The organism is Stenotrophomonas sp. 05L413 (genome assembly GCF_056397945.1).
Window position 1 is genome coordinate 229,532 of record NZ_JBFTOL010000004.1, and the last position, 418,426, is coordinate 647,957.

Consider the following 418,426-nt stretch of genomic DNA (forward strand, 5'->3'; position numbering starts at 1 on the left):
CCCAGGTCCAGGCCAAGCTGAGCGCGGCCGGCTACACCCAGGTGCATGAGCTCGAGCACGACGATGGCGTGTGGGAAGCGGACGTGACCCGCAAGGACGGCACGGTCGATGAAGTGATCATCGATGACACCAAGGGCGAGATCTTCGATCCGCGCGATGGCCGCGCCGTGCTGGACGCCGGGCAGATCCTGGCGCTGGCGGGCAAGGCCGGGTTGACGCAGATCGAGTCGATCGAGCGCGATGGCGCGACCTGGACCCTGGATGCGCGCAACGCCCGCAACCAGCGCGTGGAAGTGCGCATGAGTGGCCACGACGGCCGCGTGCTCGCCAGCAAGCGTGATGGCTGGTGGGATTGATTCCAGCGCGCCACCGCGCGCTGGATGCACGAACGGCCGGGTTTCCCCGGCCGTCCGCATGTCCGCGTGAGGGATGCCGCGCTTACCAGCGCGAGGGGTAATCCCAGTAGCCCGGGCCGCGGCCGTAGCCACCGTAACCGTCGAAGCCGTCATAGCCGTACGCACCATAGGGGCCGTAGAAGCCAGGGCCCTTGCCTTCGCTCACCCGGATGTTGATGTTGACGTTGCGGGTGTTGCCTTCGTCATTGGTGTAGTTCTTGCTCAGGTTGAGTTCGGCGGCGTTGTAGTGGGTATTGCCGAAATTCTCCGAGTAGCCGATGCCGGTGGTCAGGCTGCCGTTGACCCGCAGCTTGTCGTCGGTCACGTGGGCGATGCCGTTGGCCGCACGATCGGTTGAACGCCGGCCGGTACGATCGCCGTAGAACGTGCCCGGCGGATCGCCGCGCAGGGACTGATCGCTCAAGTACTGCATGGGCGCATCGGGAATGCTCAGATCCAGCCCGGTCGAGGACTGCGGGCCGGTGGCGCCTGCCGCAGACTGGGCCAGCGCCACACCGGGCAGGGACAGGCACAGCAGCAGGGGAAGCAGGCGGATCATGAGAGGCTCCGGAGCAGACAGGCGGGACGGCCGACAGCGCTGACGCTAGCAGCCGTAGTTTGAATGATGCCTGTCATGGCGTGCGTTGCAAGGGGAACTCAGCGCAACCGGCCGAATCCGAACAGCTCTGCCAGCGGGTGCCGGCGCCGCTCGATGCCCGCGCGCAGCAGCCCGGCCCCGATCATGGAGTAGGTGATCCCGTTGCCGCCGTAGGCCATCGCGAACAGCACCCGAGGCCCCCATTGCGGGTGCGGGCCGAAGAACGGCAGGCCATCGTGGGTCTCGGCGAAGGTGCCGCCCCAGGAGAAGGCCGGCTGCAGCGGCAGGTGCGGGAACAGTCTGGCGGTCTTCCTGAGCAGCTTGCCGGTCTTGCTCTCCACCCGCCGGTCGCGCCGCGCCGGGAGATCGATGGCGTCATCCTCGCCGCCGATCAGCAGCCGGTGGTCACCGGTGCTGCGCAGGTACAGATACGGCCGCGCCGATTCCCATGCCATGGTCTCGCGCAGCGGGCCCAGCAGGTCCGGATGGATCGGATCGGTGATGAAGGCATAGCTGCTGCGGTTGCGGGCCACCGAGGGCTTCAACCAGCGCTGCCCGGCGTAGCCAGTGGCCAGCACCACATGGCGGGCACGGATGCGGGCGCCGCCCAGGGTGGTGGCGGTCACGCCGCGCGGGGTCGGGGTGAGCGTATCGAGCACGGTGCGGTCGTAGACGCCACAGCCGCGCGTGTGCAGCCGCATCAGCAGCCGGTAGGTGAGCCGGTAGGGGTCGATGCGTGCGGCGAGCGCACTGAGGATCGCGCCCGGTGCGCGGATGCCGTACTCGGCCTGGACCGCCTCGCTGTCCAGCCAGCGCACATCGAAGCCGTGCTTGGCACGCAGTGCGCACTCTTCGGCCAGTACCGCCTGGTGCCCGCGCTTGCTCGCGTAGTACAGGCTGGCCATGCGGTGGCAGTCCACATCGCGGAACGGCGCGGCCACCTTGCAGATGGCCGGGATCGCCTCGGCACAGGCCTGATAGGCCAGCACCGCCGCGTCCTCGCCGTAGCGTTGGGCCAGGTCGATCAGGTGCGTGTCAATCTCATACTGCAGCAACGCAGTGCTGGCCGCGGTGCTGCCCCAGCCGATGTCGCGCTGTTCGATCAGCGCCACATCATGGCCGTGCGCGCACAGCTCGTCCGCAATCAGCGCGCCACTGATGCCGCCGCCGACCACCAGCACCTCGCAGTTGAGATCCTTCTCCAGCGGTGGGAAGGCATGCATCAGGCCGTTGCGCACGGCCCAGAACGGATACCCGCTCTTCAGATCCATGGCAGCCTCAGGCGGTGGGGTGGCCGGTGTGCGGGGTCTGGATCAGTTCGGTCAGGTCGAAGCCCTGCAGCCGTGCCTGGGCCAGGTAGTGCTCCTGCGTGGTGCGGTCGAGCGTGGGGGTGCGCGCCAGCAGCCAGAGGAACTTGCGGTCCGGGCTGCCGACCAGCGAGACGCTGTAATCCGGTGCGATCTGGATCACCCAGTAGTCGCCCTTGGTGAAGGGCAGCCAGCGCAGGCCCTTGGGCAGGAAGCTGACCTCCAGCCGCGCAGTGTCGTTGTCCAAGGGGCAGGCTTCGCCATCGGCTTGCTCGATCTCGCTGCCCATGCGGCAGCGGTTGACCACGGCGACGTGGCCGTTGTCTTTCAGGCTGTAGTGCGCGGACACATCGGTGCAGCCTTCCGGCTCGTGCTTCATCGGCAGGCGGGCGATCTCGTACCAGGTGCCCAGGTATCGCGGCAGCTTCAGGTCGGGAACGGTTTTCAGGTCGGGATGTGGGGTCATGGGCAACGGCTGGTGGGAATGCGATCCCACGATGCCGGGGCTGCTGCCACGGCCGGGTGAAGCCGGGGCGACTGCGGCGTCGAGACAGTCCGTTGTGGTCGCGTCATGTCCCGCTTGCGGTCGCAGCGCTATGCTGGGCCGGAGCGCCATCAGCGCTTCTTTCAACAGCGATGGAGATGCGGATGTACCAGGTGATTCTGCTCAAGAGCGAAACCGGCGTTGCCCGCCAGCAGCGCGAGACCGCCGACGATGTGCTCGACCACGAGGGGGTGACCTACACCCTGCGCGCTGGGCCGCGGCAGCCGTTGCCGACCGATCACGCCTGGGATGAGATCGCGGTCTACGCGCCCGAGGAGATCACCGAGGAAGAGTTCCAGGACTGGTATGCCCGCCTGCAGCCGCAGGTCGAGGAGCTCCGCCTGAAGTACTGAGCGCCCGCATACCTGTTCTGAACGGGGCCCGGTTTATAGTCGCGGGCAGGCGCGGTGGTCCGCGCGAACCGTTGGTGCTGGCGTGTCGCTTCGTCATTCTTCGTTTGTGGTGCGGTCGCTGGGCTGGCTGCTGTTGTTCACCTGGCTCGGCGCCGCGCCGGTCGCTCTCGGGCAGGCCACGGATCCGCCCCCGGATCCGGCCAAACAACTGATCCAGGCCGAAAAAGAGCTGCGCGCCACCAGTGACGCGCTGGAGGATGCGGGCACCACTGAAACCCTGAAGGCGCTGTCCGACCGCGCCCTGGCCGTCCAGCGCGATGCCGACGGCCTGCAGAGCGCCCTCGACCCGCAGCGTCAGCAGGTGGATGCGCGGCTCGAGCAGCTTGGCCAGGTCGCCGAAGGCACCGTCGAGCCGCCGGAAGTGAGCCGGCAGCGCAAGGCGCTGAACCAGCAGAAGGCTGACATCACCGCGCAGATCGCCCGCGCCAAGCTGCTCTCAGTGGATGCCAGGCAGCTCGGCGAGCGCATCGAGAAGATGCGGGTCACCCAGTTCAGCGAACAGCTGAGCCGCAAGGTCGCCTCGCCGCTGTCACCTGCGCTGTGGCGCAGCTTCGCCAAGGATGTGCCGGACGATGTGCACCGCCTGGCCATTCTTTACCGTCTGGGCGAAGACGCGGCCCGCAAAGCCATTGCCAAGCATGGCTGGAACGCGCCCTTGATCGGCCTGGCGGTCGCACTGGTGCTGTTCTTCCCGTTGCGGCTGTGGCTGCGCGCGCTGGGGCGCCGCTTTGCCGCCTCCGAGCGTGCACCCGATGGACGCCTGCGCCGCTCCGGCCTGGCGGTGTGGCTACTGCTGGTCGGCACGCTGTTGCCGGGCCTGGCGGCGGTGGCCCTGGTGGAATCGCTGGACGCGATCGGCGCGATCCCGCCGCGCCTGCAGCAGGTGGCCGAGACCTTCGAGGTAGCCACCTTCGTGGCCGCCTTCATCGCTGCGCTCAGCGCCTGTCTGCTGGTCCCCAAGCGCCCGTCGTGGCGGCTGCTGTCGCTCGATGACAGCGCGGCGTTGCGCCTGCGCAAGTACGCCTGGGGCGCGGCCGGCCTGACCTGGCTGAGCATCATGCTGGTCGCCCTCGACCGTGCAGCCCGCACCAGCGAGGTGACCACGGTGGCCGCCGATGGGTTGATGGCGCTGACCTACCTGGGGCTGATCATCGCGATCCTGACCTCGCTGGCGCGCATGCACAACCGTCAGGCGGCCGAAGCCGCCGAGGCCGAAGCACGGGCCGATCCCCGCGCCGGTGGTGATGGCAAGGTGCGGGGGGCGCCTCGCCGCAGTGGCTGGATCGTGCTGGCGCGCCTGGTCGGCCACATCGCCGTGGCCGCGGCGGTGATCGCCACACTGCTGGGGTATCTCAACTTCGCGCTGTTCGTGGCCCAGCAGCTGGTCTGGGTCGCGGTGGTGTTCATGGCGGTCTCGCTGCTGCTCAAGTTTGCCGATGACCTGGCCACCTGGGTGCTCGCGCCCAGCAGCCGCGCCGGACAGACCATCGTATTGACCACCGGGCTCAGCGAGGCGCGGGTGGAGCAGGCCGGCGTGCTGCTCTCGGCGGTGCTGCGTGTCGGTGTGATCGTGCTTGGCCTGCTGGCGCTGGCGGCACCGTTCGGCAATCTCAACGCCTTCCTCGGTGGGCTGGATTCGCTGTCCGGTGGGCTGAAGATCGGTGAGACCACGCTCAGGCCGAGCAGCGTGATGTACGCGGTGCTGGTGTTCCTGGTGGTGTGGGCGGTGATGCAGGCGTTCCAACGCTGGCTCAGCGATACCTACCTGCCCAAGACCGAACTGGACGCCGGCGCACGCAACTCGATCAGCACCGTGACCCGCTACCTCGGCATCATCGCTGCGGTGTTGTGGGGCCTGACCGCGCTGGGTATCGGCTTCGAGAAGCTGGCGCTGGTGGTCAGCGCACTCTCGGTCGGTATCGGCTTCGGTCTGCAGGCGATCACCCAGAACTTCGTCTCCGGCCTGATCCTGCTGGCCGAGCGGCCGGTCAAGATCGGTGACTGGGTCAAGCTGGGCGACCAGGAAGGCGACATCAAGCGGATCAGCGTGCGTTCGACCGAGATCCAGGTCGGCGACAAGTCCACCTTGATCGTGCCCAACTCCGAGCTGATCACCAAGACCATCCGCAACATGACGATGGGCAACGCGCAGGGCCGGATCCAGATCCAGTTCTCGGTGCCGTTGAACACCGATGTGGCGGCGCTGCGGCAGATCCTGCTGGATGCCTACACCGATCACCCGGGCGTGCTGAGCGACCCGGCACCGTCGGTGTTCATCGACTCGATCGCCAATGGGCAGATCGCGATCAACAGCTTCGCCTACGTGTCAGGCCCGCGTGCGGTGTACGGCGCACGCAGCGAGCTGTACTTCACGGTGCTGCAGACGTTTGCCGAGGCCGGGATCGCGCTGTCCTCGCCGACGGATATCCATCTGGTGCGGGATCCGGCGGCGCCTGACCCGCACGCGTAAGCGCAACCGATGACGGACGGATGCCGACCGATGGTCGGTACCGTCCCGATGCAGGTAGTGCCGGCCGCTGGCCGGCAGATAGACGATGCAGAAAGTTCTCGGCGTGGTTCAACCAGGCGCGCACTTCCAGATCATCGACCTCGTGGTCCAGGCCGAAGCTCAGGTTGATGCGACCCTCGGCATCCGGCTGTACCCACTGCTGGGCGACCACCACCTTGCGCTGCGAGGAGACCGCTTCGATCCAGAAGCCGCGGTCGGGTGACTGCTTGGTCACCAGCTGCACCATGTACTGGCCGGCGCGGGTGCGGCGGCCCTTCTGGGTGATCATGTGCGCCTGGCGGATGCTCGGGCGCGGGCCGTTGAACGGATCCAGCGGGCCATCCACCGCCACGCCACCGCGCAGCTGGTCATCGCGGAACAGCTTGATGCCCTTGTCCTGGTTGACCAGCATCGCACACCAGTCGCCATCGGCCGAGCCATCCTCGAACGCGGTGCAGCGATCCACGTAGGCCAGCGTATTGGATGGATCGGCCAGATCGAACTGCTTGGAGGTGTTCTCCAGGTAGACCGATTTCAGATCCCAATGCTTGTCGTACTCCAGCAGCACCGGCGGCTGCACATGCTGCAGGCCGATCACCACCTGGTTGTCGTCATCGATGCGCAGCTGGCGGGTCTTGTCGCCCAGCCACAGCGAGCGCGAGAACGCCAGGTAACGCGGGTAGTCCTTGCCGTTGTCGCGGAACACCGCCGCACTCGCACTGTCCGAACGTTCCGGGTGCAGCAGCGAGCGGCCGAAGCCGATCGAATCGATGGCCGGGTCGATCAGGCTCAGCAGGGTGGCGCCCGAATCCAGCGTCGAGCCGGCCGGCGCGGTCAGCTGGCGCGGGGCGATGTCCTTGCCCAGGAACAGCAGCAGGTTCTCGCGGTCCTGCTTGGCCAGGATGTGGCTGAGATCATTCGGCATGGCCAGGTGATCGGAAGCGATCACGATCAGGGTTTCTTCGCCGTACGGGCTGGCCTGGATACGGTCGACCAGCTTGGCGATCAGCCCGTCGGTGCACTTGAGCGCATTGAGCATGCCGATGTTGCCGTGCTCGCTCTGGTAGCGGGTGCCTTTGCAGGCCACGGGCAGGTGACCGGCCGGGTGATGGGTGTCCATGGTCAGCGTGGTCAGCATGAACGGCTCGCCCTTGCGCGAGAGCTGCACGAAGCGGTCGTACGCCTTGTCCAGCAGCACGTCGTCATGCACGCCCCACGGCGAGAAGTGCGCGCGGGTGATCTTCTGCTGCTTGAACCAGGCCAGGTCGTCCACGGTATCGAAGCCATGTGTGGCCAGGAACTGGCCTTTGCCGGCGAACTGGCCGTTGGCCCCGCCCAGATAGTGATTGGTGTAGCCCTGCTGCTTGAGGTAATCGCCCAGGCAGACCGCTTCAGGCAGGAAGCTGCCCATGCGGCCCATGCTGTTCTCGTCTTCCTTGGCGGTGGTCAACGGCACGCCGCACATCGAGGAGACCAGCCCGGCGATGGTCCAGCCACCGCCCTCGGCCGAGACCAGCCCGCGCACATCCAGCGACTGCGCGGCCAGCCGGTTGATGTTGGGCATCAGGTCCGGGAAGGTGGTTTCATTGAGATAGGTGCGTTCCAGGCTTTCGCCGTAGATCCACACGATGTTGCGCGGCTTGGTCAGCGGCTGCTGTGGCACGCGGTACTCGGCCTTGACCATGCTGTAGTCGACCGGGCGCATCTGCTGGTACAGGCGCTGACCATCGCTGTAGAGCGGGCTGACCACGATCGCGACGAACCACATCGCCATGAAGCCGGCGAACACGGCCTTGCCATGTGCGGGGCGATCCCGACGACGGAAGCGCGCCAGCAGCAGCGGGGACAACGAGAGCAGGGCCAGTGCGATGAAGCCGGCGATGTAGTGCTTGAAATCGGCGATGCCGGCGCCTTCCATGTCCGCACCGAGGTGGTACAGGGTGGCGGCATTGAGACCATCACCGGACAACTTGTTGATCAACCACCACGCACTGAGGGTCAGCAGCAGCAATGACATCAGGCTTGCCTTCCACCACACCCATGTGTCAGATGCGAGGAACAGCCAGGCGAGCAGCAACAGAGACAGCAGCAGGATCCAGAGCATAAGCACTTTTGGCAGTGGAGACAGGTGGTGATGGACGTCATGACGACGTATGTCCCATCCGACCGGCTGTCCCAACCACACATGCATGACAAGCCGATGACTCGATCATGCCTGCACGAACCTGACTGAAATGTTTGTTGAAAACGACATTCGTACACACGTATCGCACCGCGACATGCGACGTAAAACACGCGTGAAGAAGCGCGCACGATGCTGCAGTGCATCGTGCGTTATCCGTGGTGTTTTCCGTTGGGTCTGAATGCGTGGTATGCGCGGCAGGTACGTCAGCGGTGCCCGCGTTCTTCCTTCGAGCGCGCACGACGATCGAAGATCAACGCACTGAGGATGATGCCCAATCCCAGGAACACACCGATCAACATCAAGGTGAATGCGATGGCCGGATAGCCGAACAGATGCCAGCCGGTATCGACCTTCATCATCATCGCCGCAGCAAGTATCAGGGCGGCGGTGACGATGCCGGCAGAGACACGGTTGGCGATCTTCTGCAGATTCTCCATCAGCCGTGACTCTTCCAGCCCGGTGACCTTCATCTGCAGGCGGTTCTCGGCGAGCAGCGCGAGGATGTCGGTCATCTTGCGCGGCCCATCGCGCAGCAGCTGCTGCATCTCCATCGCCTCGCTGGCGAGATTGGCGGCGGACAGTGATTTCTTCAGGCGTGCGCGCATCACGTGCTGCAGCTGCTTCTCCACGATGCGGCGCGTATCCAGGTCCGGTGACAGCAGCCGGCACACGGTTTCCAGATTCAGCAGCGCCTTGCCGAGCAGGCTCAGCTCCGGCGGGGTGCGCAGGCCACTGGCGGTGGCGATGCGGACCAGGTCCAACACCACGCGGCCCTCGGAGAAGCTGCTGTTGGCGGCATACCGCGCGATGATCTGCCCGGTCTCGCGCAGATAGCGTTCCTCATCGAAGAACTCCAGCCGTGTGCTGATGCCGATGATTTCATCGGCGACTTCTTCGCCGCGCCCATCCACCGCCGCGAACAGCAGTTTCAACAGGCGCTCGCGCAGGCGTGGCGGCATGTGCGCGACCATCCCCAGATCGAAAATCGCCAGGCGACCGGCCGGCGTGACGCGTAGATTGCCGGGATGCGGATCGGCGTGGATCTCGCCGTGCACGAAGATCTGGTCGACATAGCCACGGATCAATGCCGCGGCGAGCGGCGCCATCGGCTGCTCCGTGCGGCGCACATCGGGGATCATGTCCACGCGCACGCCCTGGGCCAGCTCCATGGTCAACACGCGGTGGCTGCAGTAATCCCAGATCGGCTGCGGCACCCACAGTGGTTTGAACGGCTTGAGGTGCTGGCCGAAGCGTTGCAGGTTTTCGGCCTCAGCCTGGTAGTCGAGCTCCTGCATCAGGGTTTTGGCGAACTCATTGAGCCAGTCGCGCAGGCGCACGCGGCGGCCGACCTGGGTGAGGTGGTCAGCGGCCAGCGCGAAGCTGCGCAGCACGTCCAGATCCGAACGCAGCTGCGCGGCGACCTCCGGCTTCTGCACCTTGACCGCCACCTGGCGGCCATCGTGCAGCTCGGCGCGGTGCACCTGGGCGATCGAGGCGCAGCCCAGCGGGACGGGGTCGAAGCTGGCGAACAGCTTGGATACCGACGCGCCCAGTTCCTTTTCGATGATCGCCGCGACGCGCTCGACCGGAATCGGCGCCACGTTCTCCTGCATGCGCTCCAGGGCCGTGGCGAACTCCACCGGCACCATGTCCGGGCGGGTGGAGAGCATCTGGCCCAGCTTGACGAAGGTCGGCCCCAGCGATTCCAGGTCGGTGACGAACTGCTCCGGGTTGCCGTCCGGCGGCACATCGTGGACCGCGCGTGCGTCCAGGTTCATGCCGGAAAACACGCCGGAATTACGGTAGCGCAACAGCAGGCGCAGGATCTGGCTGCGGCGGTTCATGCCCTTGACCAGCGACGGCGAACCGGTGACGACGGGCGTGGTATTCAAGCAGGACTCCGGGGCGACGATCACCGGCAGTGTGGCCGGGCGGCAGTGGTGGGCCGGTGAATCCGCCCCCGCTACCGCGACAGGGGCCGGATCGGTCAGAATCGGCGCTCCCGCTTCCTCCTTTGGATCCACCATGGCCGGTGCCAGTCTGTTCGCGTTGCTCGATGACATTGCGTCCCTGCTGGACGATGTGTCGGTGCTGACCAAGGTGGCGGCCAAGAAGACCGCCGGCGTGCTCGGCGACGACCTCGCGCTGAACGCGCAGCAGGTGACCGGGGTCAGCGCCAACCGTGAGCTGCCGGTGGTGTGGGCGGTGGCCAAGGGCTCGCTGGTCAACAAGGCGATCCTGGTGCCGGCGGCGTTGGCGATCAGCGCCTGGCTGCCCTGGGCGATCACCCCGCTGATGATGATCGGTGGCGCCTTCCTCTGCTACGAGGGCGTGGAGAAGCTGGCGCACCGCTTCCTGCATTCGCGCGATGAGGATGAACAGCGCAAGGCCGAGCGGGCCAAGGCCCTGGCCGACGAGAAGGTGGACATGGTCGCGTGGGAGAAGGACAAGGTGAAGGGCGCGATCCGCACCGACTTCATTCTGTCGGCCGAGATCATCGTGCTGTCGCTGGGCGTGGTCTCCAGCGCGCCGTTCCTCAACCAGGTCAGCGCGCTGGTGGTGATCGCGCTGGCGATGACGGTGTTTGTCTACGGCCTGGTCGCCGGCATCGTAAAGCTGGACGATCTGGGCCTGTACCTGTCGCGCAAGGGCGCGGCGCTGGCGGCGGTCGGCCGGGGCCTGCTGGTGGCCGCACCGTGGCTGATGAAGTTCCTCTCGGTGGCCGGTACCGCAGCGATGTTCCTGGTCGGTGGCGGCATCCTGGTGCACAGCATCGCGCCGCTGCATCACGCCATCCTGGCAATGGGCGGCGATGGCAGCTGGGGCTGGTTGATCAACGCGCTGGGCAACGTGATCGTCGGCGTGGTGATCGGCGCGGTGGTCCTGGCGGCGGTGACCGGGTTCCAGAAGCTGCGCGGGGCCAAGCCCGCGCACTGAGGGGCGACCCCATCAGGCCGGCTCCCAGCCGCGCAGGGCCTCCAGCTCGGCGTGTGCGTGGGCCAGCCGGCGGCCGGACAGCGCATCGATCACGCGCTGCAGCCACGGCGAGGCCGGTGCGCGCTGGGCCCAGCGGCGGGCAAGGATCAAGGCGGCCAGCATGGCCAGCGTCCCCGCGCCCAGCGAGGCGAGCAGCCACGGCGCGGCAAAGGCGCCCAGATCCACGCCCCAGGCCTGCCAGGCCACCAGCACCGGCACGGCCAACCATAGCCAGCACCACGGCAGGCCGAGCAGCAGCTCGGTCAGCGCGGTGTGGCGACGCAGCGCGGCCAGCTGCTGCGATTGCGCCAGCACCGTCTGCGTCGGCTGCAACTGCCGGCGGCGATGCAGGCGGGTGATGCTGGCGATGATCACCGCGATGCAATAGGCATGCAGCGCCACCGCGCTGAGCATCACCGCCAACGGAGGTTGCTGCCACCACTGGCTGCCGCAGTACACCGCCACGGCCAGCCAGACCACCAGTTGCAGCCCCTGCCACAGGCTGAAGAGGCCGAGCTGGCGTTGAACGCTGCGTTGCCGATGGCTGCGCCACGCTTCCAGCGCGAAGGTTTCCTGCGCATCGGTGGGGGTGCCGACGCTGTTCCACAGGTGCTTGAGGTCATCCGGTTGCATGGCGGGGCTCTCAGTCGGCGGGGTTCAGGCGAGTGCGCAGTTGCTGGCGCAGGCGGTGCAGGCGGGTGGAGACGTTGGCGACGCTGATGCCCAGCACCTCGGCGATCTGCCGGTGGTCGTGATCGTCCAGGTGCAGCAGCATCAGGGCACGGTCCAGTGGCGGCAGCGCATGGATGGCCACCTCCAGCTGATGCAGGGCATGGCGTTGCTCGGGAGGTGCACGGTCGTCCGCGGCGGGCAGGTCGTCGTCCAGCGCGGCGTGGTGGCGCTGCCGATGCTGCTGCCGGCGCCATTGCGAGATCGCCACGTTGAGCGCAAGCCGGTACAGCCAGGTCGAGAAGCGCGCCCGCGCCGGGTCGAATTCCTCGAATGCCGCCCACGCCTGCACGCTGATCTCCTGGACCAGATCGAGCCGATCCTCGGGGTGGCGGCAATAGCCGCGCGCCACCTTCAGCACGATGCCGCGGTGCTGCTCCAGCAGCGCGGCGAAGCGCGGGCGCAGATCAATGTCGGTAGCGGGCCGTGTCATGTCCATACCCGGGTGATTCGCGCCGGTGCGCGGAATATCACGGGCGCGGGCTCAGCGCGGTGGCTCGGCCGCCAGTACGCGGTTCTTGCCGACCCGCTTGGCCGCATACAGCGACGCATCGGCACGCCGCAGCAGCGCCTCGGCTGGCTCGCCCGGCTGCCATTGCGCCAGCCCGGCGCTGAAATGCACCGGCACGCGCTGTTCGTCCAGCGGCAGCGGCCGCTGCGCCAACGAGCGCTGCAGCCGAAGCAGGGTGGACATGCTGTCCGCTGCAGGTGTTTCCGGCAGCAGCAGGACGAACTCATCGCCGCCGAGCCGGGCGATGGCATCGCTGCTGCGCAGGTGCAGCTGGCAGACGGTCACCAGGTGGCGAAGCACCGCATCGCCACCTGCATGGCCATGCAGGGTATTGGTCTGATGGAAATCGTCCAGGTCCAGCAGGGCCAGCGCCAGCGGATGGCCGTGGCGGGCGGCACGCGCCAGTTCGCGCTCCAGCAGCTCATCCAGACCGCGGCGGTTGAGCGCACCGGTCAGCGGATCGGTCCGGATCAACCCGGAGACCTCGCGCAGCTCCTGCTCCAGCTCGGCGATGCGCTGTTCGGCCTGTTCCACTTCACGGCGTGCATTGCCCAGGTGGTCGCGCGCCTGCAGGGCCTGATCCTGCACCCGGCCGGTGTCCTGCAGCACGTCCTGCAGCAACTGGTTGAGGTCGGCGATGCTGCGCGCTTCCTTCAGGGCCAGCGCGTAGCTGCTGATCCGGTCATGGTATTCGCCCGTGCTCACCGCCATGCCGTCCAGGCGCTCGATGAAGCCCCCCATGACGTTCTTCATCGCCGCCTTGGATTCGACGATGCCCTGCTTGAGCAGCCCCTGCTTGTAGATCACCTCGCGCAGGTTGGCGCGCGCCTGTTCGACCGAATCGCGATCCAGCGGGCCGCCGATCAGCGAACGCACCGCGTGGACCTGGCCGTGCAGCCAGCTGCTGTCATCCAGCAGCTCGCTGATGTTGTCCAACAGCAGATCGAACAGACTCAGCAACAGCTCCTGCTGTTCCTGCCAGCCATCGCTGCGCACGCCGATCTGGTGCGAGAGCTCGCGCAGCCGTTGTTCGATCGGCTGCAGCGGCTGGCCGGGATGCCAGTGGCGCAGTTCACCGGCCAGCTGCACCGGCTCCTCGCGCAGCTCGGGCATGTTCTGCAGCAGGCTGGCCACGGTCACCCCGACGGTATGCCGCAGCAGCTCGCGCAGGCGCAGGCTGTCGGGCTGGCCATCCGGGGTTTCCTGTTCGATGGTGCGGATGTACTTGTCGATCAGCTGGCGCATCGCGCGGCCATAGCTGACCCAATCCGCGCTGCGCTGCGCCGACTGCAGGCGCAGGCCCATGTCGCCCAGCTCGCCGGGCAGGGTGGACATGCCATTGGCGAACGCGGCCAGCAGCGGCTCGGGCGCATCGATGCCGGCGAACAACCGTTGCAGCATCGCGCTGCTGCCCCCCTTGGGGCCGGGCGCCGGCTCGCTGGCGGCCTCCACCGCTGTGCCCACGCTCTGCCGCCGCGACAGCAGCCGCCCGACGGCGGTGCCGGGGCTGGGGGGAGCGTCGTGCGGGTCCGTCATGCGGCAGATCCTTGCAGGGCACGGCCGGAGCCGGAGCGGTGGAGAGGTGGGAACAGTATCGGCGCAGTGGGGCCGGCCTTGAACCGGTCATGCATGGCAGGATGGTAAGCACGGCGACGGCAGGAGAGTGCGATGAAGGTGATGCTGGTGGGGGCGACCGGACTGGTCGGCAGTCATGTGCTGCGGCAACTACTGGACGACCCCCGTTGCGATGCGGTGATCGCCCCGACCCGCCGCGCGCTGGATACCACGGATGCAGCGCTGCTCAACCCGGTGGTGGACTTCGCACAGTTGCCGGGCGAGGCCGACTGGTGGGCGGTGGATGCCGTGATCTGCGCGCTCGGTACGACGATCAAACAGGCCGGCAGCCAGGAGGCGTTCGCACGGGTCGACCATGATTTTCCGCTGGCCGTGGCACAGCAGGCACGCGCCCGCGGCGCGCATGCCTTCGCGTTGAACTCGGCGATGGGCGCCGATGCGGGCGCGCGGCTCTTCTACAACCAGGTCAAAGGCCGGCTGGAGCAGGACCTGCGGGAGCTGGGCTACCCTTCGCTGACCCTGGTCCGGCCCGGACTGATCGGCGGCGAACGTGCCGAGCGGCGCACCGGCGAGCATCTGGCCAGCGTGGTGCTGGGGGTGCTCGGTCCGGTCCTGCCGCGCGCCTGGCGGATCAATCCGGCCGGGACGATTGCCGCCGCGCTGGTTGAGGCGGCGCTGGTGCCGACGCCCGGCGTCAGGATCGTGGGTTCGGCCGATCTGGCGGCGCGCTGAGCCGCTGACGGCCGGATGCGCGGCCCCCCGGCCACTGCGCTACCCTTTCAGCCCCTTTAGCGGTCCCTGCCATGTCCGTCGACAAGAACCAACGCGATCTCGAAGCTGGTATCCACACCGATCTGGAGGGGCGGCTGACCTACGGCGGCTACCTGCGCCTGGATCAGCTGCTGTCGGCCCAGCAGCCGCTGTCCAACCCGCCGCACCACGACGAAATGCTGTTCATCATCCAGCACCAGACCTCCGAGCTGTGGCTGAAGCTGCTGGCACACGAGCTGCGCGCGGCGATCGGCTTCCTGCAGCGCGACGAGGTCTGGCAGTGCCGCAAGGTGCTGGCGCGCAGCAAGCAGGTGCTGCGCCAGCTGACCGAGCAGTGGTCGGTGCTGGAGACGCTGACCCCTTCGGAGTACATGGGTTTCCGCGATGTGCTGGGCCCGTCCTCGGGCTTCCAGTCGCTGCAGTACCGCTACATCGAGTTCCTGCTGGGCAACAAGAACGCGCAGATGCTGCAGGTGTTCTCGCATGACCCGGCCGGCCAGGCCCAGCTGCAGGAGGTGCTTGATGCCCCCAGCCTGTACGAGGAGTTCCTGCGCTACCTGGCCCGCTTCGGCCATCCGGTCCCGGCCGGCTATCAGGGGCGGGACTGGCAGCAGCCGCACGTGGCCGACGATGCGCTGCACCCGGTGTTCGAGCGGATCTACCAGAACACCGACCGTTTCTGGCGTGAGTACGCGCTGTGCGAAGACCTGGTCGATCTGGAAACCGCCTTCCAGCTGTGGCGGTTCCGCCACATGCGGACCGTGATGCGGGTGATCGGCTTCAAGCGCGGCACCGGCGGCTCCAGCGGGGTCGGCTTCCTGCGCCAGGCGCTGGAACTGACCTTCTTCCCGGAGCTGTTCCAGGTGCGCACCACGATCCGCAACGACGACCCGATGCCGCCGGACGCCTGATCCGGCATCGGCCGCAATAAGCCTATTCATATTTACCTGCCGCATCCGCCGTACGGTGCGGCAGGCCCCGCCGTTGCTGCGCTGCCGGCTTTTGCCCGGAAGTTGCAGATGCAAGTTCAGCGACCATGCTACCAGCGGTCCACATCAGCGTGTATTTGACGTGAACGTGGTTGGTCTGGGATTCTCCCGCGCTGCTTTCGCACATCGGACGTGCATGTCTTCCACCGAACCCAGGAATCCCGCATGAGCGTAGACGCCGCCGCGAAATCCGTTCCCGATCCGGCGCTGCCGGAGTTCAAGACCACGCTGGGCCATCCGCGCCCGTTGTGGATGCTGTTCATGACCGAATTCTGGGAACGCTTTGCGTTCTACGGCATCCGTTGGGCCCTGGTGCTGTACATCGTCGCGCAGTTCTTCGACGGTGATTCGGCCGGCCAGGCCGCCGCCAGCCGGACCTACGGTGCCTATCTGGCGCTGGTGTACGCCGCCGCCATCTTCGGTGGCTACGTCGCCGATCGGGTGCTGGGCTACCAACGCTCGATCCTGACCGGCGCGGTGATCATGGCCGCCGGCCTGTTCATGGTCGCCATGCCCAACAAGGAAATCTTCGAACTGGGCCTGGCCACGATCATCATCGGCAACGGCCTGTTCAAGCCGAACATCTCCACCATGGTCGGCAAGCTGTACGGCCTGAAGGATGAGCGCCGCGATTCGGGCTTCACCATCTTCTACATGGGCATCAACATCGGCGCGATGATCGCCCCGGTGCTGACCCAGTACCTGGCCGAGCGCGTGTTCGGCACCCAGGCGATGCCGTCCTACAAGATGGTCTTCATCGCCTCGGGCATCGGCATGCTGATCAGCCTGGCCTGGTTCTACGTTGGCCGCGCCGGCCTGAAGGGCATCGGCGCCCCGCCGGCCGGTGCAGAGGGCTATGGCCGCATCGTGATGGTGTTCATCGGTGCGATCGTGGCGATCCCGATCGCGTTCTTCCTGCTCTCCACCGGCGCCACCGCGCTGGCCTGGATCCTGGGCGCGATGTTCATCGCGCTGGCGATCCTGCTGCTGGTTGAAGGCATCCGCGAAGGCAAGGTCCAGCGCGACCGCGTGATCGCGATGCTGATCATCTTCACCTTCAACGTGATGTTCTGGATGTTCTTCGAACAGGCCGGCAGCTCGTTCACCTTCCTGGCCGACAACATCGTCAACCGCAACCTGGGCGGCTGGGAATTCCCGACCGCCTGGTTCCAGTCGGTCAACTCGGTGGCGATCATCACCCTGGCCCCGATCATTGCCTGGATCTGGATCAAGCTGGGCCGCGCCAACCCGTCGATCCCGCGCAAGTTCGGCCTGGGCCTGCTGTTCAACGGTGCGGCGTTCGCGCTGCTGATGGTCGCCCTGTCGAGCATGGTCGTGGATGGCAAGATTCCGTTCTGGACGCTGTTCATGGTCTACGTCATCCAGTCCGTCGGTGAGCTGTGCCTGTCGCCGATCGGCCTGTCGATGGTGACCAAGCTGGCCCCGGTGCGCCTGGTTGGCTTCGGCATGGGTGGCTGGTTCCTGTCCACCGGCATCGGCAACAACATGTCGGGCATCTTCGCCGGCGTGGTCAGCGGCGAAGGCGGCATGACCGTGGAATCGGCGCTGAAGGGCTACACGTTCGGCTTCTGGGCGTTGATCATCTCCGGCGTGGTGCTGTTCCTGGTCGCCCCGCTGATCAACAAGCTGATGCACGGCGTCAAGTGAGGAAGGCGATGCGCATGAAAGCCGCGGGAATGTCGATGATCGTGGCCGGCCTGCTGGCCGCCTGTTCGCCGTCGTCGGCGCCTACCGCGGCGCCTGCGCAGCCGCTGGATACCTCCGAGCGGAAGGCCCCGGTCGCCGATCCCGGCGCACCGGTGGCCTCGGGCAACACCCCGGCCGCGGCGGACATCGCCGCGATCGCGGCGCTCAACGCCCAGTTCGATCCCGCCCGCGATCCCGTCGCCGATCTGGCCACGGCCAAGGTCGAGGCCCAGCGCGGGGGCAAGCGGATCATCCTGGATGTGGGCGGTGAGTGGTGCCCGTGGTGCCATCTGATGGATGGGTTCATCGAAGGGGATGCGGAGATCCGCCGCTTCCGCGATGCGAACTATGTCTGGATGAAGGTCAACTACAGCGAAGAGAACGAGAACGCGGCGTTCCTGTCGCAGTTCCCGCCAGTGAAGGGCTACCCGCACCTGTTCGTGCTCGATGCCGACGGCACGCTGCTGCATTCGCAGTTCACCGGTGAGCTGGAAGCGGACAAGGGGCAGAAGAAGGGCTACGACCGTGGCCGCTTCTTCGCCTTCATGAAGCAATGGGCGCCACCCAAAGCGTCGTGATCTGGAAAAGGCCGCGGATTCCGCGGCTTTTTTTTTGCCCTCAATTTGTCCGCTGCCCTGCCGCTACCCCCAAGGACCTCATGCCGCGCTGTTCGTGGCGGACAACCGACGGAATCGACGCATGCAGCCGGGCACCAGCGACAGCACCACCGAAGTCTCTCTTGATGCGCCGGCCGGCGTGAGCCTGCCGCCGGTCGATGTGCTGCTCGATGACCACACCGCACCCGATGCGCTGGAGGCCGACACGCCGGCGCCGGGCGCGATCCGCTACCGCCTGCCGATGGTCTCCGTGCCCGACAACGTGCTGCTCAAGGCGGCCGTGCAGAAACTGGTGGAGCAGAAGGCGCAGCTGGACACGCTGGCACGCCAGGGCACGCTGCCGGGCCTGATTCCCACCGAGTGGCAGGGCAGCGGCCTGCGCGGCGTGGACCTGCAGGGCTTCGTGCTGAGCGTGGTGCCGTTCCTGCAGAACGCCAGCAAGGACGAAACCGCCCCGGCGCGCTTGCCGCTCAAGCACTTGCTGGGGGACGCTGGGCGCTGGGACCAGCACGATGTCGCCGAACCCAAATCGCTGGCGTTCTTCCTGGCCAGCGATGACCGCGCCACCGCCGGCACGAAGGATCCGGCCGAGGTGTATCTGGTCGGCGCGCTCGGCCTGGCCTGGGCGCACGAGGGACGTACCCGCCCGGGCTTCCTGCGTGAGATGGGCTACGACAGCATGGCCGCCCGCGTGCACCTGCTGCCTTATCCGGCGGCGGCGCAGCTGGCGCTGTACAGCGTCACCGCGCATGGCATGACCCAGATCTGGTGCGTGATGGACCGCCGCAAGGTACGGCCCTTGCTGGCACCCTGGATCAGCGTGCCGCTGCTGACTGCCTACGGGGTCAACGCCCCGCAGACCTGGCCGACCAGCTTCCCGGCGGTTGACGAGGTGGCCGCGATGCTGGCTGCCGCGCGTGGTGGCAAGGGGCCGGTCGAAGCGGACCTGGGCAAGGTGGCCGCGAAGGTTGCCCAGGACGCCTCAGGCGAAGCCTGGATGCCGGTCAGCCTGCTCCAGGTCGGTACGTGGTCACCGCGCTGGCGCTACTTCATGGCCACCTTCATCGGCCTGCCATCGCTGCTGCTGGTGGTCGCCGCGCTGGCTCTGCCGGGTGCGATCGAAGCGGCCGCCGTGGCCGCCTCGCTGGGGTTTGCCGGCGGTGCCATCGGCGCGCTGGCCGCGCCGTGGGTGCATGCGCGGCGCAAGCACCTGAGCTGAGCCGCAACGACCAACGGTCGCTGGCTACTCGTCCATCCGCTGCAGGCCTTCCCCGGCCAGGCGCAGGATCAGCGTCTCCAGCATCTGTTCTTCGTCCTCGCTGAGCACGGACATCAGCTTGCGGGTGATGTCGATCACCAGCGGCGCGATGGTCTCGTACACCTCGAATCCGGCCGCCGACAGCGCCAGCACCGAGCGGCGGCGGTCATCGCCATGGGTTTCACGCTTGATGAAGCCCCGTTCGAGCAGTCTGGCCACGGCGCGGCTGACCGCGACCTTGTCCATCGCGGTGCGATCGGACACCTCGCTGGCCGACGAGCCCGGATACAACGCCAGGACCGTGATCACCCGCCACTCGGGGATCGCCAGGCCATAACGGTCGCCGTACAGCTTGGCGATGTTGCCGCTGACGCGGTTGGACAGAACGCTCAGCCGGTACGGCAGGAACTGCTCCAGATCGAGCAGGGCGTGCGATGCGCGGATGCTGTGACTGCTGGGATCGGGCGGGCTCATGCTGCGGTGCACCTTGATGGTGGTTTCATGTGAAACTATAACCTACGTTCCGGACTCCGCATTCTCGCGGGTCTGCCTTCCTACCGCACCTGGTTTTTTCCGATGCGGACTGCTTTGGAGCCACAGCATGACCAGCCAAACGAGCACCGCGTCCTTCGCACCCGATCCGGGCATGCAGGTCACCACCTTCGAAAACCCGATGGGCATCGATGGTTTCGAGTTCGTCGAGTTCGCCGCCCCGGCCGGCCGTGGCGCGGAACTGCACGACTATTTCCGCAAGATGGGCTTCACCGCCGTGCTGCGCCACAAGCAGCGTGCGATCACGGTCTATCGCCAGGGCGACGTGAATTTCCTGGTCAACGAAGAGCCGGATTCGTTCGCCTCGGACTTCGCCGAGAAGCACGGCCCGTGCGCCTGCGGTTTCGCCATCCGCTTCAAGAAGCCGGGCGATGAGGTCTACCAGATGGCCCTGGGCAACGGTGCCGAAGCGATCGACTTCAAGCCCGAGACCCGCGCCGTCGCCGCCCCGATCATCAAGGGCATCGGCGACTGCATGCTGTACCTGGTCGACCGTTACGGCGCCAACGGCAGCATGTTCGATACCGATTACGCGCCGATCGAGGGTGTGGACCCGCGCCCGAAGGGCTTCGGGCTGACCTTCATCGACCACCTGACGCACAACCTGTACTTCGGCAACATGCAGCAGTGGTCGGATTACTACGAGCGCCTGTTCAACTTCCGCGAGATCCGCTACTTCGACATCAAGGGCCTCAAGACCGGCCTGGTGTCCAAGGCGATGACCGCCCCGGACGGCATCGTGCGCATCCCGCTCAACGAATCCTCCGATCCGAAGAGCCAGATCAACGAATACCTCGACGCTTACAAGGGCGAGGGCATCCAGCACATCGCCTGCTTTACCGAGAGCATCTACGACACCGTGGAGGCGATGCGCGCCCAGGGCGTGGAGTTCCTGGATACGCCGGACACGTATTTCGATGTGATCGACATGCGCGTGCCCAACCACGGTGAAGACGTGGCCCGACTGGCGAAGAACAAGATCCTGATCGATGCCGACCCGGAGACCAAGCAGCGCAAACTGCTGCAGATCTTCACCACCAACTGCATCGGCCCGATCTTCTTCGAGATCATCCAGCGCAAAGGCAACGAAGGCTTCGGCGAAGGCAACTTCACCGCGCTGTTCGAAAGCATCGAGCGCGACCAGATGAAGCGCGGCGTGCTGTAAGGCACTCGGCCGCCACCCGCGTTACGCTTCAACGGTGGCATCCGCGCCCGCGCGGGTGCCATCGGCCGTATTCCCTTGCCATCCACGCCCCCGGCGGAGCAGGACCATGAACAACCCGATGTCATCGCGCGGCTATCAGACCGGTTTCGGCAACGAGTTCGCCACCGAGGCGGTGCCGGGTGCACTGCCGGTGGGGCAGAACTCGCCGCAGCGTGTCGCCCATGGTCTGTATGCCGAACAGCTGTCCGGCACCGCGTTCACCGCGCCGCGCGGGAGCAACCGCCGCAGCTGGGTGTACCGCATCCGCCCCGCGGTGACCCACGGCGAGTTCACCCCCTTTAGCCAGCCGCACCTGCACGGCGACGTCGCGCAGGGCGCGGTCTCGCCCAACCAGTTGCGCTGGGATCCGTTGCCGCTGCCCAGCACGCCCACGGATTTCATCGAGGGGCTGTACACGATGGGGGGCAACGGTTCGCCCGACGCCCACCATGGCGTGGGCATCCACCTGTATGCCGCCAACCGCGACATGCAGGGCCGCTATTTCTACAACGCCGATGGCGAGCTGCTGATCGTCCCGCAGCTGGGCCGCCTGCGCCTGCTCACCGAAATGGGCGTGATCGAGATCGAACCGCAGCAGATCGCGGTGATTCCACGCGGTGTGCGCTTCCGTGTCGAACTGCCCGACGGCGACGCACGCGGCTACGTCTGTGAGAACTTCGGCGCGCTGCTGAAGCTGCCCGACCTTGGCCCGATCGGGTCCAACGGTCTGGCCAATCCGCGTGACTTCGAAACGCCGCATGCCGCGTTCGAGAACATCGACGGCGCGTTCGAACTGATTGCCAAATTCGCGGGCCAGCTGTGGCGCGCGGATATCGATCATTCGCCGCTGGACGTGGTCGCCTGGCACGGCAACTACGCGCCGTACCGCTACGATCTGCGCCGCTTCAACACGATCGGCTCGATCAGCCACGATCATCCCGATCCCTCGATCTTCCTCGTGCTGCATTCGCCCAGCGACACGCCGGGCACCAGCAACATGGACTTCGCGATCTTCCCGCCGCGCTGGCTGGTCGCGCAGAACACGTTCCGCCCGCCGTGGTTCCACCGCAATATCGCCAGCGAATTCATGGGCCTGATCCACGGTGCCTATGATGCGAAGGCCGAAGGCTTCGTGCCCGGCGGTGCCTCGCTGCACAACTGCATGAGCGGCCATGGCCCGGATGCGGCGACCTTCGAGAAGGCCTCCGCGGCCGACCTGAGCAGGCCGGACGTGATCAAGGACACCATGGCCTTCATGTTCGAAACCCGCGGCGTGATCCGCCCCACCGCACAGGCGATGGACGCGGCGCATCGCCAGCGCGGGTACCAGCACTGCTGGCAGGGATTGAAGGCGAATTTCTCGGGCTGACGCAGGCTCAAACCAGCGCGATCTGGAAGCGCTCGGCGTGTTCCTTCGGCAGCACCTCCAGCAACCGCTGCCGCACCCGCTCGGCATAGCCGGTGGAGGTCAGGCCTGGCAGCGCGTCGGATGCGGTCTGCAGCGCCGCCATGACCGCGTCGTCGCTGCGGGCCTGCTGCAGGGTGTGGAACAGGGCTGCCGCCTGCGGATGACGCTGCAGTTCCAGGATGTCCAGCAGATAGATGCGGGCGGCCACCAGCGAGCGGCGGCGTTCGGTCACGGGCACCGGCACCGCGGTCGGTGTCACCGCACTCAACACCAGATACCCGCTCTGGATCAGCTGGATCACCATCGCCGGGGTTTCCGGGCCCACCAGCTGGCCGAGCTGCACCAGGTCGCGCTGGCCGTCGCACAGGATCAACAGCCGGCGCTGGCGCATGTCCAGGGGCGCGCGGTGGGCCTGCAGGGCGGTGCGGGCGAGGTCGGTCTTCTGCGGTTGCATGGGGGCGGGGTCGATGCGGTGCAGGCCGAGCCTGAACGCGGCAGGTGAAACGCGGATGACAGCGACACTGTGCATGCCGCCCACACGGCGCTCGCGCTAGGCTGCGCCCATTCACCGGGAGGATGCAGGCATGAGACAGCTGGGAAGCGTGATGGCAGTGGGGATGGTGCTGGCCTTGGCCGCGTGCGAGCGCACGCCGGAGACGCCGTCGGCCGATGCCGAGGCGGCCGTGCCTGCACCGGCGGCGGACACCGCGCCGGCAGCGCCTGCCACGGCGGCCCCGGGCACGGTGACGCAGGGTCCGGCACGGCTGGATGGCTACGGCCCGGTGGCGCTGGGCAGCACCTTGGACGAGGTCCGGGCAGCCTGGAAGACACCCCTGCAGGGCGACGTCCCTGACGATTACTGCCATGCGCTGCGGCCGGAAGGCGCGCAGGCCGAAGACGTGATCTTCATGATCGAAGGCAAGCGACTGGTGCGCTATGACGTGCGCAACGACCGCATCGTCGCCCCCGGTGGCGGCAAGGTCGGCATGTCGCTCGGCCAGCTGCAGACGCTGTACCCGGATCGCGGCGACCTGACCCCGCACAAGTACGACGAGCAGGGCCACAACCTGCGTGTGCGCCCGGCGACCGAGGGCGGTGCGTTGGTCAACTTCGAGATCAACGGCGATGGCAATGTGACCGCCTGGCGGGTCGGCAAGACCCCGCAGGTCGATTACGTGGAAGGCTGCTCCTGAGCCACCGGCACCGCGCCGGCCACAGGGCCGGGGCGGGCCTTCACTGTTTGGCGTGGGCTGGCCCTAGAATCGGCCCACATCTGTCACCGGGGAACACCAGATGATCGCTGCCACTGTTTGGTTCGTGCTGGGCCTGGTGCTGTTGGCACTGGGCGGCGACTCCATCGTCCGGGCCGCCTCGGGTCTGGCCCAGCGCTTCGGCGCGTCGCCGTTCCTGGCCGGGCTGCTGCTGGTGGCCTTCGGCACCTCGCTGCCGGAGCTGGTGGTCAACGCCCGTGCCTTCGTGGTCGGCGCGGAAGAACTCGCGCTGGGCAATGCGGTGGGCAGCAATATCGTCAACGTCGGCCTGACCCTGGGCCTGGCGGCGCTCGCTGCGCCGCTGCTGGTCCGTGCGCGGCTGCTCTCGCCCTTGCTGGTGTGTCTTGCCGCCGCCAGTGCGCTGCTGATCCTGTTCGGCCTGGATGGCGTGATCGCGCGCTGGGAAGGGGCCGTGCTGCTGCTCGCCTTTGTCGGCCTGCTGGTGTTCCTGCTGCGCCGCGCGCGGCTGGAAGTGGAGCCGGTGCGTGAGGGCATCGCCGGCTACGCCATGACCCGCACGGGACTGTTCCTCAACCTCCTGCGGCTGCTGTTCGCGGCGGTGTGCCTGTATTTCGGCGCGCGCTGGATCGTGCAGGCCGCGCCGCTGTTTGGCGCCGGGCTGGGCTGGTCACCGTTGCTGGTCGGCCTGCTGCCGGTGGCGATCGGCACGGCCTTGCCCGAAGTGGCTGCGGCGATCGCGGCGGCACGCCGTGGCCAGGGCGACATGGTGCTGGGCCACGTGATCGGCTCGAGCCTGTTCAACCTGCTGGTGGTGGTCGGCGGCATGGCCGCATTGCGCCCGCTGGCGCTGCCCGGATCGTTCGTGAAACTGGAGCTGCCGGCGGCGATCGCCTTCGTGCTGGTGCTCTACCCGATGCTGCGCGGTGACCTGACCATCAGCCGGCGCGAAGGCGCGGTGCTGGTGGTGGCGTTCCTGGGGTGGGTGGCACTGGAACTGGCGCTGGTCTGGGGCGGCTGAACGTCGCACTACGGAGCGCCGGCCGTGGGTCGGCTGCCCTCCGGCAGGATGCCTGCAGCCGACCAGCGGTCGGCTCTACTGGCTGTCCCGGGAAACGGGGGCCTTGGCACCCTCGGTGTCGCCCGGATGGCGCGGCTCCGGCGGCGGCAACTGTTCTTCCTTGGCGGTCTTGTGGCCCGGCAGGTCCGGCCGGGTTTCCATCAGCAGCGACAACGCGGCCTTGGCCATCATGTGCGCACTGATCGGTGCGGTGATGAACAGGAACACGGTGATCAGCAGCTCACGCGGCTGCGGGTCTTCGCCGAGGAAGATGTGATAACAGACCGAGCCGACCAGCACGCAGCCCACGCCCAGCGTGCTGGCCTTGGTCGGTGCGTGCAGGCGCTTGAAGAAGGTGGAGAGCTTCACCAGGCCGAGCGCGCCGACCAGGATGAAGAAGCAGCCGAACAGCAGCAGGATCGACAGCACGATCTGGATGAAGGTGATCATTCGACGATGTCCCGGCGCAGCACGAACTTGCTCAGCACCACCGTGCTGCCGAAGCCGAGCATGGCGATGATCAGCGCGGCTTCGAAATACACCGCCGAGTTGAGGTACATGCCGAACAACATGAGTTCAGCGATGGCCGTCACCGACAAGGTGTCCAGCGCAAGGATGCGATCGGGCACGGTGGGGCCGCGCAGCAGGCGCCAGGTGGCCAGCAGCATGGCCAGGCCGACCACGTGCATGCACACCACCATCGTGGTCTGGATGAACATGTATCCGGTCATGGGAAAATCTCCATCAGCGGGGCTTCGTAGCGGGATTTGATCTGCCGGATCAGTTCATCCGGATCATCCAGATGCAGCACGTGCACCAGCAGATACCTGCGGTCGTCGGACAAGGCGGCCGAGACCGTGCCCGGGGTCAACGTGATCATGCTGGTGAGCGCGGCGATGCCGTGGATGTTGGCGATATCCAGCGGCAGCCAGATGAAACCGGGGTGGATGCGGCGCTCCGGCCCCAGCACCTGGATCGCCACCCGGATGTTGGAGATCAGGATGTCCCACAGGGTCACGAACAACAGTTTGGGGAGGGGCTTGAGCGAGCCGATCCGCGCGAACTCGCGGTCCAGCCGGGCGGCGAACAGCGGCACCACCACGCCCAGGATCATGCCAAGCACGAACTGGCCCAGGGTGAAGCTGTCGGACATCAACAGCCAGAACGCCACCACCATCACGCTCAGCGAGGGCGAGGGCAGAATGCGCTTGTACAGGGAAGGCTTGCGCGTCATGGCTGGCGGATCTCCGGCGTGGTGGCGCGCAGTTCACCCACATAGTCCTGGGGCTGCAGCAACTGGGTGGCCATCGCATCGGTGTGCTGCATCAGCGGGCCGGCGAACACGCTCATCGCGATGCCATAGCTGAGCAGCAGCGCGGCGGCGAACAATTCCACGGTGCGCGTCGGCGCCTTGCGCGGCTTGGGTGCGCCTTCTTCGACCACCGGCACGCGCCAGAACAGGCGGATGCCGCCACGGGTCAGGCCGACGATGACCATCAGGCTGCTGCCCAGCACCGCGGCCCACACCGCCCAGGTGTACTGCGCCGGCATGCCGGCCAGCAGCGCAGCCTTGGCCAGGAAGCCGGACAACGGCGGCAGGCCCGCGACCGACACCGCACCGATCAGGAACAGCACCGCCGGCGTTTCCTTGCCCGGCATCGGCGCGATGACTTCCTTGCGATCGCTGGCACCGCCGCGGCGGCGGCGGATCAGATCGGCAATGAGGAACAGCGCGGCGGCCACGAAGGTGCTGTGCGGCAGGTAGTAGAGGCCGGCCGAGAGCACTTCGGGCGTACGCACCGAGAACGCGATGAACAGCGTCGCCGCCGAGACCACCACCAGGTAGGAGATCAGCACGCGCAGGCGTGCCGCAGCGAGCACGCCCAGGCCGCCCAGCACGAGGGTGGCCACACCGGCCCAGAGCAGCCACTGGCTGCCGTAGCCGGCCATCGGGCCGGCACCCTCGCCGAACCACAGGGTGCTGACCCGCAGCACCGCGTACAGGCCGACCTTGGTCATGATCGCGAACAGCGCGGCCACCGCGGCCGGCGCACGCGCATACGCTTCGGGCAACCACAGGTACAGCGGCATCAGCGCGGCCTTGCTGCAGAACACCAGCAGCAACAGCCCCATGGTCGCCTTGACCAGGGTCAGGTGGGAGGCCGGCACTTCAGCGATGCGCTGCGACAGTTCGGCCATGTTGAGCGAGCCCAGCGAGGCGTACAGCAGGCCGAGTGCGATCAGGAACAGGGTGGAGGCGGTGACGTTGAACACCACGTAGTGCAGGCCGATGCGCATGCGCAGGCCGCGCCCGCCGCTGAGCAGCAGGCCGTAGGAGGCGATCAGCATCACCTCGAAGAACACGAACAGATTGAAGATATCGCCGGTCAGGAACGCGCCGTTGAGGCCGACCAGCTGGAACTGGAACAAGGCATGGAAGTGCGGCGCGCGGCGGTCCCAGCCCGAGCAGGCGTGCAGCAGGCAAGGGATGGCCAGCAGCAGTGTGGTCACCAGCATCCATGCCGAGAGGCGGTCGGCCACCAGCGCGATGCCCAGCCGCGAGGGCCAGTCACCCAGCAGGTACACCGCGATGCTGCCATCAGCGGTCTGCGCGAACAGCAGCGCGACGGCTGCGGCGAGCGCGGTCAGCGTGGTCCACGCCACCGTGCGCTGCACCTTCGGCCCGTAGCGGCGATGCTCGACGAACAGCGAGCAGGCCGCGCCGAACAGCGGAATCAGGATGGGCAGGATCACCGCATGGTTCATGCGCCGCCCTCCCGGCCCGGCGCGGTATCGGCGGGAAGCTCTTCTTCTTCGTGCGCGTCCACGTGGTCGCTGTGGTTGTCGCTGCGGCTGCGCATCGCCAGCACGATGCTGACCGCCGTCATCGCGAACGCGATCACGATGGCGGTCAGCACCAGCGCCTGCGGCAGCGGATCGGTGTAGTTGCCCAGATCGCTGTCGATGCCCTCACGCAGCACCGGCGCCTTGCCCTGCACCAGCCGGCCGCCGGCAAAGATCAGCAGGTTGGTCGCATACGACAGGAAGGTCATGCCGAGGATCACATCGAAGCTGCGCGCGCGCAGCAACAGGTAGATGCCGATCGCGCTCAGCACGCCGATGGCGCTTGCCAGAGCCAGTTCCATCAGTGCATCTCCCCGGTTTTTGCCGAACGGCGGTTGGGATCGATTTCGCCTTTACGGGCATTGCGGGTGCGCGAGGGCTTGATCGTGCCCATCATCGAGAGCATCAGCATCACGCCACCAAATACCACCAGGTACACGCCGGTATCGAAGCCGATCGCGCTGGCCAGCGGTACCTCGCCGATCAGCGGAATGTGCAGGTCCAGATGGCCGCTGGTCAGGAACGGCACGCCGAACAGCATCGACGCGCAGCCACTGAGGATGGCGATCAGCAGGCCGGCACCGATGCAGCGGATGTAATCGAAGCCGAAGCGCGATTCCACCGAGGTGGTGCCCTGGATGACGTACTGGATCAGCAGCGGCACGGCCAGCACCAGGCCGGCGATGAAGCCGCCGCCGGGCGCGTTGTGGCCGCGCAGGAACAGGAAGATCGAGACGGTCAGGGTCAGCGGGAACATGATCTGGGCCAGATCGGCCGGCACCGGCAGCTTGATCGGCGGGCCGGGCATGATCTGTTCCGGCGCCATCCGCGAGCGGCGCAGCATGGCGTGCACCACCAGCGCGGCGATGCCGAACACGGTGATTTCACCGAAGGTATCAAAGCCACGGAAGTCGACCAGGATCACGTTGACCACGTTCTGCCCATAGGCTTCCGGCAGCGCACGCGCCAGCAGTTCGCCGGCCATGGTGTTGGGCGGCAACGTCATGGCGGTGTAGGCCATCGCGGCCAGGCCGCCACCGGCGACGATCGCGATCACCGCATCGCGCCGCTTGCGCCAGACCGACTTCTCCGGTGGCGACTGGATCGGCAGGTAGTTCATGCCCAGCAGCATCAGCACCAGGGTGACCATCTCCACCAGCAGCTGGGTCAGGGCCAGATCGGGCGCGGAGAGGAACACGAAGGTCAGCGAGACCATCAGGCCGACGCCGCCGACCACCAGCACCGCCAGCAGGCGCTGCCGGTAGACAAACAGTGCGCCCAGCGCGCAGGCCATCATCACCAGCCACAGCGCCCAGCCCAGCAGTGGGATCGGCTGCGGCGAGGGCCAGTTGGGCGAGGCCGGGTTGGCCACGAACGGTGCCACGGCGACGATGATCGCCACCACCACCAGCGCCATCAGCATGCGCTGCAGGCTGCCGTTGGCCAGGCCCTGGGTGAGGCGGTGGGCGAAGCCGAACACCAGGTCCAGCTGCTTGTGGAAAATATTGCGGCCGATGCTGCGACTGACCACCGCATGCAGGTTGATCAGGCGGCGCAGGCCGAAGTACAGCGCGATACCGCCGATCACGCCGGCGATGCTCATCATCAACGGGGTGTTGAACCCGTGCCAGACCGAGAGGCTGTAGGCCGGCATCGCCGCGCCCAGGATCGAGGAGGCGGCCGCATGCAGCACCGGGGCGATGGTGATCGCCGGGGCGACGCCGACGGCCACGCAGACCACGACCAGGATCTCCACGGGCACCTTCATGAAGCGCGGCGGCTCATGTGGGACGCGGTCCAGATCGTGTGGGCCGTTGCCGAAGAAGGTGTCGTGCACGAAGCGCAGGCTGTAGGCCACGCCGAACACGCCGGCCAGCAGCGCGGCGATCGACATCACCACGCGCATGGTTTCCGGGCCGCCCGCGGTCAGCGCTTCGGCGAACAGCATTTCCTTGGACAGGAAGCCGTTGAGCAGCGGAATACCGGCCATCGCCAGCGAGGCGATGATCGCCAGCGCGCTGGTGATCGGCATCAACCGCCGCAACCCGCCCAGCTTGCGCATGTCACGGGTGCCGGTCTCATGGTCGATGATGCCGGCGGCCATGAACAGCGAGGCCTTGAAGGTGGCGTGGTTGAGGATGTGGAACACGCCGGCCACCACCGCCATCGGCGTGGACAGGCCGAACAGCATGGTGATCAGGCCCAGATGGGAGATCGTCGAATAGGCCAGCAGGCCTTTGAGGTCATGCTGGAAGATCGCGTTCCAGGCGCCGATCAGCAGGGTGATCGCCCCGATGCCGCTGACCGTATAGAAGAACAGATCGGTGCCGGCCAGCGCCGGGTGCAACCGCGCCAGCAGGAACACGCCGGCTTTGACCATCGTCGCCGAATGCAGGTAGGCCGAGACGGGCGTCGGCGCGGCCATCGCGTGCGGCAGCCAGAAGTGGAACGGGAACTGGGCGCTCTTGGTGAAGATGCCGGCCAGGACGAGGAACAGGGCATACGGGTACAGCGAACTGGCGCGGATCAGATCGCCGGCGGCGAGCACCGCATCCAGCTCGAAGCTACCCACGATGCGGCCGATCAGCAGCACGCCGCCGAGCAGCGCCAGCCCGCCGCCGCCGGTGACCACCAGGGCCATCCGGGCGCCCTCGCGGGCATCCTGGCGGTGCGACCAGAAGCCGATCAGCAGGAACGAGCTGATGCTGGTCATTTCCCAGAACACCATCAACAGCAACAGGTTGCCCGAGAGCACCATGCCCAGCATGGCGCCCATGAACAGCAGCAGGTAGCAGTAGAAGCGGTGGGCGCTGTCGCGGGCACTGAGGTAGTAGTGGGCGTACATCACCACCAATGCGCCGATCGCCAGCACCATCCCGGCGAACATCCAGGCCAGGCCATCCAGGCGCAGCGAGAAGGCCAGGCCGATCTGCGGTATCCACTCCCCGTAACTGCGGACGATCCCGCCGTCCATGACGGCCGGGGTCATCGTCGCCAACAGCGCCAGTCCTCCCAGCGGAGCGGCCGCGGCTACCCAGGCGGCCGTGGAGCGGGAGGTGCGGCGGAATGAAGCGACGGCCACTGCCATCAGGAAGGGCAGGGCGAGCAGCAGGAGCAGACTAGGATTCATGCAGGGAATGCGGGATTCACGAGCAGGTCGTTCAGTCTAACAGGCAGGCAATTGCTGCCGATACACCCGAATACGCCCTCAATTGCATGTAACGTGCGCTGATTCATTTTTTCAGGGCGGCGCGCGGTCCCATTCGGGCGCGTCGGCGGCCGTATGGAGACCCGCTGGCGACTTTGCCGACTGTGGCCTCCCGGCGCCCGTCGAAACGGGTCTGGAACCAGTCGTCGCAGGGCCTGCGGGACCGCATGGATGTGCACGAAGATGAACGGTGACCGTCGCTCGAAAGGTCACTGGGCACGATGCTGGACGGTCCGGCGTGGAGTGCCGGTGAGCGCGCCCGCTCGTTCAGGAAAAACCGGTCAGTAGCGCCAGTCCATCCGGCGGTAGAGCTTGGCCAGCACCCACAGCGGGCCGATCAGCAGGTAGACCAGATCGGTCAGGAAGCTCGGCTTGCGGCCTTCATGCTTGTGGCCGATGAACTGCGCGACCCAGGCCACGGCGAAGACGCCCAGGGCCAGCCAGAACAGGTTCACCAGGCCGATTTCGGCTTCCAGCAGCCGGCAGACGCAGCCGCTGACGAAGAAGAACGCCAGCATGCCGTAGCCCAGCGTGCGCGACAGGCGGTTGTAGAAGCACCAGGCGGCGAACATCGCCAGGCCGGCCCAGATCCCGTTCTGGAACCAGGTGATCAGCGGCGGCAGGCACCACAGCAGGGCAATCACCGACCATGCGATCGCCGGGACGGCCACGACGTGGATGCGCTGGTTCAGCGCATTGCGGTGGTCGTCGGAATAACTGGCGAAATAGCGGTCGATCGGGCGTGCGACGGTGGTGGTGGCCATGTTCCCTCCCAGGATCTGCAGAGCATACCGCCGGCAGAGCCGACCGTTGGTCGGCTGCCTTCCATCGGCTGCCCGACATGGCCGCGGCATCGGAGACCGCGTTCCCCGGCGCAGGGCCGGGGAACGCCGTGCCGGTCAGTCGACCGAGATGCCGGCCAGGCGCTGCAGCGCCTCGGCGTACTTGGCGCGGGTGCGCTCGATGATCTCGGCCGGGATGCTCGGGCCCGGGGCGGTCTTGCCCCAGTCCAGCGTCTCCAGGTAGTCGCGGACGAACTGCTTGTCGTAGCTCGGCGGGCTGGTGCCCACCTCGTACTCGTCGGCCGGCCAGTAGCGCGAGGAATCCGGGGTCAGCATCTCGTCCATGATGTACAGACGGCCATCGGCATCGGTACCGAACTCGAACTTGGTGTCGGCCAGGATGATGCCGCGCTCGCGGGCGTAATCGGCGGCGAAGGCATAGATGCGCAGGGTGGCATCGCGCACGCGCTCGGCCAGGTCCGCACCCACCGCCTTAACCATCGCATCGAAATCGATGTTCTCGTCATGGTCGCCGACGGCGGCCTTGGTCGAGGGGGTGAAGATCGGTTCGGGCAGCTGTTCGGCCTGGCGCAGGCCATCCGGCAGCTCGATGCCGCTGATCTTGCCGGTGCGCTGGTAGTCCTTCCAGCCGCTGCCGATCAGGTAGCCGCGGGCGATCGCCTCGACCGGAACCGGCTTGAGCTTGCGGGTGACCACCGCGCGCTTGGCGTACAGGGCCGGATCGACACCTTCGGGCAGCACGCTGGCGACATCGATGCCGGTCAGGTGGTTGGGCATCAGGTGCGCGGTCTTGGCGAACCAGAAGTTCGAGACCTGGCAGAGCATCTCGCCCTTGCCGGGGATCGGATCGGGGAGCACCACGTCGAAGGCTGACAGACGGTCGGTGGCGACCATCAGCAGGTAGTCCCCCGGCGGAGTGCCGGCGGGGAGCCGGTCGCGCGGAATGTCGAAAACATCACGCACCTTGCCGCGATGGCGCAAGGGCAGGCCGGGGAGATCGGATTGCAACAACGTGGTCGGCACGGGCACTCCTGAGGCTTCGTCATGACAGCTGTCCAGGGGACCCGGAGGGCCCGCACAGACAGCGGGCGGCCTAGTGTAAAGCGGGTTGGGCCCGCTGTGACGTAAAATGAGGATCCTTTGTCGCCTTGGCTGCCCAGACCACCATGCGCTGGTACGGAAAACTGCTCGGATTCATCGCTGGCGCCCTGCTGTGCAGGCCCAATCCGCTGTTCGGGGCCGCGTTCGGGCTGTTGCTGGGGCATGCCTTCGATGCCGACTGGTTCCGGCTGAACAGGGAAAACCCCTACCGCGAGCTGGGGCTGACCTCCGAGGCGACCGATGCCGAGATCGACCTGGCCTACCGCCGGCTGATGTCCCAGTACCACCCGGACAAGGTGGTCGGCGCTGCCCCGGAGCTGCGCCAGCAGGCCGAGCGCAAGTCGCGCCAGCTCAATGCCGCCTACGACCGCATCAAGATCCTGCGCAAGCGCTGATTCCGCGCGGCGCCCCCTTTCAACCTCCTGAAGGCCCCGGCCATGTCCAACTGCATCATTGCTCCCTCCATTCTGTCCGCCGATTTCGCCCGCTTGGGCGAGGAAGTGGACAACGTGCTCGCGGCCGGTGCCGACTGGGTGCATTTCGATGTGATGGACAACCATTACGTGCCGAACCTGACCATCGGCCCGCTGGTCTGCCAGGCGCTGCGCAAGCACGGCGTGACCGCGCCGATCGACGTGCATCTGATGGTGGAGCCGGTGGACCGCATCATTCCGGATTTCGCCGAGGCCGGCGCGACGTACATCAGCTTCCATCCGGAGGCGAGCCGCCACGTGCACCGCACGATCCAGCTGATCCGTTCGCTGGGCTGCAAGCCAGGCGTCGTGCTCAATCCGGCCACGCCGGTGGACATCCTGGACTGGGTGCTCGATGACCTGGACCTGGTGCTGGTGATGTCGGTCAATCCGGGCTTCGGCGGCCAGGCGTTCATTCCCTCGGCGCTGGACAAGGTGCGCGCGATCCGCCAGAAGATCGATGCCCGCGGCAAGGACATCCGCCTGGAGATCGACGGTGGCGTGAAGGCCGACAACATCGGCGCCATCGCGGCGGCCGGTGCGGATGCGTTCGTGGCCGGCTCGGCGATCTTCAATGCGAAGACCAGCTACCAGGACATCATCGCGCAGATGCGCGGCAACGTCGCCGCGGCGCGGGGCTGAGCCATGGGCTCGGTGGCTGCCGTGACCATCCGCGTGGCCACCGCCGAGGATGCGGGGCTGATCCTGCGCTTCATCCGCGAGTTGGCGATCTACGAGAGGGCCGAGTCGTCGGTGCAGACCGACGAAGCGGGCATCCGCGCGAGCCTGTTCGGATCGGCGGCGAAGGCGCACGCGCTGATCTGCGAAGCCGACGGCGTGGCGATCGGGTATGCGGTGTATTTCTACAACTACTCGACGTGGCTGGGCCGTAACGGGATCTATCTGGAAGATCTGTACGTCAGCCCGGAAAAGCGCGGCAGCGGTGCCGGCAAGGCGCTGCTGCAGCACATCGCGCGCATCGCCGTGGCCGAAAACTGCGGTCGTTTCGAGTGGTCGGTGCTGGACTGGAATGCACCGGCGATCCAGTTCTACCAAGCCGCCGGCGCGAAGCCGCAGAGCGAGTGGACGGTATACCGGATGGAAGGTGAGGCGTTGCGGGTGTTTGCCGCAGGCTGAGCTGTCCTCAAAAAAAAGACCGCACCATTGCTGATGCGGCCCTGGGAATAGCGGGAGGCTGATCCTGCCTCCATCCATCTTCCTTGCTATGGCCTTCCATTCTCCGGGCCCGTGGTGACGCTTTGATGACGTTCACCGGCGGCCACGCCGTCCGCTGCTAGCCTTCGCTTCCCCACTCCCTGGAAGTACCGCATGAGCCGTCCCCATTGGCGTTTGATCCTCAACGGCAAGGCCACCGGCAATGAGGATGTGCGCGAGGCGGTGGCCGCGCTGCGTGAGCGCGGGGTGCAGCTGGAGGTGCGGGTGACCTGGGAATCGGGCGATGCCGAGCGCTATGTGGCCGAAGCCATCGCGCATGGGGTCGACACGATCATCGCGGCCGGCGGCGACGGCACCCTCAGTGAGGTGGCCGAGACACTGGCCCACCGGGAAGAGGGGGCCGATGCATTGCCGTCGCTGGGGCTGCTGCCGCTGGGCACGGCCAATGATTTCGCCACCGCGGCGGAGATTCCCGATGCACCGCTGGCGGCGCTGGAGCTGATCACGCACGCCCCGGCACGCCCGGTCGACCTGCTGCGCATCGATGCCGATGGCAAGGTGTGGTGGTGCGCGAACGTGGCCAGTGGCGGTTTCGGCACCGAGGTCACGGTGGAGACCGATGAGGGCTTGAAGAAGGTGCTCGGTGGGCTGGCCTACCTGGTCACGGGGGTATCGCGGCTGGGGCGGATCGATCCGATCCAGGCACGTGTCCGGGCGCCGGGGTTCGAATGGGCCGGTGGTTTCATCGCACTCGGCGTGGGCAATGGCCGTCAGGCCGGCGGCGGGCAGGTGCTGTGCCCGGAAGCGTTGATCGACGATGGTCTGCTCGATATCACGGTGATTCCCGAGTTGAGCGGGGAGGTCGCCTCCACCTTTGCCGCGTTGGTCAAGGGTGGCAAGCGCGGCGCGCTGGAGCAGGTGGCCGAGCGTGTGCAGGCGCCGTGGGTGGAGATCGAGGCCGACGTGCCGCTGACCCTCAATCTGGATGGCGAGCCGGTCCAGGCCCGGCACTTCCGCATCGACTGCGTGCCGGGCCGGGTCAACCTGCATGTGGCGCTGGACAGCCCGCTGCTGTCGCGGGGCTGATGCCATGGGCGGCGCCGGGTTCCATCCGGTGCCGTCAATGCGGTACAGTCGCCGGGTGTCCATTCTGACGACCCCGCATACCCTTTCTTCCGCTCGCCGTTGGTGGCGATGGTGGCCTGTTGCCGTCGTCCGTCCCGCCACCGCCGTTTCCCGGAAGGAAAGTCGTCTTGATTACGCTCGAGCAGTTCCAGCAGCAGGCCGCTGAAGGCCACACCCGCATCCCCGTCGTCCGTGAAGTGCTGTCCGACCTGGACACGCCGCTGTCGGTCTATCTGAAGCTCGCCGACGGCCCGCATACCTATCTGTTTGAATCGGTCGAGGGCGGCGAACGCTTCGGGCGCTATTCCATCATCGGCCTGCCGGCACGCCGGGTGTATGCCTTCCACGGCCATACCCTGACCATCAGCGAGTCCGGCGCCGTGGTGGAAACCCGCGAGGTCGCCGATCCGTTCACCGAGGTGGAGGCGCTGCGCAGCGCCCACTCGGTGCCCAAGCTGGCGGGTCTGCCGGGCTTCACCGGTGGCCTGGTCGGCTGGTTCGGCTTCGAGTGCATCGGTTACATCGAACCTCGCCTGGCACCGCCGCGTGGCCGCGACGAGCTGGGCACGCCGGACATCCTGCTGCTGCACTCCGAAGAACTGGCGGTGTTCGACAATCTCAAGGGCCGCCTGTACCTGATCGTGCATGCCGACCCGGGCCAGCCCGGTGCATGGGAGGACGCCCAGGCCAAGCTGGATGCGCTGGTCGCCAAGCTGCGCGCCCCCGGCGCCGGCTACCCCGCGCCGATCACCCGCGATGTGCTGGACGAGAACGATTTCGTCTCCGGCTTCACCCGCGAAGGCTTCATCGCCGCGGTCGACAAATCCAAGGAATACATCCGCGCCGGCGACATCTTCCAGGTAGTGCTGAGCCAGCGCCTGAGCGTGCCGTTCAAGGCGCGCCCGGTGGATGTGTACCGCGCGCTGCGTGCGCTCAATCCCTCGCCGTACATGTATTTCCTCGATACCGGCGACGTGCAGGTGGTCGGCTCCTCGCCGGAGATCCTGGTGCGGCTGCAGGACGGGGAGGTCACCGTGCGTCCGATCGCCGGCACCCGCCCGCGCGGCGCCACGGTGGAAGAAGACAACGCACTGGAAGTTGAGCTGCTGGCCGATCCCAAGGAGCGTGCCGAGCATCTGATGCTGATCGATCTCGGCCGCAACGATGCCGGCCGCGTGTCCAAGGCGGGCACGGTGGAAGTGGGCGAGCAGTTCGTGATCGAACGCTACAGCCACGTCATGCACATCGTCAGCGAAGTCACCGGGCAACTGCAGCCGGGCCTGAGTTATGCCGACGTGCTGCGCGCGACGTTCCCGGCCGGCACCGTCAGCGGTGCGCCGAAGATCCGCGCGCTGGAAGTGATCCGCGAGCTGGAACCGATCAAGCGCAACGTCTACGCCGGCAGCATCGGCTACATCGGCTGGCATGGCGATGCCGACACCGCCATCGCGATCCGCACCGCGGTGATCAAGGACGGCCGCCTGCACGTGCAGGCCGGTGCCGGCATCGTCTACGACTCGGACCCGGGCAAGGAATGGGACGAGACGATGAACAAGGGCCGCGCGCTGTTCCGTGCCGTGGCGCAGGCTGCCAAGGGCCTGTGAGTTTCCCGCGCCGTGGCCTGGCCGCGGCTCCCTTTGCACCCTTCTGACAAGGAATACCGCATGAAGCTGCTGAGCGCATTGCTGTTGTCGTCGACGTTGGCCGTGGTGGCCGGGTCCGCATGGGCGCAGGCCAATACCCTTCCCTCGCAGCCCCATCTGCTGGTCAAGGGCAGTGCCACCCGCACGGTGATGCCGGACCGCTTCACGGTCAAGGTGGCGCTGGAATCGATCGACATGCAGACCGACACCGCCCGCGCCCGCGTACAGGCCAACGCCGAGCGGGTGCTGCAGCTGTTTGCCCAGCATGGCGCCATCGACGGCAGCGTGCTCGCCGCCAACCTGAGCATCGCGCCATCTACGCGCTATCGCAACGATGAGGAGGTGTTCAACGGCACCGCCGCCCGGCGCGACCTGAAGGCCGAGTTCCCGGACGCGCAGGCGCTGAAAGCCTTCCTGGGCGAACTGAAGGCCAGCCGCGAGGTCCAGGTCAGTACCGCTGAACCCACGTATTCGGGTGAAAGCCGCCTGCGTGGCGACCTGAAGGCCGAGGCCGCCGCGCAGACGCGCGAATCGGCCAAGGGCCTGGCTGGCGCCTACGGCACGAAGATCACCGGTCTGTACAGCATTTCCGACGTCGCGCCGAACTTCGCTTATGGCGTGCAGGCCGGCACCTGGGGCACGCCCGGCCGGGATGGCTTCGGCTACGGCGGAGAAAGCGCAACGCTGGACAAGGTGGCTGTGACCGGATCGCGCTATCGCGCGTCGTCGGGCGGCGAACTGCTCACCGCCGCGCCCATTACGTACACCGAGAACGTGTACGCCATTTTCCTCATTCAAGACGGACCCTGACCATGTTGTTGATGCTCGACAACTACGACAGCTTCACCTACAACCTCGTGCAGTACCTGCAGACGCTGGGCGCCGAGGTGAAGGTGGTGCGCAACGACGCGTTGAGCGTCGATGAAATCGCCGCGCTCGCGCCCGAGCGCATCGTGATCTCGCCTGGCCCGTGCACGCCCAACGAAGCGGGGGTGTCGCTGGAGCTGATCCGTCGGCTTGGCCCGACCACGCCGATCCTGGGCGTGTGCCTGGGCCACCAGAGCATCGGCCAGGTGTACGGCGGCGATGTGATCCGCGCGGGCAACATCATGCACGGCAAGACCTCGCCGATCCGCCATGAAGGCAGGGGCGTGTTCGCCGGCCTGCCGGACCGCTACCAGGCCACGCGCTACCACTCGCTGGTGGTGGACAAGACCACGCTGCCGGCGTGCCTGGAAATGACCGCCTGGACGGAGAACGCGGACGGCTCGATCGAAGAGATCATGGGCCTGCGCCATCGCGAACATCCGGTCGAGGGCGTGCAGTTCCACCCCGAGTCGATCCTCACCGAGCATGGCCACGCCCTGCTGAAGAACTTCCTGCAGCGCTGAGCGCGCCGCACCTGCATCACAAAGGACCCCGCATGACCTTCTCCCCCCAGGAAGCCCTGCAGCGCACCATCGAGCACCGCGAAATCTTCTTCGACGAAATGGTCGACCTGATGCGGCAGATCATGCGCGGTGAAGTCTCGCCGGTGATGACCGCCGCGATCCTGACCGGCCTGCGGGTCAAGAAGGAAACCATCGGCGAAATCGCCGGTGCCGCCACCGTGATGCGCGAGCTCGCCCGCGCGGTGCCGGTGGAAGACAGAACGCATCTGGTGGATATCGTCGGCACCGGTGGCGATGGCTCGCACACCTTCAACATCTCCACCTGCGCGATGTTCGTGGTGTCCGCGGCCGGGGCCAAGGTGGCCAAGCATGGCAACCGGAGTGTCTCTTCCAAGTCCGGCAGTGCCGATGCGGTCGAGGCGCTGGGCGCGATCATCGATCTGCAGCCGGAGGACGTCGCGCGCGCGATCACCGAAACCGGCATCGGTTTCATGTTCGCGCCGATGCACCACCCGGCGATGAAGGTCGTCGCACCCGTGCGCCGCGAAATGGGCGTGCGTACGATCTTCAACATCCTTGGCCCGCTGACCAATCCGGTCGGTGCGACCAACGTGTTGATGGGCGTGTTCCATTCGGATCTGGTCGGCATCCAGGCGCGCGTGCTGCGCGAACTCGGTGCCGAACGCGCGCTGGTGGTGTGGGGCCGCGACAACATGGATGAGATCTCGCTCGGCGCCGGGACGCTGGTGGGCGAACTGCGCGACGGCAAGGTGCGCGAGTACGAGATCCATCCGGAAGATTTCGGCATCGCGATGTCGGCCAGCCGCAACCTCAAGGTGGACAGCCCGGCGGAATCCATCGCGATGCTGCGCGGTGTGCTCGACAACCAGCCCGGCCCCGCGCTGGATATCGTGGCGCTCAATGCCGGCGCCGCGCTGTACGTGGCCGGTGTCGCCGACAGCATCGCCGATGGTCTGGCCCGTGCCCGTGCGGTGCTGGCCGATGGCAGTGCGCGCTCGCGGATGGAGCAGTACGTCGCCGCCACCCGCCGCATCCGCGGGGCCGTCTGAGCCCGCGTTTTCCGAATTCAGCGGGGCTGGTCGATAATGGCCGGCCTCCAGGACCCCCAATGACATGAGCGACATCCTCGATACCATCCTGGCCCGCAAGGCCGAAGAAGTCGCCGCACGCCGGGCCCAGGTGCCGCTTGAAGCACTGATCGCGCGCGTGGAGCAGGCGCCGCCCGTACGCGGCTTCGCTGATGCGCTGCGCGCCTCGATCACCGCCGGCAACCCGGCCGTGATCGCCGAGATCAAGAAGGCCAGCCCGTCCAAGGGCGTGATCCGCCCGGACTTCCATCCGGCCGACATCGCGGTGAGCTACGAATTCGGCGGCGCCAGCTGCCTGTCGGTGCTGACCGACGTGGATTTCTTCCAGGGCAGCGACGCCTACCTGCAGCAGGCGCGTGAAGCGTGCACGCTGCCGGTGCTGCGCAAGGACTTCGTGATCGATGCCTACCAGGTGTACGAAGCGCGCGTGCTCGGCGCGGACTGCATCCTGCTGATCGTCGCCGCCCTCGACGACCGCCAACTGGCCGAGTTGTCCGACCTGGCCATGCAGCTGGGCATGGACGTGCTGGTGGAAGTGCACGACATCGACGAGCTCGAGCGCGCCATCCAGGTGCCGGTGCCGCTGATCGGCATCAACAACCGCAACCTGCGCACCTTCGAGGTGTCGCTGCAGACCACGCTGGACATGCGCCAGGCCGTGCCGCGCGACCGCCTGCTGGTCACCGAAAGCGGCATCCTCGGCCCGGCCGATGTCAGCGTGATGCGTCAGGCCGGGGTCAACGCCTTCCTGGTCGGTGAGGCCTTCATGCGCGTGGAAGAGCCCGGCGAGGGCCTGCGTCAGCTATTCTTCAGCGCATGACAGCGATCTACCCAACGCCGCGCGACGACGCCCCGCTGGTGGTCTTCGACTTCGATCACACCCTGTATGACGGCGATTCCGGCAGCCATCTGTTCGCCTGGCTGATCAAGCGCAACCCGCTGCGGCTGCTGGCCGCTCTGGTCGCCACGCCGCTGCTCGGCCCGCTGGTGGCCTTCCTGCCCACCCGCCGCCGCGGCATCTCCGGGTATGTCTGGATCGCCACGTTTGGCCTGCATCGGGCGCGCGAGTTCAACAAGGTGATCGACCGCTACGTCCTCAAGCACGAGGCCGATATCCGCCGCCGCCTGCTGCCGGTCGCGCTGGAGGTGTTCGCGCGTCACCGCGCCGCCGGCGACCGCGTGGTGGTCGCCACCGGCGCACCGCCGGAACTGGCCCGCGCGATCCTGGCCTTCGTGGCGCATCAGGGCGTGCCGGTGATCGGCAGTGAGGTCGGCCCGTTCCTGGGCGCGGTCATCGCCACCCGCCACTGCCACAACGAAGAAAAGATGCGGATGCTGCGCGAGCGCGGCTATGGCGAGATCGATGTCGCCTATTCCGACAGCAGTGCGGACCTGCCACTGCTGCTGGCGGCTACGGCGCCGGTGGTGGTCAATCCGAAGGCGTCACGGGTGGACTATTTCCGCCAGGTGCTGCCGCCGGGTACCCCGGTGCTCAACTGGGGCTGTGTCGACCGGGCCGGCGACCCGGTCTGATCCGGCGCTGAAAACACCCGGGAAGGGTTGAAAAGGTGTCGCGTCCGGCTCAGCCTGCGCGCCACTGCACGATCGCATGGCCGATCTGGAACAGGCTGATGCCGAGCACCAGCACGCCAACGGCCACCAGCACCCAGCGTTCCTTGACCTTTTTGACCAGGATCGCGGCCACCGGCGCGGCCATCATCCCGCCGATCAACAGGCCGGCCACGATGTTCAGGTACTGCACGCCCATGGTCAGCAGGAACGTGATCGACACCGCCAGGGTCACCACGAACTCGGCGGCATTGACCGTGCCGATGGTGGTGCGCGCCTGGCCGCCGCGGGCGAGCAGGGTGGAGGTCGCCACCGGGCCCCAGCCGCCACCGCCACTGGCATCCAGCAGGCCGGCCACGAAGCCCAGCAGCGGGACGCGCTTCACTTCCTGGGCCGGCAGCATCCGGCCGGCCGCACGCAGCAGGATGAAGATCGCCAGCACCAGCAGATACATATAGATGAAGGGGCGGATCACGTCGCCAGGCAGCTGGGTCAGCACGTAGGCGCCAACCACCCCGCCGACGGCGCCGGGCAACGCCAGGCGCAGGAACAACCGGCGGTCCACATTGCCCGCGACCAGATGCGAGACCCCGGAGGCCCCGGTGGTGAAGACCTCCGCGGTATGGATGCTGGCGCTGACCGCGGCGGGCGGCAGGCCCATGCTGAGCAGCACCGAAGAGGACACCAGCCCGAAGGCCATGCCCAGCGCGCCATCGATCAGCTGCGCGCCGAGGCCGATCAGGATGAACCAATAGAATTCGCTGCCAAGCTCCATGCCGACAGCCTAGCGGCAAATGGGCGGGGTTGCCGGCCAGCGGCCGGCACGACCAAGGCCCGATCAGCGGGTGCCGTACAGAACGACGGTCTTGCCGCGGGCATGCAGCTGCCCGTCGGTCTGCAGCTTCTTCAGCACGCGGCCGGCCATTTCACGCGAGCAACCGACCAGGCGGGCCAGTTCCTGGCGCGAGACGCGCAGCTGGGTGCCCTGCGGGTGGCTCATCGCCTCCGGCTCGCGGGAAAGATCGTGCAGGGTCCGCACGATGCGGTCGGTCACATCCAGGAAGGCCAGGCGGCTGGCTTTCCTGCTGGTGTCGAGCAGGCGCTTGGAGAGCTGCTGGCCGATCGAATAGAGCAGGCGCGGCGCATCGGCCGAGAGCGGGCCCAAGAACAGCTGATGCAGGCGCTCGTAGCTGATCTCGGCCAGCTCGCACGGGGTGCGGGTGCGCAGGATCACCTCGCGCCGGTCCGATTCGACGAACAGCCCCATCTCACCGACGAATTCTCCCGAGCCGAAGTAGCCCAGCACCAGCTCGCGATCGTCATCTTCCTCAGCCATTATTGAGACTGAGCCACTGATCACGTAGTAGAGGGTGCCGGCCGGATCGCCTGGACGGAACACGTCGGTACGGGCGGGGTAACGGCGGCGGTGGCTGTGGGCCAGGAAGCGATCGATTGTTGCGATATCCAGGGCCAATGGACTTGTGGCAAGGCGCACAGTTGACACGTTGAGGCGCTCCGATTGCTCATGAAGAATTCACGGCTATGTGCCGGGAGCTTAACGATCCGAATTGTTAAGGGCAAACCGAGCACAGGTACTCGTTTCAATGCAAGTTTCGCCCCCGATCACTTTGCCCCATAATTACTTCTTTCCCACCACACACAGGATCGACCGCCGTGGTCAAGCCGTTGCCTCGCCTGAGGTTGCAGGGTTTCAACAACCTCACCAAGGCGCTGAGCTTCAACATCTATGACGTCTGTTACGCCCGCACCGAAGAGGAGCGTCAGCGTTACATCGAATATATTGATGAAGAGTACAACGCCGATAGGCTGACTCAGATCCTGACCGACGTTGCCGAGATCATCGGCGCGAACATCCTGAACGTGGCCCGCCAGGACTACGACCCCCAGGGTGCCTCGGTGACGATCCTGATCTCGGAAGAGCCGGTGATCGACAAGAAGCAGGCCGGCAAGGAGCTGATCTCCGACGCCGTGGTTGCCCACATGGACAAGAGCCACATCACTGTCCATACGTACCCGGAAACCCATCCGCAGGAGGGCATCGCCACGTTCCGCGCGGACATCGATGTGGCCACCTGTGGCGTGATTTCCCCGTTGAAAGCGCTGAACTACCTGATCGAGAGTCTGGAATCGGACATCGTGATCATGGATTACCGCGTGCGTGGCTTCACTCGTGACGTGAAGGGCAAGAAGCACTACATCGATCACAAGATCAACTCGATCCAGAACTTCCTGGCCAAGAACATCAAGTCGCGTTACGAGATGTTCGACGTCAATGTCTATCAGGAAAATATCTTCCACACGAAGATGCACCTGAAGGACTTCGATCTGGACCAGTACCTGTTCGAAGAGAAGGCCAAGAACCTGTCGTTCAAGGAACGCATGAAGATCGAGGCGCTGCTGCGTCGTGAGATCGAAGAGCTGTTCCATGGGCGCAATCTGGCCGAGTAAGGCACGTCGCGATGTCGTCCGGGCCTGGCCCGGGCAACCTCGTTCAGGCGGGACGGCCCGCCCTGTGAAACCGGTGTTTGCGCAAAACCCGGTTCCACGGCAGCTACCGACGACGGTCCGGTGTGAAAACACCGGGCCGTTTTGCTTTTGTTAACCCAAGGAATCCCCCCCATGCCCTGGATCTATCTCCTGGTTGCCGGTCTGTTCGAGATCGGCTTCGCCATCGGAATGAAGTACTCCGAAGGCTTCAGCAAGCCCCTTCCCACCCTGGCCACCGTTGCTGCCGCCCTGGTCAGCCTGTACCTGATGAGCCAGGCCATGAAATCCATCCCGGTCGGCACGGCGTACGCGATCTGGACCGGGATCGGCGCACTGGGCGTGGCGATGCTGGGCATCTTCCTGTTCGGCGACAGCGCCTCGCCGTCGCGGCTGGCCTGCATCGCGTTGATCGTGGCCGGTGTGATCGGGCTGAAGCTGGTCTCTGCCTGATCGTCGCCCGACCAACGGTCGGGCGCTACCGGTGGCAAGCCGGCCCGCAACCCATGCCGCGCGCGCCGTTCCGGTAGGTATCGACCGTTGGTCGATACGCCGTTACAAGTTGGTCGATACGCCGTTACAACCGGTACGCGATGGTCTTCATGACCTTGGAGGCCAGCGCCATCACCGACGGGATCGGTGCGGGCAGCTTCCGCGCGCCGGCATGCTCGGCGTGGTCGGCGTGGCGGGCCTCGTCGATCTTCATCACCTTGATCACCTCACGGCTGCGCAGGTCGGCCGGGGGCAGGGTGTCCAGGTGTTCGTCCAGATGGGCTTCGACCTGGCGTTCGGTCTCGACCACGAAGCCCAGGTTCCAGCCATCCCCACGCAGGCCGGCCAGGGTGCCGATGGTGTAGCTGCCGGCATACCAGATCGGGTTGAACAGGCTGGGGCGGCTGTCCAGCTCGCGCAGGCGCTGGGCGCACCAGGCCAGATGGTCGGTCTCTTCCTGGGCGGCATCGAGCAGGTGGGCGCGGGTTTCCGGCTCACGGGCAACCGCGGCCTGGCCGAAGTACAGGCCCTGGGCGCAGACCTCGCCGACATGGTTGATGCGCATCAGCCCGGCCGCGTGGCGGCGCTCGGGGTCGGCCATCTGCACGTCCGGGGTGGCCTCGGCGGGGTAGGGGCGGCTGGCCGGCGGGTTGCCGAACACGGTATCCAGGGCCCGCTGGGCTTCGGTCAGCAGGTGGTCGAGCGGCGTGATCTGGCGGAGCGCGGTCATGGCAGGTGGTGTCGCGGCGGGGGACTGTCGATTCTCGCCCCCGCGGACCGGTGTGCCAAGCCGGGATCCGGTCAACTTGCATGTGGCGGGCATGGCCAGTACAATCCCGCCTCTTCACAACGCGTGGCAGAGTTCCGGCCGTACTGCGCCGTAATGAGCCCGACCTACTAGAGTTCTTTCATGAGCACTTTCACTGCAAAGTCCGAGACCGTCCAGCGCGACTGGTATCTCGTCGACGCATCCGGCAAGACGCTGGGCCGTCTGTCCACCGAGCTGGCCCGCCGTCTGCGCGGCAAGCACAAGCCGGTTTACACCCCTCACGTTGATACCGGTGATTACCTGGTTGTCATCAATGCAGAAAAGATTGTCGTCACCGGCAACAAGCTGCAGGACAAGCTGTATCACCGTTTCACTGGCTACATCGGCAACCTGAAGACCGAAACTCTGGCCCAGGCGCTTGAGCGCCACCCGGAGCGTGTCATCGAGACCGCCGTCAAGGGCATGCTGCCGAAGGGCCCGCTGGGCCGCGCCATGTACCGCAAGCTCAAGGTGTACTCGGGTTCCGAGCACCCGCACGCCGCTCAGCAGCCTCAGGTTCTGGATATCTAATCATGGCTATCACGCAAAACTACGGCACCGGCCGCCGCAAGTCCTCCACCGCCCGCGTGTTCCTGCGCAAGGGCGCCGGCAACATCACCGTCAATGGCCGTCCGCTGGACGAGTTCTTTGGCCGTGAGACGGCGCGCATGATCGTGCGTCAGCCGCTGGAACTGACCAAGAACACCGAAACCTTCGACATCATGGTCACCGCCGCTGGCGGTGGTACCACGGGTCAGGCCGGTGCGATCCGTCTGGGCATCGCCCGCGCGCTGATCGAATACGACGAAACCCTGAAGTCCGAGCTGCGCAAGGCTGGCTTCATGACCCGTGACGCCCGTGAAGTCGAGCGTAAGAAGGTCGGCCTGCACAAGGCACGTCGCGCCACCCAGTTCTCCAAGCGCTGATCCATCGCGCATGGCGTGGGATCCTTCGGGGTCCCGCTGGGAGGTACGCAAAAGCCCGGCTTCGGCCGGGCTTTTGTCGTTTCCGGGGGGTGGGTTTCGTCCCCGCAGATCGCTTGGTTGTCAGGTGGATGCAGCGAGGGGTGGCGACGCTTCCGGCGGCACTGCTGCGCTCGCCGCTGTTTCATAGGGGCGGTAGTGCCGACCGCTGGTCGGCTACTCTCGCGGCCCGGCATGGGCGGGGTGTCGGCTGGCCGTCCTCTCTCTGGTGAAACAGCCCCCTTGGAGTACAAGGGGGCGCGCCGTCAGGCACGGGGATGTGGCAGGGGAGGGTTGGCGCCCACACCTTGCTGCGCAAGGTGTGGGGTCCGGGCGCGATGCGTCCGGACAAACGCCCAAACAAACAGAAAAGGCCGATCTTTCGATCGGCCTTTTCTGTTTGTTTGGCTGCCCCGGATGGATTCGAACCACCGAATGCCTGAGTCAGAGTCAGGTGCCTTACCGCTTGGCGACGGGGCAAAATGTGCGTGCAATTATTGCACTTTCTCCCTGAAAAACCAAGCGAACTTGGTGGCTATGGGTGGACTCGAACCACCGACCCCAGCATTATGAGTGCTGTGCTCTAACCGGCTGAGCTACATAGCCTCAGGGAGCCGGCAATTCTGGAGATGTATTCGGAATCTGTCAACACTTTTTCACCGCGCTTGTGAGTGGGCAGCGGGCGTGGCACAGTCCCGATCAGTAGATTTTTCTAGGAGTCCGCATCGTGATCGATCCGGACGGTTATCGACCGAACGTCGGTATTGTGCTGATGCGGCAGGATGGGCAGGTTTTCTGGGCACGACGTGTGCGCCGGGATGGCTGGCAGTTCCCGCAGGGCGGCATGAACACCGACGAGACGCCTGTCGAAGCCATGTATCGCGAGTTGCAGGAAGAAACCGGGTTGTTGCCGGAGCACGTTGAAGTGCTCGGGGCGACGCCGGGTTGGCTTCGCTATCGGCTGCCGGCACGGGCCATCCGCCGCAATGAACGGCAGGTCTGTATCGGCCAGAAGCAGGTGTGGTTCCTGCTCCGGCTGGCCGGGGACGAATCCCACGTCACCCTGGACCATACGGACAGCCCCGAGTTCGACCAGTGGCGTTGGGTCGATTTCTGGTACCCGGTGGAGCATGTGGTGATGTTCAAGCGGGGCGTCTATGCACGTGCCCTGCGCCATCTGGCGCCGCTGGCACGGGGGGTGGCCGGGACGGGGGTGGAAACGATGCCCAAGTCCGCCCAGGAAGCCTGGATGCCGGGCAACGCCGCCGGTCATGATCGGCCGCGCAAGCGCACCACGCCCAAGCGGGGGGGCGGCTACTGGCCGCGCAGCAAGGCCAAGGGCGAGCCGGGCGCCGTCTGAGCGCTGCTGGCGGCTCTGAACCGTATCGAGAATGATTCAGGTTCGAAATTGACAACCATTCGCATTTCGATTGGAATAGCAGCAGGCCGATCCGGGCCTGCCTGCCGAGTCCGCACGTGTACGTCTGCATCTGCAACGGGGTTACCGACCATCAGATCCGCGAAGCCGCCCAGAGCGGTGTCGTGAGCGTGTCCGAGTTGACGATGCGCACCGGCTGCGGCGCCACCTGCGGTTCCTGCCTGGACATGGCGGCCGACCTGCTGGTCAAGTTCAGCGCCACCCACGACCTGCCACTGCCGGTTCTCGGCCTGCAAGCCGCCTGAGCTCGGCCCGCCCGGTTGCGGGCCGCAACTGAGCACGATTCGCGTTCCTTCATGCCTGCGCGCGACGCGCTACAGTGCCCGCGATTCCACGCAGCAGGAGCACGCTCATGAAGGGCGACGCCAAAGTCATCGAATTCCTCAACAAGGTCCTCTACAACGAGCTGACCGCGATCAACCAGTACTTCCTGCACGCCAAGATGCTGAAGAACTGGGGCCTGAAGGAACTCGCCGATCACGAATACAAGGAATCGATCGAAGAGATGAAGCATGCGGACATCCTGTCCGACCGCATCCTCTTCCTCGAAGGCCTGCCGAACTTCCAGGCGCTGGGCAAGCTGCGCATCGGCGAGAACCCGGCTGAGATCCTGCAGTGCGACCTCAGCCTGGAACGCGACGGCGTGGTCACGCTGCGCGAGGCTGTGGCGTATGCCGATTCGATCGGCGATTACGTCAGCCGCCAGCTGTTCGTGAAAATCCTCGCGTCCGAGGAAGAGCACATCGACTGGCTGGAAACCCAGCTGGATCTGATCGAGCGCATCGGCGAACCGAACTACCTGCTGACCAAGATCGAAGACTGAGTCAGCCCTGCAGCGGGGCGCGCAGGCGGGCGTGATAGCCGGCCAGCGCGATCCGTGCACGCGCGAACTCGGCGATCAACAGCGCCACCGCCACGGCGGGGCGCTCCAGCGTGCCGGCGCGGGCATCGTGCTCGATCCGCCAGGCCGCTGCCGACAGCGCCATCGCACCCACATTGGCGCTGGCCGACTTGAGGCTGTGCGCCAACGCGCGCAGCTGGTCCAGATCCGCTGCGACCGAGGCGTCCTGCAGCTGGCGGATCAACGGTGGCGTGTCATCCAGGAACACGCCGATGATGCGCGCGGTATCGGGACCAATAACCTCCAGCAGTTCATCCAGCACGTCCTGATCAAGCACCGGGGCCGGCGCCTCGTCGCGTGCTGGCGGCGCCGCGGGCGGTGAAGGCTGCTGCTCGGGCAGGGACGGTGGCTGCACCGCCGGGTCGTCGGCCATCACGCTTCCCCAGCGAGCCAGCACGGCCTGGAGTGTTTCGCGGTGGATCGGTTTGGACAGGTAATCGTCCATGCCGGCCTGCAGGCAGCGCTCGCGGTCGCCGGCCATCGCATTGGCGGTCATCGCCACGATCGGCAGCCGTGCCGCGCCCCGTGTGGCCTCGTGCGCGCGCCAGCGGCGGGTGGCGTCGTAGCCATCCAGCACCGGCATCTGGCAATCCATCAGCACCACATCGAACGGCCGGGCGTGCAGTGCCTCCAGTGCCTGCTCGCCTTCGGTGGCGGTCTCCACCTCGCAGCCCAGCACCTGCAGCAGCCGCTGCGCGACCAGCAGGTTGACGCTGTTGTCTTCCACCAGGAGCACGCGCAGCGGGAACTGCGGCAGTGCCGTGGGCGAGCCTGCGTACTCCACCTCGGCCAGCAGCGCGGCCGGGCGCGCGCTGGGCACCACCGGGCGCAGCAGCGCGTGCAGTTCACTGTCAGCGCCCTGCCGCGACAGGGCGGGTCCCGGGCCAAGCGCCTCGGGCGCGGGCGCCTCATCGCCATACAGCCACAGCAGCTGCGCAGCGGGATGCTGTTCGTTCCCGGCCACCGCCTTCTGCAATGCCTGGGTGCCATGGCGCAGGCCGTCGGTGTCGGCGATCACCCAGGCCAGGGCCGGGTCGATGCCGGGGCGCTGTGGGGCGCGAAGGGCGTCGATCGCTTCGGCGCTGGTCTCCACGGTGTGCAGGCGCAGATCATGGAGCTGGGTCACCCGCTCGATGCGCTGGGCGAGCACCGCATCGCGGGTGATCAGCAGGGCGCGCCGCGTGTTGCCGACGGCAGGCAGATCACCGATCACCTTGAGCAGCGGAATCTCGAACCAGAACGTAGCGCCGCGCCCCACGGTGGACTGCACGCCGATGCGGCCATGCATCAGGTCGATGATGCGCTTGCAGATGGCCAGGCCCAGCCCGGTGCCGCCATACAGGCGCGTGGTCGAGGCATCGGCCTGGCTGAAGGATTGGAACAGGCGCGCCTGCAGGGCGTCGTCGATGCCGATCCCGCTGTCGGCAATCTCGAACCGCAGCTGGTGCTGCGCGTTGGTCTCGCCCTGGCGCTGCACGCGCAGCCGGATCTGGCCACGCTCGGTGAACTTGATCGCGTTGACCAGCAGGTTGCTCAGCACCTGGCGCAGGCGCACCGGGTCGCCACGGACGGACAGGCGTACCGCCGGGTCGAGTTCCAGCAAGAGCTGCAGGCCTTTCGGATCGGCGGCGCGCTGCATCAACTGCACCAGCCCTTCGAGCAGCTCGCGCAGGTTGAACGTGGTGATCTCCAGGTTCAGGCCCTTGGCCTCGAGCCGGGAGTAATCGAGGATGTCATCGACGATCCTCAGCAGCTGCTGTGAGCTGGTCGCCGCGGTCTGCAGCATCTGGCGCTGGTCACTGCCGAGCTGGCCGCGCGCGATCAGATCGAGCATCGGCAGGATGCCGTTGAGCGGCGTGCGGATCTCGTGGCTCATGGTGGCCAGGAACTCACCCTTGGCCAGCGCCGCGGCTTCGGCGGCCTGCTTGGCGCTGAGCAGTTCCTGTTCCAGCTGGTTCTGCTGCTGACGGCGCTGCTGCAGCTGATCGCGCTCGAGCACCAGCGCCTCATTGCCCCGCTGCAGCCTCTCCAGCTGGTCCTGCGCGTCACGCCAGCGGCGTACCGCCTGGATGCCGGCGAGCAGTGCCAGCACGCCGGTGCCGGCGGCAATGTCGATCCATGGCCCATTGGCACCGATGCGCGCCATCACCGCGGCAGTGGCACACAGGGCGGCCGCCGCAGCGCTGATCCACAGCGAGGCTGGGGTGGAGGAGGGGGCTGGCCGTCCGTGGCGTCCCATGCTCAGAGCACCGAGTTCTGGAAGTCGAAGTTCAGTTCGCTGCCGGCGGACTGGACCATGTTGCCCTGGATGAAATCGACCCCGCCGATCCACATCGCGGCCGCGGCCTGCGGATCTTCGATCTGCTGGCCGATGATGCGCAGCCCGGCGCGGTGCGCCAGGTCGATCGCCGCGCGCAGTTCGTCGCGCGTGTGCTGGTTGGTGTGGCTGTTGGAGAAGCGCGCGGCCATGCGCACATAGGCCAGCGGCAGCTGCGCCATCAATGCATTGGCCTCATCGCCCGGCTCGAACTGGCTCAGGCAGAAGCGCACGCCGGCCGCATGCATGCGCGTGCAGAACTGCTGCAGGGTGACGGTGTGGATCAGGGCATCGGGCAGACGCACGTCGATGACCAGCGCGCTGCCGTCGATCTGCCGGCTCGCCAGCGATTCCAGCAGCCAGTCACCGAAGGCATCACGGGCCAGTGTGCGCAGCGACTGCGAGACGAACAGGTGCAACGGCTGCGCGGCGTGGCGATACAGATCCAGCAGCCCCAGCGCATGGTCGAGCACCTGCTGGTCCAGATCGGCGATGCGCCCGGCCGCTTCGGCGGCCGGGATCACCTGCCCGGCGGCCAGCACGCTGCCATCGGCCTGGCGCAGCCGCAGCAGCACCTGGTACTGCGCGGTGTTGCCACCGGCCACGGCGACGATCGGCTGGTAGGCCAGTTCCAGCTGCCCTTCAAGCAACGCCAGGTGTTCCTGCGCGGCCACATCTTCGCGGCGCACGTAGGCGGCCACGCCCGCGGTCAGCAGGCGGGCCTGCAGGGTGGTGCGTTCGACCGCTTCCAGTGCGCTGCCCGCATCGGAGAAGCCCGGCGAGAGCTGGGCATGACCGACCACGCCGCGCAGGTGCACGGATTCGTCATCGCGGATCACGAACGCGCGCGTGGACAACTGCTCGCGCAGGGCATGCGCCATCGCATCCAGCGTGGCCTCGTCGGCCCCGCGGGCCAGCACCAGGAAGCTGTTGTCGTTCAAACGTGCCAGCAGGTGGGGCTGGGCGGCATCGGCCAGCCGCTGGCCGGCCTGGGTCATCAGCCGTTCGAACGCGGCATAGCCGTAGCGCTCGCGCAGGCCCAGCGCGCTGGCGATCTCGATGAAGAACAGACCGCCCTGATCGCGGTGCGCCAGCGAGGCGCCGAGCTGTTGCATCACATGATGGCGGGTCGGCAGGCCGGTCTCGGGGTTGTTCATCGCCGGTGCGCTGCCGTTGCCCGCCTGCGAGGCGGCCTGCGCACGTGCGCGGCGGATCCGGTTGGAGACGGCGGCGATCAGGTGGCGCGGGCGGATCGGCTTGCTGAGGAAATCATCGGCGCCGCTGTCGAGCACCTCGAACTGGCGCTCCGGATCCGGGTCGCCACTGAGGAACACGATGGGCAGCAGCTGCTGGCCGGGTTGCTGGCGGATCAGTGCGGTCAGCCGCATCCCATCCAGCCCGGGCAGGTGCAGGTCCATCAGGATCAGATCGGGGCGATGCTCGGCGATGGCCTGCTGCACCCCCTCGGCATCGCTGTGCACCAGCGCCTGCATGCCGGCGCCGTGCAGCACGCTTTGCGCGAACAGGGCCTGCGAGCGGTCGTCTTCGACGATCAGCACGCGGTACGCAGCGTCGATGGCGGCCGGCGGCAGGCTGCCGGTCTCGGCGTGCATCGGGGGGAGCAGGGGCGGCGGGCTGGCCGGCGCCGGCGTCAGTGCGACGACATTGCTGTGCATCACGGGTGCGGGTGAGCCCTGGCGTTGCCAGCGCTGCCAGTGGTCGGCCGGCGGCGTTTCAGCGCGCACGGCGCGGGCGGATGCAACAACGTTGTCGTGAACGGCCATCAGTACTCCCAGTCTGCGCCGCAATTATGCGATGAACACCCGAAGGCAGGGCACGCCTCACCGTGGCAGGGTTCCCGGTTTGACCTGCGTCTGACCACTGTCGGCCTGCCGCATCAACCAGCGCATGCCCTTCCACAGCGTCCGCCAGATCATCCAGACGATCAACGCGCCGATCAGGCTGCACGCCACCACCAGGATCAGCGCCAGCCATGGGTGCGCCAGCGCGAGCGCGAGCCCGCCGACCACCACGGTGTCTTCGGCGGCGGAGGCGATCCAGTTGCTGGCCGGTTCGGGCGAGGTGTTGAGCAGGGCGCGGGTACCGGATTTGAGCCCGTGGCTGGCCAGCGCGACGCCGGCGCCGGCCACCAGCGCGGTGCCGCTGAGCTCGCCGCTGGGCGAGAGCGTGGCGGCGGCCAGGAACGCACCGGCCGGGACCCGGGCCAGGGTCTGGACCAGATCCCAGACCGAGTCGACCCCGGGGATCTTGTCGGCGAAGAATTCGGCGATGGCCAGCACGGCCGAGGTGCCCAGCACCCACCAGGACTCCGTGGCCTGCAGCGCGGGCGGCAGGTCGACCCAGCCGAGCAGTCCGGCCAGGCCGACGCCGAACACGGTCAGGTACACGCGGATGCCGGCCAGCCAGGCCAGCAGGATGCCGATCACGAACAGGTGGGCTTCGGTCATGGCACGCGCTCCGGCTGCAGAATGTGCACAGGCGCACACTATCGGGGATGACGTCCATGAACGCCACTGCCTCGATCCCGGCCCTGCGCGGACAAGGTCTTTCCCCTGACTTACACTAGCCCGTCGTTCCAGACAGGGGCCGTTGCGACAGCGCCGGCAGGCGCGGTCGCCCAGGACTGCCATGAATAAACCCACACCTTCCCGCATTCAGATCCGCCGGCCGGGCGCGCCGCCCGTGCAGGACCGCAAGCGCCTGCTGGTGCTGGGCGGGGCCTGGCTGCTGTCGCTGATCCTTGCCGTGCTGCTTGGCGCCTGGTTGGGCTCGCCCGGCGGTGACGTCGGCACCCAGCTCAAGGCGGCCGAGACCCGCAACGAGCGCCTCCAGCAGCAGCTCATCGAACTGCAGCAGCGCCAAGCGACCCTGCAGGCCTCCGACCGCATCAGCCGCGCCGCCAACAACGAAGTCCAGACCTCGCTGGGCGAGCGCGATGAAGAAATCGCCGGCCTGCGCGCCGACGTGGCCTTCTATGAGCGCCTGGTCGGAGCGACCAGCCAGCGCAAGGGGCTGAACACCCATTCGGTGGAGTTCTCGCCGGAGACCGGCGGCACCTGGCAGTACGCCGTGGTGCTGACCCAGAACCTGAACCGCGGGGCGATCAGCCAGGGGCAGATGCGCTTCACGGTGGAAGGCGTCAAGGACGGCAAGCTGACCTCGGTCAGCTGGGACGAGCTGCACCAGCGCACCAAGGTACCGGGCCAGGACTATTCCTTCCGGTATTTCCAGCAGCTCACCGGCAGCGTGATGCTGCCACCAGGCTTCACCCCGCAACGTGTGCGGGTCACGCTGGGATCGGGCGCGGGGGGCGCCACCCAGGTATTCGATTGGAAGCAGGCCGGAGCACCGGCGGCATCGGCAAAAGAAGGGGAGTAAGCCCATGTTTGGCAGCAACAAATCCAACCGCGACGGACATCTGGTCGTGGACGCGCTGATCGGCGCGCAGGTGGTGATCCGCGGGGACGTGGAATTCAGCGGTGGCCTGTATGTGGAAGGCACCATCCAGGGCAAGGTGATCGCCCAGGACGGCGCCAGCAATGCCACCCTGACGGTGGCCGAGCACGGTGCCATCGAGGGCGAGATCCGCGCCCAGGTGGTGGTCATCAGCGGCCGCCTGGATGGCGATGTGCACGCCACCGAGCGGGTCGAACTGACCCCGAGCGCCCGCGTGACCGGCAACATCCATTACCAGGTGGTGGAAATGCACGCCGGCGCCCAGCTGACCGGCCGCCTGATCCATACCTCGGCGCAGATGGCCCTGCCGCCGCCGTCCGGGGATGCGGACCAGGGCAAGGGCAAGGACACTGCGGCCCGCAAGAAGCTGGCCGAGGCGATGGCCTGAATCGCGCCCGCGCGACAACTTGAAACCGTGCTCATGCACCCCCATGCTGGGGGCATGAGCACGCTTGTTTCCCTGCCCGGCGCTCCCGCCGCCGCGCCGAACTACCAGTCCCTGGACCGTCCGCTGAACTTCACCGAGGCCGCTGCGGCCAAGGTCAAGGAGCTGATCCAGGATGAGGGCAACGCTGCCCTCGCCCTGCGCGTCTACATCGAAGGCGGCGGTTGTTCCGGCTTCCAGTACGGGTTCGAGTTCGATGAGAACCGCGCCGAGGACGATCTGGCGGTGGATACCGCCGGCGTCACGCTGCTGGTCGATCCGTTGAGCCTGCAGTACCTGATGGGCGCCGAGGTGGATTACACCGAAAGCCTGACCGGCGCGCAGTTCGTGATCCGCAATCCGAACGCCAAGACCACCTGCGGCTGCGGCAGCAGTTTCAGCATGTGATGTGCGCGCAACCGGCCTGATGGTCGGTTGCCGCTTGCCAGTCCCGCCGAATGTGGGCAGGCTCTTGCGATGTCCAAATTCTCTTCGCAGCTTTCCGGTTTCGCTTTCGTCAGCGAGCCGCTGGAGCGCGCCGATACCCTGCGCGATGACGCCGATGCGTTGTTGCGCCTGTGGCCGGACGCGCGTGTATTGGTGCTCGACCAGGACGGCACCGCGCTGGCCGGCCACGATGGTCAGCCGCTGCCGCTGACCGGCGCGGATCTGGGCGGTGGCCCGGGCACCGCGATCTTCCTCGGCCTGCGCGGCGAGCAGGCGTGGTTCTCGATGGAGGCCGCCGGGCTGTCGGTGACGGCGCCGCAGCGGGTCGACCTGCGCCAGTCCGCCGCGACCTGGTCCATCGCCGATTCCACCGCCTTCTGTTACGCCCGGGGCATGTCCTACTGGCAGTCGCGCACCCGCTTCTGCGGGGTGTGCGGCGGCGCGGTGACCTTCAGCCGCGGCGGCTTCGTCGGCCGGTGTGGCCAGTGCGCCACCGAACACTACCCCCGGGTCGATCCGGCGGTGATCGTGGCCGTGGAGAACCAGGGCCGGCTGCTGCTCGGCCGCCAGGCGAACTGGGCCCCGCGCCGTTATTCGGTGTTGGCCGGCTTCGTCGAGCCGGGTGAATCCCTGGAGCAGACCGTGGTCCGTGAGGTCTTCGAGGAGAGCCGGGTGCGCGTGCGCGAGTGCCGCTACCTGGGCACCCAGCCATGGCCGTTCCCGGGCGCGCTGATGCTGGGCTTCGCCGCCACGGCCGAAGACGACGTACCGACCGTGAACGGCGAGCTGGAAGATGCGCGCTGGTTCACCGCCGAGGAAGTGGGCGCCGCCCTGGCCCGGGATGTCGAGGATGACGGCGAAGGCATCCGCCTGTCCCCGCCGATCTCGATCTCGCGCAGCCTGATCGAGCACTGGTACCGCCAGCAGATCGCCTGACCGTCGCCTGCCGTTGCCGCAGGCTGAACACGCGGCGCGGTACATTACCAACGGCCCGGGGAATTGCCGGGCCGCAAGGCATAGTAGCGGCGCGTCCCACGTCCCGAGCCGGAGGCTTACATGTTCACCACCCTGGTCGCCGTGCTGGTTGCCTTGGCCCTGGGCCATGTCGCGCCGGGCGCGGCCGTCGCGCTGCGGCGTTTCGGCCTGTACCGGCGCTGGCTGCAGTGGCTGGGCCGGCACGCCGCCGAAGACGGGGTCTGGCGCGGCCGCAAGGGCGCCTGGCTGGCGGTGCTGCCGTTCGTGGCAGCGCTGGGCCTGCTGCAGTGGCTGTTCGATGACCGCGTCTACGGCCTGCCGTCGCTGTTGTTGGGCGTGCTGGTGCTGGTGATGTGCTGGGGCCCGCGCGACCTGGACCGCGATGTCGAGGCGGTGATCGACGCCGATGACCCCCACGCACGCCACCTGGCGATCGCGCAGTTGCAGTCCGCCGGTGGCAGCCTGCAGGAAGACGTCCCCTCGCTGGTCGAAGCCACCGTGCTCAACGCGCTGAGGCGCTGGTTCGCGGTGCTGTTCTGGTTCCTGCTGCTGGGCCCGGTCGGCGCGCTGCTGTATCGCCTGCTGGCCTTGCTGGCGGTTGGCCCGATGCGCTCGCTGGCCAGCGTGGAAGCGGTCGCCGGTGCGCGCGGCGTGCTGGCCTGGCTGGAGTGGCCGGTCGCGCAGCTGATGTCGCTGTCGATGGCGCTGGTCGGCAATTTCGATACCGCGTTCAAGGCCTGGCGCGAGGCGCACGGCAATCAGTGGTCGGCCTCGACACACTTCCTCGGTGCGGTCGCGCGGGCAAGCGTGAGCGCCGAGCTGCGCGAGGATGCGCACGATTACAGTGATGCGGGGATGGTGCCGGTGTGGCGTCGTCTGCCGGAGCTGCGCGATGCGATGAGCCTGGTGTGGCGCATGCTGCTGCTGTGGATGGCGGTGCTGGCGCTGCTGGTGATCGCCGGTTGGGTCACCTAGCGGTAGGCTCAGCCCGGCGCCAACCAGGTAAACGGCACCCACGGCAGGTTGCGTGCGATCCAGTACGCGGGCAGCAGGATCAGCCAGAAGGCGGGCTTCATCAGCAGCGTGATCAGCGGCTGCAGCGCGCGTGGCCGCCAGCCCAGTGCCCAACCAAGTACCAGCGGGGCGATGGCCAGCATCAGCATGGCCAGCGGATTCATCGAGAACGCGGTGACCACATCGCCGTGGGCCAGCGCGTGCAATGCACGCGTCAGCCCGCAGCCGATGCAGTAATACCCGGTGACCGCCAGAAAGCTGCACGGCGGGAACGGACTGCTGGCGCTGTTGGGGTCGTAGTGCCGCAGCACCCAGACCCCCGCACCGGCCGCCAATGCGGCCGGCGGCAACGCCGCCAGCAACCAGCGCCTGCCGTGCAGCGCGATCATCAGCTGGCGCTTTCGATCTGCTGCTGGAACTGCTGCATCTGTTCCATGTAACCGTCCACCCCCATGAAGGCCAGCGAGATCACGAACAGCACCACGCCGGCGATCAGGAAGCCGGTGGTGACCCAGGCCCAGATCTTGGCGTTCTTGGAGGCACGACGTGCGCCTTCCAGGTCGCCCTGGTTGAGCAGGCCGTTGACCTTGCTGGCGAACACGATTGCGACCACACCGGTGACGATGCCCGGGAAGCTCAGGCACGACAGGCAGCACACGAAGAACGCCAGGATGGTGACGACGATCGACCAGATCAGGTGGTTCGGGATGCTGCCCGGGGCGGGCGGCAGGGGGGCGGTGGCATTCATCAGCGAAACTCCATTTGCTTGGGTGGGTGGGTGCGTACGAGGTGTCCCGGGCGGTAATCTAACCGATGTGCCTGCCTCTATGTATACGGTTACATGCAGGCAGGGCGGGGCTCATGCCTGATCGCCGCGAAGTTGCCTGACCTGGGTTTCCAGCATCGGCGCGGTGGCGACCTCGCCGGCGATCGGCGCAGATGCGACGACCTCGACATGCGCGCGGAAACGGCGTGGCACACGCATGCGGCCCAGGCGCGTGTCGCGGCGGCTCCACATGCTCGACCACATCCCGCGCAGCGCCATCGGCACCACCGGTACCGGGCGACGCGCCAGGATCTTCTCCACGCCCGATTTGAACGCGCCCATCTGCCCATCGCGGGTCAACGCGCCCTCGGGGAAAATGCAGACCAGCTCGCCCTCGGCCAGCGCCTTGTCCACCTCATCGAACGCGGCCTGCATCAACGCCGGATCCTCACGTACGCCGGCAATCGGGATCGCCTTGGCGGTGCGGAAGATCCAGCGCATCACCGGGATGTTGAAGATCTTGTAGTACATGACGAAGCGCACGGGGCGCGGAAGGGTCGCCGACAGGATCAGCGCGTCCATGTAGCTGACGTGGTTGCATACGATCAGTGCCGCTCCCTCGTCCGGCACGTTGGCTTCGATGCCGTGCGGACGCAGCCGGTACAGCGCGCGCACCATCACCCAGCTGAGGAAGCGCATCAGGAACTCGGGCACGATCGTGAAGATGTAGATCGACACCACGGCATTGGCGATCGCCAGGGCCAGGAACAGCTGCGGGATGGTCCAGTCCAGCACGCGCTGGGTGAGCAGGCCCAGCCCCGCCGCCAGCACGATGAAGCCGGAGTTCTGGATGTTGAGCGCGGCGAACACGCGCGACATTTCTGATTTGGCCGTGCGGCTCTGGATCAGGGCGAACAACGGCACCACGAAGAAGCCGGTGAACAGGCCGATGCCGATCAGATCGATGATGATGCGCGCGCTGCCCGGGGCCTGCACGAACTGCCAGATCGACAGCCCGGCCGCGGCGGCTTCGCCGACGCGGGCGAAGTACAGGTCGAGCATGAAGGCGGTCATGCCGAACGCGCCCAGCGGCACCAGGCCGATTTCCACGGTGCGCCCGGACAGCTTTTCGCACAGCAGCGAACCGGTGCCGGTACCCAGCGAGAACAGCGCCAGCGCGAAGATGTAGAGCAGGGAGCCGCCACCGAGGTTGACCTCGGCATAGGTCGGCAGCTGTGAGGTCAGCATGGTGCCCACGAACCAGAACCAGGACACGCCGAGAATCGCGTTGCGCACGGCCTTCTGCTTCTTGGCCATGCGCAGCACCGCCAGCGACTCGGGCAGCGGATTCCAGTTGATCTTCAGATCCGGCGCGCCGGCATCGACCTTCGGGATCATCCGCGCGGTGAGGTTGCCCGCCACGGCCAGTACGATCACGGCGGTCGCGGCGACGATCGGGCCATGGCTGCCGGACAGCGCGAAGATCAGGCCCCCGGCGATCATCCCGGTGAGGATCGACAGCGAGGTGCCCATCTCGACCAGGCCATTGCCGCCGGTCAGCTCCTCGGGCTTGAGGATCGAGGGCAGCACCGAGTACTTCACCGGCCCGAACAGGGTGGACTGCATGCCGGTGCAGAACAGCGCGACCAGCAGCACCGGCATGCTCTCGGTCAGGAAACCAAGCGCGGCCAGCGACATGATCGCGATTTCCATGGTCGTGGTGATCACGATCAGCCGCGATTTCTCCAGCTTCTCCGCGATCTGCCCGGCCAGCGCCGAGAACAGGAAGTACGGCAGGATGAAGATCGCCGGCGCCAGGTTGGTATACAGCGAGCGCTCTTCGATCGGCGTGCCGAGGAAGAACAGCAGCGCGATGATCGCCTGGCGGTAGACGTTGTCGTTGAACGCGCCCAGCGACTGGACGATGAAAAACGGCAGGAAACGACGTTGCCTGAGCAGAGCGAACTGACTATGGCCGGACATGGAGACTCCTTGCGAACCGGCGCAGCCTAGCATTCTCCCTGTTGGCGCAGCATGGCAGCGGCGCGCGTCGCCCCGGGGCGGTCGCTCACGACCGTGGGTCGTAAGACGTTCAACATCCGTAGCGACCAACGGTCGATACCTACCCCAGCGTGCGCGCGGCCTCGTTGGCGGCACCGCGCAGCTTGGGCAGCAGGCGCAGCATCAGCCCCATCTGGGTGCGGATCAGCTGCAGCTTGGGCGGCATGTCGTCCGGGATCTGCTCCAGCTGCTCGGCCAGGGCCCGGTCGCCCTCGTTGGCGTCTTCGGCCACCGGTTCGCGCTGCTCCAGCGCGCGCGCGATCTGCTGCATCGCCTGCTGCACCCGTTCGCCGCCAGACAGCGCGAGCGGATCCTGGCCGTAGCTGTCCAGCTGGGTGCGGTGGGCGCCCAGTGCGGAGAGATGGCCGAGCAGGGTGTTGGACAGCGCCAGGAAGCGGAAGCCGGCATCCAGATTGCGGCGCACGTGACCAGGCTCGCGCAGCATGTTCGACAACGCAGTGGACAGCGCCGCATCGGCGTTGTGCATGTCACGGCGCGCGATACGGTACGCCAGGTCGTCCTGCATGCCGCTGCCGTACTGGCCGAGCACGGCGTGCAGGTACTTGGCGCAGTTGTCGAGCACACGCGCCATCACCAGGTTCAGTCGCCGGCCCTGCCAGTCGGGCAGGATCAGGAAGGCGGCCGCCGCGGCGATCGCGCAGCCCAGCAGCGTATCCACCAGGCGCGGCCAGATCAGCAGGAAGCCATCGCCGATCAGGTTGAAGCAGGTCAGTGCCATCACCGTGATCGCCGCCGAGGCCACCAGGTAGCGATCGCTGCGGGTGAAGAAGAACAGCAGTGCCGAGAGCAGCGCGATCAGCAGTTCGATGCGCAGGTCCTGGAACAGCTGCATCAACGCCCAGGTCAGCACCAGACCGATCAGCGTGCCGGCGATCCGTTGCGCCAACCGCTGGCGGGTCGCACCGAAGTGTGGGCGGCACACGAACACGATGGTGAGCAGTACCCACGAGCCATTCTGGGCGTTGAACAGGCGGATCGCGGCGAAACCGACGATCAGCGCCAGCGCCATGCGCAGGCCATGCCGGAACAGCACCGAGCCGGGCGTGAGCTGCTGGCGGATGCGCACGCCCATCTCGCGCAGGGTGTGCGGGTTGGTATCGCGCAGGCGGGTATCGACGTTGTCCAGGGTGGACTCGGATTTCTCGGCCTCGGACAGGCGACGTTCGATGCTCTGCAGGTTGTGGCCGAGCAGTTCCAGCGAGGCCAGCAGACGCTGCCACTGCGGGTTGTGCTGGGCGCGCAGCCAGGTGAGCGAATCGGTCAGGTCGGCGGTGGCCTGCTTGGTGCGCTCGCCGTACTGGAACGGCTGGCGCAGGCGGATCGCCTGGCCGAGGTTGGCGCAGGCCTCACCCTGCAGCGCGAGCAGGCGCTGGCAGCGGTACAGCACGTCGCTGTGGAAGAACGCTTCAGTCAGGGCGCCGTAGGGGTAGTGCGAGGAGCTGGCGCGTTCGTGGAAGTCCTGGGCCATGTAATACAGGCGCAGGTACAGGCCGGACTGCACGCCGGGCCGGCCGGAGCGGCCAAAGCGCGCCAGGATCGCGGTCTTGGCGATGTTCAGGGCCTCCACCACGCGCCGGTTCTGCTCGGCCAGGGCGAGCTGGCGCTTCTGCACGTCGGCATCGCGCACCGGTTCGAACAGATCGGCCTTGAGCTGCAGGTAGCGGCCCAGCTCCAGGTACAGGCGCGCCACCCGCTCGCGAACGGGGCGATTGGCGAACAGGGCGGTCCACAGGATCGAGAGCAGGGCGTACCAGGCCGCACCTGCCAGCAGGTGACTGACCGCATTGATCGCCTGGGACAGATCGGCCGTGCCGTGCTGCTCCAGCCCGATCATGGTGTAGATGGCCAACGTCACCGTGGCCTGCGCGATCGAGGCATAGCGCTCGCCGAGCGCGCCGAGCAGGGTCAGCCCGAAGGTCGCTACCGCCAACGCGGTGATGAACCACCACGGATGCGGGAACAGCAGCACCACCGCGGCGGCGGCGGCCACGAAGCACAGCAGCGACAGCGCCACCGATTTGATCCGGCCCCACCAGTTGTCGTCGGTCTCGGCGATCGCGCTGGCGATGATGCCCAGGAACACGCCGGGCAGCGCGGTCAGCTGGTCCAGGTACCAGCACAGCCCCATCGCCGCGGACAACGCGATGAACACCCGCAGGCCATAGCTGGCCTTTTCATGCGCCCACAGGCGGCTGACGCGGGTTTCAAACGAAGGCATGGCGACTCGGCGGAAGGCAGGCCGCCATTATTGCCGGAGCGGGGTGAAGGGGACACCTTTACGTGGGTTGGAATGGCGCTGGTAGTGCCGGCCGCTGGCCGGCTTCCGACAATGCCGAGGAGCCGGCCCCACGCCGGCGTTGACCAGCGTGTAGTCGGGCAGCTTGAGCGTGTTGTCGGCGTCGTAGTAGACGTCGCCGTAGTAGCGGGCCAGTGCGTACACGCTCAGGCCCTCGATCTGCGGGATGCTGTAGTCGGCGTGCAGCACGCCCTGCCAGCGGGCCGCGCCGGCGGTGCGGTTGCCTTCTTGGCTGGCGCTGCCCGGCGAGAGTTTGTCGTAGGTCGGGTCCAGCCAGGTCACGCCGCCACCGAGGGTGAAGGCATCGGTCAGGCGCACATCGCCACTGACTTCCACGCCTTCGTACAGGGTGATGCCGTCCTGCACCAGCAGCTTGCCGGCGGACGTGATCAGGTCGATGTTCGCGCCACGCTCCAATCGGAAGGCGGCCGCATTGGCGCTCCAGCGCGGGTACTCGATCTTGGCGCCGATCTCGTACTGCTTGCTGATGGTGGGGTCGAGCACGTCGCCGGCGTTGATGTAATCGCTGCCCACGCGGCTGCCGGCTTCCAGCGATTCGACGTAGCTGGCATACAGCGTCACGGCATCGGTCGGCTTGTACATCAGGGCGTAGGTCGGGGTGACCGGATAGGTGTGGTACGCGCCCTTGTTTTCGAAGTCGTTGTAGCGCGCGCCGGCCAGCAGCGACCAGCCATCGGCGAAGCTGACGGTGTCGCTCACGAACACCGCCTGCTGCACGGTTTCGCTGCCGCGGCTGAGCACGCGTGAGCCGACCGCATCATGGCGCAGCGTCGGACGCTGATAGATGTTGCCGCGGCCGAGCGTGTTCCATTCGTACGGGCGGTCCCAGCCCAGCCCAGTCTGGTGGGAGACGCCGGCAACGACCTGGTGCGACAGCGGGCCGGTCTGGAAGCGGCCCTGCACGATGGCCTGGGCCAGCTTCCACTCGCTCTTGCCGCCGAGCTCGTAGGTGTTGATGTCGTAGTCGCCGTTGACGTCATCGATGTAGGCGAAGATCTTGTTGACGTCATTCCAGGAGGTGGTCACGCCATAGCTCAGGCTGGCCTTCCAGTCGCTGTTGATCTGCCAGTTCAACGCGGTGGAGAGCAGGCTGGAGCGGGTGTCGTAGTAGCTGCCGTCGATGCTGTTGTCGATGTCGCCGGCCAGCGGGCGCGGCAGCTCGGTCAGGCCGATGAAGTAGTACTGCGGGGATTCGTTGCTGAGATCGCGCGACTGGAACACGCCGTCGAAGGTCCAGGTGAGGCGGTCGCTCAGGCGTGCATCCAGCGACAGCGCGCCGACCTTGCGGTTCACCTCGCCGCCGTTGAAGGTCTCGCCTTTCTCCTGGTACGCATTGAAGCGGTAGCCGAACATGTCTTCGTTGCCGAAGCGCCCGCCCACATCGACCTGGCCGCTGACGATGCCCGCCTCGCGCCAGCCGAGCTGCGCCGACAGCGTGGTGACCTCGGTCGGCTTCCTGGTCACGTAGTTGACGATGCCGCCGGGCTGGCCGAAGCCATACATGAAGCCACCGGCACCCTTCAGCAGTTCCACCTGCTCCATCACTTCCAGCGGCCACTCGGTGCCCCACGAAGAGACCTGCAGGCCGTTGACGCGGTAGCTGTCGTAACTCAGATCGATGCCGCGGTTGCGGATCGGCGAGCTCCAGCCGCTGGCGTAGGCGCTGACCTGGGTGACCACGGACGGATCGGTGAGGAAGGCCTCGCCAAGCGAGACCACCTGGCGCTTCTCGATGTCCTCGCGGCCGACCACCGAGATCGCGAAGGGGGTATCGCGCACGGCACGGTCGCCCAGGGCGCCGGTGTCGGTATGGGTGCGTTCGGCGGTGACCTTGATCGCATCCAGGTCGGTGGCCGAGCGCGTCCGGACGCCGCCATCCGGTGCGGACTGGGCGTGGGCGGTGCAGGCCGCGGCCAGTGAAAGAGCGAGCAGGGCCGGGCGCAGGGCACGGCGGCCCGGCACCACGGCCGGGAGCGAAGACACAGACTGGCGCATGTTGTGGGGGTCCTCCGCGGACAGCAGCACACCGTCCGCGATCAGAAGAAGGCGGAAATAGAGGGGTGGCTGAGTCGTCAGGCGTGCCGCGTCAGCGGCAGCGGGGCATCGCGGGGGGCAGTGCAGGACCGTGGCTGATGCGAATTGTTCTCCTTTGGGCCGGAGGCGTCAATCCGGCGGGATGCCGACCCATGGTCGGTACCCCGCCGCGCAGGGCCCACTCACTGCAGACGCACTGCCTTCATCGCGCGGCAGCGGCCCGTTTCAACGCACGCTTCTCACGGCGCCGCGCCCGGCGAGCCACCCAGCGCTCGCGCAGGCACGAGAAGATCACGTACAGCGCCGGGGTGCTGAGCAGGGTCAGGCTCTGCGAGAACAGCAGGCCGCCGATCATCGCGATGCCCAGCGGGCGGCGCAGTTCGGAGCCTTCGCCCAGCCCGATCGCCAGCGGCACCGCGGCCAGGATCGCCACCATGCTGGTCATCATGATCGGGCGGAAGCGCACGATGCTGGCTTCGCGTGCGGCTTCCAGCGGCGTCTTGCCATGCTCGCGCTGCGCCACCACCGCGAAGTCGATCATCATGATCGCGTTCTTCTTGACGATGCCGATCAGCAGCACCAGCGCGATCATCGAGATCACCGACAGCTCGGTGTTGGTGCCATACAGCGCCAGCAGCGCGCCCACGCCCGCCGCCGGCAGCGTGGACAGGATGGTGACCGGGTGGATCAGGCTTTCATACAGCATGCCCAGCACCAGGTAGACGGTGATGATCGCCGCCATCACCAGGATCAGCATCGCCATCGGGTCCGAATCGAAACCGAACCCGGCATCCTCGGCCAGGCGGATGTCGCCAGGCATGCGCATGCCATTGACCGTGCTGTCGATGATCGCCTTGGCCTCGCCCATGCTGGTGCCGGGGGCGAGGTTGTAGCTCAGGTCCATCGTGGTGTACTGGTTTTCGTGGGTGATCTGCGACGGCGCCAACCCTGGCACCTGTTCGGCGACCGCTGTGATCGGCACCATCTCGCCATTGCCGGCCCGCACGTAGATCTGGTCCAGCGCGCCCGGTGTCGCGGTCTGTTCGGGCAGGGCGTTGACCACCACGCTGTACTGGTTGATGTCCGAGTAGATCGTGGAGATCTGGCGCTGGCCGAAGGCGCCGTAAAGCGCGCCATCGATGGCACCGACCGACACACCCAGGCGAGCAGCCTTGGCGCGGTCGATCACGATGTTCTGGCGCAGGCCGGCGCTGTCCACGTCGGTGCCGACGTCGGCCAGCTTCGGGTTCTTCTTCAGCGCGGCCTGCAGTTTGGGCAGCCACTCCTGCAGCTGGGCCAGGTCGTTGCCCTGCAGCGAGACGCGGTACTGCGCGCCCTGGCTGGCCCCCCCGCCGTCATTGCTGGGCAGATCCTGGATGGCACGCAGGCGCAGCTGCAGATCGGGGTAGCGGTCCGCCTTGGCGCTCAGGCGCGCCAGGGCCTGAGCGGTGGTTTCGCGGCGCCCGTCCTTGCGTGATTTCAGTTCAACGTTGAACTGCGCGCTGGAGCCCTGGCGGCCACTGCCCAGGCGCACGCCCACGGTCTTCACCGCCGGGTCGGCCATCAGCATGTCGGTGATGCGCCGCTGGCGGTTGACCATGTCGTCGAAGGAGACCGTGGCGCTGGAGTTCGCGCGGCCCCAGATCAGGCCGGTGTCCTGGGGCGGGAACGCGCCCTTCTTGACCGCGCCGAACAGGAAGATGGTCGCGCCGATCAGCAGCAGCGGGGTCAGCGACAGCAGCAGCGCGTGGCGCAGCGAGAAGTCCAGCAGCTTCACGTAGATCCGCAGCATGCGGTCGTGGCCGGCATCGAGCAGGCGGCCGAAGCGACTGGGTGCGCCGGCGTCGGCATGCGCGCTCAGGAAGCGGCTGCACAGCGCCGGGGTCAGGGTGAGCGAGATGACCATCGAGACCACGATGGCCGCCACCAGGGTGACGGTGAACTCGCGGAAGAACGCGCCCATCATGCCCTTGGCGAACAGCAGCGGGATGAACACCGCCACCAGCGAGGCGGTGATCGAGACGATGGTGAAACCGATCTCGCGCGCACCGGTGAGGGCGGCCTGCATGCGCGTCATGCCTTCATCGAGGTGGCGCATGATGTTCTCGATCACCACGATCGCATCATCGACCACGAAGCCGATCGCGATCACCAGCGCCAGCAGGCTCAGGTTGTTCAGGGTGAAGCCCAGCACGTACATCACCAGTGCCGCACCGGCCAGCGACAGCGGCACGGTCACTGCCGCGATCAGGGTCGGTGCCAGCCGGCGCAGGAACAGCGCCATGGTCAGCACCACCATCGCCAGTGCGATCAGCAGGGTGATCTGCACTTCATGCAGCGAGGAGCGGATGGTCGGGGTGCGGTCGAAATAGGGGGTGAGCGTGGTGCCCGGTTCCAGGTAGTCGCGCAGGGTCGGGATCTGCGCCTTCACCCGGTCCACGGTTTCCACGATGTTGGCACCGGCGCGGGTGAACACGTACATCACCACCGCCGGTTTGTGGTTGAACCACGCGGCTTGGTAGGCATCCTGCTGCCCGTCGTAGACGTTGGCGATGTCCTGCAGGCGGATCACGCGGCCGTTGTCGGCGGTCTTGATGACGAGCTGGGCGAAGTCGGCTGCGCGCGCCACCGAGTCGTTGGCGATGATCGCGGTGGTGGTGTTGCCATCGGTGAGGAAGCCGGTCGGCGAGGTCACGTTGGCCGCGCGCACCGCGTTGCGCAGGTCATCGGCGGTCAGGCCGAGGGCGTTCATCAGGCGCAGGTTGACGTCCACGCGCACGGCCGGCGTGGAGGCACCGGCGATATCCACCGAGGACACGCCGGTGATCTGGCGCAGGCGCTGGGCCAGCAGCGAATCAGCGACGTTGTAGAGATCATCAGCCGACTGCGTTTCCGAGGTCAGCGCGATCGCGATGACCGGGTCATCGTTCGGGTTCGCCTTCTGGAACATCGGCGTGCCCAGCCCGGCGGGCAGGTCGGCCTGGGCCGAGTTGATCGCGGTCTGCACATCCAGCGCGGCCGAATCGATGTCGCGGTCGCTCTGGAAGATCATGAAGACCAGCGAGCTGCCTTCCGAGCTGGACGAGCGCATGCGGTCGATGCCCGGCAGCTGGCCGAGGTGGCGTTCCAGCGGCGCGGTCACCGTGGAAGCCATGGTCGTGGCATCCGCGCCGGCCTGGTTGGCGTGCACGAAGATCACCGGGATCTGGATGTTCGGCAGTGCCGACACGCCCAGCTGCAGGTAGCAGATCACGCCGACCACGAACAGGCCGATGGCCAGCAGGGCGGTGCCGATCGGGCGGCGGATGAACGGGCCGGAGATGTTCATCGAACGCCTCCGCAACGGCCTGCGGTGCTCATCATCACGCCTGCGGCTCCTGCACCGGGCCATTGCCATGGCGCAGCGCACGCTTTTCGCGGCGCTGGCGCAGGCGCTCGGAGAAGCGCTCCATGTACAGGTAGATCACCGGCGTGGTGTACAGCGTCACCAGCTGCGAGAGCAGCAGGCCGCCGACGATGGCGATGCCCAGCGGGCGGCGCAGTTCCGAGCCGATGCCGGTGCCCAGCGCCAGCGGCAATGCGCCGAGCATCGCGGCAGCGGTGGTCATCATGATCGGGCGGAAGCGCAGCAGGCAGGCACGACGGATCGCTTCATGCGCGTTGGCACCGGTGCGCCGGGCCTCGATCGCGAAGTCGACCATCATGATGCCGTTCTTCTTGACGATGCCGATCAGCAGCACGATGCCGACGATGCCGTCCACCGACAATGGCAGCCCGCACACCATCAGCGCCAGCAGGGCGCCGACGCCGGCCGGGGGCAGGGTGGAGATGATGGTGAACGGATGGATGTAGCTCTCATACAGCACGCCCAGCACGATGTAGATCAGCACCAGCGAGGCCAGCAGCAGCCACACCACATCGGTCTGGCTGCCCGTGAACTCGGCGGCCTTGCCGATGAACTGCGCATGCACCTGCGAGGGCATGTCCAGGCCGGCCTTGGTCTCTTCGATCGCCTTGACCGCATCGGACAGGGAGTAGCCCGGCGCGATGTTGAACGACACCGTGACCGCGGGCAGCTGCTGCTGGTGGCTGACCACCAGCGGGGTACTGGTGACCTTGCCCTCGGCCAGCGCCGCCAGCGGGATGATGTTGCCGGCGCCGACCGGAATGCCGGTGTTCTGCGCGCCGATGCCGGTGGCGGTGGACGAGTTGGACGAGGTGACCTGGCCGAAGTTGGTGGCATTGCTGCCGGTCAGTGCGCCAGCGCCATTGGAGGCCACCGCCAGCTGGTTCATCAGCGCGGTGCTGGTACGGAACTCCGGGGCCACTTCCAGCACCACGCGGTACTGGTTGAGCTCGGTGAAGATGGTGGAGATCTGGCGCTGGCCGAAGGCGTCGTACAGGGTGTCGTCGATGGTCTGCATCGGCACGCCGAGCACGCTGGCCTTGTCGCGGTCGATGGTCAGCTCGAGCGCGCGGCCCTGGTTGGACAGGTTGTTGTCCACGTCGGCCAGTTCCGGCCGCTGGCGCAGCGCCTCGGTCAGGCGGGTGGCCTGCAGCGCGACCTGCGCGCTGTCCACGTCCGACAGCGAGTACTGGTACTCGGTCGCGGCCACGCGGGTATCCAGGGTGACGTCCTGCACCGGCTTGAGGTACAGCGCCACACCGGGAATGCCGGCGACGGCCTTCTGCAGCCGCGGCAGGATCTTGTCGAGCCCATCGCGGTCGCCGCGCTCCTTGAGCACGATCGACAACTGGCCCTGGTTGAGCGTGGGGTTCATGGTGCCGGCACCGATGAAGGCAGAGACACCGGTCACTGCCGGATCGCTGCGCAGCGCTTCGGCCACGGCCTTGGTGCGCTGCTCCATCTGCGGGAAGGCGATGTTCTGGTCGGCCTGCACCACGCCGGTGATCAGCCCGGTGTCCTGCTCGGGCAGCAGCCCCTTGGGGATCACGATGTACAGCACCACGGTCAGTACCAGTGCGCCGGCGGCGACGGCCAGGGTCAGCGGCTGGTGATCCAGCACCCAGTCCAGGCTGCGCTCGTACAGGCCGACGGTGCGCGACCACACGGTGGTCCTGCCCGCCGCGGCGGCGCGCTCGTGCGCATCCTCGCCTTCGGGCAGCGCATCGGGCTTGAGCAGGTAGGCGCACATCATCGGGGTGAGCGTCAGCGAGATCAGCATCGACAGCGTCACCGCGATGCTCAGCACCCAGGCGAATTCGTGGAACAGGCGGCCGGTGACGCCGGGCATCAGCAGCAGCGGCAGGAACACCGCCACCAGCGAGATGGTCAGCGAGAGCACGGTGAAGCCGATCTGCTGCGCGCCGATCTCGGCCGCTTCCGGCCCGCTCTTGCCCTGTTCGATGTAACGCACGATGTTCTCGATCATCACGATCGCATCGTCGACCACGAAGCCGGTGGCCACCACCAGCGCCATCAGCGAGAGGTTGTCCAGCGACATCCCGGCAAACGCCATCACACCGAAGGTGCCGGCCAGTGACAGCGGCACCGCCACCGAGGGGATGATGGTGGCCCACAAGCGGCGCAGGAACACGAAGATCACCGCGACCACCAGGCCGATGGTGAGGATCAGGGTGAACTGCACTTCATGCACCGAGGCGCGGATGGTCTCGGTGCGGTCGTTGAAGATGTCCAGGTGCACGTCGGCCGGCAGCACGTTCTGCAGCTGCGGCAGCAGCGCCCGGATGCGCTCCACGGTCTGCACGATATTCGCGCCCGGCTGGCGGCGCACTTCCAGCAGCACCGCCGGCTTGCCATCGGCCCACGCGGCCAGCTGGTCGTTCTCCACGCCGTCGATCACGTTGGCCACATCGGACAGGCGCACCGGGCGGCCGTTCTTGTAGCTGATGATGGTGTCGCGGTACTCGGCGGCGCTGGTCAGCTGGTCATTGGTGCCGATCGAGTAGGACTGGGTCTTGCCATTGAGCGAACCCTTGGGCGCGTTGACGTTGGCCTGGGTCAGCGCGCTGCGCAGTTCTTCCAGGGTCAGGCCCATGTTGGACAGCTGCGCCGGGTTGACCTGGATGCGCACGGCCGGGCGGACGTTGCCGGCGATGGACACCAGGCCCACGCCCTGCACCTGCGACAGGCGCTGGGCGAGGATGGAGTCGGCGTAGTTGTTGACGTCGCGCAACGGGCGCGTGTCGGAGGTGAGCTTGAGGGTAACGATCGCCGCGTCGGCCGGGTTCACCCGGTTGTAGACCGGCTGGTAGGGCAGCGAGGARGGCAGGGTGGCTTGGCGGATCGCGGCCTGCACATCCTGCGCGGCGATGTCGATGTCGCGGTCCATCGAGAACTGCAGGATGATCGTGGACAGCCCCGCCGACGAATCGGAGGTCATGATCTCCAGCCCGGATATCTGCCCGAACTGGCGCTCCAGCGGCGTGGTCACCAGCGAGGCCATGGTGACCGCGTTGGCACCGGGGTACTGGGTGGTCACCACCAGGCTGGGCGCATCGATCTCGGGCAGCGCCGACACCGGCAGCTGGCGGTAGCCGAGGATGCCGAGCAGCAGCAGGCCCGCCATCAGCAGCGAGGTGGCGATCGGGCGGCGGATGAAAATCGTCGAAAAGCCCACGGGCGGGTCCTTGCTGGTGCGTCGTGCTGCGTTGGATCAGGCAAACGCCGGCGCATGGGCCGGCGTCAGGAACGTGGGGCGGGCGCGATCAGCGCGGACCGCCACCGCGGCGTCCACCGCCACCCTGCTGCTGGGCGGCCTTGAGCTCGGCTTCGGTGGGTGCGGCCGGGGTTTCGCCCGGCTTGAGCGCGGTCACCTTGGCGCCTGGCTTGAGCCGGAACTGGCCTTCGCTCACGACACGCTCGCCGCCCTTCAGACCCTCGGTGATCTGCACCTGGCTGTCGCCGACTTCCACGCCGCTCTTCACCGTCTGCATGGCCACGGTGCTGTCCGGCTTGACGATGTAGACGTATTCGCCGTCCGGCCCGCGCATCACGGCCTGGGTCGGGATCACCACGCCGCCGGCGATGGTGCGCAGCTGCATGCGGACATTGACGAACTGGCCCGGCCACAGCGAGTTGTCTTCGTTGTCGAACAGGGCGCGCGCGCGGAAGGTGCCGCTGTCGCTGCTGATCTGGTTGTCCACCACATCCAGCTTTCCGCCGTCGGTAAGGACGTGCGCGTCGTTGCGGTCCAGTGCGGCGATGTCCACCGGGCCGGCGGCCTGGGCCTGGCGCACGGCCGGCAGCTGGCGCTCGGGCAGGTTGAACACGACATGGATCGGGTGGATCTGGGTCAGCGTCACCAACGCCGTGCCGGCGCTGACGATGTTGCCGGCGTCGACCGCACGGATACCGGCGATGCCGGAAATCGGGGCGGTCACGCGGGTGTACTGCAGCTGCACCTGGGCGGCGCGCATGCTGGCCTCGTTGGCGGCCACGGCACTTTCGAACTGGGCCACCTGGTTGCGCTGGGTATCCAGGTCGGTCTTGGCCACGTACTGGCGGTATTCGGCCGAATTGGAGCGCTGGTAGTTGGAGCGGGCGGTGGCGAGCTGGGCCTGGTTCTGGCGCTTGGCGGCCGCGGCTTCGTCGTAGCTGGCCTGCAGGGTGCGCGGATCGATCTGCGCGAGCAGGTCGCCCTTCTTCACTTCCTGGCCTTCCTTGAAGTTCAGGCTGATCAGCTGGCCGCCGACCTGCGGGCTGACGGTGACGGTGTTCATCGCCGCGACCGTGCCCAGTGCGCTGGCGTAGACCGGCACATCCTGGCGGACGGCATCGATCACCGTGACCGGGACCGGGCCGGCATTGGCCGGATCACCGCCCTGGCGCCCTTCGGCTGCCGGGCCGCCTGCATCCCCCTTCTTGCCGCCCATCAGGCGCATTCCGACCACGGCAACCACCAGCACTGCGACCACCAGCAGCACGATCTTCCAGAAACGCGACATTCAATAACTCCTGAGGGGGCTGGCGGAGGGCGGGGGCCCGGTTGGCTAGGCGCAAAGCATACTCGTCGCCCGTGGCCTTTCATGCATGACGGATGGGACGGGCGATCAGACCGGATGTGACGGGTGAGGTTCCTTGCATGAACGTTTGCCGGGGCAGAAAGTTACAGCGCGTCCGGCGCTGATGCCCTACATTCAGGTTCGACCGCCGTTCTGACCCGTGGAGACCTTCAATGCCCCGTCTGTCGCTGTTGATGTCCGCCCTGCTGCTGGCCGCCCCCGGCCTGGCTGCTGCCGCCCCCGCCGAACGCCCGGAAGTGGCCGCCGCCGCGACCCGCCTCAAGGCCCAGGTGATCGACTGGCGCCGCGACTTCCACCAGCACCCGGAGCTGTCCAATCGCGAAGAACGCACCTCGGCCAAGGTGACCGAGCGCCTGCGCGCGATGGGCCTGAAGCCGCAGACCGGCATCGCCCACCACGGCGTGGTGGCGATCATCAAGGGCGGCAAGCCCGGCCCCCGGATCGCCCTGCGCGCGGACATGGACGCGCTGCCGGTGACCGAGCAGACCGGCCTGCCGTTCGCCTCCAAGGCTACCAGCACCTACCGTGGTGAGACGGTCGGAGTGATGCACGCCTGCGGCCACGATGCCCATACCGCCACCCTGCTGGGCGTGGCCGATGCGCTGGTGAAGATGCGCGCGAACCTGCCCGGTGAGGTCATGCTGATCTTCCAGCCCGCCGAAGAGGGCGCGCCGCCGCCGGAAGAGGGCGGTGCGGCGATGATGCTCAAGGAAGGGCTGTTCAAGGACTTCAAGCCCGAAGCAGTGTTCGGCCTGCATGTGTTCTCCAGCGTGCCGGCCGGCCAGATCGCGGTGCGTGGCGGCCCGCTGATGGCGGCGTCGGATCGTTTCGGGATCAAGGTGATCGGCCGCCAGACCCATGGCTCGGCGCCGTGGAACGGGGTGGACCCGATCGTGGCCACCGCCGACCTGGTCGGCACCGCGCAGACCATCGTCAGCCGCCGTGCCAACCTCTCCAAGCAGCCGGCGGTGGTGACCTTCGGCGCGATCAAGGGCGGCATCCGCTACAACATCATTCCCGATGAAGTGGAGATGGTCGGCACCATCCGCACCTTCGACGAAGGCATGCGCCAGCAGATCTTCGCCGACCTGCGCAACGTGGCCGAGCACACCGCCGCCGCACACGGGGCCAAGGCGGAAACCGAGATCTACGAGTCCGAGGGCAACCCGGCCACGGTCAACGATCCGGCGCTGACCGCGCGGATGCTGCCGAGCCTGCAGGCCGTGGTGGGCGAGGGCAATGTGTACGAGCCGCCGCTGCAGATGGGGGCCGAGGACTTCTCGCTGTACGCCCAGCAGGTGCCGGGGATGTTCTTCTTCGTCGGCTCCACCAGCGAGGGGATCGATCCGGCCACGGCGCCGGCCAATCATTCGCCTAAGTTCCTGCTCGACGAAAAGGCGCTGGATGTGGGCCTGCGCGCGCTGCTGCAGGTGAGCCTGGATTATCTCAACGGGACGCCGGCTGTGCCTGCGGCGGGGTGAAACGACGGTAGGTCCCGGCCGTTGGCCGGGGCCCTTCGTTTTCGCCGCCGGACGCCGCGCGCCTACCGGCGTAAAATGGCGGCATGAATACCCCCCAGGACTCCAGCCTCGGTCGCGAGGTTGCTTACCCGTCGCAGTACGATCCCGGCCTGCTCTTCCCCATCCCGCGCCGCGGCGCCCGCGAGGAGATCGGCCTGGACGAAGCGGCGCTGCCGTTCGTCGGCCATGACCGCTGGCAGGCCTATGAGCTGAGCTGGCTGGACGGGCGCGGCAAGCCGCGTGTGGCCGTGGCCACGGTCAGCGTGCCGTGCACCTCGCCGAACCTGATCGAATCCAAGTCGTTCAAGCTGTATCTCAACTCGCTCAACAGCACGCGTTTCGAGGATGACGCGGCCGCGCGCCTGTGTATCACCCGCGATCTGTCGGCGTGTGCCGGGGCGGTGGTGACGGTGGTGCTCGGGGTGCCGCCGCTGGTGGAAGAGCCCGAGGGCGAGTCGCTGGACGAGCGCGAGGTGACCATTGAGCGCTACGGCCCGCCGGCCCCGGAGTTCCTGTTCGCCGATGCCGATGAGGTGGTCACCGAAACATTGAGTTCGGCCCTGCTCAAGTCCAACTGCCCGGTCACCGGCCAGCCGGACTGGGCCAGTGTCAGCGTGCGCTACCGCGGCCCGAAGATCGACCGCGACGGCCTGCTGAAATACCTGATCAGCTACCGCGAACACGCCGAGTTCCACGAGCAGTGCGTGGAGCGGATCTTCAGCGAGATCACCCAGCGCTGCCAGCCGCAGTGGCTGGAAGTGGAAGCGCGCTACACCCGCCGCGGTGGGCTGGACATCAACCCGTGGCGGGCCAGCCCGGGCATCGCCGCACCGGCGCGCACCGTCCGCGACCTGCGCCAGTAGGCGTTCCGCGCGTCTTCACATCCACGCCATGCCCCATTAACAAGGGCTGTGACACCGTGCCTCCCATGTCGTCAATCAAGACGGGAGTGTATGGATGAGTACCGATAAGAAAGTCGACTTTTCCGGTGTCAGCGCCAGCGTTGATACCACCGCGCAGAAAGTCGATCAGGTCGATTTCTCGGGCGTGACCTCCTCGGTGGATACCACTGCGGAAAAGGTCGGGGGCACCTACACGGTGCAGAAGGGCGATTCGCTCTCCAAGATCGCCAAGCAGGAACTGGGCGATGCCAATGCGTGGAAGCGCATCTTCGAGGCCAACCGCGATGTACTGGACGACCCGGACAAGATCCAACCGGGCCAGACCCTGAAACTGCCGCCCAAAGCCTGATCCGCTGTACTGCCCATCACCTACAAGGGAGCAACCTCACATGAAGAAGTCGTCCATCAGTACTGCCGTCCTCGCCGCGCTTCTGGCCACGGTGGCCCTGGCCGGCTGCAAGAAGAAAGAAGACACCGCTGACAACAACGCGCAGCCCGCTGCGATGACGCCGGCCGCCCCGGCGCCGATGACGGAAGCCGCGCCGCAGCCGATGACCGCTGCAGCAGGCGTGAACGTTTCGGCCGTTACCGTTGGCAAGACCGCCGCAGCCGACAAGACCGTCACCTCGGTCGCGCTGTTCGCGCCGAAAGACGACATCATCGTCTCGATCCGCACCGATGGCAGCGCCAACAACGCCAACGTGGCGGCCAAGCTGACCTTCCAGAACGGCCAGGTGGCCGGTGAGCAGAACCAGGTGGTGAATACCACCGGTGCTGAGACCACCAATATTTCCTTCAAGAATGCCAATGGCTGGCCGGCGGGCAAGTACCGCGCGGAAGTCATGGTAGATGGTAAGGCGGCTGGATCGCCGCAGGAGTTTGAGGTCAAGTAAGCCCAGACGCCGACTCTCTCCCGGCAACAGGCTCACGATGGACGCAGCCGCGAGGCTGCGTCTTTTTTATGGGCGCTTGCCGGACCACAGCGTTCCAGTACGTTTGCGTATGGGACGGCTTTGCTCCGGGGGGCTGAAAACGCGACAATGCAGGGGTTTCCCGCCGTGCGCGCCGTTGGTTGGCGCGGTCCCCGGGGAAAGTGCGGGCCAGGCTGTGCGAGGCCCTGCACGCGACACGGTTGCACGCGGCCCGGCATTGCCGTCGGCCATCATTCACGAGATCTGCAAGAGAGCCCTGATCCCCCATGTCGAACACGCCCAAGATTCTCTACACGCTCACCGATGAAGCCCCGTTCCTGGCCACGCAGTCGCTGCTGCCGATCGTCGAGGCCTACACCGCCACCGCCGGCATCGCCGTGGAAACCCGCGACATCTCGCTGTCCGGCCGCATCCTGGCCCTGTTCCCGGATTACCTGAAAGACGACCAGAAAGAAGCCGACCACCTGGCCGAACTGGGCCAGCTGGCGACCACCCCGGACGCCAACATCATCAAGCTGCCCAACATCAGCGCCTCGGTGCCGCAGCTGAAGGCCGCGATCAAGGAACTGCAGGACCAGGGCTTCGCACTGCCGAACTACCCGGACGTGCCGACCGACGACGTTTCGCGCGACATCAAGGCGCGCTACGACAAGGTCAAGGGCAGCGCGGTGAACCCGGTGCTGCGCGAAGGCAACTCCGATCGCCGCGCGCCGCTGTCGGTCAAGAACTACGCCCGCAAGCACCCGCATCGCATGGGCAAGTGGTCCAAAGACTGCAAGTCGCATGTCGCGCACATGGACGGCGGTGATTTCTACGGCAGCGAAAAGTCCGCCACGCTGGCCACTGCCGGCAGCCTGAAGATCGAACTGTTCAAGGCCGACGGCAGCAGCGTCGTGCTCAAGGAAAAGACCGCGGTCAAGGCCGGTGAGATCGTCGACGCCGCGGTGATGAGCCGCAATGCGCTGGCCTCGTTCGTGCAGGCGCAGATCGCCGATGCCAAGGCCAAGGGCGTGCTGTTCTCGCTGCACCTGAAGGCCACCATGATGAAGGTGTCCGACCCGATCATGTTCGGCGTGGTCGTCGAAGAGTTCTACAAGGACGTGCTGGCCAAGCACGCCGACGTGCTCAAGCAGGCTGGTTTCGATCCGAACAACGGCATCGGCGATCTGTTCGCGCGCCTGCCGCAGCTGCCCGAAGCGACCCAGGAAGCGATCAAGGCCGACCTGGCCGCCGAGTACGGCAAGCGCCCGGGCCTGGCCATGGTCAATTCGGACAAGGGCATCACCAACCTGCACGTGCCCAGCGATGTGATCGTCGATGCGTCGATGCCGGCGATGATCCGCGACTCCGGTGGCATGTGGAATGCCGACGGCAAGCTGCAGGACACCAAGGCCGTCATCCCCGACCGTTGCTATGCGGGTGTGTACCAGGCCGTGATCGATGACTGCCGCACCCACGGCGCCTTCGACCCGGCCACCATGGGCTCGGTGCCCAACGTCGGCCTGATGGCACAGAAGGCCGAGGAATACGGCTCGCACGACAAGACCTTCCAGATCCCGGCCGACGGCACCGTGCGCGTCACCGATGAGGCGGGCACCGTGGTGTTCGAGCACGCCGTGCAGACCGGCGACATCTGGCGCATGTGCCAGACCAAGGACGCCCCGATCCAGGATTGGGTGAAGCTGGCCGTCAACCGCGCCCGCCTGAGCGGCACCCCGGCGGTGTTCTGGCTGGATGCCGCCCGCGCGCACGATGCGCAGGTGATCGCCAAGGTCGAGACCTACCTGAAGGACCACGACACCAACGGCCTGGACATCCGCATCCTGGCGCCTGTGGATGCGACCGCCTTCTCGCTGGACCGCATCCGCAAGGGTGAGGACACCATCTCGGTGACCGGCAACGTCCTGCGCGATTACCTGACCGATCTGTTCCCGATCATGGAGCTGGGCACCAGCGCCAAGATGCTCTCCATCGTGCCGCTGATGGCCGGTGGTGGCCTGTTCGAGACCGGTGCCGGTGGTTCGGCGCCCAAGCACGTGCAGCAGTTCGTGGAAGAGGATTACCTGCGCTGGGATTCGCTGGGCGAGTTCCTCGCGCTGGCGGCCTCGCTGGAGCACCTGGGCAACCGCTACGACAACGCCGGCGCGACCGTGCTGGCCAAGACCCTTGACCAGGCCAACGGCCAGTTCCTGGACAACGACAAGTCGCCGTCGCGCAAGCTCGGTGGCATCGACAACCGCGGCAGCCACTTCTACATTGCGCTGTACTGGGCCCAGGCCCTGGCCGCGCAGGACGACGATGCCGCGCTGAAGGCCCGCTTCGCTCCACTGGCCAAGGCACTGGCCGACAACGAGCAGGCCATCGTGGGTGAACTGGCGGCGGTGCAGGGCAAGCCGGTCGACATCGGCGGTTACTACCGTCCGGACGTGGCCAAGGCCAGCGCCGCGATGCGTCCGAGCACCACCTTCAACAGCGCGCTGTCTGCGCTGTAACGAAGCGGTCCCGCGGCTGCGGTGATCGATGAAGAACCCGCGCTTCGGCGCGGGTTTTTTTGTGGGCGCCCGCTGGGCAAGCGCCCGGTCGCTGCCGTATGGTGGCAGCAGGTCCTGTGGAAGTGGATGTATGCACGGTCGCTGTTCCTGCCAGAGCCCTCCATGCCCCGCCGGGGCCGCCGCATGAGCGCAACGCCGCCCGGACTCGCGCGGTTGATCCGCGATGGGTTCGAGGATTACCACGCGCGCTTCGCGGCGATCTCGCGGCGTGCGCGGCAGCGCTTCGAACAGCGCGACTGGGCCGGTGCACGGCAGGACGCCGTGGAGCGCATCGCGCTGTATGACCAGTGCATCGCCGAGACCGTCGATACCCTGCGCCGCGCAGTCGGTGAGCATGTGGGCGAGCGCGCGCTGTGGCTGGAGGTTCGCGCGGCGTATGCCGCGCTGCTGGCCGGATTGATCGACGCCGAACTGTACAAGACGTTCTACAACACGCTGGCACGCCGGCTGTTCGCCACCCGCGGCGTGGACGGGGCGATCGAGTTCATGGCGATGGATGTCGAACCTTCCGACGCCATTACCCATCCCGTCGCGCGGCACAGCTATACCTTGTCCCCCACGCGCCCGGCCGATGCCTTCATGCGCGTACTGGGGGACTATCGCTTCGACGTGCCGTACGCGCACCAGCTGCGCTGCGCCGCCGCGATCGCAGTGCGCCTGCAGGACGATCTGGCGCACTGGGGCGACTACCCGGTGCGCAGCATTGAACTGCTCGACACCGTGTTCTATCGCGAGCGTCGCGCCTATCTGGTGGGGCGCGTATTCGGTGAGCATCGCTTCTCGCCCTGCGTGATCGCGCTGGTCCATGACGAGCGCGGCCTGCGCGTGGATGCGGTGTTGAGCCGGCGCCGTGACGTCGCGCATCTGTTCGGCGTCTCGCGCAGCTATTTCCAGGCCGATCTGGCCACGGTGGGCGATGCGGTGGTGTTCCTGCGCAGCCTGCTGCCGGGCAAGCCGGTCGATGAGATCTACACCGTGCTCGGGCGTGCCAAGCAGGGCAAGACCGAACGCTATCGCACGTTCTTCCGTCACTTCCACGAACAGCCCGGTGAGCAGCTGGTGCATGCCGACGGCACGCCCGGCATGGTCATGGCGGTGTTCACCCTGCCCAGCTATCCGCTGGTGTTCAAGCTGATCCGGGACCGTTTCGCGTGGCCGAAAACCATGACCCGGCACCAGGTCGAAGAAAAGTACGCCCTGGTGTTCACCCTGGACCGCGTCGGCCGGTTGCTTGATGCGCAGCCGTATCGGCACCTGCGCTTTCCGCGGGCGCGATTCTCCGCGGCGCTGCGCGAGGAGCTGCTGACCCAGTGTGCCAGCAGTGTGCGCGAGGAGGGCGACGAACTGGTGATCGCGCTGTGCTACGTGCAGCGGCGTTTCCGTCCGCTCAATCTGTACCTGCGCGAGCAGACCGCCGAGGCACGCCGTGTCGCCGCGCTCGATTACGCGCAGGCGATCACCGACATGGCGCGCAACAACATCTTTCCTGGCGATATGTTGCCGAAGAACTTTGGTGTGTCACGCCACGGGCGCGCGGTCTTCTACGACTACGACGAGCTGTGCCTGGTCACCGAGTGCAACTTCCGTGCGTGGCCGGCGCCGCGCAATGAGGAGGAAGCGCTGGCTGATGAACCGTGGTTCGAGATCGGCCCGCGTGACGTATTTGCGGAGCGGTTCTGGATGTTCATGGGGTTGCCGGCGCCCGAGCTGGCGGCCGTGCGCGAGCATTTCGGCCATCTGTTTGATCCCGTGTGGTGGCAACAGCTGCAGGCAGGTTTTGCCAGCGGTGATTTTCCGGACACGCCGCCGTATGCCGGGGCGCTGCGGCTGGCCTGATTGTCTGCAGGATCGCCACTGCGCGCCCGGACAGCGGCATGGGCGCTGGTGCTGATCCAGCGATGCGATTGGACACGGGATCAGCAGTCGTTATGCTGACGATATCGAACACGATGGATCGTATAAGGAGCAACAGCAGGATGGACATCATCAAGGGAATCGCCGTGGCACTGGTGTTGGCAGCAGCGCCAGCGCACGCGGCCAAGCCGTCGGCCGATGTGCCGGTGGAAATGGGCATGCGTGTCGAGGGCACCCTCGCCATTGGCGACGACGGCCGCATCACTGCGCTGGAGATCGACAAGCAGGACATGCTTCCGGAGGCAGTGGCCACGCTGGTGCGCGACACCGTGAAGAACTGGGAATTCGAGCCGAATGTGCGTGACGGCGCCCCGGTACCGATGGACGCGCGGATGACCGTGCGTGTCGTCGCGCAACCGGGTGCGAACGATACGTTCAACGTGCGACTGATCAGTGCACATTTCGATGGCGCCCCGAAGGATGCCTCGGGACGTGAGATCAAATCCCAGGCCCATACGCCGCCCCCGCGCTACCCCGCCGAAGTCTTCCGCGTGGGGGGGCAGGGCACCGTGTACCTCGCACTGAAGGTTGACCGCGAAGGGCGTGTGGTCGACCAGTTCGCCGAACAGGTGAATCTGAGAAGCACGGGGACGGCGGCCCAGATGGATCTCACCCGCAGGCGCCTGGGCAAGGCATCGCTGGATGCCGCGCGCAAGTGGCGTTTTCCGCTGAGCGCAGAGGACGCCAGCCTGGAGGCGCCGTTCCGCACCTACCGCGTGCCGGTCAGTTTCGCGATCGACACCGCCATGCCTGACGACCTGGCGCAGTGGCGCGCTTACATTCCAGGGCCGCGCAACGCCATCCCGTGGTCCACGCGCCCGGAGAGCGCCGGCTTCTCGCCGGATCTGCTGACCGACGGTTCGGCTACGCTGGCCGGCGACCCCAACGCGCCGCGCCTGCGTACCCCGCTGGGCAGCTGACCCTTGCCTCAACCGGTAGCCGGGCCGTCGGGCTGCGGGTACACCACGGTGCGGTTGCGGCCCTGTTCCTTGGCCATGTAGAGGGCCTTGTCGGCCAACCGCAGCGCCTGCTGAGGATCATCGTGATAGGTCGGGTAGTGGGCCACGCCCAGCGACACGGTGACCGTGCCGACCTGCTCGACTACCTCGGCGGCCACCTGGATGCGCAGGCGCTCGGCCACCTGCGCGGCATCGAGGACAGCGATGCCCGGCAGCAGGATCAGGAACTCCTCACCGCCGTTGCGGCAGAGCAGATCGGTGTCGCGTGAGCCATCGCGCATCAATTGCGCGATGCGCAGAATCACCGCATCGCCGACCGCATGACCGAAGCGGTCGTTGATGCTCTTGAAGCGGTCGATGTCCAGCGCGATGATCCCGAACGGCTGGCCGCGTGCCTGCCAGTCTTCCAGCCCCTGCTGCAGGCCGCGCCGGTTCTGCAGGCCGGTGAGGGGATCGGTCATGCTGGCGCGGTTGAGCTTGCCGATGCGGTCCTGCAGCAGGTTGAAGCTGTACAGCAGGGCGGTTTTGAGCTGGGCGACTTCGTAGTACCAGGCGCGGATACCGGTGACGTGGCGGATCGCGATGCCGGTGTCGCGGTTCTGCACGTTGCGCGCCAGCTGCCATAGCGGCAGCGAGATGCGCCGCGCGAACCACCAGGTGATCAGCAGCGACAGGATGCCCAGCGGAATCGCATTCCAGATCACCGCCGACATCAGCTTGGACAGTGAGGCCAGCGTGGCCGCGGTCGGCCGCTGCGCCACCACGCCCCAGCCGACGCTCGGCACCGGCGCGTACCCGGCCAGCATCTGCACGCCGTGGCTGTTGCGTACCTGCTGCGCGCCGGAGTGGCCCCGGGTGACCGCCTGCACGGCCGGGTTCTCCAGCGCGAACTGGCCGACCCGGTCCTGTTCGATGTGGTACAGGATGCGGCCGTTGCGGTCGACGACGTACAGGTACGACCCATCGCGGTAATAGTGCTTGCCCAGCAGCGATTGCAGGATGCTGCGCTGGCGCAGGTAGATCGTGCCGCTGACATAGCCCTGGTACCTTCCCTGCGCGGAGAAGATCGGATGCGAAATCGCTACCACCAGGCGCCCGGTCGCGGCCTGGTAGGGGTCGCTGATGAATGGCACGCGGCGCTCCAGGGCATCGCGGTTGCCGGCGCTCTTGAGCAGTACGCCCTGCAGGGCCAGGCTCTGCGGGGAGGTCGCCAGCACGGTACCGCCGGCATCCACGATCAGCACCGAGTTGAAGCTGTTGGTCTGCAGTTGCAGACGTGCAGCTTCTGCTTCCAGTCCGCTGCGATCGTGCACACGCTGGCCGAGCAGGGTGGCGCTGTAGGCCACCTGCTGCTGCGCTGACAGAACGAAGTTCTGGGTCGACTCGGCCAGCTTGCTGGCATACACACGGTTGGCTTCCAGCGTATTGCCGATCAGCTGCTCGCGCTGCACGCGGTAGCTGGCATGCAGGGTATTGGCCAGCGCGATGAGCGCGCTGAGCAGGGCCAGGGCGAGGATCAATTTGCCCAGGTTCAGGCGGGTGGACAACGGACGCATGCGGTTCACGGGCAGCAGGGTGCAGCACCAACCCGAACATGCGGATGGAACGGCAGCAGCGAAACAGTCAGGAGCGCACGACCCCGCCCCCGGGCGGTCAACAACTCGTTGGGCGGCGATTATTGCGGATTACACCCCCACGTGGGTGAAGTCGGCGCCGCCGTGGTGGCCCGTTCAGCGCTCCAGGCGCTTGCGCAGCACGCCGCGCAGATGATCGGCGCCGGCCGGGTCGAGCGGCCCGAGCACGCCGCGCACCGTTTCGGGAATATGCGCGGCGGTGTGGTCATCGGCCTCGAAGACGTAGTGCTGGAACATCGCCTGCCAATGCGCACGCTGCGCCGGTGGTAGATCGCGGATGGCCAGCAACGAGAGCATCAGTGCGTTCATCGGCGCATCCCGCCACGCCGGCACCGGCCGCCACCAGTAATTGACCAGTACATTGAACGCCTCCAGCCCCTCCATGTGGTGCCACCACAACGAGGGAATGAACACCGCATCGCCGGGGCCAAGGTCGGCCACCTGCGCGTGGGCCAGCGCCTGGCTGAAGCGCGGGAAGCGTTCCAGGTCCGGTGCGGCGAAGTCGACCAGGCTGACGGCCTGCCCGGCCGGCGTGAAGTCCAGTGGCCCGATATACAGATTGCCCACCTGCGCCGGCGGAAACAGGGTGACCCGGCGGCGGCCGGCAGCCACGCAGGCCAGGTTGTCCGGCACGTCCTGGTGCGCGGCGATACGCGAGCGGTTGCCGACCCAGATACTGGCCAGCGGATCGTCCACGCCGAGCGCCAGCGCATTGGCCTGGCGGAAGCCGGGCAGGAAACTGTCCAGCGTGGTCGAGGCGACGTAGATCGATGGCGGCGTCGGCGCGGTGGCGTACTTGAGCAGGGTGTCGAGCACGACCTTCAACGGAATCTGCTCGCGGCGGAAATTGAAGCCGCTCATGTCTGCGTTGTAGAACACACGCCCCTTGGCCTCCGGCGGCGCCGTGGTAGCGGTGACCGGCATCGTGCCGTGGTCGAACTGTTTGAGATGGGCGACCGCCGCCTGTGCGGACTGCGTCGCCGCGCTGACCAGCGGCCACTGCGCCACCAGCCCGCGGATCACTTTCGGTGTCGTCCAGCCGGGCAACTGCGTGTGCAGCTGCGCCGGATCCAGATCATGCAGTTCTTCGATCGGGCCGGGCATGGCGGACATCGGCATCCTGTCAGCAGGGGCGGGTGGTACCCACGGTAGCGTGGAGGTGCGGGAAGCGAAAGGCCGCGGGGTGAGCGCGGCCTTTCGGTGCTGCAGGTCGGAACAACCGAGTCAGAACTTGTAGCGCACGCCGAACATGTAACGCGGCCCGGTCTGGGTGGCGTAGCGCAGCATGTTGGAATGGCGTGCGTAGGTGCGCATGGTCTCGTCGGTCAGGTTGATCGCCTCCAGACTCAGCGTCAGCTGGTCGCTGACCGCATAGCTGATGTTGAGATCGAGCTGGCCGTAGGCTTCGGTGTAGTTCGGGTTGGGGCCCTGGCCGCCGATGCCGTTGAGGAACTTGTCGCGCCAGTTGTAAGCCGCACGTACCTGCCAGGCATTCTTTTCGTAGAACGCCACGAGATTCGCCGAGTCGCTCAAGCCGATCATCGGGTACTGGTCGCCCAGGCTGTAGTTATCGAAGGTCAGGCCGGACTTCACCTTGGTGTAGTTGGCCGCCAGGCCGAAGCCTGACTGGCCGAACAGGTGCTGCACGGCCAGTTCCCAGCCATCCAGGTGATCGGAGTGCTGGTTGGCCGGCACGGTGGTGTCGAACCCGGCCACCGGGTCGCCCGGCTGGCCGACGATGGTGCCGGTCATCTGCCCGGCCGAATTGCGGCCGGTGTAGGTCACGCCCGGGTCGCCGGCATGGTTGGTGAAGATGTAATCGCGGATGCAGGGCATGTCGGTGGCGCCGCAGCCCGACCCCAGCGCCTCGTTCCAGTACGCGCCGCCCACCGGTGTGTGCAGGGTGCCGGTGTTCTCGCGCACGATGGTGTTGCTGATGAAGTTCTTGATGTTCTTGCGGAAGAAGCCGACCGAGGCGTAGCTGGATTCACCGTAGTACCACTCCAGCGACAGGTCGAAGTTGTCCGAGACCAGCGGTTCCAGCCCCGGGTTGCCGCGCGAGCCGGTACCGCCCTGGGTGCGCACGATGTCGTCCACCCGGGAGCCGCTCTGGATCTGCGTCCAGCCTGGGCGGCCGATGCTGCGGCTGTAGCTGCCACGCAGCGCCAGCGCATCGTTGATGTCCAGCTTCAGATCGAGGTTGGGCAGCACGTAGTTGTACTTGCCGGTACCGCCGACGAACGTACCGTTGGCGTCGTAGGTGACGTTGAACTCGTTGGCCGAGCCCCAGCTGATCCCGGTCGGGAGGCGGACCAGCGCCTGCGATTCCACTTCGGTCTGCTCGTAACGCACACCGGCGGCCACGTGCAGCGGCATCGACCACTCGAACGTCGTACGGTACTGCGCGTAGGCGCTCTTGGATTTCTCCGTGGTGCGGATGTCCTCGGAGTACTCGGTCGGGGCGACATAGCAGGTCGGGCAGGCCGGTTCGGCATCGGTGGCGACCCCGGCAGCCTGCGCACGCAGGCGGTCGAAATCGAACACCAGGAAGCGGCCGGTCATGCGCGGATCGTTGTGGCCGGAGAACGCCTTGAAGTAGCGGCTCATGTCGTCGGCGTACCAGATGTTGTCATCGTAGTCCGACGGATTGCCCAGGCCACCCCAGCTGTTGCGCTGCATGATCGCCGAGGCCGAGCGGTTCTCCACCTGGGTGTAGCCGACGCCGAAATCCAAGGCCGAGTAATCGGCGAACTTGAACGTACCGCGGCCTTGGTACTGCTCGACCTTGGACTTGTTGTAGCTGTTCTGGAAGACCGAGCCGGTGACCAGCGCATCGGAGGCCTGCACGCCGCCCGGCGGCAGGTCCATGTGGATGATCGGCAGGTCGCCGCTGTAGTCCACGGTGGTGGTGCCGCGCACGAAGGCGGCCACGCCGAGCACGCCGGCCGAGCCGTAGGGGCCGTCCGGCTGCGATTCGGCGGTCGAGTTGTGGACGTCGAAGGACAGCTCCAGTGCGTCGTTGACTTCCCAATCGACGTTGAAGCCCAGCGAGTCCATCGAGTTTTTGGTGGCCAGCTTCATGCCGCCCATCGAGACGTCCGAGCCGGTCATGTCTTCGCTGTAGATGATCGGTGCTGCGATCGGGCCATTGGTCCAGGTGCTGTCGCCCGGTCCGTAGTTGAACCAGACCGACAGCTCGCTGCGCTGCTGCTGCACCTTGTTCTCGACGAAGGTGTAGTCCAGCGTGGTGGTGATGTTGTCGGCCGGCTTCCACTGGAACGTGGCCTGGCCGTTGGTGCGCTGGCGCTGTACGCCATTGACGTTGTACGCGGTGTTCTGCGGGCGGCCGTAGATGTCGTCGGGATCCGGACGGTTGGTGATGCGGTCCGAATAGCCCTGGCCCGGCAGCGGCAAGGCACGCCAGTCGCTGGCTTCATTACCGCGGAAGGTCGCCCAGCCCTCGGCCACGGTGGCTTGGTTGAAGCCGGAGTCGCGTTCCTGGTGGCTGGCGCTCAGCGCCACGCCGAAGCGGCCATCGGCGTAGGTCTGGCTGAAGATGCCCGACAGTTCGCCGGTCACTTTCGAGCCCTGCAGCGTGCGCGGCAGGTTGTCGTTGGAGGAATCGTTGACCGCCTTCAGCCCGAGGCTGATCACCGGCTCGGATTCCAACGGGCGCATCGTCTTGATGTTGATCGTCGCACCGATGCCACCGGCCGGATTGTCGGCGCGGCCGGTCTTGTAGACCTCCACCGCCGACACCGACTCGGCGGCCAGGTTGGCGAAATCGAACGAACGCGAGCTGTTCAGGCCGGCGCCGCCGGCGCCGAGATTGGAGGCCGGCATCTGCCGCCCGTTGAGCAGCACCAGGTTGTAGTCCGGGCCGATGCCGCGCACGGTGACTTTGGAGCCTTCGCCACTGGCGGTGCGGTCGATCGAGACGCCGCTGATGCGCTGCAGCGATTCGGCCAGGTTGGTATCCGGGAACTTGCCGATGTCCTCGGCAACGATGCCGTCGACCACACCCTGGCTGTCGCGCTTGAGGTTCATCGACGAGGTGAGGCTGCCACGGATACCGGTGACCTGCACCGTATCGAGCGTGGTGGGATCGACGCCATCGGGGGCCGTCGTGGTGTTCTCTCGGGCCGCGGGATCCTGCGCCCAGGCCGGGCCGGCCAGGACAGCGAGAAGTGCGGAGGTGAGCATCGCCTTGCGGGGTACGGCCTTGTACGTCTTCATGATGATCCCTCCCCAGGGAATTCGATCGTGGCGGTTCTGCGTTGTGTCGGCGCGGGGTCCAGTGCGCACGGCCCGGATTGGAGCCATGGTTGACAGCGTTGTCAACAAACGCACGTGGCGATGCGCTTGCGACCGGCAGCGACGGGTGTCGTGCGTTGCAGTCGGGACGGCCGCGCGTGCGGCGGAAACACTGCAACGCCGGTGTTGTGGCCCGATTCTGCCGGGACATGCGCAGCCGGATTGGCGATGCTGATCCGTTGTGCAGTGCAGAACGAAACTGCGCGAAGGCATTCGGGTGCGTGCGCCGCTGCATGGGCCGACCGCCCGATCCGATTGCTGACAGCGCTGGACAATCGCGGTCCAAGCAGGTTCCATGTCTGGCCGCCGACTGGCCGGCACTCCCAATCTGGAAGGACATGCAATGGACACTCCTGCTGCCGTCCGCGGACAACATGTGCAAAGCAATGGCGTTGCACTGGCCGTGGTCACCGCCATCTTTTTCATGTGGGGCTTCCTCACCTGCCTCAACGACATCCTGATCCCGCACCTCAAGGCGGCATTCGCGCTGACCTGGGTGCAGGCGATGCTGGTCCAGTTCACCTTCTTCGGTGCGTACTTCCTGATGTCACTGCCGGCGGGGCGCCTGGTCGCGGCGGTGGGCTACAAGCGCGGCATCGTGGCCGGGCTGGCCATTGCCGGTGTCGGTGCGCTGCTGTTCTGGCCGGCCGCGCAGGCGCACGTATACGGTCTGTTCCTGGGGGCGCTGTTCGTGTTGGCCACCGGCATCACCGTGCTGCAGGTCGCCGCCAATCCCTACGTTGCGCTGCTCGGGCCGGAACAGACCAGTTCCAGCCGGCTGACATTGGCGCAATCGATGAATGCGCTGGGCACCACCATCGCGCCGCTGTTCGGTGGCCTGCTGATCCTCTCGGCCGCGCCGCGTACGGCCGATGAACTGGCGCTGCTGCCGCACGCTGAAGCGCTCGCGTATCGCGCTGCTGAAGCGCAATCGGTGCAGGTGCCGTACTTCGGCCTGGCAGTGGCGCTGTTCGTGCTGGCAGTGGCGATCTGGATGTTCCGCCTGCCGACCATTCCCGGCGTGGAAGGCGAGGCTGCCACCGGCAGGGGTCGCCTGCGCGATGCGCTGCGCCACCGCCACCTGCGCTATGGCGTGCTGGCGATCTTCTTCTATGTGGGTGCGGAAGTGTCGATCGGCAGCGTGCTGGTCAACTTCCTCTCGATGCCGGGTATCGGTGAGGGGCTGACCGAGCAGGAAGCCACCCGTTACGTATCGTTGTACTGGGGCGGTGCGCTGGTCGGGCGTCTGCTCGGTGCGGCATTGCTGACCCGTCTGGATCCGCGCCGCATGTTGGGGGTCTTCGCGCTGATCGTGATGGCCCTGCTGGCGGTGACGATGCTGGGCACCGGCAACCTGGCCAAGTGGAGCGTGGTCAGCATCGGCCTGTTCAACTCGATCATGTTCCCGACCATCTTCGCGCTGGCGATTGCCCGCCTCGGTACGCTGACCGGCCAGGCATCGAGCCTGTTGGTGATGGCGATCGTCGGTGGGGCGGTGATCCCGCTGGCGATGGGCTGGCTGGCCGACCATCATGGGCTGCAGGTGTCTTTCCTGCTGCCGATGCTGTGCTACCTGTTCATTGCGTTCTACGCGTGGCGCGGTTCACGCCACAGCGGCTGAGGCAGGCGGTCAGCGGCGACGCGGTGGGTGCGTGGATTCGCGCACCAGCACCGCGTGATCGACGGTGACCATGGTGCCGGCCTCCGGCGAGCGGATGCGATCGATCAACTGCTCGGTGGCCAGCCGCCCCATGGCGGCGGTCGGCTGCCGCACCGTGGTCAGTGCCGGGTAGATGTGGCCGGCAATCGGGGTGTCATCGAAACCGCAGACCGACAGGTCCCGGGGGATGCGCAGGCCGCGTTGGCCGGCGACGCGGAACACGGCGGCGGCCATGTCGTCGTTGGCGGCGAAGATCGCCGTGGGCGGCTCTGGCAGATCCAACAGTGCGTTGGCCGCATCGATGCCGGATTCGAACGAGAACTGGCCGTTGACGACCAGCGCCGGATCGTACTCGATTGCATACTGGCGCAACGCCTGGCGATAGCCGGCGTGGCGCCACTGGCAGGCGCCGTGCGCGCGCGGGCCCTTGATGTGGCCGATGCGGCGATGGCCCTGCGCGACCAGATGGCCGATCAGTTCAATCACCGCTGTGGTCTCGTCCATGCGCACGCCGATGCAGCCCTCGGGGTGCCGCGGCGCAATGGAGGCATACGGAATCTCGTGCTCGTCCAGATAGGCCAGCACCACGGCGTCGTCGGTCAGTGGCGGGATCAGCACCACCCCGTCGGGGCGCGAATTCTCGAACAGCGCGGCCAGATCGGGCAGGGTACGGCGCGCCGTGCCGACCGGGCCCAGGATCAGGTTGTAGTGGTTGGCGTGGCAGGCCTCCAGCATCCCGTTCTGGATTTCCATCAGGTAATTGCGCGAGGGGTTGTTGTAGACCAGCGCCAGCGCATACGAGCGCTGACCGGCCAGGCTGCGCGCGGAGAGATTGGGCTTGTAGCCGAGGCGGGCCACCGCGGCCAGCACGCGATCACGGGTTTCCGCGCGCACGTTGGGCTCGTTGTTGAGCACGCGGGACACCGTCTTGATCGATACACCCGCAACGGCGGCGACATCCTCGATACGACTACGCATGGTGCGGGGGTTCCTCTTGGAGGGGCGGGCGGGCAGATGCCGATGGTAGTGCGCGTGTGTCACATCGATGTTGCCGATGCAGGCGGATGTTGCCATGCCGGCGGCGTGCGTGGCGGGTTCGTGTTTTTCCATGCCGCGATGCAGCAGTTCACGGGAGGGTCGGACACGCGCTACGCCGGCGATCCCTGCTGCAGCGGGACTTCGGCTGCAACCCTGCCGGCAGGCGGTTGACAGCGTTGCCATGGGCTTATATGACAGCGCTGTCAGACAAGGGCGCTGACCGACGCAGCATCGCTACCCTGCCGGCCATCGACATCGCAGCGCGAGCGGTGCCCGGCTGCGGTCGCGCCCGTCCCGTTCGCGCGTATTTCATCAGAGGAAGATGTCCAGTGACCAGCTTCAACAAGACGATTCTCGCCACCTGCCTGTTGGCCGCGCTGGCCTCGACGGCCGGTGCCGCACCTGCCACCGGTGAACGCCTGCAGGACTGGCCCCACGTGACCAGCGCGATCGGTCCGGATGCCGCGCTTGAGGCGCGGGTACGGGAGATCGTGGCGCAGATGACGCTGGCGCAGAAGGTGGGCCAGATGACCCAGCCCGAGATCAAGATGATCACCCCCGACGAGGTCCGCCAGTACTACATCGGCTCGGTTCTCAATGGTGGCGGCTCCTGGCCGGGCATGGACAAGCACGCCACGGTGGCACAGTGGCTGCAGCTGGCCGATGCGTATCGCGCGGCCTCGCTGGCCACCGATGCACGCACGCCGATCCCGGTGATCTGGGGCACCGATGCGGTGCACGGCCACAACAACGTCTACGGTGCCACGCTGTTCCCGCACAACATCGGTCTGGGCGCGGCGGGGGATGCCGCCCTGATCGAGCGGATCGGCCAGGCCACCGCACACGCGGTGCGCGCGACCGGCATCGACTGGGTGTTCGCGCCGACCCTGGCGGTGGCGCATGATCCGCGCTGGGGCCGCACCTACGAAAGCTATTCCTCCGATCCGCACGTGATCCGCGAATTCGCCCAGGCTTACGTCAAGGGCGCCCAGGGACGCTTCGGCGATGACGGCAACGTAGTCGCCACTGCCAAGCACTACATCGGCGATGGCGCGACCGACAACGGCCGCGACCAGGGCGAGGCGCTGGTCGACAAGGCCACGATGATCAACGTGCACGGGCAGGGCTACTACGGCGCGCTCGGCGAAGGCGTGCAGACGGTGATGGCCTCGTTCAACAGCTGGAACGACCGCAGTGGCGGCGTCGACTACGGCAAGATGCACGGCAACAAAGCCCTGTTGACCGGTGCGCTGAAAGAGAAGATGGGCTTCGACGGTTTCGTCGTCTCGGACTGGAACGGCATTGCCCAGGTACCCGGGTGCCGCAACGACAGCTGCGCGCAGGCGATCAACGCCGGCATCGACATGGTGATGGTGCCCGACGACTGGAAGGCCTTCATCGCCAACACGCTGGCCCAGGTGGAGAGCGGGGAGATCCCGATGGCGCGCATCGATGATGCGGTCACCCGGATTCTGCGCGTGAAGCTGCGTGCAGGCCTGTTCGATCACAAGCCGTCGGACAGCCGCTACGCCGGTGATGTCGCTGCCGTGCAGCACCGTGAGCTGGCGCGCCAGGCGGTGCGCGAGTCGCTGGTGCTGCTCAAGAACGATGCCAAGGTGCTGCCGCTGCGCCGCGATGCACGCGTCATGGTGGTCGGCAAGAGTGCCGACAACCTGTCCGACCAGTCCGGCGGCTGGTCGCTGACCTGGCAGGGCACCGAGAACCGCAATGCCGATTTCCCCCACGCCGATTCGGTGCTGGGGGCGTTGCGCGCCGAGCTGGGGACACAGAACGTTGCCTACAGCGCCGATGCGACGGCGCTCGATCCGACCGGGTTCGATGTGGTCGTGGCGGTGATCGGCGAGACGCCGTATGCCGAGACCAACGGCGACATTCTGGCCTCTGATTCGGTCAGCCACAGCCGCGCCTATCCGCAGGATCTGGCGGTGCTGCGCGCGGCCCAGGCCAGCGGCAAGCCGGTGGTGACCGTGTACTTCTCAGGGCGCCCGATGTACACCAACGACCTGCTCAACCAATCGCAGGCCTTCGTGGCGGCGTGGCTGCCGGGCACCGAGGGCAAGGGCATCACCGATGTGCTGGTGGCCGGCAAGGACGGCAGGCCCGCGCATGACTTCCGCGGGCGCCTGAGCTTCCCGTGGCCAGGCGTTCCCTGCCCGGCGCCGATCGACCGCCCGGATCCGAAGCAGCCCCCCCTGTTCGCGCTGGGCCACGGCCTGAGCTATCGCACGCCGGGCAAGGTTGCCCGCCTGCCCGAAGCCAACCCGGACAACTGTGGCGAAGTGACCACCCTGCCGATCTTCAACCGGGCTGACACGCCGCCGTTCGCGCTGCATGTGGCGGCCGGCGGCGCGACCCAGCCGCTGGGCAACGATCTCAATGCCACGCTGCGCTGGCCGACCGCCGCGCCCGTGGTACAGGTGCGCACCGTGCAGATCAACACTCAGCAGGACGCGAAGGAAGTGACCTGGCTGGCACCGGCGCAACTGCTGGCACGCAGCAGCTCGCGTCGCAACCTGGGCGCGCTGGCCCGCACCCAGGGTGCGCTGCAGTTCGACGTACAGCTGGTGCACCGTCCGGCTTCACCGGTGAAGGTGACCATGCAGTGCGGCACGGGCTGCGAGGGCGGCGTGGATATCGCCCCGGTGCTGGCCAGACTGGCGCCGGGGCAGAAGCAGACCGTGACCGTACCGCTGGCGTGCTTTGCCAGGCACGGGGTGGATCTGGGGGCGGTGGAAGCGCCGTTCGTGGTGACGGCGGACAAGCCGTTCGCGGCGGCGTTCACCCAGGTGCGGGTGTCGACCAACAGTGCCGGGGTGGAGGGGGCTGTGACCTGTCCCTGAGTCCCGTAATGAAAAAGGCCCCGCAATGCGGGGCCTTTTCCTGTCCGGATGATGCGCCGATCAGCGCTTCATCGAACCGAAGAACTCGTCGTTGGACTTGGTGTTCTTCATCTTGTCGAGCAGGAATTCCATCGCAGCCATTTCATCCATCGGATGCAGCAGCTTGCGCAGGATCCAGATCTTCTGCAGCAGTTCCGGTTCGATCAGCAGATCTTCACGGCGGGTACCCGAGCGGTTGATGTCGATCGCCGGGAACACGCGCTTTTCGGAGATACGACGGCTCAGGTGCACTTCGCTGTTGCCGGTGCCCTTGAACTCTTCGTAGATCACCTCGTCCATCTTGCTGCCGGTATCGACCAGCGCGGTAGCGATGATGGTCAGGCTGCCGCCTTCCTCCACGTTACGCGCCGCGCCGAAGAAGCGCTTGGGGCGGTGCAGGGCGTTGGCATCCACACCACCGGTCAGCACCTTGCCCGAGCTGGGCACCACGTTGTTGTACGCACGTGCCAGGCGGGTGATCGAGTCGAGCAGGATCACCACGTCCTTCTTGTGCTCGACCAGGCGCTTGGCACGCTCGATCACCATTTCGGCAACCTGCACGTGACGGGCGGCCGGCTCGTCGAAGGTGGAGCTGATGACTTCGCCGCGCACGGTGCGCTGCATTTCCGTCACTTCTTCCGGACGCTCATCGATCAGCAGCACGATCAGGTGGACGTCCGGATGATTGGTGGTGATCGCCGTGGCCACCTGCTGCATCATCATCGTCTTGCCGGCCTTGGGCTGGGAGACGATCAGCGAACGCTGACCCTTGCCCTGCGGTGCCATCAGATCAAGGATGCGGCCGGTGATGTCTTCGGACGAACCGTTGCCACGTTCCAGGGTGAAGCGCTTGCGCGGGAACAGCGGGGTCAGGTTCTCGAACAGCACCTTGTTCTTGGACGCTTCCAGCGGCTCACCGTTGATGGTGTCCACGATCGACAGCGCGAAGTAGCGCTCGCCGTCCTTCGGGAAGCGGATGCGGCCGGACAGGTGATCGCCGGTACGCAGGTTGAAGCGGCGGATCTGGCTGGGCGAAATGTAGGTATCGTCCGGGCCGGCCAGGTAGCTGGCTTCAGCCGCGCGCAGGAACCCGAAGCCGTCGGGCAGGATTTCCAGCACGCCATCGGCGGCGACGCCGTCGCCATGACGGGTCAGCACCTTGAGCAGGGCGAAGATCACGTCCTGCTTGCGGGCGCGGGCCACGCCTTCGGAGATCTGCAGCTGCTCGGCGATTTCCAGCAGCTTCTGTGCCGGCATGCGCTTGAGGTCACTCAGCGAATAGACCGGGAAGCCTTCGGGCACGTTGGCCTGCTGGCTGCGCACGAACGGCTGCTGTTCGCCGTTGTCCTGCGGCATGCCGTCGTCGTTGTAGCGATCGCCACCGCGGTTGCGGTCGCGGCGATTGCGGAAACGGTCGCGGCGGTTGCCTTGGCCCTGACCCTGGCCTTGGCCTTGATTCTGACCTTGACCCTGACCTTGGCCCTGCTGGTACGGGTTCTGGTTGCGGCCATTCTGGTTGCGCTGGCCACCGTCGCCGGTGTCCTGCTGACCACCGCCCTGCGAGGGCGATGCGTCGCCACCGGCAGAAGCTGCCGGCGCCGATGCCTGCGGGGCCGCCGAAGGAGCGGCAGCCGGCGCCGGCGCGTCAGACGCGGCAGCCAGAGGCAGAGCGGGTTGTGAAGGGGGGGAACCGGCTTCGGCAGCGGTGTTGGCGGCGGCCTTGGCGACGCGCGGCTTGCGCACGCGCTTCTCGGCGGGCGCGTCGGCGCTCCCGGGTTCGGAAGTAGTGATATCGGACAAGTGCTGGATTCCTCGCTAGAAGGTGCGAGCGCCCGGCAGGGCGGCGAACGTTGGGAAAGGATCTGGAAGGAAACTGCGTCCAGAAGATGCGGCGCGCGAATGCGGCCGGATATGCCGACACTAACACCGGCTCGCGGCGGCGCGCAAGCCGGGTGGGGCAGGGTCATTCATGCGGGCGACGGGCCCGCGTGGCAGCCGGACGGTGCCGGCTGCCCGCTGCGATCAGGCCAGGGCCTTGTCGAGCATGCCGGCCAGCTGGGCCTTGCCGACGGCACCGATCTGCTGCGCCTGGACTTCGCCGTCCTTGAATACCAGCAGCATCGGGATCGAGCGCACGTGGTACTTGGCAGCCAGGGCGCGGTTCTGATCCACGTTGACCTTGGCGATCTTGGCGCGGCCGTTGTAGGCGTCGGCCAGTTCATCCAGCGCCGGGGCGATCATCTTGCAGGGACCACACCATTCGGCCCAGAAATCGACCAGCACCGGTTCCTTGGAATTCAGCACTGCGCTATCAAAGTCGGCGTCGCCGACATGTACAACCTTGTCGCTCATCTTGGTTTCTCGTCTGGTAATGCACCCGGCAGGGCCGGAGGAAGTTGAATTTGGGCAACGCCAAGCGGGCGTCACCCTCGTCTGGTGCCTCGTGGCCGCGGGCGGCCAGCGGTGCGTTCGGCGGATGCCTGGACGCTCACGGGGCGCAGTGTACCGCTATCGCCGTGACCGGACAGACGCTGGTTGGAAAGAAGCGTCCCGTGATCGCCCACCTGCGTTATCGCGACGATCCCGGTTGATATGCGGGGGCCAGGACGACGGTTCCAGCCCCGCCAGCCGCGCCGTTCAACCGGCGGCAGGGCGGGTGAATACGAGGTGCAGAGCGCATGCCAGCCGCTCCAACGCGCTGTAATGGCGCGCCGGGCGGGCATTCTCACGGGGTATAGAGACGGGTGATCCCGGTTTGCCGCCGACATTGCGTTAAACTGGGGCATTGCGCGGCGCCCTGGACCCGAGTCCGGCCCCGCCAATCCCGGCGCAGGGGCCGTTTGCGACGGTGCCCCCCAAGATGATGCAAGCCACCCGCACCTCTGCCGGCTGGCCTTACCAAGACGGACTCATGAGCGACAAACCGCTGACCGATTTGACCTTCTCCTCTTTCGAGCTGCATCCGGCCCTGCAGGCCGGCCTTGAAGGAGCCGGATTCACCCGTTGCACGCCCATCCAGGCGCTGACCCTGCCGGTCGCGCTGCCCGGCGGCGACGTCGCCGGCCAGGCCCAGACCGGCACCGGCAAGACGCTGGCCTTCCTGGTCGCGGTGGTGAACCGCCTGCTGACCCGCCCGGCACTGGCCGATCGCAAGCCGGAAGACCCGCGCGCGCTGATCCTGGCCCCGACCCGCGAGCTGGCCATCCAGATCCACAAGGATGCCGTGAAGTTCGGCTCCGACCTCGGCCTGCGCTTCGCGCTGGTCTACGGTGGTGTGGACTACGACAAACAGCGCGAGATCCTGCAGCAGGGCGTGGACGTGATCATCGCCACCCCGGGCCGCCTGATCGACTACGTCAAGCAGCACAAGGTGGTCTCGCTGCACGCCTGCGAAATCTGCGTGCTCGACGAAGCCGACCGCATGTTCGACCTGGGCTTCATCAAGGACATCCGCTTCCTGCTGCGCCGCATGCCCGAGCGCAGCACGCGCCAGACGCTGCTGTTCAGCGCCACGCTCAGCCATCGCGTGCTGGAGCTGGCCTACGAGCACATGAACGAGCCGCAGAAGCTGGTGGTGGAGAGCGAATCCATTACCGCCGCCCGCGTGCGCCAGCGCATCTATTTCCCGGCCGACGAAGAGAAGATTCCGCTGCTGCTGGGCCTGCTCTCGCGCAGCGAAGGCGCCCGCACCATGGTGTTCGTCAACACCAAGGTGTTCGTCGAGCGCGTGGCGCGTTCGCTTGAAAAAGCCGGTTACCGCGTCGGCGTGCTGTCCGGCGATGTGCCGCAGAAGAAGCGTGAGAGCCTGCTCAACCGCTTCCAGAAGGGTCAGCTGGAAATCCTGGTCGCCACCGATGTCGCCGCCCGCGGCCTGCACATCGACGGCATCAAGTACGTCTACAACTACGATCTGCCGTTCGATGCGGAAGACTACGTGCACCGCATCGGCCGCACCGCGCGCCTGGGCGAAGAAGGCGATGCGATCAGCTTTGCGTGCGAGCGCTACGCGATGGGCCTGCCGGACATCGAGGCTTACATCGAGCAGAAGATCCCGGTCGAGCCGGTCACCAGCGAAATCCTGACCCCGATCCCGCGCGCGCCGCGTGCACCGTCGCCGGAAGGCGAGGGTGATGCCGAGGGCGACGAGAACGAAAGCGTCGGCCAGATCTTCCGCGAAGCACGCGAAGCGCGTGCCGCCGAAGAGCAGCGTCGTGGCGGTGGCAGCAGCCGTGGCGGCAAGCCGGCCGGTGGCCGTGGCGAACGCCGTGCACCGGGCGAGCGCAGTGCCGATGGCAAGCCGCGTCGCGAGCGCAAGCCGCGCGTGGAAGGCGAGCCGCCGGTCGCCGCCGTCGATGCCGAGGTCAAGCCGCAGCTGGCCCCGACCGCCGCGCCGTCTGCCGATGGCAGCCCGGCGGTGGAAGGTGAGCGCGCGCCGCGCAAGCGTCGTCGTCGTCGCCACGGCCGTCCGGTCGAAGGTGCCGAGGGCGCCGCAGCGACCGGCCCGGTGACCCCGGTGCAGGTGACGGCCAAGCCGATGCGCGGCACGCCTGCCGCCGATCCGGGCGCCTCGTTCCTGACGCGCCTGGGCCGCAAGATCCGCCGGATGCTCTCCGGCAGCTGATCCTGTTGCCGATTCACGGGTAGTGCCGGCCGCTGGCCGGCGCTGCACGCTGCAGGCAGTACGGGGAGCCGGCCAGCGGCCGGCACTACCGATCAGCGCCCCATCAGGTTGCCGTTACCTACGCGCCACCCTCGTCCTGCATAATCAGGCAATGAGCGTCCTGCGTTTTGACAATGTCAGCAAACAATATGCCGGCGGCCACCAGGCACTGGTGGACGTCAGCTTCGATGTCGCCCCCGGGGAAATGCTGTTCGTCACCGGCCATTCCGGTGCGGGCAAGAGCACCCTGCTCAAGTTGATCCACCTCGACGAGCGGCCCAGCCGCGGCGCGGTGATCTTCAATGAGCGCAACCTGCTGAAGGTGCGCGGCGGGAGTATTCCGCGGCATCGGCGCGAGGTCGGTGCGGTGTACCAGGACCATCGCCTGCTGATGGACCGCAGCATCGCCGAGAACGTCGCCCTGCCGTTGATACTGCGCGGCACCCGCCGTAACGAGATCGGCAAGCGCGTGCGTTCGGTACTCGAACGCATGGGCCTGGGCCACCGCGAAAAAGCCCTGCCCTCGCAGCTGTCGGCCGGTGAACAGCAGCGCGTCGGCATCGCCCGTGCGATCGTCGGCGAGCCCACGCTGCTGGTCGCCGATGAGCCCACCGGCAATCTCGATCCCACGTTGGCGGCGGAAATCATGGCGCTGTTTGCCGAACTGCCCGATCGCGGTACCAGCGTGCTGGTGGTCAGCCACGACCTGGCCCTGCTGCGGCGCATGCGCAAGCGCGTGCTGATCCTGGATCACGGCCGCCTGGTCGATGACATCTCGCCGCAGGACCTGGCCGAATGACTACTCCGGTGACCAAAGAAACCACCGCGCCGTCGCGCTTGGGCGTGTGGCTGCACCATCACGGCCACAGCGTGGTCTTCAGCCTCGGCCGTGCGTGGCGCAAGCCGTGGGCGACCCTGCTCACCGTGATGGTGATGGCGCTCGCGCTGGCCCTGCCGCTGGGCCTGTCGATCGCGCTGGACAACCTCAAGCACTTCGCCGGCAGCGTGCAGCAGTCGCGCGACATCAACCTGTTCCTCAAGACCGATGCCGGTACCGATGCGGCCCGCCAGGTCGCCGAGACCCTGCGCGGCCGCGCCGATGTGGCCAACGTCACCGTGCAGACCCCGGAGCAGGGCCTGGCCGAGCTGCGCGAAAGTGCCGGGCTGGGTGAAGCGATCGATGCGCTGCATGACAATCCACTGCCGACCCTGTTGATCGTCACCCCGGGCGAGGGTGCCGATGACGCGCGCCTGGCGCAGTCGCTGGAAGGCCTGCCGCAGGCCGATCTGGTCCAGCATGATGCGCTGTGGCGCAAACGCCTGGATGGCTGGCTGGGCTTCGGTACGCGCCTGGTGCAGGTGCTGTCGGTGCTGCTCGGCCTCGGTGCCGCGCTGGTGGTCGGCAACACCGTGCGCCTGGACATCCAGGCCCGCCGCGATGAGATCGGCGTGCTGCAGCTGCTGGGCGCCAGCGATGGCTTCATCCGCCGCCCGTTCCTGTATCTGGGCGCGTGGTACGGCCTGGGGGCCGGTGCCGTCGCGCTGGCGCTGATCGGTGCGGCCGGGCTGGCGCTGCGCCCGCCGTTGGCCGCGCTCTCGCAGAGTTACGGCAGCCCGTTCGTGCTGCACGGGCTGGACCTGCTGCATTCCTCGTTCGTGCTGCTCGGCACCGTGGTGCTGGGCTGGCTGGGCGCCTGGCTGGTGACGGGGCATTTCCTGCGCCAGACCCGCCCGACCGAAACCTGAGGCCCGCATGCGTCCGCAAGCCCTCAAGCACCTCGCCGACGACGCACCGCGCGTGATGGTCGTCGACGGCTCCAAGCTGGTCCGCAAGTTGATTGCCGATGTGCTGCAACGCGAACTGCCGGCAGTGGACGTGGTGGGCTGCGCGAGCATCGCCGAGGCGCGTGCGGCGCTGGATGCCGGGCCGGTCAGCCTGGTCACCACCTCGCTCACCCTGAGCGATGGCGACGGGCTCGACCTGGCGCGCATCGTGCGCGACGCGGCCGGCCAAGCCTACGTGCCGGTGATCGTGGTCTCCGGCGATGCGCAGCAGCATCTGGAGCAGCGCCGCTTCACCGAGTACGTCACCGATTATTTCGACAAGGCGCTCGGTCACGAAGCCTTGGCCACCTTCATCCGTGGCTATGTGCAGCCAGAGACCATTCCGGGCGCGACGATCCTGTATGTCGAAGACAGCCGCGTCGTCGCCGAGGCGACCAAGCGCATGCTCGAACGGCAGGGCTTGAACGTGCTGCACGTGTTGACGGCCGAAGACGCGTTCGCGCTGCTCACCGCCGAGTCGCTAGGCCGCAGCAGCCACCGCATCGATCTGGTGCTTACCGATGTCACGCTCAAGGGCGAGCTCAGTGGCCGCGATGTGGTGCAGCGCGTGCGCGTGGACTTCGGCTATGGCAAGCGCCGCCTGCCGGTGCTGGTCATGACCGGCGACGGCAACCCGCACAACCAGTCCGGCCTGCTCCAGGCCGGTGCCAACGATCTGGTGCAGAAGCCGATCGAAGAGCGTCTGCTCATCACCAAGGTGCTGTTCCAGCTGCGCCTATCCCGCCTCAACGAAAAGCCTGTCGTGCGATGAATGACGATGTAGTGCCCAGCATCCAGCTCGAAGCGAGCTGGAAGACGCGTATCGGTGATTACCTGCTGCGCCCGGAGATGCGGGAACTGTCCGCGTTCCTGCGCCAGCGCAAGGCCGCCGGTGCCCAGGTGTTTCCCCCCGGCCCGCAGATCTTCGCCGCGTTCGACGCCACGCCCTTCGATCAGGTCAAGGTGGTCATTCTCGGCCAAGATCCGTATCACGGGTATGGCCAGGCCCATGGCCTAAGTTTCTCGGTCATGCCGGGCGTACCGGTGCCGCCATCGCTGCTGAACATCTACAAAGAGATCGAGGCCGATCTGGGCATTCCGCGCCCGGACCATGGCTGCCTGTTGCCGTGGGCGCACCGCGGGGTGCTGCTGCTCAATGCGGTGCTGACCGTGGAAGCGGGCAACGCCGGCTCGCATCAACGGCGCGGCTGGGAGGGCTTCACCGATCACGTGGTGGACACCCTCAACCGCGAGCGCGAAGGCCTGGTGTTTCTCCTGTGGGGCAGCTACGCCCAGCAGAAGGGCAAGGTCATCGATACCGGCCGGCACCGCGTGCTCAAGGCGCCGCATCCTTCGCCGCTGTCGGCGCATCGCGGCTTCCTCGGCTGCCGCCATTTTTCGATGGCCAACGAGTACCTGCAGCGCCGCGGCCACGATCGCATCGACTGGTCGCTGCCGCCGCGTGCCGCACTGGAGCCGGCGGCGTAATCACTGGCGGTCGTCATCTAGACGGCGAGCATCTCGATGATGGATTGCGCCACCTGCCGCTTGCGCGGTGGCAGGCGCCGCAGCAGCGACAGAACGTTGCCCTCCAGATCATCGCGCACGTAATCCTGTGCGGGCGCGGTCACCGTCAGTTCCTCCCCGCTGGCTTTGCACACGCCGCGGCCGGTGGCCAACCATTCGAATCGCACTCGCGTACAGATGGCGATATGTGCCAGATGCGACACGCTCGGGTGGGTACCTCCACGGCGTTCCCACTGCGCTACGGCACTGCGCTTGACCCCGGTTTCCACTGCCAACTGCGTTTGTGACATCCCTGCGCTGGTGCGTGCTGCGCGAATCCGATCCGACATCGCCAACATGGCCTTCCCCTCTCTCGTTCCTTGAACAGTGGATGGTTATCGATACTTACCGGGCAGTGATTCTTTTCTCCGCCTGTACAGAACTGCTTGCCGGCCTTGTCGCTGCAATCGCTCCACCGATAATCCGACGGGCGACAGTGAAACTTCCCCCTGTGCACGATGTGGCCGGTTTGACGATTTTCATCCGTGCACGTAGTTAATCCCTCAAGCCGGCCATGATGCGCCGGGACATCCAAAACATCGGAAGCAGGCCGATGCCCTGTCGATCATGGTCGGTACCCACCGGCCCGTGAAAGACCGCTTCGGCCAGGACGCAGGGGATGGCCGATGGATAGAGTTACTGGTGTGAAGTCAGCGTTACGGCGATTCAGCTTGAGGGCGTTTTCGCTGTTATTTGTGATGTTGATCGCATTAAGTGCGGGTATTTCTTCTGCCAGTGCGCAATCGGCCTGCACGGCCGGTGCGTGCGTGAGCGCCGGGCCCCGCCTGGCCTCGATTGATTCCACGCAGAGCCCCATCCTCAATCTGCTGTTCGGCGCACTGCTGCCTGGCACCACGCTGAATCTCAGCGTGGCCGACTGGAACAACCTGGCCGGCGCCAACATCAATCTCAACGCGCTGCTGACCCAGCTCAACGGCGGCGTGGTGGTCAGTGACCCCAGCCAAGTGCTCAACGCCAACATTACCCTGGGGCAACTGCGTGCGGCAATGGTGCAGGTGTTGCAGGCCGACGGGCAGACCGCGGCCGCCAACGTGCTCAACGCGTTGCCGCTCGGCGTGGCGGGCACGAGCGGCAGCATCCGCCTGGCGGACATCCTGCAGATCGCGCTCCCGACCGGCTCGCTGGCGACCGTGCGGCTCAACGTGCTGGACCTGCTCACTGGCGGCGTGCAGCTTTACAACTTCCGCAACGTCCTCACCACACCTGCCCCGATCACGGTCAACACCGCTGCGCTCGGCCTCAATGGCGTCGCCAATGTGCGCCTGTGGCTGCAGGCGGTGGAACCGCCGGTCTACACCTGCGGTGCCGCAGGGGCTGCCTTCCACAGCGCGGCGATCCGCATCAAGCTGGATCTGGATCTGGTACAGGGGTTGAACACCGGCACGCTCTCGGCAGCGCTCAATGGGCTGAATCTGCTGGGCGTCAGCCTGTCCAACACCAGCGTCACTGCCGATGTCCTGCATCTGCAGGTCTACGCCGATGTCGCGCGCGCGGAAGGGTCGATCTCGGCGATCAACCTGGTCGGCAACGCGGTCACGCTGCAGGCGCGGCCGGGCCTGGTGAACCTGTATGTCGGACAGATCAGCGATGCGACGTTCTTCAACCGCAGCACAGTGCTGACCGACACAGCGCTGAGTGCGGCCACGCTGACCTCGCTCAGCGTGCGGGTGCGGGTGTCGGCCAACGTGTTGGGGCTGCTCACGCCGATCGCTGACATCACCGTCCCGCTGACGGTCAGCATCCGCAGTTTCGCCACTGCCACCCCCGGGCTGCAGAGCGCCAGCTTCACCGGCCCGTATCCGCAGACACGCACGTTGAATGCCGGCACGGTCAGTGCGGCGACCATGGTCTCCACCCTGGTCAATTCACTCAGCATCCAGGTCACCAGCGGCAATCCCACGGTGACACTGCTGGGTGGCATCGCGTTGCCGCTGCCGGTGGCGGACCTCGTCAACGGCATCGTCAACGTGCTGCTCACCCCGATCCGCACGCAGGTCAATGCGCTGGTCACGCCGGTACTGACCGCCGTGCTCGGCGGGGTGGTCGACAACCTGCTGGGCCTGCTCGGCATCCGCATCGGCCAAGCGGTCTTCACCGTGGAAGGCATTACCCAGGCGTGCGCGGCGACAGTGCAGCTGGTCAAGGACCTGCAGCCGACCAGCGATAGCGGGCGGTTCAATCTGTCCATCACCTACAACGGCAGCACCGTCGGTTCGGCCAGCAATGTCGGCAACAACGGTGCCACCGCGCCGGTGATCACTGTCCCCGGCGGTAGCTACGCCCTGGCCGAAGCCGCCGCAGCCGGCACCACGCTGACCCGCTATGCCAGCACCTGGCAGTGCACGGACCAGAACAACACCGTGGTGTCCTCGGGCAGCGGCGGCAGTTTCACGCTGCAGGCGCCAGCGATGACCGCCACCGCGGTGACACTGGTCTGCCGGATCACCAATCGAACGCGCCAGGCGGATCTGTCGATCACCAAGACCGACGGCAGCGGCAGCTACACACCGGGCGGCACCGCCACCTACACCTTGCTGGTGCGCAACGACGGCCCGGATGCCGTCACCAACGCCGTGGTCACCGACAGCCTGCCCGGCGGCACCACGCTGCGTGGCGCCTGGACCTGCAGCGCCACCAGTGGCAGCACCTGCGCAGCGGCCAGTGGCGGCGCGGTGGGCGCCAACGCGGTGAATGTCGGGGTGAACCTGATCAACGGCGGGCAGGCCACGATCAGCGTACCGGTCAGTTTCAGCAGCAACCCGGGCGCGTACTAGCGCCCGGTGCAGTACGGCGGGTAGCGCGGGCTGACCCGCGCAGGGGATGGATGGGACCACTGGCTTCGAGGACGAGCGCATGGCAGCAACCGGCAAACACCGCAGGGCAGGGATGGCCTCGGCCCGCATCGCATGCGCGGTGGCCCTGCTCGCGTTGCTGCTGCCGCCGCCGCTGCTGGCGCAGAGCTATCCCAACCCGCTCAACAATACCGCCACCGTCACCGCACCGACCGACGTGGCCGATCCCGCATTGGGCAACAACAGTGCGACCGACAGCAACACACTGGCGCTGCAGGCCCAGCTGAGTGTCACCAAGACCCTGCTCAGTGCCACCCCGGTCGCCGCCGGGGGGGCGGTGCAGTACCGCATCCAGGTCAACAACGCCGGCCCGTCGGCGGCTTCGGGCGTGGGCGTGGTCGACACCGTCTCCGCGCTGCTCACCAATGTCAGCTGGACCTGCCAGGCCACCACCGCCGCCTCCTCGTGTGCACAGGGCAATGGCAGTGGCAACGCGATCAACGTGCAGGTCAATGTCGCGGTCGGCGACAGCGTCGTGCTGCTGGTCAATGGCACCGCACCCACCAGCACACCGGCCACGGTGCCGGCCAACAGCGTGTCGCTGGTACTGCCCACCGGTACCACCGATCCGACGCCGGGCGACAACAGCGCCACCACGCCAGCCATGCCGGTACAGGCCAACGCGCTGGTCGCCAACAACGATGCCTTCACTGCGCCGATCTCCTCGACCACGGGCGGCAGCACGCCCACCGTGCTCGGCAACGACACGCTCAACGGCGCGCCGGTGAATGGAGCCGATCTGATCATCGCGCTGCAGAACGCACCGGCCGGCTTCACCATCAACAGCGCAGGCGTGATCACCGTGCCCGCGGGTGCGGCCGCCGGGGCGACCACACTGACCTACCAGATCTGCGAAAACACCTTGCCGACCAACTGCGCCACCGCCACAGCCAGCATGATCATCGGTCCGACCGCGGTGAACGACAGCTTCAACGCCACCGGTGGCGCAGCGTCGCTCAGCGGCTCCGTGGCCAGCAACGACAACGCACCTGCCGGCGCAACCTTCAGCGCAGTCGGCACGCCGCCGACCGGGCTCACCCTCAACGCGGAGGGCAGCTTCGTCTATGCGCCCGCCGGTGGCATCGCCGCGGCGACCTCGTTCCAGTACCAGCTCTGCCTGCCGGCACCGGATGGCGGCGTGTGCGCCACCGCGACCGCCTCGATCGTGGTCAATGCCAATGCCCTGGTGGCCGCTGACGACACCTTCACCACGCCCCTGCCGTCCGGTGCGGGCGGGCTCACCCCGAGCGTGCTGACCAATGACACCTTCAACGGCGGCGCGGTGCCGCAGGCCCAGGTGACGATGACGCTGGTCGGTGCGCCGGCCGGGTTTGCCATCACCGGCAACGGCGCCATCCAGGTGCCTGCCACTGCGGCAGCCGGTCCCCTGGCCCTGACCTACCGCTTCTGCGAAAACGCGCTGCCGGCCAACTGTGCAACGGCCACCGCCAACCTGGTGATCAGCCCCGACGCGGTCAACGACACGGTGACCACACCCGGTGGCGGACAACCGGCCACCGGCAGTCTGGCCGGCAACGACAACATCGCCAGCGGTTCGGCCTACACGCTGGGCACCGCGCCCACCCGTGGCACCGCAGTGGTCAACGCCGATGGCACCTTCAGCTACACGCCCATCAACGCCAACACCGGGCCGGATTCCTTCACCTACCAGGTCTGCCTGCCGGCGCCGAACGCGACCGTCTGCGATACCGCCACGGTCAGCGTGAACGTGCAGGCCAACCAGATCGCCGCGGTCAGCGACGTGTTCACCACGCCGCTGCAGCCGGGCACCACCACCACGATCAGCCTGCTCGGCAACGACACCCTCAACGGTGCGGCGGTCCTGCCCGCCGCGGTCACCCTGGCCCTTACCGGCGCGCCGGCCAACTACGCCGTCAACGCGGCAGGACAGGTGTTGGTTCCGGTGGGTGCTGCGGCCGGCGCGGTGAGCTTCAGTTACCAGCTCTGCGAACTGGCCGCGCCGACCAACTGTGCCACTGCCAACGTGCAGCTGGTGGTCGCGCCCGATGCGGTGGACGATGCTTTCGTGGCCGTCGCAGGTATTGCCCTGGCAGGCAGTGTCGCGGGCAATGACAACGTGCCGACTGGCGCCCAGTTCAGCCTGCTTGCGGTGGCCGCGCACGGCACGGTAGTGCTCACTGCCGACGGCAGTTTCAGCTACACCTCGCAGTCTGCCTTTACCGGGCCGGATACCTTCCGTTATCAAGCGTGCCTGCCGGCACCGAATGCGGGCGTGTGCGATGCAGCCAACGTGACCCTCAACGTTGGCGCGGCCGCCATCGCGGCCGGCAACGATGACTTCACCGGCACGCCCCTGACCAGTGCCGGCGGGCTGACCGCCAGCGTACTGGACAACGACACTGTCAACGGCGCGCCCATCCCGCCGGCGCAGACCACGCTGTCGCTGATCAACGCACCGCCGGCGGGCTACACGCTCGAGCCCAATGGCCAGCTGCAGGTGCCCGCTGGCGCGCCGGCCGGGCCGGTCAGCCTCACCTATCAGCTGTGCCAGGCGGGAACCAGCAACTGCGCCACCGCCAGCATCGCGGTGGTGATCGCTCCGGATGCGGTGGCCGATGCCTACACCACGCAGGTGGCCACGCCGGTCAGCGGCAACGTGGCAGTGAACGACAACGTCGCTGTCGGCACCACCTATGCGGTGACCGGCGCGACACCTGCCGGGCTGGTGTTCAACGCCGATGGCAGCTTCACCTACACCCCGCCGGCGCAGTACACCGGCACCTCCACCTTCACCTACCAGGCCTGCCTGGCCGCGCCGTTGGCCGCCGTCTGCGATACCGCCACGGTCACCCTCAACGTCAATGCCGGCACCCTGGTCGCCAACGACGATGATTTCCGCAGCGCGATCCTCAATCCCGCCACCGGCGGCACCACCAACAGCGTGCTCGGCAACGACACCATCAACGGCGCGATCCCGCCGGCGCCGGGGCAGGTGATCCTGAGCCTGATCGGTGCACCAGCCGGCTACGTGATCAACAGCAACGGCACAGTGTCGGTTCCCGGCGGCGCAGCGGCCGGTGCGGTGACCTTCACCTACCAGCTGTGCGAAGCGGCATTGCCCGCCAACTGCGCTACCGCGTCGGTGCAGTTGCTGCTGGCTCCGGTGGCGGTCAACGACACCTTCAGTACACAGGTCGGCGTGGCGCTGAGTGCAAGCGTGGCCGGTAATGACAACGTCCCGGCGAACGCGGGCTTCAGCCTCAGCGGCACGGCGCCGGCAGGGCTGGTGTTCAACCCCGACGGCAGCTTCACTTACATCCCGCCGGTGGCAACCCAGGGCGCGGTGACGTTCGCCTACCAGGCGTGCCTGCCGGCGCCGGACACCGCGGTCTGCTCGGGTGGGACTGCGACGATCAACGTCAATGCCGGCACCCTGGTCGCCAACGACGATGATCTCCGCGCAACGCCGATCAATCCCGTCACCGGTGGCAGTACCGGATCGGTGCTGGGCAATGACGGCCTCAACGGTGCGGTACCGCCGGCGTCGGCCGATGTGCTGCTCAGCCTGGTCGGTGCGCCGGCGGGTTACACGCTGTTGGCCGACGGCACACTGACGATCGGCAGCGGCGTGCCGGCTGGTGCGGTGACGCTCACCTATCAGCTGTGTGAAGCGGCGCTGCCGAGCAACTGCGACTCGGCGCAGATAAGCCTGGTGGTGTCGCCGCTCGCCGCCGCCGACATCTTCTCCACCCCGGTGGGACAGTTGCTGGCAGGCGCCGTCGGCAGCAACGACAACGCGCCGGCCGGCGCGGTGTTCACGCTGACCGCAGCGGCGCCGGCCGGACTGCAGTTCGGGACGGACGGCAGCTTCCTCTACACCCCGCCGGCCGGCGTCACCGGGCCGGTCGCGTTCACCTACACGGTCTGCCTGCCGGCACCGGAGAGCACGCAGTGCAGCAGCGCCAGTGCCACGATCAACGTCAACGCCGGCACCCTGGTGGCGTTGGACGACGACTTCAGCGCCACCCCGCTGGCACCCGGCAGTGGCAGCGCGACCAGCGTGCTGCTCAACGACAGCCTCAATGGCACTACGCCGCCGGCGGCGGGCAGCGTACTGCTCAGCCTGATCGGCGCGCCGGCCGGTTACACGCTCGATGCAAACGGCCTGCTGCAGGTGCCCGTGGGCGCCACGGGCGGCGCCACGGTACTGACCTACCAAGTGTGCGAGGCGGTGCTGCCCGGCAACTGCGCCAGCGCGACCATCCGCCTGGTGGTAACCCCGTCGGCCACCAATGACACGTTCTCCACGGCGGCCGGGCAGGCGCTCAACGGCAACGTGGGTGACAACGACAACGTGTCGGGGGGCGCGCAGTTCACCGTCACCGGCACCGCGCCGGCCGGCCTGGTGTTCAGCGGCAGTGGCAGCTTCACCTACACCCCACCGGTCGGCACTACGGGCCCGGTCACATTCGCCTACCAGGTCTGCCTGCCAGCACCGAACGCTGCGTTGTGCGCGAACGCCAGCGCCACCATCACGGTCAACGCAGGTACGCTCGCTGCCAATCCGGATGACTTCAGCACCACGCCGATCAACCCGGTCACCGGCGGCAGCACTACCTCGGTGCTGGCCAACGATGCGCTCAATGGCAGCACGCCGCCGGCGGTAGCCGATGTGCTGCTGTCGTTGCAGGGCGCGCCGGCCGGCGTGGCCATCACCGCCGAGGGCGCGGTGACGGTGGCGCCGGGCACGCCTGCAGGGGTGAAGAACCTGACCTACCAGCTCTGTGAAGCGGCGGCGCCATCCAACTGCGCCACCGCCACCGCACGCGTGGTGGTCGCGCCGTCCGCCGTGGACGATGCGTTGTCCACGCCCTCGGGCCAGGTGCTGAACGGCTCGGTGGCCAGCAACGATAACGCGCCGGTGGGTGCCCAGTTCACCGTGCTCAACATCCCGCCGGATGGCCTCGTGCTCGCGGCCGACGGCACCTTCAGCTATACGCCCCCGGTCGGCTTCAGCGGCGCAATCCCGTTTGCCTACCGGGTCTGTCTGCCGGCACCGGATGCAGGCGTCTGCGCGACGGCCAGCGTCACCCTCAACGTCAACAGCGGCACGCTGGTAGCGTTGGACGACACGTTTGCCACCCCGCTCGCGCCCGGTGCCGCCTCGCCGTCGGTGCTGGCCAACGACACGCTCAACTCGGCCACGCCGCTGCCGGCCGAGGTGGTGCTGTCGCTGATCGGTGCGCCGACCGGTTTCGCCATCGCCACCGATGGCGCGGTCACGGTCACTGCCGGGACCGCCGCCGGCGCCACCACGCTCACGTACCAGATCTGCGAAGCCGCTGCGTCGTCCAACTGTGCCACCGCCAGTATCGCGCTGGTGGTGGCGCCTGCGCCGGTCAACGATGCATTCGCCGTTCAGGCGGGCCAGACGATCAACGACACGGTGTCGGGCAACGACAACATGCCCATCGGGTCGCTCTACAGCGTGCCGGGCGCACTGCCGGCCGGTGTGACCTTCAATGTCGACGGCAGCTTCAGCTACACGCCGCCGGCCGGCACCACCAGCCCCACCGGTTTCACCTACCAGGCCTGCCTGCCCGCACCGGACACGGCCATCTGCGGCACGGCCACGGTCACGCTCAACATCAACAACGGCGCGCTGGTCGCGAGCGACGACAGCTTCGGTGCGATCGCGCCAGGCGGTGCAACGCCCAGTGTGTTGAACAACGATGCGCTCAACGGCGTCAGCCCGGCACCGGCCTCCAGCGTCTCGCTGAGCCTGGTCGGCGCGCCGGCCGGATTCACGATCAACCCCAACGGCACGGTCTCGGTCGCGGGCAACGCGCCTACCGGCGCGATCACGCTGAGCTACCAGGTCTGCGAAATCGCCGCGGCGAACAACTGCGCCACCGCGAGCATCGCCCTGGTGGTGCGTCCGGCACCCGTCGATGATGCGATCGCCGTGCAGGCCGGTCAGCCCAACAGCGGCAACGTGTCGGGCAACGACAACATGCCGGCCGGCTCGACGTGGAGCGTGGCCGCGCCGCCCCAGGGCCTGGTGTTCAACAGCAACGGCAGCTTCACCTATACGCCGCCGGCCGGTACCGTCGGCCCGGTCACGTTCGCCTACCAGGCCTGCCTGCCTGCACCGGATGCCGCCATCTGCAGCACCGCCACGGCCACCTTGACCATCGCCGTCAACGCCGTTGTCGCCAACGACGATATCTTCGCCGCGCCGGTCACCGGGGGGGCGGCCACGCCGAGCGTGTTGAACAACGATTCGCTCAATGGCGTGAGTCCGCCGGCTGCGGCGACGGTGCAGCTGCTGCTGCTCGGTGCACCGGCCGGCTTCGTCATCAACAACGATGGCACCGTGCAGATTCCCGCCGGCGTTACCGCCGGGGCCACCGCACTGACCTATCAGCTTTGCGAGACGGCTTCGCCGACCAACTGCGCCACCGCCGCGATCCGCATCGTGATCACGCCGGCCCCGCAGAACGATGCGTTCTCCGTGCCTGCCGGCGGCACGCTCGTCAACGGCAGCGTTGCCGGCAACGACAGCATGCCGGCCGGCTCCAGCTGGGCCGTGCAGGGCACGCCGCCGAACGGGCTGGTGTTCAATGGCGACGGCACCTTCAGCTACACGCCGCCGGTGGGCACCACCGGTGCGGTGACCGTTACGTATCAAACCTGCCTGCCGGCCCCCAATGCCGGTGTCTGCGGCACGGCGACGGTCACGCTCAACGTCAACCTGGGCACGCTGGCGGCGGCCGACGACAGCTTTGTCGACATCGCGCCCGGCAGCGCCACACCCAGTGTGCTCGGCAACGATGCGCTCAACGGCGTCAGCCCGCCAGCCCCGGCCAGCGTGCAGCTGAGCCTGGTCGGCGCGCCGGCCGGCTACAGCATTGCCGCTGATGGCACGATCAACGTGCCGATCGGCGTCGTCGCCGGCGCGACCACGCTGACCTATCAGATCTGCGAAACCGCCGCGCCGTCCAATTGCGATACCGCCACCGTTGCGCTGGTGATCCGTCCGGCACCGCAGAACGATGCCTACGCGGTGCAGGCCGGTGGCACGATCAGCAACGGCAACGTGGCGGCGAACGATGGCATGCCGACGGGCGCGAGCTGGGCCGTGCAGGGCACGCCTCCGGCGGGCCTCGCGTTCAATGCCGATGGTACGTTCAGCTATACCCCGCCGCTCGGCACCACCGGTCCGGTCACGTTCACCTACCAGACCTGCCTGCCGGCACCGAATGCGGCACTGTGCGCGACCGCCACGGTCACGCTCAACATCAACACCGGCACCCTGGTCGCCGCCGATGACACGCTTGCCGGTGTGCTGCCGGGCGCGACCACGGCCGGCAGCGTGCTGGCCAACGACAGCCTCAACGGTGTCTCGCCGCCGGCGCCCGCCGATGTGCTGCTGAGCCTGGTCGGTGCACCGGCCGGCTTCACGATCAACCCGGACGGCACGATCAGCGTCGGTGGCGGGGTGACCGCCGGCCCGACCACGCACACCTATCAGATCTGCGAAGCCGCTGCATCGAGCAACTGCGATACCGCCAGCGTCACCGTGGTGGTGACGCCGCTGCCGCAGAACGACGCCTTCAGCGTGCAGCTGGGGCAGACGCTGGGCAACAGCGTGGCCAGCAATGACAACCTGCCATCCGGCGCGACCTGGGCGCTGCAGGGCACGCCGCCGGCCGGCCTGACCTTCAATGCCGATGGCTCGTTCACCTATACCCCACCGGGTGGCACCACCGGGCCGGTGACCTTCACCTACCAGGCCTGCCTGCCGGCGCCGAACACGACCCTGTGCGGCACAGCCACGGTCACCCTCAACATCACCACCGGTTCGCTGCTGGCCGGCAATGACACCTTCAGTGGCATCGCCCCCGGCACCACCTCGGCGGCCAGCGTGTTGGCCAATGACAGCCTCAACGGCGTCTCGCCGCCGGCTGCGGCCAGCGTAGTGCTGAGCCTGGTGGGCGCGCCCGCCGGCTTCGCGATCACGCCCAGCGGCACCATCAGCGTGGCCACCGGCACGATGGCAGGCGCGACCACGCTCACCTACCAGATCTGTGAGGCCGCCGCGCCAGGCAACTGCGCCACGGCCACGGTGACGGTGATCATCACTCCCACGCCGCAGAACGATGCCTTCTCGGTGCAGGCTGGGCAGAGTCTGGGCAACAGTGTGGCGACCAATGACAGCTTGCCGCCGGGGTCTACCTTGGCGATCCAGGGCACGCCGCCCGCCGGGCTTGCGTTCAACACCGATGGCAGCTTCACCTATACGCCGCCGATCGGCACGCCCAGCCCGGTGACCTTCGTTTACCGCGCGTGCCTGCCAGCACCGAACAGCAGCCTGTGCGGCACGGCCACGGTCACACTCAACGTCAACAACGGCACGCTCACCGCCGGCGATGACACGCTCACCGGCGTGCTGCCCGGTGCGACCACGGGCGGCAGCGTGCTCGCCAACGACAGCCTCAACGGCGTCTCGCCGCCGGCGGCCGCCGACGTGGTGCTGAGCCTGGTCGGCGCGCCGGGTGGCTTCACCCTCTCGCCGGACGGCACGATCAGCGTGGGCACCGGGGTGGTGTCCGGTTCGACCACGATCACCTACCAGATCTGCGAAGCGGCGGCGCCGGCCAACTGCGATACCGCCAGCGTCACCGTGGTCGTCACTCCGGCACCGCAGAACGATGCCTTCGCGGTGCAGGCCGGACAGACGCTGAGCAACACGGTCGCCGCCAACGACACCACGCCGCCGGGTGCGGTGTTCACCCTGCAGGGCACTGCGCCGGCCGGCCTGGTCTTCAACACCGACGGCACGTTTACCTATACCCCGGCCGCGGGTGTCACAGGCCCGGTCAGCGTCGCCTACCAGGTGTGCCTGCCGGCGCCGAACGGCAGCCTGTGCGGCGGCGCGATCCTTACCATCAACATCAACAACGGCCTGCTGGTGGCTGGCGATGACACGCTCACCGGCGTGGCACCCGGCACCACCTCCAGTGGCAGCGTGCTGGCCAACGACAGCCTCAATGGCGTCTCGCCGCCGGCCGCGGCGGATGTACTGCTGAGCCTGGTCGGCGCACCGGCCGGTTTCAGCATCACATCCGCCGGCACGATCACGGTGGCCAGTGGCACGACCTCCGGGGCCACGACGATCACCTACCAGATCTGCGAAGCCGCCGCGCCGGGCAACTGCGATACCGCCAGCGTCACTGTGGTCGTCAGTCCCGCCCCGCAGAACGACGTGTTCTCGGTGCAGGTCGGGCAGACCCTCAGCAACAGCGTGGCCAGCAACGACGCCATGCCCCCCGGTGCGCTCTACACCGTGCAGGGCACGCCGCTGCCGGGCCTGACCCTGGCCAGCAATGGTGGCTTCACCTATACGCCGCCGGCAGGCACGCCCAGTCCGGTCAGCTTCATCTACCAGACCTGCCTGCCCGCGCCGTACGCCGCCACCTGCGGCACCGCCCCGGTCACGATCAACATCAACACCGGCACGCTGGTGGCCGGTGACGACGTGCTCACCAATGTTGTCCCGGGTAGCTCGTCATCGCTCAGCGTGCTCGACAACGATCAGCTCAACGGTGTCAGCCCACCGCCGGGCAGCGCGGTGCAGCTAAGCCTGATCGGTGCACCGGCCGGCTTCAGCATCAATCCGGATGGCACGATCGCGGTGGCCGTTGGCGCCCTCTCCGGGGCCAGCACGATCACCTACCAGATCTGCGAGGCCGCCGCGCCGACGAACTGCACGACCGCTACCGTCATCGTGGCCGTTACACCGGTCCCGCAGAACGACAGCTTCACCGTGCCTGCCGGTGTGCCGCTCTCGGGCAATGTCAGCCTCAATGACAACGTCGCGCCTGGTGCGGTCTATACCCTGACCAGCGGTGCCCTGCCGGGCCTAGTGTTCAACGCCGATGGCACGTTCACCTACACCGCGCCGGCAGGCGTCACCGGTCCACAGAGCTTCACCTACCGCGTCTGCCTGCCCGCGCCGTACGGCGCGCAGTGTGGCGATGCCACCGTGACGCTCACCCTGTCCGGTTCGGTCAACGTGGTGCTGGCGGTCAATGATGACTTCACCGGCACCCCGGTGGACCCGGCCGTGGGCGGCACCATCGCCCGCTCGGTGCTGGAGAACGACAGCATCAACAACGTCTCCCCGCCGCCGGTCGGCAGCGTGGTGGCCAGCCTGACCGGCAGCACGCCCGGTTACACGATGAACAACCAGGGCCAGATCATGGTCGCGGCGGGCGTGCAGCCCGGCCAGGTGCAGCTGGCCTATCAGTTGTGCGAGAACGGCGTGCCGACCAACTGCACCACCGCGATCGCCACCGTGCGGATACAAGGCCCCATCGGTGCTCTGCTGGCGGTGGACGACAGCGGCGGCCCGGTCGGTCCGACCGGCAGCGTGCGCCTGCTCAACGTGTTCACCAATGACACGTTCAACACCGCATCGCTGGATCCCACCCAGGTGAGTTTCGCGCCGGTGGCCACCAACGCACTGCGCTTCAGCGCCGATGGCTGGGTGGATGTTGCCGCCGGGCAGGCCCCCGGCAGCTACAGCACGACCTACACGATCTGCCTGCTCAACCAGCCCACCGTCTGCGACACCGGCAACGTGACCGTGACCGTCATCGCGGGCGAACCGGGCGTGGATGCCACGGATGATCGCGTGGAGATTCCGCAGGACGGGGTGATCGAGATCGACGTGCTTGGCAATGACCGGGTCAACGGCACGCCGATCGATCCGGACACGGTCAGCGTGACCATCACCGCAGCGCCGCCCTACGGCACCGCAACGGTGATGCCGCGTGCCCGCATCCGCTTCGCTGCACTGGCCAACTTCTCCGGTGAGCAGAGCTTCGACTATCAGGTCTGCGACGTGGCTGATCCGGCGATGTGCGCGGGTGCGACGGTCACGGTCATGGTGGACCCGAACGTACTCACCTTGGCCGACGATGCCATGACCGCCGAAACCGCCGGGCCGCAGGTGATCGATGTACTGGCCAATGACAGCGCCCGCACCGCGCCGCTGGATCCGGCCTCCCTGCAGGTCGCGGTGGCACCGGCGCACGGTACCGCGCAATGCGGCAACGGCCTGTGCACCTACACGCCGGCGGCGAACTTTGCGGGCACCGACAGCTTCCGCTACCGGGTGTGCGACGTGTCCATCCCGGCCCCGTTGTGTGCCGAGGCCAATGTCGCGGTGACGGTGGCCGGCCAGCAGGCCGTGCTGCGCCTGACCAAGGTGGCCGGCAAACGCAGTGCGCAGATCGGTGACCTGGTGCGTTACACCGTCACCATCGACAACGTCGGTGAGGTGGATGCCAACGGCGCCACGCTGCTGGATACGCTGCCGCCGGGCTTCACCTTCGTGCGTGGTGGCTTTGCGGTGATCGATGCCGACAACGACGCGCGCACCAGTGGCGTGCAGCCGCTGCGCATCGATGGCATCGATGTGGCGGCGGGTGAGCGGGCCACGGTGGTGTACTACCTGCGCGTCGGCGCGGGCACCGGCACCGGCGTGCATACCAACCGCATCACCGCCATCGACGGCGAGAACCGCACGATCGGCAATGTCGCCTCGGCCGAGGTGGAGATCACCACCGATCCGCTGCTCGATGAAAGCCTGATCGTGGGCAGCGTGTTCGACGACCGCAACGGCAACGGCATCCAGGATGACGCTGAGCGCGGCATTCCCGGCGTGCGCATCGCAGCGGTGGAAGGCCTGTTGATGGAAACCGACGCCTTCGGCCGCTACCACCTGGTCGGGATCCCCGGTGGCGAGGCGCGCGGGCGCAACTTCATCCTCAAGGTGGATCCCTCCACGCTGCCCGCCGGTGCGCGTTTCACGACGCCCAATCCGTTGGTCCGCCGCATCACGCCCGGGCTGCCGGTGCGCTTCGACTTCGGCGTGCGCATGCCCGAAGGTGCACTGAGCACAACCGCATCGAACCCGACCGCGCCGCCGGCCGCCCCGGCATCGCGCCCCGCGCGGATCGAACTCGGCGAGGCGTTGTTCGCCCCAGGCACGGCACGGCTGGACGCCGACCGCGCGCCGGTGATCACAACGGCCGCCCAAGCACTGATATCGCGCGGTGGCGGGCGCCTGCAGCTCAGCGCTGCCGCCGGGCAGGTGCCGCTCGCCCTGCAGCGTGCACAGGTGCTGCGTGAGGCACTACGCCCACAGCTGCCGGGCCCGATCGCCACGGCAACCACGGTCGAGGTGCTGGGCACCGACGGACGCGTACTGCATCGCCTGCGCGTGGACGATCCCCCCGAGCCTGCCAGTCCCGGCCGCACGACCGGGGAGGGGCGCTGACATGGATATGAACCTGATTCCGAGCCCGATCTCCCGCCGCCTATCCCTCGGCCTGGCCAGCGCGCTGCTGCTGGCACTGCCGGCCGCCGCCCAGCCGGTCACACCGGCGCCGTCCCCCGCGCCGATCCGCTGCGAGGCCGACAGCTGCCGCAACGATGACGGGCTGCTGCTGCGCATCCTCGATGACAGCGAGCCGGCGCTGCCGCTACCCGGCCGCGCGGAGCGTCCCACGGCCGGCGCGGTGCCCGCATCGCCGGCAGTCACCCCGGATGTCGCCGCGCGTGGGGGCCAGTTCATGGCCGAGCTGCCCAACGGCGGCGTGGTGTGGGCCACCGAAGACCCGACCATGGTGCCGCCCAGCCTGAGCGTGCAGGCGGCCGCCACGGTGCCGTTCGAGAACGGCCGGGTGGTCCGCCCGCTGCGCTTCCACAGCTACAACAACTACGCCTCGTTCATCCAAAAACTGGAGGTGACGCTGTATCGCGGCACCGACACGGATCTGGTCACGCCGCTGGCCCGCATCGAGCTGCCGGCCGACTATGTCGGCGACGCGGAGTGGAGTGGCGAGTTGCCGCCGCAGATCAAGCTGCGTACCGGCGATGAGCTGATCTACGTGGCGCGCGCCTACGGCACTGGTGGTGCGTTCGATGAAACCCGCCTCCAGCGCATCCAACTGGTGACCCCGGCCGATTTCGACCGTGGCCTGCAGATCACCCGCGAGAGCGTGCAGAAGACACTTGGCCAGGCGCTGGATGGCGACAGCGCGCAGGACCTGCAGCTCAGCAACAGCATCTATGGGCAGAGCATGCTCCGCCTGCAGAACATCCCCATCCACGGGTCGCGCGTGCGCCTGTATGGCCGCAACCTGGAGCCCAACAGCCGCGTGCGCATCAACGGCCAGGACTTCCCGGTCGATCTGGAGCAGAAGTTCGCGGCCGAGTTCCTGGAGCCGGTGGGTGAGCATCGCTACGACGTCAGTGTCGAATCACGCGATGCACCCTCCGCGCAGCGTCAGCTGGATGTGGATGTCACCGGCCGCTACCTGTTCCTGGTCGCCATCGCCGATGTCACCGTCTCCAAGAACAGCGCCAGCGGCAATCTGCAGCCGCTCGCCGCCGATGATCGTGACGATGACAGTTTCCTCAGCGAAGGCCGGCTGGCGTTCTATCTGAAGGGCAAGCTACGCGGCAAATACCTGGTCACTGCTCAGGCCGACACGCAGGACCGTGAGCTGAAGTATCTGTTCCGCGATTTCACCCAGGCCGACGCACAGGACGTGTTCCGCCGCCTGGATCCGGATCTGTACTACCCGGTCTATGGCGATGACTCCACCACCTATCGCGACGTGGATACGCAGGGGCGGTTGTACCTGCGCGTGGATTGGGACCAGAGCCAGGCCGTGTGGGGCAACTACGCCACCGGCATCACCGGTACCGAGTATGGCCAGTACGTGCGCTCGCTCTACGGTGGTGCATTGAACTGGCGTTCGCTGGAGGCCACGCCGCTGGGCGAGGCGCGCTCGCAGGTGAAGGTGTTCGGCTCCGAGGCGCAGTCCGCCCCGGGCCACAGTGAATTCCTCGGCACCGGCGGCAGCCTGTATTACCTGCGCCATACCGACGTGTTGCCTGGTTCGGAGCAGGTGGTGCTGGAAGTGCGCGACCGCACCACCGGCCGCACCGAAACGCGCGCCACGCTGCAGGAAGGCGTGGACTACGAAATCGACAATCTTCAGGGCCGTTTGATCCTGACCCGTCCGCTGGCGCAGCTGACCCGCGAGAACGTGCGCAGCATCACCCGCGACATGCCGCTCGATGGCTACGACCAGCTGCTGCTGGTGGACTACGAATACGTGCCGCTGGGCTTCAGCAGCGATGACGTGACCTACGGTGCGCGCGGCCGGCAGTGGATCGGCGATCACGTGGCGATCGGCGGCACCTGGATCGACGAGAACCGCAGCGGTGAGAACTACAGCCTCAAAGGCGCTGACCTCACCCTGCAGGCCGGGCGTGGCACCTATCTGAAGATGGAGCAGACCCGCACCGAAGCGACCGCCGCCCCGGTGTTCTATTCGGACAACGGTGGCCTGAGTTTCATCCGCCGCAACCCGTACGAAGGCCGGCGCTCGGGCACCGCCAGCGCAGTGGAAGCGCGGGCCAACCTGCGCGAGCTGGGCTGGACCACGCAGGACTGGAGCCTGGGGGCGTGGTGGCGCGACGTCGATGCCGGCTTCTCGGTTGCGCGCCAGGACACCGGCCTGCCGATCCAGGAGTACGGCGCCGAGTTCCTCGGCTACCTCACCGACGACCTCAGCCTGTACGGCCGCCACACCCGCACCGAGCAAGGCGAACTGGCGCTGGAGCAGAGCCAGCTGACCGCCGAGTGGCGGCTGGGCAACGACGGCCAGCTGACCGGTGAACTGCGCCGCGTGCGCGAGGAGCAGGAACTGCAGAGCGTGGACGCACTGCTCGCTGCGATCGGTTACCGCCAGCGCTTCGGCGCGTCGTGGGAGCTGTACGGCACCGGGCAGGTCACGCTGGACGATGACGGCGGTGCCTACGAGAAGAACGACCTGCTGACCCTCGGCGCGCGGTACTTGTTCGGTGATCGCAGCAGTGTCGGTGCGGAAGTGAGTGGTGGCAGCCGCGGCCATGGTGCCAAGGTCGATGGCGAGTACCGCATGGCACCGGATCACAGCCTCTACGGCAGTTACAGCTACAGCACCGACCGCACCGGCACCGATCCGCTGTTCGATACCGGCCTGCAGAGTGGCTGGACGCTGGGCCAGCGCTGGCGGCTGAGCAACCAGGTCAACGTCTACAACGAGAGCCAGTATCTGAAGGATCGTCGCCAGGACAGCGCGGGCATCGTGCATACCTTCGGCATGGATTTCTACCCCGCGCAGGGCTGGAACCTGGGCTTCACGATCATGGACGGCGAGCTGGATTCCACCGTCGGCCATGTCGATCGCCGCGCCTACAGCGTCAGTGGCGGGCGCACCGATGCGGTGGCGCAGTGGAACAGCAAGCTGGAGTACCGCCGCGACAGTGGCGCCGAGCAGCGCGAGCAGTGGGTGACCACCAACCGCCTGCTGTACAAGCTCAACGAAGACTGGCGTTTCGCGTTGCGCGCCAACTACGCCGATACCGAAGACCGCATTGACCGCCTGGCCGATGCCAAGCTGGTGGAGACCAACATGGGCTTCGCCTGGCGCCCGCACGACAACACGCGCTGGGCCGGCTTCGGCAAGTTCACCTATCTCTACGACGTGGCCTCGCTCGGGCAGGAGGGCGGCAACCTGTACGACCAGCGTTCGCAGATCCTTTCGCTCGAAGGGATCCGCCAACTGGGCGCGCGCTGGGAAGTGGCCGGCAAGCTGGCTTCGCGCTGGGGTGACTACCGCACCGGGCGCGGTGAGGGGGCCTGGTTGGACAGCCGTGCCGACTTCGCTGCCTTGCAGCTGCGCTATCGCCTGTTCGCGCAGTGGGAAGGCCTGGCCGAGCACCGGTGGTTGAAAGTGCGCGACGGCGGCGTGCGCAAAGGTTGGCTGGTGGGCGTGGACCGCCGGGTGGGGGAGAACTTCAAGGTCGGGGTGGGCTACAACTTCACCGAATTCAGCGATGACATGACCGAGCTGAAGTACGACCAGAAGGGGTTTTTCTTGAACATGGCAGGGTATTACTAGGCGTCGGTGGGTTCGGGCCTGCCACGCATGGCGTGGCACTACCGGGGATCGCGGTGTTGGCGGTCGGCTCCGGTGGGGGCAGGGGGTAGGGCCAGGCCATGCCTGGCTGAACTGCCGGCAACCTTTCCAGGATGAATGGGCGTTTCCTGCGGGCTGTTCAGCCAGAAAACACGCGATATCCCCCGATTCATCATCGTATCCTGTTGATTTAATGGGGTTTGATGCCTCGTTCCCGGGCTCTCGCCACTGTCATCATTTCGCGGTACGTTAGACGGGCAATCTGTACCAGTATCCCATCAACAGAACGCTGGAACTTCTTTCCCCTTTAGCAGTCCAATTCCGGGACTGCTAAGATGAGTGCTATGAGCCAGAACACCTCTACTGCCCTTGTGGCAAACAATCTCCCGATTCCCAGTGCGCTCGGTTCGCTGGACGCCTACATCGGTGCCGTGCACCAGATCCCGGTGCTGTCGGTCGATGACGAGCAGGATCTGGCCCGCCGCTTCCGCGACGAGCTGGATCTGGACGCCGCGCGCGAACTGGTCCATTCCCACCTGCGCTTCGTGGTGCATGTCGCCCGCGGCTACAACGGCTACGGCCTGGCGCTGGGCGACCTGATCCAGGAAGGCAACATCGGCCTGATGAAGGCGGTGAAGCGCTTCGACCCGGACATGGGCGTTCGCCTGGTGTCGTTCGCGGTGCATTGGATCCGCGCGGAAATGCACGAGTTCATCCTCAAGAACTGGCGCATCGTCAAGGTCGCCACGACCAAGGCGCAGCGCAAGCTGTTCTTCAACCTGCGCAAGTCCAAGACCCGCCTGGGCTGGATGAACGCGGCCGAAGTCAGCGCGGTGGCCAAGGACCTGAACGTGTCCGAGCGCGAAGTGCTCGAGATGGAGTCGCGCCTGTCGGGTCGCGATATCGGTTTCGATCTCTCCAGTGATGACGATGACGATCATGCACCGCCGTCGCCGGCGGCCTACCTGCGGGCCAACGAAGAAGATCCTTCGATGGCGTATGAGCGGATGGACAGCGAAGACAATCAGCTGCAGCTGCTGCGCGAAGGCATGGCCGAGCTGGATGCGCGTTCGCGCGACATCATCCGCCGTCGCTGGTTGGACGCGGACAGCAAGGTGACGCTGCAGGAGCTGGCCGATGAGTACGGCGTGTCCGCCGAGCGCATCCGCCAGGTCGAGGCGAACGCGCTGAAGAAGATGAAGGCGCTGTTTACTGCGTGATGCAGTGACTGGCGTGATCACACGAGAAGGCCCGGCTTGATGCCGGGCCTTTTTGCTTTCTGGCGCTCAGGGCAGTGCTTCGATCGGTCGTGGCCCCGACCGTGCCAGGTCAGCCCTGCTCGCGCGCAATCGCCCGCCAGCCGATATCGCGGCGGTGGAACTCATGGGCCCAGTGGATCGCACCGACGCCGGCGTAGGCGTTGCGCTGTGCTTCGCCCACCGTGCCGCCCAACGCAGCGACGCACAGTACGCGGCCGCCGGCGCTGAGCACCTGGCCCTGCGCGTCCAGCGTGGTGCCGGCATGGAACACCTTGGCCGTCGCGGCGACCGCTTCCAGGCCGTGGATCACGTCGCCGGTGATCGGGGTTTCCGGATACGGCGAGGCGGCCATCACCACGCCGAGGGACGGGCGCGGATCCCACTGCGCCTCCACGGTGTCCAGGCGCTCATCGATCGCCGCTTCGACCAGATCCACCAGGTCCGACTGCAGGCGCAGCATCACCGGCTGGGTTTCCGGGTCGCCAAAGCGCACGTTGAACTCGATCACCTTCGGCGCGCCGCTGGCATCGATCATCAGGCCCGCATAGAGGAAGCCGGTGAACGGAATGCCGTCGGCGATCATGCCCTGCACGGTCGGGTTGACCACCTCGCGCATCACGCGCGCATGCACTTCGTCGGTCACCACCGGGGCCGGCGAGTACGCGCCCATGCCGCCGGTGTTCGGGCCGGTGTCGCCGTCGCCGACGCGCTTGTGGTCCTGCGAGGTCGCCATCGGCAGTGCCGTCTTACCGTCCACCATCGAGATGAAGCTGGCTTCTTCGCCGTCCAGGAATTCTTCGATCACCACGCGTGCGCCAGCATCGCCGAAGGCATTGCCGGAGAGCATGTCGCGCACCGCGTCCTCGGCCTCGGCCAGGGTCATCGCCACGATCACGCCCTTGCCGGCGGCCAGACCATCGGCCTTGACCACGATCGGTGCGCCTTTCTCACGCAGGTAGGCCAGCGCCGGGTCGATGTCGGTATGCACGGCATAGAACGCGGTCGGGATCTTGTGGCGGGCCAGGAAGTCCTTCGCGTACGCCTTGCTGCCTTCCAACTGCGCGGCGGCGGCGGTGGGCCCGAAGATGCGGTGCCCGGCGGCGCGGAAGCGATCGACCACACCGGCCACCAGCGGCACTTCCGGGCCGACCACGGTCAGGCCGATGCCTTCGGTGCCCACCAGTGCCAGCAGGCCGTCCAGATCGGTGACCTTGACGTCCACGTTGCGGCACTTGGGCTCGGTGGCAGTGCCTGCATTGCCGGGGGCGACGATGACCTCACGGACCTTCGCGGACTGGGCCAGCTTCCAGGCCAGGGCGTGTTCGCGGCCGCCAGCGCCGATGACCAGGATCTTCAATGCAGTTCTCGCGTAAGAGGGCAGGAACGTGATTTTACGCGGTGCGGGCGGCGGGTGCATTCGGGCGGTCGGTCGCCGTGGCAACCCACGGCCTCAGCTGTCGGCGCAGCCGTCGCGCAGGAGGTCTTCCGGCACCGGATACGCGCGCTGCCGGGCATCGAAGATGAGGTGGTAGAACTCGGTCGCCGGGCCCGTGCAGTCGTGGCCGCTGGCACGCACCGTCAGCGGCCAGTAGCCATCCACGGCGTTGCTGTCGCCCACCGTCGTGCTGAAATCGACCGCGAACACGCCCTTGCCGCAGTCGGCCGGATTGCCGTCACAGCCGTGCAGGGCGAGATTGTCGAGGTGATCGCGGTACTGGGCGACATCGCGCAGGCGATGGTTGTGCTCGGCGATGTAACTGCGCCAGACGCGCCGATGGCCGCGCCGGTGTTCCTCATGGGTGATGAGGAAGGCACGGCGTTGCGGGCCGAGCTGCGCGATCTGGACCGTACCCGGTGCGCCGTGGCGCCCGTATGGGCCCTGCAGGCGCTGGGCCATTACCAGCAGCGGATCCTTGGCCGGCAGTGGGGCGAACATGCCGCCGCGGTTGGCCTCTTCGTCGTCCTTGCCCACGCGCAGCACATACAGATCGACCCGGCCCGGCTCGACCGTGGCTGCGTCGTCCAGGGTCTGGCACACCGCCAGCAGGGTCTGCTCATGATCGTCGGCCGTGACCGTGTCACGCGCGCACACGCTGCGGGTGACCGGGCGTAATGCCTCGACCTCGGTGTCCTCCCACGCATCCTTCCACGGCGCATCCAGGACGGCCTTGTCGCCATAGCGCGTGCGAAGGAAGGCCAGCAGGCGCTGGGTGTGATCGCCCCTGACCCGGACGATGTCTTCCGGCTGCGGCGTGGTGTCGAGCACACGCTGTGGTTTGGCGGGTTCGGAAGACGCAGGTGTGCGCTCGCAACCGGCCAGCAGCGCGAGCGCCACACCTGCCAGTGCCCACGAACGGATCACTCGCACCCTTCGCGCTGGAGCGCCTCGGGGAACGCATACGTCCACGCTTTCGGGTCCAGGGTGAAGCGATGTTCGCGCCGCACCGGCTGCCCGCCACACCCCAGGCCGGTCTCTTCGATCACCAGCGGCCACTGTCGCGCCGCCGGATCGCGGCTGTCGAAGGACAAGGTGAAATCGAGGTTGAACAGCCGCGCCTGGCACTCCGGTTCCGCATCGGCATCGTCGCAGTCGTAGGCCGCGTTGTTGTCGATATGGCTGCGCACCCCACCGGCCTCCACCAGCCCATTCGGGCCAGGCACCACCAGCGTCTGCGTGATCAGCGAATAGCCCTGGCCGAACCAGCCATGCTCGATGCGGAAACCGTAGAAGTCGCTGCCGGCGCGGAGAATCTGCACCGTGCCGGGTTCACCCTGGCTGCCGAAGTTCTGCCCGGTCAGCTCGGCGGCCACGGCAAAGCGGTCCGCCTCGGGGCGCAGCACGAAGAAGTCGATCGCGCCCGGGTCCGGGTGGGCATTCTCGAGGAGTGAGCCGCAGACAGCCAACAGCTGCTGCCAGCTGTCGCCGGTCACCACCGGTTGCTCGGCACACACATGCCAATCGGTGAGGCGGGTGTCGCCGTCCTGGGTCCAGCTGCCACGCCATGTCCCTGAGAGCCTGGCGGCCTTGCCGTAGCGCTCGGTCAGGAAGGCCTGCAGGCGCTCCGTGCGGCTGACGTGGGCGTGCGGGGCGGCTTTCGCCGCGGCCGCATCGGGCACTGGCTGCGGCGGTGCGGGTTCACTGGCCGGCGTACAGCCAGCCAACCCTGCAGCAGTGGCGATCACCACCGCTGCAAGGCGGTGGCGTTGCCGTGGAGACATCCGTGTCGATCCGGGCATCAGTGGCGGAAGTGACGCACGCCGGTGAACACCATCGCCAGGCCATGTTCGTCGGCCGCGGCGATCACTTCGTTGTCGCGCATCGAGCCACCCGGCTGGATCACCGCCTTGATGCCGGCCGCAGCGGCGGCGTCGATGCCGTCGCGGAACGGGAAGAACGCATCAGAGGCCATCACCGAGCCTTCCACCACCAGGTTCGCATCGGCGGCCTTGATGCCCGCGATGCGCGCCGAGTAGACGCGGCTCATCTGGCCGGCGCCGACACCGATGGTGCGGTTGTCCTTGGCGTAGACGATGGCGTTGGATTTGACGAACTTGGCCACCTTCCAGGCGAACAGCAGATCGGCGAACTGCTTGTCGGTCGGCGCCAGCTTGCTCACTACGGTCAGTTCGTCGCGGCTCATGCCGCGGTTGTCGGCGCTCTGCATAAGCAGGCCCGAACCGATCCGCTTGGTGTCGTAGTTGTTGCGCCCGTCGCCGTGCGGAATACGCAGCACACGCACGTTGGCCTTCTTCGTGGCGTATTCCAACGCCGCCGGCTCGTAATCCGGGGCGATCAATACTTCAACGAACTGGCGGTCCAGGATCACCTGCGTGGTGGCCAGGTCCAGCGGCTGGTTGAAGGCGATGATGCCGCCGAAGGCGCTGGTCGGGTCGGTCGCGTAGGCCAGCTCGTAGGCATCGCCGTTGCCGGCACCCACGGCGACGCCGCACGGGTTGGCGTGCTTGACGATCACGCAGGCCGGCACGTCGAACTGACGCACGCATTCCCACGCCGCATCGGCATCGGCCAGGTTGTTGTAGCTCAGTTCCTTGCCCTGCAGCTGCTGGAACGTGGCCAGCGTGCCCGGCACCGGGTACAGGTCGCGATAGAACGCGCCGCTCTGGTGCGGGTTCTCGCCGTAGCGCAGATCCATCACCTTCACGAAGTTCGAATTCATCTGCGCCGGGAATTCCGCACGCACCGGCACGGCGGTGTCGGTGGTGGTCACGGCGGAGAGGTAATTGCTGATCGCCGCGTCGTACTGGGCCACGCGGTTGAACGCGGCCACCGAGAAGGCGAAGCGCTTGGCGGCCGAGAGCTTGCCGTCGTTGGCGTCCAGTTCGGCCAGCAGTTCGGCGTACTGCGACGGGTCGGTCGCCACCGCCACGCGGGCGAAGTTCTTGGCCGCCGAACGCAACATCGCCGGGCCACCGATGTCGATGTTCTCCACGGCATCTTCAAGCGCGCAGTCCGCCTTGGCGGTGACCGCCTCGAACGGATACAGGTTCAGCACCAGCAGATCGATCGCGCCGATGCCGTGGTCGGCCATCACCGCGTCATCCAGCCCGGCACGGCCGAGCAGGCCGCCGTGCACCATCGGGTGCAGGGTCTTGACCCGGCCGTCCATCATTTCCGGGAAGCCGGTGACATCGGCAACGTCCTTCACTGCCAGGCCGGCCTCGCGGATCGCCTTGGCGGTACCGCCGGTGGAGAGCAGCTCCACGTTGCGCGCCGCCAGGGCGCGGGCCAGGTCGATCAGACCGGTTTTGTCGGAAACGGACAGCAGGGCCCGGCGCACGGGCAGCAGATCGGAACTCATGGGGGCAGGAGATCGAAGCGGAGCGGGGGCATATTGTAAGGCCAGTGGCGCTGGCATGGCCCCAGAAACGACGAAGGCCGGCACCGAGCGCTGCTCGATCCGGCCTTCTCCCGCCAGGCACTACGCGCCTGCCCACCGGCATCAGGTGGCGATGCCGTATTCCTTCAGCTTCTTGCGCAGGGTGGCGCGGTGGATGCCCAGCATCGCCGCGGCGCGGCTCTGGTTGCCTTCGCAGTGGTTGAGCACTTCCACGAACAGCGGGATTTCCATTTCGCGCAACACGATCTCGTAGACATCGTCCGCATCGCAGCCATCCAGGTCCCGCAGGTAGCGCCTGACCGACTGGGCCACGTGTTCGCGCAGGGGTGGCTTGGGCGCGCCACGACTGTTGTCAGGACGAGAAAGGACAGCGTTCAAGGAGTTTCCCGGTGCAAGAGCCGGGGCGGACAACAGCCCACGGCGGAAGGGTGATGGGGCCAGTCTAGCGCGTGCGTCGGTCGCCTGCCACGCTCCGGGCGCCCCGGCGACGCCTCAGAGGAACTCAAAGGTGAATGCGACGGTAGACGCGGCAGGCTCGCGCACGCGGAAGGCGATCTGCGCACTTTGCCCCGGTTCCAGCGTAGCGGCCGGGTCCGTGGCGCGGTCCAGATAGTCGGCCGGCGCGAACACATTGGTGCCGATCACACGGCCATCGGCATCGGACAGCGACAGTCGCAGCGACGGCCAGGCCTGGGCCCAGCGTGCGTCGTTGCGGATGCTGGCCTGCACCTGCAACGCGCCGGCCTGGCCCGGAACCGGGCGCACATCGCGGCTGAGCATGCTGAAGGCCGCCGGCTCGCGCCAGGCTGGCAATGAACAGCGCAGCGCGCCGCATAGCGCGGCAATCCAGGGGCGGTTGCCCGCATCGGCGGCAAGCCGGGCGCGGTCGGCCACGGCGATCTGGACCAGCAGCACGGCGGCCAGCCCGGCGACCATGCCCCATTGCCAGCGCGGCGTGCGCAGGCGCGCACCGGGCAGGCGCAGGAAGCTCGGTGTGGTGATCGCCTCGGGCGGCGGCAGGGCCGCCGTGGCGGTGCTGCGCGCGACTCCCGTGCGGGTGTCGTCATCATCCGGCGGCGCTGGCGATGGCGCCGCCGTCTCAGCGAGCGGTGCAGCCGCTGGCGCGGTTCCACCGGCGAACGCCCGCGCGGATTCGGGTACGCGTTCGAACTCGAATTCGACTCCCGGTGCTGGCGGGGACGGCTCCGGTTCGTGCACCGGCTGTGCATCGATCACCTGTTCCACCGCCAGCGGTGCGATGCGATCGTCCACAGGCGTGGCTGACGGCGCAGGCGCTGGGTCAGACGGCGCGGCCGGGCGATCAGCCGGAACGGCCGACGCCTCCGGCGACGGACGCAGGAACGTGGCGATCGGGCGTCGCGGCGGCATCGGAGGCTCGGACATGGGCACGGGACCGGGCAGGAGTCGGGCTATTCAAGCACGGCGGACGCCGGTGATGCGCATCCAGTCGCCGTCCTGCGCCACCGCCAGCTGTTCGAAGGCCGGGGCATAGCGTTCCAGCAGTTCGCCTTCCTGCCCATGCAGGATGCCCGACAGCGCGATGCGGCCGCCCGGGGCGACGCGCGCGGCCAGCACATCGGCCAGTGCATCCAGTGCCGAGGCGAGGATGTTGGCCACCACGACCGGGTACGTTGCCTGCGGCTCGTCGTCCGGCAGATAGACCTGCACGCGCTCCTGCAGGCCGTTGCGCTCGGCGTTGTCACCGGTGGCGAGCACTGCCTGCGGGTCGTTGTCCACGCCGACCGCGCGCGCGGCACCCAGCTTCAGCGCCGCCAGGGCGAGGATGCCCGAGCCGCAGCCGAAATCGAGCACGGTGTTGCCGGCCAGCGCCCCCTCGGCGGCCAGGCCGTCCAGCCAGCGCAGGCACAGGGCCGTGGTCGGGTGGGTGCCCGAACCGAACGCCAGACCCGGGTCCAGACGAACCACGGCGGCATCCTCGGCCTGCGCGGCCTCTGGAAGTTCATGGTTCCACGGCACGATCCAGGTGCGCTCACCGAAGGCCATCGGCTGGAACTGGTCGATCCAGGCGCGTTCCCAGTCTTCGTCGGCCACGGCGCGGAAGCTGGCATTGGCCCAGTCCAGGCCGGGATCGAAGGCATCCAGCGCGGCCAGCAGGGCCAGCGCGTTGGTGTCGCCCGGGAACAGCGCGGTCAGCACCAGATCGTTCCACAGCGGGGTCTCGCCCACACCCGGTTCCAGGATCGCGCGCTCGTTGCTGGTGTCGGCATCGGCATCGAGCAGGGTCACCGCCAGCGCGCCCACGTCGTCCAGCGCATTCTCATAGCGCGGCTGGGTGGCTTCGGTGCAGTGCAGGGTGAGTTCCAGGAAGGGCATGGGGGCAGGGACCGGCGGAAAACCGTGCATGTTAGACCAGTGCGGGCCGCGGGTCCCGGCGGTACCGCGGGGAGGCCGTCTCGCCGGCCGGTAAGATCGGCCCGACGACCCGTTCAGACAGCGTTGCGGCTGCTTGCTAAACTTGCATTTCTGCTGTCTATCGCTGACAGCCTCTGACGTCCTGCCCATGGCGCTCGTGCCCACCCTCAAAACCTGGTTGCTGGTCGTGCCAGCCCTGGCGTTGCTCGGGGTGGTGGGCTACCGCGCGGGCGATCGGGTACTGCATACCGATCAGGCCGCGTCGCATCTGGATGAGCCGCAGGCCGGCAGCGGGCCCACCGCGGTGCCGGCCGAAGCGCGGCAGCTCGCCCGGCGCCTGCTTGGCAGCGAACGTGGCACGGCCGTGGCCTCTGGCCTGCCGCTGGACCTGCGCGCCGATATCGAAGGCGATACCGATCTGTTTGCCTATGCGCAGCGCCTGCAGCTGCAGGCCGCCAACGGCAATGCCGAGGCCGGGTGGATGGTCAGCCGTGTGTACGATTACTGCGCCACGTACGCCATGGATCCGGGGGGCTACCAACTCGACAACGACGTGTTGACCGGGCTGGGCATGAAAGCGTCTGTATCGATGGTGACCGCGCGCCAGCGTGTTTCGCGCCGTTGCGCCGGCTTCGTCAGCAGCGACAATCTGGGCCGGTCCCTGATCATGCGTCAGCGTCTGCAGGCCGCCAAGGCCGGTAACCTGGCGGCCGAGGCATCGCTGTTCGCCGAAGGCCATCCACTGGAAACCGCACCGGACTACCGCCGCGGGCTGGTCGAGCGGGTGATGGAGTCGCGTGATCCGGAGGCCTTCATGGCACTGGCGCCGGGCATGGGGCAGCGTGCCAGTGGCGACAGTGCGATGAGCGGCATGGTGGCCGGCGATCAGTTCAGCGAACTGGCCTGGCGGCTGGCGGCCTGCGAACTGGGCATGGCGTGCGGGTCGGATAGTGTGCTGATGAACAATTTCTGCGCGAACGGAGGGATCTGTTCGCAGGACGGTGGGCAGGACTTTGCCACTTTCGTGTATGACGCCGCGGTATCGCGGCAAGGTGCGGGGAAAATGAACGTGTTGGTCGAAGAGCTGGTCAAGCAGAGGAATGGGCGATGAATTACCGTCGAATCCTGCACGGTGCCAAATTCTGGTTCTGGGTGGCGTTGTTTGTTGCGTACTCGGCCGGGGCGGTGGGTCTGGTGATGATCGACACCTATGACGATCGTTACCGAAGCCTGTCCAAAGTGCAGTTGACCTCGGTCAAGGCCGATGCCGAAGTGCGTCGTGCCGGCGCCAGTCAGGTCGCTGCGGTGTATCGCGCGCAGAGTGGCATGCCGTTCGCTTCGCTGCCCAGCGGCAGTACCTTCCAGGTGGTGTGGCCGGATGGGTCCACCGAGACGATGGTGATCGTGGACCCCACCTCGTCGCTGGGCGTGGAGCCGGTGAAGCATTCGCAGGTCACCGCGGCTGATACCGCCAAGCCGTAAGCGCGCGCCTGTAGCGCCACGCCATGCGTGGCGGCGGTATCAGGCGGCATGTCACGCGTACGCCGACCACGGGTTGGCCCTACCGCGTTTGTGTCCTCTGGCAGCGCGGTTCGCGCAAACAAAAAGGCGGGGAGATCCCCGCCTTTCTGCTGTCCTGCATGCCGCGTGGAAAAACCGATCAGGTCAACGCGATCGACTTGTTCTTGCGTTCGGCCAGGCGCTTTTCCAGGTAGTGGATGTTCTGTCCACCGGCCTGGAAGCCCTTGTCGCGCATGATGCGCTGCTGCAGCGCGACGTTGGTCTTGATGCCGTCCACGACCAGTTCGCTCAGCGCCACGCGCATGCGCGCGATCGCGGTCTCGCGATCCGGGCCGTGCACGATCAGCTTGCCGATCATCGAGTCATAGTTCGGCGGCACGCGGTAACCACTGTAGATGTGGGTATCCACACGCACACCGGGGCCACCCGGCGGATGGAACGCGGTGATCTGGCCCGGGCTCGGCACGAAGGTTTCAGCGTCTTCGGCGTTGATGCGGCACTCGATCGCGTGGCCGGTCAGCACCACGTCGCTCTGCTTGATGGTCAGCTTCTGGCCGGCGGCGATGCGCAGCTGCTCGCAGACCAGGTCGATGCCGGTCACCATCTCCGTCACCGGATGTTCCACCTGCACGCGGGTGTTCATTTCGATGAAGTAGAAGCGGCCGTCTTCGAACAGGAACTCGAAGGTACCCGCGCCGCGGTAGCCGATGCGGATGCAGGCTTCCACGCAGACCTTGCCGATCTCTTCGCGCAGCTCGGCGGTGATGCCCGGTGCGGGCGCTTCTTCCACCACTTTCTGGTGGCGGCGCTGCATGGAGCAGTCGCGTTCACCGAGGTGGATGGCGTTGCCCTGGCCATCGGCAAGCACCTGGATTTCCACGTGACGCGGATTCTCCAGGAACTTCTCCATGTAGACCTGATCGTTGCTGAAAGCGGCCTTGGCTTCGGACTTGGTGGTCTCGATCGCCGCCTTCAACGAGGCTTCGGCATGCACCACGCGCATGCCACGGCCGCCACCGCCACCGGAGGCCTTGATGATGACCGGGTAGCCGATCTCACGGGCGATCTTGGTATTGGCCACGATGTCGTCGGTCAGCGGGCCGCCCGAGCCGGGCACGCACGGCACGCCGGCTGCCTTCATCGCGCGGATCGCTTCCACCTTGTCGCCCATCAGGCGGATGGTGTCGGCCTTGGGGCCGATGAAGATGAAACCGGATTCTTCCACGCGCTCGGCGAAGTCGGCGTTTTCCGACAGGAAACCGTAGCCCGGGTGGATGGCCTGGGCGTCGGTGACTTCCGCCGCGGCGATCAGGGCCGGGATGTTGAGATAGCTCTCCGAGGACGGTGCCGGACCGATGCAGACCGACTCGTCGGCCATGGCCACGTGCTTGAGGTTGCGGTCGACCGTGGAATGCACAGCCACCGTGCGGATGCCCAGGGTATGGCACGCGCGCAGGATGCGCAGCGCGATCTCCCCTCGGTTGGCAATAACGACTTTGTCGAGCATGGACTAATCCTTAGCCGATCACGAACAGCGGCTGGTCGAATTCGACCGGCTGGCCGTTTTCGCCCAGGATGGCGACGATGGTGCCGGAAACATCGGCTTCGATCGGGTTGAACATCTTCATCGCTTCGATGATCGCCAGCGTTTCACCGGCCTTGACCGCCTGGCCGACCGACACGAAGGCCGGCTTGTCCGGCGAAGACGACGAATAGAAGGTACCGACCATCGGCGCGCGCAGCACGTGGCCATCGGGCAGGGCGTTGCCGGCCTTGGCGGTGCCACCGGTGGAGGCTTCGGTCGGCGACTGCATCGGCATCGCCGGTGCGGCAGCCTGGGCCGGTGCCGGGGCCATCATCATCTGCGGCTGGGCCTGCACCATGCCGTAGCCGGAGACGGGCGCGCGCGACAGACGCACGGACTCTTCGCCTTCCTTGATTTCGATTTCGGCGAGGTTCGACTCTTCCAGCAGGTCGATCAGTTTCTTGATTTTGCGGAGATCCATAGGGGCCTCTTTGGCTCGTGGTGTCAGTGTGGTGGGAAGCGCGGTGCGCTCGGGTCAAAGCAATTCGTAGAAATCGCGCAGCTGCCGCGTACGGTCGCGCGCGAGGGTGGTCAGGCAGTGCATCTGCGCGCCATTGCGCGAGGTGCCATCGGCGTTGAAGGCGTAGACCGCGTCGCAATCGTGGTCGCGCAGCTGCATCCACGCGCGCTGGGCCAGGATCAGCTGCTTTTCCGCATCGGCGCAGTGCGTGCAGGCGCCTTCGGCCGCCTGGCTGCGCAACTGCTGCCGCGCCTGGGCGTACACCGCGTTCAATTCGGTATCGGCGGCGCTGGCCACATCCGAGGCGCACAGATCCGATTCCATGGTGCCGCTGGGCCGCGCACAGTCGATGCCTTCCGCGCTGCGATCCGCGGCATTGGCGCCGCCACACAGGCAGCCCCACAGCGCGACGCTGGCCAGGACACGCGGCAGCGTCATCACGCCGAAGCAGCCGCCAACCGGGTCAGCGCCGCATCCATCGCGTAGCGATAGCTGTCCGCCCCGAACCCACAGATCACCCCTACCGCCTTGTCGCTGAAATAGCTGTGCTGGCGGAAGGGCTCGCGCGTATGCGGGTTGGACAGGTGGATCTCGATGAACGGCACGTCCACCGCGGCCAGCGCATCGCGCAGGGCGACCGAGGTATGGGTGAACGCGGCCGGGTTGATCAGGATGAAGGCGGTGCCGTCATCGCGGGCGGCCTGCACCCGATCCACCAGCACGTGCTCGGCGTTGGACTGCAGGCTCTCCACGGCATGGCCGGCGGCCTGCGCCTGGGCCAGCAGGGCCTGGTCGATCTGCGCCAGCGTGGTGTGCCCATAGACCCCCGGCTCGCGCGTGCCGAGCAGATTGAGGTTAGGGCCATGCAGGACCAGCAGTTTCGCCATGGGTGCCGAACAACAGGAAAGGGCGGAGTCTGGCGGAACTGGTGGATCGTGTCCAGTTCGACGAAGTTACGCGCGTTTCAAGCGGATGTTTGAAAGTTGTGCGGGACCGTTGCGGTTGCACGGTGTCCGCAGCTGTGCGGCTCAGCATAGTTGGTGGGAATTCCCACCAACTATGACGCGCGCTCACCATAGTTAGTGGAGATAGGGCTGCTAATGGCCAACGGCGGTCCCAGCAGGCTGCGTACTGTCCGCCGCCTTGGGCGACTCGGCTCAGGAGTTAGGCAGACCTTGCGTCATGGTCAGACTCATGGGCAAGAATGTGCCTACGGATCCAATTAGATCAGGGAAGACGTGATGAAGATTCGACACATTGAAATTGCCAATTTCCGCAAGCTCCAAGCGGTTCGCATCGACCTCACGGACCACACGACCTTGCTTGTTGGAGCCAACAACAGCGGAAAGTCCTCTGCGATGCTTGCTCTGCGCCGCTTCCTTGTCTCGCATAAGAGCGCATTCAGGCTGCTCGATTTCACTATTTGCCACTTCCCCACAATTGATGCGATGGGACAGGAATGGGAGGCCGCGCCCGCGGGGAGTCAGCCACCCGTGCTTGATCCGTGGATGGCTATGGTCCCGATGCTTGACCTATGGCTGTCTGCAGAAAACGGTGAACTCCACTTCGTTAAGGACCTCATTCCGTCCTTCCGCTGGCGTAGTGGGCTTGTCGGCGTACGGTTCAGGCTCGAGCCGAAGGACATCGTTGCGCTCTACAATGATTTCCGATCGGAACGCGAGCGTGTTCATGCCTTGGAAGTGGAGGCGGCTAAAGATGCTAACAAGCCCACGTTGACGCTTTGGCCGAAGAGCCTGACCGATTTCCTCACCAGGAGGCTTGGTGCTCACTTCGAAATGCGTTGGTACCGCCTCGACCCGGCCAAGCTCGTTAAGCCGGACAAAATGACACGGGAAGCGCTGCCTCAGCAGATCAGGCCATCGAACGTCCCAATGCAGGCCAACCCACTTTCCGGTGTGATCCGCGTTCACGAGATCAACGCCCAGCGCGGATTCGGCGAGCTGGACGAAAGCGAGGATTCTGCCTCGGCGGGGCGATCAGGACGTCGGCTTTCCGAGCAGCTTCGAGCGTACTACAAGCGGCATCTTGACCCGGAACAATCGCCAGGCCCTTCAGACATCGAGGCCCTTCGGGCGATGGATGCGGCCCGAGACGCGTTCGATTTAAGGCTCGCCGCCAGCTTCAAGCCAGCGTTCCAGGAAGTCGAATCGCTGGGATATCCGAATGGCAACGACCCAACGATACATGTGACGGCACAGCTGAGCCCTGCGGACGGAATCAGCCACGAGTCGGCCGTTCTTTTTGAACTTAACTCCGTTGGTGGGGTAGCCGGCGCGCCACCGCTTCGACTTCCGGAGACCTCGAACGGACTGGGATACCAAAACCTCATCTCAATGATCTTTCGCTTGATGAGCTTCAGGGATGCTTGGCTTCGAAAGAGCAAGGCAGCGATGGCATCCGATGATTTGGTCGTTGAGCCAATCCATTTGGTGATGATTGAGGAGCCAGAAGCCCACCTCCATGCCCAGGTTCAACAGGTGTTCGTGCGCCATGCCTATCAGGTGCTTGCCAATGATCCATTGTTGGAGAAGTTCCCGGCCCTCTCAACGCAGCTTCTTGTCAGCTCTCACTCGAGCCATATCACCCACGAACTTCCGTACGCATCTCTGCGATACTTCAGGCGCCTTCCGGCAGGAATGAATGGAAAGCAGGTGCCGGTTTCGACTGTGTCGAACCTCGAGGATGTCTTCGGGGATGACAGCAGCACGAAACGATTTGTTACCCGCTATCTGCGCTCACAGCATGCGGACGTGTTCTTTGCGGACGCCTTGATACTCGTCGAAGGTGCCGCCGAGCGAATACTTCTTCCGCACTTCATTCGCAATCGATTCCCGCAGCTTCACCAGGCGTATGTAACTTTGCTCGAGGTTGGTGGTAGTCATGCCCACCGCTTGCGACCATTGCTCGACGCTCTGGGAATTCCGTGCCTTGTAATTACCGACATCGACGCGCTTGGCGGTAAGAAGTCTGAGCCGGTCATGCGAAACGCAGGGCAGGTCACGGGAAACCCGACACTTGGAATCTGGCTGAAGTCCAACAGCAAGACGCGTGAAATTGACGGTCTGCTTGATCTGGCTCCGACCGATAAGGTCATCATTTGCGACGACCTCTACTCCATTCGCATGGCCTATCAGACCCCGATCTCCGTTGCAGTCCCCGCCGATAACCCGCCGGAAGAGGTGCTGCCCGGAACGTTCGAAGACGCACTTGTCCTTGCCAACTTTGCCCTTTTCTCAGTCGCAAAGGGCAAAGGAATGTTCGGCGCGGTGACTCGGGTTGTTGCAAAGGCAGAGAGCGTGAAAGCCCTCGCTGCTGGGCTATTTGAGGCCATCGGTGATGGCGACAAGGCTGGGTTTGCGCTTACCGTTCTTTACGAAACAGATTTTAAGGCTCTAACTCCTCCGCACTACATGGAAGAGGGTCTCTCGTGGCTACAAGAGCGAGTGATCAAGAAAAAGCACGAAATGCTTCTGGTGTCTGTCCCGGCAGAGGAGGATAAGAATGAATGAGCTGCCCGATACCTTGGCCGACAAATGGGTCGATGAGGTCATTGACCATTGTTTGCACTTGGACGCCCCGCAGAGCTTCTTCATGTACGCCGGCGCCGGCTCCGGCAAGACGCGCTCCCTCGTTGATGCACTTGGCAAGCTACGGGTTCGCGAACGAGAGCGATTGGTGTACAAGGGGCAGCGCATCGCGGTCATTACCTACACAAATGCTGCACGTGACGAGATTCTTCGGAGAATTGAGTTTGATGCACTCATCGACGTCTCCACAATTCACAGCTTTGCGTGGCGCCTCATTCAGGGCTTCGACGATGAGATCAGAGCATGGCTGAAGGTCTCGATCAAAGACTCGATGGAAAAACTGGCGGTTACGATGGGGCGTGCGCGTGGGGTGAACAAGACATATCTCAAGAACAAAGCCGAATACGAACGTAAAGGAAAGCGTCTCGAAGCGCTCGATGCGATGCAGTCATTCAACTACAGCCCATCGGGAACGGAGCGCATGCAGGGATCCCTGGCTCATCAGGAAGTCATCGACATGGCCGGAAATTTCCTGCGGAAAGACCCGTTGCGCGAGGTCCTCATCGATCTGTATCCAGTGATCCTCATTGACGAGAGTCAGGACACGCACGAGGAGGTGATGGAGGCGCTTCTCTCGATCCAAGCGTACGCAGGCGATCGATTCGTCCTCGGACTTCTCGGCGACACTATGCAGCGAATCTACACCCATGGTATGCCTAGTCTAGATGGCGCAATACCCGGCGACTGGGCGAGACCTGCAAAAGTGATGAATCACCGGTCTTCAGAGCGCATTGTCTGTCTTGTTAACAACATCCGCGCGGAGGTCGATGGGCAGCGGCAACGTCCCCGCGTAGACAAGCCCGGGGGATTCGCGAGGCTGTTCGTCACTGGACTTGGTGCAGCCAATTCGCTGGAGCTTGAGGAGGATATAGCGCGCGGTATGGCTGATATCACCGGTGATGCTAGTTGGGGGCTCGGGCCGGAGCAGCGAAAGACACTCGTCCTTGAACATCGCATGGCGTCACGGCGGCTCGGATTTGACGAGGTCTTCGGTCCGTTGTATGAGACCGAAACACTTAGGGCGCCGCTCTTGGATGGTGTGCTGGGGCCTGTCAATTTCCTTGTGGATGACGTGCTGCCCATCGTGGAAGCCGGCCTCTCAGGCGATGAGTTCGCACTGGTCGACAGTATCCGGACACGCTCCCCGCTCTTTAACGTTAAGGCGCTTGCGGGACGTGACGACCAGTTGGCTGCTGTCCGAGATGCAGGCGATGGTGCGCGCCGCTTGACCGAGCAGCTGCTCGATCATGATCCTCCACTGCGGGAGGTCATCAGCGGACTGCGAGATAGCGGCCTTCTAGCCATTCCGAATGCACTGCTCGATGCCCTTAACTCTCAGGAACTTGACGAGACCGCGCCCCAAGGTGACCGCGCGGTGCAAGAGTTGCTTGCTTGGCACCGGGTGCTGCGAGCGCCATTTTCCCAGGTTCGTGCCATGGCCCTCTATGCGAGGGGGCTATCTGCATTCGATACACACCAGGGGGTGAAAGGGCTCGAGTTTCCGCGCGTTCTAGTCGTCATCAGTGACGATGAGGCGAACGGGTTTACCTTCAGCTACGACAAAGTCCTCGGCGTCAAGGCTACGGATAGAGACGCGGAGAAGGAAGCCGTAGGGAGTGATTCCCAGCGCGCCCAAACACGCCGCCTTTTGTATGTAACCTGCAGCCGGGCTCAGCACAGTCTGGCCCTCATGGTCTATGCCCAGAATCCCGAGGCCGTCCGGGATGAGGTCATCCGCAAACAGTGGTTCAGTGAGGATGAAGTCGTCCTCATCTAACGCGTACGATGACCGCTCCGTGCACTCTGCAGTCTGCTCACCGCACCAAGAGAACAACTCGATCTGCTCCGATACGCCTGAGGCGGCGACAGTCGACGAAAGTGTAGCCGTCGGGGTTTGGCTCCGCTTTGGTATTTGTGTAACTGCTTCTGGCCGAATGCGACCGCGTCCTAAAGGACGGCGTGCCGTGTTGCTGTTCACCGATTGGCGGCAGCTGCAGCTGATCACAGACGCGCTGCAGTGTGCCGGGTTTAACTGGCGGGGAGTGGCGGTGTGGGGCAAGGCCTAGGGAGTGCGCACTCAACCGCGGCGCTTCCGCAGCTAGGCCGAGTACTTGGTTTGGGGCGATAAGGGGAACACGCCTCTGGGCGGGCGGGCTCCGGTGCTGCCTAGTGTCATCCGAGAGGCGGTACGCAGAGCGGACAAAAACCAGATGACCGGTAAACCCGCCGATCTCATGCGCCAGCTGGTGCGAATATGCGAGGAAGGCGGGCGGATCCTCGACCCGTTTGTGAGTTCTGGAACCACACTGGTAGCCGCAGGTATGGAAGGCTACTGCTGGACGGGTATCGAGATAACGAGTCACTACCTCGGCGTGACCAACGGCAGGCCGTTCGCTCCCTGATCTATAGCCTCTATATGCGCCGAGCGACTAGCGGCGCGGTGGCTTCCATGCGCCGTCACGTCCGTAGTACACGCAGCGTTCCAGCCCAAACGTTTGAAAAAGCATGTCCGATAGAGGTCGGCACCAGGTGTCTGGAGCTGAAGCCAGCTCTGACAGGCTGCTCACCTCCAGCATGGGCGGCTCCATTTCAGATTCCCACGGTTCCCGTGTCTGCTGGCCGAAGTCAGGTCCGTGGTAGTAAAGACGGTGGCTCTCGATCAACAAGCCAGACAGCGAAACGTATGCAGGCCCCACTACGCCAGCGCCGACCAAAATATCCGCGCAACGAGATACAAGATCACGGATGGTTGAGGCGGCCGTGAACCCCATGATCAGCAGATCACCGACGGAATTGTGCTTGTTACCGATCCAGCCGAACTCAACCATCCCTGAGCGGAAGAATCGAACGAACTCAAGCGGGCGCTCTCCGGGTTGGGCATCTTGATAGAGCAGACCCTCAGCAGTGAACGTGCGACTGTCAGCGTGGTCATGCATGACGCTTCGGTTAGCTGCCGCAACCGCATGGAGATCTATCAAGTCGCCGTCGAACAGCGTGCTGAATGGAATGATGTGAACGATCAGCCATGCCTTTTCCACCATCAGCTTCCTGTGGATGGCTTCATTGATATGAGCTAACCGGGCGCGCCGCCATCTTGTGGCTTCTTGCAAAGCCCTTCCTCTCAACTGAAACGCCGAGCGGAGCTGGTTGTAGTCCATCTCGATGTTCATAGTCCCTTGACGATAGGTGAACCGGCGTTGGTTATTGAAGAACGACTGGAATGGTCCGCCGTACTGAGGTGGCACATCTATGACCAGTATGTACCCGCCATCCACTGGTAGAGCGGTGACTGAATGCCCGACTAGCCTCGGATGAATCCCATCCGCGATGGCTTGGTCAAGCCGCCGTTGCGCCGCGTCGCTTTCTTCACCTGTTATAGGGGCGATCCGAGAAGCGCATGCCTCATCGTCCTCATCTACCCCGTAGACGATTCGGCCGCCCTCTGTGTTGGCAAGGGCGCAGACGTCTTTCAGTAGCTCCCTGCGGCCGTCCTCTTTTTTTGAGGGCGGCTCACGTTTGAAGTCCAGGTGCGTTGACTCCTGCGCGCGGTCTTGGACCAGACCCTCTACCCACTCCGTGCTCACTGCGGCCATTCCGCGCGTCTCCGTTCGTCTGTCTGCATGAGACCGCTACTGCTGGCGACCAGTCAAGGGGCAGGACCTGGCGCGCGCGCTCGTGTCACGGCCACAGCTGCGCTCTTCGGCCCCCTCTTCTCCGCACCCCTGCGGCAGCGCGCCGAGGGCCGCCGCAGTTACTCTGACGTCTCTTGAGAAGCGTTCCTCCGGCCTGCGGAGCGCTGCGTCCAAAGTGTCCGTGGACAGCGCTCTGGCCCGGCCTGCTGGGCTGGTAGCGACCGAAGTTATGTGGAGAACCATCGGAACTGGGTAACGGGGTAATCCGTAGGCGAAACACGGCGGAGCCCCACGGCTGCAAGCCAATCGATAGATTACCTTCCAAGCCAATCTCAGGTGGCGGCCAGGCCTTGCGGGAGTAGTGTCATTGATTCTTCCGGGTGACTCAGAAGGCCCTGGGTCAACCGATTCGACCGGAGGGTTCCCAGAGGCATCCTGTCGAGTTGCTGCTCTTGCCCGCGAAGAGCTCGAGGGGCTTGGTTTCTTGATTGTCGAGGAGCGAGTATGAGCGTCCACTCCTGGCCGGAAGCGGACTCTTGGTCGGACGCGGCGTGCCTGCAGTGCTAAAGTTCTCTTTCGACTCAAAGCGGACATCTGCAGTTCTACCAGAACCGCTTTGCGGTGGTGACTGAGCACTGTGCTCGGTCCGGTTATACGCTGGCTTGTTAGCCGGACCCCGCCACCCTAAGATCGAGCTGGATAAAGGAGAAAGCCCGCCATACGGTGCTTAGTGGGTAAGTTGTATAACCGGACCCACGGGTCCGTCGATTAGGTAGTTAGACGACAGGAGTTTCCATGCCAAAGACCAAAAATCACCTGCATGCATTTGTCATCGCGAACTGGGGACTCTCAGGAACGGCAACAGCCGGTCAACCCGGTTACCGCTCGCAAAACCCTTGGCAAGCGCTGGAGCGCTACATGGAGGGATTGAGGGGAAATGGCTCGCCTTTTCTCGCTAGCCATAACGCAACAGCAACAAGAATTGACTCAGGTGGCTCCGTTTGGAAGATTAAGCTTGTAAATTCACCTACACCCCAAGGGGCTGATGCCAGTCAGTTTTCCGAACAGCTTCTGGATAACCTGGTTGCCCAAAATACAAAGCCTAACGCTGACGATTATATTTGCATCACATACTTTGACGGAGCCGGTAGCGGCACATGGGAGTGGACTCCGTAATGTCGTTTAACAATTCATTCAAGCCGACGCCGCTTTGCGGCGCGGCTTAATTCAAGGTGTTAGGGCACACAAATGACTTCTCACCATCCCGACGCGTGTGCCGTTATATTTGATCCGGTGAACAGCTGATGCCCTGCATCACGACAACGTGCGAGCAATTAGCAAGCAGTTTGCCCACTGTTTCGGACTGCTCACCTCGGGGATGATCAAAGCTTCGCAAGAGGAAGACGATCTGAGAGTTGCATGTGCCGAGCTTCTATCGAACGCTATGAACTCCATCGCCGCTGTGGTGTACCTCCTGCGGGGCGGCTTCGTCCAACAACCGGGCCCAGTCATCCGTTCATCTATAGAGTCTTTGGCGGTTGTGCTTCACTTGATCCAGTTCCAAGACGACTTAAAGGCGCATAGAGAGCATACGTTCGAGTCCACACGAGCGATTGCCAGTGCCAAGAAGGTGTTTCCGCCATTCGGGAGAATGTGCGGTCTACTAAGCAAAGAGTTCACTCACGTTGGAAGCTTGCACAAACAATTCACTCCGATACGTGCGTACGAAAAAGGCTACGAGCCTTTGGATCTAAGCATGCAGTTCATAACTAGCGCAGTGTGGATGTGCTACGTGACATGTGAGCTGGCGTTCTTGAATACGGTTGCAACACCGCGCTATTGGGAAGAAGTTCCGGCGCCCTCTGCCGAGCAAGTCGCCTATGCGTACAACCCGAGCGCCGCCGAAAAAACGTGGATGGAAACGCTTCTGGGACTGGCGGGTGCGCCCTAGCAATGCGTTCAAGCCGACGCCGCTTCGCGGCGCGGCTTAATTCTGGCGTTTAACGTCCGCTCCTGGCCGAAAGCAGGCACTCCGAGAGGGCGCTGCGCACTGCATCCCGTGCGATTTATTGCACAGCTTTATGCGCGCCAGAGCTTCTTGCTTTGTTGGGACACCTGCTTACTTTCCTTTCCTGCGCGGGAAGCCACTCATGTATTATTCATTCGCCAAGCGACTTGCCAACCTAAGAGATTAGAGTATGACCGTTACTAAGGACACGATGTCGCGCATGCAGAGCTTGATCGTGGGCGCTGGATTGATCCACACCAATGCAATCGCTCTGTACTCGGAGGCACAGACTCTTGGGAAAAGCGGTGCCTTCGCCCGCGCCGCTACACTCCACCAAATTTCGATGGAGGAGTGTTCTAAAGTGGACATTTTAGGTGGCGCGGTTGTATCGATACTCACAGGGCACGACTTCAATGAGGCTCAGCTCACCAGGAGCTTTCGCGACCATAAAGTAAAGAACCACGCAAACGCGTACAACGCAGAGCCAACGGATGAAGAACGATCTGCACGCGAGTGTCGCGACTGGGATGCCGCCCGCGCGGAGTTCAAAAAATTCCAGGACAAATTTCACAAGGAAATGAACGAAATAAAAAACACAGGGTTGTACGTAGACTATAAGGATGGCTCTTTCAGCGCTCCAATCAATACTATTAACGAGGCAACTGCCTCTGCATGCATGTACTTAAATGCGGACTTCCTCCGTCGAGGGGAGGGTTTTATTCGCTTACTAAGGCGAATCGAGGCGGATCCAGAACGATTCGCGATGGTGGCAGGAGCTTTCTTAGACACTACTGAGGCAATGGACTTTAAGAGCCAGTTGAACGATGAGGCCATCATCGAGACCATTGTTGAACAGATGCGCCTGCAGCTTGAAAAACACCCCGAAACTGGGAGCTAGTTCTTAATGGGATGAATGGCTTCTTTCATCGAGAGGCATGTGCGAAATCGCAACTCACTTCTAGAAAAAGATCATTAGTCTCGCGACGGCATCGCCCGAAATGCATCATCGGCGTCTGCACCTTCGTACTTCCCAAAGCGGATCAAGGCTTCACGCAGCACGTGCCCAGCCAACTGAGAAGCGACACGCCGATCGTCTGCAAATGACTTGAGGCGGTCAACATGGTTGCCATGCAGCACTTGAGAGCGTCCATATTCGTAAACGCGCTTGATGAGACTCTCCATAGTCATGCTGAGCGCCCCGGACGTGACGACACTGCCTCGTTCGGCATTGGTGAAATTGCATGCCATTTGAATGATGCCTTCCTTCTTGCCGACGTACGAGAGGACATCGAGAGCCGTACCAATCTTCGCCAGCGCTACCGCATCGTCAGGCTCTCTGCATCCCTCGGCAAACCAGTTGAGTGCCGTCGCCCATCGTGCAGACAACTTTGGATGCGTTGCAGTGCGTTCGCTCAACAGACCGTCCACTACCTTTTCAATAGCCCTTCGATGGCTGTTGACCTCCTCTGTCACGAACGAATGTTGGCGTGGTCCCATTTTATGGCGCAGATTTATCTTGCCTGAGATGTCCAGATATCCGTCAACCTCAAACAGCGTACGACTGTCCAATGGACTCAAACGTTCATCGTAAAGACTCTGACGCTGGAACACCTCGATACTTTGATGCAACAGAGAAACGGCGTCGAGACAGGTCTTGCTGACGATCCTGGCCAACTTGCGGGAGTACTCCATCTCAAAGCCGACCACGGGGACGACGATCACTGCGTCACAGGTGCCGAGCGCCTCCTCGATTTCATGCAATAAATTTTTTGTGCGACTTGAGCTCGGCCGAGGCTCACTACCAAGGAGAGCGTCCTTCCAAGTCGGATCGAGGACTTCATCGTCAATGCCGGAGTATATCTCCACCAACTTCAGCCAACCTCGAATATCGGTGATGATAAGCGGGCCAAGTGAGAAAGATTTATTCGCTACGAAACCCGTCGTCCATGCTGGAAAATAGTGCGTAACGCGTCCTGCCGCAGTTTCGATGCTCGTGTCTAAGATATTCTTCAGCACTCGCTTGCTTGCGCGCAATGACTGCTCGTCGTCGCGACTCAAGAGACCATCAGCGAACGCATTTGCAGTCACGCGCCGCAATTGCTTAGTGAACTCTGGAAGTTCAATTCGTGTGGCCGACGGACTTCTACTTCTATGGAGCAACTTCGCCAACCTGTGCAGTCTTGCGAGCGCTGATCGAGTGAAGTGACACTGCTGACCATTGGTTGTTGTTACAAAGCTCGGGAAGTCGAACTCCTCGCTCCAATCGAAATCGACGCTTCCGCCGTTCGCTCTCTCAAGTTCGGCTAGCAATAGCGCCAGCTCTTCATCAACGGACAATGTACTCATTCGGGAAGCCGCGCACGGTACGGCGCGATCTTAACGAAGCCATCTTGATTCAATCCAACAATCTTGGAAGTCAGCGCGTACTGGTTCAAATAAATCTTAACAGGACGGTCGGTCTCAGTCTTCGCCCATGCGCGGGCGAAACCGTGGGCAACCGCATCCTTTTCCCCATCCGAACGAAATTCAAGGTGGGCATGCCTGTAGTGCAAGCCTAGGACTTCAGCGTCATCGCCCCCACCGCACGCCAAGATCAGCTCGCGCTCGGCTCCCGTAGTGAGTGATTTGAAGTCTTCCAATGCGAGAGGTGGCAGTTCGTCAAACCACTTGACGCGACGTTGCTCGCGGCTGAGGAGCACTCTATCCGCAACTGCATCCATCACCTGTCGCAACGCGGCGATATCCCTGCACTGCTGATTTGCCTGATCGCGCAATTCTCGGATGACCCGCTCCCTGGACGCCACGACATGAAACAGCACCACACCAAGGAGTATAAGAACCAAGATTTCGACTAAACCAGCCATAGCCCCCCCTCCATAGACGTGACAAGTCTAGCGGCTTAACCGGCCAACACCACACCATAGTGAATTGGACAGGATGCAGTAGACAGTCACACCCTCACTGCGTGTCCGCTTTTGGCCGAAAGCAGTCCTCGGCACGAAGAAGTCAGCGCGTGGCTGAGTGGCGGGGGAGCGGCTGCTATGCGACGGGTGCTACACCTGTGATGACTGGAGAGAGGCATCAGTCCCTGTTGTTCTGGCGATGAGCAAGCCAAACCGCTGCCGCCGTGAGCGAGACAACTAAGAGCACGATCACCCCGGCAACGATGCTCATCTGTTGAAAGAGCGTCAGGTTGTTCATCAGCTGGTCGCCTGAATGGGTAGTGGGAAATATGGCGCGATGTCGGAATCAGGCAGTCATTGACACTGCTCTAAGGGATGCTATTAGCACGAAAATCATGTGTTTTCTTCAGTTGAAAGTCTACCGTTGGTCGTCTCAAAGACGCAACGTTGCGGCTGGTGTTGCTACAAGTTGCGGGCCGCATGGCTGCATTGCGAGGGCGCTATCTGTCGCGTGAGTTCCGGGAAACTGCTGCGAGCACGGGAAGATGTCTGGCTACAAAGCCCCAGGTCACTCACCGAGGTCGAGCATGCGGCTATATCAGAGGGAAGGAAGAGCATGCTCGGGGAGAAAGAAGTCTCTCGTGTAAGGACCCCATGGGTGTAGGAGGCTATCGATCGGGAGTCCGAGGCGAGCTGACGTTCGTCTGACCATGGAGAGGGTCGGCGGCTGCTCTCGACGTAGGTACGTCATGAACTCATGACGTGGCAGTCCTTCGAACCGGAAGCGCTCTCTTTTCTCAAGCCAGACGTAGCAGACGAGTCGATGGATGAAGCTTCTGATCGCTCCCACTTGGTAATCACCAGTCCGGAACATGGAGCTATCGACTAGTTCGACCAGATCCAGCGCATACTCCTCATGGGCAACTGCTACGCGCGTAGAAGGGTGAACCTGGTCAAAGCGCGTCCCGCAGGCACGACATGAATCAGCGTACGCGGGCCCTGCAAGCGGCCTTGCGTCGCACTCTAAGCAACGATTAGTGAGTCCCATCCGGTGTACGTGGCAGGCCTTGACGGCCGAGAAGGACCACACAAGCTTATGGTGAACCGGGACGCCCTCCAAAGACTGATCCGCGACGCACCCAGGACACCATTTGCTGAACCGGGAATAGCAATTCACGGTCCGACTTAGCGCTTTGGATAGGAACATGAAGGTTGAGTTCTTCAGAGCAATTTCGCACTCCGATGCCATTTTTGTGAGAAGCGGAACGACCGAGTGTTCGACTGGCCGTGGTCGATCCAGCTGGGGGCCTACTACTGCCGTTATCCTGTCTCCAGGTCGAAGCTCCGAGTGTCGGCCCGACCTTCTTGCAATCACCTCGAAGAGGTAGGAGGGAGTGACACTGTGCAGACGTGCAAGCCGGAGCACGTATGAGTGCAGTGCCTCGACATCGCCAGTATTCTTCCCGATGATTTCCAACGGAAGCAGGCGTGGAGTGGTTTCGTCCTCAGATTTCATTGCGGCGCGTTTTCCTCTTGAATGGAGCTGTCTTCTTGCTCGCTCGCACTGCCAACGTCGGCCCTGCTTCGGGCATGGTGACGTCCTTTTTTGCTGAAAAATGGAGTTCTCCACGCCGGATCTCGGCGTTAACCGCGGCAAGCGCTGAGCTAAGTTGCCTGGTCCGAGCCCAATCACCCTGTCCGGGTATCGAGCGGCCTTCAGATCGGCAGGAAGCTAAGGCATTCCGAATCCATCGTGAAAGCGCACCTATGCAGCCCCATGAGCCGTCATGAAGTGCCTCGATGTACTCATCCATTGCATGCGCGTCCTCATGGATGAGGCTCGAGTAGTGGCGCACTATCCTTGACCATTCGACCATATCCATCTCTGACTCCCGGTAGCGGGGGAATTCGATGGTTTGAGATCGGCCAATCAGATGAGGAGCCAAATTGACCGCGGTCAGAAGATCGTAAGAACCGACGAGAACAAGGCGAACTCCTGTCCTGGCGGCCAGCACCTTGAATGAATCCAATATTGCACCGGCGGACCTCTCCCCACCTTTCGCGTTCATCACATGGTGGGCTTCGTCTATGACCAGGAACTGTGTACGCCTCGCCACGAGGCATCTCTCGAACGCCGAACGCATCGCACCCTCTGTGGTTCGGCTAAGAAAGGAGTCGCCGAGTCGACCCTCACGTGCAGCGACGTCGGTGCTCAACAGCGGATGGCGGATCGAGTTCAGGCAAGCGCTTAGGAAAGCCTTCGTTGAGAAGGCCCCTGCTGTTGAGTCGTTTCCAGCCGGGACGTAAACAGAGTGCATATGATCCTGCTCATCAGGGGCCTGCTTGGAGTGGGCTCCAAAGACTTGTCGGCTAACACTAGACTTGCCAACCCTGGGCGGTCCGACAAGAATCACCACCTCCTCGGTCAACACTGCGGTCCGAGCTGCTTCCAGATAGCGTCGTGTCTCATCGTAGATTCTGTGTCCAAGACGCTTGGCGACGACGAGGTCAATCTGCTCCGCCAGAGATTTCTCTTGCTCAGCCACTACCAATCCTCGACGGACATTGGCTCAGTGCTAATCGCCTTGAAGCTTCCAAGAGATGGGGGACAGCTAGTCGGACGATCTGTCGCCAGTTGAGGTTCGTTGGGCTCTCTCGCATGGGGTGCTTTACGAGACATCTCGCGTCTTTCAATCTCGGCAATCAGCTGCCTATCGGAGTCAGCCTTCATCAACTCTCTCAGTGATGAACCATCTCTCGCCCACACCGCATACGCCATCGCTTCGGCATGTGATTGCTGCCCTGCTTGGAGCGCAGCGTATGCTTTGCAAACAACCCACTGATTGTCGAGCAGTGCATAGAGGATTCGTGGATCCTGGCCATCGATTCGCGTCGGCACGCTTCTCCCCGCGAAAGCTGCGAGGGCGTCGTGCCACATGTGAAGGTCGCCAGCATGGATTCCGGTGTTTCCCGAGACCTTCAAGGGCTTCTGCTTCAATGCAGTTTTTACCAAGAAAGTGAGGTCGACCTGAGCTTTTATCCCGCTAAACGGAAATTGTCGTAGCCCACTTAGCATCTTTGCCTCAGGGCATTCGCTGCTGTCGCCTGATGGACGCCTGCCGACCCACTGACTGAATGCTTCCATCTCGTGCCAAAGATCTACCAAACTAAGCTCTGCCTTGGCCGACGGTTGTTGGTGTGAGGATATGGAGCGAGAGAAGCGAATCGTCTTGATGCTTCCTGGAAGGAGGTCCAGCCAGAACGTTTTCGCTTTGCCGAAGAACCGTTCGACCTCACCCCCGAACCTTCCGTTTCCAGGTGGGCGAAACATGATGGTGATGTTCAGCTGCGCCGCCATTGTCGAGTAGTGAACGGATGTGAAGTCTGATCCGTTGTCGCTGATGATTGTTTCGGGAAGACGTCCGTGCCTGCGTGCACAGTCGCGCAGCACTTGTGAGCTAGTGCCTTTATTGGGCGCTCGTAGTGACATCCCGAATGCGAGGACACACTGGGTGTAGCAGTCGATGAGGACCGTGATCCACGGACGCGCGGTGTAAGTCTTGCCGTTGGCCCTCCCGACTACCACTTCGATGTCTGCTAGATAGTGGTCGCATTGAGCGAGCTCGAAGGGACGCATGGCTTTCAGCGATCTCACTTCTACCGAGGACGGCGATGACTTTGAATTCGCTAGGCGTTTGCCACCTCTGGATTCAGCCGTTTCCTGTTCAAGCTCGGCAATGATCTTCCGAGCCGTTGTCTTTCCGACGGGACGGTGAGCCGGATGGTGAAGTTCCGCGTGAACCTGATAGCGGCGGTACACCGAAAGTGGACCAGGGTTACTATCGCCTTCTAGGCAACGCTTGAGTTCCTCGCGAGCAAACAGGAGAACTGACGCTGGCCGCTTGAGCGTCCTGTTTCCGCTTGATGCGTAACGGGGTGTCAACGCCGCAATTGCGGATTTTCCCTGTGACTCACCATCTGCACGTCGAAGTCGGAGCCGTCTTGCGTGCTCCTTCTCACTTCGTGTGCGGATCTCGCCTTTAAGGAAGTTCAGATTTGCGAGTCCCGTCACTAGGTGCGAGCTGCTTGGTACAAGGTCTCTGCTCACCGTGTCTTCGCTAGAAGGAACTACGTGCCTTGAGCGCTCGATCTCCTCGATTAGCTCAGTGCTCAGAAGCTCCGGTGACGCTGCGAGCAAACAAGTGGAGGGACTGCTTAGCGAGTGTTTGGAAAGATCGGCAAAGATCCTTCCATCCGCAACAAGTTGCAATAGTGATGTGCAATCTTGAGTGTTCATCTTCTGCAAGACCTCGGACATCGTCACCACTCTTCTCTGAAGAATATGGGCGAGGGCAGCCCGCTCTGTTGCGGGATCTGCGTCTGCCAACTCGACCATACGGAGCGTGAGAAGATTCTGGGTAAATTGCTTGCAAATCCTGCTGGATGGAATAACTACATGGCGGATGCCGATCGACGCGAAGAGGTCTCGAGCGGCTAGGTCAACATAGTTGTTGTCACATTTCGTCCAGGAAAGGCTGGTCTCCACCAACTCTTCCAGCTTGGAGCTTTCCTTGACCTGTACGATGAGTAGCCCTGTCTTGCCCAGCACAATGAAGTCAGGCGTGTAGGGATACGGGCGTTTCCCCTTCGGAGTATCACGCAGGAGCTCCACCCTTGGAGGCTGCTCGTAATAGGCTATGACGTCTTTGTCGCGCTCTAGCTCTACGGCGTAACCGTATTCATGCCCACTCTCCAGATTCATCGTGCAGCCCATCTTGAACGACGGAAACTCCACGAGAAAAGATGGCCGATTCGGGGCGGTACCAATGTTCCGGCCTACTCCGATGCTCGATCTCTCGACATACTCGGCCGCGGCAGATGTCAGCTGATGATTAGCTGCATAAGCCTTCCGGTCTTCTTCAGTGAACTTCATAACACCCCCGCCCACAGCAGCTAGCTGTAAGGGTTCTTGGGATCAGGCACGGTGAAGCAGGCCCGTGGGAGACGAGACTTGCGGCCTGATGCGTTGGGGGCTAAAGTTGGACCAGCTTCGCGAGAAGTGCTGTTCCCAGAAATGCCTCGGTTGCTGCCGGGGCATTTCCTTTTTTAGCCAATGATTTTTCAGTGGCTATGTCATTGCTTGGTCTCCTCGGTCGCTGTCTCCTCTGCTGCGGGATGACTGGCGCCAAGACTCTCCACCCATGACGCAACGTCAGCCGAGGTGGCGAAGAGACCCTTTCGACCCGGAATGCTGAAGAGTGCTATTGGTAACGCATCCCTTCTGCGTGCCTTCATCAGCGCATCTTTGCTCTTAAACCTGAGCACGCGCGCGACTTCTTCTGAGGTAAGAAGAGCGCCGTAGCGTGTGAGAAGGTCTTGTCGTAGCGCCGAAATAGCGGCCATGGGAGGCGTAGGGCTTGGGTCAGGTAGGCCTACAGTAAGGCGCGCGCTCTGTGTTCGCAAGCGGCTGATATTAAAGAGAAAAAAGAACTAGTTGTTTCGGCAAATTGGGCCGATTGAAGGTGGTTGGTTCTAATCCACGATCCGGTTTAATCGATTCGGTTCGGATGCTCACTGGTGCTCTGACTTAGGCGCCCGGCGCCATCGAGACTCTTGGAGTTGGTCCTAGGTAATGACTGGCCACCATCTATGGTGGCCTGTCTCCCACCAACTATGCGGAGCCGCACAGCAGCCTGCGCGGCCTCGGGCGCCGCTGCGCAGACACGTGGGGCTGGTTAGCCACGCATTCCCCCAGACAGCATCGGCACGACGCTACAGGTTCAGGCAACGTGGCCGATATCTCCGCATGGCGCGCAAAGCGCGTGCCCGATCGGCCGGTGGGATGGCCGGCTCGGCGACCGCTGTGTAGTTCGTGGCGGTCACGGGTGGAACAAAGATTGCAGCGCGTGACCTGCCTGGAAGGAACCGGGCAGCGGTAGGGGAAGGATCACAACTATCCAGGCGGGCAATCGCTCTTGGGGGACTCCCGGGGCGGTTGTGCTGTTTTCGGCCTTTCCGCGGAAAGGCACTACAAGGCAACAAGGGGTGTCGTGTGTCGTTGATCGTGTCTGCCTGCCGGGCCGCTGGTGTGTGTCCCAAATCCCAACAGCGCCGCACTCTGCGTCGCTTCACCCTGTTCGCCGCAGCGTTCTGCGGCCTTGCCGTAACCGCGCCTGCGATGGCGGCGCTGTCCAGTGGCTGCCAGGCGATTCAAAACTACTGGGGGAACGGCATCACGGTCAGCGGCGGTATTGACGATTATCAAGCGGACTATCAGGTCGCCCAAGGCGAGCGAATCCACTACACAGTGACGTCCTCGGGCAGTACCAATGCGACCGCTGGAGCGGGAGGCGGTGGCTTCACCCTATGGCAGGGAAACAATGTTACCGACGTGGGCGAAAACTACGCGGCGCAGAACAATGAGTTGAATCTCAACGCCACGCACACCGTGCCAGCCGATTTCAGCGACTACCAGGTGTACCTGTGGTCGGGCACGGGCGGCGGCACTTTCACCGCAACGGTGACCTGCCAGGCGCCGGCACCCCCGACCATCAGCGACGCACGCATCAGCATCAGTGGCGGGACCGGTACCGGCGGCGCATACAAGATCGGCGATATCCTCACCGCGACGTGGAACAACAGCGCGAGCGGCGACAACAATGCCGGCGTGAGCGCGGTGACCGTCGACTTCAGCCAGTTCGGGGGTGGTTCGGCCGTCGCGGCCATCAACAGCGCCGGCATCTGGACGGCGACGTACACCCTCACGGCCGGTTTCATCGACGCCGCCAACCGCAACGTCAGCGTGACCGCGACCAATGGCGGTGGCAGCACCACCCGTGCGGACACCACCAATGCCACGGTGGATACCATCGCCCCGACGTTGTCCAATGCAAACATCAACATCAGCGGTGCGTCGGGAACTGGTGGTGCCTACAAACTCGGCGACACCGTCACTGCCGTCTGGAACAACACGGCGGGTGGGGATAACAACAGCGATACGATCAGCGCAGTCAGCGTGAACTTCAGCCAGTTCGGTGGCGGCGCCGCTGTCACCGCCGTCAACAGCAGCGGCGTCTGGATGGCAACCTATACGATCGTCGGTGGCGCCATCAATGGGGTCGGCAACCGCAACGTCACCTTGACCGCGACGGACAATGCCGGCAACACCACCACAACGGCCGATACCAGCAACGCGACGGTCGACAATCGCATTGCTTCGGTCAACGGCATCGCGCCGGTGGGATCCCCCGCCGCAAGCGACGCGGCGATGGCATTCACGGTGACCTTCGATGAGACGGTGTCGAATTTGTCCACGGACGATTTCACACTCGTCGGCACGGGCAGTGCCAGCGGCAGTATCGTGAGTGTGTCGGCGAGTTCCGGGACGTCGGTCAACGTCAACGTTGGCAGCATCGCGGGTTCGGGGACGCTCAAGGTCAATCTCAATGGCGCGACGGACATTGCCGATGCCGCGGGCAACACCGGTGTTGCGCCTTACCTGTCCGGTGTGACCCACACCGTGGCGATGCCTGTCGCTCCCGGCGCGCCGGTCATCGGCGCAGCAACGCCTGGCGATGCCCAGGTATCCGTGGCATTCACCGCGCCGGCCGATAATGGCGGCTCGGCGATCACCGGCTATCTGGTGACCGCCAGCCCTGGCGGTGCCACCGCAGGTGGCAACGGATTCACCACGTCACCCATCGTGGTCACAGGCCTCACCAACGGTACCGCCTATACGTTCGACGTGAAGGCAATCAACGCAACCGGCACTGGCGCAGCCTCCGGCGCGACCAGCGCGGTGACCCCGAAGGGCAACCAGTCCATCACGTTCGGTAATCCGGGCACTCAGACCATGGGCACGTCGCCAGCGCTCTCGGCGACGGCAACCTCGGGACTCGTTCCTGTGTTCAGTTCGTCCACTGGTGGGGTGTGCACCGTCAGCTCGGGCGGCACACTGACCTTCGTCAGTGCCGGCGTGTGCACGATCGATGCCGATCAGGCGGGTAGTCCCGCATGGAATGCGGCTACCACGGTGACGCAGACCTTCACCGTCAATGCGGTGGTGCCAGGTACGCCGACCATCGGCACGGCCACCGCCGGTAACACCCAGGCCACGGTCTCGTTCACGTCACCGTCCTTTACGGGTGGCAGCGCCATCACCGTGTACACGGTGACAGCCAACCCGGGCGGGGTCACTGCGACCGGCGCCGGTTCACCAGTCACGGTGACCGGCTTGACCAACGGCGTGGCGTACACCTTCACCGTCACCGCGAGCAACGCAGCGGGAACAGGTGACGTATCGGCGGCGTCCAACAGTGTGATGCCTGCAGCGCCGCAGACCATCACCTTCAACAACCCCGGCACGCAGAACTTCGGCACCACGCCGACCCTGACCGCCACCTCCAGCGCCGGTGCCGGCTATACGGTCAGCTTCGGATCCGCCACCTCCGGAGTGTGTACGATCACGACCGGCGGCGCGCTGACGTTCCTTTCCGCAGGCACCTGCACCATCAACGCCGACCAGGGCGGCGATGGCAGCTACCTGGCCGCACCCCAGACAAGCCAGTCATTCACTGTCGCTCCGGTGGCGCCGGGCGCCCCTCCCGCTCCGTCGGCCACTGCCGGTGATACCCAGGCCAGCATCGCGTTCGTGCCGCCTGTGTTCACCGGCGGCGCCAGCATCACCGGCTACACGGTCACCGTCAGTCCGGCCGACGTCGCCCCTGTGAATGGAGCGAGCTCGCCAATGGTGGTTACCGGGTTGACCAACGGGGTCGCGTACACCTTTAAGGTCACGGCAGACAATGCCGCCGGCGCGGGCCCGTCCTCGACGGCGTCCAGCGCGGTAACCCCCAAGGCCGCGCAGCTCATCACGTTCAACAACCCGGGAACGCAGAACTTCGGCACAACGCCGACCTTGACCGCCACGGCGGATTCCGGACTGACCCCGACGTTCACTTCGTCCACGACCGGGGTGTGCACGATCACTACCGGCGGCACGCTGACCTTCGTGGGTGCAGGTACATGCACCCTGCATGCCGACCAGGCCGGCAACGGCAGCTATCTGCCGGCGGCCCAGGTCACCCGAACGTTTACGGTCAATGCAGTTGTCCCCTCCGCGCCGGACATCGGCACCGCGACGGTCATCGGCGCCGGCCAGGTAAGCGTGACATTCACCGCACCCGGCAACGCTGGAGGCGCGCCGGTCAGTGGATACACCGCCACCGCGGTGCCTGGCGGTGCCACCGTCGCGGGGAGCGGCTCGCCGCTGAGTTTCAACGGCCTGACGCCGGGTGTCACTTACACCTTCACGGTGACCGCCACCAACGGCGCCGGTACGGGTTCGGCTTCAGCGGCCTCCAATGCAGTCACGCCGGCACCTGCCCTGGTTGCCGGTCCCGCCAAGGCCACCGTCGCCTACGGTGCGGCGGCAACCACGATCACGCTGCCGATCACAGGTACACCGACCGCTGTAGCGGTGGTCACCGCCCCCAGCCATGGCACGGCGACGGTCAACGGCATGGATATCGAGTACGTGCCGGCCATGGGCTATGCAGGTCCGGACAGCTTCACCTACCGCGCCAGCGATGCCTACACCACCTCCGCAGCAGCTGCGGTAGATATCACGGTGTCCGCACCGACGCTGGCGCTGGATCCTGCTTCGCTGGCGTCGACCACGGCCAGCAATGCCTACCGTCACGTTCTGTCGGCCAGCGGCGGTACCGGTCCCTACGTTTATGCGGTCTCCGGTGGCGCGTTGCCGGCCGGCGTGCAGTTGTCGCCCGGCGGCGAACTGTCCGGTATCCCCAACAAAGCAGGCTCCTTCAGCTTCACGGTGTTGGTGACGGACAGCAGCATCGGCACGGGGCCGTTCACCGCGAGCCGCAGCTACACCCTCGTGGTGGATGCGCCGACCCTGGTGCTTGACCAGCCGCAGCTGCCGCCCGCCGATGGCGGGCAGGACTATCGCCAGCGCCTGACCGCCAGTGGCGGGACAGCGCCCTACCGCTTTGCGCTGCGGTCCGGCAGCCTGCCGCCAGGGCTGCTGCTCGCCGAATCCGGGGACATCTCCGGTGAAGCTACGTCCGCCGGTACCTTCGATTTCGACGTGGAGGTGACCGACGCCAATGGCTTCAGCGGTCAGCGGAGTTACCGGTTCGTGGTGGCGGCGGCCGTACAGACCATCACCGGCTTCACCGCAACACCGGCAGATCCCGTCTACAGCGTGGGCGGCAGCTTCCGTGTCGCCGCCACCGGCGGTGACTCCGGCAATCCCATTGTGTTTGCCAGCACAACCCCTTCGGTGTGCGCTGTGCAGAGCGACACCGTGACGATGGTATCGGCCGGTCGCTGCGTGTTGACCGCCAATCAGGCCGGCGACGCATTGCGTGCCGCCGCAACGCAGCTGCAGCTGGAGGTGAACATCGGCATGGCCACCCCGGTGATCACCTGGCAGGACGATCTGAGCAAGGTGTATGGCGAATCGGACTTCGAGCTGGCCCTGCCGCAGAGCACCAGCCCCGGCGCGTTCACCTTCAGCAGCTCCAACATGGCCGTCGCCACGGTCAATGGCCGCAGGGTGACCGTGGTGGGTGAGGGCAGTGCGGTGCTGACCGCAGCACAGGCGGCAAGCGGCAGTTACGCAGCAGCGTCGATCGAGGTCCGGCTGGTCGTGGCGGCGCGCCCTGATCCGACCGCCGATGCGCAGGTTGTCGGCACCTTGCAGGCGCAGGCCGATGCCAGCATCCGCTTTGCCCAGGTGCAGCAGGGCAACATCCGCGACCGCCTGCGCCAGGTGCGGGTCGGCAGCAATGCCTCCAGCTTCAACGTCGCCCTGGCCTACGCAGGCGGCCTTGGTGTGCCGGGTATCTCGGTACCGCTGAACAGAGCGGCCGACAGCATGGTCAACGGTCTTCCGCGCCTGCCCGAGGGCTGGGGTGCGTGGGCAGCCGGTACGGCGACCTTCGGCAAGGCCGGGCGCGGCAGCGGCGGGTTCGACTTCAACACCGGCGGCATCACGGTGGGTGCGGATCGGGCCATTGGCGAGAACGTGCTGCTGGGACTTGCCGGCAGCTGGGGGCGTCAGGACAACGACTTCAACAACAGCCCGTCCAGCACCGATGCGGACCAGCGCTCGCTGGCCGTCTACGGCCTGTGGCGCGCGGGCCAGCACGTGTTCTTCGACGGCATGCTGGCCAGCGGCCGGCTGGATTTCGATGTGAATCGCTGGAATGAGGTGGTCGGCGCGTCGGCGCACGGCTCGCGCAAGGGTGACCAGTGGTTCGGCTCACTTACCTTTGGTTACGAGCATCGCAGTGCCCGCGGCACCACGCTGACCAGCTATGGCCGCTACGATGGGCACCGCGCGAGACTGGATGGCTATCGCGAGCATGGTCTGGATGCATTCGATCTGACCTACGGTCGTCAGGACATCGACAACAGCAGTGTCGCGCTGGGCATCGAGGGCAACCATGCCTTCCAGGGCGAGCGCGTCAGCTGGCGTCCGCATTGGAACGTGGAGTATCGCAAGGCGCTGGAGAACCGCAGCGACGCCACGATGAACTATGTGCAGCGCCCGAACGCGAGCGATTACGTCCTGGCAATGCGCAGCTACAACGACGATGCCTTGTCCATCGGGGCTGGCGTGGACCTGCAGCTGGACAGCGGCTGGATGTTCTCGCTGCTGCTCGGTCACGAGCAGGGTCGCAACAGCCTGCGCAGCAACAGCATCGGCGTGCAGGTGCGGTTCGGCGGGCAGGGCGGCGGCGGAGTGTCGCAGGTGGATGCCGATGGCAGGGGGGCGCGTGAGTGCGCGCAACAGCGTCATCGCGACGCCACCTCGCGTTGTGGCGATCCACTGGCTGGGGTGCGCGGCGAGCGCTGATGCTTCGGACGCTTCATCGCTTCCGGTCCACACCCGGAAGCGATGGGCGTCAGGTTCGCGCATTCCAGCTCAGGGCTTGATCTGGCCGGTCCAGGACTTGCTCATGATCTTCCACTGGCCATCGGTCTTGAGCAGAACCACGTAGTCCACGCCGTCCCAGCCGGGGTAATCCAGCATCACGCGGACGGCCGCCAGGTTGGTGGCCATGTCCACGATTTCATAGCGGCGCTTGCGCTGGGCCTCGTTGGCCGCCGGCGTGCCGTTGAAGCCTTCGGCGAACTGTTCCCCGGTCCGCATCTGCAGCGCGCTGCCACGGGCTTCGGAGTAGCCGATCATCACCCCGTCTGCCCGGAAGACGTCCTTGGCCAACGTATTGTCGGCAGTGATGTAGGCGCGCATGAAGGTCTGCATGACCTTGTCCACCGCCTCACGATCGGTGCTCTGCGCCATGGCCGAGGTGGGGAGCAGCAGGAACAGGCTGGCGGCAAGGCCGACGGATCGAATCGATACTTTCATGGTGTTTCCTCAGGGGTGTGGGAGATCAGGGTTGAGCGACTGCCTGGTTGGACGCCTGCACGGTGTGGATGCGAAGCGCCTCGACCACGGCCTGCGCCACCGGCGTGGCAGAGGCGTAGTTCTGCCCGGTCACCAGCCGGCCATCGACTTCGACATGCGGGTCATCGCTTTCCACCGTCCGGAAGGCACCGCCGCGGGACACGACGGTCTGGCGGATCAAGAACGGGAACTGGTTGAAGTAGGGCGCATCCTGGCGTTCGTGCTCTTCGGGGTAGCCGCTGATGCGCTTGCCCGAGACCAGGTACTGGCCGCCGGCAAGCTGGAGATTCACGATGCCGGCCGTGCCGTGGCAGACCGCCGAGATCACCCCGCCGTTGCCCTCGTAGACCCGCATGGCAATGCGCTGCAGCGCCACGTTCTCGGCGACCCCGTACATGGCATTGCTGCCGCCCACGTAGTACACCGCCCGGTACTGCGTGGGATCGATCTGTGCCGGGGTGACGGTGCCGCGCAGCCCGCGCATGATCCGGGCATCGTCCAGGCGGTGCGCCACGTCGTCGCTGACGTAGTCATCCAGAATGGGTACGGCGCCGCCATCGGGTGACACGAAGTCCACCGCGTAGCCGGCGGCATGGAAGACATCCCAGGCATGCACCACCTCGCCAAAACTGACGCTGGCCGGGAGCGTGGAAGTTCCGTGCACCTTGGCGCTGGCGAGGATGAACAGGATGCGGTCCTGCTGGCCGCTGGCGGGCTGTCCCATGGCCGCGGGGGCGGTGGTCCGCGGCGCCGCGTCGGTGGTGCAGGTGCCGCCCAGCCAGACACTGAGCAGGAGCAATACGAAGGTGGCGAGGGTACGTAACGACTGCATGGCGCTGACTCTCAGGAAGGAGCCAGCACCCTATCCAATCCCTTTCAAATCAATGTCGTGCAGTGTCTTTCCGGAGTGCGGAAATCGATTCCAGGAGTGTGTGGCGGCCGTGCGGTAGGCCGCCGGAGTAACGCCTTCGCACTTCTTGAACGCGCTGTAGAAGGTCGACATCGACTGGAAGCCCGCTTCCTGCGCCACGATATCCAGCGGCTTGGGAGGCTGCTGTTGCAGGACCGCCTTGGCTTCGATCACCCGCAGCTGGGTCAGGTACTGCTTGAACGAGGTCTGGTTGTTGTCGTTGAGCAGCTGCGACAGCCGGGTCTGGGGCATGCCAAGCCGGCGGGCGAGGCGCGGCAGGGTCAGGGCGGGGTCCAGATGCAACCGCTCGCGCGCCATCAGCTCGGCCAGGGCCTGGAGTTGAACGGCGGCGTCGGACGCGGAAATCCGACGGTCCTGATAGGGCTCGATCGTTGCCCGCCCCGAGCGCAGCCGGAGCCCGACCAGAACGCTTACCGCCAGAACGAAGGTGAAGGACAGCGCGCCGACAATGTACGACGTGTATCCCGCCGTGTAGTACGCGATCCAGATGATCCAGATGCCCCCCAGCGCCCCCAGCAGAAGCGTGGCGGACGGCGAGGACCGAAGCCGTGCACGGTGGCGATACACCTGCACGGTGGTGAGCAGCAGATAGCCCAGCCAGGCATAGTTGATGCCGGGCGTGATGACGTGCCGCCACAGTTCGATGTTGCGGGTGTAGGGCAGCAGGACATTCGCTGCCACGGCGAGCACCAGCAACGCGGCCAGATGCCACCCGCCCGCGCGATCGGTTCCGGCAGCGTCGCGTTGGCTGGAGCGCACCAGAAAGTAGAGGCAGGGGCCGATCAGGAAACAGGCGGTCAGCCCCAGCTGGAGAACGACCAGCGGAATATCCGGCCAGAAGTGGAAGGCGACGGACTTTCCCGTTCGCACACCCACCATCAGGATCAGCAGCGACAGCCAACGCTGGGTGGGCTCGCCCTTGGCGCGCCACCACAATACCGACGCCGCGACGATGCCATTGAAGGCGCCCAGCATCGCGAAGAAGAAGAGAAAGTGTTGGCTGAGCATTGGCGCAGTATTGAGAAAATACGCGGCCCGTCAAGCGGGTCGCTTTTACCCCTGTGTATTCTTTGCAGATGGATGACACTTATTTTCTGGCGCGGCGGCGCCTGCTGTTGGCCGCGCTTGCGGGCGCCGCATTGTTGCCCTCGTGCGCGCGTGGCAATGCGGTCGAGGGGGAGCCGGTCGTGCCCATGCTGGAGCCCGAGCGGGCGGGGATGGCGCCGTATCTGTTCCTGACCGTCAGCAGCGCCACACGCAGCGTGGAGGAACTCGCGCACCTGGTGCAGTCCACGCTGCTGCCGGCGTTGGCACCTGCAGACATCCTGCACGCGTATGGTCCGGTGGCCGGCGCGATACAGCTGTGGATGGCGCTGGAACCTCACATGCTGGATCACTACGGTGTGAGCGTGGATGCCGCGCTGTCCCTGCTGGCGGGCGCCGTGGACGGCACCGTAGGCCCGGTGCCGGGCCGCAACACGCTCGATGCCTGGGCGATCCAGCGCACCCACACCCGGGGGGAGGTGAATCTCAACGAGGTCACGCTGTCGCTGCCAGGCGAGCGCCACGCGCCGTTGTTTGCCTTGGGCAGCTCGCACTACGCGCTGGCGCCCCCGCCGTGGTCGAGCCAGGCCTGTTACTCCTTCATGCTCGCGCCACGACGTCGCGTGGTCGCACCGTTCGAGCAGCACTGCCAGGCACTGCTCGACGCTGCGGCCGACGTCATCCCCGATGATCTGCAGATCCAGATGGGACGACTGGGGGACTTCATGAAGGCCGTGCCTACGCTGTACGTGAGCGTGAAAGATGAAGACTCATGACGCCGGCGACGTGCGTTGGCCGCTCCATGTTTCTGCATGACCTGGTTTACCGCGTCATGGTCGCTGGCCTGTGCCAGGACAGCGGTCGGGGAGAGCACAGGTAAGCAGGCGCCAGCAGGCTGCCTGATCCCTGACGGATCAAGGGCGTGCACTACCCCATCCATCAGCGTACCTCGGCAAGCACCGCGCGCACCCGCAGGGCCAGCTCCTCCAGCGTGAACGGCTTGCCGATCAGGTGGACGCTGGGGTCCAGTACGCCGTCGTGCTCCAGTGCATTGCGGCTGTAGCCGGTGGTGAACAGCACTTTCAGATCCGGGCGCCGCTTCAGGGCCGCATCGGCCAGCTGCCGCCCGTTGACCTCGGGCATCACCACATCGGTGAACAGCAGCGCGATGTCGGGATGGCTGTCGAGCAGGGCAAGCGCGGTGGCGGCACCGTCGGCGGCGAGCACCGGGTAGCCCAGCTCGCTCAACGCATCGATGGAGAACTGGCGGACGCCGGGCTCGTCTTCCACGATCAGCACACGTTCGCGGCCCCCGCTCAGCGGAGCGGTACCGCTGGTTGCCGGCGAAGGCGCGGCGGCGATGTCCGCAATGAGGCGCGGCAGATACAGGGTCACCGTTGTTCCCTGCCCGACGGCAGAGCGGATCTTCACGTGACCGGCCGACTGTTTGACGAAGCCATACACCTGCGACAGTCCCAGTCCCGTGCCTTGCCCCACCTTCTTCGTGGTGAAGAACGGATCGAATGCTTTGGCGATCACCTCCGGCGGCATGCCGCTGCCGTTGTCGGCCACGGTGATCCGGACATACTCGCCGTCGGGAACGTCTTCCGCCGCCGTCCGGTGATCTGCGGTGATCGTGCAGTTGGCGGTCTCCACCATGAGGCGTCCCCCGCCGGGGAGCGCGTCACGTGCATTGACGGCCAGATTGAGGATCACGTTCTCCAGCTGGTTGGCATCGGCGAAGGTGCACCACACCTGCGCGGCCAACACCGTCTCCAAGCGGATGCTGCTGCCCAGCGAATGCACGAGCAGATCCGACATGCCGGCGATCAAGTGGTTCACATCCAATGGCACCGGCTGCAAGGGCTGCTGCCGCGAGAACGCGAGCAATCGCTGGGTGAGCTGGGCCGCCCGGGTGGCGCCGTCGATGGCCATGTCGATGTAGCGCTTGGCGCGCGGATCGCTGTCGCCCATGCGCATCGCCAGCAGATCCAGCGGGCCGATCACCGTGGCGAGCATGTTGTTGAAGTCGTGCGCGATGCCGCCAGTGAGCTGCCCCACTGCCTCCATTTTCTGGCTCTGCCGAAGGGCATCCTCCACGCGGGTGCGCTCAGCCACCTCGTCGAGAACGCGGCTTTCCAGATGTTCGTTCAATTCCTGCAGACGCGCGTCGGCCAGCTTGCGCGCAGTGATCTCGATCGCCACGCCCACCACGCGCACGCAGCGGTCCCCTTCGAAATGACCGCGCCCCTTGGCCGCCACCCAGCGCACGAGACCGTCTTCCTTGCCAACGGTGCGGTACTCCACGTCGTAGAGGGCGCGTTGAGCTGGATCGGCCGCAGCGGCGAAGGCCGTGGTGGTGGCCAGCCGATCCTCGGGGTGGATGCCATCGTAGAAGTCGCGCATCGACACCGCGACCTCGGGCGAGATCCCGAACATCGCCTTGGTCCGTGCCGGCCAGATCAGTGAATCGCGCACCAGATCGACATCCCAGAAGCCCATATCGCCGGCCTCCGTGGCCAAACGCAGGCGTTCTTCGCTCTTGGCGAGCGCTGCTTCGGCTTCCTGCCGGACCGTCAGGTCCAGCATCGCGCCGATCATCCGCAGCGGTTCGCCTATCCCGCCACGCAGCACGGTGCCGCGGTCGAGCACGGCGGCGTAGCTGCCATCGGCGCGGCGGAACCGGTATTCGTTGTTCCAGGTCGTGCCACCGCCTTCGATCACGGCATGGATGTCCGTATCCACGCGCGCGCGGTCATCAGGATGGATATGGTCCAGCCACCACTGCGCACTGGTCTCGCTCAGCGCATGGCCGAACAGGGCCGTCAGCGCTTCGTTCCAGATGACGTGGCCATCGGAGATGCGCCAGTCCCAGATCGCATCATTGGTGGCATGGGCCGCCAGCCGATAGCGCTCCTCCACTTCAACGTGGCGGGCTTCGGCGGCTTTGCGATCGGTGATGTCCAGCGAGGTGCCCACCACGCCCACCACGGTACCGTCGGCATCACGCAACGGCGATTTGGTGGACAGCCAGTAGGCGCGCCGGCCATCGGGAAAGCTCACTTCTTCTTCGAGCTGCTCGGTCTGTCCGCTGGCCATGACCCGTTCGTCGGTAGCCATGACCATGGCGGCCTGGACGGGGTCGCTGAGCAGCTCGGCATCGGTGCGCCCCACGTAGGCCTCGGGCGGCATGCCGATGAGTTCCGTGGTGCCGCGGTTGCCGATCAGGATCCGGCCCTGGCGGTCCTTGGCGTACACCACACCCGGTGCGGCCTCCACGAACGAACGCAGCAGGGTCTGCGCCTGGTCACGCTCCGCCTCCACCCGCCTGCGTTCATCGATGTCGATCAGCACGCCGGGAAACCCGATTGCATGTCCATCGGCGTCCAGGTCGACCCGACCGATGGCCTCGATCCAGCGATAGGCGCCATCGGTGCCACGGGTCCGGTACTGGTGGGCATAGCGACCACCACGACGCACGGCTTCGGCGATCGCCTCCGCCAGACCCGGGCGGTCCTCAGGGTGAACGGCAGACACCACCTGCTCCAGGCGCAGCCCGGTTCGTGCAAGCGCGGGGTCCAGTCCATGCGCCTGGGCGAGGGCATCGTCGACGGTGAGGCTGTCCTGGGCGACATCCCAGAACCAGGTGCCGATGATCGCGCCAGCGGCCAGGGCCAGCTTGACGCGCTCGGCATCTCGTTCGCCGTGGGTACCGGTGGATGGAGAAGAGCTCAAGCGGCACTCGGGGTCAGCGGGGGGCGGCCGCCCTAGCGTATCGCTGCGGGGTATCGCTGTGGAACCCTCCCAGCGCTGTGCGGCAGCGCCTCAGGGAATCAACCGCGCTGCCCGCAACCGTGCGAACAGCTCGAAGAACGCATCGTCACTGGGCTGGTAATCCAGGAACCCCATCCGGCGGCTCTTGGACATGTCCGTCACCACCTCCAGCGGACGCCCGAGATCGGCATCGGTGTGCCAGGGCGAGATCAGCTGGTGGATGTCAGACGCGGCCAGGCCGTGGGTGGCGGCCAGCGACGACCACAGCGCGGCATCATCGGCCATCTGCTCGGCGAGCGGACGGACCTGACCACTGAACGGCACGGCCTCGATATCGAACCACGCGGCGATCCGGCCCCACATCCAGCGCCAGCGGAACACATCCCCGTTGACCACGTTGAAGGCCTGGTTGGCGGCGGCCGGTGTCTGCGTTGCCCACAGCAGGTGCCGCGCGAGCAGCCCGGCATCGGTCATGTCGGTCAGCCCGTCCCACTGCGCGAGGGAGCCGGGGAACTGGAACGGGCGCCCGGTCTGCCGGCACAGCGTTGCGTGCACGGCCAGGGTGGTGCCCATGTTCATGGCATTGCCCACCGCCGCGCCGATCACGGTATGCGGGCGATGCACGCTCCAGTGGAAGCCATCGCGGGCGGCGGCGGCGAACACCTCGTCTTCCTGCGCGTAGTAGAAGTTGTCCACGGGCAGACGCGGTTGTTCCTCACGGAAGGGCGTCTGCGGCAGGTCGCCCTGCGCGTACGCCTCGAACGGCCCGAGGTAGTGTTTCAGGCCCGTGACCAGCGCCACATGCTGCACGCTGCCGGCCGGCTGCAGTGCATCCAGCAGATGGCGCACCATCGCGCCGTTGATCCGGATGTTCTCGGCCTCGTTGGCCTGCCGGGACCACGTGGTGATGAACACATGCGTGGGGGCCAGTGCGGACAGCGCGGCACGCGTGGCCTGCGCATCGCGCAGGTCGGCGCAGACGCCGTGGGCGCCGGCGGGCAGCGAATCGGGCCGGCGGGCCAGGCCGTGGACGTCCCAGCCCTCCTGCAGCAGCCGTTGTATCAGTGCACTGCCCACGATGCCCGTTGCACCGACCACCAACGCTTTCTGCCTCACGATGTCGCCTCTTTCATGGCTTTACAGGCGCACACCTTAGGATATCGAGGTACGCCTCGAAAGAAGGCACCAAACGGTAACCACACATGAAAACGGGTACCCCCGAAGAGCACTGGCGAGAGGATTGCGCCCCCAGGCGGGTGCTGGAGCTGTTCAGCACCAAGTGGACCTCGATGGTGTTGCACACCCTGTCCGTGCGCCATGACGGCACCGCCCGCAGCAACGCGCTGCACCGCAGCCTGCCGGCCGTCTCCAAGAAGATGCTGATCCAGACGCTGCGTGACATGGAGCATGCCGGGATCGTGCTGCGCACCGAGTACCCCACCGTGCCGCCCTCGGTGGACTACACGCTGACTCCGCTGGGACGGCAACTGGTGGAACCGATCGAACTGATCTACGACTGGGCGCGCCGCAACGCAGGCGCCCTGGACGCGCTGCAGCCGCGCGCGACGTCGCGTCGGCGCTGAGCGGGACGTGCCAGCCGGATCGGGCAGCGTACGGCTTCCCTCCAGCGGATCGATGCGGTGACCCTCAGGTTCTGGCTCCTGCACGTGCTGGGTTGGTCGCTGTTCGCGCTGATCGCCTTCCTTGCGCGACCGAGTGAAGCGCCGGTGCCGGCGCGCCTTTGAAGAACGCGTCGGCCTCGCGGTCACAGGGAGCGATATATGACCTGCGGTCAGGGACCGGATCCAATGGCGGCCTGACCGGATGAGCGGTCAGTGCTACGCGGTGGCACGCAACCCACGCAGCAGCAGGTCCAGCGCAGCCACGCTCTGTGCGAGGCGGGTATCGCCATCGTCGCCATCGGCGATCCAGAACGCCGCCTCGGCGAGGCTGCCGTACACCAGGGAGGCGAGGGCCTGTGGATGGGCCGCGGCGACCAAGCCCTGCTCGATCAGATGTTCGAGCAGGCGCTGCATGGAATCGATGCAGTGGCGCTGCGATTCCGGCGAGGCGCCGCCGAGCACCGCCCGCGCATCGCGCAGGACGATGCGCTGGATGGTCGGCTCCAGTGCCATCTCCAGATACCCCATGCAGCGAAGACGAAAGCCCGCCCAGGGATCCTCGGCGGCGTCGGAGATCGCCTTGAGGCGGTCGTCCATCTCGGCGTCGATCTGATCGACGACAGCCGCGAGCAGGCCCTGCTTGTCACCGAAGTGGTGATACAGCGCGCCACGGGTGAGCCCGGCCTGCGCGGTGAGGTCGTCCATCGAGGTCCCGGCGTAGCCACGCTCGCTGAAGACCACGCGGGCCGTCGCCAGCAGCGTGGCGCGGGTCTGCTCCATCTCGGCGCGGGTGCGACGGACCATCGATATCTCCTTGGTGGTGGGGCGGATCTCTGTTTACATCCGGAGCGTATGTATATAGGATTTTAAACATACGTTGTGTATGTAAAGGTGGAAAGCCAGTGAAACGCGCTGTGACCGGTCCCTATCGAGAGTTGTTCGCTGCGCCCGGTACCACCGGGTTTGCCCTGGCGGGGCTGCTGGCGCGGCTGCCGTTGCCGATGACCGGCATCGGCATCATCACGCTGCTGGCCCAGGTGCGCGGCAGCTATGCACTGGCCGGCGCGGTGGCCGCGACGTTCGTGCTGACGTATGCGTTGCTGTCGCCGCAGGTATCCCGTCTGGTGGACCGGCATGGACAGCGCCGTGTCGTGCCGATGGCCACCGGCGTCAGCGTAATCGGCCTGCTGATGCTGCTGGCGGCCTCATGGTGGGAAGCGCCGGCGGCCGTGCTGTTCCTCGGGGCACTGCTGGCCGGGGCGATGCCCAGCATGTCGGCCATGGTGCGCGCGCGCTGGACCGCGATCTATCGCGGGCAGCCGCGCCTGCAGACCGCGTACGCGCTGGAAACCGTGTTCGATGAGGTCACCTTCATCGTCGGGCCGCCGTTATCGATCGGCCTGGCGGTCTCGCTGTTTCCGCAGGCGGGTGTCCTCGCCGCTACTGTGCTGCTGCCGATCGGCGCGCTTGCGTTGATCGCGCAGCGCAGGACCGAGCCCCCGATCGAGGCAGTGGTACCCAACGCCGCGCCTGCTGCGTCCGTCATCCGTCTGCCGGGCGTGCGGTGGCTGGCCGTGCTGATGGTCGCGATGGGCGTGATCGTGGGCACCGTCGATATCGTCAGCGTCGCCTTCGCCGCGCACGTGGGGCAGCCCGCCGCCGCCAGCGTCGTGCTGTGTGCGTATGCCGCCGGCTCCTGCCTGTCCGGGGTGCTGTTCGGTGCGCTCAAGCTGCAGACGCCACTGCGCCGCCTGTTGCTGCTGGGCGGGATCGCGACCGCATTGACCACCTTGCCGCTGCTGCTGGTGGGAAGCATCGCCGCACTCGCCGTCACGGTCTTCGCGGCGGGTGTGTTCTTCGCCCCGACGATGATCGTGGCGATGTCGTTGATTGAGCAACAGGTCCCGCCGGGCCAGCTCACCGAGGGCATGACCTGGCTGCTGGCGGCGCTGAACGTGGGCGTGGCGCTGGGCGCGGCGATCGGCGGCTACGGGGTGGATGCACACGGGCCGCGCGCCGGGTACCTGGTTGCCTTGTGTGCGGGAGGAGCGGTGCTGCTGGCGGCGGCGTTCGCGCACTGCGTGTTGCGTTCGCGTGAGCCACGCAACCCGGGGATCTGCTGATGCAGGCGCAATCCACACCGCGCCACCCGTGGTGGGCGGTCACCGCGGTCAGTCTGGCCACCCTCTCGGTCGTCACCACGGAGATGCTGCCGGTCGGCCTGCTGACCCCGATCGCCGAAGCGCTGGACACCAGCACCGGCGCTGCGGGGCTGATGATCTCGCTGCCCGCACTGCTGGCAGCGCTGTTCGCACCGCTGGTGGTGATCAGCGCCGGCAGCGTGGATCGACGCTCGCTGCTGTGCGGGCTGCTGGGCCTGCTGGTAATCGCGAATCTGGGTGCGGCCTTCGCCCCCACGTTGGGCTGGATGCTGGCGGCCCGCGTGCTGGTCGGGCTGTGCATGGGCGGCATCTGGGCCATTGCCGGCGGGCTGGCGGTGCGGCTGGTGGCAACGCGATCGGTCGGCCTGGCCACATCGCTCATCTTTGGCGGCGTGGCGGCTGCTTCCGTGCTGGGCGTTCCGCTTGGCGCGCTGATCGGGGAGCTGCTTGGATGGCGTTGGGCGTTCGGCAGCATGGCGCTGCTGGGGGCCGCCGTCCTTGCCCTGCACTTGGCCGTGATGCCCGGGCTGCCGCCGTCCGGCACGACCAGCGTGCGCCAGTTCGCTCAGCAACTGGGCAACCGCGGGCTGCAGCTTGGGTTGCTGCTGACCTTCCTGCTGGTCGCCGGGCACTTCATCGCCTTTACCTTCGTTCGGCCGCTGCTGATGTCGGTCTCGGGATTCGACGCGCGCTGGGTGGGGCTGTTGTTGTTCGGCTACGGCGCCGCGGGCATGGCCGGCAACTTCCTTGCCGGCATCGCGGCAGCACGACGTACCAGGCTGACGGTGTCGCTGATCGCGGCGGGTCTGGTGCTGGCGCCCTCGCTGTTCCTGACCATCGGGGAGTCGCGCCTGGGCGGTGCCATGGCGCTGCTGGCGTGGGGGCTGGCCTACGGCGGGGTATCGGTGGGCTTGATGACGTGGATGATGAAGGCCGTGCCCAGGGCGATGGAAATCGCCTCCGCACTCTATGTCGGTGCTTTCAATGTCGGGATCGCATCCGGGGCGTGGGTGGGCGGCCAAGCACTGGATCGGCTCGGTCTGACCGCCAATCTCTGGCTCACCGGTGGCTTCGCGGTCGCAGCAGGGGTGGTATGCCTTGCTGGCCGCCGGATGGAATGGACGGAGCGGGAGCCCGACAGGCTCAAGCGGGCAAGGCGATAGTGCTGCTGTCATACAAGACCGGCGTTGCGCCAGTTTTCCCTCCCGTGGCTTGCTCAGCGCACGTCAACGCACTGTGCATGGTTCAGCGCGCTACAGCGTGCTGGAGTCCACCACGTGGCGACCGGCCTGGGTCAAATCGATGTCGCCGTCTTCCGCCTGGGCCGCGTAGCCGGCCTTGACGGCCCAGTTGGCGGCTTCATCGCTGACCGGACGCGTGGCGTTGATGTCGCGCAGGATCTGCCGCTGTTCGTCGGTCAGGTGCGTTGCCGCGCTCGTACCGGTTCCGCCGCTCATGGCGCGCGGGCCTCGACGCTGACCACGCCCTGGGCCAGCCGCGCCCGCTTGGCGCGCCGATGGTTCACCCACCACACCAGCCCCGGCAGGCCGTACAGCAGTGCACCGGCGAGCAGAAAGATCTTGAAGGCGGCATTCATGGCGGTCTCTCTCCGTGCGGTATGGCGTCATGCATCGTGGTCGACCGGATGTGCGGTAACGCACCCCGGGTCCTGCAGCGGCCCCCGGCCGCGATCCCAGTCCTAGTTCAGCGCAGTCGCCGTGAAGGTGCTGTCCCGTCCTTCACTGTCGCACGTTCACGCGCCATGTGAGCACGGGGGCCCTGATCGTCATCCCTTCGTCGTCTGGCGCCGGTACAACGGGATCCATTGGCGAAGCTCTGGCCGCTCGCTGAGATCGGCCCTCAAGTTCAGCGTGATCCCGCCGATACCGGTGCGTCCTTCCGCCTGGAGTACGTGATGTCGGTCGTCCCCCGCCGCCTGTCCTTGTTCGTCGCCCGTCTGGGCGATCGGTTCGGCTTCCGTCTCGCTCAGCCGCCCCGGCTGGCCGCGCTCGGTCGCCTCAGCGTGGCACAGAAACTCAGGGCCAGCCTGCTGATCTGCGGCCTGGGCCTGTTGGCGGTCGCCGTGGTCTACGGCTGGACGGGCCATGATACCGAGCGTGCAGCCCAAACCTTCGCCGCGCACCAGCAGGAGGCCGCACTGGCGGCCACGCTGGCGACCGAGATCGCCGATGCGCGGCGCCTGCAGACCCGCTATGCCAGCACGTTCGATGGCAGCGATCGCGAGGCGTTGCAGGCCGCGCAGCAGCGCCTGCAGGCGACCCTGGCCGAGCTGCAGCGCGATCCCCACGACGCCGGTAGCGCCGGGGCACTACGCGAGCTGGCCGCGCGCGCGGGTGATTTCGCCGAGGGCATCACCGCATTGAATGCCCGGGTGGATGAGATGGGGCGTGGCGATGCCGGCCTGCGTGCGCAGCTGGAGGCGGCGGCTGCCACGCTGGAGGCCAGTGTCGAGGCCGGCGCGCGCCCGGTGTTGATCGCCCAGCTGCAGAAGATGCGGCGCGAGGAAAGCCTGCTGCTGCTCACCGGTGACGCGGCGCACACCGATCGTGCCAGCGAACAGAAGTTGCCGTTCGATCTGTCCCTGGCAGAGGCGCGCCTGGATGCAGAGACGCAGGAAGCACTGCGAACGCAGATGGAGGCATATCAAGGGGCGCTGCTGGCCTACACGGCCGCCCGCATCGGGCTGGATGTGGAAGCGCAGTCACTGGCCGAGAGCGCCGCGCAGATCGGCCCCGGGCTGCAGGCGCTGCAACAGGCGCAGGCGCAGGCATTGGCGGCGGCGCGCGAGCGACAGGCCGCGCGGGCCAGCACCATGGGCATCGTGTTCGCGCTGACCCTGCTGCTGGTGGCGGCCGTGCTGATCGCCACGCTGCTGCTGGTGCTGCGGGCGGTCCGCCAGCCGATCACCGATACGCTCCGCTTCGCCGAGGACATTGCCGAAGATCGACTGGACACCGTCCTGCCGCTCCATAACCCGCACGATGAAATCGGCCAGCTCGCCGCGCGCCTGCGCCACATGCAGCAACGGCTGCGCGAGCGGATCGAGGCCGAGCGCGCGGTGGCACGCGACAACACCCGCGCCCGCCAGGCATTGGACAGTGCGCAGACCGGCGTGATGGTGCTCGACGGTGAAGGGCGGATCGGCTTCCTCAACCACGCGCTGCTCACCGAACTGCAGCTCACGCACGCGGACTGGAGCGGCCAACCCGCGGCCGCCCTGCATCCGGCCTTCGCCAGTCTGTTGCCGATGCTGCAGCGCGGCCAGCGTGCCAGCCGGGAGATCGAGCACGCCGGCATCCGCTATCAGCTGGTGATCACCCCGATCGTGGAGCACGACCAGCTGCTGGGCGCGGCGGTGGAGTGGCGCAGCCGCGCGCTGGAAACCACTGTGGAGAACGAGGTGGCCGCGCTGGTCGATGCGGCCGCGCGGGGCGAACTGCATGGACGGATCGCGGTCGAGGACAAACAGGGCTTCGTAAAGACGCTCGCGCTCAGCATCAACCACCTGCTCGATACCTTCCAGAGCAACCTATCCGGAGTGCAGGGGCTGCTCTCGGCGTTGTCGCAAGGCGATCTGCGCGTACGCATGCAGGGCGACTTCCACGGTGTGTTCGCGCGCCTGCGTGACGACGCCAACGCCACGGTGATGCAGCTGACCGACATCGTCGCGCGCATCCAGCAGGCGTCGCTGGCGATCAACCATGCCGCCGGCGAAATTGTCGCCGGCAACCACGATCTCTCCGACCGCACCGAGCGCCAGGCGGCGCATCTGGAAGAAACCGCCTCCTCGATGGAGGAACTGGCGGCCACGGTGCGGCAGAATGCGGACTCGGCGCAGCAGGCCAACCAGCTGGCGATCCGCGCGGCCGAGGTCGCGGCGCGGGGTGGAGAATCGGTGGCGCAGGTGGTGACCACCATGGCCGACATCGCGCTGTCGTCGCACCGGATCGGGGAGATCACCGGCGTCATCGACGGGATCGCGTTCCAGACCAACATCCTGGCGCTCAACGCCGCCGTCGAAGCCGCGCGCGCAGGCGAGCAGGGCCGCAGCTTCGCGGTAGTGGCCAGCGAAGTGCGCCTGCTGGCACAACGCAGTGCCGACGCCGCGCGCCAGATCAAGCAGCTGATCGAAGCCTCGGTCGAGCGCGTTGATGCGGGCACCCGGCAGGTCGACAGCGCGGGTGCGACGATGGGCGAGATCGTCGGCAGTGTGCAGCGGGTCACCGCCATCATGGCGAGCATCTCCGCGGCCTCGCAGCAGCAGACGGCGGGCATCGAGCAGGTGAGCCAGACGTTGCTGCAGATGGATGGCAGCACCCAGCAGAATGCGGCGCTGGTGGAGGAAGCGTCAGCCTCGGCGCGCGCACTGGATCGCCAGGCCTCGCTGCTGGGCGAGGCGGTGGATGCCTTCGTCGTCACTCCGCCGCCGTCGGCGCCGCGCGTGCGGGCCATGGCCTGACAGGCGCGTCAACGCCGCGCTCACCGGTCTTCACCGGCAATGAGCCGGCGCTGTGCTTCGCTATTGTTCATCTATGAACAAATCCACGCGCCGGCCGTCGCCCCCCACTGCTCCGGATGCCTTCGTGCGCGTTCGGGGCGCACGCGAACACAACCTCAAGAACGTGGATGTCGATATCCCCCGCGATGCGCTGGTGGTGTTCTCCGGCATCTCCGGCTCGGGCAAATCCTCGCTGGCGTTCGGTACGCTGTATGCCGAGGCGCAGCGGCGCTACCTGGAGTCATTGTCGCCGTATGCGCGCCGGTTGATCGATCAGGTCGGCGTGCCGGATGTGGATGCGATCGAAGGTCTCCCGCCGGCCGTGGCATTACAACAGCAGCGCGGCACCGCCAGCGTGCGTTCCAGCGTCGGCAGCGTGACCACGCTGTCCAGCCTGCTGCGGATGCTGTACTCGCGCGCAGGTACGTATCCGGCCAGACAGCCGATGCTGTATGCCGAGGATTTCTCACCGAATACACCGCAGGGCGCCTGCCCGAACTGCCATGGCCTGGGCTACGTGTATGAAGTGACCGAGCAGTCCATGGTGCCCGATCCCTCGCTGAGCATCCGCGAACGCGCCATCGCTGCGTGGCCGCCGGCGTGGCATGGACAGAACCAGCGCGACATTCTGGTCACGCTTGGCTACGACGTGGATATCCCCTGGCGCGATCTGCCCAGGAAACAGCGCGACTGGATCCTGTTCACCGAGGAGCAGCCGGTGGTGCCGGTCTACGCCGGTTTTACCCCGGCCGAAACCCGTGCCGCGCTGCGGCGCAAGGAGGAGCCGAGCTACATGGGCACCTTCAGCGGTGCCCGGCGCTATGTGCTGCACACCTTTGCGACCACGCAGAGCGCGATGATGAAGAAGCGGGTGGCGCGCTACATGATCGGCGCCGAATGTCCGGTCTGCGATGGCCGTCGATTGAAGCGCGAAGCGCTCTCGGTGACGTTTGCCGGCATGGATATCGGCACGTTGTCGCGGCTGCCGCTCAGTGCCATGGCGCAGGCGTTGCGTCCGGCGGCGGAAGGGCATTTCCAGGTAGCGGCCGCCACCGCCACACGCAGCCGCAGCGCCGGCCGCCAGGCCACGGCCAAGCGGGTGGCCGCCGGTGGCAACGCGCATGCGGGCGGCAGCGATGTGCGCCGCACGCCAGATCTTTCCGAGGAGAAACGCATCGCGGCCCAGCGCATCGCGCACGATCTGGTCGAACGGATCGGCACGCTGCAGTCGCTGGGCCTGGGCTATCTGTCGATGGACCGCGCGACCCCGACGCTGTCGCCAGGCGAACTGCAACGCCTGCGCCTGGCGACACAGATCCGCTCCAGCCTGTTCGGCGTCGTGTACGTACTGGATGAACCCACCGCCGGCCTGCATCCGGCCGATGGCGAGGCCCTGTACGACGCGCTCGCCCAGCTCAAGGCCGGCGGCAACACGTTGTTCGTGGTGGAGCATGATCTGGAAATGCTGCGCCGTGCGGACTGGCTGGTGGATGTCGGCCCGGGTGCGGGCCAGCACGGTGGCCGGGTGCTTTACAGCGGTCCGCCCGAGGGGCTGCGTACGGTGGAGGCCTCGGTCACGGCGCCGTATCTGTTCCAGAACGCTGACGGCCCGCGCCGCACGCCGCGCGCGCCGTCCGGCTGGCTGGGCCTGCAGGGCGTCCATCGCAACAATCTGCGTGGCGTGGACGCGCGCTTCCCGCTCGGCGCGTTCACGGCGGTGACCGGTGTCTCCGGCTCGGGCAAGTCCAGTCTGGTCAGCCAGGCGCTGGTTGAACTGGTCGGCGAGCATCTGGGGCAGGAGCCGGTGATCGAAGAGACCGACAGCGACCTGCCGCAGCCCAGCCGTATCGAACGCACCCGTGGCCGCTTGAACGGGGCCAAGGCGATCAAACGTCTGGTCAACGTGGATCAGAAGCCGATCGGGCGCACGCCGCGTTCCAACCTGGCCACCTACACCGGCCTGTTCGATCATGTGCGCCGTCTGTTTGCCGGCACGCGCTCGGCCAAGGCACGCCGCTACAGCGTGGGCCGTTTCTCCTTCAATGTCGCCGCCGGCCGCTGCGAGACCTGCGAAGGCGAGGGCTTCGTCCACGTCGAACTGTTGTTCATGCCCAGCGTCTACGCGCCATGCCCCACCTGCCATGGGCAGCGCTACAACGCCAAGACCCTGGAAGTGCAGTGGAACGGTCGCAACATCGCGCAGGTGCTGGCGATGACGGTGGAGGAGGCGTTGGCGTTCTTTGCCGACGAGCCGCCGGTGCAGCGGCCGCTGCAACTGCTGCGGGATATCGGCCTGGGCTATCTGCGCCTGGGCCAGCCGGCCACGGAACTGTCCGGCGGTGAGGCGCAGCGGATCAAGCTGGCGACAGAGCTGCAGCGCAGCCAGCACGGCAACAGCCTGTATGTGCTGGACGAGCCGACCACCGGCCTGCACCCGGCCGATGTGGACAAGCTGATGACGCAGCTGCACGGCCTGGTCGACGCCGGCAACACCGTGGTGGTGGTCGAGCATGACCTGCGGGTGGTGGCCGATGCGGACTGGGTGATCGATGTGGGACCGGGTGCGGGTGAGGAGGGTGGCAGGATCGTGGCCGAAGGCACGCCGGCCCAGGTCAGTCGCGCCAGGCACGGCGCCACCGCGCGCTATCTGCGCCGCTGGTTTCCCTGAGCGGCGCGGCGTTGCTCAGTACACGTCGCGGCGGTAGCGTCCGTCGTTGAGCAGGGCATCGACCGCATCGTTGCCCAGCACCTCGCGCAGCACGGCATCGACACCTTCGGCCATGCCATGCAGCGAGCCGCACACGTAGAGGCTGCCGCCCAGGTCCACCCACGCACGCAGTGCGTCCGGTGCGGTGCGCAGGCGGTCCTGCACATAGCCGCCGCCGTCCGGATCGCGCGAGAACGCCAGGTCGACACGGCTGAGGTGACCCTGCGCCTGCCACGCCTCGATCTCCTCGCGGTACAGGAAGTCGTGCGCGCGGGTGCGTTCGCCGAACACCAGCCAATGCCCGCGATCGCCCTGCGCATCGGCTTCACGCAGCAGGCTGCGCAGACCCGCGATGCCGGTGCCGTTGCCGATCAGCAGCATCGGGGCGTGCTCGGGATGGCGATGGAAGCCGCTGTTGCGACGCACGCGGGCATGAATATTGTCTGCCTCGGTAGCATGCACGCACAGCCAGCCCGAGCCCAGTCCGTGGCGGCCATCGGGCAGATCGGTCAGGCGGATCACCAACTGCACGGCACCATCGCCGGGCACAGAGGCGATCGAGTATTCGCGATGCGGCAGCGCAGGCAGTCGCGCCAGCCAGCGGGCAGCATCGGGTGCTGCAGCGGCGTCCACCGCTTCCGCTGTCTCCGGCAGCACACGCGCGGCAGCCGCCTCGACCAATGCGGTGATCCGTCCATCGACCGTCACCGGCGCCTGCGGATCCAGACCGTTGCGGGCCAGCACCGACAGCACATGCGCACGCGCGTGGCGCGGCGCCATCTCCAGAATGTCGCCGGCCTGCCAGTGGGCGTGTGCCGGCGGCCGCAGTGACACCTGCCAGATCGCCCCGGCGGCACTGCCCGGATTGAGCTGCGCGCGCGCATCCAGCGCCCAGGGGTGCAGTTCAACGGGTGCCGGCAGGGGGGTGTGATCCTCTACCCCGGTCAGCACACCCAGCTGCTGCTGCCAGTGCGCCAGCGGCACGGCGTCGGTGCGGTCCACCTCGATGCTGGCGAACAGCCGCTGCGCCCCCTGCGCCGCCAGCCAGCTGTCCACCTGCCGCGAGAAACCGCAGAAGCGTGTGTACTCGCGGTCGCCGAGCCCAAGCACGGCGTACGCCAGGCCCTGCAGCGAGGTGGACTGCACCAACACCCGTCGCCCGAACGTACGCGCCGCATCCGGCGCTTCGCCATCGCCGAAGGTGCTGATGACGAACAACGCCTTGTCTGTGGTGGTCAGCAGTGCCGCGTCCACCTGCGCGAGCGGACGCACCTGCACCGGCAGGCCGGCCGCCTGCAACTGGGCGGCAGCGCGCCAGGCCAGCTGCTCGGCAAACCCACTCTGGCTGGCGAACGCGACCAGCCACGGCTGTCCGGTGCCGATGGCCGCGGCGAGAGGCAGGCGTGAGGCACGCACCTCGCGCTTCTTGCGGCGGCGGTCCAGGTACAACATCCAGCCGGTGATGAAGAACACCAGCATGCCCAGGCTGGACAGCATCACGATGATCCGCCCGGGCAGGCCGAAGAAGCTGCCCGAGTGCAACGCGAACACACTGACGATGATCTTGCCGCCGGCGGTCTTGCTGCGGTAAGGCTCGTAGGAGAGCAGGGCGCCTGTGGACGGATCGAGCTGGAGGATGTCCTGCGCGCGGTCGTGCGCCGTGCTGCTTCCCTGCACGCGGCCGGTCAGCGCACGGCCTGGCTTGGCCGGGAAGCGCAGGTCGATGTAACCGCGTCGCACGCCCTCCAACCCGTACAGGGTGGCCTGCACCTTGCCCAGATCCAGAGGGCCGCCGCTGGTGCGCGGCTGGTTCTGCTCGGCGGCGGGGCCGCCCAGCAATGCAGTTGCGCCCTTGCGGTACCAGTCGAACGACCACCACAGCCCGGTCAACGCGATCATCAGGTACACCAGCAGCACCCAGGTGCCGACCACTGAATGCAGACTCCACAGGAAACTGCGCCCGCTGCGCGACCACTCCACCGCCAGCCAGGTGCGCCAGTGCCACCAGCGTCGCGGCCAACGCAGGTACAGCCCCGACAGACAGAAGAACACCAGCGCGATCGCGCAGCTGCCGGTGATCAGGCTGCCCCGCTCGCCGCTGACCAGGTGGCGGTGCAGGTCTTCGACGAAGGCGAAGAAATCCAGGCCGCTCAGTTCGGTGAGCACGTTGCCGGTGTACGGATCGAAGTAGCGCCAGTTCGCCTGGCCGCCTTCGAAACGCGCCACCGACAGGCGCTGCCCGGTCGCATCCACGCGCAGCCGCTGCAACGGCTTTGGCATGTCCTGCTGCAACCGCGGTAACAGCTCGGTGAGCGCCACTGGCTGTTCGCCGGCCGCGTGGCGTTGCACGACCTGCGCAAGCGCAGGATTGGCCGCGCGCATGATCTCGTCTTCAAAGGCCAGCGTGGCCCCGCTCAGGCCCATCACCGCCAGCACGGTGCCGGCAGTGATGCCCAGCAGCCAATGCAGCTGGAAAAGAACGGTCTTCAACATGCGGGCGGTTCCGGCGGCAAGGCGAAGCGGGCCCGGCAGTGGATGAGAATGGATCTCGTCATTGTTGGGTGCAGGGCTGGGGCGGTCAATAGCCCAGGTCGGGCCAGTACGGCCTCTCGATCAGCCGGTCACCTCGGCCAAGCAGGCTCAGTGCGTTGCCCAGGCCTCGATCTCACCGGCCGCAAACGGCCCCAGCTTCTGTTTCACGATGCGCCCCTGCGCATCGACCAGTACTGAATACGGCAGCAGGCCCTGCGCATTGCCCAGACGCACGCTGGCGTCGGCCGGGCCGGGAGTATCGAGCACGATCGGGTAGGCGACCGGGATGCGGGTCAGGAAATCGCGCACGCCCTCGGGCGTATCCAGCGCCAGCCCGAGCACCTGCACGCCGGTAGCGCCCTGGGCATCGGCAAACGTGGTCAGCGCCGGCATTTCCTCCACGCACGGCCCGCACCAGCTGGCCCAGACGTTGATCAGCAGCGGACGCCCGTGGAAGCTGGCCAGGTGCTGCGGGTGCCCTTGCAGGTCCGGCAGGGTGATCGCGGGCATCGGATCACCCGGTTGGGCCGCGACCACCACCGGCCGTGGCGGTGGCGGGGCATTGGCCGGGCGCTCGTCATGCCCGGCGAACCAGACGCCGGCGCCAATCCCGAGCACGGCCGCGATCACGACCACCACGACCGTCCGCCGTGGTGGCCGCAGGCTCATCGCGCGGTCCGCAGCAGCGCTTCTTCCACCAGCGCCTGGGTCAGTACCGTCGGCAGCACGGTCGGCGGTGCGCCCGGGCCATAGACCACATACAGCGGCACACCGACGGCCTTGTGCTCATCCAGGAACGCGGTGATCTGCGGGTCGACATTGGTGTAGTCGCCGCGCATGTAGACCGCGTTGGTCCGGCGCAGGGTGTCCTGGAACGCGTTGGTGCCCAGCACGGCGCGTTCGTTGGCCTTGCAGGTCACGCACCAGTCGGCCGTCATGTTGACGAACACGACGCGGTTGTCCTGGCGCAGGCGATCAAGCATCTGCGGCGAGTACTCGACCACGTTGTCGCTGGCCGGCTGCGCGGCCTTGGCCGGCGGCGCCATGCGGGTCACGCCCCAGATCGGGTACAGCGCGCCAAGGACCAGCAGCAGGGCCAACAGGCCGCCCACACGCTGACTGCGCCAGCGGCTGCGCTCGAACCACCACAGCGCCAGCGACAGGATCACCAGGCCGCCCAGCACCAGCGCCATCGCATCCACGCCGCGCTGCTTGCCCAGTACCCACAGCAGCCAGATCGCGGTGCCGTACATCGGGAAGGCCAGCACCAGCTTGAGCGTTTCCATCCACGCGCCGGGGCGCGGCAGGCGGCGGGCCAGCGATGGCACGAATCCGATCAGCAGGAACGGCAGGGCCAGGCCCAGGCCGAGCGCCAGGAACACCAGCATCGCCTGCAGGCCGGGGGCAGCGAAGGCGTAGGCCAGCGCCGGGCCCATGAACGGGGCCACGCACGGGCTGGCCACCACGCAGGCGAGCACGCCGGTGAAGAAATCGCCGACCGGGCCGCTGCGCGAGGCCAGCGACTGGCCGACCCCGCCCATGCTGCCGCCCAGGGTGAACACGCCCGACAGGCTCAGGCCCACGGCAAACATCAGGTACACCAGCGCGGCGATGAACCACGGGTGCTGCAGCTGGAAGCCCCAGCCCGCGGCCTGGCCCGCCGCACGCAGCGCGATGACCAGTGCACCGATGGCGGCGAAGGCGACCAGTACGCCGGCGGTGTACCAGAGCGCATGGCTGCGCGCGCGCTGGCGGCTCTCGCCGCTCTGCGCCACGCCCAGCACCTTCAGCGACAGGATCGGCAGCACGCAGGGCATCAGATTGAGGATCAGGCCACCGGCCACGGCGAACAGCAGCAGCACCAGCAGGTTGCCCGGTGCGGCGGCCGGGGCGACCGGCGGCGGGGTGCGCTGCGCGTTGTCCGCGCTGGCATCCGGGGTGGCGGCGGTGTCGCCCGGCACGGCCAGGGCGGGTTCGTTCGGGCGGATCAGCATCGGCTGGGTGCCGGTGCCGGCATCACCGCGGGCCTGTGCGCGTTTGTCGCGATTGGGCAGGGGCGCGATGACCTCGGTCTTCTGCGCGACGTCATTCGCCTTGGCGTTGATCGTGCCTGCCGGCAGCGCCAGCTTCACCCGGCGCGTCATCGGCGGGTAGCAGATGCCATCGGTCTGGCAGCCCTGGAAGGTGATCACCAGCGTCGCATCGGTTGCGCTGGCCGTACTGCGGCGCAGCGGCAACGGCACGTCGATCTGGTCGAAATACACCGCCACATCGCCGAAGTGCTCATCGCGATGCGATTTGGCGGCCGGCCATGTCGGCTTGTCCGCGCGGATGCCCGGCGCGCCTTCCAGCGCCAGCGAGGTGCGGTCGCGATACAGGTAGTAGCCCGGCGCCGGCGTGAAACGCAGCAGCACGGTGTTGCCATCGCCGACGATCGCATCGAAGCCGAACGCGCGCTCGGAGGGCAGCGGCAGCGCCTGGGTGTTGCTGGTGCCGGGCAGGCGCAGGCCACTGCCGGTGTTGCCGGCCAACGGGGTGTTGAACGGGGAAGCGGCAGCGCTGGCGGCGGGGGCGGGGGCGGTGCCAGCACCGCTGCCACCGGCCGGCAGCTTCACCTGCAGCGTGCGCTTCTGCGGTGGGTAGCACACGCCCGCATCGGCGCAGCCCTGGTAACGCACTTCCAGCGTCACGGTGTCGGTGCCGTCGGCGGCCTTGCCCGGCAGCACGCCGGTCAGGCGTTCGCGGTAGGTCTCCACCTCGCCGAAGAAATCATCGTGGTGCTTCTTGCCGGCCGGCAGCTGCAATGCCTCGGCATCGAAGCCGGCAGCGGCCTTGACCGTGGTGCGATGGCGATACAGGTAATAGCCCGGGGCGATCTTCCAGCTGATCTCCACGCGATCACGGTCGCGCGCCTGCGCAGTCAGCCCGAAGGCCTCATCGACCGGGAGCAGATCTTTTTCGCTGACCGCCCAGGCCGGCAGGGAGACCACGAACAATGCGCACAGCGCGGCAACACGACGAAACAGCGTCATCAATCACTTTCCTCACGGGTCTGCGCCCGAATCCAATCCAGGTACGCCGGTAGGCCGGCGCGGGTTTCGACCGCGATGCACTCGGGGAGTTCATACGGATGCAGGGCCTGCACACGCGCGATCGCCGCGTCCAGGCGGCTGCCGGTGGTCTTGATCAGCAACTGGACCTCATGGTCCTCGGTGACCTCGCCCTGCCAGCGGTAGGTCGAATGCGCCCCGTCCAGGCGCGTCACGCACGCGGCCAGGCGTTCGTCCACCAGCGCGTGTGCCAGCCGCGCGGCGCAGGCCACGTCGGGGCAGGTGGTGAACAGCAGGAAGACGGGATCGGCAATCGACATGACCGCCGAGTATAGGACCGCCAGAGGCCAATGGTCCGACCGGCGCCGCGAGGGGGCGCCGGTCGGCCGGGCTCAGTTGGCCAGCTGGCAGGTGGCCGGCTTGGCCGAGGTGAACAGCGTCGGGGTGGCCCACTCCGGGTGGTCGATGAACGGATTGCGGTTGCCCTGGAAACTGAAGATCACCTCGTTGCGAGCGCGTTCCGCCGCGTCCGGCGGGTCGGACAGGTGCCAGTCGATCAGGGTCGAGAGCAGGCCCATGTAGGCCGGCGAGGCCGAGGTCTTGACGATCCTGCTGCGGTCGTCGGTCAGCTCCAGGTCCGGCTCGGACTGCCCGGTTTTGGCATCTTTACCGCCTTCATAACGGATCGCCATGTACATCACCGCACGTGCCATATCGCCCTTGCGGTGGCCCCACACTTCGAACGAGCCGCCATTGCCATCCGGCGTGCGCACCCAGTTGGAGGTGCCCGGGTAGCCTCCACTGCCGCCGCCGAATCCGTTGTTGGCCTCGGTCGCGCGTTCACCGCAGTTGCTGTCGCATGTGGCAAAGGGCTTGTTGCCGCGGTCCGCATTCCACTGTGCGTCGGTCAGATACAGCATGTGGGTGTCGGTGTAGGGCGCATACGGCAGGCCTTTGTCGCCGGTGGTGCTGGCAAAGCCCAGCGAGTTGGGCCAGGTGTGTTCGCGGTTGTAGGTCAGCCCGCTGCCGGTGCCCGCCCGCCCGCTGACCTTGGTGTAGCTGCGGTTGCGGTAGGCATCGAGGATCTTGCCGCTGTTGTTGGGATCTTCGTCGGCGATTTCCAGGATGGTCCAGGTGCTGGTGCCCGAGCCGCTGTAGGGATAGGCGGTGTGACCCTTGATGGTCTCGTGCAGCGAGCAGCGCAACTGGCTGGGGGTGGAGGTGTTGACCCGGGCGTAGTACTCCCCGGGCGCGCCGGGGTTGCCCGGATCGGGCGTGGTGGCGGTGGCCACGGTGAAGGCGATGCGTGTATCGGCGGCCGGGCGTGCGCCCTGGGCATCCTTCACGCGGGTGGCGCGGATGTCGAAGCGGCAGGCTTCCCCCGCCACCAGCGCGGTGTTGGTGGCCAGGGTGAAGCGGGTGCCGGTGGTCGGGTGGCTCAGCGCGACCGTGCCGGACTGGCCGCAGCTCAGCGCGAAGGCGCCGCTGGAGAGGGTGACCGGCTCACTGAAGGTGACGCTCAGGTCGGCGGCAGCCGGGAAGGTGCTGGCGCCCTGCTCTGGGGTGGTGGCAGTGACCGAGGGCGCGGTATTCGGGCCGGTCGGGCCGCCGCCGCTGAAGGTCTGGCCGTGGTTGCAGGCGCCGAAGGTCTGCGTGGCCGATTCGGCCCAGGTGAAATGGGCGTATTGGCTGCCGGTGCCGGTCAGCTGCAGGGAGGTGCCCGGGGCGGTGCTGTTGGACTCGCTGACCGGGATGTTCTGGCTGGTCAGGCCTGCCGCGGGCCCCCCGGCGGCGGTGATGGTGCCCTCGTAGCTGAGGAACTGGACCACCTTGCCGCTGGCGTCGACCAGGGCAATGCCGTCGTTGGGACCGTTCTGGATCCCGTTGGTCGGGTAGCTGACCGTGGCCAGCCGGGCGCCRCCGCAACTGGCAGTGCCGGCCGGGACCGCGTTGTTGGCGTAGACCGCAGCCGCCGAGGGGTTGCTGCCGTTGTAGAGATAGAGCCGGTAGCCGGACAGGTCTTCACCGGCGGTGGCGATCACTTCGATTGCCTCGCCGACGTCTCCGGCGGGGGTGCTGTCGTCGTAATGCAGTTCATTGATGAATACATCGGCCCGGGCCGGGCTGGTGGCCAGCACCAGCAGGCAGGCCAAGGACAGCGGCGTCAGCAACCTCATCTACGGCTCCTTGTGATTGGTCAGTGCCGCTCGAATCTACGCAATCCAGATGACACATCGATTGGTCTGTCGGATTCGACCTTTCGCATTGAGAACTGCGTCAAACATTCACGCGCGGGCCCGGATCGGCAAAAAAAACCGGCCGCCTCCCCTTGAAAGGGGTGGGGCCAGCACCATCTCTGCTCTGTCCCGCACCGTCGGGTTTTTTCGTGAGCGTGGCTGGCAGTCGCCCTGTGCGAGTGCTAACATCGCCAGACTTTCCTAGACCAATCAACAACTTAAAAGGGTCTCACATGAGCATCAAGCCGCTTCATGACCGCGTCGTAGTCAAGCCGATCGAAGCCGACGAAATCTCGTCCGGCGGCATCGTGATTCCGGATTCCGCCAAGGAAAAGTCGACCAAGGGTGAAGTCGTGGCCGTCGGCCCGGGCAAGCCCCTGGACAACGGCAGCGTGCGCGCGCCGTCGCTGAAGGTCGGTGACAAGGTCATCTACGGCCAGTACGCCGGCAGCAGCTACAAGTCCGAAGGCGTCGAGTTCAAGGTCCTGCGCGAAGACGACATCCTCGCCATCGTCGGCTGAGTGATGCGGCCGGCCCCGTGCCGGCGCTTCCGCACTTCCTCCCGTTCAAGCAGCCGGGCATCGCCCGGCTCTACATAAAAAGGTAATCGCAATGGCTGCCAAAGATATTCGTTTCGGTGAAGACGCCCGCGCCCGCATGGTTCGCGGCGTCAACGTTCTCGCCAATGCCGTCAAGGCCACCCTGGGCCCGAAGGGCCGCAACGTCGTGCTCGAAAAGAGCTTCGGCGCGCCGACCATCACCAAGGACGGCGTCTCCGTCGCCAAGGAAATCGAACTGGCTGACAAGTTCGAGAACATGGGCGCGCAGATGGTGAAGGAAGTTGCTTCGCGCACCAACGATGACGCCGGCGACGGCACCACCACCGCCACCGTGCTGGCCCAGGCCCTGATCCGCGAAGGCGCCAAAGCCGTCGCTGCCGGCATGAACCCGATGGACCTCAAGCGCGGTATCGACAAGGCCGTGATCGCCGCCGTCGCCGAGCTGAAGAACATCTCCAAGCCGACCGCTGACGACAAGGCGATTGCCCAGGTCGGCACGATCTCGGCCAACTCGGACGAGTCGATCGGCAACATCATCGCCGAAGCGATGCGCCGCGTGACCAAGGAAGGCGTCATCACCGTTGAAGAAGGCTCGGGCCTGGACAACGAGCTGGACGTCGTCGAAGGCATGCAGTTCGACCGTGGCTACCTGTCCCCGTACTTCATCAACAACCAGCAGTCGCAGACCGCTGACCTGGATGATCCCTACGTGCTGCTGCACGACAAGAAGATCTCCAACGTGCGCGACCTGCTGCCCGTGCTGGAAGGCGTCGCCAAGGCCGGCAAGCCGCTGCTGATCATCGCCGAAGACATCGAAGGCGAAGCGCTGGCGACCCTGGTGGTCAACACCATCCGTGGCATCGTGAAGGTCGTGGCCGTCAAGGCACCGGGCTTCGGCGATCGTCGCAAGGCGATGCTGGAAGACATGGCCGTGCTGACCGGCGGCACCGTGATCTCCGAGGAAATCGGTCTGTCGCTGGAAAAGGCGACGATCAAGGACCTGGGCCGCGCCAAGAAGGTGCAGGTCTCCAAGGAAAACACCACGATCATCGATGGCGCCGGCGAGAAGGCCAACATCGAAGCGCGTGTCACCCAGATCAAGACCCAGATCGAAGACACCTCCTCGGATTACGACCGCGAGAAGCTGCAGGAACGCGTGGCCAAGCTGGCCGGCGGCGTTGCCGTGATCAAGGTCGGTGCCTCGACCGAAATCGAAATGAAGGAAAAGAAGGATCGCGTCGACGACGCCCTGCACGCGACCCGTGCAGCCGTTGAAGAAGGCGTGGTCCCGGGCGGCGGCGTTGCGCTGGTTCGTGCGGTCACCGCGCTGAGCGGCCTGAAGGGTGCCAACGAAGACCAGAACCACGGCATCCAGATCGCCCTGCGCGCGATGGAAGCCCCGCTGCGCGAAATCGTGGCCAATGCTGGCGAAGAGCCGTCCGTGATCGTCAACAAGGTCAAGGAAGGCACCGGCAGCTTCGGCTACAACGCCGCCACCGGCGAATTCGGCGACATGCTGGAATTCGGCATCCTGGACCCGACCAAGGTGACCCGTTCGGCGCTGCAGAACGCAGCCTCGATCGCTGGCCTGATGATCACCACCGAAGCGATGGTTGCCGAAGCCCCGAAGAAGGATGACGGCGCTGGCGCAGCTGGCGGCGGCATGGGCGGTATGGGTGGCATGGGCGGCATGGACTTCTGATGTAGATGCCGGCCTTCGGTCGGCACGCATCGGAGCGGTAGGTACCAACTGTTGGTCGGTACCCGCCATGCGCCAACGCAGTACGAAGAACCCCGCCGGAAGGCGGGGTTTTTTTGTGCGCGTATCACGGGCTCACAGCGCGCTGGTCGGCGCCTGGATCTCATCCTCCAGCCAGCGCAGGAATGCCGCGATGGCCGGGTTCTCCTCGGCGCCGGGCAGGGTGACGGCGTAGTACGCAAACTGCGTTGGCCACGGCTGATCCAGTACGACGGCCAGCCGCCCGCTGGCGACTTCGGATTCCACATACAGGTCACGCACCAGCGCGATGCCCTGGCCCGCTTCTGCGGCGCGGATCAGCAACACGTCATCATCGAACGCCGGGCCACGTTCGATGCGCGGATCGGGCGGCAGACCGAGCGCGCGGAACCACAGCGACCAGTCGCTGCGGTCGGAATCCTGCAGCAGCGGGTACTGCAGGCAGTCCATGGCCGAGTGGATCGGCCGGCCCTCGGCGAGCAGCGCCGGGCAGGCCACCGGCAACAGCACGGGTGCCGCCAGCGGGCGTGAGACCAGGCCGGGATACTCGCCGAGGCCGTGGCGGATGGCGATGTCGATGCGATCGCGACGCAGATTCGCCAGCGCCGATGAGGCCTCCACACGCACTTCGATCGCCGGGTGGCGTTCGGTGAACCGGCCCAGCCGCGGCACCAGCCAGGACGCGGCGAAGCTGGGCACGGTGCTGAGGGTGAGGGTCTGCCGCGCGTGGATGGCGTCCAGCGTGGCCATGCTGTCTTGGATCTGATCGAACGCGCGCAGCAGGGCCGGGTGCACCTGTGCGCCGGCCGGGGTCAGTGCGACCCCGTGAGGGGTGCGGGTAAACAGCACAACGCCGGTGCGCGCCTGCAGCAGTTTGAGCTGCTGGCTGATCGCCCCCGGGGTAACCCCCATGACCGCAGCAGCGGCCTTGAGGCTGCCATGACGACCGGTTTCGACGAAGGCGCGCAGCGCGAGCAGGGGAAGGACGGCACCCATGACCTTAGATTTTCTCTCTTGGCAGTGCAGGAAGAATCGTTCTACAGAGCGCGTTGGCCTGCGTAGCATCGTGATCATGTTGAATCGATGTCGTTTAGTCCAGCTGCATTGATCCAACACTGCTACGCGAACCCCGCCCGCTGTTCCGCCTGCCAAGGAGACCGCTGTGTCCCCCGTTTCGCTGCACCTGTACACCGACAGCTCGCCCAACGGCTTCAAGATCACCATCGCGCTGGAAGAACTCGGCATCCCTTACGTACTGCATCACGTACGTATCGACGAAGGTGAGCACCGCCATCCCGATTTCCTGCAACTGCATCCGCACGGCCGCATTCCGGTGCTGGTCGACGAGGCGACGGGTATCACCGTGTTCGAATCCGCCGCCATCCTGCTGTATCTGGCCGAGCAGAGCGGACGGCTGTTGCCCGACGCGCCACGCGCGCGCTGGGAGGCCATCACCTGGTTGATGTTCCACTCCGCCAGCGTCGGTCCGATCCTGGGGCAGCGTGTGCACGTTGAGATGTTCGCCAAGGAGCGGCATGCGCCTGCGATCGAACGCTATCGGCGCCTGAGTGCCGAATTCTTCGCCACGCTGGATCAGCGCCTCGCAGACCGTCCATGGCTGGCCGGTGAAGCGTATTCGATCGCCGATATCGCCGGCTATGGCTGGACCCATATCGCTCGGCTCATCGGCTTCGATTTCAGCGCTTACCCGCACTTGAGTGCATGGCACCTGCGCATGTCACAGCGGCCCGCGGTGCAGCGCGGCGTGCAGCTCCCCGAACCGGCCACCGGCCCCTGACCCAGGAACGACCACGATGACCCTCTCGACCGATATCACTGCGGTGCAGGCGCCGCAGACCGGCGCATCCGCACCGGCGTTCGCCCGCCATGCCGGTTACCAGCGCATGTTCCGCGAGGGGACGCTGACGCTGGGTGTGTTCCTGCCCCTGCGTTTCTATCAAGGCGACATGCAGGTGCTGGCCGGGCAGGCGGATCTGGTGAGCCAGCTCGACCGTGACGGCTTCGCTGCGGCCTGGGTACGCGATGTACCGTTGTTCGACCCGTTGTTCGGCGACGCCGGGCAGGTGTTCGATCCGTTTACCTATCTGGCCTTCCTGGCGGCGCGCACGAAGCGGCTGGCGCTGGCCACGGGCAGTGCGATCTTCTCGCTGCGCCACCCGATCGATCTGGCCAAGTCGGCCACCACCATCGACCAGCTGTCCGGTGGGCGGCTGGTGCTGGGCATCGCCTCCGGCGATCGTCCGGTCGAATTCCCGGCGTATGGCCTGGCGCATGCGGACCGCGGCGAGCGCTTCGCCGCATCGGTGGGCTATGTCCGCCAGTTGCTGCAGCACGGTCCCCTGCATATCGACTCGGCACTGGGCGCGCTGCAGGGCGTAGAGCTGCTGCCCAAGCCGGTGTCCGGCGCGATTCCCCTGCTGGTGACCGGCACCTCGCGCCAGACACTGGACTGGGTTGGGCAGCATGCCGATGGTTGGCTGACCTATCCCGAGGCAACCCATCACGCGGGCGGACCGCAGCGCCTGGCCGACAAGATCCAGGCATGGCGCCGTCTCATCCCCGACGGTGGCTTCCGCCCGCATGTCACCAACGAATGGCTGGATCTGGTCGAGGACCCGAACCATCCCCGCACGCCGCTCAATGGCGGCTACACGCTGAGAACCGGCCGCAACGGATTGATCGATCTGCTGGGCGAGTGGCAGCGTGCCGGCGTGAACCATGCTGCGCTCGGCATCCAGTTCTCGCAGCGCCCGGCGGCCGAGGTGCTGCAGGAACTGGCCGAGTACGTACTGCCGTTGTTTCCTTCGCATGACGGGGCGCTGCCGGCCGGCACGCGCTGGTAGGCATGCCCTCCGCTGCGCCATGAGGGACGGCGCGGCATTTGTCAGGCCGGAGAACGCACCGCGCGCCGACGCTCGCGCCAAGCGAGGCCGAGATGCGCCAGCAGGAAGGACAGTGCGCCGCCCACCAACATTCCCTGCGCGTACGCCATGGGCAGCCATATCGCTGCCGCCGCGCCCAGCGCCATGCCGACCAAGCTGACGGCAACGGCAACACGTTGCCGCGCCAGATGCTGTGCCTGCACGCGCTGACGTTGCTGGACGGCCACGCGCTTGTTGTCCGGCCGCAGGATGGCCTGGGCAATCGCGTCAGCTTGGGAAGGGGTCATCGACGCATCCTTGTGGGTGATCCTGGCCCGGATCTTCGCCTGTCCTCGGGGCGAGGTAAAGCGCGGCGGGGTGTCAGACAAGTCGCAGCAGCGGTATAATTAGCCGCCGTACTATTCCGGATCTGCCTGCATGCTGGAAATCAAACACCAGGCTTTCCTGACCGAGCTGGAACGTCGTGGCCAGCCGGATACGGGGGAATTGGCGCTGTGTTTCCAGGTGCTGTCGCTGGCCAGCGCGATCGACCAGGACTGCGCGAGTCGTCTGGCACCGCGGGGCCTGAGCGAAGGACGTTTCGTGCTGCTGTTCCTGCTGCGCGGCGCGGACACGGCACTGTCGCCGCACCAGTTGGCCGAGCGCGCCGGTGTCACCCGTGCCACCGTGACCGGCCTGCTGGATGGCCTGGAGCGCGAGCACCTGGTGAGCCGCCACAGTGATCCGGACGACAAACGCCGCATCCACGTGCGGCTGACCCCGGCTGGCCAAGCGCTTGCCGCGCAACTGTTCGACCAGCAGACCCACTGGATCGCCTCGCTGTTCGCCGATATCAGCCCCAGGGAACGGCGCACGCTCGGCACGCTGCTGCAACGCGTGTGGTCGCGCACTGACGCAGGACGTGCCGCATGAAACCGGCCGTCACCCGCGAGCGACGCGGACAGCTGGATCGCGGTGAAACCGAAGCCACGCACTTGGCCGAAGTGCTGGCCGTCGATTTCGCCAAGCTGATGGCCCATGTTGCCCCTGGCCTGCCAGCCTCGGCGATCACCCCGATGCGCAACGCCGCCAAGCGCGGCATCACCCTGCGCATGCAGGGCGCGGCCACTCTGCTGCGCGTGCATGGTCACGGCGATCACGCGCAGTGGTCACGCCATGCGAGTGACACGGTGCGTGGCTGGGCCTGCTATCTGATCGGCAGCGACCCTGCGTTGTCACTGGAGCACAAGCTGGATGCGCTGCGCGCGCTTGCCGATGACGCGCATTTTGGCGTGCGCGAGTGGGCGTGGCTGGCCGTGCGTCCGCATATCGTCTCCGAACCGCTGCGCGTGCTGACGCACCTGCACGGCTGGAGTACCGACGCCTCACCCAACGTGCGCCGCTTTGCCTGCGAAGCATTGCGCCCGCGTGGCGTATGGGCCGCGCACATCACGCTGTTCAAGCAGGAGCCACACCACGCCCTGCCGTTGCTGCAGGCGCTGTGTTGTGACGCCTCGCGCTACGTGCAGGATTCAGTAGGCAACTGGCTCAACGACGCCGGCAAAAGCCAGCCCGATTGGGTCCGCGCGCTGTGCAGCGAATGGCAGGAGCACCACGCCGATGATCCGGCCAACACCTATATCCGCAAGCGCGCACTGCGCTCGCTCTGACCTCAAGGAATGCCATGTCGCACATGTTGATCGAACTGTACACCGCCACTCCTGCCTGGACCGCGCTGGACCCGGTATCGCGCGGGGCACTCTTCGCCCGCATTGGGGCTGGCATGCAGCACGTGGATCCCGCACGCGTCACGCCGGTGGCGATGGGCCGTATCGAGCAGGACGTACCGCACACCACGGCCGAGCAGTTCTATGCGGTGTGGCAGTGCGCCGAACGGCTGGATGCCGATGCCTTGCTGGCCGCGATCGGCGCCACCGGCTGGCATGAGTACTTCACCACCACGCACGCGGTGGGCGCAGCGGGCACCCTGCAGCAGCACCTGGCTGAGCTGGCGGCGTTGCCGCGGGAGTGATGGTGCAGGCCGGGTCGGCAGCGGCTGAATGGTCATCGCAGTTGCGAATGAAACAGTTGGCACCTCCAAACCCCTGTGTTATCAATACTCCCCAATGAACGCACGCCCCGCCAATTCCTACTTTTGGTATTACTTTCCGAAGCCACCGGCGGAGGAAGGCATGCGCTCACCCTGAAGAAAATTTCAGACGCATTCCCGAAAGCCGCCAGCGCACCTGGCGGCTTTTTTGTTGCCGCCGCGCTGGGGATCCCCACTTCCAAGGAGTTACCCCATGCCCCCCCATACCGACGACCTGCGCATCCGCAAGATTGAACCGTTGACCCCGCCGGCGCAGCTGCTGGCGATGCTGCCCTGCGACGACGAAGCCTCCGATACGGTCAGCGCCTCCCGCGCGGCCCTGCACGAGATCCTGCACGGCCGCGATGACCGCCTGGCGGTGGTGATCGGCCCGTGCTCGATCCACGACCCGGTGGCCGCCATCGAGTACGCCCAGCGCCTCAAGCCGCTGCGCGATGCCTACGCCGACGAGCTGGAAATCGTCATGCGCGTGTACTTCGAAAAGCCCCGCACCACGGTGGGCTGGAAAGGCCTGATCAACGATCCGGACCTGGATGGCAGCTTCAACATCAACAAGGGCCTGCGCGTGGCGCGCGGTCTGCTGCGCGACATCAACAAGCTGGGCCTGCCGGCCGGCGTCGAGTTCCTCGACGTGATCTCGCCGCAGTACATCGCCGATCTGGTCGCCTGGGGCGCCATCGGCGCGCGCACCACCGAAAGCCAGGTGCATCGCGAACTGGCCTCGGGGTTGTCGTGCCCGGTCGGGTTCAAGAACGGCACCGACGGCAACATCAAGATCGCCGCCGATGCGATCGGTGCGGCGTCCAACCCGCATCACTTCCTCTCGGTCACCAAGGAAGGCGGCACCGCCATCGTGGCCACCGCCGGCAACCCGGACTGCCACGTGATCCTGCGCGGCGGCAAGACGCCGAACTACGATGCCGACCACGTTGAAGCGACCAGCCAGACCCTGGCCAAGTCGCACCTGGCCGCACGCATCATGATCGATGCCAGCCACGCCAACAGCAGCAAGAATCCGGAAAACCAGCCCAAGGTCATCGCCGACATCAACGCCCAGCTGGCCAATGGCGAAGAGCGCATCGTCGGCGTCATGGTCGAGAGCCATCTGGTGGCCGGCCGGCAGGACCTGGTCGACGGCCAGCCGCTGACCTACGGCCAGAGCATCACCGATGGCTGCATCGGCTGGGACAGCTCGCTGGCGGTACTGGAAAGCCTCGCTGAAGCGGTGCGTGCGCGGCGGGCGGCGCGGATCAGCGAAGCGGCATGAATCTGCTTTGAGCCGGGGGTAGAGCCACCCCTTGGGTGGCTGCGCTGAGTACCGCAGCGCCGCAACACCATATGCAGAAGCAGCCACGAATGGCGTGGCTCTACCCCCGCAGTGCGTCGCGCACCCGCTGATCATGAGGCGCGCCGCAGCCTCGCCAACGCCAGATAGATCGCCGGCGTGGTGTACAGGGTCAGCCACTGGCTGACCAGCAGACCACCGACGATCGCGATGCCCAGCGGCTGGCGCATTTCCCAGCCTTCGCCGGTGGCCAGCATCAGCGGCAACGTGCCCAGCAACGCGGCCACGCTGGTCATCAGGATCGGGCGGAACCGCAGCCGCGCCGCCTCGCAGATCGCGTCATACGACGACAAACCGCGCGTGCGCTCGGCCGACAGCGCGAAATCGATGATCAGGATGGTGTTCTTCATGACCACGCCTACCAGCAGGAACAGGCCGAGCAGCGAGATCAGGTTCAACTCGTTGCCGAAGGCCATCAGCGCCAGCAAGGCGCCAACGCCGGCCGAGGGCAGGGTGGAGAGGATCGCCAGCGGCTGCACGAAGCTCTCGTACAGCACGCCCAGCACCAGATACACCGCCAGCATCGCGCCCACGATCAACCACAGCTGGCGCTCGCGCAGCTTCTCGAAGCCACCGGCCTCGCCACTCAGCCTGGCCTGCACGTGGGTGGGCAGCATGATCCCGGCCATCGCGCGATCCACCGCCTTCACCGCCTGGTCCAGGGTCACGCCGGGCGCCAGCGCGAACTCGATCCAGACCGAGGCAAACTGCTGGCTGTGGTAAATGCGGTCCGGTGCCATGCCGTAGGACCAGCTGGCAATCGAGGACAGCGGCAAGCGCTGACCGTCCTTGCCGATCACATGGATCTGCTGCAGCGTGGAGGGATCCTGGGTGTAGCGCGGGTCCAGCTCCATCACCACGCGGTACTGGTTGAGGGTGTCGTATAGCGTGGCGACCTGGCGCTGGCTGAAAGCGTTGTTGAGCACCGAGGCGATCATGCGCATGTCCACGCCCAGCCGGGCCGCCGCATCGCGGTCGATGTCGAGCACCACCTGGCGCATGCCTTCATCGCCCTTGGATTCCACATCGACCAGCTCGGGCAGGGCGCGCAGTGCATCGGCCACCTTGGGCGTCCAGTGCCGCAGCGGTTCCAGTTCGCCGGAGAGCAGCTGGAACTCGTACTGGCCGCTGTCGCCGCTGCCCTCCAGCTTGATGTCCTGGTCCACCCACAGGAATAGGCCGCCGCCCGGAATCTTCGGCATGTTGGCGCGCAGGCGGTCGATCACCTGCTGGCTGGAGACCTTGCGCTCGGCCAGCGGCTTCATCTTGATCATGATGAAGGCGTTGTTGACCCCGCTGCGGCCGCCGATGTACCCGATGATGTCGCTGATCGCAGGGTCCGCCAGCAGCAGTTTGCGGTAGGCCTCGATCTTGGGCTGCATGACCTGGAACGAGAGGCCGTCGTCGCCGCGCGCGAAGCCACGCAGCTGCGCGGTGTCCTGTTTGGGCACGATGCCCTTGGGCACCTGCTGGAACAGCCACACATTCAGCCCGATCACGCCGGCGAACAGCAGCAGCGGCAGCGCGAGCCAGCGCAGCATCGTCTGCAGGCTGCCCACGTAGGCCGCGCGCAGGCGTTCGAACAGGGCGGTCCCGGCGCGCTGCAGGCCATTGCCGGGGCCCGGCCGTGCCTGCCCGAGCAGGCGTGCGCACAGCATCGGGGTCAGGCTCAGCGAAACCAGCAGTGAGACGCCCATCGCCGCCACCAGGGTCAGCGAGAACTCGCGGAAGAGCTTCTCGACGAAGTCATCCAGGAACAGGATCGAGATGAACACCACGGCCAGCGCGATGTTCATCGACAGCAGCGTGGCACCGACTTCACCGGCGCCGCGCAGCGCGGCGGTCATCGGCGAAGCGCCCTCCTCACGATGGCGGGCGATGTTTTCCAGCACCACGATCGCATCGTCGACCACCAGCACCGCCGCCACGATCAGCGCCATCAGCGAGAGCGTGTTGAGCGAGAACCCGAGCAGGGCGATGATCGCCAGCGCGCCCAGCAGCGAGACCGGAATCGCCACGGTCGGCACCAGCGCCGCACGCCAGTGGCCCAGGAAGGCCAGGACCACCAGCACCACCAGGGCGATGGCCAGCAGCAGGGTCAGTTCGGCCTCGCGCAGGGTGGCGCGGATCACCGGCGAACGGTCCATCACCACCTGCATGTCGATGGTGGCCGGCAGCAGTGCCTGCAGTGTGTCCATCTGCGCCTGGATGGCGTCGACGGTCTCGATGATGTTGGCATCCGGCTGGCGGCTGACAATCAGCAGCACCGCCGGGCGCTCGTTGTGGAAGCCGCTGGCGTAGCGGTCTTCGACGCCTTCGCGGATCCCGGCCACATCCTCCAGGTACACCGGCCGGCCATCGCGCATGGCCACGATCAGGCGGCGGTACTCGGCGGCGGTACGCAGCTGCAGGGTGGCTTCCAGCTGCCACTGCTGGGCCTGGCTGGCGACGGTGCCCAGTGGCTTGAGCGCGTTGGCGTTGCGGATCGCCGCGGCGATGTCGTCCAGCGCGATGCGGTGATGGTTGAGTGCATTGGGATCCAGCGAGACGCGCACCGCCGGCAGCGAACTGCCCCCCACCTGCACCTCGCCGACACCGGGAATCTGCGCCAGCTTCTGCGCGATCACGGTGGAGGCCACGTCGTAGATCTGGCCCGGCGCGAGGCTGTCCGAACTCAGCGCCAGCGCCATGATCGGCGCCTGCGAGGGATTCACCTTGCGGTACTGCGGCATGCCCGGCATGCCGCTGGGCAGCTGCGCGCGCGCGGCATTGATCGCGGCCTGCACATCGCGCGCGGCATCGTCCACGTTGCGGCCGAGTGCGAACTTCAGTTCGACCTGGGTCGAGCCCTGGGTGCTGGCCGAGTCGATCCCGGTCAGCCCCGGTATGGTGCCCAGCGCACGTTCCAGCGGCGTGGCGACGTTGGCCGCCATCGATTCCGGGCTCGCGCCGGGCAGGCTCGCGCTGACGTTGATCGCCGGGTAGTCGACCTGCGGCAACGGCGCGACCGGCAGCAGGCGCAGCCCGAGCAGGCCCGCCAGCACCACCGCCACCGCCAGCAGCACGGTGGCGACGGGATGCTGCACGAACCAGCCGATCGCCCGCGACAGCGGACTCACGCCAGCGCCTCGTCAGCCGCGTCGGCAGCCGGTGCGGGACGTTGGCGGAAGCGGTCGAAGAACAGGTAGATCACCGGCGTGGTGAACAGGGTCAGCACCTGGCTGACGATCAGCCCGCCCACCATCACCAGGCCCAGCGGCTGGCGCAGCTCCGCGCCCGAGCCACTGGCGAACATCAGCGGGATCGCGCCGAACAGCGCGGCCAGCGTGGTCATCAGGATCGGCCGGAAGCGCAGCAGGGCGGCCTGGTGGATCGCCTGACGTGGCGCCATGCCGTGCTCGCGCTCGGCCTCCAGCGCGAAGTCGATCATCATGATCGCGTTCTTCTTGACCAGCCCGATCAGCAGCACGATGCCGATCACCGCGATCAGGTCCAGGCTGCGCCCGCTGACCAGCAACGCAAGCAACGCGCCCACCGTGGCCGAGGGCAGGGTGGAGAGAATGGTGATCGGATGGATGAAGCTCTCATAGAGCACGCCCAGCACCAGGTACATCACCACCACCGCCGCCAGCACCAGCCACAACGTGCTGGACAGCGACGCGCGGAACGCATCGGCCGCCCCCTGCAGGCGAAGCTCTACGCTGGCCGGCAGGCCGATCGCGGCGCGTGCGCCTTCGATGGCCTGCACCGCTTCGCCCAGCGATGCCTGCGGGGCGAGGTTGAAGGAGAACGTCACCGCCGGGAACTGGCCGACATGGTTGATCAGCAGCTGCGCGGGGCGCTGTTCGATCCGGGCGATGCCGCCCAGCGGCACCTGCCGCCCGTCCGGCCCGGTGACGTGCAGGCGGGCGATCGCATCCGGGCCGAAAGCCACGTCGGGGCGCGCTTCCAGCACCACGCGGTACTGGTTGGCCTGGGTGAAGATGGTCGAGATCTGGCGCTGCCCGAACGCGTCGTACAGCGCATCGGCAATGGTCTCCACGCTGATCCCCAGCCGCGCCGCGGCGACCCGGTCGATCACCACATGCGCCTGCAGGCCTTGGTTCTGCAGATCACTGGCGACGTCGGCCAGTGCCGGTGCCTGCTGCAGATGCGCGAGCAGGCGCGGCGTCCACGTCTCCAGCTGCGCGATATCCGGGCTGGTCAGGGTGAACTGGTATTGGGTACGGCTGATCCGGTCTTCGATGCCCAGTTCCTGCACCGGTTGCAGATACAGCCTGATGCCCGGGACATGCGCCACGCGCTGCTGCAGCCGCGCGATGATCGCCTGCGCATCGGCATCGCGCTGTGCGTGCGGTTTCAATTCGATCAGAAGACGCCCGCTGTTGAGCGTGGCGTTGTTGCCGTCCACGCCGATGAACGAGGACAGGCTGGCCACGTCCTCATCCTCCAGCAACGCCGCCGACAACGCCTGCTGGCGCTGCGCCATCGCCTGGAAGGAGATCGACTGCGGTGCCTCGCTGATGCCCTGGATCAGCCCGGCATCCTGCACCGGGAAGAAGCCCTTGGGCACCCACACGTACAGCAGCGCCGTCAGCACCAGTGTGGCGACAGTGGCGGCCAGCATCAGCGGCTGGCGCTGCAGCACCCAGTGCAGCTGGCGATCGTAGACCGCCACCACGCGGTCGAACGGGTCGCCCTGCTGCGCCGATTCCTGCCCATCGGCATCGCGACGGGTGGCGTGGCCGGCCTTGAGCAGGCGCGCGCACATCATCGGCGTCAGCGTCAGCGAGACCAGCAGCGAGATGCCGATCGCCACCGCCAAGGTGATCGCGAATTCGTGGAACAGCTTGCCGACCACGTCGGCCATGAACAGCAGGGGGATCAGCACCGCGATCAGCGACAGGGTCAGCGAGATCAGGGTGAAGCCGATCTGCCTGGCGCCCTTCAGTGCTGCCTGCATCGGCGTGGCACCGCGCTCCAGATGACGGGCGATGTTCTCCAGCATCACGATCGCATCGTCCACCACGAAACCGGTGGCGATGGTCAGCGCCATCAGCGTGAGGTTGTTGAGCGAGAAGCCGGCCAGCAGCATCACCCCGAACGTGCCGACCAGCGACAGCGGGACCGCGATGCTGGGAATGATCGTGGCCGGGATGTTGCGCAGGAACAGGAAGGTGACCATCACCACCAGCGCGATCGCGATCAGCAGCTCGTGCTGCACGCCACGGATGGACGCGCGGATCGATTCGGTGCGATCGCTGAGGATGGCCACATCCACACCGGCCGGCAGCGAGGATTGCAGCTGCGGCAGCAGCGCACGCACCTGGTCGACCACGGCGATGACGTTCGCGCCGGGCTGGCGCTGGATGTTGATCAGCACGGCCGGGGTGGTGCCCGACCACGCGGCGAGCTGGCGGTTCTCGGCGCCGTTTTCGATGGTGGCCACGTCGCCCAGACGCAGCGGTGCGCCATCCTTCCAGGCCAGGATCAGGGCGCGGTACTCGGCCACCGAGCGCATCTGATCGTTGGCATCGAGCATGATCGCGCGGGTCGGCCCGTCGAAGCTGCCCTTGGGCAGGTTGACGTTGGCCGTGCCGATCGCGGTGCGGATGCTGGCCATGCTCAGCCCGTTGGCGGCCAGCGCGGACGGATTGACCTGGATGCGGACCGCCGGGCGCTGCCCGCCAGCGAGGCTGACCAGGCCGACGCCAGGCAGCTGCGAGAGCCGCTGCGCCATGCGGGTATCGACCAGGTCGTGCACCTGCGGCAGCGAGAGGCCCTGCGAGGTCACCGCCAGGGTCAGGATCGGGGTGTCGGCCGGGTTGACCTTGCGGTACACCGGCGGCACCGGCAGGTCGTCGGGCAGGAAGCTGTCGGCGGCGTTGATCGCGGCCTGCACTTCCTGCTCGGCCACGCCGAGCGCGACCTCCAGCGAGAACTGCAGGGTGATCACCGACGCGCCGCCGGAGCTGGTCGAGGACATCTGCTTCAGGCCGGGAATCTGCCCGAGCTGGCGTTCCAGCGGCGCGGTGACCGCGCTGGTGGTGACATCCGGGCTGGCGCCGGGATACAGCGTGGTGATCTGGATGATCGGGTAATCGACCTGCGGCAGTGCCGCGACCGGCAGCAGGCGGTAGGCCATCACGCCGGACAGCAGCAGCGCCACCATCAGCAGCGTGGTCGCGACCGGGCGCTCGATGAAGGGGCGCGAGAGGTTCATGCGCCGGTCCGTGGCGGGTCCTGCTCCACCACCTCGACCTTGGCGCCTTCGCGCAGCCCGTCGATGCCTTCCACCACCACGCGCTCGCCGGCCTTGAGGCCTTCGCGCACCGAGACGCGTTCGCCATCGGCCGGGCCGAGCACCACGGTGCGCAGCGACGAGGTGTCATCGGCCGCGATCACATAGACGTAGCTGCCCTTGCTGCCGAACTGCACGGCGGCATTGGGAATCACCACCGCATCGCTGCTGCTGACCTGCAGACGCACGTTGACGAACTGGTTGGGGAACAGTGATTCATCGGTATTGGCGAACTGCGCGCGCAGTTTCAGCGTGCCGGTGGCGGTATCGATGCGGTTGTCCAGGCTGGAGAGCACCCCGTCGCCCAGTGCAGTGCGCTCCTCGCGGTCCCAGGCTTCCACGGTCAGCCGGGGATTGGCGCGTGCGGCAGCCACCACCGCCGGCAGGTCCGGCTCGGGCACGGTGAACAGCACGCTGATCGGGGTGGTCTGGGTGATGGTGGCCAGCGGCTCGGTATCGCCACTGCGCACCAGGTTGCCGACATCGACGTTGCGCAGGCCCATGCGCCCGGCCACCGGTGCGGTGATGCGGGTGTACTGCAGCTGCAGGCGTGCTTCATCCACCGCCGCCTGGTCGGTCTGGCGGCGGCCCTGCAGCTGGCGGACCTTGCTCTGCTGATCACTGAGGTCCTGCGCGGAGACGAAGTGCTTGCTTTGCAGTTCGGCGAAGCGCTTGAGCTGGCTTTCGGCATTGTCCAACTCGGCCAGGTTCTGCTGCTGGGTACCCAGCGCACGCGAGAGCTGCACCTGGAACGGACGCGGATCGATCTCGGCGAGCAGCTCGCCGGCGGTGACGTGCTGGCCCTCGGAGAATGCCAGCCGCAGCAGCTCGCCATCCACGCGGCTGCGGATGCTCACCGTATGCAGCGGGGTCACCGTGCCCAGCGCTTTCAGGCGCACCACCAGGTCTTCCTGCGTCGCGGTGGCCACACGCACCGGGGTCGGCTGCGGACCCCCGGACGGGCCGGCAGCGGGGGCGGGCGAGAGCAGTTTCCATGCAGCGATGGCGGCCAGGCCGACACCGGCAGCGATCAACAGCGGTGTGGCGAAACGACGGCGAGACGACGGGGGCGTTGAAGCGGACATACGCATCCTGCGCACCCTCCACCGGAGCAGTGCGTCCATGGGGACCGGCCGACGGCGGCAGGTCAACGGGGGAGAGGGTGTCTGGCGGGGCAGCGGGTGGAACACCGCCGCGTGGCTGGATGCCGTTCGAATGGAACGGGAGCGCCATGATACAGGGCCGGGCCGCTCAAGCTCCCGTGACCTTGGTCATGCCCGCGGGTGCGTCAATGCACCTCGTCGCGGTACACGAACTTCGGCATTTCCCACTTGAAGTGGATGGCCAGCAGGCGGAACAGGAAGCCGCCGCCCAGGCACCACAGCGTGGCCGCGTTGAGCGACACGCCGAGTTCCAGCAGGGCCAGGTAGGCCGCGCCGGTGAGCAGGGTGATCACCGCATACAGTTCTTTCTGGAAGATCAGCGGCACCTCGTTGCACAACACATCGCGCAGCACGCCGCCGAACGCACCGGTCAGCATGCCGGCGATCAGGATGATCGGCACGGTGTGCCCGCCCTCGCGCGCGACCGCGCAGCCGATCAGGGTGAACGCGATCAGGCCCAGGCCATCGAGCACCAGGAAGGTGCGCCGGAAGTGATGCATCCAGCGCGCCACCCAGGTCGCGATCAGTGCCGCGCAGATGGTGAAGCCCAGGTACTCCGGGTGCTTCACCCAGCCCAGCGGGTAGTGGCCGAGCACGATGTCGCGCAGCGAGCCGCCGCCAAGCGCGGTGACGCAGGCGATGATGACCACGCCGAACAGGTCCATGCGGCGGCGACCGGCCGACAGCGCGCCGGTCATGGCTTCGGCCGAGATGGCGATGAGGTAGATCAGGGAGAGCAGCATGGGGGGCTCCGGGAAACACGTCAGGCGGGGACGGAAACGCGCACGCATCACGCCAGCGCCGCTGCACTGTCGTGGGGTGGGATTCCGTTGCCGCTCCCGCTGTCCTTTTGCCTGAGAGTTCGGTGGCCAAGGCCACGTGCCCCTTCGGCGGGTCATTGAAGACCTCTCTCCAGATCGGCGTGTCGGATGCATGGTTGGTGGCTGTGCAGCCACCGGCCTGAGCGATTATGGGAGCCTGCGCCTTCGGCGGGCGCCAGCGCGGCGCCTCTCTCCTGCATCCGGGGCGGATTCTAGCAGCCGCCGGGCCTGTGCCGGGGGATAATCCCGGTATGCCCGCTGAACCCGCCCTCTGGTACCTGTACCTGCTTGAATGCCGCAACGGCAGCTATTACGCCGGCATCAGCAACGACGTGGACGCACGCTTCCAGGCCCATCTCGCCGGCAAAGGGGCGAAATACACCCGGGCCAACCCACCGGTGAAGGTGCTGGCGATGCGCGCCTACCCGGACCGCGCGGCCGCGTCGAAGGCCGAGTGGCAGCTCAAGCGGCAACCGCGCGAGCGCAAGCTGGCGTGGCTGGCGCTGCCCGATCCCACGTAGCCCCGCGTGCGGGTTGTTCGGGCCTTCGTTGGCGGCATACCATCGACCCTCGTTCGTTGATCCGCTTGCCCAAGCCCTGGAGTGCCATGTCCCGCGATCTGTCGTTGTACCCGGAAGATGAGAATGGCGATGTGCTCTGGAACATGCTGCAGGACGGCGATGATCTGACGATTCCGCGCGAGGTGGATTTCGCATTGATCTTCCCGACCCAGGATGTGGCGATCGCCTTCGCCGTGCACCTGCTCAAGAACGACCAGAAGGTGTCCTTCGCCGCTTACGAGGGCAACGACGACTACCCGTGGCAGGTGGTGGTGCATCCGCTGATGCTGCCGACCCACCAGAACATCGCCGGCTTCGAAGGTCTGCTGGCCAGCGAGGCGGTCTCCTACAGCGGCCAGGTGGATGGCTGGGGATGTCTGTCGCAGGGATGATCAGGGCGTGGGCGGTCGTTTCGGGCGGCGATCCTCCTGTGCATCGCCGAAGATGATCCGCGCGCTGCGCTGGTAGCTCCAGTACGCCACCGCCCAGTTCAGCAGTACCACCACGCGGTTGCGGAAGCCGATCAGGAAGAACACGTGCGCGGCCAGCCAGAACCACCAGGCCAGCACGCCGGAGAGCTGCAGCCGGCCGAGGTGGACGATCGCCGCCATGCGGCCGATGGTCGCCAGGTTGCCGAAGTCCTGGTATTTGAACGCACCCGGCGCGGGCTTGCCGGCCAGGCGTGCCTGGACGGTGGTGGCCACGTGCTTGCCCATCTGCTTGGCCGCCGGCGCGACGCCGGGCACCGGCTTGCCGTCGGCCTGGGTCAGTGCCGCCAGGTCACCGGCAACGAATATCTCCGGGTGGCCCTCCAGGGTAAGGTCAGGCTGCACCGGCACGCGGCCGGCGCGGTCCAGTGGCACCTCCAACGTACGTGCCAGCGGTGAGGCGGCGACACCGGCGGCCCAGACCACGGTGCGGGCCTCGACGAAGCGCTCGCCAAGCTGGAAGCCTTCGGCATTGATGTCGCTGACGGGCGTGCCGGTGAGCACTTCCACGCCCAGCTTTTCCAGCTGCCGCCGCGCCTTGAGCGAGAGCACCTCGGGGAAGGTGGACAGCACGCGCGGGCCGGCTTCGACCAGGCGGACCTTGGCCGAGGCGGGATCGATATGGCGGAACTCATTGCGCAGCGTATGCCGTGCGATCTCGGCCAGGGTGCCGGCCAGTTCCACGCCGGTGGGGCCGCCACCGACCACGGCGAAACTCAGCCACGCCGCTTTGCGCGCGGGATCGGGTTCGGCCTCGGCGCGCTCGAAGGCGAGCAGCAGCTTGCGGCGCAGCGCGATGGCATCGTCCAGCGTCTTCAGGCCCGGCGCATCGGCGGCCCATTCGTCGTGGCCGAAGTAGGCATGGGTGGCGCCGGTGCACAGCATCAGGGTGTCGTACGTAATCTGCGTGCCATCGGCCAGCGTCGCGGTGCGCGCGGCCTTGTCGATGCCGGTCACTTCACCCAGGCGCACTTCGACATTGCGCTGGTGACCGAGGATGTGGCGCAGCGGCGCGGCGATATCCGGCGCGGACAGGCCTGCGGTGGCCACCTGGTAGAGCAGCGGCTGGAACAGATGATGGTTGCGACGGTCCACCAGGGTGATGCGCACGTGCGCCGAGGCGAGGGCACGGGTGGCCCAGAGGCCGGCAAAACCGCCACCGATGATGAGCAGGTGGGGCGTGGGATCGCGGGTCATGCTTCACTCCTTGGCGGGCGCCGGAGGGGGGCGGCGCAGGTCGTCTCGTGATGCGGCCCATGGTCGCACGTGAAGCGCGATGTTCACGTCGATGGCCGATACTGGGTTCAGGGGCCATCGCGCTTGCCCGATGGCCGATCCGATCCCGCCCAGGAGACCGAGATGTCCGAACCGGAAAAGCGCATCGCCCTGCTGATCGATGCCGACAACGCACCCTCTTCCAAGATCGATGCGGTGCTGGCTGAAGTCGCCCGCTACGGTGTGGCCAATGTCCGCCGTGCCTACGGCAACTGGAAGAGCCCGCGGCTGAAAGGGTGGGAGTCCGTGCTGCACGAGTACGCGATCCGCCCGATCCAGCAGTTCGCCTACAGCCGTGGCAAGAATGCCTCGGACATGGCGATGGTGATCGACGCGATGGACATGCTGTACGCACGCAATCTGGATGGCTTTGCGATCGTCTCCAGCGATGCGGATTTCACCCCGCTGGTGATGCGCCTGCTGACCGACGGGGTGAAGGTGTACGGCTTCGGCGAGAAGAAAACGCCCGAGCCGTTCGTCAACGCGTGCTCGAAGTTCACCTACATCGAGGCGCTGGGCCAACCCCATGCGGCCGATCAGGAGGTGGAGCAGGACAACGAGGAAACCCGCCCGCGCAAGAGCGGCCCGGAGCTGCGCAACGATACCCGGCTGGTGCAGATGCTGCGCCGCGCGGTGACCTCGGCCGAAGCCGAGGATGGCTGGTCGCATCTCGGCCCGGTCGGCAGCCAGATCGGCAACCAGGCCTCGTTCGATTCGCGCAATTACGGGTACAGCAAACTCAGCGATCTATTGGCCGCGACGGGCCTGTTCGAGATGAAAAAAGAGGGCAAGTCGACCTATGTGCGCGCACTGCCCAAGAAGAGTGCGGCGAAGGCGGCGAAGTGACCGCCGGCCTCAGCGCAGCAGCACGGCCAACGGGCGGGCCGTGCTGCCGTTGAAGCCATCGGAGAAGCCTCGCACGGCGTCAGGCAGCATGCCGCTGGCCAGCAGCAACAGCGCGGCGCTGAGCAGCAGATTGCGATGGTGGCGGCGATAACCGACCACGAGCGTGCCGATCCCGGCAATGAGCAACACGATTTCGAGTGCGTAGAGGATCATTGTTTTTCATCCATGACATGACGGTGGGCCCGCCGTTGGGCGTATCGTAGCGGCACCGCGCGACCCCGCTGCCGCGCATCGAACGATACGGGAATCCGATCATGCTGAACATCTGGGGCCGTCGCAATTCCAGCAACGTGCGCAAAGTGCTGTGGTGTGCCGAGGAGATCGGGGCGCCCTACGAGTCGATCGAGGTCGGCGGTGCCTTCGGTGGTACGCAGTCGCCGGAGTACCGCGCGATGAATCCGAACGGGCTGGTGCCGGTGATCGAGGACCAGGGCCTGCCGCTGTGGGAATCCAACACGATCGTGCGCTATCTCTGCGCGCGCTACGCGCTGGGCACGCTGTACCCGGAAGATGTGGTGGCGCGCGCGCAGTCGGAGAAGTGGATGGACTGGACCACCTCGACCTTCGCCGGCGTGTTCCGCGATCTGTTCTGGGGGACCCTGCGGACCGCGCCTGCTGATCGGGATGAGGCCCGCATCGCAGCGGCACTGGTGCGCTCCGGCGAGTTGCTGGCGATGGCCGATGAGGCTTTGTCGCGGCAGCCGTATCTGTCCGGTGAGCAGTTCGCGATGGGCGATATCCCGCTGGGTGCCTTCATCTATGCCTGGTTCGAGATGCCGATCCAGCGCCCGGACCTGCCGCATCTGGCCGCGTGGTACGAACGGCTGAAGCAGCGGCCGGCGTATCAGCGTGGGGTCATGACCGCGTTGACCTGAGCGGCCGTGCCGACCCACGGTCGGCACCTGCCGGCCTAATACAGATCCATCGGATCCACATCCAGCGACCAGCGCACCTTGCGTGCCTGCGGCAGCGCGGCGATCTGCGGCGTCACCTGATCCAGCACGCCGTGCAGCGGGCGTCGCGCGGGTGAGGACAGCAGCAGCTGGGTGCGCTGGTAGCCGGCGCGGCGGGGCATCGGTGCTGGCATCGGGCCATAGCGTTCCACTGCCGCGTCGTCGGGAATCAGCGCGCGCACGGCACTGAGCATCGCGTTGGCATGCTCCACCTGTTGCGCTTCGGCACGCAGCAGCGCCAGATGCGCGAAGGGCGGAAAACCGGCCGCCTCGCGCTGCTGCAGTTCCGCATCGGCAAAGGCGTGGTAGCCGCCGTTGACCAGCGTCTCCAGCAGGGGATGCCCCGGGTGGTGGGTCTGCAACCAGACCTCGCCGGCATCCACCGCACGCCCGGCGCGGCCGGCGACCTGGATCAGCTGCTGCGCGAGTTTTTCACTGGCGCGGAAGTCGGCCGAGAACAGGCCTTCATCAATGCCGACCACCACCACCAGGGTCAGCTTCGGCAGGTCGTGACCTTTGGCGAGGATCTGCGTGCCGACCAGAATCCCCGCGCGATCGCCGAGCGAGGCCAACTGGGTTTCCAACGCATCCCGCTTGCCGGTGGTGCCGCGGTCGATGCGGATCACCGGGAACTCCGGGAAGGCCTCGACCAGGTGTTCTTCCAGCCGCTCGGTCCCGATGCCCTGCGGCTGCAGCGCCAGGCTGCCGCAGTCCGGGCACGCCAGCGGCGCGGACTGGCGTGCGCCACAGTGGTGGCACTGCAGGCGCCGGCCGCCGGCATGCACGGTCATCGGCGCATCGCAGCGCTGGCACGGCGCGGTCCAGCCGCAGTCATGGCAGAGCAGCACGGGTGCGTAGCCGCGGCGGTTCTTGAACACCAGCACCTGGTGCCCGGCCTGCAGATGCTGGGTGATGCCGGCCAGTACTTCCGGCGAGAGCCCATCGCGCAGCGGGCGTTTACGCACATCAAGCACGCGCACCACCGGCGGACGCGCGGCGCCCGCGCGCTGCTTCAGGCGCAGGTGGGTGTAACGGCCGGCATGCGCGTTGTGCAGCGATTCCAGCGACGGCGTGGCGCTGCCGAGCACCACCGCCACGTCCAGTGCCTTGGCGCGTACCAGCGCGAAATCGCGTGCGTGATAGCGGATGCCGTCCTGCTGTTTGTAACTGCCGTCGTGCTCTTCGTCGATCACGATCAGGCCCGCATTCGGCAGCGGCGTGAACACCGCCGAGCGCGTGCCGACGATGACCTGTGCTTCGCCTCGCGCGGCGGCGGCCCACACGCGGGCGCGCTCGTTGTCGTTCAAGCCGGAGTGCAGCACATGCACCGGAATGCCCAAGCGGTTGCGGAAGCGCGACAGCGTCTGCGGGGTCAGCCCGATCTCCGGCACCAGCACCAGCGCCTGTTTGCCGCGCGCAAGGCACGCCACGATCGCCTGCAGGTAGACCTCGGTCTTGCCACTGCCGGTCACGCCATCGAGCAGATAGGCGGCAAACCCGTCGGCGGCGGTGATCGCGGCGATCGCCTCGGCCTGTTCGGCATTGGGCGCGGGGCCGCTGGCCGGCGAGGCGACGGCCGGTGCATGCGCCAGCGCGATCCGTTCGACCAGCTCGCGCTTGGCCAGCGACCGGGCAGCGCTGCGCCAGTCGTCCATCAAGGTATCCAGGCGGTCTTCGTTCACCACGCCCTCGGCCAGGCACGCTGCCAGGCGTTGCGGGCGGGTACCGCTGCGCAGTTTGGGCTGCGGGTCGTGGCCGGCCGGCGTCAGCTGCCAGCCCCACTGATGGGTGTCCGGCACGGCCTCACCCCGCCGCAGCGGACCGGGCAGGGCCGTACTGATCACTTCGCCCAGCGGGGCATGGGTGTAGCGCGCCAGCCACTGCAGCGAGCGCCACAGCTCACCGGTCACCAGGGGCGTGGTGTCGATCCACTCGATCGCGGCGCGCAGGCTGCCGGGGTCTTCGACCTGGCCTATCCCGGCCACCACGCCGACCAGCTCCCGGGAGCCGAACGGCACCCGGACCCGCTGCCCGGTCATCGCCGGGTCCGGGGCCGGCCCGTGCGGCGGGGCGTAGTCGAACAGTTGCGGCAGCGGCACCGGCAGGGCGACGCGCAGGGTCGAAGACGAGGAGGTCATCGGGGCAGTGTAGCGGGCAGGGGCGGAGCGGATCACGCCCATTCACCGTCTCAGCCGGGTACGCGCCGAATCATAAATCCCACCTAAATATCCGACTTGATTGGAGATTCAGGCTTATCCACATCTTCTGTGGATAAGTCTGTGTGCCACTGCGTATGTGACCGCCTTGCGTCAGGAACTTCCGACGTTCTGCTCAGGTTGGTCAAAAAATAGCCAAGCAACAATAAGTAATAAAAACAACAAGATAGCTGTGAAACAAAGTTGAAACAGACTTGACGCGGGGCTCACGTGTGGTTCCACCCCGGTTTTACGTGGTGCTGTGCACAACCTTTTGCGCCGGAAGGCTTTGCGCACCGTGGCCGCTCACAGGAAATGAACATCCGCGCGCCGCTGGAGTGACGCAATCGCTATCATTTCCACACAATGATGGAGTTGCTATGACGGCTGCGCCCGCCCCCGTTTCTTCTACCGCAGCCGGCGCGCTGTCGGCGTTTCTTCGTGGCGTTGAACGCCGCGCCCTGGTCGTGGCCGAGCTGCAGTGCGGTGATCCAACCGTCGCCGAACAGGCGCTGGTCGCCGTCATGCGTGCCTTCGCCGGAATCGCCAGCGATCTGCCCATGGCCCAGTGGCCGGAGCGGTTCTGGTCGCTGCTGGTCCACCGCGCGCCGTTGCGCGAGCCGGCCGCAGGCCGTTGGCCTGCCCCGTTGGAGCACCTGGCCGGGCTGACCCCGCCGGCGCGGCTGGCGTTTGTGCTGCGGATCGGTGGCGGGCTGGATGAAGCCGCGGCCGCGCAGATCCTGGATCTGCCCATGGCCGACTACCAGCACGCACTGGCCGATGCCTGCCCGCGCGATGCCCATGGCAACCCCGATGCCGCAGGCTGGCGCGCGCTGGCCGAGCAGGTGCAGCTGCGTATCCGCGATCTGCCCGCCAACCGGCTGCAGCGCCTGCAGCAACCGGTGGCCGCCCCGGCCAGCCAGCAACCCGATGCCGCCTCCTGGCGTACCCCGGTCAAATCCGATGCCCCCGCCCAGCGCCGTCCCGTCAAGCGCCAGCGCGGCCGTCGTTTCCCGTGGAAGGGCGTGCTGATCGTGGCCGTCACTGCCGGCGTGCTGCTCGGCGGCGCGGCGTGGTGGAAACATGCCCGTCAGGGTGGCGAGCCCCTGGCCGATACCCCCGAAGGTGCCGTCGCCGATGCCGGCCCTGTCAAGGTCGAAGCGTTGCCGGCGGCTGACCTGCCGACCGTGGCGCCGACCGCCTCGCCCTACGCGGCCACGGACGCGGCGATGCTGGCCGATCCGGATCTGCCGACCGCCCGCGATGCCGATCTGTACGCCTGGTTTGCTGCTGGCGGTCCGGTACCGGTGGACGAATCGCAGGCCCAGCCGAGCCGCCCCGAACCCGCTACCGCCGGCCTGGAGACGGCTGCCGCCGATGAGTAAGCCTGCCTTCCTGCTGATCGCCCTCGGGCTCTCCAGTGCGGCCAACGCCGCCCCCAACCGGGTGGAGGTGCCGCTGGCGGTGCCGGCCCCGCCCAGCGCCACGGCGCCGGCGATCCCGACCACCCCCGCAGCGCTGGATCCGGCCCAGCTGCGCGTGCTACGCAGCCGCTACGCGGCCTGGCAGGCCATGAGCGAAAGCGAGCGTGCCCGTGTCCGTGCCGCGGCGGCGCGCGTGGCGGCGCTGCCGCCGGCGCAGCAGCAGGCGCTTCGCCAGCGCTTCGCCGAACAGGACCAGCGCTTCCGCGACGGCTGGCTGCTTGGCCCGCAGCTCGGCCACGAGTTCACCAAGCTGCAGGGCCTGTTCGGCTATCTGCCCGCCGAGCAGCGCCCGACCGCGCTGGCGGTGCTGCGCCAGCTCACGCCCTCCCAGCTCACCCAGCTGACCCTGGTTGCCCAGCGCACCCCACCGCAGGACCGCGACCGCGTGCGCGCCGAATTCCTGGGCGTGGCGCCGGCCGCACGGGACAGTTGGCTGCGCGAGAACGTGGGCCACTGACGGCTTCCGCCCGTTTACCTGAAAGCGCGGCTTTTCCCCGGCCGCGCGCGTAAGATGGCGGGCCGCAACCCGGTGCCTGTGCCCTCCGCGCGCGACCGTAGTTGACGTCTGTGACTCCCATGTCTACCGCTTCCTCCACGCCGCGCCTCTCCCGGGAAGTGCGCGCCACCGGTCTGCTCGCGCTGCCGCTGGTTCTGGGCCATGTCTCCACCGGCCTGATCTCCTTCGTCGACAACGTGATCGCCGGTCACCACGGTACCGACACCCTGGCGGCCGTCACCATCGGCACGGCACTGCTGTGGCTGCCGATGCTGATCCCGATCGGCACCCTGATCTCGCTGACCGCCTCGGTTTCGCAGCTGCACGGCGCTGGCCGCGAGCGCGAGATCGGTCCGCTGTTCCGCCAGGCGCTGTGGCTGGCGCTGGGGCTGGGGCTGATCATGTTCACCTTCCTCACGGTGGTGCCGCCGCTGCTGCCGGCGTTCGGCATCGCGCCGGATATCGTGCCCGGCGCGACCGCGTTCCTGCATGCGGTGCGCTGGGGTGGCCCGGCACTGACCCTGTACTTCTGCATGCGCTACCTCAGCGAGGGGATGCACTGGACGCTGCCGACGATGCTGCTCGGCTTTGGCGGCCTGTTGGTGCTGGCGCCGCTGGGCTACGTGCTCTGCTACGGCAAGCTCGGCTTCCCCGAGCTGGGCGCCGAAGGCCTGGGCATGGCCTCGGCGATCATGATGTGGCTGCAGGCGCTGTGCTTTGCCGGTTACCTGTGGAAGACCAAGCGCTTCGCCCACCTGCAGTTGTTCTCGCACTTCGAAGCGCCGCGCTGGAGCGCGATCTGGGAGCTGCTGCGAACCGGCCTGCCGATCGGCATCACCGTGCTGATGGAAGGCGGCTTGTTCATCGTTACCGCGCTGCTGATCGGCCGCCTCGGCGCCACCGAAGCGGCCTCGCACCAGATCGCGATCAATGTGGCCCAGCTGTGCTTCATGATCCCGATGGGCGTGGCCGAAGCCACCACGGTGCGGGTCGGCCATGCGGTCGGCAGCGGCAACGGGCTGGGTGTGCGCCGCGCGGCGATCGCCGGGCTGCTGATCATCCTGGGCACACAGACGCTGTCGGCGCTGGTGCTGCTGCTTGGCCATGACGCCATCGTCGGGGTCTACACGAACGATCTGGGCGTGGCTGCTCTGGCCTCGACCCTGCTGTTGTATGCAGCCGCGTTCCAGTTCCCGGATGGCATCCAGGTGCTTTCGGCCGGCGCGTTGCGCGGCCTGAAGGACACCCGCGTGCCGATGTTCATCGCCATGTTCTCGTACTGGGGCCTGGGCATGCCGCTCGGCGCCGGGCTGGGACTGGGGTTGGGCATGGGCCCGCAGGGCATGTGGCTGGGCCTGATCCTGGGTCTGACCGCCGCCGCGATCCTCATGGCCTGGCGCCTGCGTGTGAGCAGCGGCCGCGCCGGCCTCCCATCGACACCCTGACTTGTGTCCGATGCCGGCGCGCCCGGCAACGGCTATTCTGGCACCACGGCAAGAAGCCACTCTGGAGTTACCCCCATGAACCAACCCGCGCGTCGCAATCCCGTCGCCAGCTTCTTCATCGGGCTGTGGGATGTGATGAACTTTACCCGCCGGCTCATCCTCAACCTGGTGTTCTTCGGCCTGCTGTTCCTGATCCTGATCCTGTTCATCGTCGCGATGGGCAAGAGCGCGACCTCGAAGGCGTCGCTGCAGGACCGCACCACCCTGGTCATCGCACCGGAAGGTCGGCTGGTCGAGCAGTTCAGCGCTGATCCGGTCAGCCGCGCGCTTGGCAAGGCCGTCGGTGACAAGGGCGCCGAAGAAATCCAGCTGCGTGATCTGATCCGCGCGCTGGAGGCGGCCAAGACCGACAAGAAGATCGAGCGTGTGGTGCTGGAGCTGGACAAGCTGCAGCCGAGCGGCTTCGCCTCGATGCGCGAAGTGACCGTTGCGCTGCAGGAACTGCGGGCCGCCGGCAAGCAGGTCGTGGCCTTCAGCGAGAACATGAGCCAGTCGCAGTACCTGCTCGCTTCGCAGGCCAACGAGGTCTATCTCGACCCGATGGGCGGCGTGGTGCTCGAGGGCCTGGGCCGCTATCGCCAGTACTTCCGCACCGGCCTGCAGGACAAGCTGGGCGTGGACGTGCACCTGTTCAAGGTGGGTGAGTACAAGTCGGCCGCCGAGCCGTATGTGCTCGATGCCGCTTCGCCGCAGGCCAAGGAGGCCGATCTGTTCTGGATGAACGATGTGTGGCAGCGCTACCTGGCCGATATCGCCAAGGCGCGCAAGCTCGACCCGGCACAGCTGGCCGCCGGCATCGACACCATGCCCGAAGGCATCGCCGCCGCCGGTGGCGACCTGGCCAAGTTCGCCCTGCAGCAGAAGCTGGTGGACGGCCTGAAGACGCGCGAGGAAGTGGACACCCTGCTGACCGAGCGCGGCATCGCCGACGACGACGCTGACGGTGGCTACCGCAACGTCAATCTGGATGCCTACCTGAGCGTGCTCGATGGCCGCCGTTCGCCGGTGGATTCGCGTCCGCAGGTGGCGGTGATCGTGGCATCCGGTGAAATCTCCGGTGGCGATCTGCCGGCCGGCCGCATCGGTGGCGAGTCGACCTCGGCCCTGCTGCGCGAAGCGCGCGACGACAAGGACGTGAAGGCCGTGGTGCTGCGCGTGAGCTCGCCGGGCGGTGAAGTGTTCGCCTCCGAGCAGATCCGCCGTGAAGTGGTCGCGCTGAAGGAAGCCGGCAAGCCGGTGGTGGTCTCGATGGGCGATCTGGCCGCCTCGGGCGGTTACTGGATCAGCATGAATGCTGATCGCATCTATGCTGACCCCTCCACGATCACCGGTTCGATCGGCATCTTCGGGATGATCCCGAACGTGGCCCGCTCGCTGGACAAGATCGGCGTGCATACCGATGGCGTGGGCACCACCCGCTTCGCCGGTGCGTTCGACATCACCCGCCCGATGGACCCGGCCGTGGGCCAGGTCATCCAGTCGGTGATCAACAAGGGCTACGCCGATTTCACCGGCAAGGTCGCCGCCGCGCGCAACAAGCCGGTGGAAGCGGTCGATGAAGTCGCCCGCGGCCGGGTGTGGAGCGGTGCGCAGGCCAAGGAACGTGGGCTGGTCGATGACTTCGGTGGCCTGAAGGCTGCGGTGGCTGACGCCGCCAGCCGCGCCAAGCTTGGTGAGGCCGGCAAGTTCCGCGTGCGTTACATCGAGAAGGCGGCCACGCCGTTCGCACAGTTCCTCAGCGGCTTCGCCGGCAGCCATGCCGGTGCCTGGATGCTGGGCGAATCGGGCATGGCCCGTCTGATGCTGGCCCGTTCGATGCCGGAGCTGGACACCCAGCTGCGCTTCGTTGAAGACGCCGCACGCGACCCGCGCAACAACGCCGCGCCGGTCAAGACGCTGGTGTACTGCTTCTGCGGCCTGTAAGCGGCCTCAGCGGTACTGTGTGACACCCGAACGCCCGGCCTGTGCCGGGCGTTCTGCCATCCGGCCGATGGGGTCAGGGGCTGGGCGGTGGCGTGTCACCGCTGGCGCGGTCGGCTTCGGCGGCGCGGGCATCGGCGGACTGCTGCAGGGTATCGCTGACCGCCTTGGCGCGGTCGATCGGTGTCTGGATCGCATCGCGCAGTTCAGTGGCCTGCGGTTCCGGTGGTGTGTCCGGTGCCGGGGGCACTGGCCGGTTGCAGGCGCTCAGCGCGATGATCGCGAGCAGCGGCAGGGCAGTACGGATCATCATGGCAACCTCCCTCGGTGAGCCGGTAGCGGAACATCAGTGTCCCACCGCTCCGCGCATCGCGCGTGATGGCGTCCGGTAGGCCGGCCGTCACGCGTTATCCTATCCGCGCCGCACCGTGGGTGCTGCATCCCATGGATCCCCGCAGGAGACGCACGTGAGCGCGCAACGTTGGCGACTGGATGGACAGACCGCATTGATCACCGGTGCGAGCGCCGGCATCGGCTTGGCGATCGCGCGCGAACTGCTGGGCTTCGGTGCGGACCTGTTGATCGTCGGCCGCGATGCCGATGCGCTGGAGATGGCGCGCGATGAACTGGCCGATGCCTTCCCGGATCGTGAGATCCATGGCCTGGCTGCCGACGTCGCCGATGACGAGGACCGCCGCGAAATCCTGGACTGGGTGGAAGACCACAGCGATGGACTGCACATCCTGGTCAACAACGCCGGTGGCAACATCAGCAAGCCGGCCACCGAATACACCGAAGACGAGTGGCGTGGGATCTTCGAGACCAACCTGTTCTCGGCGTTCGAGCTGTCGCGCTACGCGCACCCGCTGCTGGCGCGGCATGCGGCCTCGGCGATCGTCAACGTCGGCAGCGTGTCCGGCCTGACCCACGTGCGCAGCGGCGCGGTGTACGGCATGACCAAGGCCGCGATGCACCAGATGACCCGCAACCTGGCGGTGGAGTGGGCCGAGGACGGCATCCGCGTCAACGCCGTGGCGCCGTGGTACATCCGCACCCGGCGCACCTCCGGGCCGTTGTCCGATCCGGATTACTACGAACAGGTGATCGACCGCACGCCGATGCGCCGCATCGGCGAGCCGGAAGAAGTCGCTGCCGCCGTGGGCTTCCTGTGTCTGCCGGCCTCCAGCTATGTCACCGGCGAGTGCATCGCGGTGGACGGTGGGTTCCTGCGCTACGGGTTCTGAGCTGGCCAGCGGCCGGCACGACCGATCAGGGCACGTGTCACACGCGGTAATGGCGCTCGGTAACTCCAGTCGCGATCAGGGGAAAACCGGGTCACGGCACCGGGCAATCGCTGTCGGCCAACACCGCTTCCAAGCGCGCGCGCTCGGCGCTCGCCGCAGCCTGGTTCTCCGGCGCAGCGAAGCGCTCACGGCCGCGCGCATCGCGCAAGCGCTGCTGCCAACTGCTGCAGCGCTGTGCCTCCGTTACCGGCTCGCAGGCATCGCGCACCACTTCGCAGCTGGCCGCGTTGCTCGGCGCATGGCTGCCCCCCAGGCCGGTAAGGGCCAGCGATTCGCAGCGTGACGGGGCCGGCTCGCGCTCATGCAGGTAGCGACCGCCATCGGCAGAAACGCACTGGTAGATCTCCGGCAGCGGCGGTTTGGGTGGGCTGGCGTCGTCGGGCTCCTGCGCCGGGGCTGCCGGGCGCAGCGCTGCGCTGTCGAGCAGGCCGCTGTCTTCGTCGCCGTCCTGCGGTAGCGGTGGCATGCGGTAGTCAGGGGCGGGCGCAGCCGGCGCATTCTCCACGGCTGCCGGGGCACGCACCGGCGCGCTGATCCGCTGGATGCGCTGCTCGCTGCCAGCGGGACAGGCCACGCTCTGGATGGTCAGGCTGCCGCCGGCATCGGTGCAGCGGAAGAACACCGCTTCGTCCGCCGCAGCGGGCAGGGTCACAAGCAACAGGAGCAGCAGGAACCGTTTCATGCCCCGCCGCAGTCCTGGTCCAGGCGCGCGTCGATCCCGCGCTGCTCGCGGGTCAGCGCATCGCGCTCGCCCTGCAGCGCACTGTTGTAGCGGCGGATCAGGTCCCAGCGCCGGTCTTTCAGCCGCGAGCAGACTTCCTGCGCGGGCAGCGCATGGCATTCATCGCGCACCAGCACGTTGCCGGCCGGCACCACCACGCTGTTGCCCAGCCCGGGGTGCGGATACCCACCGCCCTGCCAGTGCGAGCTGCCGCCGCCGATGCTGATGCTGCCGCCCACCCGCGCGCCGCTGCCGGTCACCGAGACCGCACCGCCACGGCTGCTCACCGAACCGCTGCCCATCGGTGCGATCGGTGGCAGCGGACGCGACGGCCGATAGCCACCCGACGGCGGCCTCGGGCCGGGTGGATACGGCAGATAGGCTTCGGTCCAGATCGGCACCCAGCGTGGATTGCCTTCGTTGCTGTCGCTGACGTAGGTATCGCCGTCGCTGGTCGTGCACTCGTACATCGGCTGCGGCGGCTGCACGTGCACGTAGCGCACCTCGCGCTCGGGAGCGCGCGGGGCAGGCATCGGCTCCGGCGTGCGGTCGCTGCGCACCACCTGCGGGGCCGGGTCGCGCGGGCGCTGCAGGTCGCGGATTTCCTGCCGGCCTTCGCGGCATGGCGCGTCCTGCAGCGACACGGCGCCGTTGCTGCCCACGCATCGGTAGACACGCACGTTGTCGCTCTGCGCGGCGGCGGGCACGGCAGGGCTCAGCAACGTGAGCAGGGACAACCACAGAGCAGGGCGCAGGGTCATGCGGCCAGTGTGCGGGTTTGCCCGCCTGCGCGCAAAAGGCGGCTCAGCTGCGCAATACCTGGCCGCTGAGCGCATCGCGGATCGGCGTGGGCTGTGCCAGGCCACCGGTCTGGCCATCGATCAGGCCATCGAGCAACGCCAGCAGGCGCGGGTCCAGGTCGGCGCGTGTGCGTGCCGGCGGCTCGCCGGCGAGGTTGGCACTGGTGGAGACCAGCGGGCCGCCCCAGGCGCTGCACAGCGCGGCGACCAGGGGGTGCGCGCTGATGCGCACCGCGATGCCGCTGTGTTCGCCGGTGATCCAGCGCGGCGCACGTTCGCTGGCGGGCAGGATCCAGGTGTTGGCACCGGGCCAGCTGGCCAGGACCTCGCCTTGGCGATCCAGCGGCAGGGCATCCATCCGCACCCAGCCCTCCAGCTGGGCTGGGTCGGCGGCGACCAGGATCATGCCCTTCTCAACCGGGCGCTGCTTGAGCTGCAGCAGCTTCATCACCGCGGCCTCGTGCGCGGGGTCGCAGCCCAACCCCCAGACCGCTTCGGTGGGATAGGCGATCACCCCGCCGGCGCGCAGCGCAGGCAGGGCAGTGTCCACAGTGAGTTCGTTCATGACAGGCGACCCGGGTGCATGGCCCGCATTATCCTCCCGCCGTGGCGGGAGGGGTCAACCAGGCTCAGCTGGCAGCGACCTTCTTGACGGCCTTCTTCACGGCTTTCTTGGCCACCTTCTTGGTGGCCTTCTTCGCCGTTGCTTTCTTGGCGACCTTCTTCACCGCCGCCTTCTTGGTGGCGGTCTTCTTGGTCGCTTCACCGGCAGCAGCTTTCTTGGCCGGTGCCTTCTTGGCCACGACCTTCTTGGCGGCCTTCTTGCCGAAGCCCTTGCGCACCGGCTTGCCGGTTTCTTCCATCAGCGTCTGGACTTCGGCCAGGGTCAACGAGGCGGGCTCGCGATCCTTCGGGATCTTGCCGTTCATCTTGCCATCGCTGATGTACGGGCCGAAGCGACCGTTCAGCACCTGGATCTCGCTGCCCTCGAATTCCTTGATGATCCGGTTGCGCGCGATCTCTTCCTTCTCTTCGATCAGGAACACGGCGCGGGCCAGGTCGATGGTGTACGGGTCGTCTTCCTTCTTCAGCGAGGCATAGGTGCTGCCACGCTTGGCGAACGGACCGAAGCGACCGATGCCCACGCTGACGTCCTCCTCCTTGTCCTGGCCGAGCGCACGCGGCATCAGGAACAGCTCCAGCGCGTCTTCCAGGGAGATGGTGTGCATCGACTGGCCGGGGCGCAGCGAGGCGAACTTGGGCTTGTCCTCGGCGTCCTCGGCGGTGCTGCCGATCGCCGCGTAAGGCCCGAAGCGCCCCAGTCGCACGCTGACCGGCTTGCCGGTCTTGGGGTCGGTGCCGAGTTCGCGCGCGCCACTGGCTTCGGCGCGGTCGACCGATTCGTTCTTTTCGCCGACCAGCTTGTGGAACGGTTCCCAGAACCGCGCCATCAGCGGGATCCAGTCTTCCTCACCCCGCGACACCGCATCGAGCTCGTCTTCGAGCTTGGCGGTGAAGTCGTAATCCACGTACTGGGTGAAGTGGCTGGACAGGAACTTGGACACCGCACGGCCCACGTCGGACGGGCGGAAGCTGCGGCCTTCCATCTCCACGTACTTGCGGAACAGCAGGGTCTGGATGATCGAGGCATAGGTCGAGGGGCGGCCGATGCCGTACTCCTCGAGCGCCTTGACCAGCGCCGCTTCGGTGAAGCGCGGCGGCGGCTGGGTGAAGTGCTGTTCGGCCAGGATGCGCTCGAGCGGCACGCGCTCGCCGGGCTTCATCGCCGGCAGCTTGCGGCCTTCATCGTCGTCGTCAGCACTCTTGTTGTCCTTGCCTTCCTCGTACACGGCCAGGAAGCCGGGCACGACCACGGTGGTGCCGCTGGCGCGGAACACATGCTCGCTGCCGGCCGACAGGTCCACGCTGACGGTGTTGAGCGTGGCCGGGATCATCTGGCAGGCGACGGCGCGCTTCCAGATCAGCTCGTACAGCTTGCGCTCGTCATCGGTGAGGAAGCGCGCCACCTGGGCAGGCGTGCGCAGCGCCGAGGTCGGGCGCACGGCTTCGTGCGCTTCCTGGGCGTTCTTGGATTTGGTCTGGTAGGTGTTCGGCTGGTCCGGCAGCGAGCCGATGCCGTAATCGCGCGCGATCACGTCGCGGATCTCGGCCAGCGCGTCCTGCGAGAGGTTCACCGAGTCGGTACGCATGTACGAGATCAGGCCGACGGTGCCTTCCTCCTCACCGATCGCCATGCCTTCGTACAGCTTCTGCGCGACCTGCATGGTCTTGCGCGTGGTGAAACTGAGCTTGCGCGAGGCTTCCTGCTGCAGCGTGGAGGTGGTGAACGGCGGCGCCGGGCGGCGCTTGCGCTCCTTGCTGACCACGTCGGTGACGTGCAGGGCGCCCTGGGCGGCCTGCTGGATGCGCATGCGCGCGGCCTCGGCAGTATCGCCGTCGGTCACGGTGAACTGTTCGAACTTCTGCCCGTCCAGCTTGATCAGGCGCGCATTGAAGTGCTGCGAGGGATGCGCGCACAGCGCATCGATGCTCCAGTACTCGCGGGCGATGAAGGCTTCGATCTCTTCTTCGCGTTCGACGATCATGCGCAGCGCCGGGCTCTGCACGCGGCCGGCGGACAGGCCGCGCTGGACCTTGCGCCACAGCACCGGGGACAGGTTGAAACCGACCAGGTAATCCAGCGCACGGCGTGCCTGCTGCGCATCGACCAGATCGGCAGCGATCTCACGCGGGTGGCCCATCGCTTCCTTGATGGCGCGCGGAGTGATCTCGGTGAAGACCACGCGCTGCATGGGTTTGTCCTTGACCAGCCCACGTTCCTTCAGGATCTCGGCGATGTGCCAGCTGATCGCTTCCCCCTCGCGATCCGGATCGGTCGCCAGGAAGATGTCGTCGGCGCCCTTGGCGGCCTTGACGATGGCATCGACGTGCTTTTCGTTCTTCTCGATGAGGTCGTAACGCATCGCGAAGTTGTTGTCGGGATCAACCGCGCCTTCCTTGGGCACCAGGTCACGCACATGCCCATACGAGGCCAGGACAGTGAAGTCCTTGCCGAGGTATTTGTTGATCGTCTTGGCCTTGGCGGGCGATTCGACGATGAGCAGGTGCTTGGGCATGGCGTCAGGATTCTATGGGCAGGGCCCCGGGGAGGGCCGCTAGGGTGGAGCAAATGGCCGCATTAGTGAAGCGGCGCGGGCGATATACATAAACCGAACGCCCGGGGGTGGGCCGGGCGTTCAGCTTTCTGCCTATTAGTGGAATCACGCCGGGGCCGCTTGTGTCAAGCGGCCCGGTGTGAGGATTGCTCAGATCAGGACATCGAGGCGATCACGCCGATCATCGCGATCATCACGCCGAACAGGGCCACCACGGCCAGTGCGGCGATGACCAGGATCACGATGGTGACCGTGCCCAGGCCGCGCTGCTGCAGCTCGGGGTGCTCGGTGAAGGCCCACTTGTCCACCACCAGGGTGTCGCACATCATGTCGTGCAATGCCTGCTTGCGCTCGGTGAAGGCGGCCATGATGAAGCCGATCATCAGGATCAGGCTGCTGACGATGGTCGCCAGGTAGCGGCAGAAGGCGCGCAGGAAGCTGATCCGCTCGCCATTGCCGCGCACGACCTTGATCCCGACGGCCATCTTGCCCAGCGTGGCGCCACCGCGCGAGGCGTGGAACCCGGCGTAGTAGCCGATGCTGATCACCATGCTGAGCAGCATCACCACCAGCGTCAGCGCGACCTGCACGCCTTCACTGCCGGAGCTGACGCCCATGACGTTGATGATCATGCTCAGCGGCAGGGTGACCACCGTCAGCAGGATGTAGTCGATGAAGTAGGCGGCGTAACGCTTCCAGAAGCCGGCATAGACCACGTCCTGGCCACTGACCACGGCGGTGTTGGCATAGCCGGTGGCCGCGGCAGGCGCGGTGTACGGCGAGTAGGTGCCGCCACCGGTGCCCGGCAGTGGCGCGGTGCCATTGTCGATGGCGGTGTAATCCCCGCGCAGGTCGATGCCGCTGCCGAGGTTGCTGGCGGCCGCGGCGAGATTCTGCAGCTGCAGCTCATCGACGGCCTCGGACAGTGGCGCCCACTGCGCGAACCCTTCGCGCCACACCAGCGTGGCCAGGGTGATGTCACCGCGCTGGAAGCGCTGGCGCATCTCCTCTGCGCTCAGCGGCCCCTGACGTTCCTGGCCATCGGCGAAATACCACTCAGTCATTGCTTCAATCCCCTGTTGGATGCATCCATGGACGTGTGTCCGTTATCAGCCGCGGCAGTGCTGCGGCAGGTACTTGTCTTCCGGTTCGCCACTGCATTCCCAGTGCTGCTGCTCACCGTCGTAATCCAGCCACAGCAGCTTGCCGTCCAGCGAGGTGCTGCCGGGCACGGTCAGTTCGGCTTCCACGCCGCAGTGGCCATTGTCGAAACGACCGATCCGCACGGCGCCGACCGCACCGTCAGCGTAGCTTTCGGCCGGCTGGAAGCCCTCGTCATCGTTGACCGGGCAGCGGCCATGTTCGCTGGCGAATTCGGCCACGGCCGCCTTGATCGGTTCCAGTGCGGCAATCGCCTCGGTGGCTTTGGCGCGGGCGACATAATCGCGGTAGGCCGGCACGGCCAGCACCGCCAGTGCGCCGCCGATGATCAGCACCAGCACCGCGACCACGGCCGCGACGATACCCACGACCGCGCAGCCACTCAGACCCTGGCGGGGCGGTGGGGCGGCGGTGGGCGTGATGGGCGGGGCGGGATCGGCAGGCGCGGCCGACGCCGCAGGCGCAGCCGGGAGTGCGGGTGGCAGGGTCGGGCCGGGCGCGATCACTTCCACCGCTTCGGCAGCGGGAGCGATGTCCAGGCCGATCTCGGCCGCCACGGTTTCCAGCGGCTGCCACTGGGCCATGCCGTCGCGCCAGACCAGCGTATCCAGTCCGATGCGGCTGGAATGGTAGAGCGCGATCAGCTCGTCAGCAGGCAGCGGGCCGCGCTGCTGACTGTTTCCTTCTGCAAAGAACCACTGGTCCACCGGCCCACTCCTGAATGCGCAAGGCGCTCAGTGTAAGGTCAGTGAAGCGGTTCCGGCTCGTCCACGAACATCTGGGTTTCCATCCAGGCGTACGCGGCCTCGGCCCCGGGCTGGTTGAACAGCACCATCAGCACGACCCACTTGAGGTCGTCCAGGTCCAGTTCGTCCTGGTCCAGCGCCATCGCACGGTCGAGCACCAGCTCACGCTGGCTGGCATCGAGGATGCCGTGCTGCTCCAGGAACATCAAAAAGCCACGGCCTTCCACGTCGAGCTTGTCCAGCTCGGGCCCATGGAAAATGCGCACCGGGCCATTGACGCGGCCCAGCACCACGGCCGGGCGCTGCTCGGCGAGCGCGTCCAGCCAGTCGAAGGCTTTGTTGATCTCGGTGGGGCTGAAGCCGGCCTGGATCAGGCCGTTCTGGAGGGAGTCGCGGTCGCGGATGAGGTCCGCGTCTTCGCTGAAATAGTGTTCGAACAGGTACAGCAGGACATCCAGAATGCTCTCTTTCATTGCCCCTCGGCCTGCGTCAACGACGCTGTGGAGGTGAAGAAACTAGGGTTTTCGACAGTAGCGACCATAGGCGGCCATTACCTTTCCATCCAGTTCCATGACCAGCAGCATGGCCGACAGCTGGGCCGCCGTCAATCCGCTGCGCTGGATCAATGAATCCATACCCGTTGGGTCGTGATCCAGGGCTTTCCACAAGCACTGGTAGTCCGGGTCGGTGTAGGAAGGGGCGCGCTCGGGCGCCGGTCGTGCCTGTTCAGTGGGGGCGTCCAAGCGGGTTCGCAAGGCCCCGGCCAGGGTCTGGGCGAGCGTGGCCAACCCCGCGGTCACCTCGGCCGGCGCCTCCACCAGCGCTGCGCCCTGCCGGATCAGCCGATGGCAGCCGCGGGCGCGGGGATTGCGGATCGAGCCGGGCAGGGCGAACACCTCGCGGCCCGCCTCGGCCGCACAGCGCGCGGTGATCAGGGCGCCGGAGCGCTCGGCGGCCTCGATCACCACGGTGCCCAGGCTGAGCCCGGCGATGATCCGGTTGCGTGCGGGGAAGTGCGCCTGGGTTGCCGGCATGCCCGGGGCGTACTCGCTGACCACCGCGCCGGTGCCGGCAATCCGTTCATGCAGCGCGGCATGCCGGGGCGGATAGGTCTGGTCCAGGCCGGTGGCGACCACGGCTACGGTCATGCCACCGGTGACCTGCAATGCGCCGTCATGGGCGTGGGCATCGACCCCGGCCGCCAGCCCGCTGATGACCGACCAGCCCTCGCCGGCCAGCGCGGTGGCGAAGGCATGCGCATGCTCGCGGCCGCCGGCCGTGGGCGAGCGGCTGCCGACCACCGCCACCGCCGGGTGCCAGAGCCGCGCCGGGTCTCCGTCCACGAACAACGCCACCGGGGGTTCCTCGATCTGGGTGAGCAGTGCCGGATAGTCCGGATCGGTCACGCCGAGCAGGTGATGGTGTTCCTCGGCCAGCCATGCCAGGGCATGTGCCAGGTAGCGTTCGTCCGGCAACGCCAGCCGGGCGCGTTGCGCTTGCGTACAGCCGGCAGCCCGCCAGGCGGTCGGGCCGGCCCGCAGGGCGGCCGCCGCATTGGAAAACTGGCGCAGCAGGCGCAGGCGAGGCGGCAGCGCGCCCCCGGCCAGGACCAGGGTGAGCAGGGCGGTGGATGAGGCAAGGCAGGGAATGGGCATCCCGATACCCTGGCCCGGAAATGACGACGGCGCCCTAGGGCGCCGTCGCATGGCAGGGTAGGACTCCGCCGCGTCTACTGCTTATCGGGATGCAGTGCCGAATAACCGACCCTGACCGGCTTCACGCCTTCCATCACCAGCGCGTAGCTGACGTTCTCGAACGTGCGGAAGACCATCGCATGGGCGGCGTACTCGTCCGGCAGGGTGACCCGGCCGGCGCCGCTGGTCAGCGAATCGTCCATCCGCGACGAGTTCGGGTAATCCATGCGGTGGGCCACATGGCGGCCCTGGCGCCACAGCGAGAACACCGTGCCGTTGTCGACCCCGTTGGCACTACCGGCGGAGATCGCGATCACATCGCGCGGGCCGCCGGAGGTGAAGGTGTCGGCGATGGCCAGCACGCGCACGTCCAGATCGACGGCCTGCGGCGCGGGCACATGCGGCACGAACTGCAGGTCGTACGGGCGGGCCTCGACCGGAACCAGGCGGTCACCGGCGCGGACTTCACGGCCGTCCACCTGGCCCTGCAGCACCAGCGAGGTCACCTCGACACTGCCGCTCTGCACACGGCTCACCGTACCGACGTTGATCTGGGCCAGTTCGTAGCCCAGCGTCTGGTGCCGCTTGCTCGGCACGATGAACGTCTTCCAGAGGTTGCCGCTGCCGGGCGTGGTATCGCCGCGGGCATTGAGGTCTTCGGTCGGCTTGGGCAGGGCGTACTGCACCGTCGGGCGGACCACCGCGTAGCGCTGGCCGACCTGGGCATTCTCCAGGCCGCGCACATAGGCCGTCTGGCCGGTGGTCGCGCGCAGGCGGTTTTCTTCCAGATTGACCACGTAGGGCAGCGACTTGACCTCGTCCACCACGCTCAGCTGCTTCAGGAAGGGCTCCACCTGCTCCAGCGGGACGCCGTTGATCGGGGCCTCCTGGCGCGGGCCGGGCTGGGCCACGACGCGGTCCAGATAGGCCAGGCTGAGCACGTCACCCGGGTAGATCAGGTGCGGATTCTTGACCTGCGGGTTGGCCTGCCAGATCTCCGGCCACAGCCAGGGCTTCTGCAGGAAACGCGCCGAGATGTCCCACAGCGTGTCCCCTTTGCGCACGACATAGGTATCCGGGTGCCCGCCATTCATTTCCACGGCGGTAGCATAGGTAGCGACGGTCAGCATCGCTACGGCGACGACCGTACGAGTTCGTTCAAACATAGATGTGGTGCCTGATTCCCCAACAGGTTCGCGCACTATAGTCCAGAAACCGGGGCGCGGGGCAAGCGTTGGCGATAGAATCGCCCTGTACGCCGCTTCGACCGGCGCCCCCTACCGGTATTTGCCATGGCCCTCCTGCCCATTCTCGAATTTCCCGATCCGCGCCTGCGTACCAAGGCTGCGTTGATCGATGCTGCCGACGTGACCACGCCGGCGTTCCAGACCCTGATCGATGACATGTTCCACACCATGTACGACGCCCCGGGCATCGGCCTGGCCGCCAGCCAGGTGGACGTGCACAAGCGCTTCATGGTGATCGACGTCAGTGAAGAGAAGGACACCCCGATGGTGTTCATCAATCCTGAGATCGTCGCCAACGAAGGCGGCCAGGTCTATCAGGAAGGCTGCCTGTCGGTGCCGGGCATCTTTGCCGACGTCACCCGCGCCAACCAGATCACCGTGCGTTACCTGGATCGCCACGGCGTGGCCCAGGAACTGACCACCGACGGCGTGCTCGCTGTCTGCGTGCAGCACGAGATGGACCACCTGGACGGCAAGCTGTTCATTGATTACCTCTCGCCGCTCAAGCGCGAGATGGTGCGCAAGAAGCTGGCCAAGCAGCGCAAGCACGTTGCCTGAGGTGATTGCAGCGACCGCCGCGCGGGATGACCGCGCGACGTGTCCTGTCGCGCGGCGCCGCACATCGGCGCCGTTTTACGTTCTGTTAGTGGGGTCACCATGAAGATTGTCTTTGCCGGTACGCCGGCGTTCGCCGTGTCCTCGCTGCGTGCCGCAGCCCGTCACCATGAAGTGGTCGCGGTGTACACGCAGCCCGATCGTCCCGCTGGCCGTGGCCGTGGCCTGGCCCCCTCGCCGGTCAAGCTGGACGCGATCGCACGTGGCATCCCGGTGTTCCAGCCGGAGAGCCTCAAGACCCCCGAAGCCCAGCAGCAGCTGCGCGACCTGGCGCCGGACCTGATGGTGGTGGTGGCCTATGGGCTGATCCTGCCCAAGGCGGTGCTGACCATCCCGACCCATGGCTGCTGGAACGTGCACGCCTCGCTGCTGCCGCGGTGGCGCGGTGCCGCGCCGATCCAGCGTGCGATCCAGGCCGGCGATACCGAAACCGGTGTGTGCCTGATGCAGATGGACGCCGGGCTGGATACCGGCCCGGTGCTGCTCAAGCAGCACATCGCGATCGGCCCCAACGACACCGGCGGTCAGCTGCACGATCGTTTGGCCGTCCTGGGTGAGCAGGTGCTGTCCGATGGCCTGGGCCTGCTGCGGGCCGGCATCAAGCCGATCGCGCAGCCGCAGCCGGAGGCCGGCGTGACCTATGCGCACAAGCTGGACAAGGCCGAAGCCCGTCTGGACTGGGCGCAGGACGCCCACGTGCTGGCGCGCACCGTACGCGCGTTCAATCCGTGGCCGATCGCCGAGGCGATGCTGGCCGGCGAACGCGTCCGCATCCATGGCGCGATCGCGCTGGAGGACAACCAGGGCAAGGCCCCGGGCACGCTGCTGGGCGCCTCGCGTGACGGCATCGACATCGCCTGCGGGCAGGGTGCGCTGCGCCTGCGCGTGCTGCAGCGTGAGGGCGGCAAGGCGATCACCGCCGCCGACTACCTCAATGCCCGTCGCGATCTCGGCGTGGGTGCCTGAGATGACCACCGCGCGTTCCGGCAAGCCTGCAGGCCCCTACACCGCCCATACCGCCCCCGGCGTGCCCACCCGCGTGCTGGCCGCGCGCGTGCTGGCCCAGGTGATCGGCCGCGGCCGTTCGCTCAAGGCCGAACTGGCCACCGCCTTGCCGACCCTGGACGACAGCCGCGACCGCGCGCTGCTGGAGGCGCTGTGCTTTGCCGTGCTGCGTCGCCGTGCCGCGTATGACGCTGCACTGGCGCAATGGATGCCGCGGCCGCTGAGCGTGCGCGAAGACGAACTGCGCGCGCTGCTGCTGGTCGGCTTCGCCCAGTTGGACGCACTGGAGCTGCCGGCGCACGCCGCGCTCTCGGCCACGGTCGACGCCGCGCGTGCGATGGGCCGTGATCGCCAGGCCGGCATGGTCAATGCACTGCTGCGCCGCGCCCAGCGCGAAGGCATTCCGCCGCTGCCTGCGCGCGATGCCTTCCCGCTGTGGATGGCCGAGAAGATCGAACAGGATTGGCCGGACGAGGCCGACGCGGTGTTCACCGCGAGCCTGCAGGCCGCGCCGCTGTGGCTGCGGGTCAACCGCCAGCACAGCAGTCGTGAGGCGATGCTGCAGCAGTTGGCGGCCGCCGGTATCGAGGCGGAGGCATCGAGCGTGGGTGCCGATGCGATCCGCCTGCCGGTGCCGGTCGCGGTCTCCGCGCTGCCCGGGTTCGCCGATGGCGCGCTGTCGGTGCAGGATCTGTCTGCCCAGCAGGTGGCCGATGCGCTGGCGCCGCGCCCGGGTTCGCGGGTGCTTGATGCCTGCGCCGCACCGGGCGGCAAGGCCGCCCATCTGCTGGAGCGCGATCCGACCCTGCACCTGCTGGCGTTGGACATCGACGCGCGCCGGCTCAAGCGCATCAGCGAAACGTTCGCACGCACCGGCGTGGGCCAGAACGCGCAGGTGCTGGCGGGCGATGCGACCGATCCGGCCAGCTGGTGGGACGGGCAGCTGTTCGACACCATCCTGCTCGACGCCCCCTGTTCGGCCACCGGCATCATCCGCCGCCAGCCGGATGTGTTGGCGCATCGCCGCGCGACCGACATCGATGCACTCATCGCCCTGCAGGCGCGCCTGCTGGATGCGTGCTGGTCGATGCTCACCCCGGGCGGAACTCTGCTGTATGCGACATGCTCGATCCTGCGCGATGAAAACCAGTTCCAGGTCGAATCCTTCCTGCAGCGCACCCGGGATGCGGGCTTCCTGCCGCTGGGCGAGGCGTATGGCCACGACTCCTGGGCCGGGCGCCAGCGCCTGCCCGGTGAGGAAGGTGCTGACGGCTTCTTCTATGCGCGTCTGCTAAAGAAGGGTTGATCCGAACCCGGCTAGAATTCCGCCCCATGCTAAAAAACCGCGCATCCCGAGAGTTCTGGCTGCTTGCCCTGATGGCCCTGCTCGTTCTGGGGGCCGGCCTGGGCATGCGTGATCCGTGGCCGTCCGACGAGCCACGCTTTGCGCTGGTCGCCAAGCAGATGGTGGAGAGCGGCGACTGGCTGTTCCCGCATCGGGGCACCGAGCTGTATTCGGACAAGCCGCCGCTGCTGATGTGGTCGCAGGCCGCGCTGTACTCGCTGATCGGCGACTGGCGGGTGGCCTTCCTGCTGCCCTCGCTGCTGGCCGCGCTGGGCACCCTGGCCTGCGTCTATGACCTGGGCCGCCGCCTGTGGACACGGCGGGTCGGGCTGTACGCCGCCTGGGCGCTGCTGTTCGCGCTGCACTTCACGTTCCAGTCCAAGAAAGCCCAGATCGATCCGCTGGTGGTGTTCTTCATCACCCTGGCCAACTACGGCCTGCTGCGGCATCTGCTCAGTGGCCCTGCGTGGCGCTGGTGGTGGCTGGGCTGGTTCGCTGCCGGGCTGGGGGTGATCACCAAGGGCGTAGGCGTGATCGCGCTGCTGATGATCGTGCCGGCCGCCGTGGCCTCTGTGCTGGGCTGGCCGCGGGTCAAGCTGCATGTCCGCGACTGGCGGTTCTGGGCCGGGCCGCTGGCGTTCGCGCTGGCGATCGCCCTGTGGCTGGTGCCGATGGTGCTGACTGCGCTGGGCAGTGGGTCGGCCGAATATCGCGCCTACCTGGACGACATCCTGTTCCGGCAGACCGCCAAGCGCTACGCGCAATCCTGGGATCATCATCAGCCATGGTGGTATTTCCTGGGCACGATGCCGTCGATGTGGATCCCGGCCTTCCTGGCGATTCCCTGGGCGATCCCGGCCTGGCGCCGTCGCCTGCAGCGGCGTGATGCGCGCTACCTGCTGCCGCTGGTGTGGTGGTTGTTGATCGTGCTGTTCTTCTCGATCCCCAACGGCAAGCGTGACGTCTACATCCTGCCGGCGCTGCCGATGTTCTGCCTGGCGCTGGCACCGCTGCTGCCGGGGCTGCTGCGCAAGCGCGCCTTCCAGTGGCTGCTGGGCGGCTTCGTGGCGCTGCTGGCCGCCGGCCTGCTCGGCATCGGTATCTCGATGCTGGTCGGGCAGCCGGGGTTCGAGCGCAAACTGATCCTCGACCGCGGCATCGATACCGCCGTCACCTCCGGCCTGGGCTGGGTCGCGGTCGCGCTGGGCTGCTGGGCCGTGCTGACCCTGTGCATCGCCGGCGTACGCCGCTTCCATCTGGCGGTGGTGGCGACGCTGACCATGGCCTGGGTGGCGTTCGGGCTGATCGGCTACCCGCTGTTCAACGACTCCAGCTCGGCACGTGGCCTGATGCAGCAGGTCGGCCAGCGCATCGGCCCGAAGGCGGAACTCGGCTTGGTCGCGTGGAAGGAGCAGAACCTGCTGATGGCTGACCGTGAGGCCGCCACGTTCGGGTTCAACCGGCGCTGGGACCGGCAGCTCGCCGACGGGGTCGCCTGGCAGGCCGCCCAGCCCCAGCAGCGCTGGTTGCTGGTGCAGGAAGACGCGCTGCTGGCGTGCGTGGACCGCACCACTGCAGAGCTGGCCGGGGTCGCCAACCGCCGCCGTTGGTGGTTGGTAAGGCCCGGCGATATCCACGGTGCCTGCGTGGCCAGCGCCGAAGAACAAAAACGCGAACGCGCGCTGCACCGGATCGACGGCGATGAGTGAATTCTGCAATGCTGGCGGCCTGGTCGGGCAGGTGCGGCAGCTCCGTGGGCGCCGGTGGCGTCCAGTGCAATCACGGGCGTGCATGCCTGCGTGTGGCAATAGAGGTTGGCAATGACGTTCTCCGCTGCATCCGAGCCGACCACGCCCGTTTCCCTGCCGCCGCTGCAGGGGCGTGCCGGTGTGGCCCATTGGATCGCCACCGTGGGCCTGTTCTGCATGCCCGCGCTGGTGCTGACCCTGCCCCAGAACCTGCTGCCCTACGGCATCCTGTTGCTGCTGAGCACGCTGCTGGCGCCGGATTACCTGTGGCGCGCGCGGGGCCTGGCCGGGCGGCCGGTGAAGGCCCTCACCTGGCTGGTGGTGGCCGCGATTGCCTTTGCACTGCTCTCGATTTATCTGTTCGAGCAGGGCCTGCGCGACATCGACAACCGCTCACGGTTCGTGGTGATCCCCTGGATCGCCCTGTGGGTCTGTGCACTGCGGCCGGACATCCGCTGGCTGTGGGGCGGGGCGCTGGCCGGCCTGCTCGGTACCATGGTGCTGGCGATCCTGCAGGTGGCCGGCGGCGCGCCACGCGCTGATCTGAGCACCAACGCGATCGTACTGGCCGACATCGTGCTGGTGCTGATGGTGCTGCTGGTGTTCTGCCGGCCACACAAACGTTGGACCTGGGTGATCGTGGGCATGGTCGCCGGTTGCGTGACCATCGTGCTCAGCGGCAGCCGTGGCGTCTGGCTGGCGCTGCTGGCACTGCTGGTGGTGATGGCGATGAGCCTGCGCTGGCGTACCGGGCCTGCGCGGCTGGGTGTGCTGCTGGCCCTGGTGGCGATCGCCGGTACCTTGATCCTGACCATCCCGAGCCTGCGCGAGCAGGTCCGCCTGACCGAACTCAAGCACGACGTGGTGCGGATGGAGCGCGGAGACAGCGACTCCTCGGCCGGCGCGCGCGTGGAGCGATTGCAGGTGGCCTATGAGACCTTCCTCGATCATCCGCTGACCGGCGTGGGCATCGGCCATTTCGACAGCGCCATGCAGCGCCTGCCGGTGTGCCGGGATGATCCGGCCGAACAGCGCTGCCATCTGGGCCACGCGCACAATGACCTGGCCGAGTGGGCGGCGACGCAGGGCGTGCCGGGCCTGCTGTTGCTGCTGGCCATCTATGGTGTGCCGCTGTGGGTATTCACCGGCCTGCACCGGCGCAGCGGCGAACAGGCCTTCCGTGGCCCGGCCGCTGCCGGGATCATGGTGGTAGTGACCTATGTGCTGTGCGGGATCACCCAGTCGATGTTCGCGCACCAGATCACGGCCAGCTTCTACGTCACCATCGTCGGCCTGCTGGCCGGGCTGTCGATCGTCCAGGGCCATACCCGCCGGATGGCGTTGGCACAGGCCAAAGCTCAGGCGCCTGGCTGATCCCGCGGCGGATCGGTCACCGGCTGCCCGTTCTGCAGCATCCACAACATGATGGTCTTCTGGCGCACGTAGTTGGCGCGCACATAGGCATAGACCAAGCCGTGCCAGCCATCGCGGAAGCCGCCGCGCAGCAGCAGCCCACGCCAGAACCGCCACGTCGGGGCCAGGATCAGCTTGGGCAGGGTGGCGCGCTTGCCCCGCGCGAACTCGTGCTCGGCCATCATCCGCGCGTAGCGCTGGGTCTTGAGCAGCTGCTGCTCCAGCGAACGGTAGGGGTAATGGATCAGGTCGCCGCGCAGGGTGCCCACCGCGCCATCGACGCTGGCCGCCTCATGGATCTCACGCTTGCCGCGCCAGCCGCCATGGCGGCGGTCGAACAGGCGCAGGACCCGGTCCGGGTAGGCGTTGCCATGCTTGAGGAACTTGCCGAAGTACTCGGAAAGCCGTGCGAACCGGTAGCCGTGGTGGCCGGCGAAACCGTTGGCCTGGGCGGACAGGATCGCCTCGCGCAGGGTGTCGCTGATGCGCTCGTCGGCGTCCAGGCACAGCACCCAGTCATGCGCGGCCTGCTCGACGCAGAACGCCTTCTGGCTGCGGAAGCCATCGAACGGGCGTTGCAGCACCCGCGCCCCGGCGGCTGTCGCGATCGCCACGGTGGCATCGGTGGACTGCGAGTCCACCACGACGATCTCGTCGCAGAAGGCCAGCGAGGCCAGACAGTCGCCGATGCGGTCGGCTTCATTGAACGCGATAATGCAGGCCGAAATGCGAGGCCGTTCAGTGGGAGCGGTCGAGGAGGACATGATGGCCGAGTACCTGCTGTTTGCGACGGAGCGTTATGCGCTGCCCATTCTCGCCCCTCTGGCGCAGGCGTTGCACGCATCCGGTCAATCGGTGTCGGCCTGGTTCGCCGATGGCGCCGCTGGCGCGTCGCTGCCCGGCGTGCCCAATGCAGGCCTGAAAGACGCGCTGGCACTACGTCCGCGCGCGGTGTTCAGCGCGGCCAACTGGGTGCCGCCGTTCATTGCCGGGGCCAAGGTGCAGGTCTTCCACGGCTTCAACGTGCAGAAGCGCGACAGTGCCCGCGGCCACTTCCGGGTACGCGGTCTGTTCGATCTGTATTGCACCCAGGGCCCGGCCACGACCACTCCGTTCCGCGAGCTGGCCGCGCGCGAGGGCCACTTCGCCGTGGCCGAGACCGGCTGGCCCAAGCTCGATCCGCTGTTCCGCGATGACGGCGGCCTGAGCGCGGGATTGCGCGTGCCGGCACAGGACCGCCCGGTGATCCTGTTCGGCTCGACCTTCACCGAGCGGTTGAGCGCCGCGCCACACCTGTACGAGCAGATCGCGGCCGATATCGCCCGCGGCGAGCACTACTGGCTGCTGACCCTGCACCCCAAGTGCGCGCCGGCGCTGTTCGAGCGCTACCGCGCGCTGGCCGGTGCGCATGCGCGCTTCATCGAGCCCGAACAGGTGATGGCTGCCCAGCGCGCGGCCGATGTGCTGGTCTCGGATACCTCCTCGATCGTCTCCGAGTTCATCGTGCAGCACAAACCGGTGGTGACCTTCCGCAACCGGGTCCCGCAGCCGCACATGATCGATTTCGACGATGCCATCCAGCTGCCGGCGATGCTGGCCCAGGCGTTGGATCCCGCCCCGGCGTTGATGGCCGAGATCCGGCGCTACGCCGATGCCATCCATCCGTTCCGCGATGGGTATTCCTCCGAGCGGGTGATCGCTGCCACCGAGGATTTCCTGTCCGGTGAACTCGGCACGCTCAAGCGCAAACCGTTCGGTGCGTGGACGCGGGGCCTGCAGATCCGCAAGGAGCTCGGCTATTGGGGACCGGCGAAGCGATAAGCCAGCGTTTGCGCCACCAGGTAGATCCACGCCAGGCGTGGTTGCGCTCCTACCAGCGCAGGCGACGCTTCGCCAACGCACGGCCCAACCGCTCGTACACCGCACGCGCCTCCGCTTCCGGCAGGTACTGCAGCACCAGCGGCGTGCCCATGCCTGCGCCGGCGGTATCCAGCCACACGCTGGCCGTGCCCAGCCGGCGGTCCAGCGGCGAACGGGTCAGGCGCAGTGCCTGCAGCTTGTCCAGCTCGGCAAAGCGCCACCAGCGCTGCCACCAGCCGCCACGCACCGCGATGTAGTCGTCATCCAGGTGATAGCCGATGCGGGCCATCTGCCGGTGCGCGCGGAACGCCGACCACGGCAGCCATAGCAGCACCAGCGCCCCCCACGGCCCGCCGTACCAGATCGCCGCCGCCGTCAGCAGCGGAACGAGGCACAGTGCGCCCAGGCACAGCCGCCACCAGCCCCGCATCTGCACCGGCTGCCAGCGCGCCGGCGGCCACTGCAGGTGCGGCAGCAGATGCTGGACCAGCCCATCGCAGACGGCCGGCGTCGCCAGCGGCGCCAGCTCACGCAGGTCGCGGCGCTCGCCTTCGCCGGGGTTGCCGGCAGCAATATCGATACGCAGTTGCCGGCGCTGGAACCAGCGCTGCAGCGCGCTCTCGCGCAGCGTCCACGCCTGGATCCGGCGCCGCGCCACGCTGGTGCGCATACGGGTCAGAAGCCCACTGGCCACGGTCAGCCGGCGCTCGTGCTCGCTGAGCCGGAAGCCGTAGTAACGCAGCAGCGCGAGCACCACCGACAATACCCGCAGCATGACCCAGAAGCCCGCCACGGCGAGCGCCGCGGCAATCGCCCACAGCCACATCCCGGGGTGCAGGTGGCTGGCATAACCAAAGGCCTGGCGGCCGCCGGCTTCGATGACATCGGAGACGCTGCCACGTGGGAACAACTGCACCATCGCGCCCAGCACTGCCACCACCACCACCCAGCCGCGGTTGGAGAGCAGGCCGATACGGACCACCTCGCCCGGGCTCAGGGCGAGCAGCACATCCTCGGTTGGTTCGGCCACAGCGGCGTCGCCCTCGGCCGTGGCCGGCACTGCCTGGCCACGCTGGCGTACCAGGCGCTCCAGTGCGAGCGCCTGGTCGAGTTTGAGCACACGCATTTCCGCTTCGGGGCGATGGCCACCGGCCGATTCCAGCTTCAGTTCGGCTACGCCGAACAGGCGGTGCAGCGGGTTCTGGTGGACCACCACGTTGTGGATGCGGGCGAAGGGAATCTCGCGGCGATTGCGCGCGAAAACCCCACTGCGCACCGTGATCGCGCTCGTGCCGATCCGGTAGCGATAGGTGAGGTACTGCAGCACCGAATACGCGACCAGCACGACCACGGCGATCATCGGGCCGAGTGACAGCCACAGCTCATCGCGGTCGCCGCGCTGGCCGAACACCACCAGCGCGATCAGCGGTACCAGGCCCTGGCGCAACTGCATCAGCAGCACGAACAGCCACGACCAGGGATGCAGCCGCTGCTCCGGCGCGGCATCAAGCGGCGGCGGGGTACTCACAGCGCGTCGTCGTCCTGGTCCAGCTGGTGCGCCAGGGTGTCGCGCAGGCGCTCGGCATCGGCGCTGTCCAGCCCACTGAGCGTGACCGCACTGAAGCGGCTGCCGGCGGTATGCACGACCAGCGTGCTCAACCCGGCGCTGCGTTCGATCGGCCCACGGCGCAGATCCAGATGCTGCACGCGCGAGGTGGGGACACGAGTTTCGTTCTGCCAGAGCAGGTCGCGGCGCAAGCCCAGGCCTTGGGCATCCAGCCGCCAATAGGTGCGGCGCTGGCGGCGGAACGCGAGAGCCGCACCGATCAGCGCGCCGAGCGCGACCATGCCGGCCGCGCCCCACCAGCGGCCCGGCAGATCAAAGACCACCCAGAGCGTGCCGAGCACGCCGCCGATCATCAGTGCGCCAGCGACCGCACCACCGAACGCGGCCAGCGAGGCCGAACGCAGCGGCATCGCCTGCCAGTCGGGGGCAGGCGGCAACGGCGGCAACGGCGGCGGCACGGGAGTGTCGAGAAGATCGGACAAGGCAGGGCGCTCGGCTGGGGAACGGGCCGGGCGCATGCGTACAGGTGCAACCGCCCGTGGCGCAGACGGTAGCAGGTTGCCGTGGGCTATTGCGCGGCCTGGATCAGTGCGTCGACATCGAGCAGATGGCCGGCGCGTTCGGCCTTGGTGCGCAGGTACTGTTCGTTCTCGGCGGTGATGTCGCCGGTGACCGGTATGCAGTCCACCACGTCGATGCCGGCATTGCGCAGGCGCTGGGCCTTGGTGGGATTGTTGCTGAGCAGCTGCACGCGGCTCACGCCCAGGCCCTGCAGCATCGCCACGGCACTGCCGTAGCGGCGCTCATCGGCACCGAAGCCGAGCTGGGCATCGGCGTCGATCGTGTCCAGGCCATCGTGCTGGTAGCCGTAGGCGCGCATCTTCGCGGCGATGCCGGTGCCGCGGCCTTCCTGGTCCAGGTACAGCAGCACGCCGCCGCCGAGCTCTTTGAGCTTGCGCAGGCCGCGCCGCAGCTGGTCGCCGCAGTCGCACTTGAGTGAACCGAACAGATCGCCGGTCAGGCAGGAGGAATGCACGCGAACCGGCACCACGGCGGACAGATCCGGGGTGCCCACGATGATCGCGACCTGGTCACGCTGGGCCACGCCACCGCGGAACACCGCGAATTCGGTCATGCCGACCTCGCGCAGCGGCACCGGCGAGCGGGCCACCAGCTCATACGCATGCGCGGCCTGTTCGGCGCCCTGGCTGAGATCGCACAGCGAGACCTGCGCGCAGTCGTCGAAGCGGCGGTCATCGGCGGCCAACAGCACGCCGACCATCGCCGGCAACAGCAGGCCGAGGCGGGCGATTTCCACCGCGCCGTCGTCCAGCGCTTCGCCACCGGTCCAGCCCGGGGGCATCGCACCGGGGTCGCGCAGGTAGCTGAGCGAGGGCAGGGCATCGAAATCGATGCCGGCCAGCGGCACGCGCGCGCCACGGTCGGCACTCACCCCGAGCACGCGGGCGCGGGTGGCGGTGAGGAACAGGTAGTGCCGGTCTTCCGCGGCCGCGGCAAAGGCGCTGAAGCTGGTGCGGGTGCTGCTGTCCAGCGCGATGAAGGCCAGGCGCTGGCCCTGGCCATCGTCGATCACCACCGGGCGGCCGGCACGCAGTTCGGCCACCGCGCGCTCGCAGCGGATCGCGGCCGGATCGCCGAACAGGGAAGAAGCAGGGGACATGTCAGGGGCCGTGGGGGACATCGTGGTTTCCACAGTGGGGACGGATCGCGGCGATTCAATCGCACCAAGGGCGCGACGCTGCGTCGCAGTCAGTGCGGATGGTCCTCGGTGGCATAGGGGTCGTCCTCGCCGCTCTGCGGTGGGCGCAGCGTATAGCGCTTGTAGGTCCACTGATACTGCGCCGGATCGCGCCGGGCGATGCGTTCGATGCCGGCATTGAGGGCGGTGGCCGCGGTGCGCGGGTCCGGATCGGCCACGGCCGGCGGGGTGGCCTCGATGTGCAGGGCGAACGCCATGCCCGGGCCGATCCGCTCGCACCAGCCGTACAGCACGGTCGCGCCGGTCCGCTCGGCCAGCCGGTTGACCAGGGTCATGGTCAGCGCCTCCACCCCGAAGAATGGCGCGAACACCCCGTCGCCGGCCTTGGGCTGCTGGTCGGGCAGGATGCCGGTGGCACCGCCGTCCTTGAGCACCTTGAACAACTGGCGCACGGCCGGGCCTTCGGCGCGGACCTGCTGGACGTTGTCGCCGCCGCGGACCAGCTGCAGGAAGGCATCGCCCACTGCTTCATCCGGGGCCTTGTAGACGATCGCGATCGGCCCGCGCGAGGCCAGCCACTGGTTGAGCAGCTCCCAGTTGCCGTAATGCGGGGCCGCCACGATCACGCCCTTGCCGGCGGCCAGGGCTGCGTCGTACAGCGCCTCGCCGTGGCGCTCGGTCAACCGCGCAAGATTGCGATCGCGTGGCTGGGTCCACAGGCGCAGGGTCTCGATGGCCTGCAGCGCGGTCGAGCGCAGCACCTCGCGGTGGAGCACGGTGCGCTCGGCCTCGTCCATTTCGGGGTAGGCCAGTTCGAGGTTGCGGCGGGTGACGCGGCTCTCACGGGCATTGAGACGGATCCACAGCCAGGCCAGAACGGAGGCGAAGGCACGCAGCCAGGACCAGGGCAGGCGGGTGAACAGGGCAGCGGCGCGGTAGGCCAGGCGGGCAGTGGTGTGCGGTTTCATCACCGCAAAGTCTAGCCGCTGGCGACCAGCCTGTCGGCGCGCGGGCACGTTAAGGTAGTCCGCCTTCAGCTAGCGGAACCTTGTCCATGCTTGTTCTGATCCAGCGCGTCAGCGAAGCCAGCGTCCGTGTCGATGAGGCCGTTGTCGGTCAGATCGGCCCCGGCCTGCTGGCCCTGGTGGGCATGGAGCCAGGTGATACCGAGGCCCAGATCGCCCGGATGGCCGATCGCCTGCTTGGTTATCGTGTCTTTGCCGATGAGACCGGAAAAATGAACCGGTCGCTGCGTGATACCGGCGGCGGAGTGCTGCTGGTCAGCCAATTCACCCTGGCGGCCGACACATCCAGCGGGATGCGGCCGGGCTTCAGTACCGCCGCGCCGCCGGCGGAGGCTGAACGCGGATTCAACCGACTGGTCGAGATCTGCAGGCAAAAACACGCCCCGGGGGTGGAAACCGGCCAGTTTGGTGCCCATATGGTTGTCAGCCTGGTCAACGATGGTCCCGTGACCTTCCTGCTCAGACCCTAGCCCCGGGACCACCGCCCGGGAACGCGGGGCGCCGGGCTGGTATAATGCTAGGTTCTATTCCCTCTCCCAGCCGGTGGCGCGAGCACTACATGGCCAACGAACGTCCTGCCCAGCAAAACGACATCAAGCTTCTGATCAGCAAGGGCCTGGAACAGGGCTACCTGACCTACGCCGAAGTCAATGACCATCTGCCCGACGACATCGTCGACCCGGAGCAGATCGAAGATATCATCGGCATGATCAACGGCATGGGCATTGATGTCCATGAAGTTGCGCCCGATGCAGAAACCCTGTTGCTCAACGATGGCAACACCGGCAACCGCGAAGTCGATGACACCGCGGCCGAAGAAGCCGCTGCCGCGCTGAGCGCGCTCGACACCGAAGGTGGCCGCACCACCGACCCGGTGCGCATGTACATGCGCGAAATGGGTACCGTCGAGCTGCTGACCCGCGAAGGCGAAATCGCCATCGCCAAGCGCATCGAAGAAGGTCTGGGCCAGGTCCAGGCCGCACTCGGCACCTTCCCGGTATCGGTGGAATCGCTGCTGGCCGACTACGACGCGCACAAGGAAGGCAAGAAGCGCCTGGCCGAAGTGATCGTCGGCTTCAACGACCTGGTCGAAGAAGTCCCGGCCCCGGCCGTGGCCGAAGACACCAGTGACGACGCCGACGACGACGCCGATGAAGAGGATGACGGCGACGACGTCGAGGAAGAGGCCGGCCCGACCGGTCCGGATCCGGAAGAAGTCGCACGCCGCATGCAGGCCCTGAGCGATGCGTACACCGCGTTCAAGAAGGCCGCTGCCAAGGGCGACCGCAAGCCGCTGGCCAAGCTGCGCGACGACATGGCCGCCGTGTTCGTGACCTTGAAGCTGCCGTTGCCGCTGACCGATGTGCTGGTCAAGCAGCTGCGCGACGTCATGGCCTCGATCAAGTCCCACGAACGCCGCGTGCTGAACCTGGCGACCGTGACCGCGCGCATGCCGCGCAAGGACTTCATCCGCTCGTGGGAAGGCAACCAGACCAACCTGGAGTGGGTGGAAGACGCACTGAAGCGCAAGCAGAAGTGGTCCTCGGCCCTGCGTGACGTGAAGGATCAGATCATCGCCGAACAGCAGGCGACGATCGACATCGAGAAGACCACCTGGCTGGAACTGGACGAGCTGAAGGAAATCAGCCGCGCCATGGCCTACGGCGAAGCGCGTGCACGCAAGGCCAAGAAGGAAATGGTCGAAGCCAACCTGCGCCTGGTCATCTCGATCGCCAAGAAGTACACCAACCGCGGCCTGCAGTTCCTCGACCTCATCCAGGAAGGCAACATCGGCCTGATGAAGGCCGTGGACAAGTTCGAATACCGCCGTGGTTACAAGTTCTCCACGTATGCGACCTGGTGGATCCGCCAGGCCATCACCCGTTCGATCGCCGATCAGGCGCGCACCATCCGTATTCCGGTGCACATGATCGAAACGATCAACAAGTTGAACCGCATTTCCCGTCAGATGCTCCAGCAGTATGGCCGCGAGGCTACGCCGGAGGAGCTGGCCAAGGAAATGGACATGCCGGAAGACAAGATCCGCAAGGTGATGAAGATCGCCAAGGAGCCGATCTCGATGGAAACCCCGATCGGCGACGACGAGGATTCCCATCTGGGCGACTTCATCGAGGACACCAACGTGGAGTCCCCGATCGAGAACACCACCAACATCAACTTGTCTGAAACCGTGCGCGACGTGCTGGCCGGCCTCACCCCGAGGGAAGCCAAGGTGCTGCGCATGCGCTTCGGCATCGACATGAACACTGACCACACCCTCGAGGAAGTGGGCAAGCAGTTCGACGTCACCCGCGAGCGTATCCGCCAGATCGAAGCGAAGGCGCTGCGCAAGCTGCGTCATCCGAGCCGGTCCGAGCAGCTGCGCAGCTTCCTGGATATCGATTGATCGATACCGGCGCATCGCGTTGAAACCCGACAGACCCCGCGCAAGCGGGGTTTGTTTTTTTGGGGCAGGTGGCGCCGCGTGGTGTACTCGAACTGGGCGGCGGCACAGCGAATGGAGCGGCTGTTCGACGGGGTTGGGATCGCTAGGCTGATTTGGTGATTTCGTTGCGTGTTTCGTAACTTAATTGCGGATTTTTTCTCGGTGTTCTCCGGGGTGATGTTATTTCAATCAATGGCTTATAAGTTCAATGGGGTTGCGGTTCGCCGAAGATTGGCTTATAGATTCGTAACTTAACTCGTCCCGAAACTCAGGCCATGGCCCGTCCCCGTACCGTCCAGCTCCAGACGCTGTTCGACAACCTGCCTGCTGGCGAGGTCGTCTCAGCTGCCGATCTCGTCGATCGCCTGGGGGTTACCCGGACAACGTTGAGTCGTCTTGTCGCCGAGGCCGGGGACCGCCTGGTGCGACTTGGCCGCACCCGCGCCACGGCCTATGCCGTCCGCCAGCAGACCGCCGCGGGCAGCGAGTGGCCGCTGTTCCGGCTGGGGCCGGACGCCACCCTTGAAGAACTGGGCACGGTCGTGGCACTCACGGGCGAGACCTTCCACGTGGCGACCACCGCCGCACGCCCCAATCTGACCCGTTCGCCAGACGAGACCGTCGATGGCCACTTCCCGGGGCTGCCGTGGTACCTGGACGACCTGCGGCCACAGGGTTTTCTCGGGCGTACGTTCGCGCATCGTCGCGGGCGTGACCTGGGCGTCCCCGACGACCTCAATCGATGGCAATTGGGTGACACCCTCCAGGCGCTGGTACGTGCAGGCGGCACCGAGATCGGTGACCTTCTGCTGGGCGGCGATGCCGTGCAGATGGCGTTGCGCGCGCTTGATGCGCCTGGCGATCACGTCCTGGCGGGGCAGCGCGCACGTCGTTATCCCGAGCGCGCCGCAGCGGCACTGGAAGGCGAAGACGTCGGATCGTCGCCGGGTGGCGAGCAACCGAAGTTCACTGCCACGGTGGAGCATGAGGGAGGGCGCTATGCGGCGCTGGTGAAGTTCGCGCAGCCCACCGCAGGCGAGGCCGCCGAACGCTGGGCGGACCTGCTGGTCTGCGAGCACCTGGCCCTGCAGTGCCTGCGCGACGGGGGCGTGCCCGCAGCGGCCTCCGAGATCCTCCAGACCGACACGCATACGTTCCTGGAGGTGCAGCGCTTCGACCGCACCGCCGACGTGCTCGGCCGTCGCGGCTTCGTCTCGCTGCTGGCGCTGTCCTCGGCCTTCGTCGGTGACGTGACCGTGGACTGGGGGATCGCCGCCGACGCGCTGCTGACGCAGGGCTGGGTCGATCGCGACACGCAGGCCGCGATGGGAAGGCTGCACGCGTTCGGCCGGCTGATCGGCAACAGCGACATGCATCAGGGCAATCTGGGTTTCCACCTGGTCGACCGCGGCCCGCTGCCGTTGGCGCCCGCGTATGACATGTTGCCGATGTCACTGGCACCCTCGCGCACAGGGGTGCTGCGTGCGGCTACGCCGCTCGCCTCCATCGCGCCGGAGCGCAGCGGCCAGCTCGCGCACCTGCACTGGGCAGCGCCGCTGGCGGTGGACTACTGGCAGCGCGTGGCGGGTTCGGCGCTGCTGCGCTCGGGCGGGCTGCGTGAGCTGGCGGCGGAGAATGCGCGTCGGGTGCAGGCGATGGGGCGGCGTTTCGGCTGATGTGACACCCTGCAGTGGAAAGCGCCTGCGGGCCTCCACTACACTGTGCGGCCGCAAGGGCCTATAGCTCAACGGTTAGAGCAGAGGACTCATAATCCTTTGGTTCCAGGTTCGAATCCTGGTGGGCCCACCATCGAATCAGGCACTTGGCATCAACCGCACTGCCGATTCGCAGGTGCGACAGCGTCTTCCATAGTCACGGCGACGCACTTCTTTTGTTGAGAAGGTGATTTGCGAGTTCCTTGCCGCGGCGCAATTGGGCGCCGTCCAGACCAGCTGCGGCATTGTTCAAGAACGAGGCGCCATAGCGACTTGAACCTGTGCGGAAGTATGCTTCCGCGTATGCATAGGCCATGACCGGGTCTTTCGAGGCCAATGTGCCGTTCTTGTAGATGTCGCTCAAACGCACATATGCGTTCGATTCGCCGGCCGCTCCCGCGGACTCGAGGAATCTAACGGTGTTCTGCTTGTAGTCACGGATCAGATCCGGATCCAGCGAGTTATGTTCGTCTTCAAAAATCCTCGAAGCGTATAGCGCGTAATCGAGCTGGGCGCGGATGTTTCCATGCTCGGCGGCATGGGTGATCGCGGTGAACACCTCTTCACGACTCAGCGGCTCAAGCCAAAGATCCTTGCAGAGCTCGTCGGTCGTACTCCTGACGTGACCCGTGGTGGCGGAGGCCTCGCGATCAATCTGACAACGCAGATTTGTTTCAACCAGTTCGTATGTCGTCGTGGCACTGGCATCGTTCCTGACAACGCGACAATCATGACAGACGCCACTACAACTACCTTGCGTTTCATCGTGTATCCGGTCCCCTGAAAACCCAGCGTCGGCTGAGCGTAGATTTATAAGGCATCTGCTGCTCTCAGCATGCTGCGGCCAGGATCAGATGCCAACACCCATGAGCCCGTGGGCAGTGCGTCATTGAAGGTTTCACCGGAAACTTCTGTCGCGACGTCCTGCACTGGACATGAAATCGCATGGAATAGGAATATACAAAAATAGAAGCACGGCACATTTCGTTTTTGTTAAGTGTGTGTCAACTATCGTTCCGCCCCGGTTTGCGGCGCCAGTAATGGCTTCACTGATTTCGCGATTTAGTTTTTCGCATCGCTTCATGTGCGCTTGCCGGTCGTGCGGCGCAGTTTTCCATCGGCCACGTGTCGATTGGCTTTCAGAGAGGTTGATTCATGAAGTTTCTCACTATCCCGGCAGCCCTTGCCGCGACATTGCTTGTGTCTGGTTGCACAACCAGCAGCTGGATCCAGGCGGCCGGTGGCGTGATGCAGGCAAAGGATGACTATGACAAGCAGGCGCGCAACCAGCGCATCCGCGACGCCAACGCGGCGGCAGCGCGTGCGCGCCGGCAGTGAGCGCCGCCCCCATGACCAAGACGATCCTGCTGGCGTGTGGTGTCTGCGCGGGTCTGTCCGCATGCATGCCCAGCGTTCTTCAATATGACCGCGGCAATCCGGTCGTGATCAGTTCCCTGCAGCAGGGGGCGACCCGCGAGTCAGTCCTGAGCGCCGCGGGACGGCCGCTGGATGCAATGGTGGTGCCCGGCATCAACGGCGTCTGCTACAACTATCTCCTGCGCAACCGCGGCAACACCTCGCCCTACTATGTGGTCTTCAACGCGCAGGGGCGTGTCGTCAACGCAGGCTATATCGCCTGCGAGAAGGCTCTCGCCGCGGGGTACCTGGATTCCAGTGAGCCAATCAAGCCGCGCTACTGATTGAACGACAACGCGATGCGCACGCGCGTCATCGCAACAGCGATGGCGCCTGGTCGATACGCCACGCGCCATTCAACGCGAGCACCACCGCGAACGTTCCGCACAGCAACACGTCGGCCTCGTTGTTCTCGCGCAGGTAGCGATCCGCCCCCGGCAGCATGAGTACCTCCACCTCGCCGATGAAGTCATGCCGCTCGTGATGCCGGGCGCGCACCATCACGCGATACGGCCCGCGAAGTGTGCGCACTACCGGCCGGCTGCCTGCGGCCCGTGTCGCCTTGATCAGATCGATCACGTTCCCGCGCGGCATGCGCCAAACGATGCGCTCGGGTTGGCCGAACCACTCCAGCGCTTTCGCCTCGCGGGTGTGCAGGGCGCGCGTGGGTGGCATGCGACCTAATGCCAGTGCTGCGCGGCGGCTGCGCAACGCACTCCACAGCATGCTGCCCACGATGAACAGCGCGGCGGCCATCAGGTACACGAACACCAGCCCGAACCACGGTGAGCTGTTGGGGATACCGAACAGCATGGCAAAGAAGATGAGCAGCATCACCCCCGTGATCCACTCGACCGTGTTGTTTCTTGTCGCCATGCCGGATCCCTTGAGTCACCCCGCAACACCCGGGGAGCCGGCCATTCTGACCCGGCAGGGGGCGCTCGTCAGCGGTTGGGTGACTTCTTTCGCAGGCTGAGGACGACGATGGCGATCACCGCTGCGATGGCGACCGGGATGAGCATCAAGCCGCCGATGATGATCCAGTGGTAGATACTGAAACTGCCCATATGTAAGACCTTCCGCTGGTTGCTTCAATCCTACTATCTTTGTCCGTAGGCGGCATCGGGAACTGGGTGCTGGAGCCCATAAGCCGGAAAGAACGCTCGCACAGCGCCTTTGGACCCCTATGCCATCCGGCACGTGGCCGGCGCCGCGTCTGCCTGCTAGAAAGGCTGTCACGGACTTCCCCGGGGGTGATGCATGAAGCAACGCGTGTTGTCGGCCTGCGTGATGGCCCTGACCCCGTTCTGCGCCCAGGCGCAGATCGACCTGGCGAACCTGGACAAGGACATGGTCGGCCCACGCACCGACGTCCTCGTGCTGGGCAGCGTCCACCTCAGCGAGCACGAGGCCTTCGATCCCAAAGCACTGTATCCGCTGCTGGACAGGCTCGCAGCCTTCAAGCCCGGCTACATCACCATCGAAGCCATCAGCGGCGAGCAGTGTGACCTGGCCAAGCGCCATGCGGCGGTCTACGGCGATGACTACTGCGCCAGCACGGAGACCGCGAAGACCGCTACGGGGCTGGATGTGCCTGCCGCGATCGTGCAGGTCAACAAGACGTTCGCAACCTGGCCGGCGTCGCCCACGCCTGCGCAGCGTCGCCAACTGGCCGCCCTGTTCCTTGCCGCTGGCGAACGGGCGTCTGCGTACGTGCAGTGGCTGCAGCTGCCCGTGGCCGAGCGACGCGTGGGCGATGGCCTGGATGGCACCCTGGTCGAGCTGCTCAAGCAGATTCAAGCGCGCAAGAACGAGAGCTACCAGATCGCCGCGGTCCTGGCCGCGCGGCTCGGCCTGCAGCGCGTGTACGCGGTCGACGACCATACCGGTGACAATCATCAGATCGCGGACCGCAAGGCGTTCAGCGCGGCGCTCCAGCAGGCGTGGAGTGGGTATGGCCCCACGTTCGATGCCATGACGGAACGCGAAGCGGCCTTCATCGCGTCCAACGATCTGCTCTCGCTGTATCGCAGCGTCAATGAGCCCGCGGCGCTGCAGGTGCTCGCCGAGTCCAACGTGCGCTCGACGCTGGCCGCCGTGTCACCGCAGCACTACCCCCAGATCTGGGTGCAGGGCTGGGAGATCCGCAATCTGCGCATGGTCGCCAACATTCTCGAGGTCGTGCGTGACCACCCCGGTTCCCGGGTCCTCTCCATCGTCGGCGCGTCTCACAAGCCGTGGTTCGATGGCTGGCTGGGGCAGGTCTCGGGGGTGGATATCGTGGATGCACAGGACGTTCTCAAGGAGTAGGAGGGCACCGCCCGCGGCCCCCTCCACGCTGCCTCAGAACCGATAGCCGATTTGCGCACCGACGATGCGCGGGCGGTCGATGGGACCGTAGTAGTTGCCGTCACGGCCGAACGCCAGGTTGTCGAAGATCAACCCGTTGATGCGCCGCTTGTTGGTCAGGTTGTCGACGTACACGCGCGTGCTCCACGGCCCGGTTTCGTAGCCGAGCTGTACGCCGAGGATGGCCACCGCCGGTTGGTAGGCGCGATTGCGTTCGTCCAGCGCCATGCGGCCATTGAACGAGGATTCCACGCGCGCGAACAGCCCGGAGCGGTGCTGGTAGCGTGCGGCAAGATACGCCGTGTACTGCGGAGTGAGTTTGACGTCGTTGCCCGCCAGACTCTCATTGACGCCGACGAACAGCTTGCGGTACTCGGCGTCGACGTAACCCGCATTTGCCATCAGCGTCAGGCCGGGCAGGACCTCCAGCGCGCCTTCCAGCTCCACACCGCGCGAGCGGATGGACGCATCCGAGCCCACATAGTCCGAGGAGATCGGCCGGCCGTTGGCATCGGTGGCCAGCTGGATCTCCTGCCAGTTGTCCGAGGTGATGTGGAACACCGCGCCACCGATATGCCCGCGCCCGTTGAGCACGTTCTTCTTGAAGCCGAGCTCGTGGCTCCACATCATTTCCGATTCGTAGCGCAGCACTTTGTCGTTGACCACGTCGCTCTGTGCGGCCGCCAGATTGAAGCCGCCCGGAATGTAGCCCTTGGCGGATGCGGCGTAGAACGAGAGCGTGTCGCTGGCGTCGTAGCGCAGTGAGACGCGCGGGAGCGTGGCGGTGAACGTATGTGCGAGTTCGGCATCGCGATAGAACACCAGCCCGCCCGGGCCAAGGTCGAGCGTGCCTTCACGCTGGCGGGTGGAACGCTTGGCCTGCTCATGGCGCAGACCGAGGCTGGCGGTCAGTTTCGGCAGCGAGGGTGGGGTGTAGCTGGCGGTGCCGAACACGCTGTAGTCCTGGCCATCCGAGCCCTGCAGCGGTGCGAGGTCATAGCTGCCCAGGCCGCGCAACGGCGGGCCGACCAGCGTGCCCAGGATGGAGTCCTTGTGGTGCCGGTAGGTGGAGATGCCGGCGATGTAGGTCAGCGCTTGATCGCTGGGGGAGCTGAAACGCAGTTCGCCGTTCCAGCTGTGCTGCTTGTCGTAGATGCGGCCGGCCAGCGCGGGCGTCGCAGTCATGTCGAAATCGTAGCCGGCGGAGGTGTCTTCCTCCTGGCGATATGACAATGCCGCATCCAGGGTGCCGCGGGACAACTGCCATTGCGCGCTGGTCCCGGCGACGGTTTCGTTCTTTGTGGTGCGCTTGGGCGCATCGTTGATGTAGGTGAAGTCACCGGTACGACGGCCGCCGTTGTAGAGATCGCCGTAGGTACGGTTGTAAAGGCCGACATCCAGCGGCAGGTACTCGTACTCGAACATCCCGGGTGCACGCGTGCCCAGGTGGTAGGCGATCGCGTTGATGGCCAGCGTATCGGTCGGCTCCCAGCGCAGTTTGCCCTGCAGATAGGTCTCCTTGACCTTGCCGTTGACACCGTTGAAGGGCGTGAGGTTCTTGAGGTGGCTGTCTTCATCCGAGGCCATGAACGCCACCGAGCCGAACAACCGGTCGCTGTTGCCCAGCGCGCCGCCGAGGAAACCATCCACGCTGCTGCCGTGGCCGTTGCCGAACGAGGTGACGCCGACATTGACCTCGCCCTCGGTGGTTGCCGACGGTGCACGCGTGCGCACCAGTACCAGGCCGGATTCGCTGTTGGCGCCGTAGAGCGTGCCCTGCGGCCCGCGCAGGATCTCCACCGACTCCACATGGTTCAACACCGCGTTGCTCAGCTCGCGGAACGGAATGCCATCGATATAGACCGAGGCCCGGTTGACCAGAAACGGGTTGGACTCGATGCCGCGGATGGAGATGAACATATCGCTGAGCTGACCCATCACGTTGAACTTCACGTTGGGGGCCAGCTTATCCAGGTCGCGGAACTCGGTGACGTGCGCTTCTTTGAGTGCTTCGCGGTTGAGCACGGTGACCGACATGTCGCTCTTGAGGTACGGGGTATCGCGTTTGCTGCCGGTCACCATGATGCCGTCCAGCTCGGTGGCCTTGGCGGCCGGGGTGGATTGGGCCTGGGCGGGCGCACTGGGCAGCAACTGAAGCGCGGCGAGCACGGCGCCGGCAAGTACAGCGTGTTTCACGAGGAGCCTCTGGGGTGGTGGCGCGCACCACGGTGATGGGGAGGAATCGCGAATGTTATTGTGTAACAATTAGGTGCCGCTGCTCCATTTCCGGAGCGGCCGCTCCAGAACGGGACACCCGATGACCTGCGCCTTTTCCTCACCAACGACTGCCGTGGCTGCACGCGTGGCGTCCGAAAGTGGCGGTCCGCTGGACGCGTGCGTGGGCAATGCCGACGGCTCGGTGCTGATGCTCCGCCATACGTTCGCCGCGGCGCAGGGCGCGATGGGTGAGGGCAGTGCGTTGCGCATCGGGCTGCTCACTGCCGGCGGCGGCACCCTGTATCAGCGCACGGCGCTCGGACGCATCGCGCAGCCTTGGCGCGCAGGCGCGTTCAATGTGGTGTTGCCGGACTGCCCAGGCGAATTCCGCAGCCCAGCGCTGGCGCTGCTGGGCCTGGCCATCGACGCACGGCATCTGCAGGGGCACGACGTGCGCGCGGAGCAGCTGCATCGCGCAGCATCGGCGCTGCATGGGGACCCGGTGATCGCCTCGGTGATGGGGGCGTTGTGGCACTGCGCCGAAGCACATGCCGGTTCTGCCGCGTTCTTTGAGCACGGTGTCGACCTGGTGCTGAAGCGGTTGGCCGGGCTGCCGGTTGCGGCGCCCGCGACGCGACGCGCGCTTTCACCGACGCACCTCAAGCGCGTGCAGGAACTGATCGATGCCCATCTCGGCGACGATCTGGGCGTTGCCCGCATGGCGCAGGAAGTCGGGCAGGAGGCCAGCGGATTCAGCCGCGGCTTCCGGATCGCAACCGGCATGACGCCTTACGCGTACCTCACGTGGCGCCGGATGGAGGCGGCCAAGCCGATGCTGCTGGCCGGCCGCAGCGTCACCGAGGTCGCCTTGGCGATGGGCTATGCCAACCCCGGCAAGTTCGCCGCGGCGTTCCGGCGGGTGACCGGGCAGGCACCGTCGCGCTGGGCAGGCAACGCGCGAGGTGAACTGGCGGCCCGTGTTTGAGACCGTCGGAGGACTGCGCTATCCTGCGCGCCGCTTCCGCTGCCCCGGCAGGACCCCTGTGATGACGCCACCCTGAAACCGCGTTGACAACGCGCTGGCCGTTCGGCCGGCTCAGGGAGTGCCTTGTCTTCATCACACAACGCGCCGTGCGCATCGCCGGTGCGTGGAGTCTGTCCATGTCTGTGTCCTACCCGCTGCGCCAGCAATGGCTCGGCAATATCCGCGGTGATCTGCTGTCCGGCGCCGTGGTTGCCCTCGCGCTGATTCCCGAAGCGATCGCCTTTTCCATCATTGCCGGGGTCGACCCCAAGGTTGGCCTGTACGCCTCGTTCTGCATCGCGGTGGTCACCGCCATCGCCGGTGGCCGGCCGGGCATGATCTCCGCCGCCACCGGCGCGATGGCGCTGGTGATGGTCGATCTGGTCCGCGACCACGGCCTGCAGTACCTGTTGGCTGCGACGATCCTGGCCGGACTGCTGCAGATCGTCGCCGGCGCGCTCAAGCTCGGTGCACTCATGCGCTTCGTCTCGCGCTCGGTGATCACCGGCTTCGTCAACGCGTTGGCCATCCTGATTTTCCTGGCGCAGTTGCCCGAGCTGATCGGGATGCCATGGACGGTGTACGCCGTGTGCGCGGCCGGTCTGGCGATCATCTATCTGCTGCCGCTGCTGACCCGGGCGGTGCCCTCACCGCTGGTGGCGATCGTGGTGCTGACCGCGCTGTCGATCTGGCTGGGCCTGGACATCCGCACCGTCGGCGACATGGGTGCGCTGCCGGACAGCCTGCCGACCTTCCTGCTCCCCGATGTGCCGCTCACCTGGGAGACCCTGCGCATCCTGCTGCCGGTCTCGGCCACGCTGGCGGTCGTCGGTTTGCTGGAGTCGATGATGACCGCGCAGATTGTGGAAGACATGACCGACACCCCCAGCCAACGCAACCGTGAGTGCGCCGGGCAGGGCCTGGCCAACATCACCGCCGGGCTGTTCGGCGGCATGGGCGGCTGCGCGATGATCGGGCAGTCGGTGATCAATGTGTCCTCCGGCGGCCGTGGCCGGTTGTCCTGCCTGGTGGCGGGCGTGCTGTTGCTGCTGCTGGTGGTCTACGGCGCGGATTGGGTCCGGCAGATTCCGATGGCCGCGCTGGTCGCGGTGATGATCATGGTCAGCATCGGCACCTTCCACTGGCGCTCGTTCGCCGAGTTCCGGCTGCATCCGAAAAGCTCCTCGGTGGTGATGCTGGGCACGGTGGTCGTCACCGTGGCCACGCACGATCTGGCCAAGGGGGTGCTGACCGGCGTGCTGCTGTCGGCGCTGTTCTTCGCCCGCAAGGTGGGCCGGATGCTGGACATTGCCGACGCCGACACGGCCGACGGTACCCGTGTCTACACAGTCAGCGGGCAGGTGTTCTTCGCCTCGGCCGGGCAGTTCGCGGCGGCCTTCGATCTGCTGCACGTGCCCGCGCGCGTGGTGATCGATCTGACCGATGCGCACTTCTGGGACCTCAGCGCGGTGGGCGCGCTGGAGCGGGTGACCGGCAAACTGCGCGCACGCGGAGCGCAGGTGGAGGTGGTCGGACTCAACGCGGCCAGCCAGACACTGGTGGAGCGGCTGGGGCGCGGCGAGCGTGGTGCGGGCGTTCACTGAACACGGTCAGGAAGCCGCGCTAAACATCGCGCCCATGACGCCGTTATCCAGCTGAGTCCCTTCTCTGGGCCGGTGCCGTCACGGTGCGGGCAGGCGGTATCTCCACAGAGCAGGGCGGTGGCACCGTGGCGTACGACGCGGTGACCCCCAGCACAGGACCAGCCCTCCCGGGAGTGGCGGCGGGCGCCTGCGCCGATCCGACGTTGCATCGATCCCTGCTGGCCGCGCCGTGATTGCACCGCGTGCGTGCCGGCCCGCAATGGACTGCGTGTTTCCGTGGCGGCGCGTGACTGCGTCCGCCGGTATGCCCTTTTTCCGGAACCGCCCCCATGCCCGTGTCCCGCCCCACTGCTTCCACGCGCCCTGGCAGCATCGCCAACCGACTGATGCTGGGTACGGCGTTGATCGCCATGCTCTGCTTCGGTGTCACCGCTGCCATCAGCTACCGCGAAGCCAGTGCCTCGCTGGTGGATGCCTCCCGCCACACCATGCAGAGCGAGGCCCAGGCCGAAGCCCTGCGGGTAAGCGGTGATCTCTCCAGTGCTTTCGCCACCAGCCAGGCGCTGGCGCAGAACCTGCTGGTGCAGCGCGCTGCGGGAACGCTGTCGCGGGCGACGGTGTCTGCGGTGATCCACCAGCAGGTGCAGGTGCACCCGGAATGGGTGGGCTTCGGCACGTTGTGGGAACCCGACGCCTTCGATGGCAAGGATGCCGAGTTCGTCGGCGCCGAGGCACACGATGACACCGGCCGGTTCATGAGCTACTGGGCCTGGCACGACGGCGCGCCGATGCAGGATGCGCTCACCGGCTATGACGTGCCCGGCGATGGCGACTGGTATCTCAAGCCGAAGGCGCTCAAGCGGCAGACCGTGGCCGAACCGTATACCTATGAAGTCGGCGGCCAGAAAGTGCTGATGACCACGCTGTCCACCCCGGTGATCGACCAAGGGACGTTCGTTGGTGCGGTGACGGTGGACTTCGCGCTGGCCGCATTGCAGAAGCACCTGGCCGCGCTGCGCCCCATGGAGGAAGGCCATGTGGAACTGATCTCGCCCGGCGGCATCGTGCTGGCCGCGAAGGACGCCAGCGAGATCGGCAAGCGTCGCGAGGATGCGCTGACCACGCAGGTACTGGCGGCGGTCAAGGCAGACAAGACCTTTGATGCCTTCGAGCCGGATGCGGCAGGCAACGTGAAAACCTACGTGCCGCTGCGCATCGGCGGCAGCGAAGAGCATTTCGCGCTGGGYGTGRTSGTGCCGCATGCGSTGATCAYYGCGCAGGCMCGYGMGCTGCTGTGGATCATCCTGGCCGTTGGTCTGGGTGCGGCACTGGTACTCAGCGGCAGCGTGTACGTGCTGCTGCGCCGTCAGGCGATCCGTCCGTTGGCCGATGCCGTCCGCCTGTCCGCAGAGGTGGCCGAGGGGCGTCTGGATACACCGCTGCCGCCCGCGCGTAATGACGAAGTCGGCCGCCTGCTCGAATCGATGCAACGCATGCGCAGCCAGCTGCGCGCGGTGATGGCCGCGCAGGGTGAGATGGCCCAGCGACATGAGGGGGGCGAGCTGAGCTACCGCATGGACGCGCAGACCTTCCCGGGCGAGTACGGCAAGATGGTGGAAGACACCAACCAGCTGGTGGGCGCCAACATCGCGGTCACGCGTCGCCTGGTCGAAGTGATGCAGCGCTACGCGGTCGGTGACCTGAGCCCGGACATGGACCGCCTGCCCGGCGAGCAGGCCGCCTTTACTGCTGCAATGGATACCACCAAGGCCAACCTGCGCGCCATCAATACCCAGATCGGGGATCTGGCCGGGGCGGCGGCGGTGGGTGATTTCAGCCAGCGTGGCGATGTGGTGCGCTTTGACCACGACTTCCGCGCGATGGTCGAAAACCTCAACACCATGATGCAGGTCAGCGATGACAACCTGCAGCAGATTTCCGCGCTGCTGCGTGCCATTGCCGCGGGTGATCTCACGGCGCGCATGCGCGGTGAGTTCCATGGCGTGTTCGCGCGGATGCGTGACGATGCCGATACCACGGTAGCGCAGTTGACCGACATCGTCGGCCGCATCCAGCAGGCCACCGGCAGCATCAACCTCGCCGCCGGCGAGATTGCCGCAGGCAACAGCGACCTGTCGCGCCGCACCGAGCAGCAGGCTGCCAGCCTGGAAGAGACCGCCGCATCGATGGAAGAACTCACCTCCACGGTTCGCCAGAATGCAGACCACGCGGTGCAGGCCAACCAGCTCGCCGCCGGCGCTGCCGAGGTGGCTTCGCAGGGCGGTGTGGTGGTCGGCCAGGTGGTGACCACCATGGCGGGCATCGAGGCCTCGTCCAAGCGCATTGCCGAGATCATCTCGGTGATCGACGGCATCGCGTTCCAGACCAACATCCTGGCGCTGAACGCTGCGGTGGAAGCCGCCCGTGCCGGCGAACAGGGCCGGGGGTTCGCGGTGGTGGCCACCGAAGTGCGCGCACTGGCGCAGCGCTCCGCCGGGGCGGCCAAGGAGATCAAGACCTTGATCGACGACTCGGTCACCCAGGTCAGCGCGGGCTCGGCCCTGGTGCAGACCGCCGGCCGTACGATGGAAGAGATCGTCACCGGCGTGCGCCGGGTCAACGACATCATGGCCGAGATCTCGGCAGCCTCGAAGGAACAGTCCGCCGGTATCGAACAGGTCAACCAGACCATCACCCAGATGGACGAGACTACCCAGCAGAATGCCGCGCTGGTGGAGGAAGCGACGGCGGCCGCGCGCGCGATGGAAGAGCAGGCGCAGCAGCTGGGCACGGCGGTGGCGATCTTCCGCCTGCAGGCCAGTGCGGCGGCGGCGGGCACGCCGGCGCGTCGTGCCACCCCCGCGCGGACCGCTGCGCGCGTGCCTGCGGCGGCAGTGGTCGGCGAGGACTGGCAGACCTTCTGATCCGGACCGGCGCGCCGGCGCCGACGGCGCGCCGGCAGGGCCGGTTCACCCGGTGCTCACCGCCGGGCGTTGGTAATCGGCGCTATTCTGTTTGCCGATGGTGAGCACATGACCTCTCGTTCCGACCGGCTCGGCCTGACCGCGTTGACTGCCCTGGTGGTCGGATCGATGATCGGCGCCGGCATTTTCTCGCTGCCACAGAACATCGCGCGCAGCGCCGGCCCGGGTGTGGCCTTGATCGGCTGGATGATCAGCGGCCTGGGCATGTTGATGCTGGCCTTCGTGTTCCAGAACCTGGCCAACCGCAAGCCCGAGCTGGATACCGGTATCTATGCGTACGCGCGCGCCGGGTTCGGCGATTACATCGGCTTTTCCGCGGCGTGGGGCTACTGGGTCTGCTCGCTGCTCGGCAATGTCAGCTACTTCGTGCTGATCTTCAGCGGCCTGGGCTATTTCGTGCCGGCCTTCGGCGAGGGCAATACCTGGCAGGCGGTGGCATGCGCCTCCGTGCTGCTGTGGGCGATGCACGCAATGATCCTGCGTGGCATCCGCCAGGCGGCCCTGGTCAATGCGGTCGTCACTGTCGCCAAGATCGTGCCCATCGTGGTGTTTCTGATCATCGCCGCCGTGGGCTTCAAGGCCGATATCTTCACCGGCGAGTTCTGGGGCACGGCGGAACTGGGCAGCCTGGGTGAGCAGCTGCGGGGCATGATGCTGATCACGGTCTGGGTGTTCATCGGCATCGAGGGTGCCAGCATCTACTCGCGGCGCGCGGCCAAGCGTTCGGATGTCGGGCGCGCGACGATCATCGGGTTTGTGTGCGTGCTCGCGCTGCTGATGCTGGTCAATCTGCTGTCGATGGGCGTACTGCGCCAGGAGGCGCTGGCACAGGCGCGCAATCCCTCGATGGCCTTCGTGCTGGAGGCCATCGTCGGGCCCTGGGGCGCCACGTTGATCATCATCGGCATGATCGTCTCGGTGCTGGGGGCATTGCTGGCATGGGTGCTGCTGTGCGCCGAAGTGCTGTACGCGGCAGCGGGGGATGGCACGATGCCGGCGTTCCTCGGGCGCGAGAACGCACGGCAGGTGCCCGCCAACGCGCTGTGGCTCACCAACGGGCTGATCCAGCTGTTTCTGATCATCACCCTGTTCAGTGCAGGCACCTATACCAGCCTGGTGCTGCTGGGGGCATCGATGAGCCTGGTGCCGTATCTGTTCTCGGCCGGTTACGGTGCATTGCTGGCGCTGCGCGGGGAAACCTATGGCGGACAGCCCGGGCTGCGGGTCCGCGATCTGCTGGTGGCCGGTCTGGCCACGGTATACGCGCTGTGGCTGGTCTATGCCGGTGGGCTGTCACAGGTGCTGCTGTCGGTGTTGCTGTACGCCCCGGGCATTGCCATGTTCGCGGCCGCCAAGCACCAGCATGGGCAGCAGCTGTTCACCCGGGCCGAGCAGGTGATCGTGGCGGCCGTGATCGTCGTTGCCGGCTGGGCGGCGTGGGGCCTCTACCAGGGTCATCTGCACCTGGCATGACCGCGCCGGATCGGCTCAGCCTTCCCGGTTGCCGCGCGCCACCAGTTCGGTCAGCAGATCGATCTGCTGTTGTTGCTGTTGCAGGACCTGCAGCAGGATCTGGTTGCTGACCGTATCGACCTTCTCGTGCAATGCCATGATCTCCAGTTCGGCCTTGAGGTTCACTTCGTAATCGTAGCTGGCCATGCGCCGGTCTTTTTCCGCCTGGCGGTTCTGGCTCATCATGATCACGGGCGCCTGGAGCGCGGCCAGCATCGACAGCATCAGGTTGAGGAAGATGTAAGGGTAAGGATCGAACGCGGTCGCACCGAGCACCTCGGTGTTGAGCACCACCCAGATCAGCAGGGCTGCGCCGAACAGCAGGATGAAGCGCCACGAGCCGCCGAACCGCGCGACCTGGTCGGCCAGCCGTTCGCCGAAGGTGGATTGCTCGGCCAGGCGCTGGTTGGGATCGTCGATGACCGCCTGGCGGCCGATGACGCGCTTGGCGATTGCGTCCAGGTCATGGGTCTGGCGGCCCAGCCACCGGGCGGCCTTTTCCAGTCGTTCGCTGTTGGGATGCGTGGACATTGCGGACTCCGGCGGACAGGTGCGGGCAGGTGCGGGCAGGGTGATCCGCGGTGGGAGAACGCATGGTGATGATGTGGCTGCTTCACGCTCCGCCGGAGGCTGCCGGTGCTGTCTGGAAACCGCGACGCCCCAGCCGCAGCGCCAGATGGACCAGCACGATCAACACCGGCACCTCCACCAGCGGCCCGATCACGGCGGCGAACGCGACCGGTGAACCCAGCCCGAAGGCGGCAATCGCTACGGCGATGGCCAGTTCGAAGTTGTTGCCGGTCGCGGTGAAGGCGATGGCGGTGGTGCGCGGATAGTCGCGTGCGATCCAGCGGCCCATGAAGAAGCTCAGCAGGAACTGTACGAAGAAGTAGATCGTCAGCGGGATGGCGATGCGTACCGCATCCAGCGGAATGCGCACCAGATCGCCGCCCTTGAGGCTGAACATCGCCACGATGGTGAACAGCAGTGCGATCAAGGTGACCGGGCTGATGGCGGGCAGGAAGCGCGTTTCATACCAGTCAGCCCCGCGCACCCGCAGCAGCAGCCATCGCCCGAGATAGCCGGCCGCGAAGGGAATGCCCAGATACACCAGCACCGCGCCGGCGATGGTCCACGTGCTGACATCGATCACGCTGCGCTGCAGCCCGAACAACGGCGGCAGCACGGTCAGGAACAGCCACGCATAGACGCTGAAGAAGGCGATCTGGAACAGCGAGTTGAACGCGACCAGGCCGGCCACGTACTGATTGTCCCCGCGCGCGAGCTGGTTCCACACCAGCACCATCGCGATGCAGCGGGCCAGGCCGATCAGGATCAGCCCGGTCATGTACTCCGGCCGGTCGTGCAGGAACAGTGCGGCCAGCGCGAACATCAGCACCGGCCCCACCACCCAGTTCTGCAGCAGCGACAGCGCCAGCACGCGCTTGTCGGCAAAGACGGCGGGCAGCGCCTCGTACTTCACCTTGGCCAGGGGCGGGTACATCATCAGGATCAGGCCGGCGGCGATCGGCAGGTTGGTGCCGCCGATGGTCATGGCGTCCAGCGCGGCGGGCAGGCCGTCGAACAGGGTGCCCAGGGCCACGCCAACCGCCATCGCCGCGAAGATCCACAGGGTGAGCCAGCGGTCCAGGAAGGACAGGCGTGGCGTGGCAGGTGTCGTCATCGCGATGGGCCCGGCAACCAACGGATCAGCACGACGGCGCGCATGGGCCAGCGGAACCGCAGTCCGCCTCGCCGGCGCAGCAGTTCTCGGTGAGGTAGCCGATCAGGCCGTTCATCGCCTCGAAGTCGGCGCGGTAGCAGATGCTGCGCCCACGCGGCTCCGCGCTGACCAGACCGGCCGCGCTCAGTTCCTTGAGGTGGAAGGACAGCGTGGCACCGGGCAGGCCGAGGTCGGCGGCGATTTCCCCGGGCAGGCGGCCACCCCGGCCGGCCTGGACCAGCAGGCGGAAAACGCTCAGGCGGGTGGTATGCCCGAGGGCGGCCAGGGCGTGGGTTGCAGTTTTATGTTCCATGTTTCTAGAATAGTCGAACAATTAAGCCGGAGCAACCTCATGTCCTTGCTGCCCAACCTGACCTGTGCGGCGGTCGATCTCCCGGATCCCAGCCGGTTCGCCGGGCCCGCCAGTGCCCACCCGCCCCGGAACCTGGTGCTGTATGGATCGCTGCGTCCCCAGTCCTACAGCCGCCTGTTGGCCAGGGAAGTCGAGCGCTTGCTGCAGCACCTGGGCGCCGAGGTCCGTCTGTTTGACCCACACGGACTGCCGCTGGCCGATGCGGTGGACGCCGATCACCCCACGGTCCAGCAGCTTCGCGCCTGGTCGCAGTGGTCCGAAGGCCAGGTCTGGATCAGCCCGGAGCGCCACGGCACCCTCAGCGCCGTGTTCAAGAACCAGATCGATTGGCTGCCGTTGTCCGAAGGCAGCGTACGCCCCACCCAGGGCCGCACCCTGGCGGTGATGCAGGTGTGTGGCGGCTCGCAGTCCTTCAACGTGGTCAACGCATTGCGGGTGCTCGGGCGCTGGATGCGGATGGTGACGATCCCCAACCAGTCTTCGGTCGCCAAGGCCTGGCAGGAGTTCGATGCGCAGGGGCGGATGAAACCCTCGGCGTACTACGACCGTGTCGTGGATGTAGTGGAGGAGCTGGTCAAGTTCACCCTGCTGGTCCGTGACAACAGCGATTACCTCACCGACCGCTACAGCGAGCGCAAGGACGACGCGCAGGCGGCGCAGCTGGCCCGCGATGCCGGCGTGGTGGAGCCGGCCGCGACGCTGCCGCTTGCCGGGGGAGACCGCGCATGAAGGCCGTGATCTATCACAACCCGGCCTGCGCGACCTCGCGCAATGTGCTCGCGCTGATGCGCCATGCCGGCGTGGCGCCGGAGGTGGTGGAGTACCTGCGCACCCCGCCGGATCGCGAGCGTCTGATCGCACTGATCGCCGCTGCCGGCCTGCAGGTCCGCGATGCGCTTCGCCAGAAAGGCACCCCGTATGCCGCACTGGGCCTGGCCGATCCAACGCTGGACGACACCCGACTGCTGGATGCGATGCTGGCCCATCCGATCCTGATCAACCGGCCGTTCGTGCAGACCGAACTGGGGGTGCGCCTGGCGCGGCCCTCGGAGACCGTGCTGGAGATCCTGCCGCCGGTGCAGGCGCCGTTCCGCAAGGAAGATGGCGAGGTGGTGATCGACGCCCACGGCCGACGCGCCACAAAAAAGCCCGGTCAATGACCGGGCTCTTATCCACGCCTGCGTGCTGCCTTACCAGCGCATGCCGGCGAAGGGGTTCCAGCTGGTATCGCCCTTTACCTTTTCAAGGTAGTACGAATAGTTGGTGGTCAACGCGATCAGCACCGACCAGGCCACACCGATCGCACGGCCGACCACGTCCGGCAGGAAGGCCACGACGACCATCAGCACCAGGGTGATGCCCAGGATGGTCAGCGCCTTGCGCCACATGCCCAGGATCAGCAGGTAGATCCAGCTGAAGAACAGGGCGAAGAAGTTGAAGTTGACCTTGATCTTCTGGCCGAACGGCAGCGTCTTGTACGCGGCCTTGAAGGTTGGCGAATTGGGGGCGCCGTGCTGTTCGAAGAAGTTGAAGCGGAACTGCCACTTGGGGCTGTAGGGGGAAGCAGTGTTGGAATCCATATCCGAATCGTGTGTTGAAAACGATTACATGATAGCCGCAAGCTCTTGATCCGCGCCAATTTTTCGACGCTCTACATGCCGCCTGTCAGGGACTGCGCGGACCGTCACACATTCGTCCCGGTTTTCCGATAGGGTGCGCAATCCGCGCGGCAGGAAGCCCCGTGGGTAATGAGAAGTCAACGAGATGCCAGACCATGTCCATTGATGTGATGACCCCCGAGCGCCCGCAAGCAGGGCCGCAGATCACCCCGTGCCCGGTTGCCACCCAGGCGCAACACCTGCTCGCCCAGCTGCAGTTTTCGCAGGTGAGCGCGCGCGCGCTGTCGCGCCCGCCGGTAGAGACCGACCTGGCCATCGCCGCCACCGCCGCCTGAGCCGCTGCCGCGCCTGTCAACGCTGCCGGCCCGACCCCCTCCAGGGCAGAAAAACTGCGCACCACCGGCGCCGCCTGATCCTGCGCAGGCGATGAGGACCGGTCGCGTTGCAGTAGGGGGCTGATCGGCGCCGCCAGCAAGCTGAATGGGCAGAAGCCCATGGCACAGGGCCTGCGCGCCCTTGGCCGCGAGGGGGCCTCCACTTGTCTCGATCCAAAAGCTGAATGCGGAGAAATCCCCGCGCCGCCCTTCGCGCGCACCTTACAATTCGCGCCCTAGACTGAGCCGCATTTTTCGTCTCAAGCGGTTTGGAGAGTTCGTGGGTTCCGGTAGTCACAGACATACGCTGCGTGCCGGTCTCCGGCCCGCGCCGACAGGACGCATGCGTGCCATCGTGTACGCCGGGCTCAGGATGCCCCTTTCCACACTTGGCACCCCCGGCCTGGCACGCCCTGCACAGGGACACCGCGCATGAGTACCCAGACCCTGAACGCCCCGCTGGACGCCGGCCGGGCGACGTTGCCGGCCGAGTCGCCGTTGCCGATGCCTGAGCAGTCCCTGCGCGAAGGGCAGCTGCAGGTGCCGCGCCAGCGCACCTCACCGCGGATGATCGGGCTGCGTCGTTTCTACATCCTGGGCGGTACCGCGGCGATGACCGCCGCCGCCAGCCGGATGATGTGGAAGGTGCTCGCCGTCAATGGCATCAGTGTGCTGGAAGCCTGCCTGCTGGTGCTGTTCGTGGGCCTGTTCGCCTGGATCGCGTTGTCCTTCGCCGGGGCCGTGGCCGGTTTCCTGACCGCGGTATTCGATCGGGGCTACAAGCTCGGCATCGATCCGGACGCGCCGCTGCCGACCGTGCATACGCGCACCGCGCTGCTGATGCCCACCTACAACGAAGATCCACGCCGGTTGCTGGCCGGGTTGCAGGCGATCTATGAGTCGGTGGCCGAGACCGGCCAGCTGGCGAATTTCGATTTCTACGTGCTCAGCGATACCCGGCGCGATGACATCGGGCAGGCCGAGGAAGCGGCCTTCCACGCCTTGTGCGATGCGGTCGGTGGCCATGACCGCATCTTCTACCGTCGCCGCGGCGACAACAGTGGACGCAAGGCCGGCAACATCGCCGATTGGGTCCGCCGTTTCGGCGGTGCCTACCCGCAGATGCTGATCCTGGACGCCGACAGCCTGATGACCGGCGACACCATCGTGCGCCTGGTCGCGGGCATGGAACACAACCCGGATGTCGGTCTGATCCAGACCCTGCCGGCGGTGGTCGGTGGGCGCACCCTGTTTGCCCGCATGCAGCAGTTCGGCGGGCGCGTATACGGCCCGGTGATCGGCCGCGGCGTGGCGTGGTGGCATGGCGCGGAGAGCAACTATTGGGGCCACAACGCGATCATCCGCACCCAGGCCTTCGCCGAGCAGGCCGGCCTGCCGTCGCTGCCGGGCAAGGAGCCGTTTGGTGGGCACGTGCTCAGCCACGATTTCGTCGAGGCCGCGCTGATGCGCCGTGGCGGCTGGGCCACCCACATGGTGCCCTACCTGAAAGGCAGCTATGAGGAAGGCCCGCCGACCCTGACCGATCTGCTGGTCCGCGACCGCCGCTGGTGCCAGGGCAACCTGCAGCACGCCAAGGTGGTTGGTTCCAAGGGCCTGCACTGGGTCAGCCGGATGCACATGCTGGTCGGCATCGGGCATTACTTCACCGCGCCGATGTGGGCGATGCTGATGCTGATCGGCATCGCGATTCCGCTGTTCCAGGGCGGCATCGACCTCAATGAAGTGCTGCATCTCTCGCCCGGTGTCTACTGGCGCCACCAGGATGAGACCCAGGTGATCCGCATGTTCGCGATCACCATGGTGGTGCTGCTCTCGCCCAAGGTACTGGGCTACCTGGCGATGCTGCTGGAGCCGGTCGAACGCCGTGGCTGCGGTGGCACGATCCGCGCCTTCATTTCGATGCTGCTGGAGACCATCCTCGCCGCGCTGATGGCACCGGTGGTGATGTACGTGCAGTCGCGCGGTGTGGCTGAGGTGCTGGCCGGCAAGGACTCGGGCTGGGACGCGCAGCAGCGCGATGATGGCGGCGTGTCCTGGCTGGCGCTGGCGCGTGGCTACGGCGGGCTGAGTGTGTTCGGCCTGTTCATGGGCGCGCTGGCCTACGCGGTCTCGCCCTCGCTGGCCGCATGGATGGCACCGGTGGTGATCGGCATGGTGCTGGCGATTCCGGTGGTGGGCTTCACCTCCTCGCGCACCGCTGGCGTCTGGATGCACCGGCTGGGCCTGATGGAAATCCCGGAAGAATCGGCACCGCCCAAGGTGCTGGTGCGCGCGGCCGAGCTGCGCCGTGCTGCGGCCGAGGCACATCCCGCCGGCTGATCACGGCAATCCAGGTATCGCCGCCCCATTGCCGCGGGCCGCGGTCATAATGCGGCTTGAACGTACTGGAGCCGCCTGATGCTGGATACCGTGGAAAACGAAACCGGCGCCGACCCGCAGTGGTCGGTGCTGTGGCTGCATGGCCTGGGTGCCGACGGCCATGACTTCGCCCCGATCGTGCCCGAACTGGTGCGCCCGCACTGGCCGGCGATCCGCTTCGTGTTCCCGCATGCGCCGGTGCAGCCGATCACGATCAACAACGGCGTGCCGATGCGCGCCTGGTATGACATCGTCAGCATGGATTTCCGTTCGCGCGCGGACAGCGCCGGCGTGGACGCCTCGATCGTGGAACTGGAGCTGCTGATCGAGCGCGAGGTCGCCCGCGGCATTCCGGCCGAACGCATCCTGCTGGCCGGCTTCTCGCAGGGCGGGGCGGTGATCCTCAGTGCACTGCTGCGTCGCACCCGTCCGCTGGCCGGGCTGATCGCACTGTCCACCTATCTGCCGGATCCGGCCAAGGCAGCTTCCGCGCGCGTGGCCGATGCCATCAGCGTGCCGGTGTTCATGGCCCATGGCACCCAGGATCCGGTGATCCCGGTGGCGATCGCCGAGCACACCGCGCAGACGCTGAGCGCGCTCGGCCTGCCGGTGCAGTGGCACACCTACACGATGGCCCACCAGGTCTGCGCCGAGGAACTGCAGGCGCTGGGCGACTGGCTCGAGGCGCGCTTCGCCGCCTGACGCCATGAGCGACCCGCGCCAGCAGTCCTGGTTGCCCGAGCTGTGCCGCCTGCCGCGGCTGGCGGCGATGCTGGGGTTGGCCGAGCTGGTGGTCGTCGTGGTGGCGCTGGCCCCCGATGGCAGTCGCCACTGGACGCTGCCGGACTTCCTGTCCGCCAGCGGCTTCGCGTTGTGGCTGGCGCTGGCAGTGACGGTCAGCCTGTGCAGCGTGCGCGCGGTGCTCTCGCGCTTGCCCGAAGTGCCGGGCATGGTGCTGGTGGTGCTGATGACCGGGCTGATCGCCGGTGCGTGCGCGGCGATCGTGCATGCGCTGTACGGCGTGCTCGGCGGCAGCAGCTTTGCCCAGGCGGTCGGCTTCTGGCGGTTCACGTTGGGCAGTGCGGCGATGACCGCGCTGATCACTGCCTTGGCGCTGCGCTACTTCTACGTCAGCGACCGCGGCAGCGCGCAGATGCTGGCCAACGCACGGGCCCAGGCGGATGCATTGCAGGCGCGGATCCGGCCGCACTTCCTGTTCAACAGCATGAACCTGATCGCCAGCCTGCTGCGGCGTGATCCGGACGTGGCCGAGCGCGCGGTGCTGGATCTGTCCGATCTGTTCCGCGCAGCCCTCGGTGCCGGCGATGGCGATTCCACCCTGCAGGCCGAGTGCGAACTGGCCGAGCGCTATCTTTCGATCGAATCGCTACGGCTGGGCGAACGGCTGAAAGTGATCTGGCTGCGCGACGAGCCGCTGCCCTGGTCGTTGCCGATGCCGCGGCTGGTACTGCAGCCGCTGGTCGAAAATGCCGTGCTGCATGGCATCTCGCGGGTGCCCGCCGGTGGCACGATCGTGCTGGCACTGTCCAGTGACGGCACGAATCTGCGCATCCGCGTGCGTAACCCGGCACCGGACCCGGCCACGCGCGGGCTGCCGCTCCTGCAGGGCGCCGGGCATGCACAACGCAACATCGCCCATCGCCTGGCCTGGCGCTTCGGCCCGGCCGCGCGGATGACGGGGGCGTGGGCCGACGGCTACTATGCTTGCGAAATCACGGTCCCGGTCCAGTGAGGAAACTGTCTTGAAGGTGGTGATCGCCGACGACGAACCGCTGGCCCGCGAGCGCCTGCGCTCCCTGCTCGCTGACCAGGCCGGCATCGAGGTGGTGGCCGAGGCCGAGAACGGCGAACAGGCGCTGCACGCCTGCGCCGAGCTGCAACCGGACCTGGTCCTGCTCGACATCGCCATGCCCGGCCTGGACGGGCTGGAAGCCGCGCGCCATCTGGCCACCTTCGAGCCACGCCCGGCGGTGGTGTTCTGCACCGCGTACGACGCGCATGCGCTGTCCGCCTTCGAGGCAGCCGCGATCGACTACCTGATGAAGCCGGTGCGCCCCGAGCGCCTGGCGGCCGCGCTGGAGCGTGCGCGCACCTTCCTCGCCGGCCGCAGTGGCCCGGCGACCCCCGCCAGCCAGCAGGCGCGTACCCTGCTGTGCGCACGCCTGCGCGGCAGCCTGCGGCTGATCCCGGTCGAGGACATCCACTACCTGCAGGCCGAAGAAAAATACGTCGTGGTGCATCACGCCCGCGGCGAAGACCTGCTGGAGGAGTCGCTGAAGTCGCTGGAAGAGGAATTCGGCAACCGCTTCGTGCGCATCCACCGCAATTGCCTGGTCGCCCGGCACGAACTGGTCGAGCTGCGACGAAATGGCGCAGGCCAGGTCCAGGCGGTATTGCGGCATGGCCACGGGCCGCTGGAAGTCAGCCGCCGTTGCGTGGCCAGCCTGAAGCAGGACCTCAAGTACCTGTAGGCGGGGCTGTGCGCGACCGTTGGTCGATACGCCCCTGTGCGTCGATAATGGCGCCATGAAGACCCTGCGCATCGCCACCCGAAAGAGCCCGCTTGCCCTGTGGCAGAGCGAATATGTTGCCGACCGCCTGCGCCAGGCGCATCCCGGTCTGGAGGTGGTGCTGGTGCCGATGAGCACGCGCGGCGACGAGGTGCTGGATCGTTCGCTCGCCGCGATCGGCGGCAAGGGCCTGTTCCTCAAGGAACTGGAACTGGCCATGCTGCGTGGCGAAGCGGACTGCGCCGTGCATTCGCTCAAGGATGTGCCGATGGAGCTGGATGCGCCGTTCGCGCTGCCGGCGATGCTGACCCGTCATGACGCGGCCGATGGTTTCATCTCCAATCTGTACGCCTCGCTGGACGCGCTGCCGATCGGCGCGCGGGTAGGCACCTCGTCGCTGCGCCGCCAGGCCCAGCTGCGCGCGCTGCGCCCCGACCTGGAGCTGCAGGACCTGCGCGGCAACGTCAACACGCGCCTGGCCAAGCTGGACAACGGCGGCTACGACGCGATCGTGCTGGCCGTGGCGGGGCTGGAGCGGCTCGGCCTGGGCAACCGCATCGTGGCGCGCCTGGCGGCACCGGACTGGCTGCCGGCCCCGGCACAGGGCGCGGTGACGGTGGAATGCAACGGTGAGGACGCGGAGGTGATGGGCCTGTTCGCAGCGCTGGACGATGCCGACACACGTGCCTGTGTGGAAGCCGAGCGTGCCATGAACCGTGCACTGCACGGCAGCTGCCACGTGCCGGTCGCCGGCTTTGCGCAATGGGAAGGCGAGGATCTGTTCCTGCAGGGCCTGGTCGGCGGTGTGGCCGATGGCCGCATCGTGCGCGCTGAAGCGCGTGGCCCGGCCAGTGATCCGGAGGCGCTGGGCCAGCGCGTGGCGCGTGGCCTGCTCGATGCCGGTGCCGGGGAGCTGCTCGCGGTCTGAGGCGCGTAGTGCCGGCCGCTGGCCGGCAGTCCATGCTGCACAAGGTACGCGATGAGCCGGCCAGCGGCCGGCACTGCATCGCGTGGTGGGCGCGGTGCGCCCGCGCCGATTACTTGAACTTGTAGACCACGTTCATGGTGGTCAGCGTGTCGGTCTTGCGCTTGTCATCGGCGACGTCGCTGTTGTGGCGCGCCTGCCAGCCGGCCTTCAGCGCCAGATGTTCGTTCATGCTCACCGACACGCCGAAATCGTTCTGCGCGAAGGTGTTGTACGAGCCCGATTCGACCAGCAGCGTGTTCACCAGGTCGGTGTTCGGGGTCAGCGTGTACTTGAGATCGAACAGGCCGCGGCCGATCAGGCCGGTGCGGGTCGCGTCGTCTTCGGTGTTGTGGGTGCGGCGCACACCGGGGCCGATCTGCGCATCCATGTAGAAGCGCTCGGCATCGATGATGCGGGTGCCGTAGCCCAGACCGAACGAGCTCTGGCGGTCGTAGGTGGCGAAATCGTCGCGCTCGTAACGCACCGTGGCGGTGATCTGGCGGTGTTCGCCCAGCTGCAGCGCGCTGCCGGCACTGCCGGTGTAACGGTTGGCGGTGGTGTTGCGGCGGCGGATGGTGGTGCCGTCGTCGTTGGTATCGGTGTATTCCGAGCGCGAGCGCAGGCCGAACAGATCCATGCTGTGCACCCAGTCATCGTCGGTGTAGCGCAGGCGCAGACGACCGTTGAAGCTCTCGGTATTGCTGTTGCCGCGGGCCGAGGCAAAGCCCAGTTCACCGCCACTGCCGCTCCAGGGGGAGGTCATCGCCGCCAGTTCGGCAGCGTCCTGTGCATAAACCGCCGGGGCGCAGAGCAGCAGGGGAACAAGCAACGAAACGCGCAGGGACATCAACGGTTCTCCGTGATCGGACAAGGGGGGAGGGACAACAAGGGGGGGATGATACTTGATGCGTTCAGCGTCACATTCGGCGACGGGCCCCGGCTTTAGGGCACGTTCGGCCTCGGCCCCTGTTCAGGGAATATCGATGCGCAGAGAGGCGTCGTCGAAGCGCGAATAGGTCACGGTGATCCGGAACGGCTGCCCGTTGGTTTCACCCTTGCGCTCGATCTGCACCGGCAGGCCCTGTGCATTGACCCAGTACAGCAGGCCATCCGGCGCGGCGGTTGCATGGCGCACCTCGTATTTGTGCGCGCGCTGGCCACCGGCGCGGTCTTCGCCGAGGTCGCGCACCTGCAGCTGTGCCGGCTCCAGATCGGCCGGCAATGGATTGCGCCACTGGGCCAGCATCCCTTCGGGCACCGGGATCTGGCGTACTTCGCCGGCACGCTGCAGGAAGAACGTGCCGCCAATGATGGTCTGCGGGCCATCGTCGGTGATCAGCCGATAGTGGTCCGGGGCCACGTAGTCCATCTGCGCCTCCAGGGCGCGCGGGCCCTGCATCTTCATCACCGCGTGGAAGCTGTGCAGTTGGCCGAAGCGCTGGCTGGCGGCCAGCACGGTACCGACCGGGTCGGCCGCCGGTGCGGCCGCGGCAGGCACCGCAGCCGCGGGCGTTTCACTGCGTCCGCAGCCACTGAGCAGCAGGGCGGCGGCGGACAGGGCAAGGGCGGGCAACAGGCGCATGACGGGCGGCAGCAGGCGGTGGGGGCCCCACGATAGCCGAAGATGCAGCCGAAGCCGCCACAACGACGGCGACTCGGACATAATCGGGTCATGGACCGATATGAACGCATCAACGCCCTGCATCGCCTGCTCAAGTCCGCCCGTTACCCGGTAACGGTGGCGGCCCTGCAGGAAAAACTGGAGTGTTCCCGCGCGACTGTCTACCGCGACCTGGCCTTCCTGCGCGATGCGCTGATGGCCCCGGTGGAAGGCGACGGCGAGGCGGGCTTCCGTTACCAGGCCGACGAGAGCGACCGCTTCGAGCTGCCGGGCCTGTGGCTCAGCTCGGAAGAACTGCACGCGCTGCTGGCCTCCCAGCACCTGCTCTCGCGCACGGGGGGCGGCGTGCTGTCCTCGGTGCTGGCCCCGCTGCAGCAGCGGATTGAAGGCCTGCTGGCCGCACAGGCCGGCGTCTCGACCTGGCCGGTTGACCGGGTCCGGGTGATTCCGCACCGCGGCCGCAAGTTCGATGAAGCCAGCTTCCGCGCCGTCGCCTCGGCGGTACTGGAGCGCAAGCAGCTGGCCTTCGAGTACCGGGCCCGCTCCACCGATGAGGCCACCCAGCGCACCGTGTCGCCGCAGCGCATGACCCACTACCGCGACAACTGGTACCTGGATGCGTGGGATCACGGTCGCGAAGGCCTGCGCAGTTTCGCGGTGGACCGCATCTACAAGGCACGCGTGATCGATACCACCGCGCGCGATGTGGATGAGACCGAGCTGGACGAACAGCTGGGCGCCAGCTACGGCATCTTCTCCGGGCCGCCCAAGGGCTGGGCCACCATCGTGTTCAGTGCCAAGGCCGCACGCTGGGTGGCCGATGAGCATTGGCATTCCAAGCAGCAGGGCCGCTTCCTGCCCGATGGCCGCTATGAGTTGAAACTGCCTTACAGCGTCTCGCGCGAACTGCTGATGGACGTGCTGCACTACGGCTCGGACGCGGAAATCGTGGAGCCGGTGATGCTGCGCGAACAGGCCAAGGCGCTGCTGGCACTGGCACTGACCAGTTACGAGTAAGCCGGCCGGGCCGGCATCGGCTCATGCCGTGGGGTCATATGCCCCGGATTCCGCAAGGGCCGGGGCGTGCGGTATCGTGGGGCGTTGCTGCCCTTATGGATCCCGCTGCCCCCATGAAAAAGTACCTGCTGCTCCCGTTGCTCGCCGCCTCGCTGGCCCTGGCTGCCTGCGGCAAGCCGGCCAACGATTCCAAGAAGCTGGTGGTTGCCGCCACCGCGGTGCCGCACGCCGAGATCCTCGCCGTGGTCAAGCCGATCCTGGAAAAGGAAGGCCTGACCCTGGATGTGCGCGTCTTCAATGACTACGTGCAGCCCAACGACCAGCTGGTGCAGAAGCAGGTTGACGTGAACTACTTCCAGACCGAGCCCTATCTGGACGCCTACAACCGGGACCGCAAGACCGACCTGGTCAAGGTGATCGGCGTGCATATCGAGCCCTTCGGTGCGTACTCGCGTCGTTTCAAATCGCTTGATGCGCTGCCCAACGGTGCCGACGTGGTGATCCCCAACGACCCGAGCAACAACAGCCGCGCGCTGATCCTGCTGCACAAGGCTGGCGTGATCACGCTCAAGGACCCGACCAATGCGTTGGCGACCCAGCGCGACATCATCGCCAACCCGAAGCAGCTCAAGTTCCGCGAGCTGGATTCGGCGATGCTGCCGCGCGTGCTGGACCAGGTCGATCTGGCCCTGATCAACACCAATTACGCGCTGGATGCCGGGCTCAACCCGACCCAGGATGCGCTGGCGATCGAAAGCAAGGATTCGCCGTACGTGAACTTCCTCGTCGCCCGCCCGGACAACAAGGACGATGCCCGCGTGCAGCAGCTGGCCAAGGCCCTGACCGGCCCGGAAGTGAAGGCTTTCATCGCCGAGAAGTACAAGGGTGCGGTCCTCCCGGCATTCTGACCGGCACCCACGGTAGAACCACGCCATGCGTGGCTGGCCGCACCCGCGCGGCAATGATCGCCGACGCGGGCCTCACCCCACGCGGAAGCCCATCGTCGCCTCCACCGCCTGCTGCCAGCCGCTGTACAGCGCCTCGCGCTGATCCACCGGCATCTGCGGGGTGAAGCGGCGGTCCACCGCCCATTGCTCGGCGATCTCCGCCCGGCTGCGCCAGAACCCGGTGGCCAGCCCGGCCAGATAGGCCGCGCCCAGCGCGGTGGTTTCGGCCACCTGCGGGCGCAGCACCGGCACGCCCAGGATGTCGCTCTGGAACTGCGCCATGAAGTCATTGGCGATCGCACCGCCATCGGCGCGCAGTTCCTTCAGCTCGATCCCCGCATCGGCCTGCATCGCCGCCAGCACGTCGCGGGTCTGGTACGCCATCGATTCCACCGCCGCGCGGATGAAGTGCTCCTTGGTGGTGCCGCGGGTCAGCCCGAACATCGCGCCGCGCACATCGCTGCGCCAGTACGGCGCCCCAAGCCCCACGAACGCGGGTACCAGGTACACGCCGCCATTGTCCGCGGCACGCTCGGCATAGGCCTGGCAATCGCTGGATTTGCCGAACATCCGCAGCCCGTCGCGCAGCCATTGCACCACCGAGCCGGCGACGAAGATCGAGCCCTCCAGTGCGTACTCCACACGTCCATCAATGCCCCACGCGATGGTGGTCAGCAGGCCGTTCTCGGATACCACTGCCTTCTCGCCGGTGTTCATCAGCATGAAACAGCCGGTGCCGTAGGTGTTCTTGGCCATGCCCGGCTCGAAGCAGGCCTGGCCGAACAGCGCGGCCTGCTGGTCGCCGGCGATGCCGGCAATGGGCAGGTGCTGGTCGAAGAAGAACTGCGCCTGGGTGGTGGCATACACCTCGCTGGAACTGCGCACCTGCGGCAGCATCGCGCGCGGGATGTTGAACAGCGCCAGCAGTTCATCGTCCCACTGCAGCGCATGGATATCGAACAGCAGCGTGCGCGCGGCATTGGTGACATCGGTGACGTGCGCCTGGCCGCCACTGAGGTTCCAGATCAACCAGCTGTCGATGGTGCCGAACAGCAGCTCGCCGCGTTCAGCACGTGCCTGTGCGCAATCGACGTGATCGAGGATCCAGCGGATCTTGGTCGCGGAAAAATAGGCATCGATCAACAGCCCCGTCTTGCGCCGGATCAGCGGCTCGTGGCCATCGGCCTTGAGCTGTTCGCAGATCGCATGGCTCTGCCGCGACTGCCACACCACGGCGTTGTGGATCGGCTGCCCGGTAGCCTTGTCCCAGACCACCGTGGTCTCGCGCTGGTTGGTGATGCCGATGCCGGCGATCGTGCGCGGGTCCACCTGGTAGCGGTTCAACAGCTCGGTGATCGTGGTGTAGACACTGGTCAGGATCTCGCGCGGGTCATGCTCCACCCAGCCCGGCTGCGGGAAGATCTGGGTGAACTCGCGTTGCGCGCTGCCGGCGATGCGCCCGGCATGATCGAACAGGATGGCGCGCGAACTGGTCGTGCCCTGGTCGATGGCGAGCACGTAGTGCTTGTCCATGGTCTGCTCCGTGGAAATCGATGCCGTGAGGCGTGACAGGCGTACAGCCTACGGCATCGAAACACGCGCCTGCAGGCTGGCGGCCAGCGCTTCTCGCTGTGCCGCGCCCACGCGCAAGCCCAGGTGGCTTCGGCGCCACAGCACGTCGTCAGCGGTGCGGGCCCATTCGTGCGCGATGAGGTAGTCCAGTTCGCGGTCGTAGAGGCCGCCGCCGTGGTCCTGGCCCAGCGCGTCGAGTGTCTGTGCGCCGGCGAGCAGCCCGACCGCACGGGTGCCGTAGCTGCGGGCCAGGCGCTGCAGCAGGGCAGGGGGCAGGCGAGGGTGGTCACGCTGCAGCGCTTCGGCCACCTCTATGGCGGTGCCGCCATCGCCCCCCGGCAACGGTGGCCCACCGGCAGTCCACGCCGCGCCCATCTCCGGCAGCGCGGGTGCGAGCCGCCCCAGCGCGTCCTCGGCCAGTGCGCGGTAGGTGGTCAGCTTGCCGCCCAGCACGCTCAGCAGCGGCGCGCCGGCCGTATCCACCGCCAGCCGGTAGTCGCGCGTGACCCGCGATGCATCGCGGTGATGATCGGCCAACAGGGGGCGCACCCCGCTGTAGCGCCAGACGATGTCCTCGGCGCGCACCGGAACGCGCACGAACCGGTTCACCGCCTCGAGCAGATAGGCCTGTTCGTCGGCGCGGGGCTGCACCTGCGCCGGGTCGCCGTCGTAGTCGGTATCGGTGGTGCCGATCAGGGTGAAGTCCTGTTCGAACGGAATCGCGAACACCACCCGCTGGTCGGGTTGCTGGAACAGGTACGCACTGTCATGGGCGAACAGGCGCGGCACCACCAGGTGGCTGCCCTGCACCAGCCGCACTCCCAACGGGGCATCGAGTCCGGCCCGTTCCAGCACAGTGCCGGCCCACGGCCCACTGGCATTGACCACGCAGCGCGCGCGGAGGCGCTGCACGTCGCCGTTGGCGGTGCGCAGTACGGCCCACCAGTGATCGTGGTGGCGGATCAATTGTTCGCAGCGGGTGCGTGTGCGGATGTCGGCGCCGCGCTCATGCGCATCGAGCGCGTTGAGCACCACCAGCCGGGCATCGTTGACGCGTGCATCGGCGTAGGTGAAGCCGGTCCGGTAGGCGGGCTGCAATGCAGCGCCGCTCGGATCGCGCTGCAGGTCGATGCGCTGCGAGCGCGGAAAATGGGGAGTGGCATGGCCAAGGTGGTCGTAGAGCCACAGGCCCGTGCGCAGCATCCACGCCGGGCGCAGATGGCGCGCATGCGGCAGCACGAAGCGGGTCGGGGCGATCAGATGCGGCGCAAGCTGGCGCAGCGTTTCGCGTTCGTTGAGCGCCTTGCGTACCAGCGCGAACTCGCCCTGCTGCAGGTAGCGCAGGCCGCCATGGATCAGCTTGGTGCTGGCGCTGGAAGTGTGCGCGGCCAAGTCATCCTGCTCGCACAGGCAGACCGACAGGCCGCGTCCTGCTGCGTCGCGGGCGATGCCGGCGCCGTTGATGCCCCCGCCCACCACCAGCACGTCGAAGGATTCGCTCATCGGCTCCCCGGGGCGGACCGGTCCGGTCCATCGTCACCCCAGTGTCGGCCACCGGCCGGCAACGCCCGATGAAAGTTTCAGGCCCCACGTTGCAGGCCCCACAACGACAACGGGCCCGCGAGGGGCCCGTTGTACGTATTGCGTGGAAGTGGAACGGCGTGCTTAGAAGCGCGCGCCGATGCCGAAGCCCACGGTCCACGGATCCAGCTTGGCCTTGTCGCCGGTGCCTTCACCGTTGACGGTCAGCTCCGGGCGCGAATGCATGTAGCGGGCATCGGCACGGGCGAACCAGGTGCTGTTGATGTTCATGTCCACGCCGACGGTGCCGATCGCGCCCTTGGCGGTCTTGACGCCGATATGGCCGATGTCGCTGGCGAGGTCTTCATTGCTGAAGTTGGACTCGTAGTAACCGGCGCCCACGAACGGACGGAACACGTTGTCGGCCTGGCCGAAGTGGTACTGGCCGCTCAGCGCGATCGGCTGCTGCTCGACGGTGCCCAGGCGGGCGCCATCGGTGCCGCGCACGCGGTGATCGAACTTGTCGGCTGCGCCCCACAGTTCCACGGCCCAGTTGTCGTTGATGTAGTAGCTGAAGCTCAGGGTCGGGGCCGGGCCGCCGTCCACCTTGCGCACGCCATCGAGCGGATCGTTCTTGGGCTGCAGCAGCGACACGCCGCCGACCACGGCGAAGTGCTTGCCAGAAGCGGTATCAACAGTGCTGTCCTGCGCGAAAGCAGCCGGCGCAAAAGCAAGAGCAGTCAGGGTAGCCAGGGTCAGGGTACGGATGGAGCGCATGGGGGAATCTCCTCAGGATGTTTTTGTTCTGGGCCCCGGTGTTGTGGGGCGAGGCAACCGTAGTCCCCGCAATATGAATCGCATCCGACGCACGTTAAAATTTAGTTGTTTCCATTCAGCGATCAGTGCGAAACCGCTGCATTTACGGGCGATGATGCGATGCCTGACATTCATTCATCTGGTGATGGTGTGATGGAAACCACAACGTGCATCGGCTTCCCTGCGCAGCTGGACGTCGACTGCCGCGTGCTGGTACTCGGTTCGATGCCGGGTGTCGCATCGCTGCAGGCAGGGCAGTACTACGCCCATCCGCGCAATCGTTTCTGGCCGCTGATGGGCGTGCTGTGCGGGATCGACGCGGCGCTTCCTTATCCGGATCGCGTGCGCGCATTGAACGCGCGCGGTGTGGGCGTGTGGGATGTGATCGGGCAGTGCGAGCGACGCGGCAGCCTGGATGCGTCGATCGTGCGCGGCAGTGAAGTGCCCAATGCGCTTGGGGTACTGATCGACGGATGGCCTGCACTGCGCGCGATCGCCTGCAATGGCGGCACCGCGTACCGGGCGTTCCAGCGTTTCATCGTGCCGGCGCTGCTTGATGCGGCGCACGAGGTGCCGGTCTGGTCGCTGCCCTCCACCAGCCCGGCGAACGCGGCGTGGCCGTTGCCTCGGCTGGTGGAGGCATGGCAGCCGCTGGCCGATGCCATCCGGCGCTGAGGCGGGGACAGCGCCGGACAATACGGTACCGACTGGAAAATTCCACTTTGCACTGTGCCAAGCCCAATCCGGCCAAAGCAGATGCCTGCAACAGCCTGTCCCGGGACAGCGGCGCTGAAAATTCGCCAAGCTGGTTGGCGCTGGCGCGCGAAGCCCCCACAATAGGCGATTCCCTACACCAGATTGCCGGAGTTTTCCCCATGGCCGAAATCAAGGAAGCACTTGTCCCCGATATCGGTGACTACAGCGATATCCCGGTAATCGAGGTGCTGGTCGCCGTTGGAGATACCGTCAAGAAAGACCAGGGTCTGGTGACGCTGGAATCGGACAAGGCCACGATGGAAGTGCCGTCCTCGGTGGCCGGTATCGTCAAGGAAATCAAGGTCAAGATCGGCGACAACCTCTCCGAGGGCAAGCTTGTGGCCCTGATCGAAGTCAGCGAAGCCGCCGCTGCGCCGGCCGCTGCTGCTGCCCCGGCCCCCGCTGCCAAGGCCGAAGCCGCCGAGACCGCGACCAAGGTCGAGCCGGTCGCCACCCAGGCCGAGCCGGACAAGCTGGCCGCCCGTGATATCGAGCAGTCCGCTGCCAAGCCGACCCAGCCGGCCCCGGCCGCCGCTGCCCCGTCGGGTGGCTCGCCGACCAGCCCGCCGGTGGCCTTCAACGCCGACAGCGTGCTGCCGCAGAAGGTGCCCTACGCTTCGCCGGCCGTGCGCGTGTTCGCCCGCGAGCTGGGCGTGGACCTGAACCAGCTGAGCGGCACCGAGAAGGGGGGCCGCATCACCAAGTCCGACGTGCAGAAGTTCGTCAAGTCGGCCCTGGCCGGCGGCGGCGCTGCCACCGGCGGTACTGTGGCGGCCGGTGGCGGTCTGAACCTGCTGCCCTGGCCGAAGGTCGACTTCAGCAAGTTCGGTGAGGTCGAGGTCCAGCCGCTGTCCCGGATCAAGAAGATCTCGGGTGCGAACCTGGCCCGCAACTGGGCGATGATTCCGCATGTCACCCAGTTCGAGCAGGCCGACATCACCGAGCTGGAAGCCCTGCGCGTGGCGCTGAACAAGGAAAACGAAAAGGCCGGCATCAAGCTGACCATGCTCGCCTTCCTGGTCAAGGCCAGCGCCGCGGCGCTGAAGAAGTTCCCGGAGTTCAACGCTTCGCTGGATGCCAGCGGCGAGAACCTGACCCTGAAGAAGTACTTCAACATCGGCTTCGCGGCCGATACGCCGAGCGGCCTGGTCGTGCCGGTGATCCGCGACGTCGACAAGAAGGGTGTGGTGCAGATCGCGCAGGAGTCCGGCGAACTGGCCAAGAAGGCCCGCGACGGCAAGCTCGGCCCGGCCGACATGAGCGGTGGCTGCTTCTCGATCAGCTCGCTGGGCGGCATCGGTGGCACGGCGTTCACCCCGATCGTCAATGCACCGGAAGTGGCCATCCTGGGCGTGTCCAAGTCGTCGATCCAGCCGGTCTGGAATGGCAAGGAGTTCGCCCCGAAGCTGATGCTGCCGTTGTCGCTGAGCTATGACCACCGCGTCATCGACGGCGCGCTGGCCGCCCGCTTCACCACCTACCTCTCGCAGGTGTTGGCCGACATGCGGCGCGTCCTGCTGTGAAGCAGGGCCTGGTCCTGGCCGGGCTGCTGATGGCGCTGCCGATGGCGCAGGCGGGCGCGCGCGAATGCGCGTCCGACCTGGGCCATGGCTGGCCACCGGCGGTCGGCAACTATGGCCAGGCGGTGGAAACCCTGTTCGATGGCACGGTGCAGCCTGCGCTGTCACTGGTGAGCCTGCCCAAGAGTGGCGTGGAGACCGGCGTCGCCTTGCTGCCCGGCTCCCAGGACCAGGCATGGACCCTGCGCTACAGCCGGGCCGACAAGCGCGTCTACACCTGGAACAGCGGCGCCCGCCAGGGCGGTGTGGAACTGCGTGTGGACCAGGCCCCGGACCAGTACCAGGTCACCATCCCGGCGCCGTTGGCGCAGCGGTTGCTGCACAGCTGGCAGGCCGCGCTGGCCGCGCAGGTGCCCGGCGACCGCAAGGCGCCGGTGCTGGACGGTGACGTGCTGTCCTTCACCGTGGATGGCCAGCGTTACAGCGGCACCCGGCCGGCGTGCGGCGCGGGCCGGCTGATGATGAAACAGGTGGCGCTGCTGATCGAAGCCAGCGACACCAAGGAAAAGAAGCTCGACCGTCGCTGGAAAGATCTGGACGAGTCGCTCGACGAACTGCAGCAACTGCTCGGCGGCAAGGCCGGCTGAGCACCAGGAGAACACGAATGGCCGCAATTGAAATCAAGGTTCCCGACATCGGCGATTACAGCGGTGTCCCGGTGATCGAACTGCTGGTCGCCGTGGGTGACACGGTGAAGAAGGACCAGGGTCTGGTCACGCTGGAATCGGACAAGGCAACGCTGGAAGTGCCGTCCTCGGCCGCCGGTGTGGTCAAGGAAATCAAGGTCAAGCTCGGCGACAACCTCTCCGAAGGCGACGTCGTGCTGCTGCTGGACGCCGAAGGCGAGGCCGCCGCGCCTGCCGCGCCGGCCAAGGCGGAAGCGCCGAAGGCCGAGGCCGCTCCGGCCAGCAAGCCCCCGGTGACCCCGTCGCACCGCGCCCCGGCCGAACCGGCCGCGCCGCAGCCGGCGCTGTCGTCGGGCAAGCCGGCCGATATCGAGTGCAAGATGGTGGTGCTGGGCGCAGGCCCGGGCGGTTACACCGCTGCCTTCCGTTCGGCCGACCTGGGCGTGGACACCGTGCTGGTCGAGCGTTACGCCAGCCTCGGCGGCGTCTGCCTCAACGTGGGCTGCATCCCGTCCAAGGCGCTGCTGCACGCCGCCGCGGTGATCGATGAAGTCGCCCACGCCGGTGATTTCGGCGTGGAGTTCGGCAAGCCGACCATCACCCTGGACAAGCTGCGCGGCTACAAGGAAAAGGTGGTCACCCAGCTGACCAAGGGCCTGGCCGGCATGGCCAAGCAGCGCAAGGTGCGCACCGTGCAGGGCCTGGCCAGGTTCGTCTCGGCCAATGAGCTGGAGATCGTCGGCGACGACGGCAAGACCCAGCTGCTGCGCTTCGAGCAGTGCATCATCGCGGCCGGTTCGCAGGCGGTGAAGCTGCCGAACTTCCCGTGGGACGACACGCGCGTCATGGATTCCACCGATGCGCTGGAACTGGCCGACGTGCCGGGGTCGCTGCTGGTGGTCGGTGGCGGCATCATCGGCCTGGAAATGGCGACGGTGTATGCGGCGCTGGGCAGCAAGGTGACCGTGGTCGAGTTCATGGAGCAGCTGATGCCGGGCGCTGACAAGGACCTGGTCAAGCCGCTGGCCGATCGCCTGAAGAAGCAGGGCGTCGAGGTCCACCTGAAGACCAAGGCGACCGACGTCAAGGCCGACAAGGCCGGCATCACCGTGTCCTTCGAAGCGGCCGTGGAAGGCGAAAAGCCGGGTCTGGATGCGACCACCTTCGACCGCGTGCTGGTCGCGGTGGGCCGCTCGCCGAACGGCAAGAAGATCGATGCCGAGAAGGCTGGCGTGCAGGTCACCGACCGTGGCTTCATCCCGGCCGACCGCCAGATGCGCACCAATGTGCCGCACATCTTTGCGATCGGCGACATCGTCGGCAACCCGATGCTGGCCCACAAGGCCACGCACGAGGGCAAGCTGGCCGCGGAAGTGGCCGCCGGCGAAAAGAAGGAGTGGGTGGCGCGCGTGATTCCGTCGGTGGCTTACACCAATCCGGAAATCGCGTGGGTCGGCGTGACCGAAACCGAAGCCAAGGCCAAGGGCCTGAAGGTCGGCGTGGCCAAGTTCCCGTGGGCCGCCAGCGGCCGCGCGATCGGCATCGGTCGTACCGAGGGCTTCACCAAGCTGATCTTCGACGAAGAGACCCACCGCATCATCGGTGGTGCGATCGTCGGCGTGCACGCGGGTGATCTGCTGGCCGAGATCGGCCTGGCGATCGAGATGGGTGCGGAGGCCGAAGACATCGGCCACACCATCCACGCCCATCCGACGCTGAGCGAATCGGTGGCGATGGCCGCGGAAATCTACGACGGCACGATCACCGATCTGTACATGCCGAAGAAGAAATAATCGGTCGATCACCGCCCTGGGTGGTGGCTCCGGTTCAACGAAAAACCCCGGTGAACGCCGGGGTTTTTCGTTGCTGACCTCCCGGCGGCCACCGGAGGTCTGTCAAGGCGGGCACGGATACCCTGTGGGGCGAAATCAAGGAGGAGGTGGCGGCCACAGGCCGTCGCCGGGGGACATTCGCACGACAGGGTGTCCGTGCCCGACCCCCAAACAACCCGCAGTTGCTCCCCAAAACAAAGCGCACAAAAAAAACGCGGCCCCCGATATTTCGGAGGCCGCGCTTGGAGAGAGGTAGTGCGAAGGGCTTAGAAGACGAAGCTGACGCCAGCCACCGGACCCTTGAACTCCTGCTTCAGACCGATCGTGCCATCGCTGCCGCTCTGGTCCACGTCCAGCTTGAACCAGTCGTAGCCGGCGAACACGCCGAAGTTCTTGGTGAAGCGGTAATCGACGATCGCATTGGCGCGGCTCAGGTCGCCGTCGTAATCGTCGAAGTTGCCCCACTTGGTGTTCAGGTACTGGCCCTGGAAGGTGATCATCCACTTCTCGGACGGCGTGAAGCTCAGGCGTGCACCGACCACCGGCGCCACACCGTCGGCCTTCTCGTCCAGGAACTCGCCCTGGTACAGGTCGCCGACATCGGCGTAGGCCTTGGTGCTGACCTTGGCGTACTCGGCACCCAGCTGCAGGCCGAGGTCGAACTTCTCGGTGTCCACCACCGAGTAGTCATACACCAGGCTGGCGACCTGGTACTTCAGCTCACCCTTGATGAAGCTGCCGGCCGGCACAGTGGTATCGCCGAAGCTGACACCCTGATCGAGGGTCTCGCGGCGATCCTTGTCGTACTTGAAGTAGTTGAACAGCAGGCGCTGGCGGTTGCTGATACGGAACATGCCGTCAATGCGCGGCTCCCATTCCTTGCCACCGAGGCCGAAATCTTCGGAGAAGCCAACGTCCTGACCCGCGATGTTGGTGTTGCCACGGATCGTGTTGTCCGAATCGATCTGCATCGCACCCAGGCGCAGGGCGAAGCGGTCATCGCCTTCGGCGGCGTGGGACGGAGCGGCGTAGGAGAGTGCGGCCAGAGCGACTGGCACGGCAAGCAGGGAGAGCATCGGGCGCATCGGGGGTCCTTGCGGTGGTTCTAGTGATGTGCCGTCACATTGCCCACTGCGACGTCCACCATTCGTGAAGGTATGGTGGACGCAGTGTGTACCGTTCATGCAGACAGAGGGCACACAGGTCTGCCCCGTGGCCGTTTTCGGGTGGAATCACCGTTAACGACCGGCCGCGCGGGGCCTGGTTCTGGATCAACAGGCAGCACCGCAAAAAGAGGGTGGCCCCGGAGAGGGCTTCGGGGCCACCCTGTACTGGCCTGCGCGCGGGACGCCGACGAGGATTCAACGGCAGGCTGATGGGTCTGACCCGGGTGTGCGACCAAAGTTCAACATGCTGCACTGCCGCATCGGGCACCTCTTTGCGCAGTGGGATTGGCCCGAGGGTGGAACAGGTTTCCACAAGCCCCCAACGGCGGGCTTACATCCGGGATGAACAGGCAGCGGTTGTCTCTCAAATTGTCCCATTGCTATAATTTGGCGGCTCGACGAGGCGCTGGCTTGCGGCCTCGGCCTTTCCTACTCACAACCATGCAGGACATTCACGTGCTGAACTCCGTTGACGCGGGTCGGCGACTGATGCTGCGCGCAGCGGTTTACCCGCTGGCTGCAGTGGCTGTCCTGGCTCTTGCCCTGCTGCTGTGGGGAGGCCCGAAGGCCGCTCTGGGGGCGCTGCTCTCCGGTGTGGCGGTTTCTGCAGCCGGCTGGGTCGCCGCGCGGATGGCGCTGGGCGGCGGGGTGCAGGCGGCAGGTTCGGCGATGACCCGCCTGATCCTGGCGGTGGTGGCAAAGTGGGTGCTCGTATTCGGCGTCCTGATGGTGGGGTTCCTGGTCTTCAAGCTGCCTGCATTGGCGCTGCTGGCCGGTATCGCCGTCGGGTTGATGTTCCAGGTCCTGGCTCTGGCCAGGCGCTGATCCAATTTATTTAACTCAAGGTTCCGGACACATGGCAGGCGAGGCGCTAACTCCCACCTCCTACATCCAACATCACCTGCAGAATCTTGTGGTGATGCGTGACAGCCCGTGGGCGTTGCATCTGGATACTATCGCCACGTCGGTCCTGATGGGCCTGATCATGGTGTTCGCCTTCTGGATGGCCACGCGCAAAGCGACCGCAGGCGTCCCGGGCAAGTGGCAGGCGTTCGTCGAGATCTGCCTGGAGTTCGTTGACCGCCAGGCCAAGGACACCTACCACGGCACCAGCAAGCTGGTGACCCCGATCGCGATCACCATCTTCTTCTGGATCCTCTTGATGAACCTCATCAAGATGATTCCTGCGGATTTCATCGGCTACCCGATGAATGCCTTCACCCAGTGGGTGGCCGGCATGATGGGCGCCGCCCATCCGCATGATTACGCGTTCTGGAAGCCGGTTCCCACCGCCGACGTCAATGCCACCCTGGGCATGTCGATCAGCGTGTTCTTCCTGATGCTGTTCTTCGCGCTGCGCTCCAAGGGCCTGGGTGGCTTCACCAAGGAATTCCTGACCGCGCCGTTCGGCAAGTGGATGCTCCCGTTCAACCTGATCCTCAACATCGTCGAGTGGCTGAGCAAGCCGATTTCGCTGGCGATGCGACTGTTCGGCAACATGTTCGGCGGTGAGATCGTCTTCCTGCTGATCTGGGTGCTGGGCGGTGCGGGTATCGCCGGTGCCATCGCAGGCGGTGCATTCGGCCTGGGCTGGATGCTGTTCCACCTGCTGGTGATTCCGCTGCAGGCGTTCATCTTCATGATGTTGTCCATCGTGTACCTGAGCCTGTCGGAAGACGCTCACTGAGTTTCGCTTCACCCTTCATCCGTTTGTTTCTAAACCCTTAGTTATCCAAAGTTCCAGGAGAAAACCATGTACTTCGCCGTCCTGACCAACCTCGCCCAAGTCCAGAGCTCCACCGTCCTCGCCGTCGGCATCATGATCGGCCTGGCCGCGCTGGGTGCCGGTCTCGGTCTGGCCATCATGTCCGGTAAGTTCCTGGAATCGGCCGCGCGCCAGCCGGAACTGATTCCGGTGCTGCAGGTCCGCATGTTCATCACCGCCGGCCTGATCGATGCCGCGTTCATCATCTCGGTCGCCGTCGGCCTGCTGCTGGCCTTCGCCAACCCGACCATCGGCGAGTTCGTTGCACGTCTGCCGGCCGTTGCGGGCTGATCCAGCGAAAGCGAAACGATCAGGCGCCTTGTGCGCCTGATCGCGGATGAAGGACGGCTGCGCCGCTTCGGGCGGCGCAACCACCCCATCACCCCAGATTGAGCGAACCCCATGGATATCGGTTTTACCCTCGTTGCCCAGGCACTGGCGTTTGCCGGACTGATCTGGATCATCGCGACCAAGATCTGGCCGCCGTTGATGAACGCCATCGAAGAGCGTCAGCAGAAGATCGCTGAAGGCCTTGCCGCTGCTGACCGCAGCCAGAAAGACCTGGCCCAGGCCCAGGAAAAGGTCAACGATGCACTGAAGGATGCGCGCACCAAGGCCAACGAGATCATCGATCAGGCCCATGCACGCGCCAACCAGATCGTTGATGCCGCCAAGAATGAAGCCATCGTCGAAGCCAACCGCCAGAAAGATCTGGCCTACGCCGAGATCGACGCTGCCGCCAACCGTGCCCGTGAAGATCTGCGCAAGCAGGTGTCCGCGCTGGCCGTAAGCGGTGCCGAAAAGCTGCTCAAGCGCGAAATCGACGCCAACGCCCACAAGGCGCTGCTCGACGAGCTGGCCTCGGAGATCTGATCGATGAGCCAGGCCCTCACGCTTGCACGCCCGTATGCCCGCGCCGCGTTCGCGACCGCGCGCGACGAAGGCACGTTCGCGCCGTGGTCGGACGCGCTTGCGTTCTCCGCCCACGTAGCTGCCGACCCGCGCGTGGCGGCCTTGCTGTCGAACCCGGAACTGGATCGCGGCGATGCCGTCGCGATGCTGGTGCCGGAATCGTCCAGCGAGACCTTCGGTCGCTTCCTGGCCATCCTGGCCGATGCGCACCGTCTGCCGCTGCTGCCGGAAATCGCCGGCATGTACGACCAGCTGCGCGCTGAAGCCGAACACGTGGTCAAGGCCACGGTGACCTCGGCCACCGAATTGTCCGGCGCCGAACTGGACGCCATCAAGGCCGCGCTGCGCAAGCGCTTCGGCGCCGAGGTGGATGTGACGACCGCAGTGGATGCGTCGCTGATCGGCGGTGCCGTGATCGACGCCGGTGATGTGGTCATCGATGGCTCGCTCAAGGGCAAGCTGTCGCGCCTGCAGACCGCGCTCGCTAACTGAATTCATTTAACGTCCGGCGTGATCGCCGGCACTAGGACTTGACGATGGCAACCACGCTCAACCCCTCCGAAATCAGCGAACTGATCAAGAACCGCATCGAGAAGGTCAAGCTGGCCGCGGAATCGCGCAACGAAGGCACCGTGACCAGCGTGTCCGACGGCATCGTGCGCATCTTCGGTCTGGCCGACGTGATGCAGGGCGAAATGATCGAACTGCCGAACAACACCTTCGCACTGGCCCTGAACCTGGAGCGCGACTCGGTCGGCGCCGTGGTGCTGGGTGATTACCAGAACCTGCGCGAAGGCGACGTCGCCAAGACCACCGGTCGCATCCTGGAAGTGCCGGTCGGTCCGGAAATGCTGGGCCGCGTCGTGAACGCGCTCGGCGAGCCGATCGACGGCAAGGGCCCGATCGCGGCCAAGGCCACCGCGCCGGTGGAGCGCGTTGCGCCGGGCGTGATCTGGCGCAAGTCGGTCGACCAGCCGGTGCAGACCGGTTACAAGTCCGTCGACTCGATGATCCCGATCGGCCGCGGCCAGCGCGAGCTGGTCATCGGTGACCGCCAGACCGGCAAGACCGCCCTGGCCATCGATGCGGTGATCAACCAGAAAGAAACCGGCATCAAGTGCGTGTACGTCGCGATCGGCCAGAAGGCGTCGACCGTGGCCAACATCGTGCGCAAGCTGGAAGAGAACGGCGCCCTGGCGCACACCGTGGTGGTCGCTGCGACCGCGTCCGAATCGGCCGCGATGCAGTACATCAGCGCCTACTCGGGCTGCACCATGGGTGAGTACTTCATGGACCGCGGCGAAGACGCGCTGATCGTGTACGACGATCTGTCCAAGCAGGCCGTGGCCTACCGCCAGATCTCGCTGCTGCTGAAGCGTCCGCCGGGCCGTGAAGCCTACCCGGGTGACGTGTTCTACCTGCACTCCCGCCTGCTCGAGCGCGCTGCCCGCGTGTCCGAAGAGTATGTGGAAAAGTTCACCAACGGCGCCGTCAAGGGCAAGACCGGCTCGCTCACCGCGCTGCCGATCATCGAAACCCAGGCCGGTGACGTCTCGGCCTTCGTGCCGACCAACGTGATCTCCATCACCGACGGCCAGATCTTCCTGGAAACCGATCTGTTCAACTCGGGCATCCGCCCGGCCGTGAACGCCGGTATCTCGGTGTCGCGCGTCGGTGGTGCGGCCCAGACCAAGATCATCAAGAAGCTGTCCGGCGGCATCCGTATCTCGCTGGCCCAGTACCGTGAGCTGGCGGCGTTCGCGCAGTTCGCCTCGGACCTGGACGAAGCCACCCGCAAGCAGCTTGAGCGCGGTCAGCGCGTCACCGAGCTGATGAAGCAGAAGCAGTACGCCCCGATGTCCATCGCCAACCAGGCGCTGTCGATCTACGCCGTCAACGAGGGTTACCTCGACGACGTGCCGGTCAACAAGCTGCTGGCGCTGGAAGAAGGTCTGCATGCCCACTTCGCCAACACCCAGGGCGAGCTGATCAACAAGATCAACGCGACCGGCGGCTGGGACAACGATATCGAGGCTGCCTTCAAGAAGGGCATCACCGAGTTCAAGACCACCGGCAGCTGGTAAGCCGCATGTAGAGCGGGGCGTTGCCCCGCTTCACTGTGACAAAGCGGAGCACCCCTTCGCTCTACGGGAATAAGAGATGGCAAGCGGACGCGAAATCAAAACCAAGATCAAGAGCGTGCAGAACACCCGCAAGGTGACGCGTGCGCTCGAAATGGTCTCGGCCTCCAAAATCCGCAAGGCGCAGGAGCGGATGAAGACGTCGCGTCCGTATGCGCAGGCGATGAAGCAGGTGATCGGTCACCTGGCCCAGGCCAGCACCGATTACCAGCATCCGTTCCTGGTCCAGCGTGACGAGGTCAAGCGCGTCGGTTACATCGTGGTCTCGTCCGACCGCGGTCTGGCCGGCGGCCTGAACAACAACCTGTTCCGCAAGATGCTGGGCGAAGTGCGCCAGTGGCAGGACAAGGGTGCCGAGATCGATGTGGTCACCGTCGGCCAGAAGGCGTCGACCTTCTTCCGTCGCGTCAAGGTCAACATGGTCGGCACGGTCACCCACATGGGCGATGTGCCGCACCTGGAACAGCTGATCGGCGTGATCAAGGTCATGCTCGATGCATTCACCGACGGCAAGGTCGACCGCGTGTACCTGGTCTACAACCGCTTCATCAATACGATGACGCAGAAAGCCAGCTTCGATCAGCTGCTGCCGTTGCCGGCTGCTGAGAAGCAGGTCGCGCATCACGACTGGGACTACCTGTACGAACCCGACGCTGCGACCGTGCTCGAGCACGTGATGACGCGGTACGTCGAGTCGCTGGTGTACCAGGCGGTGCTGGAAAACGTCGCGTCCGAGCATGCAGCCCGCATGGTCGCGATGAAGTCGGCCAGTGACAACGCGAACAAGCTGATCGGAACCCTGCAGCTGGTCTACAACAAGGCCCGCCAGGCAGCGATCACCCAGGAAATCTCCGAAATCGTCGGCGGCGCGGCAGCAGTCTGACGCGCACAGTCAAAGCACACATTAGAGGATTGCAGCAATGAGTCAGGGCAAGATCGTTCAGATCATCGGCGCCGTCGTCGACGTCGAATTCCCCCGCGAGTCGGTGCCGAAGGTGTACCACGCGCTGAAGGTGGACAACACCGAAATCACGCTGGAAGTGCAGCAGCAGCTGGGTGACGGCGTGGTCCGTTGCATCGCGCTGGGCTCCACCGACGGCCTGAAGCGCAACCTGGTCGCCACCAACACCGAACGCGCCATCTCGGTGCCGGTCGGCGCAGGCACGCTGGGCCGCATCATGGACGTGCTGGGTCGCCCGATCGACGAAGCCGGTCCGGTCACCGCCAGCGACACGTGGGAAATCCATCGTGCCGCGCCGTCGTACGAAGACCAGTCCCCGGCCACCGAGCTGCTGGAAACCGGCATCAAGGTCATCGACCTGATGTGCCCGTTCGCCAAGGGCGGCAAGGTCGGCCTGTTCGGCGGCGCCGGCGTCGGCAAGACCGTCAACATGATGGAACTGATCAACAACATCGCCAAGGCGCACAGCGGTCTGTCCGTGTTCGCCGGCGTGGGTGAGCGTACCCGTGAGGGCAACGACTTCTACCACGAGATGAAGGACTCCAACGTCCTGGACAAGGTCGCGATGGTGTACGGCCAGATGAACGAGCCGCCGGGCAACCGTCTGCGCGTCGCGCTGACCGGCCTGACCATGGCCGAGTACTTCCGCGATGAGAAGGACGAAAACGGCAAGGGCAAGGACGTGCTGCTGTTCGTCGACAACATCTACCGCTACACCCTGGCCGGTACCGAAGTGTCGGCGCTGCTGGGCCGTATGCCGTCGGCCGTGGGTTACCAGCCGACCCTGGCCGAGGAAATGGGCGTCCTGCAGGAGCGCATCACCTCCACCAAGAACGGCTCGATCACCTCGATCCAGGCCGTCTACGTGCCCGCCGATGACTTGACCGATCCGTCGCCGGCCACCACCTTCGCCCACTTGGATTCGACCGTGACCCTGTCGCGTTCGATCGCCTCGCTGGGTATCTACCCGGCCGTGGATCCGCTCGACTCGACCAGCCGCCAGATGGACCCGCTGGTCATCGGCCACGAGCATTACGACACCGCCCAGCGCGTCCAGCAGACCTTGCAGAAGTACAAGGAACTGAAGGACATCATCGCCATCCTGGGCATGGACGAACTGTCCGAAGAAGACAAGCAGGCCGTGACCCGCGCCCGCAAGATCGAGCGCTTCTTCAGCCAGCCGTTCCACGTGGCCGAAGTGTTCACCGGTTCGCCGGGCAAGTACGTGTCGCTGAAGGACACCATCCGTGGCTTCAAGGCCATCGTCGATGGCGAATACGACCACCTGCCGGAACAGGCGTTCTACATGGTCGGCAGCATCGAAGAAGCGGTCGAGAAGGCCAAGAAGATGGCTGAAAAGGCCTGATGCGGCGGGGACGGGCGAGATGCCCGTCCCGACCCGTCACACGGGGTGGGCGCAGGCCCACCGCTGAGGACATCCTGCGGTGGGCGCGAGCCCGCCCTAAAGCGAGAAGAGTTTCATGAGCACCATCCGTTGCGACATCGTCAGCGCCGAGCAGGAAATCTTCCGTGGTGAGGCGACCCTGGTCGTGGCCACCGGTGAGCTGGGTGAGCTGGGCATCGCGCCCAAGCATGCCCCGCTGATCACCCGCCTGAAGCCGGGCAAGGTGGTGGTGACCACGCCGAGCGGCGAGCAGATCGACTTCGCCATCTCCGGCGGCATTCTCGAAGTGCAGCCGCAGGTCGTGACCGTGCTGGCCGACACCGCGATCCGTGCCCAGGACATCGACGAAGCCTCGGTCCGCAAGGCCAAGGAAGAAGCCGAGCGCATCCTGGCCAACCGTGGTGAAGCAATGGAAGTGGCCGAAGCGCAGCAGCGCCTGGCGGAAGTGTCCGCCCAGCTGCAGGCGCTTGAGCGCCTGCGCAAGAACCTCAAGCACTAAGCGGGGCGGCGCGACGGCGCCATCCGCGAAGGGGAAAACGCCGGCTTGCCGGCGTTTTTTTTTGCCTGCATCAACGGTGAGAGCGGCCGCCTCAGCGGAAGATCAGGGTCCGCATCAACAGGAACGACATCCCCGCCAGGCCACCTTCGACCAAGGGTTTGGCCAGCCACGCATAGCGCAGCCCCAGGTGCTCGGCCGCCAGCGTCACCAGCAGCGTGCTGATCGCGGTCAGCACCGCCCAGAGCAGCGCGAAGCGCACGAACCGTGACCAGCCCAGACGGTGTTCACCATCGTGGGCGAACGTGTAGCGGCCGTTGAGCCAGAAGCCGAGCAGCATGCCGCTCACGCGCCCCAGCAGGTTGCCGGGTGCGGCTGGCATTCCCAATGCGGTGGCAGCCACGAACACGGCCCAGTCCAACACCAGCTGGATCAGGCCCACGACGAGATAGCGGCTGCCTTGGCGGAGGAGACTCACGTGCACTCCGGGTGCGGACAATCCCACATGTTAACGAGCGTCGCACTAGAATTCCCATCAACGATTCCCGGAACGTGATCTACCCATGACCCAGCCCCTGCACGTGATCATCCTCGCCGCCGGTGCCGGCAAGCGCATGAAATCCGCTCTTCCCAAGGTGCTGCAGCCGATCGCCGGCCGCCCGATGCTCGCCCACGTCATCGACACCGCACGCCAGCTGCAGCCTGAAGCGATCCACGTGGTGTACGGCCATGGCGGCGAAGCGGTGCGCCAGGCATTCGCCGATCAGCCTGACCTGCGCTGGGCCGAGCAGGGCGAGCAGCTGGGTACCGGGCATGCCGTGCTGCAGGCCATGCCGGAAGTGCCGGATGCGGCAACCGTTCTGGTGTTGTACGGCGATGTGCCGTTGATCCGCGGCGAGACGCTGCGCCACCTGCTGTCGCAGCCGGGCCGCCTGGCCGTGCTGGTGGCCGAGGTGGCTGATCCGACCGGCTATGGCCGCATCGTGCGCAATGCCGAGGGCAAGGTCGGCGCGATCGTCGAACAGAAAGACGCCAGCGACGAACAGCGCAGCATCCGCACCATCAATACCGGCATCATCACCGCCGAATCCACGGCACTGCGCCGTTGGTTGTCCCAGCTCTCCAATGCGAACGCGCAGGGCGAGTACTACCTGACCGACATCTTTGCCGCGGCAGCCAGCGATTACACCCCGGCCGAGATGGCGTTCGTGCAGGATCCGCAGGACGCCGAGGGTGCCAACGACCCGTGGCAGCTGGCCCAGCTCGAACGCGCCTGGCAGCTGCGTGAAGTGCGTGCACTGTGCGCCCAGGGGGCGCGCGTACTGGACCCGGCACGGCTGGATATCCGTGGCACGGTGACCGTGGGCAGTGACGTGCAGATCGACGTCAACGTGATCCTGGAAGGTCGCGTGGTGCTGGGCGACGGCGTCAGCATCGGCGCGTTCACCCGGCTCAAGGATGTCAGCCTGGCCGCGGGCACCGTGGTCAAGCCGCACTGCGATCTGGACGGGGTGATCAGCGAAGGCGCGGCGGAGATCGGTCCGTTCGCCCGGCTGCGTCCGGGTACCGTCCTCGCGGAGGGCGCGCACGTCGGCAACTTCGTGGAAACCAAGAAGGTCGTGCTCGGCGCGGGCAGCAAGGCCAACCACCTCACCTACCTGGGTGATGCAGTGATCGGCAGCAAGGTCAACATCGGCGCGGGCACCATCACCTGCAACTACGACGGCGTAAACAAATCGCAGACGACCATCGGCGACCGTGCCTTCATCGGGTCCAACAGCTCGCTGGTCGCGCCGGTCGTGATCGGCGAGGGCGCCACGGTGGCGGCCGGCTCGGTGATCACCCGTGGCGCGCCGGCGGACAAGCTGACCGTCGCACGCGCACGCCAGGAAACCATCGACGGCTGGAAGCGCCCCACGAAGAAGTAGTGCCGGCCAGCGGCCGGCGCTAGCGGGTGTCGGCAGGCAGGAACACCGCCACGCACAGGCCACCTTCGCGGCGGTTCTGCAATGAAATGCGGCCGCCGTGCGCTTCGACGATCTCGCGCGTCAGCGCCAGGCCGAGGCCGGTGCCGTTGCGCTTGGTGGAATAGAAGGGCATCAACGCGTTCTGCAGCACCGCTTCGTTCATGCCCTTGCCGCGGTCCAATACCTCCAGCCGCAGCCACTGCGGCAGGCGGGTCAGGCGCAGCTCGACATCCTCATTCGGTGGTTCGGCGTCCGCGCAGGCTTCATGCGCGTTCTTGAGCAGGTTCAACAGCGCCTGCCCGAGCTGGGCGATGTCCACCCGGCTGTGCAGATCATCGGGAATTCCGGCCATGCGGAACGGGATCTGGTGCTGAAGGCCGGTCAGGAACAGGTTCCACTGCACGGTCTGCAACTGCGGCTGCGGCAGCTTGGCGAAGCGCGCGTAGCCCCGGATGAACCCTTCCAGGTGGCGGGCGCGCTCTTCGATGGTAGTGAACACTTCTTCCAGCCGTTCCGTCTTGCCGCGCCGGACCAGCTCGCCACCGGAATGCGCCAACGAGGCGATCGGGGCCAGCGAATTGTTCAACTCGTGGCTGATCACCCGGATGACCTTCTTCCAGGTCTGCACTTCCTGACGGCGCAGCTCAGCGGTCAGCAGGCGGATCAACAGCAGGTCGTGCGGGCGGCCGTTGAGATGGAAGTTGCGGCGGGACAGGTGATAGATCTGCTCGTCGTCTTCATCACGTTCATCATCATTGTCCTGGCCTTCCCCGCGCACCGCGAACAGGCTGTCGCCCCCGCGGGCGATGGCATCGCGCAGCTCGATCGGCATCGTCGCCATGACATCGTCCATGCGCTGGCCTTCCAGCTTCCAACCGTTGTGCAGCAGCTTGCGCGCCGCCAGGTTGGAGAACACCACGCGCTGCACGCCGTCGCCGCCGTGCGCCAGCAACAGCATCGACACCGGCGTGTTCTGCACCATGGTGTCCAGCAGCAGCTCGCGCTGGACCAGGTCCTGGCGCTGCGCACGCAGCACATCGCCGAGTTCGCGGTGGGCCTGGACCAGATCGCCCAGCTCATCATTGGAGGGCCAATAGATGCCGAAGTTGTATTCGCCGTCGCGGTAGCTGCTGGTGGTGCCGGACAGGGCGCGCAGCAATGAGCGGATCGGCGCCGTCGCGCGGCGCAGGCTCCACCACATCAGCGCCAGCAGCACGACAACCGAGATGCACGTAACCGCCCAGCCATGGTCCAGCCAGAACGCCAGATACCACGGAAATGCAGCCGCCAGTGCCAGCACCGGCAGCAGGCGCAGGAACAGCCGGAAGGTGAACGAGCGCCGCTTCATTCGCGCGGGATGCCGTAACGGTCCATGCGCCGATACAGCGCCTGGCGGCTGAGCCCGAGCTCGGCCGCCGTCTGGGCGATGATGCCGTGGTTGTGGGCCAGCGCGGTTTCGATGCGGCTGCGGTCCGGGTCCACGGTCGGGCTGGCCGCGCGCGGGGCCGCGGCGCGCGGCAGGTTGAGGTCGCCTGCCTCGATGCGCGGTCCGGTGGCGAACAGTTGGGCGCGCTGCAGCACGTTGCGCAGCTCGCGCACATTGCCCGGCCAGGGATGCCGCTGAAGCGCGGTGGCCGCAGCGGTGGACAGTGGCTTGCCACTGTCCAGGAAGCGTTCGGCCAGCGGCAGGATGTCGCCGGGCCGCTCGGCCAGCGGTGGCAGCGCCAGCTCGACGGTATTGAGGCGGTAGTAGAGATCCTCGCGGAACTGGCCATCGCGGATCATCGCGGGCAGATCGGCGTTGGTCGCACTGATGACGCGCACCTTGACCTGCCGCTCGCGGTTGGAGCCCAGTCGTTCGAAGCGGCCGGTTTCCAGCACGCGCAGCAGTTTCATCTGTCCACTGGCAGAGAGATTGCCGATCTCATCCAGGAACAGGGTGCCGCCATCGGCGGCCTCGAACTTGCCTTCGCGTGCCTTGTTGGCACCGGTGTAGGCACCGGCCTCGGCACCGAACAACTCCGCCTCGATCAGCTCGGACGGAATCGCGCCGCAGTTGAGCGCGACGAACGCCCCCTTGGCTACCAGCGAGTTGGCCTGGATGATCTCGGCGATCTTCTCCTTGCCTGCGCCGTTGGGGCCGGTGATCAGTACCGGCAGTGCCGAGCGTGCCACCTGGCAGGCCAGGTTGACCACACGCTCACTGGCCGGATCGGCCACCACGGCGCCGCGCAGATCGTAGCGGGCCTCCAGCGCCGAGCGATCCCGTTGCTCGCGGTCGCGGCGGCGGTCCAGTTCGCGGCGGGTTTCCGACAGCTCCAGCAGGTTGTTGACCGTGATCAGCAGCTTGCGGTCGTCCCATGGCTTGGCCAGGTAGTCCGCGGCGCCCGCCTTGACCAGATCGACCGCACTGCTCAGATGTGTCCAGGCGGTCAACAGGATCACCGGCAGATCCGGATGGCGCGCGCGGATCTGCTGGAACAATGCTTCGCCTTCTTCGCCGGAGGTGGTGTCTTCGGTGAAGTTCATGTCCTGGATCACCAGATCCACCGGCTGTTGTTCCAGGATCGCCAGCCCTTGTTCGGGCGAGATCGCATGCAGCGCCTCGATGTCGTGCAGCGAGAACAGCACGTCGAGGGCGGTGCCGACGCTGGCGTTGTCGTCAATGATCAGGATCGAGGGCATGCGTCAGCGTAGGGCCGGAAGTGGAATCAAGAGTACCGGAGCGCCGGGCCAAGGGGCAGATGGCCCGGCGCGCTTGGCTCAGTTGCCGGCGCCAGGCGCCTGGGGGATGGGCGGGGTCTGCACCGCCAGGACGTCGCTCCAGGCGGCGGTGTTGACATCGACGGTCACCTGGTCGCCCTTGCGCAGCACGACGACGGGCACCCGGGTGGCCTTGTTGCCGACCAGTGCATGGGTGAGGTCGGCCATGCGCCGGACGGGCTGGCCATCCACACGCAGAATCCGATCGCCGCTGCGCACGCCGAAATAGGTGCTTGGCTCGGTGGTGGTAACGCGCACGATGCCATCCCGGGCATCCACCACCAGGTGGTGGCTGTCATCGCGCCACTCCAGGCGCGCGGTATCGGTCTGGGTGGCGGCCAGCGCGGGAGCGCTGGCCAGCAGGAGGGAGAACAACAGGGTAGCGAGTTTGGTCTGGCGCATTTCAGGCACTCCGGGTGGCAACGGCAGGGGGGACGGCGGCGGCACGACGGGCCGGGCCGAAGACAGCGATCTGGCCGAGCAGCCACAGCAGCACCGCGCCGATCGGCAGGTAGCTGATGGGCATGCGCGGCAGCTCGTAGTTGTTCATCAGCCACAGGTTGATCGTGTAGGCCATCAACATGCCCAGCACGATCCCCACGGTGGCCAATAGGAAGTTCTCGGTCTGGAAGTAGCGCAGGATCTGGCTGCGGGTTGCCCCCAGCGCGCGGCGGATGCCGATCTGCTTGGTGCGCTGCTGCACCCAGAAGCTGGCCAGGCCGACGATGCCCAGTGCAGTGACGACCAGCAATGCCACGCACACGGTGATGAGCAGGCCGACCATGGCGCGGTCATTGGCGAAGTACTTGTTGCGTTGTTCCTCGTAGGTGTACTTGCCGTGCACCAGGCGGCTGGCGTCCACCCGCTCCAGGGCTGCGACGGCGGACTTGAGCACTTCGTCGCGGCGGGTTGGATCGGTGACACGCACCAGGTAGAAGCCCTCGTCATAGGTGGTCCGCAGCGGCAGCACGATCGAGAACTGCGTGTCACCATCACGTGCCGTCGGGCGGGCCAGCACCTTGACGATGCCGATGATGCGCAGCGGCATGGAGCCGCTGTAGATCGTCTTGCCCAGTGCATCGCCGCCGGGGAACATCTTGTCGGCAATTGCCTTGGTGACAACCACCGCCGAGCCCTTGTCCGCCGCGACTTCGTCGTTCTTGACCTCTTCCAGATCGCGATATTCATCGGGCTGGAAATCGCGACCGGCGATCAGCTCCACGCCCAGCGTATCCAGCGCACCTTCCCGGGCGAAGTACTGGGAGGAGCTCAGCGTTGGGCGCTCCTGGTCGGGGACCAGGCCCAGGCTGGTATTCCAGGAGCTGTTGCGGAACGGGATCTGATTCAGCGTCACTGCGCTTTTGACGCCGGGAAGCGCATGCAACGCCGCCAGATCCTCGCGGGTACGTGCCACGGCGTTGACCTGGGGGCCGATCCCGCCCAGCCTGACTTCGATCAGTTCGGTTTCGGCGATGCCGCTGGGCTGGTTGATCTTCTCGATGCGCTGACCAATAAGGAACAGCGCATTGCAGACGATGGCGCAGGTCAGGGCGATCTCCAGCACGATCAGTGCCGCGGCGGTCTTGTGCCGGCGCAGGGTGGAGAGGATGGGACGGATATCCATGGTGTGCTCCGGATCCTTACTGCGATTTGAGTTGGATGGCGGGCGTGACCTGCATGGCGCGCAGCGCCGGCAGGAATCCAGCCAGCAGGCTGGCGACCAGGGTCAGCGCGAAGGTCATCAGCAGCATCTGTCCATCCAGCGTGGCCAACTTGGCGTAGTCCACGGGTTGTTGGCGCACTGCATACAGCCCGACCATCGCCAGTACCAGGCCGAGCAGGCCCCCGGCCAGGCCGACCGTGCCGGCCTCGATCAACGATTGCAGGAAGATCTGGCCACGGCTGGCACCCAGCGCACGGCGTACCCCGATCTCACCACTGCGACGCAGGAATTTGGCCAGCAGCAGGCCCACCGTGTTGATCAGGCAGACCAGCAGGAAGCCCATCGCCAGCCACAACTGCAGGCGCACATCACCGGGGACGACCTTCTTGAAGTCCAGCCATTCCATGACATTGCGCAGGCGCACGTTGTTGGGTCGTTCAAAGCGACCGGCAGCACGCTGCTGATCGGAGTAGTTCTCCAGGTAGCGGCGGTACTCTGCGGCCTGGCCGGGGTTTTCCAGCTCCACCCAGTACTGGATCCAGGTGCAGCTTGCGCTGGGCCCGGTGGGATCGGTCTCGTTGCGACGACCGAAGCAGTCGATACTGCCGTTGCGGTCGAACTTCAACTCGATCGCCGTGGAGAACGGCAGGAAGACGTCCTCGCTGTCGCCGTAGCGACCGGTATACAGATCATAGAAGTGCGGATTGGGGTGCCAGTCGCCGAGCACGCCAACGACGGTCATGGTGTTGCCGTTGACGCGCACCGATTTGCCGACGCTGTTGGCGCCCTCGAACAGCTTCTGGTTGAGTGTCTTGGAAATCACCGCGACCCGGCCGCGACCTTCATCCTCAGTCTCCTTCCACCCTTGGCCGTACAGGAACGGGGTATCGAACATCGGGAAGAAATCGCTCGAGGTGTAGCGCGCATCGGTGCTGAACGGGCGCAGCGTGCTGCTGTCCGGCTCAATGGTGACGCCACCGCCGGTCATCATCGCCTGGCGCTTGGCATGCTTCTCACGAAGCAGCTTGTCCGCATCGAATCGGGTCAGCTGATCGGCGGGCTCTTCTCCGGGCTGATAACCGAGCAGGGGCTGTGGATCAACCAGGACGCTGAACAGCCGGTCGCTCTTCTGCGGAATCGGATCACCGGACAACACATGGAACACGGTCAGCGTGGTCATCGAAGCGCCGATACCCAGCGCGATGGCGATCACCATCAGCGCGGTCAGCACCTTGTTGCGCCGGAAGCTGCGCAGGGCCAGTCGGAAGTAGTAAGCAATCATGGCCGGCCTCAGTCGTTGGCGATGGCGGCGGCAACCGCGGGGCGCGGCGTGGCGAGCACCGGATCGCGCAGCAGGTCGGTGACCTGGCCATCGACGATGTGCACGTTGCGCTTGGCGCGCGCGGCCAGTTCCGGATCGTGGGTGACCATCACGATCGTGGTGCCCTTGGAATTGATCTCTTCCAGCAGCTCCATCACGCCCCGGGCCATCTGGCTGTCCAGGTTGCCGGTCGGTTCATCGGCCAGCAGCAGGCGCGGGCTGCCGGCCAGTGCACGTGCGATCGCGGCGCGCTGCTGCTGGCCACCGGACAGTTCGGCCGGGTAGTGCTTCATGCGCGAGGCCAGGCCCACCTGGCCAAGCGCGTGCTCGATGCGCTGCTTGCGTTCGGCCGCGGGCATGCCGCGGTAGCGCAGCGGCACATCGACGTTGTCGAACAGGTTCAGGTCGGAGATCAGGTTGAAGCCCTGGAAGATGAAGCCGATCTTCTGGTTGCGCAGGCGGCTGCGGGCGTCGTCACCGAGTTGGCTGACGTCCTGGCCATCGAGCAGATAGGTGCCGCTGGTGAAGGTCTCCAGCAGGCCGGCGATGTTGAGGAAGGTGGTCTTGCCCGAACCGGACGGACCGGTCACGGCGACGAACTCCCCTTCGCGGACATGCAGGTCCAGCGACCGCAGGGCATGGGTTTCCACCTGTTCGGTGCGGAAGACTTTGGCGACCGAGCGCATTTCAAGCATGGCTGTTTTCCTTTGAGGGTCGAGAAGATCGAAAGGGACTGAATCAGTTGATGGAGACGCGCTCGGCGTCGCCGAACAGATCACTGCCGGACACCACGACGCGATCGCCGGGCTGCAGGCCAGAGAGGATTTCCACTTCGCCCAGGCTGCTCACACCGAGCTTGACCGGGCGACGGACCGCACTGCTGCCGTCCATGACGTAGGCGTAGCCGTTGCCCTGTTCGACGAACGGGCCACGTTCGATCTTGAGTGCGTTGCGGCGGGTATCGAGCAGCACGCGTGCCTGCATCCGCTGGCTCTGGCGCAGGCCCTGTGGCTGCTTGTCAGCAAAGCGGATGCGGGCGTTGACCTCACCGGCGACCACTTCCGGGGACACCGCGGAGATCTCACCGGCGAACTGGCCGCTGCCGCCGGTCAGCTGTGCCGGCATGCCGATCGACAGCTCGCGCGCGAAGCTCTCCGGCACCTTGATCTCGATCTCGAAGCGGGACAGGTCGACCACGCCCAGGATCGGCGCATTGGCGACGACGTTGGTGTGCTGGGTGGCTTGCACCTGGCCGACCTGGCCATCGAACGGCGCGCGCAGGGTGAGCGCGTCGACCTGACGTTCGACTTCGGTGACCACGGCGCGCTGGCGGTCGGCCAGCAGGCGCTTGTTGCGCGCATCCAGATCGGCGCCCTGGGCCTTGAGCATGGCGTCCTTGCGGGCGTGCTCGAGCTGGATGTCGCTCTTCTTGACGGTGTCCTCGGCCTTGGCGACATCCACCTGCGGCACCGCGCCACCATCGAAGCCGCGTTTGTAGCGCTCCAGGTCGCGCACCGCGGCCTGGCGTTCGATCACGGCCTGGTCGGTGTCTTTCTGGGCGGTGGCGCGGGCCAGCGTGGCATCCAGGCTCGCGCGGCTCGCCTCGGCCTGCAGCCCGGCCAGCGTGGCCTGTTCCTGGGCCAGCTTGCTGCGCAGCTCGGGGCTGTCGATCACGGCCAGCTGCTGGCCCTGCTTGACCACATCACCGGCCACGACCTTCAGATCCACGTTGCCGGCGGAGATCGCATACAGCACCGGGTTGTTGGCCGCGATCACACGGCCGTCCGCAGCGATGTCGCGGACCATGTCGCCCCGGGTGACCTCGGCCACGCGGACACGTGCGCTGTCGAACGAGCGGCTGGCGCCGAGCCAGGCGCGGGCGGCGAAGCCGATCGCCAGCAGCACGACCAGGGCGGCGACCGCCGGCCACAGCCAGCGCTTCCACGGGGCGGGCGCGGCATGCGAGGAAAGGGTCTGGTCCTGGGCGGAAGTGTCGCGGATCATGGGGCTCGTTCGCGGTTGGGTTGTGAAGTACCAAAGCAGACTTCGTGCCAACTTTTCACCCTTTCAAAACAAGGGCTTGCGATCGGCGCGGCGTGTCCGCGTGTCCGCGGACACCGGACCGGACACTTTCGTTAAGCCGGCAGCGCCCAAGCCGCCGGGGCGGCCACGCTAGAATGCGAGGCTAACCAGCTGGGATCTGAATCTATGTGCGGCATTGTGGGAGCGATCGCGCATCGCGACGTGGTACCGGTCCTCATCGAAGGCCTGAAGCGACTGGAATACCGGGGCTACGACTCCTCCGGCATTGCCGTGATCGATACCGCCGCCGCCGAGCCTGATGTCCGTCGTGTGCGCCGTACCGGCCGGGTGGCCGAGATGGAGAAGGCCGCCACGAGCGAAGGCTTCCAATCGCTGCTCGGCATCGGCCACACCCGCTGGGCCACCCACGGTGGCGTGACCGAGGCCAATGCGCACCCGCACATCAGCCACGGCGTGGCACTGGTCCACAACGGCATCATCGAGAACCACGAAGAACAGCGCGAGAAGCTGCGCGCGCTGGGCTACACCTTCGAGTCGCAGACCGACACCGAAGTGATCGCGCACCTGATGCACCATCACCTCAAGGAAGGCGACAGCCTGCTGGCGGCGCTGCAGCGCACGGTCAAGGAATTGACCGGTGCCTACGCGCTGGCGGTGATGAGCCGTGCCGAGCCGGACCACTTTGTGTGTGCGCGCATGGGCTGCCCGCTGCTGGTCGGCGTGGGCGAGGGCGAGAACTTCGTCGCCTCCGATGTCTCGGCGATCCTCCAGGCCACCCGCACGGTGATCTTCCTGGAAGAGGGCGACACCGCCGACATCCGCCGCGACGGCGTGCAGGTCTACGACGAGCACAACCAGCCGATCGTGCGTGAGGTGCACCTGTCGGATGTGTCGCTGGCCTCGCTGGAGCTGGGCCCGTACCGCCACTTCATGCAGAAGGAAATCCACGAGCAGCCGCGCGCGCTGGGCGACACCATCGAAGCGGCGATCGACGCCGGTGGCTTCCCGGCGACCCTGTTCGGCAAGAATGCCGAAGCCGTGCTGTCGGGTATCGAAGGTGTGCAGATCCTTGCCTGCGGCACCAGCTACTACGCCGGCTTGACCGCGCGTTACTGGATCGAAGCGATTGCCGGCCTGCCGTGCAGCGTGGAAGTCGCCAGCGAATACCGTTACCGCGCTGCCTATGTGAATCCCAAGCACCTGATCGTCACCATCTCCCAGTCCGGCGAAACGCTGGATACGATGGAAGCGCTCAAGTACGCCAAGTCGCTCGGCCATCTGCATACGCTCTCGATCTGCAACGTGCCCGAGAGTGCGATTCCGCGCGCCAGTGAACTGGTCTGCTACACCCGTGCCGGTGCCGAGATCGGTGTTGCCTCGACCAAGGCCTTCACTACGCAGCTGGCGGCACTGTTCCAGCTCACCGTGGTGCTGGGCAAGCTGCATGGCCGCATCGACGCCGTGCAGGAAGCGGACTACCTGGAGCAGCTGCGCTTCCTGCCGGGCAGCGTGCAGCACGCGCTGAACATGGAGCCACAGATCGCCGCATGGGCCGAACGCTTCGCACGCAAGAGCAGTGCACTGTTCCTGGGGCGTGGCCTGCATTACCCGATCGCGCTGGAAGGCGCGCTCAAGCTCAAGGAGATCACCTATATCCACGCCGAGGCGTATCCGGCCGGTGAGCTCAAGCACGGCCCGCTGGCGCTGGTGGATGAGGACATGCCGGTGGTGGTGATCGCCCCGAACGACAGCCTGTTGGAGAAGGTCAAATCCAACATGCAGGAAGTGCGTGCGCGCGGTGGTGAGCTGTTCGTGTTCGCCGACCAGGACAGCAACTTCGTCGAGTCCGACGGCGTGCATGTGATCCGCACCCCACGCCATGTGGGCGCGCTGAGCGCCGTCGTGCACACCATCCCGGTGCAGTTGCTGGCTTACCACACCGCACTGGCCCGCGGGACAGACGTGGACAAGCCGCGCAACCTGGCCAAGAGCGTGACGGTGGAGTGATGTGTCCGCCGCCGACGCTGCGCTGACACGTATCCAGGGTGGCCCTGCGGGGTCACCCTTTTTTTGTGCGATCACCCTGTTGCAGAGCCACCCCATGGGGTGGCTACCCGGCAATCGGTACCGGAACTTTAGTCTCACCCTGCGGCGGCATTCAGCGACGGTTTTAGTCACGGTGCCATTCTCAGGGTCGTTCACGCTTTCCACGACGAACCGTCCCAGATTTGCAAACTCCTGGCCCAGGGTGCGGTCGTAGAATCGAGTGACCGAGGACCGCGTGGCACTGCCACCGACCTCGCTGCAACCAGGCGCATCTCTCGACTTCAGTAACCTGTAACAGGAAACAAGAATGAACGTCCGCGAACTCCTGCAATCCAAGAAAGAAGCCATCGTCACCATCGATGTGGAAGACACCATCGGTGCCGCCGCGCACAAGATGAGCGCGCACAAGATCGCCGCCCTGGTGGTGATGAAGGACGATGCGCCCGTGCGGATCGTGTCCGAGAAGGACATCGTGCGCAGCCTTGCGGAAGATGGTCCCCAGGCCGGCCGACGGGTCATTTCCAGCTTGCCGTCGGCAGGGCTGGAAGGCATCGGCCCGGACGCGACCCTCAAGCAGGCCATGGCGCTGATGACGTACTCCCGCCATCGTCATCTGATGGTGACCGAAGGGGCCAAGCTGGTCGGCATCCTGAGCCTTGGCGATATCGTGAAGAATCTGCTCAGCGAGCTGGAGCTGGAAAAGGCGGTACTGCAGGATATCTACCTGGCGGCGCATTGACGCCAGCCCATGGCATCGCGGACAGGTGCCGACCCCGCGTCGGCACGCGTCCCCGTCGCATCGCCGTTGGACTGTTCAACCTGCTGCTGATTCCGGCGGCATATGCCACCACCCAATGTCCCCCTGAGGCCGGCCACAAGCCCGAGTGGATCGGCTGGTTGGCGGTGGCGCTGCTGGGCGGCGGCCTGATCGCGGGCCCGCTGCTGGCATGGTGGGTCTTCGCGCGCAGCAAGGGCGCACGGCTGGGCTGGCGCGTAGTGACCGCCTTCGCCGGGCTCTTGCTGATGCTCGGCCTGTGGGCGGGCTGCGGCGCACTGGCCGGCCACCTCATCCTGAGCTGCTGAGCGCCCGGTCCGCTATGGGATACTTCACCATTGCCGCTTCCTGACACGCTCAAAGGACTGTATGTCGTCGCAAAAGTACTCTGTGAACCAGCATTTGATTGAAACCCTCCTGAGCTGGGTCAGGTCGGGCGAAATCGCAATTCCGGAAATACAGCGACCTTTCGTCTGGGATGCAAGTAAGGTCCGAGACCTGATGGATAGCCTGTACCAGGGCTTCCCGGTCGGTTACATCATCGCTTGGCGCAATCCGACCGTGAAGCTGAAGGACGGCTCCCTGGCAGAAGGGAAGAAGGTTCTCATCGACGGCCAGCAGCGGGTCACGGCGCTGACTGCGGCGATTGCCGGGCAGCAGGTCGTCAATCAAGACTATCTGCAGGTGCACATTCGTATTGCTTTCCACCCGATTGAAGAACGGTTTGAGGTCAGCAATCCTGCCATCGAGAAGGACAAGGCTTGGTTCTCCGACATCGCGCCAATCGTCAGCGGTGACCTGAAGGCTCATAAAGTCGGGCGTGACTACCTCGAGCTGAACCCGGATGTGGACGAAGACCTGCTTTACGAGCGGTTGGACAAGTTGTGCGACATCACCAAGAAGCAGGTAGGCCTGATTGAACTCGCGGCTGATCTGGACATTGAGACGGTGACCGAGATATTCATCCGCATCAATTCAAAAGGCGTGGTGCTCAGTCAAGCCGACTTTGCCATGTCGAAGATTGCTGCCAATGAGGAGTTCGATGGCAATACGCTGCGCAAGGCAATCGACTACTTCTGCCACCTTTCCATCGCTCCTGAGTTCTACGCGCATATCGAGAAGAACGACAAGGCATTCGTTCAGACCGACTACTTCCGGGCCATGCGCTGGTTGAAGAGCGAGAACGACGATCTGTACGATCCAAGCTACTCGGATATGCTGCGTGTGGCATTCACTACTCGCTTCAACCGTGGGCGATTGTCCGACCTTGTCGGGTTGCTATCGGGTCGAAATTTCGAGACCCGCAGTTACGAGAAGGAGATAGAAGAAGCGTCCTTCAGGACGTTGGGTGAGGGGGTCAAGGAGTTCATCAGTGAGACGCACTTCAAGCGCTTCCTGATGATAATTCGCTCGGCGGGCTACATGGACAGCTCGATGATCGGCTCTGTCAATGCCCTCAACTTCGCCTATGTGCTTTACCTCAAACTCAAGCGCGACCTCGGCAACGATCCGAACATCGAAACATGGGTTCGGCGCTGGTTTGTCATGTCGTTGCTGACCGGACGCTATTCGGGTTCGCCAGAATCGCGTTTCGACCGCGACATCAAGGCCGTGCACGAGCGTCCGATTGCCGAGGTGCTTGGTGAGATCGAGGCAGCCGACTTGTCCGATGCTTTCTGGGACTTCGGACTGCCCCAGGCACTGAACACATCATCTGTCAATGCTCCGGCCATCAAGGTGTTCTGGGCTGCGCAGGCAAATCAAGGTGACAGGGGCTTCCTGTCCAAGGACATCACCGTGCGCGACATGCTCACACACCACGGCGACATCCACCATGTATTCCCGAAGAATTTCCTGAAGGGCCGTGGTCTGAGCAGAAGCAAGTACAACCAGGTTGCGAACTATGTTTACGTGCAGCAGGAAGTGAACATCAAGATCGGCCAAACCGCACCGGCCAGTTACATGGCAGCTGTGCTGGATCAGTGTGAAACCGGTACGGCCCGCTATGGCGCCATTGTTCGGCTGGCAGATTTGCGCGCAAACCTGCAGGCAAACTGCCTGCCAGACGAACTGCAGGCGTATCAGCCCGAGAATTTCGATGCGTTTCTTACAGAGCGCCGCAGGTTGATGGCGCAGAAGATCAAACGCTACTACGCCGGTCTGTAGGCGAGGGAGGACGGACTTGACCTTCGGAGTTGACCTGGCCTCGGTCAATATCAGATCCCGCGCCGGAGCAGCTACACGGCGCACAAACGCCGCAGATCCTCCACCAGCCCGCGATACGCCGCCTCGCGCGCCTCGCCCTCGCCCTGTCGCAGTACCCACGCCGGGTGCACCGTGGCGAATGCGCGCGTGCCGTCGTCCAGCGAGTGCCAGCGGCCGCGCTTCTCCATCAGGTTAAAGCCCGCACCGAACACGGCAGTAGCCGCGGTGGCCCCCAGGCACACGATCACCGCCGGGCGCACGTTTTCTATTTCTGCCATCAGCCACGGTTTGCACGCAGTGACGTGGGTCATCTGCGGCTTGCTGTGGATGCGCCGTTTGCCGCGTCGCTCAAACCTGAAGTGCTTCACCGCATTGGTCATGTACAGCGTGCTGCGGTCAATATCAAGTTCCGCCAACGCGCGGTTCAACAGCTGCCCGGCCGGACCCACGAAGGGGTGCCCGCTCAGGTCTTCGCTGTCGCCGGGCTGCTCGCCCACCAGCATCACCTTGGCGTTCTGCGGCCCTTCACCGAACACCGTCTGGGTGGCCGGTTCCCATAGTGGGCAGCGGCGGCATCCCATGGCCGCCGTGCGCAGCGCATCCAGGTCATCGCCGTTGGCGGTGGCCGGCGCACGCGCGGTAATCCGGCGGTCGGGAATGCGGCGCTGCGGTGCCTGCACGTCGCGGTCATGCATCTCCTGTACGCGATCGCCAGCGTCGCGCACCAGCATCGGCAGCAGCGTTGCTTCAGGCAGGTGTTTCCAGTACCTGGCGGGCATTTCCTGCCGCATCATGCGCGTGTTGAGCCGGGCCGGGTTGAAGATATTGGCGTAGTAGGTGCGCCACAATTCTTCGCGCGCGTCCTCGCGCGGCGCCTGCTCCTGGCTGCCGCCGGGGCCGAATGACAACGTGCTGCCATCCCATCGCGCGCTGCGCGTCGGGGTCAGGATCGCCCACCGCATGCCGGCGAAGCGACGCGCGAAGAAGGGCGCCACCCGGTCCACGATGTGGTGGTCTGGCTCGAACCAGGCAATGAACGCCTCTTGCTCGCCGGGTACTTCCCGGAAGCGCACGAACGCCTTCATTTTGTGCGCATCGCGGCGTACTGCCTGCGCCAGGGCCATGGCGCGCACCACGTCGGGGTCGGCCGGGTTGGTCAGCAGGCGGCGCTCGCCGTGGGTTATGCGCCACAGCATCCGGTACAGCAGCGCCAGTCGCTGCGGTTCACGGTGGCACAGGCAGGTGGCGGCCAGTTCGAGAAAGTCACGGGGTACCGCGGCCTGCGTCGGCGTGGGCTGCACCGGTAGTGGCGCAGCCAGCACCGAAGGGGCATCCAGCAGCGAGCCGTCGCCGGCATCGAGCCAGTCCAGCTGGGGCGGTGTGACCTGTCGCTGCAATGCCGCCCGCGCTACCGCGCGCCATGCCTGCAGCGACCACGCCGGGTCCACCCGCGCGCTCCAGCGCTGCAGGTCAGTACGTGCCGGACCAGTCAAAACAACGCACCCTGCTTCGGTGGCGGCGCCAATCGCGCGCGCAGGGTGGCAGGATCATCCAGCTGCTTGCGCGGATGGTGGTCGGCCAGCTGGACGAACGGTAATAGTTTGCTCATCGGCGCGCGCAGCCGGGCCACGTCGGCCACCCGCAGGCGGCCATGGCGGCGCGCCATCAACACGCGCTTGACGTTGCGCACGCCCAAGCCGGGAATACGCAACAGCAATTCCTTCGGCGCCGTATTGACGTCCACCGGAAAACGCTCGGGGTGTCGGATCGCCCAGGCCATTTTCGGATCGATGTCCAGGTCGAGCATGCCGCCCTGGGTGGTGTCGGTAATCTCTTCCACCCCGTAGCCGTAAAAGCGCAGCAGCCAGTCAGCCTGATACAGCCGGTGCTCACGCGCCAGTGGCGGCGCTTGCAGCGGCAGCGCTTTGCTGGCATCGGGGATCGGGCTGAACGCGGAATAGTAAACCCGGCGCATGTGGTAATTGCCATACAGGTTGTCCGCCGCGCCCAGGATCTGCAGGTCGCTCGCGCCGTCGGCACCGACGATCATCTGTGTACTTTGCCCGGCCGGTGCGAAGCGCGGCGCTCGCGGTTTCCGGGTGCGCGGGGCCGGGTCGGCCAGCGGCAGGGTAGCGGTCGCCTTGCGCGCCTCCTTGGCCTCCTCGATCCGCCAGCTGAGCTCGCCCATCGCGCCACGGATGGAGGGCATCGACTTTTCCGGGGCGTAACTGGCCAGTCCGTCTTCAGTGGGCAGTTCGATGTTGATCGACAGGCGATCGGCATAACGCCCGGCGGCAGCCAGCAGTTCGGGCGAGGCCTCGGGAATGGTCTTCAGGTGGATGTATCCGGCGAACCGATGTTCCTGGCGCAGCACCCGCGCCACTTCCACCATGCGTTCCATCGTGTAGTCGGCGTTGCGGATGATGCCGCTGGAAAGGAACAGGCCCTCGATGTAATTGCGCTTGTAAAAATCCATGGTCAGCGCGACCACCTCGTCCACGCTGAAGCGCGCCCGCTGCACGTTGCTCGATACCCGGTTCACGCAATAGGCGCAGTCGTAGATGCAGAAGTTGGTCAGCAGGATCTTCAGCAACGAGACGCACCGCCCATCCGGGGTATAGCTGTGACAGATCCCCGCGCCCTCGGTGCTGCCGATGCCACCGGATTTGACCGAGTTCCGCTTTCCCGCGCCGCTGGAGGCGCAGGAGGCGTCGTACTTGGCGGCATCGGCGAGGATGGCGAGCTTGCGCAGGGTGTCCATGCGGGCACCCTAAGCAGGGGCGATCTCATCCAGTGAGATTGGCGGCGGCGCACCCTGAAGCGTTCACGCCACGCCGAAGGAACGGTCCGCCGGCTCGCGCCGCGCGCCCATTCACGTTCTTCACATTCCCGGCTAGACTTCGCCCCGGTGCCGCAGGTGCCGGCAGGGAAGCAGACGGGCCAGGAACGGCACGGCAACACGGCATCTGTGATTGCGCGCAGTGTTTGGCCTGGTAGGTCCCCTCCGGAATCGCGTCGCCTCTCATCCAACCATCAGGGGGCAGTACGTGAACAGGATTTCGTTGCTGGGAATGGCCGCGGCCATCGCCATGTTGTCTGGCTGTGCAAGCGTGCCGATGGCCGACAAGGGCATGGTGGAGACCGCCAAGACCTTCCCGACGCCCGAAGCGGGCACCGCCGGGGTGTATGTGTTCCGCAACAGCTTCGTCGGCAAGGCGCTGAGGAAGGACATCTGGATCGATGGCGAATGCCTGGGCGAAAGCGCCGACAAGGTGTTCTTCTACACCACGGTGCCGGGCGATCGTGAGCACACCTTCTCGACCGAATCGGAGTTCTCGCCGAACGACCTGAAGGTGCAGACCGAATCGGGTCGCAACTACTTCATCCAGCAGTCGATCCGGATGGGCGTGTTCGTGGGCGGTGCCAAGCTGGACGTAGTGCCCGAAGCCGACGGTCGCCGCCAGGTGGCCGGGTTGAAGATGGCGCGCAAGGGCACGTGTTCGCGCTGATCCGCGCACGATGCTGACCGGGCGGGCGCGCATGGCGTGCCCGTCCCGGGACGGAACTACGGGCGCGGCCGTCTACTGCGAGAAGCTCACCTTCACCGAGTCCGCGCTGTACGTGGCCGGGCCATGGAACACCACTTCGATGTTGTTGCCATCCGGGTCCAGTGCGAAGGCGGCGTAGTAGCCGGGGTGGTAGGGCCGCTCGCCCGGCGCACCGTTGTCCTTGCCACCGTTGGCCAGTGCCGCCCGGTGGAAGGCCTCAACGGTGGCGCGGTCGCGGGCCTGGAAGGCGAGATGATGCCGGCCGGTGAGCTGGCCCAGTGCAGCCTCGCTGTCGGGGGTGGAAATGAACAGCTCATCGGCCCAGAAGTAGGTGTCGCCTTCGCCGGCGATCGGAATGCCGATCGTGTCGAACACGGCCTGGTAAAAGCGGCGGCTGGCGGCAAGATCCCGGACCACCAGCTGCAGGTGGTCGAGCAGGCGGCCGCGGTGCAGTTCCATCGTTTCCATACCGACTCCATTGGGTGGTGGGACCGGGCGCAGATATACCACTGGCGGCGGCCCGGGGCATTACCGCAGGGTCGATCTTGCTGACCACGTGCAGGCCTGTGTCGGCCACGGCCCTTCCGCCTGCCCGCGCACTGACCTACGCTGCGCGCTGGCGTCATGAACGCGCAGGCGGAGGAGGGAACGATGCTGTGGATGGTGATGATGGCCCAGGCGGTCGCAGGCGACGCCGGCTATGAACAGGTGCGCGCACTGGCGCAGCGTGATGAAGCCAGCTTGGCGCCGGCGGCGTACACGGAAATGCTGGACAGCATGAGCCGGGTGGGCGGCGCGAGTTTCGCGCGGTGCATGCCGACCCCCGCGCCGGAGACGCTGGCGCCGTTCACCGTGATGCTGCAGCTGGATGCACAGGGCAAGGTAGTGCGGACCTGGCGCGAAGGCGAGGAGGCGGTCGCGCGCTGCGTGGATGCGGGATTTGCCGGGAAAACGTTGTTCGTGCCACCGAAGGCGCCGTTCCATGCGGCCTTCGAATTCCAGGTCCAGCCATGACGCCCACGACGCGCCGGTACGTGCCGGCGCGTCGTGGAGAGGCAGGGGTCAGGTGATCGGGGTGTTGGAGATGATCTCCACCCAGTAGCCATCCGGATCCTTGATGAAGGCCAGGTGCTTCATGCGGCCGTCTTCCAGGCGCTTCTGGTAGGGCACCTGCAGCGCATCGAAGCGCTTGCAGGCAGCCTGGATGTCCGGCACGGAGACGCAGATATGGCCGAAGCCGCGCGGATCGCTGTTGCCGTCGTGATAGACCGCGCCGGCCTGGGTTTCAGTGCCGTGGTTGTGGGTCAGCTCCAGCACGCCGGGAATCCCGGCCATCCAGACGCGGCGGGCGTCGTCGCCCTCGGGAATCTGCGTGCCGGCCGGCAGCAGGGCCAGGAAGTACAGGCTGAAGTCGGCGTCGGGGAAGTGGCGCAGATCGATCAGGCGGAAGCCGAGCACGCGGGTGTAGAAATCCAGCGAAGCGGTGGCGTCCTTGACGCGCAGCATGGTGTGGTTGAACACGAAGCCGGCGGTGTCGGCGGGCACCTGGGCGGCGACACCCGGTTGGTTCTGGAAGGCGGCAAGGCTCATGGGGATCCTGGGGCGGGGGCCGCATCGGCGCGGCGGACGTGCCATTTTAGCGGTCCCGGCGGGAGGGGGTGACGGGTAGAATGGTGCGTCTCCCTGAGCAGCGTTCATCATGTCCCAGCGTGAATGGGTGGCCGCCGCCATCCGCAAGATCGAAGCCGATTTCAACCGATCGGCCGATACCCACCTGATTCCGATGGACCTGCCCGGGTTCGAGGGCATCGACCTGTATTTCAAGGACGAGTCCAGCCATCCCACCGGCAGCCTGAAGCATCGGCTGGCGCGCTCGCTGTTCCTGTACGCGCTGACCAACGGCTGGCTGCGCGAAGGGCGCCCGGTGATCGAAGCCTCCAGCGGTTCCACGGCAGTATCCGAGGCGTATTTCGCCCGGCTGCTGGGCCTGCCGTTCATCGCCGTGATGCCGGCCACCACCTCGCCGGAGAAGATCGCGGCGATCGAGTTCCACGGCGGCCGCTGCCATCTGGTGGAGCGTGCGTGCGACCTCAACTGCGATTCGGAAGCGCTGGCCCGCGAAACCGGCGGCCACTTCATGGACCAGTTCACCTACGCCGAGCGCGCCACCGACTGGCGTGCCAACAACAACATCGCCGAATCGATCTTCAAGCAGATGGCCGAGGAGCCGCACCCGGTGCCGGAGTGGATCGTGTGCAGCCCGGGCACCGGCGGTACCGCGGCCACGCTGGGCCGCTACGTGAGCTACCGCCGGCATGACACGCGCATCCTGTGTGCGGACCCGGAAGTGTCGGTGTTCTACGACGGCTACTGCGCCGCGCTGGCCGGGCAGCCCTGGCGTGAGCTGACCTGCAGTGGCGGCTCGCGCGTGGAAGGCATCGGCCGGCCGCGGGTGGAATCCAGCTTCATCCCGACCAGTGTCGATGCGATGGTCAAGGTGCCCGACGCGCTGAGCCTGGCCGCGATGCGCCACGTCAGCCGCCAGCTGGGCCGCCGCGTGGGTGGCTCCACCGGCACCAATTTCATCGGCGTGCTGCAGGCCGCGCAGCTGATGCGCGATGCCGGGCGCAGCGGCTCGATCGTGACCATCCTGTGCGACAGCGGCGAGCGCTACGCGCACAGCTACTACAACCCCGAGTGGTACCCGAAGCAGGGCATCGACGTGGAGGGTGCCGATGCCCAGCTCGCCGCGGCGGTGGTGGGGCAGGGCCTGCCGGTGCTGCCCTGCGTTTCGCTGGAAGCGTTGTACTGAGCGGGACACCGGGCGTGGCGTGAACCTGGCCCATCGGTGCACGCCGGGGCCTTGTGCGGGGCAGGGGGCAATGCCATATCGTGGGGTGATGCCGCTGCAGCGGCCCCGTTGTCTGGAGATGCCTGTGACCCCCACCAACCCCCTGCTCGATTTTTCCGGCCTGCCGCATTTCGATTCGATCCAGCCCGAGCACATCGCCCCGGCGATCGACGCCCTGCTGGCCGAGGCCGAAGCGGCAGTAACGACCGCCGAGACGGTTACCCCGGTGACCTGGGCGACCTTCGCCGATCCGCTGGATGACGCCACCGAGCGCCTGTGGCGTGCGTGGGGGCAGGTGGGCCACCTGCAGGCCGTCGTGAACACCCCGGCGCTGCGCGAGGCCTACAACGCCAACCTGCCCAAGGTGACGCGCTTCGGCAGCGCACTGGGCCAGAACCTGGCGCTCTACCAGCAGTACCGGGCCCTGGCCGCCGCGCCGGAAGCGGCGCAGTACGATCCGGCACGCCGCAAGGTGCTGGACAATGCCCTGCGCGATTTCCGCCTGGGGGGTGCTGAACTCGATGACGCCGGCAAGGCGCGCTACAGCGCGATCCGCGAGGAACTGTCCGCGCTGTCGGCGACGTTCTCGCAGAATGTGCTTGATGCGACCGATGCCTGGTCGTTGCACGTGGAAGACCGTGCCGAACTGGCTGGCCTGCCGGACGATGTGATCGCCGCTGCCCGCGCTGCCGCAGAGAAGGATGGCCTGACCGGCTGGAAGCTGACCCTGCAGATGCCGTGCTACATCCCGGTGCAGACCTACGCCGAACATCGGCCGCTGCGCGAGGCGCTGTATCGCGCCAACGCGGTCCGCGCCTCCGAGTTCGGCGATGCCGCGCTGGACAACAGCGGCAACATCGATCGCGTGCTGGCGTTGCGTGCGGAGCTGGCTGCGCTGCTGGGCTTCGCCAACTACGCCGAATATTCGATCGCCACCAAGATGGCCGAGGATGCGCCGCAGGTGCTGGGCTTCCTGCGCGATCTCGCCGCGCGCGCCAAGCCGTACGCACAGCGCGACCGTGCCGAGCTGGAGGCCTTCGCGCGCGACGAGCTGGCCCTGGCCGCGCTGGAAGCGTGGGACCTGGCCTTCGCGGCGGAGAAGCTGAAGCAGGCGCGTTACAGCTATTCCGAGCAGGACGTGAAGCAGTACTTCACCGAGCCGAAGGTGTTGGACGGCCTGTTCAGCGTGATCCGCAGCCTCTACGGGCTGGAGGTGCAGCCGGACAGCGCGCCGGTGTGGCATCCGGATGTGCGCTTCTTCCGGGTGGTCGATGCGCAGGGCGCGCTGGTGGGTCAGTTCTATCTGGACCTGTACGCGCGCGAAGGCAAGCGTGGTGGCGCGTGGATGGACGATTGCCGTAACCGCCGCGAGACCGCTGCCGGTGTGCAGACGCCGCTGGTGTACCTGGTCTGCAACTTCGGCAAGGGGGCCGCGGGGCAACCGGCGACCTTCAGCCACAGCGATGTGACCACGCTGTTCCATGAAATGGGGCATGGGCTGCATCAGTTGCTGACCCGCATCGGCGAGCTCGGCGTGGCCGGCATCAACGGCGTGGAGTGGGACGCGGTGGAACTGCCGAGCCAGTTCATGGAGAACTTCTGCTGGGAATGGGAGCGCGTGCAGGCGATGACCGCACACGTAACTACCGGCGAGCCGCTGCCGCGTGCGTTGTTTGACCGCATGCTGGCCGCACGCAATTTCCAGAGCGGCATGTTCACCGTGCGACAGCTGGAGTTCGCCCTGTTCGACATGCAGCTGCACAGCGATTTCGACCCGACCCAGGACAGCGTGCAGGTCCTGCTGGAGCGCGTGCGCGATGAGGTGGCGGTCAACCGACCGCCGGCCTGGAATCGCTTCCCCAATCAGTTCAGCCACATTTTTGCCGGTGGCTATGCGGCGGGCTACTACAGCTACAAGTGGGCCGAAGTGCTCAGCGCCGATGCCTATGCCGCCTTCGAGGAAGCGCCGGACAAGGTGACCGAGACCGGTCAGCGGTTCCGCGATGAAGTGCTCTCACGGGGCGGCAGCCGGAGTGCGGCAGAAAACTTCGCTGCGTTCCGTGGGCGCGCGCCGACCGTGGACGCGCTGCTGCGGCACAACGGGATGGTGTTGTGACCCCGGTGACGGTAGTGCCGGCCGCTGGCCGACTCTGCATCCTGCCGCCAGGGGCGGGGTGTCATGCAACGTGAGGAGCCGGCCAGCGGCCGGCACTACCCGGCAGCCTGATCGGACGGCACGTGGCTCATTCGGCGTAGATCATCTTGCGGGTCATGCCCCCGTCGACGATGTGGTCCTGGCCGGTGATGAAACCGGCCAGGTCCGAGAGCAGGAACACCGCCAGCGCGCCGATGTCCGGCGGCTGGCCAACCCGGCCGACCGGATGCTGCGCCTGATCGCGGCGCGAGAGCTTTGGCGTGCGCCGGCGTGACGGTGCCTGCCAGGCATCGGTGGTGATCCAGCCGGGGCTGATGCTGTTGACCCGCACCGCCGGCCCTTCGCTCACCGCGAGTGCATGGGTGAAGGCGACCAGCCCGCCTTTGGCCGCGGCATAGGCTTCACTGTCCGGTTCGGACTGCCATGCACGCGTCGAGGCGATGTTGACGATGGCCCCGGCATGCTCGCGCAGGGCGGGCAGGGCGTGTTTGCTGCACAGGAAGGCGCCATGCAGGCTGGAAAGGCGGCGTTGCCACTCAGCCAGCGACATCTCCGCCAACGGCGTGCCATGGGCACTGGCGATGCCGGCATTGTTGACCAGGCCATCCATACGGCCAAAGCGCTTCAGCGTCGCCTTGATCAGCGCCTGCACACTGCGCTCGCTGGCCACGTCCGCGCGCTGGAACGCCGCGCGCTCCGGTAGCGCCCATTCGGTCAAACAGGCCTTGCCGGCATCGGCATCCAGGTCGGCGATCATCACGCTTCCGCCAGCGCCCAGCACCGACTGCGCGATGCCGCGGCCCACCCCCTGCGCACCGCCGGTGATGACCACCACGCGATCGCGCAGCGGCTGTGCCGGCCAGTCGAGAATGGCCGGGGTCAGTGGCACGGCGGCATGTCGTTGCGGCCCAGCAGGCGCGTCCAGCCTTCGATGCCGAGCTTGTCCAGCGTGTCGATGTTGCGCTCCACGATCACGTCCGGATCCGGGAACGCGGCGACCGCACGCTCGACGCTGTCTTCGCGCAGCAGGTGCAGGGTCGGGTAGGGCGCACGGTTGGTGTAGTTGCTCACGTCATCCGGCGCCGCGCCGGCGAACTGGTACTGCGGATGGAAGCTGGCCACCTGCAGGATGCCCTGCAGGTCCAGCGCTTCGATCGCGGCATCGGCGTTGTCGAGGAAATCGTTGTAATCCAGGAAATCGGTCAGCACGTCCGGATGCACGATCAACGTGGTGTCGATCTGTTCGGCCGGCGTATCGCGCAGCAGGATCAGCTCTTCGGCCAGCTCTTCCACCAGGGCTTCCGGGGTGGTCGCATCGCTGAGCACGAACCGCACCTGGTCCTTCACGTACACCGCCTTGGCGAACGGGCACAGGTTCAGGCCGATGACGATCTGCTCCAGCCATTTCCGGGTCTCGGCAATGGGGTCGTGGGTGGCAGTGGGGGAAGCATCGTTCATGGCGGGCGGTGTCGCTGGCTGGGGCCGTTGATTGTACGGCGCGGCGGTGAAGCGGGCGGATGCTCGGCTCCACTGTCCATTAACTGGACACCCGTCATCCTGATAAATCCTTATCCGGCAATCACTTGCAGTGATCGAGCCAACGGCCAATAGGCAGTGGCCCGCCGCAGGTATCCAATAGCCGGGTACACGACGCAAGGAGTTCTCAGTGATGGCAACACACGCATTCCTGCCGACGGCCACGTGGTCCGGCAAGCTGTTCGAGGGTCAGTGGAGCCCGGGTGCAGGCACCCAGGACGTGGTCGAGCCCGCCACCGGCGAACGCCTCGGCGAGATCGCGATGGCCGACCCGGCGCAGATCGCGCGCGCCGCCGCCACCGCCGCCAACGCACAGCGCGACTGGGCCAGTGCCCCGTATGACACCCGCGCGCAGATCCTGCGCCGCGCCGCCCAACTGGCCGAAGAGCACAATGACGAGATCGTGCAGTGGCTGGTCCGCGAAAGTGGCTCCACCCAGCTCAAGGCCGGCTTCGAGGCCAAGGTGAACACCAAGGCGCTGCATGAAGCGGCGGCACTGCCCTCGCGCAGCATCGGCGAAGTGCTGCCGTCCGAACCGGGCCGTCTGAATCTGGCGCGCCGCCGCCCGCTGGGCGTGGTGGGTGTGATTGCGCCGTTCAATTTCCCGCTGTATCTGGCCATGCGTGCGGTGGCGCCGGCACTGGCGCTGGGCAATGCGGTGGTGCTCAAGCCCGATCCGCGCACCGCCGTGTGCGGCGGCTTCGTGATCGCACGCCTGTTCGAACTGGCTGGCCTGCCTGCGGGCCTGCTGCACGTGTTGCCGGGAGATGGCGCGGCCGGCGCGGCGCTGACCAGTGACCCGAACATCGCGATGATCCAGTTCACCGGCTCCACCGGTGCCGGGCGCAAGGTCGGTGAAGCGGCGGGTAAACACCTGAAGAAGGTGTCGCTGGAACTGGGCGGCAAGAACTCGCTGATCGTGCTCGACGATGCGGACATGGATCTGGCCATCGCCAACACGGCGTGGGGCGTCTACCTGCACCAGGGCCAGATCTGCATGGCCACCGGCCGCGTGCTGGTCCAGCGCAGCATCCATGCGCGCTTCCTGGAAAAGCTGGTGGCCAAGGCCAGATCGCTCAAGGTCGGCAATCCGGCCGACGGCGAGGTGGCGATCGGGCCGTTGATCAATGCCCAGCAGCGCGACCACGCCGCGCGCATCGTTGCCCAGGCGCAGGCCGCCGGTGCCACCCTGGCCACCGGTGGTGGCTACAAGGATCTGTACTTCGAGCCGACCGTGCTCAGCGATGTGAGCCGCGACAACCCGGCTTTCCACGAAGAGATCTTCGCGCCGGTCGCGGTCGTGGTGCCGTTCGATACCGATGACGAGGCGGTGGAGCTGGCCAACGACAGCGAGTACGGCCTGTCGATGGCGATCGTGTCCAGCAACGTGGGCCGCGCGCTGAAGCTGGGCGAACGGCTGCGCACCGGCCTGCTGCACATCAACGACCAGACCGTGAACGATGAAGTGATCAATCCCTTCGGTGGCGTCGGCGCCTCGGGCAACGGCACCAGCATCGGTGGCCCATCCAACATCGACGAGTTCACCCAGTGGCAGTGGATGACCGTCAAGGGCGAAGCGCCCGCGTACCCGATCTGATCCAGGAGAACCTCATGACTGCAACAGCAGAACTGCGCGACATCACCGTGGCCGTGGTGCGCGAAAAAGAACAGCCCTTCACGATCGAGAAGGCGCGCATCCGTGGCCCACAGGACGATGAAGTGCTGGTTCGCGTGGTCGCCACCGGCCTGTGCCATACCGACCTGATCGTGCGGGACCAGTACTACCCCGTGCCGCTGCCGGCGGTGCTCGGCCATGAAGGCGCGGGCATCGTCGAAGCACTCGGCCCGGGCGTGAAGGACCTCAAGGTTGGCGACCATGTCGTGCTGACCTACGGCGCCTGCGGCCACTGCAACCCCTGCAGCGGCGGCCACGGTGCCTACTGCAAGGATTTCTTCGGCCTGAACTTCGGTGGCGGTGCGCTGGACGGCTCCACCGCGATCCAGGATCCGGACGGCAACCCGCTGCACGATCACTTCTTCGCGCAGTCCTCTTTCGCCACCTACGCGCTGAGCCGCGAGAACAACGCGATCAAGGTGCCCGACGATGCGCCGATCGAACTGCTCGGCCCGCTGGGCTGCGGCATCCAGACCGGTGCCGGTGCGGTGATCAACTCGCTCAAGGTGACCGCTGGCAGCAGCTTCGCCAGCTTCGGTGCCGGCGCGGTCGGGCTGAGCGCGGTAATGGCCGCACGCGTGGCCGGTGCGACCACCATCATCGCCATCGATGTGGTGCCTTCGCGCCTGGAGTTGGCCAAGGAACTGGGCGCCACGCACGTGATCAACAGCCGCGAGGTCGATGTGGTTGAAGCGGTGCGCGGAATCACTGGCGGCGGCGCGAACTTCGCCTTGGAATCCACCGGTCGTCCGGAGGTGCTCGCGCAGGGCATCGAGGCACTCGGCGGGTTGGGGGTGATCGGCGTGGTCGGCGCGCCGAAGCTGGGCACCAAGGCCGAGTTCGACGTCAACAACCTGCTGCTCGGCGGGCGCAGCATCCGCGGCATCGTCGAAGGCGACAGCGTGCCCAAGGTGTTCATTCCGCAGCTGGTGCAGCTGTACCAGCAGGGCCGCTTCCCGTTCGACAAGCTGGTCAAGTTCTACCCGCTGGATCAGATCAACCAGGCCGCCGAGGACAGCACCCGCGGTGTCACCCTCAAGCCGATCCTGACCATCGGCGGGTGAAACGGTCCGTCGCAGGCGTGCATGCCTGCGACGACGTACCAGTCAGCTTTGCGGGAGTAGGCTGTCGGTCCGAGGTGGAGATCGACCGATGGCCGCGATGGTTCTGGAACAGCAGCAGGTATTGGCCGCCGCCCGTCAGCGCTTCGCCGAGGGCGGCGCGCTGATGGACAGTGTGGTCAGCCCCCCGGTGCAGCGCTCCTGGGAGCGTTCGCGCCAGGCCGGGGTGCAGCCGCGGCAGGAGCCGTACTACGCGCCTCTTGCCGCGGCTGCCACGCGTCTGGACGACCCTGCCGACCGCCGCCTCGCACGCTGCGTGCGCGAGGACATGGACCACCTCTGGGCCGCCTTCGGTGGCCGCCAATGGACCCTGTTCTGCGTCAACGCCGATGGCCTGGTCATCGCCCAGCGCGAACATGGCCTGGCCGACGTCCCGGTACTGCGCCCGATCCAGATCGGTCGCCGCCTTCGCGAAATCGACATCGGCACCACCGCACCGGCCTGCAGCCTGGCCGAAGACGCGCCCGCCCTGGTGCGCGGCAACGAGCACTATCTCGACCGCTTCGCCTCGGTGTTCTGCCTGAGCGTCCCGCTGCATGGGCTGGATGGCGAAGTGCTGGGCGCACTGGATATCACCGGCACCGGCGAGCGCGATGCCGAGCTGTTGCACGGCTACTTCCGCCAGGCCGCGCTGTCGGCCGAGAACCGCATCATGCAGGACCACCGTCCCTGCCACCTGCTGGCCGTACAGCACGACACCCGCTGGCTGCACTCGCCGCTGCAGGGACTGCTGGCCATCGAAGAAGACGGCCGCGTGCGTGCCGCCAACCGCGTGGCCCGCCGCCTGTTCGGACTCCCACGACGCGGAGCCTTGCCCCTGCTCACCCTCGAGGGCCTGTTCGCCGGCGCCAGCGACCACCAGCGCCGCCGCCTGCTGCAGGCCGGCCCCGCCCACCGCGTCCGCCTGGATGACGACACCGCCGTGCACGTCCAGTACCTGCGCGGACCGCTCGCACCGCATGCCGGCGTGAAGCTCGATGTGCAGCATGCCAACGCCACGAACGCATCACTGCGCGCGCAGAACACACAGCACGTCCGCGACACCATGGCTGCCCACCAGGGCAACGTCAGCGCCGCCGCACGCCAGCTCGGCATCTCACGCACGACCCTCTACAAACTGCTGCGCGCGTAGCGACCATCGCGCGGCGGTATACACGCCGGAAGCCGCATCTTTTCGATCTGCGCAACGAGGTTGCCGGCCACGGGCCGGCGCTACCGCTTTGCTCGCCCGTCCGCCGAGAAAGCGTCGGGGCGGCGGTAGGGCCTGGCCTTGCCCGGACCATGAGCGGCATGGATGCCGCGACATGAGCCCCCATGGATGGGTTCACGGCGGGTCCGGGCAAGGCCTGGCCCTACCCGACGCAGCGCACCAGCAATGAATCACCAGCGCGTTGCGCTACAGCCCTTCGGCCAAGATCAATCGCGGAAGTTATCAAACTGCAGCGGCACCTCGAACGTCTCCTTCCGCAACAGCGCCATCGCATCCTGCAGATCATCGCGCTTCTTGCCCGTCACCCGCAGCTTGTCGCCATTGATCTGACTGTCCACCTTCAACTTGGCCTCCTTGATCGTCGCCGCGATCTTCTTGGCCACCTTCTGCTCGATCCCCTGCTTCACCGTGATCTTCTGCCGCGCACCGGCCAGATTGCTTTCGATATCACCAAACTCCAGGCACGCCGCATCGATCTTCCGCGCCGTCAGGCGCTGACGCAGGATGTCCGTCATCTGCTGCAGCTGGAAATCGCTCGGCGCGGACTGCGTGATCACGCTGTCCTCCAGCACGAACTTCGCGTCCACGCCCTTGAAATCGAAACGCGTGGACAGCTCGCGGTTGGCCTGGTCGACCGCGTTGGTCAGCTCGTGGGTGTCGACTTCGGAAACAACGTCAAAAGAGGGCATGGGCAAACTCCAACGGGTGAATGCCCCCATTCTATCAAGCCGCCATGGACGGGCCGGCCAAGCCGGCGATAATGGGCCATGAACACGCAGAAATCCCCCACCCGCGCCGTCGCCTGGATGCTGATCGCCGTCGCCTGCTTTTCGCTGATGGATGCCGGCATGAAGCAGCTGTCGGCCAGCTATCCCACCCTGCAGGTCACCTTCCTGCGCGGCGCGGCCTCGCTGCCGTTCGTGCTGGTCTGGGTGCTGGCCACCGCCGGCCCGCGCTCGCTGGTGCCCAGGCGCTGGGTCCTGCACCTGCTGCGCGGCGTGCTCGGCATGGTGATGATCGGCTGCTTCGTCTATGCCCTGCGCAGCCTGCCGCTGTCCACCGCCTACACCATCTACTTCGTCGCCCCGCTGCTGATCGCCGCGCTCTCGGTGCCGCTGCTCGGCGAGCACGTGGGCCCGCGCCGCTGGATCGCCATCGGCATCGGCCTGGTCGGCGTGCTGGTCGTGCTGCGCCCCGGTGTCGGCGGGATCATTTCCTTCCCGGGCCTGATGGTGCTGCTGGCCGCCACCGCCTATGCCCTGGCCGCGATCACGGTCAGCATGCTGACCCGTACCGACACCCCGCAGTCGATGGTGGTGTGGTTCCTGGTGATCATGGCCGTCGGCGCCGGCCTGCTGGCGATCCCGGACTGGCAGCCGCTGCAACTGGGCCATGCCGCGCTGATCGCCGGCATGGGCCTGGCCGGGGCAGGGGGGCAGGTCGCCCTGACCCGTGCTTTCCAGCTGGGGGAAGCCTCGATGATCGCGCCGCTGGAGTACACCGGGCTGGTCTGGGTGATCGGCTGGGACCTGCTGTTCTGGGGCGTGCTGCCCGACCAGGTGACCTGGCTGGGCGCGGCGATCATTGTCGCCTCGGGCCTGTACCTGCTGCACCGTGAGCGGGTGCGCCGGGTCCAGCCGCCCCGGCCGCTGGACCACCCCTGAGCCCGGCCGGCGCCGGCTGGCTGGCCGGATCACGGCCTCTTAGAACCAAACGGAATATCATTCCGCGCAACCGCACGGGTCAGGGCCGCCCCGCGCTGGTAGGCTGCACGCCCCCTCCCGTCGATGCCCGGTTGACCGCGAAGTGATCGAGTTCCAGCGCCTGCACAAATCCTATGCCGTCGGCGGCCGCGCGATTGCCGCGCTGCAGCCGCTGGACCTGACCATCGAGGCCGGCGAAGTGTTCGGCATCATCGGCCATTCCGGTGCGGGCAAATCGACCCTGATCCGGCTGATCAACCGGCTCGAGGAGCCCACCGGCGGCCGGCTGCTGATCAACGGCGAGGATGTCACCGCGCTCGATGCCGAGGGCCTGCGGGTGCTGCGCCGGAAGATCGGCATGATCTTCCAGCACTTCAACCTGCTCTCGTCGCGCACCGTAGCCTCCAATGTCGCCTTCCCGCTGGAGCTGGCCGGCACGCCGCGCGCGGAGATCGACGCGCGCGTGGACGAACTGCTGCGTACCGTCGGCCTGGAAGCGCACGCCAACAAGTATCCGGCGCAGTTGTCCGGTGGCCAGAAGCAGCGCGTCGGCATCGCCCGCGCCCTGGCCACCCGCCCGCAGATCCTGCTGTGCGATGAGGCCACCAGTGCGCTGGACCCGCAGACCACCGCCTCGGTGCTCAAGCTGCTGGGCAGGATCAACCGCGAGCTGGGCCTGACCATCGTGCTGATCACCCACGAGATGGACGTGATCCGCCGCGTCTGCGACCGCGTCGCGGTGCTCGATGCCGGCCACCTGGTCGAAACCGGCCCGGTCACCGAGGTGTTCCTGCACCCGCAGCACCCGACCACCCGCCGCTTCGTCAGCGAGTCCGAGCAGGTCGACGAGGGCGAACTGCACAAGGACTTCGAGGCTGTCGCCGGGCGCATCGTGCGCCTGACCTTCCTCGGCGCCGACACCTACGAACCGTTGCTGGGGCGCATCGCGCGCGAGACCGGCGTGGACTACAACATCCTGTCCGGCCGCATCGACCGGATCAAGGACACCCCGTATGGCCAGCTGACCGTGTCGCTGGTCGGGGGCGATGTGCAGGCCGCGCAGGCGGGCTTCGTCGCTGCCGGTGTCCACCTTGAGGAGCTGCGCCGATGATCCTGGCCACCGCAGGCGGGTTCTTCCGCCATCTCGACGCAGGCAAATGGGCCGATATCGGCCAGGCCACGCTGGATACCCTGCTGATGCTCGGCGGCTCACTGCCGCTGACGCTGCTGATCGGCCTGCCGCTGGGCGTACTGCTGTTCCTGACCGGCTCGCCGCAGCTGCACCGCAAGCCGGTGCTGTATGGGGCGCTGGCGCTGCTGGTGAACCTGCTGCGCTCGGTGCCTTTCATCATCCTGATGATCGTGCTGATCCCGCTCACGCTGTGGATGATGGGCACCTCGCTGGGCGTCCGCGGCGCGATCGTGCCGCTGGTGATCGGCGCGGCGCCGTTCTATGCGCGCCTGGTCGAAACCGCGCTGCGCGAAGTGGACCGTGGCGTGATCGAAGCCACCCAGGCGATGGGCGCCACCACGTGGCAGCTGGTCACCCGGGTGCTGCTGCCCGAAGCGCGACCGGGCCTGATCGCCGGCGCCACGGTCACGGTGATCGCGCTGATCGGCTTCACCGCGATGGGCGGCGCGATCGGCTCGGGCGGCCTGGGCGACCTGGCCTTCCGCGATGGCTACCAGCGCTCGCACACCGACGTGGCCCTGGTCACCGTGGTCCTGCTGCTGGTGCTGGTGCAGATCCTGCAGATGATCGGCGACCGCCTGGTCTCGCACTACAGCCGGAAATAACCGCTCGGTACCGACCGTTGGTCGGTACGCCATCCTCGACGCCGCGTCGTGGCTGGCCCTCCAGGCCGAGTACGATCTGAAGACGCTGCCGACCCGTCAGGAAATCGAGCGCAGGGTGCAGCCGCGCGAGGCGGCCTGACCGCCGCCCTTACCGGACGTTCGGCACTTCAAAGCCCAGCCGGTCCACCTGCTCGGGGTGCTGCGGCACGCGCTTGAGCTTGTCGGTGTTGACCCCGTAATCGTCACGCAGGCGGGTGGCGAGCTCCTTGTAGAGCTCTTTGTCCATGTCCGGCTGGCGCGCGAAGATCCAGGCCATCTCGCGGCCCGGGTAGCCGAGCATCGCCCACGAATAATCCGGCGCCACTTCCAGTACGCGGGTATGGGTCGGCACGATCTTGTAGAACCAGGTGCGCCAGTTGTGGTTGCCGCTCTTCTCGTCCACCGAGGCGCGGACGGTCAGTTCCTGCTGCGGCTCGGAGAAGCCATCGCGGTAGCGGTAGGTGATGGATACTTTCTGGTCGCCGCGCAGGCGGAACTGATTGACGCTGCCGACGTGGCCACGCTCGACCGGGTTCGGCACGCGGCCGATCACATACCAGGTGCCCATGAACCGCTGCAGGTCGATCGGCGCATTGGCGCTGTCGACCGCGACCGGGGTCGGCGCGGGTTCCGGTTTGGTCTCATGGCGGAACGCACAGGCTGACAGCAATGCCAGCGAGGAGACCAACAGGACAGCGCGAAGCGGGCGGTTCGAAGACATGCGGCGGGTGGCTCCAGTGGCTGGCAGAGGCATGGTGGGTGGGACAGCGGAGAACGTCAATGCCGGCGCAGCGGTTGTGTGACCGATTCATGCAGCCGCTCGCCGGACATCCCACCTGTCGCGTCCCCTGCAAGGTCGCAGCCCTTGAGATGGCGGCGCGGCAAGGTGACGCATCACTTTCGCACGGAGCTGTGTCATGACCCTGTCGTCTTCCCCACGTTCGTCCGACCGTCCCGATCCCCGCGTGCTGCGCTGCGTCAGGCAGGCCGTCCTTGCCGGGATGGCTTTGGTCCTGGTCTGGCCCGCCGCGCGGGGGCATAGCGAGTGGATCGGCTGGCTGCCGATGTGGCTGATCGGCATGCCGCTGATGGCCTGGTGGAGCCTGCATCGCTTCCGCCTGCCGCTGGCCGGCCTGCTCACCCACGGCGCGCGCCGCCGCCGGGGCCCGCAGGCGCGACGTCGCAGCCGCCCGCTCGCGCGTCCGGCGCGGCCTGACCTTCGACACGTGAGCCGCGGCCAGCCGGTGTGATAGCGTCCCAAGGCTATGACTGTCTGGAGCTCCAATGTCACGATTCGCTTCCGCCTGCCTGGTGGCAGGTCTGATCTCCGCCGGGGCGGCGGGAACTGCCATGGCCGCTGACGCCCCGGCGGACAAGTACGCCTGGCTTGAAGACGTCACCGGCGACAAGCCGCTGGCGTGGGTCAAGGAACAGAACGCCAGGTCCGAAGGCCGCTTGGCCGCGACCCCGGCGTTCAAGCAGATGGAGACCAGCATCCGCGAGGTGCTCGATTCCGACGCCAAGATTCCGGGCGTGCAGAAGATCGGTGACTACTACTACAACTTCTGGAAGGACAAGCAGCACGAGCGCGGCCTCTGGCGTCGCACCACCCTGGCCGAGTACCGCAAGGCCTCGCCGCAGTGGGAAACCGTGCTGGATCTGGATGCACTGAACAAGGCCGAGGGCGAGAACTGGGTCTGGCACGGCGCGGATTGCCTGCGCCCGGATTATTCGCGCTGCCTGATCGCGCTGTCGCGCGGCGGCGCCGATGCCGATGTCACCCGCGAGTTCGATCTGGCCAACAAGACCTGGATCAAGGACGGCTTCTTCCGCCCCGAATCCAAGGGGGGCCTGAACTGGATCGACCGTGACACGGTGTTCGTCTATACCGATTTCGGTGCCGGCACGATGACCACCTCGGGGTATCCGCGCGTGGCCAAGCTGTGGAAGCGCGGCACCCCGATGGCCTCCGCTTCGATGGTGTACGAGGGCAAGCCCGATGACATGTACATCGCGGCCATGCACGACGATACCCCCGGCTACGAGCGCAACCTGGTCAGCCGCACGCTGGCCTTCTACAACAACGAGATCTACCTGCGCGCCGACGATGGCACGCTGACCAAGATCGATGCGCCGAACTCGGCCGAGAAGGGCCTGCGCAAACAATGGCTGACCCTGGAGCTGCGTGAGCCGTGGACCGTTGGCGGCAAGACCTACACCGCCGGTTCGCTGCTGGCCACCAAGCTGGACGATTACCTCGCCGGCAAGCGTGATTTCGACGTGCTGTTCGCGCCGACCGACACCACCTCGCTGGCCGGCACCAGCTGGACCAAGAACCATCTGGTCCTGAACGTGCTGCACGACGTCAAAAGCCGCCTGAGCGTGCTGACGCCGGGCGACAGCGGCTGGAAGACGACGGCCTTCACCGGCGCGCCGTCGTTCGGCACCGTGGCCGTCAGTGCGGTCGACGCCGATGACAGCGATGCGGTGTGGATGACCGTCACCGATTACCTGACCCCGACCACCCTGGCCATCGCCGAGATCGGCAAGCAGCCTGAAGTGCTCAAGACCATGCCGACGTTCTTCAACGCCGACGGCAAGGTGATCGAGCAGCACTTCGCCACCAGCAAGGATGGCACCCGCGTGCCGTACTTCGTGGTGCACCGCAAGGACATGAAGCTGGACGGCTCCAACCCGACCCTGCTGTACGGCTACGGTGGCTTCGAGATCTCGCTGACCCCGTCCTACTCCGGTGGCATGGGCCGCGCGTGGCTGGAGAAGGGCGGTGTATACGTGGTCGCCAACATCCGTGGCGGTGGCGAGTATGGCCCGCGCTGGCACCAGGCGGCGCTCAAGCAGAACCGTCACAAGGCCTACGAAGACATGGCCGCGGTCGCCCGCGATCTGGTCAGCCGCAAGATCACCTCGGCCAAGCACCTGGGCGTGCAGGGCGGCAGCAACGGTGGCCTGCTCACCGGCAACATGCTGACCCAGTACCCGGAACTGTTCGGCGCGGTGGTGATCCAGGTGCCGCTGCTGGACATGAAGCGCTACAGCCACCTGCTGGCCGGCGCGTCGTGGATGGCCGAATACGGCAATCCAGACACGGCCGATTGGGCGTTCATCAAGACCTTCTCGCCGTACCACCTGTTCGACGCCAGCAAGACCTACCCGCCGGTGCTGTTCACCACCTCCACCCGCGATGACCGCGTGCATCCGGCGCATGCCCGCAAGATGGCGGCGATGATGATCGACGCCGGAAAGGACGTGACCTACTACGAGAATATTGAAGGCGGTCACGGCGGCGCGGCGAACAATGCGCAGGCCGCGCATATGTCGGCGTTGGCCTATAGCTTCCTGTGGGAGCAACTCTCCAAGTAAGCTCGGGGTGCTCGACAGCCAGGGGCAGTCGAGCAGCCGGCAGGGAGTGAGCCTGCCGCGGACGTTGTAGCCCCCTGGGGTGGACTCCGGGTGGTGGGGCGTCAGGTTGGCTCCACCCCATTTTCAGCGCCACGCAGCGATGCGTGGCGTTTTTTTATGGGCCGCTCAACGCACCCATGTCTCCAGCCCGCGCGCGATCCGGCGCACCGCCTCTTCCAGGCGCGGCACGTCCTGCGTGTAGGCCAGCCGCACATGCGCGTTGGCGCGGTGGTGGCCAAAGTCCAGGCCTGGGGTGAACGCCACATGCTCCGTTTCCAGGAAATGCGCACAGAACGCCTGCGCGTCATCGGTGAACGCACTCACGTCGGCGTAGAGATAGAACGCGCCTTCCGGTTCCACTTCGATCCGGAAGCCGAGCGCACGCAGCGCCGGCAGCAGGTAATCGCGACGCGCGCGGAACGCGGCGCGGCGCTGTTCGAAAATCGCGATGGACGCCGGCTCGAAACAGGCCAGCGCGGCATGCTGGGCGATGCTGGAGGCGCTGATGTACAGATTCTGCGCGAGCTTCTCCAGCTCTCGCACCGCCTGCGGCGGCGCGACCAGCCAGCCCAGGCGCCAGCCGGTCATCCCGTAATACTTCGAGAAGCTGTTGAGGACGAACGCCTCGTCATCGACCTGCAGCACGCTGGCCGCGTCCATGCCGTAGGTGAGGCCGTGGTAGATCTCATCCACCACCAGATGCCCACCGCGTGCCTTCAGCGACTGCGACAGCGCGGCAAGCTGCGCCGCCGAGAGCACGGTGCCGGTCGGATTGGCCGGGGAGGCGACCAGCGCACCGACGCTGTCCGCGTTCCACTGCCGTGCCACCAGCTCCGGCGTCAGCTGGTAGGCCGTCTCCGGCCCGACCGGCACCAGTTGCGCGGCCCCTTCCACCAACCGCAGGAAGTGCCGGTTGCACGGGTAGCCGGGATCGGCCAGCAACCAGTGCTTGCCGGGATCGACCAGCAGACTGCTGGCCAGCAACAGCGCGCCCGAGCCACCCGGGGTGACCAGGATCCGCTCGGGGTCGATCTGCACCTGGTAGCGGTCCTGGTAGAAGCCCGCAATCGCCTCGCGCAGCGCGGGCAGGCCGCGGGCTGCGGTGTAGCGGGTGTGGCCGGCTGCCAGGGCGGCCTGGCCGGCGCGCACGATCGGTGCAGCGGTGGTGAAGTCCGGCTCGCCGATCTCCAGGTGGATCACATCGTGGCCGGCCTGCTCCAGCGCCTGCGCGCGGGCCAGCAGCGACATCACGTGGAAGGGTTCGATGTCCTGGCTGCGGCGGCTGTAGCCGGTGCCGGTCGGGGGCGTGCGGGAAGTATCCATGGCCTGATGATAGGCGCAGTGACCAACGACAGGCTTGCTGCTGGCCTACCCGCCAGCACAGACTGCACGGACACGGACGCCATTGCATTCCCCCGCCAGGAGCCTTATCTCGTGAAACCCGCCCTTTGTTTACTGGTTGCCAGCCTCATGACCTCCTACGTGCACGCCGCCCCCGCGCTGACCCCGCCCGACGCCGAGAAGCACCCGCACACGGTGAAGGCTCCCTTTGGCGCGACCCGCAGCGACGATTACTACTGGCTGCGCGACGACAAGCGCGAAGACACGAAGATGCTGGCCTATCTGAATGCGGAGAACGCCTATACCGATCAGGTGGTGGCCCCGCTCAAGCCGCTGGAAGACACCCTGTACAAGGAGATCGTCGCCCGCATCAAGCAGGACGATGCCAGCGTGCCCTCGCGTGACCGCGGCTACTGGTATTACACCCGCTTCGAAACCGGCAAGGATTACCCGATCCAGGCGCGCCGCAAGGGCAGCATGGAGGCGCCGGAAGAGATCCTGCTCGACATCAACACGATGGCCGAGGGCAAGGGCTACTTCAACGTGGGCGATGCCGATGTCAGCCAGGACAACCACCTGCTGGCCTGGGCCGAAGACGATGTCGGCCGCCGCCAGTACGTGATCCGTTTCAAGGACCTGCGTACCGGTGAGGTGCTGCCGGATCGCATCGAGAACGTCTCGCCCAATGTGGTCTGGGCCGATGACAACCGCACCCTGTTCTATGTCGAGAATGATCCGGACACCCTGCTCACGGTGCGCGTCAAAAAGCACGTCCTGGGCACTCCGGCCAGCAGCGACGTGCTCGTGTATGAAGAGAAGGACGACAGCTTCTACATGGGCGTCGGCCGCACCCGCGATGATCGTTTCCTGACCATCGAGCTGCACAGCACGGTGAGCTCGGAAACCCGCTACGCCCCGGCTGCCGATCCGCAGGCGTTCACGGTGCTGGCCCCGCGTGCGCGCGACGTGGAATACGATGCCGACCACTTCAACGGCCGTTGGGTGATCCGCACCAACGCTGCGGACGCGAAGAACTTCAAGATCGTCACCGCGCCCAGCGATGCCACCGCGCGCAGCCAGTGGAAAGACTGGGTCGCGCACGATGACGCCGTGCTGATCGAAGGCTTCGAACTGTTCGACGGCTTCACCGCGATCGCCGAGCGCTCCAACGGCCTGGAGCGCGTGCGCCTGCTGTTCCCGGATGGCCGCCAGGATTACGTCAAGGCGGATGAGCCCGCCTACTCGATGGGGTTGGCGGCCAACAGCGAGCACGACACCCCGTGGCTGCGTTACGCCTACACCTCGCTGACCACGCCGACCACCACCTACGAGCTCAACACCGTCACCGGTGAACGCCGCCAGCTCAAGCAGCAGCCGGTGATCGGCTATGACCCGTCGCAGTACACCACCGAGCGCGTGTGGGTGACGGCCCGCGATGGCGTCAAGGTGCCGGTGTCGCTGGTGTACCGCAACGGTTTCAAGAAGGACGGCACCGGCGCGCTGTACCAGTACGCCTACGGCAGCTACGGCATGTCGATGGACCCGGGCTTCAACCAGACCGTGGTCAGCCTGCTGGATCGCGGCGTGGTGTATGCCATCGCCCACATCCGCGGCGGCCAGGAAATGGGCCGTGCGTGGTATGAGGACGGCAAGCTGCTCAAGAAGCAGAACACCTTCAACGATTTCGTCGATGTCACCCGCGAGCTGGTCCGCCAGGGCTATGCGGCCAAGGATCGCGTCGCCGCCTCCGGTGGCAGCGCCGGTGGCCTGCTGATGGGCGCGGTGGCCAACCAGGCGCCGCAGGACTATCGCGTGATGGTCGCCCAGGTGCCGTTCGTCGATGTGGTCACCACCATGCTCGACGCCAGCATCCCGCTGACCACCAACGAGTACGACGAGTGGGGCAACCCGGAGCAGCGCGAGTATTACGACTACATGCTCACGTATTCGCCGTATGACAACGTCAGCAGGCAGGCCTACCCGGCCCTGTTCGTCGGCACCGGCCTGTGGGATTCGCAGGTGCAGTACTGGGAGCCGGCCAAGTGGGTGGCCAAGCTGCGCGATGACAACACCGGCCACTTCCCGATCGTGTTCCGCACCAATATGGACGCCGGCCACGGCGGCAAATCCGGCCGCTTCCAGCGGTACCACGAGCTGGCCGAGTCGTACGCGTTCGTGCTTGACCAGCTCGGCGTGACCCAGGGCCGGTAATTCCGGTCGCTGGCCGGAACCCGCTGTTGGCCGACGACAAGGCGCGTTGGCCAACAGAGGCAGGCCGCCATCGCGGCGGCCCGTCCGGGTCGCTATGCTGGCACCATGTCCCGGTCCGAACGCCCCATGGTTTCCGACGCGCCGGCTGAGCGGCGACGGGTGCGTTTCCGCTGGGCGTGGTGGCTGCTTGCCTATGTCAGCCTGGGCACCGGCATCGTTGGCATCTTCGTACCGGGCCTGCCCACCACCGTGTTCATCCTGATCTCGGCCTGGGCCGCCTCGCGTGGCTCCGAGCGCCTGCACAACCGCCTGCTGGCGCACCCGCAGTTCGGCCCGGCGATCCGCAACTGGCAGGCGCACGGCGCGGTCAGCCGCCGCGGCAAAGGAATGGCGACCCTGACCATGGCGGTGTGCGCGGGCATCATGCTGTGGTGCGTGCCGATCGCCTGGGTGAAGTGGCTCTCCATCGGCAGCATGACCTGCGTGGCGCTGTGGCTGTGGTCCCGGCCGCTGCCGCCAAGGGTGTGATTGCTGCGCTGCCCGTTCATCCAGCCGGCACCCAAGCGCCCAAACACCGCGGCTATACTCGGAGGATGAAGACATCTCCCCGTACCCTCATCTCCCTGACGCTGGCCGCCTCGGCGCTGCTGGTGCTGTCGGCCTGTGGCAACAAGGGCCCGCTGGTCCTGCCGCAGAAGCCGGTCCCGGTCGAAGAACAGCTGGTTGAACCGGCCGCCGACGACGCCACGCCGCCGGCCGCCGATGCCGATACCGATTCCCCGGTGGTTCCTGATCCCGTTCAAGCCCCGGCGCTGAAGGCCAATGACGGGAATGAGTAAGTCGAACACCGCCGCGGCGCTGCGCTTCACCAAGATGCATGGCGCCGGCAATGATTTCGTGGTGTTGGACCTGCGCGATGGCCGCGCGCCGCCGGATGCTGCGCTGGCCGCGCGTCTGGCCGATCGCCACACCGGCGTGGGCTGCGACCAGATCCTGACCATCGAGCCGCCCAAGGCAGACGGCTCGGTCGCCTCGTACCGGATCTGGAATGCCGATGGCAGCAGCTCCGAGCAATGTGGCAACGGCGCGCGCTGCGTGGCGGCCTGGCTGGTGCGCGATGGCGCCGCCACCGGCAGTACGTTCGCGATCGACAGCCCGGTGACCACCCATGCGGTCGAACGGCTGGGCGACGACCAGTACGCGGTGGCCATGGGTGTGCCGCGGTTCGAGCCGGAGAACGTGCCGCTGATCGGCTTCGCCCGCGCCCGCGAGGAATACCTGCTGCCGCTGCAGGGCGACACGGTGCGCTTCGGCGCGGTTTCGATGGGCAACCCGCATGCCGTGATCGAAGTGGGCCTGGTGGATGCCGCCCCGGTCGAGCGTTTGGGCCCGCTGCTGCAGCAGCACGCCTCGTTCCCGAAATCGGTCAACGTCGGTTTCGTGCAGGTGCTCAGTCCGCAGCACGCGCGCCTGCGTGTGTACGAGCGCGGCGCCGGCGAAACCCTGGCCTGCGGCAGTGGCGCCTGCGCCGCGGCCGTGGTGATGATGCAGCGCGGTCGCCTGCAGCGCGATGCCACGATGTCGCTGCCCGGCGGCGACCTGCGCATCCGCTGGCCGGCCGACGATGCACAGATCGTGATGTCTGGACCCGCAGCCTTCGTCTTTGATGGAGAGTGGAACGCATGAGCGAGACCGCCGAGAAAATCGGGTCGCACGAAGTAGCCGCCTGGCTGCGTCGGCATCCGACCTTCCTGAAGCAGTTCCCGGACCTGGCCCTGACCCTGGTGGTGCCGCGCGATGACGGCCCCACCGCGTCACTGGCCAGCTATCAGCTGGAGGTGCTGCGCGACAAGAACCGTGAGCTGTCGCGACGGCTGGCCGATCTGGCCGCCAACGCGCAGATCAACGAGCGCTTGGCCGTGCGCACGCACCAGCTGACCCTGGCACTGATGAAACAGGACTCGGCGGCGGACACTCTGCGGGCGATGGCCGCCTCGCTGGAAGAGGATTTCGCCGGGGATCTGGTCCGGCTGATCGTGCTGCATCCCGTCGCCGGGCTGGAACAGGCGCCGTGGTTGCAGGTGATCGAGGAGAGTAGCCCGCTGCTGGGTGTGTTCCGCGATTGCCTCAAGGATGGCGAACCGATCTGCGGCCGCCTGCAACCGCAAAAGAACACCGTGCTGTACGCCGGCCGCGCCGAGGAAGTGCAGTCCAGCGCGCTGTTGCCGCTGCCGGGTGTCGGCCTGATCGCGGTCGGCAGCCATGACGGCAATCGGTTCTACCCGGGTATGGGCACGCTGTTCCTGCGCATGATGGGTGAATCGCTGGTCGTTGCGCTGCAGCGTTTCCCGTCGCCCTGACAGCCCGTTGAGCGGAGTCGTCGTGAGCACCGCGCAGGACTTCCTGTCGCACCTTCAAGTGGAGCGCCGCATGTCGGCGCACACGCTGGATGCCTACCGTCGCGATCTGGATGCACTCGCGGCGTGGTCGGAGGGCCAGGGGGCGGTGATCGATACGCTGGACAGTGCGCAGCTGCGCCAGTTCATCGCTGCCGAACACCGCCGCGGGCTGTCGCCCACCTCGCTGCAGCGCCGGCTTTCGGCGTGCCGCAGTTTCTACGCGTGGCTGCTCAAGCACCACCGCATCGCCGCCAATCCGGCCACGGGCCTGAAAGCACCCAAGGCGCCGCGCAAACTGCCGCAGGTGCTCGATGCCGATGAAGCCGTGCAGCTGGTCGAACTGCCCACCGATGCACCGCTCGGCCTGCGCGATCGCGCGCTGCTGGAGCTGTTCTATTCCTCCGGGCTGCGCCTGAGCGAACTGTGTGCGCTGATCTGGCGCGACCTGGATTTCGATACGGGCCTGGTCAACGTGCTGGGCAAGGGCAACCGCGAGCGCCGCGTGCCGTTCGGTTCGCACGCGCGCACCGCGCTGCAGGGCTGGCGGGCCGACAGCGGCGGCGCGGCCACCGCACCGGTATTTCCCGGGCGCAAGGGCGGGCCCATCACCCAGCGCGCCGTGCAGATCCGCATCCGTCAGCTCGCCCAGCGCCAGGGCCTGTTCAAACACGTACACCCGCATATGCTGCGGCACAGCTTCGCCAGCCACATCCTGGAGTCCTCCGGTGATCTGCGCGGTGTGCAGGAGCTGCTCGGCCATGCCGATATCGCCACCACGCAGATCTACACCCACCTGGATTTCCAGCATCTGGCCAAGGTCTACGACGCTGCGCACCCGCGTGCCAAGCGCCGCAAGAGCGGCAACGAAAGCTGAATCGATCCGCTGCGGCATCCGGGCGCAGGGCAGGGCGGGTTGAAGCGTCGGGCAGCGACCCCACCTCAGTCTTTGTCACCCCGGAGGCTCCATGGACCCCAGTCAGAACCCCAACGTATTTCATGCCACCACCATCATCTCGGTGCGGCGCAATGGGCATGTCGCCGTCGCCGGCGATGGCCAGGTCACGCTCGGCCACACGGTGATGAAGGGCAACGCCCGCAAGGTACGCCGGCTGGGTCGCGAGGGACAGGTGCTGGCCGGTTTCGCCGGCGCTGCCGCCGATGCCTTCACCCTGTTCGAGCTGTTCGAGGCCAAGCTGGAAAAGCACGGCCAGCTGCAGCGCGCTGCGGTGGAACTGGCCAAGGATTGGCGCACCGAGCGCCGCCTGGGCAAGCTCGAAGCGCTGCTCGCCGTCGCCGACAAGGACACCTCGCTGATCATCAGCGGCACCGGTGATGTGATCGAACCGGAAGACGGCATCATCGCGATCGGCTCCGGTGGCTCCTATGCCCTCTCGGCCGCCCGCGCGCTGATGGCGCATACCGAACTGGATGCCCGCACGATCGCCACCGAGTCGATCAACATCGCCGGTGACATCTGCATCTACACCAATCGCAACGTGGTGGTCGAGGAGCTTTGACCCGGAGGGTCAACGCTCGGTAGAGCCACGCCATGCGTGGCTGCGGTATCCGGTCAGCCACGCATGGCGTGGCTCCACATCAGCGTTACGTCGCTGCCAGGCAGGCCGGTGATACGTCATTCCACCCCATATCCTCGTGAGCACACCCATGCCGCACAAGATTGAAGTTTCTTCCGCCACCATGACCCCGCGCGAGATCGTGCAGGAACTGGACCGGCACATCGTTGGCCAGCACGATGCCAAGCGCGCGGTCGCCATCGCGCTGCGCAACCGCTGGCGCCGCATGCAGCTGCCGGCCGAACTGCGCAACGAAGTCATGCCCAAGAACATCCTGATGATCGGCCCGACCGGCGTCGGCAAGACCGAGATCGCACGTCGCCTTGCCACGCTGGCCAATGCGCCGTTCGTCAAGGTCGAGGCGACCCGCTTCACCGAGGTCGGCTACGTCGGCAAGGACGTGGAGCAGATCATCCGCGACCTGGCCGATACCGCGGTCAAGCTGTATCGCGAGCAGGCCAAGGTGCGCGTGCGCACCCAGGCCGAAGAGCGCGCCGAAGACCGCATCCTCGATGCGCTGCTGCCGCGCCGCAGCACCGGTATCGGCTTCGATGCCGAAGCCGCGCGCAATGAGCCGTCCGCGCAGGACAACGAGACCCGCATCAAGTTCCGCCGCATGCTGCGCAACGGTGAGCTGGACGAGCGCGAGATCGAACTGGAAGTGTCGGCCAATGTCAGCATGGACATCATGACCCCGCCGGGCATGGAAGAAATGGGCCAGCAGCTGCGCCAGATGTTCTCCAGCATGGGCGGCGCGAAGGCGCAGAAGCGCACGCTGTCGATCAAGGCCGCGCGCCCGCTGCTGATCGAGGAAGAGGCCGGCAAGCTGGTCAACGAAGACGACATCCGCAGCGCGGCGATCGAAGCCTGCGAGCAGCACGGCATCGTGTTCATCGATGAGATCGACAAGGTCGCCAAGCGCGGTGACAACGTCGGGGGTGGCGATGTCTCGCGCGAAGGCGTGCAGCGCGATCTGCTGCCGCTGGTGGAAGGCTCCAACGTGTCCACCAAGTACGGCACGATCAAGACCGACCACATCCTGTTCATCGCCTCCGGTGCGTTCCACCTGGCCAAACCCAGCGATCTGATCCCGGAACTGCAGGGTCGTTTCCCGATCCGCGTGGAGCTGGGCGCGCTGAGCAAGCAGGACTTCGTGCGCATCCTGACCGAGCCGAAGGCCGCGCTGACCAAGCAGTACGAAGCGCTGCTGCAGACTGAAGGCGTCTCGATGAAGTTCACGGTCGATGCGGTGGACCGCTTGGCCGAGATCGCCTTCCAGGTGAACGAGCGTCAGGAAAACATCGGCGCGCGCCGCCTGCACACGGTGCTGGAGCGCCTGCTGGATACGCTGAGCTATGAAGCCCCGGACCGCGATGGTGAGACCATCAGCATCGACCAGGCCTACGTCGACGCGCACCTGGGTGAGCTGGTGCAGGATCCGGACTTGAGCCGCTACATCCTGTAACGGCACGCAACGATCGGGTGGTAGGAAGAACGGCGGCACTTCGGTGTCGCCGTTTTTTTTGCTTCTTCTGTCAAACGCTGTCTCCGTTTGGGGCTGCCGGCCGCTACGGGGTCCGCGTGTGGTCCGCGCGCGGGAAAGGCGGCCTTTCTTTGGGCGCCAGTGGTCTGTACACGTTGGGGCGCGATGCCCTTGTGGGCGAACTCAAGGGGGAGGGGGCGGCCGCAGGCCGGCGCCGGAGGACATTCGCCGGCAAGGGCATCGCGCCCCAGCGCTCGACCAACCCGTCCTTCGCCTCAGGCGTCGTCGTCGGTTGGCAGGGCGGTCGGCGGGGCGCCCGGGGTGAATACACCCGGCTGCACGAATGCGCTGAGGATCGCATCCAGCGTCTGCGCGCCATCGCGCTGGATCTCGAACAGCTCCGGTTCCAGCATTGCGCTATACAGCACCCCGGTCAGGCTGGTGCTCACGATGCGCGCCACCGTGTCCACGTCCACCCCCTCGCGCAGCTGTCCCAACTCCCGCGCGCGCTGGAACGCGGCCGCGAAAATGCCCAGCTCCTCACGCGATGCCTCCAGCTGCAGCGCCTGCATTGCCTGGCTTTCCACAGACAGATCGTTGCGCAGCATGATTTCCATCATGTTGCGCAGGCGTTCGTCTTCGGCCAGCTCCCGGAAGGAGACCAGCAGCGCCGAGCGCAGGTCCAGGATCGGCGTGCTGCGCTTGGCCGAGGTGGTGCGACGCATCCGCTCGATGAACGGCACGCGCTCACGGTCGATCATCGCGGTCAGCACTTCGGCCTTGTTCTTGAAGTGCCAGTACACCGCGCCGCGGGTGAATCCGGCGCGCGCGCCGATCATCGCCAGGCTGGTGCCGGCGACCCCGTATTCATGGAAACAGACCTGGGCCGCATCGAGGATGCCCTCGCGGGTGGCCTGCGCCTCTTCTTTGGTTTTTCTGGCCATTGCGCTGTGCAGTTGCTGGATGAAACCGGCCTGAATTGTACCGCTTTACAAACAAACATGCATGTATGTATATTTGCGCCCCACTGATCCTCAGCGAGGACTGCCTGCGCGCGCCGGCGGGTCTCGTTTCGGATATTTGCCGTCATTTGCTGCCTGTTTGTCGTCATTCTTCGCTTTTATCGGAAGTTGGGCTGCAGGCGCGCCCTTTTTCCGTCTGCGAGCCCCTACCGCCATGTCCAGAACCCCGTACCGTCTTCTCGCGCTGTCCCTCGCGATCGCCCTGACCGTGTCCGCCTGTGGCGGTGGTGAACAGGAGGGTCCGCAGGGCGGCCCCGGCCAGGTGACCGTGGCCACCCTCAAGGCCGAGCAGGTCGGCCTGACCCGCGAACTGCCGGGCCGCACCAATGCCTTCCTGGTCGCCGAAGTGCGCCCGCAGGTCAATGGCATCGTGGCCAAGCGGCTGTTCACCGAAGGCGGCCTGGTCACTGCGGGCCAGCCGCTGTATCAGCTCGATGACGCCAGCTATCGCGCCCAGGCCAACAGCTCCCGTGCCCAGCTGGCCCGCGCCGAAGCCACCGCCAATGCCGCACGCCTGAGCGCCAAGCGCATCGGCGAGCTGGCCAAGGTCGAGGCGGTCAGCACCCAGGACAACGAGAACGCGATCGCCGCGCTCAAGCAGGCCGAGGCCGATGTGGGCGCCGCGCGTGCCTCGCTGGACGCCGCCAACGTGACGCTGGGCTATGCCCGCATCACCGCGCCGATCAGCGGCCGCATCGGCAAGTCGTCCGTCACCCAGGGCGCACTGGTCAGCGCCGGCCAGGCCGAAGCACTGGCCACCGTGCAGCAGTTGAACCCGATCTATGTCGATCTGACCCAGTCCGCCAGCGAGCTGCTGCAGCTGCGCCGCGAGCTGGCCAGCGGCCGCCTGCAGGACAACCAGACCCTGCCGGTGACGATCCTGCTCGATGACGGCACCGAGTTCGACCACAAGGGCACGCTGGAATTCTCCGAAGTCAGCGTGGACCCGACCACCGGCAGCTACGCGCTGCGGGTCAAGGTCGAGAACCCGGACCAGGTGCTGATGCCGGGCATGTACGTGCGTGCCCAGGTCGGCAGCGGCGTGCGCGACAACGCGATCCTGGTGCCGATGCAGGGCATCGCCCGCGATCCCAAGGGCGATACCAGCGCCATGGTGGTCGGCAAGGACGACAAGGTCGAAGTGCGGCAGGTCAAGGTCAGCCGTTCGCTCGGCGACAAGTGGCTGGTGGAAGACGGGCTGAAGGCGGGTGACAAGGTCATCGTCGAAGGCCTGCAGAAGATCCAGCCGGGCATGCCCGTGCAGGCCACCGAAATGGGCGCGGCCCCGGCCAAGCCGGCCGCCGCGCCGGCGGCTCCCGCCGCCCAGCAGTAACCGGAGAATTCCATGGCACGTTTTTTCATTGATCGCCCCATCTTCGCGTGGGTGATTGCGATCATCATCATGCTCGCCGGTGGCCTGGCGGTGCTCAAGCTGCCGGTGTCGATGTACCCGGAAGTGGCACCGCCGGCCGTCGAGATCAGCGCCAATTATCCGGGTGCATCGGCCAAGGTGGTCGAGGATTCGGTGACGCAGATCATCGAGCAGAACATGAAGGGCCTGGATGGCCTGATCTACTTCTCCTCCAACAGCTCCTCCAATGGCCAGGCCACGATCACGCTGACCTTCCAGAGCGGCACCGACCCGGACATCGCCCAGGTGCAGGTGCAGAACAAGCTGCAGCTGGCCATGCCACTGCTGCCGCAGGAAGTGCAGCGCCAGGGCATCAACGTGGCCAAATCGAGCAGCGGCTTCCTGCAGGTGCTCGGCTTCGTCTCTGAAGATGGCAGCATGGATGCCAACGACATCTCCGATTACGTCGGCTCCAACATCGTCGATCCGCTGAGCCGTGTGCCGGGCGTGGGCAACATCCAGGTGTTCGGTGGCAAGTACGCCATGCGCATCTGGCTGGACCCCAACAAGCTGCACACCTACAAGCTGTCCACTGCCGAAGTGATCGCGGCGATCACCGCGCAGAACGCGCAGGTCGCCATCGGCCAGCTCGGCGGCGCGCCGTCGATCAAGGGCCAGCAGCTCAACGCGACCATCAACGCGCAGGACCGCCTGCAGACCCCGGAGCAGTTCCGCAACATCATCGTGCGCAGCGCGCAGGATGGTGCCGAACTGCGCCTGGCCGACGTGGCCCGCGTGGAGCTGGGCGCGGAATCGTACGACTTCGTCACCCGCTACAACGGCAAGCCTTCCTCGGGTATCGCGATCACCCTGGCCACCGGCGCCAACGCGCTGGCCACCGCCAACGGTGTGCGGGCCACCCTGGATGAAATGGCCCCGAACTTCCCGGCCGGCCTGAAGGCGGTGGTGCCGTATGACACCACGCCGTTCGTGCAGGTCTCGATCAAGGGCGTGATCAAGACCCTGATCGAAGCGATCGTGCTGGTGTTCCTGGTGATGTACCTGTTCCTGCAGAACTTCCGCGCGACCCTGATCCCGACGATCGCGGTGCCGGTGGTGCTGCTGGGCACGTTCGGCATCCTGGCCGCGCTGGGCTTCTCGGTGAACATGCTGACCATGTTCGCGATGGTGCTGGCGATCGGCCTGCTGGTCGATGACGCGATCGTGGTGGTGGAGAACGTCGAGCGGATCATGTCCGAAGAGGGCCTGTCACCGCTGGAAGCGACACGCAAATCGATGACCCAGATCACCGGCGCACTGGTCGGCATCGGCCTGGTGCTGTCGGCGGTGTTCGTGCCGATGGCCTTCATGAGCGGCGCCACCGGCGTCATCTACCGCCAGTTCTCGGCCACCATCGTCTCGGCGATGGCGCTGTCGGTGCTGGTTGCGATCGTGCTGACCCCGGCGCTGTGCGCCACCATGCTCAAGCCGCTCAAGAAGGGCGAGCACCACGTGGCCCACAAGGGCTGGTCGGGTCGCTTCTTCAACGCCTTCAACCGTGGCTTCGACAGCTCCAGCGCGAAGTATCAGCGTGGCGTGCGCGGCATCCTCGGCCGTCCGTGGCGCTTCATGGGTGTGTTTGCTGCGCTCGCCCTGGTGATGGGCCTGCTGTTCATGCGCCTGCCCAGCTCGTTCCTGCCCAATGAAGACCAGGGCATCCTGATGGCGCTGGTGCAGACCCCGGTCGGTGCCACCCAGGAACGTACGCTGGAATCGATCGACAAGCTCGAAAAGCACTTCATGGAGAACGAGGCCGACGCGATCGAGTCGATCTTCTCGGTGCAGGGCTTCAGCTTCGCCGGCATGGGCCAGAACGCGGGCATGGCCTTCGTCAAGCTCAAGGACTGGAAGGACCGTGATGCCGACCAGGGCGCGATGCCGATCACCGGGCGGGCGATGGCGGCGCTGGGCGGAATCAAGGATGCCTTCATCTTCGCCTTCCCGCCGCCGGCAATGCCGGAACTGGGCATCGGGTCGGGCTACACCTTCTTCCTGAAGGACACCAGCGGTGCCGGTCACCAGGCGCTGCTGGACGCACGCAACCAGCTGCTTGGCATGGCTGGGCAGAGCAAGCTGCTGGCCAACGTGCGCCCCAACGGCCAGGAAGACACCCCGCAGCTGCGCATCGACATCGACGTCGGCAAGGCGAGTGCACTGGGCCTGTCGCTGGAGGCGGTCAACACCACGCTGGCGGCGGCGTGGGGCAGCAGCTACATCGATGATTTCATCGACCGTGGCCGGGTCAAGCGCGTGTACGTGCAGTCCGATGCGCCGTTCCGCATGAACCCGGAAGACTTCAACCTGTGGTCGGTCAAGAACACCGCCGGTGAGATGGTGCCGTTCTCGGCCTTCGCCAGCCAGCGCTGGGACTATGGTTCGCCGCGCCTGGAGCGCTACAACGGCGTGTCCGCGATGGAAATCCAGGGCGAGCCGGCGCAAGGGGTGGCCTCGGGCGATGCGATGAACGAAGTGGAGAAGCTCGCCAAGCAATTGCCGGCCGGTTTCGACATCGAGTGGACCGCGCTGTCCTACCAGGAACGCCAGGCCGGTTCGCAGACGCCGCTGCTGTACACGCTGTCGCTGCTGATCGTGTTCCTGTGCCTGGCCGCGCTGTATGAAAGCTGGAGCGTACCGACCTCGGTGCTGCTGGTGGCGCCGCTGGGCATCCTCGGCGCAGTGCTGGCCAACACCATGCGTGGCATGGAGCGCGACATCTACTTCCAGGTGGCGATGCTGACCACGGTGGGTCTGACCAGTAAAAACGCGATCCTGATCGTGGAGTTCGCCAAGGAAAACCTGGAGAAGGGCGCGGGCCTGATCGAGGCGACGATGCACGCCGTGCGTGACCGTCTGCGCCCGATCATCATGACCTCGCTGGCCTTCGGCCTGGGCGTGCTGCCGCTGGCGATCGCCTCCGGTGCCGGTTCCGGCGCACAGCAGGCCATCGGTACCGGCGTGCTGGGCGGCATGCTGGTCGGCACGGTGCTGGGTGTGTTCTTCATCCCGCTGTTCTTCGTGGTGGTGCAGCGCGTGTTCAATCGCAAGAAGTACGGCAAGAACGCCGGAGGTTCCGATGCGTAAGCCCATGATGGCCAGCCTGGCGCTGGCCGTGAGCCTGGTGGTGTCCGGTTGCTCGACGCTGGAGCCGCGCAGCACCGAAGTTGCCCCGGCGATTCCCTCGCAGTGGCCGGGCACGGCCACCGCGGGGGCGGAGACCGCCACACCGATGGAGGTGGCCGACATCGGCTGGCGCGATTTCTTCGTCGATCCGCGCCTGCAGACGGTGATCACCCAATCCCTGGAGAACAACCGCGACCTGCGCGTGGCCGTGCTCAATGTCGAGCGTGCCCGGGCGCAGTACCGCATCCAGCGCGCTGACCGCGTGCCGGCGGTCGGTGTGCAGGGGCAGATGACCCGCAGTGGCGGCGATGCCCCGGTGACCGAGCAGTTCAGTGCCAACCTCGGCGTGGTCGAGTTCGAACTGGATCTGTTCGGCCGCGTGCGCAACCTCAGCCAGGCGGCGCTGCAGCAGTACTTCGCCGAAGCGGCCAACCGCCGCAGTGCGCAGCTGTCGCTGGTGGCCGAGGTGGCCAATGCGTGGCTGACCTTGGGCGCGGACAGCGAGCAGCTGCGGATCGCCCAAGCGACGCTGGCGACCTATGAGGACTCGCTGCGCCTGACCGAGGCCCGCCGCCAGCTCGGCGGCGCCTCGGCGCTGGAACTGAGCCAGACCCGCACCCTGGTGGAAACCGCGCGCACCGATGTGGCGCGCTTTGCCGGGCAGGTCGCGCAGGACCGCAATGCACTGGTGCTGCTGGCCGGTGGGCCGGTCGATGCCGCGCTGCTGCCGCAGGCGGAGGTGACCGAGGTCGCCAGCGTGCGGCCGCTGCCGGCCGGGATGCCGGGCGATGTGCTGCTGCAGCGGCCGGACGTGATGGCCGCCGAGCACGTGTTGCTCTCGGCCAACGCCAACATCGGTGCGGCGCGCGCGGCGTTCTTCCCGTCGATCAGCCTGACCGGCAGCATCGGGTCGGCCTCGTCGGAGCTGTCGGGTCTGTTCGACAGCGGCACACGCGTGTGGAGCTTCATTCCCAAGCTCACCCTGCCGATCTTCCAGGGCGGTAAGCTGCGCGCCAATCTGGGCATGGCCACGGCGGACCGCGATATCGCGTTGGCGCAGTACGAGAAGGCGATCCAGGTCGGTTTCCGCGAGGCGGCCGATGCCTTGGCGCTCAACGAGAGTCTGGATGCGCAGTTGTCGTCGCAGCAGGCGCTGGTGGCTGCCGCGGAGCAGGCGCAGCAGTTGTCGCAGGCACGCTATGACGCCGGCCTGGACAGCTTCCTGACCCTGCTGGATGCACGCCGTACCGCGTACACCGCACGGCAGTCGCTGGTCAGCACGCAGCTGGCCCAGCAATCCAACCAGGTGGCGTTGTACAAGGTGCTCGGCGGCGGTTGGCACGAGCGCGGGTGAATGATCCACGCGGGTGCGGCCACGTTGCCGCACCCGTGCCGCTCAGGGATCGTCTGCCCGGCCATCGCCGTGGCAGCGGCGCGCGCGATCCAGTGCGCTGCCGGCTTCGCGGGCCATCCGTTCGTACTCGCGGCGGATTTCTTCCAGGCGTTCTTCGTCCAGCTCTTCCAGATCGAGCAGTTCGTTGTTGGCCTCTTTCGTCGCGCGGATCAACTCATCGAGCTTGATCTGGATCGCAGCGGTATCCGCGTTCTGGCTGTGCTGGATCAGGAACACCATCAGGAAGGTGATGATGGTGGTACCGGTGTTGATCACCAGCTGCCAGGTGTCGTTGAACGTGAAGATCGGCCCGCTCAGGGCCCAGACGACCACGATCGTTACCGCCGCCAGGAAGGTCCACGGCGTTCCCGCCGCATAGGACGCCTTCTTGGCGACAAGGTTGAAGAGACTGCGCAGTTTCATGAGGCACGACAGGTGGGAGCCGAGGTGTCTGCATCATTGGAGGGGCGCCGTGCAGGCGCTGTGCAGCCGGCGCGGGTCAGACGCGGGCATGCAGCCGCGGGCGCGAGGACAGGTCCTGGCGGCCGGCATGGTAGACGTGTTCCCAGCACTGGTCGACGAACTGGCGAGCCTGTTCTTCGGACAGGCGCGGCATGATCTGCAGCGCGTAGTGGGTCTGGAACATTTCATCGCGCTGCTCATCGCTGGCACGCGGTTGCGTGATCAGCGAATCGCAGGCGAATTTGATCCACGGCACGTAATGGCCGAATGAGCCCGTCCCGAGGTTGCCGTCGGCGTGACGCTGGCGCCAGTAGCTGACTTCGGCGTCGACATCGATGACGGCAGGGATGGAGATCTGGGCGGAGGACATGGTCACTTCAATATGGGAAGAAGGGAATCTGGATGATGGCGTAGGGCGCGGTGCATGTGATGTCATGGCGATGTGGAGCCGGTGTGGCGGCGTTCGCCCCGTGGCTCGCCCAGCAGATGCGCGTGGTGGACCACGCCCAGGCGTTCGGCCAGGGTCGCCAGCCGGTTGCAGACCGCGACGCGATGATGCGGATGGGACCGCGTCAACTCATCCTGGATCGCCTGGTAGGCATCCCAGAAAGGCGCGGCGTTGTGGTGGCGTGCGTAGTGCACCTGCAGTCTTTCCCACGCGTCCATCAACGCAGGTTCGACGGAGGAGGTGCGGCGGGTTTGGGCATGCATGACGTCTCCTCGACGATGGTGCCCCCTGTGCAACCACCTTAAGGCGTTCATGCAGCGCGGTTGTTAGTGCGGCGTGTTGGCGATGTCCCACGGCGGTGTGCGGCACGTGAGGGTGTCGCACGCATACATCCGTGGCACAGGGCGTTGCGCCCCGCCTCGCTCACTGAAGCATTCAGAACGTTGCAGCGCCCGCGCGCTGCGTATCGGCATCACGCGGGCGGGTTCCGGGCGGATCCGCGCGGAACGGTGGCGTTTCTTACTCGCCGATGTCTTCGTTCCAGACCTCGGGATGGGCGCTGATGAAGCCGCCAAGCAGGTCGATGCATGCCTGGCTCTGCATGTCGATCACCTTGACCCCGTTCTCGCGCAGCCACGCGATGCCGCCCTGGAAGGTGACCGACTCGCCCACCACGACGGTGCCGATGTTGAACTGGCGCACCAGCCCGCTGCAGTACCAGCACGGGGCCAGGGTGGTGACCATGATGGTGTCCTGGTAGCGGCGCTGGCGGCCGGCCTTGCGGAAGGCATCGGTTTCGCCGTGCACCGAGGGGTCGCCTTCCTGGACGCGGCGGTTGTGGCCGCAGCCGAGCAGGCGGCCATCGTTGTGGTACAGCGCGGCGCCGATCGGGATGCCGCCTTCGGCCAGGCCCTGGCGGGCTTCGGCGATGGCGGTTTCGAGCAGGGCGGCGTAGTCGGGGGTGGTGATCATGCGCAATCCAGGAACGTGAAGGCCCCCATGATAGTGGGCGGCCTGCCGCAACGGCGCCGGCGGTGCGATAATCGTCCCCATGAGCGAATCCCCCTACAAGACTGGCACCACCCATTTCGGCTTCCGCGATGTCGCTGCCAAGGACAAGCAGAAGCTGGTGGGCGAAGTGTTCACCTCGGTCGCGCGCAGCTACGACCTGATGAACGATCTGATGAGCCTGGGCATCCACCGGGCGTGGAAGCGCTACTACGTCGCCACCGCGCAGGTGAAGCCGGGCGACCGCGTGCTGGATCTGGCCGGCGGCACCGGCGATATCGCCGCGCTGATCAAGGAGCGGGTGGGTGATGAGGGTGAAGTGGTGCTGGGCGATATCAACGCCGGCATGCTCTCCGTTGGCCGTGACCGGCTGACCAACCGTGGCCTGGTTGCAGGCCTGAACTACGTGCAATGCAACGCCGAGGCGCTGCCGTTCCCGGATGCGAGCTTCGATCTGGTCACGATCGCCTTCGGCCTGCGCAACGTCACCGACAAGGAAGCCGGTCTGCGCGAGATGCATCGCGTGCTCAAGGTGGGTGGCCAGGCGCGCGTGCTGGAGTTCTCCGAAGTCACCGCCGACTGGTTCAAGCCGATCTACGATTTCCACTCGTTCAAGATCCTGCCCAAGCTGGGCCAGCTGTTCGCGCGGGATGGCGACAGCTACCAGTACCTGGCCGAGAGCATCCGCAAGCATCCGCCGCAGGAGCAGCTCAAGACCATGATGGCCGAGGCCGGTTTCGAGCGCTGCCATTACAAGAACCTGACCGGTGGCATCGTTTCGATTCACTCCGGCTACAAACTTTGAGACAGAGGTCCGGTTCCCGCTGAGGGAGCTCGGCCACACTGCACGCAGGCTGTCGAAGAGGGCCTGCCATGCGTCTGTACCGCGGGCTTGCCCGTGTGTTTCCCCGCTCGTTCACCGCCAAGCTGATGGCGGTGGTGTTCCTTGGCCTGCACGTTCCGCTGCTGGTCCTGCTGCTGTGGATGGCCGCCACCGGCCACTATGAGCGCGGGATGATGTGGACCGTGGTCGGGGTGGTGCTGCTGGCCACGCTGCTCGGCACGGCGATCGCGATGATGGCGCTGTACCGCCTGATGGCGCCGCTGCGCCAGGCCGCCGATGCACTGGAGGCCTACTACGACGAGCAGCGCCTGCCGCATCTGCCCGATCTGGGCCACGATGAGATCGGCCGGCTGCTGCGCAGCATCAACCGCAATCTGCATGGCGTGGACGCCGGCCTGCGTGATCTGCGCCGCAGTGTGCTGCTCGATCCGCTCACCCAGGCCCTGAACCGGCGCGGCTGCGAGCAGGCGCTGGCTGAGTCCGCCGCCTGGGCCAGCGAGAAGGCCCGTCCGCTGACCCTGTTCGTGGTCGATCTGGACAACCTCAAGCCGATCAACGACGCCCACGGCCATCTGGCCGGCGACCAGGTGCTGGTGCGGCTGGTGGAGACCGCGCGACAGTGGCTGCGCGGCCCCGACTGGATCGGGCGCTGGGGCGGTGATGAGTTCCTGCTGGCCGTGCACGCCGATGGCAACGAGGCCGGCGAGCGGGTAACGCGCTGGCTGGCGCAGCTGGCCGCGCCCGCGCGTGCCGGTGACCCGCCGGTACGCGCCAGCGCCGGCGCGGCCGGGTATCGCCCCGGCGATGACCTGCGCGAGGCCTACCGGCGCGCCGATGCGGCGATGTACCGGGCCAAGTACGCCGGGGGCGGGCGCCTGCTGCGCGCCGAGGACTGAATGCGCGAACCGGCACGCATGGCCTGCGCGGGCGCCGGGGACAGGGGGTAAACTGGTCGTTTCACCCTGATCGGTCCCGTTCATGCGATCTCCGTTCCTGTTGATTCCCCTGGCCGTCGCCTTGGCGTCCGGCTGTTCCAAAGAACCGGCGGCTCCGACCGTCGATCCCACTGCCACCGCCCCGGCGAGCACTGCCATGAAAGCCGACAGCCGCAGCCACGATGAAAGCTCGTACGCCGAGCCGGACAAGGTCGTCGTCAAGGACATCGCGCTGGACCTGAAGCTGGATTTCGACAGCAAGCAGATCGGCGGCACCGCGACCTACACGCTGGAGTGGAAGGACAAGGCCGCCAAGCAGCTGGTGCTGGACACCCGCGAGCTCACGGTGGAGAAGGTCGAGGCGATCGCCGCCGACGGCAAGGCTGCCCCGCTGCCGTTCGTGCTGGCGCCGGCCGACAAGGTGTTCGGCAGCAAGCTGAGCATCGAGACCCCGGATCAGCCGGCCAAGGTCGTGATCACCTATCACACCGCACCGACCGCCTCGGGCCTGCAGTGGCTGGAGCCGTCGATGACCGAGGGCAAGAAGCTGCCCTTCATGTTCAGCCAGTCGCAGGCGATCCACGCCCGTTCCTGGGTGCCGCTGCAGGACACCCCGAGCGTGCGCTTCACCTACAGCGCGCACGTGGTCTCGCGCCCGGACGTGATGGTGCTGATGAGCGCCGACAACGATCCCAAGGCCGCGCGTGATGGTGATTACACCTTCAAGATGCCGCAGCCGATCCCGTCCTACCTGCTGGCCATCGCCGCCGGCGACCTGGTGTTCGAGCCGATCTCCGGCCGCTCCGGCGTGTGGGCCGAACCGACCATGGTCGGCAAGGCCGCCAAGGAGTTCGAAGACACCGAGAAGATGATCGGCGCTGCCGAGAAGCTCTACGGCGAATACCGTTGGGGCCGCTACGACATGCTGGTGCTGCCGCCGTCGTTCCCGTTCGGTGGCATGGAAAACCCGCGCCTGACCTTCGCTACCCCGACCGTGATCGTCGGCGACAAGTCGCTGGTCTCGCTGGTGGCCCACGAACTGGCGCACAGCTGGTCGGGCAACCTGGTGACCAACGCCAGCTGGAAGGACATCTGGCTCAACGAGGGCTTCACCACCTACGTGCAGGGCCGCATCACCGAGGCGCTGTACGGCCAGGAAATGGCCGAGATGGAGCGCGAGATCGACCAGAACGATCTGCTCGCCGAAGTGAAGGACATGAGCGCGGCCGACCAGGCCCTCGCCCTGCCGCCGCTGAGCGAGCGTGACCCGGACGAGGCATTGAGCCAGGTCGCCTACGTCAAGGGCGCATGGTTCCTGCAGTTCCTGGAACAGCGCTTCGGCCGCGAGACCTTCGATCCGTTCCTGCGGGGCTGGTTCGATGACCATGCTTTCCAGAGCGCGAACACCGACCAGTTCGTCGAGTACCTGAAGAAGAACCTGCTGTCCAAGAAGCCCGGCGCCGTCAGCGACGCCGAGCTGAAGGCATGGCTGGACGAGCCGGGCATTCCGACGTTCGCGACCAAGGCCCGCTCGCGCAACTTCTCCATCGTCGATACCGCCCGCATCGCCTGGCAGGGCAGCAACACGCTGCCCAACGCACAGATCACCGGCGAGTGGGGCACCCAGGAATGGGTGCACTTCATCGACGGCCTGGGCAAGACCCTGCCGATGGAGAAGCTGGCCGCGCTGGACAAGGCCTACCACTTCACCGGTACCGCCAACGGCGAGATCGCGATGCGCTGGTATCCGTTGACGATCCGCAGCGGCTACAGCGAAGCGAACGACGCCGCCGGCGCGTTCATCGAGCGCGTTGGCCGTCGCAAGCTGATCATGCCGATCTACGCCGAACTGGTGAAGACGCCGGAAGGCCTGGCCTTCGCCAAGGCGGCCTTCGCCAAGGCCAAGCCGGGCTACCACCCGATCACCACGGGCTCGGTGCAGGACATGCTGGACAAGGCCGAGGCGGGCACGGCCAAGCCGTAATCGCCCGACGCATCGGTTGAACGAAAAACGGCGGGGAAACCCGCCGTTTTTTTATGCCTGCCTGCGTACCGCGAGCCGAGCCCGACCAACTCGCCTCCGCGACTGGGTAAGGCATGCTTCTTTGCGTGGAAGCCTATGTCACACCGCGCGCACCGCCAGGAACATGTCCACGCAATCGTGCATCACCTGCTGCTGCTGCGCCGGCGCCAGCGGTGGCTGGCCGAAGGTGATCTGCGGCCAGAACGCAAAGGCCTTGAGCATCGCCTGCAACTGGTGCGCAGCCTCGGCCGGCGGCATGTCCGTGCGCAGCCGGCCATCGGCCTGGGCCGCGCGGATCCAGCCGGTCAGGCCTTCTTCCTTCTCGGCCAGCTTGTCCATCATCGCGCGCGCGCGCTCGGGGGCATGGACCAGTTCGGCCATCGCGACCCGGGAGAGATCGATGAAGCCGGGGTCGTCGAGCAGGCGCATCTTCCGCTGCGCGAAGACCAGCAGCTGCTCGCGCAGCGACTGCGCCGGATCGTACGGCACGACATCCAGCGCCTGGCTGGCTTCGAACAGCTGCCACAGGATCGCGGTGAACAACTCGTCCTTGCTGGCGAAGTGGTTGTACACGGTGCGCTTGGACACCTCGGCCGTGGCCGCGATGCGATCCATGCTGGTGCCGGCGAAACCGAATTCGCGGAACTCGGCCACCGCGGCGCGGAGGATGGCCTCGCGTTTACGATCGGTGAGGCGGCTGGGGCGGTCAGGGGCGGTCATGCGTATTATTTTACACCGTTCAGTTTACTTTTCGGAAAAGGCAAGTAAACTCGCCGGTGTACTTTCCAGGGCAAGCCCCGCATGAAACGTCGCCTGCCTCGTGTCCTCCTCCTTCTGACGGTGTTGATCGCCATGTCCATTGGCCTGTTGACCTGCGGTGCCCGCCCGGCGGCCGCCTATGACCAGTCGCCGCAATTCGGCGACGGCCGCTTCCACAACCCCACCGGCAAGACCGACCTCGGCTTCTTCCGCACCGTCGGGGTGATGTGGCGTTTCCTGTTCAACAAGCCGGCCGATGCCAGCCCGCTGGCGCCGATCCCGGTGCAGGCGCTGACCCGCCAGGCCCTGCTCGAGGCACCGGACGACAGCCTGTGGCGGTTGGGGCATTCGACGATGCTGATGAAGCTGGACGGCCACTTCTGGCTGACCGACCCGGTGTTCTCCGAGCGTGCCTCGCCGATGTCGTTCATGGGCCCCAAGCGCTTCCATGCGCCCCCGCTCACCATCGACGAACTGCCGCCGATCACCGGCGTGATCGTCTCGCATGACCATTACGACCACCTCGATCACGACGCGATCCAGGCGCTGGCGCCCAAGGTGCAGCACTTCGTCACCGCCCTCGGCGTGGGCGACCGGCTGATCGCGTGGGGCGTGCCGGCGGCGAAGGTCGTGCAGCTGGACTGGTGGCAGGACACCCGCGTGGAAGGCCTGAAGATCGTCGCGACGCCGGCCCAGCACTTCTCCGGCCGCACCCTGGCCGACGGCAACCGGACGCTGTGGGCCTCGTGGGTGATCGACACCGGGCGTACCCGGATCTTCTTCAGCGGTGACACCGGCTATTTCGACGGTTTCGCCCGGATCGGTGAGCGCTATGGCCCGTTCGATCTGACCATGATCGAAACCGGGGCCTACGGCGAGGATTGGCCGGACGTGCACATGCAGCCCGAACAGAGCCTGCAGGCGCACCTGGACGTGCGCGGCAAGGTGCTGATGCCGATCCACAACGGCACCTTCGATCTGGCCCTGCACCCATGGACGGAGCCGTTCGAGCGCATCACCACGCTGGCGCAGGAACAGGGCGTGCCCCTGACCGCGCCGCACATGGGCGAACGTCTGGATATCCGCGCACCGGCACCGTCCACCCACTGGTGGCGCGAAGGACAGCCGAGCACGGAGTGAAATCGCTGCCCATCGGTGCCACACCGGCGTGCGCCGCTTGGCGATAAAGTAGGCGCAGGCGCCTTGCGCGCCATCGTCCAACACGGAGCACCCAATGAAGCGACTGATCCTGGTAGCGGCCTGCGCCTTTGCGCTGGCAGCCTGCAGCAACCCCGAAGCCGAGCGCCAGGCGCAGCAGGCCGCTGCGGCCGCCGCCAAGGCGCAGCAGGAAGAAAAGGCCGAAGGCGTAGCCAAGCAGTACGACATGGCGGTCGCCGCGCAGGATTGGGAGCGTGCCCGCATCCACGGTGGCTCGCTGCTGGACCAGTACAAGGACACCGACGTCGCCGCCCGGATCGAACCGGGCTACGCCGAGGTCAAGGCCAAGGCCGAGGCCGCGCGCGAAACGCGCCGTCTGCAGGCCCTGTGGCAATACAACCAGATCCCGGTCGGCACCAAGGGCATCCAGTCCTCGGCGCAGATCTACAGCAAGGAGCGCGTGGACGTGGATGGCAGCGGTGCCAAGCCGGTGCAGCTGGTGTTCCGCGATCATCCCGAATGGAAGCGCCACGCGTACCTCGTGCTGCAGGCCGGCGATTTCCGCTGCCCGAAGTGCCAGGTCAAGGTGACCGTCGACGATGGCAAGCCGGTCTCCATGGCCGCCTGGCGCCCGGATACCGATGAAGCGATCGCGATGTTCATCACCGACCAGAAAGCGCTGTGGAACCTGGCGCGCAAGGCCAAGGTGATCAGCATCGAGTTCCCGGTCAAGGCCGGTGGCACGCGCACGGCCGTGTTCGAAACCGGTGGTGTGGATGCCAGCCGCATGCCGTCGTGGTGGCAGTGAGGGGCCTGCCGGCGATCCGTCACTGGGTGTTTGACCTGGACGGCACGCTGACCGTGGCGGTGCACGATTTCCAGCGCATCAAGCGTGACCTCGCGATTCCACCGGACGATGACATCCTCACCCATCTGGCCGCGCTGCCGGCCGAGGAGGCCGCGGCCAAGCATGCGTGGCTGCTCGCACACGAACGTACGCTGGCCGAGCAGGCACAGGCCGCCCCCGGCGCGGTGGCCCTGGTACGCACCCTGCACGCCGCGGGCTGCCGGCTGGGCATCCTGACCCGCAATGCCCGCGAACTCGCCGAGGTGACCCTGCAGGCGATCGGTGTCGGGGGGGTGTTCGCCACCGATGACATCATCGGCCGTGACGAAGCCGAGCCCAAGCCATCACCCGCCGGGCTGCAGTACTTCGTTGCGCGCTGGCAGGCCGTTCCCGCCCAGATGGTGATGGTCGGCGACCATCGCTTCGACCTGGAATGCGGCCGTGCCGCCGGCACCCGCACGTTGCTGGTCAACACCCCGGACAACCCTTGGCCGGGCATGGCCTGCTGGCACCTGGCCGATTGCGGGCAGGTGCTGGCGACATGGGAAGAGAGCCGGGTTTCGGCCTGACTGCAGCGGCAAGTGCCTGCCGCATGATCCGCGGGCGATGGAGCCGGAAAGCAGCCAGGCATGGCCTGGCTCTACCCTCATCACCCCTAAAGTCCTCTCTGGTGGAGAGCCCCCTTGATGTTCAAGGGGGCGCGCCAGCGGCGCGGGGATCAGGTGGAATGCGCGGGCAGTTTGGTTACGCGGTTAACGCGTAACCAAACTGCTGCTTGAACTGCTCATTGAACTCATCGAACGTGAAGCGCTGGTTCTGGGTGCCCGGGTGCTCGACCTTCAGCGCGCCCATCAGGTTGCCCATGCGGCCGATGGTCAGCCAGTCGTAGCCCTTCTCGATGCCGTAGATCAGGCCGGCGCGGAACGCATCGCCACAGCCGGTCGGATCGACCACGCGGCGCTCGTGCGCCGGCGGGATGTCATAGGTCTTTTCCGGGGTGTGGATGACCGCGCCCTTCGGGCCACGGGTGGTGATGTAGGCCTTGACCCGGCTCACGATCGCTTTTTCATCCCAGCCGGTGCGCTCCTGCAGCAGGTTGGATTCGTAGTCGTTGACGACGACGTAGTCGGCCTGCTCGATGAAGGTGCGCAGCTCCGGGCCGTTGAACAGCGGCATGGCCTGGCCCGGGTCGAAGATGAACGGCACGCCGGCCTCGAAGAATTCCTGCGAGTTCTGGATCATGCCCTCGCGCCCATCCGGGCCGACCAGGCCCAGGGTCACGCCCGGCACGTCTTTCACGTGGTTCTCGTAGGACCGCATCATCGCGCCCGGGTGGAAGGCGGTGATCTGGTTGTTGTCGTGATCGGTGGTGATGAACGCCTGCGGGGTGAACAGTTCATCGATCACCTTGACCCGGCTCAGGTCGATGCCCAGGCCCTGGAAGTACTCGCGGTACGGGCCGAAATCCGAACCCACCGTGCCCATCGGGATCGGCTCGCCACCCAGCAGGTACAGGTTGTAGGCGATGTTGCCGGCGCAACCGCCGAATTCACGACGCATGCGCGGCACCAGGAACGACACATTCAGGATGTGCACCTTGTCCGGCAGGATGTGATTCTTGAACTGGTCCGGGAACACCATGATGGTGTCGAAGGCAAGAGAACCACAGATCAAAGCGGACATCGAGTAAGGCCTATGCGGAAGGGGGTTTGAGGCCCGTTGGGCGGGCAACGAAACGGCGCCCTGCGGCGCCCTGCGGCGCAAAGGTTAACGGGTAGGGCGGCTTTGGGCCAGAACCCGGGCTGTCCGGATTGGCCTGAATGGCCGTGAAGGCTGGCTTTCGGCCAGATTTGTCCTTGCTCGCGCACAGGGGGATTGCTAGGCTTGTCGGCCTCGAATTCTGCCCATTTTTTCGCCATCCCGCGTTGGGCGCGACACCCCTCAGGATCAACTCCCAGATGTTCAAGAAACTGCGTGGCATGTTCTCCAATGACCTGTCCATCGACCTGGGCACGGCCAACACCCTCATCTACGTGCGTGGGCAGGGGATCGTGCTGAACGAGCCGTCGGTCGTGGCCGTGCGCCAGGACCGTGCCATCGGTGGTACCCGTTCCGTGGCTGCCGTGGGCGCCGAGGCCAAGCAGATGCTCGGCCGTACCCCGGGCCATATCACCACCATCCGCCCGATGAAGGATGGCGTCATCGCCGACTTCACCTACACCGAGGCGATGCTCAAGCACTTCATCAAGAAGGTCCACAAGTCGCGCTTCCTGCGCCCGAGCCCGCGCGTGCTGGTCTGCGTGCCGGCCGGTTCGACCCAGGTCGAGCGCCGCGCGATCAAGGAATCGGCCGAGGAGGCTGGTGCGCGTGATGTGTTCCTGATCGAAGAGCCCATGGCCGCTGCGATCGGCGCCGGCATGCCGGTCACCGAAGCGCGCGGCTCGATGGTCATCGACATCGGCGGCGGCACCACCGAAGTGGCGGTGATCTCGCTCAACGGCATCGTCTACTCGGCCTCCGTGCGTATCGGCGGCGACCGCTTCGACGAATCGATCACCAACTACGTGCGCCGCAACCACGGCATGCTGATCGGTGAAGCGACCGCCGAGCGGATCAAGGTCGAGCTGGGCTGCGCCTACCCGCAGGCGGAAGTGATCGAGATGGAAATCTCCGGCCGCAACCTCGCCGAGGGCGTGCCGAAGATGATCAAGATCAACTCCAACGAAGTGCTTGAAGCCCTGCATGAGCCGCTCTCGGGCATCGTCAGCGCGGTCAAGCTGGCGCTGGAGCAGACCCCGCCGGAACTGTGCGCCGACGTCGCCGAGCGCGGCATCGTGCTGACCGGTGGTGGCGCCCTGCTGCGTGACATGGACCGCCTGATCTCCGAGGAAACCGGCCTGCACGTGCAGGTGGCCGATGACCCGCTGACCTGCGTGGCCCGCGGTGGCGGTCGTGCGCTGGAGCTGGTGGACATGCACGGCAACGAGTTCTTTGCGCCGGAGTAAGCCGTACCGGCCGTGTATCGTAGACGCGCCTCTGCGGCGTGATGCCTCCAGCAAGCTTCGCTTGCCGGGCGTCACCTCGCCGGGGCGTTGTCGCATGCTGTTCCCGCTGCGCTCTTGTTCCGCGCGCTTCATCCACACTATTTCCAGTCGACGCCTGTGCCGCCTTACGCCGGTCCTCCCGTAGCCTCCCGCCAGGGCGATGCCGCCAGTCCGCTGCGCCTGCTCGCTTACCTGGCGTTGGCCATCACCCTGATCGTGCTTGATGACCAGGCCGGCTGGCTGTCGCGCCTGCGCGCGCAGGCCAACGTGCTGGTGCAGCCGGTATGGGCATTGGCCGGTCTGCCGGGACGGCTCGGCACCCAGGTCAAGGACAACGCGGCCAGCCACGGCCAGCTCGTCACCGAGAACCGCGAGCTGCGCAACCAGTTGCTGATCGCCAATGCGCGCCTGACCCGCCTGCAGACCGCCGCGCTGGACAACGCCCAGCTGCGCGAACTGCTCAACGTGGCCGAGCGCAGTGGCCTGGATGTGCAGCTCGCGCCGATCCTGGATATCGACCTGGACCCGGTGCGCCAGCGCCTGGTGCTGGCGGCCGGCACCCGCGATGGCGTGCATGTCGGCCAGGCGGTGATCGATGCCGGTGGCCTGATGGGCCAGGTGATCGCCACCACCGGCAACAGCGCGACCGTCCTGCTGCTCACCGATCCCGACCATGCCGTGCCCGTCACCGTGGCCCGCAACGGCGTGCGCCTGATCGTCTACGGCCGCGGCGACACCCTGGAACTGCGCGACATTCCGCTCAGTGCCGGGGTGGAAGTGGGCGATGAGATCGTCACCTCGGGGTTGGGCGGGCGCTTCCCGGCCGGCTTCCCGGTCGGCAGCATCACCGCGCTGCGCCCGGATGACACCCACGCCTTCCTGGTCGGTGTGCTGAAGCCGGCCGCCCAGCTCGACCGTGGCCGCGATGTGCTGCTGCTGCGCCCGGGCGAGGCGATCCGCATTCCGCCGAACCTGCGCCGTGATGCGGGCGAAGCCGGTGGCCCGGCCGCGCTGCCGCTGCAGGCCGGCGCGCCGGCAGGCACCGCAGCGCCGGCCAGTGCCACCCCGGCGGGTTCATCCCCGGGCTCCACGGCACCTGCGACGGCGCCCGCCAATGCACCGCAGGCCAACCGGCCCGGTCCATCCGCGCCGGTACCGGTGACTCCGCGTCGCCCCGCAGCCTCGCCTGCGCCCGCGCCTGAAACCGGCGCCGCGCCGCCGGAGGAACAACGATGAGCCGCCTGCGCGACAAACCCTGGGTGCTGCCGGTGAGTCTGGTCGTGGCGCTGCTGCTGGGCCTGTTGCCGCTTCCGGCGCTGCTGCAGCCGCTGCGTCCTTACTGGCTGGCACTGGTGCTGGCCTACTGGGTGATCGAAACACCGGACCGGGTCGGGCTGGGCATCGCCTTCGCCAGCGGCGTGATCGCCGATCTGCTCTACGGCGGCGTGCTCGGCGAGCAGGCGCTGCGGCTGGTGATCCTGACCTTCATCCTGCAGCGCTTCCGCGCGCGGATCCGCTTCTTCCCGATGTCCCAGCAGATCCTGGCGATCGGCGGCCTGCTGTTCAACGACCGCATCGTCAGCGCGGTGGTGCACATCGTGGTCGGCGAGCCGACCCTGCCGTGGTCGTACTGGTGGGCCCCGCTGCTGGGCATGGCGCTGTGGCCGCTGGTGTTCGTGCTGCTGGATGCGCTGCGTTTCGGGCGACGCGGGCGCTGACATGTACATGCGCCGCCAGGCCAAGAATCCGCATGCCGAGGCAGAACAGTTCCGGCGCCGTGCCGCGCTGGGCTTCCTCGGTGTACTGGTATGCCTGTTCGGCCTGGGAGGGTGGTACTTCAAGCTGCAGGTGATGGACCACGACATCTACGCCACGCGCTCGGAGGCCAACCGGATCAAGCCGCGGCCGGTGGTGCCGGGGCGCGGGATGATCTACGACCGCAACGGCCGGCTGCTGGCCGAAAACGTGCCGGCGTTCCGCCTGGACATCACCCCGGACAAGGTCAAGGACATGGACGCCACGCTGGCGGGCCTGTCCAAGATCCTCGCGCTGAGCCCGGAAGACATCGAGACCTTCAACAAGTCGCGCAAGGCACGTCGCAGTTTCCTGCCGGTCACGCTGAAGCTGCGTGTCACCGATGAGGAGATGGCGCGCTTTGCGGTGGACCGCTGGCGCTTCCCCGGCGTGGAGCTGGAGCCGTACCTGACCCGTCGCTACCCGTACGGCGATCTGTTCGCGCACATCATCGGCTACGTCGGCCGGGTCGATGACAAGGATCTGGAGATGCTGGGCGAGGGCAATGCCGCGCTGACCCATATCGGCAAGTCCGGGCTGGAGCGCTATTACGAGCAGCAGCTGCGCGGCAAGGTCGGCTACGAGCAGGTCGAAACCAACGTGCAGGGCCGCGCGATCCGCACCATCGGCCGGGTCGCGGCGCAGTCGGGCAGCGATCTGCGGCTGTCCATCGATGCCGATCTGCAGCGCGCGATGGTCGCCGCCTTCGGCGAGTTCGAAGGTGCGGCGGTGGCGATGGACCCGCGCACCGGCGAAGTGCTGGCGATGGTCAGCCTGCCGTCCTACGACCCCAACCTGTTCGTCAACGGCATCTCGCATGCCGATTTCAAGGCGCTCAACGACAATCCCTCGCGGCCGCAGTTCAACCGCCTGGTCCTGGGTGGCGTCGCGCCGGGTTCGACGATCAAGCCGCTGATCGGCCTGGCCGGCCTGGACAGTGGCGTGCGCAAGCCCGAAGACAAGATCCTGTCCACCGGCATGTTCTATCTGCCGGGCACCTCGCGCGGCTGGGGCGATGCCAACCGTGGCGGCCATGGCTGGACCGATCTGCGCAAGTCGATCACCCAGTCGGTCAACACGTACTACTACAGGCTGGCGCTGGATCTGGGCATCGATCGCTTCGACCACTACATGGGCTACTACGGGTTCGGCGCACCGACCGGCATCGATCTGACCGGCGAGATCGGCGGCATCCTGCCCTCGCCGGCGGCCAAGTTCAAGGCACGCAAAGAGCGCTGGTATCCCGGTGATACGGTCAATGTCAGCATCGGCCAGGGCGACTGGAAGGTCACCCCGCTGCAGCTGGTGCATGGCGTGGCGGGCATCGCCGATGGCCAGCTGCGCCAGCCGCACCTGGTGATGCAGCAGCGCGCCGGTTTCGATGCCGACTGGACGGCGACGCCGCCGGGCGAGAGCAAGCCGATCAGCCCTACGCCGGGCAATCTGCAGGCGGTGCGCGAGGGCATGATGGGCACCATGCAGCCGGGCGGCAGCGGCGCGCGGGCAGCCGCGGGCGCGCCGTACGTGATGGCGGGCAAGACCGGTACCGCACAGGTGATCAGCCGGCGCGGTACGGCGGCGGTCAATCCGCGCAGCCTGCCGCTGCATCTGCGCCATCGCGCGCTGTTCGTGGGTTTCGCGCCGGCCGACCATCCGGTGATCGCCGTGGCGATCGCGGTCGAAGGCGGCGGTTACGGTGGCTCGGCCGCTGCACCGATCGCACGCAAGATTTTCGATGCCTGGCTGCTGGGCAAGATGCCCGACGGCCTGGAGCCGCTGGACAGCGAGCGCGGTACCACCGCGATCGGCATCACCGCCTTCGATGGCGGCGATGGCGCCGTGCGCGAGGCGGGCGATGCCGCCGTGGCTGCGCTGGAGTTGATGCCGGTGGTGGTGGGCCTGCCTGCGCCTGCGCCCGCGCCGGACCCCGCTGCACCCGTCCCCAGTGCCACTCCACCCCCGACCGCACCGGAGCGGCCACGATGAAGGTCTTCCTGCGCTGGGCGGTCGACATGGCCGTCCGCTTCAGCAGCTCGCTGGACTGGGTGCTGTGCCTGGCCCTGGCCGCGCTGATGCTGATGGGCCTGGCCGTACTCAAGAGCGCCGGAGGCGACGGCCTGGTGTTCGCCCAGGGGGCGCGCTTCGCGGTTGGCCTGGGCGCGATGTGGGCGATCTCGCGGATCTCGATCCTGCGCATCCGTTCGGCCACGCCGCTGATCTACGCAGTCTCGATGATCCCGTTGCTGGCCGTGTTCGTGCTGGGCACCGGCAAGTACGGCCGCCAGTGGCTGGATCTGAAAGTGTTCTACCTGCAGCCGGCCGAGCTGCTCAAGGTCAGCCTGCCGATGATGGTGGCCTGGTATCTGCATCGCATGCCGCTGCCGCCGCGCTTCTCCACCGTGCTGACCAGTGCGGTGATCATCGGCGTGCCGACCGGGCTGGTGATGCTGCAGCCGGACTTCGGCACCGGTGTGCTGATCGCTGCCAGCGGCGCGTTCGTGCTGCTGCTGGCCGGCCTGCCCTGGTGGTGGGTAGGCGTGGCGGTCGGCGGTGTGGCCGCGGCCGCGCCGGTGGCCTGGTTCTGGCTGCTGCGGCCTTACCAGAAGGACCGCATCATGATGTTCATGGATCCGGAAAGCGATGCGCTCGGCGCGGGCTGGAACATCATCCAGTCCAAGATCGCGATCGGCTCGGGTGGCTTCGATGGCAAGGGCTGGGGGCAGGGCTCGCAGTCGCACCTGAACTTCATTCCCGAGCAGACCACCGACTTCGCCTTCTCCGTGCTCAGCGAGGAGTTCGGGTGGATCGGCGTGGCGATCGTGCTGGCACTGTACCTGGTGGTGATCGGGCGTTGCCTGTGGATCGCCTCGCAGTCGCGCGATACCTATTCGCGGCTGCTGGCCGGCGCGACCGGGCTGGCGTTCTTCGTCTACGTGCTGGTCAACGGCGGCATGATTTCCGGCCTGCTGCCGGTGGTCGGCGTGCCGATGCCGTTGATCAGTTACGGCGGTACCTCGGCGGTCTCGCTGTTGGCCGGCTTCGGGCTGGTGATGGCGGTGCGTCGCCACAATCCAGTACACGGCGGCTACGGCTGAGCGCACGCGATGCGTGCGCCGTGGCCCGGCGGTACGTATCGGCTAAGGATTGCGTCGCCCGCGCGTGTTACGGTCCTGCGCTCGCGCCGGCCCGCCTAGCGGGTCCGCTTTCTGTTCGCCGTGTCGCCTCCTGCTGTGCGTCGCGTCATCCACAGGAGTCGTCCGCATGGTCGAACTACTGCAGCGCGCACGCGCCGTGTTCCATTTCTTTTTCCGCACCCTGGATCTGCCCCTGGTGGGCGCGCTGTGCCTGCTGATGGTGGCCGGCCTGGCCGTCCTGCACAGCGTGGACGGGCCCGTGCATGCGCAGGCGATGCGCTACGGCGCCGGGCTTGCCGCGCTGTGGGGACTGTCGCGGCTGCCGGTGGTGACGCTGCGCGCGTGGTCGCCCTGGATCTACACCTTGTCCTTGCTGCCACTGCTGGCCGTGTATGTGGTCGGCACCGGCAAGTACGGCCAGCGCTGGTTGAACCTGGGCGTGTTCTACCTGCAACCTTCCGAGCTGCTCAAGCTCAGCCTGCCGATGATGATGGCCTGGTACCTGCACAAGCAGCCGTTGCCACCACGGCCGCGCGCGGTGCTGACCGCCGCGTTGCTGATCGGCGGCCCGGCGGTGCTGATCCTGCTGCAGCCCAACCTGGGCACCGCCACGCTGGTGACCGCCAGCGGGGTATTCGCGCTGTTGCTGGCCGGCCTGCGCTGGTGGTGGATGGCCGTCGCGCTGGGCGGGTTGTCGGTGGCCGCGCCGCTGGCCTGGTTCGGCCTGCTGCGGCAATACCAGAAGGATCGCGTGCTGACCTTCCTGTATCCGGAGAACGATCCGCTGGGCACCGGCTGGAACATCATCCAGTCCAAGATCGCGATCGGCTCGGGCGGCCTGCATGGCAAAGGCTGGGGGCAGGGCACCCAGGCCACGCTGGATTTCCTGCCCGAATACACCACGGATTTCGCCTTCTCGGTGCTGGCCGAGGAGTTCGGCTGGGTCGGCGTGGCGGTGGTGCTCAGCCTGTTCCTGTTCGTCACTGCGCGCTGCCTGTGGATCGCCAGCCAGTCGCGTTGTGGTTACTCGCGCCTGCTGGTGGGCACCACCGGCCTGGTGTTCTTCGTCTATGTACTGGTCAACGGCGGCATGATCTCCGGCCTGTTGCCGGTGGTCGGCGTGCCGATGCCGCTGATCAGTTATGGCGGCACCTCGGCGGTCTCACTGCTGGCCAGCTTCGGGCTGGTGATGGCGGCGCGCCAGCATCAGCCGGTGCACGCGACGTGAGTTGCCGGTGCGGCCGCGATTGCGCACCCCAAGCACACGAAAACGGTTTCAGGTGCAAACGTTGTCAACGCGCGGAGATAAAAGTGAGAAGTGGCGCACAGATATGAAGTGACTTGATCTCGATCAATGGACTTGTCGTAAACGGCCTGCACAATGGCGGCCCGCCAACAACGACGCGCTGAGCCAAGCATCGCGGAGGGGGAGTCTGGCGGGGAGTAGTTGACCCAACAGGCAGAGGGGCGAGGCACGCGCTGGGGAGATGCGCGCCGCGCCGCTGCCGATCGGGTCCGGTTTGGCCGGTTGCGTCTGCGGGGATGGGGACGCAACCGGCGGACCTCTTGTGCGTTCTGCATCTTTCTCCAAAGTGAGACGTGCGTTGCTCGATGGCCCTTCGCCGGGCGGCTGCGGTGAGCCAGCCATGCGCCTTGCCGGATCGCCGCGCGTTCGAGACGGCGACGGCACCTTCGTCAGACTATGAATGGGCAGGGGAGGCAGGGCCTCTCTACACGCGGGCTTAACGGTCGCGAAGAAACTCAGGCAATCCGTTGAGATTCATGGTCTTAGGGGTTTTAATTCATCCATGACCTGCTAACCTGCCGCGATGATTCGACGCTCCCTGGCCTGCATGCTCACGCTCGGTTTGGTCGCTTGTGCGACCCAGCCGCAGACTCCTTCACCGACGCCGCAGGCCTCGGGTGTCCCGGTTACGCCGGCGGCCGGCAGCAAGGGGCCCGCCGAAGCCGCCCCCGAAGCCGCCGGTGCCAATGCCGCCCCGGTCGATCTGACCCCGGTGCCCTTCGAGGTGGCCCGCGCCAACTTCGTGCGTGACACCGCCGCCCGCTACGGGATTCCCGCCGCGCAGATCCAGGCAACCCTGGCCCAGGCGCAGATCCGTGATCCGATCATCGCCGCGATGTCGCGCCCGGCCGAGCGGGTCAAACCGTGGAACGAATACCGGCCGATGTTCATCAGCCAGGCGCGGATCGAGGGGGGGAAGAAATTCCTCGCCCAGCACCGCGAAGAGCTGATGCGCGTGCAGCAGCGCACCGGCGTGCCGGCCGAAGTGATCGTGGCGATCATCGGCGTGGAAACCAGCTACGGCGGCAATACCGGTAATTACCGTGTGCTCGATGCGCTGTACACGCTGGCCTTCAAGTACCCGCGCAGCGGCGATCCGGCCAAGCTGGAGCGCGAAGTGCGCCGTGAGCTGTTCTTCCGCGACGAGTTGGCGCGCCTGTTCGCGCTGACCCGCGACGAGAAGCTCGACATCACTGCGATCAAGGGCAGCTACGCCGGCGCGATGGGCATGGGCCAGTTCATGCCGTCCAGCTATCTGGACTATGCGGTGGATGGCAACGGCGATGGCCGTCGCGATCTGTTCAACAGCTACGACGACGTCTTCTCCTCGATCGCCAATTACTTCGTCAAGAAGGGCGGTTGGGTGCGCGGTGGCCCGGTTGCCGTGCCGGCCAGGCTGCAGGCCGGTCGTGAAGAATTCAATCCGACCGAATGGGCGCCGACCTGGACCTTGTCCCAGTTGGCCCAGCGCGGTTACCAGCCCAGCGTCCCGGTCGCGGCCGGCTTGACCGCGACCCCGATCACGCTGGAAGGCAGCACCGGCAAGCAGTACTGGCTGGGCTTCCAGAATTACTACGCCATTACCCGCTACAACCTCTCGAAAATGTACGCGATGGCCGTGTACCAGTTGTCCCAGGCCATCGCCGGACAGGAGTTGCCGCCGGCATGAACACGATCGCACGCTCCAGATGGCTGATCCCGGGTCTGTTGATACTGGCACTGGCCGCCTGCAGCAGTGCGCCGAAGAAACCGGGTGGCAGCACCGCCAGCAGCAGCAAACCGTCCGCCGCGGTGGTGCAGGGCAAGGGCGGACGCCCGGCGCATTGTCCTGACGGGTCGCCCTACAAGGCGGCCGCGGAAGATCCGAGCACGCGCGGTGACTACCGCGCCGGCGGCCTGTACAAGCCCGGCGTGAATGACAGCACCCCCACCTACATCCCGAACGTGGCCTGCATCCCCGAGCCGGACGTGGTCGATCTGCCGCGCTCGCCGATCGGCAACAAATCGCCGTATGTGGTGCTGGGCAAGCAATACCAGGTGATGGACAAGACCCGCGGCTATGCCGAGAAGGGCACCGCCTCGTACTACGGCGCCAAGTTCCACGGCCGCCTGACCTCCAACCGCGAGGTGTACGACATGTACGCCTTCACCGCCGCGCACAAGACGCTGCCGCTGCCGAGCTTCGCCCGGGTCACCAACCTGGACAACGGCGAATCGGTGATCGTGCGGGTCAACGATCGCGGCCCGTTCCACGATGGCCGCGTGGTCGACCTCAGTTATGCCGCCGCCGTGCGCCTGGGCATCACCCAGCGTGGCACCGGCAACGTTGAAGTACGCGCGCTGGCCCCGGGGGATGACAACCTGCTGGCCGACAAGCCCAGCCGCCGCGAGCGCCGCGAGGTCGCCGCCGCTGCGGCAGCCGCCACCACGGCCAGCGCTGCCGCGGCACGCCGCGCCAGCGATATGGATGCCCTGGTCGGCAAGCTGCCGGCCGCCACGGCCACGCCCGCCGCCAAGCCGGCCGGCGAGCAGTACCGCTACCGCGTGGCCGACTCGGCCAAGCCGGGCAACGCCGACAACTTCGATCACTGGATGCGCGACAACGGCGTGCGCGTGGCGACCGGCAAGCCTGCCACCACCCAGGCCGCCAGCGTCAACAGCGCCCCGGTCGCGGTGGCCGCCTTGCCCGCCGCCGCACCTGCAGCGCGCCCGGCACCGGCGCCCAGTGCGACGCTCTCCCAGCAGGTGCTCGGCAGCGTGCTGCTGCAGGTCGCCAGCTTCGCCAGCCGCGACAACGCCACCCGCGCGCTTGGCCAGTTGTCCTCGGCGGGTATCGCCGGGGCCAGCATCAGTGACATCGTCAGTGGCGGGCGCACCCTGTGGCGCCTGCGCGTGCCGGCCCCCGACCACGCCAGTGCCTCGGAACTTGCCGGCCGGATTGCCGGTCTGGGCTTCGGGGCGCCGCAGATCGTGAAGGACTGAGCCTTCCGCTGCCCGCGGCACGCCAGCGCGTGCCGCCGCTCCTTGGGCCTACAATGCCCGTTATCCCTCATCCACCCCTTGGCGCCCCTCCAGGAGCTTGCTGTCCGATGAAATTCCGCTTTGCCGCCGCTGCCATGGCCACGACCCTGTTCGTGGGCATGGTTTCCGCCCAGACCCCCTTGCCGACCCCGGCACCGGCGCCTGCTCCCGCCGCCGCCGCACCGGCCACCGTGGCCACGCCGCCGGCTCCGAAGCCCAGCGTCTCCAAGGCCTGGATCCTGATGGATTACGCCACCGGGCAGGTCCTGGCCGGTGAAAACGTGCACGAACAACTGGCCCCGGCCAGCATCACCAAGGTGATGACCTCGTATGTCGTGGCCGCCGAGGTCAAGAACGGCAAGGTCCGTACCGACGACCAGGTGATGATGAGCGAACGCGCCTGGCGCGAGGGCGGCGCCGGCACCGACGGCAGCTACAGCGGCTTCCCGGTCAACCAGACCGCGCGCCTGGAAGACATGGAAAAGGGCATGGCGATCCAGTCCGGCAACGATGCCGCGATCGCCCTGGCCGAACATGTCGCCGGCAGCGAAGAGGCCTTCGCCTCGCTGATGAACAGCTATGCCGCCAAGATCGGCATGAAGGATTCCCACTTCGTCAACGCCCATGGCCTGAGCGCCCCGGGCCACCACACCACCGCCTACGACCTGGCGCTGCTGGGTCGCGCGATGGTGCGTGACTACCCGGAAACCTACGCCTACAACAAGGTGAAGGAATTCACCGTCGGCAACATCACCCAGCCCAACCGCAACCTGCTGCTGTGGCGCGACCAGAGCGTGGACGGCATCAAGACCGGCCATACCTCCGAAGCCGGCTACTGCCTGATGAGTTCGGCCCAGCGGGGTGATCAGCGTCTGGTCGCCGTGGTCCTCGGTGGCGGCTCGGAAAAGCAGCGCGCCGATGACAGCCTGGCGCTGCTCAACTGGGGCTTCCGCTTCTTCGAAACCCACCGCATGTACGAGCCGGGCAAGGTCGTGGCCGAGCATAAGGTGTGGAAGGGCAAGACCGCCACGCTGCAGCTGGGCGTGGCCCAGCCGATGCTGGTCAGCGTCCCGCGTGGCCGCTACAACGATCTCAAGCCGAGCATCGATGTGCCCAAGACCCTCGAAGCCCCGTTCACCGCCGGCCAGCAGGTCGGTACCTTGAAGGTGATGCTGGACAACCAGGTCGTCGCCCAGGCCCCGCTGGTGGCCGTGGCCGCCGTGGAAGAAGCCGGCTTCTTCAAGCGCCTGTGGGACAGCTTCTGGATGTGGTGGGAATCGGAGTAATCCGATTCGACCGCACTAAGAAAAAAGACCGGCGAAAGCCGGTCTTTTCATTTCTGGCGTTACAGCGACCGGCTGATCGTAAAGCTGCCGAACACCGGCGCCTCGCGCTGCCCATCGAACTCGCGCGTGCTGTGGTAGCGCGCCAGCGCGAACTTCCAGCGGCCACGCATCACCGCCAGGCCATAGCCGGCCGTGCCCACCACCGCGCGCTTGTCCACGCTGTGGCTGTTGCGGAACGTATTGCCGTCCAGCGTGATATCGCGGATCACCCACGCTGCATCGGTCGTGGCGAACAGATGCCACGACCATCCGCTCGGCTTGCCACCGCGCGTCGGGGCCGTGTTCTCACCGGCGGGGCGCAGCGGCGTACTGCCGAAATCGTCCGGCAGCTTCCAGCCGAAGCGCACTTCACCACCGGCATTGACGTGCGTGGCCAGGTTGCCCACCGCGCCGCCGTAATGGCTGATCGCATCCCAGCCCCAGCCCCCCAGATTCTCGCTGGCATCGGCCGGCCACCGGCGCATCCGCTCGTGCGTCAGCATGAACACCGGCTCGTTGTGCAGCTGGTTGTCCCAGCCCTGGAATTTCTCGTCGCCCAGCAGCTCGTGCACCGCGTTCTGCACCTCCTCGCCGAGCGCCCACGGCCCCACCACGCCCACCGCCAGCTGCGTCGTCTGCAGCCGGTCGCCGCGGCGTGCGTTGTACCCGAAGCTGCCGATCAGCACGCCCGCATACGGCCGGTCGTCTTCGATCAGGTCCTTCCGGGTGAAATCGGTGGGGGTGAAGATGCCCTGGGCCAGGCTGAAGATCATGTTCTGCTGCTCGTACTGGCCCGGGTGCAGCCGCTCCAGGTGGCTGTTGACCCAGCGCGCCAGGCGCGGCAGACAGGGATCGTCGGTGTAATCCACCAGATTCGGCGACACGAAGGTGATCTGGGCTCCGTTGGTATAGCCCTGATCCTGGTCCTTGCCACCGAACAGGTCGTTGTCAACGCGGACATTGATCTGCGGCGGGTGCTCGCGCATCGCATCGGGCCCGCATTGGGGGGCGGCGTGGGCAGCAGGCGCGGCCAGGGCCAGGACACCGGCGAGTGCGGCCGGTAGCGCAAAAGGCTTGAAGGACATGGGATACCAGACAGGGATTTATGCTTTCTTAAGCCGATACAGCGTAGTCAGAGCGTGATGTCGTGACCAGCGCTGCGCACGCACTGCTGCATATCAGCGGCGATACAGGCCTTTTCACGTGCCGTTCGGTACCGCTGTGCGCACGATCAAGCAGCGCTTGGGTTCGGGCGCAGGCATCCCCATAATCCGGGTCATGGAGATCAAGTCTGACAACCCCGACCACGGCTTCCAGTTCCCCGGCCAGTTCGAACTCAGCGCCATGGGCGCGGCCGGCAACGACCTGGAACGCGAACTGCCACGCCTGCTCGAGCTCGCCGGCCTGGAAGTACTGACCGAACGGGTCAGCTGGAAACACTCGTCCAACGGCAAGTACGTGTCCGTGCGACTGGTGTTCAAGGCCGACAACCGCGAACAGTACGATGCCGCCCACAACGCGCTGCGCGACCACCCGGAAGTGAAGTGGACGCTGTAGCCAGCTGCGCGACTGCCGCGGCCCCGGGCGACCGGGCGCCGCAACCGGCCATCGTGCGTGACCTCGGCCGCCAGCCCTATGCCCCGGTCTGGCACGCCATGCAGCGCTTCACCGATGCCCGCACCGATGCCACCCGCGATGAACTGTGGGTGGTCGAGCACGACCCGGTGTTCACCCTGGGCCAGGCCGGCAAGGACGAGCACGTGCTCGCCCCCGGCGATATTCCGGTTCTTCATGTCGACCGCGGCGGCCAGGTGACCTACCACGGCCCCGGCCAGCTGGTGATCTATCCGCTGCTGCAGCTGCGGCGGCTGGGCATCGGGGTGCGCGACTACGTGTGCCGCATCGAACAGGCCATCATCGACACCCTGGGCGACTGGAACATCGGCGCCGAGCGCCTGGAGGGCGCGCCCGGGGTCTACGTGGGCGGGGCCAAGGTGGCCGCGCTCGGCATCCGCGTCCGCCGCGGCTGCACCTTCCATGGCCTGTCCTTCAATGTGGCCATGGACCTGGAACCGTTCCGCCGGATCAACCCCTGTGGCTATCAAGGGCTGCAGGTGACCTCGGTGGTAGACTTGGGGGGACCGTCCGGCATGGCGGCCGTCACGCCGGTGCTGCTGGGCCATCTGGCCCGCCAGTTCGGCCTGGACCTCGAGCCGGCCGCTGAACTACCCGATTTGACTGACGCGGCGTGAACGCCGCCGACCAAGGCCATGACTGAAACCACCGCTCGCCTCATTCCCCTGCAGGTTGTGCAGGGCGACACGCCGTCCGCCGCCCCGTTGCAGACGGGCGTCAAACAGATCGGCGGTGACAAGATCGGCCGCTCGCCGGTGCAGTTCGCCGACGTGCCGGTGCTGCGCAAGCCGTCGTGGATCCGCGTGCGGATTCCCTCCGGCAACGCCGTGCAGAACCTCAAGGCCAAGCTGCGTGAGAACCGCCTGGTCACGGTCTGCGAGGAAGCCAGCTGCCCCAACATCCACGAGTGCTTCAGCCACGGCACCGCGACCTTCATGATCCTCGGTGAGGTCTGCACCCGCCGTTGCTCGTTCTGCGACGTCGCCCACGGCCGGCCCAAGCCGCCGGACGCCAATGAACCGGCCAGCCTGTCCCAGACCGTGGCCGACATGGGCCTGAAGTATGTGGTGGTGACCAGCGTGGATCGCGATGACCTGCGCGACGGCGGTGCCCAGCACTTCGCCGACTGCATCGGTGCCATCCGTGCCAAGTCGCCCAAGACCAAGATCGAAGTGCTGACCCCGGACTTCCGCGGCAAGGGCCGCATGGAGCGCGCGCTGGAGATCCTGGCGACCAACCCGCCGGATGTGTTCAACCACAACATCGAAACCGTGCCGGATCTGTACCGCAATGTGCGCCCGGGCGCGGACTACCAGTGGTCCCTGACCCTGCTCAAGAAGTTCAAGGCCCAGCACCCGGAGATCGCCACCAAGTCCGGCATCATGCTCGGCCTCGGCGAGACCCTGGAGCAGGTGCAGGCCACGCTGCGCGACCTGCGCGAGCACGACGTGGACATGATCACGATCGGCCAGTACCTGCAGCCGACCGCACATCACCACCCGGTGCTGCGTTACTGGACCCCCGAGGAGTACAAGGCGCTGGAGGAGTACGGCAATGCGCTGGGCTTCAGCCACGTCGCCTCCGGGCCGATGGTGCGCTCGTCCTACCACGCCGACCGCCAGGCGGCCGACGCCGGCGTCGCCGGTTGATCCAGCGGGCCCTTCGGGGCCCGTTCTGCCAATCCCTCCCGTCTTTCCCCGGCCGCGGCCCTGAACCGCGGATGGCCGCAGGCCTGTGCCTGCCCGCCGTTCTCCCCGGTATTCACAAATTTCTCCAACGGCCTCGGTAGGCTGAAGGCCCCGGTGACAAACGCGGCAACTTTCGGCACTGTCGTGGTGTCTGTAATGCACGCAGTCTCTCCCTTGGCAAGGTGCCACGAGCTAGTCCATGAAATTCAAAGCCCCCGCATTCCTGATGGCCCTGGCGCTCACCGCGCCGATGGCACTGGCCGCCTACGCCGATTCGCCCGCGCTGCCTTCGGCGGCCACGGCCGACCAGGTGACCACCTCCAAGCTGGTCTACGGACTGCTTTCGGACAGCCGATACGCCTACCGGCCGCGTGCACTCGATGCCGCGACCTCCAAGGACGTCTTCAAGCGCTACCTGGAGTCGCTCGACAGCAGCAAGCAGTTCTTCACCCAGGCCGACATCACCCGCTTCGCCCCGTTCGAGGCCAACATCGCCACCGCCATCCGCGGCGGCGAGCTGGAGCCGGCGTTCCAGGTATTCGCGGTCTACAAGCAGCGCGTCGGTGAGCGTGTCGGCTATGCGCGCAAGCTGCTCAAGACGGATTTCGATTTCAGCACCGATGAGAAGTTCGAGTACGACCGCAAGGACGTGCCGTGGGCCGCGAGCAGCGCCGAGCTGGACGATCTGTGGCGCAAGTCGGTCAAGAACGATTGGCTGCGCCTGAAGCTGGCCGGCAAGCAGCCGGCCGAGATCCGCAAGACGCTGGACAAGCGTTACGCCACGCTGGAAAAGTCGGTCAATGAGCTCAAGGGCGAGGACGTGTTCCAGTTCTTCCTCAACGCCTACACCAGCGCGGTGGACCCGCACACCGATTACTTCACTCCGCGCACCGCCGAGAACTTCAACCAGGCGATGTCGCTGTCGCTGGAAGGCATCGGCGCGCAGCTGCAGCGCCAGGACGACATGGTGGTGATCCGCGAGGTCATCGCCGGTGGTCCGGCCGCCGTCAACGGCACGTTGAAGCCGGGCGACCGCATCGTCGGCGTGGGCCAGGGCAAGTCCGGTCCGCTGGAAGACGTGATCGGCTGGCGCATCGATGATGTGGTGGCCAAGATCCGCGGCAAGAGCGATACCCAGGTCCGCCTGGAGTTCATTCCGGCCGAAGAGGGCGTCGACGGCAAGCACCACACCCTGGTGCTGACCCGCCAGAAGGTGCGTCTGGCCGAACAGGCCGCCAAGGGCGAGACCCTGACCATCCCGGCCAAGGATGGGGAGCCCGAGCGCAAGGTGGGCGTGATCAAGCTGCCGACCTTCTACCAGGATTTCGAAGGCCGCCGCCGCAACGCCGCCGACTACGCCTCTGCGACCCGCGACGTGGCCAAGCTGCTGGCCGGCTTCAAGGCCGACAAACTCGATGGCGTGGTGCTGGACCTGCGCAACAACGGCGGTGGTTCGCTGGATGAAGCGATCGAACTGACCGGTCTGTTCATCGAACAGGGCCCGGTGGTCCAGGTGCGCGAGTCCGGTGGCCGCGTCACCGTCAACAGCGACCGCAGCGAAGTGGTGGCGTGGGACGGCCCGCTGGCCGTGCTGATCAACCGTGGCTCGGCCTCGGCCTCGGAAATCTTCGCCGGCGCCATCCAGGATTACGGCCGTGGCCTGGTGATCGGTGAGACCACCTTCGGCAAGGGCACAGTGCAGAACATCGTCGACCTCGACCGTTGGCCGAGTGGCGAGACCCAGCGCTTCGGCCAGGTCAAGCTGACCATTGCCCAGTTCTTCCGCGTCAGCGGCAGCAGCACCCAGCACAAGGGTGTGGTGCCCGATCTGGCCTTCCCGGCCAGCGTGGACGCCAGCGAGTACGGCGAAAGCACCTACGACAACGCGCTGCCGTGGACCCGCATCGCCGCCGTGCCGCACACCCAGTACGGCAACTTCGGCCCGCTGCTGCCCAAGTTGGAAAGCCGCCACGACACGCGCATCGCTGCCGACAAGGAATTCCAGTGGTGGAACGAGGATGTCGAGCAGTTCCGCGCCGAGAAGGCCAAGAAGTACATCTCGCTCAACGAGGCCGAGCGCCGCGCCGAGCGTGAGAAGCAGGACAAGCAGCGCACCGACCGCCAGGCCATCCGCAAGGAACTGGGCCTGGATCTGGATCCGCTGGCCGATGACAGCAATGACGACGGCCTGACCGGCAACGAGCGCGACATCGTCAAGGATGCCGCCCGTGAGAAGGCGGCCGAAAAGCGTCCGGATCCGCTGCTGCGCGAGTCGGCCGCGATCCTGGCCGATGCGGTCAACCTGCTGGAAGCCGACCGCCCGCTGTCGGCCCAGGTGCTGCCGCAGTCGACCGGTGTGGGCCGCTGGGCGGACTGACCGCCACGGCAGCCGCAGCTGAACCGGTGACAACTCCACAGGCCGCCCTTCGGGGCGGCCTGTGCGTATCCACCTCCTGCCAACGTGCACAGGTCTATCCTTGGAGGCTGGATTTCCGCAGGAGCGGCCATGCGCTTTCGTCGTGTACGTTCGATCCCGCTGCTGGCGGGGCTCGCCGCTTTGACCGCCTGTGGCGGCCGCGCCGCTGACAGCACGCTGATCCGGGAGTCCTTCGACTCCGGTGATACCTATTCGCGCACCGTGCCCGGCCCGCCTGCCCAGGCCTGCGAGGCCGCACGCCGTACCCTGCTCAGCCAGGGCTACGCGATCGCCCGCGCCGGCGATGACGCAGTGGAGGGCAACAAGAACTTCCAGCCCAAGGATGAAGAGCACGAGCAACTGGTGCTGCGCATTTCCTGTGCGCCGCGCGGTGACCAGGCGCTGGTGTTCGTCAGTGCCGTGCAGGACCGCTACGCGCTCAAGAAGAGCCCGACCTCGGCCAGCGTCGGCGTGGGCGCGCTGGGCTCGGTGTCGCTGCCGTTCGGCAGCAATGACGACTCGCTGGTGAAAGTGGCCAGCAGCACCGTGCAGGACGCCACCTTCTACCGCCGCTTCTTCGAACGCCTGCAGCAGTATCTGCCCGCGGCGGCCGTGCCCGAGCCCACGCCGGCCGCGGCGCCCGCGACAGCCCCGGCTGCGGCGGTGGAGGCCACGCCTGCCACGGTGGTGAGCGATACCCCGGCCTCCCTGCGCTGAGCGGGCGGGGTGAGGCAGGCCATGGCAGCAGGATCGCGGCGCTGGCGCCGCCATGCGCTTGCGGTCCTGCTGGGGCTGATCCCGGCGGGCAGCGCGTGGAGCGCGTCGTCCTGTGCGCAGGGCGTGCTCGAGGAGCTTGGCTGGCAGATCGCTGCAGCCGACATCGACGCCCCCAAGGTGCACGGTGGTCCGGTCTGCGAACGTGCCGATCTGCGCCAGGCCCAGAGCGCCGGCGACCTGCGTGTGCAGCTGCCGCGCCAGTGGTCGGCGGATCAGCGGCAGGCCTGGCTGCCCACGTTGTTCGATGACCCGGCCACGGTCTGCGCGTACGCCTTCCAGCTTGGCGCCGCTACCCGCCGCGCCACCACCGCGCTGCAGGACAACGACGGCTTCCGCTTCTCGGCACTGCAGCTGGGCTGGATCGGCTTCGGTGCCGGCGGCGCGCAGGCCAAGGGCTGGGAGCGCTTCCGCAGCTTCGGTCGCGGCTATCAGCCGGCCGAGGCCAACAGCGCGGCACTGCAGACCTTCTATGAAGGGCGCGTGCGGGCCGAATGCGGGGTCGGCCGCCAGGTCGCGCAACTGGCGACCCAGCGCGAGCTGTACGGCGATGCCGCGTTCGATCGCGAGTTCTCGGCCGATGAGCTCTCCATCGGCACCTTCCTGACCCTGCACGAGACCGACAGCATCCTGCTCGGCCGGCATGCCGGGGAGTTCCTGGCCGATGGCAAGGCGAAGAAGACCGCCCTGCGCGGGCGGCAGGCCTTCGTCGGCACGCCCGGCTTCATCGAGCACGTGTTCGAGCGGAAGTACCTGGACGACATCAACAACCAGGCCGAGAACTTCGTGGTGGTCGATGTCAGTGATGCGGCGGCACGCGCGCTGCGCGAGCACGAGGGCTTTGCCTACTACGACCGGATCAACCGGCGCATCTGGGCGCTGGCCCAGCGCATGCCGGGCCCGGGACCGCGCCGGTTCGAGCGGCTGCTGATCGAGCGCGATCCGATCTGGCGGCGCGAGGTACCGGCCGAGCAGCAACCGTTGCTGAAGGAACTGGATGCCTTGCTGGACGATCCGTTCTACCAGGGGTTCCTGATTTACGTGCATCCTCGGGGTATACGTCCTATCGGGTACCACATCGCACGCCTGCTCGATCGCAATCCGCGTACACCGTTCGCGATCGAACTGGGGCTGCACAACCTGCATACCACGTTGTATCGGCGCTGGATCGACGCACGCCTTCGCCAGTGCGATGCCCCGCCGCCAGCGTTCCTGCAAGACAACACGACAACTGAGCAAAGGTGATTCATGGATATTGCAATGATCGGGCTGGGCCGCATGGGCGCGAACATGGCCGAGCGGCTGCACCGGGGCGGCCACCACGTGATCGGCGTCGATCCGGGTGAGGCCGCCCGCAGCGCGGCGGCCGCGCGTGGGTTCCAGGTCAGTGCCTCGATCGCCGAGACGCTCGCCGCGCTGCCGGTCCCGCGCGTGGTGTGGCTGATGGTGCCGGCCGGCGTGGTCGACCAGACCCTGGCATCTCTCTCGCCGCATCTGTCCGAGGGCGATGTGGTGATCGACGGCGGCAATTCGTACTACAAGGATTCCATGCGCCGCAACGAACAGCTGCAGGGCGAGGACGTGACCTACATCGACTGTGGCACCAGCGGCGGCGTGTGGGGCCTGCAGGAGGGCTACAGCCTGATGATCGGCGGTGACCAGGCGGCGGTCGAACGGATCGGGGCGATCTTCCGCACGCTGGCGCCGGCTGAGGACCGTGGCTGGGCGCATGTGGGGCCGAGCGGGGCAGGGCACTTCTGCAAGATGGTCCACAACGGGATCGAGTACGGGATGATGCAGGCCTACGCGGAAGGCTTCGCGTTGATGCAGCACAAGACCGAGTTCAACCTCGATCTGGCGCAGGTGGCCAAGGCCTGGCAGCACGGCAGCGTGGTGCGTTCGTGGCTGCTCGATCTCAGTGCCGACGCACTGGGCCGCAACCCGCAGCTGGACGGCATCGCACCGTATGTCGAAGACTCCGGCGAAGGCCGTTGGACCGTCGCCGAGGCGATCGATCTGGATGTGCCGGCCCCGGTGATCACGCTGTCACTGCTCGAACGCCTGCGCTCGCGCGAGAAGAACTCCTTCAGCGACCGCCTGCTGGCGGCGATGCGCAACGAGTTCGGCGGTCACGCGATCAAGACCACGTAAGACCCATCGATGCGGGCCGAACCCCATCGTCCGGCCCGCATCCACGCATGGCGGGGATCTGCGTGGGCGGGCGTGGCCGACTCAAAGGGTCACCCGCCGCCCGCTGCGTGCACTCTCTGCGCCCGCCTCCAGCAGGCGCATCAGCTGCAGCGCCTGCGCAGTGCTGACCGGCGCTTCGCCCACGCCCAGCATCGCATCGCGGAAGGCCGCATAGAACGCCCGGTAATCGCCGGGCACGTTGTCCACGGTGCTGCGCCGGGTGTGCCCGTCGGCATCGATCCGCACCAGGTGACCGTGCTGCGGATCCAGTCCCCAGCCCGGGGCGCCCGGGGCAATGCCGCGCCGCAGCTGATCTTCCTGCACGTCCAGCCCGTCCTTCAGATAGCTGCCGGCATCGCCATGCACGATGAAGCGCGGGCCGGAGGCGGCCACCAGCGAGCCGGCATGCAGGATCGCGCGATGCCGGGGGTAATGCAGTACCGCATGGAAGTAGTCGTTGCCCAGCGCGTGCTCGCGCTGCGCCATCAGGTCCACACTGATCGCGCCGGGCCCGCCGAACAGCTGCAGCATCTGGTCCAGCAGGTGCGGCCCCAGATCCATCCACAGCCCGCTGCCGGGCGCATCGCTTTCGCGCCAGCGTTCGCGCACCTGTGGGCGGAAGCGGTCGAAGTGGGAATGGCATTCGGCGACGCGGCCGATACTGCCGTTGTCGATCACCTGCTTGAGCGTGAGGAAGTCGGCATCGTGGCGGCGGTTCTGGAACACCGTCACCACCCGGTCGGCGTCGTGCGCGGCCTGCACCACCGATTCGGCCTCCGCCACGGACAGTGCGAACGGTTTGTCCACCAGCACATGTTTGCCGGCCGCCAGTGCGGCGCGCGCCAGCGGGGCATGCGCATCGTTGGGCGTGGCGATCACCACCGCATCCACCGCCGGGTCATCGAACACCGCCTGCGGGTCATTGCAGATGCGCACATCGGTGAAGCTGCGCAGCAGGCGATCCCGCTGCGAGCTGACGATGCTGTGCAGTGCAAGCCCTGGCGTATGCAGGATCAACGGCGCATGGAACACGCTGCCCGCCAGCCCGTAGCCGATCAAGGCGACCTGAAGTGTGGCGGCCATGGTGCGCTCCAACATAACGGGGCAGGACAGCGTAACGGCTGCGCGCGCGCGGCGGAAATCTGAACGATCGGGCACCAACCTGAGTGGTTCACGGCAACGTTATGCGGCGCCCACGTCCCGTCCACGGCCGTGCACGGACACTGGCTGCACATCCGCAAAGGAATTCGAACATGACCAACACGACCCGTAATCTGCTTGCTGCTTCGCTGGCCCTGGGCATGGTGCTGGGCACCTCGACTGCCATGGCCAAGGATCCGCCGAAGACCACCGATCATGCCGCGATGACCCATGCCGACAAGCACGATTCGGCCGAGCCGGTCACCGACAGCTGGATCACCACCAAGGTCAAGACCGACCTGCTGACCAGCAAGAACGTCCCGGGTACTGAAGTGAAGGTGGAGACCGTCAATGGCGTCGTCACCCTGACCGGTACCGTGGCCAGCCAGGCCGAGCATGACAAGGCCGTACGCGTGACCCAGCAGATCAAGGGCGTCAAGCGCGTCGATGCTGCCAACCTGAAGGTGGCTGCGACCGCCGCACGCTGAGCCCCATCGCTACATCGCTGAACAGGGCGCGCCTTCGGGCGCGCTTTTTTTTTGGCAGGCCGCCTGCCCCGTATTCACAAAGGGGTGGAGTATATTCAACGCTTCGCCATTGCCGATGGGGCTGCGCGGGCCGGCGCTGCCGCCTGGGCCGGGTCGTCGATGGCATCGAGCTGACGAGGGACTATGGCGCTGGTGTTCAGTGATCAAATCTGGGACCGCTGGCGTCTGCCGGCCTTGGCCCTGGCGGCGGTAGCCATCATCGTGGTGCCGTGGCTCACCCTGCGCAAGCTGGCCAATGACAACATCGATGCGATGAACTGGGTCACCCATACCCAGGATGTCGGGGTGGCGGTCTACCAGCTCCAGGCCGATGTCCGCGATGTCGAATCCGCGGCGTTGACGATGTCCAAGGGCATCGATGCCCCCGGCCTGCGTGAGCGGCTGGCCCAGGCCGACGACATTCCCGGGCGGCTGGCGCGGTTGGCGGAGCTGACCCGCGACAATCCCGATCAGCTGGTCCGGATCGGTCGCATCCAGTCCATGCTCGAGCGCCGGATGGAACTGGCCAAACAGTTGGCCCGTTCCTCGCCCGATGCCGATCAGCGCCAGCTGGTGGCCGACCTGACCACGCGCTACCCGATCCGCAGCCTGGTGGAAGAACTGCAGGCCACCGAGGAGCAGCTGCTCAAGCAGCGCTCCTCGCTGTTTGCCGCACAGCAGCGCCAGGGTGAGTTCGTGTCCTGGTCGGCGCTGGTGGTGCAGTTGCTGTTGCTCGGCCTGGTGCTGTGGCTGTTGCAGCGGCAGATCCGCCACCGCCTCTCTGCCGAACGTGCCTCGCTGCGCGCGGCCGAGCGCGCGGCCTCGGTGCTGCATACCGTGCGCGAGCCGATCGTGCTGCTCGACCGCAGCCTGCGGGTACAGATGCACAACCCCGCGTTCGCCGAACTGTATGGGCTGGACGAGGAGGCCTCGCCCGAAGGACTGCCGCTGGACAGCATCGGCGACGGTGCCTGGGCCGATGCGGTGGTCCGCCAGCGCCTGACCGATGTGCTGCTGCGCGGCCGCGAGCTGTGGGACTACGAGCACGAACAGCGCACCGCCGATGACGTGGTCCGCATCATGCTGATCAACGCGCGGCGCATGCCGTTGCCGGACAAGGATGACGAAGTGGTGCTGATGACGGTCAGCGATGTCACCGTCCAGCGCGCCGTGCAGCTGCGGGTGGAAGAGCTCAACCGCCAGCTGGAAGGGAAGGTCGAGCAGGTCTCCGAGGTCAACCGCGAACTGGAAGCATTCAGCTACTCCGTCTCGCACGATCTGCGCGCGCCGCTGCGTCACGTGGCCGGCTTCTCGGACAAGTTGACCCGTCACCTGGGCGAGGGCGCGGACGAAAAGTCCCTGCATTACCTGGGCGTGATTTCCAATTCGGCCAAGCGCATGGCCGCGTTGATCGACGACCTGCTGGTCTATTCGCGCCTGGGCCGGGCGGCGATGCGGCTGCAGGCCGTGGACATGCAGTCGCTGGTGGCCGACACCCGCGCCATGCTCGATGCCAACCAGCAGAGCGAGTCGGAGAGCAGCGGGGTGCCGCACCATATCGACTGGAAGATCGCGCCGCTGCCGATCATTGTTTCCGATGAAAACATGATGCGGCAGGTCTGGCTGAATCTGCTCGGCAACGCGATCAAGTATTCTTCCAACCGCGAGCCGGCCCGGATCGAGGTCGACTACAAACTGCAGCCGGACGGCAGCCATCTGTTCACCGTGCGCGACAACGGCGCCGGCTTCGACATGGCTTACGCCGGCAAGCTGTTCGGGGTGTTCCAACGGCTGCACAAGGCCAGTGACTACCCCGGCACGGGCATCGGCCTGGCCAGTGTCCGCCGGGTGCTGACCCGCCACGGGGGCCGCATCTGGGCCGAGTCGGTGGTCGATCAGGGCGCCACGTTCCACTTCGTTCTTCCACCCGCGCTCGACGCAATCAACAAGGGCTCCGCCGCATGACCGCTCTCCGTACCATCCTCCTTGCCGAGGACAGCCCCGCCGACGCCGAGATGGCCATCGACGCATTGAAGGAGGCTCGCCTGGCCAACCCGATCGTGCACGTCGAAGACGGCGTGGAAGCGATGGATTACCTGTTGCGCCGTGGTGCCTTCGCCAACCGCGACGAAGGCCTGCCGGCCGTGCTGCTGCTGGATATCAAGATGCCGCGCATGGATGGCCTGGAAGTGCTCAAGGAAATCCGCAACACCGAGGAGCTCAAGCGGCTGCCGGTGGTGATCCTGTCATCCTCGCGCGAGGAAAGCGATCTGGCGCGCAGCTGGGACATGGGCGTGAACGCCTACGTGGTCAAGCCGGTGGACGTGGACCAGTTCTTCGGCGCGGTGCAGACCCTGGGCAAGTTCTGGGGTTTGATCAACCAGGCACCGGAGGTCGAGTAAGACCATGCCGCTGACCGGCCCTGCGTTGGGTGCCCTGCGGATCCTGCTGATCGAGGATTCGCCGGAAGACGCCGAACTGATGTGCGAGCAGATGCTCGACGCTGGCCTGGAGGCCAGCTTCGAGCGGGTCGAGAGCGCGCAGGAACTGCGTGAGGCGCTCGAGCGCGCCGCGCCGGACATCGTGCTGTCCGACCTGAGCATGCCCGGCTTTTCCGGCAATGAAGCGCTGCAGATCGTGCGCGCCGCGTTGCCCGAGGTGCCCTTCATCTTCGTGTCCGGCACGATGGGTGAGGAAAACGCGGTGGCCGCCCTGCACCAGGGCGCCAACGATTACATCATCAAGCACCAGCCGGCGCGCCTGCCCTCGGCGGTGGCGCGTGCCGTGCGCGAAGCGCGCAGCGCGATCGACCGTCAGCGGGTGGAAGCCGAGCTGATGCGCGCGCAGCGTCTGGAAAGCCTGTCGCTGCTGGCAGCCGGCCTGAGCCACGACCTGCGCAACATCCTGCAGCCGCTGCTGATCATGCCGGACCTGATGAAGGCACGCACCGACGATCCGCAGCTGCACCATCTGGCCGACATCATCGCCGAGTGTGGCCGGCGCGGGCATGAGATGGCCGAATCGATGCTGTCCTTCGTGCGCGGTTCGCGCAACAGCAGCGAACACATCTGCCTGGTCCACCTGTTCGAAGGGGTCGAGCTGCTGCTGCGCAGCAACCTGCCCGCCAAGGTCACCCTGCACCTGGAGGTGGCCGACGGCCTGGCGGTGGATGCCAACTACACCGAGCTGCAGCAGGTCCTGCTCAACCTTGCGTTGAATGCCATCCAGGCCATGCCGGACGGCGGCCGGTTGACCCTGCGCGCGGCATCCGCCGCCGATACGCATGGCGAGGACTGGTTGCGGATCTCGGTGACCGATGAAGGCATCGGCATGGATGCCGATACCCTGTCGCATCTGTTCAATCCCTTCTTCACCACCAAGGCCACCGGCACCGGCCTGGGCCTGATTTCGTGCAAGCGCATCATTGAAGGCGCACACGGCAGCATCCACGTCGACAGCCAGCCGGGTGTCGGCACCCGCTTCGATCTGTTGCTGCCGATGCGCGAGATCGCCGACACCGCCGCTACGGTCGATGGGCCGATCGCCGCCGGTACCGGCCAGTCCATCCTGGTCGTGGACGGTGAGGCGACGCGGCTGTCGCTGCTGGGCAACGCGTTGTCCAGCCAGGGCTATCACCTGCAGCTGGCTTCCGATGGTGCGGCCGCGCTGCGCTGGATGCAGCAGGAGAGCATGCCGGCACTGGTGATCGCCGATGCCGGTTCCAAGCTGCTCTCGGCCAGCCACCTGCTGGGCGAGATGGCTACGTTGGGCTATCGCGGGCCGGCGCTGGTGCTGGAAGAAGCCGAGGTGACCGTGCCGCTGGCAGTGTTCCCGCCGGGCATCAATGTGCACGTGCTGCGCAAGCCGCTGGAAATGCAGCAGGTGTTCCGTTCGGTCGCCGAGGCGCTGGAAACCGCCTGATCAGGCCTCCCAGGGGAACCGGGGGAGGCTGGCCACGGCCTGTTCGAGCTTGAAGGACCAGTTGCCGTGGATTTCCGCGTACAGCGGGCTGTCGCCGGCCAGGCGCATGCGCTGGGTGATGCGCAGGTCATCCTTGCGGATCAGCACCAGATCCACCGGCAGCCCGACCGACAGGTTGGAGCGGATGGTGGAATCCAGCGAGACGATGGCGGTGCGCGCAGCGTCTTCCAGCCGCGTCTGCGGGCGCAGGATGCGGTCGAGGATCGGCTTGCCGTACTTGGACTCGCCGATCTGCAGGAACGGGGTTTCCGGCGAGGCCGCGATCGCATTGCCGAGCGGATAGATCATGTACAGCCCCGGATGCTCGCCGCCGATCTGGCCCCCCAGGATCAGCGTGGCCTGGGTCACGATGCCATCCTGGCCCGCCTCATGCGTGCTGGATTTGACCTGGCTGTCGAGCAGCACCCGGCCCACGTACTCGGCCACCTCGAACAGATGCCGGTAGGCGCGCAGGTTTTCCGGGCGCTGTTCCTCCACATCACGGCGCAGCCGTGAGATCAGCAGCTGGGTGGTCGCCAGGTTGCCCGCGGCCATGATGACGAAGGCGGCTTCCCCGGCAAACTCGAACTCGTGCAGCTTGCGGTGCACGCGCACGTCGTCCAGCGACGCGTTGGTGCGGGTGTCGGCGGCGAAGACCAGGCCTTCGTCCACCTCGATGCCGACGCAATAGGTCATGTCGGTGTCCTATGATGTGCACCCCGATTCTATGCGCTGGGCATGTTGCCCCCGTGTGGAATCGCCCCACGTACGCTGAATACCATGACCACTGCGCTCCTGAGCCTGGGCAGCAACCTGCAGCCGCAACAGCACCTTCACGCCGCGGTGGAGGCGCTGCGCGCGCGTTTCGGCGCGATCGCGGTATCGCCGGCCTACCGCACTGCCGCGGTCGGCTTCGACGGCCCGGACTTCCTCAACAACGCCGTGGCGATCGAGACCGAGCTGCCGCTGCAGACGCTGGATGACTGGCTGCACGCGCTGGAAGATGCCCACGGCCGCGACCGCAGCGGCCCGCGCTTCAGCGACCGCACCCTGGATATCGATGTGGTGTTCTACGGCGACCTGATCGTGGAAGGCCCCGGCCACCTGCGCATCCCGCGCCCAGAGCTCAGGCACGCCTTCGTGCTCAAGCCGCTGGCCGACATCGCCCCGGACTTCCGCGATCCGGTCAGCGGACTGACCCTGGAGGCGCTGTGGCGCGCGCATCGGCAGTTCGGCGAGCCGTTCGACACGATGGACCTGCTGCCCGGCTGATCGATGCACCGGGGGGTGCCGGCTGCTGGCCGGCACTGCGCCCACGCTCGGTTCATGCGGAGCCGGCCAGCGGCCGGCACTACCGGGCGGGGCAATCGGCGTTTACGACAACGTCCGCCCGCCATCCACGCGCAGCGTGTGCCCGGTGACGAACGCGGCCTCGGTGGCCAGCCAGTACACCGCCTCGGCGATCTCCTCCACCGTGCCGGTGCGGGCCAGCGGCGTGCGCGCCAGCAGCGCCTGCCGGGCGAAATCGTCCTTGCCCTGTTCCGGCCACAGGATGGCCCCAGGGGCGACCGCGTTGACCCGTATCTTGGGCGCCAGCTCCAGCGCCAGTGAGCGGGTGACCATTTCCAGGGCTGCCTTGGCGGCCGCGTACACCGGGTGGTCGCGCATCGGCTGGGTGCCGTGCAGATCGGTCAGGTTGACGATGCTGCCCTGCTGGCGGCGCAGGTGCGGCGCGGCGGCCTGGGCCAGCAGCAGCGGCGCGCGCGCATTGACCGCGAACAGGTCGTCCCACTGCGCGGCGGTGATCTGGCCGAGCAGGGTGGGGTAGAAGTTGGAGGCGTTGTTGACCAGCGTGTCCAGCCGGCCGAACTGGGCCACGGTCTGGTCGATCAGGTCGGGCAGGGCATCGGCATCGCGCAGATCCGCCTGCAGGGCCAGCACGCTGCCCGGCCGCAGCATGTCCATGTCGAAGGCCATCTGCTGCAGCTCGGTGGTGGAGGTGTGGGCATGCAGCACCACCGACCAGCCACAGGCGTGGAACTGGCGGGCGATGGCCGCGCCGATCCGGCGCGCGCTGCCGGTGATCAGCGCCACGGGCGCGGTATCGGTCATCGGGGGTACTCCCTGCTCAGGCTATGCTGTGCATTGTCACCGCAATCGCCCGCGCCATGCATTCCCCACTGCCCACCCCCGAATCCGACGCCCTGGCCCACAGCGACGAGCTGGCTGCGGCGCTGCGTGCTGAAATCCTCGCCAACGGCGGCGCGATGCCGTTCTCCCGTTTCATGGAGCTGAGCCTGTATACCCCCGGTTGGGGCTATTACAGCGCCGGCGCGAGCAAGTTCGGTGCCGCCGGCGATTTCACCACCTCGCCGGAGATCGGCGCGCTGTTCGCCGCGACCCTGGCCAATGCGATCGCCCCGATAATGCAGCAGCTCGGCCCGGAAGCGCGTTTCATGGAAGTCGGTGGCGGCAGCGGCGCGTTCGCCGAAGTGCTGCTCAAGCGCATGTTGGAACTGGATGCACTGCCTGAACGCTACGCGATCCTGGAGCCCAGCGCGGACCTGCGCGAGCGCCAGCGCGAGCGCCTGGAAATGGCGCTGATCCCGCCGGTGTTCGCCCTGGTGGAATGGCTGGACGGCCCGTTCGATGACGACTGGGACGGCATGGTGTTTGCCAATGAAGTGATCGATGCCTTGCCGACGCCGCGCTTCCTCGCGCGCGATGGCATGGTCTACGAGGAAACCGTCGAGCTGGATGCGCAGGGCGCCTTCGTGCGCGGCGCGCAGCCGGCCGATGCGATGCTCACCGCGGCGGTGCGGCATGTGGAGCACTACCGTCAGAAGCCCTTCGCCGATGGGTACCGTTCCGAACTGCTGCCGCAGCTGCCGTACTGGATCCAGGCGATCGCCGGCGGCCTGAGGCGCGGCGCGATGCTGTTCGTCGATTACGGCTACCCGCGCAACGAGTATTACCAGGACGACCGCGACGACGGCACGGTGCGCGCGTTCTATCGCCACCACGTGCACAACGATCTGTACCGCTGGCCGGGCCTGCAGGACCTGACCGCCTCGGTGGATTTCACCGCGTTGGCCGAGTCGGGCACCGGGGCCGGATTCGAACTGGCCGGTTACTGCACGCAGGCCAGTTTCCTGCTCGGGAACGGGCTGGATACGCTGCTGGAGAAAGCCGACGCGCGCACCGACGAGATCGGCCGCGTACGCCTGCGCGATCAGGTGAAAAAGCTGACGCTGCCGACCGAGATGGGCGAGCGCTTCCAGGTGATGGGCTTCCAGCGCGATGTCGATTTCGAACCCGCCTTCGAACTCGGCGATCTGACCTGGCGTCTGTAAGGTGGCGGCGACACCCGTGCTTAAACCGCTGCGCTGGCCACGGTTCTGGCTGGCGCTGTGGTGGCTGGCGGTGCTGGGCACGATCGTGGTCTGCCTGATCCCGCCGCCGCCGATCCCGTTGCCGGAAAACAGCGACAAGGTCGAGCACTTCCTCGCGTATTTTCTGCTGGCCGCATCCGCCGTGCAGATCTACCAGCGTCGCGCGGCCCTGGTCTGGGCCGCGCTCGGCCTGGTCACGCTGGGCATCGGCATCGAGTTCGCCCAGGGCGCCTTGACCGTCAACCGCATGGCCGACCCGATGGACGCGCTGGCCAACAGCGTCGGCGTGCTGGCCGGCATGGCGATCGTGTTCACCCCGTTGCGCGATCTGCTGGTGCGCCTGCGCGGTTGATGCGTGTGACGCCGGCGACCCAAGACGGGGAGTGCCGGCCGCTGGCCGGCACCCCGGTGCCCCGATTACCGCGGCAACAGCGTCATCTCATCCAGCACCCACATGGTCGGCCGGGTATCACCGGTGAAGCGCACGCACAGATTCTGCGTGCCCTTGAGCGAGCGCGGCAGCGCCGCCTCCAGCGTGATGAACCCATCGGCGCCCGGCGCGGCCGGCAGTGCCACGCTGGCCAGCGGCTTGCCATCGCACTGGCCGCCGAGGATGTCCATTTCCCCATGCGCGCTGCGCTTGGGCGCGAAGCGGCGGTTCGGCTCGTCGTGGGCCAGCTGGAAGTAGTACGGGATCTGTCCGGCGCGGATGCGGAGCGTGGCGATGCCATCCACATCCGCGTCCTTCCACAACCAGCACGGGTTGAAGATGTCCACGTTGAAGATCGCGCGCTCGCCATCGGCCGGGCCGTCGTCTTCCAGGCGCAGCAGCAGCTGGCCTTCGCCCGGGCACTGCGCGAGATGTTCGTCGGTCCGCGACAGCAGCGACCCGGCGGTGATGTCGAAGCGGCTGGCCGCCTTGGCCAACGCCTCGCCGTTGAAGAACGTCGCCGCCTGCAGTGCCACCGGCAGCGGCTGCTGCAGCGGGGCGGTGTAGCGCGGTGACTGCGCGGTGACCGCGCTGCCGTCCACGCTGTAGTGGATGTCGTAACCGAGCGGGGTGCGCAGGGCCAGCGTCGCGGTGCCGGCGGCGCGGTCGTCCGTGCTGTCCAGTTCCACCTGGAATGGCGTCTGCGCATACGCGATGCCCATCGCCTGGTAACGCTTCAGCTGCGCCGGCAGACGCGCCAGGAAATCCGCATAGTCGCGGCGCTCGCGCGGCGACCAGCCGGTCTCGGCCACCGCGGCCAAGCGCGGGAACAGGTTGTGCTGCAGGCGCGCGTAGCTGCGCGTGTGCTCGGTGAACATGTTGGCCTGCAGGCCGAGGATGTGGTGCTGCTTGTCCTTGGCCAGCGCGTCCGGCACCGGCTCGAAGCCGTACACGCGGGCCAGCGGAATCGTCGCCGGGCGGCCCGGCGGCTCGTTCTCCGAGTTGGTCTGCAGGTAGTCCATGTACATGTCGGTCACCGGCGACATGACCACGTCGTGGCCCTCGCTGGCGGCCTTGAGGCCGCCTTCGGTGCCGCGCCAGGACATCACCGTGGCTTCCGGCGGCAGGCCGCCCTCGAGGATTTCATCCCAGCCGATCAGGCGCCGGTCGTGGTGTTCCAGGAAGGTCTCCAGGCGCTTGATGATGTGGCTCTGCATTTCCATCTCATCGCCGGCGCCCACTTCGCGCATGCGCGCCTGCACCCGCGCGGAGGCTTCCCACTGGTCCTTGACCGCTTCGTCGCCACCGACGTGCACGTACTTGGCCGGGAACAACGCGATGACTTCTTCCAGCACGTTCTCAAGGAATTCGAGGGTGCTGTCTTCCGTGTTGAACAGGTTCGGGAACACGCCCCATTCGCTCAGCGGCTTGAGCGGGGTGTCGATCGTGCCGAGCTCCGGATAGGCCGCGATCGCCGCGGTAGCGTGACCGGGCACGTCGATCTCCGGGATCACCTGGATATGGCGCGCGGCGGCATACGCGATCACCTCGCGGATCTGTTCCTGGGTGTAGAACCCGCAGTAGGGACGCTCGGCGCCGGTGACCGGATCGCGGCCACCGTCGCCGGCCGGAATGCGGCAGCTGCCGACGCCGGTCAGTTTCGGGTAGCGCTTGATCTCCATGCGCCAGCCCTGGTCATCGGTGAGGTGCCAATGGAAGGTGTTGAGCTTCTGCTCGGCCATCGCATCGAGGACCTGCTTGATCTCATCCAGGCTCTGGAAGTGGCGGGCCGAATCGAGCATCAGGCCGCGCCAGCTGAAACGGGGCGCATCATCGATGCGCAGCGCCGGAAGCGTGCCATCGCTGCCGCCGGTGAGCAGCTGCGAGAGCGTTGCCGCACCGTAGAACAGACCGGCCTCGGTGGCGGCCTGCACGGTAGCGCCACGCGCGTCCGAACGCAGCTGGTAGCCTTCGGCACCGGTCTTGAGCGTGGCGTCGAGCACGAAGCGGATGCCGTCCTTGCCGCGTCCTTCGCTGACCGTTACCGCCGGGCCACCGCTGTCGCGCAGCAGGGTGGCGAACTGTGCAGCCACGCGGGCGGCGGCCTGGCCCTGTGCATGCACAGGGGTGGCGGTGGTCACGGTGTAGCCGGCCCCGTCGATGCGATCGACCCTGGCGGGCGCGGGGATCAGCATCAGCGAACCGGGCAGGGCCTTTGGGCCAGCCGGTGCCTGTGCGTCGGCGGCCTGGGCCAGCGGTGCGAGGGAGAGTGCCAGTGCGAAGGACAGCAGCGACAGCGAGGTACGACGGGTGCGGGTGTGCATCGGGTCATTCCTTTGTAGCGAATCGGGTTCCACCTGTGAAACGGGCCCGGAAATCCGGGCCCGTTTCAGGCATTCAGCATAGTGCCAAGGCGATCAGAACTTGAAGTGCAGGGTGGCCATGTAGCGGCGGCCGCTCTTGTAACGCGAGGCCAGGTGATCCTTGTCGCCAAGGTACTGGAAGTACTCTTCATCGAGCAGGTTCTGGGCGTCCACGGTGACCGACCAGTTCTCGTTGAAGGTGTAGCCGAAGCTGGCGCCCAGCTCGGCGTAGTCGTCCACGCTGGCCGGTGCCGAGCCTGCGACGTAGCCGCCGGCCAGGTAGCTGTCACGCCAGTTGTAGGTCAGGCGGGCGTTGATCGGACCCTTTTCGTAGTACGGGCTGAACGCAACCGAGTTGCGCGACTGGTAGGGCAGCGCATCACCGGAATTGTTTTCGCCGTTGGCGTAGGTGTAGTTGGCGGTCAGGCCGAAGCCGCTTTCGCCGAAGGGCTGCTGGTAGCTGAGGTTGAAGCCCTTGACGTGACCGCTGCCGGCATTGCGCGGACGCTGGATGCTGTAGTCGCAATAGCCGTCGGCCGCACAGCCGTTGGTGCCCACGATGTTGGCCCAGGTGGCCGGCGAGGTATCGCGGATCGAGTTGTACTGGCGCTCGGTGACGGCGCTGGTATCGATGTAGTTGTCGATCTTCTTGTAGAACAGCGACCAGGCCACCACCGATTGCGGAGCGAAGTAGTACTCGGCCGACAGGTTGTAGTTCCAGGACTCATACGGCGACAGGGCCGCGTTGCCGCCACTGCCGGTCAGGGTGGTGTCGTTGAGGAAGGTGTTGTTCACCATCTGGTTGTACGGCGCCCACGCGATGACCTTGCTGGCGCCGAAGCGGAACACCCAGTCGCTGTCGGTGTCGTAGACCAGGTTGACCGAGGGCAGCAGGAAGTCTTCCTTCTTGGTCTGGGTCTGCCACTTGCTGTCCAGATCGGTCAGGGTGGGGGTACCGCCGTAGACGAAGCCGCTGCCGGCCGTCTTGGAATCCACGTAGCGCACACCGACGTTGCCGCGTACCGGGCCATTGGAGAAGTTCAACTGCGCATAGGCGGCATTGTTGGTCTGCTCCAGCGCCCAGCTGTTGTTGAGATAGCTGGCCGGATCCGGGTTGGCGAAGTCCAGCGGGCTGCCCTTGACCCAGTTCAGCACGTTGTCGCGGCCGGCCTGGATATGACGGCCCTGGCCATCGGCGAAGCCCTGGATGTCGGTCAGACCGATGGTGCCGACGTCGGCCAGGGTGCCCGGACGCACGCCGCCATACACGTTCAGATCGAAGCTCTCTTCGTGCTTGCCGTGGCGAACGCCGAACTGCAGCTGGTTGAAGATGCTGTCGAACTGCACATTGAAGTCCAGCTGTGCGTAGGTGTCCTTGCTGTCGGTGGAGAAGATGCCGTTGTTGCCGAACCAGCCGCCGGCCGAGCCCCAGTTGGCCGGATTGCGGGCGGCATCGGGGTTGTCGAAGGTGATGCCCTTGTCCAGGTTCCAGCTGAAGCCACCGTTGTAGAACGGTTCGATGAAGTACTGGGCCAGATCCTTGTTTTCGGACTTGCTCTGGCCAGCCTGGCCGCTGATACCCCAGCCTTCACCCTTCCAGGCACCGCGAAGGTCCAGGCCCTTGGTGGTCACTTCGGATTCGCGCACGTTGTTGTCGTAGATCACCGTGCCGCTGTTGGCCGTCGCGCTGGCGTTGGAGTGACCGCTGGTGACCACCCCGTTGCGCACGTCGCCGAGCTGGTTCACCGCACCTACGGTGCCGGGATTCCACGTCAGGAAGGAGTACATCGACTGGTTGTAGTTGTCGAAGTTCTCCTTGATGTACAGGCCGCTCAGGTTGAACTCGAGTTCGTCGGTCGGCTTGAACTGCAGATTGACCACGGCGCTGTCGCGCTTGCGGTCCTGCTGGAACCACGCCGCGTTGACCGAATTGGGCACGTCCGCATTCGGGTCCACGCCCGACGCGTTGGTGAAGGTGGACGCCTTGGCGTAACCAAACACTTCTATGCCCTGACGGTCCACGCGCTCTTCATAGTGCTGCGCGGCCACGTTGATGCCGAAGGTTTCTTCGTCATTCTTCCAGCTGTAGATGGCCGAGGCGTTCGGCTTGCCCTTGCTGGCCTGGTCGCTGTAGCTGTAGCCCACGGAAGCGGCCACTTCGTTGGCGCGCATGTCCAGTGGCTGGCGGGTGTGCATCAGGATGGTGCCGCCCAGGCTGCCTTCAGTCAGGCGCGCTTCGGAGGACTTGATGACTTCCATGCGACCCAGGATCAGCGGCGACAGCAGGGTGTAATCGAAGCCGCGGTTGGGCTGCTCGCCGTACAGCCAGATCGCCTGGGCGACCGGGTGGCCGTCCAGGAAGGACAGGTTGAGGCTGGGGTCGGTGCCGTCGATGCTGACGCGCTCACCCTGGCCGAAGCGGCGGTCCAGCGAGATGCCGGGCAGCTGAGACAGCGCTTCTGCAACGTTCGTACTGGGGAACTTGCCGATGTCCTCGGCGGTGATCGCCTCGGAAATGGTCACGTTGTTGCGCTTGGTATCCAGCGACTTTTCGAGGCTGGCGCGGATGCCGACGACGCTGACGGTGTCCAGGTCGGTGGGGGTACTGGAGGTTTCCTGCGCCTGCGCGCCGAACACCAGACAGCTGAAAATGGCTGCCGAAAGCAGACTCTTGCGATGGTTCATGATGTCTCTCCTCATCAATCCGATGGTTCGCCGGCGACGGCGTGTCTTCTTGCGTCTGGTACGACTTTTCCGCGCGCCCTAAACCGGGGCGTGCCATGGGTGCTGCGTACTACGTAATGCCTTTCCCGGCGCGCCGTCAGGCGGTCGGGTGGTCCCTATGGCCCAGGTACCAGCTGGCAGCGCCGATGACGCCCAGCTGCCCGTGCTCGACCACCTTCACGGGAATACGTTCCAGCGCCTCGCGCATCGGGCCCTTGTTGAGGTACCGCTCGACGAAGGTGCTGTTCAACAGAAAGTCGCGGATCTGCGGCAGGATGCCGCCGGCCAGGTAGACACCGCCGGTGACGCCGTACTGCAGCGCCATGTCCCCGATGGTGCTGCCGAGCAGGCCGCAGAACACATCCAGGCTCTGCCGCGCGAGCGGGTCCTGGTCGGCCATGGCGGCGGCGGTGATCGCATCGGGGGTGGTCAGCGCTGGCGATTGGCCGCTCAACGCACACAGGGCGCGATACAGATTCATCAGGCCGGGGCCGGACAGCGCCTGCTCGACCGAGACATGCGACCGGTCGCGCAGCATCTGCCGCACGATCGCCATCTCCAGTTCGGTGGTGGTGGCCAGGGTCGGCTGGCCGGCTTCGGTCGCCAGCACGACGGCGCCGTGCGGGGTCGGGATCCACACCGCCGCGCCGAGGCCGGTGCCGGGGCCGACCACCAGGGTCGGGCCGCGCGGGGCGGTGGCCGGGCCGGTCAGCTGCAGCACGCCGCTGGCATCGACCTGGGCGGCGGCATAAGCCACGGCCTCGAAGTCATTGACGATGTACACCTGGTCCAGGCCGACATCGCGCTCGATCTGCCGTGCCGACAACGGCCAGGGCAGGTTGGCGGTGATCACCGTGCCGTCGTCGCGGGCATAGCCGGCGGTGGCGACCACGCAATGCGTCGGGCGCGGGCCATCGGCCAGGAAGTCGGACAGGATCGCGCTGAGGCCGGCGTAATCCGCATTGCGGAACTTGCGGTAGTCCAGCAGCTCCACCGGATGGGCCGGATCGGCGCTGGCCTGGACCCGGCTAACCCGGACATGCGTGCCACCCACGTCGGCGGCCAGGAACGGCGGCGTCGCGGCGAGCGGGGCATGGGCCGGAACAGCGTGGGCGGCGTTGGTCACACGGACTCCATCGGTTGGGCGTGGCCAGGGTTGCCCCGGCGATTGAGGCGGAGTCTGTAATCGTTCTGACAACGATGTCAACGATAACCTCACACTTTCGATGCTGCGCCGCAACGTGGGTTTGCGCGGGAAAACGTTTTCATCACACTGCCGTCATGTTTTCGCAAACTGCCGTTAATACGGGCTCCGCTCCGCCCGCGGCGAGCGCTGCCGCCAGATTGCGCAGGTGCAGCAACGGAAAATGCGCGGCGCTGGCGTGAACCAGTTGTTGACAAACCTGGCGGCTGCAACGAATAAATGTGACAACGTTGTTCCCAGCCACTCTTCCGATGCCGCTCCGGCGCCGTCGATGCAGGAGCCTCCTTGATGTCTGCCGTGCCTGCTGCCTCCGCGCGTTCGAGCGTGCTTACCTCGATCCTGATCATCGGCGTGCTGTTCTTCCTGATCGGCTTCTTCACCTGGCTCAACGGCCCGTTGATCACCTTCGTCAAGCTCGCCTTCGAGCTGGATGAGGTGGGCGCCTTCCTGGTGCTGATGGTTTTCTACCTGTCGTATTTCTTCCTGGCCCTGCCGGCCTCGTGGATCCTCAAGCGCACCGGGATGAAGAAGGGCCTGAGCCTGAGCCTGCTGGTGATGGCGGCCGGTGCGGTGGTGTTCGCCCACTTCGCCCAGCAGCGCTGGTACCCGGGCGCGCTCAGTGGCCTGTTCATCATCGGCAGCGGCCTTGCCCTGCTGCAGACGGCGGTCAACCCGTACATCAGCATCCTCGGCCCGATCGAGACCGCGGCCCGGCGCATCGCACTGATGGGCATCTGCAACAAGATCGCCGGCATGCTCGCCCCGGTGCTGATCGGCACGCTGGTGCTGCACGGTATCGGCGATCTGGATGCCCAGGTGAAGGTCGCCGATGCGGCCGCCAAGACGGTGCTGCTCAATGACTTCGCCGCCAAAATCCAGCTGCCGTACATGGCCATGGCCGGGCTGCTGGTGGTGCTGGCGGTCGGCGTGCTGTTTTCGCCGCTGCCCGAGCTGAAGACCGCTGAAGCCAATGCCACGCCGGCCCGCGCGCCAGGGGTGGCCGAGCGCACCAGCATCTTCCAGTTCCCACACCTGTGGCTGGGCGTGCTGTGCCTGTTCGTGTACGTCGGCGTGGAAGTGATGGCCGGCGATGCGATCGGCACTTACGGCCACGGCTTCGACCTGCCGCTGGACCAGACCAAGATGTTCACCTCGATCACCCTGGCATTCATGCTGTCGGGTTACGTGGTGGGCCTGGCGCTGATTCCGCACCTGGTGACGCAATCGCGCTACCTGAGCATTTCGGCAGTGCTGGGCGTGCTGTTCTGCATCGGCGCGCTGCTGACCCACGGCTATGTCTCGGTAGGCTTCGTGGCCGCGCTGGGCTTTGCCAACGCGATGATGTGGCCGGCGATCTTCCCGTTGGCGATCCGCGGCCTGGGCCGCTTCACCGAGACCGGCTCGGCCCTGCTGGTGATGGCCATTGCCGGCGGCGCGATCATTCCCCAGCTGTTTGCCGTGCTCAAGCAGCACTTCGATTTCCAGTGGGTGTTCGCCGGCCTGATGGTGCCCTGCTACCTGTACATCCTGTTCTATTCGATGCGCGGCCACCGGGTCGGGCTGTCCCGCGACGGGCAGTGATCGGCGATCATGGACGCTCAACCGGTCAGCCAGGAAAAGACGATGCGTAGAGCGACCATCAAGGATGTCGCCGAACGGGCCAAGGTATCGCTGAAGACGGTCTCGCGGGTCATCAACAACGAGCCCTCGGTGATGCAGGCCACCCGTGCACGGGTGCTGCGTGCGATCGCCGAGCTGGACTACGAGCCCGATCCGGCCGCGCGCAACCTGCGCACCGGCACCACGCTGGTGGTCGGGCTGGTCTACGACAACCCCAACCCGTACCACATCATCGGCGTGCAGAACGGCGTGCTTGCCGCGTGCCGCGAGACCGGGTTCGGCTTGCAGATCCATCCCTGCGACTCCAGCTCGCCGATGCTCGCCGAGGAACTGGCCGACTGGGTGCAGCGTTCGCGCCTGGCCGGGCTGGTGCTGACCGCGCCGATGTCCGAGCGCAGGGATCTGGTGGCCGCGCTCACCGCACGCGGCATCAAGCTGGTGCGCATCATCGCCGCCACCGCCGATCCGCAGGACGGCGCCTGTGTGTTCGTCGACGACCGCGAGGCCGCCTACGAGATCACCGAGCACCTGATCCAGCTGGGCCACCAGCGGATCGGCTTCCTCTGGGGCGGCACCTCGCACCGCTCCAGCGGTGAGCGCTACGCCGGCTATGAAGCGGCGCTGCGCGACTACGGCATGACCATCGACAAGCACCTGGTGGTGCAGGGCGATTACACCTTCGATGATGGCTTCCGCGGCGCGCGCCGCCTGCTGGCGCTGCGCGAACCGCCCACCGCGATCTTCGGCTCCAACGATGAAATCGCCGCCGGCGTGTTGGCGGCAGCCAAATCCACCGGCATGAACGTGCCGTACGACCTGTCCATCGCCGGTTTCGAGGACAGCCCGTTCTCGCGCCAGTCCTGGCCGCCGTTGACCACCGCCAAGCAGGCCACCGAAGACATCGCCCGGCATGCCGCGCGCCTGCTGATCGCGCAGCTGCGCAGCGATGCCTACGACGACGCGCCGTTGCAGCTGCAGAACCAGGGCTTCGTGCCGCAGCTGGTGGTGCGTGGTTCCACCGCGCCGATGCGCCCACAGGGTGCACGGCTTCCTTCTCCTGAAACGACCTGAGTCCCCATGTCCCTGCCTGCCCCCCACGACACCCTGATGTACCGCGAAGCCGCCGAGGCTGCCGATGTGATCGCCGCGCAGTTCGCGCGCAACCAGGTGGCCGTGGAGACGCTGGCCGCCAGCCTGCGCGCGGCACCGCCGCCGTTCGTGGTGACCTGCGCGCGCGGCAGTTCCGACCACGCCGCCACCTATGCCAAGTACCTGCTGGAAACGCGCCTCGGGCTGGTCACCGCCTCGGCGTCGCCCTCGGTGGGCTCGGTCTACGAAGCACCCCTGAAGCTGCGCGGCGCGCTGTACATCGTGATCTCCCAGTCGGGCAAGAGCCCGGACCTGCTGCGCAATGCCGAGGCCGCGCGTGCGGCCGGTGCACGCGTGGTGGCGCTGGTGAATGTCGAGGATTCGCCGCTGGCGCAGCTGGCCGAGACGGTCATCCCGCTCGGCGCCGGTGCCGAGCGCAGCGTGGCGGCGACCAAGAGCTACCTGGCCTCGCTGTCGGCGATCCTGCAGCTGGTGGCGTACTGGACCCAGGATGTGGGGCTGATCGCCTCGCTGCGCGCGCTGCCCGATGCGCTGCGCGAGGCCTGGAACAGCGACTGGTCGTCGCTGACGGATGGCCTGGTGCCGGCCCACAATCTGTTCGTGCTCGGCCGTGGCCTCGGCCTGGCGGCGGCGCAGGAAGCGGCGCTGAAGTTCAAGGAAACCTGTGGCCTGCACGCCGAGGCCTACAGCTCGGCCGAGGTCAAGCACGGCCCGATGGCGCTGGTCGGCCCGGGCTTCCCGGTGCTGGCCTTTGCCCAGCCGGATGAAACCGGCGCCGGCACCCGCGCGGTGCTGAGCGAGTTCGCCGCGCGCGATGCGCAGGTGTGGCTGGCCGATGTCGGCGGTGACCTGCCGCTGCCGGTCGCGCCGCACCCGGCGTGCGCGCCGCTGCTGACCATCCAGAGCTTCTACCGCGCGATCAATGCGCTGGCGCTGCGCCGTGGCCACAACCCGGACCTGCCGCCGCATCTGAACAAGGTGACGGAAACCGTCTGATGAAAACCGTTCTGCGCAATGCCCGCATCCTGGCCGGCGACGACTTCCGCGACGACCTGGCGATCGTGATCGAAAGCGGCCGGATCACCGCGCTCATCTCCGATGCCGCGCCCATGCTCGGCCAGGCCGATGAGCAGGTGGACCTGGGCGGCGGCTGGTTGCTGCCTGGCTTCATCGATGCGCAGGTCAATGGCGGTGGCGGCGTGCTGTTCAACAACAGCCCGGATGTCGCCACGCTGCGCACGCTGGCCCAGGCGCACCGCCGCTTCGGCACCACCGGTCTGCTGCCGACTCTGATCAGCGACGACGTGCAGGTGATGCGCGCGGCCATCGCGGCGACCCGCCAGGCGATCAGCGAGGGCGTGCCAGGCGTACTCGGCATCCATCTGGAAGGCCCGTACATCGCCCCGGCGCGCAAGGGCACGCATGACGCGAACAAGTTCCGCGTGCCCGATGCCGCCGAGATTGCCTTGGCCGCCTCGCTGGACAACGGCGTCACCCTGCTCACGCTGGCGCCCGAGCGGGTACCGCTGGAGAGCATCCGCGCGCTGGTGGAACGCGGCGTGGTGGTGGCGGCAGGTCATACCGCCGCCAGTTACGAGCAGGCGCGTGCAGGCCTGGAGGCCGGTATCCGCGGCTTCACCCATCTGTACAACGCGATGTCGCCGCTGACCGGGCGCGAACCGGGTGCGGTCGGTGCGGCGCTGGAAGATCGCGACAGCTGGGTCGGCATCATCGCCGACGGTGTGCATGTGCACCCGGCCAGCCTGCGTGTGGCGCTGGCGACCAAGCCGCGCGGCAAGGTCATGCTGGTCACCGATGCGATGCCGCCGGTCGGTGCGCAGGACCCCAGCTACGAACTTTACGGCGAAGTCATCACCGCCGTGGACGGCGTGGTGCGCAATGCCGCCGGCTCGCTGGCCGGCTCGGCGCTGGACATGGCCACGGCGGTGCGCAACAGCGTGCAGCTGCTGGGCGTTTCGCTGGCCGAGGCGGCGCGGATGGCCTCGACCTATCCCGCGCAGTTCCTGAATCTGGATGACCGCTACGGGCATATCGCCGAAGGACATCACGCCGATCTGGTGCTGCTCGATGACGCGCTGCAGGTGCGCAGCACCTGGATCGCCGGGCAGCGCGAAGACGTATGAGTGCCGTACCGTCGGGGCGGATGGGCTCGATCGACGCGCTGCGCGGCCTGACCGTCGCGGCGATGCTGCTGGTCAACAACCCGGGCGACTGGAGCCATGTCTACGCACCGCTGCTGCACGCGGACTGGCATGGTTTCACCCCGACCGACCTGATTTTCCCGTTGTTCCTGTTCATTGCCGGTGTCTCGATGGCGTTCAGTCTGGCGCCACGCGCGGCCGAGCCGGCCACGCGTCCGGCGCTGGTGCGCGGGGTGCTGCAACGCGCACTGCGCATCCTGATCGCCGGCGCGCTGCTGCACCTGCTGGCGTGGTGGTTGTTCGAACTGCCGGCGTATCGCCTGTGGGGCGTGCTGCAGCGGATCGCCCTGTGCGTGGCGGTGGTCGGCGTGCTGGCGGTCTACACGCGGGCGCGCACGCAATGGGCGCTGATCGTCGGGCTGTTGGCCACCTATGCGGTGATCCTGCTGTCGGCCACCTCCATGGCGCCGTGGGTCAACCCGGCCAGCCGCCTGGATACGGCGCTGTTCGCCCCGTTCCTCTACAAGTATTCCGCGCTCACCGGGCTGGGCCATGACCCGGAAGGCCTGCTGAGCAGCCTCGGGGCGATCGCCACCACCCTGCTGGGCCTGCGCGCCGGCGCGTGGCTGCGTGCCGGCAGGGCACCGCAGTTGACGGTCCTGGCGGCGGGTTGCCTGGCGGTCGGCGGCCTGGCCACGCTGTGGTTGCCCCTGAACAAGCAGTTGTGGACCCCCAGCTTCGTGCTGTGGACCGCAGGTCTGTCCGCGGCTGCGCTGCTGCTGGCCCATCTGTTGATCGATCGCTGGGGCATGCCTGCGCTGGGGCGACGCTTTGGCGTGAATGCGATCGCCGCCTATCTTGGCTCCTCGGCGATGGCGCTGGTGCTCGCTGCAACCGGTGCGTGGGCCTGGGCGTTCCATGCCCTGCAGAGCGCGCTGCCGGAGGCACCAAAGCTGGCCTCGCTCGCGTGCGCGGTGGGCTTCGTGACGATCTGGTGGGGTGTGGTGTGGGTGCTGGATCGCCGGCGTGTCTATCTGAAGATCTGAGCGATCTCTGCAGACTCGCTCACCGCGCGGCGAATGCGGGCGATCCCCTGCCTGAATTTTACGTTCACATCACGGTTGACCAGTAAAAGTACCGGCACACATCTGCGTACTTCACGAAACCGCCTGTTCCTGGCCGTGGCCCATTTGCCGCGCGCCGTCTGTCCCCTCCTCGATGTTGTCCCGCCGGAAATGCAGTCCCAGGCAGCGTCCGCTGCCGTCGTGAATTTCATGGTGATGCGTGCAGTCAGGAGCAGGGGGCTTCGATGACCTGCCATGCCGCCGCCGCCCTCCGTGATGTCCAGAGGAAGCCGCATGCCCAGGTCCACTCTCCACCCCCTCGCGCTCAGCATCGCCGTGCTGCTCCGTTCACGCGGCCTGCTGGGCAGTGCCATCGTCCTAGCCTCGTTCGGCGCACAGGCGGACTGCGTTACCGTCGGCACCACCACCACCTGCACCACGGCCGCACCCAATCCCTATGTGACCCGCGTCGGTAACGGCAACATCGCCATCGAGGATGGACGCACGGTGGATGTCCAGGCCGGTGCCAAGCTGGTGGTGGGTGACGCCAACGCCATCTCGCTGCGCGACAACGCCAACATCCACGTCGGCACCGGTGCGACCGTCAGCGCCACTGCAGTCAGCGCGCCGGGGCTGTTCGGCGCGGGCGGCAACACACTGGAATTCCGCACCGGCGGCACCCTGACCGTCGATGCCGGCGGCGAAGTGCTGGCGCTGGGCAGCCAAGGCAGTGCCGAAGTGATCAACTTCCAGGGCGCGGGCAACACCATCGTCAACAGCGGCACCATCCGCGCCAACAACGCCGTGGCGATCTGGTCGCAGAACACCACTGGGCTGAACACCGTGATCAACACCGAGACCGGCATCATCCAGGCACCGGGCACGGTGATCGGTGGCTCCGGCAACGGCGCGCTTGACTTCACCAACCGTGGCCAGGTGATCGGCAACATCTCGCTGGCCGGCGGCAATGACATCCTGCGCCTGTATACCGGCTCGTCGATCACCGGCAATTTCAGCGGAGGAGCGGGCAACGACGCGATCTTCCTGAGCGGCATGGGTGATTCCACGCTGCCGGGCAATTTCGTCGGTTTCGAGTCGCTGACCAAGAATGATGCGGGCAAGTGGACACTGACCGGCACCATCACCGGGGTGACCGTGGCCACGGTGGCGCAGGGCACCCTGGCGCTGACCGGCAACAACGCCAATTACACCGGCCCGGTGATCGTCGATCCGGCCGGCATCCTGGAAGCGCGGGCGCAGAGCCTGCCGCCCGGCGTGACCAACAATGGTCTGGTCCGCTTCACCCAGCCCGACGATGGCACCTATGCCGGCAGCATCAACGGCACCGGCGCGCTGGACAAGACCGGTGGCGGCACGCTCACCCTGACCGGCCTCAACAGCGTGGGGGGCGCCAGCACGCTCAACGGCGGCACCCTGGTGCTGGGCAACACGCTGGAGACCGCCAGCCTGACCATGGCCAACGCCACCACCCTTCAGATTGATGGCGTGCTGCAACGGCAGGGCGGTGGCACGGCGAACGTGATCGGTGCCAGTGGCACACAGTCGCTGATCGTCAATGGCCGGCTCAACGGCGCGGCGCTGCTCGGCGACGGTGATGATCTGCTGGATGTTGCCGGCGTGATCGTCGGCAACGTCGACCAGGGGGCCGGCAACGACACCACGATCATGCGGCCGGGAGGCAGCATCGGTGGCACGCTCGCGCAGGGTCTGGGCGATGATCGCCTGGAGATGCAAGGCGGGCAGATCGTCGGCGCGGTCAGCCAGGGCGCCGGCAATGATGTGCTGCTGATGACCGGCGGCACGCTGGCTTCGGTCGACCAGGGCGACGATGTCGACCAGATCGAAATCAGTGGCGGCACCATTACCGGCACGGTGCAGCAGGGCGGCGGCCGGGACGTGTTCGTCATGACCGGCGGCACCATCGGCGCACTGCTGCAGGGCGATGGCACCGACCGCTTCCGTATGACCGGCGGCCAGATCATCGGCGGCTTCGACGATGGTGACTATGCCGAGATGACCGGCGGGCGCATCGGCCGGGTCAACATGAAGCTGGAGAACAACACCTTCGACATGTCCGGCGGCACCATCGACGGCAACCTCGTCACCGGCTTCGGCAACGACACCATCATCCTTTCCGAGGGCTACATCGGCGGCAACATCAGCGTCAGCGGCGGCGATGATTCGATCACCATCACCGGCGGCACCGTGCGCGGCGAAATCCGTGCCAGCACCGGCAACGATCGGCTGGCCTGGTCCGGCGGCGGTGTGGTCTACGGCGCGGTGGACATGGGCGAAGGCAGTGACGTTGCCACTTTGGCCAACCTCAACGCGTCCCATCTCGGGGCGTTGCCCCTGTTCGACGGCGGCAACGGCACCGACGCGCTGAGCATGGACAACGTCAAGACCGATGGTGTGGCGCGCTTCGCGAACTGGGAGCAGATCGGCCTGGCCAACGATTCCCAGCTCACCTTCGACGCCAACCTGACCCTGGGTGACAGCGGCACGGGCACCGGTACGCTGGACATCGATGCCACCAGCACGCTGTTCGCCGGTGGCCTGGACGCGAGCATCGTGCCGTTCACCGCCGGCCAGCTGGCCACGGTGACCAACGCCGGTCGCATCGACCTGAGCAACGGCGGCAGCCGCGTGGGTGATGCCTTCACCATCGTGGGCAACTACGTGGGCAACGGAGGCGCGCTGTACCTGCAGACCGTGCTGGGCGATGACAGTTCGCTGTCGGACAAGCTGGTGATCGCCAACGGCAGCGCCAGCGGCACCACCGGTATCGGCGTGCTCAACGTTGGCGGCACCGGCGCGGCCACGGTCGCCGACGGCATCATGGTGGTGCAGGCGACCAACGGGGCCAGCACTGCCGCCAACGCGTTCGCGCTGTACAGCCCGGTCGCCGCAGGTGCTTACGAGTACTACCTGTTCAAGGGCGGTGTGAGTGGAGGCAGCGGTGAAAACTGGTACCTGCGCTCCACGGTTACCGCCTCGGCGACCCCGGCGCCGGCGCCGGCGCCGACCATCGAGGTGCCACCGCCGCCGCCGCCGCCCGAAGCCATCGGCACCCCGCCGCCGGCAGTGCCGCCGGCACCGCCGCCGCCCCCGGACGTGAACCCGCCGGATGATCCGGATCCGGTCGCGCCAGAGCCGCCGCCCCCGGCCCCGCCGCCGGCTCCTGCGCCGGTGGCACCCGCGCAGCCGGAGGCGCCGCCGCCGGTGCCTACCGAAGTGCCACCGGTGCCCGGTCCGCTGGCGGTACCGCCAACGCCCGATGCGCGCCCGGCAGAGGGCGACATCATTCCGCTGTACCGGGTGGAAACCCCGGTCTACTCGGTGGTGCCCCCGTTGCTGCGCGAGACGAGCCTGGCCAGCCTGGGCACCTTCCACGAGCGCCAGGGCGAGCAGCGCGTGCTGGCCGGGCAGGGCGGCTTCCGCTCGGCCTGGGCACGCATGATCGGGCAGAGTCATGAGCAGCACTGGGAGGGCGATGCCAAGCCCAGTTTCGACGGTGATCTCCAGGGCATCCAGGCCGGCCTGGACCTGTACGCCAACGGCGATGACAACCACCGCGATCAGGTCGGTGTATTCGTCGGCCGCACCCGCGCGCAGGGCAACGTCAACGGCTTTGCGATCGGCTGGGACAACGTGGCCGTCGGCCGTACCCGCCTGGATGACAAGCACGTGGGCCTGTACTGGACCCGCGTCGGCAGCGAAGGCGGGTATCTGGATGCGGTGGTCCTTCAGAGCCGCTACGACGGTGAGGCCACGTCGGCGCGCGGGCTGGGCATCGACGTGCGTGGCGATGGCACCACCGCGTCGCTGGAAGTGGGCAAGCCGCTGCTGCAGCTCGGGCAGTCCGTATGGTGGCTGGAGCCGCAGGCACAGGTGATCTGGCAGCGCACCTCGATCGACGATGCCGGTGACCGGGTGTCGGCGGTCCGCTTCAAGGCCGACAATGCCTGGACCGGGCGCGTCGGCCTTCGCCTCGCCGCCGATTACGATATCGCCGGCAATGGGTGGCAGCCGTACGCCAAGCTCAATTACTGGCAGACCCTGGACGGCGAAGATCGCATCGACTTCGGCGACAACCGGCTCACCAACCAGCAGGGCTCGCGCGCACTGGAAGTCGGCGTCGGTGTGGTCGCGCGCTTCAATGCCAATGTCAGCGCGTTTGCGGTGGCCGATTACACGCGCGATCTGGAAAGCAGCGCGCAGAAGGAGCGCAAGAGCATCGAGGGGAATATCGGCGTGCGGTTTGATTGGTGAGGCGGTTGTGGGCGCTGGCTGATCCCCGGCACGCTGCCCGCCACGGGTGGCGTGCCCTCATTTCGGGCTGACCGGTCGCCAGGGCGGAGGACGCGCGCTGTTCTTGTGGCCGTGTGCAGCGATATGCTGCGGCCTGCTCAACTACACGGATGTAGCGCGATGGTGATGTTCCTGCGGTCTCGTTGTACGCGCCCGGCGCTGCTGGCCGGTGTGCTGCTTGCACCGATGGCGAACGCACAGGAGATGCCTGCGCCACCGGTACAGCTGCGGATCGTGGCGGTGCTGGAGCGCGAGGCGCTGTACCGCGACAAGGTCGATTGGCAGGCGCTGCGCACCCGCCTGCAGGCTCCCGATGCTGATCCCGCCAAGACCTGGCCGCTGTTGCGCGATGCCATTGCCGTGAGCAGTGGGGGGCATGGGCGGTGGCTGCCGGCGAGCTACCCGTTGCTGCAGTCCTCTTCAAGCCGCGCCACCGTGGCGGGATCCCAGCCACCGCCGGCAACGCAGCGCACACACGAGCACCGCGCCAAGCAGCAACGCACTGACCAGCAGCGCGATATGGATACGGTCGGCCGGCGCATCGGCTGGATGACGGTGGGCGCCTTCAGCGGTGGTGGACCGGGCGACAGCGTGGCCTGGCAGCGGGCGAGTGTTGCGTTTGCAGGCACGCTGCAGGACGCCATCCGCAGCAAGGACCGCGCGGAGCGATGCGGCTGGGTGGTCGACCTGCGACGCAACACCGGCGGCAACATGTGGCCGATGTTGCTCGGCCTGGCGCCCCTGCTGGAAGACGCGGGCGGCAATGCACCGCGGGTAGGTGCGTTCACCACGGCCGACTCGGAGCGGTCGTGGTTCTTGCACGGCGGCGCGGTGTGGTTGGAGCAGAAGAACCTGCTGGATGTTGGCGCGGCCGCGTATCGGCTGCGTCATCCCGGCGCACCGGTGGCGGTGCTGTTCGGGCCGCGCACCGCCAGCGCGGGAGAGGCGACGGCACTGGCGTTCCGTGGGCGTGCCAACACCCGAAGCTTCGGCCAGCCCACGGCAGGCGTCTCCACGGGTAACCGGACCGAGCTGCTGCCTGATGGAAGCGCCTTGCTGGTCACCGGCAACGTCATGGTCGATCGCAACGGCCAGGGCGATGGCAGGAAGATCGCGCCGGATGTGGTGATCGGTGAGGGCGAGGATGCTGCGGCGGCCGCAAGGGACTGGCTGCTGGCGCAACCGGCGTGCGCCAGCGCCACCTGAGGCGTCATCCCAGCCGTCGATCAGCGTGTACGCACCGCGCTGATGGCCTTCACCCGCGCCTTGGCCAGCGCTTCCCCCACCGCCGGCCCCTTCAGCCCGGTCAGATCCAGATCGCGCGCCTGCACGGCAAGCGCTGCCTGGTGCAGGCGCTTGAGCGTTTCACCCTGCGGGTAGTCGCTGGCCTCGAAGCCCAGCCGGCCGCGCTTGTCGGCTTCGCAGCACAGCGCGATCTGCGCGATGCGTTCGGGCCGGCGGAACCCATCGCAGCGGCCGAGCAGCTCCAGCACGGTGGCATCGCGCAGCTCATCGATGCGGTGCACGTTGAGATGGTCGCGGCAGACGGCTTCGGCCAGCTGGCGGTGATCGACCGGCACCTTCAGGCGTTCGGCCACTCCACGCAGCGGGGCGACGCCACGCTGCTCATGCATGATGTGCCGCGGCCATTCGGCCGGTGGGGTCAGGCCTTTGCCGAGGTCGTGGGTCAGCGCGGCGAAGCCGATCAGGTCATCGCCCGGGGCCAGCTGCGCGGCCATGTCGCTGACCATTTCCTGGTGCACGCCGGTATCGACTTCCGGATGGAACTCCGCGCGCTGGGGCACACCGTACAGGGCCTCCAGCTCGGGCAGGATCGCACCCAGTGCCTGGGCGTCATGCAGGGTGCGCAGGAACGCGGACGGCCGCGCGGAGGCGAGGGCACGCCTCAGCTCCTGCCAGACGCGTTCGGGCACCAGCGCATCGAGCTCGCCACTGGCGGCGACCTCCCGCATCAGGGCCATCGTCTCGGCGGCGACGGTGAAGCCGAGGGGCGCAAAGCGCGCCATGAAGCGGGCCGCACGCAGCACCCGCAGGGGATCCTCGACGAAGGCCGGGCCGACGTGGCGCAGCACGCGCTGTTGGATATCACCCACGCCGCCATACGGATCCACCAACGCACCGGTGGCTTCATCGCAGGCGATCGCGTTGATGGTGAAATCGCGACGCTGCAGGTCCTCCTCCAGCGTCACAGCGGGATCGGCATCGACCACGAAGCCGCGGTAGCCGCGGCCGGACTTGCGCTCGGTGCGGGCCAGCGCATATTCCTCACCGGTATCCGGATGCAGGAACACCGGGAAATCGCGGCCCACGGCCTTGTACCCCTGCGCGTCCATCTGCGCCTGGGTGGCCCCGACCACGACCCAGTCGCGGTCGCCGGGTGGACACTGCAAGAGGCGGTCACGCACGGCGCCGCCCACCAGATAGATCTTCATGCGGCCATGATAATCGTCAGTCCGCTCAATCCCCGCCCTTGTCGGCGTTGGCCGCGCAGGCGAAGGTCTTGCGCTTGGCCTGCAGGCGGCCGTTCATGCGGTCGGTCACCGGCAGCGCGTCACCGTTCAAGCGCCAGTCGTAGATCACGCTGAAGGCCAGGATGCGCGCGACGTACTCGCGGGTTTCCTTGTAGCTGATCGTCTCGATCCAGATGTCCGGATCGAACCCCGGACGCTGCGACTGCCAGCGGGCGGTCGGGGTCGGGCCGGCGTTGTAGGCGGCAATGGTGACGTAGGGCAGGCCCTCGTACTTGTTCATCAGCTGGCGCAGGTAGGCCGTGCCGATGGCAATGTTGGTATCGGGGTCGTAGAGGCTGGCAGCGCCGCCGTAGTTGGTCAGGCCGATTGACTTGGCCACTGCCGCACCGGTGGCGGGCAGGACCTGCATCAGGCCCATGGCGTTGGCCGGTGAGCGGGCCTTCGGGTTGAAGATGCTCTCGGCGCGGATTTCCGCGGCCACCCAGGCCGGATCGATGGCATTGCGTGCGGACTCGCGGCGGATGCTGTCGTCGTGGTGCAGCGGGAAGCGCAGCGAATACAGGCGCTGCTCGTCCGGGGTCTTGCCGAGCGAGAACACCGCACGGTCGAACCAGCCGTTGTCGCGGGCGACTTCCACGGCGAGACGACGCTGTGTGTTGTCGTAACGGCTCAGCGCATCATTCCACTCGGCCACGGCCCAGCCCGCCCGTTCGATCTTGAACAGTTCCATCGCCCGCACGATCGCCGGGTCACGCGCGACCGCCGCCTGCGCCTGGGCGCTGTCGTTGGGTTCCCACGGGCACAGCGTGTAGTTCTGGCCGAGCTGGTCGGCCGCCAGGAAGCCATGGAAGGTGGCCGCGCGGGCGGCCTCACGGAAGGCCGCCTGCGCTTCGCTGCGTTTGCCGGTCTTGTCCAGCATGCGCGCTTCGAAGTAGCGCCAGCGCGAGTCGGCGCGCTGGGTCGGGCCCATCTTGCGGATCGCGGTCAGCGCCGCCGGCCAGTCGCCGCGCGACAGCGCTTCGCGCGCACGCCATTCGTGCAGACGCTCGTCATACGCCGATTCGGGCACCGCATTGAGGCGACGGGCGGAGTCCGGACCGTAGGAGGCCACCGTCCACAGCGCGATCTGGTACAGCACCTGCGCGCGCTGCGCGGCGCTCAGCTGCAGCGCGTCGGCGTACTGCGGCAGCTGCTGTTCGGTGGCCCCCGGGTCGGCCTTGGCCAGTTTAGCCAGGCCATCGGTGGCGATCCGCCGGCTGCGCTCATTGCGCGGCCAGTTCAGCGCGCTGGCATTGGGCTTGTCGACGAAGGCGGCATAGGTGTTGGCCAGGGCCAGATCGGCGGCCGGCAGCCCGCGCGCGGCACTGCGCATCACCGCCGGCTGCTGCTCATCGGCAGCGGCATCGATGCGTGCCCAGCGCAGCTCGGCGTTCATGCCGCCCTTGGCATCCAGCACCGCGAACACGGGGTCGCAGGCATCAGGCAAGGATTTGCCGGTGCTGCGCCAGATCGCCTGCGCCTCGCTGACCCACTGCGCGTCGGCCTTGCCGGTAGCCTGGCGTGCATTGAGCTGGGCGCAGCGCAGGCCGACGTTGGTCGTGTCGGTCCAGTTGGCCAGCAGGGTCGGCCAGTCCTGGCGCCGCGCCACCGCCGGCAGCCATACGTTGCGGAAGCTGGTGGCTACCGCCTGGCCGTTGTAGCGCTTCAGGAAATCCTGCGCCTGCACGTTGCTGACGGTATCGATGTTGCGCCGCAGATTGGCGAACTCCACCCAGCCATACAGCGGGTGCTTGCTCAGTGCCGCTGCCTGGGCAGGATCGAACTGGCCGCGCTCGGCATTGTCGATCACGGCCTTGAGCTGCGCGCGCTGGGCATCCAGGTTCTGGGCATCGGCCACCGGGCTGACCCCGGTGCAGGCCAGCAGGACGGTCGCGCTGAAGAAATAGAGGGGAAGTCGAGTCATGCGGAAAGCATAACGGGGGCCGGTGAAAGGCGGTGAGGGCAATCCGACTCGAGGATGAACGGGCGCCGCTGGGGCGGTCCATTCGCACACCGGTCCATCGCTCCACCGGTGACCAGGGACGTTGGAAACACGCGCCGCTCCAGACCCCATCGCATCGACGTGCGGCGGCGCATCTGGACGCCATGCCAACGACCCTCGACGGCTGCGCACTGAAGCCGATTCCGACGCGCTGGCCAGCGCAATCGCCGAGGTTCCCAGTCGTCACCAGAGTCCCGACATCACGCGGACGGCGTTCGCGCAGCAGCGGCACGACGACCGCCCCGGATGCCGTCAATATCCCTCGAAAACAGCAGCATGTGCGCTCGCACAGACCGCACACACGCTGCCCCATAGCCGCGCCCGCGCACAGTCGGCTTTGTCGATTCCCCGTGAAAGCGAGGCGCACGTCACTCCTTCACATTTACAGGTTGTTTACAAGGAGACACTGCCGCCATGCAGGGGGGAGCGGCAGTCCCGCCCAACGTTCCTTTGGAGAGAGAGCGAATGAACAACCTGCATCACCGCCCGTTGGCGGTCGCCGTATCGCTGTGCCTGCTGCTGGCTGCACCGGCCCTGGCCAGCGCGCAGGACGCGCCACGCAGTACGACGGATCTGGACCGGGTGGAAGTGACCGGCAGCCGTATCAAGCGGGCCGAAGTGGAAGGGCAGGTGCCGATCCAGACCCTGACCCGCACCGAGATCGAGCGCACCGGCCTGACCTCGATCGGCGACGTGCTGCAGCAGCTGACCGGCTCCGGCTCGGCGCTCAATGCGAAATTCAATTCCTCGGGCAACTTCGGCTTCCCACCCGATGGCAGTGGCGTGGGTGCGGGGTCGGCCCAGGTCGATCTGCGTCACCTGGGCGCCAAGCGCGTGCTGGTGCTGGTCGATGGCATCCGCTGGGTCAATGAATCTTCCGCGTCCGGCGTGGGCGCGGCGACCGATCTGAACACCATTCCGCTGGCCATCGTCGAGCGCATCGAAGTGCTCGAAGACGGCGCTTCATCACTGTATGGCTCCGACGCGATCGCCGGTGTGGTCAACATCATCACCCGCCGTGAATTCGACGGCGCGCAGGTGACGATGAACTATGGCGAGTACACCAAGGGCGATGGCACCCAGAAGGGCGTGGACCTGGCCTGGGGCACCAGCGGTGACCGCTACACCCTGTTCCTGGGGGCGAGCTGGACCAAGCAGGACCCGGTGTATGCGCGCGATCGCGAGCAGTCGCGCTTCCCGATTCCCGGCACCGGGCTGGCCTTCGGCAGTGGTGGCATTCCGCAGGGGCGCTTCAAGTTCGTCGATCCCACCACCGGGGCGGTACAGGACATCGTACCCAATACCGGCGTAAGCAGCCCGCGTTACGACGGCAGCGCCGGCTGCGACCGCAGTGATGATTATCACTGCTTCACCTCGGCCGACCGCTTCAACTTCGCCGAGTACAACCTGGTGCTCACCCCGTCCGAGCGGAAAGGCATCTTCGGCCAGTTCCGCTTCGATCTCACCGACGACATCCAGTGGTATATCAAGGCGCTTGGCAATCGCCGCGAGTCCACCAACCAGGCCGGTCCGGAGCCGCTGTTCTTCGGCCCCGATGGCGCCACCGGCAACCCGCTGGCCGACAACATCGTGGTCTCCGGCCTCAACCCGTACAACCCGTTCGGCTTCGATCTGGCCGCCTCGGGCAACATGAGCCTGATCGGCCGTCGCCCTGTTGAAGGCGGCGCACGCGTGTTCGAGCAGGAGGTCAACACCCAGTACTTCGCCACCGGCCTGGTCGGCCAGTTCCAGGCCGCGGATCGCAGCTGGTTCTGGGACCTCAACGGCATGTACAGCAAGAACAAGGCCGAGCAGACCAACTACGGCAGCTACGACATCTACAAGGTCAACATGGCGCTGGGCGATCCGGCGGTATGCGCGGCCACCCCCGGCTGCGTACCGCTGAACATTTTCGGTGGGGTCGGCTCGATCACCCCGGAGATGCTGCGCTGGATCCAGCCAGTAGTGCGTGACCGCAGCCAGAACGAGCTGAGCCTGTTCACCGCCAACCTGAGCAGCGAGCTGTTCACCCTGCCGGCGGGCCCGGTCTCGTTCGCCACCGGCTATGAGTACCGCAAGTACGAGGGCCGCTACGATCCGGATCCGCTGACCGTGATCGGCCACTACAACGGCGTGCCCTCGCTGCCGACCTCCGGTTCCTACGATGTCAACGAGGCCTACCTGGAGCTGAGCGTGCCGATCTTCGCCAAGAGCGCGCTCGGCGAAAAGCTCGACCTGAGCCTTGCGGGGCGCTACTCGGATTACTCCACGTTTGGTGGCGAGTTCACCCCGAAGTACGGCCTGCGCTGGCAGGTGACCAATGACTTCGTGCTGCGCACCAGCTACGCCGAAGGCTTCCGCGCACCGTCCATCGGCGAGCTGTATGGCTCGGCCGCGCGTGCCGATCTGCAGCTGTTCGATCCCTGCTCGGTCGGGCTGGGGGGCACGCCGCCGCGCGGCAGTGCCGCCAACTGTGCCGCACTCGGCGTGCCGGGCGGTTTCCAGCAGGCCAACTCGCAGATCTCGGTCACCACCGGCGGCAACGCGGAACTGGATCCGGAGCGCTCGCGCAGCTTCAGCGCCGGCTTCGTGTGGAGCCCGTGGTTCGGCAGCAACGCGTCCTGGTCGGAGCGCTTCGATGTCGAGGTGACGTTCTACCGCCACCACATCGAAGGCGCGATCCAGGCGATCAACGCGCAGACCCAGCTTGATCTGTGCGTGGACACGCTGGACCCGCTGTACTGCAGTGGCATCACGCGCGCCTCCACCGGGGCGGTCAGCAGCTTCAACAACCGGCTGACCAACCTGGGCTCGATCAAGACCGATGGCTGGGATGTGGATCTGTTCTGGACCCTGCCGCAGACGGAGATCGGGCAGTTCAAGCTCGGTTGGCAGAACACCTTCGTCGGCCGCTATGAGGCGTTGGGGGCCGCCGGGCAGAAGCAGCCGCAGGAGCCGGGTGTGGAAGTGGCCGACAGCTCGATCCCGGAGTGGACCAGCAATGCTACGCTGAGCTGGAACCTGTCCAACTGGAACGCCTCCTGGACGGTGCGCCACATCTCCAAGCTCACCGAGGCGTGCGGCGATGTGGCCGCCTTCCCGATCTGCAGCAACCAGGCCGAAGGCACCAACGAACTGTCGGCCACCACCTTCCACGACATGCAGGTGGGCTACAAGATCGACTGGATGAAGGGGCTGCAGCTCAGCGCCGGCCTGAACAACGTGTTCGACAAGGATCCGCCGATCTGCCTGTCGTGCTCGCTCAACGGCTATGACGCCTCGACCTACGACATCCCGCGCGGGCGCTACTGGTACGTGCGCGCGGACCTGCGGTTCTGATCGCGGGCTGATGCGGAGGTGACACACCGGGGCGCCGTGAGGGCGCCCCGGTGCGTTCCGGGCGGACAACCCGGTTGCGAGGACCGGCCATCTCGCGAGTCCGGCCTGCCGATGCTGTTTCCGTCAGGCATCATTGCGCTGCCGGCCAGCGGCCGGCACTACCTCTCTCTCGAACTGTATTGCCATGAACCTGCATACTTGGTGGATCTTCGCCGTGACCGTGTTCGTCCTGTGCGGCACGCCCGGCCCGAACATGCTGCACGTGATGACCCGCAGCGTGCGCGTCGGCTTCCGCCGCAGCATCGCCGCCATGGCCGGCTGCCTGACCGCGCTGGTACTGGCCCTGGCGATCTCCGCCGCCGGGCTGGGCGCGGTGCTCAAGGCCTCGCCGATGGTGTTCGACGTGCTGCGCTACGCCGGCGTGGCGTACCTGGTGTACCTGGGGATCAAGGCCTGGCGCGGCGGTGATGCGCCGATCGACGTCGGCAGCACCTCGGCGCTGGTGCCCAGTTCACGCACCGTGCTGTTCCGCGATGGATTCATCATCGGCATCAGCAACCCGAAGCTGCTGCTGTTCGCCTCGGCGTTCCTGCCGCAGTTCGTCGATCTCACCCAGCCGCAGCTGCCGCAGTTCGTGATCCTGGTGGGCACCTTCGCGGTGATGGAGATGTTCTGGTACGGGGTGTACGCCGCCGGCGGCCGCGGGCTGGCCGGTTATCTGGCCAAGCCGGGGCTGCGCAAGGTGTTCGACCGCGTGGTCGGCACGATCTTCATCGGGTTCGGGTTGGCGCTGCTGCGCGCCAGGCCGTAGTGCCGGCCGCTGGCCGGCAACCAGGCAGGACTTTCATCGTTCATGAGGCTGCCGGCCAGCGGCCGGCACTACCGAGGTCTGGCCGTGCGGCGCCGCGCGTCCGTTGCGCATCGTGCAAGACGCAGAGAGCCGGGCAATGCCCGGTTCTCCTTTGTTGAAGCGTTACGATCAATGACCGATCAGAACGACCAGGTAAACGTCAGGCCGCCATTGCGACCATCGCCGTAGGCACCGTAGCCGGTGATCTGCGAGAGGTACTTCTTGTCCAGCAGATTGTTGAGGTTGGCCTGCACGCTGAACTCCGGGGAGATGCGGTAGCGCACGAAGGCGCTGACCAGCGCGTAGCCTTCCTGTTCGAAGCGGCCAAGCCCCGGGATCGGGTAGTAGATACGGTTCTGCCAGTTGGCACCGCCGCCGACCGTCAGTGCGGTGAGCGACTGCGGGGTGTAGCTCGTAAACAGCTTGAGCGTGGTCTGCGGCAGGTTGGTGTTGATGTCCGCATCGTTGATGTCCTTGGCCACGTAGCGCGACGCACCAAACGTGGCGTTCCAGCCCGGGGCAAGCTCACCGTTGAGTTCGAACTCAACGCCGCGGCTGACGGTGCCGCGCGCGGCGATGTACGCCGTTTCGAGTTCGTTACCGTCTACCTTGTCCATCGTGGCCTGGCCGACGTTGTCCTGCTCGATGCGGAACACGGCCAGCGAGGCGTTCAGGCGGTTATCGAACCACGCGCCCTTGACGCCCACCTCGTAGCTCTTGCCATCGACCGGGTCCAGATAGCTGCCCGCCTTGGTGCGCAGCGTCTGTGGCTGGAAGATCTCGGTGTAGCTGGCGTAGGTGGAATACGTGTCGTTGAGATCGTAGACCAGGCCGGCATACGGCGTGGTGACCTTGTGCGAGCGGTCCGCGTCTTCGCCCTCGCTTTTCCAATCGGTGTAACGAGCACCCAGGATCAGCTTCAACGGATCGGCCAACGACAGGCGGGTCGCCGCGTAGCCGGCCTTCTGGGTGATGGTGCCCTGGCTGGCCAGGCTCAGCGGGTTCCAGTTCGGTTCCGGGATGTTGCCGGTCCAGTTGAGATAGTTGTCGATCGGGCCCCACGCGGTATTGGTGCCGCCGACCTGGAAGTCACCGTAGTTGGCGTACTCGCGCTTGTTGTAGCTCAGGCCGGCCATGAACTGGTGTTCGCGGCCGAACAGTTGGAACGGGCCTTCCACAAAGCCGTCCACGCTGTCGACCTTGCGCTCGGTGTTGTACAGGCCGGCCATTGGCGTGATGCCGCTGCCGGTGACCTTGTCGAAGGCGGTGTAGGACGGGTAGAACAGCTTGTCGTTGGCATTGGTCTTGTCGTGCGTCGCACCGACCTTGACCTTCCAGTCATTGGCGAAAGCATGTTCCAGCGTGGCGAACAGGCGCTTGCTGGTGGTATCCCAGTAGGTCCACCCCGGGTTCGCACTGAAGGTCTTGTCGTACGGTGTGGGGGTGCCGTCGGAGTACCACATCGGGAAGCCACCCCAGGTCGCGCCGTTCGCGCGCTTCTGCTGGTAGTCATAGCCCACGCTCAGCTGGGTATCCGGGGTCAGGTCGGCATCGATCACCGCATAGCCCAGCGTCTTGTGCTGGTCGTAGCGGTCCATCTGCGATTCGGTATCCAGGTAGCTGCCGATCACGCGCGCACGCACCGAGCCGCTGGCGTTCAGCGGGGTGGTCACATCCACCGTGCTGCGGGTGCGGCCCCAGCTGCCGACATTGACCGACAGGTTGCCGGTCAGCTCGGCGCTGTCGGCGTGCTTGCGGATCAGGTTCACCGAGGCGGACGGGTTGCCGGCGCCGGACAGCAGGCCGGTGGCGCCACGCACCACTTCCACGCGGTCGTACAGGGCCAAATCCAGGCCGGAATCGCCGTAGCTCCAGTTCTGCACCATCTGGGTCGGCAGGCCGTCGAACTGGTAGCTGTCGATGTAGAAACCGCGCGCGTAGAACTCGGTGCGCTCGGTATCGGACTGGGTGCTGCTCACGCCGGTGGTGTTGGCCAGCACGTCGATGATGTCATCGAGGTTCTGATCCTCGATGCGCTGGTGGCTGATGATGCTGACCGACTGCGGGATCTCGCGCGGGGCCAGATCGAAGCGGGTACCGGCCGAGGTCCTGCGGACCGAATAGCCTTCGGCGCGCTCGCCCTTGACCACGATCTTGTCCAGGGTGGTGGCGTCAGGGGTCGCATCCTGCGCGAACGCAGGCGCAACGGCAAGGGCGCACAGAGCCACCATCAAGGCCTGCGGCAGCGGGCGACGGTGCATCGACGGGCGGGACAGCACGTGGGCGTAGCGGGGCATCGGCGTTTCCAGAAAGACGGCAACGGGCATGGCCGGCGTCCTGGGTGGCCTGCGGCGGAGCGGGGTGGGGGCAGGAAGCGGCTGGCGGGGGCGGTGACCCGGCGCGGGCTCGATAACTGTTCACGGGTACGCATCCCTTGCGCGACCCGGATCACACTATGGTAATGGCAATCATTCGCATCATCAACCGCATTCGATCTCGGCATCGATCCCGATGATGGTGGGCAGGGTATCTGCGTATTCATCTTGGCGGGGGTCAGCACGCGGGGGCGAGCAGCATGGGCCGTCGCTATCCACGGCACACCCACGCGGCACCCGCGCGCAGGCTTAACACCGGCGCGCCTACCGTAAGCGGGCGCAATCCATCCTCTGCTCCAGGAGACGCCCATGGTCAGCAAGAACACGATCTGCCTCTGGTTCGACGGTACCGCGCTGGACGCCGCCAGCTTCTACGCCGCCACCTTCCCTGACAGTGCGGTGCACGCGGTGCACCACGCGCCGAGCGATTTTCCCTCCGGCAAACAGGGCGATGTGCTCACCGTCGATTTCACCGTCGCCGGCATCCCCTGCATCGGGCTCAACGGCGGGCCGGCGTTCAAACACAGCGAAGCATTCTCCTTCCAGATCGCCACCGATGACCAGGCCGAAACGGACCGGTTGTGGGCTGCGATCGTCGGCAACGGTGGCGAGGAAAGTGCGTGTGGCTGGTGTCGCGATAAATGGGGTCTGTCCTGGCAGATCACGCCGCGGGTACTGACCGACGCGGTGACCAGCAAGGACCCCGCCGTGGCCCGGCGCGCGTTCGAGGCGATGATGACCATGCGCAGGATCGACGTGGCGGCCATCGAAGCGGCGGTGAGGGGCTGAGACAACACGCGCGGCGCGTTGCCGCGGACAGCAAGAACGATCAAATGGCGTAGCGCGCGCTGGGTTACGCTGCGGTCCCGTTCATCGGCATGGATCTGGCGGTATGGGTGCGGCACGCAGGGCCCTGTGGTACATCGAAAGCCACTTCGCTGAAAACCCGTCGCTGGCCGATATCGCCCGCGTGGTGGGCCTGTCGCCGTTCCATCTCTCGCGGCTGTTCCAGCTCAGCACCGGCACCTCGGTGGTGCGCTATCTGCGTGGCCGCCGGCTGACCCACGCCGCACATCAGTTGGCGGCCGGGGCTGATGGCATCCTGGAGGTGGCCATCGCTGCTGGTTACGCCTCGCATGCAGCCTTTACCCGCGCATTCTCCGAGCAGTTTGGGCGATCGCCCGAGCAGGTGCGGGAGCAGGGGCTGGGCGGCGTGGTGCTGGTCGAGGCGTTGAAACTGATCGACTCCTCGACACCCTGCACGATCGAACCGCATCGCGTGCACCATGGCGCACTGCGCGTGGCCGGGATCGGTGCGCGCCACACCTCCGCGACCGTCGCATCGATTCCTTCGCAATGGCAGCGCCTGGACGAGGCGCATGGGCTGGGCGCGGAGATCGCCTATGGTGTGTGCGGCAACAATGACGCTGACGGTGGCTTTGATTACATCGCCGGCGTGGAGATCAGTGCCGGCGCGCCCGTGCCCGCCGGCTGGCAGGCCATCCTGATTCCGCCCCGCGAGTACCTGGTGGCCTGGCATGCCGGGCACATTTCCGCGATCCGCTCCACCTGGTTCTGGTTGTTGAATGACTATCTGCCGGCGTCCGGCCTGACCCTGGCCGATGCACCGGACCTGGAGCGCTACGACACGCGCTTCGATGACCGCAGCGGCCACGGCGGGGTGGAGATCTGGCTGCCGCTGGCCGACACGTTGCACCCCAAGGAGAGTGACCCATGCGAATGACCGCCCGTTGTTGTGCCGCGCTGCTGGCGCTCTGCCTGCCCCTGTTTGCCGCTGGGGCCGTGCTGCCCGTCGGCGAGCGGCACGGCGTTGCACATACGCCCAGTGCGGCCGTGCGCGATGCCGACCACCGCGACAGCGTGCGCTACACCGTGTGGTACCCGGCACAGCCCGGGGCGCAGGAAACCGCGCTGACGATCGGCCCGCCCGATGCGCCGCTGTTCGAGGTGGGCACGGCCGCCGCCGATGCCGCCATCGCCAACGGACGCTGGCCGGTGCTGCTGCTCTCGCACGGCAACGGCGGCAGCGCACGGATGATGGGCTGGTTCGGTACCGCGATGGCGCGGGCCGGATATGTGGTGATCGCGGTGGATCATCCCGGCAACAACGGGGTGGACCCGATGACCGAGGCCGGCAGCATCCTGATGTGGAACCGTGTGGATGACCTGGCTGCCGCGCTGGCTGCCGTGCAGGCCGACCCCGCGCTGGCGGCGGAGATCGATGCCACGCGGTTGGGCATCGCGGGCTACTCGGCCGGCGGGTTCACTGCCTTGGTTGCTGCGGGCGCACGCCCGGACGTGCAGCGGCTGCTGGCGTTCTGCCGCGCGCATCCTGACGACGGCGTCTGCGCGCCGCAGGCCGAGACTCCCTCATTGACCCTGGCGCGTCGGATGACCGCCGCGGCGACGCCGGAACTGGCCCCGTGGGTGGCCAAGGCCGGTGAGGACCGCGCCATTGCCGGGGTACGTGCGGTAGTGCTGATCGCGCCGGCCATGGTGCAGGCCTTCGCCCCGGAGGCGCTGGAGAAGGTGAGCCAGCCAGTATCGATCATCGTCGGTGCGGCCGACACGGTGGCCTCACCGGCCACCAACAGCGACATCGCGGCCGCAGGACTGCCGAAGGCGAGGTTGACCACCCTGCCGGAGGTCGGGCACTACGACTTCCTGTCCAGCTGCACCGCCCTGGGCCAGACCCGCGTCGGTGCACTCTGCCAGGTGGCGGCGGACAAGCAGGCCACACACGGGGCCGCGATCACGGAAGCGACGGCATTGTTCGATGCTGCGCTGTCGGCCACGCGCTGACCCGGATCACTCGGCGAGGGGAACCGCCAGGCTGCGCTTGAGCGTACTCAGCGCCACCGCAGTGCGGAAGCGCTCGATGTTGTCGTCGTTGCCGAACAGCCGCTCGCTGATCGCTTCGTATTCTTCCATCGAGGCGGCGGTCAGGATCAGCAGGAAATCCGCCTCGCCGGTGATCGCGTAGCACTGCTGCACGGCGGGGTCCTCCTGCGCGCGGCGGCGGAACGGGGCGACCCGGTGCGGCTGCTCGCTGGCGACCCGGACCTCGACCATGATCGTCAGCGGGCGCCCCAGCCGGGCCTGGTCCAGCACGGCCACGTTTGCGCGGATCACGCCCGTTTCCTCCAAGCGCTTGATCCGCCGCTGCACCGCCGGCGCCGACAGGCTCACCGCCTCGGCGATCTCGCGCTGCGCGGTGGCGTTGTCGCGCTGCAGGATCGCCAGGATGGCGCGGTCGAAACTATCGGGGGTGTAGGGCGTGGCGGACATGGTGAGTGAAACATGCAGGAAGGCCGCTGTAATTGAGCATCTCCTTCGGCCGTTGCGCAATATCCTGTGCGGATGTCGACCTCCCGCCTCTCCAGCTTCTTCCCCGCCCTGGCCGTGCTCGGCTCGGTCACCTCCTTGGCCGTGGGCACCTCGTATGCCAAACAGCTGTTCCCGCTGATCGGTGCGCAGGGCACCAGCGCACTGCGCGTGGGTTTCTCGGCGCTGGTGCTGTTGATGGTGTTCCGGCCGTGGCGCTGGACCACCTCGCGCGCCGATGCCGGAGCGATCTTCCGTTACGGCATCACGCTCGGGGTGATGAATCTGCTGTTCTACATGGCGCTGCGCACGATCCCGTTCGGCATCGCGGTGGCCATCGAATTCTGCGGGCCGTTGGCGGTGGCGATGTGGTCCTCGCGGCGGCCGGTGGACTTCGTGTGGGTCGGCTGCGCGCTGGTCGGGCTGTTGCTGCTGCTGCCGCTGGGCCATGGTGAGCCACTGGACCCGGTCGGGGTGATGTTCGCGCTGGGCGCGGCAGTCTGCTGGGCGATGTACATCATCTTCGGCAAGCGCGCCGGGCATCTGCCGGCCGGGCACACGGTCTCGCTGGGGCTGTGTGCGGCGGCGCTGGTGGTGGTCCCGGTCGGCGTGGCGCACGCGGGCATGGCACTGCTGGATCCGAAGATCCTGCTGTTCGGGTTGGGCGTGGCCATCGTCTCCAGCGCGATCCCGATGTCGCTGGAGATGATGGCGCTCAAGCGGCTGCCGAAGGAGACCTTCGGCATCCTGATCAGCATGGAGCCGGCGGTCGCCGCGCTGCTGGCGATGGGGTTGCTGGCCGAGCACCTGACCACGCTGCAATGGGCGGCGATCGGCTGCACCGTGGTGGCCTCGGTAGGGAGCACGTTGACGGCGAAGCGGGTGGTGGTGCCGTTGCCGGGTGCGCCGGCGTAACGCCCTCAGCGCCGCGCCGGTGCGTCCCCGGCCACGTAATAGGCCGCCGTGCTGCGCGGCAGCGGTGCACGCCCGCGGATCCGGTCGGCGATCTTCTCGGCGATCATGATCGTGGTGGCGTTGAGGTTGCCGGTGATGATGCGCGGCATGATCGAGGCATCCACCACGCGCAGGCTTTCCATGCCATGCACGCGGCCCTGGCCATCCACCACGCTCATCGCATCGGTGCCCATCGCGCACGAGCACGACGGGTGATACGCGGTCTCCGCATGGGCGCGCACGAAGGCATCCAGTTCGGCATCGCTCTGGCACTCGGCACTCGGGCTGATTTCGCGCCCGCGGTATTCGTCCAGGGCGGGCTGGGCGATGATCTCGCGGGTGATGCGGATCGCATCGCGGAACTCCTGCCAGTCCTGGTCGGTGGACTGGTAGTTGAACAGGATCGAGGGATGCTCACGCGGGTCCAGCGACTTGGCATGCACGTGGCCGCGGCTGGGCGTGCGCATCGAGCCCACATGCGCCTGGAAGCCGTGTTCCTTGACCGCATTGGTGCCGTTGTAATTGATCGCCACCGGCAGGAAGTGGTACTGGATGTTGGGCCAGTCGAACTCCTCGCGGGTGCGGATGAAACCACCGGCTTCGAACTGGTTGCTGGCACCGATGCCGGTGCCGGCGAACAGCCATTCCGCACCGATCGCCGGCTGGTTCCACCACTGCAGCGCCGGGTACAGCGAGACCGGCTTCTTGCAGGCGTACTGCATGTACACCTCCAGGTGATCCTGCAGGTTCTCGCCGACGCCGGGCAGGTCGTGCACCAGCGGCACCCCAAGGGCGGCCAGCAATGCCGGCGCGCCCACGCCGGAGCGCTGCAGGATCTGCGGCGAGGCGATCGCACCGGCACACAGCAGCACCTCGCGGCGGGCGGTGGCGTCAATCGGCTCGGCGCTGCTGCCGGCCAGGTAGCGCACGCCCACCGCGCGCTTGCCGGCGAACAGGATGCGGTCGGTGGTGGCGTGCACCACGATCTCCAGTCCCTCACGGTCCTTGGCCATGTCCAGATAGCCGCGTGCGGTACTGGAGCGGCGTCCGCGCGGGGTCACCGTGCGGTCCATCGGGCCGAAGCCTTCCTGCTGGTAGCCGTTGAGGTCATCGGTACGCGGGTAGCCAGCCTGCACACCGGCCTCAACCATCGCGTGGAACAGCACGTTGTTGCCGTTCTTCGGCGTGGCCACGCTGACCGGCCCGTCGCCGCCGTGGTAATCGTTGGCCCCGATGTCGCGCGTTTCCGCCTTGCGGAAGTACGGCAGCACGTCGTGGTAGCTCCAGTCCTCCAGGCCGTCGAAGCTGGCCCACTGGTCGAAGTCCATCGCGTTGCCGCGGATGTAGCACATGCCGTTGATCAGCGAGGAACCGCCCAGGCCCTTGCCGCGGCCGCACTCCATGCGCCGGTTGTCCATGTAGGGCTCCGGCTCGGTTTCATACGCCCAGTTGTAGCGGCGGCCCTGCAGCGGATAAGCCAGTGCGGCCGGCATCTGGGTGCGGAAATCCATCCGGTAGTCCGGCCCACCGGCTTCCAGCAGCAGCACGCTGACCCCGGCGTCTTCGGTCAGGCGCGCGGCCAGCGTGTTGCCGGCCGACCCGGCGCCGATGATGATGTAGTCGTATTCGCGCTTCATCGCGGTGTCTCCTGGTAAGGCCGGCTCAGAACACCGACGCGTAGCGGTCCAGCTCGATCTGGATGGATTTGGTGCGGGTGTAGGCGCGCAGCGTGGCCAGCCCGTTTTCGCGGCCGACGCCGGATTGCTTGTAGCCGCCCACCGGCATCTGCGCCGGCGATTCGCCCCAGCTGTTGACCCAGCAGATGCCGGCCTCGAGCTGGTGGATCACCCGATGCGCGCGCGCCAGGTCCGGCGTCACCACACCGGCGGCGAGACCGTAATCGGTGTCGTTGGCGCGGCGCACGGCTTCGTCTTCGTCGTCATAGGCGAGCAGGCTCATCACCGGCCCGAAGATCTCTTCGCGCACGATGCGCATGTCATCGCGGCAATCGCTGAAGATGGTCGGTGCCACATAGCAGCCTTTGCCCAACGCGCCGTCGGTCAACCGTTCGCCGCCGCAGACCAGCCGTGCACCCTCGGCCTTGCCGCTGCCGATGTGCTCCAGCACGCGCTGCATGTGGGCGGCGCTGACCAGCGGGCCGAAGTTGGTGTCCTTGGCCAGTGGGTCGCCGATGCGGATGCGCTGGACCCGTTCCAGCAGCTTGGCTTCGAACGCGGCCAGCGCGCTGCGCGGAACGAACACGCGGGTACCGTTGGTGCACACCTGGCCGGAGCTGTAGAAGTTGGCCATCATCGCCACGTCGGCGGCCAGGTCCAGATCGGCGTCCGCGCAGATGATCAGTGGCGACTTGCCGCCCAGCTCCATGGTGACGTCCTTGAGCGTGGAGCTGGAGGCACTGGCCATCACCTTGCGGCCGGTCGCGGTGCCGCCGGTGAAGGAGATCTTCTCGATCAGCGGGTGCTCGGTCAGGGCCGAACCGACGCCGGCACCATCGCCGGGCAACACGTTGAACACGCCATCGGGCAGACCGGCCTCGGTGAAGATCTCCGCCAGCTTCAGCGCGGTCAACGGCGTCACTTCGCTGGGCTTGAAGATCATTGCGTTGCCGGCGGCCAGCGCCGGGGCGGCCTTCCACAGCGCGATCTGGATCGGGTAGTTCCAAGCGCCGATCGCGCCGACCACGCCCAGCGGCTCCTGGCGGGTGTAGAAGAAGCTGGCCTCGCGCAGCGGCACCTGGCTGCCTTCGAGACCGTGCATGACGCCGGCGTAGTACTCCAGCACGTCCGCGCCGGTGACCACGTCCACACTGAGCGTTTCGCTCAGGGCCTTGCCGGTGTTGCGCGATTCCAGCTCGGCCAGCGGATCGTTGCGCTCGCGCAGCAGTGCCACCGCCCGCAGCAGGATGCGCGAGCGTTCCACGGTGGTCAGCGCGGCCCACACTTTCTGGCCGGCCTGGGCGCTCTCCACGGCAGCGTCGAGATCGTCGCTGTTGGCGCTGTGGACATTGGCGAGCAGCTCGCCGTTGGCCGGGTTGATGACCTGGAAGGTCTTTCCGCCCTGGGAGGGAACGTAGCGGCCGCCGATGTACAGCAGCTGGTCGGGGAGGGTAGGCATGTCGATGACTCCTTTGCAGCGGGAGATCAGTGCGTCAACGCGTGAGATGCAGGAACTGCAGGTGACGCTCGTACTGATCGATGATGTCGTTGATGATCTGCTGGCGGCTGTAGCCGAACAGCTCGTAGTCCTGTCCACCTTCATAGAGGTGCACTTCGGCGCGGTAGTAACGCTGGTTGCGGAAGCGCTGCGCGGCGAACGAAGGCGTGAGGTAGCCGCGCATGATCACCTGGTAGGTGAAGACCTGTTGTTCGCCATGGTCCACCAGCAGCTCCATGTGACCCGGCTCGAACTTCGTCTGCACATCCAGGCCCTGTTCGAGCAGCTGCGCCGCGACGGCTTCGATCGCCGGCTTCACATCGGTATCCATGAACCGGTACACCTCGTCGCGGACCGGGAAATGCACCGCCTGGGTGATGCGCTGGCGCCAGCCGCGCTGATGCCGCGATTGCCCGATCAACGGGATCGGCGAGTACTGCGAGGCCTTCTTGCGCTGCGACTCTTCGCCCAGTGCACGGGTCAAGCCCCACAGCATCAGCAGCAACACCACCGAGAACGGCAACGAGGCCAGCACCACCGCGGATTTGAGCGCATCCATGCTGCCGGCCAGCAGCAGCCCGGCGGTGACCAGACCGGTCATCACGCCCCAGAACACACGCAGCCAGCGCGGACCGTCGTCTTCCGGATTGCCGCCCTGCGAGGACAGCGTGGACAGCACCACCGTGCCGGAATCGGCCGAGGTGACGAAGAAGATGAAGCTGACGATCACCGTGACCGCGATGACGGTGCGGCTCCACGGGTAGCTTTCCAGCAGCGCGTACAACACGGTCGGTGGGTTCTCCACCGCCATCTGCGCCAGGTGCACCTGGTCGTGGTGCAGAATCTGATCCAGCGCGCTGTTGCCGAAGATCGACAGCCAGGCCAGGGTGAAGCCCAGCGGGATCAGCAGCACGCCGAGCACGAACTCGCGGATGGTGCGGCCGCGCGAGATGCGCGCGATGAACAAGCCTACGAACGGCGCCCAGCCGATCCACCAGGCCCAGTAGAACACCGTCCAGTTGCCCAGCCAGTCCGGGCGCCCGCCGTAGGCGTACACATCGAAGCTCTTGCCGACCACGTTGCCCAGGTAGTCGCCCATGTTCTGCATGAAGGCATTGAGCAGGTACTGGGTGGGGCCGGCGAACAGCATGAACAGCAGCAGCGAGATCGCCAGCAGCATGTTGATGTTGGACATCCAGCGCACGCCCTTTTCCACGCCGGACACGGCCACTGTGATCGCCGCGCCCATCATCAGTACGATCAGCCCGACCTGCACCCAGGCCGCGTGCGGCACCGGGAACAAGGTGTTCAGGCCGGCGTTGAGATGCAGCACGCCAAAGCCCATGTCCGCGCCGAGGCCGAACACGGTGGCCACGATGCCCAGGGCATCCACGGTGTAGCCGATCGGCCCGTTGATGCGCTTGCCGATCAGCGGATACAGCGCCGAGCGCAGCGCCAGGGGCAGGTTGTGGCGGTAGGCGAAGTAGGCCAGCGCCATCGCGGCCAGCGCGAACACGCCCCAGCCGTGCAGGCCCCAATGCAGGAACAGCAGCTGCATCGCCTGGCGCGCGCTGGCCTCGCCGCTGCCGGTGCCGCCCTGCGGCGGCAACAGGTAGTGGGTCAGCGGCTCGGAGACGCAGAAGAAGAACAGGGTGATGCTGATGCCGGCGGCGAACAACATGCCGGCCCAGGACAGATAGCTGAACTCCGGCTCGTCATGGTCCGCGCCCAGCTTGACGTTGCCATAGCCGGACAGCGCCACGCCGACCACGAACACCAGGTACACGGTCATCGCCAGCAGGTAATACCAGCCGACATTGCGCGAGGCCCAGGTCTGGGCATCGAGCAGCATCACGCCGGCATCGATGGGAAACACGGTGACCAGAATGGCGAATGCCGCCACGATCGTGGCGGCAAGCAGGAACACGGGTCGAAGCGTGCGCACCTCGGGCAGAGGCGGCTCCACGGTACTCATGGGGTGGGGGATACTCCCGGTGCCGGAGCGGCAGACGGCGGGATTTATCGCACAGGCGCTGTGGACAGCCTGTTTACACCGCCATCAGCCCCGCCGCGCAAGGGCGGCGGGTATACCTGCGTCAGCGCAGCGCGCTGCTCGGCACGTCGATCGACATCGCCAGGGCGAGGTGATCGGAGAACGCGGCCGGTACGGCTTCGGCACTGCGTTGCTGCAGGCCGTCGCTGAGCAGGATGTGGTCGATCGCCCGGTCCGGGCGCCAGCTGGGGAAGGTCGGCACCACGCAGCCCGGCGGCTGCAGCGTCGTCTTCTGGTACAGCACCTGCATTTCCGGGCGTTCGGCCAGGCAGTTGAAATCGCCCATCAGCACGGCATTGGGGTGGTCGGCAAGCAGATCGGCAATAAAGGCCAATTGCGACATGCGCGAATTGGTCCCTAACGACAGATGCGCCACCGCCACCGCCAGGCCCTGGCTGCCTTCACCGAACTTGGCCAGCAGCACGCCGCGCCCGCCGATCCGGCCGGGCAGGGCGTGGTCCTGGACCTCGACCGGCTCGAGCTTGCTGAGCAGGCCGTTGGCGCTGGAGGCCACCCCGCCCATGCGGCGGTTGGGCTGGTGGCTCCAGTAATTGAAGCCCGCGCGCTCGGCGAGGTAGTGGGTTTGGTTGGTGAAGCCCGAGCGCAGGCTGCCGGGGTCGGCTTCCTGCAGGCCGACGATGTCGTGTTCGCGGGCCATCTGCGCGATGGCATCCAGGCTGGTTCGTTTGCGCCCGGCCGGCAGTGCGTGCGACCAGCTGCGGGTCACGTAGTCACTGTAGCGGCGGGTGCTCGAACCGGCCTGGATGTTGGCCGTCAGCAGGCGCAGGGTCCGCGTGTGGGGGAAGGTCACGACGGTTCGCTATCGCTGGTTCAGTTGGCCTTGCCGGCGCGTTCGCGCGCGATCAGGTGATCGGCGATGCGCAGCATGTCCGGGAAGCCCTTGCCCTTGACCAGGTACTTGCCGTTGACGATCACCGACGGGGTGCCGGAGATCTTGCTGCGCTGGGCGAACTGCTTGGCCGAGTTGGTCTTGGCGTTGACGGCGAAGCTGCCCATCATCGCGGCGAACTGCTTCGGGTCGGCGCCGTGCTTGCCGTAGAAGTTGGCGATGTCCTCGACCGAATCACGGCCGCGCTCGCCCTTCAGGCTCTGCTCGGCATGGATCGCGGCGTACATGGCTTCGTGGGTCTTTTCCTGCAGGCCCATCGCCTGCGCGGCATAGAACGCACGGCCGTAGTCATCCCAGGTACCGCCGAACATGGCCGGCACGTAGACGAAATTGACGTCGCTCGGCAGACCGGCCTTCCACGGCCCGATCAGCGGCTGGAACGCGGCGCAGGCCGGGCATACGTAACCGAAGATTTCGGCGACTTCGATCTTGCCGGTGGCCGGCTGGAACGGCTGGCCGTTCTCGATCACCACATAGTCGGTGCCGGCAACCGGCTCCGGGCCGGTCGGGCGCGACGAGGCCGGCGCCGGCGCCGGGGTGGTGGCTTCGGCAGCGGCGGTCTCGGCGGCGGCGGTTTCACCGCTGGCGGCCGGGGCCTGCTCGCTCGGGGGGGCCGTTTCGGTGGCCGGGGTGCTGCTCGGTGCGGCCGGCTCAGCCGGGGCGGTGGTGTTGGCGGTACCGTCCTGGGCCTTGCAGGCAGCCAGGATCGGCAGCAGGGCCATGAGCGTAATGGCGAAACGGGTCTTCATCGAAGCATCTCCAGCGGATGAGCATGGTGGGGCCGATGCTGGGAGCACCGGCCAGGGAAGCATGATGACACGCGGAAACGAGCGTCCCGCGTGCACGGTGCGTGATGGTTCAGCGAGCGCTGTTAGAGCGCCTTGCCGCTGCGCGCACGGGCGATCAGGGCATCTGCGTTGCGCAGCATCGACTCGAACGAGTCGCCCTTGACCAGGTACACGCCATTGACGATCAGCGTCGGCGTGCCGGGCACCTTGGTGCGCAGGGCGAAGGCACGGGCGGCCTTGACCTTGGCATCCACGGCGTCGCTCTTGAGCACGGTGATGTACTGCGCCGGGGCCACGCCGAAGCCCTGGTAGAACGCGGCCAGTTCATCCGGCGAGACGTTCTGCATCGGCAGCGATCCCTTCTCATGCAGGGCATCGAACATGGCGCGGTGGCTGCGCTTGGCCACGCCCAGCTGATCGGCAGCGTAGTAGGCGCGGGCAAACGAATCCCACACGCCCCCGAAAGCGGCCGGCACCGGGGTGAAGCGGACATCCTTGGGCAGCTTGGCGGCCCAGGCTTCCAGCTGCGGTTCGAAGTGCGCGCAGTGCGGGCAGGTGTAGCCGAACATCTCCACGACTTCGATCTTGCCGGCCAGCGGCGCGAACGGACCGGCGTCGGCGATCCGTTCGTAATCCTTGCCCTCCACCAGCGGTGTCGGGGTGGCGGCGAGGGTGGTCAACGGGCTCAGGGCCAGCAGCAACAACATCAGGCGGGGCATCAACGTCATCTACATCCATCTCCATACAGAAAAAACGACGCCGGCCCAGTCGCCGGCGTGCCAGTGAACATACCCCGCCGGCCGGGGTGGCCGCATCCGTCATCCGACCAAGGGAATGCGCTGCGGCGTGGGCGGTCGTTACGGTGGTGCCTGCGTGCCTCCGGCGAGCGGCGTGGCCGCAGCGGCGACGTCATCTGCCCGGTTGTGCAGCCCCTGCAGGTAGCTGGCCAGGGCCTGGATCTCCTGCTCGGTCAGCGACTTGGCGATCGTGGCCATGATCTGGAAGTGCGCCTTGTCGGTTTCCTGGGTGGTCCCGGCCTGGTACTCCTGCAGCCGACGGGCAACGTAGGCCGAGTGCTGGCCGCTGATGTGCGGGTAGGCCGGGCCCGGATTGCCGGCGCCGGTCGGGCCATGACAGGCCATGCAGGCCGGGATGCCGCGCTCGGCATCGCCGCCGCGGTACAGCTGCTGGCCGATCTCGAAGAATTTCTTGCCGGCGTACGGGCCTTCGGTCACGGCGCCATCGTCGGCGATGCCGGCGGTGGCCTTCTGCGTGGCGAAGTAGGCACCGATGTCGCGCATGTCCTGCGGGGTGAGGTCCTGCACGAACGGCACCATCGCCGCCGAGGCCCCGGAGGTGCGCTGGCCATTGGCGATCAGGGCCATCTGCTGGGCGCTGTAGCGCTCGCTCTGGCCGGCGATGCTCGGGTACATCTCCACGGTGGAGTTGCCATCGGCCGAATGGCAGGCCGCGCAGGCCGCGGCCTTGGTCTGCCCGGCCTTGGGGTCGCCCCAGGTGGTTTTGCTGAAATCGACCTCCAGCGAGGCGGTCTTGATCGGCCCGTTGTCCGGCAACGGGGTGATCGAGGTCTGGGCAACGGCAACGGCGGCGAGCAGCGAGACAGCAAGTGCGGAAACGGCAAGAACGCGAGCATGGCGCATGCGGAAGCTCCGTGTGGACCGGCCTGGCGGTTGCGGGACCGCAACCACGGGGATCGCCCGATTATCAACGCCGTTTCCCGCCACGGTCAACGCAGGGTGCAGCAAAACCGAGCGCAGACAGCGCGGATCGGGCCCGGACATGCGATCCTATGCCCATGTCATTGCTCCTCGAACGCGCCCAATACCTGCTTTCGGCCCACAACACCCGGCAATTGCCGGAGGACGTGGGCGCGGAAGTCGCCTTTGCCGGTCGCTCAAACGCCGGCAAGTCCAGTGCCCTCAACGCCCTGACCCGCCAGAACAGCCTGGCCCGGGTCTCCAAGACCCCCGGCCGCACCCAGCAGCTGGTGTTCTTCGAGGTCACCCCGGAGGCCAAACTGGTCGATCTGCCCGGTTACGGCTACGCCAAGGTCCCGCTGGACCTGCAGGCGCACTGGCAGGCCTTCATCGACCAGTACTTCCGTACCCGCGAGGCCCTGCGTGGCCTGGTGGTGGTGATGGACATCCGTCACCCGCTGAGGGACTACGACCGCCAGATGCTGGCCTATGCAGTGCAGCGCGGCCTGCCGGCGCATGCGCTGCTGACCAAGGCCGACAAGCTCGGCCGTGGCCAGCAGGGCATCGCCCTGCAGAAGGTGCGCAAGGAACTGCAGTCCTCCTTCGGCGATACCGTCAGTGTGCAGACCTTCTCCGGTCCCGCCCGGCAGGGCGTGGATGAAGCCCGCGGCATCATCGGCGGCTGGCTGGGCCTGAACAAGCCAGCGCCGGAAGCGAGCTGACCGCTCGCCCGTAGATCCACGCCATGCGTGGATCTACCGTCGCCGCCATCCGGGCGGATCCTTGCCGTCCCTCTGCCGCCATTCCGCTGTCATCGTGCCGGCAACGGCGCGAACTCGCCCGGCACCCAGGCAAATGCCTCTCCCTCGCGGCGCACATGCCCCAACCCCGGGAACGGCAGGTGCGCGCCGGCTACCCACCAGCCCTGATCCGCCGCCTGCGCCATCATCCGGCGCCGGCTGGCGATCGCGGCCACGCGGTCGCTGTCCGCTTCGAATGAGGCCTGCGGCTGCGCGAACTGCACCGCGTGGAAATGCACGATGTCGCCCCACACCAGCAACTGCTGGCCGGTGCCACCATCGATCCGGTAAGACACATGGCCGACCGTATGGCCATGGCTGTCCAATGCGGTGATGCCCGCCGGCAATGTGTCGCCAGGTGCAAAGCGCTTCAGTTTCCCGCTCGCCTCATACGGCGCCACCGCCTTGCGCGCCAAGGCGAAGGCAAAGCGCACACCCTGCGGCGCGGTTGCCTCGCTGGCCGGATCCAGCCAGTACGCCGCGTCCGCGGCCGACAGCCACACCGTGGCATTCGGATAGGCGATCTTCTCCTGCGCATCCAGCAGGCCACACAGGTGGTCGGGGTGCGCGTGGGTCAGCACCACTTCATCCACGTCCGCCGGGTCGTAGCCGGCCTTGCGCAGGTTGCCCAGCACCTGGCCCAGGCCGGGGCCGAAGCATTGCGCGGTGCCGGTATCGACCAGGGTCAGGTGATCGCCCTGCTGCACCAGGTAGGCATTGACCGCGGTCTGCAGGCCCTTGCCATCCTCGGGGACGTAGCGGTGATCAAGCAGGCGGGTGACTGCTCCGGGGGCAATCCCGACCAGTTCCTGCCGGCCCAGTGCGACCGTGCCATCGAACAGCGCGGTGACCTGCAGCGTGCCGATGGTCTGGTGATACACGCCGGGTACCTGCTCGCGCGGGGTGTGCGTGGTGGTGGCCCAGGCGGGGCTGGCGACAACGGCCAGCAACACGGCGGAGGCGAGCGTGCGAACGCGGGGGAAGGGCATGACAGGTTCCGGACAGGGCGGCTGCGCCGCGGTGCCTCCATGCTGCGCGTCCTGTCTGCTGCGTTCCGCTCAGAATGCCGCGCGATCCGCTCGCGCTCAGCTGTTGCCGATCGCCGCTGGTTCCAGCCCATAGCGTTCGGCGAAGCGCTTGTTGAAGCTGCCCAGCGAGCGGTAGCCCACGCGCGCGGCCACGGTCTTCAACGGCAGCCGGGTGGTGTAGAGCAGGCTCATCGCATGCGCGAGCCGCGCATCGGTGATCAGTTCGCGCACGCTGGACTGCTCGCTGGCCAGGCGCCGCCGCAGCGTGGCACCGCTGAGGCCGAGGTGCGCTTCGAAATCGCGTGACTGCCAATCGCGCTCGGGCTGGGCAGCGATCAGGTCGCGGATGCGCTCCCCCACGCTGGGTTCGGGGGGAACCAGCAGGCTGCCGTGCCCGCGCCGGCAGAACGCCACGGCAAGCGAGGCCAAGGCCAGGCGTGCTTCGGTGTAGTGACCGTGTTCCAGCGCCTGCCGCCATTGCAGCAGGGTTGCGCCATGCTCGGCCAGGGGCAGCCTGGCCAGTGCATCACCGGCCTGCGGCAGCGGCTCGTTCCACAGCGCGCGGGCGGCCGTGAGCGCCTCGGCGCACATCGGCACGATCGCACTGAGGTACACCCCGCTGTGCGGATCGGGGATGTTCACCACATCGATGCGGCAGCGGCGCGTGATCAGAAACAGATCGCCCGGTGCGAATTCCAGCGATTGCTGCGCAGTACTCACCTGCTTGCGCCCCTGCAGCAGGATCGCGAACTGCGGCTGCGGAATCTCCACGGAGGAGGCGCCATGCTCGCGGCGTGCGGTGATGCACGCATAGCCATCCGCGCGCTGGCAGTCGGCCAGGCTGGCCAGGGTCGCCAGCAGCGAGGTGGTGGTATCAATGGGTGCGGACATGACTCAGCCTGCCACGTTGAACAGCTGGCCGACCAAGGCGGCGGCCGCCATCGCGATCGCGCCCCAGAAGGTAACGCGCAGCGCGCCACGCAGGCGCGAGGCACCGCCGGCATGCGCGGCCAGGGTGCCGGTCAGGCACAGCCCCAGCAGCGTCACCACGGTAGTGGCTTGGCCGACCAGCGCATGCGGCGCGAGCAGGGCGGTCAGCACCGGCAGCGCGGCGCCACTGACAAAGGCACCGGCCGAGGCCAGGGCCGCCTGCATCGGGCGCGCCCGCAGCTCCTCGGTGATGCCCAGCTCATCGCGGGCATGCGCCCCCAGCGCGTCGTGCGCGGTGAGCTGGGTGGCCACTTCATGCGCCAGGTCGGAACTCAGCCCACGATGGCGGTAAATTGCGGCCAGCTCTTCCAGCTCGCTATGCGGGTCGTCGTGCAGTTCGCGCTTCTCCACGGCCAGGTCGGCCCGTTCGGTATCGGCCTGGGACTGCACCGAAACATACTCGCCGGCCGCCATCGACATCGCGCCGGCCACGGTCCCGGCGATGCCGGTGGCCAGGATCGTGGAGGCCGAGGCGCCGCTGGCAGCGATGCCGACCACCAGGCCGGCCACTGAGACGATGCCGTCGTTAGCGCCGAGCACGGCGGCGCGCAGCCAACCCACACGGTCGGAGCGATGGACTTCCGGATGTCGGGATCGGCTCATGGGGTCAGTTTAGGGCCAGCGCAGCGTCAAGCCCATGCCAGTAGGATGCTGAAAACCGTCACGGTGACACGACGGCAGGGGACGCCACGATATAGTGCGCCCTTGCGATGCGGGGGCGTGAACCCCACATCCCCGCCCTGACCAGAATTCTGCGAGCCTCCCCTTGTCGAGCCCCAGCCACGTCGCCGAGACGCCGATCACCGACCGTAATGAACTGGTCGCCACGTTGGCCTCCGGCGAAAAGCCCCAGGCGCAGTGGCGCATCGGCACCGAGCACGAGAAGTTCGGCTTCCGCCTGGATGACCTGCGCCCGCCCACCTTCGACGGCGACCGCGGCATCGAAGCGCTGCTCAACGGCCTGACCCGCTTCGGCTGGGATCCGGTGCAGGAAGACGGACGCACCATCGCGCTGCTGCGCGACAACGCCTCGGTGACCCTGGAACCGGCCGGCCAGCTGGAGTTGTCCGGCGCGGCGGTGGAGACCATCCACCAGACCTGCGTGGAAACCGGCACCCATCTCAACGAAGTCGCGCAGGTCGCCGGCGAACTGCAGCTGGGCTTCCTCGGCATGGGCTTCCAGCCGAAGTGGACGCGCGATGAAATGCCGTGGATGCCCAAGGGCCGCTACAAGATCATGCGCGAGTACATGCCCAAGGTCGGCACGCTCGGCCTGGACATGATGACCCGCACCTGCACGGTGCAGGTCAACCTGGATTACGCCACCGAAGCGGACATGGTGAAGAAGTTCCGCGTGTCGCTGGCGCTGCAGCCGATCGCCACCGCGCTGTTTGCCGATTCGCCGTTCACCGAAGGTGCGCCGAACGGCTACCAGAGCTACCGCTCGCACATCTGGACCGACACCGACAACGACCGCACCGGCATGCTCGACTTCGTGTTCGAAGACGGCTTCGGTTACGAGCGTTATGTCGACTACCTGCTCGATGTGCCGATGTACTTCTCTTACCGCGAGGGCAAGTACCACGATGCCAGCGGCCAGAGCTTCCGCGATTTCATGGTCGGCAAGCTGCCGGTGCTGCCGGGCCAGCTGCCCACGCTGCGCGACTGGTCCGATCACATGACCACCGCCTTCCCGGAAGTGCGCCTGAAGAAGTACCTGGAAATGCGCGGCGCCGATGCCGGCCCGTGGAGCCGCCTGTGCGCGCTGCCCGCGTTCTGGGTGGGCCTGCTGTATGACGATGCCGCGCTCGATGCCGCGTGGGATCTGGTCCGTGATTTCAGCCTGGTCGAGCGCAACGTCCTGCGCGATGGCGTACCGCGCCATGGGTTGAAGCTGCCGTTCCGCAACGGCACCGTGCTGGATCTGTCGCGCGAAGCGTTGAAGATCGCCGTGGCCGGCCTCAAGCGCCGCGCCGCGCGCAATGCCGATGGTCAGGACGAAAGCAAGTTCCTGGAGGTGCTGCAGGAGATCGTCGATTCCGGGCTGACCCCGGCCGATCGCAAGCTGGCGCTGTTCCATGGCGAGTGGGGCGGCAACATCGATCCGGTGTTCAAGGAATTCGCGTACTGAGCGGGCGAAAGCGGTAGTCGGTGGGTCGGGCGCTGGGCGCCCATGCCCTTTCCGGCAAATGTCCCCCGGCGTCGGCCTGCGGCCGCCCCCTCCTCCTTTATTTTGCCTCCAAGGGCATGGG

At 66.6% G+C, this 418,426-nt stretch carries 346 protein-coding genes, 3 tRNA genes, 3 pseudogenes and 2 riboswitches (1 of these 354 only partly in view); of the genes and pseudogenes, 197 read left to right on the plus strand and 155 right to left on the minus strand.

Features of this window, described 5'->3' with window-relative positions; genetic code table 11:
- A protein-coding gene (locus tag AC1DIQ_RS10310; protein WP_259258801.1) for a PepSY domain-containing protein crosses the window boundary here: on the plus strand, positions 1 to 356 show its 3' portion. The gene continues 79 nt to the left of window position 1, outside the view; the window shows 356 of its 435 coding nt (coding positions 80–435); its start codon lies beyond the left edge, outside the window; it ends in the stop codon at positions 354 to 356.
- A gap of 82 nt (positions 357 to 438) precedes the next feature.
- Here the strand turns inward: AC1DIQ_RS10310 and AC1DIQ_RS10315 are convergent, their stop codons facing one another.
- From AC1DIQ_RS10315 to AC1DIQ_RS10325, 3 genes are all read right to left on the minus strand, one after another.
- Positions 439 to 954: a hypothetical protein gene (locus AC1DIQ_RS10315; protein ID WP_123729934.1), complete on the minus strand. Its 516-nt coding sequence runs from the start codon at positions 952 to 954 to the stop codon at positions 439 to 441.
- Between the two features lie 98 nt (positions 955 to 1,052).
- On the minus strand, positions 1,053 to 2,264 hold the full coding sequence (locus AC1DIQ_RS10320) for an NAD(P)/FAD-dependent oxidoreductase (RefSeq protein WP_478049979.1): 1,212 nt from the start codon (positions 2,262 to 2,264) through the stop codon (positions 1,053 to 1,055).
- 7 nt (positions 2,265 to 2,271) lie between these two features.
- Positions 2,272 to 2,766, minus strand: coding sequence for a lipocalin family protein (locus AC1DIQ_RS10325; RefSeq protein ID WP_478049980.1), 495 nt, complete (start codon positions 2,764 to 2,766; stop codon positions 2,272 to 2,274).
- Positions 2,767 to 2,948: 182 nt separating this feature from the next.
- On the opposite strand from AC1DIQ_RS10325, the gene AC1DIQ_RS10330 reads away from it, so the two are divergent.
- Positions 2,949 to 3,197 (plus strand): hypothetical protein, encoded by a 249-nt coding sequence (locus tag AC1DIQ_RS10330; protein WP_121040674.1) that lies wholly within the window; start codon positions 2,949 to 2,951, stop codon positions 3,195 to 3,197.
- A gap of 82 nt (positions 3,198 to 3,279) precedes the next feature.
- A complete protein-coding gene (locus AC1DIQ_RS10335) occupies positions 3,280 to 5,727 on the plus strand; it encodes a DUF3772 domain-containing protein (RefSeq protein WP_478049981.1) in 2,448 nt (815 codons plus the stop codon).
- Between the two features lie 94 nt (positions 5,728 to 5,821).
- Here the strand turns inward: AC1DIQ_RS10335 and AC1DIQ_RS10340 are convergent.
- Together AC1DIQ_RS10340 and AC1DIQ_RS10345 are read right to left on the minus strand one after the other, a co-directional pair.
- Positions 5,822 to 7,870 (minus strand): annotated as a pseudogene (locus tag AC1DIQ_RS10340) (phosphoglycerol transferase I); the annotation flags it as partial.
- A gap of 284 nt (positions 7,871 to 8,154) precedes the next feature.
- Positions 8,155 to 9,798 (minus strand): annotated as a pseudogene (locus AC1DIQ_RS10345) (ABC1 kinase family protein); the annotation flags it as partial.
- 178 nt (positions 9,799 to 9,976) lie between these two features.
- Between AC1DIQ_RS10345 and AC1DIQ_RS10350 the strand changes: the two are divergent.
- Positions 9,977 to 10,888 carry a DUF808 domain-containing protein gene (locus AC1DIQ_RS10350; RefSeq protein ID WP_121040668.1) on the plus strand — a complete coding sequence of 304 codons (912 nt, stop codon included), beginning with the start codon at positions 9,977 to 9,979 and terminating at the stop codon, positions 10,886 to 10,888.
- A gap of 12 nt (positions 10,889 to 10,900) precedes the next feature.
- Here AC1DIQ_RS10350 and AC1DIQ_RS10355 read toward each other — a convergent pair whose 3' ends face one another.
- The 3 genes from AC1DIQ_RS10355 to AC1DIQ_RS10365 are packed head-to-tail and all read right to left on the minus strand — an operon-like array spanning position 10,901 to position 13,703.
- Positions 10,901 to 11,560, minus strand: a complete 660-nt coding sequence (locus tag AC1DIQ_RS10355; RefSeq protein ID WP_152150886.1) for a hypothetical protein — start codon at positions 11,558 to 11,560, stop codon at positions 10,901 to 10,903.
- A 10-nt stretch (positions 11,561 to 11,570) separates the two neighbouring features.
- Positions 11,571 to 12,095, minus strand: coding sequence for an RNA polymerase sigma factor (locus tag AC1DIQ_RS10360; RefSeq protein ID WP_282261767.1), 525 nt, complete (start codon positions 12,093 to 12,095; stop codon positions 11,571 to 11,573).
- Between the two features lie 45 nt (positions 12,096 to 12,140).
- On the minus strand, positions 12,141 to 13,703 hold the full coding sequence (locus tag AC1DIQ_RS10365; RefSeq protein ID WP_478049982.1) for a GGDEF domain-containing protein: 1,563 nt from the start codon (positions 13,701 to 13,703) through the stop codon (positions 12,141 to 12,143).
- A 132-nt stretch (positions 13,704 to 13,835) separates the two neighbouring features.
- Between AC1DIQ_RS10365 and AC1DIQ_RS10370 the strand changes: the two genes are divergently transcribed.
- The 5 genes from AC1DIQ_RS10370 (at position 13,836) to AC1DIQ_RS10390 (ending at position 19,045) form a co-directional block, all read left to right on the plus strand.
- Entirely contained in the window at positions 13,836 to 14,474 is a 639-nt protein-coding gene (locus AC1DIQ_RS10370) for an NAD-dependent epimerase/dehydratase family protein (protein ID WP_152150892.1), read from the plus strand.
- A gap of 71 nt (positions 14,475 to 14,545) precedes the next feature.
- On the plus strand, positions 14,546 to 15,424 hold the full coding sequence (locus AC1DIQ_RS10375; protein ID WP_088433557.1) for a tryptophan 2,3-dioxygenase: 879 nt from the start codon (positions 14,546 to 14,548) through the stop codon (positions 15,422 to 15,424).
- A gap of 243 nt (positions 15,425 to 15,667) precedes the next feature.
- Positions 15,668 to 17,170 carry a peptide MFS transporter gene (locus tag AC1DIQ_RS10380; RefSeq protein ID WP_121040656.1) on the plus strand — a complete coding sequence of 501 codons (1,503 nt, stop codon included), beginning with the start codon at positions 15,668 to 15,670 and terminating at the stop codon, positions 17,168 to 17,170.
- An 8-nt stretch (positions 17,171 to 17,178) separates the two neighbouring features.
- Positions 17,179 to 17,787, plus strand: coding sequence for a thioredoxin family protein (locus AC1DIQ_RS10385; RefSeq protein WP_478049983.1), 609 nt, complete (start codon positions 17,179 to 17,181; stop codon positions 17,785 to 17,787).
- 121 nt (positions 17,788 to 17,908) lie between these two features.
- Entirely contained in the window at positions 17,909 to 19,045 is a 1,137-nt protein-coding gene (locus AC1DIQ_RS10390) for a hypothetical protein (RefSeq protein WP_478049984.1), read from the plus strand.
- A gap of 24 nt (positions 19,046 to 19,069) precedes the next feature.
- Here the strand turns inward: AC1DIQ_RS10390 and AC1DIQ_RS10395 are convergent, their stop codons facing one another.
- Positions 19,070 to 19,558: a MarR family winged helix-turn-helix transcriptional regulator gene (locus AC1DIQ_RS10395; protein WP_088433561.1), complete on the minus strand. Its 489-nt coding sequence runs from the start codon at positions 19,556 to 19,558 to the stop codon at positions 19,070 to 19,072.
- Positions 19,559 to 19,730: 172 nt separating this feature from the next.
- On the opposite strand from AC1DIQ_RS10395, the gene hppD reads away from it, so the two are divergent.
- Both hppD and hmgA read left to right on the plus strand, forming a co-directional pair.
- Complete coding sequence (hppD, locus tag AC1DIQ_RS10400; protein ID WP_121041316.1) at positions 19,731 to 20,801, plus strand: 4-hydroxyphenylpyruvate dioxygenase; 1,071 nt, start codon at positions 19,731 to 19,733, stop codon at positions 20,799 to 20,801.
- A 106-nt stretch (positions 20,802 to 20,907) separates the two neighbouring features.
- Positions 20,908 to 22,209 carry a homogentisate 1,2-dioxygenase gene (gene hmgA, locus AC1DIQ_RS10405; protein WP_478049985.1) on the plus strand — a complete coding sequence of 434 codons (1,302 nt, stop codon included), beginning with the start codon at positions 20,908 to 20,910 and terminating at the stop codon, positions 22,207 to 22,209.
- Between the two features lie 7 nt (positions 22,210 to 22,216).
- Here the strand turns inward: hmgA and AC1DIQ_RS10410 are convergent, their stop codons facing one another.
- Complete coding sequence (locus AC1DIQ_RS10410; protein WP_478049986.1) at positions 22,217 to 22,702, minus strand: hypothetical protein; 486 nt, start codon at positions 22,700 to 22,702, stop codon at positions 22,217 to 22,219.
- A gap of 157 nt (positions 22,703 to 22,859) precedes the next feature.
- Here AC1DIQ_RS10410 and AC1DIQ_RS10415 point away from each other — a divergent pair, with 157 nt between their 5' ends.
- Together AC1DIQ_RS10415 and AC1DIQ_RS10420 are read left to right on the plus strand one after the other, a co-directional pair.
- The gene (locus tag AC1DIQ_RS10415) at positions 22,860 to 23,441 is read left to right on the plus strand and encodes a hypothetical protein (protein WP_183073765.1); all 582 of its coding nucleotides are present in this window, start codon (positions 22,860 to 22,862) and stop codon (positions 23,439 to 23,441) included.
- Between the two features lie 100 nt (positions 23,442 to 23,541).
- Complete coding sequence (locus AC1DIQ_RS10420) at positions 23,542 to 24,498, plus strand: sodium:calcium antiporter (protein WP_478049987.1); 957 nt, start codon at positions 23,542 to 23,544, stop codon at positions 24,496 to 24,498.
- Between the two features lie 75 nt (positions 24,499 to 24,573).
- Here AC1DIQ_RS10420 and AC1DIQ_RS10425 read toward each other — a convergent pair whose 3' ends face one another.
- The 8 genes from AC1DIQ_RS10425 to AC1DIQ_RS10460 all read right to left on the minus strand — a co-directional run bounded on the left by AC1DIQ_RS10425 (position 24,574) and on the right by AC1DIQ_RS10460 (position 32,415).
- Complete coding sequence (locus AC1DIQ_RS10425; RefSeq protein WP_121040642.1) at positions 24,574 to 24,987, minus strand: Na+/H+ antiporter subunit G; 414 nt, start codon at positions 24,985 to 24,987, stop codon at positions 24,574 to 24,576.
- Positions 24,984 to 25,268: a K+/H+ antiporter subunit F gene (locus AC1DIQ_RS10430; protein WP_070472350.1), complete on the minus strand. Its 285-nt coding sequence runs from the start codon at positions 25,266 to 25,268 to the stop codon at positions 24,984 to 24,986. The genes AC1DIQ_RS10425 and AC1DIQ_RS10430 overlap by 4 nt, the downstream gene beginning before the upstream one ends.
- Positions 25,265 to 25,771 (minus strand): Na+/H+ antiporter subunit E, encoded by a 507-nt coding sequence (locus tag AC1DIQ_RS10435; protein ID WP_123729954.1) that lies wholly within the window; start codon positions 25,769 to 25,771, stop codon positions 25,265 to 25,267. Before AC1DIQ_RS10435 ends, AC1DIQ_RS10430 begins: the two co-directional genes overlap by 4 nt.
- Positions 25,768 to 27,303, minus strand: a complete 1,536-nt coding sequence (locus AC1DIQ_RS10440; protein WP_123729955.1) for a monovalent cation/H+ antiporter subunit D — start codon at positions 27,301 to 27,303, stop codon at positions 25,768 to 25,770. Before AC1DIQ_RS10440 ends, AC1DIQ_RS10435 begins: the two co-directional genes overlap by 4 nt.
- Positions 27,300 to 27,683: a Na+/H+ antiporter subunit C gene (locus AC1DIQ_RS10445; RefSeq protein WP_019185295.1), complete on the minus strand. Its 384-nt coding sequence runs from the start codon at positions 27,681 to 27,683 to the stop codon at positions 27,300 to 27,302. Before AC1DIQ_RS10445 ends, AC1DIQ_RS10440 begins: the two co-directional genes overlap by 4 nt.
- Positions 27,683 to 30,511: a monovalent cation/H+ antiporter subunit A gene (locus AC1DIQ_RS10450; protein WP_121040634.1), complete on the minus strand. Its 2,829-nt coding sequence runs from the start codon at positions 30,509 to 30,511 to the stop codon at positions 27,683 to 27,685. The genes AC1DIQ_RS10445 and AC1DIQ_RS10450 overlap by 1 nt, the downstream gene beginning before the upstream one ends.
- 359 nt (positions 30,512 to 30,870) lie before the next feature.
- On the minus strand, positions 30,871 to 31,353 hold the full coding sequence (locus AC1DIQ_RS10455) for an Mpo1 family 2-hydroxy fatty acid dioxygenase (protein ID WP_121040632.1): 483 nt from the start codon (positions 31,351 to 31,353) through the stop codon (positions 30,871 to 30,873).
- 135 nt (positions 31,354 to 31,488) lie between these two features.
- Positions 31,489 to 32,415: a phosphoribosylaminoimidazolesuccinocarboxamide synthase gene (locus AC1DIQ_RS10460; RefSeq protein ID WP_019185298.1), complete on the minus strand. Its 927-nt coding sequence runs from the start codon at positions 32,413 to 32,415 to the stop codon at positions 31,489 to 31,491.
- A 143-nt stretch (positions 32,416 to 32,558) separates the two neighbouring features.
- On the opposite strand from AC1DIQ_RS10460, the gene AC1DIQ_RS10465 reads away from it, so the two are divergent.
- The 10 genes from AC1DIQ_RS10465 to AC1DIQ_RS10510 all read left to right on the plus strand — a co-directional run bounded on the left by AC1DIQ_RS10465 (position 32,559) and on the right by AC1DIQ_RS10510 (position 40,943).
- Positions 32,559 to 32,888: a J domain-containing protein gene (locus AC1DIQ_RS10465; RefSeq protein ID WP_478050108.1), complete on the plus strand. Its 330-nt coding sequence runs from the start codon at positions 32,559 to 32,561 to the stop codon at positions 32,886 to 32,888.
- A gap of 42 nt (positions 32,889 to 32,930) precedes the next feature.
- Complete coding sequence (rpe, locus tag AC1DIQ_RS10470) at positions 32,931 to 33,608, plus strand: ribulose-phosphate 3-epimerase (RefSeq protein ID WP_478049988.1); 678 nt, start codon at positions 32,931 to 32,933, stop codon at positions 33,606 to 33,608.
- A 12-nt stretch (positions 33,609 to 33,620) separates the two neighbouring features.
- Positions 33,621 to 34,103 carry an N-acetyltransferase family protein gene (locus tag AC1DIQ_RS10475; RefSeq protein WP_478049989.1) on the plus strand — a complete coding sequence of 161 codons (483 nt, stop codon included), beginning with the start codon at positions 33,621 to 33,623 and terminating at the stop codon, positions 34,101 to 34,103.
- A 192-nt stretch (positions 34,104 to 34,295) separates the two neighbouring features.
- Positions 34,296 to 35,228: a lipid kinase YegS gene (gene yegS / locus AC1DIQ_RS10480; RefSeq protein ID WP_282263867.1), complete on the plus strand. Its 933-nt coding sequence runs from the start codon at positions 34,296 to 34,298 to the stop codon at positions 35,226 to 35,228.
- Positions 35,229 to 35,395: 167 nt separating this feature from the next.
- Positions 35,396 to 36,871, plus strand: a complete 1,476-nt coding sequence (gene trpE, locus AC1DIQ_RS10485; protein ID WP_152150913.1) for an anthranilate synthase component I — start codon at positions 35,396 to 35,398, stop codon at positions 36,869 to 36,871.
- A 60-nt stretch (positions 36,872 to 36,931) separates the two neighbouring features.
- Positions 36,932 to 37,720 carry an SIMPL domain-containing protein gene (locus AC1DIQ_RS10490; RefSeq protein ID WP_121040621.1) on the plus strand — a complete coding sequence of 263 codons (789 nt, stop codon included), beginning with the start codon at positions 36,932 to 36,934 and terminating at the stop codon, positions 37,718 to 37,720.
- Between the two features lie 2 nt (positions 37,721 to 37,722).
- Positions 37,723 to 38,301 (plus strand): anthranilate synthase component II, encoded by a 579-nt coding sequence (locus AC1DIQ_RS10495; RefSeq protein WP_121040619.1) that lies wholly within the window; start codon positions 37,723 to 37,725, stop codon positions 38,299 to 38,301.
- Positions 38,302 to 38,333: 32 nt separating this feature from the next.
- Complete coding sequence (gene trpD / locus AC1DIQ_RS10500; protein ID WP_121040617.1) at positions 38,334 to 39,371, plus strand: anthranilate phosphoribosyltransferase; 1,038 nt, start codon at positions 38,334 to 38,336, stop codon at positions 39,369 to 39,371.
- A 64-nt stretch (positions 39,372 to 39,435) separates the two neighbouring features.
- Positions 39,436 to 40,230 (plus strand): indole-3-glycerol phosphate synthase TrpC, encoded by a 795-nt coding sequence (trpC, locus tag AC1DIQ_RS10505; RefSeq protein WP_152150916.1) that lies wholly within the window; start codon positions 39,436 to 39,438, stop codon positions 40,228 to 40,230.
- Complete coding sequence (locus AC1DIQ_RS10510) at positions 40,227 to 40,943, plus strand: haloacid dehalogenase-like hydrolase (protein WP_282263863.1); 717 nt, start codon at positions 40,227 to 40,229, stop codon at positions 40,941 to 40,943. Before trpC ends, AC1DIQ_RS10510 begins: the two co-directional genes overlap by 4 nt.
- 49 nt (positions 40,944 to 40,992) lie before the next feature.
- Here AC1DIQ_RS10510 and AC1DIQ_RS10515 read toward each other — a convergent pair whose 3' ends face one another.
- Together AC1DIQ_RS10515 and crp are read right to left on the minus strand one after the other, a co-directional pair.
- Positions 40,993 to 41,754, minus strand: a complete 762-nt coding sequence (locus AC1DIQ_RS10515; RefSeq protein ID WP_121040611.1) for a sulfite exporter TauE/SafE family protein — start codon at positions 41,752 to 41,754, stop codon at positions 40,993 to 40,995.
- A gap of 63 nt (positions 41,755 to 41,817) precedes the next feature.
- A complete protein-coding gene (gene crp, locus AC1DIQ_RS10520; protein ID WP_088433580.1) occupies positions 41,818 to 42,483 on the minus strand; it encodes a cAMP-activated global transcriptional regulator CRP in 666 nt (221 codons plus the stop codon).
- 170 nt (positions 42,484 to 42,653) lie between these two features.
- Here crp and speD point away from each other — a divergent pair, with 170 nt between their 5' ends.
- The gene (gene speD, locus AC1DIQ_RS10525) at positions 42,654 to 43,448 is read left to right on the plus strand and encodes an adenosylmethionine decarboxylase (protein WP_019185315.1); all 795 of its coding nucleotides are present in this window, start codon (positions 42,654 to 42,656) and stop codon (positions 43,446 to 43,448) included.
- A gap of 171 nt (positions 43,449 to 43,619) precedes the next feature.
- Positions 43,620 to 43,937 (plus strand): quaternary ammonium compound efflux SMR transporter SugE, encoded by a 318-nt coding sequence (sugE, locus tag AC1DIQ_RS10530; RefSeq protein ID WP_046273055.1) that lies wholly within the window; start codon positions 43,620 to 43,622, stop codon positions 43,935 to 43,937.
- A gap of 124 nt (positions 43,938 to 44,061) precedes the next feature.
- On the opposite strand, the gene coq7 is transcribed toward sugE, so the two are convergent.
- Positions 44,062 to 44,706, minus strand: coding sequence for a 2-polyprenyl-3-methyl-6-methoxy-1,4-benzoquinone monooxygenase (gene coq7, locus AC1DIQ_RS10535; RefSeq protein WP_121040609.1), 645 nt, complete (start codon positions 44,704 to 44,706; stop codon positions 44,062 to 44,064).
- 180 nt (positions 44,707 to 44,886) lie between these two features.
- Here coq7 and rplM point away from each other — a divergent pair, with 180 nt between their 5' ends.
- Positions 44,887 to 45,315: a 50S ribosomal protein L13 gene (rplM, locus tag AC1DIQ_RS10540; protein ID WP_038685795.1), complete on the plus strand. Its 429-nt coding sequence runs from the start codon at positions 44,887 to 44,889 to the stop codon at positions 45,313 to 45,315.
- Between the two features lie 2 nt (positions 45,316 to 45,317).
- Positions 45,318 to 45,710, plus strand: a complete 393-nt coding sequence (gene rpsI, locus AC1DIQ_RS10545) for a 30S ribosomal protein S9 (protein ID WP_019185318.1) — start codon at positions 45,318 to 45,320, stop codon at positions 45,708 to 45,710.
- Between the two features lie 441 nt (positions 45,711 to 46,151).
- Here the strand turns inward: rpsI and AC1DIQ_RS10550 are convergent.
- Together AC1DIQ_RS10550 and AC1DIQ_RS10555 are read right to left on the minus strand one after the other, a co-directional pair.
- A tRNA-Gln gene (locus AC1DIQ_RS10550) sits at positions 46,152 to 46,226 on the minus strand.
- Positions 46,227 to 46,275: 49 nt separating this feature from the next.
- Positions 46,276 to 46,352, minus strand: a tRNA-Met gene (locus AC1DIQ_RS10555).
- A 121-nt stretch (positions 46,353 to 46,473) separates the two neighbouring features.
- On the opposite strand from AC1DIQ_RS10555, the gene AC1DIQ_RS10560 reads away from it, so the two are divergent.
- The 3 genes from AC1DIQ_RS10560 (at position 46,474) to bfr (ending at position 48,007) form a co-directional block, all read left to right on the plus strand.
- Complete coding sequence (locus AC1DIQ_RS10560) at positions 46,474 to 47,106, plus strand: RNA pyrophosphohydrolase (RefSeq protein WP_121040607.1); 633 nt, start codon at positions 46,474 to 46,476, stop codon at positions 47,104 to 47,106.
- 116 nt (positions 47,107 to 47,222) lie between these two features.
- Positions 47,223 to 47,429: a (2Fe-2S)-binding protein gene (locus tag AC1DIQ_RS10565; protein ID WP_121040604.1), complete on the plus strand. Its 207-nt coding sequence runs from the start codon at positions 47,223 to 47,225 to the stop codon at positions 47,427 to 47,429.
- 107 nt (positions 47,430 to 47,536) lie between these two features.
- Positions 47,537 to 48,007, plus strand: a complete 471-nt coding sequence (gene bfr / locus AC1DIQ_RS10570) for a bacterioferritin (protein WP_121040602.1) — start codon at positions 47,537 to 47,539, stop codon at positions 48,005 to 48,007.
- Between the two features lies 1 nt (position 48,008).
- Here the strand turns inward: bfr and AC1DIQ_RS10575 are convergent, their stop codons facing one another.
- Genes AC1DIQ_RS10575 through AC1DIQ_RS10585 form a run of 3 tightly spaced genes read right to left on the minus strand, consistent with a single transcriptional unit; the run spans position 48,009 to position 52,870 of the window.
- Positions 48,009 to 50,324, minus strand: a complete 2,316-nt coding sequence (locus AC1DIQ_RS10575) for an ATP-binding protein (protein ID WP_478049990.1) — start codon at positions 50,322 to 50,324, stop codon at positions 48,009 to 48,011.
- A gap of 2 nt (positions 50,325 to 50,326) precedes the next feature.
- Positions 50,327 to 52,186 carry an EAL domain-containing protein gene (locus AC1DIQ_RS10580; RefSeq protein WP_121040598.1) on the minus strand — a complete coding sequence of 620 codons (1,860 nt, stop codon included), beginning with the start codon at positions 52,184 to 52,186 and terminating at the stop codon, positions 50,327 to 50,329.
- A 57-nt stretch (positions 52,187 to 52,243) separates the two neighbouring features.
- On the minus strand, positions 52,244 to 52,870 hold the full coding sequence (locus AC1DIQ_RS10585; protein WP_121040596.1) for a DUF4126 domain-containing protein: 627 nt from the start codon (positions 52,868 to 52,870) through the stop codon (positions 52,244 to 52,246).
- A 181-nt stretch (positions 52,871 to 53,051) separates the two neighbouring features.
- On the opposite strand from AC1DIQ_RS10585, the gene AC1DIQ_RS10590 reads away from it, so the two are divergent.
- The 5 genes from AC1DIQ_RS10590 to ampE all read left to right on the plus strand — a co-directional run bounded on the left by AC1DIQ_RS10590 (position 53,052) and on the right by ampE (position 56,700).
- Complete coding sequence (locus tag AC1DIQ_RS10590) at positions 53,052 to 53,801, plus strand: DUF6776 family protein (RefSeq protein ID WP_121040594.1); 750 nt, start codon at positions 53,052 to 53,054, stop codon at positions 53,799 to 53,801.
- Between the two features lie 4 nt (positions 53,802 to 53,805).
- The gene (locus AC1DIQ_RS10595) at positions 53,806 to 54,267 is read left to right on the plus strand and encodes a bactofilin family protein (RefSeq protein ID WP_121040591.1); all 462 of its coding nucleotides are present in this window, start codon (positions 53,806 to 53,808) and stop codon (positions 54,265 to 54,267) included.
- A gap of 54 nt (positions 54,268 to 54,321) precedes the next feature.
- Positions 54,322 to 54,711, plus strand: coding sequence for an iron-sulfur cluster insertion protein ErpA (gene erpA, locus AC1DIQ_RS10600; RefSeq protein WP_019185327.1), 390 nt, complete (start codon positions 54,322 to 54,324; stop codon positions 54,709 to 54,711).
- A gap of 69 nt (positions 54,712 to 54,780) precedes the next feature.
- Positions 54,781 to 55,686 carry an NAD(+) diphosphatase gene (gene nudC / locus AC1DIQ_RS10605; RefSeq protein WP_152150924.1) on the plus strand — a complete coding sequence of 302 codons (906 nt, stop codon included), beginning with the start codon at positions 54,781 to 54,783 and terminating at the stop codon, positions 55,684 to 55,686.
- A 120-nt stretch (positions 55,687 to 55,806) separates the two neighbouring features.
- Complete coding sequence (gene ampE / locus AC1DIQ_RS10610; protein ID WP_478049991.1) at positions 55,807 to 56,700, plus strand: regulatory signaling modulator protein AmpE; 894 nt, start codon at positions 55,807 to 55,809, stop codon at positions 56,698 to 56,700.
- Between the two features lie 8 nt (positions 56,701 to 56,708).
- Here ampE and AC1DIQ_RS10615 read toward each other — a convergent pair whose 3' ends face one another.
- The 8 genes from AC1DIQ_RS10615 to AC1DIQ_RS10650 form a co-directional block, all read right to left on the minus strand.
- Positions 56,709 to 57,128, minus strand: coding sequence for a DUF2752 domain-containing protein (locus tag AC1DIQ_RS10615; protein WP_152150928.1), 420 nt, complete (start codon positions 57,126 to 57,128; stop codon positions 56,709 to 56,711).
- Positions 57,128 to 57,487 (minus strand): CD225/dispanin family protein, encoded by a 360-nt coding sequence (locus tag AC1DIQ_RS10620; RefSeq protein ID WP_121040583.1) that lies wholly within the window; start codon positions 57,485 to 57,487, stop codon positions 57,128 to 57,130. The genes AC1DIQ_RS10615 and AC1DIQ_RS10620 overlap by 1 nt, the downstream gene beginning before the upstream one ends.
- A gap of 111 nt (positions 57,488 to 57,598) precedes the next feature.
- Positions 57,599 to 59,488, minus strand: coding sequence for an MFS transporter (locus AC1DIQ_RS10625; RefSeq protein WP_478049992.1), 1,890 nt, complete (start codon positions 59,486 to 59,488; stop codon positions 57,599 to 57,601).
- Between the two features lie 139 nt (positions 59,489 to 59,627).
- Complete coding sequence (gene yccS, locus AC1DIQ_RS10630) at positions 59,628 to 61,805, minus strand: YccS family putative transporter (RefSeq protein ID WP_478049993.1); 2,178 nt, start codon at positions 61,803 to 61,805, stop codon at positions 59,628 to 59,630.
- A 27-nt stretch (positions 61,806 to 61,832) separates the two neighbouring features.
- Positions 61,833 to 63,899, minus strand: a complete 2,067-nt coding sequence (locus AC1DIQ_RS10635; protein WP_478049994.1) for a TonB-dependent siderophore receptor — start codon at positions 63,897 to 63,899, stop codon at positions 61,833 to 61,835.
- Positions 63,900 to 64,140: 241 nt separating this feature from the next.
- Positions 64,141 to 67,266 carry an efflux RND transporter permease subunit gene (locus tag AC1DIQ_RS10640; RefSeq protein WP_461769607.1) on the minus strand — a complete coding sequence of 1,042 codons (3,126 nt, stop codon included), beginning with the start codon at positions 67,264 to 67,266 and terminating at the stop codon, positions 64,141 to 64,143.
- Between the two features lie 34 nt (positions 67,267 to 67,300).
- Positions 67,301 to 70,540, minus strand: coding sequence for an efflux RND transporter permease subunit (locus AC1DIQ_RS10645; protein WP_478049995.1), 3,240 nt, complete (start codon positions 70,538 to 70,540; stop codon positions 67,301 to 67,303).
- Positions 70,541 to 70,628: 88 nt separating this feature from the next.
- Positions 70,629 to 71,867, minus strand: coding sequence for an efflux RND transporter periplasmic adaptor subunit (locus AC1DIQ_RS10650; protein WP_121040573.1), 1,239 nt, complete (start codon positions 71,865 to 71,867; stop codon positions 70,629 to 70,631).
- Positions 71,868 to 72,097: 230 nt separating this feature from the next.
- Here AC1DIQ_RS10650 and AC1DIQ_RS10655 point away from each other — a divergent pair, with 230 nt between their 5' ends.
- The 7 genes from AC1DIQ_RS10655 to AC1DIQ_RS10685 all read left to right on the plus strand — a co-directional run bounded on the left by AC1DIQ_RS10655 (position 72,098) and on the right by AC1DIQ_RS10685 (position 80,685).
- On the plus strand, positions 72,098 to 73,426 hold the full coding sequence (locus AC1DIQ_RS10655) for a M20 family metallopeptidase (protein WP_461769605.1): 1,329 nt from the start codon (positions 72,098 to 72,100) through the stop codon (positions 73,424 to 73,426).
- Between the two features lie 83 nt (positions 73,427 to 73,509).
- The gene (gene queF, locus AC1DIQ_RS10660) at positions 73,510 to 74,328 is read left to right on the plus strand and encodes an NADPH-dependent 7-cyano-7-deazaguanine reductase QueF (RefSeq protein WP_121040568.1); all 819 of its coding nucleotides are present in this window, start codon (positions 73,510 to 73,512) and stop codon (positions 74,326 to 74,328) included.
- A gap of 94 nt (positions 74,329 to 74,422) precedes the next feature.
- Positions 74,423 to 74,716 carry a LysM peptidoglycan-binding domain-containing protein gene (locus AC1DIQ_RS10665; RefSeq protein ID WP_121040566.1) on the plus strand — a complete coding sequence of 98 codons (294 nt, stop codon included), beginning with the start codon at positions 74,423 to 74,425 and terminating at the stop codon, positions 74,714 to 74,716.
- Positions 74,717 to 74,756: 40 nt separating this feature from the next.
- A complete protein-coding gene (locus AC1DIQ_RS10670; protein WP_121040564.1) occupies positions 74,757 to 75,260 on the plus strand; it encodes a hypothetical protein in 504 nt (167 codons plus the stop codon).
- A 305-nt stretch (positions 75,261 to 75,565) separates the two neighbouring features.
- Positions 75,566 to 77,791 (plus strand): NADP-dependent isocitrate dehydrogenase, encoded by a 2,226-nt coding sequence (locus AC1DIQ_RS10675; protein WP_121040424.1) that lies wholly within the window; start codon positions 75,566 to 75,568, stop codon positions 77,789 to 77,791.
- A gap of 183 nt (positions 77,792 to 77,974) precedes the next feature.
- On the plus strand, positions 77,975 to 79,687 hold the full coding sequence (aceK, locus tag AC1DIQ_RS10680; protein WP_478049996.1) for a bifunctional isocitrate dehydrogenase kinase/phosphatase: 1,713 nt from the start codon (positions 77,975 to 77,977) through the stop codon (positions 79,685 to 79,687).
- A 140-nt stretch (positions 79,688 to 79,827) separates the two neighbouring features.
- Positions 79,828 to 80,685, plus strand: coding sequence for an energy transducer TonB (locus tag AC1DIQ_RS10685; RefSeq protein WP_282261611.1), 858 nt, complete (start codon positions 79,828 to 79,830; stop codon positions 80,683 to 80,685).
- 8 nt (positions 80,686 to 80,693) lie between these two features.
- On the opposite strand, the gene AC1DIQ_RS10690 is transcribed toward AC1DIQ_RS10685, so the two are convergent.
- From AC1DIQ_RS10690 to AC1DIQ_RS10700, 3 genes are all read right to left on the minus strand, one after another.
- Complete coding sequence (locus tag AC1DIQ_RS10690; protein WP_478049997.1) at positions 80,694 to 82,280, minus strand: sensor domain-containing diguanylate cyclase; 1,587 nt, start codon at positions 82,278 to 82,280, stop codon at positions 80,694 to 80,696.
- Positions 82,281 to 82,454: 174 nt separating this feature from the next.
- Positions 82,455 to 83,471, minus strand: coding sequence for a cupin-like domain-containing protein (locus AC1DIQ_RS10695; RefSeq protein ID WP_121040418.1), 1,017 nt, complete (start codon positions 83,469 to 83,471; stop codon positions 82,455 to 82,457).
- A 111-nt stretch (positions 83,472 to 83,582) separates the two neighbouring features.
- Complete coding sequence (locus AC1DIQ_RS10700) at positions 83,583 to 86,594, minus strand: TonB-dependent receptor (protein ID WP_282261615.1); 3,012 nt, start codon at positions 86,592 to 86,594, stop codon at positions 83,583 to 83,585.
- Between the two features lie 421 nt (positions 86,595 to 87,015).
- Here AC1DIQ_RS10700 and AC1DIQ_RS10705 point away from each other — a divergent pair, with 421 nt between their 5' ends.
- Positions 87,016 to 88,293 (plus strand): sugar MFS transporter, encoded by a 1,278-nt coding sequence (locus tag AC1DIQ_RS10705; RefSeq protein WP_183073714.1) that lies wholly within the window; start codon positions 87,016 to 87,018, stop codon positions 88,291 to 88,293.
- Positions 88,294 to 88,302: 9 nt separating this feature from the next.
- Here AC1DIQ_RS10705 and AC1DIQ_RS10710 read toward each other — a convergent pair whose 3' ends face one another.
- Positions 88,303 to 89,310, minus strand: coding sequence for a LacI family DNA-binding transcriptional regulator (locus tag AC1DIQ_RS10710; RefSeq protein ID WP_121041295.1), 1,008 nt, complete (start codon positions 89,308 to 89,310; stop codon positions 88,303 to 88,305).
- Positions 89,311 to 89,699: 389 nt separating this feature from the next.
- On the opposite strand from AC1DIQ_RS10710, the gene AC1DIQ_RS10715 reads away from it, so the two are divergent.
- Positions 89,700 to 92,231, plus strand: coding sequence for a glycoside hydrolase family 3 protein (locus AC1DIQ_RS10715; protein ID WP_461769598.1), 2,532 nt, complete (start codon positions 89,700 to 89,702; stop codon positions 92,229 to 92,231).
- A 60-nt stretch (positions 92,232 to 92,291) separates the two neighbouring features.
- Here AC1DIQ_RS10715 and rho read toward each other — a convergent pair whose 3' ends face one another.
- Both rho and trxA read right to left on the minus strand, forming a co-directional pair.
- On the minus strand, positions 92,292 to 94,070 hold the full coding sequence (rho, locus tag AC1DIQ_RS10720) for a transcription termination factor Rho (protein WP_152150961.1): 1,779 nt from the start codon (positions 94,068 to 94,070) through the stop codon (positions 92,292 to 92,294).
- A gap of 222 nt (positions 94,071 to 94,292) precedes the next feature.
- On the minus strand, positions 94,293 to 94,622 hold the full coding sequence (trxA, locus tag AC1DIQ_RS10725; RefSeq protein ID WP_019183509.1) for a thioredoxin TrxA: 330 nt from the start codon (positions 94,620 to 94,622) through the stop codon (positions 94,293 to 94,295).
- 559 nt (positions 94,623 to 95,181) lie between these two features.
- Between trxA and rhlB the strand changes: the two genes are divergently transcribed.
- The 5 genes from rhlB (at position 95,182) to ung (ending at position 100,242) form a co-directional block, all read left to right on the plus strand.
- Positions 95,182 to 96,891, plus strand: coding sequence for an ATP-dependent RNA helicase RhlB (gene rhlB, locus AC1DIQ_RS10730; RefSeq protein WP_121040408.1), 1,710 nt, complete (start codon positions 95,182 to 95,184; stop codon positions 96,889 to 96,891).
- Positions 96,892 to 97,042: 151 nt separating this feature from the next.
- Entirely contained in the window at positions 97,043 to 97,729 is a 687-nt protein-coding gene (ftsE, locus tag AC1DIQ_RS10735; RefSeq protein WP_121040406.1) for a cell division ATP-binding protein FtsE, read from the plus strand.
- Entirely contained in the window at positions 97,726 to 98,676 is a 951-nt protein-coding gene (gene ftsX / locus AC1DIQ_RS10740) for a permease-like cell division protein FtsX (RefSeq protein ID WP_478049998.1), read from the plus strand. Before ftsE ends, ftsX begins: the two co-directional genes overlap by 4 nt.
- A gap of 7 nt (positions 98,677 to 98,683) precedes the next feature.
- Positions 98,684 to 99,526 (plus strand): response regulator, encoded by an 843-nt coding sequence (locus AC1DIQ_RS10745; protein ID WP_121040403.1) that lies wholly within the window; start codon positions 98,684 to 98,686, stop codon positions 99,524 to 99,526.
- Positions 99,523 to 100,242: a uracil-DNA glycosylase gene (gene ung / locus AC1DIQ_RS10750; protein ID WP_121040401.1), complete on the plus strand. Its 720-nt coding sequence runs from the start codon at positions 99,523 to 99,525 to the stop codon at positions 100,240 to 100,242. The genes AC1DIQ_RS10745 and ung overlap by 4 nt, the downstream gene beginning before the upstream one ends.
- Positions 100,243 to 100,259: 17 nt before the next feature.
- Here ung and AC1DIQ_RS10755 read toward each other — a convergent pair whose 3' ends face one another.
- Positions 100,260 to 100,619 carry a helix-turn-helix domain-containing protein gene (locus tag AC1DIQ_RS10755; protein ID WP_121040399.1) on the minus strand — a complete coding sequence of 120 codons (360 nt, stop codon included), beginning with the start codon at positions 100,617 to 100,619 and terminating at the stop codon, positions 100,260 to 100,262.
- 468 nt (positions 100,620 to 101,087) lie between these two features.
- Between AC1DIQ_RS10755 and AC1DIQ_RS10760 the strand changes: the two genes are divergently transcribed.
- From AC1DIQ_RS10760 to rpoH, 4 genes are all read left to right on the plus strand, one after another.
- Entirely contained in the window at positions 101,088 to 103,115 is a 2,028-nt protein-coding gene (locus AC1DIQ_RS10760) for a hypothetical protein (protein WP_478049999.1), read from the plus strand.
- 46 nt (positions 103,116 to 103,161) lie between these two features.
- On the plus strand, positions 103,162 to 115,524 hold the full coding sequence (locus tag AC1DIQ_RS10765; RefSeq protein ID WP_478050000.1) for an Ig-like domain-containing protein: 12,363 nt from the start codon (positions 103,162 to 103,164) through the stop codon (positions 115,522 to 115,524).
- A gap of 1 nt (position 115,525) precedes the next feature.
- Complete coding sequence (locus AC1DIQ_RS10770) at positions 115,526 to 119,206, plus strand: TonB-dependent receptor (protein ID WP_478050001.1); 3,681 nt, start codon at positions 115,526 to 115,528, stop codon at positions 119,204 to 119,206.
- Positions 119,207 to 119,568: 362 nt separating this feature from the next.
- A complete protein-coding gene (rpoH, locus tag AC1DIQ_RS10775; protein ID WP_019183519.1) occupies positions 119,569 to 120,444 on the plus strand; it encodes an RNA polymerase sigma factor RpoH in 876 nt (291 codons plus the stop codon).
- 109 nt (positions 120,445 to 120,553) lie between these two features.
- Here the strand turns inward: rpoH and purD are convergent, their stop codons facing one another.
- The 7 genes from purD to prmA all read right to left on the minus strand — a co-directional run bounded on the left by purD (position 120,554) and on the right by prmA (position 127,697).
- Entirely contained in the window at positions 120,554 to 121,840 is a 1,287-nt protein-coding gene (purD, locus tag AC1DIQ_RS10780; protein WP_478050002.1) for a phosphoribosylamine--glycine ligase, read from the minus strand.
- 93 nt (positions 121,841 to 121,933) lie between these two features.
- Positions 121,934 to 122,845: a hypothetical protein gene (locus AC1DIQ_RS10785; RefSeq protein ID WP_478050003.1), complete on the minus strand. Its 912-nt coding sequence runs from the start codon at positions 122,843 to 122,845 to the stop codon at positions 121,934 to 121,936.
- Positions 122,842 to 123,702, minus strand: a complete 861-nt coding sequence (locus AC1DIQ_RS10790; RefSeq protein WP_478050004.1) for a hypothetical protein — start codon at positions 123,700 to 123,702, stop codon at positions 122,842 to 122,844. Before AC1DIQ_RS10790 ends, AC1DIQ_RS10785 begins: the two co-directional genes overlap by 4 nt.
- Before the next feature lie 17 nt (positions 123,703 to 123,719).
- Positions 123,720 to 125,303, minus strand: coding sequence for a bifunctional phosphoribosylaminoimidazolecarboxamide formyltransferase/IMP cyclohydrolase (purH, locus tag AC1DIQ_RS10795; protein ID WP_478050005.1), 1,584 nt, complete (start codon positions 125,301 to 125,303; stop codon positions 123,720 to 123,722).
- Positions 125,304 to 125,444: 141 nt separating this feature from the next.
- Entirely contained in the window at positions 125,445 to 125,720 is a 276-nt protein-coding gene (gene fis / locus AC1DIQ_RS10800; protein WP_038685853.1) for a DNA-binding transcriptional regulator Fis, read from the minus strand.
- Positions 125,721 to 125,834: 114 nt separating this feature from the next.
- Positions 125,835 to 126,746: a DUF3426 domain-containing protein gene (locus AC1DIQ_RS10805; protein ID WP_478050006.1), complete on the minus strand. Its 912-nt coding sequence runs from the start codon at positions 126,744 to 126,746 to the stop codon at positions 125,835 to 125,837.
- 30 nt (positions 126,747 to 126,776) lie between these two features.
- Positions 126,777 to 127,697: a 50S ribosomal protein L11 methyltransferase gene (gene prmA / locus AC1DIQ_RS10810; RefSeq protein WP_478050007.1), complete on the minus strand. Its 921-nt coding sequence runs from the start codon at positions 127,695 to 127,697 to the stop codon at positions 126,777 to 126,779.
- A 187-nt stretch (positions 127,698 to 127,884) separates the two neighbouring features.
- Here prmA and AC1DIQ_RS10815 point away from each other — a divergent pair, with 187 nt between their 5' ends.
- Entirely contained in the window at positions 127,885 to 128,847 is a 963-nt protein-coding gene (locus AC1DIQ_RS10815) for a hypothetical protein (protein ID WP_121040383.1), read from the plus strand.
- On the plus strand, positions 128,844 to 129,218 hold the full coding sequence (locus AC1DIQ_RS10820) for a hypothetical protein (RefSeq protein WP_121040381.1): 375 nt from the start codon (positions 128,844 to 128,846) through the stop codon (positions 129,216 to 129,218). The genes AC1DIQ_RS10815 and AC1DIQ_RS10820 overlap by 4 nt, the downstream gene beginning before the upstream one ends.
- A 178-nt stretch (positions 129,219 to 129,396) precedes the next feature.
- On the opposite strand, the gene accC is transcribed toward AC1DIQ_RS10820, so the two are convergent.
- From accC to aroQ, 4 genes are read right to left on the minus strand one after another with little or no spacing between them, the layout of a single operon-like run.
- Complete coding sequence (accC, locus tag AC1DIQ_RS10825) at positions 129,397 to 130,764, minus strand: acetyl-CoA carboxylase biotin carboxylase subunit (protein ID WP_121040379.1); 1,368 nt, start codon at positions 130,762 to 130,764, stop codon at positions 129,397 to 129,399.
- Between the two features lie 10 nt (positions 130,765 to 130,774).
- Entirely contained in the window at positions 130,775 to 131,263 is a 489-nt protein-coding gene (accB, locus tag AC1DIQ_RS10830; protein WP_121040377.1) for an acetyl-CoA carboxylase biotin carboxyl carrier protein, read from the minus strand.
- Positions 131,264 to 131,317: 54 nt separating this feature from the next.
- Complete coding sequence (locus AC1DIQ_RS10835) at positions 131,318 to 131,740, minus strand: lysozyme inhibitor LprI family protein (RefSeq protein WP_478050008.1); 423 nt, start codon at positions 131,738 to 131,740, stop codon at positions 131,318 to 131,320.
- Positions 131,740 to 132,189: a type II 3-dehydroquinate dehydratase gene (aroQ, locus tag AC1DIQ_RS10840; protein WP_152150983.1), complete on the minus strand. Its 450-nt coding sequence runs from the start codon at positions 132,187 to 132,189 to the stop codon at positions 131,740 to 131,742. The genes AC1DIQ_RS10835 and aroQ overlap by 1 nt, the downstream gene beginning before the upstream one ends.
- A gap of 354 nt (positions 132,190 to 132,543) precedes the next feature.
- On the opposite strand from aroQ, the gene AC1DIQ_RS10845 reads away from it, so the two are divergent.
- From AC1DIQ_RS10845 to AC1DIQ_RS10855, 3 genes and pseudogenes are all read left to right on the plus strand, one after another.
- Positions 132,544 to 134,832 carry an AAA family ATPase gene (locus AC1DIQ_RS10845; protein ID WP_478050009.1) on the plus strand — a complete coding sequence of 763 codons (2,289 nt, stop codon included), beginning with the start codon at positions 132,544 to 132,546 and terminating at the stop codon, positions 134,830 to 134,832.
- Complete coding sequence (locus AC1DIQ_RS10850) at positions 134,825 to 136,687, plus strand: UvrD-helicase domain-containing protein (protein ID WP_478050010.1); 1,863 nt, start codon at positions 134,825 to 134,827, stop codon at positions 136,685 to 136,687. Before AC1DIQ_RS10845 ends, AC1DIQ_RS10850 begins: the two co-directional genes overlap by 8 nt.
- Before the next feature lie 143 nt (positions 136,688 to 136,830).
- Positions 136,831 to 137,312, plus strand: a pseudogene (locus tag AC1DIQ_RS10855) (DNA methyltransferase); the annotation flags it as partial.
- Positions 137,313 to 137,339: 27 nt separating this feature from the next.
- Here AC1DIQ_RS10855 and AC1DIQ_RS10860 read toward each other — a convergent pair.
- Complete coding sequence (locus tag AC1DIQ_RS10860; RefSeq protein ID WP_478050011.1) at positions 137,340 to 138,503, minus strand: AlbA family DNA-binding domain-containing protein; 1,164 nt, start codon at positions 138,501 to 138,503, stop codon at positions 137,340 to 137,342.
- An 834-nt stretch (positions 138,504 to 139,337) separates the two neighbouring features.
- Between AC1DIQ_RS10860 and AC1DIQ_RS10865 the strand changes: the two genes are divergently transcribed.
- The 3 genes from AC1DIQ_RS10865 to AC1DIQ_RS10875 all read left to right on the plus strand — a co-directional run bounded on the left by AC1DIQ_RS10865 (position 139,338) and on the right by AC1DIQ_RS10875 (position 141,448).
- Positions 139,338 to 139,718: a hypothetical protein gene (locus AC1DIQ_RS10865; protein WP_478050012.1), complete on the plus strand. Its 381-nt coding sequence runs from the start codon at positions 139,338 to 139,340 to the stop codon at positions 139,716 to 139,718.
- 268 nt (positions 139,719 to 139,986) lie between these two features.
- Entirely contained in the window at positions 139,987 to 140,493 is a 507-nt protein-coding gene (locus AC1DIQ_RS10870) for a hypothetical protein (protein WP_478050013.1), read from the plus strand.
- A 277-nt stretch (positions 140,494 to 140,770) separates the two neighbouring features.
- On the plus strand, positions 140,771 to 141,448 hold the full coding sequence (locus tag AC1DIQ_RS10875; protein WP_478050014.1) for an AbiV family abortive infection protein: 678 nt from the start codon (positions 140,771 to 140,773) through the stop codon (positions 141,446 to 141,448).
- A gap of 74 nt (positions 141,449 to 141,522) precedes the next feature.
- Here AC1DIQ_RS10875 and AC1DIQ_RS10880 read toward each other — a convergent pair whose 3' ends face one another.
- From AC1DIQ_RS10880 to AC1DIQ_RS10900, 5 genes are all read right to left on the minus strand, one after another.
- On the minus strand, positions 141,523 to 142,896 hold the full coding sequence (locus AC1DIQ_RS10880) for a hypothetical protein (RefSeq protein WP_478050015.1): 1,374 nt from the start codon (positions 142,894 to 142,896) through the stop codon (positions 141,523 to 141,525).
- Entirely contained in the window at positions 142,893 to 143,414 is a 522-nt protein-coding gene (locus AC1DIQ_RS10885; protein ID WP_478050016.1) for a hypothetical protein, read from the minus strand. Before AC1DIQ_RS10885 ends, AC1DIQ_RS10880 begins: the two co-directional genes overlap by 4 nt.
- A gap of 637 nt (positions 143,415 to 144,051) precedes the next feature.
- Positions 144,052 to 144,969, minus strand: a complete 918-nt coding sequence (locus AC1DIQ_RS10890) for a TniQ family protein (protein ID WP_478050017.1) — start codon at positions 144,967 to 144,969, stop codon at positions 144,052 to 144,054.
- On the minus strand, positions 144,959 to 145,999 hold the full coding sequence (locus tag AC1DIQ_RS10895) for an ATP-binding protein (protein ID WP_478050018.1): 1,041 nt from the start codon (positions 145,997 to 145,999) through the stop codon (positions 144,959 to 144,961). Before AC1DIQ_RS10895 ends, AC1DIQ_RS10890 begins: the two co-directional genes overlap by 11 nt.
- Entirely contained in the window at positions 145,999 to 148,386 is a 2,388-nt protein-coding gene (locus AC1DIQ_RS10900; RefSeq protein WP_478050019.1) for a DDE-type integrase/transposase/recombinase, read from the minus strand. Before AC1DIQ_RS10900 ends, AC1DIQ_RS10895 begins: the two co-directional genes overlap by 1 nt.
- 1,458 nt (positions 148,387 to 149,844) lie before the next feature.
- Here AC1DIQ_RS10900 and AC1DIQ_RS10905 point away from each other — a divergent pair.
- Complete coding sequence (locus AC1DIQ_RS10905; protein ID WP_478050020.1) at positions 149,845 to 155,337, plus strand: autotransporter domain-containing protein; 5,493 nt, start codon at positions 149,845 to 149,847, stop codon at positions 155,335 to 155,337.
- Positions 155,338 to 155,406: 69 nt separating this feature from the next.
- Here the strand turns inward: AC1DIQ_RS10905 and AC1DIQ_RS10910 are convergent, their stop codons facing one another.
- Genes AC1DIQ_RS10910 through AC1DIQ_RS10920 form a run of 3 tightly spaced genes read right to left on the minus strand, consistent with a single transcriptional unit; the run spans position 155,407 to position 157,831 of the window.
- Positions 155,407 to 155,853: a nuclear transport factor 2 family protein gene (locus AC1DIQ_RS10910; protein WP_121040371.1), complete on the minus strand. Its 447-nt coding sequence runs from the start codon at positions 155,851 to 155,853 to the stop codon at positions 155,407 to 155,409.
- Between the two features lie 25 nt (positions 155,854 to 155,878).
- A complete protein-coding gene (locus AC1DIQ_RS10915) occupies positions 155,879 to 156,724 on the minus strand; it encodes a type 1 glutamine amidotransferase domain-containing protein (protein ID WP_478050021.1) in 846 nt (281 codons plus the stop codon).
- A gap of 30 nt (positions 156,725 to 156,754) precedes the next feature.
- The gene (locus tag AC1DIQ_RS10920) at positions 156,755 to 157,831 is read right to left on the minus strand and encodes an AraC family transcriptional regulator (protein ID WP_478050022.1); all 1,077 of its coding nucleotides are present in this window, start codon (positions 157,829 to 157,831) and stop codon (positions 156,755 to 156,757) included.
- 68 nt (positions 157,832 to 157,899) lie between these two features.
- Here AC1DIQ_RS10920 and AC1DIQ_RS10925 point away from each other — a divergent pair, with 68 nt between their 5' ends.
- Positions 157,900 to 158,643: a hypothetical protein gene (locus tag AC1DIQ_RS10925; protein ID WP_478050023.1), complete on the plus strand. Its 744-nt coding sequence runs from the start codon at positions 157,900 to 157,902 to the stop codon at positions 158,641 to 158,643.
- 163 nt (positions 158,644 to 158,806) lie between these two features.
- Here the strand turns inward: AC1DIQ_RS10925 and AC1DIQ_RS10930 are convergent, their stop codons facing one another.
- Together AC1DIQ_RS10930 and AC1DIQ_RS10935 are read right to left on the minus strand one after the other, a co-directional pair.
- Positions 158,807 to 161,602 (minus strand): PAS domain-containing hybrid sensor histidine kinase/response regulator, encoded by a 2,796-nt coding sequence (locus AC1DIQ_RS10930; RefSeq protein ID WP_461769585.1) that lies wholly within the window; start codon positions 161,600 to 161,602, stop codon positions 158,807 to 158,809.
- 90 nt (positions 161,603 to 161,692) lie between these two features.
- A complete protein-coding gene (locus AC1DIQ_RS10935) occupies positions 161,693 to 162,760 on the minus strand; it encodes an SDR family oxidoreductase (protein ID WP_478050109.1) in 1,068 nt (355 codons plus the stop codon).
- An 83-nt stretch (positions 162,761 to 162,843) separates the two neighbouring features.
- On the opposite strand from AC1DIQ_RS10935, the gene AC1DIQ_RS10940 reads away from it, so the two are divergent.
- The gene (locus AC1DIQ_RS10940; protein ID WP_121040361.1) at positions 162,844 to 163,224 is read left to right on the plus strand and encodes a winged helix-turn-helix transcriptional regulator; all 381 of its coding nucleotides are present in this window, start codon (positions 162,844 to 162,846) and stop codon (positions 163,222 to 163,224) included.
- 255 nt (positions 163,225 to 163,479) lie between these two features.
- On the opposite strand, the gene AC1DIQ_RS10945 is transcribed toward AC1DIQ_RS10940, so the two are convergent.
- Positions 163,480 to 164,067, minus strand: a complete 588-nt coding sequence (locus AC1DIQ_RS10945; RefSeq protein ID WP_121040359.1) for a TetR/AcrR family transcriptional regulator — start codon at positions 164,065 to 164,067, stop codon at positions 163,480 to 163,482.
- Positions 164,068 to 164,177: 110 nt separating this feature from the next.
- On the opposite strand from AC1DIQ_RS10945, the gene AC1DIQ_RS10950 reads away from it, so the two are divergent.
- Together AC1DIQ_RS10950 and AC1DIQ_RS10955 are read left to right on the plus strand one after the other, a co-directional pair.
- Entirely contained in the window at positions 164,178 to 165,386 is a 1,209-nt protein-coding gene (locus tag AC1DIQ_RS10950) for an MFS transporter (RefSeq protein ID WP_478050110.1), read from the plus strand.
- Positions 165,386 to 166,588, plus strand: a complete 1,203-nt coding sequence (locus AC1DIQ_RS10955) for an MFS transporter (RefSeq protein WP_461769584.1) — start codon at positions 165,386 to 165,388, stop codon at positions 166,586 to 166,588. The genes AC1DIQ_RS10950 and AC1DIQ_RS10955 overlap by 1 nt, the downstream gene beginning before the upstream one ends.
- 90 nt (positions 166,589 to 166,678) lie before the next feature.
- Here AC1DIQ_RS10955 and AC1DIQ_RS10960 read toward each other — a convergent pair whose 3' ends face one another.
- Entirely contained in the window at positions 166,679 to 166,882 is a 204-nt protein-coding gene (locus tag AC1DIQ_RS10960; protein WP_121040354.1) for a hypothetical protein, read from the minus strand.
- Positions 166,879 to 167,022 carry a hypothetical protein gene (locus tag AC1DIQ_RS10965; RefSeq protein ID WP_179459899.1) on the minus strand — a complete coding sequence of 48 codons (144 nt, stop codon included), beginning with the start codon at positions 167,020 to 167,022 and terminating at the stop codon, positions 166,879 to 166,881. The genes AC1DIQ_RS10960 and AC1DIQ_RS10965 overlap by 4 nt, the downstream gene beginning before the upstream one ends.
- 318 nt (positions 167,023 to 167,340) lie before the next feature.
- Between AC1DIQ_RS10965 and AC1DIQ_RS10970 the strand changes: the two genes are divergently transcribed.
- Complete coding sequence (locus AC1DIQ_RS10970; protein WP_478050024.1) at positions 167,341 to 169,905, plus strand: methyl-accepting chemotaxis protein; 2,565 nt, start codon at positions 167,341 to 167,343, stop codon at positions 169,903 to 169,905.
- A 73-nt stretch (positions 169,906 to 169,978) separates the two neighbouring features.
- Positions 169,979 to 172,612: an excinuclease ABC subunit UvrA gene (locus AC1DIQ_RS10975; RefSeq protein ID WP_121040352.1), complete on the plus strand. Its 2,634-nt coding sequence runs from the start codon at positions 169,979 to 169,981 to the stop codon at positions 172,610 to 172,612.
- A 15-nt stretch (positions 172,613 to 172,627) separates the two neighbouring features.
- On the opposite strand, the gene AC1DIQ_RS10980 is transcribed toward AC1DIQ_RS10975, so the two are convergent.
- The 5 genes from AC1DIQ_RS10980 to AC1DIQ_RS11000 all read right to left on the minus strand — a co-directional run bounded on the left by AC1DIQ_RS10980 (position 172,628) and on the right by AC1DIQ_RS11000 (position 180,410).
- On the minus strand, positions 172,628 to 175,144 hold the full coding sequence (locus tag AC1DIQ_RS10980) for a PepSY domain-containing protein (RefSeq protein ID WP_478050025.1): 2,517 nt from the start codon (positions 175,142 to 175,144) through the stop codon (positions 172,628 to 172,630).
- Positions 175,145 to 175,291: 147 nt separating this feature from the next.
- Entirely contained in the window at positions 175,292 to 175,852 is a 561-nt protein-coding gene (locus tag AC1DIQ_RS10985; RefSeq protein WP_121040348.1) for a TlpA family protein disulfide reductase, read from the minus strand.
- Positions 175,849 to 178,215, minus strand: a complete 2,367-nt coding sequence (locus AC1DIQ_RS10990) for a protein-disulfide reductase DsbD domain-containing protein (protein WP_183073712.1) — start codon at positions 178,213 to 178,215, stop codon at positions 175,849 to 175,851. Before AC1DIQ_RS10990 ends, AC1DIQ_RS10985 begins: the two co-directional genes overlap by 4 nt.
- Complete coding sequence (cutA, locus tag AC1DIQ_RS10995; RefSeq protein ID WP_121040344.1) at positions 178,215 to 178,553, minus strand: divalent-cation tolerance protein CutA; 339 nt, start codon at positions 178,551 to 178,553, stop codon at positions 178,215 to 178,217. The genes AC1DIQ_RS10990 and cutA overlap by 1 nt, the downstream gene beginning before the upstream one ends.
- Before the next feature lie 72 nt (positions 178,554 to 178,625).
- On the minus strand, positions 178,626 to 180,410 hold the full coding sequence (locus tag AC1DIQ_RS11000) for an endonuclease (protein ID WP_478050026.1): 1,785 nt from the start codon (positions 180,408 to 180,410) through the stop codon (positions 178,626 to 178,628).
- A 293-nt stretch (positions 180,411 to 180,703) separates the two neighbouring features.
- On the opposite strand from AC1DIQ_RS11000, the gene AC1DIQ_RS11005 reads away from it, so the two are divergent.
- Both AC1DIQ_RS11005 and groL read left to right on the plus strand, forming a co-directional pair.
- Positions 180,704 to 180,991, plus strand: coding sequence for a co-chaperone GroES (locus AC1DIQ_RS11005; RefSeq protein ID WP_019183551.1), 288 nt, complete (start codon positions 180,704 to 180,706; stop codon positions 180,989 to 180,991).
- Between the two features lie 91 nt (positions 180,992 to 181,082).
- On the plus strand, positions 181,083 to 182,732 hold the full coding sequence (gene groL, locus AC1DIQ_RS11010; RefSeq protein WP_019183552.1) for a chaperonin GroEL: 1,650 nt from the start codon (positions 181,083 to 181,085) through the stop codon (positions 182,730 to 182,732).
- Positions 182,733 to 182,864: 132 nt separating this feature from the next.
- Here groL and AC1DIQ_RS11015 read toward each other — a convergent pair whose 3' ends face one another.
- Positions 182,865 to 183,764 (minus strand): LysR substrate-binding domain-containing protein, encoded by a 900-nt coding sequence (locus AC1DIQ_RS11015; RefSeq protein WP_121040340.1) that lies wholly within the window; start codon positions 183,762 to 183,764, stop codon positions 182,865 to 182,867.
- A gap of 166 nt (positions 183,765 to 183,930) precedes the next feature.
- Between AC1DIQ_RS11015 and AC1DIQ_RS11020 the strand changes: the two genes are divergently transcribed.
- Together AC1DIQ_RS11020 and AC1DIQ_RS11025 are read left to right on the plus strand one after the other, a co-directional pair.
- Entirely contained in the window at positions 183,931 to 184,566 is a 636-nt protein-coding gene (locus AC1DIQ_RS11020) for a glutathione S-transferase family protein (RefSeq protein WP_478050027.1), read from the plus strand.
- A 16-nt stretch (positions 184,567 to 184,582) separates the two neighbouring features.
- A complete protein-coding gene (locus tag AC1DIQ_RS11025; RefSeq protein ID WP_282257412.1) occupies positions 184,583 to 185,632 on the plus strand; it encodes an LLM class oxidoreductase in 1,050 nt (349 codons plus the stop codon).
- Positions 185,633 to 185,673: 41 nt separating this feature from the next.
- Here the strand turns inward: AC1DIQ_RS11025 and AC1DIQ_RS11030 are convergent, their stop codons facing one another.
- Positions 185,674 to 186,039, minus strand: coding sequence for a hypothetical protein (locus AC1DIQ_RS11030; protein WP_147433882.1), 366 nt, complete (start codon positions 186,037 to 186,039; stop codon positions 185,674 to 185,676).
- 49 nt (positions 186,040 to 186,088) lie between these two features.
- Here AC1DIQ_RS11030 and AC1DIQ_RS11035 point away from each other — a divergent pair, with 49 nt between their 5' ends.
- The 4 genes from AC1DIQ_RS11035 (at position 186,089) to aroG (ending at position 189,027) form a co-directional block, all read left to right on the plus strand.
- A complete protein-coding gene (locus AC1DIQ_RS11035; RefSeq protein ID WP_121040331.1) occupies positions 186,089 to 186,583 on the plus strand; it encodes a MarR family winged helix-turn-helix transcriptional regulator in 495 nt (164 codons plus the stop codon).
- Positions 186,580 to 187,320 (plus strand): DNA alkylation repair protein, encoded by a 741-nt coding sequence (locus AC1DIQ_RS11040; RefSeq protein WP_478050028.1) that lies wholly within the window; start codon positions 186,580 to 186,582, stop codon positions 187,318 to 187,320. The genes AC1DIQ_RS11035 and AC1DIQ_RS11040 overlap by 4 nt, the downstream gene beginning before the upstream one ends.
- Before the next feature lie 14 nt (positions 187,321 to 187,334).
- The gene (locus AC1DIQ_RS11045; RefSeq protein ID WP_478050029.1) at positions 187,335 to 187,682 is read left to right on the plus strand and encodes a DUF6616 family protein; all 348 of its coding nucleotides are present in this window, start codon (positions 187,335 to 187,337) and stop codon (positions 187,680 to 187,682) included.
- Positions 187,683 to 187,953: 271 nt separating this feature from the next.
- Entirely contained in the window at positions 187,954 to 189,027 is a 1,074-nt protein-coding gene (gene aroG, locus AC1DIQ_RS11050) for a 3-deoxy-7-phosphoheptulonate synthase AroG (RefSeq protein WP_046274152.1), read from the plus strand.
- 131 nt (positions 189,028 to 189,158) lie between these two features.
- Here aroG and AC1DIQ_RS11055 read toward each other — a convergent pair whose 3' ends face one another.
- From AC1DIQ_RS11055 to AC1DIQ_RS11070, 4 genes are all read right to left on the minus strand, one after another.
- Positions 189,159 to 192,224 (minus strand): efflux RND transporter permease subunit, encoded by a 3,066-nt coding sequence (locus AC1DIQ_RS11055; protein ID WP_478050030.1) that lies wholly within the window; start codon positions 192,222 to 192,224, stop codon positions 189,159 to 189,161.
- Positions 192,221 to 195,328, minus strand: coding sequence for an MdtB/MuxB family multidrug efflux RND transporter permease subunit (locus tag AC1DIQ_RS11060; protein ID WP_478050031.1), 3,108 nt, complete (start codon positions 195,326 to 195,328; stop codon positions 192,221 to 192,223). Before AC1DIQ_RS11060 ends, AC1DIQ_RS11055 begins: the two co-directional genes overlap by 4 nt.
- Positions 195,325 to 196,491, minus strand: a complete 1,167-nt coding sequence (locus AC1DIQ_RS11065; protein ID WP_121040319.1) for an MdtA/MuxA family multidrug efflux RND transporter periplasmic adaptor subunit — start codon at positions 196,489 to 196,491, stop codon at positions 195,325 to 195,327. The genes AC1DIQ_RS11060 and AC1DIQ_RS11065 overlap by 4 nt, the downstream gene beginning before the upstream one ends.
- Before the next feature lie 203 nt (positions 196,492 to 196,694).
- Positions 196,695 to 197,312 (minus strand): trimeric intracellular cation channel family protein, encoded by a 618-nt coding sequence (locus tag AC1DIQ_RS11070; protein WP_121040317.1) that lies wholly within the window; start codon positions 197,310 to 197,312, stop codon positions 196,695 to 196,697.
- Between the two features lie 91 nt (positions 197,313 to 197,403).
- Positions 197,404 to 197,495, minus strand: a riboswitch (glycine riboswitch).
- An 8-nt stretch (positions 197,496 to 197,503) separates the two neighbouring features.
- Positions 197,504 to 197,597: riboswitch (glycine riboswitch) on the minus strand.
- 44 nt (positions 197,598 to 197,641) lie between these two features.
- Between AC1DIQ_RS11070 and AC1DIQ_RS11075 the strand changes: the two genes are divergently transcribed.
- Together AC1DIQ_RS11075 and AC1DIQ_RS11080 are read left to right on the plus strand one after the other, a co-directional pair.
- Positions 197,642 to 197,911, plus strand: a complete 270-nt coding sequence (locus AC1DIQ_RS11075; RefSeq protein ID WP_121040315.1) for a GIY-YIG nuclease family protein — start codon at positions 197,642 to 197,644, stop codon at positions 197,909 to 197,911.
- An 86-nt stretch (positions 197,912 to 197,997) separates the two neighbouring features.
- Positions 197,998 to 198,342 (plus strand): ribonuclease E inhibitor RraB, encoded by a 345-nt coding sequence (locus tag AC1DIQ_RS11080; RefSeq protein ID WP_152151013.1) that lies wholly within the window; start codon positions 197,998 to 198,000, stop codon positions 198,340 to 198,342.
- Here AC1DIQ_RS11080 and AC1DIQ_RS11085 read toward each other — a convergent pair whose 3' ends face one another.
- Positions 198,343 to 199,635 carry an NAD(P)/FAD-dependent oxidoreductase gene (locus AC1DIQ_RS11085; RefSeq protein WP_478050032.1) on the minus strand — a complete coding sequence of 431 codons (1,293 nt, stop codon included), beginning with the start codon at positions 199,633 to 199,635 and terminating at the stop codon, positions 198,343 to 198,345.
- Positions 199,636 to 199,797: 162 nt separating this feature from the next.
- On the opposite strand from AC1DIQ_RS11085, the gene AC1DIQ_RS11090 reads away from it, so the two are divergent.
- Complete coding sequence (locus tag AC1DIQ_RS11090; RefSeq protein WP_121040308.1) at positions 199,798 to 200,559, plus strand: NYN domain-containing protein; 762 nt, start codon at positions 199,798 to 199,800, stop codon at positions 200,557 to 200,559.
- A gap of 9 nt (positions 200,560 to 200,568) precedes the next feature.
- On the opposite strand, the gene AC1DIQ_RS11095 is transcribed toward AC1DIQ_RS11090, so the two are convergent.
- On the minus strand, positions 200,569 to 200,772 hold the full coding sequence (locus AC1DIQ_RS11095; protein WP_121040306.1) for a hypothetical protein: 204 nt from the start codon (positions 200,770 to 200,772) through the stop codon (positions 200,569 to 200,571).
- A gap of 101 nt (positions 200,773 to 200,873) precedes the next feature.
- On the opposite strand from AC1DIQ_RS11095, the gene AC1DIQ_RS11100 reads away from it, so the two are divergent.
- A complete protein-coding gene (locus AC1DIQ_RS11100) occupies positions 200,874 to 201,494 on the plus strand; it encodes a glutathione S-transferase family protein (RefSeq protein ID WP_259258943.1) in 621 nt (206 codons plus the stop codon).
- 35 nt (positions 201,495 to 201,529) lie between these two features.
- Here AC1DIQ_RS11100 and AC1DIQ_RS11105 read toward each other — a convergent pair whose 3' ends face one another.
- A complete protein-coding gene (locus AC1DIQ_RS11105) occupies positions 201,530 to 203,710 on the minus strand; it encodes a primosomal protein N' (RefSeq protein WP_478050111.1) in 2,181 nt (726 codons plus the stop codon).
- 437 nt (positions 203,711 to 204,147) lie between these two features.
- Here AC1DIQ_RS11105 and AC1DIQ_RS11110 point away from each other — a divergent pair, with 437 nt between their 5' ends.
- The 4 genes from AC1DIQ_RS11110 to sppA all read left to right on the plus strand — a co-directional run bounded on the left by AC1DIQ_RS11110 (position 204,148) and on the right by sppA (position 209,175).
- Positions 204,148 to 205,152, plus strand: a complete 1,005-nt coding sequence (locus AC1DIQ_RS11110; protein WP_461769564.1) for a hypothetical protein — start codon at positions 204,148 to 204,150, stop codon at positions 205,150 to 205,152.
- Positions 205,145 to 205,708: a DUF3106 domain-containing protein gene (locus AC1DIQ_RS11115; RefSeq protein ID WP_478050033.1), complete on the plus strand. Its 564-nt coding sequence runs from the start codon at positions 205,145 to 205,147 to the stop codon at positions 205,706 to 205,708. Before AC1DIQ_RS11110 ends, AC1DIQ_RS11115 begins: the two co-directional genes overlap by 8 nt.
- A gap of 119 nt (positions 205,709 to 205,827) precedes the next feature.
- Positions 205,828 to 207,192, plus strand: coding sequence for an MATE family efflux transporter (locus tag AC1DIQ_RS11120; protein WP_478050034.1), 1,365 nt, complete (start codon positions 205,828 to 205,830; stop codon positions 207,190 to 207,192).
- Positions 207,193 to 207,267: 75 nt separating this feature from the next.
- Positions 207,268 to 209,175, plus strand: coding sequence for a signal peptide peptidase SppA (sppA, locus tag AC1DIQ_RS11125; protein ID WP_282257370.1), 1,908 nt, complete (start codon positions 207,268 to 207,270; stop codon positions 209,173 to 209,175).
- 73 nt (positions 209,176 to 209,248) lie between these two features.
- Here the strand turns inward: sppA and AC1DIQ_RS11130 are convergent, their stop codons facing one another.
- Complete coding sequence (locus AC1DIQ_RS11130; RefSeq protein ID WP_478050035.1) at positions 209,249 to 209,485, minus strand: hypothetical protein; 237 nt, start codon at positions 209,483 to 209,485, stop codon at positions 209,249 to 209,251.
- Between the two features lie 154 nt (positions 209,486 to 209,639).
- Here AC1DIQ_RS11130 and AC1DIQ_RS11135 point away from each other — a divergent pair, with 154 nt between their 5' ends.
- Positions 209,640 to 210,416, plus strand: coding sequence for an SDR family oxidoreductase (locus tag AC1DIQ_RS11135; protein ID WP_152151022.1), 777 nt, complete (start codon positions 209,640 to 209,642; stop codon positions 210,414 to 210,416).
- 91 nt (positions 210,417 to 210,507) lie between these two features.
- Here AC1DIQ_RS11135 and AC1DIQ_RS11140 read toward each other — a convergent pair whose 3' ends face one another.
- The 9 genes from AC1DIQ_RS11140 to AC1DIQ_RS11180 all read right to left on the minus strand — a co-directional run bounded on the left by AC1DIQ_RS11140 (position 210,508) and on the right by AC1DIQ_RS11180 (position 219,940).
- Positions 210,508 to 211,158, minus strand: coding sequence for a DUF4124 domain-containing protein (locus tag AC1DIQ_RS11140; RefSeq protein WP_121040290.1), 651 nt, complete (start codon positions 211,156 to 211,158; stop codon positions 210,508 to 210,510).
- The gene (locus tag AC1DIQ_RS11145; RefSeq protein ID WP_478050112.1) at positions 211,155 to 211,952 is read right to left on the minus strand and encodes a DUF4124 domain-containing protein; all 798 of its coding nucleotides are present in this window, start codon (positions 211,950 to 211,952) and stop codon (positions 211,155 to 211,157) included. The genes AC1DIQ_RS11140 and AC1DIQ_RS11145 overlap by 4 nt, the downstream gene beginning before the upstream one ends.
- 49 nt (positions 211,953 to 212,001) lie before the next feature.
- Positions 212,002 to 212,562, minus strand: coding sequence for an L-threonylcarbamoyladenylate synthase type 1 TsaC (gene tsaC / locus AC1DIQ_RS11150; RefSeq protein ID WP_478050036.1), 561 nt, complete (start codon positions 212,560 to 212,562; stop codon positions 212,002 to 212,004).
- Positions 212,563 to 212,626: 64 nt separating this feature from the next.
- Positions 212,627 to 215,134 carry a DNA topoisomerase I gene (locus tag AC1DIQ_RS11155; protein WP_478050037.1) on the minus strand — a complete coding sequence of 836 codons (2,508 nt, stop codon included), beginning with the start codon at positions 215,132 to 215,134 and terminating at the stop codon, positions 212,627 to 212,629.
- Between the two features lie 194 nt (positions 215,135 to 215,328).
- Positions 215,329 to 216,237, minus strand: coding sequence for an RDD family protein (locus tag AC1DIQ_RS11160; RefSeq protein WP_478050038.1), 909 nt, complete (start codon positions 216,235 to 216,237; stop codon positions 215,329 to 215,331).
- Positions 216,238 to 216,282: 45 nt separating this feature from the next.
- On the minus strand, positions 216,283 to 217,041 hold the full coding sequence (locus tag AC1DIQ_RS11165) for a pilin (RefSeq protein WP_121040280.1): 759 nt from the start codon (positions 217,039 to 217,041) through the stop codon (positions 216,283 to 216,285).
- A 38-nt stretch (positions 217,042 to 217,079) separates the two neighbouring features.
- Complete coding sequence (locus AC1DIQ_RS11170; RefSeq protein WP_088433666.1) at positions 217,080 to 217,553, minus strand: DUF494 family protein; 474 nt, start codon at positions 217,551 to 217,553, stop codon at positions 217,080 to 217,082.
- 42 nt (positions 217,554 to 217,595) lie between these two features.
- The gene (gene dprA / locus AC1DIQ_RS11175; protein WP_478050039.1) at positions 217,596 to 218,735 is read right to left on the minus strand and encodes a DNA-processing protein DprA; all 1,140 of its coding nucleotides are present in this window, start codon (positions 218,733 to 218,735) and stop codon (positions 217,596 to 217,598) included.
- Between the two features lie 74 nt (positions 218,736 to 218,809).
- Entirely contained in the window at positions 218,810 to 219,940 is a 1,131-nt protein-coding gene (locus tag AC1DIQ_RS11180; RefSeq protein ID WP_152151038.1) for a LysM peptidoglycan-binding domain-containing protein, read from the minus strand.
- 126 nt (positions 219,941 to 220,066) lie between these two features.
- Here AC1DIQ_RS11180 and def point away from each other — a divergent pair, with 126 nt between their 5' ends.
- From def to AC1DIQ_RS11205, 5 genes are all read left to right on the plus strand, one after another.
- A complete protein-coding gene (def, locus tag AC1DIQ_RS11185; RefSeq protein ID WP_121040274.1) occupies positions 220,067 to 220,579 on the plus strand; it encodes a peptide deformylase in 513 nt (170 codons plus the stop codon).
- 99 nt (positions 220,580 to 220,678) lie between these two features.
- The gene (gene fmt, locus AC1DIQ_RS11190; RefSeq protein ID WP_478050040.1) at positions 220,679 to 221,602 is read left to right on the plus strand and encodes a methionyl-tRNA formyltransferase; all 924 of its coding nucleotides are present in this window, start codon (positions 220,679 to 220,681) and stop codon (positions 221,600 to 221,602) included.
- A gap of 1 nt (position 221,603) precedes the next feature.
- Positions 221,604 to 222,947, plus strand: a complete 1,344-nt coding sequence (gene rsmB / locus AC1DIQ_RS11195) for a 16S rRNA (cytosine(967)-C(5))-methyltransferase RsmB (RefSeq protein WP_461769555.1) — start codon at positions 221,604 to 221,606, stop codon at positions 222,945 to 222,947.
- Between the two features lie 26 nt (positions 222,948 to 222,973).
- Entirely contained in the window at positions 222,974 to 224,695 is a 1,722-nt protein-coding gene (locus AC1DIQ_RS11200) for an ArnT family glycosyltransferase (RefSeq protein ID WP_121040270.1), read from the plus strand.
- 111 nt (positions 224,696 to 224,806) lie between these two features.
- The gene (locus AC1DIQ_RS11205; protein WP_478050041.1) at positions 224,807 to 226,108 is read left to right on the plus strand and encodes an O-antigen ligase family protein; all 1,302 of its coding nucleotides are present in this window, start codon (positions 224,807 to 224,809) and stop codon (positions 226,106 to 226,108) included.
- Here AC1DIQ_RS11205 and AC1DIQ_RS11210 read toward each other — a convergent pair.
- Complete coding sequence (locus AC1DIQ_RS11210; protein ID WP_478050042.1) at positions 226,093 to 226,911, minus strand: glycosyltransferase family 2 protein; 819 nt, start codon at positions 226,909 to 226,911, stop codon at positions 226,093 to 226,095. The two genes, AC1DIQ_RS11205 and AC1DIQ_RS11210, sit on opposite strands and share 16 nt — an antisense overlap.
- On the opposite strand from AC1DIQ_RS11210, the gene AC1DIQ_RS11215 reads away from it, so the two are divergent.
- Entirely contained in the window at positions 226,910 to 227,968 is a 1,059-nt protein-coding gene (locus AC1DIQ_RS11215; RefSeq protein WP_478050043.1) for a CDP-glycerol glycerophosphotransferase family protein, read from the plus strand. The genes AC1DIQ_RS11210 and AC1DIQ_RS11215 overlap by 2 nt on opposite strands.
- 49 nt (positions 227,969 to 228,017) lie before the next feature.
- On the opposite strand, the gene AC1DIQ_RS11220 is transcribed toward AC1DIQ_RS11215, so the two are convergent.
- The 4 genes from AC1DIQ_RS11220 to AC1DIQ_RS11235 form a co-directional block, all read right to left on the minus strand.
- Positions 228,018 to 229,535: a PH domain-containing protein gene (locus AC1DIQ_RS11220; protein ID WP_478050044.1), complete on the minus strand. Its 1,518-nt coding sequence runs from the start codon at positions 229,533 to 229,535 to the stop codon at positions 228,018 to 228,020.
- Positions 229,532 to 230,092: a PH domain-containing protein gene (locus AC1DIQ_RS11225; protein WP_478050045.1), complete on the minus strand. Its 561-nt coding sequence runs from the start codon at positions 230,090 to 230,092 to the stop codon at positions 229,532 to 229,534. The genes AC1DIQ_RS11220 and AC1DIQ_RS11225 overlap by 4 nt, the downstream gene beginning before the upstream one ends.
- Positions 230,093 to 230,142: 50 nt before the next feature.
- The gene (gene ribA / locus AC1DIQ_RS11230) at positions 230,143 to 231,276 is read right to left on the minus strand and encodes a GTP cyclohydrolase II RibA (RefSeq protein ID WP_478050046.1); all 1,134 of its coding nucleotides are present in this window, start codon (positions 231,274 to 231,276) and stop codon (positions 230,143 to 230,145) included.
- Between the two features lie 68 nt (positions 231,277 to 231,344).
- Positions 231,345 to 232,262, minus strand: a complete 918-nt coding sequence (locus tag AC1DIQ_RS11235) for a lauroyl acyltransferase (RefSeq protein WP_478050047.1) — start codon at positions 232,260 to 232,262, stop codon at positions 231,345 to 231,347.
- Between the two features lie 86 nt (positions 232,263 to 232,348).
- On the opposite strand from AC1DIQ_RS11235, the gene dtd reads away from it, so the two are divergent.
- The 4 genes from dtd (at position 232,349) to AC1DIQ_RS11255 (ending at position 236,574) form a co-directional block, all read left to right on the plus strand.
- The gene (dtd, locus tag AC1DIQ_RS11240; RefSeq protein ID WP_121040254.1) at positions 232,349 to 232,789 is read left to right on the plus strand and encodes a D-aminoacyl-tRNA deacylase; all 441 of its coding nucleotides are present in this window, start codon (positions 232,349 to 232,351) and stop codon (positions 232,787 to 232,789) included.
- Between the two features lie 89 nt (positions 232,790 to 232,878).
- Positions 232,879 to 234,726, plus strand: coding sequence for an RNA polymerase sigma factor RpoD (gene rpoD, locus AC1DIQ_RS11245; protein ID WP_121040252.1), 1,848 nt, complete (start codon positions 232,879 to 232,881; stop codon positions 234,724 to 234,726).
- 314 nt (positions 234,727 to 235,040) lie between these two features.
- Positions 235,041 to 236,441: a type II toxin-antitoxin system HipA family toxin YjjJ gene (gene yjjJ / locus AC1DIQ_RS11250; RefSeq protein WP_478050048.1), complete on the plus strand. Its 1,401-nt coding sequence runs from the start codon at positions 235,041 to 235,043 to the stop codon at positions 236,439 to 236,441.
- A gap of 57 nt (positions 236,442 to 236,498) precedes the next feature.
- Positions 236,499 to 236,574 (plus strand) — tRNA-Ile (locus AC1DIQ_RS11255).
- 63 nt (positions 236,575 to 236,637) lie between these two features.
- On the opposite strand, the gene AC1DIQ_RS11260 is transcribed toward AC1DIQ_RS11255, so the two are convergent.
- The gene (locus tag AC1DIQ_RS11260) at positions 236,638 to 237,039 is read right to left on the minus strand and encodes a hypothetical protein (protein WP_121040149.1); all 402 of its coding nucleotides are present in this window, start codon (positions 237,037 to 237,039) and stop codon (positions 236,638 to 236,640) included.
- Positions 237,040 to 237,635: 596 nt separating this feature from the next.
- On the opposite strand from AC1DIQ_RS11260, the gene AC1DIQ_RS11265 reads away from it, so the two are divergent.
- Together AC1DIQ_RS11265 and AC1DIQ_RS11270 are read left to right on the plus strand one after the other, a co-directional pair.
- A complete protein-coding gene (locus AC1DIQ_RS11265) occupies positions 237,636 to 237,818 on the plus strand; it encodes a hypothetical protein (protein ID WP_070471869.1) in 183 nt (60 codons plus the stop codon).
- 11 nt (positions 237,819 to 237,829) lie between these two features.
- Positions 237,830 to 238,180 carry a hypothetical protein gene (locus AC1DIQ_RS11270; protein WP_478050049.1) on the plus strand — a complete coding sequence of 117 codons (351 nt, stop codon included), beginning with the start codon at positions 237,830 to 237,832 and terminating at the stop codon, positions 238,178 to 238,180.
- Between the two features lie 28 nt (positions 238,181 to 238,208).
- On the opposite strand, the gene AC1DIQ_RS11275 is transcribed toward AC1DIQ_RS11270, so the two are convergent.
- The gene (locus AC1DIQ_RS11275; RefSeq protein WP_478050050.1) at positions 238,209 to 238,733 is read right to left on the minus strand and encodes a hypothetical protein; all 525 of its coding nucleotides are present in this window, start codon (positions 238,731 to 238,733) and stop codon (positions 238,209 to 238,211) included.
- A gap of 107 nt (positions 238,734 to 238,840) precedes the next feature.
- On the minus strand, positions 238,841 to 238,963 hold the full coding sequence (locus tag AC1DIQ_RS11280; protein WP_259462124.1) for a Sec-independent protein translocase family protein: 123 nt from the start codon (positions 238,961 to 238,963) through the stop codon (positions 238,841 to 238,843).
- A gap of 193 nt (positions 238,964 to 239,156) precedes the next feature.
- Between AC1DIQ_RS11280 and AC1DIQ_RS11285 the strand changes: the two genes are divergently transcribed.
- Positions 239,157 to 240,206, plus strand: coding sequence for a DUF5694 domain-containing protein (locus AC1DIQ_RS11285; RefSeq protein WP_478050051.1), 1,050 nt, complete (start codon positions 239,157 to 239,159; stop codon positions 240,204 to 240,206).
- Between the two features lie 33 nt (positions 240,207 to 240,239).
- On the opposite strand, the gene AC1DIQ_RS11290 is transcribed toward AC1DIQ_RS11285, so the two are convergent.
- Complete coding sequence (locus tag AC1DIQ_RS11290) at positions 240,240 to 242,441, minus strand: TonB-dependent receptor (protein ID WP_478050052.1); 2,202 nt, start codon at positions 242,439 to 242,441, stop codon at positions 240,240 to 240,242.
- 73 nt (positions 242,442 to 242,514) lie between these two features.
- Here AC1DIQ_RS11290 and AC1DIQ_RS11295 point away from each other — a divergent pair, with 73 nt between their 5' ends.
- From AC1DIQ_RS11295 to arcD, 4 genes are all read left to right on the plus strand, one after another.
- Positions 242,515 to 243,447, plus strand: coding sequence for a helix-turn-helix domain-containing protein (locus AC1DIQ_RS11295; RefSeq protein ID WP_152151069.1), 933 nt, complete (start codon positions 242,515 to 242,517; stop codon positions 243,445 to 243,447).
- Positions 243,448 to 243,623: 176 nt separating this feature from the next.
- Positions 243,624 to 245,090 carry a SulP family inorganic anion transporter gene (locus AC1DIQ_RS11300; protein WP_478050053.1) on the plus strand — a complete coding sequence of 489 codons (1,467 nt, stop codon included), beginning with the start codon at positions 243,624 to 243,626 and terminating at the stop codon, positions 245,088 to 245,090.
- Between the two features lie 329 nt (positions 245,091 to 245,419).
- On the plus strand, positions 245,420 to 248,014 hold the full coding sequence (locus AC1DIQ_RS11305; RefSeq protein ID WP_478050054.1) for a methyl-accepting chemotaxis protein: 2,595 nt from the start codon (positions 245,420 to 245,422) through the stop codon (positions 248,012 to 248,014).
- Positions 248,015 to 248,122: 108 nt separating this feature from the next.
- On the plus strand, positions 248,123 to 249,547 hold the full coding sequence (gene arcD, locus AC1DIQ_RS11310; RefSeq protein WP_121040133.1) for an arginine-ornithine antiporter: 1,425 nt from the start codon (positions 248,123 to 248,125) through the stop codon (positions 249,545 to 249,547).
- A 15-nt stretch (positions 249,548 to 249,562) separates the two neighbouring features.
- Here arcD and AC1DIQ_RS11315 read toward each other — a convergent pair whose 3' ends face one another.
- From AC1DIQ_RS11315 to AC1DIQ_RS11325, 3 genes are all read right to left on the minus strand, one after another.
- Positions 249,563 to 250,117, minus strand: a complete 555-nt coding sequence (locus tag AC1DIQ_RS11315) for a DUF1003 domain-containing protein (protein ID WP_121040131.1) — start codon at positions 250,115 to 250,117, stop codon at positions 249,563 to 249,565.
- 82 nt (positions 250,118 to 250,199) lie between these two features.
- The gene (gene arsB / locus AC1DIQ_RS11320; RefSeq protein WP_478050055.1) at positions 250,200 to 251,270 is read right to left on the minus strand and encodes an ACR3 family arsenite efflux transporter; all 1,071 of its coding nucleotides are present in this window, start codon (positions 251,268 to 251,270) and stop codon (positions 250,200 to 250,202) included.
- A 25-nt stretch (positions 251,271 to 251,295) separates the two neighbouring features.
- Positions 251,296 to 251,622 carry an ArsR/SmtB family transcription factor gene (locus tag AC1DIQ_RS11325; protein WP_121040127.1) on the minus strand — a complete coding sequence of 109 codons (327 nt, stop codon included), beginning with the start codon at positions 251,620 to 251,622 and terminating at the stop codon, positions 251,296 to 251,298.
- A 39-nt stretch (positions 251,623 to 251,661) separates the two neighbouring features.
- On the opposite strand from AC1DIQ_RS11325, the gene arsH reads away from it, so the two are divergent.
- Together arsH and arsC are read left to right on the plus strand one after the other, a co-directional pair.
- Positions 251,662 to 252,411, plus strand: coding sequence for an arsenical resistance protein ArsH (gene arsH, locus AC1DIQ_RS11330; protein WP_478050056.1), 750 nt, complete (start codon positions 251,662 to 251,664; stop codon positions 252,409 to 252,411).
- The gene (gene arsC / locus AC1DIQ_RS11335; RefSeq protein WP_461769535.1) at positions 252,408 to 252,842 is read left to right on the plus strand and encodes an arsenate reductase (glutaredoxin); all 435 of its coding nucleotides are present in this window, start codon (positions 252,408 to 252,410) and stop codon (positions 252,840 to 252,842) included. The genes arsH and arsC overlap by 4 nt, the downstream gene beginning before the upstream one ends.
- 30 nt (positions 252,843 to 252,872) lie before the next feature.
- Here the strand turns inward: arsC and AC1DIQ_RS11340 are convergent, their stop codons facing one another.
- Positions 252,873 to 253,262, minus strand: a complete 390-nt coding sequence (locus AC1DIQ_RS11340; protein WP_088433745.1) for a DUF2628 domain-containing protein — start codon at positions 253,260 to 253,262, stop codon at positions 252,873 to 252,875.
- 194 nt (positions 253,263 to 253,456) lie between these two features.
- Here AC1DIQ_RS11340 and AC1DIQ_RS11345 point away from each other — a divergent pair, with 194 nt between their 5' ends.
- From AC1DIQ_RS11345 to hemC, 6 genes are all read left to right on the plus strand, one after another.
- Positions 253,457 to 253,636 (plus strand): hypothetical protein, encoded by a 180-nt coding sequence (locus AC1DIQ_RS11345; RefSeq protein ID WP_478050057.1) that lies wholly within the window; start codon positions 253,457 to 253,459, stop codon positions 253,634 to 253,636.
- Between the two features lie 471 nt (positions 253,637 to 254,107).
- A complete protein-coding gene (gene mdoH / locus AC1DIQ_RS11350) occupies positions 254,108 to 256,015 on the plus strand; it encodes a glucans biosynthesis glucosyltransferase MdoH (protein ID WP_121040119.1) in 1,908 nt (635 codons plus the stop codon).
- A gap of 75 nt (positions 256,016 to 256,090) precedes the next feature.
- Entirely contained in the window at positions 256,091 to 256,756 is a 666-nt protein-coding gene (locus tag AC1DIQ_RS11355; protein WP_183073762.1) for an alpha/beta hydrolase, read from the plus strand.
- Between the two features lie 4 nt (positions 256,757 to 256,760).
- The gene (locus AC1DIQ_RS11360; RefSeq protein WP_121040115.1) at positions 256,761 to 257,807 is read left to right on the plus strand and encodes a sensor histidine kinase; all 1,047 of its coding nucleotides are present in this window, start codon (positions 256,761 to 256,763) and stop codon (positions 257,805 to 257,807) included.
- A 10-nt stretch (positions 257,808 to 257,817) separates the two neighbouring features.
- The gene (locus tag AC1DIQ_RS11365) at positions 257,818 to 258,546 is read left to right on the plus strand and encodes a LytR/AlgR family response regulator transcription factor (RefSeq protein ID WP_121040113.1); all 729 of its coding nucleotides are present in this window, start codon (positions 257,818 to 257,820) and stop codon (positions 258,544 to 258,546) included.
- A 55-nt stretch (positions 258,547 to 258,601) separates the two neighbouring features.
- On the plus strand, positions 258,602 to 259,513 hold the full coding sequence (gene hemC, locus AC1DIQ_RS11370; protein WP_121040110.1) for a hydroxymethylbilane synthase: 912 nt from the start codon (positions 258,602 to 258,604) through the stop codon (positions 259,511 to 259,513).
- A 109-nt stretch (positions 259,514 to 259,622) separates the two neighbouring features.
- Here hemC and AC1DIQ_RS11375 read toward each other — a convergent pair whose 3' ends face one another.
- Positions 259,623 to 260,399: a DUF481 domain-containing protein gene (locus AC1DIQ_RS11375; RefSeq protein WP_121040108.1), complete on the minus strand. Its 777-nt coding sequence runs from the start codon at positions 260,397 to 260,399 to the stop codon at positions 259,623 to 259,625.
- 123 nt (positions 260,400 to 260,522) lie between these two features.
- Complete coding sequence (locus AC1DIQ_RS11380; RefSeq protein ID WP_478050058.1) at positions 260,523 to 261,134, minus strand: hypothetical protein; 612 nt, start codon at positions 261,132 to 261,134, stop codon at positions 260,523 to 260,525.
- 90 nt (positions 261,135 to 261,224) lie between these two features.
- Here AC1DIQ_RS11380 and AC1DIQ_RS11385 point away from each other — a divergent pair, with 90 nt between their 5' ends.
- Both AC1DIQ_RS11385 and AC1DIQ_RS11390 read left to right on the plus strand, forming a co-directional pair.
- On the plus strand, positions 261,225 to 262,190 hold the full coding sequence (locus AC1DIQ_RS11385; RefSeq protein WP_121040104.1) for a helix-turn-helix transcriptional regulator: 966 nt from the start codon (positions 261,225 to 261,227) through the stop codon (positions 262,188 to 262,190).
- A 113-nt stretch (positions 262,191 to 262,303) separates the two neighbouring features.
- Positions 262,304 to 263,098 carry a MetQ/NlpA family ABC transporter substrate-binding protein gene (locus tag AC1DIQ_RS11390; RefSeq protein ID WP_121040102.1) on the plus strand — a complete coding sequence of 265 codons (795 nt, stop codon included), beginning with the start codon at positions 262,304 to 262,306 and terminating at the stop codon, positions 263,096 to 263,098.
- 72 nt (positions 263,099 to 263,170) lie between these two features.
- On the opposite strand, the gene glpK is transcribed toward AC1DIQ_RS11390, so the two are convergent.
- The 3 genes from glpK to AC1DIQ_RS11405 all read right to left on the minus strand — a co-directional run bounded on the left by glpK (position 263,171) and on the right by AC1DIQ_RS11405 (position 267,007).
- Positions 263,171 to 264,670: a glycerol kinase GlpK gene (gene glpK / locus AC1DIQ_RS11395; protein WP_152151079.1), complete on the minus strand. Its 1,500-nt coding sequence runs from the start codon at positions 264,668 to 264,670 to the stop codon at positions 263,171 to 263,173.
- A 48-nt stretch (positions 264,671 to 264,718) separates the two neighbouring features.
- The gene (glpD, locus tag AC1DIQ_RS11400) at positions 264,719 to 266,212 is read right to left on the minus strand and encodes a glycerol-3-phosphate dehydrogenase (RefSeq protein WP_152151081.1); all 1,494 of its coding nucleotides are present in this window, start codon (positions 266,210 to 266,212) and stop codon (positions 264,719 to 264,721) included.
- A gap of 162 nt (positions 266,213 to 266,374) precedes the next feature.
- The gene (locus AC1DIQ_RS11405; RefSeq protein WP_019183623.1) at positions 266,375 to 267,007 is read right to left on the minus strand and encodes an OmpW/AlkL family protein; all 633 of its coding nucleotides are present in this window, start codon (positions 267,005 to 267,007) and stop codon (positions 266,375 to 266,377) included.
- A gap of 192 nt (positions 267,008 to 267,199) precedes the next feature.
- Here AC1DIQ_RS11405 and AC1DIQ_RS11410 point away from each other — a divergent pair, with 192 nt between their 5' ends.
- The 4 genes from AC1DIQ_RS11410 (at position 267,200) to lpdA (ending at position 271,801) form a co-directional block, all read left to right on the plus strand.
- A complete protein-coding gene (locus tag AC1DIQ_RS11410) occupies positions 267,200 to 267,721 on the plus strand; it encodes a DNA-deoxyinosine glycosylase (protein ID WP_282262876.1) in 522 nt (173 codons plus the stop codon).
- 200 nt (positions 267,722 to 267,921) lie between these two features.
- On the plus strand, positions 267,922 to 269,325 hold the full coding sequence (gene aceF, locus AC1DIQ_RS11415) for a dihydrolipoyllysine-residue acetyltransferase (protein WP_121040090.1): 1,404 nt from the start codon (positions 267,922 to 267,924) through the stop codon (positions 269,323 to 269,325).
- On the plus strand, positions 269,322 to 269,969 hold the full coding sequence (locus AC1DIQ_RS11420; RefSeq protein WP_478050059.1) for a hypothetical protein: 648 nt from the start codon (positions 269,322 to 269,324) through the stop codon (positions 269,967 to 269,969). The genes aceF and AC1DIQ_RS11420 overlap by 4 nt, the downstream gene beginning before the upstream one ends.
- Positions 269,970 to 269,986: 17 nt before the next feature.
- The gene (lpdA, locus tag AC1DIQ_RS11425; RefSeq protein WP_478050060.1) at positions 269,987 to 271,801 is read left to right on the plus strand and encodes a dihydrolipoyl dehydrogenase; all 1,815 of its coding nucleotides are present in this window, start codon (positions 269,987 to 269,989) and stop codon (positions 271,799 to 271,801) included.
- Between the two features lie 305 nt (positions 271,802 to 272,106).
- Here the strand turns inward: lpdA and AC1DIQ_RS11430 are convergent, their stop codons facing one another.
- Complete coding sequence (locus AC1DIQ_RS11430; RefSeq protein ID WP_121040084.1) at positions 272,107 to 272,925, minus strand: TonB-dependent receptor; 819 nt, start codon at positions 272,923 to 272,925, stop codon at positions 272,107 to 272,109.
- Between the two features lie 537 nt (positions 272,926 to 273,462).
- Between AC1DIQ_RS11430 and AC1DIQ_RS11435 the strand changes: the two genes are divergently transcribed.
- The 9 genes from AC1DIQ_RS11435 to AC1DIQ_RS11475 all read left to right on the plus strand — a co-directional run bounded on the left by AC1DIQ_RS11435 (position 273,463) and on the right by AC1DIQ_RS11475 (position 280,689).
- Positions 273,463 to 273,831, plus strand: coding sequence for a hypothetical protein (locus AC1DIQ_RS11435; RefSeq protein ID WP_172407534.1), 369 nt, complete (start codon positions 273,463 to 273,465; stop codon positions 273,829 to 273,831).
- 31 nt (positions 273,832 to 273,862) lie between these two features.
- Positions 273,863 to 274,693 carry a F0F1 ATP synthase subunit A gene (atpB, locus tag AC1DIQ_RS11440; RefSeq protein WP_282262884.1) on the plus strand — a complete coding sequence of 277 codons (831 nt, stop codon included), beginning with the start codon at positions 273,863 to 273,865 and terminating at the stop codon, positions 274,691 to 274,693.
- 66 nt (positions 274,694 to 274,759) lie between these two features.
- The gene (gene atpE, locus AC1DIQ_RS11445) at positions 274,760 to 275,062 is read left to right on the plus strand and encodes a F0F1 ATP synthase subunit C (RefSeq protein ID WP_088433762.1); all 303 of its coding nucleotides are present in this window, start codon (positions 274,760 to 274,762) and stop codon (positions 275,060 to 275,062) included.
- A gap of 111 nt (positions 275,063 to 275,173) precedes the next feature.
- Positions 275,174 to 275,644: a F0F1 ATP synthase subunit B gene (locus AC1DIQ_RS11450; RefSeq protein ID WP_088433763.1), complete on the plus strand. Its 471-nt coding sequence runs from the start codon at positions 275,174 to 275,176 to the stop codon at positions 275,642 to 275,644.
- A gap of 3 nt (positions 275,645 to 275,647) precedes the next feature.
- Positions 275,648 to 276,175 (plus strand): F0F1 ATP synthase subunit delta, encoded by a 528-nt coding sequence (locus tag AC1DIQ_RS11455; protein WP_088433764.1) that lies wholly within the window; start codon positions 275,648 to 275,650, stop codon positions 276,173 to 276,175.
- A gap of 44 nt (positions 276,176 to 276,219) precedes the next feature.
- Positions 276,220 to 277,767, plus strand: coding sequence for a F0F1 ATP synthase subunit alpha (atpA, locus tag AC1DIQ_RS11460; protein WP_088433869.1), 1,548 nt, complete (start codon positions 276,220 to 276,222; stop codon positions 277,765 to 277,767).
- Positions 277,768 to 277,843: 76 nt separating this feature from the next.
- Positions 277,844 to 278,707: a F0F1 ATP synthase subunit gamma gene (gene atpG, locus AC1DIQ_RS11465; protein WP_088433765.1), complete on the plus strand. Its 864-nt coding sequence runs from the start codon at positions 277,844 to 277,846 to the stop codon at positions 278,705 to 278,707.
- A gap of 37 nt (positions 278,708 to 278,744) precedes the next feature.
- A complete protein-coding gene (gene atpD / locus AC1DIQ_RS11470; RefSeq protein WP_121040078.1) occupies positions 278,745 to 280,151 on the plus strand; it encodes a F0F1 ATP synthase subunit beta in 1,407 nt (468 codons plus the stop codon).
- A 115-nt stretch (positions 280,152 to 280,266) separates the two neighbouring features.
- Positions 280,267 to 280,689, plus strand: coding sequence for a F0F1 ATP synthase subunit epsilon (locus AC1DIQ_RS11475; protein WP_019183637.1), 423 nt, complete (start codon positions 280,267 to 280,269; stop codon positions 280,687 to 280,689).
- A 91-nt stretch (positions 280,690 to 280,780) separates the two neighbouring features.
- Here the strand turns inward: AC1DIQ_RS11475 and AC1DIQ_RS11480 are convergent, their stop codons facing one another.
- Complete coding sequence (locus AC1DIQ_RS11480) at positions 280,781 to 281,164, minus strand: GtrA family protein (protein WP_478050061.1); 384 nt, start codon at positions 281,162 to 281,164, stop codon at positions 280,781 to 280,783.
- Positions 281,165 to 281,249: 85 nt separating this feature from the next.
- Here AC1DIQ_RS11480 and glmU point away from each other — a divergent pair, with 85 nt between their 5' ends.
- On the plus strand, positions 281,250 to 282,614 hold the full coding sequence (gene glmU / locus AC1DIQ_RS11485; RefSeq protein ID WP_478050062.1) for a bifunctional UDP-N-acetylglucosamine diphosphorylase/glucosamine-1-phosphate N-acetyltransferase GlmU: 1,365 nt from the start codon (positions 281,250 to 281,252) through the stop codon (positions 282,612 to 282,614).
- A 19-nt stretch (positions 282,615 to 282,633) separates the two neighbouring features.
- Here the strand turns inward: glmU and AC1DIQ_RS11490 are convergent, their stop codons facing one another.
- The 7 genes from AC1DIQ_RS11490 to AC1DIQ_RS11520 form a co-directional block, all read right to left on the minus strand.
- Positions 282,634 to 284,001 (minus strand): sensor histidine kinase, encoded by a 1,368-nt coding sequence (locus AC1DIQ_RS11490; protein ID WP_121040069.1) that lies wholly within the window; start codon positions 283,999 to 284,001, stop codon positions 282,634 to 282,636.
- Positions 283,998 to 285,338 (minus strand): sigma-54-dependent transcriptional regulator, encoded by a 1,341-nt coding sequence (locus tag AC1DIQ_RS11495; protein WP_121040066.1) that lies wholly within the window; start codon positions 285,336 to 285,338, stop codon positions 283,998 to 284,000. Before AC1DIQ_RS11495 ends, AC1DIQ_RS11490 begins: the two co-directional genes overlap by 4 nt.
- A gap of 78 nt (positions 285,339 to 285,416) precedes the next feature.
- Positions 285,417 to 285,818, minus strand: coding sequence for a PDZ domain-containing protein (locus tag AC1DIQ_RS11500; RefSeq protein WP_121040063.1), 402 nt, complete (start codon positions 285,816 to 285,818; stop codon positions 285,417 to 285,419).
- Position 285,819: 1 nt separating this feature from the next.
- Positions 285,820 to 287,040 (minus strand): ABC transporter permease, encoded by a 1,221-nt coding sequence (locus AC1DIQ_RS11505; protein WP_121040060.1) that lies wholly within the window; start codon positions 287,038 to 287,040, stop codon positions 285,820 to 285,822.
- Between the two features lie 16 nt (positions 287,041 to 287,056).
- Positions 287,057 to 288,361, minus strand: a complete 1,305-nt coding sequence (locus AC1DIQ_RS11510) for an ABC transporter permease (protein ID WP_121040057.1) — start codon at positions 288,359 to 288,361, stop codon at positions 287,057 to 287,059.
- An 8-nt stretch (positions 288,362 to 288,369) separates the two neighbouring features.
- The gene (locus AC1DIQ_RS11515; RefSeq protein ID WP_121040054.1) at positions 288,370 to 289,095 is read right to left on the minus strand and encodes an ABC transporter ATP-binding protein; all 726 of its coding nucleotides are present in this window, start codon (positions 289,093 to 289,095) and stop codon (positions 288,370 to 288,372) included.
- A 43-nt stretch (positions 289,096 to 289,138) separates the two neighbouring features.
- Positions 289,139 to 290,404, minus strand: coding sequence for an efflux RND transporter periplasmic adaptor subunit (locus AC1DIQ_RS11520; RefSeq protein WP_478050063.1), 1,266 nt, complete (start codon positions 290,402 to 290,404; stop codon positions 289,139 to 289,141).
- Between the two features lie 204 nt (positions 290,405 to 290,608).
- Here AC1DIQ_RS11520 and glmS point away from each other — a divergent pair, with 204 nt between their 5' ends.
- The 4 genes from glmS to AC1DIQ_RS11540 all read left to right on the plus strand — a co-directional run bounded on the left by glmS (position 290,609) and on the right by AC1DIQ_RS11540 (position 295,430).
- The gene (glmS, locus tag AC1DIQ_RS11525; RefSeq protein ID WP_478050064.1) at positions 290,609 to 292,450 is read left to right on the plus strand and encodes a glutamine--fructose-6-phosphate transaminase (isomerizing); all 1,842 of its coding nucleotides are present in this window, start codon (positions 290,609 to 290,611) and stop codon (positions 292,448 to 292,450) included.
- Between the two features lie 346 nt (positions 292,451 to 292,796).
- On the plus strand, positions 292,797 to 293,228 hold the full coding sequence (locus AC1DIQ_RS11530) for a CBS domain-containing protein (RefSeq protein WP_152152316.1): 432 nt from the start codon (positions 292,797 to 292,799) through the stop codon (positions 293,226 to 293,228).
- Complete coding sequence (locus AC1DIQ_RS11535) at positions 293,225 to 293,572, plus strand: hypothetical protein (protein WP_478050065.1); 348 nt, start codon at positions 293,225 to 293,227, stop codon at positions 293,570 to 293,572. Before AC1DIQ_RS11530 ends, AC1DIQ_RS11535 begins: the two co-directional genes overlap by 4 nt.
- Positions 293,573 to 293,633: 61 nt before the next feature.
- On the plus strand, positions 293,634 to 295,430 hold the full coding sequence (locus AC1DIQ_RS11540; RefSeq protein ID WP_313219542.1) for a GmrSD restriction endonuclease domain-containing protein: 1,797 nt from the start codon (positions 293,634 to 293,636) through the stop codon (positions 295,428 to 295,430).
- 71 nt (positions 295,431 to 295,501) lie between these two features.
- Here the strand turns inward: AC1DIQ_RS11540 and AC1DIQ_RS11545 are convergent, their stop codons facing one another.
- Together AC1DIQ_RS11545 and AC1DIQ_RS11550 are read right to left on the minus strand one after the other, a co-directional pair.
- Complete coding sequence (locus tag AC1DIQ_RS11545) at positions 295,502 to 296,962, minus strand: UdgX family uracil-DNA binding protein (protein WP_478050066.1); 1,461 nt, start codon at positions 296,960 to 296,962, stop codon at positions 295,502 to 295,504.
- Positions 296,959 to 298,230 carry a putative DNA modification/repair radical SAM protein gene (locus AC1DIQ_RS11550; RefSeq protein ID WP_141059450.1) on the minus strand — a complete coding sequence of 424 codons (1,272 nt, stop codon included), beginning with the start codon at positions 298,228 to 298,230 and terminating at the stop codon, positions 296,959 to 296,961. The genes AC1DIQ_RS11545 and AC1DIQ_RS11550 overlap by 4 nt, the downstream gene beginning before the upstream one ends.
- A gap of 286 nt (positions 298,231 to 298,516) precedes the next feature.
- Here AC1DIQ_RS11550 and AC1DIQ_RS11555 point away from each other — a divergent pair, with 286 nt between their 5' ends.
- Positions 298,517 to 298,978 (plus strand): DUF2846 domain-containing protein, encoded by a 462-nt coding sequence (locus AC1DIQ_RS11555; RefSeq protein ID WP_244880171.1) that lies wholly within the window; start codon positions 298,517 to 298,519, stop codon positions 298,976 to 298,978.
- Positions 298,979 to 299,050: 72 nt separating this feature from the next.
- Here the strand turns inward: AC1DIQ_RS11555 and AC1DIQ_RS11560 are convergent, their stop codons facing one another.
- Positions 299,051 to 299,485: a VOC family protein gene (locus AC1DIQ_RS11560; protein WP_478050067.1), complete on the minus strand. Its 435-nt coding sequence runs from the start codon at positions 299,483 to 299,485 to the stop codon at positions 299,051 to 299,053.
- Between the two features lie 183 nt (positions 299,486 to 299,668).
- On the opposite strand from AC1DIQ_RS11560, the gene AC1DIQ_RS11565 reads away from it, so the two are divergent.
- Positions 299,669 to 300,031 carry a hypothetical protein gene (locus AC1DIQ_RS11565; protein WP_478050068.1) on the plus strand — a complete coding sequence of 121 codons (363 nt, stop codon included), beginning with the start codon at positions 299,669 to 299,671 and terminating at the stop codon, positions 300,029 to 300,031.
- 48 nt (positions 300,032 to 300,079) lie between these two features.
- Here AC1DIQ_RS11565 and gloA read toward each other — a convergent pair whose 3' ends face one another.
- On the minus strand, positions 300,080 to 300,607 hold the full coding sequence (gloA, locus tag AC1DIQ_RS11570; protein ID WP_478050069.1) for a lactoylglutathione lyase: 528 nt from the start codon (positions 300,605 to 300,607) through the stop codon (positions 300,080 to 300,082).
- Positions 300,608 to 300,716: 109 nt separating this feature from the next.
- Between gloA and AC1DIQ_RS11575 the strand changes: the two genes are divergently transcribed.
- Positions 300,717 to 301,829 carry a PLP-dependent cysteine synthase family protein gene (locus AC1DIQ_RS11575; RefSeq protein WP_478050070.1) on the plus strand — a complete coding sequence of 371 codons (1,113 nt, stop codon included), beginning with the start codon at positions 300,717 to 300,719 and terminating at the stop codon, positions 301,827 to 301,829.
- Between the two features lie 118 nt (positions 301,830 to 301,947).
- Entirely contained in the window at positions 301,948 to 303,984 is a 2,037-nt protein-coding gene (locus tag AC1DIQ_RS11580; protein ID WP_478050071.1) for a M3 family metallopeptidase, read from the plus strand.
- Positions 303,985 to 304,111: 127 nt separating this feature from the next.
- Here the strand turns inward: AC1DIQ_RS11580 and AC1DIQ_RS11585 are convergent, their stop codons facing one another.
- Both AC1DIQ_RS11585 and AC1DIQ_RS11590 read right to left on the minus strand, forming a co-directional pair.
- Positions 304,112 to 304,912, minus strand: coding sequence for an SDR family oxidoreductase (locus AC1DIQ_RS11585; RefSeq protein ID WP_478050072.1), 801 nt, complete (start codon positions 304,910 to 304,912; stop codon positions 304,112 to 304,114).
- A complete protein-coding gene (locus AC1DIQ_RS11590; protein WP_121040013.1) occupies positions 304,903 to 305,481 on the minus strand; it encodes a DUF1415 domain-containing protein in 579 nt (192 codons plus the stop codon). Before AC1DIQ_RS11590 ends, AC1DIQ_RS11585 begins: the two co-directional genes overlap by 10 nt.
- Positions 305,482 to 305,692: 211 nt before the next feature.
- On the opposite strand from AC1DIQ_RS11590, the gene AC1DIQ_RS11595 reads away from it, so the two are divergent.
- From AC1DIQ_RS11595 to AC1DIQ_RS11605, 3 genes are all read left to right on the plus strand, one after another.
- Complete coding sequence (locus AC1DIQ_RS11595) at positions 305,693 to 307,156, plus strand: benzaldehyde dehydrogenase (RefSeq protein ID WP_478050073.1); 1,464 nt, start codon at positions 305,693 to 305,695, stop codon at positions 307,154 to 307,156.
- Between the two features lie 14 nt (positions 307,157 to 307,170).
- The gene (locus AC1DIQ_RS11600) at positions 307,171 to 308,298 is read left to right on the plus strand and encodes an NAD(P)-dependent alcohol dehydrogenase (protein ID WP_123730131.1); all 1,128 of its coding nucleotides are present in this window, start codon (positions 307,171 to 307,173) and stop codon (positions 308,296 to 308,298) included.
- Between the two features lie 88 nt (positions 308,299 to 308,386).
- On the plus strand, positions 308,387 to 309,487 hold the full coding sequence (locus AC1DIQ_RS11605; RefSeq protein WP_478050074.1) for a helix-turn-helix domain-containing protein: 1,101 nt from the start codon (positions 308,387 to 308,389) through the stop codon (positions 309,485 to 309,487).
- A 284-nt stretch (positions 309,488 to 309,771) separates the two neighbouring features.
- On the opposite strand, the gene AC1DIQ_RS11610 is transcribed toward AC1DIQ_RS11605, so the two are convergent.
- Positions 309,772 to 310,254: a YajQ family cyclic di-GMP-binding protein gene (locus AC1DIQ_RS11610; protein ID WP_121040001.1), complete on the minus strand. Its 483-nt coding sequence runs from the start codon at positions 310,252 to 310,254 to the stop codon at positions 309,772 to 309,774.
- Positions 310,255 to 310,332: 78 nt separating this feature from the next.
- Between AC1DIQ_RS11610 and AC1DIQ_RS11615 the strand changes: the two genes are divergently transcribed.
- The 3 genes from AC1DIQ_RS11615 (at position 310,333) to AC1DIQ_RS11625 (ending at position 313,065) form a co-directional block, all read left to right on the plus strand.
- Positions 310,333 to 311,229, plus strand: a complete 897-nt coding sequence (locus AC1DIQ_RS11615; RefSeq protein WP_121039998.1) for a DMT family transporter — start codon at positions 310,333 to 310,335, stop codon at positions 311,227 to 311,229.
- 142 nt (positions 311,230 to 311,371) lie between these two features.
- Positions 311,372 to 312,379, plus strand: a complete 1,008-nt coding sequence (locus AC1DIQ_RS11620) for a methionine ABC transporter ATP-binding protein (protein ID WP_478050075.1) — start codon at positions 311,372 to 311,374, stop codon at positions 312,377 to 312,379.
- Positions 312,376 to 313,065, plus strand: a complete 690-nt coding sequence (locus tag AC1DIQ_RS11625) for a methionine ABC transporter permease (RefSeq protein ID WP_121039992.1) — start codon at positions 312,376 to 312,378, stop codon at positions 313,063 to 313,065. The genes AC1DIQ_RS11620 and AC1DIQ_RS11625 overlap by 4 nt, the downstream gene beginning before the upstream one ends.
- Positions 313,066 to 313,213: 148 nt before the next feature.
- Here AC1DIQ_RS11625 and AC1DIQ_RS11630 read toward each other — a convergent pair whose 3' ends face one another.
- On the minus strand, positions 313,214 to 313,825 hold the full coding sequence (locus AC1DIQ_RS11630; RefSeq protein WP_121039989.1) for a lipocalin family protein: 612 nt from the start codon (positions 313,823 to 313,825) through the stop codon (positions 313,214 to 313,216).
- Between the two features lie 202 nt (positions 313,826 to 314,027).
- Here AC1DIQ_RS11630 and AC1DIQ_RS11635 point away from each other — a divergent pair, with 202 nt between their 5' ends.
- Together AC1DIQ_RS11635 and AC1DIQ_RS11640 are read left to right on the plus strand one after the other, a co-directional pair.
- Positions 314,028 to 314,354, plus strand: coding sequence for a hypothetical protein (locus AC1DIQ_RS11635; protein ID WP_226956616.1), 327 nt, complete (start codon positions 314,028 to 314,030; stop codon positions 314,352 to 314,354).
- Between the two features lie 34 nt (positions 314,355 to 314,388).
- A complete protein-coding gene (locus AC1DIQ_RS11640) occupies positions 314,389 to 316,485 on the plus strand; it encodes a prolyl oligopeptidase family serine peptidase (protein ID WP_478050076.1) in 2,097 nt (698 codons plus the stop codon).
- 165 nt (positions 316,486 to 316,650) lie between these two features.
- On the opposite strand, the gene AC1DIQ_RS11645 is transcribed toward AC1DIQ_RS11640, so the two are convergent.
- Positions 316,651 to 317,847 carry a pyridoxal phosphate-dependent aminotransferase gene (locus tag AC1DIQ_RS11645; protein ID WP_121039980.1) on the minus strand — a complete coding sequence of 399 codons (1,197 nt, stop codon included), beginning with the start codon at positions 317,845 to 317,847 and terminating at the stop codon, positions 316,651 to 316,653.
- A gap of 111 nt (positions 317,848 to 317,958) precedes the next feature.
- Between AC1DIQ_RS11645 and AC1DIQ_RS11650 the strand changes: the two genes are divergently transcribed.
- From AC1DIQ_RS11650 to hslU, 8 genes are all read left to right on the plus strand, one after another.
- Positions 317,959 to 320,076, plus strand: a complete 2,118-nt coding sequence (locus AC1DIQ_RS11650) for a S9 family peptidase (protein ID WP_478050077.1) — start codon at positions 317,959 to 317,961, stop codon at positions 320,074 to 320,076.
- Between the two features lie 105 nt (positions 320,077 to 320,181).
- Complete coding sequence (locus tag AC1DIQ_RS11655; protein ID WP_121041245.1) at positions 320,182 to 320,604, plus strand: YbaN family protein; 423 nt, start codon at positions 320,182 to 320,184, stop codon at positions 320,602 to 320,604.
- A 65-nt stretch (positions 320,605 to 320,669) separates the two neighbouring features.
- Positions 320,670 to 320,915 carry an LPS translocon maturation chaperone LptM gene (gene lptM / locus AC1DIQ_RS11660; protein WP_121039974.1) on the plus strand — a complete coding sequence of 82 codons (246 nt, stop codon included), beginning with the start codon at positions 320,670 to 320,672 and terminating at the stop codon, positions 320,913 to 320,915.
- Positions 320,908 to 321,762, plus strand: a complete 855-nt coding sequence (dapF, locus tag AC1DIQ_RS11665) for a diaminopimelate epimerase (protein ID WP_478050078.1) — start codon at positions 320,908 to 320,910, stop codon at positions 321,760 to 321,762. Before lptM ends, dapF begins: the two co-directional genes overlap by 8 nt.
- Entirely contained in the window at positions 321,759 to 322,436 is a 678-nt protein-coding gene (locus tag AC1DIQ_RS11670; RefSeq protein ID WP_478050079.1) for a DUF484 family protein, read from the plus strand. Before dapF ends, AC1DIQ_RS11670 begins: the two co-directional genes overlap by 4 nt.
- A 22-nt stretch (positions 322,437 to 322,458) precedes the next feature.
- Entirely contained in the window at positions 322,459 to 323,349 is an 891-nt protein-coding gene (gene xerC, locus AC1DIQ_RS11675) for a tyrosine recombinase XerC (RefSeq protein ID WP_121039965.1), read from the plus strand.
- 91 nt (positions 323,350 to 323,440) lie between these two features.
- Complete coding sequence (hslV, locus tag AC1DIQ_RS11680) at positions 323,441 to 323,992, plus strand: ATP-dependent protease subunit HslV (protein ID WP_019183676.1); 552 nt, start codon at positions 323,441 to 323,443, stop codon at positions 323,990 to 323,992.
- Between the two features lie 148 nt (positions 323,993 to 324,140).
- Entirely contained in the window at positions 324,141 to 325,514 is a 1,374-nt protein-coding gene (hslU, locus tag AC1DIQ_RS11685) for an ATP-dependent protease ATPase subunit HslU (protein WP_121039962.1), read from the plus strand.
- Positions 325,515 to 325,807: 293 nt separating this feature from the next.
- Here hslU and AC1DIQ_RS11690 read toward each other — a convergent pair whose 3' ends face one another.
- Entirely contained in the window at positions 325,808 to 326,476 is a 669-nt protein-coding gene (locus AC1DIQ_RS11690; protein WP_121039959.1) for a TetR family transcriptional regulator, read from the minus strand.
- Positions 326,477 to 326,708: 232 nt separating this feature from the next.
- Here AC1DIQ_RS11690 and smeD point away from each other — a divergent pair, with 232 nt between their 5' ends.
- From smeD to AC1DIQ_RS11705, 3 genes are read left to right on the plus strand one after another with little or no spacing between them, the layout of a single operon-like run.
- Positions 326,709 to 327,887, plus strand: coding sequence for a multidrug efflux RND transporter periplasmic adaptor subunit SmeD (smeD, locus tag AC1DIQ_RS11695; protein WP_478050080.1), 1,179 nt, complete (start codon positions 326,709 to 326,711; stop codon positions 327,885 to 327,887).
- Positions 327,888 to 327,899: 12 nt separating this feature from the next.
- Positions 327,900 to 331,046: a multidrug efflux RND transporter permease subunit SmeE gene (gene smeE, locus AC1DIQ_RS11700; protein ID WP_121039953.1), complete on the plus strand. Its 3,147-nt coding sequence runs from the start codon at positions 327,900 to 327,902 to the stop codon at positions 331,044 to 331,046.
- Positions 331,039 to 332,439 carry an efflux transporter outer membrane subunit gene (locus tag AC1DIQ_RS11705; RefSeq protein ID WP_193222782.1) on the plus strand — a complete coding sequence of 467 codons (1,401 nt, stop codon included), beginning with the start codon at positions 331,039 to 331,041 and terminating at the stop codon, positions 332,437 to 332,439. Before smeE ends, AC1DIQ_RS11705 begins: the two co-directional genes overlap by 8 nt.
- Before the next feature lie 42 nt (positions 332,440 to 332,481).
- On the opposite strand, the gene AC1DIQ_RS11710 is transcribed toward AC1DIQ_RS11705, so the two are convergent.
- From AC1DIQ_RS11710 to AC1DIQ_RS11725, 4 genes are all read right to left on the minus strand, one after another.
- Positions 332,482 to 332,901, minus strand: coding sequence for a low affinity iron permease family protein (locus tag AC1DIQ_RS11710; RefSeq protein WP_121039946.1), 420 nt, complete (start codon positions 332,899 to 332,901; stop codon positions 332,482 to 332,484).
- 76 nt (positions 332,902 to 332,977) lie between these two features.
- Complete coding sequence (locus tag AC1DIQ_RS11715) at positions 332,978 to 333,310, minus strand: hypothetical protein (RefSeq protein ID WP_019186055.1); 333 nt, start codon at positions 333,308 to 333,310, stop codon at positions 332,978 to 332,980.
- A gap of 62 nt (positions 333,311 to 333,372) precedes the next feature.
- Complete coding sequence (locus tag AC1DIQ_RS11720; protein WP_478050081.1) at positions 333,373 to 333,651, minus strand: hypothetical protein; 279 nt, start codon at positions 333,649 to 333,651, stop codon at positions 333,373 to 333,375.
- Positions 333,652 to 333,907: 256 nt separating this feature from the next.
- A complete protein-coding gene (locus tag AC1DIQ_RS11725; protein ID WP_121039940.1) occupies positions 333,908 to 334,360 on the minus strand; it encodes a nucleoside deaminase in 453 nt (150 codons plus the stop codon).
- Between the two features lie 79 nt (positions 334,361 to 334,439).
- Here AC1DIQ_RS11725 and ubiE point away from each other — a divergent pair, with 79 nt between their 5' ends.
- From ubiE to AC1DIQ_RS11740, 3 genes are all read left to right on the plus strand, one after another.
- Positions 334,440 to 335,201: a bifunctional demethylmenaquinone methyltransferase/2-methoxy-6-polyprenyl-1,4-benzoquinol methylase UbiE gene (ubiE, locus tag AC1DIQ_RS11730; RefSeq protein ID WP_070471930.1), complete on the plus strand. Its 762-nt coding sequence runs from the start codon at positions 334,440 to 334,442 to the stop codon at positions 335,199 to 335,201.
- Positions 335,202 to 335,269: 68 nt separating this feature from the next.
- On the plus strand, positions 335,270 to 336,136 hold the full coding sequence (locus tag AC1DIQ_RS11735) for a GGDEF domain-containing protein (protein WP_121039934.1): 867 nt from the start codon (positions 335,270 to 335,272) through the stop codon (positions 336,134 to 336,136).
- Between the two features lie 82 nt (positions 336,137 to 336,218).
- On the plus strand, positions 336,219 to 338,159 hold the full coding sequence (locus tag AC1DIQ_RS11740) for a M1 family metallopeptidase (RefSeq protein WP_478050082.1): 1,941 nt from the start codon (positions 336,219 to 336,221) through the stop codon (positions 338,157 to 338,159).
- Between the two features lie 138 nt (positions 338,160 to 338,297).
- On the opposite strand, the gene AC1DIQ_RS11745 is transcribed toward AC1DIQ_RS11740, so the two are convergent.
- Positions 338,298 to 338,918 (minus strand): TetR/AcrR family transcriptional regulator, encoded by a 621-nt coding sequence (locus AC1DIQ_RS11745; protein ID WP_282260512.1) that lies wholly within the window; start codon positions 338,916 to 338,918, stop codon positions 338,298 to 338,300.
- A gap of 93 nt (positions 338,919 to 339,011) precedes the next feature.
- Between AC1DIQ_RS11745 and AC1DIQ_RS11750 the strand changes: the two genes are divergently transcribed.
- The 3 genes from AC1DIQ_RS11750 (at position 339,012) to AC1DIQ_RS11760 (ending at position 341,531) form a co-directional block, all read left to right on the plus strand.
- Positions 339,012 to 340,097 carry an MBL fold metallo-hydrolase gene (locus tag AC1DIQ_RS11750; RefSeq protein ID WP_461770346.1) on the plus strand — a complete coding sequence of 362 codons (1,086 nt, stop codon included), beginning with the start codon at positions 339,012 to 339,014 and terminating at the stop codon, positions 340,095 to 340,097.
- Between the two features lie 94 nt (positions 340,098 to 340,191).
- Positions 340,192 to 340,923 (plus strand): hypothetical protein, encoded by a 732-nt coding sequence (locus AC1DIQ_RS11755; protein ID WP_121039921.1) that lies wholly within the window; start codon positions 340,192 to 340,194, stop codon positions 340,921 to 340,923.
- Positions 340,911 to 341,531, plus strand: coding sequence for an HAD family hydrolase (locus AC1DIQ_RS11760; protein ID WP_121039918.1), 621 nt, complete (start codon positions 340,911 to 340,913; stop codon positions 341,529 to 341,531). The genes AC1DIQ_RS11755 and AC1DIQ_RS11760 overlap by 13 nt, the downstream gene beginning before the upstream one ends.
- Before the next feature lie 175 nt (positions 341,532 to 341,706).
- Here AC1DIQ_RS11760 and AC1DIQ_RS11765 read toward each other — a convergent pair whose 3' ends face one another.
- Entirely contained in the window at positions 341,707 to 342,645 is a 939-nt protein-coding gene (locus tag AC1DIQ_RS11765) for a carbohydrate kinase family protein (protein ID WP_121039915.1), read from the minus strand.
- A gap of 275 nt (positions 342,646 to 342,920) precedes the next feature.
- On the opposite strand from AC1DIQ_RS11765, the gene AC1DIQ_RS11770 reads away from it, so the two are divergent.
- From AC1DIQ_RS11770 to AC1DIQ_RS11810, 9 genes are all read left to right on the plus strand, one after another.
- Positions 342,921 to 343,967, plus strand: coding sequence for a rod shape-determining protein (locus tag AC1DIQ_RS11770; protein ID WP_019186044.1), 1,047 nt, complete (start codon positions 342,921 to 342,923; stop codon positions 343,965 to 343,967).
- Positions 343,968 to 344,123: 156 nt separating this feature from the next.
- Positions 344,124 to 345,242 (plus strand): rod shape-determining protein MreC, encoded by a 1,119-nt coding sequence (gene mreC, locus AC1DIQ_RS11775; protein ID WP_121039912.1) that lies wholly within the window; start codon positions 344,124 to 344,126, stop codon positions 345,240 to 345,242.
- Positions 345,239 to 345,724: a rod shape-determining protein MreD gene (gene mreD, locus AC1DIQ_RS11780; RefSeq protein WP_019186042.1), complete on the plus strand. Its 486-nt coding sequence runs from the start codon at positions 345,239 to 345,241 to the stop codon at positions 345,722 to 345,724. The genes mreC and mreD overlap by 4 nt, the downstream gene beginning before the upstream one ends.
- A 1-nt stretch (position 345,725) precedes the next feature.
- The gene (gene mrdA / locus AC1DIQ_RS11785) at positions 345,726 to 347,786 is read left to right on the plus strand and encodes a penicillin-binding protein 2 (protein ID WP_121039909.1); all 2,061 of its coding nucleotides are present in this window, start codon (positions 345,726 to 345,728) and stop codon (positions 347,784 to 347,786) included.
- Positions 347,783 to 348,895 (plus strand): rod shape-determining protein RodA, encoded by a 1,113-nt coding sequence (gene rodA / locus AC1DIQ_RS11790; RefSeq protein WP_121039906.1) that lies wholly within the window; start codon positions 347,783 to 347,785, stop codon positions 348,893 to 348,895. The genes mrdA and rodA (AC1DIQ_RS11790) overlap by 4 nt, the downstream gene beginning before the upstream one ends.
- A gap of 166 nt (positions 348,896 to 349,061) precedes the next feature.
- Positions 349,062 to 350,162 (plus strand): rod shape-determining protein RodA, encoded by a 1,101-nt coding sequence (rodA, locus tag AC1DIQ_RS11795; RefSeq protein ID WP_461770297.1) that lies wholly within the window; start codon positions 349,062 to 349,064, stop codon positions 350,160 to 350,162.
- 601 nt (positions 350,163 to 350,763) lie between these two features.
- Positions 350,764 to 351,909 (plus strand): lytic murein transglycosylase B, encoded by a 1,146-nt coding sequence (gene mltB, locus AC1DIQ_RS11800; protein ID WP_478050083.1) that lies wholly within the window; start codon positions 350,764 to 350,766, stop codon positions 351,907 to 351,909.
- Positions 351,906 to 353,222: a septal ring lytic transglycosylase RlpA family protein gene (locus AC1DIQ_RS11805; protein WP_478050084.1), complete on the plus strand. Its 1,317-nt coding sequence runs from the start codon at positions 351,906 to 351,908 to the stop codon at positions 353,220 to 353,222. The genes mltB and AC1DIQ_RS11805 overlap by 4 nt, the downstream gene beginning before the upstream one ends.
- A gap of 107 nt (positions 353,223 to 353,329) precedes the next feature.
- Entirely contained in the window at positions 353,330 to 354,547 is a 1,218-nt protein-coding gene (locus AC1DIQ_RS11810; protein ID WP_152152282.1) for a D-alanyl-D-alanine carboxypeptidase family protein, read from the plus strand.
- Positions 354,548 to 354,606: 59 nt separating this feature from the next.
- Here AC1DIQ_RS11810 and AC1DIQ_RS11815 read toward each other — a convergent pair whose 3' ends face one another.
- On the minus strand, positions 354,607 to 355,671 hold the full coding sequence (locus AC1DIQ_RS11815; protein ID WP_478050085.1) for a lipid A deacylase LpxR family protein: 1,065 nt from the start codon (positions 355,669 to 355,671) through the stop codon (positions 354,607 to 354,609).
- A 193-nt stretch (positions 355,672 to 355,864) separates the two neighbouring features.
- Here AC1DIQ_RS11815 and AC1DIQ_RS11820 point away from each other — a divergent pair, with 193 nt between their 5' ends.
- From AC1DIQ_RS11820 to gnd, 7 genes are all read left to right on the plus strand, one after another.
- Positions 355,865 to 356,143: a DUF493 family protein gene (locus tag AC1DIQ_RS11820; protein ID WP_121041243.1), complete on the plus strand. Its 279-nt coding sequence runs from the start codon at positions 355,865 to 355,867 to the stop codon at positions 356,141 to 356,143.
- Complete coding sequence (gene lipB, locus AC1DIQ_RS11825; RefSeq protein WP_121039888.1) at positions 356,131 to 356,838, plus strand: lipoyl(octanoyl) transferase LipB; 708 nt, start codon at positions 356,131 to 356,133, stop codon at positions 356,836 to 356,838. Before AC1DIQ_RS11820 ends, lipB begins: the two co-directional genes overlap by 13 nt.
- An 18-nt stretch (positions 356,839 to 356,856) precedes the next feature.
- Entirely contained in the window at positions 356,857 to 357,870 is a 1,014-nt protein-coding gene (gene lipA / locus AC1DIQ_RS11830; protein ID WP_121039885.1) for a lipoyl synthase, read from the plus strand.
- A gap of 238 nt (positions 357,871 to 358,108) precedes the next feature.
- Positions 358,109 to 360,286, plus strand: coding sequence for a carboxy terminal-processing peptidase (locus AC1DIQ_RS11835; RefSeq protein WP_121039882.1), 2,178 nt, complete (start codon positions 358,109 to 358,111; stop codon positions 360,284 to 360,286).
- Between the two features lie 129 nt (positions 360,287 to 360,415).
- Positions 360,416 to 361,042, plus strand: a complete 627-nt coding sequence (locus AC1DIQ_RS11840) for a DUF2242 domain-containing protein (RefSeq protein WP_121039879.1) — start codon at positions 360,416 to 360,418, stop codon at positions 361,040 to 361,042.
- A gap of 21 nt (positions 361,043 to 361,063) precedes the next feature.
- Positions 361,064 to 362,344 (plus strand): hypothetical protein, encoded by a 1,281-nt coding sequence (locus AC1DIQ_RS11845; RefSeq protein WP_478050086.1) that lies wholly within the window; start codon positions 361,064 to 361,066, stop codon positions 362,342 to 362,344.
- A 3-nt stretch (positions 362,345 to 362,347) separates the two neighbouring features.
- Positions 362,348 to 363,250 carry a phosphogluconate dehydrogenase (NAD(+)-dependent, decarboxylating) gene (gene gnd / locus AC1DIQ_RS11850; RefSeq protein ID WP_478050087.1) on the plus strand — a complete coding sequence of 301 codons (903 nt, stop codon included), beginning with the start codon at positions 362,348 to 362,350 and terminating at the stop codon, positions 363,248 to 363,250.
- Positions 363,251 to 363,331: 81 nt separating this feature from the next.
- Here the strand turns inward: gnd and AC1DIQ_RS11855 are convergent, their stop codons facing one another.
- Positions 363,332 to 364,372, minus strand: coding sequence for an oxidoreductase (locus AC1DIQ_RS11855; protein ID WP_282260551.1), 1,041 nt, complete (start codon positions 364,370 to 364,372; stop codon positions 363,332 to 363,334).
- 170 nt (positions 364,373 to 364,542) lie between these two features.
- On the opposite strand from AC1DIQ_RS11855, the gene AC1DIQ_RS11860 reads away from it, so the two are divergent.
- The 4 genes from AC1DIQ_RS11860 (at position 364,543) to AC1DIQ_RS11875 (ending at position 368,877) form a co-directional block, all read left to right on the plus strand.
- Positions 364,543 to 364,917, plus strand: a complete 375-nt coding sequence (locus AC1DIQ_RS11860) for a BON domain-containing protein (protein ID WP_121039870.1) — start codon at positions 364,543 to 364,545, stop codon at positions 364,915 to 364,917.
- A 183-nt stretch (positions 364,918 to 365,100) separates the two neighbouring features.
- Complete coding sequence (locus tag AC1DIQ_RS11865) at positions 365,101 to 366,921, plus strand: sensor histidine kinase (RefSeq protein WP_121039867.1); 1,821 nt, start codon at positions 365,101 to 365,103, stop codon at positions 366,919 to 366,921.
- Entirely contained in the window at positions 366,918 to 367,358 is a 441-nt protein-coding gene (locus tag AC1DIQ_RS11870) for a response regulator (RefSeq protein WP_121039864.1), read from the plus strand. The genes AC1DIQ_RS11865 and AC1DIQ_RS11870 overlap by 4 nt, the downstream gene beginning before the upstream one ends.
- Before the next feature lie 4 nt (positions 367,359 to 367,362).
- A complete protein-coding gene (locus AC1DIQ_RS11875) occupies positions 367,363 to 368,877 on the plus strand; it encodes an ATP-binding response regulator (RefSeq protein WP_121039861.1) in 1,515 nt (504 codons plus the stop codon).
- On the opposite strand, the gene AC1DIQ_RS11880 is transcribed toward AC1DIQ_RS11875, so the two are convergent.
- Positions 368,878 to 369,612 carry a proteasome-type protease gene (locus AC1DIQ_RS11880; RefSeq protein ID WP_121039858.1) on the minus strand — a complete coding sequence of 245 codons (735 nt, stop codon included), beginning with the start codon at positions 369,610 to 369,612 and terminating at the stop codon, positions 368,878 to 368,880. It lies immediately after the preceding gene.
- Between the two features lie 84 nt (positions 369,613 to 369,696).
- Here AC1DIQ_RS11880 and folK point away from each other — a divergent pair, with 84 nt between their 5' ends.
- Entirely contained in the window at positions 369,697 to 370,188 is a 492-nt protein-coding gene (folK, locus tag AC1DIQ_RS11885; protein WP_121039855.1) for a 2-amino-4-hydroxy-6-hydroxymethyldihydropteridine diphosphokinase, read from the plus strand.
- Positions 370,189 to 370,290: 102 nt separating this feature from the next.
- On the opposite strand, the gene AC1DIQ_RS11890 is transcribed toward folK, so the two are convergent.
- Positions 370,291 to 371,028 (minus strand): pteridine reductase, encoded by a 738-nt coding sequence (locus tag AC1DIQ_RS11890; protein WP_121039852.1) that lies wholly within the window; start codon positions 371,026 to 371,028, stop codon positions 370,291 to 370,293.
- Positions 371,029 to 371,084: 56 nt separating this feature from the next.
- Between AC1DIQ_RS11890 and AC1DIQ_RS11895 the strand changes: the two genes are divergently transcribed.
- Positions 371,085 to 372,269: a class I SAM-dependent methyltransferase gene (locus AC1DIQ_RS11895; protein WP_121041239.1), complete on the plus strand. Its 1,185-nt coding sequence runs from the start codon at positions 371,085 to 371,087 to the stop codon at positions 372,267 to 372,269.
- 1 nt (position 372,270) lies between these two features.
- Positions 372,271 to 372,660: a VanZ family protein gene (locus AC1DIQ_RS11900; RefSeq protein ID WP_121039849.1), complete on the plus strand. Its 390-nt coding sequence runs from the start codon at positions 372,271 to 372,273 to the stop codon at positions 372,658 to 372,660.
- Positions 372,661 to 372,725: 65 nt separating this feature from the next.
- Here the strand turns inward: AC1DIQ_RS11900 and AC1DIQ_RS11905 are convergent, their stop codons facing one another.
- From AC1DIQ_RS11905 to AC1DIQ_RS11915, 3 genes are all read right to left on the minus strand, one after another.
- Complete coding sequence (locus tag AC1DIQ_RS11905; protein ID WP_121039846.1) at positions 372,726 to 375,062, minus strand: family 20 glycosylhydrolase; 2,337 nt, start codon at positions 375,060 to 375,062, stop codon at positions 372,726 to 372,728.
- Between the two features lie 93 nt (positions 375,063 to 375,155).
- Complete coding sequence (locus AC1DIQ_RS11910; protein ID WP_478050088.1) at positions 375,156 to 377,786, minus strand: TonB-dependent receptor; 2,631 nt, start codon at positions 377,784 to 377,786, stop codon at positions 375,156 to 375,158.
- 136 nt (positions 377,787 to 377,922) lie between these two features.
- Entirely contained in the window at positions 377,923 to 378,951 is a 1,029-nt protein-coding gene (locus tag AC1DIQ_RS11915) for a glucokinase family protein (RefSeq protein WP_478050089.1), read from the minus strand.
- Between the two features lie 366 nt (positions 378,952 to 379,317).
- Between AC1DIQ_RS11915 and AC1DIQ_RS11920 the strand changes: the two genes are divergently transcribed.
- Genes AC1DIQ_RS11920 through AC1DIQ_RS11940 form a run of 5 tightly spaced genes read left to right on the plus strand, consistent with a single transcriptional unit; the run spans position 379,318 to position 384,967 of the window.
- The gene (locus AC1DIQ_RS11920) at positions 379,318 to 380,610 is read left to right on the plus strand and encodes a sugar MFS transporter (protein ID WP_478050090.1); all 1,293 of its coding nucleotides are present in this window, start codon (positions 379,318 to 379,320) and stop codon (positions 380,608 to 380,610) included.
- Positions 380,611 to 380,652: 42 nt separating this feature from the next.
- Positions 380,653 to 381,720 (plus strand): LacI family DNA-binding transcriptional regulator, encoded by a 1,068-nt coding sequence (locus AC1DIQ_RS11925; RefSeq protein ID WP_478050091.1) that lies wholly within the window; start codon positions 380,653 to 380,655, stop codon positions 381,718 to 381,720.
- Positions 381,721 to 381,726: 6 nt separating this feature from the next.
- Positions 381,727 to 382,755 (plus strand): SIS domain-containing protein, encoded by a 1,029-nt coding sequence (locus tag AC1DIQ_RS11930; RefSeq protein WP_259259108.1) that lies wholly within the window; start codon positions 381,727 to 381,729, stop codon positions 382,753 to 382,755.
- Entirely contained in the window at positions 382,755 to 383,903 is a 1,149-nt protein-coding gene (gene nagA, locus AC1DIQ_RS11935; RefSeq protein ID WP_478050092.1) for an N-acetylglucosamine-6-phosphate deacetylase, read from the plus strand. The genes AC1DIQ_RS11930 and nagA overlap by 1 nt, the downstream gene beginning before the upstream one ends.
- Positions 383,900 to 384,967: an acyltransferase family protein gene (locus tag AC1DIQ_RS11940; protein ID WP_478050093.1), complete on the plus strand. Its 1,068-nt coding sequence runs from the start codon at positions 383,900 to 383,902 to the stop codon at positions 384,965 to 384,967. Before nagA ends, AC1DIQ_RS11940 begins: the two co-directional genes overlap by 4 nt.
- On the opposite strand, the gene AC1DIQ_RS11945 is transcribed toward AC1DIQ_RS11940, so the two are convergent.
- Entirely contained in the window at positions 384,952 to 385,281 is a 330-nt protein-coding gene (locus AC1DIQ_RS11945) for a hypothetical protein (RefSeq protein WP_478050094.1), read from the minus strand. The genes AC1DIQ_RS11940 and AC1DIQ_RS11945 overlap by 16 nt on opposite strands.
- Between AC1DIQ_RS11945 and AC1DIQ_RS11950 the strand changes: the two genes are divergently transcribed.
- On the plus strand, positions 385,280 to 389,278 hold the full coding sequence (locus tag AC1DIQ_RS11950; protein WP_478050095.1) for an autotransporter domain-containing protein: 3,999 nt from the start codon (positions 385,280 to 385,282) through the stop codon (positions 389,276 to 389,278). The genes AC1DIQ_RS11945 and AC1DIQ_RS11950 overlap by 2 nt on opposite strands.
- A gap of 165 nt (positions 389,279 to 389,443) precedes the next feature.
- Complete coding sequence (locus AC1DIQ_RS11955; RefSeq protein ID WP_478050096.1) at positions 389,444 to 390,523, plus strand: S41 family peptidase; 1,080 nt, start codon at positions 389,444 to 389,446, stop codon at positions 390,521 to 390,523.
- Positions 390,524 to 390,543: 20 nt separating this feature from the next.
- Here the strand turns inward: AC1DIQ_RS11955 and AC1DIQ_RS11960 are convergent, their stop codons facing one another.
- Positions 390,544 to 391,770 carry a multifunctional CCA addition/repair protein gene (locus tag AC1DIQ_RS11960; RefSeq protein WP_121039822.1) on the minus strand — a complete coding sequence of 409 codons (1,227 nt, stop codon included), beginning with the start codon at positions 391,768 to 391,770 and terminating at the stop codon, positions 390,544 to 390,546.
- A 25-nt stretch (positions 391,771 to 391,795) separates the two neighbouring features.
- Positions 391,796 to 393,772 carry a transglycosylase SLT domain-containing protein gene (locus AC1DIQ_RS11965; protein ID WP_282263889.1) on the minus strand — a complete coding sequence of 659 codons (1,977 nt, stop codon included), beginning with the start codon at positions 393,770 to 393,772 and terminating at the stop codon, positions 391,796 to 391,798.
- Between the two features lie 543 nt (positions 393,773 to 394,315).
- Between AC1DIQ_RS11965 and AC1DIQ_RS11970 the strand changes: the two genes are divergently transcribed.
- Together AC1DIQ_RS11970 and AC1DIQ_RS11975 are read left to right on the plus strand one after the other, a co-directional pair.
- Entirely contained in the window at positions 394,316 to 397,189 is a 2,874-nt protein-coding gene (locus tag AC1DIQ_RS11970) for a TonB-dependent receptor (RefSeq protein WP_152152249.1), read from the plus strand.
- Positions 397,190 to 397,373: 184 nt separating this feature from the next.
- A complete protein-coding gene (locus AC1DIQ_RS11975) occupies positions 397,374 to 398,000 on the plus strand; it encodes a LysE family translocator (RefSeq protein ID WP_152152247.1) in 627 nt (208 codons plus the stop codon).
- Positions 398,001 to 398,179: 179 nt separating this feature from the next.
- Here the strand turns inward: AC1DIQ_RS11975 and fhuE are convergent, their stop codons facing one another.
- Positions 398,180 to 400,336, minus strand: a complete 2,157-nt coding sequence (fhuE, locus tag AC1DIQ_RS11980) for a ferric-rhodotorulic acid/ferric-coprogen receptor FhuE (protein WP_478050113.1) — start codon at positions 400,334 to 400,336, stop codon at positions 398,180 to 398,182.
- A 387-nt stretch (positions 400,337 to 400,723) separates the two neighbouring features.
- Between fhuE and AC1DIQ_RS11985 the strand changes: the two genes are divergently transcribed.
- The 3 genes from AC1DIQ_RS11985 (at position 400,724) to AC1DIQ_RS11995 (ending at position 403,237) form a co-directional block, all read left to right on the plus strand.
- Positions 400,724 to 401,203 (plus strand): VOC family protein, encoded by a 480-nt coding sequence (locus AC1DIQ_RS11985; protein WP_461770279.1) that lies wholly within the window; start codon positions 400,724 to 400,726, stop codon positions 401,201 to 401,203.
- Positions 401,204 to 401,306: 103 nt separating this feature from the next.
- A complete protein-coding gene (locus AC1DIQ_RS11990) occupies positions 401,307 to 402,158 on the plus strand; it encodes an AraC family transcriptional regulator (protein ID WP_478050097.1) in 852 nt (283 codons plus the stop codon).
- Positions 402,149 to 403,237: an alpha/beta hydrolase family protein gene (locus tag AC1DIQ_RS11995; protein ID WP_478050098.1), complete on the plus strand. Its 1,089-nt coding sequence runs from the start codon at positions 402,149 to 402,151 to the stop codon at positions 403,235 to 403,237. The genes AC1DIQ_RS11990 and AC1DIQ_RS11995 overlap by 10 nt, the downstream gene beginning before the upstream one ends.
- 6 nt (positions 403,238 to 403,243) lie before the next feature.
- Here the strand turns inward: AC1DIQ_RS11995 and AC1DIQ_RS12000 are convergent, their stop codons facing one another.
- Positions 403,244 to 403,723, minus strand: a complete 480-nt coding sequence (locus AC1DIQ_RS12000; RefSeq protein WP_478050099.1) for an Lrp/AsnC family transcriptional regulator — start codon at positions 403,721 to 403,723, stop codon at positions 403,244 to 403,246.
- A gap of 72 nt (positions 403,724 to 403,795) precedes the next feature.
- Between AC1DIQ_RS12000 and AC1DIQ_RS12005 the strand changes: the two genes are divergently transcribed.
- A complete protein-coding gene (locus AC1DIQ_RS12005; RefSeq protein WP_478050100.1) occupies positions 403,796 to 404,674 on the plus strand; it encodes an EamA family transporter in 879 nt (292 codons plus the stop codon).
- Between the two features lie 5 nt (positions 404,675 to 404,679).
- On the opposite strand, the gene betA is transcribed toward AC1DIQ_RS12005, so the two are convergent.
- The 7 genes from betA to AC1DIQ_RS12040 form a co-directional block, all read right to left on the minus strand.
- The gene (gene betA / locus AC1DIQ_RS12010; RefSeq protein ID WP_121039801.1) at positions 404,680 to 406,350 is read right to left on the minus strand and encodes a choline dehydrogenase; all 1,671 of its coding nucleotides are present in this window, start codon (positions 406,348 to 406,350) and stop codon (positions 404,680 to 404,682) included.
- Positions 406,351 to 406,375: 25 nt separating this feature from the next.
- Entirely contained in the window at positions 406,376 to 407,848 is a 1,473-nt protein-coding gene (gene betB / locus AC1DIQ_RS12015) for a betaine-aldehyde dehydrogenase (protein ID WP_121039798.1), read from the minus strand.
- Between the two features lie 34 nt (positions 407,849 to 407,882).
- Complete coding sequence (betT, locus tag AC1DIQ_RS12020) at positions 407,883 to 409,862, minus strand: choline BCCT transporter BetT (RefSeq protein ID WP_121039795.1); 1,980 nt, start codon at positions 409,860 to 409,862, stop codon at positions 407,883 to 407,885.
- Positions 409,863 to 409,983: 121 nt separating this feature from the next.
- Positions 409,984 to 410,721 (minus strand): endonuclease/exonuclease/phosphatase family protein, encoded by a 738-nt coding sequence (locus AC1DIQ_RS12025; RefSeq protein WP_183073759.1) that lies wholly within the window; start codon positions 410,719 to 410,721, stop codon positions 409,984 to 409,986.
- A 50-nt stretch (positions 410,722 to 410,771) separates the two neighbouring features.
- Positions 410,772 to 411,599 (minus strand): thiol:disulfide interchange protein DsbA/DsbL, encoded by an 828-nt coding sequence (locus AC1DIQ_RS12030; protein WP_121039789.1) that lies wholly within the window; start codon positions 411,597 to 411,599, stop codon positions 410,772 to 410,774.
- A 122-nt stretch (positions 411,600 to 411,721) separates the two neighbouring features.
- Positions 411,722 to 412,366, minus strand: coding sequence for a thiol:disulfide interchange protein DsbA/DsbL (locus AC1DIQ_RS12035; RefSeq protein WP_478050101.1), 645 nt, complete (start codon positions 412,364 to 412,366; stop codon positions 411,722 to 411,724).
- Positions 412,367 to 412,495: 129 nt separating this feature from the next.
- Positions 412,496 to 413,299 carry a c-type cytochrome gene (locus AC1DIQ_RS12040; protein WP_478050102.1) on the minus strand — a complete coding sequence of 268 codons (804 nt, stop codon included), beginning with the start codon at positions 413,297 to 413,299 and terminating at the stop codon, positions 412,496 to 412,498.
- 155 nt (positions 413,300 to 413,454) lie between these two features.
- Between AC1DIQ_RS12040 and yihA the strand changes: the two genes are divergently transcribed.
- The gene (gene yihA / locus AC1DIQ_RS12045) at positions 413,455 to 414,078 is read left to right on the plus strand and encodes a ribosome biogenesis GTP-binding protein YihA/YsxC (protein ID WP_121039780.1); all 624 of its coding nucleotides are present in this window, start codon (positions 413,455 to 413,457) and stop codon (positions 414,076 to 414,078) included.
- Between the two features lie 89 nt (positions 414,079 to 414,167).
- On the opposite strand, the gene AC1DIQ_RS12050 is transcribed toward yihA, so the two are convergent.
- The 3 genes from AC1DIQ_RS12050 to AC1DIQ_RS12060 form a co-directional block, all read right to left on the minus strand.
- On the minus strand, positions 414,168 to 415,145 hold the full coding sequence (locus AC1DIQ_RS12050) for an MBL fold metallo-hydrolase (protein ID WP_152152233.1): 978 nt from the start codon (positions 415,143 to 415,145) through the stop codon (positions 414,168 to 414,170).
- A 96-nt stretch (positions 415,146 to 415,241) separates the two neighbouring features.
- Complete coding sequence (locus tag AC1DIQ_RS12055; RefSeq protein WP_478050103.1) at positions 415,242 to 416,075, minus strand: helix-turn-helix transcriptional regulator; 834 nt, start codon at positions 416,073 to 416,075, stop codon at positions 415,242 to 415,244.
- Positions 416,076 to 416,078: 3 nt separating this feature from the next.
- Positions 416,079 to 416,777 (minus strand): VIT1/CCC1 transporter family protein, encoded by a 699-nt coding sequence (locus tag AC1DIQ_RS12060; protein ID WP_121039772.1) that lies wholly within the window; start codon positions 416,775 to 416,777, stop codon positions 416,079 to 416,081.
- 163 nt (positions 416,778 to 416,940) lie between these two features.
- Between AC1DIQ_RS12060 and AC1DIQ_RS12065 the strand changes: the two genes are divergently transcribed.
- Positions 416,941 to 418,305 carry a glutamate--cysteine ligase gene (locus AC1DIQ_RS12065; protein ID WP_478050104.1) on the plus strand — a complete coding sequence of 455 codons (1,365 nt, stop codon included), beginning with the start codon at positions 416,941 to 416,943 and terminating at the stop codon, positions 418,303 to 418,305.
- Positions 418,306 to 418,426: the final 121 nt, after the last annotated feature.

Excerpts from the sequence above, each read along its gene's own strand:
- AC1DIQ_RS10315 (WP_123729934.1), bottom strand. The coding sequence starts at position 954 with ATGATCCGCCTGCTTCCCCTGCTGCTGTGCCTGTCCCTGCCCGGTGTG.
- AC1DIQ_RS10320 (WP_478049979.1), bottom strand. The coding sequence starts at position 2,264 with ATGGATCTGAAGAGCGGGTATCCGTTCTGGGCCGTGCGCAACGGCCTG.
- AC1DIQ_RS10325 (WP_478049980.1), bottom strand. The coding sequence starts at position 2,766 with ATGACCCCACATCCCGACCTGAAAACCGTTCCCGACCTGAAGCTGCCG.
- AC1DIQ_RS10330 (WP_121040674.1), top strand. The coding sequence starts at position 2,949 with ATGTACCAGGTGATTCTGCTCAAGAGCGAAACCGGCGTTGCCCGCCAG.
- AC1DIQ_RS10350 (WP_121040668.1), top strand. The coding sequence starts at position 9,977 with ATGGCCGGTGCCAGTCTGTTCGCGTTGCTCGATGACATTGCGTCCCTG.
- AC1DIQ_RS10355 (WP_152150886.1), bottom strand. The coding sequence starts at position 11,560 with ATGCAACCGGATGACCTCAAGCACCTGTGGAACAGCGTCGGCACCCCC.
- AC1DIQ_RS10360 (WP_282261767.1), bottom strand. The coding sequence starts at position 12,095 with ATGGACATGACACGGCCCGCTACCGACATTGATCTGCGCCCGCGCTTC.
- AC1DIQ_RS10365 (WP_478049982.1), bottom strand. The coding sequence starts at position 13,703 with ATGACGGACCCGCACGACGCTCCCCCCAGCCCCGGCACCGCCGTCGGG.
- AC1DIQ_RS10370 (WP_152150892.1), top strand. The coding sequence starts at position 13,836 with ATGAAGGTGATGCTGGTGGGGGCGACCGGACTGGTCGGCAGTCATGTG.
- AC1DIQ_RS10375 (WP_088433557.1), top strand. The coding sequence starts at position 14,546 with ATGTCCGTCGACAAGAACCAACGCGATCTCGAAGCTGGTATCCACACC.
- AC1DIQ_RS10380 (WP_121040656.1), top strand. The coding sequence starts at position 15,668 with ATGAGCGTAGACGCCGCCGCGAAATCCGTTCCCGATCCGGCGCTGCCG.
- AC1DIQ_RS10385 (WP_478049983.1), top strand. The coding sequence starts at position 17,179 with ATGCGCATGAAAGCCGCGGGAATGTCGATGATCGTGGCCGGCCTGCTG.
- AC1DIQ_RS10390 (WP_478049984.1), top strand. The coding sequence starts at position 17,909 with ATGCAGCCGGGCACCAGCGACAGCACCACCGAAGTCTCTCTTGATGCG.
- AC1DIQ_RS10395 (WP_088433561.1), bottom strand. The coding sequence starts at position 19,558 with ATGAGCCCGCCCGATCCCAGCAGTCACAGCATCCGCGCATCGCACGCC.
- hppD (WP_121041316.1), top strand. The coding sequence starts at position 19,731 with ATGCAGGTCACCACCTTCGAAAACCCGATGGGCATCGATGGTTTCGAG.
- hmgA (WP_478049985.1), top strand. The coding sequence starts at position 20,908 with ATGAACAACCCGATGTCATCGCGCGGCTATCAGACCGGTTTCGGCAAC.
- AC1DIQ_RS10410 (WP_478049986.1), bottom strand. The coding sequence starts at position 22,702 with ATGCAACCGCAGAAGACCGACCTCGCCCGCACCGCCCTGCAGGCCCAC.
- AC1DIQ_RS10420 (WP_478049987.1), top strand. The coding sequence starts at position 23,542 with ATGATCGCTGCCACTGTTTGGTTCGTGCTGGGCCTGGTGCTGTTGGCA.
- AC1DIQ_RS10425 (WP_121040642.1), bottom strand. The coding sequence starts at position 24,987 with ATGATCACCTTCATCCAGATCGTGCTGTCGATCCTGCTGCTGTTCGGC.
- AC1DIQ_RS10430 (WP_070472350.1), bottom strand. The coding sequence starts at position 25,268 with ATGACCGGATACATGTTCATCCAGACCACGATGGTGGTGTGCATGCAC.
- AC1DIQ_RS10435 (WP_123729954.1), bottom strand. The coding sequence starts at position 25,771 with ATGACGCGCAAGCCTTCCCTGTACAAGCGCATTCTGCCCTCGCCCTCG.
- AC1DIQ_RS10440 (WP_123729955.1), bottom strand. The coding sequence starts at position 27,303 with ATGAACCATGCGGTGATCCTGCCCATCCTGATTCCGCTGTTCGGCGCG.
- AC1DIQ_RS10445 (WP_019185295.1), bottom strand. The coding sequence starts at position 27,683 with ATGGAACTGGCTCTGGCAAGCGCCATCGGCGTGCTGAGCGCGATCGGC.
- AC1DIQ_RS10450 (WP_121040634.1), bottom strand. The coding sequence starts at position 30,511 with ATGAATCCTAGTCTGCTCCTGCTGCTCGCCCTGCCCTTCCTGATGGCA.
- AC1DIQ_RS10455 (WP_121040632.1), bottom strand. The coding sequence starts at position 31,353 with ATGGCCACCACCACCGTCGCACGCCCGATCGACCGCTATTTCGCCAGT.
- AC1DIQ_RS10465 (WP_478050108.1), top strand. The coding sequence starts at position 32,559 with ATGCGCTGGTACGGAAAACTGCTCGGATTCATCGCTGGCGCCCTGCTG.
- rpe (WP_478049988.1), top strand. The coding sequence starts at position 32,931 with ATGTCCAACTGCATCATTGCTCCCTCCATTCTGTCCGCCGATTTCGCC.
- yegS (WP_282263867.1), top strand. The coding sequence starts at position 34,296 with ATGAGCCGTCCCCATTGGCGTTTGATCCTCAACGGCAAGGCCACCGGC.
- AC1DIQ_RS10490 (WP_121040621.1), top strand. The coding sequence starts at position 36,932 with ATGAAGCTGCTGAGCGCATTGCTGTTGTCGTCGACGTTGGCCGTGGTG.
- AC1DIQ_RS10495 (WP_121040619.1), top strand. The coding sequence starts at position 37,723 with ATGTTGTTGATGCTCGACAACTACGACAGCTTCACCTACAACCTCGTG.
- trpD (WP_121040617.1), top strand. The coding sequence starts at position 38,334 with ATGACCTTCTCCCCCCAGGAAGCCCTGCAGCGCACCATCGAGCACCGC.
- trpC (WP_152150916.1), top strand. The coding sequence starts at position 39,436 with ATGAGCGACATCCTCGATACCATCCTGGCCCGCAAGGCCGAAGAAGTC.
- AC1DIQ_RS10510 (WP_282263863.1), top strand. The coding sequence starts at position 40,227 with ATGACAGCGATCTACCCAACGCCGCGCGACGACGCCCCGCTGGTGGTC.
- AC1DIQ_RS10515 (WP_121040611.1), bottom strand. The coding sequence starts at position 41,754 with ATGGAGCTTGGCAGCGAATTCTATTGGTTCATCCTGATCGGCCTCGGC.
- sugE (WP_046273055.1), top strand. The coding sequence starts at position 43,620 with ATGCCCTGGATCTATCTCCTGGTTGCCGGTCTGTTCGAGATCGGCTTC.
- coq7 (WP_121040609.1), bottom strand. The coding sequence starts at position 44,706 with ATGACCGCGCTCCGCCAGATCACGCCGCTCGACCACCTGCTGACCGAA.
- rplM (WP_038685795.1), top strand. The coding sequence starts at position 44,887 with ATGAGCACTTTCACTGCAAAGTCCGAGACCGTCCAGCGCGACTGGTAT.
- rpsI (WP_019185318.1), top strand. The coding sequence starts at position 45,318 with ATGGCTATCACGCAAAACTACGGCACCGGCCGCCGCAAGTCCTCCACC.
- bfr (WP_121040602.1), top strand. The coding sequence starts at position 47,537 with ATGAAGGGCGACGCCAAAGTCATCGAATTCCTCAACAAGGTCCTCTAC.
- AC1DIQ_RS10575 (WP_478049990.1), bottom strand. The coding sequence starts at position 50,324 with ATGGGACGCCACGGACGGCCAGCCCCCTCCTCCACCCCAGCCTCGCTG.
- AC1DIQ_RS10580 (WP_121040598.1), bottom strand. The coding sequence starts at position 52,186 with ATGGCCGTTCACGACAACGTTGTTGCATCCGCCCGCGCCGTGCGCGCT.
- AC1DIQ_RS10585 (WP_121040596.1), bottom strand. The coding sequence starts at position 52,870 with ATGACCGAAGCCCACCTGTTCGTGATCGGCATCCTGCTGGCCTGGCTG.
- AC1DIQ_RS10590 (WP_121040594.1), top strand. The coding sequence starts at position 53,052 with ATGAATAAACCCACACCTTCCCGCATTCAGATCCGCCGGCCGGGCGCG.
- AC1DIQ_RS10595 (WP_121040591.1), top strand. The coding sequence starts at position 53,806 with ATGTTTGGCAGCAACAAATCCAACCGCGACGGACATCTGGTCGTGGAC.
- erpA (WP_019185327.1), top strand. The coding sequence starts at position 54,322 with ATGAGCACGCTTGTTTCCCTGCCCGGCGCTCCCGCCGCCGCGCCGAAC.
- nudC (WP_152150924.1), top strand. The coding sequence starts at position 54,781 with ATGTCCAAATTCTCTTCGCAGCTTTCCGGTTTCGCTTTCGTCAGCGAG.
- ampE (WP_478049991.1), top strand. The coding sequence starts at position 55,807 with ATGTTCACCACCCTGGTCGCCGTGCTGGTTGCCTTGGCCCTGGGCCAT.
- AC1DIQ_RS10615 (WP_152150928.1), bottom strand. The coding sequence starts at position 57,128 with ATGATCGCGCTGCACGGCAGGCGCTGGTTGCTGGCGGCGTTGCCGCCG.
- AC1DIQ_RS10620 (WP_121040583.1), bottom strand. The coding sequence starts at position 57,487 with ATGAATGCCACCGCCCCCCTGCCGCCCGCCCCGGGCAGCATCCCGAAC.
- AC1DIQ_RS10625 (WP_478049992.1), bottom strand. The coding sequence starts at position 59,488 with ATGTCCGGCCATAGTCAGTTCGCTCTGCTCAGGCAACGTCGTTTCCTG.
- yccS (WP_478049993.1), bottom strand. The coding sequence starts at position 61,805 with ATGCCTTCGTTTGAAACCCGCGTCAGCCGCCTGTGGGCGCATGAAAAG.
- AC1DIQ_RS10635 (WP_478049994.1), bottom strand. The coding sequence starts at position 63,899 with ATGCGCCAGTCTGTGTCTTCGCTCCCGGCCGTGGTGCCGGGCCGCCGT.
- AC1DIQ_RS10640 (WP_461769607.1), bottom strand. The coding sequence starts at position 67,266 with ATGAACATCTCCGGCCCGTTCATCCGCCGCCCGATCGGCACCGCCCTG.
- AC1DIQ_RS10650 (WP_121040573.1), bottom strand. The coding sequence starts at position 71,867 with ATGTCGCGTTTCTGGAAGATCGTGCTGCTGGTGGTCGCAGTGCTGGTG.
- AC1DIQ_RS10655 (WP_461769605.1), top strand. The coding sequence starts at position 72,098 with ATGCCCCGTCTGTCGCTGTTGATGTCCGCCCTGCTGCTGGCCGCCCCC.
- queF (WP_121040568.1), top strand. The coding sequence starts at position 73,510 with ATGAATACCCCCCAGGACTCCAGCCTCGGTCGCGAGGTTGCTTACCCG.
- AC1DIQ_RS10665 (WP_121040566.1), top strand. The coding sequence starts at position 74,423 with ATGAGTACCGATAAGAAAGTCGACTTTTCCGGTGTCAGCGCCAGCGTT.
- AC1DIQ_RS10670 (WP_121040564.1), top strand. The coding sequence starts at position 74,757 with ATGAAGAAGTCGTCCATCAGTACTGCCGTCCTCGCCGCGCTTCTGGCC.
- AC1DIQ_RS10675 (WP_121040424.1), top strand. The coding sequence starts at position 75,566 with ATGTCGAACACGCCCAAGATTCTCTACACGCTCACCGATGAAGCCCCG.
- aceK (WP_478049996.1), top strand. The coding sequence starts at position 77,975 with ATGAGCGCAACGCCGCCCGGACTCGCGCGGTTGATCCGCGATGGGTTC.
- AC1DIQ_RS10685 (WP_282261611.1), top strand. The coding sequence starts at position 79,828 with ATGGACATCATCAAGGGAATCGCCGTGGCACTGGTGTTGGCAGCAGCG.
- AC1DIQ_RS10690 (WP_478049997.1), bottom strand. The coding sequence starts at position 82,280 with ATGCGTCCGTTGTCCACCCGCCTGAACCTGGGCAAATTGATCCTCGCC.
- AC1DIQ_RS10695 (WP_121040418.1), bottom strand. The coding sequence starts at position 83,471 with ATGTCCGCCATGCCCGGCCCGATCGAAGAACTGCATGATCTGGATCCG.
- AC1DIQ_RS10700 (WP_282261615.1), bottom strand. The coding sequence starts at position 86,594 with ATGAAGACGTACAAGGCCGTACCCCGCAAGGCGATGCTCACCTCCGCA.
- AC1DIQ_RS10705 (WP_183073714.1), top strand. The coding sequence starts at position 87,016 with ATGGACACTCCTGCTGCCGTCCGCGGACAACATGTGCAAAGCAATGGC.
- AC1DIQ_RS10710 (WP_121041295.1), bottom strand. The coding sequence starts at position 89,310 with ATGCGTAGTCGTATCGAGGATGTCGCCGCCGTTGCGGGTGTATCGATC.
- trxA (WP_019183509.1), bottom strand. The coding sequence starts at position 94,622 with ATGAGCGACAAGGTTGTACATGTCGGCGACGCCGACTTTGATAGCGCA.
- rhlB (WP_121040408.1), top strand. The coding sequence starts at position 95,182 with ATGAGCGACAAACCGCTGACCGATTTGACCTTCTCCTCTTTCGAGCTG.
- ftsE (WP_121040406.1), top strand. The coding sequence starts at position 97,043 with ATGAGCGTCCTGCGTTTTGACAATGTCAGCAAACAATATGCCGGCGGC.
- ftsX (WP_478049998.1), top strand. The coding sequence starts at position 97,726 with ATGACTACTCCGGTGACCAAAGAAACCACCGCGCCGTCGCGCTTGGGC.
- AC1DIQ_RS10745 (WP_121040403.1), top strand. The coding sequence starts at position 98,684 with ATGCGTCCGCAAGCCCTCAAGCACCTCGCCGACGACGCACCGCGCGTG.
- ung (WP_121040401.1), top strand. The coding sequence starts at position 99,523 with ATGAATGACGATGTAGTGCCCAGCATCCAGCTCGAAGCGAGCTGGAAG.
- AC1DIQ_RS10755 (WP_121040399.1), bottom strand. The coding sequence starts at position 100,619 with ATGTTGGCGATGTCGGATCGGATTCGCGCAGCACGCACCAGCGCAGGG.
- AC1DIQ_RS10765 (WP_478050000.1), top strand. The coding sequence starts at position 103,162 with ATGGATGGGACCACTGGCTTCGAGGACGAGCGCATGGCAGCAACCGGC.
- AC1DIQ_RS10770 (WP_478050001.1), top strand. The coding sequence starts at position 115,526 with ATGGATATGAACCTGATTCCGAGCCCGATCTCCCGCCGCCTATCCCTC.
- rpoH (WP_019183519.1), top strand. The coding sequence starts at position 119,569 with ATGAGCCAGAACACCTCTACTGCCCTTGTGGCAAACAATCTCCCGATT.
- AC1DIQ_RS10790 (WP_478050004.1), bottom strand. The coding sequence starts at position 123,702 with ATGTCTCCACGGCAACGCCACCGCCTTGCAGCGGTGGTGATCGCCACT.
- purH (WP_478050005.1), bottom strand. The coding sequence starts at position 125,303 with ATGAGTTCCGATCTGCTGCCCGTGCGCCGGGCCCTGCTGTCCGTTTCC.
- AC1DIQ_RS10805 (WP_478050006.1), bottom strand. The coding sequence starts at position 126,746 with ATGTCCGAGCCTCCGATGCCGCCGCGACGCCCGATCGCCACGTTCCTG.
- prmA (WP_478050007.1), bottom strand. The coding sequence starts at position 127,697 with ATGCCCTTCCTGGAACTCACCCTGCACTGCACCGAAGCCACCCAGCCG.
- AC1DIQ_RS10815 (WP_121040383.1), top strand. The coding sequence starts at position 127,885 with ATGGCGCTCGTGCCCACCCTCAAAACCTGGTTGCTGGTCGTGCCAGCC.
- AC1DIQ_RS10820 (WP_121040381.1), top strand. The coding sequence starts at position 128,844 with ATGAATTACCGTCGAATCCTGCACGGTGCCAAATTCTGGTTCTGGGTG.
- accC (WP_121040379.1), bottom strand. The coding sequence starts at position 130,764 with ATGCTCGACAAAGTCGTTATTGCCAACCGAGGGGAGATCGCGCTGCGC.
- accB (WP_121040377.1), bottom strand. The coding sequence starts at position 131,263 with ATGGATCTCCGCAAAATCAAGAAACTGATCGACCTGCTGGAAGAGTCG.
- AC1DIQ_RS10835 (WP_478050008.1), bottom strand. The coding sequence starts at position 131,740 with ATGACGCTGCCGCGTGTCCTGGCCAGCGTCGCGCTGTGGGGCTGCCTG.
- aroQ (WP_152150983.1), bottom strand. The coding sequence starts at position 132,189 with ATGGCGAAACTGCTGGTCCTGCATGGCCCTAACCTCAATCTGCTCGGC.
- AC1DIQ_RS10845 (WP_478050009.1), top strand. The coding sequence starts at position 132,544 with ATGAAGATTCGACACATTGAAATTGCCAATTTCCGCAAGCTCCAAGCG.
- AC1DIQ_RS10850 (WP_478050010.1), top strand. The coding sequence starts at position 134,825 with ATGAATGAGCTGCCCGATACCTTGGCCGACAAATGGGTCGATGAGGTC.
- AC1DIQ_RS10860 (WP_478050011.1), bottom strand. The coding sequence starts at position 138,503 with ATGGCCGCAGTGAGCACGGAGTGGGTAGAGGGTCTGGTCCAAGACCGC.
- AC1DIQ_RS10865 (WP_478050012.1), top strand. The coding sequence starts at position 139,338 with ATGCCAAAGACCAAAAATCACCTGCATGCATTTGTCATCGCGAACTGG.
- AC1DIQ_RS10870 (WP_478050013.1), top strand. The coding sequence starts at position 139,987 with ATGAACTCCATCGCCGCTGTGGTGTACCTCCTGCGGGGCGGCTTCGTC.
- AC1DIQ_RS10875 (WP_478050014.1), top strand. The coding sequence starts at position 140,771 with ATGCAGAGCTTGATCGTGGGCGCTGGATTGATCCACACCAATGCAATC.
- AC1DIQ_RS10880 (WP_478050015.1), bottom strand. The coding sequence starts at position 142,896 with ATGAGTACATTGTCCGTTGATGAAGAGCTGGCGCTATTGCTAGCCGAA.
- AC1DIQ_RS10885 (WP_478050016.1), bottom strand. The coding sequence starts at position 143,414 with ATGGCTGGTTTAGTCGAAATCTTGGTTCTTATACTCCTTGGTGTGGTG.
- AC1DIQ_RS10890 (WP_478050017.1), bottom strand. The coding sequence starts at position 144,969 with ATGAAATCTGAGGACGAAACCACTCCACGCCTGCTTCCGTTGGAAATC.
- AC1DIQ_RS10900 (WP_478050019.1), bottom strand. The coding sequence starts at position 148,386 with ATGAAGTTCACTGAAGAAGACCGGAAGGCTTATGCAGCTAATCATCAG.
- AC1DIQ_RS10910 (WP_121040371.1), bottom strand. The coding sequence starts at position 155,853 with ATGAAAGTATCGATTCGATCCGTCGGCCTTGCCGCCAGCCTGTTCCTG.
- AC1DIQ_RS10915 (WP_478050021.1), bottom strand. The coding sequence starts at position 156,724 with ATGCAGTCGTTACGTACCCTCGCCACCTTCGTATTGCTCCTGCTCAGT.
- AC1DIQ_RS10920 (WP_478050022.1), bottom strand. The coding sequence starts at position 157,831 with ATGCTCAGCCAACACTTTCTCTTCTTCTTCGCGATGCTGGGCGCCTTC.
- AC1DIQ_RS10925 (WP_478050023.1), top strand. The coding sequence starts at position 157,900 with ATGGATGACACTTATTTTCTGGCGCGGCGGCGCCTGCTGTTGGCCGCG.
- AC1DIQ_RS10940 (WP_121040361.1), top strand. The coding sequence starts at position 162,844 with ATGAAAACGGGTACCCCCGAAGAGCACTGGCGAGAGGATTGCGCCCCC.
- AC1DIQ_RS10945 (WP_121040359.1), bottom strand. The coding sequence starts at position 164,067 with ATGGTCCGTCGCACCCGCGCCGAGATGGAGCAGACCCGCGCCACGCTG.
- AC1DIQ_RS10955 (WP_461769584.1), top strand. The coding sequence starts at position 165,386 with ATGCAGGCGCAATCCACACCGCGCCACCCGTGGTGGGCGGTCACCGCG.
- AC1DIQ_RS10960 (WP_121040354.1), bottom strand. The coding sequence starts at position 166,882 with ATGAGCGGCGGAACCGGTACGAGCGCGGCAACGCACCTGACCGACGAA.
- AC1DIQ_RS10965 (WP_179459899.1), bottom strand. The coding sequence starts at position 167,022 with ATGAATGCCGCCTTCAAGATCTTTCTGCTCGCCGGTGCACTGCTGTAC.
- AC1DIQ_RS10970 (WP_478050024.1), top strand. The coding sequence starts at position 167,341 with ATGTCGGTCGTCCCCCGCCGCCTGTCCTTGTTCGTCGCCCGTCTGGGC.
- AC1DIQ_RS10975 (WP_121040352.1), top strand. The coding sequence starts at position 169,979 with ATGAACAAATCCACGCGCCGGCCGTCGCCCCCCACTGCTCCGGATGCC.
- AC1DIQ_RS10980 (WP_478050025.1), bottom strand. The coding sequence starts at position 175,144 with ATGTTGAAGACCGTTCTTTTCCAGCTGCATTGGCTGCTGGGCATCACT.
- AC1DIQ_RS10985 (WP_121040348.1), bottom strand. The coding sequence starts at position 175,852 with ATGAGCCTGCGGCCACCACGGCGGACGGTCGTGGTGGTCGTGATCGCG.
- AC1DIQ_RS10990 (WP_183073712.1), bottom strand. The coding sequence starts at position 178,215 with ATGACGCTGTTTCGTCGTGTTGCCGCGCTGTGCGCATTGTTCGTGGTC.
- cutA (WP_121040344.1), bottom strand. The coding sequence starts at position 178,553 with ATGTCGATTGCCGATCCCGTCTTCCTGCTGTTCACCACCTGCCCCGAC.
- AC1DIQ_RS11005 (WP_019183551.1), top strand. The coding sequence starts at position 180,704 with ATGAGCATCAAGCCGCTTCATGACCGCGTCGTAGTCAAGCCGATCGAA.
- groL (WP_019183552.1), top strand. The coding sequence starts at position 181,083 with ATGGCTGCCAAAGATATTCGTTTCGGTGAAGACGCCCGCGCCCGCATG.
- AC1DIQ_RS11015 (WP_121040340.1), bottom strand. The coding sequence starts at position 183,764 with ATGGGTGCCGTCCTTCCCCTGCTCGCGCTGCGCGCCTTCGTCGAAACC.
- AC1DIQ_RS11025 (WP_282257412.1), top strand. The coding sequence starts at position 184,583 with ATGACCCTCTCGACCGATATCACTGCGGTGCAGGCGCCGCAGACCGGC.
- AC1DIQ_RS11035 (WP_121040331.1), top strand. The coding sequence starts at position 186,089 with ATGCTGGAAATCAAACACCAGGCTTTCCTGACCGAGCTGGAACGTCGT.
- AC1DIQ_RS11040 (WP_478050028.1), top strand. The coding sequence starts at position 186,580 with ATGAAACCGGCCGTCACCCGCGAGCGACGCGGACAGCTGGATCGCGGT.
- AC1DIQ_RS11045 (WP_478050029.1), top strand. The coding sequence starts at position 187,335 with ATGTCGCACATGTTGATCGAACTGTACACCGCCACTCCTGCCTGGACC.
- aroG (WP_046274152.1), top strand. The coding sequence starts at position 187,954 with ATGCCCCCCCATACCGACGACCTGCGCATCCGCAAGATTGAACCGTTG.
- AC1DIQ_RS11060 (WP_478050031.1), bottom strand. The coding sequence starts at position 195,328 with ATGAACCTCTCGCGCCCCTTCATCGAGCGCCCGGTCGCGACCACGCTG.
- AC1DIQ_RS11065 (WP_121040319.1), bottom strand. The coding sequence starts at position 196,491 with ATGTCCGCTTCAACGCCCCCGTCGTCTCGCCGTCGTTTCGCCACACCG.
- AC1DIQ_RS11070 (WP_121040317.1), bottom strand. The coding sequence starts at position 197,312 with ATGCTGCTCTCCCTGATCTACCTCATCGCCATCTCGGCCGAAGCCATG.
- AC1DIQ_RS11075 (WP_121040315.1), top strand. The coding sequence starts at position 197,642 with ATGCCCGCTGAACCCGCCCTCTGGTACCTGTACCTGCTTGAATGCCGC.
- AC1DIQ_RS11080 (WP_152151013.1), top strand. The coding sequence starts at position 197,998 with ATGTCCCGCGATCTGTCGTTGTACCCGGAAGATGAGAATGGCGATGTG.
- AC1DIQ_RS11085 (WP_478050032.1), bottom strand. The coding sequence starts at position 199,635 with ATGACCCGCGATCCCACGCCCCACCTGCTCATCATCGGTGGCGGTTTT.
- AC1DIQ_RS11090 (WP_121040308.1), top strand. The coding sequence starts at position 199,798 with ATGTCCGAACCGGAAAAGCGCATCGCCCTGCTGATCGATGCCGACAAC.
- AC1DIQ_RS11095 (WP_121040306.1), bottom strand. The coding sequence starts at position 200,772 with ATGATCCTCTACGCACTCGAAATCGTGTTGCTCATTGCCGGGATCGGC.
- AC1DIQ_RS11100 (WP_259258943.1), top strand. The coding sequence starts at position 200,874 with ATGCTGAACATCTGGGGCCGTCGCAATTCCAGCAACGTGCGCAAAGTG.
- AC1DIQ_RS11105 (WP_478050111.1), bottom strand. The coding sequence starts at position 203,710 with ATGACCTCCTCGTCTTCGACCCTGCGCGTCGCCCTGCCGGTGCCGCTG.
- AC1DIQ_RS11110 (WP_461769564.1), top strand. The coding sequence starts at position 204,148 with ATGACGGCTGCGCCCGCCCCCGTTTCTTCTACCGCAGCCGGCGCGCTG.
- AC1DIQ_RS11115 (WP_478050033.1), top strand. The coding sequence starts at position 205,145 with ATGAGTAAGCCTGCCTTCCTGCTGATCGCCCTCGGGCTCTCCAGTGCG.
- AC1DIQ_RS11120 (WP_478050034.1), top strand. The coding sequence starts at position 205,828 with ATGTCTACCGCTTCCTCCACGCCGCGCCTCTCCCGGGAAGTGCGCGCC.
- sppA (WP_282257370.1), top strand. The coding sequence starts at position 207,268 with ATGAACCAACCCGCGCGTCGCAATCCCGTCGCCAGCTTCTTCATCGGG.
- AC1DIQ_RS11130 (WP_478050035.1), bottom strand. The coding sequence starts at position 209,485 with ATGATGATCCGTACTGCCCTGCCGCTGCTCGCGATCATCGCGCTGAGC.
- AC1DIQ_RS11140 (WP_121040290.1), bottom strand. The coding sequence starts at position 211,158 with ATGAAACGGTTCCTGCTGCTCCTGTTGCTTGTGACCCTGCCCGCTGCG.
- tsaC (WP_478050036.1), bottom strand. The coding sequence starts at position 212,562 with ATGAACGAACTCACTGTGGACACTGCCCTGCCTGCGCTGCGCGCCGGC.
- AC1DIQ_RS11155 (WP_478050037.1), bottom strand. The coding sequence starts at position 215,134 with ATGCCCAAGCACCTGCTCATCGTCGAATCGCCCGCCAAGGCCAAGACG.
- AC1DIQ_RS11160 (WP_478050038.1), bottom strand. The coding sequence starts at position 216,237 with ATGACTGAGTGGTATTTCGCCGATGGCCAGGAACGTCAGGGGCCGCTG.
- AC1DIQ_RS11170 (WP_088433666.1), bottom strand. The coding sequence starts at position 217,553 with ATGAAAGAGAGCATTCTGGATGTCCTGCTGTACCTGTTCGAACACTAT.
- dprA (WP_478050039.1), bottom strand. The coding sequence starts at position 218,735 with ATGCCCATTCCCTGCCTTGCCTCATCCACCGCCCTGCTCACCCTGGTC.
- AC1DIQ_RS11180 (WP_152151038.1), bottom strand. The coding sequence starts at position 219,940 with ATGTTTGAACGAACTCGTACGGTCGTCGCCGTAGCGATGCTGACCGTC.
- def (WP_121040274.1), top strand. The coding sequence starts at position 220,067 with ATGGCCCTCCTGCCCATTCTCGAATTTCCCGATCCGCGCCTGCGTACC.
- fmt (WP_478050040.1), top strand. The coding sequence starts at position 220,679 with ATGAAGATTGTCTTTGCCGGTACGCCGGCGTTCGCCGTGTCCTCGCTG.
- rsmB (WP_461769555.1), top strand. The coding sequence starts at position 221,604 with ATGACCACCGCGCGTTCCGGCAAGCCTGCAGGCCCCTACACCGCCCAT.
- AC1DIQ_RS11200 (WP_121040270.1), top strand. The coding sequence starts at position 222,974 with ATGCTAAAAAACCGCGCATCCCGAGAGTTCTGGCTGCTTGCCCTGATG.
- AC1DIQ_RS11205 (WP_478050041.1), top strand. The coding sequence starts at position 224,807 with ATGACGTTCTCCGCTGCATCCGAGCCGACCACGCCCGTTTCCCTGCCG.
- AC1DIQ_RS11215 (WP_478050043.1), top strand. The coding sequence starts at position 226,910 with ATGATGGCCGAGTACCTGCTGTTTGCGACGGAGCGTTATGCGCTGCCC.
- AC1DIQ_RS11210 (WP_478050042.1), bottom strand. The coding sequence starts at position 226,911 with ATGTCCTCCTCGACCGCTCCCACTGAACGGCCTCGCATTTCGGCCTGC.
- AC1DIQ_RS11225 (WP_478050045.1), bottom strand. The coding sequence starts at position 230,092 with ATGCGCCCGGCCCGTTCCCCAGCCGAGCGCCCTGCCTTGTCCGATCTT.
- ribA (WP_478050046.1), bottom strand. The coding sequence starts at position 231,276 with ATGTCCCCCACGGCCCCTGACATGTCCCCTGCTTCTTCCCTGTTCGGC.
- AC1DIQ_RS11235 (WP_478050047.1), bottom strand. The coding sequence starts at position 232,262 with ATGAAACCGCACACCACTGCCCGCCTGGCCTACCGCGCCGCTGCCCTG.
- dtd (WP_121040254.1), top strand. The coding sequence starts at position 232,349 with ATGCTTGTTCTGATCCAGCGCGTCAGCGAAGCCAGCGTCCGTGTCGAT.
- rpoD (WP_121040252.1), top strand. The coding sequence starts at position 232,879 with ATGGCCAACGAACGTCCTGCCCAGCAAAACGACATCAAGCTTCTGATC.
- yjjJ (WP_478050048.1), top strand. The coding sequence starts at position 235,041 with ATGGCCCGTCCCCGTACCGTCCAGCTCCAGACGCTGTTCGACAACCTG.
- AC1DIQ_RS11265 (WP_070471869.1), top strand. The coding sequence starts at position 237,636 with ATGAAGTTTCTCACTATCCCGGCAGCCCTTGCCGCGACATTGCTTGTG.
- AC1DIQ_RS11270 (WP_478050049.1), top strand. The coding sequence starts at position 237,830 with ATGACCAAGACGATCCTGCTGGCGTGTGGTGTCTGCGCGGGTCTGTCC.
- AC1DIQ_RS11280 (WP_259462124.1), bottom strand. The coding sequence starts at position 238,963 with ATGGGCAGTTTCAGTATCTACCACTGGATCATCATCGGCGGCTTGATG.
- AC1DIQ_RS11285 (WP_478050051.1), top strand. The coding sequence starts at position 239,157 with ATGAAGCAACGCGTGTTGTCGGCCTGCGTGATGGCCCTGACCCCGTTC.
- AC1DIQ_RS11300 (WP_478050053.1), top strand. The coding sequence starts at position 243,624 with ATGTCTGTGTCCTACCCGCTGCGCCAGCAATGGCTCGGCAATATCCGC.
- arcD (WP_121040133.1), top strand. The coding sequence starts at position 248,123 with ATGACCTCTCGTTCCGACCGGCTCGGCCTGACCGCGTTGACTGCCCTG.
- AC1DIQ_RS11315 (WP_121040131.1), bottom strand. The coding sequence starts at position 250,117 with ATGTCCACGCATCCCAACAGCGAACGACTGGAAAAGGCCGCCCGGTGG.
- arsB (WP_478050055.1), bottom strand. The coding sequence starts at position 251,270 with ATGACGACACCTGCCACGCCACGCCTGTCCTTCCTGGACCGCTGGCTC.
- AC1DIQ_RS11325 (WP_121040127.1), bottom strand. The coding sequence starts at position 251,622 with ATGGAACATAAAACTGCAACCCACGCCCTGGCCGCCCTCGGGCATACC.
- arsH (WP_478050056.1), top strand. The coding sequence starts at position 251,662 with ATGTCCTTGCTGCCCAACCTGACCTGTGCGGCGGTCGATCTCCCGGAT.
- arsC (WP_461769535.1), top strand. The coding sequence starts at position 252,408 with ATGAAGGCCGTGATCTATCACAACCCGGCCTGCGCGACCTCGCGCAAT.
- AC1DIQ_RS11340 (WP_088433745.1), bottom strand. The coding sequence starts at position 253,262 with ATGGATTCCAACACTGCTTCCCCCTACAGCCCCAAGTGGCAGTTCCGC.
- AC1DIQ_RS11345 (WP_478050057.1), top strand. The coding sequence starts at position 253,457 with ATGTCCATTGATGTGATGACCCCCGAGCGCCCGCAAGCAGGGCCGCAG.
- mdoH (WP_121040119.1), top strand. The coding sequence starts at position 254,108 with ATGAGTACCCAGACCCTGAACGCCCCGCTGGACGCCGGCCGGGCGACG.
- AC1DIQ_RS11360 (WP_121040115.1), top strand. The coding sequence starts at position 256,761 with ATGAGCGACCCGCGCCAGCAGTCCTGGTTGCCCGAGCTGTGCCGCCTG.
- hemC (WP_121040110.1), top strand. The coding sequence starts at position 258,602 with ATGAAGACCCTGCGCATCGCCACCCGAAAGAGCCCGCTTGCCCTGTGG.
- AC1DIQ_RS11375 (WP_121040108.1), bottom strand. The coding sequence starts at position 260,399 with ATGTCCCTGCGCGTTTCGTTGCTTGTTCCCCTGCTGCTCTGCGCCCCG.
- AC1DIQ_RS11380 (WP_478050058.1), bottom strand. The coding sequence starts at position 261,134 with ATGCGCCTGTTGCCCGCCCTTGCCCTGTCCGCCGCCGCCCTGCTGCTC.
- AC1DIQ_RS11385 (WP_121040104.1), top strand. The coding sequence starts at position 261,225 with ATGGACCGATATGAACGCATCAACGCCCTGCATCGCCTGCTCAAGTCC.
- AC1DIQ_RS11390 (WP_121040102.1), top strand. The coding sequence starts at position 262,304 with ATGAAAAAGTACCTGCTGCTCCCGTTGCTCGCCGCCTCGCTGGCCCTG.
- glpK (WP_152151079.1), bottom strand. The coding sequence starts at position 264,670 with ATGGACAAGCACTACGTGCTCGCCATCGACCAGGGCACGACCAGTTCG.
- glpD (WP_152151081.1), bottom strand. The coding sequence starts at position 266,212 with ATGAGCGAATCCTTCGACGTGCTGGTGGTGGGCGGGGGCATCAACGGC.
- AC1DIQ_RS11405 (WP_019183623.1), bottom strand. The coding sequence starts at position 267,007 with ATGCGCTCCATCCGTACCCTGACCCTGGCTACCCTGACTGCTCTTGCT.
- AC1DIQ_RS11410 (WP_282262876.1), top strand. The coding sequence starts at position 267,200 with ATGGAAACCACAACGTGCATCGGCTTCCCTGCGCAGCTGGACGTCGAC.
- aceF (WP_121040090.1), top strand. The coding sequence starts at position 267,922 with ATGGCCGAAATCAAGGAAGCACTTGTCCCCGATATCGGTGACTACAGC.
- lpdA (WP_478050060.1), top strand. The coding sequence starts at position 269,987 with ATGGCCGCAATTGAAATCAAGGTTCCCGACATCGGCGATTACAGCGGT.
- AC1DIQ_RS11430 (WP_121040084.1), bottom strand. The coding sequence starts at position 272,925 with ATGCGCCCGATGCTCTCCCTGCTTGCCGTGCCAGTCGCTCTGGCCGCA.
- atpB (WP_282262884.1), top strand. The coding sequence starts at position 273,863 with ATGGCAGGCGAGGCGCTAACTCCCACCTCCTACATCCAACATCACCTG.
- atpE (WP_088433762.1), top strand. The coding sequence starts at position 274,760 with ATGTACTTCGCCGTCCTGACCAACCTCGCCCAAGTCCAGAGCTCCACC.
- AC1DIQ_RS11450 (WP_088433763.1), top strand. The coding sequence starts at position 275,174 with ATGGATATCGGTTTTACCCTCGTTGCCCAGGCACTGGCGTTTGCCGGA.
- AC1DIQ_RS11455 (WP_088433764.1), top strand. The coding sequence starts at position 275,648 with ATGAGCCAGGCCCTCACGCTTGCACGCCCGTATGCCCGCGCCGCGTTC.
- atpA (WP_088433869.1), top strand. The coding sequence starts at position 276,220 with ATGGCAACCACGCTCAACCCCTCCGAAATCAGCGAACTGATCAAGAAC.
- atpG (WP_088433765.1), top strand. The coding sequence starts at position 277,844 with ATGGCAAGCGGACGCGAAATCAAAACCAAGATCAAGAGCGTGCAGAAC.
- atpD (WP_121040078.1), top strand. The coding sequence starts at position 278,745 with ATGAGTCAGGGCAAGATCGTTCAGATCATCGGCGCCGTCGTCGACGTC.
- AC1DIQ_RS11475 (WP_019183637.1), top strand. The coding sequence starts at position 280,267 with ATGAGCACCATCCGTTGCGACATCGTCAGCGCCGAGCAGGAAATCTTC.
- glmU (WP_478050062.1), top strand. The coding sequence starts at position 281,250 with ATGACCCAGCCCCTGCACGTGATCATCCTCGCCGCCGGTGCCGGCAAG.
- AC1DIQ_RS11490 (WP_121040069.1), bottom strand. The coding sequence starts at position 284,001 with ATGAAGCGGCGCTCGTTCACCTTCCGGCTGTTCCTGCGCCTGCTGCCG.
- AC1DIQ_RS11495 (WP_121040066.1), bottom strand. The coding sequence starts at position 285,338 with ATGCCCTCGATCCTGATCATTGACGACAACGCCAGCGTCGGCACCGCC.
- AC1DIQ_RS11500 (WP_121040063.1), bottom strand. The coding sequence starts at position 285,818 with ATGCGCCAGACCAAACTCGCTACCCTGTTGTTCTCCCTCCTGCTGGCC.
- AC1DIQ_RS11505 (WP_121040060.1), bottom strand. The coding sequence starts at position 287,040 with ATGGATATCCGTCCCATCCTCTCCACCCTGCGCCGGCACAAGACCGCC.
- AC1DIQ_RS11510 (WP_121040057.1), bottom strand. The coding sequence starts at position 288,361 with ATGATTGCTTACTACTTCCGACTGGCCCTGCGCAGCTTCCGGCGCAAC.
- AC1DIQ_RS11515 (WP_121040054.1), bottom strand. The coding sequence starts at position 289,095 with ATGCTTGAAATGCGCTCGGTCGCCAAAGTCTTCCGCACCGAACAGGTG.
- AC1DIQ_RS11520 (WP_478050063.1), bottom strand. The coding sequence starts at position 290,404 with ATGATCCGCGACACTTCCGCCCAGGACCAGACCCTTTCCTCGCATGCC.
- glmS (WP_478050064.1), top strand. The coding sequence starts at position 290,609 with ATGTGCGGCATTGTGGGAGCGATCGCGCATCGCGACGTGGTACCGGTC.
- AC1DIQ_RS11530 (WP_152152316.1), top strand. The coding sequence starts at position 292,797 with ATGAACGTCCGCGAACTCCTGCAATCCAAGAAAGAAGCCATCGTCACC.
- AC1DIQ_RS11540 (WP_313219542.1), top strand. The coding sequence starts at position 293,634 with ATGTCGTCGCAAAAGTACTCTGTGAACCAGCATTTGATTGAAACCCTC.
- AC1DIQ_RS11550 (WP_141059450.1), bottom strand. The coding sequence starts at position 298,230 with ATGGACACCCTGCGCAAGCTCGCCATCCTCGCCGATGCCGCCAAGTAC.
- AC1DIQ_RS11560 (WP_478050067.1), bottom strand. The coding sequence starts at position 299,485 with ATGGAAACGATGGAACTGCACCGCGGCCGCCTGCTCGACCACCTGCAG.
- AC1DIQ_RS11565 (WP_478050068.1), top strand. The coding sequence starts at position 299,669 with ATGCTGTGGATGGTGATGATGGCCCAGGCGGTCGCAGGCGACGCCGGC.
- gloA (WP_478050069.1), bottom strand. The coding sequence starts at position 300,607 with ATGAGCCTTGCCGCCTTCCAGAACCAACCGGGTGTCGCCGCCCAGGTG.
- AC1DIQ_RS11575 (WP_478050070.1), top strand. The coding sequence starts at position 300,717 with ATGTCCCAGCGTGAATGGGTGGCCGCCGCCATCCGCAAGATCGAAGCC.
- AC1DIQ_RS11580 (WP_478050071.1), top strand. The coding sequence starts at position 301,948 with ATGCCTGTGACCCCCACCAACCCCCTGCTCGATTTTTCCGGCCTGCCG.
- AC1DIQ_RS11590 (WP_121040013.1), bottom strand. The coding sequence starts at position 305,481 with ATGAACGATGCTTCCCCCACTGCCACCCACGACCCCATTGCCGAGACC.
- AC1DIQ_RS11595 (WP_478050073.1), top strand. The coding sequence starts at position 305,693 with ATGGCAACACACGCATTCCTGCCGACGGCCACGTGGTCCGGCAAGCTG.
- AC1DIQ_RS11600 (WP_123730131.1), top strand. The coding sequence starts at position 307,171 with ATGACTGCAACAGCAGAACTGCGCGACATCACCGTGGCCGTGGTGCGC.
- AC1DIQ_RS11605 (WP_478050074.1), top strand. The coding sequence starts at position 308,387 with ATGGCCGCGATGGTTCTGGAACAGCAGCAGGTATTGGCCGCCGCCCGT.
- AC1DIQ_RS11610 (WP_121040001.1), bottom strand. The coding sequence starts at position 310,254 with ATGCCCTCTTTTGACGTTGTTTCCGAAGTCGACACCCACGAGCTGACC.
- AC1DIQ_RS11615 (WP_121039998.1), top strand. The coding sequence starts at position 310,333 with ATGAACACGCAGAAATCCCCCACCCGCGCCGTCGCCTGGATGCTGATC.
- AC1DIQ_RS11625 (WP_121039992.1), top strand. The coding sequence starts at position 312,376 with ATGATCCTGGCCACCGCAGGCGGGTTCTTCCGCCATCTCGACGCAGGC.
- AC1DIQ_RS11630 (WP_121039989.1), bottom strand. The coding sequence starts at position 313,825 with ATGTCTTCGAACCGCCCGCTTCGCGCTGTCCTGTTGGTCTCCTCGCTG.
- AC1DIQ_RS11640 (WP_478050076.1), top strand. The coding sequence starts at position 314,389 with ATGTCACGATTCGCTTCCGCCTGCCTGGTGGCAGGTCTGATCTCCGCC.
- AC1DIQ_RS11645 (WP_121039980.1), bottom strand. The coding sequence starts at position 317,847 with ATGGATACTTCCCGCACGCCCCCGACCGGCACCGGCTACAGCCGCCGC.
- AC1DIQ_RS11655 (WP_121041245.1), top strand. The coding sequence starts at position 320,182 with ATGTCCCGGTCCGAACGCCCCATGGTTTCCGACGCGCCGGCTGAGCGG.
- lptM (WP_121039974.1), top strand. The coding sequence starts at position 320,670 with ATGAAGACATCTCCCCGTACCCTCATCTCCCTGACGCTGGCCGCCTCG.
- dapF (WP_478050078.1), top strand. The coding sequence starts at position 320,908 with ATGAGTAAGTCGAACACCGCCGCGGCGCTGCGCTTCACCAAGATGCAT.
- AC1DIQ_RS11670 (WP_478050079.1), top strand. The coding sequence starts at position 321,759 with ATGAGCGAGACCGCCGAGAAAATCGGGTCGCACGAAGTAGCCGCCTGG.
- hslV (WP_019183676.1), top strand. The coding sequence starts at position 323,441 with ATGGACCCCAGTCAGAACCCCAACGTATTTCATGCCACCACCATCATC.
- hslU (WP_121039962.1), top strand. The coding sequence starts at position 324,141 with ATGCCGCACAAGATTGAAGTTTCTTCCGCCACCATGACCCCGCGCGAG.
- AC1DIQ_RS11690 (WP_121039959.1), bottom strand. The coding sequence starts at position 326,476 with ATGGCCAGAAAAACCAAAGAAGAGGCGCAGGCCACCCGCGAGGGCATC.
- smeD (WP_478050080.1), top strand. The coding sequence starts at position 326,709 with ATGTCCAGAACCCCGTACCGTCTTCTCGCGCTGTCCCTCGCGATCGCC.
- smeE (WP_121039953.1), top strand. The coding sequence starts at position 327,900 with ATGGCACGTTTTTTCATTGATCGCCCCATCTTCGCGTGGGTGATTGCG.
- AC1DIQ_RS11705 (WP_193222782.1), top strand. The coding sequence starts at position 331,039 with ATGCGTAAGCCCATGATGGCCAGCCTGGCGCTGGCCGTGAGCCTGGTG.
- AC1DIQ_RS11710 (WP_121039946.1), bottom strand. The coding sequence starts at position 332,901 with ATGAAACTGCGCAGTCTCTTCAACCTTGTCGCCAAGAAGGCGTCCTAT.
- AC1DIQ_RS11715 (WP_019186055.1), bottom strand. The coding sequence starts at position 333,310 with ATGTCCTCCGCCCAGATCTCCATCCCTGCCGTCATCGATGTCGACGCC.
- AC1DIQ_RS11720 (WP_478050081.1), bottom strand. The coding sequence starts at position 333,651 with ATGCATGCCCAAACCCGCCGCACCTCCTCCGTCGAACCTGCGTTGATG.
- AC1DIQ_RS11725 (WP_121039940.1), bottom strand. The coding sequence starts at position 334,360 with ATGATCACCACCCCCGACTACGCCGCCCTGCTCGAAACCGCCATCGCC.
- ubiE (WP_070471930.1), top strand. The coding sequence starts at position 334,440 with ATGAGCGAATCCCCCTACAAGACTGGCACCACCCATTTCGGCTTCCGC.
- AC1DIQ_RS11735 (WP_121039934.1), top strand. The coding sequence starts at position 335,270 with ATGCGTCTGTACCGCGGGCTTGCCCGTGTGTTTCCCCGCTCGTTCACC.
- AC1DIQ_RS11740 (WP_478050082.1), top strand. The coding sequence starts at position 336,219 with ATGCGATCTCCGTTCCTGTTGATTCCCCTGGCCGTCGCCTTGGCGTCC.
- AC1DIQ_RS11745 (WP_282260512.1), bottom strand. The coding sequence starts at position 338,918 with ATGACCGCCCCTGACCGCCCCAGCCGCCTCACCGATCGTAAACGCGAG.
- AC1DIQ_RS11755 (WP_121039921.1), top strand. The coding sequence starts at position 340,192 with ATGAAGCGACTGATCCTGGTAGCGGCCTGCGCCTTTGCGCTGGCAGCC.
- AC1DIQ_RS11765 (WP_121039915.1), bottom strand. The coding sequence starts at position 342,645 with ATGTCCGCTTTGATCTGTGGTTCTCTTGCCTTCGACACCATCATGGTG.
- AC1DIQ_RS11770 (WP_019186044.1), top strand. The coding sequence starts at position 342,921 with ATGTTCAAGAAACTGCGTGGCATGTTCTCCAATGACCTGTCCATCGAC.
- mreD (WP_019186042.1), top strand. The coding sequence starts at position 345,239 with ATGAGCCGCCTGCGCGACAAACCCTGGGTGCTGCCGGTGAGTCTGGTC.
- mrdA (WP_121039909.1), top strand. The coding sequence starts at position 345,726 with ATGTACATGCGCCGCCAGGCCAAGAATCCGCATGCCGAGGCAGAACAG.
- rodA (WP_121039906.1), top strand. The coding sequence starts at position 347,783 with ATGAAGGTCTTCCTGCGCTGGGCGGTCGACATGGCCGTCCGCTTCAGC.
- rodA (WP_461770297.1), top strand. The coding sequence starts at position 349,062 with ATGGTCGAACTACTGCAGCGCGCACGCGCCGTGTTCCATTTCTTTTTC.
- mltB (WP_478050083.1), top strand. The coding sequence starts at position 350,764 with ATGATTCGACGCTCCCTGGCCTGCATGCTCACGCTCGGTTTGGTCGCT.
- AC1DIQ_RS11805 (WP_478050084.1), top strand. The coding sequence starts at position 351,906 with ATGAACACGATCGCACGCTCCAGATGGCTGATCCCGGGTCTGTTGATA.
- AC1DIQ_RS11810 (WP_152152282.1), top strand. The coding sequence starts at position 353,330 with ATGAAATTCCGCTTTGCCGCCGCTGCCATGGCCACGACCCTGTTCGTG.
- AC1DIQ_RS11815 (WP_478050085.1), bottom strand. The coding sequence starts at position 355,671 with ATGTCCTTCAAGCCTTTTGCGCTACCGGCCGCACTCGCCGGTGTCCTG.
- AC1DIQ_RS11820 (WP_121041243.1), top strand. The coding sequence starts at position 355,865 with ATGGAGATCAAGTCTGACAACCCCGACCACGGCTTCCAGTTCCCCGGC.
- lipA (WP_121039885.1), top strand. The coding sequence starts at position 356,857 with ATGACTGAAACCACCGCTCGCCTCATTCCCCTGCAGGTTGTGCAGGGC.
- AC1DIQ_RS11835 (WP_121039882.1), top strand. The coding sequence starts at position 358,109 with ATGAAATTCAAAGCCCCCGCATTCCTGATGGCCCTGGCGCTCACCGCG.
- AC1DIQ_RS11840 (WP_121039879.1), top strand. The coding sequence starts at position 360,416 with ATGCGCTTTCGTCGTGTACGTTCGATCCCGCTGCTGGCGGGGCTCGCC.
- AC1DIQ_RS11845 (WP_478050086.1), top strand. The coding sequence starts at position 361,064 with ATGGCAGCAGGATCGCGGCGCTGGCGCCGCCATGCGCTTGCGGTCCTG.
- gnd (WP_478050087.1), top strand. The coding sequence starts at position 362,348 with ATGGATATTGCAATGATCGGGCTGGGCCGCATGGGCGCGAACATGGCC.
- AC1DIQ_RS11855 (WP_282260551.1), bottom strand. The coding sequence starts at position 364,372 with ATGGCCGCCACACTTCAGGTCGCCTTGATCGGCTACGGGCTGGCGGGC.
- AC1DIQ_RS11860 (WP_121039870.1), top strand. The coding sequence starts at position 364,543 with ATGACCAACACGACCCGTAATCTGCTTGCTGCTTCGCTGGCCCTGGGC.
- AC1DIQ_RS11865 (WP_121039867.1), top strand. The coding sequence starts at position 365,101 with ATGGCGCTGGTGTTCAGTGATCAAATCTGGGACCGCTGGCGTCTGCCG.
- AC1DIQ_RS11870 (WP_121039864.1), top strand. The coding sequence starts at position 366,918 with ATGACCGCTCTCCGTACCATCCTCCTTGCCGAGGACAGCCCCGCCGAC.
- AC1DIQ_RS11875 (WP_121039861.1), top strand. The coding sequence starts at position 367,363 with ATGCCGCTGACCGGCCCTGCGTTGGGTGCCCTGCGGATCCTGCTGATC.
- AC1DIQ_RS11880 (WP_121039858.1), bottom strand. The coding sequence starts at position 369,612 with ATGACCTATTGCGTCGGCATCGAGGTGGACGAAGGCCTGGTCTTCGCC.
- folK (WP_121039855.1), top strand. The coding sequence starts at position 369,697 with ATGACCACTGCGCTCCTGAGCCTGGGCAGCAACCTGCAGCCGCAACAG.
- AC1DIQ_RS11890 (WP_121039852.1), bottom strand. The coding sequence starts at position 371,028 with ATGACCGATACCGCGCCCGTGGCGCTGATCACCGGCAGCGCGCGCCGG.
- AC1DIQ_RS11895 (WP_121041239.1), top strand. The coding sequence starts at position 371,085 with ATGCATTCCCCACTGCCCACCCCCGAATCCGACGCCCTGGCCCACAGC.
- AC1DIQ_RS11905 (WP_121039846.1), bottom strand. The coding sequence starts at position 375,062 with ATGCACACCCGCACCCGTCGTACCTCGCTGTCGCTGCTGTCCTTCGCA.
- AC1DIQ_RS11910 (WP_478050088.1), bottom strand. The coding sequence starts at position 377,786 with ATGAACCATCGCAAGAGTCTGCTTTCGGCAGCCATTTTCAGCTGTCTG.
- AC1DIQ_RS11920 (WP_478050090.1), top strand. The coding sequence starts at position 379,318 with ATGTCTGCCGTGCCTGCTGCCTCCGCGCGTTCGAGCGTGCTTACCTCG.
- AC1DIQ_RS11925 (WP_478050091.1), top strand. The coding sequence starts at position 380,653 with ATGCGTAGAGCGACCATCAAGGATGTCGCCGAACGGGCCAAGGTATCG.
- AC1DIQ_RS11930 (WP_259259108.1), top strand. The coding sequence starts at position 381,727 with ATGTCCCTGCCTGCCCCCCACGACACCCTGATGTACCGCGAAGCCGCC.
- nagA (WP_478050092.1), top strand. The coding sequence starts at position 382,755 with ATGAAAACCGTTCTGCGCAATGCCCGCATCCTGGCCGGCGACGACTTC.
- AC1DIQ_RS11940 (WP_478050093.1), top strand. The coding sequence starts at position 383,900 with ATGAGTGCCGTACCGTCGGGGCGGATGGGCTCGATCGACGCGCTGCGC.
- AC1DIQ_RS11950 (WP_478050095.1), top strand. The coding sequence starts at position 385,280 with ATGCCCAGGTCCACTCTCCACCCCCTCGCGCTCAGCATCGCCGTGCTG.
- AC1DIQ_RS11945 (WP_478050094.1), bottom strand. The coding sequence starts at position 385,281 with ATGCGGCTTCCTCTGGACATCACGGAGGGCGGCGGCGGCATGGCAGGT.
- AC1DIQ_RS11955 (WP_478050096.1), top strand. The coding sequence starts at position 389,444 with ATGTTCCTGCGGTCTCGTTGTACGCGCCCGGCGCTGCTGGCCGGTGTG.
- AC1DIQ_RS11960 (WP_121039822.1), bottom strand. The coding sequence starts at position 391,770 with ATGAAGATCTATCTGGTGGGCGGCGCCGTGCGTGACCGCCTCTTGCAG.
- AC1DIQ_RS11965 (WP_282263889.1), bottom strand. The coding sequence starts at position 393,772 with ATGACTCGACTTCCCCTCTATTTCTTCAGCGCGACCGTCCTGCTGGCC.
- AC1DIQ_RS11970 (WP_152152249.1), top strand. The coding sequence starts at position 394,316 with ATGAACAACCTGCATCACCGCCCGTTGGCGGTCGCCGTATCGCTGTGC.
- AC1DIQ_RS11975 (WP_152152247.1), top strand. The coding sequence starts at position 397,374 with ATGAACCTGCATACTTGGTGGATCTTCGCCGTGACCGTGTTCGTCCTG.
- fhuE (WP_478050113.1), bottom strand. The coding sequence starts at position 400,336 with ATGCCCCGCTACGCCCACGTGCTGTCCCGCCCGTCGATGCACCGTCGC.
- AC1DIQ_RS11985 (WP_461770279.1), top strand. The coding sequence starts at position 400,724 with ATGGTCAGCAAGAACACGATCTGCCTCTGGTTCGACGGTACCGCGCTG.
- AC1DIQ_RS11990 (WP_478050097.1), top strand. The coding sequence starts at position 401,307 with ATGGGTGCGGCACGCAGGGCCCTGTGGTACATCGAAAGCCACTTCGCT.
- AC1DIQ_RS11995 (WP_478050098.1), top strand. The coding sequence starts at position 402,149 with ATGCGAATGACCGCCCGTTGTTGTGCCGCGCTGCTGGCGCTCTGCCTG.
- AC1DIQ_RS12000 (WP_478050099.1), bottom strand. The coding sequence starts at position 403,723 with ATGTCCGCCACGCCCTACACCCCCGATAGTTTCGACCGCGCCATCCTG.
- AC1DIQ_RS12005 (WP_478050100.1), top strand. The coding sequence starts at position 403,796 with ATGTCGACCTCCCGCCTCTCCAGCTTCTTCCCCGCCCTGGCCGTGCTC.
- betA (WP_121039801.1), bottom strand. The coding sequence starts at position 406,350 with ATGAAGCGCGAATACGACTACATCATCATCGGCGCCGGGTCGGCCGGC.
- betB (WP_121039798.1), bottom strand. The coding sequence starts at position 407,848 with ATGCCTACCCTCCCCGACCAGCTGCTGTACATCGGCGGCCGCTACGTT.
- betT (WP_121039795.1), bottom strand. The coding sequence starts at position 409,862 with ATGAGTACCGTGGAGCCGCCTCTGCCCGAGGTGCGCACGCTTCGACCC.
- AC1DIQ_RS12030 (WP_121039789.1), bottom strand. The coding sequence starts at position 411,599 with ATGAAGACCCGTTTCGCCATTACGCTCATGGCCCTGCTGCCGATCCTG.
- AC1DIQ_RS12035 (WP_478050101.1), bottom strand. The coding sequence starts at position 412,366 with ATGACGTTGATGCCCCGCCTGATGTTGTTGCTGCTGGCCCTGAGCCCG.
- AC1DIQ_RS12040 (WP_478050102.1), bottom strand. The coding sequence starts at position 413,299 with ATGCGCCATGCTCGCGTTCTTGCCGTTTCCGCACTTGCTGTCTCGCTG.
- yihA (WP_121039780.1), top strand. The coding sequence starts at position 413,455 with ATGTCATTGCTCCTCGAACGCGCCCAATACCTGCTTTCGGCCCACAAC.
- AC1DIQ_RS12050 (WP_152152233.1), bottom strand. The coding sequence starts at position 415,145 with ATGCCCTTCCCCCGCGTTCGCACGCTCGCCTCCGCCGTGTTGCTGGCC.
- AC1DIQ_RS12055 (WP_478050103.1), bottom strand. The coding sequence starts at position 416,075 with ATGTCCGCACCCATTGATACCACCACCTCGCTGCTGGCGACCCTGGCC.
- AC1DIQ_RS12060 (WP_121039772.1), bottom strand. The coding sequence starts at position 416,777 with ATGAGCCGATCCCGACATCCGGAAGTCCATCGCTCCGACCGTGTGGGT.